Raw genomic sequence first — 445583 nt, 5'->3', positions numbered from 1 at the left:
CTTCAAGGCGGAGCCTCAGCCGCGTTTCCGCGGCGGCCTGCAGATCGGCATAGGCAGCCTCCGGATAATCGACGCCAAAACGCCCGTCATGCCGCCAGACCTCTTCGTCGATCGAGAAACGCTCACATCCGAGCGCCTCCAGCCGCTGTGCAAAGGTCGTCTTGCCGGAACCTGCCAAACCGCACATCATGAACACGATCCGCGGCTCGGTTCGTACCAGATCTTCGGCGGCAGCCACTGCCTGCCGATAAGACATCACCATCCGAAACTCGCCTCCTGCGATCCTGATCGGCGACGGAACCTCCGCATTTGACCTTGTGCCTCGACTGACGAGAGCCGGCCACCACCTATGTATGTATTTCTATCCCTCTGAACTTGCTCACACAATGCGTCTGTGGCGGACACGCTTTCCGTCAATTGCCAATGAGAAGGCCATCACCAGGGGATAGCGCCCTGCTCGCTCTGGCAAATGCCTTTGAGGTCGCGCCCTTGAAGCAAAGCCATTCGCACCGGAAAAGCCGCAGCCTCCGAGGGCGTGCGATCGCCGCGGTGGCCGCTGAGATCGGTGGCGACGAGGCCGGGGCAAGCCGATACGGCGGTGATCCCGGTATCGCTGAGCTCGGCATTGAGCTGGACCGTCAGCATGTTCAGCGCCGCCTTCGAGGCATTGTAGCCGATAAGGCGAACGCCATAGAACGGCCAGCTTGGATCGCCGTTCAGCGTCAGGGAGCCGAGGCTGCTGGTCATGTTGACGATGCGCCCTGCCCCGGCCCTGCGCAAGAGCGGCAGCATCGCCTGCGTTACCGCGAGCGCGCCGATGAAATTGGTCTCCAGCTCGCGGCGCACAGCCTCCAGCGAAGCCTTGCCGGGAGCGCCGTCGGTATAGTCGGCAATGCCGGCATTGTTGACGAGAATATCGAGGCGGCCATGCCCCGCATCGATCTCGGCAGCGGCGGCAGCGATGCTCCCGGTGTCACAGACATCGATCCGGATGAACGACACATCAAGCCCCTGCGAGACCAGTTCCTCGGCCGCCGATTGCCCGCGCTCCGCATCACGCGCGCCGAGCAGAACAGTCACGCCGGCCTGGGCGAGCTGTCTGGCGATTTCATATCCGATACCCTTGTTCGCGCCGGTCACGAGCGCGATGCGGCTGGAGCTGTCTGTCATCTGAAGATCCTTGAAAATCCTGTTCGTTGCGAGCAGATTGAAAATAAGAAGGATTCTTCAGGTTTTGAATTCGCATACGGTTTCCGCCCAGACATCAGCTGCAAATGCCCGCAAATCACCGCGTCAGGCGCGGTCGGTGAACACTGTCGAGGCAATTTTCGAAGCGACGATTCAGGTTTTGATATCCGACGGGCCGGGTGATCTGACGACCACCCGTGTCGCGGAAAGAGCCGGTGTCTCCGTCGGCTCCCTATACCAGTATTTCCCGAACAAGCAGGCCCTGTTCCACGCCGTCAACGAGCGCTACCTGACGATGCTGGCAGAACGCGTGGAAGCGGCCTGCCTCGACCATCGCGGCGCGCGGTATGCCGAGATGGCCGATGCGCTCGTCAGCACCTATATCGAGGTCAAGATCGAGCGCCGCGACGTCACGATCGCCCTCTACCGCGCCGCCGCCGAAGTGGACGTCGCCGAGATCGTCGAGGCCATGTCACAGCGCATCGAAGCGGCGAGCCAAGCCATGTTCGCCACCGCCTCGGATGCGAAATTCGCCAATCTCTCTACGGTCAACGTGATGATGCTGAACGTGCTCTGCGGCACCGTCCGCAACGTCTTCGAGCGGGATATGTCAGAACTTCTCATCGACGGCGGATTGCGGACGCAACTGACGCTCATGTTCTGCACTTATCTAGATGCTGCAAAGATTCCGATGCCTGAAGCTTAGCCTTGTCAGGCAATCGCCGGCCTGCCCTTTTACTCCGCCAGTTCCCGCATGATCTTGATGAGGTCTGACTTGCCCTCGAAGCCGATGCCGGGCAGCTCCGGCATGGTGATGTGGCCGTCGATCACCTGAACGCCGTCGGGGAATCCGCCATAGGGCTGGAAGAGATCGGGATAGCTCTCATTGCCACCAAGGCCGAGACCAGCCGCGATATTGAGCGACATCTGGTGACCGCCATGCGGAATGCAGCGCGAGGGCGACCAGCCGAACTGCCGCAGCACGTCGAGTGTGCGCAGATATTCGACAAGCCCGTAGGACAGCGCGCAATCGAACTGCAGGTAATCGCGATCCGCACGCATGCCGCCATAGCGCAGCAGGTTGCGGGCGTCCTGATGCGAGAAGAGGTTCTCGCCGGTTGCCATCGACGCATCGTAGAATTCGGAGATGGCCGCCTGCAGTGCATAATCGAGCGGGTCGCCGATTTCCTCGTACCAGAAGAGCGGATAGTCGCGCAGCATCTTGGCATAGGCGATGCCGGTCTCCAGATCGAAGCGGCCGTTCGCATCGACGGCAAGCTGCGCCTCAGAACCGATCTCTTCCAGCACAGATTCGATGCGGCCGCGGTCTTCCTCGATCGAAGCACCGCCGATCTTCATCTTGACCACGGTGTAGCCGCGGTCGAGATAGCCGTGCATCTCCTTGCGCAAGGCACTGTTGTCCTTGCCGGGATAGTAGTACCCACCGGCCGCATAGACGAAGACCTTCGGGTCAGCCTCCCTGCCCTTCATATCCGCCAGCAGCCGGAAGAGCGGCTTGCCCTCGATCTTGGCAACGGCATCCCACACCGCCATGTCGATCGTGCCAACCGCGACCGAACGCTCGCCGTGGCCGCCGGGCTTTTCATTCTTCATCATCGCCGCCCAGATCCTGTGCGGATCGAGATTGGTGCCGGCATCATTCACGAGGCTTTCCGGCGCCGCTTCCAGAATACGATCCCTGAAGCGTTCGCGGATAAGGCCGCCCTGGCCATAACGGCCATTGGAGTTGAAGCCGTAGCCAACCACGCGCCGCCCGTCTCTCACGACATCGGTGACGACGGCCACCAGGCTCGCCGTCATCTTGCTGAAGTCGATATAGGCGTTGCGGATCGGCGACGCGATCGGCTTCGTCACTTCGCGGACATCGATGATACGCATGGCAGTCTCCCAGTCCGGATCTGAGGGCCGTTGCCCTCGCATAGGAACGATTTAAGCGAAATCCGCCCTCACCGTCCAATGCCGATCCGGGTTCCTTTAATGCCGAATCGGCACTGTAAATTTTTCGAAGTATCCATGAATTTGCTTGAAATCGTCGGAACGATGCCGTTCAGTCAATGCTTCCTAGGCATCAGAAAAACGGATGAACCATCGTGGAAACCGCCTGGCTCGCTGATCTCCAGGCTCTTGCCGAAACGCTGAATTTTTCGAGAGCAGCAGAGAAGCGCCACATCACGCAGCCGGCTTTCGGACGCCGCATCAAGTCTCTCGAGGGCTGGTGCGGGTCCGAGCTCGTCGATCGCTCGACGCACAGGTTGAAGCTGACCCCTGCGGGCGAAGCCATGCTGGAGGCGGCAAACGATATCGCCGCACGGCTGGAGCGCGTTATCAGTGATCTCGAGCAGATGCGTGCCGCGACCTCGACCGTGACCTTCGCCGCCACCCACGCCCTCTCCTTCATATTCTTCCCCGGCTGGATACAAGCTCTGGGCCACGAGGCATCGACGATGCCGATCCGCCTCCTCTCGGACAATATGAACGAGTGCGAGCGGATCATGACGGAAGGCCGTGCCCAATTCCTGCTCTGTCACGACCACCAGAACAGCAGGATCCGTCTCGACAGGAATGCCTACAGGCACGTGGAGCTTGCGACCGACCGCCTGATCCCCGTCAGCGGGCGGGACCGGGATGGCCGACCGCTCCACAGCATCTCGGAGGCAACGGATCGCACAATCCCGCATCTCGCCTTCGAAGAAACATCAGGCATGGGCCGCATCCTCTCGTCCGCCCTCTCCGCCCACACACATCAGCTGCACCTCTCGACAGTCTTCACCTCCCATCTGGCCATGGCGCTCAAGGCGCTCGCCATCGAAGGAAAAGGTGTCGCCTGGATACCGGAGAGCCTGGCAGCCGACGAGATGGGACCTGATGGAAGACTGACCTCAGCCGGATCGGCGGATTGGGCGGTCGACGTCAAGATCGTGCTGATCAGACCACGGGCGCGCATGACTGACATTGCCGAGAGCTTCTGGACCCTGGTTCAAGGCAAGGATTGGCGTTCTCCCCGCCAGCCGCTGCCTGCAACGGTACCGCCCGGGCAGCAGATCATTTCATGAGCGCAACCTGTCTCAGCGCCGCGTGAATATCGCTGACGACGGCAGCGCCCTCGCCGACGGCTGCGGCAACCCGCTTCGTCGATCCGGCCCGGACATCGCCGATCGCAAAGACGTTCGGCAGGCTGGTTTCCAGTTGCAGGGAGCGCCTTCCCAGCTCCTCTTCGACATCAGGGCTGAAAGTCGTACCGGTCCTTATGAACCCCCTGTCATCCGTCTTGATGCGGCACTTGATCCAGTCGGTATTCGGGTCGGCGCCGATGAACATGAAGACGCGGCGAAGATTGTAGTTCTTCCCGGACTGCGCCCTGAGATCCGTGATGGTTGCCGCCAGGCGACCATGCAGATCTTCCGACAGCGCTGTCAGCTCGCATCCGAGATGCATCTCCACGTTTGGCAGTGCCGCAATGCGATCGATCAGATAGGTGGACATGGTTTCGGTCAGGCTTCGGCGGATCACCAGGTGGAGACGCCGGACCCGCGGCGCCAGGAATGCGATCGCCTGGCCGGCCGAATTGCCGCCGCCAACCAGGGCAATATCGTCGTTTTCGCATAGTTTCGCTTCGATTGCGGATGCCCAATAGGAAATGCCGGCGCCCTCGAAGCGCGCTATGTCGGGAATATCAGGCCTGCGGTACCTGGCGCCTGAGGCGATGACGACGGTTCGCGCCTTGACTGCCCTGTCTCCGCCAATCCGCAATACCATGGGGTCGGTTTTGCGTTTGCCGGCCGGGGCCGGAATCAGCTCGTCGACATCGAGCGGCAAGGCGATTTCCGCTCCGAATTTGAGCGCTTGATTGAAGGCGCGGCCCGCAAGCGCCTGGCCTGAAATTCCGGTCGGAAAACCGAGATAGTTTTCGATGCGGGAGGAACTGCCGGCCTGCCCGCCGATCGATCGTGCGTCGATGACGATGACGCTGAGCCCCTCCGATGCCGCGTAGACCGCAGCCGCCAGACCCGATGGACCTGCTCCGACGATCGCCACATCGTAGACGATTGCCGGATCGAGCTCCGGCGTGATGCCGAGGCAGCAGGCAGCTTCAGCGTCTGTCGGATGTTTGAGTACCGTTCCGTTGGGGCAGACCATGAGCGGCAATTCGCTCGCCAGTATCCCAAGCCTCTCCACCAGGCCCCGGCCTTCGTGGTCCGACGCCGCATCGAGGACGACATGAGGGTAGCCGCTTCTGGTCAGAAAGCCCTGCAGGCGAACCAGATTGGGCTCTCCGGGATTGCCGATCAGAACCGAACCGGCGCCGCCGAAATTGATCAGTTCCACACGCCGCAGGATATAGGCGCGCATGATGATCTCACCGATATCGGCCGATCCTATGATGAGAGCCTTCAGATGCGCGGCATCGAATGCCAGCGCCACACACCCTTCCGGCCCGGCACGTCCGCCTGCAAGCACGGGCCGTCCGGAGAGCTGACTGACCTCTCCCGAAAATTGCCCGGTGCCATGGCTCGTGATCAGCGCTTCCGGCATCGACAGCCCGTCGTGCCTAAAGACATCGAGGCGGCCGGAGAGGATCAACCATGCGGGCGAATGCCTGTCACCGATCTGGGACACGATCTCGCCGGGAGCAAAGGAATGCGGGCCACTGCTGGCAAAGCGTGTCGCCATTTGAACTTGTGCGGCACTCAGCACCGGAAACATCTGGTGACGGCGGGTTTCGAGGCTGTCGGAGCTCATGGCGGCACGCTCAATAATAGCGCGGGATCGGGCCGCGTTGCGGCGTCTGATCCGGCAGTTCCACCATCGTCTCGTCGAGATAGCACCAGCCCCAGCCCTCAGGCGGATCATAGCCCTCGATAATGGGATGTCCCGTAGCATGGAAATGCGCCGTCGCATGCTTTCCGATGGACTGGTCGCAGCACCCGACATGGCCGCATTCCCGGCAGAGCCGAAGATGGACCCATTCCTGTCCGTCCTCCAGGCATTCCTCGCAGCCAAGCGTCCTGGGCTCTACGGATCGAACGGCTGCAACATGCTTACATCCCGACATCTCTATCTCCTGTGGTTATGGAAGTCCGCGCCTGCCGGAAGGAAGATAGATCAGGAGACGATTTTCTCTATCATACGCAGGTGTAGAACCGTATCTTCGTCGACCAGTATCAGGGCAGAGACGGCGCCCGCAATGCACGCGAAGCCGGTTAGTTCAGCTTCCGCTAGAAAATATTGCCATGTTGTGACCGCAGTCACTATCGGAAACAGCCGCTGCTTGTATTTTGCCCCCGCTGGATGCTGCACCTACCAGCCGGAGAAGGGTCGCCAGGCCCCACTTGACGGCCCTTCTCAATTTTTTTCTCGTTGGCGATGACGGCGTGACGCCCCGATCAGCGAAACATCTCGCTCTGGCTGCCGATCCTGCCGCCTTTTCGCACGCCGATCGCCGTGTTTTGCTGCGCGTCGGACGGCGTGTCACTGAACCATGACACCATGAACAGAAGAAGCGCAGCTGCCATCAATGGCGGGCCAAGGTAGACGATCAAGAGGGAATGCAGCGTTCTCATAGTAGTGTTGTGCGGCGTCGTCGTCATCGGGCGTTTCCAGGGATTGCTGCGATGTCAGTTGAAGCAAAGGCAACAATCTGCGAGTGCGAAGCATTCAGCGTGAGATAAAATCCCTGAGCACTATAATAGGCCGCAACCCACATCAGTAGGCTAAGCTGAAGCGCAATGATGAGATAGTAAATCCTCATAGCTTCCCTTCGAAAACAGTTTTTATAAAGCCAAAATTCGGACTTATTCTGCACAAGTAAGCACATAATAAGATCCGTATTTTCAACGTTATCGCAAAATTAGACAATTTACTATTATCCACTACACAGTAAAAAAGGTGAATAAATAGAACGAACGGATAAAACGGCTGACATCGAAAGAATTATACTTACTGCTCCGCTGACAGCAGCGTCTTGGTCCTCACGAGCCCGCATCATCGATCAGCATGCTTACTACACCCCTCGGTGGCGGCGGTACCGCGGACGGACGCGCACCCGCATATCTCAAAACGGCCGGTTTCACCGGTCGTTTCCGCTGGGTGATAAAGTATCCACCGGAAGGTGATTGAACCTTTGGCGATCTGCCCAAATCATCAGAACGAGCGCATGCTGACCCTTGGCCTGACAGATATTTGGGCTGGATACTTGGGGGGCATGAAATGCGCGATTTGCTGTCAAACTTCGAAGAAGACCATCGTAGCCTCGGCTATGGTGCAGAAGCTCCAACGCATGGAGGACATGGATTTTCCCGGGTCCATGCGGTCGCGGCGATTTTGATCCTGTCCGCGGCGATCTTATTTATCGGAGGTCACGGACTGGTTTAGCGCAATTCCAGCAAAATTGTGCAGCGGTTTTGCGTCCGTCAGAACCAGAGATCACGCACGCACCGCCCTTTGGACGGAAGGTCGTCAAACGTTTCCAGCCCGTCGAAATGATCGATCGGCAGATCGGAAACGAGATCCGGCGGCGCCAGCCGCAAATTGACCGCCATGCGCCGGCGCCCATCCCTGTTGAGCCTCAAGCCGCGCCAGCTGAGCACGCAGGCGCAAGTCGGGCAGAACAATATTTCCAGCGACGACGTCTCCCGGCCGGTCCGCGTATAGGAGCCGGTCTCGCCATTCATGTTGATCCGCTCGCCCTCGTAATCATAGGCCCAGAGCGCTCCATAGCGGCCGGCAGAGCGTGCAGTTGCACGCCGTAATCGAGCCGGGATCGCCTTCCAGCGTCCAGCCCGCCTTGCCGCAATGACATGAGCCGATCAGCATCAGCGCACCGTTTCATCCCTGCTTGTTCCGAGGAGCGTATCTTGCCCCAATCACGTAATGTCCGCAAACCGCGCCCGATCCAATTCTCCTCTCCGCGCTCAGCCCCTGACCACAGCCCTTGACTCCCGCCAGAATGAGAACATAATAAGAACACTCCTGGCGCTGCGGTCGCCATCCCGACAATCCTGAACTGAAATGCTCTGCAAGGAGAATGAGAACATGCGTCCGCAATTGGCCCCAAAAACCGATGGTGATGTGATCGGAAACGAAGATTTGAGCTGGGAGGTCGAGGCAGTGCTCTCCTGGCATGACGAGGATGCCAAGGCCGCCATCGCCACGCTTCTGCAGGACTGCCGCCACCTGCGCGAACAGCTTGCACTTGCCGAAGGCGCCATGAGCCGGGGCATGACCCGCGGCTGGCGGCCCACCTTCGACAGGTCCTCCTTTGACCGGACATGAAACACCGCCGCAGCATTGATCTCGTCGCCAGCCATGAGGAGGTCGCAACCGACAGGGAGACGCTCGCCACCCTGCCGCAATGGTATGTCCTCCATGCCCGCTGCCCGGCCTGCCAGCACGAGACGAGGATCGACCGGCGCATGCTCGCCTACCGCTACGGCAAGGACATATCGCTGGCCAGGATCGGCCCTCGCCTTAAATGCATCGGTTGCGGCAACCGCACGGGAAACCAGCTGCTGCTCGGAAGGCTGCCGCGCGATTGACCGCGATCCCCGTTTATGCGCCGGACGAGGCAAGCAGCAGCCTTGCCGCCACCATCGCCCCGTCGGTTCGGATCGTGGGAGCGACAGTCGCGGCGCGCTGGCGCATATCAGGCTCCAGCGCCGCCGAAAGCGCGGCGGAAAAGGTCTGAGGCGTCGGTATCGTTCCCTCATGCGCCACGCCGATGCCGAGTGCTGCAACGCGGCCCGCCCAATAGGGCTGGTCGGCAATCTGCGCCACGACCACCTGCGGCACGCCCGCCCGGCTTGCCGCTGCTGTAGTCCCTGCCCCGCCATGATGGACGATCGCCGCAACCCGCGGAAAGAGCGCCTGATGATTGGCCTCGTCGATGACGAAGCAGTCGCTTGCGCCCTCATCAGGCACCAGCCCGGCCCAGCCGCGCGACAGCACGGCACGCCGCCCCTGAGCACGGATCGCCGCAAGGATCACGTCGGCAGCATCCTTCAGCGCATGCATCGGCATGCTGCCAAAACCGACATAGACGGGCGGTGCGCCGGCATCGAGAAAGGCCTCCAGCGCCGCCGGCAGCGGCCGGTCGTCATCGAGCATCCAGGCGCCCGTCTGCACCGCGTCGATCAGATCCGTCGCAAGCAGCGGCCCAACCACGGGATCGGCCGCAAGCAACGGCCGGCGGGTCAGAACCGGATCGCGCACATTGTCCACCAACGCCATGCCCATCGATGCACGCAGCCGATTGTAGGCTCCGCCGAAGATCACGTTCTTCGTTTCGATATCATAGCCCCAGAGCACCCGGTTGTCGGTCACGCCGGGCGGATGCGGCCGACCCTTGAATTCATGCGGCTTGTGATGATGCGACGGCAGGAAGATCGGGCAGAATGTCGCCCCGAAATAGCCGATGCCGGCCCGCTCGGCCACCAGTTGTGCCGCCGCCATCGCCGGAAACAGCCCTGCCGCGACGATGAGATCGCATCCTTCCGCAGCCACCGACAACGCCTCGAACTGTCCCGCCAATATCCCGGCCGCCCGCTCCGAAATGCCGTCGGCCGAACGCTCCCGCGTGTTGCGCTCGGCGGTCTTCATCACCTCGCTCACCCATTGCCGCACGGGCGCATTGGCCGGCGCCAGCGGCACGCCGAGCCGATCAAGCAGCCCGGCAAATTCCGCATCCGGCGGCGCGCAGATCACCGCCTCGGCCCCGAGCCTCTGCAAGGCGACCGCCAGCGCCGCCAATGGCTGCACATCTCCCCGTGATCCGTATGTGGATAGCAATACACGCATGCTCATCTCCTGATGCTGTTGATCAGGTTGAGCGTTCTACGCCCTCTCTAGGGTCTTGCCGCAAGTCCCCCCTGCGCCATATCTAAAGGCATAGCAGGGATGATGATTGTTCCCGGCCGCATCCCTTCCCCACATTTCCAGCGATCAGCGGCAAGCAAAGGCCAGCAGTTCTACGTCACAAACCGGCTGAGATAGGCATAGCTGCGCGCCGCAAATTCGAAGGGTAGCCGCGGATTGTCGTGCTCGACGACGAAGAGCCGCGCCCCGCTTGCGACAGCCGCCTGCCACAGCGACGGCCAGACGAGCACGCCGGAGCCGACATTGGCCCAGCCGCCTTCCTCCGGATCGACATTATCGGGCGCCTGATCCTTCACATGCACCGAGACCAGCACATTGGCATAGCGCCTTATCCATTCGACCGCATTCGGCTGGGCGCGCGCCAGCCACGCAATATCCGCCTGCCAGGTGAGCGGGCTGCCCTTGGCCGCATCGAACATCAGCTCGAACCCGTAGCGCCCGCCAATGGTACGGTCGAAGCCCGCCATCTTGTTGTGATAGCCAAGCACGATGCCCGCTTCCTTCATCTGCTCCGCAAGCGCGCCCAACTCATGGCCGATCCGCTGCCATGCCGCCTTCGTTTCTTTCATCGCAGAGGGCGCCGGATGCGGAACGAAGAGCTGCCCGATGCCGCATTGCTGGCAGGCATCGACAAAGCGCTGCCGCTCGCTGCGCAGCGCCTCCAGCCCGACATGGGCTGATGGTGCCGTTAGCCCATTCCTGACAAGCCCGGCCTCAAGGTTATTCGCGTCACGCAAATGCCCTTCGAGCGGCTCGACAGCGCCAAAACCGGCGCTCGCCGCCTTGTCGAGCTGCGTGCCGAGATCTCCAAGGCCGCGCATCGAATAGAGCTGCAACGACAGCATCGGCTTCGTCATCGCTCATCTCCAGGCCATTGTCGCTCTTGCCGGCAAGGCATCCCGACCGTTCCTCCGCATCGAATCCGCTGGGGTCCAGTTTCACCCGGGTCGACGCAGATTGCGAGCGCAAAACGGCCGATATCACCCCAATGCCGATAAGGCGGGCTTCGGCAGCAGCTTGCGTTTCAGGTTGACGATATGGCGGCCGAAGGATCTGTCGATACGCTTCACATCGATCAGCGTCAGGTCTCCGCAGGCAGAAAATGTGTGCAGGCCATCGGGGTAATCGGCAGTGGCGAAACCGCCCGTCAATTGGACCGGCAGATGCGCGCAGGTCACATGAGTCTCGCTGAGCAGGCTGAAGCGCAGGAAGCGCAGACCGCCGCCATAGCTGACGCTGCAGTCCTGAACCGGCAGGATGACCTGCCCGTCGGCGCCGACAAAGGGCGTGCCGCCCGGCCGGGCGCCGGAGCGATCCACCAGAACCGGATTTTGCGGATGGATCTTCCACGGGCCGGTCAGCTTGTCGGCAAAGGCGATATGCAGCTCGCGCTGGTCACGCGCGCCGGCGCCGACGAGCGTGTAGAACATCCACCACTTGCCCTGATGCTCAATCAGGCAGGCCTCGGCAGCGGGCAAGTCGGTCAGGAGCACCGTTTCCCGCACCCAGCCATCGGGGAACGAGCGGGCGCGGTACAGCGCGACCTCCCCCGCCTTATGGCTTTCCGGCATCATCAGCACCTCGCCATCCTGCTCGATGAGGAAGGGATAGGAGAGATGAAAGGGCTTGGTGAGAACCACCGCCCGGCCGCGCCATTGCAGGTCCGGCCCCACCAGTTCGTGGCGCTCGATGAAGCCATGCTTCGTGTGGTAGTCATAGGCTTCCACGAAGACGTGCAGGCTGTCGCCCTTCTTCACGGCGAAGGGATCGGCGAGATATCGCCACGGCCCCGGATCGGGCAGCCATGTGATGCGATCGGAACAATCCGCCAAAGTCTCGGCATCGAGCAGCGCCTCGGCGGCTGCGGGCACGATGCCGACCTGCCAGAAATCACTCTTGGGCTTCAGACGCATAGATCAACCGCGGCTGATCGATGTCGGGCGCAGCCTGAACTGCGGCTCCGCGGGAAACCCGGGAATAGAAATCGAGAACATTCGCAATACCTGCCGAACGAGAGAAAGGAGCCAAGTCGTAGCCTACGCGCGACAGGCGGACAACAGGCTGTTCCCGCAGCACATCGGCAAGCGCCTCGGCGAGCCCCTCGACAGAGCCGGGCACGACCAGCGTCACCGGATGCTCGCGCAGATATTCCGACGGGCCTTCGGCCGCCGTGGCGATGATCGGCAGCCCCTCATGCATGGCTTCGAGGATCGCAAGCCCCGCCGATTCCTCTCGCGAAGGCGAGACGAAAAGATCCAGATTGCGCAAGAACCCCGGCACATTGTTACAATGGCCGAGCAGATGGATGCGGCTATCGCCCTTGGCGAGCTTTTCCAGCGCGGCGCGATGCGGCCCATCGCCGACGATGACGAGGGCGACATTACCGGGTGCCGACTGCCGGAAGGCCGACACCAGCACATCATATCCCTTGCTGAGATGCAGGCGCCCGACGCTGCCGACGAGCCGTGTCTCGCGCGGCAAATTCAGCTGCGTACGCAGGTCGAAGCTCTCGGCGGATTTGACATCGGGCAGCCAGTTGGAAATCAGCGTCGACTTGCCGTCAAATGTGCCGAGCCGCGTCGACTGGGCGGTGTTGACGCAGATCACCCCGTCGAGGCAGGCATGCTGCCTGGCCTTGTAGCCGACATGCAGGGTCGCGATCCTGGCGACGTTGTCGGGCGCTGCGGCAAGTGCCTTGCAGCCATGGCTGAGATGCCCGTGCGCGATCTCGATCCCTGTCCTGTCCACCAGCCGCCGCAGCCGCAGGCCCCGCAAAAACGGGATTGCGAAGCCGTGGAAAACAACCTCTTTCGAGAGCAGACCAGCAATCGGCGAGCCCGATCGTCCGGCAACGTGAACCTCATGTCCAAGAGCAGCCTGCCCGTTGGCGAGGTCTGCGCAGTATCGTTCCGATCCAGCCACTCTGGAGGAGAACAAGACATGCAGGATTTTCAACTTACGAGATACTACCGGATCGACAGCCGCATAGGCACGCGGGTGCAACTCACCCACGAAATCATTTCGAGCGCTCAAGATACACCTCAGACCGATAGCCGACCGAGTTGAGATGTTGACGAAACACTTCTCGATAGGTTTCGGCGATGATTTACATCGGAGATCCGGCGCAAACAAGACTGTGTAAGCATACAGAATCGTAAGCTTTTACGCCACAGAATGACCATTTTTGGGGTAACTTGCTGAACTAGCTCTTGAAAAAATGCGGCACTATTATGCACGACTGTGACACCGATAAAACAGCCTGCCAAAGTGCCAAAAAAAGTCTTGAGACGGACTTTGCGGGCAACAGCAAAGCCGCCCTGAAAACCGGGCTTTCCGTCCCGGCGCCTTATTTTTTCAATGCATAGTTGATTCTGCGAACCGTCTCAGCGATGCGGATCGCATAGGTCGGCAATCGCCTCCACCAGGGAAATTTGGTGGCCCTGTAGACGGATCGCGTCCCGATATTCGAGCCGCCCTCTTGTACGACAGTCACGTTTTGGCGGGTCGTGTAGACCCGCGCTCGGGATGCCCAGCCGCGCTCCAGTTCGATATCCCAGGGAAACCGCATGACGCCGACCGTCTTGAGAAGCTTCAGGGCACCCATCCGCGTCACCGCATAGCAGGCTGCCGACCCCTGCGGACCATGCGTTACCCGCCCGATCTCATCGCCGATAGCCGAGGTGGCGACAGGCCTGAAGCCGACGATACGGTGATTGAAGAGCTTGATCACATCGGCACCGGGCACCGCCGCAAGTGCCGCTTCGGCGCGCGCAATGAGGTCGGCAGACAAAATGACATCGTCCTCGACGATGATGCAGGCGGCCTCGCCCGTTTCCAAGAAAGCCGCGAGCACCTTCAGATGGCTCCGGTAGCAGCCATATTCGCCCGGCAGGATGGTCCGGCCATTGTTGCGCTGAAAGGCGCGCTCATCACAGGCCGTCCGCTGATCTGCGGCAATCTCCCGCCCATCGACGCCGGCAATGCGAATAAGGTCGAACTGCAGGGCCTTGGCCCGATCGGACAATGCATTCCACCGATCCGTGGACCGGTCGAGATTAATCACATAAATGCGGGTCGTCATCGTCCAACCGTGGTTTGCAGCTCAAAGCAGCCGGGCCCCCCTGAGGCCAAGCTTCCCGGCAAACTCGCCTAGCACTTCCCCCGCCGGCTGTGCAACCTGCCGTCGCGGCATGGCAGCAATGTCGGTAACGAATTTCTCCTTGATCGGCCAAGGGCAAGCCCAGAACCGCGATGACATCAGCTTGAATTGCCGCCCCGGAGCCTCTAGCACTCGTACCTATCGATCATCCCGTCAGGACGCATAGCTTGCCAGCCTTCCCCTTCTCCGTCGCCGATCCCATCCAGCATCATGGCGCGCTTCCGAAAACCTCCGACGTCGTGATCATCGGCGGCGGCGTCATCGGTGTCACGACGGCGCTGTTTCTGGCGAGGCGCAGGATCTCCGTAACGCTCATCGAGAAGGGACGCATCGCCGCCGAACAGTCCTCGCGCAACTGGGGCTGGATCCGCAAGCAGGGCCGCGATGCCGACGAGCTGCCCATCGTCATCGAAGCCTGCCGCCTGTGGAAGGAGCTCGCGGCAGAATGCGGCGAGGATATCGGCCTCACCGAGACCGGCGTCACCTATCTCGCAAACTCCGACAAGCAGATGGCCAGCTTCGAAACCTTCATGAAGCTCGCGAGCGCCTACGACCTCGACACCCGCCTGCTCGACAGCGGGCAGACGGCCGCCCTCTTCAAGGGCATCTCCCGCAAATTTGCCGGTTCGATGACGACGCCATCGGACCTGCGCGCCGAGCCATGGCTCGCCGTCCCTGCCCTTGCCCGGCTCGCCGCCCGTCTGGGTGTCACGATCATCGAAAACTGCGCGGCGCGAACCCTTGATATCTCCGCCGGCAAGGTAAGCGGTGTGTGGAGCGAGGCCGGCCGCATCGAGACCTCGACGGTGCTCGTCGCAGGCGGCGCCTGGTCGTCGCTCTTCCTCAGAAAACACGGCGTCTCCATCCCGCAGCTTGCTGTCCGGGCAACCGTGGCCGCAACCGAGCCCTTGGCCGAAATCCACGCAGGTGCCGCAGGCGGAGCGGACGTCGCCTTCCGCCGCAGGCAGGATGGCGGCTACACGCTGGCGCCGGCAAGCCACCGCCTCTATCTCGGCCCCGACGCCTTCCGCCACGCCACGAAATATATGCCGGCGCTCATGGCCCACCCCTTCGGCACCCGCTATTCGGCGGCAGCCCCCGAAGGTTACCCGGACAGCTGGTCGACCCCGCGCAACTGGACAGCGGATACCGAGAGCCCGTTCGAACGGATGCGCGTGCTGAACCCCGCCCCCGAACAATCCAGCCTCGATGCAATCAGCCGCAATTTTCAGCGCCTCTTCCCGCAATTCGAAACCGTCCGCCTGAGGACGACCTGGGCCGGCATGATCGACGCCATGCCCGACATCGTTCCCATTGTCGACCGCGTGCAGGCCATCACCGGGCTCTTCGTCGCAACCGGCATGAGCGGCCACGGCTTCGGCATCGGTCCCGGCATCGGCCGCGTGGTCTCAGACCTGATCCAGGGGAACGCGCCCGGCCACGATCTCAACCGGTTCCGGCTCTCACGCTTCACCGATGGAAGCCGCATCCGGCCGGGGCCGGCGATCTGATCTGACGCGAATGCCTGCGCGCGCTCATGGGGCGCGTGCTTGGCACCGAGTAAGGCGTTTGCTTCCGTGTCCACACTGCCCAGACAGGACAGATCACCGGATGATCAAGTGTAGGGATTTTTTGGCGACACCTCGATCCGGAAGCCCTGCTTCTTCAGGTCGCGAAGAAGCTCCGGAGCAGGCGGCTTCTTCAGGCAGATCATGGTCACAAGCCCCGGCGACAGCAGCCGCAAGCTGCAAGCCATATCCTGCGCATAAACGCCTGACCAGTATCCCGCGAGCCGCGCGGAAAATTTCGATTTGCTCGCGCCGCTGAGCGGCCCCCACCAGAAGCCGTTCATGGACCGCCAGGCAATCCCGTAATATCCGAGAGCAGTCATGATCTTGAATGTTTCCGATCGCGACAGGCGGAAGACAAAATTGCCGACGGGTTCAAATTGGTCGTAGGGATGCTCGCCTCGCAGGAAGCGTTTGATGCTTCTCTTGAGGCTTCCAAGCGGCGACCAATGGCCGTCCAACGGTTCGATAAGCACGACGCCTAAGCGGGAAACGCGCAGCATCTCATAGAGGCCGACGGCTGGCCGCGGGAAGTGATGATAGGCTTCCTTGCACAGCACATAGTCGAATTGTTCGTCATCGAAGGATATCTTTTCGGCATTCTCTTCGGAATAGGCGTCGATCCAGCTTCGCCGCTTGGCAATCTCGAGCGTCGACGCGGATATGCTGGTTGCAAGAACCGATCGAACGTGGGGCCGCAGGAAATTGGCATCGGTCCCGAAGCGGCCATCGCCGACCGTCATCCAGCTCGTGCCTGCAGCATGCCTGAGGAGCGGATCGAGCGACGCATACATCCGGTCGTGATGCAGGCAGTCGACCGTATCCTGGGCGACGTAGCGCGACGGCAGATGGCTTTCCGACGCATTGTGATCCTCATCGGAGCGATGCCGGAGATAGGTATCGCTGATGCGTGCGGAATTGGGATATTGAACTGAAGCCATTGAAACCCACCCCTCAACTGTCAACTACGCGCAATCAAACCGCCAGACTCGTTTGCCTGGCGTCACTGGACGCACGGCCGCCCGGTGCGGCCTCCTTCGCCCTACGCAATCATCACTAGGCTACCGGCCAATAGACACGCAGGACACATGCTCTTAAGGACGAATCCGCTAGACCGGTCACCAACCTTTGGGGGTCAAGTGCCACCCAAGGGCTTAGATGCGACAACGTCGTGAGATGACGGCAATGCCCATCAGAAGTAGCGCCGTGGCGAGCCTGAGACCACCACCATTCTATTCCGGCTCTAGTTCCGCCTCGCGATGAAAACCGATGTCGTCATGTTTCTGGTGACGACGCCGCCAAAATCGCTCCGTGCGAGATCCTCCAGCGCGTCCAGCAACGCCTCGCGCTTCTCCGCCGCCAATGCCACGACATTCGAATAGGTCGCGTAGAGCCGCCGCACCGCGGGCGGATCGAGCGTCAGCGTCCACTCGAACATGACAGGCGGATCGCAGTGGAATGAGGCCTCCTCGAAATCCCTAAGTCGGGCCTCGCTGTCGAGCCCGTATGGTGTTTGCGTCGTCCCTCCGCCAGACGGGCTTGGGCGATGCCCGGCAAAGAGGTGCGCACTCGCCTTATGAAAGGGGTCGGGCCTGATGCTGTCGCCAAAGACATTCCAGATCAGAGCGACGGCGCCGCCATCGTGCAGCAGCGCATGGATACGCCGCAGCGCCGGAACGGCATCGAGCCAATGAAATGCTGTTGCGCTGACGACGAGGTCGTAGGATTGCGGCGTCTCATCCAGTTCTTCGAAGGCTTGCTCGATCACCTCGAGTTCGGGGCGATGCAGCCGCGCACGCAGGAACTCCGCAAGCCGCCTGTCCGGCTCGACAGCCAGAAGCCGCTGCGGCTCCTGTTCAAGAAGATGTTCCGTGGCAAGCCCGGTTCCCGCCCCGATCTCCAGTATCGAAATACCGGATCGCAATCCGGCCCGCTGCCGCAACACATCCCACACCACCGGCGGATAAGGCGGCCGGGCCAACTGATAGTTTTCAGGGCTCAGTCCAAAGGCTTGCCGGCCGAATGAACGGGCAAGGGTGTCACCGGACATGACGATCTCCGCTCTGATCGACGTAGACCTATCTCATTCCGCAAGAAAGCGCACCCACTAACCAAGCAGCGAAACCACGCCGCTGGCGATATCGTAGCGCGCCGCCACGACCTTGAGTTTGCCCTCCTTGGCAGCCCCTGCGATGACGGTCGAGCTTCGGCTGATCAGCGTCGCCTGCATCCTGGCATTGGCATCGATGGCTGCCCCAAGGTCGTTGCCTGCGGCATTCACCGCCGGCCAGATCGGCGCATAGAGGGCGCCGATCTGGCCGGGCACGGCCTTGCCGTCGATGGTCGCCTTCACCGCGCCGCAGTTGGTATGGCCGAGCACCATAAGAAGCCGGACGCCAAGAACGGCAACACCATATTCGAGGCTGGCGATGATCTCGGGCGTAGCGATATTTCCCGCGACACGCACGACGAAAAGCTGGCCGATGCTCTGGTCGACGACAAACTCCACCGGCACGCGTGAATCGGCGCAGGAGAGGACCGCCGCGAAAGGCTCCTGCTTTTCCGCCGTCTTCGCCTTGAGGATCGAAAGGTCTTCATTGAGGGATTGGAGACGCCCCTCGATGAAGCGCCTGTTTCCATCCATCATCGCCTTCAGCGCCTCATCGGGCGCCAAGATGCTCTGTGCCGATGCCGGCCCCGCGGACGAGGTGACAGCCCCGGCCGCTACTGCCGCCACACCTCCCAATGCACTGCACAGGAAGCGGCGGCGCCCCTGATCCTCAGGAACATCAGGATGGCCACCGCAGCCGCAAGCCACCGCAGGGTGTCGCTCAAAACCATGCATTTTCCCCTCCCAAGATTGAGAATGCCGAACCCAAGCCCCCCGCTTCCGCATGGCAACGCGAGCGCCCGCCTTGTGCAAGTCGCCCAAACGGGTGAGCCGCGACCGGTCTTTGCCCGCGCGTTATTCGTGGCGTCATCTCCCAGAATATTTCGCAACGCGAACGGCTCGAAGCCATCGGCGGCTTGTCCTCGCAATGTCCCCTGATGCATCCAGGGACACGTTAGGGAGATGGGGAGCAAACCAATGACACCAGCAATCGTTTTATTGCTGTTTGTATCAGGCATAGCTGGTGGCGTGATCAATGCGCTCGCCGGCGGCGCCACGCTCTTGACCTTCCCCGCCATGCTCGCTGCCGGCCTGCCGCCCGTCACCGCCAATGCCTCGAATGCGGTGGCGATCGTGCCGGGCCATCTGCTCGCCGTCCTCGCCGATCGCCGCAAGGTCCTACCGTTGGACGCCAAACTCTGGTCATCCGTCCTCGTCTGCCTCGTCGGCGGTGCCGTCGGCGCGCTGCTGCTGCTCGCCTTGCCCGAGCGGCTTTTCGTTCTCCCCGTTCCAGCCCTGATCGGCATCGCCACCCTGCTCTTCCTCTTCTCGCCCCGCATCGCCGCCTGGGCCGAGGCAAGGCGCGGCGATGCCGAGCCCTCGCGCGGTCTCGGCCTTTCCGTCCTGGGCCTCTCGTCGATCTATGGCGGCTTCTTCGGCGCCGGCCTCGGCGTCATCCTGACGGCGGTTCTCTCGATTGCCGATCCCAATGACATCCGCCGCGTCAAGGCGCTGAAAAACCTGCTCGCCACCTCGGTCAGCATGGCAGCCGTTATCATTTTCATCGTCCAGCGCGCCGTCCACTGGCCCGAAACGTTGACGATGCTGTCAGGCGCCCTGGTGGGCGGCTATCTCGGCGGTTACCTCGTGCGCGTGCTGCCGGCCACCATCGTCCGCTGGTTCGTCATCCTCACCGGCTCAGTCATGACGGTTGTCTATGCGGTGAAATACTGGAGCTGAGGCCCGCCCCTATCCTTCACTTCCGCCGCCACAGCCGCTTCAACCCCTGCCACCGTTTCACGAGACGGATCACGACAGGCGGCGGGATCTTCCTGTTGTCGGCTATTGTCCCCTCTCTCGTGACAGGCGACCGGGGATCGAGCAGGAAGGCCACCATCACGCAGGCGTTCGTCGCCTCTGCCGTCAACATCTCATCCGACAGCAGCAGACCTTGCTCGCCTTCGCCAAACGCCTGCCCGCCGGCGAGAACCGCGCCGCTAAACACATAGAAATACAGGTCGCACCCCTGCTTATGCGGAAAGTCCACCCGCACACCTGCCTCCAGCCGGATATCGAAGAAATCGATCCGGTTGCGCACGAAAAAGGGCGCGTCGCCCCCTTCCGGCCCGACAAGGTGCCGCCAGCGATTGGGCATGATTTCGGGCATTGCCCCATACTGGATGCCGGGTTCGAGATCGACAGCATCGGGCCGCACGAGGATCTGCAGCATGCGCAGCGGCGGATCGGAGGCCAGCGTCTCCTCGGAGTGCCAGAAGCCGCGCCCGGCATTCATCACCATCAGATGCCCGCTGTCGCAAACCAGCCGGCCACGGGCTCTGTCTTCATGGCGCATCACGCCTTCAGGCACCCAGGAGATGATCTCGTCATTGCAGTGCTCGTGCATGGCAATGAACCGGCCCGGATGCAGGATGGATTCGACCACCATCGCCAGCGGCCCATGCCCATGATCTCCAGGCTTCGGCTTCACCCATCCCGGCATGTTGATATGCGCGACAAACCCTCCCATGTCGCGCACGACGAAGGTACGTTCCCCCTTGAGCAGCATCGCGTCCTCCTTGCCTGCAAGCAGTGACGATACCGGTCCATTAGCGCCCCGATACCATTAGAGGTCAATGAAGCGGCCTGCCATTGACCTGTCCCGCCCCGGCCTTAAATGCCTGCGCCGTACTCGCAACAAGGAAACCCATCGTGAGCAACGACAACACAATTCCGTTCCGGCGCCCTGACGCCCTCGCCAGATTTGCGAAGTCTCCTCTCGTCGCAGCCCGCTATGGCGGCGCGGATGAAGCGCGGCTCTCGGCATTCGAGACGCAGCACGAGGTCAGTCTTTCCGATGGCTATCGCGATTTCCTGATGCGGGAAAACGGCCTTGACTATCATATCCCCCACACCACCATCGCCACCCTGCCCGCAGAGGCGCAGCGCGATGCCTTCGTTCTCTCGGACATCAACACCCTGTTTGGCATCGGCAACGGGCATCCGTATTTCGATCTCGAGGAAGTCGCCCCGGACATGGATTTCCACGACTACGGTTTCACCCCCTTCGCACATGTCGTCGGCCTCGGCGGCGACTTCTGCACCCTCGTCGAACTCACCGAAGGCAAACATACAGGCGCGATCATGTACACCGATGGCGAGCTTTTCCATGGCATGCGCAGCGGCGGCATCGCCGGAAAATCCGCTGACGAAGCGATCGATTATTTCATCGAGAGCGGTTACTACTATCGGATCGCGACGAACTTCTCCGACCTCTTCGAAAAATATGCCCGACTGACCTGAGGCTTCGCACCGTTCCGATCATTCCCACAGATACAAAGCCCTAGGCGGCCAATATCAGACCTCCCGTGTTTTCTGATAGCGGCCAGTTTCAAGCTTCGATAGCAACGCGACAACAGCCTCATCCACACCCTGCTTCGCAGTGTCGATGGTGACGGGGCTTTGCCCCCAAGCCTCATAGTCGTGTGCAGTCACCTCTTCCCAGCGAGGCTTTACCAACCCCGGAACATCGCTTGCCCGCGTTTCCACCCGTCGGCGATGTTCATTCCGGTCCGAGCAGATGATCTCTATCTCAACGGCCGGCACACCTGATCGCGCTGCGACCGACAGCCAGGCGTCTCGTGTCACTTTCAAGGGATTGACGGAATCCGCGACGACAATGTTGCCGAGCGTGAGATTATCTTCGGCAATCCCGTATCCGACCATGTAACCTGCCGGGCCGACCTCCGAGCTCAACATGCCCGAGGCCCGGATATTCTGTTCGATCGTATCGATACGCAGATGGACGGCCCCAAGCTCCTTCGCCAGGGCACGCGCAATCGTCGTCTTCCCCGAACCCGGCAAACCGCCGAAAATGATCAGCATGAATTGGCACCTCCCGCTTGCTGATGGACTTCACGAATCCGATTTTTGTACATCCGTTGCCTCGCCCGAGGCAGCAAGAATATCATCGAGCGCCTGACGGCGCGCCCCGGCGTGAGACAATCGCCAGCGAACTGCGTCATCCGCGCCATCCCCTTCCTTGATGTCGAGATCCACCGGGCTCACCGGTTCGCCGGTCTTCTGATCGATGAACCCCCAGCGGATCTCCGCCCCTGTTTTACGATTGACGAAGGTCATGGGCGGTCCAGAAGCACCCGACATGCCGAGGCTGTCGCCGATCTGGGCGAGCACCGGCATGATGGGCGCGATCTGCCAACCCTTCTGGGTCAGGAGATATTCGAACCTTTCCGGGTTCACCTGATAGCGCCGCCGCTCGATGAGGCCATTGGCTTCCAGATGCTTCAGCCGGTCACTGAGCGTCGCATTGGTCACGCCAGACGATTGGCGAAAATCCTCATAGCGGCTGAGGCCACAGACAAGATCGCGCAAGATAAGCATACCCCACCGATCGCCGATCGCCGCCATGACGCCGGCGATCGAGCATACCATTCCATCGAAACCCTTCGAACGCATCGAACCCTTTCCGAAGCCCGTGAAATCGCCTGGCTCCTCTGATCATGAGAGCCACATTAGTTTGCCGGAACGGCCGTTTCAAGAAAGCCCGGCAAACAACCGCCCTGCGACAAACCGGGCGGATAATTCGCTTGCCCGACCAGTTACTCTTATTATAAGAGTTACAATGTCTTTGGAGCGTGCCACGCCTCCGAATGAATGCAGCGCAGGCCTGAAGCTCGATGTGGATCGGGCGCCGATTGCTGCAACGCATCACCGGTTTTGCCAAAACGGGAGGATCTCACCTTGGCGCCGAACACCACCGCTAACTTCACCAGCCCGACACTTGCATTCGCCGGCAGCGCAGTCGCAACAGGCCTCTGGTTCGCTGCCCTTGTCGCAATACCGGAGCTTCAACGCTCGGACCTGTCCATCATCGTCGCGCGCATCGCAGTGCACCTCATCGTGCTCGGCGGAACCTGGGCGGGATTGTCGCGCACCTCCCTCACGGCATCTGAGCGGACATGGACCTGGCTGGCGATCGCCATTCCGCTCACCCTCTGGCACGGCGCAGCCTGGATTATTGTCGCCGATGGCCTTCTCCTGCCGGGAGCAGTCTCAATCCCTTTGCTGCCGCTGATGATCGTCGTGCCGACGGCCATCGTGATCACGCTTTTGTCGTGCTCGGACCGGATCGGCGTGCTGCTCGATGTTATGCCCGCCAACTGGCTGATCGGCCTCCAGGCCTACAGGGTGATCGGCGGCGTGTTCCTCGCCAACTGGCTGGCCGGGACGACGCCAGGCGTTTTCGCCCTTCCTGCCGGTACGGGTGACGTGATCACCGGGCTGATGGCCTTACCGACAGCAGCAATGCTCGCAAGTGGCCGGCCAGGCAGCACCCGGGCGGCTCTGTTCTGGAACCTCTTCGGCATAGCCGATCTGGTCGTCGCGGTCACGATGGGCGCCCTTACCACGCCCGGCCCCCTGCAGCAGCTCGCCCTCGATCATCCCAATCTGACGACCGGCACCTACCCAACCGCCATCATTCCGGCCTTCACCGTCCCCACGTCTCTCGTCCTGCACGCCCTGTCACTGCGCCAATTGCTGAGGCGCACGCGAGGCGCGGCGGCAATTGCCGTGTGACGGCGAAATATCTCCGGGTCTAGGCGCGATCCACTGGCCCGGAGCCTCCTCAGATAGGAACACTGAGACCTACCTTGATCCTGTCCATGGCGACGAACGTCCGAAACCGCTTCACATTGTTGTTGCCGAAGAATAGCCGCCGCGTCAGCGCCTCGTAATCGGCCATCGCGGGCACGGTGATGACGAGCACGAAGTCGGCTTCCCCCGTCACGTAGTAACACTGCTGGATTTCCGGGGCGGCGGCGAATTCGCGTTTGGCTGCCTCGATCTGCTCCGCCGTTTCGCTAATGACCTCGACCTCGACAAAGATGGTGATCGCCTGGCCGACGGCGGCCGGATCGATCACCGCGATATTGGCCTTGATGACGCCCTCCTCCGTCATCCGCCTGATGCGCCGCTGCACGGATGGCGCCGACAGGTTGACGGCCTCGCCGATCGTCCTTTGCGGCGTGGTATTGTCGCGCTGGAGGATCTCAAGAATCTTGCGGTCGAAGGCGTCGAGCGTGGATGTCGAAGGGACAGGCATGGGCGGCTCTCATGAAACAAACTTGCAAAAACGGCTCTCAATATCAGCGCAATTTTCGCCCGCTCTGCAATATGTTTCCATAACAGAGCAGCGAGGCCTTCATGTTCATCCTCAACACGACAAGCGATTATCGACATCAGCTCGAAACGGCAGATGCCAATACGCTCGGCATTGCCGCTGCCGCAGGCATAGAAGACCACCTGCGATACCGCGACGACAACGCCGAAACACCGCTGGTCTCGCTGCCGGCGCTGGCAGCCGCGTCAGGCGTTGCTGCGATCCATGTGAAGGATGAGGGAAAACGCCTCGGGCTCGGCAGCTTCAAGGCGCTCGGCGGCGCCTATGCCGTCATTCGCCTCGTTCTGGAGGCCGCCGAGGCAAGGCTTGAACGCAGGGTCGACATGGCCGAACTGCACTCTCCGGACGTGCGAAAAGTCGCGGAAGCCATGACCTTTGCCTGCGCCACCGATGGCAATCATGGCCGCTCGGTCGCCCAGGGTGCATCCCTCGTTGGTGCGCGGGCGTCGATTTTTGTCCATGCCGGTGTAAGCGACGAACGCGTCGCCGCGATTGCCCGCTTTGGGGCAGAGATGATCCGGGTGGCGGGAAGCTACGACAACTCCGTGAAGGAAGCCACCCGCGTCGCGAAAGAACGCGGCTGGACCATCGTGTCCGACACCTCATGGCCCGGCTATGAGCGCATCCCCGGCCTCGTCATGCAGGGTTATACGGCGCTGGTGCGCGAGGCGCTGAAACAGATGCCGCAGCCGCCCACCCATGTCTTCATCCAGTCCGGCGTCGGCGGCATCGCCGCTGCCGTCGCAGGCCATCTGGCGATTGTGCTGGGCGCGCAGCGTCCAGTCTTCACCGTCGTCGATCCCGCCCGTGCCGCCTGCCTGTTCGAAACCGCGCGTGCCGGCTATCCGGTCACCATTGCCCATGGCGAACCGACCGTCATGGCGATGCTGGAATGCTACGAGCCCTCCCTCGTCGCCTGGCGCATCCTGTCGCGCACCGCCGATGCCTTCATGACCGTCGATGAGGAGGATGCGATCTCCATCATGCGGCAGCTTGCCAACCCCTTGGGCAGCGATCCCCCCATCGTCTCGGGCGAAAGCGGCGGCGTCGGCCTTGCCGGTCTTCTGAAGGCGCTCGCCGATCCCGAGGCGAAAGCCGCCCTTTCGCTCGGCGCGGATTCGCGCATCTTCGCGGTGAACACGGAAGGCGCCACCGATCCCGGCCGATATCAGGAAATCGTCGGACGCTCGCCTGACGCGGTCCTGTCGCGAGGTGCAGCATGAGCAACACATCCATCGATCCATCGAGGCTCCTCGGCCGGCTTGCCGAACTCGGCGCGATCGGTCGCGATGCCGATGGCAGGCTGGTGCGCCTTGCCGCCTCCGACACGGACAAGCTCGGCCGCGATCGCCTCGTCACCTGGATCGAGGCTGCCGGACTGGAACTCGCCATCGACCGGATCGGCAACATCTTCGGTATCTGGGCGCCCGCCGGCACAGAGGATCGCCCGCCGCTGCTGCTCGGTTCGCATATCGATACAGTCATCGACGCCGGCATCTATGATGGCTGTTATGGCGTGCTCTCGGCCCTCGAAGTCATCGAAACGCTGAAGACATCAGGCTTCATCCCCTCCCGCCCTATCGCGCTTGCCGCCTTCACCAATGAGGAAGGCGTGCGTTACGCGCCCGATATGATGGGCTCGCTCGTCTATGCCGGCGGGCTTGATGTAGAAACGGCGCTTGCGACAACAGGAACCGACGGGTCACTGCTCGGTGACGAGCTGAAACGCATCGGCTATGCCGGTGAGAAAGAGCCGGGTTTCCTGAAGCCCCACGCCTATATCGAACTCCATATCGAGCAGGGTCCGGTGCTGGAGCGCGAGGGCATCCCCCTTGGCGCGGTGGAAAACCTGCAGGGCATTTCCTGGCAGCGCGTGACGATCGAGGGTGACGCCAACCATGCCGGCACCACGCCGATGACGATGCGCCGCGATGCCGGCCATGCGAGCGCCCGCGTCATCACTTTCCTGCGCGAGCGCGCCATGGCATCGAACACACCGACGGTCGCGACCGTCGGCTGCCTGGAGTTCCAGCCGAACGCCATCAACGTCATCCCCTCGCGGGCAATCTTCACCGTCGACCTGCGCGACCCGGATGAGGATCGGCTGCGAGAGGAAGAGGCAGCCCTGGCCCGTTTCCTCGAAAGCCTGTCGGCCGAAGAGCACGTCACGATCTCGGTGGAGCGGCTCGCGCGCTTCGAGCCGGTCAAATTCGACAAGAGGATCGTCGCCACGATCGAGGCAGCCGCCAGGGCGCGCGCCCTGCCCTGCAAGCGCATGACCTCCGGCGCCGGCCACGATGCCCAGATGATCGCCCGCATCGCGCCATCAGCCATGATCTTCGTGCCGAGCAAGGGCGGCATCAGCCATAATCCGATGGAATTCACCTCTCATGACGATCTCGTCGCAGGCGCCAACATCCTGCTCGATGTCGTCAGCACACTGGCGCAGGAGGAATAGAAAGATGGATCTCGACCGACTGGCCTCCGACATGCGCGCATGGAGACGCCACCTCCACGCCCACCCGGAATTCGGCTTCGAGGAAAAGCAGACCTCGGCCTTCGTCGCTGAAAAGCTCCGCGAATTCGGGCTTGATGATGTCGCGGAAGCTGTGGGCGGCACAGGCGTCGTCGGCACGCTCAAGCGCGGCAGCGGGAACCGCTCGATTGCACTGAGAGCCGATATGGACGCCCTGCGCATTCCGGAGCAGGCCGACCGGCCCTATGCCTCGCGCAACCCGGGCATCATGCACGCCTGCGGCCATGACGGCCACACCGCCATGCTGCTCGGTGCGGCCAGAATGCTCGCCAAAGACGGCGGTTTCGACGGCACTGTGCGCTTCATCTTTCAGCCCGCCGAGGAATGGGGCAAGGGCGCGCTGGCGATGATCGAGGACGGCATTTTCGAGCGCTTCCCCTTCGATGAGATCTACGGCATCCACAACCTGCCGGGCCTTCCCGTCGGTCATTTCCAGACGCGTCCCGGTGCCTTCATGTCGGCGGAGGATAATTTCGAGATCGTGCTCAAGGGCACCGGCGGCCATGCCGCCCGCCCGCATGCGACGAACGAGGTGCTGGTCGCCGCCTGCGCGCTGGTCGTGAACCTGCAGACCATCGTTTCCCGCCGCCTCGACCCAACCGATATCGGCGTCGTCTCCGTCACCGAACTCCTGACCGACGGCACCCGCAACGCCCTGCCGGGCCTCGCCCGCATTCTTGGAGATGCTAGAAGTTTCCACTCCAACGTCAGCGCCGAAATCGAAAGGCAGATGCGCATCATCGCCGAAGGCACCGCACAGACCTACAATCTCTCGGCCGAAGTCACCTACACAAGGGAATTCATCCCCCTGTTGAACGACCCTGCCCTCACCGAAGAGGCTTTCGCTGCTGCCCGCGATATCTTCACGCCCGCCAGCATCGAGGTCCGAAAGGAACCGATGACGGCCTCGGAAGATTTCGCCCGTTTCCTCGATGTCGTTCCCGGCTGTTTCGTCTTCTTCGGCAATGGTGAGGCCTCCGCGCCGCTCCACAATCCGACCTTCGATTTCAACGATGACGGCCTCCTTTACGGCGCAAAATTCCACGCCGGCATCGTCCGCCGGCGCTTGCCGCAAAGCGGCGCCTGACCGGCGGCTCCAAGCCTTTCCGCCGTCGACGCCGCCGGCGCGGTTACCGATCGGGACGAATCCCGTTTCGAAAATCAACGTCATCAGCAGTCTTGCTCCTTGAGCCTCCTGCCCTAACTCCTTGGCTGATATAGGAGACGGCATGGACCAAGTTTTGAGCAAGAAGGCGGAGACCGGAATCGAAGGACTGGACGATGTATTATTCGGCGGGTTTACACGTCGTCATGTATTCCTGCTGGAAGGCTCGCCCGGCACCGGAAAAACAACCATCGCCTTGCAGTTTTTACTTGAAGGCGCTGATCTCGGTGAGAGTTGCCTTTACATAAGTCTTTCCGAAACCGAGGAAGAGTTGCGCGACAGCGCCGCCTCGCATGGAATGGAACTCGGCGACGGCATAAAAATCTTCGAACTCGTGCCGCCCGAAAGCCTGCTCGACGCCGATCAGCAGCAGAGCCTCCTCTATTCGTCGGACCTGGAGCTGGGCGAGACCACCAAGCTGATCTTCGAGGCCTTCGAGCGGATAAAGCCGCAGAGGGTCGTCATCGACAGCCTCTCGGAAATCAGGCTTCTCGCCCAAAGCTCGCTACGTTATCGCCGGCAGATCCTGGCGCTGAAGCATTTCTTTGCCCGGTCGGATGCCACAGTCCTGCTCCTCGACGACATGACGTCAGATAATCTCGACAAGACCGTTCACAGTGTCGTTCATGGCGTGATCCATCTCGAACAGCTTGCACCCGATTACGGCTCGGAGCGTCGGCGGCTGCGGGTCATCAAATATCGCGGCCAGTCCTTTCGCGGCGGATACCACGACTTCGTCATCAAGACCGGCGGTGTGGCGGTATTTCCAAGGCTGCGCGCAATCGAGCACAAGAAGGGCTTCGAGCGAACGACCCTCTCGAGCGGTATCAAGGAATTCGATGATCTCCTGGGCGGCGGGATCGAGCGCGGCTCCAGCACGCTGCTGATCGGCCCGGCAGGTACGGGCAAGAGCCTGTTTACCCTGCAGTTCGTCGATGCGGCGGTCAAGCGCGGCGAAAAGGCGGCTGTTTTTATCTTCGATGAAGAGCTTGGGCTGCTGTTTTCGCGCACGAGATCGATGGGTATCGATCTGGAGAAGATGCACGACGACAGACTGATCCATATCGAGCAACTGGATGCCGCCGAGCTGTCGCCCGGAGAGTTTGCGCAACGTGTCAGGGATCGGGTCGCCAGCTACGACGCCAAGACCGTCGTCATCGACAGTATCAACGGCTATCAGGCATCGATGCCGGAGGAAAACGCGCTCATCCTTCACATGCATGAGCTTCTCCAGTATCTGAACCGCCAGGGCGCCAACACCTTCCTCACCGTTGCCCAGCACGGCCTCGTTGGCGACATGAAATCACCGGTCGATGTTACCTATCTCGCCGATAGCGTGGTCCTGCTGCGCTATTTCGAGGCGCTCGGAAAAGTGCGCCGCGCGGTTTCCGTCATCAAGAAACGCACCGGCAGCCACGAAGAGACTATCAGAGAATTCCACATCACCAATGAAGGGCTGACCCTCGGCGAGCCGCTCTCTGGTTTCCAGGGCGTGCTTCGCGGCGTTCCGACATTCATCGGAGAAAGACAGCCGCTTCTTGAAAACTCAGACGAGGACGGCCACCATTCCTAACAGCGATGCCATCGGCCTGATCCACGCTCCAATCGGGCGTGATGCGCAGATTGCAGCTTCACTCCTGCAGGAAGCGGGCGTACAACCAAAAGCGACGACCGATCTATCCTCCTTGGTCGAAAGCCTTAATGACGACGTCGCCTTTGCTGTCGTCACTGAAGAGGCGTTGCGTTCCGCCGATCTGCGCGCCATCTCCGCCTGGATCGAGCAGCAGCCGAGCTGGTCCGATCTGCCCTTCATCATCCTGACAAACAGGGGCGGCGGTCCCGAGCGCAATCCCGCAGCCGCCAGGCTGTCAGAGGTCCTTGGCAATGTCAGCTTCGTCGAACGCCCGTTCCACGCAACCACCTTCATCAGCGTTGCCCGCTCTGCCATGCGCGGACGCCGGCGGCAGTACGATGCGCGTTTGCGCATGGAGGCCCTCGATGCAGGCGAGCGCCGGCTTCAGACGGCTCTGGAAGCCGGGCGGCTCGGCGCATGGGAACTCGACCTTGCGTCAGGCGTGCTGACGACCTCGTCGACCTGCAAGGCCATTTTCGGCCGCCGTCCCGAAGACCCGTTTACCTACAAGGATCTGCTAAGCTCCGTTCACCCCGAAGACCGGGAGCGCATGGAGGCGGCAGTAAGCAAGACTGTTGAAACCGGCGCGGATTATTCCATCGAATACCGGACCATCTGGAGCGATGGTTCCGTTCATTGGGCCGAAATCCGGGCGCAGCTCTATAAGGATCGCTCCGGCAAGGCGATCAAGATGGTGGGCGTCTCCGCCGACATCACGGCGCGGCTGAAGGCCGAGGAGCACCAGCGGCAGCTCAATGAAATACTGGAGGAAAAGGTCGCCGAGCGCACGCGCGAGTTGGAGCGGGCGCATGCCGCGGTGATGGCGGAAGTCAGCCAGCGCGAGCGCGCCGAAGAGCAGCTTCGCCAGGCCCAGAAGATGGAGGCGATCGGCCAGCTCACCGGCGGCGTGGCGCACGACTTCAACAATCTGCTGATGGCCGTCCTCGGCAACCTTGAACTGCTGCGTAAATATGTCGGAGACGACATCAGGGCCGCCCGCCTGATCGACGGCGCCCTGCAGGGGGCGAAACGCGGCGCCTCCCTCACCCAGAGACTGCTGGCCTTTGCGCGGCGACAGGACCTGCGCATTGACCCGGTCGACATGCGCGCCCTGGTGCTCGGCATGGCGGATCTCCTGAAGCGCTCCGTCGGTTCCACCGTCCTGATCGAAACCACGGTTCCCGAGAATCTTCCTCTCGTCTCGGCCGATGCCAACCAGATCGAGCTGGCCCTGCTCAATCTTGCCGTCAACGCCCGCGACGCGATGCCAGACGGAGGCACGATCCGCATCGAGCTGAAGGAGGCGGAGCAGATTGCGCCGACCGATGAGCTTGCCGCCGGCAGCTACGTCGTCCTGACTGTCGCCGACCACGGCTATGGCATGGACAAGGAAACGCTGCAAAAGGCGATCGAGCCATTCTTTTCGACAAAGGAGCTCGGGAAGGGAACTGGCCTCGGGCTCTCCATGATCCATGGTCTGGCACTGCAGTTGAAGGGCGACCTGAAACTGGAAAGCATGCCCGGCAAAGGCACGACCGCCGAACTGTGGATCCCCGTCTCCACATCGGCCAGCGTCCATACCGAGCCTGATGACGCGATGCCGGCGGACCCAGACAAGGTCTCGGGCCCGAAGCGCATATTGCTCGTCGACGACGACATCCTGATCGCCATGAGCTCTGCCGATATGCTCACCGATCTCGGCCATGAAGTGGTCGAGGCCCATTCGGGGAAAGAAGCTCTCGAGTGCCTGGGCAGCGGCGCGGACTTCGATCTGATGATCACCGATTACTCCATGCCCGGCATGACGGGCGGAGACCTCGCCAAAGCCGTCCGCACCATAGCCCCCGGCTTGCCGATCCTCATTGCATCGGGATATGCCGAACTCCCGCCCGGGCTAGACCTTGACGTCGCCAAGCTCGGAAAGCCCTACACCCAGGATCAACTGGCCCAGGAGATCGGCAAGCTGATGGTCGCGCCCTGAGCAGGCCTGCAAACCGGTTGCCGACACGCAAATGCCTGCTGCGTCACCATGCCGGCCATTTTGCAGAAGACGGCTCATCGCTTTCGCGCTATGAAGATTATCGATAATCCTGCCCCATCCGACACGGAGATCCCTTATGGCTTTGAAGATCCTTTTCATTGGCGGCACCGGCCAGATTTCCTATCCCTGCGTCGAGCGCGCCGTGGCTCAAGGCCATGATGTCAGCGTGTTTAACCGCGGCCTGAGGGGCGATCCCCTGCCCGCTGGCGTCACCTCCATCGTGGGCGAGCTGGGATCGTCGGCCTATGTCGATCTCGCCAAGGCCAATTACGATGTCGTCGCCCAGTTCATCGCCTTCACGCCGGATCAGATCGCCCGCGATATCGAGATCTTCTCGGGCCATTGCGGCCAGTACATCTTCATCTCTTCCGCCTCGGTCTATGAAAAGCCGGCCCGCCATTATGTGATCACCGAGGAGAAGACACCGGCGGTCAACCCCTACTGGCCCTATAGCCAGGCCAAAATCGCCTGCGAGGAACTGCTGAAGAAGGCCGACAAGCTCGCCTGGACGATCGTGCGCCCCAGCCACACCGTCCGCACCGGCCTGCCCATCATGATGGGCGACAGCGACGTCATGGCCCGGCGCATGCTGGACGGCGAGCCGACCATCGTTGCCGGCGACGGCCATACGCCCTGGACGCTGACCCGCTCGGTCGATTTCGCCGTGCCCTTCGTCGGCCTGTTCGGCAAGCAGAAGGCGCTGCGCGATATCTTTCACATCACCAACGACCACGCCCATATCTGGGATCACATCCAGAAGGCGATCGCCAGGTTGCTGGGCGTCGAGGCGAAGATCGTCCATGTGCCGACAGACACGCTAGTCAAATATAATCCGGAATGGATCGGCCCGCTGACCGGCGACAAGGCCTGGACAGCGATTTTCGATAATTCCAAGGCCAAGAGTGTAGCCGGCGATTTCACCTGCGCCACAAGCCTGGACGAAATTCTGGAAGAGCCGATCATGCACCTGAAGCAGCGTTTCGCGAAGGGCCGCCCACCGAAGGGCGATTTCGATGCCCTGATCGATCGGATCTGCGCCGAGCAAAGCGCTCTCGGAGCTGCCGCATGACAGCTTAGTCAAAAGCCGTTACGCCTCGAATGCGCGAAGGCACTTCATCACCTCGCGCAGTCCCCGCGTCAGATGTTTGTCGCGCCGGATGACCATGCCGAGCTGGCGCACGAGCGGCGGCTGAACGGGTGACGTCACGAACCGGCCCCGGTCACGCTTCAGGGCAAGCCCCGGAAGTATCGACCATCCGAGTCCCGCGGCGATCAGTTCCTTGATCGCCTCGACGCTGCCGAACTCCATGGTGGGCTGGCTCCTGATGCCCGCAGCCTCAAACCATTCGTCGGTGGCCCGGCGCGTATTGCCGCCCTCATAGAGCATCATGATCTTGTCCGTGAAGAAATCAGCCGTCGGCCCACCCTCAGGCATCGCGCTCCCCTTGGGAGCCACGGCGACGAGCTCGTCCGCGTAAAAGGGTTCCATCTCGATGGAGCGGCCGGACGCCGGCAGCGTCACGACGGCGATATCGAGCGCATTGATTTCGAGATCGCGGACCATCTCGTCGGTGTTGCCGACACGAACCACGATTTCCAGACCGGGCATGCGTTTCTTGACGGCGGCGATCGCGCGGGGAAGCAGATGGATCGAGGCGGTGCCGCCGCTGCCGATCCGCATGCGCCCCACCGCACCTTGCCTGTAAGGCGTCATCGCCTCCTCGGCCGACGCGCATTCGCCGAGGATCCGGCGCGCATGGGCCAGCAGTTCGACGCCCGCCGCAGATGGCTGCGCCCGGCGGCCGACCCGCTCGATCAGCCGAACCCCCATCCTCTGTTCCAGCAATTTCACCTGCAGGCTGACGGCCGGCTGCGTCAGGCCCGCTCTTTCGGCAGCAGCCGTAAAGCTACCGAGATCGATGACGCTGACGAAGGCGGCAAGCTGGTCGAGATTCAGCATCAGAAGAATTCCTTATGGATTGCATAAGAACCATAAGCTTCCTTGCGGGCATGTGCCAGTCCATCTTGAACGCCCAAGACGAGTGCTGGAGATGACTGATGACGACTGACGTGGAAATATCGAGAACTCTAGATCGCGCGCCGACCGGTGGCGTCATGCGCCGCTGCCTGATGGGCATCCGCCTTTACCTGAACAAGCGCCGCGAAAGGCTGACGCTCTCCTGCCTGTCCGACGACGCGCTCCGCGATATCGGCCTCACCCCATCAGAGGCGAGGACGGAGGTCAACAAATCATGGTTCTGGGGATAGCAGCCGCAATTTTTTAAAATGGCGCGCTTGGACTGGAGAAAACCGCTTTGTCCCTTATGTCACTGCCATCAGGGGAAAACACCAAAGGACCGCGCGATGCACAAGAACACGATCTGTGTCTGGTATGACAAGCACGCCGAAGAGGCCGCCCGCTTTTACGCCGGGATATTTCCGGACAGCAAAGTCGGCGCCATTCATCGCGCCCCCGGCGACTATCCGGCCGGCCAGCAAGGAGAGGTGCTGGTCGTGGAATTCACGGTCGCCGGCATTCCCTGCATCGGCCTGAATGGCGGCCCCTCGATCAAGCATAGCGAGGCCTTTTCCTTTCAGATCTCGACGGAAAATCAGGAAGAGACCGACCGCTACTGGAACGCAATCGTCAACAATGGCGGCCAGGAAAGCGAATGCGGCTGGTGCAAGGATAAATGGGGCGTCTCGTGGCAGATAACCCCGCGCGCCCTGATGGAAGCGATACAGGCAGGCGGGGCGGAGGCAAAGCGCGCTTTCGACGCGATGATGACCATGCGCAAGATCGACGTCGCGGCAATAGAGGCAGCTCGCCGCGGCTGAGACAACAGGCCCTGCAACCGTAAGATCACGACGCCAGGGCGGCCGACTGCTCTGATCCCTCGAACAACAGCCGGGCCTGTTCCACAGGCATCGGCTTTCCGAGCAGAAATCGCTTCGAGCATGGCCTCCTATTGGCGTGTTCGGCTTGATCTCTCGCTTATGGCCCTTCCGGAAAGGTGCCGCCGCTGATGGCACTGCCGTCATTTCAAGGTGAGCGAATTCAGCTCAGTGCCCCGGCATATCCCCATAAAACTCCGAAACCTTCCCCAAACTTCGCAAAACAGGAGTCTCCCGATGGCCAATGCCCAATGCAGCTGCGGCGCGCTCAGACTGGCGCTGCCGGAGAAACCAAATGCGGTGATCGCCTGTCACTGCATCGAATGCCAGAGACGAACAGGCGCCCCCTTCGGCGCCGGCGCCTTCTATCCGGCCGAAGCCGTCACCGTGTCTGGCTTCGGCAAGCAATACACCCGCGATGCGGCAAGCGGCGGAAAGGTGCATACCTATTTCTGCCCGAACTGCGGCTCATCGGTCTACTGGAAGGCCGAAAACCTGCCCTCAATGATCGGCGTCGCCCTGGGAGCGCTGACCGACGGGAGCCAATTCCTCGCCCCTGCCAAATCGATCTTCGAGCAGTCAAAGCACCATTGGGTGCAGATCGACGCTGCCGACGAGCACTTCCAGCAAGGCAGCGTTGCGCGGCGGTCGAGCTGATGTTTCGCCCTGTGATCACAAAGATTTCCAAAATTTCTAATTGAGATTGCAGCCGGAAGATGATTCCATGCGGCCTGCGTCGCCCGATACGTCGCCCTCTTTCCGATGTCGCACCCCAGAGGCCTAAGTCGATTATGTCGATTTCAGATGCGATCTACCGTCCCTTCGAAACGCTGATCCGGCCGCTCGATATCCCCTACCGTCCGCTGCCGTCGAAGGGGCCGGTGACGGTGTTGCTGCACTTCATCTCGATGTTTCGTGGCATCCTGATCACGCTCGCACTTTGCACCATGGCGATCGAGGCCATGAATCTGACGATCGTCTGGGGCCTGTCGGTCATCGTCGATGGCGTCACGCAGCAGGGTGCCTCCGCTTTCCTGCACAATGACCAGCCGCTGCTGATCTTGCTCGGCCTGATGCTCTTCCCCGGCATCCCTATTGGCTCCTTCCTCGTCAATACGCTGAATTCGCATACGCTCGGCATCGGCATGCCGGCAGCCATTCAGTGGCAGGGCCACAGAGCGGTGGAGCGGCAGGATCTCGCCTTCTTCCACGATCTCTATGCCGGCCAGGTCGCCTCGCGCCTGCAGCAGGTGGCGTCCGCCGTCCAGCAGCAGGTTATGTCCGCCTTCCAGTCCATCCCGCGCTTCATCATGCAGATGGTCGGCTCCGTCATCCTTCTGAGCGCACTCTCCTGGCAGCTTGCGCTGCCGACCATCGTATGGATCACGCTCAACGTGCTGCTCGCGGTCAGGCTGGCACCTGTCTTCACCGAACGAGCACGCCGCTCCGCCAAGCGCCGCAGCCTGATTTCCGGCGCCGTTACCGATCTCTACGCCAATATGCAGATGGTGAAACAATTCGCCGCCGAAGACAGCGAGGCGGGCGCTATCCGAGGTATCATCGGCAAGGCGATCAAGGCCCAACAAAGCGAACAGCGCATCTATCGGACCGCAGAGGTCATCGTCGTCGTCCTCAACGTGATGCACTGGCTGGCCATCCTGTCGATCGGCTTTACCGGGCTCGTTGATGGCTTCGTCACGATCGGCGAATTCACTGCCGCCGTTTATGTTCTCAACCGGCTATCCGGTCACACGTTTACGTTCCTGCAAATGGGCCAGCAGATTTTCCAGGCGATCGGTACGATCAAGGACGCCATGCCGGTCATGACGACACCGCCCACCATCACCGACCGGCCGGATGCGCAGGACCTTGTCGTCCCGAACGGTGAAATCCGCTTCGACGACGTTCGTTTCGCCTACAAATCCGGCAAGCCCGTCATCGACAACCTGTCATTGACCGTCCGTCCCGGCGAAAAAGTCGGCCTCGTCGGCCTCTCTGGCGCGGGTAAGACGACGCTCGCCAATCTGCTCCTGCGCTTCTATGACATCAAGGACGGCGCGATCCTCATCGACGGCCAGGATATCCGCTCAGTCACCCAGTCGAGCCTTCGCCGCGCCATCGGCGTCATCGCCCAGGATGTTGCGCTGCTGCACCGCTCGGTCGGCGACAACATCCGCTACGGCCGGCCTGAGGCGACGCAGAAGGAGATCGAGGGCGTCGCGAAGATGGCGAGCGCCGACATCTTCATCGCCGATCTCGCCGATAGCGAGGGCCGCAAGGGCTACGAGGCCTATGTCGGCGACCGCGGCATCAAGCTCTCGGGCGGTCAGCGCCAGCGCGTGGCGATCGCCCGCGTACTTTTGAAGAACGCACCAATTCTGGTGCTCGACGAGGCAACCTCGGCCCTCGACAGCGAATCCGAAGCCGCCATCCAGGAGCGTCTGAACCTGGTGATGGAAGGCAAAACCGTCATCGCCATCGCCCACCGCCTCTCCACCATATCGAGCATGGACCGCATCGTCGTGCTCGACCATGGCCGCGTCATCGAGGAAGGCCGGCCGGAAGAATTGATCGAAGGCGACGGGCTGTTTGCGCGTCTGTGGAGACGACAGACGGGTGGTTTTATTCCGGAGGAGATCGAGGAGGTGGCGTCGGACTAGTCGGTGGAAGCAGAAGGTTGGCTTTGGGCACCGGCGCCCTCCTCCTCTCTTCCCTCATCAAGCCAGTTTGCAACTGGCTTGATGAGGGAAGTTGGGGGCCGCGTGGCCTTCCCAAAGGCGGCGCCTGCGCCACGACGACTACGACACTTCCACCACGTCCTCCCGCTCCAGCAGCCACTTCCCAAATTCCTGCATCACCTTCACCACAGGAACGAGCCGCTTGCCATCCTCGGTCAGCCGATACTCCACCGTGACCGGCACCGTCGGAAACACCGTACGCTTGATCAGCCCCGCCTCTTCCAGCGCCCGCAGGTCCAGCGTCAGCATGCGCTGCGATATACCCGGCACACAGCGACGCAGTTCGTTGAAGCGCCGGGGACCATCAAGCAGGAAATAGACGATCAGAAGCCGCCACCGGCCGCCCAAGAGCCGCATTGCCTCCTCGACGGTGCAGTTGGTGACGCTTTCCTTCATGCGGAATTTCCTCTGGTATAAAATATGTACCTACACCACAATATAGTGCCTTCTTCAAAAAATATCCTACCCTTCTAGATTGGCCGCGAACCAGAATCCTGGTGGACATCGAAAAGGGAAAACCATGAAATTATACTATCTTCCGGCCGCCTGCTCGCTCTCGCCGCACATCGTCCTCAACGAGCTCGGCATCGATGTCGAGCTCGTGCCTGTCGATAACAGAAAGCACACGTTTGGCGCGGGTGAAGACTTCGAAGAAATCAATCCGCTCGGCTACGTTCCCGCCCTCGAACTCGATGACGGCGCCATCCTCACCGAAGGTCCGGCGATCGTCCAGTACCTCGCCGACCTGAAACCGGAGCTCGGCCTGGCGCCGGCCAATGGCACGATGGAGCGCTACAGGCTGCAGCAATGGCTGAATTTCCTGTCCTCGGAAATCCACAAGGGCTTCATTCCCCTGCTCTACGCGCGGCTTGCCGGCCCCTATGTCGAGACGGCCAAACCGAAGCTCGAAAAGCGCTATGTCCATATCGACGCCGAACTTGCCACCCGCCCCTATATTGCCGGCCGGGCCTTCACCGTTGCCGATGCCTATCTCTTCGCCCTCACAGGCTGGGGACAAGCGCCATGGCTCGCCTCCTACTACAGGGCGGATATCCACTTCGACGCCCTGTCGAACCTGCAAGCCTGGTACGAGCGGGTGCAATCCCGCCCCTCCGTTCAAAAGGCGCTTCAGGCCGAAGGTCTGGTGAAGGCTTAAACGACCGGCTTCGTCGCGCAGATCGCGAAGCGGTCCTGCACCATGCGCTCCAGCCCGCGCAGGAAGGGCATCTTGCGCGCCTGCGCCCAGTGGATATCGGAGAGCTTGCGGTCGACGACGATATTGTCGAAGCCCGCCTGGCGCAGCAGCTCGACGATCGCTTCGGCCGGCATCTGTTTGGAGAAATAGACGCGCGAGCGGATGGCCTGGTGGCGGGCCATCATCTCGGGCTTCATGTGGCTCGCCGGCGCCTTGCCGGTCAGCTTTGTCCAGACTTTCTGCAGGCCCTTGACCCAGGTCTCCTTGCCCATGTTGCCGTCGACGATCAGGACCTTGCCGCCGGGCTTCAGCACGGAGAACCACTCGCGGAAGGCCGAGGGTGGATCGACCAGCGTCCAGACGAGATGGCGGTTGGTGATCACGTCGTAGCTTTCCTTGGCCTCCATGGTGTTTTCCGCATCGCCCGAGACGAAGCGAATATCGGTGCCGCGCTTCTTCGCCTTGGCGCGCGCCTGCGCCAGCATGGCATCCGACCAGTCGAGCCCCGTCACCTTGAAGCCCGCCCCATGCATGAGATGAGAAATGACCGCCGTGCCGCAAGCAAGGTCGAGCGCCGCACGCCCTTGCCCTTCACCGAGATGCTTGCGGATCAGCCGCTGCCAGCCCCTGCGCTCAGCTTCGGAAAAGATTTCGTGGCCGACGCTCTCGTCGAACGTGGCCGCCCTTTCCGACCAGAAGTCCCGGATTTCATCGCGAATAGAGTAATTTGTGTTCATCGTGTTCATCATCTTCACCCCGGCACTGCACTACTTTGGAAAAGCTCTAAAACATAAAACTTGATTCCAAAAGTCAATTTTTCTATGCCTCGGGACATTACCAAGGACGGGGAGAGTTTCCAGATGAAATTTATGAAATTGCTTGCGGTATACGCAGTTGCAGGCCTGCTGCCACTTTCGGCTTTTGCCGATCCCTTCACCATCAAGGATGTGGCTGGCCGCGAGGTCACCTTCGACAAGCCGGTCGAGCGCGTGATCCTTGGCGAAGGCCGCATGCTCTATGCCGTCGCCCCGATCGAGAAGGACGATCCTTTCGCCAAGATCGTCGGCTGGCGCAATGATCTCTGGACGACCGACAAGGATGGCTTCAACGCCTATGTCGAGAAATTCCCTAGGGGTAAGGACCTGCCCTTCCTCGGCAACCTGACGGATGGCACGCTGCAGACCGAGACGGTTGTGGCGCTTCACCCCGATGTCATGCTGCTGCCGATCGGCAACAAGAAGGCCGCCGACGAGGTAAAGCTCGAGGACACGCTGAACAAGATCGGCGTGAAGATCGTCTACATCGATTTCCGCGAGCACATCCTCGCCAATACCGAGCCGAGCCTGGAGATCCTCGGCAAGCTTTTCGGCCATGAAGACCGCGCCCAGGCCGTCGCCGCCTACTGGAAGCAGCAGATGGCACGCGTCACCGACAAGCTGAAAGAAGCCAACCCCAAGAAGCCCAATGTCTTCATGTATCGCGCCGCCGGCCTCGTCGAGTGCTGCGGCACCTTCGGCCCCGACAATTTCGGCCTGATGGTGGATTGGGCCGGCGGCCACAATCTCGGCTCCGATTTCCTGCCGGGCTACACCGGCTCGATCAATGCCGAACAGGTCGTCGCTTCCAATCCTGACGTCGTCGTCGTCACCGGCTCGAACTGGAGCCAGACCAAGGATGCCAAGGATTTCGTCAATGTCGGTCCGGCCGCTGCCGCCACCATCGACGATAGCCGCAAGGCGCTGGATGCCCTCGTGCAGAACCCGGCCTTCACCGGCTCCAAGGCGGTTGCCGATAGCAATGTGCATGCGATCTGGCACCAGTTCTACACGAGCCCCTACCAGTTCGTCGCCGTGCAGCAGATGGCCAAGTGGTTCCACCCGGACCTCTTTGCCGATCTCGACCCGGATGCGACCTTCAAGGAATTCCACGAGAAGTTCCTGCCGGTCGCCTATCAGCCGGGTTACTGGGTCGACGCCAAGGCCGGAAAGTAAGGCGAGATGGCAGAGATCGCCGTCGCCCCGATCGAGGTCGAAGCAGGCAGGGCGCGTTACCGCGCCCTCGCCCGCCGCAAGCTTGTGATCCTGTTTGCCATGACGGCCGCGCTCTGCCTGTCCTTTGCCGTCGATCTCGCCTGGGGGCCGGCTCGTTACGGCCTCGGTGAGGTCGTCACCGCCCTCCTCTATCCCGACTCCGTCTCGGCGCAGGTCCGCGCCGTCGTCTGGGATATCCGCATGCCGGTCGCCGTCATGGCGATCGTCGTCGGCGCATCGCTCTCGGTTGCCGGGGCGCAGATGCAGACGATCCTCGCCAATCCGCTGGCAAGCCCCTTCACGTTAGGCATTTCCGCCGCCGCAAGCTTCGGTGCGGCCCTTGCCATCGTCACCAGCGTGCCAATCCTGCCGGTCGCGGCAGGCCTGCTGGTGCCGGTCAATGCCTTCATCATGGCGCTCGTCGCCACGCTCTTCATCCATTTCATCTCGCAGGCGCGCGGCGTTTCGGTGCAAACAGTCGTGCTGCTCGGCATCGCCCTCGTCTTCACCTTCAATGCGGCTCTCGCCTTCCTGCAATATCTCGCCTCAGAACAGGCGCTCTCGGCCGTCGTCTTCTGGACCATGGGCAGCCTCACCAAGGCCACCTGGCCGAAGATCTGGATCACGCTTGCCGTGCTGCTTTTCGCCCTGCCGCTCTTTGCCCGCCATGCCTGGGCGCTGACGGCGATCCGCCTCGGCGAGGACAAGGCGGCGAGCTTCGGCGTCAATGTGCGCCGCATCCGGCTTGAGACGATGCTCATCGTCTCGCTGCTGGCGGCCGTTCCCGTCAGCTTCGTCGGCACGATCGGCTTCGTCGGCCTGGTCGGCCCGCATATCGCCCGCATGATCCTCGGCGAAGACCAGCGCTTCTTCCTGCCGGGCTCGATCCTTTCAGGCGCACTGCTGCTCTCGCTGACCTCTGTCGTCTCGAAGTCCATCATTCCGGGCGTCGTCTTCCCGATCGGCATCATCACGGCGCTGGTCGGCGTGCCCTTCTTCTTCTCGCTCATCCTCTCGAACAGGAGCCGCTCATGGTAGCGCTTCAGCTGCAGTCGGTCGGCGCCTACCACGGCCGCAAGCTCTTCGTCGAAAACGTAACGACGCCCAAAATGATGGCCGGCGAGCTCGTCGCCGTGATCGGCCCGAATGCCGCCGGCAAGTCCACCCTCTTCAAGCGCATCACCGGCCTCCTGAAAGGGCCGGGAAACGTGCTGGTCGAGGGCGCGAAGACCAAGAACGCCATCAGCTACATGCCGCAGGATACCTCGGCCAATGCGGTGCTGACGGTCTATGAATCGATCCTGCTGGCCCGCAAGCAGGGCCAGTCCTGGGGCGTCAGCGATCAGGATCTCAGGCTCATCGACGACGTCATGAAGGCGCTGAACATCGAGGCGATCGGCTTCCGCGATCTTGGCGCCTTGTCAGGCGGCCAGCGCCAGCTCGTCTCCATCGCCCAGGCGCTGGTGCGCGAGCCGGAGATCATACTGATGGACGAGCCGACCAGCGCGCTCGATCTTCATCGCCAGGTGGAAGTGCTCGATTTCATGCAGCGCCAGGCCCGCAAACGCGGCATGATCGTGCTGATCGCCATCCACGACCTGAACCAGGCGCTGCGCTTCGCAGATAAGGTACTGATCATCCAGAACGGCCGCATGCGCGCCTGCGGCAAGCCGCGCGAGGTCGTCACCGTCGACATGCTGCGCGAGGTCTACAAGATCCATGCCCGCATCGAGAAATGCTCCAGGGATCATGATCACGTCATCGTCGACGGCACCGCGCATTAAGGCATGTCGCGCAAAGTATGAAGCGGCATTCGGATAATCCGATGCTTGAACAAAAACCTTAAAGCGGCAGAGATGATTCCGTTTTCCTTCCGCCGCTCTAAGGGGGCGCCGGAAATCCGGCGCGCCGATGTTTCAGACCATTATCGACCGCGCGGCAGCGTCTGCTCCTGCCGCATGCCGTCCACGTCCTGAGCCTGGCGAAGCTCGCGCTCTGCGCGCTCCGTGGATTCCTCCACCGTGCGGTGATGTCCGGTCGGCATGATGTCGTCACGCAGCTCCTGATCGAGCGGTGCCTCGTCGTTGAGATCATAGGCACGAACGCGCGGGGAATTCGGATCGAGCCGGCGGGTATGACGTCCCATCGGCGTGGCCGGGCCGGCCATACCGGCCGCACCGGCTGCAAAGACGTCATCCTGCACAGCACTTGCCTGCCGAGCACGCTCGGCATCATCAGCTTCACGAGCCTGGCTTGCATCATATTTCGAGGCTGCAAAAGCCTCGTTCGACTTGCTGATATTCCAGCCCTCTGCGCGCCAGAGGTCCGCACGTTCGTCCATGTCGATGGAGCCTTCGTCGTCGAGAATATCGTATGCGATACCGTAGGTGGCATCATCGACCTCGACGGAGATCAGAAAGCCGCCCCGGCGCAGGCCTTCGGCATAGACCGACCGGTCTTCATCCGGAAACAGCCAGTCCTCCAGCTTCGACCAGAAACCGCTGCGGTCGTCGCCGGCAACGCCTGCCTTGTCGCCATCCGCTTCATATCCCCGCATCATTCTGACACCGGTGATACCCAGGTTCTTCAGCCGGTCGATCGCCCTGTCAGCGTCATCGCGGCTGTCGAAGAAAGCGGTCAGCGTACTGCGGCCCCCGCCGCCTGAGAATTCGGGGGCGCTGTCATTATGGAGATTACTCATTGGGATTCCTCCTCCAGGTCTTTCCTCTTCGCAAACGGTCGAAAAAGCTCGATGTTCCCAAGCGCTCGCGGAAATGCGATCTGCCTATGAGCGCAATGTCCTGAATGCGGCTCGGACCTCCTGGGCGAAGAGTTCCGGCTGCTCCCAAGCTGCGAAATGCCCGCCTTTTGCAGCCACATTGTAATAGATCAACTGCGGATAGGCTCTGCCGAGCCAGTGCCGCGGCGGCCGGTAAACCTCGCCGGGAAAGACCGTGACCGCGACCGGAACCTTGACCGGCTCCAGCTTTGCGCCGGCCGCGACATTCTCCCAATAGATGCGCCCGCTCGAGGGCCCGGTGTTGGTGAGCCAGTAGAGCGTGATATTGTCGAGAATGGCCTGGCTGCCGAGCGCCTGTTCAGGATCTCCGCGGGTAAACACCCAGTCGGCGATCTTGTCATAGAGCCAGGCCGCAAGCCCCACGGGAGAATCCGCAAGCCCGTAGCCGATCGTTTCCGGCCGGGTTCCCATGATCGCAGCGTAGCCGAAGCCATTGGCGAGGAAATCCCGGGCTTCCATGAAGATCAGCTTCTCCTCTGGTGACAAGCTGTCGGGTGCGGCCGCCCCGCTCATCAGCGCCTGCGCCGCATCCGGCGGAAAGGTGGTCGCGCGCTCGACCCTGTTGACGTGGATGCCAAGCAGCCCCTCCGGCGCCTGTCGCCCCAGCGCATCGCTGATGATCGCGCCCCAGTCGCCGCCCTGCGAAACATAGCTGGTATGACCGAGCCGTTTCATCAGCGTATCCCAGGCGGCCGCGATGCGTTGCGGGTTCCAGCCCGTTTCCGTGGGCTTGCCGGAAAAGCCGAAGCCGGGGATCGAGGGGATCACCAGATGGAAGGCATCGTCAGCCGTGCCGCCATGCGCGGTCGGGTCAGTCAGCGGGCCGATCACGTTAAGCAGTTCGAACACCGATCCCGGCCAGCCATGCGTCATGATCAGCGGCAGGGCATTCTCGTGGCGGGAGCGGACATGGATGAAATGGATATCGATGCCATCGATCTCGGTCACGAATTGCGGAAAACCGTTCAGCTTCGCCTCGGCTTTGCGCCAGCCGTAGGAAGACTGCCACTCATCCACCAGCGCCCTCAGCCTCTCCGGCTGCACGCCCTGCGAACGGTCGCGCACGGTCTCGCCGTCTGGCCAGCGGGTGGCGGCAAGCCGACGCTGGAGATCGGCAAGCGCGGCCTCGGGAATATCGGCCCGGAACGGCCGGATTCCGCCGGCGAGCGCCTCTGCATCGACGGGATCGGCCGCGCCCGCAGGCGACGACAGCACCACCGTCAACCCGGCCGCCGCGCCCGCAAACAACAGCGAACGCCGTGACACCCTTAGTCTTGCGATTGATTGCCCTGATTTCATGACTTGCCTCCATTCCATCGGAAGGTTCGCAGCCGCATTTCGGACGCCTGGCATCATGCGCCTGAAATACGCCGGAAGCGATCTCAGGCTTCGTCCGGCCCGGCGCAATAGACCAGGAACTTGTTGCCTTCTGGGTCACGGAAATAGGCGCAGTAAGGCCCCTCGCCATTCTCCCCGCGTGGCCCCGGAGCGCCCTCATCCGAGCCGCCGGCCTGTAGTGCCGTTGCATGAGCCTCGCGCACCTTTGCGCGGGAACGCGCCTCGAAGGCCACCATGCTGCCATTGCCGGCACGTGCCGGCCTGCCGTCGAAAGGCTTCACGACGCCGAATTCCAGCGTGCGCTCGCCGTAATAGACGGCCCGGCCCGGCTGGACCAGAAAACGGCCGATGCCGAAGACGGCCATGAGCTTGTCGTAAAATTCCCCCGCAGCCTCGAGATTGTCGGTACCAACGGTCGAGTGACCCGGCAGACCGCGCACCCTTTCGGGCTGAGCGATTGTCAGATTTACGGTCATATCATTCATGTCTCATCATCCTTTCTTGGGGACGCGGGGCCATCCCCCGGCGTCGCTGATGGCGATGATGTACGGCGCGGGCCGATCGCCCGGTACCGGGGGAAAATGAGAGGCAGACTCTCATGGCCGCGGTCTACCGACGGCAGGCGCGATGCACGATCCTTATCATCGAGAATTCACCCCGATCGCGGCCATGAGGCTTCTGAGCGAGTATGGCCGCCGGAGAGGAAGGACAACGGATATGCTGACATCATCACTTGGACCATTGCTCGTAGCCGCTGCAATCACAGGCGCCACACTCACCCCCGTAAGTGCCGGCACGACCGAAGCCGCAAACCCCGAAATCGGCACCATTGCCATCGGCGGGGATATCACCCTGCGGCGGCTCGTCGTGCACAATCCGGCGCCGAAAGGCACCGTACTTTTCCTGCACGGCTTTCCCGAAACCTCGCTCGTCTGGCGCGACATTGCAGCCGCGCTTGGCGACGAATTCGAGGTGCATGCCTTCGACTGGCCGGGATACGGCCTGTCATCTCGGCCAGCAGCCGAAAACTTCTCCTATTCACCGCGTGATTATGCCGGCGTGCTGAAGGCCTATATCGACAAAGCTGGCATCGACCGATCCACACTGACGATCTACGCCGCCGATATCGGCGCCCTGCCTGCCCTGCTCCTGGCCCTCGACGAGCCCGACATCGCAAGGCGCATCATCGTCGGCGACTTCGCCCCCTTCAATCGGCCGGCCTATATGCATGAGCGCCTGCAGAACCTGAAGGCCGAGCCGGCGGCTTCCAAGTCCCGCGCCGCCATGAACCAGACGAGCGACGAAATCCTCGAGAACGCTTACCGGCGTGGCCTGCCTGACGACAGGCAGTTCGATCTCGCCGCCGGCGTCAAGGAAGACATGGTCCAATGCTGGAGCCATGGCGCCCTCACCTCCGCCGATGCCTTCTACCATTATTATGCGGCCTTCACCCGCGATCAGGATCTGCTTGAAGCATACCTCGGAAAGCTCAAGACGCCGGTAAAGGTGATATGGGGCGAAAAGGACATCTATATCGACAGCCGGATGGGCGCGGAATTCGCCGAGAGGACCGGCGCGACACTCGATATCCTGCCCGGCATCGGCCACTATCCGCACCTGCAGGCGCCGGAACGGGTTGTCGCCGAAATCCGCGCCCTACTGGATTGAGCCATAGGTCCGGCAGGCCTCCCGCAGCCGCGGCAGCGTCCAGTCGATGAAGGAGCGCACCTTGAGCGCCAGAAAGCCCTGGCGCGAATAGACAATATGGATCGGCTGCGGCGCCCCGGCATAGTCATCAAGGATCGGCACCAGAGCCCCGGAGGCAAGTTCGCCGGGGACCTGGTAGTCGAAAAGCCTGGCAATACCGGCTCCGCCCACGGCGGCGGCAACGCAGTTCGCCGCCGTATTGACCTCGATGCGATGGCGCGGCACCACCTCCACCGGCCGGCCATCGATATCGAAGGTCCAGAAGAAGGTCCTGTTATTGAAGATAATACCGTCATGATCGGGCAGTTCGCCCGGATGCTGCGGACATCCGCAACGCCTGAGATAATCGGGGCTCGCGCAAGTCAGCAGCCGAAATTCGGCAACCTTGGCGGCATAGAGCGAACTGTCTGCCAGCGCTCCCAGCCGGATGGCGATATCCACCTGCTCGCTGACGAGATGAACGGTGCGATCGAGCGACAGAAGGTTGAGAGACACTTCCGGATGCTCAGCCAGAAAACCGAGCGCGATCGGCAGCACATAACGGTTGCCGAATTCCACCGGCATGGTGATCGTCAGCGTTCCCCGCGGCCGCTGATACTCACCGGAAGCCCGGCGCTCTGCCTCCTCCAGTTCTGCAATGATCTTGCGCGCCGCATCCACATAGTCGCGCCCGGCATCGGTGAGTTGCAGGTTCCGGCTTGTGCGGATGATGAGATTGGCGCCGAGCAACCGCTCCAGCTCGGCCACCTTGCGGCTGACGCTCGGCAGCGGCGCATTCAGCCGCTTGCTGCCCGCCGACAAACTGCCGGCATCGACAACGGCAAGCAACACGCGCATGGCATCCAGCCGATCCATCCCCGCAGCCTTCATCCCGCCTTCCCCGCGGAAAATCTTAAACCTTCGAAACTCCGACCGATAGATGGGTCCCTGTCCATCGCGGTCAGGCCATCCGCTCCACCCGACGTCGCGGAAACGATCTCCCCGGCCTCGGTATGGGAAGTGGCGATCGTGGTGGACGGATGTTCGTCTGCTCGGATACGGATAATTGCGAGAGCAACCGGAAGCCTGAATGAAAACCGTCCGCATCGCCGCCGCCCAGACCTTGGAATATCGCGAAAATGTCGGGGCCGCCCTGACATGCGCGCTCGATATGATTCGTCAGGCCGAAGCTGAAGGCGCCCGCCTCCTCATCTTTCCGGAAGGTTTTCTGCAGGGCTATTTGACAGAGCCCGAAGCGGCACGACGAGCCGCCATGGATCTCGGATCCCCTGCATTCGCCGCCGTCATGAGCCGGCTCGCCGATGCCGGCCCCCTGATCGTCATGGGCATGATCGAGGCTGAAGGCGAAGCGCTGTTCAACACCGCCGTCGTCATCGAAAACGGCAAGCTGATCGGCCGATATCGCAAGGCGCATCTGCTCAAGGGAGAAAGCTTCTTCCAGCCGGGCACCGAGACCCCGGTCTTCACGGTCGATGGCCTGCGCTTCGGCATCAACATCTGCTACGACACCGGCTTCCCCGAAGCCGCCCGGCAGGTAGCGCTCGGCGGCGCGTCCCTCCTCGTCTGCTGCGCCAACAATATGATGCCGCGCGCCAATGCCGAAAAATTCCGTCACGTGCACAATGCCGCCAGAGGCGAGCGCTGCCGGGAAACGGGCCTGTGGCTCATCTCCGCTGACGTAACGGGGGAACGCGACGGGCGCATTTCCTGGGGACCGACAGCGGTCCTAAATCCTGCAGGCGAAGTGGAAGCGCAACTCCCTCTCGAATCCCCCGGTCTGTTGATTTTTGATATAACCTCCAAGCGGTAGCCGCCGCCAAAGAAGTGATCGCGCACACCCATTGTCGAGACACCGCGGGAAAGGCCGCCTCCGCCCCGCGAATCCCATCACGCGTTCGTTACCATCCCGCCTGTAACAACCCGCCCTCTCCTTGCGAATACCCCGACGTGCCCCGCTGAAACAGGGGCGTTTCAAGCAACGGAGACTACCAATGTTGAAGACTTCCATCAGCACCGCCCTTCTTGCCGGCGCGATCACGTCCGCTCTTGCCACGATGGCCAGTGCCGCCCCGCTGACCAAGGCTGAGGCCGCTGCTGCAACCGCAGCTCATAAGGAGAAGTGCTACGGCGTTGCGCTGAAGGGCCAGAACGATTGCGCTGCGGGTCCAGGCACTACATGCCAGGGCACCTCGGTCAAGGATTTCCAGGGCAATTCGTGGAAATTCGTCCAGGGCGGCACCTGTGCCTCGCTCGATATTCCGGGCGGCCGTCATGGCTCGCTGAAGCCGCTGACGCGCGACATCTAAGCCCAAAAGCTCAGGAAAGCGGAGGCGAACATGGCAAACGTCAGCATGACGAACGACCTTCCCATGGAGACGGAAAGCACCCTCCGCTTTCCGACACTTTCACTCGCCGGCCAGGCCGGTACCAGCTTCAAGCCGGAACATCTTGCAGCAATCTCAGCCGTATCAGGCCCGCAGGGTTTCTTCGAAGTCCATGCCGAGAATTACATGGGCGCCGGTGGCCCGCCGCATCGCGCACTCGAAAGGGTACGCCGCGACCACCCGATTTCACTGCATGGCGTCTGCATGTCGCTCGGCGGCCCGCAGCCGCTCGACAAGGAACACCTCAGGCGCTTCAAGACCCTCGTCGATCGCTACGAGCCGGCGCTGATTTCAGAGCATCTCGCCTGGTCGACGCATGTCGATACCTATCTGAACGACCTGCTGCCGCTGCCCTATACGGCCACAACGCTTGCCCATGTCTGCGATCACGTCGATCAGATGCAGAACGCCATCGGCCGGCCGATCCTGCTCGAAAACCCGTCCACCTACGTACTCTTTGCGGAATCCTCCATGAGCGAGACGGATTTCATCCGCGATATCGCCCGGCGCACCGGCTGCAGCCTGCTGCTCGACATCAACAATGTCTTCGTCTCCGCCACCAATCACGGCTTTTCAGCACTGCAATACCTGCGCGATTTTCCGCTGTCCGGTGTCGGCGAGATCCACCTCGCCGGCCATGCCGAACAGGAGGATGACGAAGGCGAGTTGCTCCTGATCGACAGCCACGACGGGCCGGTCGCCGGGGCCGTCTGGCAGCTCTATGAAATCGTCATAAACAGCTGCGGACCGATCCCGACCCTGATCGAATGGGACAGCAAGATCCCCGACTGGCCGGTGCTGCGCGCCGAGGCGCTGGCCGCACAGGCGATCCTTGATCGGCACGCCAGAGACCGGGAGACCTACCATGCCCTCGGCTGATATCCTGCCCATGCGCCGATCCGCGCCTGACTTCGCGGGACAGTTTTCCGCAGCCCTGCTTGCCCCCGATGCGCCGGCCCCTGACCTGGTGACAGGTCCGCGCGGCAAGCGGGCGGAGAAGCGCTACAATGTCTACCGCAACAACGTGACCGTCGGCCTGATTGCCGCATTGTCGTCGATCTTCCCGGCAGTCGAACGCATCACCGGGGCGGATTTCTTCCGCGCAATGGCCCGCTTTCACGTGCGCGCAACACCGCCCAGCTCGCCGCTGCTCTTCGAATACGGCAGGGATTTCCCCGATTTCATCGACCGCTACGAATACGCGCAGGACATGCCCTGGCTGTCGGATGTGGCACGCGTCGAGCGCGCCTGGCTGGATGCCTATCACGCCGCCGATGCGCCGGCACTCAAGCGGGAAGCCCTTGCGGCCGTACCGCCGGAAGAACTCGGTGCCGTAACCTTCCAGCCGCATCCGTCGACACGGCTGATCGCCTCGGCCTATCCCGCCGTGACCATCTTCGCCATGAACCGCGGCGACGGGCCGGTCGGCCGCGTCGAGAACCGGCCCGAGGAAGGTTTGATCACGCGCATCGACGACGAGGTAACGGTTCTCCACCTGCCGCCGGGCGGAGCCGCCTTCCTCGGCGCGCTGCTCTCAGGCGAATGCCTTGCAGCAGCCGTCGCGGCGGGCCTCGAGGCGGAGCCCGCCTTCGATCTCTCCGGCATGATCGGCGAGATGATCGCAGCCCATGCCTTTTCCACCATCAGGGCCTTCTCCCATGTCGAAATGGAGATTTTCAATGTCTGATATGCTTGATTCCATGCCTCACAATGGGCCTCGCCACGGCGCGCGCTCCCCGCTGGCAAGGTTGGTAGCGACGGCTGACGGACTTGTCCGCGCCGTCGCCCAGCCCGATATCGTCCAGGCTGTCCTCCGCGTGGCGCTCGCCGTTCCCTTCTGGCGCTCCGGCATCCTGAAATGGGATGGCTTCCTGCAGCTGAACGATACGGCAATCGACCTCTTCACCCAGGAATTCATGCTGCATCTGCCGGGCGGGCCTTACCCCTTCCCCATGCCATCAGTCATGGCCTTCCTGTCCGGCTGCGGCGAGATCATCTTCCCGACGCTTCTCGTCTTCGGCCTTGCCACCCGCTTTGCCGGCCTCGGCCTGCTCTTCATGACCCTGATCGTGGAGCTGACCGTGCCCGATGGCTGGCCCATCCACATCACCTGGGCGGCGATGGCGCTTGCCATCATGCGCTACGGGCCGGGCCGCCTGTCACTCGACCATCTGATCGCGCGGATGTCTGGCGCTGCCAACAGCTAGAATTCACCGCAGCAGCGATCCACATAGACACCCGCCCAGCTCCTCATCGCGCCGGGCGGCTTTTGCGCTTTGTTGCCGCACTACTCTTGCCGTTTGCCCGCCGATGCGCTCAATAGGCGCCGACGCCGGCTCTGCCTCACGTGCCGCGTCATCAAAATTTTCAGGATGACGGTAACAAACACGTGGCCCCGTGCGTAGAGGTGAGTAGCGGATGAAATATTCGGCCCGCGAAGAGGAATGGGCAGCCTGGATGCGCGCGGCAATCGCCGGCGACGCGCTGGCTTATGACCGTTTCCTGAAGGCCGTAACACCCTATCTGCGTTCGATTGCGCGCAGGCGCTGCGACCAGTTCGGTGCCCCGCCGAGCGAGGTGGAAGACGTGGTGCAGGAAGTTCTGCTGGCAGTACACCTGAAACGCGGGACCTGGGATATTTCGCGGCCGATCGGCCCGTGGCTGTCCACCATCGTGCGCAACAAGCTGATCGACAGCCTGCGCCGGCGTGGCCGCCATGTCAGCGTGCCGATCGAGGATGTGATGGAAACGCTGGAAGCCGACCACCAGGAGGATGGCGCCGACCGCATCGACGTCGACCGCATGCTGGAAGGCCTGCGCGACCCGCAGCGCGAAATCGTGCGGTCGATCTCGCTCGGCGGCGCCGGTATCCGCGAAACGGCCGACCGGCTACAGATGACGGAAGGCGCCGTGCGAGTGGCGCTGCACAGGGCGCTCAAAGGATTGGCGGCCCTCTATCGGAGCAACACGCGTGAAAACGGATGACCTGATCAACATGCTGGCAAAGGATGCGCGCGTTCGCATCCGCTTTGGCCGCGTCTTCATGATCGCACTGGTCATCGGCGTGGTGATTTCAGCCGCACTTCTCATCTCCACCATCGGCATCCGCAGAAACATGGCCGAGATGATCGAGACGCCGCGGGTCCTTTTCAAGCTCGGCACCACCCTGCTGATCGCCGTGACGGCCACCCGCCTCGCCTTCCGGATCGGCAAACCGGGCGTCTCGCTGCGCTCGGCGGCCCTGACGCTCATCCTGCCGCTGGCGGTTCTGATTGCCGGCATCGTGACCGAACTCCTCGTCGTGCCGCAGGCGAACTGGGCAAGCAGCATGGAGGGGCATTTCTCCGCCTTCTGCCTGTTCTACGTGCCGACCCTTTCGATCGCGCCGCTTGCCGCTATCCTCTATTCGGTCCGCCAGGGCGCCCCCGAAAGTCCGGGCACGGCGGGTGCGGTGGCAGGTCTTGCCGCCGGCGGCATTGCGGCCGCCATCTATGCCTGGCACTGCCCCGACGACAGCCCGCTGTTTCTGGCGACATGGTATTCGATCGGCATATTGGTCGCGACGGCAACCGGATTCCTGCTGGGCAGAAAAATCCTCCGCTGGTAGCGACGCACGACGCTCTAACGCGTCCGCTTGCCCGTCAGCGCCTGCCAGGCAAGCCGCAGCGTATCGAGGCGGGAGCGAATGCGCTCCTGTTGCGGGATGGCCAGCCGGTTGCGAAAATCGGCAAGCGCCTGGGCTTCAAGCCTGCTTCCGAGTTTTTCCGGCAGATGCGGCACGGGTGCGCCCGTCAGCCGGTCGATGACAGTCCAGTCGTCGCCGTTCCGGCGCTCGATGTCGTAACGGTTCATTGCAGTCAGGATATCTCTAAATTAGGGGTGTGGATCACAAGAAAGCGGTTTTCCCAGCGACATGCAATCGGCAAAATGTGAGTGAACGTCAGAAAATACGCTCATGGTCAAAATTGCGTTGCCAAAGCGTGATGTCATGCGTTCGATTTCGCCGTTCTCGTCTTGCCGAGGCGCTTGCGCACCTTTGCGGGCCTGGCCTTCAACTCGGCCTCCGCATATTTCAAATCCATGAGAGGTAGGGGCTTGGTGTTGATCGTGGCGATCTCAGCCTCGAGCGTGTTCAGACCCACGATGATCTCGTCGAACATTCTTGCTTCCCCGTGTCTTGCTTCCATACGCCCGTCCTCCCCTACGGTTCACCTCGCAGGCGCTACGGTAGCATCCGACAAAATGGCAGACCAATCCCACATTGGAGCTAACCCGAATGAACCTCATTTACCGTCTTTTCGCCATCGTCGCGACATGCATTGATAGCAATACGGGCTTAAGATGCTTTGAGCGTTGGGAAACCAATTCCTGGAGGATAACCATGCACGAGATGACGCCATCGGAAATGCTGAGAGATCCGCTGATCCGCCAGATGCTTCGCGCCGACAAGATCAGCCTGGCATCCTTTGCGGCCCTGCTCGATGCTGCCGCCCGTCAGCACGCCCGTCCTGCAAACGACAGCAGCTTTGCGACGTCGAAGATGCCGGATAGCTGGAGCGTCGATGCCGCGGCCTATATCTGATTGACCCTTTTTTGCCGATGCCCGTCCGACTCCGGGCACCCCTGAGGCCCGCTCCCAAGTGAGCGGGTCCTTTTTATTTGCGAAGGCGCGAGCCTCGAAAGTCTTCTTGAAATCCGCCGATTTGTCTCAAACGCCTGATGATGAAGGCGGCAGGCCCTCATGCATGCCTGCCGCCTCCCACCTCCGAGCGTCCGCCGCCTAGCGCTCCAGGAGGGAGGGCCACCATAGCCCGGCATTGTGGCCTTTCGGGCAGTTTGCCCTGAAGATATTCCCGGTGTCGTCTGGCGGTCACATCACCCATCTGGAGCAGCGGGATTGCTTTCGGGCATATGTCGTTGAAAGCGTTGGAGGAGATTAGGCCGCACCTGTGGATAAGCTGTGGAAACCCTGTGGATTGCAGGCCGCATGCGGGCGTAGTCCGGCACCTGGCGTTGCCATTTCGTTCCAAATGCGGTCTTCTGAACCTGCTTGCCATCGGCCTCCGCCGCAACTGACGCCGATGCAGCCACAGGGCGCTCCGACATCAGGTCGTAGAGCGCCCTTTCTTTTGCCCGCGGCAAATAAGTCACGTGCTCAACATTCACGCATTCCGCAATTCCGAATTTCATAATTCACGCGTATAGTGTGTTGGAGGGTCTCAATCTCCGTGCCTTGAGGGGTCGAGGACAATGAACTGGAACACGTCATCGGCATTCGCGCCGGTCGGGCTGGTTTTGCGCGGTCGGGAAACGCACACCGTCGTGCGTACGCTCGGCGACGCCGCATACCTGCTGATCCGGGACTGGCCTTTCGATGATGGCGAGGAATATATGATCGCCGTCAAAGCCTGCATCGACGCCATCTGTGGAGACGTTGCCCCGGAGCAATTCCGGGAAGCGTTTTTGCGCGCCGCAGACGAGGCGGGCATCGCCGCGCTGACGATTGTCCATTGATCGGCGTCCATTGAGGCAAAAGACATAGGCTGCATTGATTTTCTCGGCAAAACCGTCATCTGCTGACGGCGGCGCGATGACGCGCGCAGGTTCGACGATCCGAGAAGCAATGAAGACAGCAGCACTCATTGGCACAATCGCCTTCATGGCCTTCGCGGGGGCGGCTGTCGCGCAGTCGAGTGTTACTACCTCCCTGCCACGACCGGATTACGTCGCCGTTATGCAGGCGCTCGACAAAGACGGCAAGAAAGTCGATCCGACCGTCACGATTGTCCATCACAACGGTATATTTCTGAGCGAGACGCTGCGAGGTGGACGGACGAGCATCGGCTTCGGACCGGATGAGACGAAGCCGGTCCTGCGCTGGAGCAGGCAGGCGGACGGTGAGATCACGTATATCGAGCTTCTCCTTCGTGACCGGAAACCGGATGCCACGCAGACAGAAGCGCCTCAGGCGCTCGCAGAGGTTTCTACCATTGCCGGAGAGCACTGCACATGGCGCGAAACGGCGAGCAAATCGCCCTCGCCCGGGACATTCATAGCGCGGGACCAGAACTGCGTCACCGAGGACGGCATCGTCATCGAAACACGGCTGCTCGCTCCGAATGACGTGCCGATCTATCACACCCGCCTCGCCAGCCTCGACCGCCGCGCCATCGCCCCTGCGGAGATCTACCCGCCATCGCAGATACTGACATCGGAATTCTGGCTCAGGCCGGTCCACAGCCAGAATGCCGATCCTTCCCAACCCGATTTCGACATCACGCTGGAGACCATAGGCGGCTCGACGATCCGCCTGTTGCGCCATTATCCCTGGCACTATCGGGAACAACGGGACCGTGGCGGCTCCCTTCGCATCACGATCTGGAACAAGCTCGAAGCGCAAGGCATCTCCTACCAGCAGGCAGGCGGCGATCGCAGGCTCACGGCGAGGCGTCCGGCAGACGATGGCTCTGCCTCGTTCAAATTCAATGACACGACCGGGAAGGTTTCGCTCGGCAAGGCCGAGACAATCCAGGGCGAGAGCTGCGAATGGTTTGATCTGATGCCGGGGATTCAGGACGCCGGAAACAGGGAATGCCTCACAGGCGACGGGCTGCCGCTCAAGCTTGATATCAGCGGAATGAATTTGGCTTTCCCCTACACCGCCACATCAGTCCGCCGTCGCCCTGTCGCTCTCTCGGAGATGCGCTTGCCAGCCGAAGCCTTTTCGCTGGACGAATGGGGATTGCCTGCGGTGCGGTAGCGCCTATAGCGCTCCGCATGTTAAATGCTTCTGCCCAAGTCCTTGGGCAGGAAAGACTTTCTCTTTCTCTCCCAACAAAACCAGTCATTCACCGCGCAGACGCGCGGTGGTTGGATTCCTGTGACAAGCATAGGAAAGAGGGAGAAAAAGATACGCCCTGTCCTAACATCACAGCGAAGCCTCGTAAAAATCGCCTTGCATCCAAGCGACAGCATAAAGACATAGGAAATACGCATACCCGGTGTCGCAATCAGCCCGGCACTTTCGTCTTAAGGCAGAACTCCTTCTTTCAGATATGGATATAGGAACGCCATGACCAGTGAACCCTTGCTTTCAGAGATCGAAGAACAGGCCGAACTGCCGGTCGAAGACCATAGTGCCCGCAACAGGCTGGTGATCGGCCTGCTGCTCGTCTCCGCCTTCGTGGTCATCCTCAACGAAACCATCATGGGTGTGGCGATCCCGCACCTGATGGCCGATCTGAAGATTCCGGCGAGCTCCGCCCAATGGCTGACCTCGGCCTTCATGCTCACCATGGCCACCGTCATCCCCGTAACAGGCTATCTCCTGCAGCGGCTGAACACGCGTCCGGTCTTCATCCTCGCCATGTCGCTCTTTTCCGCCGGCACGCTGGTTTCGGCCCTTGCCCCCGGCTTCCCCATGCTGGTCGTCGGCCGCATCGTCCAGGCCTCGGGCACGGCGATCATGATGCCACTGCTGATGACGACGATCATGAATCTCGTGCCGCCGCATTCGCGCGGCAAGACGATGGGCAATATCTCGATCGTCATATCCGTGGCGCCCGCTATCGGCCCGACGATCTCGGGCCTCATCCTCTCTTCACTCGACTGGCGCTGGCTCTTCCTGCTGGTGTTGCCCATCGCGCTTGCGGCTCTCGCGCTCGGCGCCTCGAAAATCGAAAACGTCACCGTGCCGTCGAAGGCGCCGCTCGATGTTATCTCGGTCGTACTCTCGGCCATCGGCTTCGGCAGTTTCGTCTTCGGCATCAGCGAGCTCGGTGCGCCCGAAGCGAGTGCGACGCCGCTCGATCCCCGCCTCATGCTTGTTGCCGGTGCCGCCGTCATCGCCATCTTCGTCTGGCGGCAGCTTCATCTCCAGAAGCACGAGCGGGCGCTGCTGGACCTGCGCACCCTCCAGACGAAGACCTTCACGATCGCCGCCGGCATGATGGCGATACTGATGATGTCGATGTTCGGCGTCTTCATCCTCATACCGATCTACCTCTTGTCCGTACTCGGGCAGACGACCTTGACGGCCGGCCTGCTGCTTCTGCCCGGCGGCCTGATCATGGGCCTCTGTGCCCCCTTCGTCGGCAGGCTGTTCGACCGCTACGGCCCTGCCCGTCTGGTCATTCCTGGCGCACTCCTGTTCAGCTCCGTCATGTGGGGCCTGACCTTCCTCACCGTCACGACGCCGATCTGGGTCGTACTCTGCTTGCACATCGTGATGAGCATCGGCCTTGCCCTGATGTTCACGCCGCTCTTCACCGTCAGCCTCGGCTCGCTGCCGCCGAAACTCTATTCCCACGGCAGCGCCATCATCGGCACCACCCAGCAGGTCGCCGGTGCCGCAGGCACCACGCTCTACGTCGCCATCATGACCTGGCGCGCAGGCATCCTGACTCAAGGGGAAGCAGATGCCGCAACGGCAACCGTCGGCGGCATGCAGTCCGCCTTCTTCGTCGGCGCACTGATCTCGCTGGCAGCGGTCGTGGCTTCCCTTTACGTGAGACGCCCGCCCAACCAGCCCGAGGGACAGCCGATGGGAGAGCATTGAACGCTTCTGACGAGCCTAGCGCGCGTAATAGCCTGGCTGGTCGAGATCATCGAGGAGGCTTCGGCAGGTTGGCTGCCAGCCGAGCAACCAGCGCGTATGGGCGCTGGAGGCCGCCATGTTCGTTGACGCCATAGTGGCAAACCAGCCGAAATGTTCGCGGGGGCGAGACTCCACCGGCAGGCCGAGCTGGCGTCCGATCACCTCGGCGATCCGCCGGAACGGCACCGCCTCATCGGCGACAGCATGATAAGCAGCTTCGGTCACGCCGCTTTCGAGCGCCAGGCGGTAAAGACGCGCCGCGTCCAGCCGGTGCACGCCCGACCAGCAATTCCCTCCATCGTCAGGATAGGCGGATACGCCTGTCTCCCGGGCGATGCCTGCGAGGATCGGGACGAAGCCATAATCGCCGATACCGTGCACGCTCGGGGCAAGACGTACCGTGGCCGCGCGTATCCCCTGCCCGGCAAGTACCCGGGCGGCGGCTTCCGATTTACGAGGAGATGCCGGGTTCGGCAGGTCCGCTTCCGTGGCACCGAGCGGAAAGCCCAGCAGGCCGGATGTGACGATGAGCGGACGATCCGATCCGGCAAGCGCGCTTCCGAGCACATGGATCGCGCGCTCATCCTGCGCCGCATTGTCGAGGAATTTCGAGAAGTCGTGGTTGAAGGCGGTATGGATCACCGCATCGGCCTTGGACGCGGCCTCGCCGAGAAGGTCGAGATCATCGAGCGATCCCGGAACGAGCTTTGCGCCGATGACCGCAATGGCCTTGGCTTTTGCGATCGAGCGGACCAGCCCGCTGACCTTGTGACCGGCGCGGATCAGTTCCTCGACGATGGCAGTGCCGACCCAGCCGGTCGCACCCGTTACGAATATGTGCATTGAAAATCTCCATGACGGGGCGCCCGATCGGGCAGCCCTGTTTGAGGTTAGGGTGGTTGTGCGGGAAATAGTCGAAGTCAGGCCATGCGCATCGACAGCTCGATGTCGTCGGCAAACGGCGTGGACATGTATCCGCCTGCAGGCGAACGGACATGGTCGAGATATTGGGGGCAGTAATCGGCATCGTCGGCAATGACGAGCGCGCCGGGCCGAAGCCGGCCTTCGACCAGCGCCAGCACCTCTGGATAAAGCGACTTCGCCCCGTGAAGCAGAAGCAGGTCGATACTATCAGGAAGATCGGTCCTCAATGTCTGGAGCGCATCGCCTTCGCGGATCTCGACGAGATCGGCAAGGCCGCCTTCGGCAAGGTTCTGTCGCGCCCGCGCGACCTTGGAAACCTCGAATTCGCTGCTGATCAGCCGCCCGCCGCCATTGTCGCGAAGGGCAGCGGCAAGATAGAGCGTCGAAATGCCGAAGGACGTGCCGAATTCGACGATGGTCCTGGCATTGGTGCTGCGCACCAGCATGTAGAGCAGCTCTCCGGTCTGGCGCGAAACGGGCAGCCACAGGTCTTTCATGCGTTCGTAGAAATCGAGATATTCGGTCTTGCTGTGCATGAGCCGTTCCCGCTCATCGCGGGAGAGCGCGGCCATGGCCGGGCTGGTGGCCTTGTCGGCCTCGGCAAACAGTTGATCGAGAAGCGGCGCGAGCGGTGCGCTTGCGAGAGTGTTCATCAGAGAAATCCTTCATTTCGGATGGCTTGCTTTCGAAATGAAAATACGAATAATCCGTCGCATTCGCTAATCGCATTTGCGGAGCGCCGGTATGGCCGATCGTCCAAGCCACGGAATTTCTTCAAGAAAAGCGCCGCGACAAGCGCGCTCGAACGAGCTCGTAAACGCCATTCTGCAGGCCGCTGTTCAGGTTTTGGCTCAGGAAGGCGCGCAGCGTTTCACGACTGCCCGGGTGGCCGAAAGGGCGGGCGTCAGTGTCGGCTCGCTCTATCAATATTTCCCCAACAAGGCCGCAATCCTGTTCCGGCTGCAGAGCGACGAATGGCGGCAGACCTCGCATCTTTTGGGCGAAGTCTTGAACGACAGCGCCCGCCCGCCTCTCGACCGGCTGCGGTCCCTCGTCCACACCTTCATTCGCTCCGAATGCGAAGAAGCCGCCGTCCGGGTGGCGCTGAACGACGCGGCCCCCCTCTATCGCGACGCCCCGGAAGCGCAGGAGGCACGGCAGGCTGACGACCCCATTATCGAGCAGTTCATGCGCGAAGCGCTGCCCGATGGATCGGACGCAATTAGGACCATGGCCGGAGACCTGATCATGACGACGATGAGCACGGTCGGAAAGGAATTTTCCGAGGCAGCGCATGACGAGAGCGAAATCTCAGCCTTCGCAGACGCGATGGCGGACATGTTCTGCGCCTACCTCCGCAGCCTGGGCTAACTGTTGAGGCCGCTCAACGGCTCAATGGTACGTCACAACCGGATCGAACATCCTTTGCAGGAAGGAGCGCTGCGCCTCCTGCGCATATTCCCGGGGAATCTGGTGCCCACATTCGAAGACGTGGAGCATGACCGACACGCCTGCGTCCGACAGCGCATCGGAGAACAGTTCTGCCTGGGCAACGGGAGCACGCTCATCGAGCCTCCCGTGCAGCAACAAGGTTTCCGCCCGGATTTTCGGCGCGTGATGCAGGGCCGAGCGGGCCAGGAAGGCTTCGTTCGACAGACCGGCTTCCTGCTCGATCGCCCACCGCAAGCCTTTCGAACTGAACTCATAGACAGCCTTGAGGTCGTAGACCCCGCTGCGCAGGATGACGGCTCTGAGATCCGGAACCTGGGCCGCGACCATGGCCGAGGCGACGGCTCCCCGGCTGTTTCCATAGAGAACGATACGATCAGGATCGACACAAGGCTGTTCCCGCAGGAAGGAGAGCGCGGCCATGATCGCCTGCTGGGTGTTTGGGCCGCAGAAATCAGCCGGTCCATCCGAAGCCCCGAAGCCCGGCTGCGAGACCGCCGCCGCGGTGATATTCAAACGGGAACAGAACCGAAGCAGCGTGCCGGTATCGACCGCCTCTTTCGCGCCGATGAGACGGCCGCCCTGATTGCCGTGGACGAACAGAATGGCGCCAGCAGGCGTTTTGCTCTCGGGCTGAGCTTGAAAAAGCTCTACATTTGCCCCGTCACCCCTATCGATGAGATGTCGTGTCACATCAGGCATTTTCACCCTCGCATTCACGTCCAACGATGAGACCAGACAGGAGGCGAACCTCACCACTGAGGCCTCCTGCCGCTCTGCCCGGCAAAACTCGCATATGCGGAGAGGCAAGTCTCCCATAAATTTCCCCGGGATTTGTCGGCATGCTGTCGCTTGCTTCGTCCTCAGGCCGAGATCTGGCCCTGATGGCGCGGATCACCACGAGGAGAGACACCCATGAGAAAGATCATCGCTTCCACATTCGTCAGCCTCGACGGCGTCATGCAGGCACCCGGCGGCCCTGACGAGGACCCCGTCAACGGTTTCAGGTTTGGTGGCTGGGTATTCCACTATGCGGACGACACGATGGGATCCGTGATCGGCGAGCTCTTCGCAAAGCCCTTTGCCCTGCTGCTCGGCCGCAGGACCTACGACATCTTCGCCGCCTACTGGCCCTATCAGGACGACGACATCGCCAAGGCCTTCAATCCCGCTGTGAAATATGTCGCGACGCATCGGCCTGAAACCCTCACATGGCAGAATTCACAATCGCTTGGACCCGACATCGTCGCGGCACTACGCAAGATCAAAACGGAGGACGGGCCGGACCTGCTCATCCAGGGATCGGGCAATCTCATCCAGACCCTGCTTGCCAACGAGCTGATCGACGAAATGACCGTGCTGACCTTCCCGCTGCTCCTCGGCAAGGGAAAGCGGCTGTTCGAGGGCGGCGCGGCGCCGGGTGCCCTCAAGCTCACGAGATCGGTGGTGTCGAGCACCGGCATCGTCGTCGCGACCTATGAGCGGAACGGCGCAGTCCAGACCGGCTCGTTCGTGTCCGATCAACCGTCCGAGGCCGAGCTCGAACGCCGCCGGACCTGGCAGTAGCCGTGCTGCCAGCGGCAGGATAAAACGCAAGAGGTGACGGGGTCAGGTCCACACCGACCTCGTGACCGTCAGCAGGCGCTCCGCCGATGACAGTCATTCGCACACGCCCGGCGCATTGTCCTCGATGCGTCCTGACTTGTTCAATCAGATGTTCCACCTTCACGAAAAACGAGTTCCAGCAGGATGCCGCCTGGTGTGCGCACGAAGAGGCGCCGTTCGCCGAGTTCGGCGAGATCCATGGTGGAATAGGGAATTTCGTTCCTGTCGAGCTTCTGCCGGAAGGCCTCATAGCCTTCGAGGCGGAAGCCGATATGATCGATTGTCTCTGCGTCCCGGCCGACGGCTCTGCCGCCGCCCGGGATGAGATGCACGACCGGCCCATCGCGACTGTAGAGCCAGTAGCCGGCAAAGCCGAAATCCGGACGGTAGCCGACCGTCAGCCCCAGCAGATCCTGCAGGAACTGCCTCGTCCCTTCCAGATCCGCCGTGCGTAACGTCACATGGTCGAGCTGCATGGCTCACCCGATCGCCCCGCCGCCATCGACACGCACCGTCGAGCCGGTGGCAAAGGGCGTCACCATCAGGAAGAGCACGGCATTGGCAATATCGGAGGGCTGCCCGACCGTCTTTGCCGGCAGGCTGCCCGCGACGCGCTCGAACATCGCATTGCGGTTGCCCTCATCCATCTTCGACCAGAGCGGCGTGTCGATCATTCCAGGCGAAACCGCATTGACCCTGACCGGTGACAATTCCAGCGCCAGCCCCCGCGCCAGCGATTCCAGCGCCGCATTGATCGCTCCCTGCAGCACCGACGAAGCAGACGGGCGCTCGCTGAGGAAGCCGGAAATGAAGGTCAGCGTGCCGCGGTCGGCAACGCGGGCAGCGCGTGCAACGCGATAGGCGCCCCAGAACTTGCTGTCCATGGCGCGGGCCGCATCATCGAGCGGTAGCTTGCGAACCGGCCCGCTTGCCGTCTGGGCCGCGGAAATGACGATATGGTCCCATGCCGCATGGTTCGCGAAGAAAGCCTCGACACTGGCATTGTCACCCGTATCGAGCACCGCCGTCTCGACCTTTCCGGCGATCGATCGCGCGGCTTCCTTGAGCCTGTCCGCCGAACGCGAGGCAATCGTCACCTCCGCTCCCGCAGCAGCGGCCTGTTGCGCAACGGCAAGGCCGATGCCGGAGCTTCCGCCGACGACGAGAACGCGTTGTTTGGCCAGGGATATCATCTGCTCTCTCCAGTTTGCGGCGATGCCGCCGTGGTTTCGATGAGGAGAAGCTAGCGCGACAACGCTCTTGCCGGAATAGGTGTTGTTGTCGACTATCTCTTGCGATATCAGCAAGAATATGAGCGACAATTTCCTCGACATGCTCGTCTTCGTGCGTGTGGTTCAGGCCGGCAGTCTCTCGGGCGCGGCCCGCGAGCTGAACTTCTCGCTGACCGTCGTCAGCCGCAAGCTGTCTCGACTGGAAGAGAGGCTGGGCGTCCGTCTCGTCAACAGAACGACGCGCTCCCTGTCTCTTACCGAAGAAGGCGCGCGCTTCTATGAACGCTGCACAAAAATCCTCACCGAGATCGACGATGCCGAAACCGAGGCGACGAGCGGTAGGGATACGGCAAGTGGCCTTTTGAAAGTAACCGCCACCTATGCCTTCAGCCGCCGCTGGCTCGCGCCGATCCTGCATGAATTCCAGCAGGCCCATCCCGATCTCACCGTCCATCTCGATACCGAGGATGGCCTGGTGAACATCGTCGAGGCCGGCTACGATCTCGCGGTTCGTTTCGGCGCACTGTCCGATTCCAGCCTGATCGCCCGGCAGATCGCCCCCAACCGTCGTGTCATCTGCGCTTCCCCTGCCTATCTCGATCGACGCGGCCGCCCCGAGGTGATCGACGATCTGCTCACCCACGACGTCATCGCCTTCGGAGACCCGCCCAACACGCACTGGACCTTTGCGGATGGGCGCAGCGCCAATGTCACAGCCAGGCTCACCACCAACAATGGCGAGCTCGCCCATCGCTGGGCGCTGCTCGGCGCCGGGCTCGTGCTGAAGTCGATCTGGGATGTGAAGGACGATATCGACAGCGGCGCGTTGGAGCTCGTTTTGTCGGAGGCGAAACTGCCCGCCGCCCCGATCCACGTCGTCTTCCCTCACAGCCGGTTGGCCGCAGCCAAAGTCCGCCTCTGCATCGATTTCCTGTCGCGGCGGCTGCGCAAGGCATCGCCGGCAGAAGTGTCGACGGATCACGGCTGATCTGTCGAAAAAGTGATTTCGTTCCAACCACTTCTGCCTTATCTGAGCTTGCCAGACACAGGGAATGCCCATCTTCTGCCCGATTGTTGGCGCTTTAGTCAGCCAATGCCCCCACACAGACTGCCCGCACGCGCTGGCCCCAAGACTGCGCGGCGAGACAGTGTTTCAATCAGGTTTCAAGGACGCCAGAATGCCGCTGAAAACATCTTCCCGCTGGATTGCACCGCTCGCCGGTCTACTGGCGCTCTCGGGAAGTGCAATTGCCGTGCGTGCCGAGCCGCTGCCGGCGCCGCCCGTCACGCAGGCCAGCCCGAAGCCCAACTATACGGTTCCGGCCCGCCGCCCCGCGCATATCGTCCGGCAGGATACGGGCGCGTCGCTGTCGGCGCTTTTTGATTCAGTCAGCGGCAATCAGGCCAAGGTGCTGAATGAAATGGGCGGCCTGACTGTTTCGATGAATAACGACATCGCCGATGCGGTCGAGGCCTATTACGCCCAGCCGAAGGCAAAGCTCATCTGGGTCGACGGCAAGGGACCGACCCCCAAGGCCGCACAGGCCCTGAGCCTTCTGAAACAGGCCGACGACTGGGGATTGAATGCCGGCGACTATGCCGTTGCCCCGCCTCAAGGATCGGATCGCGCGAGAGCACTGGCCGAGTTCGAAGCCTCCCTCTCAGCCAAGATGCTGATGTTCCTGCAGGATAATTTCCGCGGTCGCATCGATCCCAACAAGCTGTCCAACTATTATGATTTCAAGCGCAAGCCGGTCGATCTGAAGGGCACGATCGCCCAGCTCTCGGCCACGCCGGACCTGATGGTGGTCTTCGACCGCCTGCTGCCGAGCAACCCGAAGTTTGCCCAGCTCGCGGCCGAACTGCACTACCTGCGCACATCAGGCCAGGGCGGCGATAGCGCCGCCAACATCAACAAGGTGATCGTGGCTATGGAGGAAATGCGCTGGCTGCCGCAGGAATTTCCCGAGCGCTACGTCTTCATCAACCAGCCGGCCTACATGGCCTACTATTATGAAAACAGCACGCTGACGCTGTCGATGAAAGCGGTGATCGGCCAGCAGGACCACCAGACGAATTTCTTCGACGCCTCGATCAAAACGGTGGAATTCAACCCTGACTGGGGCGTGCCGCAATCGATCATCCGCAACGAGATGCTGCCGCACCTGAAGCGCGATCCTGCCTACCTGGACAAGGAAGGCTACGTGGTTTCTGTCAAGGGCAAGACGATGCCGTCCGCCAAGGTCGACTGGTCGCAGCCGCTCGAAAATATCGGCGTCGTCCAGCCGCCGGGTGCTGACAATGCGCTCGGCCAGCTGAAGATCCTCTTCCCGAATTCGCACGACATCTACATGCACGATACCCCGGCACGCGGTAAATTCGCCTCGCAGGACCGTATGTTCAGCCATGGCTGCGTGCGTCTGGAAAACCCGAAGGCGATGGCCGCCGCTGTCCTGAAGACCTCGGTCGAGTTCGTCGATCAGCAGATCGCCGACGGCGCAAAGAAGGACATGCCGGTTCCGGAACAGGTTCCGGTCTACGTCTCCTATTTCACCGCATGGCCGACAGACGATGGCGTCGTCCACTATTTCGACGACATCTACGGCCGTGATGCCGAGACCTTGACGGCGATTTCGGCAACGACTGCGAGCCGCGCTCAATCGTAAGTCAGGCGGGGCCATCACAGCCCCGCCCTCCATCGGCAACTTGCCTCCCCTCATCAATACTCCCCTCGTCGCGGGCGACAATCATCGGCCGCCGCACTCGCGATCATCTTCGGCGTCGAGGGATAGCCTGCCTCTTACCGCTTATTGCCGACAACACCCTCACCTGTGCGGCGCCTGGAAACTGTGGCATAACTAGCCGATGGCGATACATGTCTTGGCAGTCCATCGTGATACTGTCGGGACGGAACAGGCCGCAGGCGGTTCGCTTGCAGGAGCCTATTCCGTAGGTGTCCTTTGCTGGCTCTTGTCAGCCGGCGTCTACATCGCAGCCAAATGGGTCTCCGCCGAAATGCCGCCCTGGGCGCTCTGCTTCTGGCGCGTGCTCATCGCCTTCGCGATCCTGCTGCCGATAGTGCGCCACCATTTCGGCGACATGCTTGCGCTGATACGGGCGCGCGGCCTGGAACTGCTTTTCATCGGCGGTATGGGCCTGGCCATCTGTCAGGGCCTGATCTTCGTCGGCCTCAAACATGCCGACGCCACCACCGCCGGCATCATTATCGCGCTGATCCCGATCATCACCATGATTCTCGCCCGCCTGATGCTGTCAGAGCCAATGGGAAGCTGGCAGGTCGCCGGCTCGATCCTCGCCTTCCTCGGCATCGTCGTCATCATCGTCAAGGGCAGCCCGGACGCGCTGCTGCGCCTCGACCTCAATCCCGGCGAACTCTGGATCGTCGCCGGCGCCTTCTGCTTCAGCCTCTATACGGTGCTGCTGCGCAAGGCGAAATTCGATCTGAACCGGCTCGCGCTGCTCGTCCTGCTGCTGGGCTTCGCCGCGCTGACGGCGCTGCCCTTCTATCTCTTCGAACTTGCCTCCGACGAACGCTCGACGCTGAACGCCAGCGGCCTCATCGCGCTCGCCTATGTCGCAATCCCCGGCGGCGCGCTCATGTATTATCTCTTCAACCGCAGTATCGAAGCGCTCGGCGCCGCCCGCGCCGGCGTCCTCCTCTACATCCAGACGATCTTCATCGCCGTACTCGCCTATTTCATCCTCGGCGAAAAATTGCAGCGCTACCACCTCGAAGGTGCGGCCCTCATCATCGCCGGGTTGCTGCTCATCATCCTGCTGAAAGCGAAGGCGGCCCCGGCCAACCAGAAGTGACGCACGGAAGGTACGCCATGCGCTCGCCGGCCCCGGATAGTGCTCAGACAGTGTCGCAGGCGACGAGATTACAATCCTGAGGGCCGACGCTCACTGATAGGTATCCCGCCTGTAAAAATGGCTATAGAGATGCTTCCGTATCGCATCGGAAACTTCAATATCTGCCCCATCGTTTTCATCATAAATCAAAGCGATAAAGTGATTGGGGCTTACCCCCGCGAAGCCGGTTGATACATCCCACTCATCGATGATCGCAGACCTCGGGCTCGTTCCGGTGGCTTGATTTGCTGCAACGAGAGCTTCAAGCCGTGGTTTATTGATGACGACGTACCAAAACCAGGGATCGAAAATCGGCAAGGCGATCACCGTCGCAAGGCAACCAAAAGCAAGTGCAGTGGCAATCACGTTGCTCGCCATGAGGCGAATATGTCGTCGGAACAAAGCAACAATCGCGCTCACAATCCAAATGAAGACCATGAAATATGTGGGCAGAAACAGCAGTAGAGAACCCGGGAAGTCGAGCAGACCCCGCAATTCGCCAGCGAGACCGCCTCCGCCTAATGGCCAAAAATCGAAGATCCTGATGTAGACAGCGCATGCCGTGCCAAGCAGGCAAGCGGCTACCATCCGGCGAACACGCCATGCGTCCCGTGGCAAACTTGATGTAGTCGAAACATTGTCTGTCATCATCGAAATATCCGATGGAACCGACACGCGGCGTGACAATCCTTTTTAGCCACGCTGCACGATCTCACCTCTTCACCCCGCCCCGTAACGCAGCCCATCCACCAAGAGCGCAATCATCCGCCGCGTCGCCGCCGGATCATCTCCCTGCCCGAGATTGGAAAGCTGCGCACCGGCGCGGATGAGTTCGCTTGCCTCCACATCGCCGCGTGCCGCCCCCACTGCAACAGCCCTGTCCAGCAGCCCCTGCAGGGCCGGGATCATGCGCTGGTCGAAATAGGCCGGCAGCGCCTGATAGGCGGGGTCACCGGAATGCAGCGCACCGGCAAGGCCGCGCTTGGCCATGATGAAATCCGCAAAACGCTGCATCCAGAGCGACAGCGCCTCGCCAGGTTCATGATCCGCGGCGAGCCTTGCTGCCGCATCGGCGCAGGCGTCAACCTCGTTGCGCATCACCGCCTTGATGAGATCCGAGCGCTGCGGAAAATGGCGATAGACCGTGCCGACGCCGACGCCCGCTTTTTCCGCGATCTCGCGCACCGGCGCATCCACGCCCGAGGTGGCAAACACATCCAATGCCGCTTTCAGCAGCAGATCGAGGTTGCGCCGCGCATCCGCCCGAACCGGCCTTTCATGCCCGCTATCGGCCTCATGCGCCTCGCTCGGGCTGTCCGTCCCGTCAGTCAAATTACACCTCTTGCAAAGCGGAACATTGTTCCGTATAAACGGAACCGCGTTCCGGATGCGCTGTTATAACCTGTTCAACAGGACTTTGCCAGATTCCAATCATGCCCGCGAGGGCATGGCCAGATTAAAGGAAACGAAGATGCAATACCGTCCCCTTGGCCGCACCGGCATCAAGGTCAGCCCCTATTGCCTTGGCGCCATGATGTTCGGCGCCATCGGCAATGCCGATCATGACGACTCCATCCGCATCATCCACAAGGCACTCGATACCGGCATCAACTTCATCGACACCGCAGATATGTACAGCCGCGGTGAATCCGAGGAAATCGTCGGCAAGGCGCTGAAGGGTCGCCGCGACACGATCGTGCTCGCCACGAAATGCTTCATCCCGATGGGAGAGGATCCGAACCAGCAGGGAAGCTCGCGCCGCTGGATCTACCGCGCCGTGGAAGATTCGCTCCGCCGCCTGCAGACCGATTACATCGATCTCTTCCAGATGCACCGCCCGGCGCCCGATACCGATATCGAGGAAACACTCTCGGCCCTCACGGACCTGATGCGCGTAGGCAAGATCCGCGCCATCGGCTCCTCCACCTTCCCCGCCTCCGATATCATCGAGGCGCAATGGGTCGCAGAAAAGCGCGGCCTCGCCCGCTTCCGCACCGAGCAACCGCCCTACTCCATCCTCCATCGCGGCATCGAGCGCGAAGTCCTGCCGACCCTGGAACGCTACGGCATGGGTGCCCTTGTCTGGAGCCCGCTCGCCATGGGCATGTTGACCGGTCGCTACCGCCGGGGTGCGGCCCAGCCTGACAGCACCCGCGTTGCCTATTTCCCCAAGCAGATGTCGAACGAAAACAGCCTCGATGCCGTCGAGCAGCTCATTCCCTTGGCAGAGTCGGCAGGCATCAAGCTCACCCACATGGCACTCGCCTTCGTCACCACCCATCCGGGCGTCACCTCGGCGATCCTCGGCCCCCGCACCATGGAACAGCTGGATGATCTCCTGGCCGGCAGCGAAGTACGCCTGAGCGACGAAATCCTCGACGCGATCGACGCCATTGTCCCTCCGGGCACCGAGACCGGTCCGCTCGAAGCCAATTACCAGACCCCGGCCATCAAGACCGCCAGCCTGCGCCGCCGCCCGCTTTCCGAGCGCTCCGCCGCCTGACAAACCTGCGAAGGCTCCGCTATTCCAGCGGGGCCTTCAGCACATCGGCAATATGTGTTCGAGAACGAGGCCGGGATCAGGTCGCGGCTGATCAAACGTCCGCGGAGGGCAATTGCTGCAGCCTGCGTTGCGCCTCTTCCACCTCGACGGCGAGCTCTTCCAGAAGTTCGTCCCACATATCGAGCGCCCGCAGCCCGTCACGCGTGCGGAACAGGTAGTCGGCCGAGCTGCCGATGCTGCCTGCGGCCGTGGCAAGCCGCTGAACGGTCGCTTCCCTGGAAAGGCCGCCGGCATATGTGTTTGCCTGCGGGTTCATGGTGAAAGCGATGCCACTTCCAAAACGGGCGCCCTCTTCATCAAGCAAATCGACCCAGCGCGGAATGTAGGCCTCGGCCACCATCTCCCGTCGCCACAAAATCTCCAGTTCGTGCACGACATCGTCTTCTTCCAGACGCAAAGCCACGCCGTCGCAGGCGCCGCCCGCGTCCAGCCCGAGTACGAGGCCCGGATTGTCCGGCGAGCCGCGCCCGGAGACGGTGGCAAGGCAGAAGGACCGGCGCCAGCCCTCGATGCGGGCTTTCCGGCTTTCGACGCTCAGAATGATCGGATTCCAGATCAGCGAGCCATAGGCAAAAATCCAGACATCGCCCTCTGGCCGCTCGGCAAGCATCGATGCGAGCGATGCCCGCCGCTCATCGTCGCTCAAAAGCCGGAGCGTCGGCGCCTCCCCGGCAATCAGGTCAGCGAAAGTGCCGCTCAGCAGCAGTTCGCGCGACAGGATTTCCTCGCCGCAGCAGGCGATCGCATCTGAGCTTTTCTTGTTGATGGTCATGACGCTCCAATTCCCGGCCATGGACATCAGTAATGGCCCCCGCTTTGCCGCCATCATCCACGCCTTGGGCGCGGGATAAAGCCCGCCGGCGCAGACACAGTGTCTCCACAACCGGAACAATCAGAGCCATCTTCACCCTCCCTCTTCCCGTCACAAAGATCAGCACCACATCGCTCTGGATGACACCCCGGGAAATGGGAGCCCGACATGAGCGAATTCGGCCGTCTGCTCGGCGCCGGCAAGGAAGCGGAAGTCTATGAACATGGCACGCTGGCGCTAAAGCTCTACAGGCCCGGCCGCCCGAAAGCCCCGGCCTTCCGCGAGGCAGCCAATCTGGCGATCGCCGAGCGGCTCTCGCTGCCCGCACCGAGGGTCCACGTCGTCGGCGATTATCACGGCCGCTGGGGCCTCTTGATGGATCGCGCGCCGGGCTTCAGCCTTGCCGATGAGATGATGCCGGAACCGCCGCTCTCAGCCATCAAGGAGATGGCAGCACTCCACCAACGCCTGCACAACGAACCCGGCGCCGGCCTTCCCTCGCTGAAATCAAGGCTGTCTGCCAATATCGAAAGCGCCGAACCTCTGACACCGGACCTGTGCGACCGACTGCTTCTTCTGACTGCCGCCCTGCCTGACGGCGACCGCGTGTGCCACGGCGACTTCCATCCCTGGAATATCCTGGGCTCCGGCGACGACGTCATGATCGTCGACTGGCTGGACGCCTGCAGCGGCAACCCGGCCGCCGATGTCTGTCGCACCTATCTACTGATGCGCCGCGTGCTCCCGGAAATCGCCGAAGCCTATGTCGTCATCTATGCGAAGGCGGCTAACTTGTCTCCGGACGAGATCTTCACCTGGCTGCCGGTCATCGCCGCCGCCCGTCTTGCCGAGAATGTGTCTGAGGAAAATGAGGACCTGCTGCATCTCGCATCGCTGGCCCCCGCGAACCTCTAGGACGGATCACGCGGCACAAGCTTCGCAGGTGCCGCGGATTTCGATCGTCGTTTTCGCCGGCTTGAACTTCTGGCTGCGCACCCAGCCCATCAGGCGGTGATCCACCTCATGGTCGTGGAATTCGATCACCTGGCCGCAGCTTTCACAGATTGCGAAGGCGACGATGCCGTGGCTGTGGCAATCCTCGCCGGGATGGGCGCAGGCAACGAAGGAGTTGATGCTTTCGAGCCGATGCACGACGCCATATTCGAGCAGCTTTTCCAGCGCCCGGTAGACCTGCAGCGGCGCACGAAAACCCTGGTCGCGCAGCTTGTCGAGGATCGTATAGGCGCTGAGGGGCCCCTCGGCCTTTTCGAGCACATCGAAGACGAGTGACTGGTTGCGGGTGAGCTGAGGTGCGTTCATGAGCCTTGTCCTTGCAGGTCCCTGCGCCCGCGCCAGGCGGGAAGCAGGCTCAGAATGAAGAGAATGAGGGCGGCCACCACGATCGACGGGCCGGACGGCGTGTCGTAGGTCAGCGAGCCGAAGAGCCCACCGACGACGGCGACCGCGCCGACCAGCGAGGCGAGAATGGCCATCAGTTCCGGCGTCGAGGAGAAACGTCGCGCCGTTGCCGCCGGAATGATCAGCAGCGAAGTGATCAGCATGATGCCGACGATCTTCATGGCAATGGCGATGACGACGGCCATCAGCAGCATGAAGAACAGCCGCGCCCGCTCGGGCTGCAAGCCCTCGGCTTCCGCCAGTTCCGGATTGACGGTGGCAGCAAGCAGCGGCCGCCACAGCCAGGCGATGGCCGCCAGCACGAAGATGCCGCCGCCCCAGATCAGCGCGATATCAACAGTCGAAACCGCCAGAATATCGCCAAACAGGAAGGCGATGAGATCGATGCGCACCCAGCTCATGAAGGCGACCATGACGAGGCCGATGGCAAGGGTGGCATGCGAGAGGATGCCGAGCAGCGCATCGGCCGACAGCGCCTGGCGCTTCTGGAGGAAGAGCAGCAGGATCGAGACGACGGCGGCAACAACGAAGACGGCAAGCGTCAGGTTGAAATCGAAGAGCAGCGAGAGTGCGACGCCGAGCAGCGCCGAATGGGCGATCGTATCCCCGAAATAGGCCATGCGCCGCCAGATGATGAAGCAGCCGAGCGGCCCGGTCGTCAGCGCCAGGCCGACACCGGCGAGAATGGCGCGCACGAAGAAATCGTCAAGCATGACGGTTCTCCCCGTTCTTGGCCCCGCTCTGCGAATGGGCATGAGCCTCCGCATGCGCATGCCCGTGGGCATGATCCCCGTCAGCGTGCGCATGGGCATGAGCGTCCGCGTGATCGTGCGAATGCGCATGATCGTGCCCGTGGTCATGGTGATGCCCATCTTCGGGATGGCAATGATCCGTCACCGAGCCGTCTTCGTGCAGCACGCGTCCGTCAGGCAGATGCGTATGGTCGTGATGATGGCTGTAGACGGCAAGCGTCGGCGCTGCGCGGCTGCCGAAGAGCCGCACATATTCCGGGCTCTGGCTCACCGCCTGCGGCGTGCCGCGGCAGCAGACATGGCCGTTCAGGCAGATGACGGTATCCGTCTCCGCCATGACGACATGGAGATCGTGCGAGATCAGCAGGATTCCGCAGCCGGTCGTATTGCGGATCGACTTGATGAGCTCGTAAAGGGCGATCTCGCCGGCGAAATCGACCCCCTGCACCGGCTCGTCGAGCACCAGAAGATCGGGTTTGCGGGCAATGGCGCGGGCCATCAGCGCCCGCTGGAATTCGCCGCCGGAGAGATGCTGCACCTGCGCATCCAGCATATGCGCCATGCCAGCGGCTTCGAGCGCGGCCATGATATCGGCCTCGGGCAGCGGCCCGGTCAGCGTCATCAGCCGGCGCACGGAAAGCGGCAACGTCCAGTCCACCGCAAGCTTCTGCGGCACATAGCCGACCTTGAGGCCGGCAATGCGGGCCACCCTGCCTTCGTCCGGCTTCAGCACGCCGATCGCAGCCTTGGCGCTCGTCGATTTGCCGGAGCCGTTCGGGCCGATCAGCGTGACGATTTCGCCGCGCGAAACGGAGAAATCCACACCACGCACCAGCCACCGGCCGCTGCGGCGAATGCCGACATTCTCAAGCGAAACCAGCGGTTCGGCCCGGATACCGGCGGCGCTGCCAGCGGGGTTATTTGCGGGAGAGAGCATCAAATTTTCCGAAAGTGCTGTTGCGTCCTGCTATTGCACACGTTATAGCATAACGCAATTGATGTAATAACATAACAATTGCAATTCAAGCGGAGCATGCTGATGAAACTGGCGGTGGGCCTTACCCTCGCAATCCCGGCCTTCCTCTTCGCCGGGTCCCTCCAGGCGGCCGATGCACCCGTCGTCGTTACCTCGATCAAGCCGGTCCATTCGCTGGTTTCGGCCATCATGCAGGGCGTCGGCAAGCCGGAGCTGATCGTCGATGGCGCCGCCTCCCCGCACACTTATAATCTGAAACCCTCCAACGCCCGCGCCCTGCAGGAAGCCAAGGTAATCTTCTGGGTCGGCCCCGGCCTCGAAGCCTTCCTCGAAAAGCCGCTGGAATCGCTGGGCTCCGACGCCATTGTCGCCCGGCTCGACAACGCGCCGGGTCTCGTGAAGCTGCCCTTCCGAGAAGGCGGTGCCTTTGAGGCGCATGACGACGGCGACGAGCATGATAGTGCTTCCGGTCACGACCACGATCGTGCCGAGGCAGATCATGACCACGACCACGGTGACCATGGCGCCTTCGACACCCATCTCTGGCTCGACCCCATGAATGCCAAGGCGATGGCGACCGAGATCACCACCACGCTGGTTGCCGCCGACCCCGCCAATGCGCTGACCTATGAGGCCAATGCCAAGGCGCTGGATGACAAGCTCGATGCGCTGGACAAGGAAATCGCCGCGACGGTGTCGACGGTGAAGGACAAGCCCTTCATCGTCTTCCACGATGCCTATCAGTATTTCGAGCACCGCTACCATATCCGCGTCGCCGGCTCGATCACCGTCAGCCCGGAGACCATTCCGGGGGCGGAGCGCGTCTCGGAGATCCACAAGAAGGTCGGTGATCTCGGCGCCACCTGCGTCTTCGCCGAGCCGCAATTCGAACCGCGCCTCGTCGATGTCGTCATCGAGGGCACCAAGGCGAAATCAGGCGTGCTGGACCCAGAAGCCGCCACCCTGCCCGCAGGCCCCGATCTCTACTTCACCCTCATGCGCGGCATCGCCGACAGCATGAAGAACTGCCTTGCCAGCGCATGACCCGAAAATCGGAAACGATTTTCGATAAGGATCATGCGCCACTCGGAATGCATAGGCCTGGCGGAAGATCGGCGCCGATCTTGCCCCGGGATGCGCTAGGGAACAGCGACAGCGCGCCTCCGCGCCCTGCCGGACTTGCAGCTCTCCCCGCGAGCGCTGCGGCGAAAGAAGGCGGCGACACCCCCGTTCCGCCTTTTTTTGTCAAATATGAATGTTATGTTATAACATAAAGCGAGATTACAATGGACAAGAGACTTCCAGTCACCGTGCTCTCTGGCTTCCTCGGCGCCGGCAAGACGACGCTGCTCAATCATGTTCTCGGGAATCGCGAGGGCATGCGCGTCGCCGTCATCGTCAACGATATGAGCGAGGTGAATATCGATGCCGCCCTTGTGCGCGATGGCGGCGCCAATCTCTCCCGCACCGAGGAGCAGCTAGTGGAAATGACCAATGGCTGCATCTGCTGCACGCTGCGCGATGACCTCCTGAAGGAAGTGCGCCAGCTCGCCGAGCAGGGTCGATTTGATTACTTGCTGATCGAATCGACCGGCATTGCCGAGCCCCTGCCCGTCGCCACCACCTTCGAATTCCGCGACGAGAATGGGGCAAGCCTCTCGGATGTCGCCCGCCTCGATACGATGGTGACCGTCGTCGATGCCGCCAACCTGCTCGCCGATTATGCCTCGGCCGATTTCCTCGCCGACCGCGGCGAAACCGCCGGCGACGGCGACACAAGGACGATCGTCGACCTGCTCGTCGAGCAGATCGAATTCGCCGATATTGTCGTGCTGAACAAGATCGGCACGGCGAGCGAAGAGCAACGCGATGCTGCCCGGAAGATCATCACCGGCCTAAACCCGGATGCCCGCCTCATCGAGACGGATTTCGGTAAGGTATCGCTGAAGGATGTGCTCGGCACCGGCCGCTTCGATATCGACAAAGCCGAGACCCATCCGCTCTGGTACAAGGAGCTGCACCGCTTCAAGGACCATGTGCCGGAAACCGAGGAATACGGCATCCGCTCCTTCGTCTACCGCGAAAGGCGCCCCTTCCATCCCGGGAAATTGCAGGCCTTCCTCGACCGCACCTGGCCGGGCGTGGTGCGCGCCAAGGGCTTCTTCTGGCTCGCAACCCGCCCGCACCATGTCGGCGAGATCAGCCAGGCCGGCGCCATCGTCCGCACCGGCAAGATGGGCCTCTGGTGGGCGGCAGTCCCGCGCAAGCAATGGCCGCAGGAAACCGCCTTCCTGCGCGCCATCAGCCCCTACCTCGACCCCGTCTGGGGCGACCGCCGGCAGGAAATCGTCTTCATCGGCGCCGACCCGATGGATGAGGCCTGGATCAAGCGGGAGCTCGATGCTTGTCTGGTGGAAAGCGATGCCTTCACGCCGGAGCGCTGGCGCAATCTGCCCGATCCGTTCGTCAGCTGGAGCCGGCAGGCAGCATGAGGGCAGCGGCAATCAAACCCTACCGGTGCCTGTGCATCGAGTGCGAACCGCTGCCGCCGATCGAGGGGCTGCATCCGCTGACCTATGGGGATGCGGAGAGTGAGGCGCCAAAGCCGAAGGGATTGCTCGGCATGATCGCCGAGCGTGTGATTTCGTCGCGAAGCAGGATTAGGCATTGAGCGTTGTATCGTGGGACGCCCAGTCTCACAAAACAAAAAAGGGCGGCCGAAGCCGCCCCTTTTTCGAGTTCCTGCGTGAGCTCAGCGATTGGCGGCGATGATGCTGGTGATCACACCGGTGGCGACGCCGACGAGAAGGTAGTCGTTATCGGCCCTCACCCAGTGATAGCCGCGCGGCGGCGGTGCCAGGCGGTAACGGCGGTAGTCGCGGACTTCACCGTAGCGGCCGCGCTCGGCAGCCGACATGCGGTAACCCCTGGACCAGTGATGCCGACGGACGACCTTTTTCTCGACGACGACCTTCTTGTGGACGACGACCGGCGGACGGCGGTGATCGGCCGCACTCGCTTCCGATGCGACGATCGGCGAGAGCAGGAAAGAGGCGGAAAGAAGAGCTGTAAAAATCTTTTTCATGGGGCTTCCTCGTGTTGAACACACTCCGAAACTACGTCTTCGAAAATGAACGAAATCTGAAAATAAAATTAAAGATCTGTAATGAAATCGGTGGTTTATGCCGGATTCCTAATATCCTAATTTCAGACTAATATGTGATGGCGAGATCATGCCACCAGGGATCACGACTATGTAATCAGGCGTGATGAGAATGGCATTTGCCGCGTGATGAACAGCACCACTTAAAAGGGAAGAGGCCGCCTACCGGAAGATCAGCGCCATGTTGATGACATCCGTGTACTCGCCATCGACGCAGAAGGCATCGCGGCTCACCCCTTCCCGCAAGAAGCCAACCCTCTCATAAAGCCGGATCGCCCGCGCATTATCGGCATGCACGCCGAATTCGATGCGCACCATGCCCGCCTCACGCCCGCCCGCTATCGCCGCCTCGATGAGGCGGCGGCCGAGCCCCTGCCCGCGATAAGCGGGAAGCAGGCCCATGCCGAGCGAGCCGCGATGGACATGCGAAGGAAAGAAATGCCTGCGGATATCGCACCAGCCGACAATCTCGCCGCCATCGACAGCGACGAGGTTCACATTACCCGCGGCAATCGAGGCCAACGCGAACTTGCGCGTCTCCTCCAGCGAGGGCGCCTGGAGAAGGCTCAGATATTTCCGCTCGCGCGCCACCGTATCGAGAACCCGGTGAAAGCCCTCGATATGCTCCTCGCTCATCGGCTCGATACGGATATCGCCTGCCATCGCGGCCCTCACAGTTCCTCGTAGTTGAACCAGTCGAAATCGGCCGTCTTTGCCCGGCCCGACGTATCGAAAGCGAGGATGCCCGCGAAGGCGCCGGTAAACGAGCCATGCTCGCCGCGCCCGCCTTCATCCGAGACGACGCCGGCATCGAGAACCGGGCCGATCGGCTGCCAGGCGCCCTTGCCTTCCGTCTGCCAGAAGAACTGCAGGTCGTTGTCGCGGATTTCCATGGAGAGCTGCACGCGGCCATCGGCCGGAATCGCCACGCCCGCACCGGCGGGGAACGTCATGCGGCCGTTCGGATAGTCGCCATCGCAGGAGAAGATCGTAACGCAACGGCCGAGCTTCTCATGCAGCGTCACCACGACGGCATGGAACTTGTGGCGGTTATAGTAGTGCGTCAGGCCCGCCACCTGCTGATAGGTATCCGGCGCAAATTCCACGACTGTTTCGGCGCGGAAACTGTGATGCTCCTGCCGGCGGGCGACAAGTGCCTGTTCGAACCAGGAGCCGACGCTTTCGCGACCGATCAGCCGCAGATGGCCGGGACGGTCCGTGAGGTTGAAGATGCGCTCCGGCTGCGGCGTGCGCAGCCACTGGAAATCATCAGGCAGTTTGCCGCCGTCGAAGGAATATTCGCTTCGCATCGGCTTTTCCGCCCGCGCAGCACCGCCAAGCCCCGGCACCTCGACATCGGGAACCGTCGTGCCGTTTTCGAGGTAGAGCCAGCCATCCTCACGCCAGACGCATTTCTGCAGCGCCGTCTCGCGCCCCAGCGTGCAGCGGCGCTTCGGCGGCAGCGGCCGGCCGCAGAGATGTGTATGATAGACCTGGCCATCTGATGTTTCGACGTACTGCCCGTGCCCTGCCCTTTGCAGCACCGCTTCCGGATTGTCCTTGGACGTGATCAGGTGCCGGTTCGGATGCAGCTCATAGGGGCCGTCGATATTGCGCGAGCGCGCCATCGTTACCGCATGGTCATAGCCCGTACCGCCCTCGGCGGTCGTCAGATAATACCAGCCGTTCTTGCGGAAGAGATGCGGCCCTTCGACGAGGCCGAGCGGGCTGCCCGCAAAGATGTTCTTGATCGGGCCCTTCAGCGCCTTCGTCTGCGGGTCCCATTCCTGCAGCAGGATGCCGTCGAAGGCCGGCGACTTCGGCGAGCCGCCATAGCTTTCTGTACGGTGGTTCCACTGCATGTTGATGAACCACTTGCGGCCGTCCTCGTCATGGAAGAGCGACGGATCGAAGCCCGAGGAATTGACATAGACGGGCTCGGACCATTCGCCCTCGATGGTGGGCGAAGTCACGATGTAATTATGCGCATCCTTGAAATTGCCGTCGAAGCGCTTGACGTCGGTATAGACGAGCCAGAACTGTCCGTCGGCATAGGAAAGGCATGGCGCCCAGATGCCGCAACTATCAGGATTGCCGCGCATGTCGAGCTGCGAGGCCCGCTCCAGCGGCCGCCGCACCAGTTTCCAGTTCACCAGATCGCGCGAATGGTGGATCTGCACACCCGGATACCATTCGAAGGTGGAGGTCGCGATGTAATAGTCGTCGCCGACGCGGCAAATGGACGGATCGGGATTGAATCCAGGCAAGATGGGATTGCGGATCATGGCGGCTCCTCCAGAGGTAAGATTGCGGTACGTACGTCAGACACGAGCGGGCAGACTTCCGCCTCCCCTCATCTCTGTGCTTGTCACAGAGATCAAGCCAGCCCAAGTCATTGGGCTGAAAGGACTCTTCTCGCCGCGCCGACGCGCGGCGGCTGGATTCCTGTGACAAGCACAGGAATGAGGGAGTACGGGGCACTGCGCTGCCACAAACTCCCCCTGCCTTACGCTATTCCAGCTCTGCGGACTTGGCCCAGAGGTTGATGTCGGCCTCCTTGGCATAGACATCGATCTGCTTCAGCTCCTCTGCCGAGAACTCGAGATTGTCGAGTGCGGCAACGCAATCGACGATCTGAGAGGAGCGGCTGGCGCCGATCAGCGCCGAGGTCACGCGCCCGCCGCGCAGCACCCAGGCGATCGCCATCTGCGCCAGCGTCTGGCCGCGCTTCTCGGCGATCTCGTTGAGCTTCCTGATATTGTCGATGATCGAAGGGCGGATGAAATCCTTCTTGAGGAAGTGGTTCTGCGCCGCACGGCTGTCGGCGGGAATGCCGCCGAGATATTTCGTCGTCAGCATGCCCTGGGCGAGCGGCGAGAACACGATCGAGCCCATGCCGACCTCGTCGAGCGTATCGAGCAGCTTGTCATCCTCGACCCAGCGGTTGAGCATGGAATAGCTCGGCTGGTGGATGAGGCAAGGCGTTCCCAGATCCTTCAAGATCGCGGCCGCCTCCAGGGTGCGCTGCGAATTATAGGAGGAAATGCCGACATAGAGCGCGCGGCCGGAACGCACGATATAGTCGAGCGCACCGCAGGTCTCTTCCAGCGGGGTGTCCGGATCGAAACGGTGCGAATAGAAGATATCGACATAGTCGAGACCCATGCGCTGCAGGCTCTGGTCGCAGGAAGCGATCAGATACTTGCGGCTGCCCCACTCGCCGTAAGGACCCGGCCACATGTCGTAACCTGCCTTGGAAGAGATGATCAGTTCGTCGCGGAGACCAGCAAAATCGGTGCGCAGGATTTCGCCGAACGCGGTCTCGGCGCTGCCGGGAGGCGGGCCGTAATTATTGGCGAGGTCGAAATGCGTGATGCCGAGATCGAAGGCCGTGCGGCACATATCGACCTTGCGGTCATGCGGGGTGTCACCGCCGAAATTGTGCCAGAGGCCGAGGGAAACGGCCGGGAGCTTCAGGCCGGAACGGCCCGTGCGGTTATACTTCATCCTCGAATATCGGTCTTCGGCCGGTTGCCAGCTCATCTGAGGTCTCCTCAACCTGTAAAAGTGCTTCTCTTTCGTATCCCGCACCAAGCGGCAGTCGAAAGCTGAAAACGCCGCCGCCCTCTTGTCGGGCAAAGCGCGACGGCCACTATTGGAGTAAGCGCGCCAATACGGCAAGCGCATGGCGCGTGTCCTGTACGACTTCGGCAGGGGTCGGGCCTCTCCAGCGGTAGGCCGCTACCGTTCCATGTCGTCATCCTCGGGCTTGTCCCGAGGATCTACTGATGGCGCGGCAGATCCTCGGGACAAGCCCGAGGATGACGGAAGCGTTGGAGCAAGCGCGCTGTTACGACAAATGTACGGCGCGCTCCCTCACCTTACTTCAACAGCGCCTGCGCCTCGTCGATACCCAGCGCCGCCGGCTGCGTGCAGGTCGTCGTGAGCTCCACGAACCGGCCTTCCGCACCCGACTTCAGGATCGAAGTCATGATGTCGACGCCATGCAGTGTGCGGTCGAGCGAGCAGCGTGCATCGCGGCCCTCGATCAGCGCCATGGCCATGTCGGCAAGGCCGGCGGTGCGATAGTTGGCGCGCGGGCCGTTCGGGCTTTCCTGGTTGAACTTGCCGAACGGGTGATCCCAGGCGCCGAGCGCCTTGATGTCCTTGTCGCGGCCGCTTGCCTCGACAACACCGCCAAAGAAGTTCGGATCCGGCACGTAGAGCGATCCGTCCGTGCCGTAAAGCTCCATATTGGCATGGCGGTGCGACCAGACATCCCAGCTCGCCGTCAACGTCACGGTGGCGCCCGAGACGAATTCGAGCAGCGCCTGGATCGTCGTCGGCGTCTTGACCGGGATGGTCTCGCCGTTGCGCGGCTGGCTGGTGATGGTGCGGGTCTCCGACGCCATCGAGGTCAGGCCGGCGACACGCTTCACCGGTCCGATCAGGTTGATCAGGTTGGCGATGTAATACGGACCCATGTCGAGGATCGGGCCGCCGCCCGGCAGGAAGAAGAAGTCCGGGTTCGGGTGCCACATTTCCATGCCCGGGCCCATGACGTAGCAGGCGCCGGACGTGATGCGGCCGATACCGCCGTCATCGACGAACTTGCGGGCAAGCTGATGCGCGCCGCCGAGGAAAGTATCCGGGGCGCAGCCGACCGAAAGCCCCTTCTCCTTGGCGATGCGGCGAAGCTCTTCGCCCTGCTCCAGCGAGAGAACCAGCGGCTTTTCCGAATAGACATGCTTGCCGGCTTCGAGTGCTGCCTTGGATACCGGATAATGCGCGTCCGGGATCGTCAGGTTGACGACGACGTCGATCTCGTCATTGGCGAGAAGCTCTTCGATCGTCTGTGCCGTCACGCCATATTCCTCGGCGCGATGCTTTGCGGCCTGCACGTTGATATCGGCGCAGGCAAGCACCTTCAGCCCCTTGAAGAGCGGTGCGAGTGAAAAGTAGGTGGTGGAGATGTTGCCGCATCCGATGATGCCGACGCCAAGTTCCTTGGTCATGGTCTGCCTCAGTAGCTCTTGAAGGAAGCGATCGAGCGCGTGATGTTGCGGTCGATATCATTGGGATTGTCGTGCTCGACGACGAAATGCTTGGCCTTGGTCTTGGCCTTGACGACCGGAAGCAGCCTTGCCCAGCCGATCGTGCCGTGGCCGACATCGGCCCAGCCGCCTTCGTCAGTGGCTTCGCCAGCCGGTGCGATGTCCTTGACGTGGACAGCGCTGATACGGGAGCCAAGCTTCTCGACCCAGGCATAGGGATCCGCACCGCCGCGAACGACCCAGGCGATATCCGCTTCCCAGGTGATGCCTGGCGCGCCTTCGAAGATGCGCTCGATCGGCAGCGAGCCGTCGGAAAGCTTCACGAATTCGAAGTCGTGATTGTGCCAGCCGAATTCATAGCCCGCATCCTTGTAGGGCTTGCTCATTTCCTGCAGGCGCTTGCCGAAGGCGAGCCAGCCGGCAGCATCCGTCGGGCGCTGGTCGGGCATCAGGTGCGGCGCATAGATGGAATCCATGCCGAGGATCTTGGCGATCTGCAGCGACTTCTCGACATTGCCGTCGAGGAAATCGGGGCTGAAATGGCCGGTCGCCATCACGAGGCCGTTCTTGTCGAGATCGGCACGCAGGCTCTTCAGGCCGGCCTCGTCGAGTTCGGCATAAATGCCGCCGAAACCTTCGACTTCGCTGTAGCCGGCCTTGCCGAGCTTTTCGAAGATCGCCGACAGCGGCGGGAAATTGCGGGCGCTATAAAGCTGATAGCTGAGCTTGGTCATGTCATCCTCCTCGGGCCTCGTGCCCGTTCTCACGTAAGATCAATCTGCCGATTGGCAGGAATGCAGGTCGTAGAAGCGGAATTCCGGCAGCTTGCCCTCTTCGAGCGGTTTTGCCGGCGTAAAGGTGATGCGGCGGCTTTCGCCGGCTGCAAGGTCGAAGGCGTTGTCGGAATATTTGCCGTCCGTATCCGTTTCGATCATCACGAAGAGCGCCAGGCCCTTGGCGGTGACGTCGATATCGATCGAGCCGTTCTCCTCGACGAATTCGCGGATGATGGAAAGGCCCGCCGGCTCCAGTTCCAGCGCCTTGTAGGTGCCGTTCACATAGTGCCCCTCGCCGCCCATGCCGTTCGAGGCCGTGAAGCGCCAGGCAAGCAGCGTACCCGGGGGTATCTCGGACATGTCGAGCGTCGCCGCAGTGCAGGCCGCATCCGGCACGCACATGGCCTGCACATTCTTCAGGTGCTTGCGTTCGCCCTGCATTGTCAGGATGGAGATCGCGAGATCGACGCTCACCTCGGCAAGCGTGTCATTGACCAGCGAGAAGCGGATCGACTTGCCGTCGTCGGACGGAATGGCGGCGACCGCCACCGGCTGGAAGAAGCGCTTGACGAGATAGTGCATCGCCTTCCAGCGGCCACCGTAGTCGAGGCTCGACCAGGAGGCCACCGGCCAGGTGTCGTTGAGCTGCCAGTAGATCGTGCCCATGCAATGCGGCTTCAGCGAACGCCAATATTCCACCGCCGTCTTGATCGCCAGGCCCTGCTGAATTTGGCTGAGATAGACGAAATTCGGGAAATCCTTCGGGAAGCGGAAGTAGCGGAACATCGTGCCGGCAATGCGCTCGTTGCCGCCGGCGTTCTTCTGGTGCAGCTCCATGACGGGTGACGCGACATTCATGTCCTTGGCGTCGGCATAGGTCTTGATAACAGGCAGCGACGTATAGGACTGGAAACCGAATTCCGAGCAGAAGCGCGGCCTGACCGAGCGGTAATTGTCGAACGATTTGTTCTCGTGCCAGACCGACCAGTAATGCATGTCGCCGGAACCATCGGCATGCCAGGCATCGCCGAAATCGAGATAGCCGGAAGCCGGGCTCGACGGCCACCAGAGGGCGCCAGGCATCGCCTTCTTCACAGATTGTTCGATGGTGCGGTTCAGGCGGTCGTAGGAAACGAGATAGCGGTCACGGTCCTTGCGGGACTCCTCAAACCAGGTGAGCGCGCCGACAAGCTCGTTATCGCCGCACCAGAGCGCGATCGAGGCATGCGAGGACAGCCGACGAACCTGGTAATCCACCTCGACGGCGACATTCTCGAGGAAGTCTTCGGTCGAGGGATAAAGGTTGCAGGCGAACATGAAGTCCTGCCAGACCATCAGGCCAAGGCGATCGCAGATATCGTAGAACCAGTCGTGCTCGTAGAAGCCGCCGCCCCACACACGGATCATGTTCATGTTGGCGGCCTTGGCCGACTGCAGCAGGTCCTCGGTCTTCTCCTGCGACGAGAGCGAGAACAGCGCATCGGCCGGGATCCAGTTGGCGCCGCGGCAGAAGATTTCGTGACCATTGACCTTGAAGGCGAAACGGCTGCCGGCGGCATCGGGCGTGGTGATAAGCTCGATGGTGCGCAGGCCGATCTGCTTCGTCACGCTGTCGGAGTCAAGCTCGACGGTGAGCGTATAAAGCGCCTGCTCACCGCTGCCGGATGGCCACCAGAGACGCGGATTGTCGATCTGGAAGACGTGGTTGATGTCAGCCTCGCCGGGGTTCACGCCAACATCGAGCCGCACACGCTCGCCATCGAGATCGAAATAGAGCTGGGCGATGCCGGCATTCTTGGCGTAGAGCGTCGCCGTCACCTGCAGTTCCACCGAGCCATCGGCATTATGCGTCTGGCGTGTCAGCACATGCTCGATGCGCGCCGTCTCCAGCTTCTTCAGAGCGATCGTGCCGTAGAGGCCGAGAGGGGCAATGGCGATATTCCAGTCCCAGCCGAAATGGCACTGCGGCTTGCGCAGCATGTTGCCGTCAGGGATCGGCGAGTTGCCGGTGCTATAGGGAATGTAGAAGGGTTGCTTCTTCTGCCGTTCGGCACCGGTGGCAATGCTTGAGGCAAAGACGATGCGGATCGTGTTCTCGCCCTTCTTCAGCATGCTCGAAACATCCGGCCTGTAGCGGCGGAAGCTGTTATCGGCTTCGAGCGCCAGGAAGCCGTTGACGTGAACGCTGGCGACCGTGTCGAGGTAGTCGATGTCGAGATACCAGTCGCCCTCGGCATCAGGAAGCGTGAAGCTGCGCTCGACCACCCATTCGCGCTGGGCGACCCACTGCACCTTTTCCTCGTTTCGACCGAAATAGGGATCCGGGATCAGTCCCGCGCGGTGAAGCGCGGTGTGCACGTCGCCCGGCAGCGTGATGACGCTGCGAATCTCGCCATCGGCGGAGGCAAGCTGCCACGAGCCCGAAAGTTCGATGTTGAAACCGTTCTTCGGCAAGGATGTCATAGTCTTATCCTGATCGGGCCGCTCCTGGGAGTGCCGGACAAGCCGGACTGCGGCCGAATTTTGGCTGGCCTGACGGCCGATTGGAGGATCGGGCGGCACTGTTTCCAGCGCCGCCCGCAGAACTTTCTAGAGGCGCAGTTCGCTTTCGGCGTCGAAGACCGAGGCGAGCGACATGTCGAAGCTGAGCTTCACCTTGGCTCCGACGCTGAAGCGGCGCGCACCGTTGATGCGTACCGACATCGTGTGACCGGCATGTTTCAGCCACAGAAGATTGTCCGCGCCCATCGGTTCCTCGATGTCGACAGTGGCGTCATGCTCTTCACCACCGGTATTCTCGTTGACCTTGATGTGTTCGGGGCGAACGCCGAGCACCACCTTGCGGCCGGGCTGCAGCTTATCGTAGCCGTCATAGGCGACGAGCGAGAAATTGACGCCATTGGCGGTAAAGGCGATGCCGTCACCCGATTTGATCAGTTCGCCGTGCAGGAAGTTCATCGACGGTGAGCCGATGAAGCCGGCCACGAAGAGATTGCGCGGCTTGTTGTAGATCGTCGTCGGATCGTCGAGCTGCTGGATGATGCCGCTCTTCATGATGGCGATACGGTCAGCCAGCGTCAGTGCCTCGATCTGGTCGTGCGTGACGTAGATCATCGTGTTCTTCAGCGACTGGTGCAGACGCTTGATTTCGACGCGCAGTTCCGAGCGCAACTTCGCATCGAGATTCGACAGCGGCTCGTCGAAGAGGAAGACATCGACATCGCGCACCAGGGCACGGCCGATCGCCACACGCTGGCGCTGGCCACCGGAAAGCTCGGCCGGCTTGCGCTTCAACAACGGCTGGATCTGCAGGATCTCGGAGGCACGCGCCACGCGCTTGTCGATCTCGACCTGCGGCACCTTGGCGACGCGAAGGCCGAAGGAGAGGTTCTTTTCAACAGTCATCTGCGGATAAAGCGCATAGGACTGGAAGACCATGCCGATGCCGCGGTCCTTCGGCTCTTCCCAGGTGACGTTTTTGCCCTTGATGAAGATCTGCCCTTCCGAGGCGTCGAGCAGCCCGGCAATGCAATTCAGCAACGTCGACTTGCCGCAGCCCGAAGAGCCGAGCAGCACCAGGAATTCGCCGTCATTGATGTCGAGGTTCAGATCCTTGAGCACGCTGACCGCACCGAAGTTCAGCGACAGGTCCTTGATGGAAACACTTGCATTCATGTTCATGGGATCAACCCTTCACTGCGCCAGCGGCGATGCCACGGACGAAAAGCCGCCCCGACACGAAATAGACGATGAGCGGAACAAGTCCTGTAAGGATCGTTGCCGCCATGTTGACGTTGTATTCCTTCACGCCCTGGACGGAATTGACGATGTTGTTGAGCTGCACGGTCATCGGATAGGTATCCGGCCGGGTGAAGACCACGCCGAACAGGAAGTCGTTCCAGATGCCAGTCACCTGCAGGATCATCGCGACGACGAAGATCGGCAGCGACATCGGCAGCATGATCTTCAGGAAGATCTGCCAGAAGCCCGCCCCGTCGACACGCGCCGCCTTGAACAGTTCCTCCGGCAGCGACACGAAGTAATTGCGGAAGAGCAGCGTCAGGATCGGCATGCCGAAGATCGAATGCACGATGACCAGCCCGGTGAGCGAGCCGTAGATGCCGATTTCGCGCAGGATGATGACGATCGGATAGATCATCACCTGATACGGAATGAAGGCGCCGATGATGAGGACCGAGAAGAAGAATTCCGATCCCTTGAAGCGCCAGTTCGCCAGCGCATAACCATTGACCGAGGCGATCGCGATCGAAACGATGACCGAGGGAACGGTGATGCGCACCGAGTTCCAGAAACCGCGCGAAAGACCGTCGCAGTTGAGGCCGGTGCAGGCCGTCGCCCAGGCCTTGACCCAGGGCTCGAAGGTGATTTCCAACGGCGGCGCGAAGATGTTGCCGAGCCGGATCTCCGGCATCCCCTTGAGCGAGGTGACGACCATCACGTAAAGCGGAATCATGTAGTAGACGGCGGCCACGAAAAGCGAGCCGTAGACGATGATGTTGCGCCCCGAAACCACGGGCCGCGGCTTTGGCCCGGCCGGACCGGAAACCGACTTCTTCTCGAAAGGAGTGTCGCCGCCATTGACGGCCTTGAGAGCGATATTGTCAGCCACGTTTGCGCCCTCCGCCAAATTCCAGATATGCCCAGGGAATGACGATGATCGCCACTGTCAGCAGCATCATCGTCGAAGCTGCAAAGCCCTGACCGAGATTCTGCGCCTGGAACATGTAGTCGTAGACGTATTTCGCCGGCACTTCCGACGAGATGCCCGGACCGCCGCTGGTCTGGGCCACGACGAGGTCGTAGACCTTGACGATGCCGCTGGCGATGATGACGAGCGTGGTGATGAAGACCGGCCGCATCATCGGGATGATGACGAAGAGATAGGTCCGCCACATCGGAATGCCGTCGACGCGGGCAGCCTTCCAGATATCCTCGTCAATGCCGCGAAGCCCGGCGAGCATCAGGCACATCACGAGGCCGGTGCCCTGCCACAGAGCGGCGATCAGCACCCCGTAAATGACGATTTCAGACGTATAGAGCGGATCGAAACTGAAGCTCGTCCATCCCAGCGACCGCACGACCGCCTGGACGCCGAATTCCGGATTGAGGATCCACTGCCACACGAGACCGGTGACGATGAAGGACAGCGCGAAGGGATAGAGGAAGATCGTGCGGAACGTGTTCTCGAAACGGATCTTCTGATCCATGAGAGCCGCCAGCATGAAACCGATGACCAGACTGAAGATCAGCGACAGAATGCCGTAGATCGCCAGGTTCTCGATGGACACGACCCAGCGCGGGGCAGCCCAGAGACGCTGATATTGCTCGATGCCGACGAAGTTCAATCGCGGCAGAAGCTTGGAATTGGTGAAGGAATAAACCACCGTCCAGATCGTGCCACCGAGAAAGATGACCATGGAGGTGAGGATCATGGGAATGGAGGCAATCTTCGAATTCAGATTGCGGAATAATTTAAACGGTCGGCCGGCTTTCGCTTGACCTGTCATTGAGTTTCCTCCTGAAGCACAGTCGCTTCGGTGATCGGGGCTCCATCCGAAGACGGCGGCCCTTCCCGTCCCTGTCGCAACCGTCATGCGGTCTTGGCGCGATCGCAGCCGGGTGAGACGTGCCGTCGCCGGAAGGATCAGAGATCCGGGCGGCGCGATCCGGCCCTGCAACATGCAGGACCGGACCTGATGGGCTTGAGGACCGAGGATCAGTCGGCGGCGGCGATGATGTCGGCGAAGCGCTTCTGCGCTGCTTCGGCCGTCATCGTGTTATTGGCGAAGAACTCGGCGAAGAGGTCTTCGATCTGCTTCTGCGTATCGGGCGAAACGAGCTGATCGGAGCTGGTGACGATATTGCCCTCGGCGAGGATATCGAGACCCTTCTTCATGCAGTCGTTTGCGGCCGAGATATCGACGTCGCCGCGAACCGGAAGCGAACCCTTCTTCAGGTTGAAGGCAACCTGGGTCTTGGGGTCGAGAAGCGTGGCGGCAAGCACGTCCTGGGCCTTCGCCTTCTCGGCATCCTTCTGGAGCGGGAAGTAGAAGGCGTCGCCGCTGGTCGAGATGATCTCATTCACGCCGAGGCCCGGAAGGCAGGTATAGTCCTTGCCGGCAACCTGCTTGGCGACCTGGAATTCGCCCTGCGCCCAGTCACCCATGATCTGGCCGCCGGCCTTGCCGGTGATGACGAGGTTGGTGGCCTGGTTCCAGTCCTGCACGTTGCTGCCCTTGGACATGCGCCGCGCATCGTCGGCAGCCTTGAAGACCTTGGCGATCTCGGGACCGGCCGCGACTTCGGCATCCTTGTCCTTGAAGACCTTCAGGTAGTTGTCCTTGCCGCCGATGGCGATCATCAGCACGCCGACGGCGCCGCTTGCCTGCCAGCCCTGACCGCCGACCGCAAGAGGAACGATCCCGGCCTTTTCCAGAGCCGGAGCGGCAGCGACGAATTCATCCCAGTTCTTCGGAACCGGCACGCCGGCCTTCTGGAAGGCGGCATTCGACAGCCACAGCCACTGCCAGGAGTGGATGTTGACGGGTGCGCAATAGATCTTGCCGTCGATCGTGCAGGAATTGAGCAGGGTCGACGGACGGATGATTTCCTTCCATTTGCCTGCGGTCGCCACATCGGTCAGATCCTTCATGAGGCCGGCCTGGACGAGTTCCTCGGCCTGACGGCCGTGGTTGAACTGGGTCGCACCCATCGGATCACCGCCGGTGATGCGGCTGATCATGATCGGACGCGCGGTGCTGCCGGAACCGGCGATTGCGCCGTCTACCCAGTGGTTGCCGGTGGCATCGAATGCCTTTGCCAGCTCAGCCACAGCGGCAGCTTCACCGCCCGAGGTCCACCAATGGGTGACTTCGAGATCGGTTGCCTTGGCGGCACCAAACGGAATGGCTACGGAAGCGGCAAGCACAGCCGCCATCATACGGATTTTCATGAGTTCTCCTCCCTCACTGAAACGTTGCCGGAAAAACTTAGAGCAATCGATTTATCCGCGCAACCGCCCGCTCACAAAATTTTCTGTGAAAGGCACCATTACAGCCTATGAGGGTAATCTCCAGTTCCACCTTTGCTCAATAAGAAAAGCGTAAGCAAGCGATTTCGCAATTGCGGCATTACATTATATATCTGATTTTACTATATATTTTTTGATTAATCTGACAATTTCGGCATTTCGGCATTTCGCGGGTGCAAAAAATCGCGCGCTAAACACGCGATTCAACCATAGAGGACCACTATGCAACGTTGATCAGAAAAAGGGCTCGACATTTCTACTGTATCGTTACAGATTGTCTCGCTCAGGGAGGAGAGCTTTTTCAGCGCCGGCATACTTACAGCGCAGCAAAAAGCCTCTATAAGGCGAAGCAAATCGCGTGAGGCGGGCCTAAAGGGATGGAAAACAACGGAAATTTCGGCGGAGCGGCATCCGGTTCCGTTCCGCGCGAGCGCCCGACATTGAAGACGATCGCCTTCATGACGGGCCTTGGCGTGACGACCGTATCGCGGGCGCTGAAAGATGCACCGGATATTGGCGCTGAAACCAAGGAACGGGTGCGCATGGTCGCCCGCCAGCTCGGCTATCAGCCAAACCGGGCCGGCGTACGCCTGAGAACCGGCAAGACCAACGTGATTGCCCTCGTCCTCAGCATCGACGAGGAGATCATGGGCTTTTCCAGCCAGATGGTCTTCGGCATTTCCGAAGTGCTGACTGGCACGCCCTACCACATCGTCGTCACCCCGCATTCGCACAGCAAGGATCCCATGCTGCCTGTGCGCTACATCCTCGACACGGGCTCCGCAGACGGCGTCATCATCTCGCGCGTCGAGCCTGACGATCCGCGCGTGCGCCTGCTCGCCGAAAGCGGCATGCCTTTTACCGCCCACGGCCGCACCGATGCCGGCCTCGTGCACCCCTTCCACGACTTCGACAACGAGGCTTACGCCCATCAGGCCGTGCAGAAGCTCGTCAATCGCGGCCGCAAGCGCATTGCCCTGCTGCAGCCGCCGAGCAAGCTCACCTATTACACCCATACCCGCATCGGCTTTCAGACCGGCCTGCACGATTACGGCGCCGAGGAAGTGCCGCTGCGCGTCAATATCGATGCCCCGCTCGCCGAAATCCGTGACGCCGTGGAACAACTGATGCGCTCGCCGGGCGCCCCCGACGGCATCGTCTCATCCGCCGGCAGCGCCGCCATCGCCGTCAACGCCGGCATCGAAGCCGCCGGCAAACGCCTCGGCCATGACGTGGACCTCGTCTCCAAACAATCCGCGCCGATCCTCAACTGGATTCGCCCCGAGATCATCACCGCTTACGAAGACGTCCGCCACGCCGGCCGCGAGATGGCCAAGCAGGTGATCGCGCGGATCGATGGCGTGGATGCGGAACTGTTGCAGAGTATCAGCAAGCCGGAATGGCCGGACGGGCGGTAGGCTGATCCAAACGCAAATCCGCGAAACCACCCGCCATGGCCATAGAAGCGATCTTCTTCGACGTCGGCGAAACACTCGTCGATGAAACCCGGCAGTGGTTCTCCTGGGCCGACCGGCTCGCCGCCGCTCCCGCCTGACCTTCGCCGCAGCCCTCGGCGCAGTGATCGCCGAAGGCCAGCACGTCTTTCCCGGTAAGGCTCGCCGGACGGTTTGTGCCTGTGCCGAAAAACCCGTCTCCAGCAGCCCGCCTACCGCGCATTCTCCAGATCGGCCCGCGTAAACACTGGATACACGGCAAGCCTCGGCACGCCCTCGATGCGCGCAGCCCCCTCGCCGCGCCAGATCGCGCAGACGACGCCGAGGACCTTGGCCTTCTCGCCGACCGCCATCCGATAGGCATCGGCCACCGCCCCGCCCGTGCTGATCACATCCTCGATGAAAGTCACGCGCCGGCCGGCCACGTCCTGCCCTTCGATCGCCCGACAGGTGCCGTAGGTCTTGGCTTCCTTGCGGATGAAGGCGGCGGGCAGGCCGGTTTCCAGCGAGATCGCGGTCACGAGCGGTACGCCGCCGAGTTCCAGCCCGGCGATGATTTCGGTATCGGCGGGCAAAAGGGCCGCCATTGCCTGCGCCAGCGGCTTCAGAAGGGCCGGTGTGCCTTCGAAGCGGTATTTGTCGAAATAGCGGTTGGAAACCTGGCCCGAGCGGAGGACGAATTCGCCCTCCAATGTTGCGATTTCAGAGATTTGCCGGGCCAATGCCGCATGGTCGACGGATGCCTTGATCATTTCTACCCCTTCAGAAAGTGCTGGCTCAGAACGCTGCTTCGCACAGAGGAATGCCCTATGCCTGCGCATTCCCGCAACAGTGTCACTGCGATTTGTGCCGGTAGGGCAGTTATGGGCGCGACGATGATGGGACAGAGTCCGGCTTCCGCGGCAGGCCTACGATGGAGCGATGAGCGCTTGTTCGGCAGGCCGACAGCGGCAATTAACGGGCCTGCCGGAATATCGCTCCGCAGCCAATTCGCGCGAAACCCGCTCAGCCTCCTCGATATCGGCACGTGAATGCTTGCCATCTGCTCCCCGCGCGAGGGCTCGCAAACGGCGACTGGAGCGTGTCAAACTGCCGGAAAGGCAAGGTCATATGCCGGAGCACGGCCCCCCCAAGGAAACGGCTGATGCACTATGCTCTCGGCACGACGAGGCTGTAGATGGCCCGTCTGTTTACTGCTTGGGCTTTTCGGATTCCCAATTGAGAAAGAAGCCGACATCGCCCGGCATGCCGCTCGGAAAATTGACGACGACAGCCTTCAGCTTATAGCCCTGCGGCCGCCCGTATTTCTCGTAGCGCTCGTAGAATTCCTTGGCTTTTCCCTGCAGCGTTTCCGGCCAGTTATCGGCACCGTTATTGATGGCGCGGCCGCTGTCGGTGCAGTAGTCGGACGAGAACTGATAGACCAGCGCTTCCGTCTTTCCGTCCCTCAGGGCATTATCGACCAGTCGCCGCACGATCTGGATTTCGTTTTCGGTGACATGCTTGAACATAAAATCATTGACGAGGTCGAAATGACTTTTCTCCTTCGCCTCCGTCGCTCGCGTCGCCTTCTGCTTCATCGCCTCCTGAAGATCGCGCAGATCCTGCGCGCTCGGCGGCATCTCGTTTGGGTCAGAGCCTTTCCTGTCCGACATTCCGTGTCTCCCTCTCGGTTCAAAGGAACAACGCAACGCCACGCAGATAGTCCTTCATAGAACTAGTCAAACACCGGGAATAAAAGCCAACTCTTGAGCAGTTCCCCGCCTGACCAAGAGGATTACCTGATAAGGACTATGTGCAAGCGCCTGATGGTGAGATCAGCGCCTTATGACATTGCTGCCAAAGCCTGTACGCACCGCCATATAGTTCTAACACCTAATATTAGTGCCAATTCGAATTGGCAGCAATTAGGGCGATTGCGTACACACTTGCAGCGCGAGGTAACGGATAACGCAGTGGCACCGCTCAGCCGAGCAACCGTCACTCCGCCTGATTGAAAACCGCCTCCACACGATACCCGTCGGGATCGATCACGAAGGCCGCAAAGTAATTCGGCCCATAATGCTGCCTGAGCCCCGGCGCACCATTATCGACGCCGCCATTGGCAAGGGCCGCCGCATAAAAGGCGATGACCGACTGCCGGTCGGGTGCCGCAAAGGCGAGATGGAAACCGGCACCTGGCGCGCCCTGCCCCGCTTCCACCGATTTGAGCGCCAGCTTGTCGCCACCACCGGGCACGCCATAACCGACAGCCTGTCCGACCTCGCCGGGACGCAAGTCCTCCCAGACCCTGATATAGCCGAGCGCGCCGAGCGCAGCATCGTAAAACCGCGCGGCTCTCTCGATATTGCCAACCCCGAAGGATGCATGGTGAAGCATGTCGAAAACCTCCCGTCCGCCATCGGCCTTATAGCAAAAAGCCCGGCACGATGGCCGGGCTCTTCATCTTTATCCTGACAAACCTCAGAAGGTCGATGCACCGCTGCCCCAAGGGCCATGGTGAAAGTCCTTGCCGTCGAGGCGGTCGAAGCCGTGGGCGCCGAAGAAGTCGCGCTGCGCCTGGATCAGGTTGGCAGTGCCGCGGCCCTGGCGGTAGGCGTCGAAATAGCTGAGCGCCGAGGCAAGCGCCGGAACCGGCAGGCCGGCGGCAAGTGCTGCGGTCACGACGCGGCGCAGCGCCGGGATCAATTCCTTGACCATGCCGGAGAAGGCAGGCGTGACGATGAGGTTTGCCGCATCAGGCGCATCGGTAAACGCCTTGGTGATCTCGTCGAGGAACTGCGAGCGGATAATGCAGCCCGCGCGCCAGATACGGGCAATCGTCGGCATCGGCAGCGACCAGTTGAACTCCTTGGAGGCTTCCGCCATGACGGCAAAGCCCTGCGCATAGGCGCCGATCTTGCCGGCAAACAGCGCCAGTTCCAGATCCTTGTTGAACTCAGGGCCGTAGGCGATCGGGAAGGCAGCACCGAGATCACCGAAGATCTTTTCGGCAGCGACGCGCTGTTCCTTCATCGACGACAGGCTGCGGGCAGCGACGGCGGCTTCGATGCCGGTTGCCGGAATGCCCATGTTCTGCGCTTCGATCGCCGACCACTTGCCGGTGCCCTTCTGGCCGGCCTTGTCGAGGATCATGTCGACCATCGGCGTCCTGGAGATCGGGTCCTGAGCGGCCAGAACCTTCTCGGAGATTTCGATCAGGTAGGAGTTCAGGCGGCCCTTGTTCCACTCGCCGAAGATACCGGAGATTTCCGCAGCGCTCTTACCGAGGCCGTCGCGCAGGATGCCGTAGATTTCGGCGATCATCTGCATGTCGGCATATTCGATGCCGTTATGGATGGTCTTGACGAAATGGCCCGCGCCGTCATTGCCGAGCCAGGCGACGCAGGGGTCGCCATCATACTTGGCGGCAATCGAGGTCAGAACCTTCTCGACGCGCTTCCACGAATCTTCCGTGCCGCCGACCATGATCGACGGGCCGTGGCGGGCACCTTCCTCACCGCCCGAAACGCCCATGCCGATGAAGGTCAGGCCGGTATCCTTGAGGCGGTCGAAGCGAGCGACCGTATCGCGGAAGTTGGCGTTGCCGGCATCGATCATGATGTCGTTCTTCTGAAGATGGGGGCGCAGGGCCTCCATCTGCTGGTCCACGGCATCGCCTGCCTTGATCATGATGATGATCGGACGCGGCGGGCGGATCGCCTCGACGAACTCCTCGATCGTCTTGCAGGGAATGATCTGCTTCTTGAGATCGCCGGCGCTCTCGTAGAATTCATCCGTTTTTTCAGGCGTGCGGTTGAAAACCGCGATCTTGTTGCCCTTTTCCGCAATGTTGAGAGCCAGGTTGGAACCCATGACGGCAAGGCCGATCAGTCCGATTTCTGCCTTTTCCACGACAAACCTCCGATGAGTGAAATGGTGCGATGTTGTGGCACTCTCTCGGCCAAACGGCAAGGTCGAAGACCGCGATTCGGGTCGAAAAAAGGCCGTCGGAACAGGCTTTTCGAATGGCCAGGGGAGCACCATATGCGTAGGTTTGGGAGGCCGGAATGACAGCTACCGCAGCAAGGCAAAGCGATATCAGGCCGCTGCTCGCAAAGAGAGCCGGGCGCTACCGCGAATATGCGCCCTCGCCGGTACTCGCCCCGCATTTTCGCTGCCTCTGGTCGCATGAGATTCGAACAGCGAGCCCTGTCGCCATCGTACCTGATGGCTATTGCGACCTGCTTTTCGCGGACGGCCGCCTCTTCGTTGTCGGGCCGGACCGCACAGCCGCCTTCCCTCCGATGACGCCTGGCATGCGCATTATCGGCGCGCGTTTTGCACCGGGCGCCGGCGCCGCGTGGCTGAAGCTGCCTCTGTCAGAGATCACCGGCCTCTCCATTCCCCTGAGCGATATCGCGCCCGAAAAGGCTGCCCTCCTCGAACCGCGCCTGTCCGACTGTCCGGATGAGGCTGCCGCCCTCTCGCTCTTCGCGACCCTGTTGAGTGAACTGGCAAGGGAAGAAGCGGCGCCGGACCCCGAGGCTCGCCTGATCTTTGCCGCTGCAGACCATGAATCGGGCCGTATCGGCGACCTGCAGCAGAGGCTCGATATCGGCGAACGGCAATTGCGCCGCCGCGCCCACCACCATTTCGGCTACGGCATCAAGACGCTGGAACGCATCCGCCGGTTGCAGCGTTTCATGGCCTTGTGCCGCGCAAGTGGGACCCTGTCCCTTGCCGCTCTCGCTCTCGAAGCCGGTTTTTCCGACCAGGCCCATATGACCCGCGAAATCGGCGACCTGACGACACTGACGCCATCCGCCATGCTCGCCCAATTGACGACCCGCTGACCGTTTTGTTCAAGACGGTCCGTGCCGGCCTGCTAGTCTGACACAAAGCAAAGGACAGACCGATGAACACAATGCCCGCCCGCATCGTCCACATCACGATTAAAAGAGACTGGCGCGATGTCTATGATTTCGCCGGCCGGCCGGAGAACATGCCGCTCTGGGCCTCCGGCCTTGCGAGCGGCCTGGAACCCGATGGCGAGGACTGGATCGCCCACGGCCCGCTCGGCAGCGTCCGCGTGAGCTTCGTGCCGCCGAACAAATTCGGCGTCATCGACCATACCGTCACCATCGAATCCGGCCTGCGCGTCTATAACGCGCTGCGCATCGTGCCGAATGGTGATGGCTGCGAGGTGATGTTCACGCTGCTGCGCCTGCCAGGCATGACCGACGAACAATTCGCCGCCGATGCCGCCCATATCCAGAAGGATCTGGCGGCTCTGAAATCGATGATGGAGAAATAAGATGGCCAGCAACGACGCTCAAAATGACCGCCGCATCGACTATGTCGAGTTTAACGTCGCCGATATTGGTGCGGCAAAAGCCTTCTACGGCGCGGCCTTCGGCTGGCGCTTCACCGAATACGGGGAGAGCTACTGCGAGTTCGACGACGGAAGGCTGAAAGGCGGCTTCACCAATCTCGGCCCGGTGCGTGCCGGAGGCGGCCCGCTCGTCATCCTCTATGCCGAGAAGCTGGAAGACGTGCTCGCCAGCGTCGAAAAGGCCGGCGGCACTATAGCAAAACCGATCACGCCCTTCCCCGGCGGCCGGCGCTTCCATTTCGTCGACAAGGACGGCTACGAACTCGCCGTCTGGAGCAAAGACTGAAATCAGGCGTCCGCCGTTGCCGTGGTGCCGAGATTCTGGATCGTGATGAGCGCCCCGATCACCCTCTTCGCTGCGTCATGGAGCGGCACCATGCGGCAGCGATTGTGCCGCTCATCCCGCGCGTAGGTGTAATCCGCCGATATGCCGTCGAAGCAGGCGTCGAGCTTTTCCTTCACCTCGCTGGCAAAGCGCTCTTCGCCGATGAACTCGACGATATGGCGGCCGATGAGCTGCATGGCATTCTTGCCGAGGTGGGCGCAATTGACGGGATTGGAATAGAGATAGCGGTAATCCTTCGTCAGCACCGCCACGCGGTCCGGCAGCGTCTGCAGGATCGCCGCATTGAGGAACTGGCCGTTATCGGTATCGGGAATATAGGCGGGCGGTTGCCTGAGCTTCACGTCCACCGGCAGCGGTACGCGCCAGTCCGGCGCATGGGCGCCGAAATAGCGGTCGAGCAGATAGGAGAGCACGGCGGCATATTGCGTCACGAAAGCCGCGTCATCGGCATCCTGCGCGATGAGATAGCTTACAAACTGGAGTTGCATATAGACTTCAATCAGGCTGGAGGCCCTGCATGAGAGGATCGCCTCGACCAGCGGCTGTATATCGCGGTCGAGCGCCTCCACGCGCCCATCATCCCCTAGCCTTATCGCTTCCTCTATCTGCGCGCAGCGCAAGGAAAAGGCTCTGAACAACTCAAGCAAGATACCCCCAATATCCATTCCTGAGAAACGTTCCGAAACCGGTCGAGGCCTATGCTTAATGAAAGACTACGCCTTGCGGTAGGTGCTTTGCGCGCCCTAGTAGAGACGCGTAACATGAACCGTACTCATTTTCAACCGAACCGGACCTGTCGCTTTTCACCGATTATAAATCAGGAGCAAAATCTTACAGGCAGAATCTTACAGACTGACGGAACGCTTGATATCCCAGCGGTCGTGATACCAGAGCCACTGAGCCGGATATTCGCGCACCCAGCTCTCCACCTTGTCGTTCATCATCTGTGCCGTGGCGGGAAGATCCAAATTGCCCTTCTCGTCGCGCGGCATCTCCATCTTCGGCTCGATCTCCAGGCGGTAGCGATTGCCGGGCAGGCGGATGCAGCGGGCCGGATAGACCTCGCAATTGAACTGGCGCACCAGCTTCGGCAGCAGCGGATTGGTCTTGGTTTCCAGGCCGAAGAACGTCGTCTTCAACCCGCGGCTGAATTTCTGGTCGACGAGGACGCCAACGCCCTGCCCTGCTTCCAGCTGACGAGCGAGCGCAAAGGAAGAGCCGGCATGCGAAGGCACGAGCTTGCCCATGCGGCCGCTGCGGAAATCGAAGACCTTCTGCGCCACATAGGGATTGTTCGGCGGGCGGAAGAGCACGGTCACGCTGAGACCGAAGGCATTGCCCGCGACCGGCAGCAGCTCGAAATTGCCGGTATGGCCGGTAAAGACGATGAACGGGCGCGGATTGTCGCGCAGCTCCAGGAAAATCGGAATGCCAGAGACTTCCACCCTGCCCGGCTCGGCACTTTCAGGATCGAAATCGAAGAGCTGGTCGAGGAAGACATATTCGGCCGCAAGCCGGCCCATATTGCCCCAGCTTTCCAGCGCAATCGCTTCCAGCTCCGCATCGCTCTTTTCCGGAAAGGCCCGACGCAGATTGTAGAGCATCAGCTTGTGGCGCTTCAGCCGCTTGCCAATCTGGCGGGTCATCCAGTCGGCAAAGCGCATCGCGCCATCGGCAGGAAAAAGCTTCAGGAAATTCAGGAAGCCGAACATCAGCTGCGCCACCAGCCATTGCTGGAAACGCCTGAGCGCCAGAACGATCCTGGTAACGAAGAGCTTCACTCGGTCAGTCCATCTTCAGGATGATCTTGCCGAAGATCTGACGGGTTTCCATGCGCTCCAGGGCGCGGTCGATATCGTCGAAGCTGACTTCCGTATCGATGACGGGATGAACGAGGCCGCGGCCCATCTTCTGCATGGCATCGGCCATGTTCTCCATGCGGCAGCCGAAGGAGCCGAGCAGCTTCAGCTGCTGCTGGAAGAGCATCATCAGGTTCATCTCGGTCGAAACGCCCGAGGTCGAGCCGCAGGTGACGAGACGCCCGCCGCGCTTCATGCAAAGCATCGAGCCAGCCCAGGTATCCTTGCCCACATGTTCGAAGACGACATCGACGCCCTTCTTCTTGGTGAGCTTGCGCACCACGCCTTCGAAGCGGTCGGTGCGGTAATTGATAACGTGATCGGCGCCGAGAGCCTTCGCCTTCTCGATCTTGTCGTCGGAGCCGACGGTCGTGATGACTGTGCAGCCGATCTTCTTGGCAAGCTGGATCGCAGCCGTGCCGATGCCGGAGCCGCCGGCATGGACAAGGATCGTTTCGCCGGGCTCGAGCTTGGCATTGTCGAACAGCATGTGCTCGACCGTGCCGAAGGTAACGGGCGCAAGTGCCGCCCCGATCGCATCGACGCCGGGAGGAGCCGGTACGAGCAGCCGCGCAGGCAGGTTCACCTTCTCCTGCGCAAAGCCATCGAGATGGAAGCCGTGTACGCCGGAGACATGTTCGCAGAGATTGTCGCGGCCTTCGCGGCACGGGCGGCAGAGGCCGCAGGTGCGCGCGCCATAGATCGACACGAGCTGGCCGGGCAGAACATTGGCGACACCGGGACCGATCGCCTCGACGACGCCGGAGGCTTCCGCGCCGATGACGAGCGGCATCTTGCGCTTGGCGAATGCCATGCCGCGCCAGCCCCACACATCGATATGGTTCAGCGCAACCGCCTTGACGCGCAGTGTCACTTCGCCCGCACCGGGAGCGTCCGGTTCCGGCAGGTCGGTGATCTCAAGCTTGCGGTCATCGATCAGTTGCAAAGCGCGCATGGCAAAACCTCTCGCCTCTGGGGCGTTTTTCTTATCGGTTGGATTGTCGGGAACCGCTTAAGCCGGTTCGAGCGCCATGACAAGGCTGGCATTCTGTCCGCCGAAGCCGAAAGAGTTGGAAAGCACGGCCGAAACCTGGGCTTCCCGCTTCTTGTTCGGCACGACATCGAGAACGATTGACGGATCCGGGTTGTTGTAGTTGATCGTCGGCGGCAGCGTGCCGGTCAGCATCGTCTGCAGCGAGAAGACCGCCTCGACCGCACCGGCAGCCGTCAGCGTATGGCCGATCATCGACTTGTTGGACGACACCGGAATGCCGACCAGCTTCTCGCCGAAGACGGCGGACATGGAACCATATTCCATCTTGTCGTTTTCAGGCGTCGAGGTGCCATGGGCGTTGATATAGCCGATATCGTCCTCGCTCATGCCGGCATCGGCAAGGGCTGCGCGGATCGTCGCGATCGCCGGGGCGCCATCGGGCGAAGAGCGCGTGCGGTGGAAGCTGTCGGCCTTGTCGCCCGCACCCTTCATGATGCCGAGCACCTTGGCGCCGCGGGCAATTGCCGATTCCAGGGATTCCAGCACCAGCGTCGCCGCGCCTTCGGCGATGACGAAACCGTCGCGATCCTTGCTGAACGGCTTGGAAGCCTTGGTCGGCGGATCGTTCTGGGTGGAGAGAGCAGACAGCAGCGAGAAGCGGATCAGCGCTTCCGCACTCAGCGAACCGTCGGTCGCAACCGTCAGCGCCCGGTCGGTGCGGCCCTGGCGGATCGCCTCGATGCCGAGCTGGATGGCGGTAACACCCGATGCACAGGCCGTCGACAGCGTGACCGGCAGGCCGCGCGTGCCGAACCGATCGGACAATCGCTCGGAAATCGCGCCGAAGAGCGCCGCCTCATGGAAGGCCGGATCGGGACGCTGGCGCATGGCAGCGAGGAACCGCTCATAGGCATCGCCCGGATGGTCGGCGGCCGGCGAACGGTCGGCAAGCTCGAAACGGGCGCTCCATTCCGGCTCGATCGGCGGTGCTGCCAGGAACAGCGGACCATTGAAATCGCCGGAAATACCGGCATCGGCAAGCGCTTCGATGGTCGTCTCGCGCGCAAAGGCATAGGAACGCTCGACGGCGTTCGGCACCGGGATATCGATGAAATCGACGGTGCCGGCAATGCGCGTCGAAAGGCCGTCCGTCGGGAAGCGGGTGATGTCGTGAATGCCCGATGTACCTGACGAAAGGGCTGCCCAGTTATCCCTGAGGCCCTGGCCGAGCGAGGTGATGATACCCATGCCGGTGACCGCAACGATCGGACGGCCGAGATGATCCCTGTAAGCGGACGCTGTCATTTCAGTCACTCCTCACGCTTCTGCGGAAAGAACGGCAACGCCTTCGCCGCGCTGATGTCCGACGGTGGTTACGACGGCAGCCTTGGTGCCTGATTTCATCGGCGCTTCGTTCGCGGCATCAAAAGGCGGAACCTTCGCCTTGGCGTCGATCGCAAGCGCTGCAAGCGCAAGGCCGAGCGTGAACTGCGCCTCGATGGTGTGGCCGGAAACGCCGGCGAAGCCGCGGATCGCAGCACCCGGAAGCTGATGTTCAAGCACTGCCTTTTCGCGGGCGGCAAGCTCATGCATGCCGGTCGAGCCGGAGAAGATCGCCGTGGTTTCGGGGGCCAGACCGGCAGCGGGTTTCAGCAGCCGCTCCAGGCGAACTTCGAAATTACCCGCAGCGCGATTGCCGCGGTCGCCTTCGACGGCACCGATTGTCGCATAGATATGCGCGCCGCGCTCTTCAGCATGCTTGCGCGATTCCAGCACCAGGAAGGCGCCGGCGGAACCCGTGATCATGCCGCCACCCTCGAGACCGGAGCGCGACCAAAGCGGCGCCCACTCACCGCGTGTATGCGCACCGATTGCTTCCGTCAGCAGGATCATGTCCGGGCGTTCGGCCGCAAAGGCGCCGCCAACAAGCGCATGGGTGGATTCGCCTGACTTGATGCGCCAGAAGGCCGTCTCGACGGCGGAAACGCCGGAAGCTTCCTCACCCATGAAAGTGCGCGAGGAGCCGGTGACCTTGTGAACGATGGAAATATTGCCTGCAAGCAAGTTGGAAAGCTGTGCCAGAAACAGCGTCGGCCGCAGTTCGGTCGTCAGCTTCTCATTGAGCAGCAACTCGCGGTCGTTGCGCTTCAGGCCCTCATCGACGATCAGCGTATCGACATTGATGTCGCGCTCGCCGCCGCCGGCCGCCACGATCATGTCCATCGTGCCGCAGGCTTCCAGATTGTCCTTGAAGCCCGCATCATCGAGCGCCAGACCCGCTGCAAAAACGCCGATCCGCTGCCAGTTTTCCATCTGGCGCTGGTCGCCGCGCTTGGCGATCTGCTGCGACCAGTCGATCTCAGGAAGCGGATGGACCGGATAAGGCCTAAACTTCTCGGTCTCGATAACGGTCGCAGGTGCGGCATCGGCAGTCAGGATCGCCAGATGCGCATCCTTGCCGACACCCTGACAGGTCACGATGCCGATGCCTGATATCACGACGTCATTGGCGGCCTTGCTCATTCACTCACCCCCTGGGCCTTCGCCCGCTGCGCAGCGATGGCGTCCATCAGACCCACCTCGCCGGCACGTTTCTTCACGATATCGCCGAGCGGAATTTCACTGAAAGGCATGGTGCGCAGTTTCAGCTGCGCATCGCAGACCTTCTTGCCGCCGCTGGTGATCTTTGCCTTGGTGACGGCAAAACCGGAGCCGTCATGCTCGAGGAAAGCCTCGATGTCGAGCACCGCTTCCGGCTCGACGAAGGTGCGCATCTTGGCGCCATCGACCGACATCAGGAAGGGCATTGACGTAAAATCGGTGGCGGCCAGCACCAGCATGCCTGATGCCTGCGCCATGGTTTCGATGAGAAGCACGCCAGGGACGAGCGGCATGCCTGGAAAATGCCCCTCGAAAACGGGGCTCTTGGCCGGCACGACCGAGCGCGCAACGAGCGTGCGCTTCTCAAGGTCCACCGCCTCGACGCGGTCAATCATCTGGAAATATTCCAGCAGCATCAGACTTCTCCGGCGCGACGCGCAATAAGCCCGTCGGAAGGCCTACTTAGGAACAAAACCGCCCGGCCGCCATATCAATGGCGGCAGGGCGTGAAAAAAAGATGATGATGTTGCTTCAAGCCTTGGCGGCGCGCAGCTCGTCGATCTTGGCACAGAGGTTCTTCAGCACGAAGTATTCTTCGGTGGAAACCTTGCCTTCGTTGACTTCCTGCGTCCACTTTTCGAGCGGAATCTTGATGCCGAATTCCTTGTCGATGGCGAAAACGATATCGAGGAAGTCGAGGCTGTCGATACCGAGGTCGTCGATCGTGTGGCTTTCCGGCGTGATCGTTGCGCGGTCGATCTCGCTGGTTTCAGCAATGATGTCGGCAACTTTATCGAATGTAGCGGTCACTCGCTCTACCTCTTGGAAATGAAGATTCTCCCCCTCATAGGCAAATCCATTTCAAAAGCCAATGCTTTCGTCCCGGTTGCAAGCCAATTTGGCGGGCAGGTGTTGCCTAAACAGCAATGGAATGGCGCCTTTTGACCTGTCTGAGATAGATATCGAAGCGTAAAGCGGCCACCCGGCTAAAGACTTTTCCAGTCTCCGTGACGGCAAAATCGTCCGTCTCGACGGCACAGAAACGGTTCTGATCCATGGCCGCAATGGGGACTAAGCACACAGAGCGACACCTCCGTGTCCCTAAACTTGCGTTCAATTGCGACGCCCGCGGATAGCTCGTATAACGCGAAACAGAGCCGGATATTTCCACAGCAGGGTGATTTTTAAGGCGGGAAATAAACCCGTTGAAAAAGGAAACTTTGATCTGGATCAAATCGGAATCCGGTCGGAATTGATAAAGATCAAGACGCAGACGCAAGAAATCGGGATAGATGACTATGGGCCGAAGCGTAACACAACGCAGGCACATGGTCGGATCGGGGCATCGAACATGGACATCGCGCGCAGTGAAGATCCTGACATAGGTATTCCGGCAACCTGCCGCGTCTGCGAGGCGCGCCACGGCGTCGTCTGCGGTGCGCTGGCAGCTGCGCAACTGCGCGAACTCTGCAAGCATTCGACTCGCCGCAAACTCGATGCCGGCTGCGAGATCGTTGCCCAGGGCGAAGAAGTCTCGTCCTATTCCAACATCATGAACGGCGTGGTGAAGCTCTGCAAGGTGATGCCCGATGGGCGCCAGCAGATCGTCGGCCTGCAATTCGCCCCCGATTTCATCGGCCGCCCCTTCGTGCCGGAGAGCACGCTATCGGCCGAAGCGGCCACGCCGACGGAAATCTGCGTCTTCCCCCGCGGCCTGCTCGACCGCATGATCACGGATACGCCGGAACTGCAGCATAACCTGCATGCCCAGGCGCTGAAGGAGCTGGATGCGGCACGGGAATGGATGCTGACTCTCGGCCGTCGCACGGCCCAGGAAAAGGTCGTAAGCCTCCTCTATCTCGTCGCCACGCATGCAGAGCCGGAAACGACCAGCAGCGCGGCCTTCGACCTGCCGCTCTCACGCAGCGAGATTGCCGATTTCCTGGGGCTGACAATCGAAACCGTCAGCCGCCAGATGACGAAGCTGCGCAAGCGGGGCGTCATCCGCATCGAGAACAACCGTCATATCACCGTTCCCGATATGGATGAGCTGGAGCGCCTGGTTAGCGCCTGATTTGCTTACCGCGTGATCACCACGCGGGTATTGGCAAGGCCGTTTTCCTGCGTCATCGAGAAGAACTGGGCCGCATTGTTGGGGTCGAGACGCACGCAACCATGCGAAGCCGGCGTGCCGAGCCGCTTGCGTTCGAAAGTGGCATGAACGGCATAACCGCCGTTGAAGAATACAGCGAACGGCATCGGCGCGTTGTCGTACTTCTTGGAACGGTGATCGCGAGACAGCCACTTGGCGCTCCAGGAACCGGTCGGCGTGGTATAACCCTTGCGCGCCGTAGAAACCTTCCAGCGATGCTTCACCCAACCGTTCTCGGTAACAGTCATCGTCTGCTTGCTGAGGCTGATATTGGCAACCAGCGTAGCAGCCTGAGCCGCAACTGGAGAAAACTGCAATAACAACACTGCGGTAGCAGCCGCAAAAAACGTCTTCATGGTCGTCCCTCTATCGAACCTTTAAAGGCTTATTTTCGCCCAACGAGAGAAGAGACTACGGCAATACTTGTTATTTTGCTTTAACTCGAATGGTAATCACATTTCTAACAAGCCAGTGCCGGTTGCGGCACTGGCGTCACTCGGGAAAGCCGGCCTTGCGATAGCCGTCGACAAAATGTGCGAGCGTCCCTGCGTCCCGGAACGGTTCCATCGCGGCCCAGTGGCTGATCGTGAAATGCGGGTTTGCGACGAGGAACAGCTCCGCCTCTGCACGGGCCTCATCGAGCCGGCCGAGCTGGGCAAGACCTGCCGCCAGGAAACGGCGTGAGCTCGTGCGATAGGTTTCCTCCCGGCGCAGCGTCTCTACGACGGCTTCATAATTGCCATCAGCATATTGCGCTTGGCCGAGTGTCAAATAATACCAGCTGGCCGGAAACGGGTTCAGCCGAAACGCCTTGCCGATATGCTCCAGGCCCTCGTCGATCCGCCCGGCGAGAACGGAAATATCTGACAGAGCCGCCCACGTATCGGCCTCATTCGGGTCGAGCGCGATGGCCTTTTCGAATTCCGCATCGGCTTCCGAGAAGCTGCGCTCATAGGCAAGCAGGTAAGCAAGCACCCAGCGGCAGCCGGCATCGTTCGGATCGAGCGCGACGGCCTTGCGCGCCAATTCCAGGGCAACGCTGCGATTGGCTTCGGTTGGACCACCGCTATGCACCCATCCCATCCAATGGTTCAGCGCAAGCCACCGATGGGCCTCGGCATAGTCAGGGTCGAGCGCAATCGCCCGTGTCAGCATCAGCTGCGTTTCCCGCGCGCTTTGCGGCGCATCATCCATCAGCGTGCGCGCCCGCACGCAGAGATCATAGGCTTCGAGGCTCTTGGGCCGATTGCGCGGCACCGGTGGACGCAGCCGGCCAAGCAGCGCCTCGACGATCTTGCCGGTGACCTCGTCCTGAACGGCAAAAATATCGTCCAGGCCGCGGTCGAAACGCTCCGCCCAGAGATGATCGCCGCTTTCGGCATCGACGAGCCGGGCGTTGATGCGCACGCGCTCCGCCGCCCGTCTGGCGCTGCCGTCGAGCAGATAGCGCACCCCAAGCTCCTCGGCGATATCACGCACATCCATCGCCTTTCCCTTATAGGCGAAGCTCGAATTGCGGGCGATGACGAAGAGGCCCGAGGTCCGGGAAAGATCGGTGATAAGGTCTTCGGTCAGGCCATCCGCAAAACCCTCCTGCTCCGGATCGCCGCTGACGGTGACGAAGGGCAGTACGGCAATCGAGGGTTTGTCGGGCAGCGCCAAAGCTTTTCGCCTCCCGCTGCCGAGCTGTTTTATGGCGCCGGTGAAGCGATAGCCGATGCGCGGAACCGTCGAGATCCATTCACCACCGTCAGCGGCAGGACCCAGCAGCTTGCGCAGCTGCGCGATCTGGACGGTGAGATTGCCCTCCTCGACGGCCGTGCCCGGCCAGGCCGCATCCATCAGCTCGGTCTTGGCGAGAATTTCGCCGGGCCGCCCGACGAGCGCGGCAAGCAGCATTACGCCGCGGTGCCCGACGGCAACGGGATCGTCGTTCCGCAGAAGCGTTCCCGCCTCCGGATCAAGCACGAACGGACCAAAGGCAAAGCGCGCTCCCTGCATGGCGCGCATCCTAAAGGCTTTCATGCCGGGTTGGAACCGTCCTGCCTGATGCCATTCGATCTCGGCATTCCCGCGGACAATTTCGTCCGCTTAGGCGCGTGGCATCCGAGGCGCGACTGGTTTAATCGTGTTCGATCAGATAATTACCCGGCTGAAAAAAGAGCGTCGAGGTACACCCATGGTTTTCTGGATAGCAAGTCTGGTGGGACTGGCGGTCGCCTATCTCTTCGGCTCCCTGCCCACGGGCTATCTGGCGGGCAAACTGCTCAAGGGCATGGATATCCGCGAGCATGGCTCCAGATCCACCGGAGCAACGAACGTACTCAGAACGCTCGGTAAATGGCCTGCTTTGGCGGTTCTCCTGATCGATGTGCTGAAAGGTGTCGCAGCAGTCGTCTTTGCCCGCTGGTTTTATCTCTGGCTCTCGACAGTACCATCGGGCACGCCGCCGACAGCACCTGACCTGCAAAGCGGGGAGCCCTGGATTGTTTGCCTGGCCGGTCTTGGCGTGCTGTTGGGGCATGGCCGTTCGATCTGGCTGAACTTTACGGGAGGCAAGTCTGCTGCGACGGGGCTCGGCGTGTTGCTGGCAATGTCCTGGCCCGTCGGTTTGGGTGCTGCAGCGGTTTTCTGCCTTGCGCTGGCCGCCTTCCGCATTGTTTCCCTGAGTTCGATGCTGGCAGCGTTGACAGCCATCGCTCTCGTCTGCGGCCTGGAGCAACCGTTGCCCTATCGGCTGCTGGTAATATCAGGCGGCATCTACGTGATTGTGCGCCATCGCGCCAATATCAGGCGGCTGCTGGCTGGGACGGAGCCACGTTTGGGCAAAGTCGCCTAGAATTGAAATGCCCCGATACCAATTGCCGTGAGAGCAAGAAGCGTTTCAATCCTGCCTGACGATGGCGCCGACCGCATTGACGAGCACGCGCGACACGGTCAGCGCCGACAGGCCGTCGATATCGGCCGGAGGATAAAACTCGACCAGATCGAACCCGGCGATTCTCGCCCGCCTGCCGAGGCCGGCGATCAGGTCGATCACCTGTGTGTAGGTGAGGCCACCAGGGGTACGCGCCGCCACGCCCGGCATGATGCCGGGATCGATGCTGTCGCAATCGAGCGTGACGACCACCCGCGCTCCCTCGGGAATATGCCGGAGAGCGGCTTCGACGCCCACTGTGTGGATCTCGCGGGCAGTGACAAAGCGGCTGCCATAAAGCTGCGCCGCTTCCACCTCGGCGATGCGCGCGCTGCCGACGCTGCGCAGACCGACTTGCACCATGCCGGCGACATGCGGCATCTCGCTCGCCCGACGCATCGGACTTGAATAGCCGTAGCGCTCGCCATGCACCTCGTCGCGCCAATCGATATGGGCATCGATCTGCAGGACCCAGACCGGCCCTTGATCCGCAAAGCCGGCGAGGAAAGGAAATGTCACGGAACAATCTCCCCCGAGCAGGATCGGTATGGCCGGCAATGCCAGTATCTCACGCGTCTTCGCCTCGATCCGGGCGCGGTTGCCGGCATTGTCATGCATGGTGGTCTCGATGTCGCCGGCATCGATGCAGGAGATCGGCCTGTCGGCAAACAGCGGGCCGCCGAGATCGAAATCCCAATGCTCGATGAGCCCGGCATCCTCCTGGCTCGCAGCGCGGATGGCGCCGGCGGCCAGCGCATAACCGCTGCTGTCCTTGCCGGGATAGGTGCTGCCGTGCGCGGCTGCGAAGATCACCGCACGGGGCAAACGCCCATCAGCCAGGCGATCGGGAAGGCCGAGGAAGGAAGATGAGGCGGTCATGTCCTTGTTGTCCTGATCAGGCGAAATCCTGTTTTGACCTGTTTAGTCACTTTGGAAGTTTTTGCGAACTTTTTGGAAGCGTTTAATTACGCCCCACGCCGCATCCTCCAGACTCCAGCATCCTTTGAAATCGAAGGTCTCAGGCGAAATCCAAGTTCCCGGACCTTCAAGCTCCATGGAGTTCATCATGAGCGATTGCTGCACCCTTGCATCAGCCCCACGTCAAAAGTTGTCGCGCCGGCACAATAGCCTGATCATCCTGCGAAGCGCGATCATGCGCTGGTTCTGGCGCATCCGCATCCGCCGCGAACGGAAGCGACGGTCCAAAATCAGCCCCGTTCTGATCGACGATATCGGCCTGACGGAACAACAGGCAGGCTCCGAGGCCCCCGGCTTTTTCTGGCACGCGTGAGGCGAATCTCCAATGACACACGATGGCCAGTTTCCTCCAGCCGCAATGATCGACCGGCGCAGCCCGATATCGCCACGCGAAGATCGCATTCCATGGGCCGCGATGGCAGGCATCATCGCCACCGTCACGGTGTTCGCCATGGCGCAGGGCCTGACCTATCCGCTTCTGAGCTTCATTCTCGAGCGGCAGGGAACACCATCAGGCCTGATCGGCCTGTCGGCCGCCATGACGCCAACAGGCTTCATCGTCTCCGCACCCTTCATTCCTGCCCTGTCACGCCGCGTGGGCGCCGGACGGCTTGCCGTCCTCTGCTCGATCCTCGCAGCACTCAGCCTGATTGCCATTGCCTGGACGCAGGACATTTGGGCGTGGATGCCGCTGCGCTTCCTGCTCGGCGTCTTCGCCAACCCGCTCTACGTGATCAGCGAAACCTGGCTGCTCGCCATCACGCCCGCCGCGCGCCGCGGCCGCATCATGGGCCTCTATTCGTCCGTCGTATCAGGCGGCTTCGCCATCGGCCCGCTATCCCTCGGCCTTGCCGGTACGGAGGGCTGGCCACCCTTCCTGATCGGTATTTTCGCCTTCCTCGTCTGCGGCCTGATCGTGCTTGCCGTCACAAGACGACTGCCCGACATGCCGCAGGAGGGCGAATCCATATCTGTCGGCGGCTTCTTCATGCTGGCACCGCTCCTGCTCGTCGCCGTCTTCGTTGCCGCCGGTTTCGAGCAGATTCTGCTTGCCCTCTTTGCCGTCTATGGCGCAGCTCTCGACAGCCCGGAACCGCGCATCACCGCGCTGATCACCTGCTTCATCGCAGGCAATGCCGTGCTGCAGATTGTCCTCGGCCGCCTCGCCGAACAATTCGGCTCGCACCCTACCCTGCTCTTCTGCGTGCTCGCCTCGCTCGCAGGCTGCCTGCTCCTGCCGCTGCTCTTCGATACGTGGCTCATCTGGCCGCTGTTTTTCGCCTGGGGCGGCGTCTCCTTCGGCATCTACACCCTGTCGCTGATCCAACTCGGCGAACGATTTACCGACCAGTCCCTGATCGCCGGCAACGCCGCCTTCGCCCTCGTCTGGGGCCTCGGCGGCATCGCAGGCTCGCCCGCAACGGGCGTGGCGATGCAGCTGATAGGCTATCAGGGCGTGCCGGTGACCCTGGGCCTGCTGAGCTGTGTCTTGGCGGTGCTTTTGATGGCGAAGAGATGGCGGAGCTGACGAGGCACTTGTCTTGGTCAAATCTGTCCATCCGCCAAGAGCAGGCAGCGCGCCGCAAAGGCAATGATTGCTCGACCATCAACGGTACCACGCATTTCAGTGCCGGTCTCCACGGCATCTATTCTGACATGAACGGGAGGCGTTGGTAAGAATGCCTTGGATAGAGTGTCAAGTTCTACAGCAGACAACGGCGGCGTCAGTAGAGAGTCATTTTCACTGTCTCGACGCCACGTCGCTCTCGGAAAGACAATGCGGGGGGCGCTCTTGATTGCTTCATAGGTGCGTATGTCCACTGTCTGCATAAAGAGGACGGTGTGGACACTGGGATAAGTTCCGTTGCGGGCAAATTCCTCCTCTATGGGAAGGCGTGTATTGAGAGCGAGCCTGACCTGCGAGCCTTGGGAGCACGTCACCCAAAGCCCGCTGCTTCTTTCCCCACCCCGTGCGATCTGAAATTGATCAAGGACGGCAATGCCGGGAAGCTCCGGCAACGTCTCTCCATGATCGGGCTTTGTTGCTTTTGCGCTCAGATAGCTGACAGCCTCACGGGAAAACTGCCAATTCAGCGCCGCAAGCGCCAGGACGAAAGCAATCGCAATGATCCACCTTGCCACTTTCGACACCTGAGCCAGCCTCCAGTTCCCAAAACTAGAGCAGGCAGACGAAGGCCACGAAAGTAAGCAGCGTCAGCGCCATGCAGCTGGCCTGGAAGACCGAAATCCCGTCCTCCACATCGCCTGCCGTCGCCACATCCCGGCCCGTGCCGTTGATCATCGGCTCGCGCACGACGACGCCCGAATAGACGCGCGGGCCGGCAAGCTGGAGATCGAGCGCGCCGGCCATCGCCGCCTCCGGGCGGCCGGAATTCGGCGAGCGGTGCAGCTTGCCGTCGCGGATGCCGACGCGGAAAGAGTCCCTGAAGGCTGACGTGCCCCGGCGGATGCCGGCGCCGACGGCGATCAGCAGGATCGACAGGCGTGCCGCCGGCCAGTTGGCGATATCGTCCAGCCGCGCCGAGGCCCAGCCGAAATCGACATATTTTTCCGAACGGTGGCCGATCATTGAATCCGCTGTATTGAGCATCTTATAGAAGAACAGACCCGGCAGGCCGAAGATCGCAAACCACAGGGCCGGCGCCACCACTCCATCGGAAAAATTCTCGGCGAGGCTTTCGATTGCTGCACGGCAGACACCCGGCTCGTCCAGCGTTTCCGGATCGCGCCCGACGATTCGCGACACTGCCTTGCGCCCGCCGACGAGGCCTTCGCTCTTCAGCGCCGCTGCGACCGCCGCGACATGATCCGACAGGCTCTTCTGCGCCAGGAAAATCGCCACGCAGAAGACTTCGAGCAGGATACCGACGGGGCCGAAGAGCATGAGGAACCAGTGCAGCACCAGGCCGGTGACGACGGCGAGCCCCGACAGCGCCAGGATCGCCACCACGCCGTTCTGCCGGCGCTGAGCCTTGCTCAGGCTCTCACGGTTGAAATGCTGGTCGAAATAGCCGACCGCCCGACCGAAGATGGCGACCGGATGCGGCACGCGCATCCACAGCCATTGCGGATCGCCGATGATGCGGTCGAGCAGCAGCGCCAGAACCAGCACGAGAAAATGTTCATCCAGATTCATCGGTTAAAGCTCCGAAGGGCCGCAGCAAGTCGTCCATCCGCCGCAGCATCCGGCGCAAGGCCGATGCGCAGCCAGTCCGGTGCATAATCGAACCGGCGGACGAGAATATGATGGCGGCAGAGGGTCGTGTAAATGTCACCGGCTTTCGCGTCGGCAACGAGGGTGAAAAGCGGCATGCCGCCGGCAACGGCAAGCCCTGCTCCGGCAAGCACGGCATGCAGGCCTGCCTGGCGCTCGGCAATCGAGCGGGCAATGGCGGAGACATCCGAATTCAACAGCGAGCCCGCCAGCAACAGCGCCGGCCCCGACACCGCCCAAGGCCCGAGCCAGTCCTCGAAATGCTGGAGGATATCGCCCCGTGCAATGGCAAAGCCGAGCCTCAGCCCTGCAAGGCCGAAGAACTTGCCGAAGGAACGGAAGATGATCAGGTTCGGAAGGCCTGCCGCACGCGGCGCGAGGCTCGCCGCCGGGCTCGTATCCCCGAAAGCCTCATCGATAACAAGAAAGCCGCCTGCCGCCTTCAGCCGCTCATGCAGTGCTTCCAGCCTGTCGGACGAGTGTATGCGACCATCCGGATTGTTCGGATTGACGACGACTGCCAGCCCGTGCTGCGCACCGATGTCATCGATATCGCTGACCGCATCGACCACAAAACCAGCGGAGCTGAAAGCGCGGGCATATTCCCCATAGGTCGGCGACAGGATCGCCACCCGCTTGCCCCCGGCGGCTGACTGCCTGCCGACCTCTATCAGCCGCGGCAGAAGCTGAATGACAGATTGCGTGCCGGGTACCGGCAGTGGCAGGATCGCGCCACTGCGATAATGATCCCGCGCAGCAAAGCGTGCCGTCTCGACCAGATGCCGGTCCGGCAGCCGGTGCCACACCCTTGCAGGGATTTCCGGCAACGTCACCGGATTAGGATTGATGCCGGTCGAAAGATCCAGCCAATCCTCTAGCCGGCCGCCGAAACTTGCTGCCGCCGCGGTAATGCCGCCGCCATGCACGATCGGCGCATTCATGCGGCTGCTCCTGCAAGATCGATCAGATGCATGTAGGAGCCGGCCACCTGCCCGCGCCGCAATCCGGCCAGGCCGAGATCGTTGCCGAGCGCATCCTGCGTGGCAAACATCCGGTCGGCCTCCCCTTCGGAGACGATCGTCGAATAGTGGAATTCATGCGCCGTCATCGGCCTGTCGAAAAAGGCGCCGTCGAGCGGCGTGACGCGGCGATAGCCGAGATGCCGCTTGCGCGTCTCATAGCTGGTGACGATAGGCAGCAGGCCGAGCATTTCATGGCGCTCGCCTTGCCCGTCGATCAGCCCGTCGCCGAGCACCATGTAGCCGCCGCATTCGCCATAGATGCGCACGCCCCGCGCCGCCGCAGCCTTCATGCCGGCTACAAAATTCTGCGAAGCCGCGAGCCTGCCCGCATGCAGTTCGGGATATCCGCCCGGAAGATAGATCGCATCGGCAGCCTCGGACGGGCCCTCGTCGGCGAGCGGCGAGAAGAAGGAAATCTCGGCCCCGCGCCGCCGCCAGCCGAGCAGCATATGCTCGTAGCAGAAGGCAAAGGCGATATCGCGGGCGACGGCAATGTGCCTGCCGAAGGGCATCAGCCGGGCAATATTGGCAGCCGACGGCCGGTTCATACCCTGCCGCGCGATGCGCATGAGGAATTCGAAATTGCACTCTTCGGAAACGGCGTTGGCCGCATAATCGATGAACTCCTCGAGCGCCCCATGCTCGCCGGCCTGTACCAGTCCCAGATGCCGCTCTGGCAGGGCCAGCATCGCATCCTTGCGGATGGCGGCAACGATGGGCATGCGGATCGCTTCCAGCGCCTGGCGCAACATCGCTTCGTGCCGGTCGCTGCCGACCTTGTTGAGGATGACACCGGCGATGCGCACATCGGCGCGGAAACCGGCAAAGCCGCTGACGAGCGGCGCCACCGATTGCGACAGGCGCGAAGCATCGACGACGAGCACGACCGAAAGTCCGAGCTGGGCCGCAAGGTCCGCTGCCGTGCCGCGCCCGTCCGCAGCACCATCGAACAGGCCCATCATGCCCTCGATCAGCAACACCCGGTCGCCGGAGCGGTGCAGCGTCGCATTGGCGGAAATCAGTTCCGGCCGCATTCCCCAAGGGTCGAAATTCAGGCAGAGCGTGCCGCTTGCCGCCGCGTGAAAGGCCGGATCGATATAATCAGGGCCGGCCTTGCCGGGTGCGACGGCGACGCCGCGATTGCGCAGCGCCCGAAGCAACCCGAGCGTCACTGTGGTCTTGCCGGAACCGGAGGACGGTGCGGCAATCAGCAACCCGCTCATGCTGTCTCCCTCCCTTGCCCGCCGGCATGCTTGAAGGGATCGGGCTGCAGCCGCCGACCGCCAAGCGCGCCAAGCCAGTCGAGAGAGGCGCGCAACCGCACCACCTCGCCGACGACGACGATCGCCGGCGGTTCCAGACCGGAGGCGGCAACGGCTTCAGGCGCTTCGGCAAGCGTCGTCTCCAACACCTGCTGGTCACCGGTCGCCGCATTGCAGACGAAGGCAACGGGCTCGAAAGCCGAACGGCCCGAAGCAATCAGATTGGCGCTGATCTGGGCAATATGCTTCATCGCCATATACATGACGATGACGGGCGAGCCCTTGCCGATCGCTTCCCAGTTGATCGCGTCAGGCACGATGCCGGAGGAATCGTGGCCGGTGAGGAAGGTCACGGCATGGTTGATGTCCCGATGCGTCACCGGAATCCCGGCATAAGCAAGCCCGCCGATGCCCGCGGTAATGCCCGGCACGATACGAAACGGGATATTGTGCTCGACCAGCGTCAGCGCCTCTTCTCCACCCCGCCCGAAGACGAAGGGATCGCCCCCCTTCAGCCGCAGCACGCGTTTGCCGGCCCGCGCCAGCTCCACCAATCTCAGAGAAATATCCCGCTGCTTGGCCGAGGGCTTGCCCCCACGTTTTCCCGCATATTCGAGCTCCGCACCTGACGGCGCGAGCTTCAGACATTCCTCATTGACCAGCGCGTCATGGACGATCACATCGGCCTCGGAAAGCCCCTTGGCGGCAAGCAGCGTCAGCAGGCCCGGATCGCCGGGACCGGCCCCAACGAGCCAGACGCTGCCCGGCTCCAGCGCCGGCAGATGTGAGAATGCGCGATCTATCATCCCGCTGATCTAGGCCCGGCAGCAGACGAGGTCAACGCCATCAGTGGCAGCGCACCGGAAGTTGACAAAATGGCCCAGACTCAATTTTCGAAGAAGCGGAATCGACTTCAGAAGAAACGCATATAACAATTTGATTGGATTCCAGAATATGGAAACAGGCCGGCCGCAGGCATGCAGGACCGGCCCGTTGAAGCCATCAGAGGCGCAGCAGCGTCTCGCGGATCAGCTCGAGCACTTTTTCCGACTCGATGCCGGTGGCAACGATCTGGCTCGGCAGGCCATCCCAGTCGCCCGGCGGGAACCGGCGGCCATCCTGCTTGATCACCGTCTGGCCATCGGCAATGCCGCTGCAGACAACACGCACCGCGCCCGTGATCGTCGTGAACAGCTCGGGCGCCACGACATAGACGCTGGCGCAGCTGTCATGCACCATCATGCCGTCTTCGACCGCATGCTTGTAGAAGTCGATATAGGACTGCGAAAGCGTATCGAGCTGCTTGACCGCCTTGTCGCCCCTGGCGGCCATCTCCCCGAGATAGCTGCGGCTCATCGTCGTGATCGCGGTCACATCGAGGCCGATGACGACGACCTTCCACGGCGCAGTCATGACGATATCGGCCGCTTCCGGATCGCCATGGATATTGGCTTCAGCAACCGGCGAGACATTGCCCGGCACATAGAAATTGCCGCCCATGATGACGACGTCCTTCACGAGGCCTGCAATCTCGGGGTCTTCCTTCAGCGCCAGGGCCAGGTTGGTCATGCGGCCGACGGCAACCAGCCTCACCTCGCCCGGATTGGCGCGCACGGTTTCGATGATGAAGCGATGCGCCGGGCGCGGATCGACCGGCAGGTCGATCGTATCTGGCACCGGCATATCACCGAGGCCATTCTCGCCATGCACCATGGTCGGCCACGGACGCTCATGACGCGCAGGATCGATGGTGACATTGGCGCCCTTGGCAACGGGTGCTGCGATATTCCATTCCTGCTTCAGGAACAGCGCATTGCGCGTCGTCGTCTCGATCGAGGCATTGCCGAAAATCGTGGTGATGCCGATCAGATCGATCTCGGGGTGGCGGTGCAGGAAAAGCAGCGCCATTGCGTCATCGACGCCCGGATCCGTGTCATAAATGACCTTGTGCATATGTATCCTCCAGAGCAATTCCAGCAAAAATCTGCAGCGGTTTTGCGCCCGGAATTGCGTGAAAACAAAGGGATAGAGCACATTCGTGATTCAAAAAACGAAGATGCTCCGGATTCGAATCGCTGGCAGCCGGAGGGCGCCGCGAAGTGCCGCCACCATAACGCCCGTCAGGCTTTCTGCAACCCGATGCGGGCGACGGCTGCTGTCGCATGCTGAGATTTGATCTTGCCGAGCACCAGCTCTGCATCCATGCCAAGAGCCGCAAGGGCCGCCGCTTCCGCCACCCCATGGCAGCCGACACGGGCAAAAACGATGGCAGAGGGATTCCTGAGCCGCGGCGTCTCCTCTTCCAGCCGCGCCGCATCGAAGAACACGGCAGGCGCGGAAAAATGCGCCGCAACGGCAAGGATCGCCGGCTCTTGCCTGCGGCTATCGATCGAGGCAACAGCTGCAAGCTCAGTCCCGCGGATCCCAGCCGCCCTCAACGCCTCGACGGCAAGCGCCGTCACCTCGCCATCAGGCGTCCCGCGCTCGCAGCCGAGCCCGAGCACATGCCGCCTTGCCTCATCAATGGTGATTTCGCTCATTCCCATCAGCCGATTGCGCCCCGCTGTGTCCCTGGAGCCATTGCAGCTTGAGGTGGGAAATGCAACAAGCCCGCCCGAAAGCCCCCGCCCCGCATACCTCTCCCGGAATAGCATCTTGCCTGACATTGCCCTCCATCTGCTTCTGCTGCTCTGCGCGGCGGCCTTCTTTGCCGGTTTTGTCGATTCCATTGCCGGTGGCGGCGGCCTGATCACCGTTCCCGCCATGCTGATCGCCGGCATCCCGCCGCTGCAGACGCTCGGCACCAACAAGGTGCAGTCGCTCTTCGGCGCCGCCTCGGCAACCATCGCCTATGCCCGCAGGGGCCATGTGAAGCTTTCGGAACAATTGCCGATGGCGCTGATGGCCGTCATGGGCGGCGCGCTCGGTGCAGCCCTCGCCACACTCGTCCCCGGCCAGGTGCTGCAGGCCGTCATGCCGGTGCTGCTCGTGGCAATCGCGATCTTCTTCGCCGTCAAGCCGAACCTCAACGACCTCGATACTGTCAGGCGCATGACGCCCTTCCTCTTCGGCCTGACGCTGGTACCGCTCATCGGCTTCTACGACGGCGTCTTCGGCCCGGGCACCGGCTCCTTCTTCATGCTGGCTTTCGTCACGCTCGCCGGCTTCGGCATGCTGAAGGCGACGGCCCATACCAAGCTTCTCAATCTCGGCTCGAATTTCGGTGCGCTCGTCGTCTTCGCAAGCTTCGGTGCGACGCTCTGGAAGATCGGCCTTCTGATGGGTGTCTGCCAGTTCCTCGGCGCACAGCTCGGCTCGCGGCTCGCCATGCGCATCGGCGCAAAGCTCATCAAGCCGCTGCTCGTTATCGTCTGCATCGCCTTTGCGGTGAAGCTGCTCTCCGACCCCGTAAACCCGCTGCGTGTCTGGCTCGGGCTTTAGAACGTGATCTGATCAATCGTGGTCAGCGTCGTCTTGGCCGAAACACCCGGCGCATTGGCAAAATGCCAGGCGACATATTGCTCGGCATAAGGATCGGCAGATGACATGCCATCGACGGGCAGGATGACGTTCATGCCCTTCAGCGCCGCATAGGCTGCCGTATTCAGCACCGCGCCTTCGGATGCCGTGCCGGCCACGATGATGGTCTTGATGTGCTTCTCGGTCAGGATCTTTTCGAGATCGGTGTTGATGAACTTGTTGGCCCCGGCTTGTACGATCGCATCGCCCTCCTTCGGCGCCAGCACGCTGGCGATATCGCCCTTCGTGGCACCACCGGTGATGCTGTAGATGACGGGAACGCCGCTCTTGCGCGCCTCGTTCATCAGCTTTTCCACTTTCGGGAGAGAGGCGATGCAGCGCGGCTTGTTCTTCGCGTTGCACGGCCCTTTGGACGGGTCCTGCGCGCCATTGAAATCGAGCAGCAGCAGCGCCGTATCCGACCTATTCACGCTGACCGGCTTCAGCGTCGGTGCTGCCGGCACCTTGATCGTATTCCAGTCATCGATAACAGTTGCCTGCGTCGCGGATGCGCCGAGAAGCGCGATGGCGAATGCGGCTAAGGCTTTGTATGAACGGGTTTTCACCGATGTCTCCTCCGGGGCAAAAGGGTCGCCGCAAATCTCCGGGCTGCCTCCATGCCTGTCAAATCACCAAGCCGCGAGATGAACAATTCCAGCAAAAATGTGCCGCGGTTTTACGTCCGCAATTGTGTGAAACCCGATTGTTGATCAGCCTTCCATTACCTCCCGCGTAATTGATAGGCTGCACCGCTTTCGCCGATGATCGCCCTGCCTGAACATCACACCTGCCTGAACATGAAAGGCGATCAAAAGGAGATGACCCGATGCCCAACGCCCCCACAAACGACGCAAACACCAACGCCGAGCGCTACCTCGCCATCTGGAACGAGACGGATGCCGCTCGCCGCCGCGCTCTCATCACCGAGAGCTGGATAGAGGCCGCAACCTATATCGACCCGCTGATGCGCGGCGAAGGCCATGAGCAGATCAATTCGCTGGTCGAAGCCGTCCAAAGCCGCTTCCCCGGCTTTCGTTTCGAGCTGATCGGCACAGCCGACGGCTACGGAAACAACCTGCGCTTCTCCTGGGGCCTCGGCCCGGAAAATGGCGAAGCGCTGATCAAGGGCACGGATTTCGCCGAGCTCGAGGACGGCAGGCTGAAATCCGTCCGCGGCTTCATCGATCTCCTGCCGGAAGCCGCCTGATGACCCCGACCGCCCGCTCTCTCGGAGATCACCTTCGCGAATGGCGCCAGCGCCGCCGCATGAGCCAGCTCGACCTCGCGCTGGAGGCCGAAATCTCGCAACGGCATCTGAGCTTCATCGAGAGTGGGCGCTCGACCCCGAGCCGCGAAATGCTGCTGCATCTCGCCGAACGCCTCGGCGTGCCGCTCCGCGACCGGAACCCGCTGCTGCTGGCTGCGGGTTTCGCCCCCGTCTTTGCCGAACGCAGGCTGGATGATCCCGCCCTTGAGCCCGCGCGCCGGGCCATCGATAGGGTGCTGAAAGGCCACGAGCCCTTCCCGGCGATCGCCATCGACCGCCACTGGACGCTGGTTGCCGCCAACGCCGCCATCGCACCACTGCTCGAAGCCGTTGCTGATCCATCCCTGCTGGAACCGCCCGTGAATGTGCTGCGCCTCAGCCTGCATCCACAGGGGCTGGCACCGCACATCATCAATCTCTCGGAATGGCGCGCCCATCTCCTTGATCGGCTGCGTCAGCAGATTTCGGTCTCGGGCGATCCGGTGCTGGAAAAGCTGCTGAAGGAACTGCTGTCCTATCCGGCTCCCAAAGATGCTGGCGAGCCCCACACCGACCTTGCCGGCATCGCCGTGCCCTTGCAGCTTTCGACCAAAGCCGGCCTGCTCTCCTTCATCTCGACAACGACCGTCTTCGGCACGCCCGTCGATATCACCCTGTCGGAACTGGCAATCGAAACGCTCTTCCCGGCCGACAAGGAAACGGCCGCGATACTGCGCGGCCATCTGGCGAATTAAAGATCAGAATTCCACGCCCGGCTGCCCCTTGATACCCGAGCGGAAGGGATGTTTGACGAGTTCCATCTCGGTCACGAGATCGGCGATCTCGATCAGCTCGTCCTTGGCGTTGCGGCCCGTCAGCACAACATGCGTCATATAGGGCTTCTCGGTTTTCAGAAATTCCACCACCTCGTTGATATCGAGATAGTCGTAGCGCAGCGCGATATTGATCTCGTCGAGCAGCACCATGGAATTGCGCTCATCGCGGATCAGTTCCTTGGCCTTTTCCCAGGCCGCACCGGCCGCCGCCACATCCCGCGCCCGGTCCTGCGTCTCCCAGGTAAAACCCTCGCCCATCGTGTGGAACTGGCAGACATCGGAAAAGTGCTTCTCGATCAGATCCCGCTCGCCCGTCCACATGGCGCCCTTGATGAACTGCACGACGACAGACGGCTTGCCATGGGCGATATGGCGGAAAATCATGCCGAAGGCGGCTGATGATTTGCCCTTGCCCTTGCCGGTGTGGACGATGATCAGGCCCTTCTCATCCGTCTTGCTGGCCATGATCTTGTCACGGGCGGCCTTCTTCTTCGCCATCTTCTCGGCGTGACGGGCATCGTCCTTTTCGGCTGGTACGACTGGCTCTTCGGTCATGGCTGGCTGCCTGCTCTTTTCTTGGTTTCGTTGGATTCAGTGAGGTTGAATTGCGCCGAGTTGCTGCGCGGCGTCCAGAGTCCGCGATCGATCGCCTCCATGAGCCGTTCCTTCATCTCGGAAAGTGCCGCCGGGTTCTTCTCGGCCATGAAATCGCGGACCTTGGGGTCGGCGACGAAGGCCTGATAGACCGCCTCGAAATGATGGTTGCCGACAGCCCCCGTCGTCGCCGCAAAGGCAAAGAGATAATCGACCGTCGCGGCAATCTCGAAGGCGCCCTTGTAGCCGTGGCGCATGACGCCCTCGATCCATTTCGGATTGACGACGCGCCCGCGCACCACGCGCCCGATCTCTTCTTCAAGCGAACGGATAACAGGCTTTTCCGGCCGCGAATGGTCGTTGTGATAGATCGCCGGCCGCGCACCGCCGAGCACTTCGGCCGCCGCCGCCATGCCGCCTTCGAACTGGTAATAATCGTCGCTGTCGAGCAGGTCGTGCTCACGATTGTCCTGGTTCTGGACGACCGCCTGAATGGACCGCAGCCGCTCCTCGAAGAGCCCGCGTTCGGCCTGTCCCTCTTCACCCGCGCCATAGGCATAACTGCCCCAGACGAGATAGGCCTCGGCCAGATCCGCACGCCGCTCCCAGCCCTTCTCATCGATCAGCGCCTGCAAACCCGCACCATAGGCGCCGGGCTTCGACCCGAAGATGCGATAGCCGGCCCGCTTTGCCGCGGCCTTCTCGTCAAGCCCGGCAGCGGTCAGCCGTGCCGTCTCGCCGCGCATGCGCCCGGCAATCGGGTTGTCGGTTGCATCCTCCTCCAGCGCACCGACCGCGCGGATCGCCTTGTCGAAGAGCGCGATCTGCTCGGGAAAAGCATCGCGGAAGAAGCCGGAGATCCGCAGCGTCACGTCGACCCGCGGCCGCCGCAGCATGGCCGGCGGGATGATCTCGTAGCCGGTGACGCGACGGGACGCCATGTCCCAGACCGGCTTGACGCCGATCAGCGCCAAGGCTTGCGCGATATCGTCACCGCCAGTGCGCATGTTGGACGTGCCCCAGGCCGTCAGCCCGAAGGAGACGGGCCATTCGCCGTGATCCTGCACATAGCGGCGGATCAGCAGTTCGGCGGATTTCTTGCCGAGTTCGTAGGCGGCGGGCGTCGGCACAGCGCGACTGTCCACCGAATAGAAATTCCGCCCCGTCGGCAGCACATCCGGCCGCCCGCGTGTCGGCGCGCCGGATGGCCCGGGCGGCACGAAACGGCCGTCGATGCCGCGCAGCAGACTGGCGATCTCGGCCGGGCCGCAGGCGAGGATCGAAGGTTTGAGACGAGCTTCGATTTCATCGAGCACGCTTCTGGTTTGGGACCAGGGAGGTGGGCAGGTGATTTCGCCGGAGACAAGCTTGGCTGCAAGCAGCTCGATGCGTTCGACGGTGTCGCCGTTCGTGCGCCAGGGGGCGTCGATTAGGTCGGCGAGGATTGGCGGTCTTGGGCCGGTCCAAGAGGCGGCCATGTCGCAGTCGAGAGGGTCGAATGTGGGGTTACCCCCCTCTGTCCTGCCGGACATCTCCCCCACAAGGGGGAGATCGGCAATACGCCAGACTGTCGCGCTACATCTGTTGTTTGGGGAGATGGTTGCCCCAATTCGATCTCCCCCCTTGTGGGGGAGATGTCCGGCAGGACAGAGGGGGGTGTTACAGGCACAGCGCCCAACCCAGCATCCCCAGCAATCGCCCGCTGCAGGCTCGCATCTCCACCCTCACCTAGCCCGCGCGGCACCCGCGCCAGCGCCACAGTCAGATCCGTCAGCAACCGCCCTTCAGGCGACACGCCAAACACATGCAGCCCATCGCGGATCTGCATTTCCTTGAGGTCGCAGAGATAGGCATCAAGCTTCTTCAGCGCCTCACCTTCGGCCTCGCCCTTGGCGATGCCCGCATCCCGATCCAGCCCGATATCGGCAACGAGATCGAGGATCTGCCGGCTGAGCAGCCGGATGCGGCGCGGATCGCCGCCCGATGCCTCGTAATATTCGTCGACCAGCGCTTCCAGATCCTTGAGCGGCCCATAGCTTTCGGCCCGTGTCAGCGGTGGCGTCAGATGGTCGATGATAACTGCAGCCGTGCGGCGTTTCGCCTGCGTGCCCTCGCCGGGATCGTTGACGATGAAGGGATAGAGATGCGGCAGCGGCCCGAGGATCGCCTCGGGATAGCAGGTCTCCGATAGCGCTAGTGCCTTGCCCGGCAGCCATTCCAGATTGCCGTGCTTGCCCATGTGGATCACTGCCTGTGCGCAGAATTCCTCGCGCAGGAAAGCATAGAAGGCGAGATAGCCGTGCGGCGGCACGAGATCGGGCGAGTGATAACTTTCCTTCGGATCGATATTATAACCGCGCGCCGGCTGGATACCGATCAGCAAGTCGCCGAACCGGGCGAAAGGCAGCGCAAAAGCGCCATCGCGGACATAGGGATCGGCCTCCGGCACACCCCAGCGCGTGCTGACTTCATCCTGAATCTGAACGGGAAGAGATCCCAGGAAATCCTTGTATCGACTCAGGGAAAGCTGCTCGCGCACGACCTTGCCATCGAAGCCGGAATTGGTCGGCCCCGCCATCAGGTGCCGTATCAGCGCATCACCATCACCAGGAATATCGGCGACCGGATAACCGGCCTTCTCCATCGCTCGCATTACCTCGATGGTGCCGGCCGGCGTATCGAGGCCGACGCCATTGCCGAGCCGTCCGTCACGGTTCGGATAGTTCGCCATGACGAGCGCAACTCGCCTGCTCTCCAACGGCATCTGCCGCAGCCGCGCCCAGTTGGCGGCAAGCGATGCCACATAGTTCATGCGCGCCTCATCCGGCTCGCTGGAAACGATGTTGGCCTCGACAGCAACGTCATAGCGCGCGGCTGATTTGAAGGAGACGGCACGCGACAGCACCCTGCCATCCACCTCCGGCAGCGCGACATTCATGCCGAGATCACGCGCCGAGAGCCCTTGCGACGAGCCGGCCCAGGCCTCTCGCGACGAGGCGGAGAAGATTGCCTGCAGCACGATCGCGTCGTTAGCCTCCAGCACCGTCGGCTCGCGATCGGCGCCGGGTGCGGAGACGGCAAAGCCTGTCGTGTTGATGACGACCTCGGGCTTCAGTTCGGCGAAGATGGATTCGAGGATGCCCTTGGAGACGGGATCCTTGAGGCTGTAGGCGAAGACCGGCAACGGGCGCAGGCCTTGCTGCTGGAGGGCTTCGATCAAGGCTTCAACGGGCTTGGTTTCGCCGCTCTGCACGAGGGCGCGGTAGAAGGCGATGGCGACAGTAGCTGGCGTTCCCTGCCGGACTCGAACTTCGGCTTTGGCAAGCCGCCGCCACTCCTCAACCCCGACAAGCCCTCGCCCCGGCCACCAGATCCCCGCCTTCATCAGCGGCGCGGCTGGCGCCGGCTTCTCTGCCCCCGAGAGCATCGCCGAAGCGTAGGCAAGAAAGCCTTGCGCATTGGCGTCGCCGCCCTCGATCAGATACGCCCACAGCGCATTCAGATCATCGAGCGACACATTGGAAAACGGCGTCAGCCCCGCATCCGGCCGCGCATCGCCTGGCAGCACCGCAATCAGCGCCCCGTTACGATCGGCAACCGCATGCAGCGCCTCCAGCGCATAGTGAAAGTAGCTCGCCCCACCCAGCGCCCGCACGATGATCAGCTTCGCATGTCGCGCCGTGCGCTGGACGTAGGTATCGACCGACATCGGATGCTTCAGGCTCATCAGGCTCGCAAGCCTGAGCGTATGCCCGCTCGCCCCGCCGGAATGAGCCGCAGCGATCGCCGCAAGCTCGGTGTCGGCCGCCGAGAGGAACAGGACATCGCCCGGCGACTGGCCGAGGTCGATGGCCTCGTCCCCGTCGCTGATCGTTCCCTGTTGAGCCAGAAGCAGGTGCATCGAAACCCCTTAGACCAGTGCCACGATCGCCTTGCGCACCGCGTCCTGATCCATCTCGTGCAGGCCGATGACGACGAGGCGCGTGCTGCGTGCTTCGCCCGGGGTCCAGGCGCGGTCGAAATACTGGTCGATGCGGGCACCCACGGCCTGCAGCTGCAGGCGCATCGGCTTGCCGGAGACATCGATGAAGCCCTTGAGGCGCAGCACGTCATGCTCGGCGATAATGCCCTTCAGCTTCTCGACGAAACCTGATGTATCGGCGATAGCGCCAAGCTCGACGACGAAACTGTCGAATTCGTCGTGATCGTGCGGCGTGCCGTCCTCATGCTCCAGCTCGTGATGGGACTTGCGGTTGACGATATCGTCTTCCGTGCCGATGCCGAGGCCGAGCAGCACGCTTGCCGGCACGTCGCCATTCCTGGCCTCGATCATCACAGGCTTGCGGGCGATGCGCGAGGCGACTTCGCTCTTCACACGGCCAAGGCCGTCAGCGTCGATCAGGTCGGTCTTGTTGAGCACGATCAGATCAGCGCAGGTCAGCTGATCCTCGAAGAGCTCCTCGATCGGGCTTTCATGATCGAGCGATTCATCCTCGACGCGGCGTGCATCGACAGCATCATGGTCATCGGCAAAACGACCTGCGGCAACAGCGGCGCTGTCGACCACGGTGATCACGCCGTCAACGGTGACTTCGCTTCTGATGTCCGGCCAGTTGAAGGCGGCGACCAGCGGCTGTGGCAAGGCAAGGCCCGAGGTCTCGATGATGATATGGTCCGGTCGCTGCTCGCGCTCAAGAAGCTTGGTCATGGTCGGAATGAAATCGTCGGCGACCGTGCAGCAGATGCAGCCATTGGTGAGCTCGATAATATCGTCCTCGGTGCAATTCTCCGCCCCGCAGCCCTTCAGCACATCGCCATCGACGCCGAGATCGCCGAACTCGTTGATGATGAGCGCAATCTTCTTGCCGCCGGCATTTGTGAGCAGGTTGCGGATCATTGTCGTCTTGCCCGCACCTAGGAAGCCGGTGATGACGGTTGCGGGAATTTTCTGCTGCATGGATTTAACCCTTCATTTTCAGCGGCAGACCTGCCGCGATAAAATACACGTCGTCGGCCGAAGCCGCGATCATCTGGTGCAGCCGGCCGGCATGGTCGCGAAACTCCCGCGCCATGCGGTTCTCAGGCACGATGCCGAGGCCGACTTCATTGGAAACGATGACGAGCCGCGCCTTTGCCTGCGGTAGAAAGGCGGCAAGGGCGGCGGACTGGGCGGCGATATCGCGCCCCTCCATCATCAGGTTGGTGAGCCACAGCGTCAGGCAATCAACGAGAACAGCCCTGCCCTCGCCGTCGATTGCCGCAAGGCGCTCGGTAAGGTCGAGCGGTTCCTCATGCGTGGTCCAGGAGGGGCCGCGGTCGGCCTTGTGCTGGTCGATACGCGCCTGCATTTCGTCATCCCAGGCGCGGCCTGTGGCGATGTAGTGGCGGTCGAGGCCGCTTGTGGTGACGAGGTTTTCGGCGAAGCGGGATTTGCCGGAGCGGGCGCCGCCGAGGATGAAGGTGGCGTTGAGAAGGCTCTTGGTCATGCCACGGCCGCCCTTGGAGCGAAGGCGCGGCTCCACCCACCTCCCTCATCCCTGTGCTTGTCACAGGGATCCAGCGTGCCCAAGTCCTTGGGCACAAGAGAACTCACTCAACGACGGCGTAGATTCATTCACTGCGCGGACGCGCCGTGGCTGGATTCCTGTGACAAGCACAGGAATGAGGGAGGAGAGGAAAGTCACGCCGGGTAACGTCCACCAACAGGCACCAGACGCATCCCATCAGGGGATACCGAACCGACACCTTTCACACGCACCACCAGAGGCAGCGCTGAATCAAATCCTTCAGCCAAGACAACCTCCGTGCTGGCAGCGGGCAAACGGCCCAGTATGGGCATTATGCCCGGCACGGATGGCAGGTCTCCTGGCTCGCAGTTATCGGCCGCGACAGGGGCGACCTGATACGGTCGCCCCTGGTCGTGCCAGCGGATCTGCCTCGCCTTCCCGGCTGCGTCTCGTGAAAAGGCGGACAATTCGTAGAGATAGAGGCGTCCTGCCCCGGCTGATCACGATGCATTCCAGTGGCTTTTCCGGCACTTATCCCGCCTTGCCCGCCTGCAGAATGCGAGGCTGTCAGCACAACGGTTAAAATACCGGACGGAAGACCCTGACTGCTCTACAGTCGCGGGGTCGGCTGTGATGAAGGCGCCCGGCTTGGGTCCGCCCCGTCACATTCCCTTTTCATCCGGAAGGCGTAAGGCCGATCCGGAACCATCCATTATGTCAATTCATGGTTAGGCTTCCGCCCCGGGCATGTCAATCGGTGCACCGGGTGCACACAGAGATCATCTCGACTTACACTACCGATATTATCGTCTTTAATCAAAGGTTTACGTCACAAAAACTTTACGGCTCAGTCGGTATTTTGCCGCAATTGCCGCTCATGCGGATGCCGGCTCCGCCCTTGACCCCCACTCCTGCCGCCTAGTTTCCCCATGATGCTCTCCCGAATGGATATTCGCCGCCTCGGCCCTCTCGGCACCGTCTTTGATCCGGGACGCCTGCGCGCGCTCATCCGACACAGCGAAATGGGAATGGTCTTTGCCGGCGCGCTCGTCGGTATCGCCTCGGGGCTTGCGGTCACCGCCATGAGCTATGTCTCGGAAGAGATGCACAGGCTGATCTTCGGCATAGACGGCACGACGAGGCTCAGTGCCTCGCAAATCGACAGCAAGTTCCTGCTGATGACGGCCCCGGTTGCCGGCGGCATGCTGCTCGGCCTGTTGATCTTCATTCTCGCCAGATGGCGCAAGAAACCGATGGTCGACCCGATTGAGGCCAATGCCCTGCATGGCGGCCGCCTGTCGCTGACGGACAGCATTCTCGTCGCCATCCAGAATCTCGTTTCCAACGGCTTCGGCGCATCCGTCGGTCTGGAGGCCGGCTATACGCAGCTTGCAGCCGGCATAGCCTCGAAATTCGGCCTGAAGCTGCAGCTGCGCCGCTCCGACATGCGTGTCCTCGTCGGCTGCGGTGCAGCCGGCGCCATCGCCGCCGCCTTCAATGCACCGCTGACGGGCGCCTTCTATGCCTTCGAGCTGATCATCGGCACCTACACCATCGTCTCGCTGACGCCTGTCGTCGTCGCCGCCCTCGTCGCTACACTGGTCGCCCGCCTGCTCTCCGGCAGCGATTTCATCATCGATGTCGGCAGCTTCGGCGCTGTCCAGCCCGCCGATTACGTGCCGGCGATCGCCCTTGGCGCCTTCTGCGCCGGCATCGGCATCCTCATCATGCAGGGCGTCTCCTTCGTCGAGGAGCTGGCGCGCAAAAGCGCCATCGCGCTACCTTTCCGCCCGGCGCTCGGCGGCCTCGTCGTCGGCCTGCTGGCGCTGGTCTCGCCGCAGGTGCTGGCCGCCGGCCACGGCGCGCTGCATCTCAACCTCTCCCATGAGATCACCATTCCCGCGCTGATCGGCCTCTTCCTTCTGAAATCGGTGGCATCGGCCATTTCGATCGGCTCCGGCTTCAGGGGCGGCCTGTTCTTCGCCTCGCTCTTCATGGGTGCCCTGCTCGGCAAGCTCTTTGCCTATTCCGCCCCCTATTTCGCCGATGCGACACTGACGCCCGTGATCTATGCCGTGGTCGGCATGAGCTCGCTCGCCGTCGCCGTCATCGGCGGGCCGCTGACCATGACCTTCCTGGCGCTGGAGATCACCGGCGACTTTCCGATCACCGTTCTGGTACTCGCCGCCGTCATTACCTCCTCGCTCGTGGTGCGCACCACCTTCGGCTACTCCTTCGCCACATGGCGCTTTCACCTGCGCGGCGAGAGCATCCGCAGCGCCCATGATGTCGGCTGGATCCGCAACCTGACCGTAGACAAGCTGATGCGCTCAGACGTGAAGACCGCAAAACTTGGAATAACGATGGACGAATTCAAGGAGGTCTTCCCCATCGGCTCGACGCAACGCGTCATCCTCGTCGATGACGGCGACAAATATGCCGGTCTCGTGCTCGTGCCGGAAATCTACGCCAACCCCACCAGCGCGCAGGACGAAGCCCAGCAGCTGACCGATTTCATCCGCTACAAAAACGATTTCCTGCAGCCGCAGATGAACGCCAAACAGGCAGCCGCGATCTTCGACAAGACCGAAAGCGAAGCGCTCGCCGTCGTCAACAACCTCATCGAGCGCAAGGTGATCGGCCAGCTCAGCGAAAGCCACACGCTGCGCCGCTACAGCGAAGAACTCGACCGCCGCCGTCGTGAGGTCTCAGGCGAGATCTGAGGCATTTGCCGCTGAAGTCAGAAACACGCCGGCATTAGAGCTACGCATCAAACTTTCTGAAAATCGATTCCGATTTCAGGCCACTGCCGTAGTCGGTACCGCGAGCTTGAACACGTCCGCCCTCCTCGAAACGCCTCGCAATTCGAACGATCCCAGATGTTCGCAGGCGACGCCGCAGCCGGCCGCGAAGCTTTCCGACATCAGAAGAGGCTGGCCGAGTTCGCCGCAGAGTTTCTCGAGCCGCGAGGCCTCGTTGACGGCCCTGCCGATCACAGTGAAATCAAGCCTGCCGCGGGCGCCGACATTTCCGTAGAACACCTCGCCAAGATGCAGGACGACGTCGACACCGATATCAGGACCGCCCTCGCGCGCCCGCTGACGATTGAGCGCCTCGTTTGCCTCCAGAACATTTCGGGCCGAGGCGAGCGCAGCCATGCAGGCCGTCTCGGGATCCTCGCCGTCTTCGCCGCCTGTCGGAAAGATCGCCAATACGCTGTCGCCCATGAACTTGAGGATCTCGCCGGAATTTTCCTCGACATGCCGGCCGATCAGCTCGAAATGCTCGTTCAGAAACCCGGCGATCTCACCGGGTTGATAGACCTCGGTCAACGCCGTGAAGTTTCTGAGGTCTGCAAGCAGGATCGCGGCATTGATGGCGCCCCCCGTTCCCCTCTGGACCTCGCCCGCAAGGATGCGCGCACTCGTCTTGGCGCCTGTATAGACAGCAAGGATATCCGAGGCGGTTCTCGATGCCGCGATGCGGTAGCAGGCAAGCCCCAGTGCCGGGAAAAGCTTTGCGATGATCGTCAGCTGATCATTGGAAAATCCGCCCAGCCTGTCGCTTGTCAAGGACAGGCTGACCCCGCGCAACGCGGCCTCCTTCGGGAACTCCAGCAGGCTGACCAGATGATCCGTGCCGCCGCCAAGCGCGAATTCCGCAAGCTGCGGATAGTCGTCGACACCCTCCCCCTTGGCAATGATCCAGCGCCCCGACGTTTCGCCTCGGCCCAGCAGATAATAAATCGGCGTCTTCTCGAAGCTCAGCTGCGCCGCGCTGCCATATTCGGCTCTCTCGATGGTGGTCGCGCCGCCGCGCACGAAATTGGCCGAGATGCCGGCATACATGGGATGAATGGATGGCATCGCGATACTGCCCCGCCAGATGGGAAAGCCATCGGCGATCAACCGGTCGCACAAACCGGTAATGAGCTCACCGATATGCTCGCTCCTGATTCCCTCATCTATAAGCCATTGAATATGATCGTTAATTTCGGAACCTCCACATGGGTCGGCGCAATTCTATGATCGGAAATAGCGCGAATGGGCGGCAATGCCGAACCGGGCTGCGACCTCAGGCAATGGCTGCGAGGCCAATGTTTCTAACCATCCATCCCGGCAACGATGGCGGCCGGGCAGGCGAAGAGAGAACGATACCTGGCAACACCTTCATTCGCCTGCCTCGCCTCCTCATACCATTCCCGGGCAATGGAGGCGGTGCGGAATTCGATGATCAGAAGCCTGTTCATCTGCCGGTTTCCCTGGACAGGCTGGACCTTGCCTCCCGGAGACCGGACGCGGCCTCCATGGAACGTCATATCCGCCGATATGCATGCAAGATATTCATCGATCGCCTGATCTTTGATATCGGGATGGATTTCGAGAATGAAATAGGCGCTCATGGATCGCTGCCTCTAACAAGGGCCGAACAGCCATGCGAGAGTATCGACATGACGATGACGATTCCTTAGAATATCGAAACAATTAGTTCGGAGATCTAAACGTTTTGCCGAAAAAGTCAACTGACCGCCTCGCGCGCTACATTCCGACGGTCCAGCTGTTTTCGGCCCGGCTCGGGCTGTTCCACCAAAAGGTGGCCGAGCAGGTGGGCTTGACCAGCACCGAATTCAAGTGCTTCCGGCTGTTGGAAAAACTCGGACCGCTGTCGATGACGGCCCTGTCGCGCGAGGTCGGATTGAAGATCGGTACGGTCAGCGGGCTGATCGACAAGCTGGAGGCGACCGGCTTCGTCGTCAGGCAACGGGATGAGACCGACAAACGCCGCCTTGTCCTGGTTGCCTGTCCCGAGGCCTCGGCACGCGCCACCCGACTCTACGAGGAGCAGAGCGAGCCGGTCTCCGCGATCCTGGACTCCTACAGCGAGCCGGAATTCAACCTGCTGCTGACCTTCCTCACCGATCTCGGCAATATCTTCGCCCGGACCTCTCCGCCGTCGCGGAAAGAACCGCATCCCGAGCAGGCCCCCACCAAAACGCCGCAGGAATGAAGACGGGCATCTCCGCTCACATCCTTACCGTCATGCCGCCGTCGACGGTCAGTACGTGGCCGTTGACGAAGGAAGCGGCACCGCTTGCAAGAAACAGCGCCGCGCCGGCGATCTCGTCCGGGCGGCCCCAGCGTTGGACCGGGATGCGCTGGCGCACGAAGGGCATCAATTCCTCGTTTGCAGCCATCGCCGCATTCGTCTCGGTGGCGAACCAGCCGGGCGCAATCGCGTTGCTGGTGATGCCATGCGGCCCGAATTCGACCGCCATGGCGCGCATCAGGCCGGTCAGGCCCTGCTTGGCCGCCGGATAGACGCAGTCGCCGGGCATGACGACATGGCCGCTGATCGAGGTCACCGCGATCAGGCGGCCGTAACTGCGCCGCTTCATCAGCACGGTTGCGTCCCGCGAAAGCGTTATCGCTGCGGCCAGATCGGTGCGCAGCAGCTCGATGATGGCATCGTCGTCGAATTCGGCCAGCGGCCGCCTGTCGCGGGCGCCGACATTGTTGATCAGGATATCGAGACGGCCATGGGTCTTTTCGATGTCGGCCATCAGCCCGCGCTGGGCCTCTCGGTCGGCGATGTCGAACGGGGCGGCCTGCGCCGTCCCGCCAGCGGCGCGGATGGCCCTTACGGCATCTTCCAGCGTCGCCGCTGTGCGCCCGGTGACGATGACGTGCGCGCCGGCCTCGGCAAGTGCGCGTGCCATCTCGAAGCCCAGGCCGCGGCCGCCACCGGTCACGAGCGCCACCTGGCCCGCCATTGAAAATCTATCCAGTATGCTCATGATCTTTATCGCTCTCGACTGGGTGTCGTCGCAGCAATTAATGGACTCAGTCAATTAATTTGGCAAGAGCAGAGCGCCTTCGCTGAACGCAGGCCATATCCGGCCTAGCCGAGCAGCTCTGCAAGCCAGCGCGGGTCGAGATGTTGCTCCAGGCCACCTGCGACCTCGTCGAGCGCACGGTCGACGCTCTCGCGATAATTACCGCCTTCGCCTGAGAGGCCAAAGCTTTGAAGCAGCCGGGCGCGGTAGGCGTCGCTGCCGAAGAGGCCGTGCAGATAGGTGCCCGTGATCCGGCCGTCGGCCGAAACCGCGCCATCCGCCAATCCATCCACGATCGCGGCCGGCCGTTCGCAATCAGCCCCTCGCGTGACACCGAGGTGGATCTGATAGCCTGACAGCGGCACATCATATTCCGCCGAATGAGCGGAGCTGTTGCGTACCGTCTTCTCCGGCGCCATCTCCGTCTCGACATCAAGCAAGCCAAGCCCTTCGATCTCTGTCGTCGTACTCTCGATGCCGAGCGGATCATTCACCTTGCGGCCGAGCATCTGGTAGCCGCCGCAAATGCCGATCACCCGGCCGCCACGGCGCACATGGGCGGCAAGGTCGAGGTCCCATCCCTGCGCCCTGAGATCGGCGAGATCCGATATGGTCGATTTCGAGCCGGGCAGGATGATCAGCGCCGCATCGGCTGGCAGCCGCTCGCCGGCGCGCACGAAGACGAGCTCAACGCCAAGCTCGGCCCGCAGCGGATCGAGATCGTCGAAATTGGCAATGCGCGGCAGCACCGGCACGGCGATCTTCAGCGCGCCCGGCTCGCCCTTCACCAGCCGCTCCAGCACGACGGAATCCTCGGCGGGCAGCCGCCCGGCCGCCTTAAGCCAGGGCACGACGCCGAAGCAGGGCCAGCCGGTGAAACCTTCGATGGCGCGGATACCGTCGTCGAACAGGCTTACATCGCCGCGGAACTTGTTGATGATGTAACCCGAGATCATCTTGCGATCTTCCTCGCTGAGGATCGCGTGCGTGCCGACCAGCGAGGCGATGACCCCGCCACGATCGATATCGCCGACGAGAACGACAGGGACGTTCGCCCGCGTCGCAAAGCCCATATTGGCGATATCGCCGGCCCTGAGATTGATTTCGGCGGGTGACCCCGCCCCCTCGACGATGACGAGGTCGGCACCCTCGGACACCTTGGCGAAACTCTCCAGCACGGAAGAGAGCAACTGCGGCTTCAGCCGTTGATAGTCGCGCCCCTTCGCCTGCCCGAACACCCTGCCCTGCACGATGATCTGGCTGCCGTTTTCCGACTGCGGCTTAAGCAGCACCGGGTTCATATGCACGGAGGACGGTGTGCGTGCTGCGAGCGATTGCAGCCATTGCGCCCGGCCGATCTCGCCGCCGTCGTCGGAAACCGCCGCATTGTTCGACATATTCTGCGGCTTGAACGGCCGCACCGTCAGGCCGCGATTGGCTGACAGCCGGCAAAGCCCCGCCACCAGCACCGTCTTGCCGACATCCGAGCCGGTTCCCTGCAGCATGATGGCTCTGGTCATTGGCGCCTATCCGTGAAGTATTTCCGGCAGGCCTACAATGCGGGCGGATATCAGGTCAACAGAGGGCCAAAAATGCGAAAACCGCGATCGGGCCATAAGCCCTACGCGGTTTGCCGTAAAAACGCAGGCGTCTTCATCATTACGCAATGAAGCTCGCTTTTTCCGGGACGCAGTACCTGATCCGGAAAAGCAGCGGATGTCCCCCGCCGCGTCACAACAGATAACGGCACATTCTTACCGGATGGTTAGTGAAGACCCAACCGGAGACAAAATTCGACTTTTTTTGAACTTTTCCGACTTTCTCTCACTTGGAACCGCTTTCACCCCTCGCCGCGAGCGTGCATTTCCACCAATCGCACCCCGGGCCGCAGTTTCGTGAATCTACCGGCATAAATTCTTCGAATTCAATAATTTAGTTACAGATACAACACGGAAAAGAGAGTTGATTTCTTGCAGCAAATCCGTAGCTTTGCTCATATTAAGCCATCGATAGAAATGGCCAGCGACGAGCCGCCGGAAAACCAGACGAACGGCGCCCCACATAGGAAAAGCCGCGTGGAGCCGTATTCCGGCCGTGGGCACCTGAAGCGGCGGAGAGATTTGTCGGCTAATTGCCTCGGTGCATGCGCGTTCGATCACATAAAAATTTCGGGGAACGTATAATGAAGACATTTTTCACGTCATTCATCCTTGCGGTCTGCTTTTATGCTGGAATATCGGAGGCGCAAGCTGCCGGATGCGGCAAGGTCTCGATCGCCGAGATGAGATGGGGCTCCGCCGCCATTGCCGCGAGCTTCGATAAATTCATCCTGGAAAAGGGCTACGGCTGCTCCGTCACCATCGTCGATGGCGATACGCTGCCGACTTTCGCCTCCATGAATGGCAGCGGCACGCCCGATATCGCCTCGGAATTCTGGGTGAAGGCGGTCAAGCCGCAGCTCGATGCCGCCATCAGCGCCGGGCGTCTGGTCAAGGGCGCCGAAATTCTTGCGGATGGTGCGGTCGAAGGCTGGTACATTCCGAAATTCATCGCCGACGCAAACCCGGATATTCGTTCCGTGCAGGATGCGCTGAAGCATCCGGAACTCTTTCCCGATACCTACGATCCCTCGCGCGCCGCAGTCTATAATTGCCCGGAGGCCTGGGCCTGCGAGATCTCGACCAGCAATCTCTTCAGAGCGCTCGATGCCGACAAGCTCGGCTTTGCGCTGGTCGACAGCCGGACACCCAAGGATTTCGACGGTTCGATTGCCCGCGCCTTCGAAAACAAGGTCGGCTGGCTCGGTTATTACTGGGCGCCGACATCAGTCATCGGCAAATACGACATGAAACAGCTGGGCTTCGGTGTGCCGCACGACGAGGCCGAATGGAACGCCTGCACCTCGGTGCCTCATTGCGCCAATCCCAAGGTGAACGCCTATCCGGTGTCGCAGGCCTTCACGTTGATGACCAGGGCTTTCGCTGATCGCGCCGGCCCGGTCATGAACTATCTGAACGCCCGCAGCTGGGACAACGAGACCATCAGCCAGGTGCTGGCCTGGCAGGATGAAAATGGCGAGGACAACGAGAATGCAGCCCTCTATTTCCTGCAGAATTATGAGGAGCTCTGGAGCCGCTGGGTTCCGGCCGATGTAGCCGAGAAGGTCAAGGCCAGTCTATAAACCTTGCTGACAACAAGGACTGGACGATTCGTTATGACTGGCACGGTGCCCTTCCCCGATCGCGATACCGTCGCGGAAAAACTCGCGGCGCTCTCGGAAACCGACAAATCCTACCTGTCGCTGCTCATGGAAAATCCGGCGCAGGACGATAACCTGCTCGCGGGTCTCTATCGGCATCTCGACATCGCCTCCTCCTCGCGCCTTCTCAACTCGCTGAAGCTTGAAACCCTCGGCAAATGGATCGGCGAAGCTGCACCCGACCGGCTGCAGATCAGGCTCATGGAAGCGGCGCGCTCCAGCCAGCACCCGGCCTGTGCCGCATTCCGGACCGGGCTGACCCGATCCGGCGGCCTCGAAAAAGCCTATCCGACTTCAAAAATCTGAAAGTAACTATCTCTTCGCTGCGCGATCGACACTGCGGCCGGCATCCTGCGTGGCATTGACGGCATTTGCCGTATCCCTGCCCACGCCACGGATCGTGTTGGCGCAAGAAGAAAGCGTAAGAAGGATCATCAAGGCGGATGCGATTTTACCCGTGGTCGTCATGTGCGAAATCCTTTTGTGAAATCAACCCCGAACGGCTGAAGCCGTCCGGGCGGGATAACGCATTCGTGAGCGAAAAGTTCACCGGCTAAGAGCCTTTCTCCGGAGAAGGCCAACATCTTCGAGATCGTCAAACGCGATTCAGCAACCAGGGGCGATAGCCCGCGCCGATCGCTGCCCATCAAGCACATATTCAGCTGCGCTCGACGCCCTTTGCCGCCAGGATATCGTCAATGGCTGCCGACATCAGAAACGCTGACAGCTGCCTGGCAGCGTCTGCACTCGTTGAATTGGCGCTGATGCCAATGGAAAAGTCGATGTAGCTTTGGAGTTCTGCCGGAAACTTGCCGACGAGCATGACCTCGGGAGCGGCGGCGAGGATAGACGTCACGGGAACGACACCCATCTCGGCCTCCCCGCGGCCGACAGATGCCGCCGTCTGGCCTCCTGCTACCGGCACCAGCTTGGGCTTCACCTCTTCGGCTATTCCCAAGCGCTCCAGCAAACCGGAGAAGTAGCCACCGCTGGTTCCGTCACTGGCATAGGCGATTGATCCGGCGTTCTTCAAGGCGTGTTTGAATGCTTCCACAGAGCCAATGTCGAGCGGTCGGCTGCCTTCTTTTGCCGCCACTCCCATTGCTATCCGACCGAAAGCGACCTGGCTCCCCGCCTTGACCTTCCCCAGGGCGGTGAGTTCCTCAATCAGATCAGGATTGGTGATGACGAGATCGAAAGGTTCCCCGGCTTCAATCTGCTTCCTTACGGTCGGATTGAGCTCCCACCTGACCGCGACCTTGCATCCTGAGATCGTTTCGAACCGGGAGATGACGGCAAGGACGGCAGGTCGGACCGCAACAGCGCCAAAAAGCCGGACTTGCTGATCCATGGCCTGACCGTCCTTGTAAGGTGGTATCTAAGCATTCCGCGTCTACGCGATCATTCCATATCGCTCTGCGCCAATCAGGCAGCCGCCGCTTTCGATCTTTCGGCGAAGGATGCGCGAATGCTGTCGGCCACCGTCTCGATCGGCCCTGTCATCTGCGATGCAGTCAAAAGCTGGATGTCGAAAGACCCCAGTTCCGGCAGCCCTTCCTGGATGCCGAGGATAGCCATATCCTCGCTGACATAGGAGAGCGGCAGCGGCGCGATGGCGAGATCGGAGACCACGGCGGCGCGCTGCGCCATCGTGTGGGCGCTGAGATAGGCGACGCGATAGGGCCGCTTGTTGCGCTCGAGCTGGGTGATCGCCTCCTGCCGCCAGATGCAGCCGTCTTCCCAGATGGAGATCGGCAGCGGATCGCGCCGGTGCGCCGAGCCGCATTTGGCGCCCGCCCAGACGAGGCGCTCGCGATAGACGACCTCACCGTTGGTCGGGAAAGGCCGCGTGGCGCAGTTGATGAGCGCAAGCTCGAGGCGCTGTTCCTCCATCCGCTTCTTCAGGCCGATGCTCATGTCGATCGTCACATCGACCATGATGCCTGGATAAGTCTGCGCAAAGCTCTTCAGGATCTGCGGCAGCAGCCGCTCGCCGATATCCTCGGGCGCGCCGAGCCGCACCACGCCGCTGAGCTCGGGCATGATGAAGCGCGACACCGCCTCGTTGGAGAGCGCCAGGATGTTGCGCGCGTAAGACAGCAGCATTTCACCATGCTGCGTCAGCGTCACCGAGCGCGCATCGCGGCGAAACAGCGTCACGCCAAGCTGCTCTTCGAGCTTCTTGATCTGCATGGAAACGGCCGACGGCGTGCGGAACACGGTTTCGGCCGCAGTCGAAAAATTACCGGTCTCAGCAATGGCCACGAAGGTGCGCAGCACGTCATTGTCGAGCAGAGGAATGGGACGGCGAAACGGGATTGTCATCGTCACATCTTTCAATTTTTCTGAATGACCAAGGATTATCATTCCATTTGATTGAAAGTCAATCTGCCCCCTATTTTTGTAGGGCAACCACCATCGAGCCTATTTGAGTTCAGCCCTCGGTACCGAAACGGCTGGTCTTGAAGCTGGTTCCAGCCGCACCTGAAGCAACCGCCCGGCCCTCGCCGACACCCTTAGGATAGGTGTTGCCGATCATGGCAGGCGCCGTGAGTTCAACCGACGTTTCCGGTGATCGCACTGCCCAGGCAATCAGCGCTCGTGCGGACATTTCTCCGACGCCACCCGAGACATGCTCCGACGCGGAGACCGGCAACACCGCGATCTGCTCGGCCGTCGGTGCGGGATGGGTCAGCCGGTCGGCGATACCTGACGTATTGGCAGGCTTGCGACCGACGACGAACCGCGTGAAATCGGCCGGGGCCGGCTGGACGGATGCCAACACCGGCGCAACCGCCGGCACAGGTGCGGGCGTCTCGCTTTCCACGGCCTCGATTTCAACAGGCCGCAGCATCGGCAGCGGAACGGTTAGTGAGGCAAGATCGGCAAAGGCCCGGTCGGCAACCGCCTTGTCCTCCGGCTTGGCAAGCTGCGGCGCCAGCCCGATCTCGGCCCGCCTCTGCGGCGTCGGCAGCATGGCGGTGACAAGGCTTCCGGTCACGACGGGATCAGGTGCCTTCACAGGTGCTGCTGCGCGTGCCGTCAGCAGAGCCGGTGCGGCCGCCTTTGGCGTTACAGGCGCATCGTCATCCTCATCCTCACTTGCGGCAATCTCGATCGGTGCGGAGCGGATACCCTTCTTGCGCTCGGCAAGCGCCACCTGATAGCCCGGAAGCGGCCGACCGTCCGCCGGCAGGTGGATCGTGCGTCCGTCAGGAAACAGCCGCGCCAGTTCCTGGCGCGACATGCGCGGCCAGGCGCGCACGTTGCCGACGTCGAGATGCACGAAGGGGGAACCCGATGTCGGGTAATAACCGACGCCGCCGACCTGCATCTGCATGGCAAGCGCGCGCAGCGTCGCAAGCTTGACACCGGGAATGTAGAAATCCATCGCCTTGCCGAGCATGTGCTGGCTGCGCTTGGCGACACCGGTATTGCGCGATCGGTTGCGCAGCATGTTGTTGGTCGCCGGCGAGCGATAGGCCGAAACGACGTGGATCGCCTCCTTCGCCCCGCTCTTGCGATAGACCTCCCAGACGAGGTCGAGCAGCCGCGGGTCCATCCTGGCCGGCTCGTTGCGCCGCCAGTCGCGCAGGAAGCGGTTGATCTGGTTGAGGCCGCGCTGGTCGAACTTGCCGTTGCGCTTGAAGACGATCGTCGCCCGCTCGCCCGTATGCGTGAAGTAGAGTTTCAGCGCCCTGTCCTCGGCCGCTGCCTCGCCCGATCCGGCCATGACAGCAAAAACGAAGGCCGCGGCGATCGCCATGCGATGAGCGACGACAGACAAAAACCACGCAGACGCGGTCGTCGGAATGGCGGCGATGGCTTGATGAAGGGACACAGACTTCGTCCTTGGTGCGAAACACGAAAACATCACAGGCACCGCACACGTGGGCGGCGTTAAGCCTTCATTATGGTCAATAGATCCTTAAGAGGGGGTTTATGAGCTGCGGACTATATGAGACGCCGTTTCAAGGAGATGCCGTCCTGCGGCTCTCCAGTTGCGCTGGCTGCGAGAACTCCCGCCATAATTATCTTGCCAAGCGCCATGATCTTTGACGGGAACCCTCGCAAAGCGAGGCGAGATCGCATAGTTTCGACGGATCATTGTCATCGAAACAGGCCAAAGTTTGTATACCGAAATAGCCATCGTCGTCCTCCTCACCATTCTCAACGGCGTCCTGGCGATGTCGGAGCTCGCGATCGTCTCCGCACGCCCGGCACGCCTCAGGGTTATGGCAGACCAGGGAAGCAGAGGAGCGCGACTGGCTCTGCGGCTCGCGGAGAATCCCGGCCGTTTCCTGTCGACGGTTCAGATCGGCATCACCCTCGTCGGCGTACTATCAGGTGCCTTCTCGGGTGCGACGCTCGGCGCGCGATTCTCCACCTGGCTGCTGGCGCAGGGGCTTCCCGATGCCTGGGCGGACGGGCTTGGCGTCGGTACGGTCGTCGTAGCGATCACCTATCTCTCCCTCATCATCGGCGAACTGGTGCCCAAGCAGATGGCCCTTCGCGCGCCGGAAGCCGTCGCCGCCAGGGTCGCTCCGACCATGACCTACCTGTCGAAGGCGGCTCTGCCGCTCGTCTGGCTGCTCGACGGCTCGGGCAAACTCGTTCTCGCCCTGCTCGGCCAGTCCGGAAAGAACGCCGATGGCGTCACCGACGAGGAGATCAAGACGGTTCTCGCCGAAGCCCAGAGCGCTGGCGTAATCGAAATAGGCGAGTCCGCCATGATCACCGGCGTCATGCGTCTTGCAGACAGAACGGCACGTGCGCTTATGACGCCGCGGCGCGACGTCGAGCTGGTCGATATCGAAGATACCGCCGAGGAGATCCGCAAGACCATCCAGACGACCTCGCGAACGCGACTGCCGGCCCGCAAGGGCAGCTCCGACGAGGTTCTCGGCGTTCTCGCAGTCAAGGATTACTACGACGCCCTTGAAGCCAACCGGACGGTCGACATCATGACGCTGGTACACGATGTTCCGATCATCTCGGACCTCGCTCCCGCCTCCTCGGTGATCGAATCCATCCGCAAGTCGTCACAGCATATGGTTCTGGTTTTTGACGAATACGGCCACTTCGAGGGTGTGATCACGTCAGGCGACATCCTCGAATCGATCATGGGCGTCTTCGGCGACGCGGCCTCCGGCGAGGAACCGGCGATCAAGCGACGCGAGGATGGCTCCTACCTGGTTTCCGGATGGACGCCGATCGACGAATTTTCGGAATTCATGAACTTCCCCGTTGATGAAGACGTCGAATATCAGACCGTCGCCGGTCTCGTTCTGGAAGAGCTGAAGCATCTGCCCGAGCTTGGGGAGACCTTCATCAAGAACGACTGGAAATTCGAGGTGATCGACCTCGACGGGCGGCGCGTCGACAAGCTCCTCGTCAGCGCGCTGACGAAGGACGAGGCACGGGCGGAGAACTGATCGGTACGACGGAGCCGGGATGCAAGCGGCCTGACGGCCCTTGCGCCCTCTGCTCGCTGCCAGACGTGCTATTCTCAGGCTTGCGCCCTATATCCTTCATTCCAAACGACAATCAGGGAATGTCCATGTCCGCCACCACCCACGACGCAGACCGGTCTCATGCAGGCCAGCAAAAGTTTGCGGCTCTCCTGCTCGGGGCGGTCGGAGTGGTCTATGGCGATATCGGAACGAGCCCACTCTATGCGTTCCGCGAAGCGCTTCGGCCCTTCACCCATGACGGCGTCACTCCAAACGAGGTCATCGGGCTGATCTCGTTGATGATCTGGACGCTGACGATCATCGTCACGTTCAAATACGTGCTGTTTCTGCTTAGGGCGGACAATGAGGGCGAAGGCGGCACCCTTTCCCTGCTGGCCCTTCTCATGAAGAAGACCAGCCGGCACGCGACCATCTTCTTCTTCGCAGGCATTATCGGCGCCGCACTCTTCATCGGTGACGCGATGATCACGCCTGCCTTGTCGGTATTGTCGGCGCTCGAAGGTCTGAAGCTCGTGACACCGGTCTTCACCCCCTACATCCTGCCGATCGCCATCGCGATCATGCTGCTCCTGTTTTTCGTCCAGTCAGTCGGCACCGCATCCGTGTCAAAGCTTTTCGGTCCGATAACGCTGCTGTGGTTTCTCGTGATGGGCCTTGGCGGACTCGCCCACATCGCCGACGATCCGGCGATCTTCGAAGCGCTCAATCCGCTCTACGCCTTCGACTTCATCACCCATGCAGGCCTCATTGGCCTCGTGGTCCTCGGCGCCGTCTTCCTGACCGTGACGGGCGCGGAAGCGCTCTATGCCGACCTCGGCCATTTTGGCAGGAAGCCGATCCAGGTCGCCTGGTTCGCAGTGGTCTTCCCGTCGCTCCTCCTGAACTATCTCGGCCAGGGCGCGCTTGTGCTTGCCAACCCGCAGGCTGCGTCTGATCCGTTCTTCCTGATGTTTCCGGAATGGGCGATCCTTCCGGTGGTCATCCTTGCCACCGCAGCCACCATCATCGCCAGCCAGGCGGTCATTACCGGGGCGTTCTCTCTCGCCCGTCAGGCGATCCATCTCGGATTCCTTCCTCGGCTGGAGATCTGCTTCACCTCCGCCTCCAACACCGGCCAGATCTATGTCCCGGCCGTCAACATGGCGCTTCTCATTGGTGTGCTTGCCCTGATCTTCGCATTCGGCTCCTCCGAGGCCCTCGCCACCGCCTATGGAATTTCGGTCACCGGTGCGATGGTCGTCACCACCATCCTGTCCTTCCAGTTTCTCCGCGTCGTCTGGGGATGGAACGTGCTCATGGCATTGGCGGCACTCCTGCCGCTCCTCGTGCTTGAAAGCATCTTCCTGGGCGCCAACCTCCTGAAGATCCACGACGGCGGCTACGTCCCGATCCTGATCGCCGGCGCGCTGATGGTTATGATGTGGACCTGGAAGAAGGGAACGCTGCTTGTGCGCCAGAAGTCCGCCAGCAACGACATACCCCTGATGCAGTTTCTGGCGTCGATCGAACGGAAGTCGGATCACGCTCCCGCCCAGGTCCCGGGCACCGCGATCTTCCTGACCAGCCTTCCCGATATGACGCCCGGCGTGCTGCTGCACAATCTGAAGCACAATCGCATTCTTCACGCCCGCAACGTCATCCTCAATGTGAAGACCGCTCCGCGCCCCTATGTGCCGGAAACGGATCGGGTGACGATCGAAAGGCTGTCGGAGCGCTTCATCAAGATCCAGCTCCTGTTCGGCTTCATGGAGGATCAGGACGTCTCCAAGGCCCTGCCGCTCTGCCGCAAGGCGGGCTTCGACTTCGAGATCATGTCGACCTCGTTCTACGTCGGCAGGCGCAAGCTCGTCGGCGATCCGAATACCGGCCTTCCGGCTTGGCAGGACCGCCTCTTCATCGCCATGGCCGGCTTCGCCATCGACCCTTCGGACTATTTCCAGCTCCCTAGCAACCGTGTTGTGGAGCTCGGAGAGCAGATGGTCATCTAACCGCTTCTGCGTGGATCGTCCACACCCGTCCACCCGTTTATATGTCGCCCGACAGGCACGAAGCGCTGCCGAAGGCAGCCCGTCACAGCCATTCTACGCGCGCCTCATCTTTCAATTTCTCTGAACCTAAGACCCAGTTCATTTCATTTGTTTGAACCAGCCTCAGCACCTATATTTTAGTTGTGACGATGAGGCTGAAGAAAAGGAGGCCGATCATGTCGCAGACATTAGGCTTCAACATCCTCCAGGCTTTCTTCGCGTTTCGCGCGCGCATGTTTCGGGTGGCGGCACGCGAACGGATCAGGCAGGAAATGAAGCATTATCCGCCGCATCTTGCGGCCGATATCTGCGCCCTGCCCGCCCTGGACGAGCAGCAGCGATAGTTCAAAATCGCTTATGGTACCCATGAAATCTATTCGTTTGAATGATGAGTGCCGCAAGCGCATATTTCACTTCAAGGATACGGCAATCCCGTATCTCGCAAGGAAAGGAAACGGCAATGACCTCTATGACCTACAGAGATGGCGGCAAGGGCCTGTCGTCCTATAGCAGACATTCCTCGCTCGGCTCCTATGCCGACAAGCTGGTGCGCGCATGGCGCCGGTGGCAGACGGAACGTCAGATCGAATCCATGCCTTTCGACATCCGCAAGGATATCGGCTGGCCGAGCGCCGATGAGACCGGCAAGGACAGAGCTCACTAAACATAGGGCTCATGAATGCAATATCATGCAATGAATGCGACATACCTCCCAAGCTAAAGGCGGTGCCTGTCCCAAGCAGCACCGCCTTTTTCATATCCGCCGCCTGCCTTTTCCCCGGTGAATTTCGCAGGACTATACCCCCGCAGCGACGCCTTTTGCATCGCTCGCGCCGCAAATCACCGATCATGTCGCAGATTTGCTCTTCCTAGCCGCATTTATCCATGCCAGTGTCGCTTTTGGAACATCGGAACGACCCATTCCACGCGACCAATATGCAGTCGCCCTCGAGCATGGATTTTCCAATGAACAAGATGCAGCTCAAGAAACGTTCCGTAGTCTTCTTCATGGTTCCGCAATTCACCATGCTGCCCTTTGCGGCGGCGGTGGATACTCTGCGGATCGCAAACCGCATGCTCGGCTATCCGGCCTATACGTGGCGCCTGAGCTCGGTCGACGGCGAGAAAGTCTATTCCTCCTGCGGCATCGGCGTGGAGGCCAATTCGTCGCTCGCTGAAGAGCGCCGCCATCTCGGTGGCGAAAACCGGCCGGGTATGCTGCTCGTCTGTTCGGGCATCGATGTCGAGACCTTCAACAACAAATCCGTCAATGCCTGGCTGCGCGAATCCTATAATCGCGGCGTCGCCGTCGGTTCGCTCTGTACGGGCGCGCATGTGCTTGCCCAGGCAGGTCTCCTGAACGGCAAGCGCTGCGCGATCCACTGGGAAAACCTGCCGGGCTTCTCCGAGGCCTTCCCGCAGGCCGAGGTCTATGCCGACCTCTACGAGATCGACAACAACCTCTACACCTGCGCCGGCGGCACGGCCTCGCTCGACATGATGCTGAACCTCGTCGGCGAGGATTTCGGCGAAAGCCTTGTCAACCGCATCTGCGAACAGCACCTGACCGACCGCGTGCGCAACCCGCATGACCGCCAGCGCCTGCCGCTGCGCGCCCGCCTCGGCGTCCAGAACGCCAAGGTGCTGTCGATCATCGAACTGATGGAAGGCAATCTCGCCGAGCCGCTATCGCTGCTCGAAATCGCCGAGGGTGCCGGCCTGTCGCGCCGCCAGATCGAACGCCTGTTCCGCCAGGAAATGGGCCGGTCGCCAGCCCGCTACTATCTTGAAATCCGTCTCGACCGCGCTCGTCACCTGCTGGTGCAGTCTTCTATGCCGGTCGTCGAAGTCGCCGTCGCCTGCGGCTTCGTCTCCGCCTCGCACTTCTCCAAGTGTTATCGCGAACTCTATCAGCGCTCACCGCAGCAGGAGCGCGCCGATCGCAAGATGACCATGGCCACCGCCCGCCAGCAGGCGGTTGCGGCTTGAGGCAGTGACGGCAGGATGACGAAACATGAAAGGCGGCTCGGTGGCCGCCTTTTTGATTTGCGAGGGCACCACCCTCTCCTTCGTCATGCTCGGGCCTGTCCCGAGCATCTGCTGCCGTCTCGTCTTTTGGAACGTAGCAGATGTCAGGGACAAGCCCGAGGATGACGGCGAGTGGAATTGCGCCCCTTACTGCGCCGCCTCTTCCGTCATCTTGGCATCGGAATAGACAAGGTTTCGCCCTTTGTGCTTGGCCATGTAAAGAAACTGGTCTGCCGCGTTCAGATAGTTCTCGAAGGTCTCGTAGCCGGCGATCTCGGCAACACCAATCGAGACCGTCACCGACAGTTCCTCATCGTCGGCCGTCACCTTGAGGCGGGAAATATCCGAGCGGATCTCATCGCAGAGCTTGGTAGCGGCCAGCGAATCCATCTGCGGGAAGAGAATGGCGAATTCCTCGCCGCCGAGGCGCGAGAGGAGATTGTCGCTACCTTCGAAGATCGTCTGCAGCCTGTCCGCGACAGCCTTCAGCACCTTGTCGCCGATCTCATGACCATAGGTGTCGTTGAGGCGCTTGAAATGATCAATATCGAGAATGGCGACCGCGGTCGACATTTTGAGCCGCAGGCATTCGTTCACCAGCTTCGGGCCGTTGTCGTAGAAATAGCGCCTGTTATAGAGGCCGGTCAGGTAATCGCAGGCCGCCGCTGCGCGCAGCTGCTTCATCTGCGTCAGCGTCTCGACATTGTTGGCGATGCGGCATTGCAGCTCTTCGGCCACGAACGGCCGGTAGACGAAATCGCTGGCACCGGCCTTCAGGAAGCTGGCCGACAGCATGCGGTCGTTCGACGAGGAAACACCGATGACGCGCAGCTTGTCCGAGCCGAACCGGTGGCGGATGCGCCGCGTCAGCTCATAGCCGCTCATATCGGGCATGTGATGGTCTGTGACGACGAGTTCGATATCGCTGTAGGCCTCAAGTGCCGCAATCGCCTCAAACCCGGAACTGGCTTCGACGACCATATATTGCTGGGCTTTCAGGAGATCGACCAGTACCTGGCGCGCAGATGAAACGTCGTCGACGACGAGCACCCGCGTCTTCCGGTTCATGATCGCACGGCGCACGGTCGCGACCAGATTGTCGAGCGCGAATTCGTTATCCTTCAGCACATAGTCTATAACATTGCGCTCGAGGATGCGGGCGCGCGTATTGAGATCGAAGGTCGCGGTAAAGACGATGGCCGGAATATTGTGCTCGATCGTGCAGTCGAGCGCCTCGCCATAGGGCGAATCCGGCAGGTTCAGGTCAACGACGGCCATGCTGCAGCCGTGGTCGTCCTGCGAGAGCGCTTCGCGCAACGCCTTCAGCGAGGAGCAGCAGACAACGCTGAGGTTGAGCTCGGTCTGGAACCGATGGCGGAGAACGGCGGAAAACATTCGAGAATCCTCAACCAGAAGTATGCGGATTCCTCCAAACCGAGGACCTGCATTCTCCCGCTGAAAATCCCCCTGGAATGTCACAGCTGCCTACCCCTCCACACGCCCAAGGGGGTCGACTCGCCCCCTCTTGCCGTGCCGGACGATAGCCGAGGCCTCCCCTCCAGTGAAGAGGCAAATGACGGCAGCAACACCTGCGATTGCAGAAATATGAGCTTCCGTCATGTCTTTCAGGTGTGGGCCGATCACGGAGCCGCTTCCCTGCACCCGATCTTTGCGGCAGGGTCAGGCAACAGCCCGTTCCTTGCGCATGGACTGGATCTGCAGGAGCGTATCCAGGTTCTGGTTGACGCGGCAGTAGAACTCTTCGTCGATGAACGGGCGCAGCATGAAGTCGTTGCCGCCGGCCTTCAGGAACCGCGCTGAAAGCAGGCGGTTGGAAGAGGAGGAAACGCCGATGATGCGCAGCTGGTGCGAGCCGATCGACGCGCGGATGCGGCGGGTCAGCTCGAAGCCGTCAATATCGGGCATGTTATAGTCGGTGACCATCAGGCCGATATCGCGGTTGGCCTTGAGGATTTCGAGCGCCTTGGCGCCGCTCTCGGCGGTGCTGACGCGGAAATTATAGCGCTTCAGGCGGCTGGAAAGCAGCGCGCGGGCCGTGGCGCTATCATCGACGATCAGCACGTGATGGCGGTGATTGGTCAGGAAGCGGCAGATCAATTCCGCCAGCAGGTCGACGGCAAAGATATTGTCCTTGAGGATATAGTCGACGATATCCTTGGCGAGCAGCTTGTCGCGCATGCCTTCCTGGAAGGTGCCGGTAAAGACGATCGTGGGGATCGACAGATCGACCAGATATTCCAGCGCCTCGCCGTTTTCGGCGCCCGGCAGGTTGATGTTGGAGATCGCGAGCGTAATCGGATCAGAAGACTTGTCGTAGGAAAGCTGCAGCTCTTCGAAGCTGCGGCAGATCTCGACATCGATATCGAAGAGCTCCTTCAGGCGCTTTCCGATCATCGAAGTGAAGACGTTGGAATCTTCAGCGAGGATAATACGCGCGCCGGCAAACATTTCTCCGGAATATTGCATCCCCGAAATACCTAGAAACGCCATGGCAAACCTTTAAAGTGGAAATTCTGTCCCCGAACGAAACGGTTACATGAATTCATTTGAATAATTATTAATCGGCTTGCCATAGCCAGCTATGAAAAAGGCGGCCGATGGTGCGGCCGCCTTTTTCTTGTCAATATGATTAAGAAATCACGTCCGAAGTGCGGCGTTCTCCGTATCGAACGGGCTCTCGCCGACGACAGTGGCGTTGTAGGTCGTGCCGAGGATCTTGATCTTCAGCTTCGTACCTTCCTTGGCGTAATCGGGCCGCAGCATGGCAAGCGCCAGCGAGCGGTTGATGCGGAAGCCGAAGGTGCCGTTGGTGGCACGGCCGACGAGCTCGCCTGCCTCGTTGTAGATCGCTTCCGAGCCGCGCGCATCGACATCATTGCCGGTTTCGACGACGAGCGTCGCGAAGTTCCACTTCAGGCCCTTTTCCTTGTAGGCAAGCAGGCCCTCGCGGCCGAGGAATTCCTTCTCCGGCTTGATGAAGCGGTCGAGGCCGGATTCATAGGCATTGTACTCGATCGACATTTCGCGCGGGATCAGGCGGTAGGACTTTTCCACCGACATGGAGAGCATGGCGCGGATGCCGAAGGGCTTGATGCCGAATTCGGCGCCGGCTTCCATCAGCTTGTCGAAGATGTAGTTCTGCATCTCGATCGGGTGATGCAGCTCCCAGCCGAGCTCGCCGACGAAATTGACGCGCAGCGCATGGGCGTTGGCCGCACCGACGGAGATCTCCTTGCCCGAGAGCCAGGGGAAATCCTTGTTGTCGAGGCTGGTGTGCGTCAGCTTCTTCAGGACATCGCGCGACTTCGGACCCGCAAGCACCAAGACGCCATAGGCCTGGGTGATCGGCGTGAACTTCACGCTGCCGTCTGACGGCAGAAGCTTGCGCATATAGTCGTGGTCATGCGCCTCATAGGCGCCGGCCGAGACGAGATAGAAGGTGCCGGGTGCGCTTTCATAGACGGTGAATTCCGAGCGCACGCCGCCTTCCTTGGTCAGCATGTGGCAAAGCGCGATGCGGCCGCGCTTCTTCGGGATCGCATTGGCAAAGATCGATTCCAGCCATGCGCGCGCGCCAGGGCCTGTCACCAGCGCCTTGGCGAAGGCCGACATGTCGAGCACGCCGACATTCTTGTGGACGTTCATGACTTCGTTGCCGACATGCTCGAAATAGTTCGAGCGGCGGAACGACCACCGTTCCAGAATGCGGCCGTCTTCGGTCGGATCCGAATGATTGTGGTTGGTCAGCACGTCGGCGCCGACGCCGATCTGGTCCTTCGGCAGATCGTAGCCCTCGGGCGCAAACCAGTTGGCGCGCTCCCAGCCATAGACGGAGCCGAAGACGGCGCCGAGCTTCTTCAGCCGGTCATAGACAGGCGTCGTCTTCAGCGGACGGGCGGCTGCGCGCTCCTCGTCCGGATAGTGCATGGTGAAGACGTTGGCATAGGCTTCCTCGTTCTTGGCAATGAGGTAGCCTTCCTTGGCATAGGGGCCGAAGCGGCGCGGATCGACGCCCATCATGTCGACGGTCGGCTCGCCATCGACGATCCATTCGGCAAGCTGCCAGCCGGCGCCGCCGGCCGCCGTAATGCCGAAGGAATGGCCTTCGTTCAGCCAGAAATTCTTGAGGCCCGGTGCGGGGCCGACGATCGGGTTGCCGTCAGGCGTATAGGCGATGGCGCCGTTATAGACCTTCTTGATGCCCACTTCGCCGAAGGCCGGCACGCGGGCGATCGCCGTTTCGATATGCGGCATCAGGCGCTCGAGCTCTTCCTGGAAGAGCTCGTATTCGCTGTCATCGGAGGGACCGTTGACATAACAGACCGGTGCGCCCTGCTCGTAGGGACCAAGCAGCAGACCACCATTTTCCTCGCGCATGTACCAGGCGCTGTCGGCTTCACGCAGCACGCCCATTTCCGGCAGGCCCTTAGCCTTGCGGGCCAGAATATCGGGATGCGGTTCGGTGACGATATACTGGTGCTCGACCGGGATGACCGGAATGTTGATGCCGACCATATCGCCGGTCTTGCGGGCGAAGTTGCCGGTGCAGGAGATGATGTGTTCGGCGGTGATCTCGCCCTTGTCGGTGGTCACCTTCCAGAGGCCGTCAGCCTGCTGCTCGATGGCGGTGACCGTCGTGTTGCGGTAGATTGTGGCACCGAAGTCGCGCGCGCCCTTGGCAAGCGCCTGTGTCAGGTCCGCCGGCTGGATATAGCCGTCATCGGGATGCTGGATGGCGCCGAGCAGGCCATCGGTCTCACAGAGCGGCCAGATTTCCTTCACCTGCTCCGGCGTCAGGATATTGACCTTCACGCCGATCGTCTCGGCAATACCGGCATAGTACATGAATTCGTCCCAGCGGTCCTTGGTGCGGGCGAGACGGATGTTGGAGACCTGGCTGAAACCGACATTCATGCCGGTCTCCTGCTGCAGTTCCTGATAGAAGCGGACGGAATATTTGTGAATCTGGCCGACCGAATAGCTCATGTTGAAGAGCGGCAGCAGGCCGGCTGCATGCCAGGTCGAGCCTGACGTCAGCTCCTTGCGCTCGATGAGCACGCTGTCGCCCCATCCCTTCTTCGCAAGGTGATAGAGCGTCGAAACACCGACCACGCCGCCGCCGATGACCACTGCCCGCGCATGTGACTTCATGGAGAAATACCCTCTTTTATCGAATGTCCGGCAGCCCATACCGGACGAACTCCCAATATCCGGCGGCTCAAGCCGGACGAACCATCTTCGCGAACTATGCAGCGAGGCCTGCGTCATGAGAGGCCTGTTTACGACATGCGAAAAGCTTGCCGCGACGAGGCGCAAATAGACAAGCGTCAAAAGCCGCAAGGCTCAAAAATTCATAAAAATCGATAGTGGCCGGGCCGAAGCCGCCGTCACTTGATGACGGCGGAACCCTTGACGATCTCGATCGTCTCGTCGCCGGAAAGCCCGATACGGTCGCCATCAGGCGTCGTCATGAAGCAACCGGAGGGGCAGACCCGTTCGGATGCGCCGGCATCCACGACGACTTCCACGCGGTTGCCGCCTTCGGTGACAGTCAGCACCACGGCTGCATCATCCTTGTTGGTAACGGAGGCGGCGAACGCCAGAGGTGCTGCGGAAAGGAGAAGAAGAAATGCGACTGCGGATCGTGTCACGGTATGCGACATAGGCTATACGCCCTCCCCTGGAGCGCTCGTCGCTGCCCGGCAGCGATCGATTGCCTGAGGTTATAGCGCAAGACCCGTGAATGAGCGCTGAATGACCCGTTCAGCCTTTGAGCTTGCCGTCCGCCGTCTTGCTGCGCAACTGGCGCACCGGCCGCTCGTCTTCTACCGTCTCTATTTCCTTGACCTCGTCTTCAGCCGTGGCCTCCTCGGGCTCATCAGGCTTTTGGACAAGCACCTTTTCCGCATCCGCATTCGCCTGCCGATGAATGGTCAGATCACTCTGCGGCAGCGGGATCTCGATGCCCTCCGCCTTGAAGCGCCTGAGGATCTCGATCCTCAGATTGTTGCGCACCGTCAGGCCATCCCCCATATCAGCCAGGAAGAAGCGCAGCTCGAAATCAAGTGAATAAGGCCCGAAGCGCAGGAACTCGACATGCGGTTCCGGATTGCGCAGGATCAGCGGCACGGCCGCCGTCAGTTCCAGCAGAATATCCATCACCTTGCGCGGATCGGCCTCATAGCTGACGGAAACAGGGATTTCCGAACGTCCGAGCTTGTTGCGATGCGTCCAGTTGCCGACGAGCCCGTTGATGAGCTCCGAATTCGGCACGATGATCGACTGCTTACGGAAGGTCTCGATTTCGGTCGCGCGCACCGAGATGCGCTTGACGATGCCTTCGGCCGTTCCCGAAACGACATGGTCACCCACCTTGAAGGGGCGCTCGACGAGCAGGATCAGGCCGGAGACGAAGTTGGAAACGATGTTCTGCAGGCCGAAACCGATACCGACCGACAGCGCCGAGGCAACGAGCGCAAGGTTGGAAAGATCGATTCCCGCCGCCGAGATGCCGAAGATCGCCGCCACGCCGACGCCGAGATAACCGATGCCCGTCTTGACCGAATTGCGCACGCCGAGATCGACATGGCTGCGCGCCATGACATTGCTGTCCAGCCACTTCTGCACCCAGCGCGTTGCGAGATAACCGCCGGCAAAGAGCAGGATGCCGGTGAAGATGCCGACGAGCGAAATGCTGATGCCGCCGAGCCGCACCTCGGTGAAAAGCCGGTAGGCAAGCAGCTGCAGGTCCTGCACGTGGAAGCCCCAGAGCAGCAGGATCAGCGGAATGCCCGTCAACAGCGCCACGGCATAGATCAGCAGGCCGACGACCAGCCCTACCTGATCGATCGCCACAGGCCCGAGCTTGAAGCGGGTCTCGAGAAAACGGCCAAGGAACGTATCGCCGAAATTGTCCTGCCGCGAGATCGCCTTGCCGAGCAGCAGGCCGATATAGGTCGTCACGATGATGGCGCTGGTGATGATGAGCTGGGTGGCGACGAAACGCGCCAGACCCACGTAGCCCGAAAGCGCCGCAAAGATGAGGCCCGCACCGAAGACGCGCAGCAGGATCGCCATGCCGCGCGGCCAGTGGCGGCCCGGCGCATCGGGATCGCCATTCTTCGCCAGCATCGGTTTTCCGAAGGACACGGCAATCAGGATGAGGCCGATGATCAGCGCCGCAAGCAGGCTGCGCACGACGGTCAGGACGAGCGGCGATCCCATCGCCTCGCCGATGGCGCCGAAGAGATAGTCGAGCGCGTTGACGACGGCCATGGCGATCAGGCAGTAGCCGACCGAGCGGGCGCCGAGATTCGAAAGGCGCACCAGCCGCCACGACGGATCATTCGGCGCAAAGACGGCGTTGACGAAGCGGCCGACGAAATAAACAAGGCCGATCGAGCCGAAGAGCGCGCCGATGACGGGCGTGATGTCGCTCCGCAGCACATTGAAGCCGTCGAGGAAGATCAGCGACGTCACCAGCAGCACATCGAGCGCCGCCGTGCGGATCAGCGTCGACCAGAAGGCAAAGGCAAGCCGGCTGATATAGGACGGTTCTTCGACATGGACGTCGCGCCGCAGATACTGGCCGAAAAGCCGGTAGCCGCCGGAGAGCAGGATCAAGGCCGTCGCGAGCGACAGGAAGATCGCCGCAAAAAGCGACAGGCTCTTGAACTTCCAGACGAAGGTGATCCAGCTCGAAAACGTCTGGGAAAACTCGCTCACTTCCTGAACGAAGGCGCTGGTCGCATCGTCAAACACGGAGACGGAGATTTCGGTGCGCCGGAACAGCGTATCGGCAAAGAGCTGGCGGCGCGTCGCCGTGATCACGTTGGAAAGCTTGGTGATTGCGATCGACAGGTTTTCCGCGTCACCCGTTACGGCATTGATCTGAGAGCGTTCCGATGTCAGCGCATTGCGCTCCTCGGTAACGATCTGCGCTTCCGGCGGCTGCCCGTCCTTCGGCGGTTCGCCAAGCTCGGCCAGACGGCTCTTGATCTGATCGAAACGCGGGCGCAGGCTGACAGAGGTGGCGATAACGCCGCGGCCGAGTTCATCCGTCTGGCCGGCAAGTTCTACCAGAGCGTCGTCATTATCGGCATTCTGCTTGACGCGGTCCTGCAGCGAAGCAAGCTGGTTCTTCGCCTTGTCGATATCCTTCAGCGCCTGATCGAGCGCGCTGCTGGCAAGGGGCGCCTCAGCCGGCACTGCCTGGGCAGGGGTCGCCTGAGTCTCAGTTGCTTGGGTCCCAGTTGCTTGGGTCCCAGTTGCTTGAGCCGGGACAGCCTGCGTCTGGGCCTCGGCCGCGGGCTGCGTAGCCTGCGCGAAAGCGGCCTTTCCATCGAGATGCAGGCCGGCAACAGCCAGCGACAGCAGAAGAACGGTGCGAAGCAACCAGTGTGTCAAGCGCAAGAAGTCCCCGCGTGGATTCGTCTCATCAGGTAATTGACCGCTTCTTATAGGAAAGAAAGGCGACAGAAAGGCGGAATCTCCAGATAACGGCTCAGAAACCGGAGCCGGGAAGCGCCAGATACGCCAGTTCGGCCTCGCTCGACTCTCGTCCGACAATGGCATTGCGATGCGGAAAACGCCCATATGTCGCGATCACGTCGCGGTGGCGAAGCGCATAGTCACGGAACTCCTCATCGCCGAGCGCGGTAAAGAGCACCACCGAACGATCCTGTTCGGCGAGGTCTTCTGCATGCTCGAACGGCATGTAGAAGAAAGTCCGCCGAATGCCCTGGACGGCCTGATCGGCGCCGACGGCAAGCGCCATCTTCGCCTCGCGCAGCGCCAATCCATCGGTCGAAAAGGCAAGCGGTGTCGCCCGGTAGATGTTGCGCGGAAACTGGTCGAGCACGATCACAGCGGCAAGCCGGCTTTCAGGACCGGAGCGCCATTCCTCGGTGACCTCAAGGGCAAGCGACAGGTGGGTTGCGCGAAATCGCGCCCGGATTTCCTCGTCCAGTTCGGCGCTCGAGCCGAACCATTCCTTTCGGCTGCAGCGCACGAACCAGAAATCATAGACCTCGCCGGGCGTGCAGACGATATCCGTGTTCATGATCTCTCCCCCGTGAGCTTACAGAAAAGCAGGTCAGCTTACTGTAAAGACCAGTATCGCCTTCGTGCCGCGATGCTCTGGATCGTAGACAAGTTCGGATTTCAGGCTGCCGGCCATCGCGGCCAAGATCTTAGAGCCGAGGCCGGTTCCCTTCGCCGGGCCGGAAGGATCAAAGCCCTGGCCCGCATCTTCGACGGTGACCCTGAGCACATCGCTTTCCTGCTCGACGATAACATTGATCTCGCCCGGGCTGCCATTCGGATAGGCATATTTGAAGGCATTGGTGACGAGTTCGCTGACGATGAGGCCGAGCGTGATGACCTTGTCGGTCGCCAGATTGACCGGCTGGGAGGTCAGCACAACGCGATGCGGCCGCTTCTCGTCGCGCATCGAGGCTTCGAGTTCGGTCAGGAGGCTGCTCAGATACTCATCCACCTGCACCGTGCCGACCTGCCGGTTGGTGTAGAGGCGGCGGTGGACGCTGGCGATCGCATTGATGCGCATCTGCGTTTCCTGAAGCGCGTCGATCGCCACCTGATCGCTGGTCATGGAGGATTGCATGCGGATCAGCGCACCGACGAGGCCAAGGCTGTTGGCAATGCGGTGATTGACTTCAGCAAGCAGCATTTCCGCATGGTCGCGCTGCTGGCGGATCACCTCCTGCGCCTGCGCCGTATCGCGGCGGAATCGCGCGCGTTCCAGCCCCTGTTCGAGGGCCGCGGCCAGAAGGTCGAAATAGTCGGGCGAAATGCCCTTCAGCACATAATCGTCGGCGCCAGCCTTCAGCGCCGCGACCGCAATGCTCGTATCGCCGGAACCGGTGGCGTAGATGACCGGCGGATGATCGGGCATCGCCGTGATGCGCGGCAGGATATCGAGCCCGGTTTCGGCCTTCAGGAAATGATCGAGAACGACGGCTTCGATACCGCCTTCGGCAAGCATCGCAAGGCCGGTCGCTCCGTCGCTCGCCCATTCGAGCTTAAAGCCGCGACGACCGAGATTCTTCCGCATCAGCAGCGCAAGCTCTTCATCGTCATCGATATAGAGGATACGGATCGTTTCACCCGTACCGCCTCTGGACTCGCTCATTCTGCCTCCGGGCATTTTCCCGCAGCAATACCGGCTGTGAGGCCGCCGAGTCTTTCTGCATGAGACTGTCGTATTGCATCGGCCAGCGCGCGTAAACAGCACCTGGCCTTTGGTATGATGTGACGCCTGATGCCAGACGGATCGAAGGAGAATGCCATCGAGAATGTCGACCTCTGCCGGCTGCGGCCGGAAGCCCCTCTAAAAAATTGCGAACACAGATATTGAAAATCAGGCCGTTAACGCAGAGGAAGGCAAATGGTTCCGAGGGTAAGTCAGCTTTTTTGAAAGCGGTGGTGGTGAGAAACTTCGGCACCCGCATCGGCTGAAAGCTGCAGGAAGCGCAGGCAGGACAAAAAACCGATCATGCCAACCACGAAGAAAGCCCAGCGGAAGTCACCAAGAACAGGGTCCGCGGCACCCCGAAGCGCTGCGGAAATGTTGAGCACGGCGGCCGCAACGGCAACGCCAAGCAGCATGGAAATCTGCTGCAACATGCTCGACAGCGTCGAGGCCGAACTTCTCTGCGCCGGGCCGATATCGGCAAAGGACAGCGTATTGAGGGCCGTGAACTCCATCGACCGCGAAAGCCCGGCAATGAGGAGCAGCGCCGAGATGACGACCTCGGGGGTATCAGGTGTCAGAAAGCCGCAGGCGACGATCGAGCCGGCGGCGATGACGCCGTTGAAGAAGAGCACGTTGCGGAAGCCGAAATACCGCAGCAGCGGCGTCGTCACCACCTTCATGCCGAGATTGCCGAGGAAATAAACCAGGAGATAGGTGCCGGCGGCAATCGAGCTCAGGCCGAAGCCGAGCTGGAACAGCAGCGGTAGCAGGAAAGGCGTCGCATTGATCGCCACACGGCAGGCCGTACCCGCCGAAAGCGTCGTCATCGAGAAGGTCTGCACCTTGAAGGCGGCCAGATCGAGCAGCGGATTGTCGACCCGCAGGAAATGCCGCGTCGCCATAACGGAAAGCACGATGCCCGCCACAAGCAGCACGACGAGGGGCACGAAGCCGCCCTGTGCTTTGACTGACAGTTCAAGTGCCGCAAGCAGCAGGGTCAGCCCCGCCGCACTGAGGAAAAAACCCTTGATATCGAGCGGCCCGACCCGTTCCTCGCGCTGTTCCGGCACGAAGCGGAGCACCAGCGCGATGCCGACGAGGCCGATTGGGATATTGATCAGAAAGTTCCAGTGCCAGCTGGCATAGGTGGTGATGAAGCTGCCGAGCACCGGGCCGACCACGGGTGCCGTCAGCGCCGGCCAGGTGATCAGCGCGATCGCCTGCACGAGCTCGGACTTGCGGGCGTTCTTGAGCACGATGATACGCCCGACCGGCGTCATCAGCGCACTGCCCACACCCTGTACCGCACGGGCAATGACGAATTCGGTGAGGTTGCCGGACAGGCCGCAGAACAGCGACGCCACGGTGAAGACGGCAATGGACACGAGAAAGACGCGCCGCGCCCCAAACCGGTCGCCGAGCCAGCCGGAAAGCGGAATGAAGGCCGACATGGTGAGCATATAGACGGTGATGCCGATGCTCATGGCGACCGGCTGCACACCGAAGCTCGTCGCCATCTGCGGCAGCGAGGTGGTCACGATCGTCCCGTCGAGGATCTGCATGAAGAAGGAAACGGCAACGACGAGCGCTACGATCTTCGCCTGGCGGACATTTGCCGCCTCATCTGTATTCTCACTCGTCTGGACTGCAGTCATCGATCTGCCAAATGCGAATTCCGGATTGCGCGGGAAAAGGCGGGAGAACCGACAGGGCAAGCCGCGCGGAGGGATACAGTCTGCATACGCCCCTTATGCCGGATCGGAAAGGTCAAATGCCGCCAGGTCCGAGACTTTTGTAAACATGTTCGGCAACAATCCGAGATCAGCGGCCAACAGCCGCCTCAAGCCGCTTTGCGCTCACGCTTGCCGTCGAAAGCCTGCCGAGCTCCGACCTGCGGCTGGCGGTATCAAGTTCGGAGAAATCGTCGGGCAATTCGGACGTGACCTCGCCTTGCACCACGCAGTCGATCATGAACATCGGCCGGCGCTTATGCTCCTGCACGAGGCGACCGACATATTCGCCGAGCGTGCCGAGCGCAATCAGCTGGATGGCGCTCAAGGCCGATACGGCAGCCATGATGCTCGACCAGCCGGTAATGACATTGCCCTCGAACCATTGCACGAGCGTATAGATCAAAAGCCCGACCGCAAAGACGGCCGAGATAAGGCCCATCCAGGCGCTGACGCGCAGCGGAATGATCGAGAAACTGGTGATCGCATCGATCGCGAAACGGATCATCTTGCGCAGCGGATATTTCGTCGCCCCGGCATAGCGGGCATCGCGCGTATAACGCAGTGCCACCTGCCTGCCGCCGATCCAGCTCACCATGCCACGGATGAAACGATGCCGCTCCGGCATATTGAGCAGGATATGGACGATCCGCGCCTTCATGAGCCGGAAGTCGCCGGTGTCCTGCGGGATCGAGATAGAGGTGAGCCGCGTCAGAAGCCGATAGAAGACGGAGGCGGTGATGAGCTTGAACTTCGTCTCGCCCTTGCGTTCGCTGCGCTGCCCGTAAACGACATCGGCGCCCTGATCCATGATCGCCATCATCTCGGCCAGCAGTTCCGGCGGATCCTGCAGGTCGGCATCGATCAGCAGCACGCGCTCGCCGCGCGCCACAGCAAGGCCGGAGGTCGCCGCAAGCTGGTGGCCATGATTGCGCAGAAGCTTAACGCCGAGCACTTGCGGAATGTCAGCTGCAAGCCCCGATATCACGCCCCATGTATTGTCGCTGGAGCCGTCATCGACGAGGATGATCTCGAAGGAGCCGCCAGCTACGGCTTCCGCCGCCGCCTTCGCCCGTCGGCAGAATTCGCTCAAGCCTTCGGCTTCGTTGTAGCAGGGCGCGACGATGGAAAGCTTCGTCTTCACGTCAGCACCATCAACGGATTTGCCCATTTCCACCGAATCTCCTTGCTCCCCGCAGGGCAGCATGACCAATCACCTGAGGGCACACAAGACAGAGCACCCCTGCCCTGATGATCGGTACCCGTGCCTCCGGCGATGGTTTGATATCATGCGTCTGCTTTGCATATTCTAAAGGCGAAGCCGCAAAGTGGATTGCGGAGCATGAGCACAGGGAAGCGTGATGCAGGAAAGAGCACCCGATCTCGGCCGCAGGGCCGCCGGAGCCAACGCCAAGTTTCTCGTGGCCCTCGCCGTCATTGTCTTCCTGGCGGCGGGCACCCTCGCCTATTGGCAAGGCTGGCTGTTCCTCATCAATTTCGCCGCCTGGTCGGCCGGCTCATCGGTCTATTTCTATTATCGAGACCCCGCACTTCTGGAAAAGCGCATGCGCGCCGGCCCGGCCGCCGAAACGGAACCGGTGCAGAAGCGCATCCAGCTCTTCACCGGCATCGTGATGGTCGCGCTCCTCGTGGTTTCAGCACTCGATTATCGCTTCGGCTGGTCGACCGTTCCGGTATGGGCAATCATTCTCGGCAATCTGCTGATCTCGGCAGGATTCCTGTTCGTCGTCTTCGTCCTCAGGGAAAATACCTTTGCCTCGGCCACCATCCAGGTCTCTGAGGACCAGAAGGTCATCTCCACAGGCCCCTACGCCCTCGTGCGCCACCCCATGTATGCCGCCGTCCTGCCGCTGGCATCAGGCATTCCGCTTGCCCTCTCCTCCCTGTGGGGCCTGATCATCGTGCCGCTGATTTTCATCGGCCTGATCCTGCGCCTCCTCGACGAGGAAGGCCATCTGCGCCGGGACCTGCCCGGTTATGAGGATTACTGCCGCAAGGTGAGCTACCGGCTGTTTCCCGGCCTCTGGTGAAAATCCGCCTGAGACTCAGGGCTCGTACCGGCTGACCTCCAGCCCCGATCCGACCGGCAGCAGCACGCTGGTGATCCCTGGCTTGGTGCGGATGGCCCGGGCATAAATCTTCACGTCTTCAGTCACAGGATAAATCATGTTGTCGGCAACGATGATCGCGCCCGCATTGAGCTTCGGATAGAAGGCCTCGAGGCACGGCAGGTAGAGATCCTTCCAGAGATCGACGAGCACGAAATCCACCTTGCCCCGCAATTCGCGGATCATCGCAACCGCATCGCCCACCCGGAAATCGATATGTTCGGCAAGACCGGCTCTCTCGGCCATCGTCTGCGCATGGGCGGATTTATAGCCATGCACTTCCATGGTGATCAGCCGCCCGCCGGTCGCCCGCGCAGCTTCAGCAAGCCAGATGCCGGAATAGCCGAAGGAAGTGCCGAGCTCGAGAATGGTCGGCGCCGTCAGGCTTCGGACGAGAATGTTGAGAAACCGCCCCGTCTCCGGGCCGACAGCCCGCATCCGCTGATCCTGCCCGCCATCGCGTCCGCCCGGTACCTCCTGGCGCAGAGTGCCACGCTCCTCGTCGATCCGCTGGTGATAGGCACCGAGCACATTGAGCACTTTCTGATCCAGCCGATGTTCGCCGAGATTATTCTGTCTGTCATCGCTCATTGCCATTCCTCCAGGGATAGGCTTGCGACGGTAGATGCCGCAGCAAGGACTTCGCTCCAGCGAGTTAAATACCGGGGGCGTCTTCGGGCAAGCGCAGAATATTTGGAAAGCGGAAACCGCCGATTCCCCGCAAACGGAGGCGGCGGATTCAGAAAAACAGAAAAAGCCAGCAAGCCTTTGACATCAAAGGCCTTGTTTCTGGATTCTGTTCTCTTCGAAGGAGAATTTGGTGGGTGATGTAGGGCTCGAACCTACGACCCGCTGATTAAGAGTCAGCTGCTCTACCAACTGAGCTAATCACCCGTCCGCGCTTGGCTGCGCGGTGTGACGGGGCATATAAATAGGATCGTCCGGCTTGTCTAGCGCCCCGTCGAAAATTCTTTGGTTAATTGCGAAGTTTTTTTGTCAGGAGCTGGAAATGCAATGAAATCAAAGGTCGAGCGTGCCGGTCGCAATCCTCACTGCCTGGCCGCCGATCCGGGCATTCGAAATGGTGCCGCCTTCGATATCCATATGCAGGTGGATGAAGGACGGACGGCCCATTTCCAGACCCTGTTCGATGAGGATCGGATGATGCCCGTCCGTCAGCCGGTCGAAATGATTGATCGCACCCGAGAGAGCGGCGGCTGCCGAGCCGGTGGCCGGGTCCTCGGAAATGCCCATGCCGCTCGCAAACATGCGGGCATGGAACTTGGCGACATGGTTCACGCCGCCACGGCAATAAATATAGGCCGAGGCTAGCGCGCCATCGACGAAGGGCACCGTCTTTTCCCAGAGCTGCGGATCGAACTCCAGGCGCTCTGCCGCGCCGACATCATGGACCGGCACCATCAAGAAGGGAACGCCGGCACTCCAGATCGACGGCACGTGATTCTCGAAGCCGATCTCGGTGGTCTTCAGCGACAGCGCGTCGGCGATGCCGAGCTTGTCGAGCGGCAATGGTATCTGTTGGGATTTGCGCGGCAGGTCGAATTCGGCGAAGCTTGCCTCGCCGTCCCGCAACCGGACGGCGCAACGCACTGGGCCGACATTTTCTTCGAGCACCGACACGAGATCGAGTGTTCCCGCTCCATGCGCCTTCTCCGCCAGCGCAATCGCCGTACCGACGGTCGGATGGCCGGCAAAGGGCAGTTCACGGCCGGGCGTGAAGATGCGGATGCGCGCCGTATAGGCGGGATTGTTGGCCGGCCGTACGAAAACCGTCTCGGATAGATTGGTTTCGCGGGCAACCGCCTGCATCGCCGCGTCGTCAAGCCCCTCGCCGTCAAAGATCACGGCCAGCGGATTGCCGGCAAGTTTGGTGTCGGTGAACACGTCATAGACGCTGTAGCTTAACGCCACACTGGCCTCCTTGAATCGGTCATCGAGCCGCCAACCTGCCCGACAGCACACGCAAGTGCAAGCGTCAGGTCTACTTGCCCTCGAAATACCAGTCGATGATCGGCAGCATCGCGACATTGTAAGGCTGTGCCTTCGGATCGGCCGAGCGGATCGCGACCGCGCCGGCAATTTCCTTATCCTCTGCGACCAGCATATGCGCGCCGATGAAATCGACCATCTCGTCTGCTGTCATGTCGAAGCGGAAGAGCTTGAACAGCGAGACGGAACCGCGCACATGACCCGCATAGAGCCCCTCGCCGACGATGGCCTTGTCGAGATCCAGGCCCGTCTCCTCCATCACTTCGCGGCGCATATTGCTGTCGATATCGCAACGCCCGTCCACGACATCTTCCGGTTCCAGCGAGCCGGCGGCGAAATAGACCTGACCCGGATTGGCCGTATGCGCCCCCATGCGGATAGCGACCAGCGCCCCATCGGAGGATTCGAGCACCGGATAGGAAAAGAGATGGATGGCGCCCTTCCGGTCCGGCTGGCGCCGCCACCACATGAAGGCCGAGAAAGGCGCGATATAGGCCTCACCCGCAATTCCGGCTTCGGACAGTTTCAACCGGTGCTGCAACACCAGCCGACCATCGAACAGTGCCGGATTGGCAGCGATTTCCCGCTCCCAGTTCTCGCGGATATCAGCCCCGTTGGCGACGACCAGCGGATGATCCCCCTCAAGCACGCGCAGATCGGCGCCGGCAATGGGAAATACCGTGCGTTCCGGCGGAAAGGCCGAAAGGTCTTCTGAAAAAGTCTCTGAAAAGCGAAGTGTCATAAGAGATCCAATGTCATGACGACGGGGCAATGGTCGGATGCCTTCGGCCTGTCCCAGCCGGTGCGCGGGTAACGCTCCACCTGCTGCCCCGGCGGGAAGATGGTGCGGTAGGGCTGTCCGTGGCGGATGATTTCCGGAATGCGCTTGGCATTGGTGGCGGCAAGTGCCGGCGACAGCCAGAGATAATCGAGCTGGCAGAGCCACTGCTCCTCCGGCCCGCGCGAATGATAGAGCGTCCAGCGGTCGAACGGCTCGCGGCGGCGCACGACATTTTCGGCAAACCCGTCCTTGCTGAAGACGTCAAGTGCGCTCTCAGCCTCATCCTGATGCTCGAACCGGTAGCCCGTGCCACGCCGGCCGATGACGTCGACCCGCTCCTGATAGTCGTTCATGTCGCCGCAGATGACGAAGTTCTTGCTTGCGGTATGGCCTGCGCCGAACCGGTTCTCGATGATACGGCGAACGGCGCGCGCCTCCGCCCGGCGGATCGGCAGGGTCGATTGCCGCCCGTCCAGCCCGTCGCGCGGATTACCCATAGACTTGAAATGCACGACATAGAGCGTCATCGGCACACCGCCGATCCTCAAATCCAGTTCCAGGCAGTCGCGCTTGAAGATCTTGTCGTCGAGCCGGTTGGTCTTGCCGATCTCCTCGTCGAAGAGACCGAATTCGCGATAGGTCACCATCGCATGGCTCTTGATATCCCTAAGCTCGATCTTCTGCCCGTCGCGCGTTTCCTCGCGCATCAAGACGGCGACATCGATGCCGCGGCTGTCATTGCCCTCGACGAGATATTTCTGCCGGTAGCCATTGCCGACCATGCGGTAGAGATAGCCATATTCGAAGGCCTGCAGGGCGGCCATATTGTCGATTTCCTGCAGGCAGAGAATATCGGCATCCGCATCGGCGATGGCGAGCGCCGTCATCTGCCTGGTATCGTCGGTCGACGCGATTACCCGTGCCTGCTCGAGCTGCTGGTAGGTGCCCTCGTTGCTGACCTCGAAGAGCTTGATGACGCGGTCCTGCCGGAGCTGGTTGCGATAGCCCGTGAAGTCGAAGCGGGTGAGCAGGTTTTCGACATTGAAAGTGGCAAGGCGAAGCGACATCACGCATTCCCGGTTGGATCGACGCCAATTACTAGAGCAATTCCAGCAAAAGTGTGCAGCGGTTTTGCGTCCGGAATCGCTTGAAAACAGTTAAAGTCGAATACGCGCTTCGAAAAGCCGTTTGTCCGTCAGAGCCGCCAGCCGGCGCGGATGACGACATGCACCGCCTCATCAGGCACGACAGCCACGCGGCTATAGGCGCGCAGCGTCTGGCCGTTACCGAGGGTCAGCTTCACGGCATAACGTTCGCCTTCGAAGAGCACGGATTCGACCGTCGCGGGCGCCCCCTCGCTACCGATGATGACATCTTCCGGCCGCACCAGAATATCGGCGCCATCGATATTGGCGGCATGCAGCACCCCCTCCAGCTCGTCCCATTCGAGCTGGCGCTCACCGCCCATGACCGGCAGCGTGACGATCGCGCCGCGGCCGATCAGCCCGCCGACCATGCGCCCTTCCGGCCGCGCATAGATTTCCGCCGGCGGCGCCATCTGCAACAGCCGCCCCTCGGACATGACGGCAACATCGGTTGCCAGCGCCATCGCCTCGCTCTGGTCATGCGTCACATAGATCATCGTTGCACCGGAGCGCTGGTGAAACTCGCGGAACGTCTCCTCCATCTCCTGCTTCAGATGCCGGTCGAGATTGGCAAGCGGCTCGTCGAGCAGCACGACATCGGGCGATGTCACCAGGCAGCGGGCCAGCGCCACGCGCTGCCGCTGGCCGCCAGAGAGATCGGCCGGCCGCCGCTCGGCATAATCGACGAGGCGCACGGTCGATAGTGCCTCTCTCACCTTGGCCTTGTAGGCCGAGCCCGATATGCCGCGAACTTTCAGCGGATAGCCGACATTGTCCGCCACGCTCATATGCGGCCAGAGCGCATAGGACTGGAAGACCATCGCCATGTTGCGCTTCTCCGGCGGCAGCGATTGCGAGGCATCGGCCAAGAGCCGCTCGCCGAGATGGAGGGATCCGTCAGTCGGCGTCTCGAAACCGGCAATCATCCGCAGAACCGTGGTCTTGCCGCAGCCGGAGGGGCCGAGCAGCGCCAGGAAGCCGCCCTCGCGCACATCGAGCGAAAAGCCGCTGACCGCAGCCCTGCCCGTGCCGAAATCCTTGGCCACCTGATTGAGGATCAGCTTCGCCACGGCACTACTCCCTTGGGCAGATGTTTCGCCAGAAGCTCCAGAAGCAGCATCATGGCGACGACCATGAAGACGACGAGCACGGAGAGAGCCGAGGCAAGATCGGAACTGCCGCTGTCATCGAGATTATAGATGGCGACACCCAGCGTCTGCGTACCCGCCGACCAGAGCAGCGCCGAAATCGTGAGCTCGTTGCAGGCGATGAGAAAGACAAGGATGACGGAAGCACCCGCCGCCGGCGCAATCAGCGGCACGATGATATCTTTCAGCCGCCGGAAGAAACCGGCACCGGACAGCCTTGCCGCCTCTTCCAGCGCCGGATCGAGCTGATGGAAGGCGCTGACCACAGGCTTCAGGCTGACGGCGAAGAAGGAGGAGAAATAGGCAATCAGGATGATCCAGACCGTGCCGTAGAGTGTCACGTTGAGCACCGGGATGGGTGCGGCAAAGACCAGAATGAAGCAGACCGCCATGACGATGCCCGGCAGCGAATAGGGTATTTCGACGAGGCTGGAGACGATGCGCGACAGCGTATCCTTACGCCGCGTCAGCGCATAGGCCGCAAGCACCGTCACGAAGAGCAGGCCGACCGCCGCCCCGCTGGCCAGGGACAACGAATTGATAAAGGCGGTGCGCGTCACCGCCTGCCGGAAGAGAATTTCCTCGAAGGCATGGAAGGTCATGGTCTTGAAGGTGAGCGGCACGCCATAGGCCGGCACAAGCGCGCCGGCGACGAGCGCGAAGAAGGGCGCGGCCAGCATGAAGAACAGGGTGATCCAGAGCAGCGGCGAGAAAACAAGCTTCCACCCGCCGAGCTCGAAGGCAGCGGTCGCGCCCGAAAGGCCGATGACGCGGTAGTCCCGCCCACGCAATGCCCTATCCTGAATGGCAAGGCCGGCGACAGAGATCAGCGCGATGATGGCAGAGAGAAGTGCCACATCGCCGAAGGTCCGGCCGGTAAAGGCGGTAAACTTCGAAAAGATCAGCGTCGGCAGCGTGAAGATAGAGGCTGGAATGCCGAGGATCGCCGGAATGCCGAAATTGCCGGTGCAGGAGACGAAGGAGATCGCAGCCCCCGCAATAACGCCCGGCAGCGATAGCGGCAGGATGATGTCGCGAAAGACGCGCAGGCTTGAGGCGCCCGAAAGCCTTGCCGCCTCCACCCCGTCGCGCGGCAGCGTCATCAGCCCTGCCCTCAGCGCCAGATAGACGAGCGGCGCGTGCTGCACGCCATAGAGCAGCGCAATACCGCCGACCGAATAGAGCGGCTGCGGCGAGCCGAGCGGCGGGGCGATATGCAGCGCCTTCAGAAGCGGGCTCGACGGCCCCGACATCTGCACCCAGGCAAGTGCCGTCACCTGCGGCGGGATCATCATCGGCAGCACGAAGAAGAAGCTGAGCGGCCCCTTGGCCGGAATATCCGTCAGCGTCAGCAGATAGGCGAAAGCGCAGCCGATGGCGAGCGAGATGATCGTGCCGAGGATCGCCGTGACGATGGTGTAATAGACCGCCGACCAGACCATCGGATCGGACAGAACCACCATGACGCCGCCATTGGCGAAGGCGGAAATGCCGACGACCGCGAGCCGCGCCAAGGGCAGCACGCTAAGGAAGAGAACCACCGAGACAATAAAAGGAAACAGCCAGACGGGCTGGCTGTTTCCTGGACGTACATAGCCCTGCATGGGTCTATTATTTCGAACCGAAGAGATCCGTAAAGGTCTTCAGATCCTTGTCGGTATTCTTCAGGGCTTCGGCAGCATTGACCGGCAGAACCTTGATCGTGTCGCGTGCCGGGAAGCCCGCGGGCAGCTTCATGCCGTTACGAGCAGGGATATAGCCGAGCTTCAGGAAGCCTTCCTGGCCCTTTTCGGAGAGAACATAATCGACGAACTTCTTGGCAGCGTCGACGTTCTTGGCGCTGGCGAGAATGCCGACCGGCTCGGTGACGGCCGAAACGCCTTCGCTCGGGAAGACGAACTCGACCGGAGCACCCTTGGCCTTTTCTCGGATCGGCAGGTAATCGACGACCACGCCGTAAGCCTTCTCGCCAGAGGCGACAGACTTCAGGACAACGCCATTGCCGCCGGAGGCGACAGCCGCATTATCGGCGAGCGACTTGTAGAAATCCCAGCCGAGGCCCGGAACGGCGGCCAGCGTCTGGGCGTGAATGAGAGCTGCACCCGAAGCAAGCGGGCTCGGCATGGTGACGAGGCCCTTGGCTTCCGGCTTGGCGAGGTCCTTCCAGCTCGTCGGCTTCATGGCAGCCGACGTATTGTACATGATGCCGGTCGTGATCAGCTTCGTGGAATAGTAGTAGCCGTCGGCATCAAAGAGCGCGGCGTCGTAATTGGCAGCTTCCGGCGACTTGTAGGCGAGCAACTTGCCGTCTTCCTTCAAGCGCTCGAGCGTCACGACATCGGCGATCAGCAGAACGTCGGCGACCGGGTTGCCGGCCTGGATTTCAGCCTGCAGCTTCGCCATGATCTTCGGCGTGCCGTCGCGTACCCAGTCGACCTTGATATCGGGATTGGCGGCCATGAAGCCGTCGACGGTCGCCTGCGCATCTTCGTTCGGCTGGCTGGTGTAGAGAACGAGGTTTGCGGCCGAAGCCGGGATGGCGAAAAGGCTCGCGGCGAGAAGGGCTGCGGCGGAAACTAGAGTTTTCATGGAAGGAATCCTCGGATTGCGATGTCCCTCCCTTATTAGGGGCGTTTAACACCGATGTGACAGGGCAAGGTAGCTTCAACCTAGTCGTCTATGCCAGTTGAGCGGCCGCACCTTCTCATCTTCCTTCTCCACAAAAACACGCATTTTTTCCAGCGGGTCTAAAGCAAAACCATATGAACTTAAGATTGAATCACCTACAGCTCCGCACGCCGATCCGTCTTTACCTTGCCCCGCAACAAGGCTCGCTATTGGAACTGGGATTGCTCACCGCCGAGTCCTGCAGGCCCACTCGCCAGGCGCTGCTCGAAGCGGTTGGCAGAAATGAAAGCTCAGGCTTCGTCCGTGCCCTATCGCGCAGGATGGAACGAAGCCAGCCAGTACTCGCGGCAGACATGACCCGCGCGTCGCGGGCAAAAAATAGCGCTTGTCCCGGAAGCTCCCAGCGCTCGCGTCGAAATCAGTCGGCTATTCTCCTCGCGCGAGCGGCGGCGAAAGGGTAAAATCACGCAGGCGTGAACACCTTGCCGTTTGACGGCGAGCTTTGCTGCGGTACGTCAATCAGGCCATTTTCATGAGGAGGAATTTCAATGGAATATCGTTTGCTCGGCCGTTCCGGCCTTAAAGTTTCCACCGTGACCATGGGCACGATGACCTTCGGCGGCGTCGGCTGGGCAAAGACAGTCGGTGACCTCGGTGTGCAGGAAGCCCGCCGCATGGTCGATATCTGCCTCGATGCTGGCGTCAACCTGATCGACACCGCCAATGTCTATTCCGCCGGCGAATCCGAGCGCATCATCGGCGAAGTGCTCGGCGGCAAGCGCCCCAACGGCGTGCTGCTTGCCACCAAGGCCCGCTTCGGCATGGGTGATGGCCCGAACGATCGCGGCCTGTCGCGCTATCACCTGATCCGCGAATGTGAGGCAAGCCTCCAGCGCATGAAGACCGATGTCATCGACCTCTATCAGGTCCATGAATGGGACGGTGAGACGCCGCTCGAAGAGACGATGGAAGCGCTCGACACTCTGATCAAGCAGGGCAAGGTGCGTTATGTCGGCTGCTCGAACTATTCAGGCTGGCACATCATGAAGGCGCTCGGCATCGCCAATGAATACAAGTACCAGCGCTTCGTCAGCCAGCAGATCCACTACACGCTGGAAGCCCGCGACGCCGAATACGAACTGCTGCCGATCTCGATCGACCAGGGCCTCGGCGTGCTCGTCTGGAGCCCGCTCGCCGGCGGCCTGCTCTCCGGCAAACATCGCCGCAATGCCGCCGCCCCTGAAGGCACCCGCCAGTTCGCCGGCTGGACCGAACCGCCGATCCGCGACGAAAACCGCCTCTGGAACATCGTCGAGACGCTGGTGGCGATCGGGCAGGAACGCGGCGTTTCCGCAGCGCAGGTAGCACTTGCCTGGCTGATCGGCCGCAAGGCGGTGACCTCCGTCATTATCGGCGGACGTACCGAAGCCCAGTTCAAGGACAACCTCGCCGCCGCCGACCTCAAGCTCTCGAATGAGGAGCGCAAGCGCCTCGACGATGTCAGCGTGCCCCCGGTCATCTACCCCTATTGGCACCAGCTCAACACCGCCAATGAGCGGCTGAGCGAAGCCGACCTGGAACTCTTCGCCCCGCATGTGAAGAAGTAAGCTCTCCAAAGCGTTGCATGGCGGAAAATTAGCGTCACAAAAGATGCATTTCCGCTATGCTATCGTGAACCCCTGCCCCCACCACGAGGTTCACTATGCTCCGGAATTACAAGGTGCTGAAGGGTACGGCTTCGGCGCTCGCCCTTGACGACGACAACGACCCGCATATCGAAATCCGAATCGAAGCCGGTGGCGTCAGCTATCGCATCGCCATGAACGTGCGCTCGAAGGAATCGCCGCACGACTTGCTCTACGCCAATGTCATGGATTTCCAGCATGAGACACTGACGGCCGAGCTCGCCGTCCTGCCGATGGGCCTCACCGACATCAGAGGCGACCGGCAGGATCTGGCGATCGACTATGTGCGCGGCGGCATGATCGAGCGTGAGGATATGAATGTCGCGCCCTTCCAGCTCGACGGCCCGAAGAACGACCTGCGAGATTTCATCGAACCCATCGTGCAGGAAGGCATCGCCGACAAGTCCATCCACTTCTATGCCTTCGGCGAGGCCTGGGGACCGGAAAACAACAAGCCGGACGAGTATTTCGGTTTCGAGCCCGGCAATGGCATCCACGACATCCACATGAATCAGGGTGACAGCGGCAGCTTCCGGGCCACCAATGCGCCCAATCAGGACGGCGCGCTGCTGATCCATTTTTCTGATGAGGATCACTGGGCGGCGATCTTCCTCGGCTTCCAGTCGCAGAACTGGAATACGGATGCTATCTCCGGCCACCCTGTCGGCGACAACAGAGGCGGCCAGGGCCGCGGCGAAGGCACGCGCCGCCCGCAGCCGATCGTCGCCTCGTCGCTGCGCATCGTTGCCGCCATGATCAACCCGGTGAACCACCCTGACGGCACCGAGGACGAGACTGTGACGCTCATCAATCGCTCGGATGTGGCGATGTCGATCGAAGGCTGGTCGCTGGAGGATGGCGAAGGCCGCCGGCAGAAATTGACGGGCTCGCTCGCCTCGGGCGAATTCCGCACCATTACGCTCGATCCTGAGAATGGCGGCCCGCAGCTCGCCAACAAAGGCGGCGATATCATCCTCATCAATGCCGATGGCGCGGTCGCCGACCGTGTCGGCTACGGCAAGAGTGAAACCGCAAACGAAGGCTGGACGACGATCTTCTGATCGCCGCCCAACCCTAATTTTATAGGCTTGAAGTCACATCAGCCGATCTCGCTGGCGATCAGCCTGCCGAGACGGCTGATGCCCTCATCGATCATCTGGTCGTTGGCGCAGGAGAAGCTGACGCGGAACGTATTGGCGCCCGAACCATCGGCAAAGAAGGCCTGGCCCGGCACGAAGGCGACCTTGGCGCTTTCGAGGGACCTGGCAAGCAGCTTGGCGCCGTCCATGCCCTCTGGCAGCGTCACCCAGATGAACATGCCGCCTTCCGGCTTGGTCCAGCTCGTGCCCGAAGGCATATACTTTTCGAGCGCTGCCAGCATGGCGTTGCGGCGCTGGCTGTAGACCGCCCTGACCTTGGCGACCTGCGCATCGAAGCCGCGCTCGGCGACTTCCGAAATCGCCATCTGGTTGATCGTCGAAGAATGCAGGTCGGCCGCCTGCTTCATCAGCACCAGCTTGCGGATGACGGGCGCATTGGCAACGATGAAGCCGACGCGCAGGCCCGGCGCCAGCGTCTTGGAGAAGCTGCCGCAATAGATCGTGCGCGTATCGTTGATATGGCCCTTCTCGGCAATCTCCAGCGCCAGGATCGGCGGGATCGGATCACCCTCATAGCGCAGCGACTGGTAGGCAGCGTCTTCGATGACGGCGATGTCGAGCTCTTCGGCAAGTTTCAGAACCTTCTCGCGGCCATCGCGGTCGACGGTCTCGCCGGTCGGATTGGAGAAATCGGCCGAGAGATAGGCGAATTTCACCTTGCCGCCCTTCTGCGCCGCGGCCTCGCGGTAAGAATCCGGCGTGCGGTTGCCGCCGGGCGTCAACTGGTCGTAGGACGGCTCGTAAGCGTTGAAAGCCTGCAGAGCGCCGAGATAGGTCGGCCAGGTGACCAGCGCCGTATCGTTGGGCGACAGGAACAGCTTGCCGAGATAATCGAGGCCCTGCTGCGAACCGGAGACGATGAAGACATTGTCGAGCGCACAGGGAATGCCGAGGCCCGCCGTCTGCTTGATGAGCCACTCGCGCAGCGGCTTGTAGCCTTCGGAAACCGAATATTGCAGCGCTGAATTGACGGCCGAGCTGTCAAAAATATCCGCATAGGCCTGCTTGAACTCCTTGTCCGGAAACAGCGCCGGGTCAGGAATGCCGCCAGCGAAGGAGATGATATCCGGCCGGTCGAGAAGTTTCAGAAGCTCGCGGATCTCCGAAGCGCGCATCCTTGTAGAGCGCGTCGCAAACATATTGTCCCAGTTCAGCATGGGGTTTCCTCGTATTTTTTATAATGTCAGCAGCTCACCATGCTGTGGAATTTATGTCAATAATGCTGACCTATTTTCTTGTCACTGTGACAAGTTTGGAAGTCCTGTATTCCAGAGCCATGGTGCCGATTGGGCTGCCGTTCGAGATTTCACGCAGCCGAACCGAATGGCCTGCCTCGTTGCGTGAACGTTCGCCACATCAGGCGATTATTCCTTTGATCAAAAGCAGAAACCGGCCGATTCAGACCTTTCCAAAACCGGCCCGGCGGCAGTAGTGTGCCGGCCATTATTCAATGGACTATCAAGGTGCCAGCAATGACTGCGACGTCGACCTCTCCTGAAATCAAAATCGAATTCCACAAGTCTCCCGTCTCCGACGCCGACCGCATCCGGGCACTGGAAACGCCCGGCTTCGGCAAGGTCTTCACGGATCATATGGTCCTGGCGCGATGGACTGCCGACAAGGGCTGGCACGATGCCAAGGTGACCCCGCGCCGCCCGCTGGAACTCGACCCTGCAAGCGCCGTCCTCCACTACGCTCAGGAAATCTTCGAAGGCATGAAAGCCTACAAGGCGCAGGATGGCCGCATCCTGCTCTTCCGGCCCGAAGAGAACGCCCGCCGCTTCGCGCAGTCGGCAGCCCGCATGGCAATGCCCGCCGTGCCGGAAGAACTCTTCCTGAAGGCCGTCGAAGAACTGGTTCGCGTCGACAAGAACTGGATCCCCTCCGGAGACGCCAGCCTCTACCTTCGCCCTTTCATGTTCGCCAACGAGGCGTTCCTCGGCGTTCGCCCGGCCCAGGAATATATCTTCTGCATCATCGCCTCCCCAGTCGGCGCCTATTTCAAGGGCGGCGCGAAGGCTGTCTCCCTCTGGGTCGAGACCGCCTATACGCGTGCAGCCGCCGGCGGCACCGGTGCCGCAAAATGCGGCGGCAACTATGCGGCCAGCCTCGTGGCGCAGGCTGAAGCGGCGAAGAAGGATTGCGACCAGGTCGTCTTCCTCGATGCAGCCGAACATCGCTGGGTCGAAGAACTCGGCGGCATGAACGTCTTCTTCGTGATGAAAGACGGATCGGTCGTGACCCCGCCGCTTGGCGGCACGATCCTGCCGGGCATCACCCGCGCCTCGGTCATCGTACTCGCCGAAGAAAAGGGCCTGCGCGTCGAGCAGCGCCCCTACTCCTTTGAAGAATGGCAGGCTGATGCAGCAAGCGGCAAGCTCGTCGAAGCCTTCGCCTGCGGCACGGCTGCGGTCCTCGCCGGCATCGGCCTGGTTCGGCACGCCGGCGGCGAGTTCCTGGTCGGAGACGGACAGACCGGCAAGCTGACATCAGAACTGCGCCAGCAGCTCGTCAGCCTGCAGAAGGGCGTAACGAACGATGAGCGCGGCTGGACGCGTCTCATCTCTGCCCAACGCTAGATACTCGAAACGCAGCGGCGTTCTCGACGGGTAGAGCTACAGTGACAACTTCGAAACCGGGCGCACCGCCCGGTTTTTTTATGGCCGGGGCAGCCATGTGATGACGGAGATTGCATCAACGCCGAAAACGGTTCGCCATTGACCAACGTCGGTCGAATTCTTACTGTCAGCCAATCGATAGAGGAAAGGTAAGAATGGCAACCGCAACCCTCTCTTCCAAATTTCAGATCTCCATTCCGAAGGAAGTGCGCGAGCAGCAGCACTGGTCCGCAGGCCAGGAATTCGTCTTCATCCCGAAAGGCAAGGGCGTCCTTCTCATGCCCGTCCCCGAACTGACAGATCTCAAGGGCATGGCCAAAGGCGCCGACCCGAACGACTACCGCGACCGGAAAGACCGGTTCTGATGCGCGTCGTCGACAGCTCAGCCTGGATCGAATGGCTGACCCAAGGCCCGGCCGCAGATCGCCTGCAAGGCGAGATGCCTGGGCGAACCGAATGCATCGTCCCCACCATCGTCCAGCTCGAACTCGCCAAATGGCTGGAGCGCGAACGCGGTGAAGAAGCAGTCGATTCCTTCTTCGCCTATACCGCCACCTGCATCGCGGCCCCTTTCGACACGGCGTTGGCCCGCCGCGCCGCCGAAGTCTCGGCGAAACGCAAGCTCGCCCTAGCCGACGCCATCATCTACGCCACCGCCGAACTGCATGACGCCGACGTTCTGACGCTCGACGCCCATTTCAAGGGCCTCGACCGAGTCGTTTATATAGAGAAGAACCCATGACAACCTCCTTCTACGACGACAACGCCGAAACCTACGCCACCCGCGACCGGAAACCACCAGCGGCAAGACTGGACGCCTTCCTCGCCGCCCTCCCCGAGAAGGCACGCATTCTTGAACTCGGCTGCGGTGGCGGACAGGACTGCGCCTATATGCTGTCCAGGGGCTTCGACGTCACACCGACCGATGGCTCGGCTGAGCTTGCCCGACAGGCAGAGAAACTGATCGGCAGGCCGGTGAAGGTCATGCGTTTCGAGGAGCTTGCAGCACACAAAGAATTCGATGGCGTCTGGGCCGAGGCGAGCCTTCTGCATGTGCCCCGCACCGATCTTCTCGGCATCCTCGCCCTCATCCACAACGCCCTGAAGAAAGACGGTATTTTCCACGCGAGCTTCAAGGCTGGCACCGGCGAAGGCCATGATGATTTCGGGCGCTACTACAATTACCCTTCAAGCGAATGGCTGCAGGAATTGCTCGTGGCCGGCGGCTGGAGAGACATCGCGATCAACGAAGCGGATGGCGGCGGCTATGACAACAAGCCCACCCGCTGGCTATATCTTGCCGCCCGCAAATAAAAAGACCGGAGCTTTCGCCCCGGCCTCTCATAATCACAATCTCAGAACAGCTTAGTTGACAGACTTGTCGACCAGCTTGTTCTTGCCGATCCAGGGCATCATGGCGCGCAGCTTCGTGCCGACTTCCTCGATCTGGTGGCTGTCGTTCAGGCGGCGGATGCCTTTGAAGCGCGCGCCGCCGGCACGGTATTCCTGCATCCAGTCGGAGGTGAACTTACCGGTCTGGATGTCCTTGAGAACACGCTTCATTTCGGCCTTCGTTTCGGCGGTGATGATGCGCGGACCGGAGACGTATTCGCCCCACTCGGCCGTGTTGGAGATCGAGTAGTTCATGTTGGCGATGCCGCCTTCATAGATCAGGTCGACGATCAGCTTCACTTCGTGCAGGCACTCGAAATAGGCCATTTCCGGCGCGTAACCGGCTTCGGTCAGCGTTTCGAAGCCGGCGCGGATAAGCTCGACGAGACCGCCGCAGAGAACGACCTGTTCGCCGAAGAGGTCGGTTTCGCACTCTTCGCGGAAGTTGGTTTCGATGATGCCCGAACGGCCGCCGCCGACGCCGCAGGCGTAGGAGAGAGCGAGTTCAAGTGCATTGCCGGAAGCGTTCTGGTGAACGGCAACGAGGCAGGGAACGCCGCCGCCCTTCTGGTATTCGCCGCGAACCGTGTGGCCCGGGCCCTTCGGGGCGATCATGACGACGTCGACGGTCGCCTTCGGCTCGATGAGGCCGAAGTGAACGTTGAGGCCGTGAGCGAAGGCGATAGCAGCGCCGTCACGGATGTTCGGAGCGATGTCGGCCTTGTAGATGTCGGCCTGCAGTTCGTCCGGGGTTGCCATCATCATCAGGTCGGCCCAGGCGGCAGCTTCGGCAACCGTCATGACCTTGAAGCCGTCGGCTTCGGCCTTCTTGACGGTCGGCGAACTGGCCTTGAGCGCGATGACGACATTCTGGGCGCCGGAATCCTTGAGGTTCAGCGCATGTGCGCGACCCTGCGAACCATAGCCGATGACGGCGACCTTCTTCGACTTGATGAGGTTGAGATCGGCATCACGATCGTAATAGACGCGCATTGAAATTCCTTCCCTTTTGCTTGTCTTGTTGACTGTCAAAAAGCGGTTCAGCCGAGGATCGGCATCTCCGCCAGAACTTTCTCCGTGCCGTAAAGGCGCAGGAAGGCGGTGACCGCCTTCTCCGCCTGACGCGCGGTATCCTTGAGCCCCGGCTCGCCGAGCAGCATGCGCACATGCAGGTCGGAAACGATGAGGCCGTAAAGCGTATGATAGGCCTCATCGGCATCATGGAAGCGCAACAGCCCTGCCCTTTTTCCCGCGTCGATCAGCGCCATGGCGCGGCGGTCGATCTGCCGGCGGCCGCGCTCCAGCAAGAGCTTGCCGAGCTTCGAGCCGTCGCGATGCGACTGGCCGATCGCCAGCCGGTTCAGCGCCAGCGATACGTCACCGGCCAGAACTTCGAGAAGATCGCGGGCGAAGATGACGAGATGGTCGTGCAGGCTCGTATAGGTCAGCCGCTCGCCGCTGCGCTCGAAGGTGCGCACTTTGCTCGCCTGATAGGCAATCATGGCCGAGAGCAGACCGTCACGGTCGCCGAACCACTTGTAGAGGCTTTCCTTGGAGCAATTGGCGGCGCGCGCCACACCCGATGTCGTCAGTGCCTTCTCGCCTCCGTCGACGAGAAGCTGCAGCGCCTGCTCCAGAACAGCGTTCTGGCGTGGCGAAAACTCGCTCGGCTCTGCGACATCGACTGACACGGTTTCAACTCCCCATTTACGTACCGTACGGTACGGTTCGTGGCGTTTATGCGCCAGATCGCAGGCTCTCGTCAAGAACCGTCAGGAGATTTTTTCGTATCATATGAAACAGCGGAATTCGGCTGTTCGAAGGCAGGCAAATCGCCGAACATTGATGCCCAAGGAGAATCGCCCGTGAAAACAATAGCCCTCACCGCTGCCCTGTCGCTTGCCCTCGCCCTCCCGGCCCTTGCCGCCGAGACGCGCTGCGGCTGGATCCAGAACCCCACGCCTGCCAATTGGTGGCTGGACGATGCACAAAATACCTGGACGATCATGACGCAGGGAAGCGGCGAAGAACCCGAGGGCATGGACCTGATCCCTGATATCTCCGAGCACGACTATGTGCGCACCAACGGCAATTACGGCTATGCCTGCGCCTGCATGAACGTTGAGACCGACGGCAAGGAGCGCATTACGCGCATCCTCGCCTTCCGCCAGCTGACGCTCGCCAAGTGCCGCAACGACAAGGCGCTGAAATTTCCTGGCTGAGGTCTACTCGGCTGCCCCTTATTCTGCTGCCATGGCCTCGCGCGCGCCATCGACATCGCGCGCCGGCGACGCGCCGTAGAGGCGGCTATATTCGCGGCTGAACTGAGACGGGCTCTGATAGCCGACTTGGTGGCCGGCAGTGCCCGCATCGAGCCGCTCCACCAGCATCAGCCGGCGCGCCTCGTGCAGGCGAAGCTGTTTCTGATACTGCATCGGCGTCATAGCCGTCACCGACTTGAAATGATGATGGAACGAAGACGCGCTCATGCTGACATGATCGGCCAGCTCCTCGATGCGCAGCGGCCGGGCGAAATTTTCCTTCAGCCAGGCGACGGCCCGCGCGATCCTGTTGCTGTGGCTGTCGGCAGTGGCGATATTGATTAGCCGCTCGCCATCGGGGCCGGTCAGTATCCGGTAGAGGATTTCCTGCTCGATCAGCGGCGCCATGGCCGGAATGTCGTCTGGACGATCGAGCAAGCGCAGCAGGCGCACGGCAGCGTCAAGAAGTTCCGGCGGCGCGACATTGACAGCCATGCCGCGCTGGCCGTCGGTATGGGCGGCAGGCCGCGGAATGTCGATTCGGCTCAAAAGCTCCAGCAACTTTTCGGAGTCGATCGCGAGCCCGAGACAAAGATGCGGCACCTCGGGGCTGGCCTCGGCGATGCGCCAGGCGACCGGCAGATCGAGCGAAGTCAGCAGATAATCCCCGGTTCCATAGCTGATGAACTCATCTCCGAGGCGAAGGCTCTTGGCGCCCTGCAGCACGAAGGCAAAACATGGCTTGTAGCTGCTATGCAACGGATCGCTGGGATTGGAGCGGCGGCTAATGTGAAGATTGCCGATCGACGTGCGGAACTCGCCATCGCCGGGCGCAAAGCGCATCGCGATATCGACGATTTCCCGATAGGGATTGAAGGGCAAGGTCATGGGCAACTCTTTCTGTCTCACGCCAGCGATATCGGTCTTATCTAAAGCTCCTTTTCCATTTCGCAAACAGGTGGCCGGCTCACTTTTGCAGGATCGTGCAAAAAGCAGAGAGTATCTCTCTAACGCTGATGCGTGGTTCCGGGCAATAGTCCGGGCATCCTCTCACCCCACCCCTGAAATCGAAAAGGAAGGCTCCCATGCCTATTGCAAGAGGCTACGCCGCCACCGACGCTTCCAAGCCGCTCGCCCCTTTCACCTTCGAGCGCCGCAACCCGAACCCGGACGACGTCGTCATCGACATCAAGTTTGCCGGCATCTGCCATTCCGACATCCATACCGTCCGCAACGAGTGGAAGAACGCCGTATACCCGATCGTGCCCGGCCATGAGATCGCCGGCATCGTGACGGCCGTCGGTTCCGCCGTGACCAAGTTCAAGGTCGGCGACCGCGTCGGCGTCGGCTGCTTCGTCGATTCCTGCATCGGCTGCGCCGAACGCGACCTCGACCGTGAACAGTACATGCCGGGTCTCAGCGGCACCTACAATGATTTCGAAGCCGACGGCAAGACACGCACCCAGGGCGGTTATTCCGACTCGATCGTCGTCAAGGAAGGCTATGTCATGTCCATCCCGGACAACCTTCCGCTCGATGCCTCCGCACCGCTTCTCTGCGCCGGCATCACGCTCTATTCGCCGCTGCGCCACTGGAAGGCCGGCCCCGGCAAGAAGGTCGCAATCGTCGGCATGGGCGGCCTCGGTCATATGGGCGTCAAGCTCGGTGCTGCCATGGGCGCCGATATCACCGTGCTCTCCCAGAGCCTCTCCAAGAAGGAAGACGGCCTGAAGCTCGGCGCCAAGGAATATTACGCTACCAACGACCCGGAAACCTTCAAGAAGCTCGCCGGCGCCTTCGACCTCGTCATCTGCACAGTCAGCGCCGAGATCGACTGGAACGCCTATCTTGGCCTCGTGAAGGTGGATGGCGCCTTCGTGGTGGTCGGCGTTCCGGAAAACCCGATCCCGGTTCACGCCTTCTCGCTGGTCCCCGGCCGCAAGAGCATTTCCGGCTCGATGATCGGCTCTATCAAGGAAACCCAGGAAATGCTCGACTTCTGCGGCGAGCACAACATCGTTTCCGAGATCGAGAAGATCAACATCCAGCAGGTCAACGAAGCCTATGAGCGGGTGCTGAAGAGCGACGTCCGCTACCGCTTCGTCATCGACATCGCCTCGCTGGCAGCCTGATGAAACAGAAAGGGCGGCTCCCGGAGCCGCCCTTTTTCTTTGTGGTCTGTTTCGCCCCTACCCGTCGTCGCGCATGGTCTCGCGCTGGGTGATCAGCCGGGCGCTGTGCTGGCCGCTCATATAGATCCAGAACCAGTTCCAGGCGACGGTGAAGCGCGAGCGCGTACCGATCAGGAAGTAGATATGGGCGAGACCCCAGATCCACCAGGCGAGCCAGCCCTTGAGCTTGAAACGGCCGAAATCGATGATCGCCGCGCTCTTGCCGATCGTCGCAAGGCTGCCCTGATGCCAGTATTTGAACGGCCCCGGCGCCGGCTTGCCGGATATGCGGGCGCGGATGACCTTCGCCACATAGCCGCCCTGCTGCTTGGCCGCCGGCGCAATGCCCGGCACCGGCTTGCCATCCTCACGCATCACAGAGGCCGTATCGCCGATCACGAAGACATCGGGCAGGCCCGGCGCCGTCAGGTCCTTCTCGACGATGGTGCGCCCCGCCCGGTCGGCGGGCACGCCCAGCCAGCGTGCTGCATGCGAGGCCTGTACGCCTGCGGCCCAAACGATCGTGCGGCTCGGAATGAACGTCTCGCCGACCGTGACCCCGTCAGCCGTGCACTGCGTCACCGGCGTTCCCGTCAGCACCTCGACGCCGAGCTTCTCCAGTGCCTTTTGCGCATAGGCCGAGAGATCCTCGGCAAAGGCCGGCAGCACACGCGGCCCAGCTTCGATCAGCACGACGCGGGTCTTGCGCGTATCGATGTTGCGGAACTCTTTCGGCAGCGTGAAATGCGCCAACTCGGCGATGATGCCGGCAAGCTCACAGCCCGTCGGGCCAGCCCCGACGATGGAGAAGGTCAAAAACGCGTCGCGCACCGCCGGATCGCTTTCCACTTCCGCCCGCTCGAAGGCGAGCAGCACGCGGCGGCGGATCGTCGTCGCATCCTCCAGCGTCTTCAAGCCCGGAGCGACAGGCTCCCATTCGTCGTGGCCGAAATAAGCGTGCGTAGCACCAGTCGCCAGCACCAGCGTGTCGTAGTTCAACACCATACCGCTGCGTAAGGAAACGGTCTTTGCCAGCGCATCGACGCCGTTGACCTCGCCAAGCAGCGTGGTCACCTCGGGCCGGTCGGCATAGAGATGACGGATCGGCCAGGCGATCTCTGAAGTGGAGAGGATGGTCGTTGCTACCTGATAAAGCAGAGGCTGGAAGAGATGGTGGTTGCGCCGGTCTATGAGCGTGATCTTCACGCCCCCTCCCCTTGATCCCAGGCCTTTCAATCCATTGACGAGCTGCAGCCCACCGAAACCGCCGCCGACAACGACGACGTGATGTTCGCTCATGACCTACCCCTTTTTGTCATTCTGCTGCAGCAAATGTCGCCTTTCGCCGGAAGTATTCAACCGCTGTTTCGGCATATCTCCCCTGCATCCCGATCGGCTTTGATCGTTGCAGATATGCCCTTCACGTCCGTGCCATCCTCGTTGTCATCAAAACCGTTTTCCGCATACATTCCGGGCATGGACGAGGAAATCATTTTAACTGGCGGCGGGCGCAGCGAAGTGTCTCGGCAGGGCAGTATCGTTTATCGCCAGAGCGGCCCCTGGTCCCCGACCACTATTTCGCTGCTGAGACATCTTGCGCAGGTGGGATTCGCCGCATGTCCCCGTGTCGTCGGCACAGGTTTTGACGAGCGAGGCCGCGAAACCCTCTCGTTTATCGAGGGAGAGTTTGTCCATCCGGGGCCTTGGAGTGATGAGGCCATGCCGCGTCTCGGAAATATGCTCCGGCAACTCCACGAGGCGACGTCTTCGTTCAAGGTTCCAGACAATGCGGTCTGGCGCGGGTGGTTTGGCCGCGAACTCGGAACCGGTCCGCGTGTCATTGGTCACTGCGACACCGGCCCGTGGAACATTGTCTCTCGCTCCAACTCGCCAATCGCCCTCATCGATTGGGAGGTCGCAGGACCGGTCGGAATAGACATCGAACTGGCGCAAGCCTGCTGGTTGAACGCCCAGCTTTTCGATGACGATATAGCGGAAAGAATGAACCTTGGCTCGGCTATGACGAGAGCACGGCAGGTTCGCTATTTGCTCGACGGCTATGGCTTTTCGAAAGCGCAGCGAGATGGCTTTTTCGACAAACTGCTCACATTTGCTGTTTACGATGCTGCCGAGCAGGCGAAAGAGGCCCACGTTGCGCCGGAGACAAAAGATCCAGAATCCCTATGGGCCATAGCGTGGCGAACAAGGAGCGCATCCTGGATGCTCCGCAACCGATCCGCGTTGGAAGCGGCCTTGCTCTAGGTCGTTCGCTCAATTGGCGTAACTAACGGGGATCGCCGTGCCGCTCTTCATCAGTTCCATGGAGATCGACGCCGAGACGTCGAAAAGTTCGATGCGACGCACGATCCGCTTGTAGATAACATCGTAATGTTCGACGCGCGGCAGGACGATCTTCAGAATGTAATCGTAATTGCCGGTCAGCCGGTGCGCTTCGACGATTTCGGGGATATCGCTGATCGCGCGGCGGAAGGCCTCCGTCCATTCGTCGGAATGATGCGCCGTCTTGATGAGCGCAAAGAGCGTGGTCGGCACGCCCATCCGCTCGCGATCCAGCACGACGATGCGACGCGCGATATAGCCGCTCTCCTCCAGCCGCTGGATGCGCCGCGAACAGGCCGAGACCGATAAGGCCACGCGCTCTGCAAGGTCGGTCACGGAGATGCCTGCATCGTCCTGCAGGATATCAAGAATCCGCCTGTCGCGATCGTCGATCATGATGGCTCACGCTGAAATTTTGCAAAAAACTGAGAAATGCCGCAAAACCTTAGCACATATCGATGCAAAAGCACAAACAATGCAAACACGTTGCACCTGATCTGCTGCATCATTCCTGCATTCGAAAACACCATAGGGAGCGAGAATCCATGAAAAACATCGGCCTGATCGGCGGCATGAGCTTTGAAAGTTCTGCGGTCTATTACCGTCTCATCAACGAAATGGTGCGCGAGCGCCTGGGCGGCCTGGCCTCTGCCGAACTCACTTTGCATTCGGTGAATTTCGAGGAGATCGTTGCCCTGCAGAAGGCCGGCGCCTGGGATATGGCTGCCTCGCGCCTCGGCGATATCGCACTGCGCCTGCAGATTGCCGGTGCCCATTGCGTGCTGATCTGCACCAACACCATGCATCTGATCGCACCCGAGGTCTCCTCGCACATCTCAGTGCCGCTGATCCATATCATCGACGAGACCGCTAAGACGATCCATGAAGCCGGCTGCAAGCGCCCGCTGCTGCTTGCCACACGCTACACGATGGAGCACGGCTTCTATACCGACCGCATGAAGAGCCTCGGTCTCGACATCATGGTGCCCGACGCCGCCGACCGCACCACCGTGCACGACATCATCTTCAACGAGCTCTGCGCCGGCAAGGTGCTCGACAGCTCTCGCCAGAAGCTGATGGCGGTGATCGAACGCGCCCGCGCCAATGGCGCCGACAGCATCATTCTGGGCTGCACGGAGATCTGCCTGATCCTCAACCCGGATCACCTTCCCCTTGCTGGATTCGACACGACAGCAATCCATGCTCGCGCCGCCGTCGATTTCGCGCTCGAGGGAGAAATCGCAAACGAAGAAGAAGACGCAGCCTGAGCCCTCAATTTAGTTGACTCAGTCAAATAAAATCAGCAGGGTCTCTATCAGGAGACCCTGCCATGACCGACCTTTCCCTCATCGAATCCGCCCGCGAATTCAACCGCTTCTATACGAACTTCCTCGGCCTGTTGAACAAGGCCTATCTCGACACGCCCTTCACACTGACGGATGCGCGCGTGCTCTTCGAGATCGGCGCCCATGATGGAGTCAATGCCGGCGCTCTCGCCCGCGACCTGCAGCTCGACCCCGCCTATCTCAGCCGCATTCTCAAACGCTTCCGCGAAGAAGCCTTCATCGAGGCGACGCCCGATCCCGCCGATCAGCGCAGCCAGATCCTCACTGTCACCGGCAAGGGACGCAGCCAGTTCGAGGAGCTTGGCCGCCGCTCGAATGCACAGATCGCTGCCCGCTTCGACACGCTGGCCGATGGCGAGCCGCAGGCCGCCGTTGCCGCCATGCGCACGATCCGTTCGATCCTCGATCCGCAGGCAAGACCGGCTGCCGCCATCATCCGCCCGCATCGCGCCGGCGATATCGGCTGGATCGTCCAGAGCCAGGGGCGCTTCTATGCAGAGGAATATGGCTGGGATCTGCGCTTCGAAGGGCTGGTCGCCGATGTCGCTGGCAAGTTCCTCGCCAATTTCGACTCCGAGATGGAATATTGCTGGATCGCCGAGCGCGGCGGCATCAATCTCGGCTCCGTACTGATCACCAATGGCGGCGACGGCATTGCGAAGCTCCGCCTTCTCTACGTCGACAAGGCCGCGCGCGGTCTCGGCCTCGGCAAACGGCTTGTCGATGAGTGCATCGCCTTCTCGCGCCGTAAGCGATACCGGCAGATCTCGCTCTGGACCAACGACTTCCTCCACACCGCCCGCGCCATCTATCAAAAGGCCGGCTTCCGACTTGTCTCCGAGGAGAGACATCGCATGTTCGGTCCGGAAGCCAACGGCCAGACCTGGGTGCTTGATCTCTGATCTTGTTGCGTCGCAGAAATTTCACTTGATTTGGAAACGGTCATTCCCTAATTAGGCGCCATGACCGTTGACACCCTGACACCTGATGTAAAAACCCGCAGCCGCGGCCGCCCGCGCGAGTTCGACATGGACGCAGCACTCGATGCTGCGCTGCGCGTCTTCTCCGAGCGCGGCTACCATGCCGCCTCCATCAGCGAACTGACCGAAGCCATGGGCCTTGCCTCCGGCAGCGTCTACAAGGCTTTCAAGGACAAGCGCGGCATCTTCCTTGCCGCCTTCAAGCGCTATCGTCAGCTCGGCCGCGGCCGGCTGGAGGCAAAGATCGTATCCGTTAAGACCGGCCGCGAAAAGGTCTCCCAGATGGTCACGTATTACGCCGAGCTTTCCCATGGTGAAGCGGGCCTCAAGGGCTGCCTCGTCGTCGGCGGCGCAAACGATCTTTCTCTGCTGGACGAAGAAGCTGCGGAGCATGTGGCCGCCGCCTTTTCCGCTGACGAAAAGCTCATGGCCGACCTCATCCGCATCGGCCAGGCCGATGGCACCATTCCGTCGACCGTGGATGCTGATGCCACGGCCCTCACCTTTCTCTGCCTGACCAAGGGCTTGCGTGTCATCGGGAGGACGGGACGCGGCGAGAAAGAGATGATGGCTACAGTCGAGGCCGCGATGCGGCTCGTGACTTGACGATCGAAATATCGTCATCCGGTCAGGGATCGGGTGGCGGCAGACGATTAAATTGCATTCAATCCTCCCGATCATTGCCTTTTGGAGTTTCTAATGAGCGTTTCAGCCACCACGCCGGATAAGGTCACGCCCCGCGTCCTATCCCCCTGGCTAACCTTCCTTTTTGCAGCCTCCTGCGGCTTCGTCGCCGCCAACCTCTACTACGGCCAGCCGCTGGCAGGCCCGATCAGCGCCAATCTCGGCTTCTCGCCAGCCGCAACCGGCCTCATCGTCACGCTCACGCAGATCGGTTATGGCCTCGGTCTGCTCCTGATCGTGCCGCTCGCCGACCTCTTTGAAAACCGCCGCCTCATCCTGACGCTGATTGCCGCCTCGGCACTTGCGCTTGTTGGTGCGGCCTTCTCTTCCACGCCGGGCATGTTCCTGACAGCCTCGCTCTGTATCGGCCTGGCCTCGGTCGCAGCCCAGGTCCTCGTCCCCTTCGCCGCCAGCATGGCGCCGGACGCGACGCGCGGCCAGGTCGTCGGCAATGTCATGAGCGGACTGCTCTGCGGCATCATGCTCGCCCGCCCCTTCGCAAGCCTCGTCGCCGAAGCTTCCTCCTGGCATATGGTCTATTACGTCACCGCCGCCGTCATGATCGCGCTCGGCATCGTGCTGCGCGCCAATCTGCCGGTCCGCGTCCCCCACACGAAGCTGCGTTATGGCGAACTGCTGGCCTCGATGACCCACCTTGCGGTGCATTCTCGCGTGCTGCAGCGCCGTGCCCTTTATCAGGCAGGCATGTTCGGCGCCTTCAGCCTGTTCTGGACGACCGCGCCGCTGCTGCTCGCAAGCCCCGCCTTCGGCATCTCGCAGAACGGCATCGCGCTGTTTGCACTTGCCGGTGCCGCCGGCGCCATCGCCTCGCCGATCGCCGGCCGCCTTGCCGACCGCGGCATGACGAAGGTCGCCTCGACGCTCGCCATGCTGCTCGGCATGGGCTCTTTTCTCATCAGCCATTTCGCCACCGATGGCTCGCTGACGGCGCTCATCCTGCTGACGGCTGCGGCGATCCTGCTGGATTTCGGCGTGACGACCAATCTCGTCTGCGGTCAGCGTGCGATCTACGGCCTGAGCCCGGAACATCGCGGCCGCCTGAATGGCCTCTTCATGGCGACCTTCTTCACCGGCGGCGCGATCGGCTCGGCGCTCGGCGGCTGGGCTTATGCGACGGGCGGCTGGTCGATGGCGGCCTGGATCGGCTTCTGCTTCCCCGCAGTCGCCTTCCTGTTCTTCCTGACGGAAGGCCGCGGGAAATAATCAAGTCTAGGTCAGGCGGCTCGACCGCCTGATCCCCTAAAGCAATTCCAGCAAAAGCGTGCAGCGGTTTTGCGTCCGGAATTGCGCTCTATACAGCGTCTGCGTCGAACCGCAGTCGTGCCGCGCGAACATCGTCATGGTTCGCCTCGGCCCAGTTCAGAAGCTGCGACAGCACCGTGTAGAGCGAGCGGCCAAGATCGGTCATCCGGTATTCCACGCTCGGCGGCTTCGTCGGAAAAACCTCCCGCTCGATATAGCCGTCCCGCTGCAGGTCGCGCAGCGACTGGGTCAGCATGCGCTGGGAAATATCCGGGATCATGCGGCGCAGTTCGCCGAAGCGATAGGGCTGCTTGGCAAGCGCCTCCAGAAGCAGCGTCGACCATTTGCCGCCGATCTGCTGCATCATATCCCTGACCGGGCAATTGGTGAAATCCAGGCTGGCAAGGTCGATCTCGCGCCGCGCGCCGCCCAGCCCATCGGCCGGTCCTTTTGATTGGCGCGCTCTGGCTTTCAGATTGACGACTGTTCCTGCCATGAGGTGGTTCCCTTTTGGTAACGAAGTCCCGAAAAACTGCCTTCTTTACAGCCCCCGGTCAATTCCTATTCTAGTGTTACTCTCTTTTTGAGACCACCTGTCAACCACTAGAGGATATCATGAGCGAAACCATTCTCGTCACCGGCGCTGCAGGCCAGCTCGGCCAGCTTGTCGTCCATCACCTGATCGAAAGCTACAAGGTCGCCCCGGCAAACATCATCGCCGCGACCCGCAGCCCGGAAAAACTTGCGAGCCTCGCCGCCAAGGGTGTTGTCACCCGCAAGGCGGATTTCGATGACGCCGGCAGCCTCGAAGCCGCCTTTGCCGGCGTCGATCGCCTGCTGATCATCAGCACTGACGCCCTCGACACCCCCGGCAAGCGCCTGATCCAGCACAAGGCTGCCGTCGCCGCTGCCGTGAAGGCCAAGGTGAAGCACATCACCTACACTTCCATGCCGGCCCCTGACAATTCGCTTGTCACCTTCGCGCCCGACCACCTCGGCACCGAAAACGCCATCAAGGAAAGCGGCATCCCCTACACGATCGTGCGCGACGCCTGGTATCACGACAACTACCTGCACAGCATGCCGCACAATCTGCAGACCGGAAAATGGTTCACTTCGGCGGGTGACGGCAGGATCTCGACCATCTCGCGTGACGATTGCGCGCTCGCCATCGCCTCGGTGCTGGCATCAGGCATCTCCGCCAGCGCCACCTACACGGTGACCGGCAAGCAGTCGCTGACGCCGAAGGAAATTGCCGTGATCGCCACCGAAGCCACCGGCAAGCCGCTGGATGTCGTTGATGTCACCGACGAACAGCTCGGCCAGGGCATCCGCGGCGCCGGCCTGCCGGGCTTCGTTGCCGACATGCTGGTGTCGGCCGATGCCAATACCCGCGCCGGCAAGTTCGACATCGTCACCGACGATTTCACGAAGCTGACGGGCAAGCAGCCGCAGTCGCTGAAGGACTACTTCGTCGCCAATAAGGCCGCGCTCACAGCCTGAGCCGGCCTACAGCATCGGCCCGAAAATCAGAATCGATTTTCGGAAAGCCTGATACGTAGATTCAAAGAGTTAGAGCGTCCTTTGTGCGTCCGAATGGACGCACGGCGCTCTAAGGCTCGCCCCCACATCCACCGAGGGCGGGCCTCTTCTTTCAGATCTTCTGGCCGCAGGCCCGGCAGAAGCGGCGCACCGTTTCCGCCATACCATATTCCAGCGCATCCGCCGTCAGGCCGTGGCCGATCGAGACTTCGGCGAGAGCGGGAATGCGCTTCACGAGCGCGGGAAGATTTTCCACTGTGAGATCATGGCCGCCATTGACGGCAAGGCCGAGCGCAAGTGCGGCATCCGCCGTCTTGCCGAGCCCTTCGAGGATCGGCCCTACCCTTTCAGGCGCATCGTAGCAACCACCATAGGGGCCGGTGTAAAGCTCAATTCGGTCCGCACCCGTCGCTTTGGCAGCCTTCACCGCCTCCGCATCGCCATCTCCATCGGCAAACAGCGAAACACGGAATCCCATCTTCTTCAGCCGCGCTACGACATCGGTCAGGAAGGCTTGATGCTTGCGGAAATCCCAGCCGTGATCGGAGGTCGCCTGCGAGGGATCATCAGGCACCAGCGTCACCTGCTCCGGCTGGGCCTTGGCACAAAGCTCCAGGAATTCCTCGGTCGGATATCCCTCGATATTGAATTCGGCTTCCGGAAACTCGTCGTCGATCAGATTACGGATCACGGGCAGATCGGAAAAGCGGATATGCCGCTGGTCCGGCCGCGGATGCACGGTCAGCCCCGACGCGCCGGCGGCAAGAGCGATGCGCCCGAGGCCTTCCACGCTTGGCCAGGGCAGATCGCGCCGGTTGCGCAGCATGGCGATGGCATTGAGGTTCACGGAGAGTTTGGCGGGCATGGCAATATCCGTCTGGGATGGCGACTGGTCCTGCTTTTAAGGCAAGCTGTCCGCGAACGCCAATGAGATTCGCACATGCATTCATGCCTGTCCTTGATAGTCGCGCGCACCATGACGATCGACGTCAGGGGCGTACCAAAAAAAGTAATTCCCGTTCCCTTCGAAGATCATTCGTCAGCGACGACGAACCGTGTGGTTTTATTTTACCACATACCAAGCAAGAGGCGGATTGAGATGCCGCAACATTGCTATCCCATTTAAAAACGGTTATTTTTAGCACTTACAAAAGAACCCGTCCGCGCATAAAGTGGGCGCCACGTAACGAGTAAGTACGCCGAGTACTGCTTCTTCCAACGATAAGAACGCTAGAGGAAAACCCCGCTCGCCGCGCTCCGGAAGCAACTGGCAAAGCCGCATGAGGTGCAACTATCTGCCCCAGGAGGGTTCATGCCAGACGGTTCCAAACGTTTGTTTGCTGCCGCCGGTATCGCTTCGGAGGCCCGGTCGAAATACCGGTTCCTGCCTTCGGCCGCTTTGCCGCCGGATATCCCACAAGGTCCCGTTCCGATCGCCGACATGGCGAACGCATTCGGCGTCACGCACAGGACACTGCATTTCTACGAAGAGAAGGGCCTGATTTCCGCAAACCGCATCGGCCTGATGCGCGTTTACGATCAGGATGATGTCATGCGCATGGCGGTCATCACCGTCTGCCGCGAAACCGGCATGCCGATCGCCGTCATCCAGGAATTGATGGACGTGTTGCGCAGCGCGGCCTCCCAGGAAGAGGCCGAGTCGATCTTCCGCGAGGCCCTCTCCCAACGCAAGCGAGAGCTGACGGCCGAAATGTCGACTTTGCACCGGCAGCTGCAGCAGGTAAGCGACCTTCTCGATTACGACAGCAGCCTCGACCTGCCGCCGATCAACGACAACAGGGATCCGGCAAGCCTGACCGATCAGGAGCGCCAATGCCTGGAGCTGATGGCTGAAGGATATTCGACGCAGCGCATCGCCCGCGCCCTCGACCTCAGGCATGAGGAAACGCGCGCGCTGGAAGCCGACATCATCATGAAATTCCAAGCCAACAACCGCTTTCAGGCGATCGCCAAGGCGGTTCTCCTCGGCATCGTGCAGGCCTGATCACTTGGCAGCGGCCGCCACGCATCCCTGCAGGAGCACAAACGCCAGTTTCCAGCGGACGCCAATCTTAGCGAACGATTGTCAGCGTCTCTGCTGCGCGCGTAATCGCGGTGTAAAGCCAGCGCTCGCGCGTATCGCGAAAGGCCCAGCTTTCGTCGAACAATACGACATTGTTCCACTGCGAACCCTGCGCCTTGTGCACCGTCAGCGCATAGCCGTAATCGAACTCGTCATAGCGCTTGCGTGTGTTCCAGGGGATCTCGCCTTCCACATTCTCGAAGGCTTGCTTCAGAAGCTTGATCTTCGCAGCCCCACGATCCATATCGTCATCTTCGGGGCGGACCAGCAGGTTGATGCCGGGCTTGGTCGTTTCCTTGGATGAGGTCATGACCTGCCAGAGCGAGCCATTCAGCAGGCCCTTGGCCGGGTCGTTGCGCAGGCAGACCAGCTTGTCGCCGGTCTGCGGATGTTCGGTCGTAAAACCCTTGAGCTCCCGCAAACGCTGGTTATAGCGCCGCCGCGTCTTGTTTGTGCCGACGAGCACCTGATCGGCATCCATGACCAGCGGCTGCGTCACCTCGTTCTTCGAGATCACCTGCGCCTTGCCATAGTCGCCATACATGATCTCGTTGCCCTCACGCACCTGCATGGCAAGCTTGATGATCGGATTGTCGCGCGCCTGCCGATGAATATCGGTCAGCAGGTAGTCTGGGTCCTGATTGGTGAAGTAGCCGCCGCCGGTGACCGGTGGCAGCTGGCCAGGATCGCCGAGCACGAGGATCGGCGTGCCGAAGCTCATCAGGTCCTTGCCGAGCGCCTCGTCCACCATCGAGCACTCGTCGACGATGATCAGTGCCGCCTTGGCGACCGGGCTCTGGCGGTTGATGGAAAACATCGGCGCAATCGATGTCTTGCCGGTTTCCTCGTCGGCAATCTCTTCCTCGCCGCGCGGCCGGTAGATCAGCGAATGGATGGTCTTGGCATTCGACGCCCCGCGCGAGCGCAGCACCTGCGCCGCCTTGCCGGTGAAGGCGGCAAACAGTACGTCGCCATCGACATGCTCGGCAAAATGCTTGGCAAGCGTCGTCTTACCCGTGCCGGCATAGCCGAACAGACGGAAGAGCGGCGACCTGCCCTCCTTCAGCCAGTTCGAAACGGCTTTCAGGGCTTCATCCTGTTGCGGGGCGAATTGCATGGAAGCGACTTGGCAGGATTCGCCCGGCATAGGCAAGGTGGAATTTTCCTTGAAGCGAACTAGCTCTTCGCCGCCTCGCTGATGACCCGCTCGCGCAGCAAGCCGACGAGATAGAGCGATCCCGTCAGGATCACCCAGGCGCCGGAGGCGGCTGCCTGTTCGAGCGCCTTTTCATAGGCCGCCTGCGGATCATCGATCACCTCGCTCGCGAGACCGATCTGACCGGCAAGCGTCTGTAATTCGGCAGGAGAGCGGAAACGATTGGAAACCGAGGTGAAGATCGGCGAGACGCCGTAGCGGCCCATCACCTCGAGAAGCCCGGCGGCATCCTTGTCTGCCGCGATCGCCACGACAGCAATGCCCGGCCCGACAAATCCTTCCATGCCGGAGAGGTCGTCAAGCACTGCTTCGAGATTGAACGGCACATGTGCCCCGTCGAGCGCAACGGCAACACCCCTGCCCGCAACAGGCACGATGAAACGCTCCAGCCGTCCCGGCAACTGCGATTCCCGCTCGGCATCGGCATCGATCAGCCATCCACCGACCACCTTGCCCTCGCGCGCCTTGACGCCAAGTTCACCGAGCACATCGAGCGCGGTACCCGCGACTGCAATATTGCGCCCGGCAATCGTCGACGCTCCGGAAAAATCCGGACGGATCAGACGTGCATCGATCTCAGCTGCCCGCTTGGCAACCACTGCTCCGGCTTCATCATCCGCATCGAGCGGCGTAACGACGGTCGAGCGCGGCTTGATGATGCCGGCCTTTTCGAAGGCAATAGCCGCCCGCGTCTTGCCCAATATCTCCGTATGTTCGAGGCCGATATTGGTGATGATGGAAACATCGCTGTCGACGATATTGGTCGAATCCAGCCGGCCACCGAGACCCGTCTCGATCACGGCCCATTGAACGCCCGCATCGCGGAAAATCAGGAAACCGGCCGCTGTCAGTATGTCGAACCATGTTGCAGCTTCCGCTGGCGTCCCTTCCGCCCTTGCGGCCTTGAGAGCATCGAGCCCCAGGAAAAGTGCCTCGGCAAGCACAGCCTCCTCGACCGGTTGGCCATTCAGGCTGACACGCTCGGAAATATGCTCCACATGCGGCGAGGCATAACGCCCGACGGAAATACCGGCATGGCGCAAGCCTGCTTCGAGCAGCGCCGAGGTGGAACTCTTGCCCTTGGTGCCCGCCACATGGATCGAGCGGAAAGCGCGATGCGGATTGCCGAGACGGGCGGAGAGATCGAGGATCGGCTCCAGCCCGACGCGCATTTCGCCGCGCGGACGCTGTTCCCAGTTGGTGAGCTGATCAAGTTGCGAAAGGGCTTCGATAAGGCGGGGATTTTCTATCTGCATGGGCATGGCACAGGTTACAGGGGTTATTTTGGTGCCCAGGCGAGCAGCATCGGCAGCCTGCGCTTCCCGATGGTTCTCCATCTGTCTCGCCAGTCACGCAAGCGGGCCGACACTAGAACCTTTCCGTTGCCCTGCCTAGCCTCGCAAGCGTCATCATCACGGCTCCGCAGCGACGCCGCCTGCGGCAACTGCCAGTTAACGCTGGTGAATTTTAGCTCTTGCGGAGATTGGCAAGAGCGCCACTTTAGCTCCTGTCTATGACAAAGAGGCGGAGATTCGAATGGGACAGACTGTCCGAATTCCAGTCAACGAACCGCAGAGACTGCTTGCCGTGCGCTCGCTGAGCGCCATCAGCAGCAGCCCGACGCCGGAGCTTGCAGCACTTGCCGAGCTCGCCAAGAATGCATTCGCAATGCCCTATGCCGCCGTCAACATCGTCGACGAGGACTGGCTGCGCATCGCCGGCGAAGCGGGCATGCAGCTTTCGGAATGCCCGCGCGACCTTTCCTTCTGCACCCGTGTCGTCTTTGCCAACGACATGGTCGTCGTTTCCGATCTGGAACAGGATGCGGAGCTCAATGCCGCGCCCTATGTGACAGGCCCACCGCATTTCCGTTTTTATGCCGGCGCACCGCTGGAACTGGAAAACGAACTGGTCATCGGCGCCTTCTGCATTCTCGATCAGAAGCCGCGCCTCTTCACCGAAAAAGAGGCAGCCAATCTTCGCCGTTTCGCCCGTGTCGCGAGCGCGCTTCTGCGGCTGCAGAAGGCGAATTTCGTCATGGGCCTTGCCGAAAGCAGCCTGCGCACGGCGGCCATGACCGATCCGCTGACCGGCTTCCTCAACCGCGCCGCACTCGATGCCATCGTCGACCGCGCGCTGGAATCAGCCCTTGCCTCCGGCCAGACCTTCGGCGCCCTTTATCTCGACATGGACGGCTTCAAGTCGATCAACGATACGCTCGGCCACCATATCGGCGACGAGGTGCTGCGCGAGGCGGCAAACCGCATCCGTTCGGTCATCCGCTCCGGCGACATCGTCGTGCGCATGGGCGGCGACGAATTTGCGATCTTCGTACCGAACCCGCCGAACACCGAAGCGCTGGTCTCCGTCTCCGAACGCCTGCTCTCGGCCTTCCGTAGCCCCTTCGCCATCGAGGGGAATACTATTCTCGCCCGCCTGAGCATCGGTGCAGCACTCGCCCCGCAAGGCGGCGGCCGCCGCCGCGAACTGCTGCGCAACGTCGATGGCGCCCTCTATAGCGCCAAAGCCGCCGGACGGGACTGCTATGTGGTTTTCAATCCGAACTGACGTTTGAAAAAGAAACGGGAATAAAACGGACACCTGCCGTGTCTCATCTCCGGTAACGCAAGGTGCGTGCCTAACCCGAGGAGAGAGACCATGAAGTCCGTGAAATTCCTGTCCGTGCTGGCAGTCGTCGCTGCCACCGCCACTGCAGCCTTCGCAGCACCCGCCGTCACCGAAGTCGAAACGGCCAAGGGCAAGGTTCTTGCCGGCGAAAAGGGCATGACCCTCTACACCTATAAGAAGGACGAAAAGGGCGTATCGAGCTGCTACGACAAATGCGCCACCAACTGGCCGCCCTTCCTCGCTCCTAGCGGCGCCAAGGCCGAAGGTGCATACTCGCTCGTCGAACGCAAAGATGGAACCAAGCAGTGGGCCAAGGACGGCATGCCGCTCTATTACTGGGTGAAGGACACCAAATCAGGCGACATCACCGGCGACGGCGTCGGCGGTTCCTGGAACCTTGCCAAGCCCTGATGGCGAGACGCGCGTGAAGACGCCCCCACCCGATACGTTCGAGGGCCAGATCCTGGCCCTCCTTCCCTCGCTTCGGCGCTATTCCCGCAGCCTCACCCGCTCGGATACCGAAGGCGAGGATCTGCTTCAGGATTGCGTGGAGAAGGTTCTGGCCAGGCGCGGCCAGTGGCGGGGTATCAACCTGCGCGGCTGGGTCCTGACGACGATGACCAACCTCTACCGCAACACCCGCCGCGCCAGCCCCCGCGACCGGCTGATCGAGCTCGACGCCGTCGAAGAACTTGCCGGTCCTGATGCCCAGGCCGATCCGCTGGAGCGCCTGCGGCTGGAACAGGCCCTCGACAGTCTGTCGGAAGACTACCGCGCCGTCCTGATGCTCGTCGTCATCGAAGGCTACAGCTATCATGAAGTGGCAACCATGCTGGACATCCCGATCGGCACCGTCATGTCGCGCCTGTCGCGCGCACGCCAGCGCATGAGCGACCATATGAAAGCCGATAATGTGATTACGCTTCGGAGACCGAAATGAACGAGACCAACCCCACCGTGACCGAAGCGGACCTGCACGCCTTTGCCGATGGGCAATTGCCGGAGGCCGCCCGTACCCGCGTGGAAGCCTACCTCGCCGAAAACCCCGAGGAAGCCGCCATGGTCGCCGGCTGGCAGGCGCAGAATGCCGGCATCAAGTCCCTGTTTTCAGGCTATGAGAAGAGCCGCGACACCGATCTCCGGATGGTGGCACCGGCCGACATTGCCTCCCCCTGGAAGACACGCTCTGCCCTTGCCGCTGCCGCCGTCATGCTCTTCGCGCTTGGCGCCGTCAGCGATCGCTTCATCCCGCCGCTCTTCCAACGCCCGCCGCTGCAGCTGGCCGAATCCGAGACCTTGCCGAAGCAGGCCGAAACCGCCTTCCTCGTCTATGCCGGCGAAGTGCGCCACCCGGTCGAAGTCTTCGCCAATGAGGAAGCACATCTGGCGACCTGGCTCGGCAAGCGGCTGGCAATCCCCGATCTCAAGGTGCCGGACCTCAAATCCCTCGGTTTCCACCTTGTCGGCGGCCGCCTGCTGCCGGTCGATAACATGCCGGGCGCCATGTTCATGTACGAGGACCAGGGCGGCGAACGCCTCACCATCATCGTCGGCCGCAACAAGGAAAACAGGACGACAAGCTTCCGCTTCGCCTCCGCCAAGGATGTCGAGACCTTTTACTGGATCGACGGTGAACTCGGCTATGCGGTAACGGGCGAAATCTCCCGCGACATGCTGCGCAAGGTGGCCGAGGAATGCTACCGGCAGTTCCCGTCATAAAAGGGGAACTGCACGCAGACTACGCGATCAGGCCGATACGACTTGGTAGCGGCCGATTTCATCCTGCTTGAGCATAGAACCGCCCTCAGCACCCTCGGTAAGCTGCTTCTTCAAGGCCTGCGTGACCTTGTCGTTCTTGTCTGGATCATCAGCGCTGTCGATAAGATCTTCCAGCGTGATGCCGAGCTTATCCAGACCGAGATCGCGCTCGATCTTGGCAATGGCCTGCGCCCCGTCCGGCTTGCTCTTAAGGTCCGAAAAAGCCTTTTTCGTCGCAGCGACGAACGCATCCATCGATGCATAGTCGCTCTTTTTCACGCCGAGCGCTTCGCCTGCGCGGTCAATCAGATCGAGCTTCATCTGGGTCACGCTTCGATCGTTCACGCTGAACAAGGCATCCGAGATCTTGGACTGCGCGGCCGTCGGCTGCGGGCTCATGCCGGATGTCTGTTTGACCGGCTGGCCATGGGCAATCGCCACCAGATTGTCACCATCGGTCTTCTTGGCGTCGGTGGAATTCACAGGCGAAATGCTCTGCTGAAGGATCAGCAAGGCGGCTTCATTGGTCGATGAAATCGAAGTCATGCATGGTCCTCGTGCGCATGTGCTCGACCATCATGGGCGCAATGTGCAGGTTTGACCGGGCGTCATGCCTGAGCGGGAATCAGCTGGGTTTGCGATGGCATCATCGCCGTGATTCCTTGCATAAATATAAAACTTGAGCGTGTGCCTGTCGATAAATTCGATCGATAGCGTCAGGCCGTGATCTCAGCGCTGGGGATCGTTGGCAAGCTCGATCGGCTTGCCATGCGGCGTCGCTTCCGCCGCCCGCTGCCAACTCTTCTGCAGGTCGAGAATGGCGGAAGCATCCGCCACACCGCGGCTGACGAGCAGATCGGAAAGAGCCGCCCACCCAGCAGTCGAAATAATCGCTGCCATCCTCGGCCCGGCCAGGCTTGTGCAACTCCCCGGACAGGACCTCCGCCCATTCGCTCCAGGCAAACAGACCCTTCTCATGCAGTTGCACGGTCATGGCAAAGGCTTCCGCCGCCCAGGGTTCGGGGAAAACAGGATCACCCTCCGGCGACTTCGGCAGACCCGGCGATTGGGCCAGTTGAGACGGGATCTCACACACGCTCAAGATAGCTCTCCCAGGCATCGATGGAGACCGTTAGCGACGGATCGGCGCCCTCGCCCCAGATCTCGCCGCCATCGAAGACGACGGTATAGAGCCATTGCGGGTTCTCGCCCTTGCCATGCGCGTTGTCATCGGGAAAGACGAAGGAGCCCTGCACTGCCTCGATCATGCCCGTCTTGGAGCGCGCATAACGCGGCAGCCGCGTATGGGTGGCTGGATTGAAATTCTTCGTCTTTACCGTTTCGCCGACGAGAAAGAGCGGCGCGGTCTCGCCCGGCCGGTCGCAGGGAGCGCCCTTTGCGAGCACGCCTGAAACCATCTCCGCCTTCAGCACCCGCTTCGGCACCGCGCCATCCTGCAGCTTGTGGCCGGACAGCAGCTCCTCGCGGTTCGCAAAGCCGTGGCGTTCCAGGAGCATGTCGATGCCGCGGATCCAGATTTCGTAATAGCTCGCCGCCAGATAATCGGCCGGCGGAATACTCTCGCGCGCATGCCGGCTCTCGTCGATCGTCCAGGCGCCGAAAGCGCCGCAGGACAGCGTGATGCCGAGCGCCCGCTTCTCCCATTCGGCATGGAAATAGGGTTCGTTCGTTTCGGGCGCGACGGGGCCGAAGCCCATCTGGCCTCCGAGATCGTGCGGGCCGTTCACGCCGGCACCTTTGTGCCGGCAGCCGAGACCTTCGGGCTGCCAGCAATGGCCGTTCCGATCATCGCATCACGGCTGACGAGATCGGCAAGCGCCTCCTCGTCCATGCCTTCGGTCCCCTCAGGCCGCTCGGGAATGACGAGATAACGTAGCTCCGCCGTCGAATCCCAGACGCGAACCTTCTTGGTCTCAGGCAGCATCACCCCGAATTCGGCGAGCACGCCACGTGGATCGATGACCGCGCGCGAGCGATAGGCCGGCGCCTTGTACCAGACCGGCGGCAGGCCGAGCACCGACCACGGATAGCAGGAGCAGAGCGTGCAGACGATGAGGTTATGCATGTCAGCCGTGTTGAAGACAGCGCGCATATGCTCGCCCTGCCGACCCGTATAGCCAAGGCTCGCAATCGCCGCCGTCGCATCCCGCTTCAGCCATTCGGCAAAATCCGGATCGCTCCAGGCTTTCGCAACGACACGCGCGCCATTGCGCGGGCCGACCTTCGTCTCATAGGTCTCGACAATCGCATCGATCGCCGCCGGATCGATTAGCCCCTTCTCCGTCAGCAGCGTTTCCAGCGCTTTCACACGCGCCTGCATGTCCGAATAGTGGTTGTCGTGGTGATGATCATGGTGATCGTGGTCATGATCTGCGTGGTCGTCTCTGTGCCGCATGGCGCTCTCCGGGGTAGAGCGCTCGATCTTATGCGCCGATCGGAGGACCGCCAAGCGTATTTCTCGTCAAGAAGTGCCCCAATGAATGCCATCGGCAAGGATTGAAGGGGAAGCTAATTAAGCAACTCCTTATTTTTCGCCGTCATCCTAACCAAACGTTAATGGCTTCATCTCAACATTGCACACATGAAAGTTCCGACATTCGGCCGCAGCACCAGACCGCCCGCGCCTCCGTCCGCCCCTCCGCGAGAGGAGATGGAGAGCCTTGCGCACAGCTCGGCCTCTGCCGATCCGCGCCGGCGTGAGACCGAAGATACCGTGCAGAGCCCGGGGCTGGTTGCACGCGCCCTGCTCGACCACGTGATTCAGGAAATGGCGACGGACGGAAATGTTCATTCGATCAATCTGTTCGCAGCCCTGGGATCGGTTGGCGGTTTTTCGTGCGTCCTCACCGCCTTTGATATCGCTTCCGCCGGACAGCTCAGCGACGACGCTGATCTCATCGCCATGGAAACCGAGGATGGCTCCCGCTATTATACCGGCAATCTGCCGAACGCCTTCCTTCTGGAAAACCATGATTCCCTGCTCAACCTGACATACGGCGCGGCAAGAAGGTCCGGTGCTATGATCTCGCAAGAGATGGCGATGGAAGCGGTTCGTTACGTGGTCTCAACCATCGGACATCCGCAGTTCGGAATACCGCGATTGATGGATGAACACCGTCCAGGCGATACGCCCCTTGCCTACGTTCGCCGCCTGTGGCCGAAGTTGGCCGATGCTCTCGATCGAAATATCGTGCCCATCAGCAGGCGACCTTTCGCGATCGGCCTGGCGTTGGAACTTGCCTTCTACCAGGTCAGGCCGCCGCTCGACCCGTCCCTGGCGGCGCGGATCGTCACCGAATGCGCTATTCCCATGGCCAAACTCGATCCCCGCCTTATCGCCTAAGCCATCCGGCATGAAAGCGAGGCAGTTTCTTGCGAGCAATACGCGGGCATTACACGGCCGCCCCCTGCTCGATATGCCGTTTTTCGGTAGTCTCCCACTATGAACATCCTGATTCTCGGTGCCACAGGCTTCATCGGCTCGGCGATCGCAGCACGGCTGCTTGCGGACGGCTGCACCGTGACCGGGCTTGCCCGCAATCCCGACCGGGCACGGGTTCGCCAGCCCGCTATCCGCTGGATCCGGGCCGATCTGGAGAAGATGACCAATGTGGCCGACTGGGGGCCTGTGCTGGCAGGTCAGCAGGCGGTCGTTAACAGCTCCGGCGCCCTCCAGGACGGTCTTTCAGACAATCTCGCAGCCACCCAGCAACGCGCAATGATCGCGCTCCAGCAAGCGGCGCGACCAGCCGGCGTGACACTCATCGTCCAGATCTCGGCCCGAACCGACGGCGCCGGCAGCCACTTGCCCTTCCTCACCACCAAGCGTGCTGCCGATACGGCGCTTGCGGCATCCGGCCTGCCTTACGTGGTCCTGCGCCCATCCCTCGTGCTCGGCCGCAATGCCCACGGCGGCACCGCACTTCTGCGCGCGCTTGCATCCTTCCCCCTTGCCCTGCCGCTCATCCATGCCGACAGCCCGGTCGAAACCGTCGCCGCCGAAGATGTCGCCTCTGCCGTCTCGGCCGCGATCTCCGGCGCACTCCCCTCCGGTAGCGATATCGAACTCGCCGCCGAGGAACGGCACACGCTCGCAAGCCTCGTCAAACTGCACCGCGCCTGGCTCGGCCTGCCGGATGCGCCTGTCATCTCCATCCCGCCGGCAATCGCACGGCCGGTCTCATGGCTTGCCGATATTGCCGGCCATCTCGGCTGGCGCTCGCCGCTACGCTCTACCGCCATGACAGTCATGTCCGAGGGTGTGCGCATGGACCGCCCCACGCCCTCGGGTCTGCCGACACTCTCGGCTGCGGAGACGCTCGCCGCCCATCCCTCCGGCGTTCAGGACCTATGGTTTGCCCGCCTCTATCTCCTGAAGGCGCCGGTCATTGCCGGGCTGTCGCTCTTCTGGCTGCTATCCGGCCTCATCCCGCTTCTGGCCCCCGCGCAGGCAAGCGCTCACTTCCTGCCCTTCATGCCCGCGGGTGCTGCGGTCACGGTGACAGTCCTCACTTGCCTGATCGATATCGCGCTCGGCGCTGCAGTCCTCTTGCGTCCATTCGCCCGCCGCGCCCTCCTCGGCATGCTCGTCGTCTCCCTCGCCTATCTCTTGGGCGGCACGATGCTGGAGTCCGCGCTCTGGCTCGATCCGCTTGGGCCGCTCGTCAAGATCCTGCCATCGCTGCTGCTGACGCTTGCGGCACTCGCCATCCTGGATGAACGCTGATGCTCGCAGAACTGCTGCTTCTCGCCCATGTTGTCGGCGCAACTGTGCTCTTCGGCACCGGCGCCGGCATCGCCTTCTTCATGGTGATGGCCCATCGCACCCTTAACCCTGTCCTGATCGCCCATGTCGCCGGCACCGTCGTCATCGCCGATACGGTCTTTACGGCCACAGCCGCCATTCTCCAGCCGGTGACAGGCTATCTTCTTGCCCGCATCATCGGCTGGGATCTGACGGAAAGCTGGATTGCGCTATCGCTGGTGCTTTATGTCGTCACCGGCATCTTCTGGCTGCCGGTCGTCTGGATCCAGATCCGGTTGCGCAATCTCGCCCGCGCAGCAGCCGCCTCGGGCACTGCCCTGCCGCCGGCCTATTTCAGCCTCTACCGCGTCTGGTTCGCCTTCGGCTTTCCGGCCTTCTTCGCGGTAACAGGCATTCTCTTGTTAATGCTATCAAAGCCGACGCTATTTTAGCATCGGCCACAGGCTGAGCACGAGCAGCACCGCCATGGTGATGTTGAACCATTTCAGCCGCACCGGATCGGAAAGCCACTGCCGAAGCGCCGAACCGAAGCCCGCCCAGGTGGAAACCGAGGGCACATTGACCGCCGCAAAGGCAAGGCCGACGAGCAGCACGCTGATCAGATAAAGCTCCGGATTCGTATAGGTTGCCATCGCCGTGACCGCCATCACCCAAGCCTTCGGATTGACCCACTGAAAGGCCGCAGCGCCAAGGAAGGACATCGGTTTCACGCCGCTCTTGCCTTCGCTCAACGACCGCGATGTCGCAATCTTCCAGGCGATCCAGACGAGATAGGCGCCACCGGCAAATTTCAGCGCGATATAGACCGTCGGCACCGTATGCAGCAGCGCCCCGAGCCCCAGACCTACGGCAAGCAGCAGCGACAGGAAACCCGCCCCGATGCCGAACATATGCGGGATCGTACGGCGAAAGCCGAAATTCACGCCCGAGGCAAACAGCATCATATTGTTCGGCCCCGGGGTGATCGAGGTCGTGAAAGCAAAAAGCAGCAGGGCCAGAAACGTATCCAGCGGCATGAAACCCTCCCGGGGCCGCACGTGTTGACGATTTGGCGGCTTATCTGGAATTGGGTCAGCATAACTGCCCTAATTCACATCGACCATAACATGATTGTCATGGTGACAGGATTACCTGATAGTCTATCGAGCACGCACAGGATCAGAACGTACATGGACGCCCCCATCCCCACCATCACCTTTCCCGATGGCACCGAAGTGCCGGCGCTCGGCCAGGGCACCTGGGGCATGGGCGAGGATGCCGGCCATGCGAAGGAAGAGATTGCCAGCCTCAAGGCCGGCTTCGATCTCGGCATGACGATGATCGATACCGCGGAAATGTATGGCGACGGCGGCGCCGAGGAAATCGTCGGACAGGCGATCAAGGGACGCCGCGACGAGACCTTCATCGTCAGCAAGGTCTATCCCTGGAATGCCAGCCGCACCGGCACGATCACCGCCTGCGAAGGCAGCCTCGAACGCCTCGGCACCGACCGCATCGACCTCTATCTCCTGCATTGGCGCGGCAACTATCCGCTTACCGAGACCGTCGAGGCCTTCGAGACGCTGAAAGCCGCCGGCAAGATCCGCGCCTGGGGCGTCTCCAACTTCGATACCGACGACATGGAAGAACTGCTCTCCGTCCCCGGCGGTCAGAATGTTGCCGCCAATCAAGTTCTCTACAATCTCGCCCGCCGCGGCATCGAATACGATCTCCTGCCCTGGTGCCAGAGCCGCAACATTCCGATCATGGCCTATTCGCCGATCGAACAGGGCCGCATCCTGCACCACCCCGACCTGATCCATATCGCCAAGGCCTATCAGGCGACACCGGCACAGTTGGCGCTCGCCTTCCTGCTCGAACGCGACGGCGTCTTCGTCATCCCCAAGACTTCGAATATCGAGCGCGCCCGCGAAAACCGCGATTGCGTCTCCCTCGATATCACCGACGAGGACTGGGAAGCCCTCGACGCCGCCTTCCCGCCGCCACCAAAGAAAACGCCGCTGGAGATGCTCTGACCTCCAGCGGCGCAAACTGCCATTCAAAAGCAGCCGATCACATGCCCGGGCTGTAACCCTTACATGCCCGGGCTGTCTCTTTACATGCCCTGCCCGCCGCGGTTCATCGCGGCAATGCCAGTGCGGCAGACTTCGATGAGGCCGAGCGGCTTCATGATCGCGATGAACTGGTCGATCTTCGAAGACTTGCCGGTGATCTCCAGGATGAAGTGATCGATCGTCGCATCCACCACCTTGGCGTGGAAGGCGTCCGCTAGGCGCAGCGTCTCGGCGCGGGTCTCGCCATTGCCGATCACCTTCAGCAGCGCCACTTCCCGCTCGATCGGCCGGTCCTGGCCGAGCTCGCGGGCGCGTACCGTCAGGTCCACCACGCGATGGACAGGTACGATGCGTTCGAGCTGCGCCTTGATCTGCTCCAGCACATGCGGCGTGCCGCGGGTGACGATGGTGATGCGCGACAGATGCGCCGCATGCTCCGTCTCCGAAACCGTCAGGCTTTCGATGTTGTAGCCGCGGCCGGAGAACAGGCCGATGACGCGGGCGAGTACGCCCGGTTCGTTATCGACCAGCACCGAGAGCGTATGGCTCTCGACGGCCGCCGTTTCCGGAGAGATGAAGTAGGCAGAGCCGGTGGGTTGAAGGTGTGCGTTCATGATCCTGGGTTCCTACCTATCTATTGTTATACTAGCTGACGGCCCTTGGCGTCGATCGCATTGGCGACCGCTTCGTCCGTGGCTTCGTCTGGCAGCAGCATTTCATTATGGGCCTTGCCCGAGGGGATCATCGGGAAGCAGTTGGCGAGATTGGCAACGCGGCAATCGAAGATAACCGGCTTCTTGACGTCGATCATCTCCTGGATGGTCGCATCGAGATCGTCGGGCTTCTCGCAGCGCAGGCCAACGGCGCCATAGGCTTCCGCGAGCTTCACGAAATCAGGCATCGCTTCCGTATAGGAGTTGGACAGGCGGTTGCCATGCAGCAGCTGCTGCCACTGGCGCACCATGCCCATGTACTGGTTGTTCATGATGAAGATCTTGATCGGCGCATTGTGCTGGATCGCTGCCGACATTTCCTGAATGCACATCTGGATCGAGGCATCGCCGGCAATATCGATGACGAGGCTTTCCGGATGGGCGATCTGCACGCCGAGCGCCGCCGGCAGGCCATAACCCATCGTGCCGAGGCCGCCCGAGGTCATCCAGCGGTTCGGCTGTTCGAAGCCGAAGAACTGGGCCGCCCACATCTGGTGCTGGCCGACTTCGGTCGTGATGTAGGTGTCGCGATCCTTAGTCAACGCGAAGAGACGTTCCAGCGCATATTGCGGCATGATCACGTCCTTGCTCATCGTATAGGCGAAGGAATTGCGGGCGCGCCAGCGGGTAATATCGCCCCACCAGGCATCGAGACGGCTCTTTTCCGGCTTCTTCGGCAGTGCCCGCCACAGGCGGATCATGTCTTCCAGAATATTGCCGACATCGCCACGGATGCCGACATCGACACGGACGTTCTTGTTGATCGAAGACGGATCGATATCGATATGGATCTTCTTGGAATTCGGCGAGAAGGCGTTCAGACGACCGGTAATACGGTCGTCGAAACGGGCACCGATGCAGACCATGACATCGCAATCATGCATCGCCATGTTGGCCTCATAGGAGCCGTGCATGCCGAGCATCTTCAGCCAGTTCTTGCCGGAAGCCGGATAGGCGCCGAGACCCATCAGCGTCGAGGTGATCGGGAAATCTGTCAATTCGACCAACTCGCGCAGCATGCGGGAGGCTTCCGGGCCGGAATTGATGACGCCGCCGCCCGTATAGAAGACCGGCTTGCGGGCGTTGGCCATCAGCTCGATCGCCGCCTGGATCTGGTTCAGGTCACCCTGGATCTTCGGCTGGTAGCTCTTCTGGATGGCATGATCGGCCGGCGGCGTGTAGGTGCCGGTGGCAAACTGCACGTCCTTCGGGATATCGACGACAACGGGGCCCGGACGGCCCGACTGGGCAATACGGAAGGCCTCATGGATGACGGCGGCGAGCTCGTTGACATCCTTGACCAGCCAGTTGTGCTTGGTGCAGGGGCGCGTGATGCCAACCGTATCGCATTCCTGGAAGGCGTCCGAACCGATCAGCGGCGTCGGAACCTGGCCGGAGAGGCAAACGAGCGGAATGGAATCCATCAGCGCATCCTGCAGCGGCGTGACGGCATTAGTGGCACCGGGGCCTGACGTCACCAGCATGACGCCGACCTTGCCGGTGGAGCGGGCGTAACCTTCGGCCGCATGGCCGGCGCCCTGCTCATGGCGCACGAGGATGTGCTTGATATCCTCCTGCTGGAAGATCTCGTCATAGATCGGCAGGACGGCACCGCCGGGATAGCCGAAGATGTGCTCGACACCATTGTCCTTCAGCGCGCGGAGAACGATTTCCGCTCCCGTCATCCTGTTGTCTGCCGCTTGATTGTCCGTGCTCGCCATGTGTCTGTTCCGTTTGATGCTGGAGATCTGAGGTTTGTGGCCGGAAGCCCTGATTTCGGGCATAAAAAAGGCCCCTGAGGAGCCTTCGTCTTGCGCATGGGTGGCTATCGCCGGATGGTTACACCATCCTGCCCATGCGCTTTCCCACCACGATAAGAACGTTCGAAATTGTCATGGGCGGAAGTGATAGACAGAAAATTTCGCAGCGTCAACGCATTCCGAAATAAAAAATCGGCACGCCGTCAACTGCGCAAACCGTCCAATGGGCCGTCCAATTCTGGGGCTGAAGGATTTATTAAAGGATCGATTCTATCCTGCCCTTTAATGCAGGGAGTAACCCTTTGCTCAACAACGACATGATGACGACAGGCAAAGCAGGCGAACAGGATCGCCGCGACAGCCTTGCGCCGGGGAACAGATTTCTCGGGCGTGTCGTTGCATGCAGCGGATCGCGCGCCACCATCGCCGCCGTGGCGGAAGCCGGCGGCACCGATCTCACCGAATTATGGTCTGTCGGCCGGCTGATTTCGATCAGCGTCGGGCGCAATCGCGTCGTCGCCCTCGTCTTTTCCATGAATACCGGTAGCCAGGGCTGGGGCGAAGGTCAGGACAATATCTTTCGCATCGAGACCGAGCTTCTTGGCGAAGTCCGTGTCGACGAAGACGGCCGCGAGGAATTCTCGACCGGCATTTCGCGCTATCCCTATCTCGGCGCCATCGCCCACCGCATCCGCTCCGCCGACTTGATGCGCATCTATGATGCCGGCAAGGGCGCCACCGCCGTCATCGGCAATCTGACGCAGGATGAAAGCATCGACGCGGCGATCCATGTCCCCTCGATGCTGTCGAAGCATTTCGCCGTGGTCGGCTCGACCGGCGTCGGCAAATCGACCGCCGTCTCGCTGCTCTTGCACAAGGCGATCGAGGCCGATCCGAAGCTGCGCGTGCTGATCCTCGATCCGCATAACGAATTTGCCGCCGCTTTCCCGAAACACGCTGTCACCATCGATACCGATACGCTCGACCTGCCCTTCTGGCTGATGCGGCTGGAAGAATTCGCTGAAGTTGTCTTCCGCGGCCGCCCGCCGGTGCCCGAAGAGCTCGACATGCTGCGCGATATCCTGCCGGAGGCCAAACGCGCCTTTCGCGGCAGCGACAGTTCGCTGGTGCGCCGCCAGACGGAAAAGAGCTCGATCACCGCAGACACTCCGGTGCCCTATCGCATCGCCGATCTGCTTGCCCTCATCGACGAGCGCATCGGCAGGCTGGAAGGCCGCGCCGAAAAGCCCTTCCTGCGCTCGTTGAAGATGCGCATCATCGCCGCGATCAACGATCCGCGCTATCACTTCATGTTCTCCAGCAACACGATCAGCGACACGATCACCGAGACCATCGCGCAGATCTTCCGCATACCCGGCGACAACAGACCGATTTGCACTTTCCAGCTCGCCGGTATCCCCTCGGAAGTCGTCAACTCCGTCGCCTCGGTACTTTGCCGCATGGCCTTCGAAATCGCGCTCTGGAGCGAAGGCGCCATTCACATGCTGGTCGTCTGCGAAGAGGCGCACCGCTATATACCCTCGGACCCGAACCTCGGCTTTGTCCCGACGCGCCAGGCCATCGCCCGCATCGCCAAGGAAGGCCGCAAATACGGCGTCTCGCTCGGCATCATCACCCAGCGCCCCGGCGAACTCGACCAGACGATCCTGTCGCAGTGCTCGACGCTCTTTGCCATGCGTCTTGCCAACGACCGCGACCAGGAAATCATCCGCTCGGCCATCCCCAATTCCTCGATCTCGACGACGAGCTTCATCTCCTCGATCGGCAACGGAGAGGCGATCGCCTTCGGCGAGGCGATCCGGGTGCCTATGCGCATGCGCTTCTTGCGCGTCGACGAAACCCTGCTGCCGAAGGCCCATAGCGCCACCAGCAAACATGCCGAGGAAGACCCTGACACCGTCGACCTGCGCCGCATCGTCACCCGCATGCGGGCGATCACATCAGGCCCCGATATCTCCACATTCCAGCAGAGCTACAGTGCAGCGATAGCGGATTACGAGCCGGAAGAGGATTTCGAAGACGAGGACGCTGCTCAGCCCCACGCCGCTCCGTCGGCAGCACAGGCACCGCTTGAACCCTATCGCCCCGGACTGCTGCCGCAGAGCCACGCGCCGCATCCCGAGCCCCCGCCGCTCTCGCCGCAGACCTCGATCGACGCACGCCTGGAAGCGCTGCGCCGCGAAATGCGTCGCGACGAGCAGCCGAGGCCGGCCTTTGGCGAACAGACGTCAGCGCAGCGTCGCGAGGGCGGCATGTCGCTGCGCGAAAGCATCCTGAAGAAGCCGCTGAGCAGCCTTTACGATAAGGACTGAGCCGTCAGCTCAGTGGAAATAGGAGATCGTCTCGATCCGCATGGTCTCGTCTTCGACCGCGAGTTTTATGACTGTTGGCATGGTGAGGAGCTTCCATAATTCATAACCAGACGTTCCAGTCAGATTCCCAAGGAAGCTGCAGATAATACGGCCGTGAGAAACGACTGTGCATCGCGTCGCTCCGTCCAGCCGCGAGACGATCTGGCTCAGACCAGTTCTGAATCGCGCTGCCGTTTTGGCATGGGAATCGCCCCAGACCTGGTTTTCCCGATCGGCGAAGTAGCGCTCGACCGACATCGCGAAATCGTCGCTTGATATCCATGCCGCTTTGGTGGCCCGATGCTCGCGAAATTCCTCAATAGCAGTCACCGGCAGGTGCGTCAGCTGTCTTGCCGTCTGCAACGCCTTCGATTCAGGACTGCTGAAGACCAGTTCGGGCAACATGCCTTTGAGAGATGCAGCCACTGCACGGCCAGCATCGGTCAACTCCCAGGAGGCGGGAGGGCGCTTCGGATCGGGCATCGTCTCTGCATGGCGAACAAGATAAATTTCACGCATCGCTAGAACGCCTCAAGTCAACCGCTCCCAGCTTTCATCCATCTGATTACGGAACCAGGTCATCTGCCGCTTGGCGTATTGGCGTGTGGCGGCGGCCCCGCGCTCGATCACCTCGGCACGGCTCATCTCACCACGCAGCATCGCCGCGATCTGCGACACGCCGATCGCCTTCATGACAGGCATTTCCGTGGGAAGATCAAGCGCGAGTAGCGCCCTCACCTCGTCTTCCGCCCCCTGCTCCAGCATTTTCTCGAAACGTCCGTTGATACGCTGATGCAGCACGGCGCGATCCGGCAGCACGACGATTTTGCGGGCCGTATCGGGATCGACGAGGACGGGTCCCACCTGCCCCTGGAATTCCGCGATCGACTGGCCCGTCGCCTCGAAAACCTCAAGCGCCCGCACGATCCTCTGCCCGTCCTGTACGTTCAGGCTTTCGGCCATGGCGGGATCAACCTTCGCAAGCTCCGCATACAGGCCCTCCGGACCCTCCTCCAGAAGCCGTGCGCGCAGCCGCTGCCTTATCTCCTCGGGAATGACGGGCATTTCCGACAACCCGCCCGTCAACGCCTTGAAATAAAGCCCGGTGCCGCCGACGAAGACCGGCATTTTTCCTTCGGCGTGGATGCGCGGCAGAAGCACCGTCACGTCCCGCAGCCAGGAACCGGTCGAATAGGCCTGCGCGGCCGGCACATGGCCGTAGAGACGATGCGGCACGCCTTCCATATCCTCTTCGGAGGGCCGCGCCGTCAGCACCCGCAGCGTGTCATAGACCTGCATGCTGTCGGCATTGATCACCACGCCGCCATGCTCTTTGGCCAATTCCACTGCGAGCGCGGACTTGCCGCTGGCAGTCGGCCCGGTTATCAGGATCGCATTCACAGCGCTCAGAAGGTTTTCCATCATGGCCCTCGTTGCCACGCTTGTTGCCAATCCGTCAAACCCCGTTCTTTCGCCTGAGATCGCCGAGCGCGCTTCAGACGCCGTCAAGGCATCCGGGCTCTACTGGCTGGCGGATGGCATTGCCTGCGATATCGTGCTCGCAGACGGCTCCGACAGGCGGGCAGCGGAGGCCAATCTGCTCGCCGTCATCGCCAACAGCCCGATCGATCTCGTCATCCAGGAACAGGAAACCCGCCGCAAGAAGCTGCTGATCGCCGATATGGATTCGACCATGATCGGCCAGGAATGCATCGACGAACTCGCCGCCGAAGTCGGCCTGAAGGAAAAGGTCGCCGCCATCACCGCCCGCGCCATGAACGGCGAGATCGCCTTCGAGCCGGCGTTGCGCGAACGCGTCGCCCTCCTGAAGGGCTTGCCGATCTCCGTCGTCGACGAAGTGATCGCCAAGCGCATTACGCTTACCCCGGGTGGCCCCGAACTGATCGCCACCATGAAGTCGAAAGGCTATTATACCGCCCTCGTCTCCGGCGGCTTCACAGTCTTCACCAGCCGCATCGCAGCCACCCTGGGCTTCGACGAAAACCGCGCCAATCTCCTGCTTGAGGAAGACGGCCTCCTCTCCGGCCACGTCGCGGAACCCATTCTCGGCAAGCAGGCCAAGGTCGATGCTCTCAACGACATCGCCACCCGCCTCGGCATTCCCCCCGGAGAAGCCATTGCCGTCGGCGACGGCGCCAACGATCTCGGCATGCTGCATCTGGCCGGCTCCGGCGTCGCCCTCCACGCCAAACCGGCTGTCGCTGCCGAAGCCGACATGCAGATCAACCACGGCGACCTGACGGCGCTGCTCTATATCCAGGGCTACCGGAAGACGGATTTCGTGACGGCTTGAACCGCGCGAGGCGTGGCTGAAAACTGAAAAGGAGCGTCATAACCGCTCCTTTCGCGTCTTGGGGCGGCAAGCGCCCCTCCCCACCCTCATCAAGTCAGTTGCTGACAGGATCGTTGAGTGCTCTCAGTCTTGCATTGGCGACGACGATGATGTGTCGCATGACGGCATTGATGGCGAGGCGTTTTGGCTTTCCGGCCTTGACGAGGTTTTTGAAGATATCGGCAAAGCGGTTGTTGCCGCGTATGGCCGCAAGCGCTGCCGTGAAGAGAGCCGGCCTGATGTGGCGGCGTCCTCCTGTGATGGTTCTGTAGCCGTTGCGTGTTCCGCTGTCGCGTGGATGGGGAGCGCAGGCCGCCAGGCTTGCAGCCTTGCGCCGGTTGATCTGTCCGAGTTCGGGCATGCTGGTGATCAGCATCGTCGACAGGACGGCACCTATACCGGGAATGGCGCGCAGGATGGCCTGACGCGCCTTCAGCTGCCGGCTGCTTGCGACGATGGCCTCGATCTCCGGCCTTGGTGCCGAAGGACCGGATGAAGGCCTTGACCTTGGCGGCATCGGCACGATGGGTGGGAATGGCGAGGCTTTCGAGGACCTTTATCAGCACGTCTTCGTAGCCGCCGGTCGCCTCGCAGACGGCGAGCATGTCGGTCGATCCGGCATAGGGTTTGAGGGCCGCACGCAAGGCAGAGGCCTCGTTTGCAACGGTGATGGTCTTGCGCGTGAGGCTGGAGAAGAAGGTGACGGTGCGCGCCGAGACGTCGCAGCCGAGAGCGGACTGGATTTTGCAGGCGTGAGTGGTCATGATGGGGTTCCATGCTTGGCATTGTCTGCGGGCTCGGCTCCTGCCGGCCCATTCAAGTCAACAAGCGATGCGAAGCTGGTGTGGCAGCGTCCCATGATGAGGCCGGTCGTCAAGACCTATTCCTGTGCGGGTGCACTGTTGCATGATCCCCGGGGCGGCCACCTCGGGGATCATCCATGCTTCCCATCCAGTAAAGCACGAAACCAACAGACAATTCCTGTGCTTGTCACAGGAATCCAGTGTATTGGAACTGTGGTAGAAGGGTTGCGGACGGAAGGCCAGCCACCGCGTGTCCTACTTGACAAGAAATGAAAGTCTTTCAGGCCCAAGGACTTGGGCCTGCTGGATCCCTGTGACAAGCACAGGGATGAGGGAGAGCTCAGCTTTCGCCGCGGCTAGTCAGTAACAGCCGTCGGGCTCTCTTGGCGGCGGACAGCCCTCACTCCATCGGCACGGCAACAAACCGCAGGTCGCCATTCGCTGCAGCGACCATCATCTGCGCGTTGCGCCGGCCTTCCTGCTTCAGCGTCTGCACCTTGGTGGCAACCGCATCCGGCGACTTCATGAATTCCTGCGCCACTTCGACGATCACGTCGCCGGGCTTTAGCCCCTTTTCGGCGGCGGCCGACCCTGGCGCAACCTCGGTTACGACGACACCATCAACGCTTTCGGCAATGCCGAAGGCCTTGCGGGTCTCGGGGCTGAGCAGCGAGAGTGAAAGACCGAGCACATGCTTCGGAGCAGCCTGACCGGGCGTTGCCTGATCCTGGCTCTGGCTTTGCCCTTGTCCTTGGCCCTGTTGCTGCGGATCCTGGCCGTCAGGTGCGGCTTGCCCCTGATCGCCGCCCTGATCCGGTTCGTCCATATCGTTGTTTTCACCGGGATCGGGATTGATGACACCGTCATCCGTCGAACTGTCATTGGCTGCCGCCTGGTCGCTATCCTCGAGACGGCCGAGCGTTACCTTGACGGTCTGCTCCTTGCCGTCACGCATTACCACCACGTCGACCTCTTTGCCGACGGGGCTTTCGGCCACCACGCGCGGCAGGTCGCGCATCTCGCTGACGACCTTGCCGTCGAATTTCAGGATCACGTCGCCCGCCTTGATCGAGCCGTCATCGACCGGCCCGCCTTTGATGACACCGGCGACCAGCGCGCCCTTGGCAGTGTCGAGGCCGAGGCTGTCGGCCACTTCGTCGGTGACGGGCTGGATGCGCACGCCGAGCCAACCGCGCCGCGTCTCGCCATATTCGCGAAGCTGGTCGACCACGCCGGAGGCAAGCTCCGACGGTACCGAGAAGCCAATGCCGATCGAGCCGCCCGATGGAGAGATGATCGCCGTATTGATACCAATCACCTCACCCTTCATATTGAAGAGCGGACCACCCGAATTACCCTTGTTGATGGCCGCATCCGTCTGGATGAAATTGTCATAGGGGCCGGCATTGATGTTGCGGCCGCGGCCCGAAATGATGCCGACCGTCACCGATCCGCCGAAGCCGAACGGGTTGCCGATTGCCATCACCCAGTCGCCGATGCGCATAATGCTGGAATCGCCGAACTTGACGGATTTCAGCGGCTGTTTCGGCTCGACCTTCAACACCGAAAGGTCGGTCTTGGTGTCCGTACCGATCAGCTTGGCCTTCAGCTTGGAGCCATCGGCGAAATTGATCTCGATGTCGTCGGCGCCCTCGATCACGTGGTTGTTGGTGACGATATAGCCGCTGGGGTCGATAACGAAGCCGGAGCCGAGCGAGCTGACATTATGGTTGGGCCCGCGATTGCCCTGCTGCTTGTTGAAGAAATCGTTGAAGAATTCCTGGAAGGGCGAGCCGTCGGGCGCGCGCGGCGCCGGGCCTGCACCCTCGTCATCCTTCACATTCTGCGAGGTCGAAATATTGACCACAGCATCGAGCAGTCCCTCGGCGAGATCGGCGACCGAAGCCGGTCCATTGCCCGGAGCCGTCATCTGCACCGGCGGAGCGGCGGGCGTCACCGCAGCCGGGGAAACCGGCGCCGGTTGAGGGGCCGCAGGGGCCGGTGCTGCCTGTTCAGGTGTCGCTGGTGCGGGGGCGGTTTGCGCATGCGCAACACCGCTTGCGCCGACATTTGCCAGAAGGGCGGTGCCGGCCAGCAGCGCGAGCGTTCGTCTGAAGGGCGAGCGAGTCGTGGGGGCCATCAAGCTTCCTCGTCTGGGGTAAAGGCGCACATACAGCACCAGCATAAGGCGGAATGATGGAGGGCGAAATCACCTTTTCGCGAAATCCCCTTGCGAATGTGATCTAGCCTCGCAAAAGCCAGACACAGCCGACGCCGAGGGCTATCGCTGCAAGCCCGAAGACCCTGAGTTGCCGCTCCGGAACGGTGGGGAGAAGCTTCGCTATCTCGATAAGAAAACGAGGGGCCAGTGCGTAGACCAGCCCCTCGATGATAAGGAAGAATGCAAGTCCGGTCAGGAGGTCCTGCATTCAGTCTGTCGTCAGTTCGCCGGCAGTGCCGGAGCGGCCGGCTGTGCGGCCGCAGGCGGCACGAGGCCCCCGGTCTGGCTCGGTGCAGCAGGCTGGTTGCCGTCCGCATTCTCGAAGTAGCGGAAGAACTGCGAGGTCGGCGAAAGCACCAGCGTCGTGTCCGGCGAGGAAAGTGCCGTGGAATAGGCGGCCATCGAGCGGTAGAACTCGAAGAAGGCCGGATCCTTGCCGAAGGAATTGGCGAAGATACGGTTGCGCTCCGCATCACCCTGACCGCGCAGGATTTCCGAATCGCGCTGAGCATCTGCGGTAATCTCGACGACCTGGCGGTCGGCGACAGCCCGGCGACGCTGGCCCTCTTCATTACCCTCGGCGCGGATGCGCTCGGCCTCGGCCAGACGCTCGGAGCGCATGGCGTTGTAGGTGTTCGGAGCCACTTCCGGCGAAAGGTCCGTCCGGCGAATGCGGACGTCATCGATATGCAGGCCGAGATTTTCGGCATCGGTGCGCAGATCGTCGCGGATTTCGAGCATCATCGCCACGCGCTCTTCCGAAAGCGCGGCATTGTAGTCACGCAGACCGTAGACGCGGCGAAGCGAGGAATCGAGCTGCGCACGCAACCGTGCTTCGGCAGCGTCGCGGTCGCCGGAGACCGTTTCGCGGAAACGGCGCACATCCGAGATGTTGTAGATCACGAAGGCGTCGACATCGAAGGTCTGGCCGTCCTGAACCTGAACGCGGATATTGTCGAGGTCGAGCCTGAGCGCACGCTTTTCCACGAACTGCACACGGTCGGCATCCATGAAGCCGAATGGCAGCTTGAAGTAGAGGCCGGGCTCGCTCTTCACCGACTGGATCTGACCGAAGCGCACGACGATGGCCTGCTCACGCGCATTCACGACGAAGATCGACGAATAAAGAATGGCGAGAAGGATCGCGAGCGCGATGAGGATTACGGGAAGTCTGTTCGATACCATGGTTCAACCTCCCTGCCGTGCCGGTGCTGCTGCCGCCGGTCTGTTGATCTCGTTGAGCGGCAGGTAGGGCACAACGCCCTGCTTCTCGTCGATCACGACCTTCTTGGAGTTCTTCAGGACCTGCTCCATCGTTTCCAGGAACAGGCGCTTGCGGGTCACATCGGGAGCCTTCGAATATTCGTCGTTGATGGCCGTAAAGCGCTGGGCTTCACCTTCCGCTTCCTTGACGACGCGATCCTTGTAGGCGGCTGCGTCTTCGCGGATACGGGCGGCATCGCCTCGTGCCTGACCGAGCTTCTGGTTCGTATAGCGGTTGGCGTCCTCGATCGTGCTGTCGCGGTCGCGGCCGGCACGCTGTACTTCTTCGAAGGAGTCGGCGACTTCGCGCGGCGGCGCCACGTTCTGGATCGTCACGCCGGTCACGGTAATGCCCGCGCCGTAACGGTTCATCGTATCCTGAACGATGTTGAGAACCTGCGTCTCGATCGGCTGGCGGTTGCTGCGGAAAGCGTCCAGCGCCGGACGGCGGCCGACGACTTCGCGCATGGCACTGTCGGAAACCTGCTGCAGTGTTTCAGCCGGATTTTCCACACCGAAAAGATAGGCCTTGGGATCGCTGATCGTATAGAAGACGGCAAACTGCACATTGATGACACTCTTGTCGCTCGACAGCATCAGCCCGCTCGAAGAGCCTGCCGTGGTCGCGCCGATGTTCAACTGCTGCACCGTCACCTTGACCGTCTCGACGGTTTCAACCGGCCAGAAATGGAAATGCAGGCCCGGCATGGAAATCTCTTGCTTGGGCTGGCCGAAGCGCAGCTCAACGCCGCGCTCGTCCGGCTGGACGACATAAATGCATTGGAAAAGCCAGAAGATCGCGACAACAGCCACGATGATCGCAACGACACCGCCGTTGAAACCACCCGGAATGAAGCCGCGCAGTTGATCCTGCCCGCGCCGGATGATGTCTTCCAGATCGGGCGGACCGCCCTTGCCGCCGCCACCGCCGCGTGGACGGTTCGGCCCCTGCCCCCATGGTCCCTGATTATTACCGCCGCCGCCGCCCCAAGGGCCGCCGCCGCCATTCTGATTGCTCCAGGGCATCAAAACCTCGTTGTTCGTTACGTCATACACATCCGACCGCCGTGGGGGCTGCCGGCGGATGCGATCCGACCGTTATAGGTATCACCGCATCTGCTTTCAACGCAGCGTCAGAAACTTGGTCAATATAATTGGAAAATAGTTCCTTTTCAGGCATCTCGCCGTTCATAAACGACGAAACGCGTGGGATAGGTGTCCCTTTCCCCCGAGGGAACATCGAGGCTCTCGGTCGCTACCCAGATTGTGGGATCGATCTCGGGAAAGGACGTGTCGCCATCCACATCGGCTTCCACATGCGTCACACACATGCGGTCGACGAACGCCATCGCCTGCGCGTAGATCTGCCCGCCGCCGAGGATGGAGATCTCGTTTTCACCCTGCTTGCGGGCGAGCTCCTCGGCCATCTCTATCGCCTCGTCGAGCGAGCGGGCCATTTGCACGTCGGGAAGATCGATAGCGGCACCGCGCGAGATCACCACGTGCTGGCGCCCCGGCAGCGGCTTGCCGCCGAAGCTCTCGAATGTCTTGCGGCCGACGACGACAGGCTTGCCTGTTGTCATCGCCTTGAAGCGCTTGAGGTCGGTCGAAAGCCGCCAGGGCATGTCGCCGTCGCGGCCGATGATGCCGTTGCGCGCAACGGCAACGAAGATGGTCTTGCGGATATCGGACATTGGCCTTCCCGGCTTGGAGCAAGTCGCGCAAAAATGTGCAGCGGTTTTGCGATTACGACATGCGAAACAAAAGCCTAAAGCGTGGCAAGCGATCTGAAAGATCGCGACACGCTTCAGACAGCAATCGGCGCCTTGATATTGGCATCGGCGTCGTAGCCGACGAGTTCGAAATCCTCGTAGACGAAGCCGAAGATATCCTTCACATCGCGCTTGATCAGCATGCGCGGCAGCGGCTTCGGCTGGCGCGCCAGCTGCAGCTTCGCCTGGTCGAAATGGTTGTGGTAAAGATGTGTATCACCGAGCGTATGGACGAATTCGCCATATTTCAGCCCAGTCACCTGCGCCACCATCATCGTCAGCAATGCATAGGAAGCGATGTTGAAGGGAACGCCGAGGAAGATGTCGGCCGAGCGCTGATAGAGCTGGCAGGAAAGCTTGCCGTCAGCCACATAGAACTGGAACAAGCAGTGGCAGGGCGGCAACGCCATCTCGTCCACTTCTGCCGGATTCCAGGCCGACACGATGTGACGGCGCGAATTGGGGTTCTTGACGAGGCCTTTTACGAGATTGTCGATCTGGTCGATATGCCCGCCATCGGGTGCTGGCCAGGAGCGCCACTGCGCGCCATAGACCGGGCCGAGATCGCCTTTTTCGTCGGCCCATTCGTCCCAGATGCTGACGCCGTTTTCATGCAGGTAGCGGATATTGGTCTCGCCCTTGAGGAACCACAGTAGTTCATAGATGATCGAGCGAAGATGCAGCTTCTTCGTCGTCAGCACCGGAAAGCCGGCATCGAGATCGAAGCGCATCTGATAGCCGAAGACCGAACGCGTGCCCGTGCCCGTGCGGTCGCCCCGGTCGGAGCCTTTTTCCATCACATGGCTCAAGAGGTCGAGATATTGCTTCATGGTCGCCACCGATTCCTTTTGCACCCAATTTAAGGGCAAAGCGGCCGCAAACCAATGCGTCTTGCTGATTATCCAAGCAAAATCCCTGGAGAGCACGACGCTTTTATGACGTATCCCCTTCCCTTGCGATCACAAAAACACTATATCAGCCATGCCGGCTTTCGGGCCGGCTATGGCGATAAACGGGCGGTGGAATAAACCTATTGGACCCGGGGGCGGTACCCGGCGCCTCCACCAAAAACAGGCGGCTCTCCTTTTGGAGAAGGGCCTGCTTTTGATGGGGGCGAAATAGGATCGACAAGGGTGTAAAGATCGACTTTTCGCTCGGCATGATACCGCCGTTATCGGGTCACAAGTGTAGTTGCAAACGACAACAACGCTAAGGAATACGCTCTCGCTGCCTAACGGCGGTGCGGGAATTCCGCTCTAAGTCCTTACGGTTAGCCCCGTAAGGCGGGGTCCGAAGGCACCTGGCAACAGAAGCCTTCACCTTCTCCCCTTTTTCGATGAAATCATGTATGCTTGATGAACGCATAAATCGGCTTGCGCCTTTCCCAAAGCGCCCGGACGTGCCATACAAGTTCGTGAAAAGACTTCCAAACCGACGAAAGACAGGAAAAGCATGGGGCAGGATCATATCCGCTACGACATTCTGGCACAGGACGCGTTGCGCGGTGTCATCCGCAAGGTCTTGACCGAAGTCGCAACGACGGGCCGTCTGCCCGGCGACCATCACTTCTTCATCACGTTTCTCACGGGCGCTCCCGGCGTGCGCATCTCGCAGCACCTGAAGTCCAAATATCCCGAACAGATGACCATCGTCATCCAGCACCAATTCTGGGAACTGAAGATCACCGAATCCCATTTCGAGATCGGCCTGTCCTTCTCAGACGTGCCGGAAAAGCTAGTCATTCCCTTTAACGCCATCCGCGGCTTCTACGACCCCTCGGTCAATTTCGAGCTGGAGTTCGACGTACCGCTGAGCGACGGCGAGGAACTGCCGGCGGCCGAGATCACCGCCTATCCCGTTGATGCCGTCAAGGCGGAGGACGCGGCTGCAAAGCCTGCCGCAGAAGGCGAGGAAAAGAAACCGGGCTCCGTCGTTTCGCTCAATTCTTTCCGCAAGAAGCAGTAATGCCGAGGGAGGCGAAAGCCTCCCTTTTTCATGATGGAGGCAACCGCGTGAGCGCCGAAATCGTCAATCTACGCCAGTTCCGCAAGCAGCAGGCTCGCTCCGAAAAGGAGAAGCAGGCAGAGCAAAACCGCATCTCCCACGGCCGTACCAAGGCTGAAAAGCAATTGACCCGCGCCCTCAACGAAAAGGCCGAAAAGGCGCTTGATCAGGGCCGGATCGAAGACGACAAGACCTGATCGCCGGCGGGTGAAAAGCCTGGGCGATCAGACAGATGCGGTTCCTGACTGAATCGCTTTCTCAACGAAGACGAAGCAGGCGATGATCCGCAAACATTCGGCGACGTTGCATGGGCACCGCACCAGTTTCTCGCTGGAAGATGAATTCTGGACCGAGTTGAAGGCGATTGCCGCGGGTCGTTCCATGCCGCTCGCGGCGCTGATATCAGAAATAGACGATGGCCGCGCGCCTGACAGCAACCTCTCCTCGGCGCTGCGCCTGCACGTTCTGTGCTGGCTGAAAAACGCCGTGGCGAACGCCTGATCGTCCGCTTGACCGGCCCTTCTTACTGGGCCTGAACGCCCGGCAACTGATCGAAATTGAGCTGGCCGGGCTGCAAGGGCTGTTCGGCTCGCCGCGCGGCCTCAGCCTCCGAAGCAGCCTTTGCCTTCGCTTCTGCCTCAGTCTTGGCGCGCGCCGCAGCCTCGGCAGCCGCCTTCGCCTCGGCTTCCGCCTTGCGCTGGGCCGCCTGCTGCGCAAGAGCCCTCAGCCGCTCTTCTTCCGCCTGCCGCTGCCGCTCGATCTCGGCAGCTGCAGCCCGCTGGGCGTCATTGAAGCGATAGAGCGCCACCTCGCGCCGCAGCCGCTGCTTTTCCAGCACATTGGTCTGCAGCCGCTCGACACGACGCCGCTCGCGCTCGAAGGCGCGCAGCGAGAGAAAGCTGGTAATATCGGTCACATCCATCGTCTTGCCGGGCGAGGCCAGCAGGCCGGAGAAGTTCAGCCGGATGCCCGGCTCCGCGCCCGAAAGCGCCTCCGCGCCGGGATTGAGGCCGATGCCAAGTGTCGCGCTGATGCGCCCCTGCGGCAGCTCGATTTGCGCGTCGGCGCTCAAATGTGCCAGATCGTTGGCAACGCTGACATTCTGGACCCGCAGCGTACCGTCAGTCACGTTGAAGGGAATGCCGAGCGGTGGCAGCTTCGCCTCGCCATTGTTCAGCAGCGTTTCGACAATCGGATGTATCTTGCCGGCATTGATCTGGTCCTGCATCGGATCGGTGGCGGCCAGCAGCGGCGCCAGGATCGCAAGGTTCAACCCGCGAACGCTCGTCTCGCCGAGCCGGATTTCGCCCGAGCCATTCAGAGAACTCGCAATTTCCGAAACCGTCTTGCCCGAAGCTTCGAGCGCCAGAGACATGCCGAACTTGCCGTTGGCGACAGGCGCGCCGTCGCGCGGCCAGACGACGCCGCCGAGATCGGAATCGGCAAGTGCAAGCCGCAACTGCAGGAAGCCCGTGCCATTGGCATTCGTAACGAGCATATTGCCGGAGAGCGCGCCGCCATCCCAGTTGCCGGCCATGTCGTTGAGCTGCAGCTCGTCGCCCTTGTAGGCAACGTTTGAGGTGAAATCGTTCACAGCCGTGTTCAAAAGCCCAGGCCAGAACTGCTTGGCGGTAACCTTCAGATTGACGTCGAGATCGCGGAAGAGCGGCAGGCCGAGGGCGGCCGTTGTCAACTGGCCGTTGGCGGGATCGTTGATCTGCCCGAACACGGCTTCGCCGAGCCAGCCGAGATCGGCCTTGGAAAGCGCGAGCGTGCCGCTCGCCGTCGTCTTTGCCGCCTTGCGATCGAAGGTCAGCCCGCCGGCAAATTCATTGTCGGCAGCATGCCCGTTGAGATCCGCCAACACCACCTTATCGGCATCGATGGTCGCGTTGGTCTGCAGCTTGAAGGGCAGCCCGGTGCCAAGCTCAGGCAGCGCGATGCCGTTCATGACCAGATACGGATCGAGATCGGCGCTTTCGAGCGATACGGCGACATTGCCGTTCATGAAAGTGTCGGGCCGTACATCGACCTTGCCGTTTGCCGTAAACGACGTCCGGTCTGTCGCGAAGGTCAGCGCGGCATCGGCAGGATCATTGCCCGCCGCCGTTACCTTCAGCGTCATACGGCCATTGGCGCCCGCGTCGACCGGCAGCGGATCGAGACCCGCCTGCCCGAACAGGATCGACGGCACGGCATTGTCGAGCGTCGCCTCCAGCGTCGTCGTGCCGCTGCCCGTCAGCGCCAGGAGGTCGGACATGCGGTAGTCGAGATTGACGCGGCTGCCGTTCGAAACGCCTGCGAGCGTCACCGAAAGCGCATTGCCGTCGTCGCCGCCGAGCGTCAGCGCGCCGCGCAGTGCCGTATTGCCGTACCAGCCGGCGTTGCGCACCAGCCGGTCCATTACAGGATGATGCGGCAGATGCTCGCGCAGCATGGCGAAGAAGGCGCCGGGATCGGCGGCCTTGAAGGTGATCTCACCGGTGCCCTTATAGTCGAGCAGCGATCCCTCCGCCTTGCCCGTCGCCGTCAGTTCGGCGCCCGCAAGGTTCTTGATCGACAGCCGGTCGACGGAAAGCGCCCCATCAGCGAGCGTAAAGGTCGTCTCGACATTATCGGCCTGCACGCCGAAGGCCGTGAATTTGTCGGCCTGGAGCTGCGCGGCAATCTTGTGATCGAGCACATTGTCGCCGGCATCCTGACCGGTAAAGAGACCAGTCAACGCCCTCAGCGCATCGAGATCGAGTGAATCGCCATTGAGCGCAACGGAAAGCGACGGCGTCTGGCCGTTGGTCGCCTGCCGCTCCAGCCGACCCTTCAGCGTCGCAGCACCGATCGCGATCTCCAGGTTCTCGAAGCGCTGCAGATCACGCGTCAGGCTGACATTGGCCGAAAAGCCCGCCTGCCGGAGCTGGCGGATCGCCGGATCGACCGAACCTGCCAGCCAGGAGGCAAGGCCCGTAGGCTGCGTGGAGGCAACCACCATCTGGCCGTTGAAGGACGGATCACCCGTGAGCGTCAGCTTGCCCTTGCCTTCCACCTGCGTGCGGCCGGGCAGCGTGCCGACGGCATTGTCGATCATCCAGCCATTGCCGGCCGGCCTCAGTTCCAGCGCCACGTCGCGGATCGTCGTATCGCCGGCAACGATTGCCGGCAGGCGCACCGTCGCCTTGCCCGGCACTTGCGGGATCGGAACCTGGCCGACAATTTCGAGCAGCGAGTTCAATCGCTGACGTGCCGAAACCGCAGGGTCGCGGTTGGTCTTGCCCGCGGCACCCTGATTGCCGATACGGTTGACGTCGATCTGCTGGCCATCGGCGGTCAGCAGGAATTCCGGCGCACTGCCGGTGTCGAGCGTCGCCTCGCCCGTGATCACATAAGGGTCGTCGGTCGAGCCGACTTCCATACGGTATTCGGGAACGCGGATGCGGTCGTTGGTGAGTTCGAAACGACCCTTGAGGCGCGGCGGCGCCTCCCCCTTTTCGCTCTTGCCCTCACGGTTTTCGATCGCCGCAACCAGCGTGCCCTGATAGTTCGGCCGGCTGTCGACGAGCTTCAGTTCACCATCGAGATCGACGGTGACGGGATGCTTGTCCGGCGCAAGCCGGGTGCGCACGCGCAACACGCCACTCTCGTCCGGCTGATTGCTGGAGATGGAAAAGCTGCCATGTTCGCCGTCTAGCGTGCCATCGCCCTCGATGCGCCATGGACCGGCGAGCGACTTCGCCGACATTTCGGCATTGAGCCCCGTCACATGCCGCGAACGGCCGGACTGGTCGTCGATGAACTCGATCTCGCCGCCGTTGACATGCACATTTTCCAGAACGACGGTCTTGGCCGGAATTTCCGGCTGGCTGCCGCGCATCCAGTCCAGCGAGCCGTCCTTCAGAAGCCGCAGCCGCACCTTGGGGTTGACGACCCGCATGTCGAAGATCAGCGCCTCGCCCGAGAGGAAAGGCGCAAGCTCGGCATCCATGGAGAACTGCTCGACCTGGACGACCGGCGTGCCGTCTTCTTCCTGGCCGACGCGCACGTCATGCAGCGTCACGGACGGAAACGGCAGCAGCCGCGCGTCGACCGTGCCATGCACCGTCACCTTCTTGCCGATGATGCGGCTTGCCTGATCCTCGAAATTCATCCGGAAATCCGTCCAGTCGATGAACAGCGGTGCCAGCAGCGCCACGAAGAGCACTACGACGATCACTCCTCCTAGAAAGACGAGGAACCGGCCTACCAAGTCAGGGATTCTCCATTCGGGATTCTGTTGCCGACACTAGCGCTATTCATGCCGGGGGCAAGGGCCAAGATCATGAGATTATTCCATTTTCAGCCCAGATGAAAAATCTTGCCGGGATTGAGGATATTGTCAGGATCAAGCGAGCGCTTGATCTGGCGCATCAGGTCCACCGTACCCCCGAGCTCCTGTTCTAGAAATGCCATTTTCCCCTGCCCGATCCCGTGTTCGCCGGTGCATGTGCCATCCATTGCCAGCGCCCGCACATTCAGCCGGGCCACGAACTCCTCGGCCGTGGCAATCCCCGCGGCACTCTTGTCGTCGAACAAAAGCTGCACATGGAAGTTCCCGTCGCCCGCATGGCCCACGATCGGCGCCAGCAAACCATTCGCCTCGATATCGGCCTGCGTTTCGGCAACGCAATCCGCAAGCCGCGATATCGGAACACAAACATCGGTCGAAAGTACGGCAAGTCCGGGCGCGAGCGCCCGCACCGACCAGTAGGCATCATGGCGCGCCTTCCAGAGCTTGGTGCGCTCCTCCGGGGTCGCCGCCCACTTGAATTCGCCGCCGCCGCATTCAGCCGCGATCTCGGCAAAGGCGGCCGATTGCAGAGCCACCGTCTCATCCGTGCCGTGGAACTCGAGGAAGAGCGCCGGGCTCTCCTCATAGGGAAGACCGGCATAGGCGATGCTGGCACGCATCTGCAGCGCATCGACAAGCTCGATACGCGCCACCGGAATGCCCATCTGGATCGTCATGATGACGGCGTCGCACGCAGCCTTCACGCTCGGGAAGGCGCACACACCTCCGGCGATCTTCTGCGGAATGCCGTGCAGGCGCAGCGTCACCGAGGTCAGGATGCCGAGCGTGCCTTCCGCACCCACGAAAAGCCGTGTGAGATCGTAACCGGCCGACGACTTGCGCGCCCGCCGCGCCGTGCGGATTTCCTCGCCGGAAGCGGTCACTGCCGTAACGGCAAGCACATTGTCCTTCATCGTCCCGTAGCGAACGGCATTGGTGCCGGACGCCCGTGTCGAGGTCATGCCCCCGATCGAGGCGTTGGCGCCGGGATCGATCGGGAAGAACAGGCCGGTATCGCGCAGATGGATGTTGAGCGCTTCGCGGGTGATGCCCGGCTCGACCGTGCAATCGAGATCCTCCGGATTGACTTCAAGCACCCGGTTCATTCGGCTGAAATCGATGGAAATTCCGCCATTTGGCGCATTGACCTGCCCCTCAAGCGAGGAGCCGGTGCCGAAGCCGATAACAGGCACTTTATGATCGGCGCAGGCCCGCACAGCGGTCTTCACATCGTCAGCCGTCTCGGCAAAGAGCACGCCGTCGGGCAGTTGGGCGGGAATGTAGGTGGTCGTGTGAGCATGCTGGGCGCGAAAAGCCTGGCCGGTCTGGAAGCGCTCTCCGAAGCGCTGTTTCAGAATGCCGATGACGGCCTCTATGCCCGCCTCGTTTCGCACCCCAGCCTTCGCGTCGCGCAGTGCCATGCCGTTGATCTCCCTGCATTCCACAGCCTGCTACAGCATCTGTAGCAGGCCGGGTATGAGGCAAGTCAAAGCGGCTGTCCAGCCAAGATTCGGGAAGATTTCATTCCATCTTTGTTGCAGGGACCGCGGGCGGGTTGAGCCGCGCAAAGCCCTCCTGCCGATAATAGGGAAAATAGGGATAGGGCGGCGTCACGGCACTCACCGCATCCAGCCGCCCGATCTGTTCCGGCGTCAGCCTCCAGCCGACCGCGCCGAGATTTTGCCTGAGCTGCTCCTCGTTGCGCGCGCCGATGATGACGCTTGAAACCGTCGGTCGGCCGATCAGCCAGTTGATGGCGATCTGCGGCACCGTTTTGCCTGTCTCGGAGGCAATTTCGTCCAGCACGTCGACGATATCGAATAGCTTCTCATCATCGACGGGCGGCCCGTATTCGGCAGTCTGGTGCAGACGGCTTCCCTCGGGCAGCGGCGCACCGCGGCGAATCTTGCCGGTCAGCCGGCCCCAGGCGAGCGGGCTCCAGACCAATGCCCCCACTTCCTGGTCGGCGGCAAGCGGCATCAATTCCCATTCGTAATCCCGCCCGGCGAGCGAATAATAGACCTGATGGGCCACGTAACGCGGGTATCCATATTTTTCCGACAGCCCAAGCGATTTCATCAGCTGCCAGCCGGAGAAATTGGAAACACCGACGTAGCGAACCTTGCCAGCGGCTATGAGCCCATCGAGCGTAGCGAGCACCTCTTCGACAGGCGTCGAGGCATCGAAGGCATGAAGCTGCAAGAGGTCGATATAGTCGGTGCCGAGCCGGCGCAGCGCATCCTCGGTTGCGCGGATCAGCCGTACCCGCGAAGTGCCCCAATCATTCGGCCCCTCGCCCATCGGCAGCGCCGTCTTGGTCGAGACCAGCACCGCGTCGCGCTTTCCGGATATCGCCTGCCCCAGCACCTCCTCGGAAGCGCCGGCCGAATAGACGTCCGCCGTATCGAACAGCGTCACACCCGCCCCCAGGCAGATATCCACCATCCGTCGCGCCTCTCCCGCATCCGTCGTGCCCCAAGCGCCGAAGAGCGGCCCGCTGCCGCCGAAGGTGCCGGCCCCGAAGCTCAGCACCGGCACCCTCAAGCCCGATGCGCCTAGATTTCTGTATTCCATGATTCAATCTCCTGTTTTCTGAAGAGATAGACCCGGCCAGAACGATGATATAGATTGCCTTGGAGCATATCATCTGTGATTTGAATTCATCATGAGCCGTCAGGACATCAATCGATCGGGCGAAATGGAAGTCTTCGTCAGCGTCGTCGAGCGCGGCGGTTTTTCCGCTGCGGCCCAGGTGCGGCGCATGACGCCATCGGGCGTCAGCAAGCTGGTCGCCCGGCTGGAAACAAGGCTCGGCGCCCGCCTCGTCAACCGCTCGACACGCAAGCTGCAACTGACGCCTGAAGGCTGCGCCTTCTACGAGCGCAGTGTCGCGATCCTCGCCAATATATCGGAGGCTGAGCGTTTCGCCTCGGCCGGAGAACAGGCCGCGGGCCGCATCAGCATCAACACCAGCGGCTCCTTCGGCAATCATGTTCTGGCGCCGCTGATCCCGGCCTTCATGGCCGAGCATCCGGATGTCACCCTCGATATCACCCATACCGACAAGGTGGTCGATCTGCTGGAAGAGCGTGCCGATGTCGCAATCCGGGCCGGCCCGCTGAAGACATCGAGCCTGATCGCTCGCAAGCTCGGCGCTGCCAGAAAGATCATCGTCGCCTCGCCCGATTATCTTGAGCGACACAGCAAACCGCGCTCGGCCGAAGAACTGCGCAATCACCGCCGCATCGGCTTTTCCTATGCCCGCGCACTGGAAGGCTGGCCGGTCATTGATGCCGGCGAGACGATCATCATTCCCCTCACCCCCGGCCTTCAGGTCGGCGATGGCGAGGCTATGCGATATCTCGCGCTCTCAGGCGCCGGCCTTGCCCGCATGACAGAATTCACCGTGCGTACCGATATCGCTGCCGGTCGGCTCGTTCCCGTGTTGGAAAAACTCAATCCCGGCGATGTCGAGGAGTTCTATGCCGTCTATATCGGCCAGGGCGGCCCTCTTCCCGCACGCGTTCGCGCCCTGCTTGATTTCCTCGCGAAACACATCCGCCTTTAGGAGCACAAAGGTCAGATTCCGCAATTGACCCATTGGCCACCGCGCGCCTATATCGGGTCTGCGCCTGCCGGCCCTCGCAGCCGGCCTCTTCATACTGCCGGGGCCTCCTCCCACCTCCGCCTTCGGGCTCGCTCCGGTCGAAAAGTTCGGGGATCACAATTTTGGACGCAAGCAGCTTCCATCAGAAAGCGAGCCTGCCCAAATGGGCATTGCTGCTCGCCTTGTCGGCCGTTCTCGTCCTTTTCCTCGAACTCTTCGCGCTGCCCGCCTCGCTGCTGATCGGCCCGATGGTCGCGGCCATCGTGCTGGCGCTCACCGTCGGCAAGGGGCAGCTGCGCATCCCCTACTGGCCGCTGCAGTTCGGCCAGGTGCTGGTCGGCCTCTTGATGGCGCGCAACATCACGCCCGATATCCTCGGCACCATGGCCAAGGACGCGCCGCTCTTCTTCGTCTTCATCGTCTCAGTGATCGCCATTGCCGCCGGTCTTGGCTGGCTGCTCACGCGCTGGCAGGTCTTGCCGGGCACGACCGCCGTCTGGGGCTCCACGCCCGGCGGCGCCTCGGCCATGGTCATCATGTCGGAAGCCTATGGGGCAGATGCCCGCCTCGTCGCCTTCATGCAATATCTGCGCGTCGTCTTCGTCGCCGTCGGCGCGTCCGTCATCTCCCGCCTCTGGGTTGCCGCCGATGGCGAAGAGCCGCCGCCAGTCATCTTCTTCCCGCCGGTCGATTGGTCGGCCTTCGCCATGACTGTCGCCTTCGCTGCCCTCTGCTGCTACGCCGTCTTCCGCTTCCGCATCCAGGGCGGCAATATCGTTATCCCGCTGATCGGCGGCGCTCTTCTGCAGGGTTTCGGCCTGTTGAAGATCGAGCTGCCCACCTGGATCCTGGCGCTCAGCTACGCACTGATCGGCTGGAGCATCGGCCTGCGTTTTACCCGCTCGATCATCGAACACGCCGCCCGCGCTCTGCCCCGCGTTTCCGCCTCCATCATCATCCTGATGGCGCTCTGCGGCTGCATGGCGCTGGCACTCCACAAATTCGCCGGTATCGACCCGCTCACCGCCTATCTCGCGACCAGCCCCGGCGGCGCCGATTCCGTCGCCATCATTGCCGCGTCCAGCGATGTCGACGTGCCCTTCGTCATGGCCATGCAGACCGGCCGCTTCATGATGATCCTGTTGATCGGCCCTGCGCTCGCCCGCTTCATCGCCCGCCGCTCCGATCTTGCGGAAAATGCCGCTTGAGGTCGGGAAATCGTCGGCATGTGAAGCCGTCGAAAGCGAACTGTTCTGCCCATGCTTGACTAGTCGCAGGCCCGGTTATTCCCTACATTGGTTGAATGACCATCACTGTGCTGAAAAATGGATAACACGGGACTGTCTCTCGACAGGATGCGCACCTTTGTTCGCGTTGCCGAGCGAGGCAATCTGTCTACGGTGGCAAAGGAGCTCGGCGTCGGTCAATCAACCGTGACGCGGCACCTCAATGAACTCGAGGACGCAGTCGGCGTACCTCTCCTCAGCCGGACCACGCGTCGCGTCACCCTTACCGACGAAGGCAGCCGCTATTATGCCAACTGCCTTCAGGTATTACGCCTGGTCGAGCAGGCTACCGAGGAAGCCAGAAATGCCCGTCGGGCGGCCGCAGGCGCTGTCAGGCTCTCGTGTACTGCAGCGCTTGGCGTGATGCACATCACCCGCCTCATCTTCGAATTTCAGGACCAGCATCCGGATATCAGCGTCGATCTCAACCTAACCGACGAGCGCATCGACCTGGTTCGCGAGGGCGTTGATGTGGCGCTCCGGCTTGGGCCTCTCACCGACAGCTCCATGAAGCTTCATGCGCTCGGAAAAAGCCATCGGCTGATGGTAGGCGCTCCAGCGTATTTCTCCGCCCACGGGCGGCCGGAGCACCCGGACGATCTCTCGCGATACGAAACCGTCATCATGTCCAATATAGCCGGGAGCGATCAGGTCACTCTCTCCTCCCGCCATGGCGCGAATGTGACGGTTCCAGTCAATGGGAAGCTGCGCGTCGATCACGGGCTTGCGGCGCGCGAAGCCTTGGCCGCAGGACGCGGCATTGGTCCCGCCCACCTTTGGCTGGTCCACGATCTCCTGGACAACGGTCGGCTCGAGGTCGTGCTCGAAGACTATCGTCCGTCGCCGGTCCCGCTAAGCCTGCTCATCGTGCCCGAGCGTTCCGCTATTGCCCGCGTTCGCCTTCTCACCGACTTTCTCGTCGCCGAGATTTCCAAACTGCCGGGAATCCGGCCATCGTGACTCAGAGCCCGAAAGATCGCTTGTCGCCGCGCCAGCCCGTGGTCCGAAGATACTGTTCCCAGTCGAGCGCGTCAGGATCCAGGCGACGGCTCCATTCCAGATCATGCTCCTTGCCGAAATAACCATATTCGACAGCATACTCGACCATCCCCAGAAGCTCTCGCACGAGAAACTCGTTGGCGGCAAACTCCGGAAAATACCGCAGCAAGCCATCCCTGGTGAAAGCATTTCGATATTCCGCCTTGATGCCGGTTACCTGTCGGAAAGTTTCGACCATTTCGCGCGGAGAGAGGATATCGCCGACGATAGGCAGCGTTTTCCCGTTGTAGCGCTCGGGATTTGAGAAAATTTCCAGCACAGCCGGCCCGGTCGCCGTGAGCGGATCGACAAAAGGCGCTCGAAAATCTTCGGGGAGATAAATCGGCATCAAGAGCGTGTCACCTTCCATGCGCGGCGGATAATATTCGAGAAGATTCGTGTAGAAGAATGCCAGCATGACGAAGGAATGAGAGATCGGCAGACCGCGAATATAGTCTGCAACGCGCGCTTTGTCGGTGAAATGCGGAGCATACTTCGTCCCGCCGGAGATGGCGTCGACATTCTCGAGCGTGCTGAAAACAATATGTCCGACACCTGCCTCAACCGCTGCATCCGCCAGTTGGCGGCCGATAGGAGCCTCTATTGTCTCCGGTGGCATGACCGGCGGCGTCATCAGAAATGCCCCGTCCGCGCCTTCGAAAGCAGCAACGAGATCCTGCTGGAAACCAAGCTGGAGAGGGACGGTTACAATTTCAGCTCCAAGTTTCTCCAGACTTAAAGCCTCGGGTGAATCCTTTTTTCGGGTAAGGGCGCGTACGCGGAAACGTTCGCTGCGAAGGAGCGTCGCTGCGACGCTGCGACCCTGTTTGCTGGTTGCACCGACAATTGCGATAAGTGGCTTATCATTTGAAGACATAGTTGCGCCTTGAACCTTTTCCCTGTCGCTGGCTGCCGACTGCGTTAGCGAGCGTCATACTGGAGAGCATTCGGCTGATGCCGATCTCGGACCCGGAGGCAAGCTATCTCATCAAGCTTTCTTGCTGTAGGCATGCGCAATGCATATGATAATGCCATTTTATGGATAAATACCGTGGCTGGTCGTGCCTGTATCAGCCGCTGGCCGTGCAGGATTTCAAAATCCAGGCAAGAGATGAGATCACGTCGGGCCATCGGGTCACGCCCTTGTTTTTCAGGTCTGCTCCATGAAAAAGGACTGTGACCACCATTTGCTGACCGTTGCCGCAGAAAGCCGCTCAAGCCGCCAGCGCCCTAGTGTGACCCTATATTGTTGAAATGCCGGTGAAATGCACCTGATTGGCAAAGCCGGTTGCCGCTGCCACGGCCCGCAAGCGAGTTAACGACCGCTGAAGCGTTGTCTCGCCGCCTCGGTAACGGGTGTATAAAGCGCCACGCGGGTGCCCTCCGGGTCGGAGAGCTGAACCGTGCGATTTCCCCACGGCAAATCCTTGGGTTCACGCACTACCTCGACATGATCCTTGAGCCGAGCGAATTCAGCGTCGACGTCCGATACCATGAATTCAAGAATGGCGGTTTTATTGGCGCGTGGCTCCGCACTGCCCTCCTTGAAGAGCGCGACCGTTTCCGCGCTCCCTATTGCCACGACGGCACCGGGTGTGACGATCTCGGCAAAGACGGGAGCAAGCCAGTCCGCGCGATAGCCCGTCACGAGCTCATAAAAGGCCACCATGCTTTCGATATCCGAAGCGATGAGACGGGTGGATGCGAGTTTCATCATTTTCTCCTTCACGCGTAATGATCTCTTTGCCCGCTCTTGTGACATAGTCATCCTGCCAGCGTTGTGGCAGCAGGAGTCACCAGCCATGCGAAAAGCGGAACGGCTTTTTCAGATCATCCAGATACTTCGAAGATCAAACCGTCCGGTCACCTCGGCGCAGCTTGCAGAGGAACTCGAGGTCGCGCGACGAACCGTCTATCGTGACATTGCCCACCTGATTGGCCAGCGCGTTCCCATCGAGGGGGAAGCTGGCTTTGGCTACGTCCTCGACCCACGATACGATATGCCGCCGCTGATGCTGACTGCAGAGGAAATCGAGGCTGTTCTACTGGGCGTTCAGATGGTGGCAAAGCTGGGTGACCCGGCCATCAACGCTGCGGCCAGAGATGTCATCGCAAAGATTGCATCAACCGTACCGGACCACCTTCTTCCCTTCATTGCCGAACCTTCGGTCAGCCTGAAACCTGGCAAGGTGATGGACAGCCTGACGCTCGACAGCCGTCCAGTCCGGCGGGCGATTAGGGAGGGGCGAAAGATTGAGCTTGAATATCGCGCCGCGAATGGCGCGGTAACCAGCCGTATCGTGTGGCCGGTGCTCCTCGGCTATGAGGATGCGCGCTGTCTTTTGATTGCGTGGTGCGAATCGAAACAGGCTTTTCGCCATTTTCGCACCGAACGCATTCTCGATCTCAAGGTTCTCGAAGAAACCATCGGCCTATCTAGAGGCAAATTGAGACAGCAATGGCTGCAATGGCGTGAAGCCGAACTTTCCCGTTCGCGCCAAGCGTTATGATACGCCGCCATTGCTGACCTGCGCTGTCCGCTGAAGCCCCACCCATCGTCCAGGCGTCACCCCATAGGCCTTCTTGAAGTGCCGGATGAAATGCGCCTGGTCGGCAAAACCGGTCGCCGCCGCCACATCGGCGAAACCCTCACCCTCGCCCATCAGCGCCTTCGCCTGCTGCAGCCGCCGCATCAGCATGTAGCGGTGCGGGCTGGTAGCAAAGGCCGTACGGAAATGCCGTGACAAGGTGAAACGGTCGAGGCCGGTAATGCTCTCCAGCTCGCCGGAGCGCACTGGCCGCAATGCATGCGCCTCCAGATAATCGCGCGCCGCCCGCACCTGCCTCCAGGCAACGGCGCCGAGAGCCGGGCGGCGTACCTGCGAATGACGCGACAACCCGCCCGCCACGCGGCTGACGAAATCGTCGACGAAAAGTTCGTCCAGCTCCCGGTCGAGTTCACTGAGTGCTGCGAGCAGCACCTGTGCCAGCGCGCCGTCGGCAATCACGGGCTGATCGACGAAGGGAAGGCCGATCTTTTCCGCCTCAAGGCATTCCATCAGGAGCGCTGGCTCCATGTAGAGCATGCGGTAATGCAGCCCGGCCTCCGTCGCCGCTCCGCCGTCATGCTCCTCGTCGGGATGCAGGACGATCACCTGCCCCGGCATGCTGAAGCGCCGCTCGCCGCGGTAGGTGAAGGTCTGCACACCATGAAGGGTGACGCCGAGCGCATAGGTATCGTGCCGGTGCGGCTCGAAGACGTTGCCTGAGAATTGCGCTTCGATACGCTCGATGCCCGGAAAGGCCGGCGCAGTCAGGATGCCGCTGCCGGCAGGCGCGGCCAGTATGCCGCTGCCCCCTTGCGGCTCGCACAAACGTTCAAGACCCTCGAAGACCTGCGGCGTTAGATCCTGGCTCAATGCGTTTCCGATACCCTGATGAAAGAGACTGGAATGTTTGATACCAAAATTGCGATCGTCCTGCGAAACAATCTTGCCGGCTGGCAGAAGCTGAATGTCACGGCCTTCCTTTCGACAGGCATCGCCGGGCAATATCCGGAAATCATCGGCGAGCCCTACAAGGATCGTGCCGGCAATCTCTACAACCCGCTATCCATCCAGCCGATCATCGTCTTGTCGGCCGATGAAGCGACGATATCCACGATCCACCGCCGCGCGTTGGAGCGCGACGTGACCTCCTCCATCTTCATCGAGGAAATGTTTGCAACCGGCCATGATGCGGCCAATCGCGCCGTCTTCGCTGAATACGCCCCCGATGATGCCAAGGTCGTCGGCATTGCGCTGCGCGCCGACAAGAAGATCGTCGACAAGATCACCAAGGGCGCGACGATGCAGCATTGAGGCAAACGGCCGGAAACAAAAAGGCCGGGCAATGACCCGGCCTTTTTGTCGTCTGGATGCAACCGATCAGCCCTGGGTGATCGGCGCAATCTGGATTTCGACGCGGCGGTTCTGGGCGCGACCGGCTTCGGTCGCATTGGAAGCAACCGGCTGCGACGGACCGTAGCCGACGGCCGAAACGCGGCGCTGGTCGATGCCCTGGCCGCCGAGATAATCGGCAACGGACAGAGCGCGGCGCTGCGACAGGTCCTGGTTATGCTGCAGGCTGCCAGTGGAATCCGTATGGCCGTTGATGTCGATGAGCGTGCGGTTGAACTTGCGCAACACGATCGCGACAGAATTCAGCGTCGGATAGAAGCCGGGCTTCACCGCATCCTGGTCGATATCGAAGGTGATGTTCGACGGCATGTTGAGGATGATGTTGTCGCCCTGGCGGGTAACGGAGATGCCGGTGCCTTCGAGCTGGGCGCGAAGCTCGGCTTCCTGCTGGTCCATGTAATTGCCGATCGCGCCGCCGGCGAGCGCGCCGATGCCGGCGCCGATCAGCGCCGCGTTGCGCTTGCCATGGCCGCCACCGCCAACGGCGACACCGACGAGAGCACCGCCGAGCGCGCCAAGGGCAGCACCGCCGGCGGTATTGGATACCTTCTGCTCACCAGTATACGGATCGGTCGTCGTGCAAGCTGAGAGGTAACTCGCCGCAACGGCCAGAAGGATGAATTTCTTGATCATGGACAGGAGGTTCTCCGTTCGAAGCTGGTGCGAGCAGATATTAGGGAATGCGGCAACAAGATGAAGATGCCATTCTGATAAGCTAAATTTCCCATGGAAAACATCGGCCTGTTGCAGCCGGGCGCCGATATCACCAGCTTTCTTGACAAACCGCAGCGCCTGCCTCAGTCGAGCCCGCGGCGTCTGGCATAGGCCGCCCGCGCCTCGTCCATGCGCGCGGAGTTTGCGACGACCCACTCGGCAAGCCCTCGAACCGGATCCAGGAACTCTCGGCCGAGATCCGTCAGCGCATATTCGACCTGCGGCGGCGTGGTGGGCGTCACGGTCCGGGAAACGAAGCCGTTCTCCTCCAGCTCCCGCAATGTCGATGCGAGGACCTTCTGGCTGATCTCGCCGACTTCGCGGCGCAAGGCGTTGAAACGCAGCGGCCCGTGACCCAGCACGCGCACCACCAGCAGGCTCCACTTGTCGCTGATGCGCGCCAGCATGCGGCTGATGTGATCGCAAGCGCGAACTTGCTGGCAGCCATCGACTTCCTCGCAGGGGGCGGTTTCCTGATGGTTATCTGGTTTCAACAAAGTGCCTCCTTGTGCGGCCACGCAAACCATTCGTAATCTGGTTACCGTAAGAAACCAGCATACAGGAGGTTACTTTGAATTCTAAGCCCCGTATCGCCGTTATTATCGGCTCCACCCGCCCCACCCGTTTCGCCGACGCCCCGGCACAATGGATATTGAAACAAGCTCAGGCACGTGATGACTTCGACGTGGAACTGATCGACCTTCGCGATCATCCTCTCCCCTTCTTCGACGAGATGGCATCAAACCTGTGGATGCCGAGCCAGAATCCCGAAGCGGTCCGCTGGCAGGAAACCGTCGGCCGTTTCGACGGCTATATCTTCGTGGTCGCCGAATACAACCATTCGATAACAGCGACTCTGAAGAACGCGCTCGATCAGGCCTATAAGGAATGGAACCGCAAGCCATTCACCGCCATCGGCTATGGTGGCACGGGCGCCACGCGTGCGGTCGAACACCTCAGGGGAATCGGCGTGGAACTGCAGATGGTGTCCACACATGCTGCCGTCCATATCGGCGGCGGCGATTTCATGGCTGTTCATCCGGCTTTCGGCAACAAGCCGATCGAGGAAATCGAGACGAGCCTGCTGCCTACGGCAAAGATGGCCCTCGACGAACTGGTCTGGTGGGCCAAGGCGACGATGGCCGCAAAGGCAGCCGAAGCCTGAGCTTTCCGAAAAGAAAACCGCGCGGCAAGCATGCTTGGCGCGCGGCTATGTTGCTGCTTCGGGACTTAGAAGTTCTGGAAGAGCTGACGAACCTTATCGTAGGACGCGTTTGCAATATTCAGTGATTGCAGACCGAGCTGCTGCTGGGTCTGCAGCGCCCTGAGCTTGCTCAATTCCTCCTCCATATTGGCATCGACAAGGCGACCAATGCCTTCGGTGATGTTGTCGGACAGGTTCTTGGCGAATTCGTCCTGCAAGCTGATGCGCTTTTCCAGTGCGCCGAAGGCCGAGCCGACGGTCGTCAACTGTCCGAGCGCCCCATCGACGACGCTGATCATTTCGTTCAGGTCCTGTTTGCTGGTATTCGCCGTCAGGCCGATTTCCACCTGGCCGGCCGTGTTGCCGTTCTTGCTTTTCGTCAGCACCCAGGTCTGCGCGGTGCCGAGTTCGGTTGCGAAGAAGGCGGAGGTCAGCACGCCATATTCGCCGGTGCCGCCCGCCCGATCGTCGATCACATAGCGTGCATCCTTGGAGGAGGTCGCGCCGCTCGGCGGGATATCGATATGGTAGCTCAGCATGCCGACCGATACCGTACCGTCAGAATTACGGATGAAGGAGGCCGGGATCTGACGCGGCTGCGTCGGCGTCGTGGTATTGTCGAGAATGATCCAGTTGTCGTTGTTGAAGCCTGCGCCCTCGGAAACGCTGCGCAGCTGCGCCTTCAACTGCTCGAGTTCTTCACCGACCTTGGTCTTGTCCACGCCCTGCTCAGTTGCGGCGACAAGCTTTGCCTTGATCTCGGTGACGACGTCGATGACGCTGTCGACGCCGGCAGATGCCGTTCCCATGGTGGCAGCTGCCATGCCGAGAGCGTCCTGAACGGCGGAAAGTGCCTTGTTGTCGTGGCGCGCAGTCGTCGCGACCGACCAATAGGCGGCATTATCTCTGGATTTTTCAACACGCAGACCCGTCGTGATATGGTTCTGCGTCACCGTCATATTTCGATTGATATCACGCAGCACATAAAGCGCCGCATCCACGGAGGTGCGCTGATAAATACTCACGGTACGAACTCCAAAAACACAACAGAACGCAACAGAACAGGATGTACCGAAATCAAGCGAACATTCATGTCCGCCGTCGCTGGAAAATCAGCGCAATAGCCCTCGGGAAAACTGGGGAGGGCCGACCGGTACTGATCGCAATCATTGCCGGTTATGCTTAAAAAACGGCTAAAGTTCAGAAGTAATTTATCTTATTTCACAAGACTTCATACACCATAAAAACGCCCGCCGGAGAGACCCGGCGGGCGTTTCCGAAAGTATTAAAAAAGGCTTGTTCGCGCTCTTACTCAGCAGCCTGAAGCTGTTCTTCCGGGCTCGGCTTCGGACGCGTCGCATGCGTCATTTCCTCGTGCAGGCGCGCTTCCTCATGGGCATGCGGCTTGGCGAAGCGGGCAATCAGGAGATAGGCGACGGGCGTGATGAACAGCGTCACCAGCGTTGCAAAGCCAAGGCCGCCGACGATGACCCAGCCGAGCGCCACGCGCGCTTCCGCACCGGCGCCATGCGCAAAGACCAAGGGAACACCCCCAAGAATGGTCGCGATCATCGTCATCATGACCGGGCGCAGGCGAAGCGCACAGGCCTTCTCGATGGAGGAGCGCACATCCTCACCGCGATCGCGCAGCTGATTGGCGAATTCCACGATCAGGATGCCGTTCTTCGCCATCACGCCGACAAGCAGCACGAGACCGATCTGGCTGTAGATGTTGAGGCTGGAGCCGGTGATGATGAGCGCAAAGACGGCGCAGGCAAGGCCGAGCGGCACCGTCGACATGATGATCAGCGACGACAGCACGCTTTCGAACTGTGCCGCGAGCACCAGGAAAATGATGACGATTGCAAAGCCGAAGGTCAGCGCCATACCGCTGGAATTCTCTTCCAGTGTCGCAGCTTCGGCGAGCGGCAGCAGGCGCGCTCCAGGCGGCAGGAGCGGTGCTGCCATTTGTGTGACGTTCTTCACAGCGTCGCCGAGCGACATGCCGTCCTTCAGGCCAGCGGTGATCGCCACCGAGGCGAGCTGCTGTTCACGGTTTAGCTGCGGGGCGACCGAGCCTTCCTTCAGCGAGGCGATGACCGACATCGGCACGATCTTGCCGTCGCCGGTCTTCAGGAAGACATTTTCGAGATCGGTCGGATCGTCGATCGGCCGCATCGTCGATGTCAGGAGCACCGGATAGGATTCGCCGCCGACGAAGACGTCGACCACTGAACGTCCCTCAAGCAGCGACTGGATAGCGGTCGAAAGCCCGGTAATGTCGATACCGAGATCGGAAGCCCGTTCGCGGTCGATGGCGACGGAAACCTGCGCCTGCGACGGTTCGTTGGTCAGGCGCGGCGTATCGTACTGGCCACTCGCGTCGAGTTGCTGCACCAGCTTTGCGGCAGCCGCCGTCAGCGCTTCATGGTCATTGCCGATCAGCGCCATCTGCAACCCGCTGCCGGCGCCGCGGATGCGCAGGCTGTTCGACGAAATCGCGTTGCCGCGCAGCGCCGGCACTTTGAAGGCCGCCTGGTTGATATCGCGGACGATATCGGCCTGCGTGCGGTGACGCTCGCCCCAGGGCGCCAAGGTCAGCACCATGAAGCCGCTGTTGGAAGAGCCGCCCTGGCCGGAAATCGAGAAGATGTTCCTGATGTCGCCGCTGTCGACCAGCGGCTGCAGGTATTCCTCCACGAGCTGCATCTTGTCGCGCGTATATTCGAGGCTGGAGCCCTGCGGCGTCGTCAGCCGCATCTGCACCATGGCGCGGTCTTCTTCCGGCGTCAGCTCGCTCTTGACCGTGCCGAAAGCGACAATGGCGGCGGCACCGAAGATGAGCGAAAAGACGATGACGACGATAGGCGCATTCAGGCAGGCATGCAGCCCCCATTTATAGACGCGGGCGAAAGCCTCGCCGAAACGGCCGAGCAACCCGTGATCCTCGATCATCGGCTTGGTCAGCATGCGCGAGGCGAGCATCGGACACAGCGTCAGCGCCACGATCGACGACAGACCGACCGAGAAGGCCAGCACGAAGCCGAACTCGCGGAACAGGCCGCCCACCTGCCCCGGCAGGAAGGATAGCGGAATGAAGACGGCGGCAAGTGTCGCCGTCGTCGCGATGACGGCGAAGAACACCTCACGCGTGCCTAGCACGGCAGCCGCGCGCGGTCCCATACCCTCGGAGCGACGGCGCACGATGTTCTCGAGCACGACGATAGCGTCATCGACCACGAGACCGGTCGCCAGAACGATCGCCAGCAGCGTCAGGATGTTGATCGAGAAACCGACCATATAGATCGCCGCCAGCGTGCCGATCAGCGCCACCGGCATCGAAACGGACGGGATCAGCGTCGCGCGCCAGTCGCGCAGGAAGAGATAGATGACGACGGTGACGATGACGGCCGAGAGCAGCAGCGCCAGCACCACTTCATGGATCGCACCTTCAATGAAGACGGCGTCGTCGCTGGTGATCGCGATCGTCGTGCCCTTCGGCAGCGTCTTCGAAAGTTGGTCGACAGCAGCGTGAATGCCGGTGGAAATATTCAGCGTATTCGACTGCGCCTGGCGGATGATGCCGAGACCGATGCCCGGCTTGCCGTTGGAACGCAGTGCTGTCTCGCCGTCGCGCGGCCCGAGTGTCACGGTCGCAACGTCACCCAGGCGCACATTGTGTTGCAGGATGACGTTCTGGAAGTCCTCGGGTGTCTGCAGGCTGGCGGTGGCGCGCACCACGATATCCTGCATCGGGCTCTTCAGCGAACCGGCCGGCACGTCGAGCGCGGCATTGTCGAGCGCCTTGGTGAGATCGCCGATGGTCAGCCCGCGACTTGCAAGCGCGCCCTGATCGACGTCGACGCGGAAGACCTTTTCCTGATCGCCGTATTCTTCGACATCGGCCACGCCATCGACGGAGGCCAGGCGATCGACCACCTCGTTTTCGACAAGCAACGTCAGGTCGTCCATGTTGAGCGTGTCCGACGTCACCGCGAGGCGCATGATCGCCGAAGAATCCGAATCCGCCTTGACGATCTGCGGCGCATCCGCCTCGTCGGGCAGGTTCTGGGCGATACGGCCGATCGCGTCGCGCACGTCGTTGGCGGCAACGGCGAGATCGATGGAGTCGGAAAATTCCAGCGTCACGCGGCTCTGGCCGAACTGGGAACTGGAGGAGATGGATTTGAGGCCGCTGACGCGCGCGACCGCACCTTCGATGACCTTGGTCAGTTCCTGGTCAATCGTCTGCGGCGAAGCACCGTCGAAGGTGGTGCGCACGGTCACGACCGGCCGGTCGACATCGGGCAGCTCGCGCACTTCGACGCCGACATAGGCCGCAAGGCCCGCCACCACCATCAGCGTGTTGAAGACCAGCGCCAGGATCGGCCGCCGCACGAAAAGCGCGGTGAAGGTCGCCTTGTTGGATTCCGGTTTGCCGTGGTGGATCTCGGTCACGCTCATTGGGCGGCGACCTTGTCGTTCGAGGCGACATCGGTTGCCACCCGCACCGCGCCGTTCTCGCGCACGCGCTGCAGGCCTTGGGTAACGATCAGATCGCCGTCCTTCAGCTCGCCCTTAACAAGCACATAATCCGGATTGCGCTGCACGACCGTGACCCGCACCTTGTGCGACTTGTCGTCGGTCACCTGCCAGACGAAGGAGCCCTGAGCATCCCACTGCACAGAGAGCGGGTTGACGGCCGGATATTTATCACCGGCAAACTTCATGCTGACCGAAAAGGACATACCGGCGCGCAGTTCGTCCGAGCCGTTGTCGATCCGCCCCCGCAGACGCAGCGTGCGGCTTGCCGAATTGATGCGGTTGTCGACCGCTTCCAGCACGCCAGAGAAGACCTTGCCCGGCCGCGCCACAGACGTTGCCTCGACCGTCTGGCCGACGGAAACGGTATTGGCGAAACGCTCCGGCACCCAGTAGTCGACGAGGATTTCAGTGCGGTCGTCCAGCGTCACGATCGGCGTCGAGGTCGTGACATTGTCGCCGATATTGACCGGCACGATGCCGACAATACCGTCGATCGGCGCCACGATGTTGCGGCGCGTAAGATTGAGCTCGGCAGCCTGCAGCTGCAGCCGCGCATTCTGCTCGGCGATCTCGGAATCAAAGACGTCCATGCGCGAAACGCTGGACTTGATGCTGTGGTAGAGGTTGGACTTCTCAAGCGCACTGTTCAGCGCCACCTGTGCCTGCCCCTGGGCAATCACCTGCTCTTCGCTGTCGAGCTTGGCGAGAACCTGGCCCTGCTTGACCATATCGCCTGATTTGATGAGGATTTCGCGGATCGTACCCGTCGCCTGCGGCGTAACCGCAACGGAGCGGATCGCATCACCTGTGCCGATCGCATTTAGCCGATCATTGACGACGCCCTGTACCACGGCCTGGGTGACAACGAGCACGGCAGCATTGCGTCCGCCGCCGCCACCACCACCGTTGCGGCGGTTCTGCCCCTGACCCTGACCACCTTGAGCCTGCTGCGCGCCGGCTTCGGCTGCCTCCTCGCCCTTCGGCGCGATCCTGGAAACGATGTTGTCGGGAACACCAGCATTGCGCATCGTCTCGCCGGCGCCGGGCACAAAGTAAACCCAGGCGGCAAAGCCGGCCAAAATGACGACGATGCAAAGTGCAAACTGCTTCCAAAAGGGCATTCACGTCTCCGGAGGGACTCGAGGTTAGCTCCAGGGTCGGTCGAAAGAGGCGTGCGGGACGACAAGTCCCGCCTGGTGCGACAATATCGCACCTTCCCCCGGCCGGCAGCAAGCGTAACCACCCGTCATTACGGATTTGTAATGTCAGCAAACTTTGAAAATAACCCGTCCACTCACTTTTACTTGAGCGACGCTGGAGCAGTTCCAGCAAAAGTGTGCAGCGGTTTTGCGTCCGGAACTGCGCAATGCTCTAAATACGCCGCTCCCGCCGCCATGTTCCAGGCGAAATTCCATTGAGTGCGGTGAAGATACGCGTGAGATGGCTCTGGTCGGCAAAGCCGCAGGCGACGGCGATCTCGGCGATGGAAGCCATGCCCAGCAGCATCTGCCGCGCCTTCTCCGCCCGATATTCCATCAGCCAGCGATGCGGCGTGCGGCCCGTCGATTTCTTGAAGGCGCGGATGAAATAGCTGGTCGAGAGCCCGCATTGCGCCGCGACATCCGATATCGTCGCCTCCCGCGCCGTCAGCGAGGCGAGGAACGCCGTCGCCATGTTGAGCTGGCGCCCTGAAAGCCCGCCGCTACGCTCTGCAGGCAGATTGACCTTGCCGTAACGCGTCACCAGGTGCGCCTGCAGCGCCAGGAGAATGTGATCGATGAAGAGCGCGCTCGCATGTGCCGGCTGGCTGAGCGCCGGCAGAAGCGCCATGGCAAGCCCCTGGACGACAGGATCGAGCTGCCCCTGCCCGCAATCGAGCCCGTTAAAACCCGAGCGCCCTGCCTCATAGCTGAAATCGGAAAGCCCCTGCCGGGATATATTGAAGCGCATATTGTCGAAGGAGGAGCGATGATGGCAGCGCCATTCTTCCCCGAGATCGGTGATCGCCAGCGCGCCTGCCGGATGGCCGCCGTCATGGACGAGCTTGCCTCGGCGCCAGAGGCGATGATTGTCGAAAGGTTTCAACTGAGCGATGACGCTGAAAGCCTCCGCCTGGGGAATCGGCCCGCTTTCGTCATGGTCGGCGCTATTGCTGCGCATGCGCACGATCGAGACCGCACCGGCTTGAAGCAATGAAATCTTTGGCCGAGACGCCAATTCAATCACCCCCGTTTTCGAATTACCCCCCGCCATCACAATTACATGATTTCCCCTCAAAAACCACTGACGGAATCGAAACGACAGCCCCTTCCCGAGACTGCCGTCCGTCATACCGTTTCCCGAAAGATCAAGCGGCTTCCTGAAACGCCTTCTCAAGCGTTGCGATGTCGAGCTTGACCATCTGCAGCATCGCCTCGGTCATCTTCTTGGCATTGCCCTTGCGCGTACCGCTCATCATCTCCGTCAGCACCTTGGGCACGATCTGCCAGGAAAGACCCCAGCGATCCCTGAGCCAGCCGCATTGTTCTGCCGTGCCCCCGTTGGCAAGGAAGCCATCCCAGATGCGGTCGACCTCCGCCTGATCTTCGCAGATGACCTGCACGGAGTAGGCATGGTTGAACGGTTCGAACGGCCCGGCCCGCATGGCGACGAAATTCTGGCCGCCGAGCGTAAACTGGACAATCTCGACGCTGCCCGGAGGGCCGCTCGGCGTTTCCGCCGGCACGGTGGTGATCTCGCCAATCGCGGAATTGGGCACGAGCGAGACATAGAATTCGACCGCCTCGCGAGCGCTTTCTGCAAACCAGAGATGTGAAATGACCTTGACCATGAAACGTCCTCCTTCGGTCTGTTGGTCTCCGTTCATGGCTAAGACGTGTGAGCCGTGCCCATCCCGACAGCGGAGTACGAGAATTTTTACCGGCTCTCTTTTTCGGCCTCCCGTTTTTCGGTTTTCCGAAGCCTCAACACGGCCCTGCAGGTCAGAGCAATTTTCGACAAAAGAGGGTGAGAACAAACAATCGGAATTGGTTTTTGCCAAGTAGGTTCGCGCCAATACGCGGCCTCGCTCTTGCGGGGAAGCAATGCCGACCGACGACCTTCAGGGACGTATGTCGGCAACACGTTTCTTGCCTTTAAGGCCTCATAACCAGGGAGAACGACCAATGTCCAGATATCTTGAAGTCCTCACGCCGCAGAACAGCCAGCTGATCTTCATCGACCAGCAGCCGCAGATGGCCTTCGGTGTCCAGTCCATCGACCGTCAAACGCTGAAGAACAACGTCGTCGGCCTCGCCAAGGCTGCCAAAACCTTCAAGGTGCCGACCACCATCACCACGGTCGAGACCGAAGCCTTCTCGGGCCACACCTATCCGGAACTGCTCGCTGTCTTCCCCGAAAACACAATTCTCGAACGCTCCTCGATGAACTCGTGGGACGATCAGAACGTTCGCGACGCGCTGGCGAAGAACGCCGCCAACGGCCGCAAGAAGGTCGTCGTGTCAGGCCTCTGGACCGAGGTCTGCAACACCACCTTTGCACTCTCCTGCATGCACGACACCGATTACGAGATCTACATGGTCGCCGATGCCTCAGGCGGCACCTCCGCCGATGCCCACAAATATGCGATGGACCGCATGGTCCAGGCTGGCTGCGTTCCCGTCACCTGGCAGCAGGTGCTGCTGGAATGGCAGCGCGACTGGGCCCGCCGCGAAACCTATGAGGCCGTCACCTCCATCGTGAAGGAACATTCCGGCGCTTACGGCATGGGCGTCGATTACGCCTATACCCATGTCCACAAGGCACCCGAGCGCGTCACGCATGGCAAGCGCATTGGCCCGAACCCGGCCAAGTGAGTTCTCGCGAGGGAGCGGCTTCATCGCCGCTTCCTCGTTGTTGCATGCCGAAATGAATCGAGGCCCCAAATGAAAATCTATCTCCTCTCCCTCGGCGCCGGCCTTCTCGTTGGCATTGTCTACAGCCTCCTGAACGTTCGTTCGCCGGCTCCTCCTGTGATCGCGCTTGTCGGTCTGCTGGGCATCCTTGTCGGCGAACAGATCATTCCCTTCGCCAAGACGATTATCAACAAAGAGCCGGCCGCAGTCTCGTGGCTGCATCAGATCAAGCCACACATGTTCGGCCATTTGCCCAAGGGCACAAATCCCGCCGACATCAAGCCTTCCGACAAGGTCTGATACCTGCTCTCGCTCGAGGACGAAGATTATGGAAAACGCAACCGCCGACCTGATCCTGCATCACGGGCTGATCACCACGCTCGACCGCTCCAATCCGACCGCCAGCGCCGTCGCCGTCAAGGACGGCAGGTTCCTCGCCGTCGGCCACGATGCCGAGATCATGGCGCTCAAGGGGCCGGACACCAAGGTGGTCGATCTCAAAGGCAAACGTGTTCTTCCGGGCCTGATCGATAACCACACGCACGTCATCAGAGGCGGTCTGAACTTCAACATGGAGCTGCGCTGGGATGGTGTGCGCTCGCTCGCCGACGCGATGAACATGCTGAAGCGCCAGGTGGCGATCACACCTGCACCGCAATGGGTGCGAATCGTCGGCGGTTTCACCGAGCATCAGTTCACCGAGAAGCGCCTGCCGACCACCGACGAGATCAACGCGGTCGCGCCCGACACCCCGGTCTTCATCCTGCATCTCTATGATCGTGCCCTGCTGAATGGCGCAGCCCTTCGCGCCGTCGGCTATACGAAGGATACGCCAAACCCGCCCGGCGGCGAGATCACCCGCGATGCCCAAGGCAACCCGACCGGCCTGCTGCTTGCCAAACCGAATGCCGGTATTCTCTATTCGACGCTCGCCAAGGGTCCGAAACTGCCCTTCGACTATCAGGTCAATTCCACCCGCCACTTCATGCGCGAACTGAACCGCCTCGGCGTAACAGGCGTCATCGATGCCGGTGGCGGCTTCCAGAACTATCCTGATGACTATGCCGTCATCCAGAAGCTTGCCGATGACGGCCAGATGACCGTCCGCCTCGCCTATAATCTCTTTACCCAGAAGCCCAAGCAGGAGAAGGAAGACTTCCTGAACTGGACGGCTTCGGTGAAATACAAGCAGGGCACAGATTACTTCCGCCACAACGGCGCCGGCGAAATGCTGGTCTTTTCCGCTGCCGATTTCGAGGATTTCCGCCAGCCGCGCCCCGATATGCCGCCGGAAATGGAAGGCGAGCTGGAAGAGGTCGTGCGCGTACTCGCCGAAAACCGCTGGCCCTGGCGCCTGCACGCCACCTATGACGAGACGATCAGCCGCGCGCTCGACGTCTTCGAGAAAGTCAATCAGGATATCCCGCTCGAAGGCCTCAACTGGTTCTTCGACCATGCAGAGACGATTTCCGAGCAGTCGATCGACCGTATCGCCGCACTCGGCGGCGGCATCGCCGTGCAGCACCGCATGGCCTATCAGGGCGAATATTTCGTCGAGCGCTACGGCGTGGGGGCTGCCGAGGCCACCCCACCCGTCGCCCGCATGCTGGAAAAAGGCGTCAAGGTTTCCGCCGGCACCGATGCCACCCGCGTTGCCTCCTATAATCCCTGGGTGTCGCTCTCCTGGATGATCACAGGCCGCACCGTCGGCGGCATGGCGATCTATCCGCGCCGGAACTGCCTGGACCGCGAAACGGCGCTGCGCATGTGGACCGAAAACGTCACCTGGTTCTCCAACGAGGAAGGCAAGAAGGGCCGCATCGAGAAAGGCCAGTTCGCCGATCTCATCGTGCCGGACAAGGATTTCTTTGCCTGCGCCGAAGAGGAAATATCCTTCCTTACGTCGGAGCTGACCATGGTCGGCGGCAAGATCGTCTATGGCGCGGGCCACTTCGCCGAGCTCGATGATAACCCGGTTCCGCCCGCCATGCCCGACTGGTCGCCGGTACGCGCCTTCGGTGGATATGCCGCCTGGGGTGAGCCTGAGGGCGCCGGCAAGAACTCGTTGCACCGCCAGCTGATTTCCGCCTGCGGCTGCGCCAATGATTGCAATGTCCACGGCCATGCCCACGCCAATGCCTGGGGTTCGAAGGCACCGGTCTCCGATCTCAAGAGCTTCTGGGGTGCGCTCGGCTGCGCCTGCTGGGCCGTCTGAGGATCGATGCCATGCATGCCCTTGAAATCCGATTTGCGTCCCTCGCCCGCCCTCTTTTCGGCGCCGCCTTCATGCGGTTCATCGCCTACCTCGGCCTCTGCGCCGCCTATCTGCAGGGCGGCCTCAACAAGCTCACGGACTTTCCGGCCGCGATCGGTGAGATGACGCATTTCGGTCTCTCGCCTGCCCCGCTCTTTGCGGTATTCGTCATCATCCTGGAGCTTGTCGCCTCACTCATGATTCTTACCGGCTTTTTCCGTTGGCTGGGCGCACTCGCCCTCGGTGGCTTCACACTGATGGCCACCTTCCTCGCCCTGCGTTTCTGGGAATTGCCTGATGGAATGGAACGCTTCATGGCCGCCAATTCCTTCTTCGAACATCTGGGCCTCGTCGGCGGCTTCCTGCTCGTCGCCTGGCTCGATCTCAGGGAAAAAGCATAGGGCAACCTGCACCTAAGCATCACTTCCGCTGACCATTGCAAAAATGCTTCCTGACCCTGTCAGCACCGCGGTGCAAACCATCCGCCCCCAGGGCGTAGATCCTGCCAACCTCAGCATAGGACAAGTTCAATGCCGACGATCACAACCAAAGACGGAACGACGATTTACTATCAGGATTGGGGCAACGGCCAGCCGATCCTCTTCTCCCACGGTTGGCCGCTCTCGGGCGACGCATGGGAAGTGCAGATGCTCTATTTCGCCCAGCAGGGCTACCGCGTCATCGCCCACGACCGCCGCGGCCACGGCAAGTCCTCGCAGCCGTGGAACGGCAACAATATGGACCAGTATGCCGATGACCTCGCCGAGCTCATCGAGAAGCTCGATCTGAAGAACCTCATCATGATCGGCCATTCCACCGGCGGCGGCGAAGTCGCCCATTATATCGGCCGCCATGGCACCAGCCGCGTCGCCAAGGTCGTGCTCGTCGGCGCCGTTCCGCCGCTGATGCTGAAGACGCCTGCCAATCCCGAAGGCTTGCCGATCGAAGTCTTCGACGGCATCCGCAAGGGCACGGCCGGCGACCGCTCGCAGTTCTACCGCGACCTCACCATGCCCTTCTACGGCTTCAACCGCGATGGCGCCAAGGTCAATGAAGGCCTGCGCGAAACCTTCTGGCTGATGGGCATGGCCGGAGGCATCAAGGGCCACTACGATTGCATCCGCGAATTCTCCGAGGTCGATTACAGCGACGACCTGAAGAAGATCGACGTTCCGGCGCTCCTCATCCATGGCGATGCCGACCAGATCGTGCCGATCCAGGCTGCCGCCGAAAAGGGCATCAAGCTTCTGAAGAACGGCACGCTGAAGGTCTATCCGGGCGCCCCGCATGGCCTCGCCCAGACCGAAGCCGACAAGTTCAACGCCGACGTTCTCGCCTTCATCAAGGCGTAAACCGGGAGTAGCGGCCGGCCAGGCCGAAGGAGATCACGCAATGCTTCGTCTATCGTTAGCCCTTGTTGCCCTTCTCGGCCTAGCCGGTGCCCCGGCCTATGCCGCCTCGCCGCAATTCGGCGTCGGCGCGCAATATGATACGACCCATGTCTATGTTGCCCCCGGCGACGTGGACGCCTTCGCCAAAAGCTTCCTCGCCACTTTCGGCGGCACCAGCACCAAGCAGGTAACGGCAACCGTCACCCCGACGCCGAGCAGCACGACGTCGCAGCTTCTGCAGACACCCGTCGGTACTATCTCGCTCTTCGGCTTCAAGACGCCGATCCCCTATCCGTTCGGTGCTGAACGATCAGGCTATCTCGTCACCGATCTCGACAAGGCCATAGCCGCGGCAAAGGCCGCCGGCGCCGATGTCATCGTCTCCGCCTTCCCGGATCCGATCGGCCGCGATGCCGTCATCCAGTGGCCGGGCGGTGTCAACATGCAGCTCTATTGGCACACGACCACGCCAAACTATCCGGCCTTCACGACCATCCCGGAAAACCGCGTCTACGTATCCGCCGACCGCGTGGCCGCCTTCACCCATGCCTTTCTCGCCTTCTCGCATGGCAAGGTCGTCTCCGACGACGAGAAGGCGCCCGGCGCCGAGATTGGCCTGCCGGACAAGGCCTTTCACCGCCTGCGCATCGAATCCGTCTTCGGCCGCATGACCGTGCTCGTCACCGATGGCCAGCTGCCTTTCCCCTATGGCCGCGAAATGACCGGCTATGAGACCGCCGATCTTGACGCCACTCTTGCGAAGGCTAAGGAGAGCGGCGCTGAAATTCTCGTCGAACCCTACCAGTCCGGCGATCGCCGCGCCGCCATGGTGGAATTCCCAGGCGGCTATATTGCCGAAATCCACGCCGTCGCGGCACACTAGGCAAACGAATTCATAGAGGAAAAAACAATGCGCCCAGCCCTGCCCGTGCTCCTGAGCCTGACCGGCGGTTATGTAGATACAGCCGGCTTCCTGGCGCTTGGCGGCCTCTTCCCCGCCCATGTCACCGGCAACTTCGTGACGCTTGGCGCAGCGCTCACTCACGGCACGTCTGGCATCATCGCCAAGTTGCTGGCGCTGCCGGTCTTCTGCCTGACGATTCTCCTGCTGCGCTACCTCACCCACAATGTGCCGCCAGGCGATGAGAAGGGCTTGCGCATCCTGCTCGTGATCAAGCTTCTCTTCCTGATTGCCGGCGGCGCCTGCGCCATCTGGCTTGCGCCCTTTGCCAATCCGGATGGCCTGCCGCTGGTCGCGACCGGCATGCTGCTCGTCATCGCCATGGCGATCCAGAACGCCGCTCACCGCATCCATCTCGGCGCCTCACCGCCGAGCACGCTGATGACCGGCACCACGACGCAGATCATGATCGACCTTGCCGACCTCGCCCATGGCAGCGCCGGCGATCAGGCAAAACCGGTAAAGAGCCGCCTGTCGCGCATGGCGGTCGCCGTTTTTGCCTTCGCGCTCGGCTGCGGCCTTGCCGCCCTGCTTTACGCGACCGTTGGCACATGGTGCTTCGCCCTGCCGCCGCTCTTTGCGCTCGTCTCGGTCTGCTTTGCCTTCGCTGGCCCGCAGGCCGCTTAGGAGCAGCCCTTAGCCGCTGGTGTCATTGCCGGCCATCCTGGCCTCAGCCTCGGCAATGCGCTGTCGAAGCGTGATCTTCCGCGCCTGTATCTCAAGGGAAATGAGTTCGGAAATTGACCCATTGCGTCGCACCAAGGCGATCGTGCTCAATGCGGGGGCCGCAATGGCAGCGACGAAGATTCCGAAACCCGCACCATCCGGCAAGCCATTCCCTGCGACCAACATCGCGACGATGATCAAGAGGATCAGGTTGGCAAGAATGGCGATGATATGCATATGGCTCTCCCGGCAGCTAGCGAAACCATAGTTGAGGTGCGGGGTGACCACAACTCCAAGGCAGGCTTCGGACCAAGCCAAGCAAACCGCCTGAGGATAGCTGAGCGCCCGGGAATGAAAGCAGAACAACTTTCTGGTCTTTCCTTCCCGAATCACTACATTACGCGGCATGAGCAATAGTTTCGACGATATGCCCTTCTTCGACGAGGAGCCGGGCGATGCGCCGCGCAAGCCGCAGCAGCCTGCAGCACCTGTCCCAAGGGCGCCCGCTGCCGGCGGCGGCATTGCCGCCCGCGCCATGGCGGCTCGTGATGGCGGTCGCCCCGATTATCTCACCGGTCTCAACCCGGAACAGCGCGAAGCGGTCGAGACACTCGAAGGCCCGGTCCTCGTGCTCGCCGGCGCCGGCACCGGCAAGACGCGTGTTCTGACCACGCGCATTGCCCATATCCTTCAGACCGGCCGCGCCTTCCCCTCGCAGATCCTCGCCGTGACCTTCACCAACAAGGCCGCCCGCGAGATGAAGGAGCGCATTGCGCTTCTCGTCGGCGGTGCCGTCGAAGGCATGCCCTGGCTCGGCACTTTCCACTCGATCGGCGTCAAGCTTCTGCGCCGCCACGCCGAACTCGTCGGCCTGCGCTCCGATTTCACCATCCTCGATACCGACGATGTGATCCGCCTTATCAAGCAGATCATCCAGGCCGAAGGCCTCGACGACAAGCGCTGGCCGGCCAAGCAATTCGCCGGCATGATCGATACCTGGAAAAACAAGGGCCTCGGCCCCGCCGATATTCCGGAAGGCGATGCGCGTGCCTTCGCCAATGGCCGCGGCCGCGATCTCTATTTCGCCTATCAGAACCGCCTGTCGACGCTGAACGCCTGCGATTTCGGCGATCTGCTGATGCATCCGATCGCGATCTTCCGCAAGCAGCCCGATCTGCTTAAGGAATATCACCAGAAGTTCCGCTACATCCTCGTAGACGAGTATCAGGACACCAACACCGCTCAATATATGTGGCTGCGGCTTCTTGCCCAGCGGCCCAAGGGCGAGCCGCAGAATGTCTGCTGCGTCGGCGACGACGACCAGTCGATCTATGGCTGGCGCGGCGCGGAAGTGGACAATATCCTGCGCTTCGAGAAGGATTTTCCCGGCGCCAAGGTGATCAAGCTGGAACGCAACTACCGCTCGACCGCCCATATCCTCGGTGCTGCCGCCCATCTCATCACCCACAATGAAGGCCGCCTCGGAAAGACGCTCTTCACCGATCGCTCCGACCCTGACGACGCCAAGGTGCAGGTTCACGCCTCCTGGGATTCCGAGGAAGAGGCACGTGCCATCGGCGAGGAAATCGAGCGCCTGCAACGCGGCGATGCCGACGGCAAGAAGCATCTGCTGAACGACATGGCGATCCTCGTGCGCGCCTCCTTCCAGATGCGCGAATTCGAAGACCGCTTTGTCACCCTCGGCCTGAACTACCGCGTCATCGGCGGCCCGCGCTTCTACGAGCGCCTCGAAATCCGCGATGCCATGGCCTATTTCCGCCTGGTCGCACAGCCTGCCGACGACCTCGCCTTCGAGCGCATCATCAACACGCCGAAGCGCGGCCTCGGTGATACGACGGTGCGCGCACTCCACGATTATGCCCGCGCCCGCGATATCCCGATGCTCGCGGCCGCCGCCGACATGATCGAGACGGACGAGCTGAAGCCCAAGGCCCGCAAAGCCCTTTTCGACGTGATTCAATCTTTCCGCCGATGGCAGGAACTGCTTGAAAACACACCACATACCGAGCTTGCCGAGCAGATCCTCGAAGAGTCCGGCTATACGGATATGTGGAAGAACGACAAGAGCGCCGAAGCACCGGGTCGCCTTGAAAACCTCAAGGAACTCATCCGCTCCATGGATAGCTTCGAATCCTTGCGTGGATTTCTGGAGCACGTCTCCCTCGTCATGGATGCCGAGACGAACGAAAATCTCGACGCCGTCTCCATCATGACGCTGCATTCAGCCAAGGGCCTGGAATTCGACACCGTCTTCCTGCCCGGCTGGGAGGAAGGCCTCTTCCCGCATCAGCGCTCCCTCGATGAATCCGGCCGCGCCGGCCTCGAAGAAGAACGTCGCCTTGCCTATGTCGGCATCACCCGCGCCAAGCACCGCTGCCACATCTGGTTCGTCTCCAACCGCCGCATCCACGGTCTCTGGCAATCGACCATTCCCTCGCGCTTCCTCGACGAACTGCCGGAGACCCATGTGGAAGTCGCCGAGATGGAGCAGAATTACGGTGGCTACGGCCGCGGTGGCGGTTATGGCCAGTCGCGCTTCGACAAGGCCGATCCCTTCTCCAATTCCTATTCCACGCCCGGCTGGAAACGCGCCCAGCAAAACAAGACCGACGCCACCCGCGATAACTGGGGCAGCCGCTCCGGCCATGCCGTGGAGCGCATCGGCTACGGTGAAAGCGGCCCGCGCGGCCGCACCATCGAGGGCGAACTGGTGGCGAAATCCACCGCGACCGAACCCTCGCGCTTCGCACTCGGCGACCGCGTCTTCCACATCAAATTCGGCAACGGCTCCATCTCCGGCATCGAAGGCAACAAGCTGACGATCGACTTCGACCGCGCCGGCCAGAAGCGTGTGCTCGACGGCTTTGTGGAGCGGGTCTGACCGCTCCACTGCCTTGGCGCTTCGCCAGGAATCACAGGCCCAGCCGCACGCGCTTCTCCAGATGACAAAACGCCGCTTTGACCCAACTCGCAAATCAGCCTAGCCCGGTCATTGCCCGCCCATGAAAGGCAGGCCTCACAAGACCTTCAAAGGAGGTTCAAGTGACCAGTGTTTCAGCCCTGGGCAGCACGCTGACCCAGTATCAAGCCCCCCTCAACCCACTCGACAAGAACGGTGACGGCGTCGTCTCGGCAGACGAGCTCGCCGCCGCTTCCCAATCCTCAACAGCCAGCACCTCGTCCGCCGGCGATGACAATTCCTCCGGCTCCGATGTCGTCCAGAAGATCGCAGCTGATATTCTGGCGCTCATGCTCTCGCTCCAGAAGACCGATGACAGCGACGGCCAGTCCGGCACCGATGCCGATGGTGACGGCTCCAAGGGTGCACTCTCTGCCCTGGATTCGAACGGCGACGGCAAATTGACCACGTCGGAACTCCTTGCCGCCGACCCGCAGAAAATTGCCGCTGCTGGCGGTGACGATGATGACAGCGGCCTGATGGCCAAGGTCCTCACCGACATGCAGACTGCACTTCGCGCATACCAGGCGACCTACGGCACCTCGCCCGTCGCCGCCGGCGACAACGACCAGACGGCCTGATGCAATGAGGCTCCGCCGGGGGAGCCTCGCTGAACAGGCAATGCGCTTTCCTCAGTCGCAAAGACAACCTCCCTTCGCTAGCCGCTTGTGCTGGCTTGATTTATCGGAGAGGTTGCCGGCATGACTGATCATTCAACAACCGAAATGAACGTCTTGCGCCAGATCGGCTGGGATCATTGGGATCCTGTTGGTATCAGGCAAACGGACGATCCAGCCTGGCGTACTGCTGCAGCCGATGAATACGATTCCTGTCTCCTCCACGCTGCTGGCATGGTTCCTCAGGGCGCTTCACAGGAGGCAGTCGCGGCTTACCTCGATGACATCACCGTCATAAACATGGGGCTGGGATCTGTTAACGGTGCGATTTACGGCGCATCGGTTCGAACCGCCGACGCGATAGCCGCATATCTTCGAACCAAATCCAACGACATAAGAGATATCCGATGACGGTTATACCAACACTTCAAACCGAGCGCCTGATCCTGCGGCCTCCCGTGATGGAAGATTGGCCGGATTATCATGCGCTGATGATCTCCGATCGCGCGCTCTATATGGGCGGCCCGCATTCGACCAAAGCCGCCTGGGGCATGTTCTGCCATGACGTCGCCCTATGGGCGCTGATGGGCCACGGTGCCCTGATGATGGAGGATCGCGCCACGGGACAATGCCTCGGCCAGGTCGGCATCAATCACGGCCCGCTTTTTCCCGAGAAGGAACTAGGCTGGCTGGTCTATCCGCAAGCCGAGGGCAAGGGTTACGCCTATGAGGCAGCCGTTGCCTTGCGTCACTGGGCCTTTACGGTGCGTGGCCTGAAGACCCTGGTGAGCTATATTGCTCCTCCCAATGTGAGGTCGATCCGGCTCGCCGAGCGGCTGGGCGCCGTGCCGGATATAACGGCGGCGCGCCAGGACGGCGATCCCGACGATCTGGTCTTCAGGCATCCAACTCCATAGCTGCATGCATAAATCCTAATATAAAACGCGAAATACTTGCCGCTTTCGCGTATAACGCGAACGGTAGCAGAAAAATACGTTGATGCAGCCATTTGCCACTCTCGATACGAGAAATAGCACTTGCGCCTTGCCCCCCGGAAATCCACTAGTTGATTGTGCTGGCACCGGTCGGCATTTTGCAGGGCGGTATGCGTAAGGGATAGCTTGATGAAGGCGTTGCTGCTGGTCGATATTCAGAATGGCTTCTGTCCCGGAGGCAACCTGCCGGTTCTCGATGGCCATGAAGTCGTTCCCGTCGCCAACAACCTCATCGACAGCGGCAAATACGATCTCATAGTCGCCTCACAGGACTGGCACCCGGCGGACCACGGAAGCTTCGCCTCCTCCCATCCCGACAAGAACCCTTTCGAAATGGGCGAACTCTCCGGCAAGCCGCAGATGTTGTGGCCGGATCACTGCGTGCAACATACGCGCGACGCCGAGCTGCACCCCGAGCTCCACTCTGCCCAAATCGACCTCATCCAGCAGAAGGGCGAGAACAAGAACGTCGACAGCTACTCCGCCTTCCGCGACAACGATCAGTATGCCGTGACCGGCCTTGCCGATTTCCTGGTGGATCAGGGCGTCACCGAACTCGACGTCTGCGGGCTTGCGACGGATTATTGCGTAAAATTCTCTGCGCTCGATGCGCTGGAGCTGATCCCTGGCATCAAGGTCCGCTTCATCGAGGACGCGAGCCGTGGCATAACGCCCGAAGGTGTCGCCGCGGCCATCGACGAGATGCGCCAGAACGGCATTGAGATCGTCAACAGCGCCGATATTCTGGCTGCCTAATCAGCCGTTCTTTTCGCCTTCGCGCTCCAAGAGATAGATCTCCTCTCCGAAATCCTCCATCTTCTTCAGGAAGGCGGCGTGGGCATCTCTCAAGCCGCGATTATAGAAATAGGGTCCGATCTTCTCGGCGAAGAAGTCGAGCAGGAATTCGGCCGGCAGCGCGCCGATCGGATCGAGCTCACGGTCGAAATATTGCCGGATGCGCGAAACGATTTCCGCTTTTTCCTCTTTTGTAAATTCGATCTTCTTCATTGTCTCCCTCGCCTTGCCGGTGACGTAAACCGGTAACGCTTCAGCAAAATCGATTGATGAATCAAGGAAATTCAATTGCCGCAGCAGGTGAGACACCATAGAGGGAAATTTCAATTCCAACAGGACCTAATCCCATGAATCGCGCCGACTTTGTCGAAGGTTTGCGGGGCGGATTTGCCGTGGCGCTCGCTTCTGCCCCCTTCGGAGCACTGTTCGGCGCCCTTGCCGCCGAGCAGGGCATGTCGCTCTCCGAACTCACCTTCATGAGTGCCACCGTCTATGCGGGCGCCAGCCAGATGGTCGGCATCGAGCTCTTCGGCCATGATGTCCAGGCCTGGGTGATCGTGCTGTCGATCCTCGCCGTCAACTTCCGCCACGTGCTCTATTCGGCAGCCATCGCCCGCTACATCAGGCATTTCACGGCGCTCCAGAAGTTCTTCACCTTCTTCCTGCTGGTCGATCCGCAATTTGCCGAGACCGTCAAGCGTGGCGAGGCAGGTCAGCCCGTCACCTTCACCTGGTATCTCGGCTTCGGCATCATCATCTACATTCCCTGGGTCTTGATCAGCCTGATCGGCGGCATGCTCGGCTCCTTCATCGGCGATCCGAAAACGATCGGCCTGGATATCCTGTTGCCTACCTATTTCCTCGCTATCGTGCTCGGCTTCCGCAAGCGGGACAATTTCCTGGCCGTGGCGCTGACGAGCGCCGTCGCCTCGGTCATTGCCTATCATTTCGTGGGTTCCCCCTGGCATGTGAGCCTCGGTGCTGCAGCCGGCATCATCCTTGCCGCCCTCCTGCCCCTGCCCGCGGAGGAGCCTGATCTCGAAGCCGACGCCCTCAACACCGAAAACCACGAGGTCTGAGATGGAATTCGATCTCCACATGGCTCTCGTGATCCTCGCCGCAGCAGCCGCGACCTTCGCGACCCGCATCGGCGGCTACATCATGATCACCAAGATGAAGCGCATTCCGCCGCGCATGGAAGCGGCATTGAATGCCGTGCCGGCCGCGGTTTTGACGACGCTCGTCGCCCCCGCCCTCTTCATCGGTGGTTGGGATTCGAAACTGGCGCTCGCAATCGCCCTCATCATCGGTCTGCGCTTCTCGCACACCTGGATGCTCGTGGCCGCCTGGATCATCGTGATGACCTGGCGACACACGATCGGCCTCTGAACCGAAGGCCGGATATCCGGCCGCTCAGTATTCCAACGGCAACGTCGCATTCTCCAGCCATGCCTTGACGTCATGGTCGTGGATCAGCGGCATCAGCGCCTCGCGCGTCTGGCGGTGGTATTCGTTGAACCAGTGCAGCTCGTCATGCGTCAGCAATTCGGGGATGACGATGTTGCGATCGATCGGGCAGAAGGTCAGCGTCTCGAAGCCGAGCATCGGCATGTCGCCGCCGTCGATCGCTTCGGCTTCCCGCACATAGATCAGGTTCTCGATGCGGATACCGAAATGGCCAGGCCGATAGTAACCCGGCTCGTTGGACAGGATCATGCCCGGCAGCAGTTCCTGCGTCGAAAGCCGCGAAATGCGCTGCGGCCCCTCGTGAACCGAGAGATAGGAGCCGACGCCATGGCCCGTGCCATGCGCAAAATCGGCCCCTGCCCGCCATAGCGCGATACGCGCCAGCGGATCGAGGTCGCAGCCGCGCGTACCCTTCGGGAAACGTGCCGTGCTGATCTGGATCATGCCCTTCAGCACCAGCGTGAAGAAGCGCTTGTGCTCTTCGCTGACAGCACCGATGCCGACAGTGCGGGTGATATCGGTCGTGCCATTGATATATTGCGCGCCGGAATCGATCAGGAAGAGTTCGCCCGGCTGAATATGCCGGTCGGTCGCCGTCGTCACCCGGTAGTGCATGATGGCTGCATGTTCGCCGGCACCCGAGATCGTGTCGAAGGAAATATCCTTCAGCGGGTTCTGCATGCTCTGACCCAGCCTAGCGCGAGCCTCTTCCAGCCGTTCGGCGGCGCCAATTTCGGTGATCGTGCCGGGCTTGCTCTGCGACAGCCAGTAGAGGAATTCAACCATGGCTGCACCGTCCTGCAGATGGGCGGCGGCCGAACCATTGATCTCGACGCTGTTCTTCACAGCCCGCGGCAGCTTTGCCGGATCGACACCTTCCACGACTTCGCCGCCAGCCTTGCGGATGATCTCGACGAGCGCATAGGAGGCGATATCGGGATCGATGAGAATGCGGCCGCCATCCTTGGCAACCGCAGCAAGCTTCTCATCCAGCAGCGAGGGCGCAAGCTGGGTGGCGATCTGCGCGAGATAGGCTTCCGGCTCGATGCCGGTCTTGCGCTTGTCGAGGAAGATCTCCGCCTTGCCGTCGGCATGGATGATGGCGCGCGCCAGCGGATGCGGCGTATGCGGCACGTCAGCGCCCCGGATATTGAAGATCCAGGCGATGGAAGACGGATCGGCGATCAGTACCGCCCTCAGGTTCTTCTTGGCGAGATCGGCGGCAATGGTGGCGATCTTGTCCTTAGCGAGAATACCGGCCTGCGCCACGTTCTGGATGGTGACCGACCCAAGCGGTTCCGCCGGCCGGTCTGCCCAGAGCTTGTCGAGCGGATTGTGCGGCAGGAAAACCAGTGCGCCACCGATCTCCGACAGCGCCTTTTCGAGCTTGCGCACCTCGGCACCCGAATGCAGCCACGGATCGATGCCGAGCTTCAGCCCTTTCTTGCCCTGCGCAGGCAGCCAGACATGCGGCGGCTCGTTGACCAGATCGCCGCCTGTGAAGACGGAACCGTCCACCTGCTCGGCAAGCTGCGTCACGTAGCGCCCGTCGACATAGACGATCGCTTCCGTCCGGGTGATCAGCGCAATGCCCGCAGAGCCGGTGAAGCCCGTCAGCCAGGAGAGCCGCTCCGCGCAGGCAGGCACGTACTCGCCGTTATATTCATCGGCGCGCGGCACGAGGAAAGCATCGATGCCGAGCGCATCGAAACTGGCGCGCAGTGCGGAAACCCGTTCCTTGCCGAACTGCGGCGTGGAGGTGACTTCGAAAGACTGGAACATGCTGGAAACCCGAATGAATGAAACGAATCCGGTTAATGGGATAGCGGCCATGTTAGCGAATTTTCAGTCATTGGGGAGAAAAAGCGACGCGAAGCGCCTGGGAAGGCCTAGCCGCCCAATAATTTGGCAGAAATGTGTCTCGATGTGGGAAACTGGCACGCTTCATGCATTACGCGCATGGCTGCAATGAAACAAACCCTCTGCCACCGCATGACGGAATAGCTATATACAGCGCATCGAACGGTTCACGACGAACCATCAACAAAGGATTTTTTGAAATGACCGCCTCTCTCTCGCGCTTCGCTTACAGCAGCCCGGTACAGGCTGGCGAACGCCAGACTGTGCGTCACGTCATCGGTGCCCGCCGCCCGCAGAATGAGGATAGCCTCAAGGTGCTCGCAGCAGGCCAGCGTTCCACGCGCCACAAGGGCGCACCGAGCTACGCATTCTGAGCTTAAAGCCCTTCCGATCCTCCTCCCTCCACCGGACAGGCCTATCGGAATGTAGTAGTGCCCGCTCGAGCATCCTCCTCCTTCGAGCTCGCGGGCAAGACCGGATTTAAATGCCGGTCCAAGGCGGTGCCTCTGGCACCGCCTTTTTCTTGTTCGGAATTCCCTGAGATTACGGACGATCGAGATGGATCGTCACCCAGCCATTGCGCCAGATCGTGCGGACATGGCGAAGCTTCGCGCCATTATAGGCCGCAATCACCTTCCAGCGCTGGCTGGCAAGAATGCCTGATAGAATCACCGATCCACCCGGCGCCAGATTGGTGACGAGTTGCGGCGCCATTCTGATCAGCGGCCGCGCCAGAATATTGGCGATGATGAGGTCGAAAGGTCCATGCTCGGAAAAGGCGGTCGAATGGAAGCCCGGTGCAGTCACCGTTCTGATGCCGCTGGCAATGCCGTTGCGACGGACATTTTCAGCCGCGACGCGAACGGCGATCGGATCGATATCGGTTGCAAGCACGGGAATGTTGCGCAGCTTGCGTACCGCAATCGCCAGCACGCCGCTACCCGTGCCGAGATCCAGCGCATTGCGCACCTTGCGTGCCCGAACCACCCGGTCGATCACCTCCAGGCAGCCCGCCGTCGTGCCGTGATGGCCAGTACCGAAAGCCTGGCCGGCATCGATCTCGATGGCAATGTCGCCCATGCGCACCTTGTCGCGGTCATGCGAGCCATGCACGAGGAAGCGCCCTGCCCGGACGGGCTTCAGCCCTTCAAGCGATTTCGTCACCCAGTCCACGTCAGGAATGACCTCACGCGACAGCGCCGCATCGGGAAATGCCTGCGCCAACGCCTCTTCGACGCGGGAGCGTACATCGGCCTCGTCCTCCGCGATCATGTAGACGGAGGCTTCCCAGATATCTTTCTTCTCGTCGATCTCGGTCGTGCCGATGGCAAAATCTTCTTCGCCGAAGACCTCGCTCAGAAGGTCGAGGATTTCCTCGGCCTGCTTTTCAGTCGTCGACACGTAAAGGCGGATTTCACTCACGATAGGCAATCTTTCCGGTTGCGTCGCCCGCTACCGGTCGCGATGCTTTCAGCTGCCGGTCATCCCTTGGCGACGAGATTCTCAAGCTTCTTTATCGCCGTATCGGGGTTTTCGCCATAGGAGATCGTTCCCGAAAAACGCCCTTCGGAATCGAGCAGGAAGACAGAGGCCGTGTGGTCCATCGTGTAGTCTCCATCAGGATTGTTCTCGTCCACAGGCACCTTCTTGGCATAGACGCGGAAGCCCTTGATGACGTCGGCGATCTTGTCCGGTGGGCCAGAAATGCCCGTGATGCGCTTGGAAACGTTGGAGACATACTCGTTCATGATCTCGGGCGTATCGCGCTCGGGATCGACGGTCACGAAATAGGCCTGCAGCTTGTTGCCCTGGGGATCGACCTTCTCCATCCAGCCGTTGAGTTCGAAGAGCGTCGTCGGGCAGACCTCGGGGCAATGCGTAAAGCCGAAGAACAAGGCCGTGGGCTTGCCGCGCAGGGCCTGCTCCGTGATCGGCTGGCCACTCTGCGATACCAGCGTGAACGGCACGCCGAATGGGCCCTCAGCCACCACTTCCTTCGTCCGGCTCTGGTCCAGCGTGAACCAGCCGAGCACACCGGCAAGCAGCAGCACTGCGATCCAGACGGCGATACGGAAATTCTTCATGGTACTTTCCTCGATGCGCGGATGCCCCCATCCGTCTCGCCCGTGTGATTATAGTCGCGATCGCAAGCGCGCAATTCAAGAATGCGTTTTCTCACCCGTGATTAATTGCCCCACCTTGATGAATGCCAGATGCGGGCAAACGTCCTGCGAAAAAGTCGTACAAAGACGAATTATCGCACCTTTCTAACGGCTTGCCGCGGAGGCCTCGAAGCAACCCGAAGAAATACATCGTTAGGAAAGGCTTAATTGCGGATATCTATATTTAGTAATGCACACAGTGCTTCGGCGCTGTTCCGACATGATGTCGGCCGGAGCATGAACCGGATCAGCATAAAATCGAGGGAACTAAAAACCGCCTGGGGCGGAGGGTGGCTTTATGACAAATTCGACGGTTCGCAGAAACCTTTCGGTCGGCCAGCGGCTCTGGACGCTCGGCGGGGCTGCTCTCATCGGCTTCGGCTCGATGCTCGGCATCGGCTGGTACGAGAACACGCAGGTCGATACCGGCCTGCGCCGCGCTGACGAGATCCAACAGAGCATCGACATCATCAACGACATGCGCGTCGCCAATCTGACGCTGGTTCTCGCCGCCATGGACTCGATCGTCGACCGGGAAGAGAAGATCATCCAGCCCGACCGCCTGAAGATCGTTGCCGATTCGCTGGCAACCCTCTCCAGCGGCTCGAAGGAAATAGGCATGATCGCAGAGGAGCTGAAGGCCGGCGACCTGCTGAAGAGCTACGATTCCGATGTCGGCGCGCTTCGCCAGGCCATTCAGGTGGATCTCAAGGCGCTCGTCGAACAAGGCGCGTCCGATGCCGAATTCGACAAGATCGACGATCGCATCGACTCTGAAGGCGAAAAGCTCGCCGCCACCCTCGACAAGTTCGCCAGTGACGGCACCGTCGTTGCCCGCAAGCGCATCGAAAGCGCCAACGAGACCTCCCGCAGCTCGCTTGTCATCCAGATCGCGCTTGGCGTCATCGCCATCCTCACAATGGCTGCGCTGCAATATATCCATGGTGGCTCAATCCGCCGCGGCATCGTCACCGTGCGCGAAAGCATGCTGCGCATCTTGAACGGCGACCTGGCAAGCAACGTCGCCGGCAAGGAACGCGGCGACGAGATCGGCGAAATGGCCCGTGCCGCCGAAAGCTTCCGCCTTGCAGCCATCGAAAAGATCGATCTGGAAGCCCGCACCGAGACCGACCGCCAGCGCAGCGATGCCGAACGCCGCGAGCGCGAATCTGCCAAGCTTGCCGATACGGAAGCGCTGAACACCATCGTCACGGCGCTCGCTCAGGGCCTCACCCGCCTTGCCAACGGCGACCTGACAGCGAGCATCGACCAGCCCTTCCGCGACGAGCTGGAAAGGCTGCGTCAGGATTTCAACCAGACGGCCCTGCGCCTGCGTCAGGCGATGGGCGATATTGCCCTGAACAGCACGTCCATCCAGGCCAACAGCCACCAGATGCGCGCCGCCGCCGACGACCTTGCCAAGCGCACAGAGCAACAGGCCGCCTCGCTGGAAGAGACCTCAGCGGCGCTGGACGAGATCACCGCTACCGTCCGTAACGCCACCAGCCGCGCCGAGGAAGTCGGCAACATGGTCGCTCATACTCGCCAGAATACCGAGAAATCCGACGCCATCGTCGGCGATGCGATGGCCGCGATGGAGCGAATCGAAGGCGCCTCCCGCGAGATCGGCACGATCATCAACGTCATTGACGAGATTGCCTTCCAGACGAATCTGCTGGCACTCAACGCCGGCGTCGAGGCCGCGCGTGCCGGCGAAGCCGGCAAGGGCTTTGCGGTCGTTGCACAGGAAGTTCGCGAACTTGCCGGCCGCGCAGCAGGAGCAGCCAAGGATATCAAGACCTTGATCGGAAAATCCGGCGCCGAAGTTAAGATCGGCGGCGAATTAGTGACGGCTGCCGGCGAGGCTTTGCGCCAGATCGGCGAAGATGTTCTGCGTATCGACGGCCATGTTAAATCAATCGTAACCTCTGCGCGCGAACAATCAGTCGGACTGAACGAGATCAATACAGCCATCAGCCAGATGGATCAGGTGACGCAGAAGAATGCGGCCATGGTGGAAGAAATGAACGCCGCCAGCCACACTCTCGCAACCGATGCGGAAAACCTGACGCAGCTGGTACGGCAGTTCAATATCGGCGAGGGCATGAGCGCCCGTCAAACGCCGCGAGAAGCCCCCGCAGCCTCGCATCCGAAACCTTCACCCGCACGGCGCCTCATGGGCAAGGTCGCGGGCGCATTCACAGGCGGCGGCGCCGCCAGGACACTCGCCTCTCCGGCCGGAGACAACTGGGAAGAATTCTGACCATGAACAACAATGCCATCAAGCAGTCGGGCGCCTACCTCGAAATCGTCTCGTTCCACCTGGGCGACCAGGAGTTCTGCATCGATATCATGGCGATCCGCGAAATCCGTGGCTGGGCGCCGGTCACCCCCATGCCGCACACCCCGCCCTACGTCCTTGGCCTCATCAACCTGCGCGGTGCCGTGATCCCGGTCATCGACATGGCCTGCCGCCTCGGCATGAAGATGACGGAGCCGTCGGAGCGTTCCGCCATCATCGTCACCGACATCGCCGGCAAACTCGTCGGCCTGCTGGTCGAACAGGTCTCCGACATGATGACCATCAAGAGCGAAGACCTTCAGCCGCCGCCGGAAATCATCCCGGAAGCCCAGCGCGCCTTCTGCCGCGGTATCGTCGCGCTCGAAAAGACCATGGTCTGCTTCCTCAACCTCGACACCGTCATCGCCGACGAACTGTCCCGCGAAGCCGCCTGATCGCTCTTCATATTCGGAATTCAAAGGCCCGGCTTGTCCGGGCCTTTTTCATTGCGGTTTCCCGTTCTTCCACACCACATCCTGCCCGTAGAGCGGAATGGTCGAGATCGACATCTTCGCCGAGCCATCCGTAAGCTCCCGCGAATGGGCGAGATAGATCAGCGTATTGTTGGCCTTGTCGTAGATACGGTTGACCGCCAGCGTCTTCCAGATCAACGACATGCCCTGGCGGAACACCTCGCTGCCATCCTTGGAAAGATCGATATTGCCAATCTCGATCGGCCCCGTCTGGCGGCAGGCGATGGAATTGTTCGAGGGGTCTTCGAACCAGTTGCCGTTCTTGAAGCGGTCGATGAGGCTGCGGTCGAAATAGGTGACATGGCAGGTCACGCCCTTCACTTCAGGGTCGGAGACCGCCTCGATAATGATGTCGTTGCCGATCCAGTCGACCCCGACCTTGCCGACGACTTCCGCAGATGTCGCGCCTGCGGAAACGGCGAGGAATGCTGCAGAGAGGAAAAGATTGCGGAAAGCGGACATGGCAACTCCCGTGTTGATCCGGAAGCTAAGATAAGAATGGCCAAACCCTTTGCAAGAAAGCGAGGCTCAGCCCTTGCGGCAGGTGCAGGGCGCGTAGCCGGCGGCCATCAGCTTACCTGGTGTCATGCCGATCAGCGCCGGAATGGCAGCAACCGTCGCAGCCTTGACAGCCTTCGCCATCTCGATTGCCGCTGCCGCGCAGACGGCAGCATCCTCAGCCGCGTTGTGGTGGACGAAACGCAGGCCGAGATGCTCGGCAATCAGGTTCAGCCGGTGCGACAGAAAATGCGGCCAGATACGCTGCGCCATCTTCAGGCTACAGAGATAGGTGAGCTCCGGATAGGACTGCCGGTAAAGATCGAGGCTCGCCCGCCAGACGCTGAAATCGAAGGCGGCATTGTGAGCGATCATCGTCGCGCCCCGGAAATCCTCAAGGAACTCGTCCATGACTTCAGGAAATTCCGGCGCATCCTCGACATGCTCAGGGCGAATGCCGTGGATCGCGATATTCATGCCGGAGAAGCGCATGTCGCGTGGCCGGATCAGCCGCTCCTCGACCCGCGTCACCTGCCCGTCCTCGATCCAAGCAAGGCCGACGGAGCAGGCGCTGCCGCGCTGTTCGTTGGCTGTCTCGAAATCGATGGCGATAGTCTTCACGGGCAAATATCCGAATCGTCTGCTCTTCCGGAATAATCTTAGCCGTATCCGAAGGCAAATTCTCACCTGTTGACATCTGCACGCAAATGGCGAAACTTCCGTCCATGATCAACTCAGTGGCCCACACCCTTCATCTTATCACCACGACCCATGCAGGGTACGCGGGAGAGATGGTGCGCCACTAGCAGCCGATCATCCCCGAAAACCCTGCCGAGGCGAGCAGGGTTTTCCGAAACTCCGCTCTCCTCTTTTAGAAACCCAAGGAGAGCATGATGTCAGCCAATCAGGATACCCCACCCGAAAAGCCTTCGTTGAAAGGCCTCAATGTTCGCGCTTTGCGCATGAGCGATGTCGAAGCCGTTACCGAACTGATGAACCTGCCGGGCTATCGTGCCGGCACGCTGCGCCCGCCTTTTCAAAGCATCGATGCGGTGCGCAAGCGCATGGAATCCCCCTCACCAAACGCCCTCAACCTCGTTGTCGAACTCGACGGCCGGATCGTCGCCAATGGCGGCATGAACCGCTTCGAAGGACGGCGCCAGCACGCCGCGAGCCTCGGCATGGGTGTCCATGACGATTTCACCGGTCGCGGCGTCGGAACCGCCCTGATGGCCGCGTTTGTCGATGCCGCCGACAATTGGCAGGATATCAAGCGGATGGAATTGACTGTCTATACCGACAACGCGGCAGCTATCCGCCTCTACGAAAAATTCGGCTTCGAAAAGGAAGGGCTTCTCCGTTCATTCGGCTATCGCGACGGGCAATATGTCGATGCCTATACGATGGCGCGGCTGAGGGCCTGAAACAAAGAGGCCGGCGTTGTCGCCGGCCCTGCGTTACCCCCCAATCAGGGCCAGCCACTCGTCTTCGTCCATGGTCTGAACGCCGAGTTCGCGGGCCTTGTCGAGCTTCGAGCCGGCACCGGGGCCGGCAACGACGATATCGGTCTTCTTGGAGACGGAGCCTGCCACCTTTGCCCCGAGGCCTTCAGCCCTTGCCTTTGCCTCTTCGCGGGTAAATTTCTCCAGCGAACCGGTAAAGACTACTGTCTTGCCGGCGACCGGGCTGCCCACTGTCACCGGCTGTTCGGCCTCCTGCGGCGTCACCTCGTCGAGCAGGCGACCGATCACCTCGATATTGCGCGGCTCCTTGTAGAATTCCACGATGGCACGCGCCACGACCTCACCAATGCCTTCGATGGCGTTGAGGTCGTTCCAGGCATCACCCGAAAGCGTTGCCGCCTCCTTCATTGCCGCCGCAAAGGCCTCGTAAGTATTATAGGAGCGCGACAGGAGCTTCGCCGTCGTCTCGCCCACGTGGCGGATGCCGAGCGCGTAGATGAAGCGGTGAAGGGCGATGCTGCGCCGCTCATTGATTGCAGCATAAAGCTTGCCGACGCTGACCTTGCCGAAACCGTCGATATTCTCCAGCTTGGTGATCGACTGTTGCTGCCGCTTCTCCAGCGTGAAAATATCGGGCGCCGTGCGGATCTGCAGCGCCGGATCCTCGTTCTCGAAGAAGAAGTCGATCTGCTTGGAACCGAGCCCCTCAATGTCGAAGGCATTGCGCGAGACGAAGTGCTTCAATTCCTCCGTCGCCTGCGCGCGGCAGATGAAGCCGCCGGTGCAGCGGGTGACGGAATTGAGCTTGCCGGTCTTCTCATGCCGCTCACGCACCGCATGCGAGCCGCAGACCGGGCACACTTTCGGAAAATGATAGGGCTGCGCCTCAGTAGGACGCTTTTCTATAACGACATCGAGCACCTGCGGGATGACGTCGCCGGCGCGCTGCACGATGACGGTGTCGCCGATGCGGATATCGTGCTCCTCCTCACGGATGCGCTCGCCATTATTGCCGATGCCCTTGATATAATCCTCGTTGTGCAGGGTCGCATTGGTGACAACGACGCCGCCGACGGTGATCGGCGTCAACCGCGCCACCGGCGTCAGCGCGCCGGTGCGACCGACCTGGATGTCGATATTCTCGACGATGGTGAAAGCCTGCTCAGCCGGGAACTTGTGCGCCGTCGCCCAGCGCGGGCTGCGCGAGCGGAAACCGAGACGCTGCTGCAGCTCGAGGCTGTCGACCTTGTAGACGACGCCATCGATATCGTAATCGAGGTCCGGCCGTTCGAGGCCGATCTCGCTGTAATGGGCAAGGATATCGTCAACCGAGTTCAGCCGCTTCATCAGCGGATTGACCGGGAAGCCCCACTCCCTGAACTTTTCGACCATGCCCATCTGCGTATTGGCAGGCATGTCCGACATCTCGCCCCACGCATAGGCAAAGAACTTCAACTTGCGGCTCGCCGTCACCTTCGCATCGAGCTGACGCAGCGATCCTGCCGCCGTGTTGCGCGGATTGACATAGGTCTGCTTGCCTTCGGCCTCCATCTGGGCGTTGAGCGCCATGAAATCGCTCTTGGCCATATAAACCTCGCCGCGCACTTCCACGACGGATGGAACGCCCTTCGGCAGCTCGTTCGGGATTTCCTTGATGGTGCGGATATTGGCCGTGACGTTTTCGCCCGTCGTGCCGTCGCCGCGCGTGGCAGCCGTTATAAGCTTGCCGTTCTCGTAACGGATGGACATGGAAAGCCCGTCGATCTTCGGTTCGGCGGTAAAGGCGATGGAATTGTCAGGCAGGCGGCCGAGGAAGCGATAGACGCTGGCAACGAAATCGCGCACGTCCTCCTGCGAGAAAGTATTGTCGAGCGACAGCATCGGCCGGGAATGAACGACCGGCGCAAAAGTGACGGAAGGGGCTGCACCGACCCGGCGCGACGGGCTGTCTTCGCGGATGAGCTCGGGGAAGCGTGCCTCGATCGCATCGTTGCGGCGCTTTAGCGCGTCATAATCCGCATCGGAAATCTCCGGCTGGTCCTTGCCATGATAGAGCGCATCGTTACGCGCAACCTCCTTGGCCAGCCGTTCCAGTTCGATGGCAGCGTCTTCAAGGGTCAGGTCCTCAACAGCGACGGATTCGGTCGACATGCAGCTTCACTCCAGAGAATCTGCAATGGTTTTAGAGCAAAATTCCGCGATTGAAATAGCACCAATGTTTTGAATTATGGCCGCGCGTTGCGCAGTCTGATGGCGCTGACGTGTAGCGTACTGTCCCGCAGGGCCTTCAGCGGCACGAGGCTGTCAACGACCCGCAGCTCGATGCCGCGCGGCGCAAATTCGCGATCGAGGCCGGACATTGCGGTGAGTGCGAGCGGCAGAACCGTCCTGCGCGACACCCACATTCCCGCGTCCTGCAGGTCCTCGAAACCATCGGCCGGCATCTCGTAGCGGTGGATGCTTTCGGCCTGCAGCCGCGCCAGCCAGCCACGCTCGATATAGGCGGCACCCCGCCAGTCGCCGAGCAAGCGGCGATCTTCGTCTGATGTCTCGGGCGTCGCCCAGATCAGAATACGCGGGCAATCGCGCGGGAAGAGATACATGAAGTCGTGGATGTCATCGATCGCCCAGACGAGCGGGCCGTTCAGCCATTCCATTCCCGCCAGACGCTCCGAGGGAGCGCGCACGGGGCGCGGCTCAAAGACCGCAATAGTGGGATCATCACTGAAATGGAAAAGCCGCATGAATGGCTCAACCTCACCGGTGGGTGACGTCCCATAGCCTGGCCGCCGAGATTTGTCACTGGCGGCTTATGCTAGCCGTTACCCGCCAGCAACCGTGCCGCAGCCGCCCTCGCCTCTTCCGTCACGGACGCGCCGGCAAGCATGCGGGCAATCTCTTCCGTGCGGTCCTTCTGGGCCATGGTGGCAACGCGTGTGGCGATCTTGTCGGAGCCTTCGCCGGACGGTCCCTTGGAGATCAGGAGATGTGTGGCGGCACGGGCTGCCACCTGCGGCGCATGGGTGACGGAGAGAACTTGCACGCGCTCGGAAAGCCGCTTCAGCCGCTGGCCGATCGCATCCGCCACTGCCCCGCCGACGCCTGTGTCGATTTCGTCAAAGACGAGCGTCGGCGCCGAGCCGCGATCGGCAAGCGCCACCTTGAGCGCCAGCAGAAAGCGCGAGAGTTCGCCGCCCGAGGCGACCTTCATGATCGAGCCGGGACGCGTGCCCGGATTGGTCTGGACGTGGAATTCCACGACATCGATGCCCTCGGCCGTCGCCTCTTCCGCATCGGTGGTAATCTCCACCATAAAGCGGGCGCGCTCGAGCTTCAGCGCCGGCAGCTCAGCCATGACGGCCTGCGCCAGTGCATCGCCGGCATGGTGACGCTTCTCCGAAAGCGAGCGGGCGGCCGCATCGTAATTCGCCTTTGCGACCCCAACTTCCGCCTCGAGCTTGGAGAGACGCTCCTCGCCGGCATCGAGATCGGCAAGATCGTTGATCATACGCACGGCGAGCGCCGGAAGCTCGGTGACGGGAACGGAATATTTGCGGGAGGCAGCGCGGAGCGCAAACAGCCGCTCTTCGACCCGCTCCAGTTCCTTCGGATCATATTCCGTCTTGCGCAGTGCCGCCTCGACTTCCATCTGCGCATTCGAAAGCTGGTCCAGCGCCGCGTCAAGCAGCGCTACGGTGTCTTCCAGCAGGCCGGGCGCCTCATGGCTCTTGCGCTCGAGACGGCGCACCAGCGAGGCGATATGCGGCACGGGAGAGGCATTGCCGTTGAGGAACTCGGAGGCCTCGGCGATATCGCCGGCGATGCGCTCCGCCTTCATCATCTTCTGGCGACGGTCGGCAAGCTCATCCTCTTCGCCATCGCGTGGCGAGAGCTTTTCGAGCTCTTCGACGGAGGAGCGCAGATAATCCGCCTCACGGGCAGCTACCTCGACCTTCTCGCGGTGCTTCTTCAGCGTGCGCTCGCTATCGCGCCACTGGCGGTAAAGCGCGGCCACGCCCTGCACGTCCTCGCTGATACCAGCAAAGGCGTCGAGCAGCGTTCTGTGGGCATTGGTATCGACAAGCGCGCGGTCGTCGTGCTGGCCGTGGATCTCGACCAGCATCTGGCCGGCCTGACGCATCAGCTGAACGCTGACAGGCTGGTCGTTGACATAGGCCTTGGTGCGCCCGTCGGAGGATTGCTGGCGGCGAAAGATCAAGTCGCCTTCGTCATCGATGCCGTTTTCGCGCAAGAGCTTGCGGGCACTATGATCCAAGCCGACATCGAAGACCGCGGTCACCTGGCCCTTGTCCTCGCCATGGCGCACGAGACCGCCATCGCCGCGCCCGCCAAGGGCCAGCGACAGACTGTCGAGCAGGATGGATTTGCCGGCGCCCGTCTCACCCGTCAGCACGGAGAGGCCGGTCTCGAAGGCAAGATCCAGCCGCTCGATCAGAACGATATCGCGGATCGAAAGCTGGATCAGCATTGGCCTCAGGAACCGAGAAGGAGTTTCTTGCCCGCTGCAGCGATCCACGAACCCTTGTTTTCACGCGGTTCCGCGCCGCCCGACTGCAGCAGCTTGTAAGAATCAGCATACCACTGGCTGTCGGGATAATTGTGACCGAGAACGGCAGCGGCAGTCTGCGCCTCCTCGACGACGCCCAACGCATAATAGGCTTCGACGAGACGGGCGAGCGCCTCCTCCACCTGATTCGTGTTCGGGTATTTCTCGACGACGATGCGGAAGCGCGAGATCGCGGCAAGATATTCCTTGCGCTCCATGTAATAGCGGCCGACCTGCATTTCCTTACCGGCCAGCTGGTCGCGCGCAAAGCGCATCTTGGCCTGCGCGTCATCCACATATTCGGAGTCAGGATAGTTGTCGACGACGGCCTGCATCGCCTCGATCGTCTTCTGCGAGGCGCGCTGGTCCTGCGTCACGTCGACGATCTGCTTGGAATAGGTCAGGCCCACGAGATACTGCACGTAAGCGGCATCCTTGGACTTCGGATATTGCGCCATGTAACGGTTGCCCGATGCAAGCGCGTCGTCGAAGCGGCCCTGGCGGTATTTGACGAAGGTGCTCATGACGAGCGCCTTGCGCGCCCATTCCGAGAAGGGGTTCTGCGCATCGATCGCGTCGAACTTGCGCCCCGCCTCGGCCATGTTGCCTGCCTTCATGTTGGCGAGGCCCTGGGTGTAAAGCACATCTGGCGGATCGGTTTCGAGGCCGAGCTTGGTGATGTCGATATCAGGGTCCGACTGGCAGCCGGAAATCAAGGCACCTGCGCTCAGCACCATCACGGATGCGAGCAAAGCGCGCGCTGTCTTCATCATCATGTCAGACCTTGCATAAGCCATTCGAAAGAATCCCACCGCTGCCGTCCACTCCACAGCAGCCACGCCTAGCTGGCGTTTCTAGCCACAAATACCTGTCAAGAGCAACGCAATGATCACGCATTAACGCATTTTTGTGGCAGCACCGCCGAGAATGTCGGGCTTTTCACCGGCATTCGAAGCGGCAGCGGCTAAATATATGCCGCAAAACATCTATCGACGCGCTTGTGCGCCCCTTGCCCATAAAAAAACCGCCCCCGTTAGGAGGCGGCCCTGGCCTTAATTGGTATACTGGAGGTCATGCCGACCAGGGGGCGAATTCCGGAGCGCTGACTGCAATGAATTCGCGAACGGCAACGCGCTGGCGCGGCGTCGAAGTCTCGACCACTTCATAGGCCGAGGCATCGCTGAGCAGTGCCTTGAGAGCGTTGGCGTTCATCTTGTGGCCGCCGCGATAGGAACGGTAGCAGCCGATGAACTGTGCGCCGGCAAGCGCCAGATCGCCGACGGCATCGAGCGTCTTGTGACGCACGAACTCGTCCTTGGCATAGCGCAGGCCTTCGACATTGATGACGGCATTGTCGTCGGAGATGACGACCGAGTTTTCAAGCGAGGAGCCGAGAGCATGGCCCGAAGCCCAGAGACGCTCGACATCACGCATGAAGCCGAAGGTGCGCGCACGCGACAGCTCGGCCTTGAAGACGGCGGCGGTCAGATCGCCTTCCCACTTCTGGCGGCCGATCAGCGGGCATTCGAAATCAATCTCGACTTCGAAGCGCGTGCCGTCATAGGGGCGGAACTCGCTCCAGGAACCGCCATGCTCGATACGAACAGGCTTGGTGATGCGGATGTAGCGACGCTTGACGCCGAGGGAAACGAGGCCGACCTGTTCGATGGCTTCGACGAAGGGAACCGAGCTGCCATCCATGATCGGCATTTCGGCACCGCTGACTTCGATCACGACATTGTCGAGGCCGAGAGCGTAAACGGCTGCCATCACGTGTTCGATCGTCGCGACGGAATGGGCCGGCGAGAAGCCGAGAACGGTGCAGAGATCGGTATTGCCGACCTGCGAGGAAACAGCCTTCAGTTCGGTGACGTCGCCATTGTCATGGATGCGCTGGAAAATCACGCCGGTGCCGGCTTCGGCCGGATTGAAGGTGATTGAAACGTCGGCACCAGAATGAACGCCGATGCCCGAAAGTGTCACCGGACGCGATACCGTCGTCTGAAAGCCCAGCAAGCCAAGTCCCATAAAATCTGCCTTTATTCTTCCGTACCCGTTGTTGCCAACCGGCCGGATCTTTCTTCTATACTGCCCGAACCGCTCGAAGCGGACTCTAAGGGCAGTTCGCTTGCCTCATACTTACGTGGACGCGCGCTGCAATCCAAATCACTGTTCGTTTCGATTTGTTACGAAATCCGCAGAGCGAAAAGCATTTAGAATTCAATCAGGTAGAAATGCAAACGCCCGGGATTACAGTCCCGGGCGTTTTCTGTGGAGAAGTGCTCTTCTCAGTTCGACTGGCGGCGCAGGAAGGCCGGGATTTCCAGCTGGTCGTCTTCCTGCATCATGCGGGCCTGCGGCGCGGCACGGCCCTGGTCGTCGAGATTGCCGCGACGCGGTGCGTAGAGGCTTGCTTCCGGCGATAGCGGACGGCGCTGCTGCGAGGATGCAGCCGGCGCGGAGGTCATTTCCGGAGCGACTTCCTCTTCGCGGCGGCCGAGCGAATTGGTGATTCGCTTGAGTAGACCCATCGGGCCGCGCTCTTCCTGGACGTGCGAAGCAGCAGGCTGCGAGCGATGGTCGATCTCAGCCTGGACCACCGGCGGGAAGTCCTCGACCTTCGGCATGCGGACCTGCTCAGGAGCCTGGCGGATCACCGGCTCATGACGGACAGGCTGCTGCTGCATGATCGGCTGCGGAGCTGGCTGCTGCATGACGGGAGCCGACTGTACCGGAGCCTGGCGCATGACCGGGGCTGCTTCAGGCACAGAAGCAAAAATCTTGCTCTGCGGACGGAAGGTCTCCTGCATCACCGGCTGCTGCTGGATCGGAGCAGCGGCACGCGGAGCCGGGATTTCCAGCTCACGTTCCATCTCGGCTTCAGCCATACGGATGGTCTGCGCAATCTGGTCGGCCTTCGGTGCCTGCATTACCGGAGCAGGCTGAACTGCGGCCGGTGCCGGAGCAACGGCCGCGGAGGGACGGATAGCCGGCTTTGCGATCGGCTGGAACGAACGGTCGGCAGCCTGGTTCATCGCGCGGTCGATGCCGGTGGCGACGACCGAGACGCGGATGATGCCTTCGAGCGATTCGTCGAATGTTGCGCCGAGGATGATGTTGGCGTCCGGATCGACTTCTTCGCGGATGCGCGTTGCAGCTTCGTCGACTTCGAACAGCGTGAGATCACGACCGCCGGTGATGGAGATCAGCAGGCCCTGTGCGCCCTTCATCGAGGTTTCGTCGAGCAGCGGGTTGGCAATCGCCGCTTCGGCGGCCTGCATGGCGCGGCCCGAACCGGAAGCTTCGCCGGTACCCATCATTGCGCGGCCCATTTCGCGCATGACCGAGCGGACGTCGGCGAAGTCGAGGTTGATGAGACCTTCCTTCACCATCAGGTCGGTGATGCAGGCAACGCCCGAGTAGAGAACCTGATCGGCCATGGCAAAGGCGTCGGCGAAGGTCGTCTTGTCGTTGGCGATCCGGAAGAGGTTCTGGTTCGGAATGACGATAAGCGTATCGACAGACTTCTGCAGTTCCTGAATACCGGATTCGGCCAGACGCATGCGGCGTCCGCCTTCGAAGTGGAACGGCTTGGTGACGACGCCGACCGTCAGGATGCCCTTGTTGCGGGCCGCCTGTGCGACGACAGGAGCAGCGCCCGTACCGGTGCCGCCGCCCATGCCGGCGGTGACGAAGCACATATGCGTGCCGTTCAGGTGATCGACGATCTCGTCAATGCACTCTTCGGCGGCTGCACGGCCGACTTCCGGCTGCGAGCCGGCGCCGAGACCTTCCGTGACGCTGGCGCCGAGCTGGATGATCCGTTCGGCCTTCGTCATCGTCAGTGCCTGGGCATCCGTGTTGGCAACGACGAAGTCGACGCCCTGGAGGCCTGCGGAAATCATGTTATTGACGGCATTGCCGCCGCCGCCGCCGACGCCGAACACGGTGATGCGCGGCTTCAGTTCGGTGATGTCAGGCTTTTGCAGCTTGATAGTCATGGTACCAGTTCCTTCTCTCTCTGGCCGCATCGCCACGCCGGCCAATTCACTCAATTTCAAAAGCTTTCCTTCAGCCACTGGCCCATACGGGCGATGCGGCTGTTATTACCCCCAAGCGACAGAAGCAGACTGCTCTGTGACGCATGTGTTTCCATGTCCGCGACCTGCGGATAGATCATCAAACCGACGGCCGTCGAAAAGGCCGGGCCCTTGGCCGCCGTCGGAAGACCCGAGACACCCATCGGACGGCCGATACGAACGTTGCGGGCCAGGATGCGGCGCGCCACTTCGGCAAGGCCGGTCAGCTGACTGGCGCCACCCGTCAGCACGACACGCTTTCCGACGATCGGGCTGAAGCCCGAACGCTGGATCCGGTCGCGGATGAGTTCCATCGTCTCTTCGATGCGCGCTGAAACGATGCGCGACACCAGAGCCCGCGGCACCTGGCTCGGCTGATCACGATCATCCTCGCCGATCGGCGGAATGGAGATCAGCTCGCGCTCGTCGGAAGAATTGGTCAGCGCCGAAGCGTGAACCACCTTCAAACGTTCAGCATCCTCGATCCGTGTGGAAAGGCCGCGTGCGAGGTCGGTCGTCACATGATGACCGCCGAGGCCGACAGCATCGGTATGGACAAGCTTGCCTTCGGCAAAGACCGAAATCGTCGTCGTGCCGCCGCCCATGTCGATGGCCGCACAGCCAAGTTCGACTTCATCGTCGACGAGTGCGGCAAGACCGGATGCATACGGTGTTGCAACGATTCCTTCCACCGAAAGATGCGCTCTGTTGACGCTGAGCTCGAGATTTTTGAGCGCCGAGCGCTCCGCCGTCACCACATGCATATCGACGCCGAGTGCATCGCCATACATTGCCAGCGGATCGCGGATGCCGCGTTCGCCATCGAGAGAGAAGCCGGTTGCCAGCGAATGCAGCACGGCGCGATCCTGGCGCAGCGACTGCTGGCAGGCGGCCGAGAGCACCTTCTTGAGGTCGTTCAGCTCGACTTCCTGGCCGCCGAGATCGATGGTCGCGGTGTAAATATCGCTGCCGAGACGGCCAGCCGTTAGGTTGACGATCAGGCTTTCCACGGTCAGGCCCGCCATACGCTCTGCCGCATCCACGGCGAGACGGATGACGCTTTCCAGCGCGTCGAGATCGGCGATGACGCCGGTCTTGATCCCGCGCGAACGCTGATGGCCGATGCCGATGATCTCGATATTGTGCGTGCGGCCCGGCAGGATCTGGCTTTCCTCGCGCGGCGTCAGCCGACCGATCATGCAGACGACCTTGGTCGAGCCGATATCCAGCACCGAAACGATATGCGACCGCTTCGACGAAAGCGGCTTCAGGCGCGGCAATCCGAAATGGGATGAACCGAACAAGCTCATATATTCTGCCCCGCCTTCTTCAAATCCTTGGTGCGCGCCGTAACCGCCGCCTGACGGCGTGCTGCCGCCTCGGGCGTTAGCTGGATCGTCGTGCGATCCGGCAGCCTGAGATCGACTGCAGCGATATCGCGCTCCAGAAGCTGCTGTTCCTTGTCAAATTTCGAAAGCGTCGCCAGCGCCTGGTCGAGATCATCTTCCGGCAGCTTGACGACGACGCCATTGTCCATGTGCAGGTCCCAGCGGCGGCCGGAAACCCAGACGTAAGCCTTCACGCGAGCCTTCACATCAGGCCACTTGGCGAAGGCATCCTCGATGGAGGCCGCAGCCGTTTCGGCGTCACGGCCGACGACCAGCGGCAGAGCCGAAAACTTGTTATCGCGAAGCGGCGCGATCACGCTGCCGCTCTTCTCGATCAGCGAAAGCTCCTGGCCGTGCTGCCAGATGGCATAGGCGGCGCGCTCAGAGAGCTTCACCTCGATCGTCTTCGGATAGACCTTGCGGACTTCGACATTTTCGACCCAGGGAAGGCGCGCGATCTTCTGGCGCGCAGCATCGACATCAAGGGCGACGAGTGATGTCGCGCCATCGAGGCCGAGAAGCTGCAGAATCTCGATTTCGGAGGTCTGATTGTTTCCGGAAACCTTCACGTCCTCGATGGCAAAGCCGACAGCGCTGGTCGTCGCCTGCGCGACGGCTTCCGTATGACCGCCAAGCGACATGCCATAGAGGCCGGTCGCAGCCAGGAAGCCAAGCGCGGAAACCGTGCCCGTGTGGGCCGGGATATGGATGCGGCCGCTACCGAGGCTTACGAGGAAGCGTACGACGCGGCGCAGCGGACGCGGCAGCACGCGGCGTTCGTCGGCTTCCATAACGGGAAGCTCGGCATAACGGCTGGGGCGCCCTATCCTTTTGACCGTCAACGCAAACAAGACGCGTCCTCCACCATCCACCGGAGAAATGCACCAAAGGAATATCCGGCATGGCCGGCCATTTCGGGCACAAGGGAGGTTGGAGTCATGCCTGGCTGGGTATTAACCTCCAGCCAGATGATCTCGCCGTCTTCGGAAAAACGATCGTCGTAACGAAAGTCGGACCGACTGACGCCGCGGCAACCGATTGCTTGATGCGCCCTTAATGCCAATGTTTGTATTTTTTGGTAAATTTTCGGTGAAATTTTAGCCGGCAAGACATGTTTTGAGCCACCCGACGCATACTTGGAGTTGTAATCATAGAAATTGTGGCCCTGCGGTACCACCTCGATGACATCCATGGGTTGATCGCCCATCACACCGCAGGTCAGCTCACGACCATGGATGTAGCGCTCGACAATGACTTCCTCGCCATAACGCCACTCGGCCGAGCCGATGACCTGCGGCGGGTGCGCCTGATCCTCACCGACGATGACGACGCCGAAGCTGGAGCCTTCGCGCACCGGCTTGACCACATAGGGCGTCTTCATCGGATGCTCCGACGGAAACGAGAAGCGATTCAGCACCTGCAATTCGGCAACCGGAACACCGGCGGCGGCAGCCACACGCTTCGCCCGGGCCTTATCCATGGCAAGCGCAGAAGCAAGCACGCCCGAATGCGTATAGGGGATCTGCAGATATTCGAGAATGCCCTGGATGGTGCCATCCTCGCCGAAAGGCCCATGCAAGGCATTGAAGACAACATCGGGCCTCAGGGCGGAGAGCTTTTCGGAAATGTCGCGCTCGACATCGATGCGCGTCACCTTGAAGCCTTCACTTTCGAGAGCATCGCCACACGCCTTCCCCGAAGAAAGGCTGACAGGCCTCTCCGAAGAAAATCCGCCCATCAGGACAGCTACGTGCTCGCGACTCATCAACACCCCCAAAAAATAACTTCCACTCTGCCGAACCGAGGCTTGCGCGGAGCTGGTCTGCGCGGTTCGTGTCCTTTGTCTGACTTGGGTGCATTAGAGCATCATTATGGTTAACGAATCGTTTACTTTCGTTAACTCCGCCTTGCCGCATACTTCATTTTTCTGCGACTATGATCGCTCGAATATCACAGCGAATAAGCCGCAAGCACGATGAAGAACGAAAAACCCGCGCGGAAAAACCACGCGGGTTCAATGGCATGCACAGATGTTCTGCAGTCAGTCCTTATCGCCGAAGAACCTCCAGACGAGGCCGCCAATCGCACCTCCGGCAAGCGGCGCGATCCAGAACAGCCAGAGTTGCTGCAGCGCCCAGCCGCCGACGAAAAGCGCCTGCCCCGTCGAACGCGCCGGATTGACGGAGGTGTTCGTTACGGGGATCGCGACGAGGTGAATCAGCGTCAGTCCCAGGCCGATCGCAAGCGGTGCAAAGCCGGCGGGCACCCTGCTGCTTGTCGATCCGAGGATGATGATCAGGAAAAACATGGTCAGCAGAATTTCGATCAGCAGCGCCGAAAGCAGCGAATAACCACCGGGAGAATGTTCGCCATATCCGTTGGCGGCAAACCCGCCGAGCTCGAAACCCGCCTTGCCGCTGGCGATGAGATAGAGCGCTGCAGCAGCAACAATGGCGCCGATCACCTGTGCGACTATATAGGGAATGAGACGCGCCGCAGGAAACCGTCCCGCAACAACAAGACCAAGAGAAACGGCGGGATTGAAATGACCGCCGGAAATACCGCCCACGGCATAGGCCATAGTGACAACGGTCAAACCAAACGCCAGCGCCACGCCGGCAAAACCGATTCCAAGTTCGGGATAGGCGGCCGCGAGCACGGCACTGCCGCATCCGCCGAAGACCAGCCAGAACGTGCCGAGAAACTCGGCAGCAAGATTTTTCTGCATGTGTGCCCCTTCATTCTCTCAACCAGAGAGCACTTTATCAATCAATTGCAATTTGATTCCGGTCAAGTTCGGGGCTACCTCCCGACAAGCCTGGCGCAAGGTTGAGAAACCGCTGAGACTAGGGGAGACGGATACCCACATCGGTGTGGCCCAGTCACACCATCGCACAATGTCGCCTGCGTCAGATTCTTGCGTGTCCGGGCATTTTCTCAGCCTTAAAATTGCGTTAAGAGCGACACCTCCCAAGCAAATCGATAAAAAATACTGATTGGAATGAACATGACAGAAGCGATCTCCGTATCGCCGAGCCCTTCGAGCAGCACGCAAGTCAATTCCCCCGCACGCGTCCTGATCGCCAGCCTCATCGGCACCACGATCGAATTCTTCGACTTCTACGTCTATGCGACGGCAGCCGTCCTCGTCTTCCCGCACCTCTTCTTCCCCTCGAGCGATCCGACCTCTGCGCTGCTGCAGTCTCTCGTGACCTTCTCGATCGCCTTCTTCGCCCGCCCCTTCGGCGCCGTGGTCTTCGGCCATTTCGGCGACAAGGTCGGCCGCAAGGCGACGCTGGTGGCAGCCCTGATGACCATGGGCTTGTCGACCGTGGTGATCGGCATTCTGCCCGGCTACGACTCGATCGGCATCGCCGCGCCGCTGCTGCTTGCGCTGTGCCGCTTCGGCCAGGGTCTCGGCCTCGGCGGCGAATGGGGCGGCGCTGTGCTGCTCGCCACCGAAAACGCACCTCCCGGCAAGCGCAGCTGGTACGCCATGTTCCCGCAGCTCGGCGCGCCGATCGGCTTCATCCTTTCCTCCGGCTTCTTCCTGATTCTCGCGGAAACCATGAGCAACGAGGACTTCCTCGCCTATGGCTGGCGCATTCCCTTCATCGCCAGCCTCGCGCTCGTCGCCGTCGGTCTCTATGTCCGCCTGAAGATCGCCGAAACGCCGGAATTCCAGAAGGCCGTCGAAAAGCACGAGCGCGTCGCCGTTCCGGTCGCGACCGTCTTCCGCGGTCATCTGCGCAGCCTGATTCTCGGCACCTTCATCGCCGTTGCCACCTTCGTGCTCTTCTACCTGATGACGGTCTTCACGCTGTCCTGGGGCACCACACCTCTGGAAAAGGGGGGGCTTGGCTATTCGCGTGAGCAGTTCCTGGTCGTCCAGCTCGTCGGCGTCGTCTTCTTCGGCCTGACGATCCCGCTCTCCGGCTGGCTGTCGGACCGTTACTCGCGTCGCCTGATCCTGACCCTGACGACGATCGCGATTGCGATCTTCGGCTTCTTCTATGCGAGCCTGCTGACGGCGGGCCTGACCGGCGCCTTCCTTTGCTCGATCATCGGCCTCGGCCTGATGGGCTTCACCTACGGTCCGATCGGCGCTGCCCTGGCAGCCCCCTTCCCGACCATGGTGCGCTACACCGGCGCCTCGATGACCTTCAACCTCGGCGGCATCTTCGGGGCTTCGCTCGCCCCCTATATCGCCACCTGGCTCGCAACCAACTACAGCCTCAACTATGTCGGCTATTACCTCGCCGCCTCGGCTGCGATTTCGCTGATCTGCATCCGGCTGTCGGGCCGCGAAGAAGTCTGAACCTCATACTTCCTGAACAAGAAGCCGCGACGCTCACCGTCGCGGCTTTTTTTATTGATGCGATCGGCAGTTCCGGCTAGCGAAGACCTCTACGGTCGGAACAGGGAGAAGATCATGCGATGCCTCGTCACCGGTGCAGCCGGCTTCGTCGGCGCTCCTCTTGTCGAACGGCTGTACAGGGAGCAGATTTGCGACGTAGCGGTCACGACACGATCCCCGACATCAGCCTTCCCGCCGGATATCAGGCATTTCCCAATCGAGATCACCGAGAAGACTGATTGGACGACAGCACTCGAAGGCGTCGATGTCATCGTCCATCTCGCCGCCCGCGTTCACATCATGAACGATCGCTCGGCCGATCCGCTGGCGGATTTCCGCCGGGTCAACACAGCCTCGACGCTCAACCTTGCCGAACAGGCGGCGCGCGCCGGCGTGAAGCGTTTCGTCTTCATCAGCACCATCAAGGTCAACGGCGAAGAAAACGATCGGCCGTTCCGGCACGACGATCAGCCGAAGCCGATCGATCCCTACGGCATTTCGAAAATGGAAAGCGAAATCGGCCTTCGGGAGATCGCCGCCCGCACCGGCATGGACGTCGTCATCGTCCGACCGCCGCTGGTTTATGGCCCCGGCGCGCGCGGCAACTTCGCCCTGCTCGTCGGCCTTGTCCGCAAGAAGCTGCCCCTGCCCTTCGCGTCACTGAAAAACCGCCGCACGCTGGTCGCGGTACAGAACCTCGTCGACATGATCATCACCTGCATGCAGCATCCGGCGGCATCTGGCGAAATATTCCTCGCAGGAGATGGTGAGGACCTGTCGACGCCGGGATTGATCGAGGGTATCGCCGCAGGCCTCGGCGTCAAACCGATGCTCCTTCCCTTCCCGCCGTCCCTGATGCACATGGCAGCCAGGGTCACGGGAAAGGAAGCCGTCTATCAGCGCCTCTGCGGCTCGCTGCAGGTCGATATATCCCACGCGCGCGACGTACTGGGCTGGTCGCCCGTCGTCACATCGCGCGAAGGTTTAAGGCTTGCGGTAAAATAGCGCTTACTCTGTCGTCACGCCCTGGAAGGGGCGAACCTCGCGACCTGGCATGAAGAGCCCGAGACGCTTGATTTCCCATTCGAGCTTGATGCCCGCAGTTTCGAAAACCTTGCGGCGCACTTCCTCACCCAGATATTCCAGATCGTAGCCCGTCGCCTGCCCCATGTTGATCATGAAGTTGCAGTGAAGCGACGACATCTGCGCACTACCGATGACGAGACCGCGGCAGTCCGCCTCGTCGATCAGCTTCCAGGCCGAATGACCCTCGGGATTCTTGAAGGTCGAACCTCCGGTCTTTTCGCGAATCGGCTGCACCGTCTCGCGATGGTTACGAACGGCATCCATCTCGGCGCGGATCTTGGCGCGATCGTCGGGATAACCCTCGAACAACACCGAGGTGAAGATCAGATCATCAGCAGCATCGGAATGGCGATAGGAATACCCCATCTCGGCATTCGTCAGCAGATGCTTGTTGCCGTTGCGATCGATCGCCTGGACCTCGATGACACGATCCTTCGTTTCGGACCCGTTGGCGCCGGCATTCATGCGGGCAGCACCACCGATGCCACCCGGAATGCCGTAATAGAAAGCAAAGCCACCGATGCCATTATCCATTGCCATGGCGGCCACATGCTTGTCCGGGCAGATGGCGCCAGCGTGAATGCGGTTTTCGCCAGCGAGTTCGACAAAGCCGAAGCCCTTGGCCGACAGGCGCAGAACGACGCCCGGAATTCCGCCATCGCGCACTAGGATGTTCGAACCGACGCCGACCACCGTCAGCGGCACTTCATCCGGCAGGATCTTCAGGAATGCGATAAGGTCGTCCTCGTCATGCGGCTGGAACATCAGCTCGGCCAGACCGCCGGCGCGGAACCAGGTGACGCGGTCCATGGGGGCATCCGGCGTCAGTCGGCCGCGAATGTCCTTTACGCCTTCTCCAAGAGAGGCAAGAAGCTTTTCCCCGTTAACCTGTTTCATGCGGATTTTCCTGAAAGGTCTTGCAACTGCTTCGGCAGCGCCGCTGCCCAATATGTAATGCTACCAGCACCCAACAGAACTACAAAGTCCCCGGGTTTTGCAATCTCTGCTACCATCTGCGGTAGAGCTTCCGCCGAAGGAAGGAAGCGCGCATCGCGATGACCACCCGATTTGATGCGGGAAACCAGCGATTCCGAATCCGCACCCTCGATGGCGTCCTCGCCCGCAGCATAAACAGGCGCGATGAAAATGCTGTCCGCATCATTGAAGCAGGCGGCAAATTCCTCGAACAGGCTCGACAGGCGGGTATAGCGGTGAGGCTGGTGGACGGCGATGATACGGCCCTTGCAGGCCTCGCGGGCGGCGCGCAGCACCGCCTTGATCTCGACCGGATGATGGCCGTAGTCGTCGAAGATCTGCACGCCGTTCCATTCGCCGGTCAGCGTGAAGCGCCGCTTCACGCCGCCGAAAGAGGCAAGCCCCTTGGCGATATCCTCGCGGGACATACCGAGGCGGTTGGCGACGGCGATGGCCGCAGTTGCATTCGAGATGTTGTGACGGCCGGGCATCGGCATGACGAGATCGTCAAGCCTGATGACCTCGCCGGTGCGGCGGCGGCGGATTTCAACGTCGAAGATCGAGCGCGTGCCGTCGATGCGCACATTCATGAAGCGCACATCGGCCTGCGGGTTTTCGCCGTAGGTGATGACCTTGCGGTCTTCGATCCGGCTGACCAGCGCCTGAACCTCGGGATGATCGAGGCACATGACGCCGAAGCCGTAGAAAGGAACATTCTCGACGAATTGCCGGAAGGCGGCGCGAACGGCATCGAAATTGCCGTAATGATCGAGATGTTCAGGATCGATATTGGTGACGACGGCGACATCGGCCGGCAGCTTCAGGAAAGTGCCGTCGGACTCATCCGCCTCGACCACCATCCACTCACCCTCGCCCATGCGCGCATTCGTGCCATAGGCATTGATGATGCCGCCATTGATGACGGTCGGGTCCAGCCCGCCGGCTTCGAGCAGCGTGGCGACGAGCGACGTGGTCGTCGTCTTGCCATGCGTGCCGCCAATGGCAATCGCATTGCGAAAACGCATCAGCTCGGCCAGCATTTCAGCGCGGCGCACGACAGGCAGCAGCTTCTCGCGTGCGGCAATGAGTTCCGGATTGCTCTTCTTGATCGCGGTCGACACGACAACGACTTCGGCATCGCCGAGGTTTTCCGCCTTGTGGCCGACAAAGACTTCGATGCCTTTATCGCGCAGGCGCTGAACGTTGGCGCTGTCGGACTGATCCGATCCCTGCACCTTGTGGCCGAGGTTATGCAGCACCTCGGCGATACCGCTCATGCCGATACCGCCAATGCCGATGAAATGAACGAGGCCGATCGCCTTTGGCAGCTTCATACGCGTGCCCCCTTGAATTCTGCAACTGTCCTACCGGCGGCAATAGCCTCAACCATGTCGGCAAGCAAGTTCGCCGCATCCGGTTTTCCTGCAAGCTTGGCGGCAGCCGCCATGCTCGCAAGCTTTTCAGGATCGTTCATAACATGCGTCAGGATAGAGGCGATGCGCTCGGGCGAAAGCTCGGATTGGGCGATCACCTTGGCTCCGCCGGTCGCTGCCAGCGCTGCGGCATTGGCCGCCTGATCGTGGTCCAGCGCATGCGGATAAGGCACCAGCACGGCCGGACGGCCGATGACCGAGATTTCCGAAACCGTCGAGGCGCCGGAGCGGCAGATGACCAGATGCGCCTTGGCAAGACGCTCCGCCATGTCGTTGAAAAACGGCGCAATATCCGCAGCCATCTGCAACTGCACTACACACCCGCGCACCGTCTCCATATCCTCCGAGCGAACCTGTTGGGTTACTCGGAGCCGCGCGCGCAGCGCGTCGTCGAGCAGGCTGATCGCCGTCGGCATCGCCTTGGAGAAATATTGTGCGCCCTGGCTGCCGCCGAAGACCACGAGATTGAAATCCTCGCCCGGATGCGACGGTATGTAAGGCTGTTCGGCCGCGGCAAGGATCGCCGGCCGCACAGGATTGCCGGTCGCAATCGTCTTGTCGGAAAACGTGCCGCCGCTCTCGGGCAGGAAGCCGCCGGCAATTGCCCTGACGCGCGGCGCAAGCGCCTTGTTGGCACGCCCCATGACGGCATTCTGCTCATGCAGCATGGAAGGCACACCGAGGCGGCTGGCGGCAAGCAGCGGCGGCACTGTCGGATAACCGCCGAAGCCAACGACGATCACGGGCTTCAACCGCTGGATCAGCCGCTTTGCGGCGCGCATTCCGGTCCAGAGCTTCCACAGAGAACGGGCAACGGCCACGGGGTTCTTGGAACTGATCGTCGCCGACGGCACGACATGGATCTCGTCGGCCGGAAACTTACCGGCATATCGCTCGGCACGACTGTCGGTGACGAGATGCACGGAATAGCCGCGCTCCTTCAGCTTGAAGGCCAGCGCCTCTGCCGGAAAGACGTGGCCGCCGGTTCCCCCGGCGGCAAGAAGGACGATGCCCTTGCTCATAATGCCCTACTCCGCCGGCATGCCGTGCGGCACGCGGAAGAGGCTCCGGTCCTGCGCACGTTTTTCCGGGCGATGGCGCGTCAGCGCCAGAATGAAGCCGGCCGTCACGCAGATCGCCACCATCGACGAACCGCCGTAGGAAATCAGCGGCAGCGTCATGCCCTTGGCCGGCAGCAGTTCGAGATTGACGCCGATATTGATGATCGACTGGATGCCCATCTGCAGCACAAGGCCTGCGACGGCAAAGCGATTGAAGTCGTTGCGTTCGCGATAGGCATGCGACAGGCCGCGCAGCACCAGCACGGTGAAGATGACGACGAGCGCGATGCAGAAGACGATGCCGAATTCCTCGGCCGCGACCGAAAAGATGAAATCGGTATGCGCATCCGGAATGATGCGCTTGACGATGCCTTCGCCCGGCCCCTGCCCGAACCAGTCACCGCGGATGATCGCCTCGCGGGCGGTATCGATCTGGAACGTATCGCCTTCGCCGGTAAGGAACTTGTCTATTCGGCCCGCCACGTGCGGGAAAACGTAGTAGGCGGTCACAAGGCCGCCGGCACCGCCGACACCCAGCACGATGATCCAGAGCCACGGCATGCCAGCCATGAAGAACATCCCTCCCCAGACAGCCGTCGTCAGGATCGTCTGGCCAAGGTCAGGCTGTGCCACGAGCAGGGCGACGACGATGCCGAACAGGATGATGGCGAAGAGATTGCCCGGTATCTCCGGCTGGCGCGCATGTTCGGCAAAGAGCCAGGCGCAGACCACGACGAAGGCCGGCTTCATGAATTCCGACGGCTGGATGGAAAGGCCGGCGATCCAGATCCAGCGCCTTCCACCCTTGACCTCCTGGCCGAAGAACAGCACCAGCAGCATCATGGCGAGTGCCACGATCAGCAGGATGATTGCGGTGCGCCGCACCTGGCGCGGCGTCAGGAACGAGAGGCCAAGCATGACCGCAATCGACGGGATCATGAAGGCGGCGTGGCGCTTGACGAAATGGAAGGGCTCCAGGCCGATGCGCTCGGCAACTGCCGGCGAAGCCGCAAAGGAGAGCATGAAGCCGATGCCCATCAGGAAGAGGAACAAGGCCAGGAAAAAGCGGTCGATGGTCCAGAACCAATCCGCCAATGCTCCACGTTCCGCGCGGCTCACCATGTCATTTGTCTCCTGTTGCCGAATTGATCAGCATGGTCACGCCGTCAAGGGAGGCCACATGGCCGACAAAGGCATCGCCCCTGACTTCGAAGTTCTTGTACTGGTCGAAGCTTGCGCAAGCCGGGGATAACATCACGGCCACGGGACCGGTTTCATCCTTTTCGGCGTCAGCTGCGGCATGCGCCACGGCCCGTTCCAGCGTGCCTGATATTTCGTAGGGTGCCGCCTCGCCGAGCGTCGCGGCAAATTCTGCCGCCGCCTCACCGATCAGATAGGCCTTGGCGATCCGCGGGAAATAGGGCGCAAGCGTCGTAATACCGCCCGCCTTCGGCAATCCGCCGGCAATCCAATAGATCCTGTTATAGCTCGAAAGTGCCGGAGCCGCAGCATCCGCATTCGTCGCCTTGGAATCGTTGACGAAGACGACATTACCACGCCGGCCGATCGGTTGCATGCGATGCTTGAGGCCGGGGAAGGATGCAAGACCCGCACGGATGTCCTCGGCGGAGACACCCACCGCAAGGCAGGCGGCGACCGCGGCAGCAGCGTTCTGTGCATTGTGACTGCCGCGCAGCGTCTGGATGCCGTCGAGATCGACGAAGGGCAGCATGGCACCACCCGCTGCCTGGATGAGCTTCGTGCCTTCGGCATAAATACCGTCGGCCAGCACATTGCGGCGGGATATCCGCATCACCTTCACGCCTGCCCGCTCGATACGGTCGGCAATCAGCGCCGAATGGCTGTCATCGACGCCGACCACAGCGACATCGCTGCCGGCGACCAGCCGTTCCTTGACATCCGCATAGTGCTGCATCGTGCCATGCCGATCGAGGTGATCGGGCGTCAGGTTGAGCAGGATGCCGGCGGACGGATTGAGCGTCGGCGCAAGATCGATCTGGTAGGAGGAGCATTCGACGACGAAATAGCGCTCGCTTTTCGGCGGATCGAGTGTCAGCACGGCCGTGCCGATATTGCCGCCGAGCTGCGTATCGCGGCCACTCGAGTTCAGGATATGGGCAATCAGCGCCGTCGTCGTCGATTTGCCGTTGGTCCCCGTGATCGCGATGAATGGGCAATCGGGAGCATGCGCCCGGCGCTCGCGCACGAAGAGTTCGACATCGCCGACGATATCGACACCGGCAGCACGCGCGAGATCAACGGTCCAGTGCGGCTTCGGATGGGTGAGCGGCACGCCGGGAGAAAGCACGAAGAGCGCCTGCGCGCTCCAGTCGATCGTGTGCAGGTCGGCGGTAGTAATACCTTCCGATGCGGCCTTGGCAACGCTGTCAGGATTGTCGTCCCAAGCTGTGACATCAGCACCGCCAGCGATCAGCGCCTTGGCGGTCGCTGAGCCGGAGCCGCCGAGACCGAAGAGAGCGACCTTCTTTCCTGCAAGCGTCGTGACCGGGATCATGACCGCCTCACCGCAGCTTCAGGGTGGAAAGGCCGAGCATGGCAAGGCCGACGGCGATGATCCAGAAGCGGATCACCACCTGGCTCTCAGTCCAGCCCTTCTTTTCGAAATGGTGGTGGATCGGCGCCATGAGGAAGACGCGTCGGCCAGTCATCTTGAAGAAGCCGACCTGGATGATGACCGACAGGGTTTCTATGACGAAGAGGCCGCCGACGATCGCCATGACGATCTCATGCTTGGTGGCGACGGCAACCGTACCGATCGTGCCGCCGAGCGCCAGCGACCCGGTATCCCCCATGAAAATCGCCGCCGGGGGGGCGTTGAACCAAAGGAAGCCGAGGCCCGCGCCGATAACGGCGCCGAGCACGACGGCAAGCTCGCCAGTACCGGGCACGAAATTGATCTGAAGGTAATTGGCAAAGACCGCATTACCGGCGAGATAGGCGATGATGCCGAAGGCGGCGGCGGCAATCATGACCGGCACGATAGCAAGGCCGTCGAGGCCATCAGTCAGGTTCACGGCATTGCCGGCGCCGACGATGACGAAGCCGCCGAAGACGACGAACATGATGCCGATATTGATCAGGAAGTCTTTGAAGAAGGGAAATGCAATCGAGGAGCCGAAGGTGGAGCCTGCCGGACCCGAGACGAGCGCCGTGCGCATCATGAAATAGACGGCGATGCCGGCAATGATGAACTCGATGCCGAGACGCGCCTTGCCCGAAAAGCCCTTGTGGCTCTGCTTGGTGACCTTGAGATAATCGTCATAGAAGCCGATGGCGCCGAAGCCGAGTGTCACGAGCAGCGTCGCCACGACATAGACATTGGAAAGATCGGCCCAGAGCAGCGACGCGCCGACGATGCCGGCAAGGATCATCAGGCCGCCCATGGTCGGCGTACCGGCCTTCTTGAAATGCGTTTGCGGCCCGTCGGCGCGGATCGGCTGGCCCTTGCCTTGCCGGATGCGCAGCGAGTTGATGATAGCAGGCCCGAAGAGGAAGACGATCAGAGCGGAGGTAAAAAGAGCGGCACCCGCCCGGAAGGTAATGTACCTGAACAAATTCAGAAATTTGAAATATTCCGACAGTTCGACTAGCCAAATTAGCATTCAAGGCCCCTTTTACCCGATCATAATTCGCGTTGCGTGTCTGAAACTGGCGGGTACTTGTCAAGGAGCGCGGCGACAATCTTGCCGAAACCGATCCCCATAGACGACTTCACCATCAACACGTCGCCAGGTGCGATCGAGTTCAATACGAATTCCAACAATTCTTCCGTCTTCTCGCGATGCTCGACTGCGACGCTGTCGGGAAGCGATTCTTTCAGCACCACCATCTCAGGCCCCGCGAGCCAGACATGTTCGAGACCGGCGGCCAGTAGCGGGCCGGCAAGATCCGCATGCACCTGCTCGGCAAATTCGCCCATTTCCAGCATGTCGCCGAGCACGGCGATGCGGTGTCCCCGGCCGGTCGGTTCGGCTGTCGCAAGCAACGCGATCGCCGCGCGCATGGAGGCCGGATTGGCGTTATAGCTCTCATCGATGAGCGTGAAGCTGCCATTGCCGATCGGAAGCCTGTAGCGCTTGCCCCTGCCCTTTTCCGGCTTCAGCGTCGCAAGTGCTTCGATTGCCTTGTCGAGGCTGGCGCCGACGATCGTCACGACACCCAATGCAGCCAGCGCATTCTCAGCGATGTGGCGGCCCGGCGCGCCGATGCGCACTTCCTTGGTATCGCCTCCAACCGTCATCCAGAGCGTCGAGCTTTCGTCCGAGCCGTTGAATTCAGCGAGACGGAACTCCGCCTTGGCATGCTGGCCAAAGGAATGGATCTTCGTGATGCCGAGCGCCTGGGCTGCCTGCTCCAGGAAATTGAACTGATCATTGTCGCGGTTGAGAATGACGTCGCCGCCGGGCTCCAGCCCCTCGAAGATTTCCGCCTTGGCGGCGGCAATTTCCTGAACGCTCTGGAAATTGCCGAGATGGGCCGGCGCGATCGTCGTGATGACAGCGACATGCGGTCGGATCATCTTCACAAGCGGCCGGATCTCGTCCGGATGGTTCATGCCGACCTCGAACACGCCGAAATAGGTGTCGATCGGCATGCGCGCCAAGGTCAGCGGCACGCCCCAATGATTGTTGAAGGAAGCAACGGACGCATGCACCTTACCGGAGGGAGACAGCACATGGCGCAGCATCTCCTTGGTCGTCGTCTTGCCGACCGATCCGGTGACGGCCATGATCTTCGCCCGCGAACGCTCACGCGACGCAAGCCCCAGACGGCCGAGCGCGGCAAGGACATCCTCGACCACGATCATCGGCACCGTCAGGCGGCCCATGGCCGGTAGGCGGGCCTCGCTGACGACCAGCAGCGACGCGCCGTTTGCCATTGCCATCGAAGCATAATCGTGCCCATCAACGCGGTCGCCTTTGATCGCGAAAAAGGCTTCACCAGGCGCAATCGAGCGGCTGTCGATGGAAATACCGGTAATACCCTGCGGCAGCGAGCCGAACGGACGGCCCGCCATCGCGGCGATCATGTCTTCGGTGGTCCAGAGCCAGTTCATGGTACCCGCTCCTCCAAAGCCTTGCGCACTTCGGCATGATCGGAAAACGGCAGCGTGACGCTACCGACCGTCTGCCCCTCTTCATGTCCCTTGCCGGCAACGATCAGCGTATCGCCGGATTTCAGCTGCAGAACCGCCTCACGTATCGCCTGGGCGCGGTCGCCGATCTCGGAAGCGCATTTGGCCGCGGCCATGATCTCGCCGCGGATCGCAGCCGGCTCTTCCGAGCGCGGATTATCATCGGTGACGATGACGACATCGGCAAGCCGGCAGGCGATCTCGCCCATAATCGGCCGTTTGCCGCGGTCACGGTCTCCGCCGCAGCCGAACACGACGATGACGCGGCCCGTCGTGAACGGACGCACCGAGTTTAGCACATTTTCCAGCGCGTCCGGCTTGTGGGCGTAATCGACATAGGCGAGCGCGCCGTCCTTGGTATGACCGACCAGCTCAAGACGGCCGGAAGCACCCTGCAGCTTTTCGAGTGCCGCCATCGCGATCTTTGCCGGAACGCCGGTCGACATGGCGAGCGCCGCAGCAACCAGCGCATTGGCAATCTGGAAATCCCCGGCAAGCGGAATATCGACTTCGAAGATCTCACCATCGGCATGAACTTCCGCAACCTGCTTGTGACGAAAATGCTCGACGCGCTTCAGCGTCAGATAGGCACCCTTGCGGCCAACCGTACGCACATCGTGGCCGGCAGCCGTCGCCGCCTTGATCGCCTGCTCCGACCACGGATCGTCTGCGAAGATGATGGCAGGCGAGCCCTTCGGCAGCACCCGGTCGAAGAGATGCATCTTGGCGGCCATATAGTCTTCGACCGTCGGATGGTAATCCATATGGTCGCGGCCAAGATTGGTGAAGGCGGCAGCTGCGAGCTTCACGCCGTCGAGGCGATACTGGTCGAGGCCGTGGCTGGAAGCCTCCATCGAGGCATGCGTGACGCCTTCATCGGCCAGTTCAGCGAGCAGCTCGTGCAGCGATACAGTATCAGGCGTCGTCAGCGATCCATATTCATTGCGTGTCGGCGAGATGACGCCGGTCGTGCCGATCATCGCGGCCGCATGGCCGGCATGCGCCCAGATCTGCCGGGTAAAGGAAGCAACCGAGGTCTTGCCGGCCGTGCCCGTCACCGCAACCATCGTTGCCGGCTGGCGGCCATAGAAATGCGAAGCGGCAACTGAGAGGAAACGGCGCGGCTCGGCAACGACCAGAACCGGTACGGAGGTCTCGGCCGCATGCGATGCGATGACGACGGCAGCACCTTTGGCAATCGCATCAGCGATGAAACCCGCACCATCCGCCTTGGAGCCGGCAATCGCCACGAAAGCCATTCCGGGTGCGATCTTCCGGCTGTCGGAAGACAATCCTGATATATCCAGCGCCCCGGCCGGTCCTTCAAGTTCAGCTTTGAGTTCCGGAAACGCATTTCCGGCAAGGTCCCGCAATTTCATCGAATGCACTTTTCTGGTTCAGGCCGACCGCCCCTTACGAATCGACACCGACATTGATTCACACTCAATAAGACACCAACAAGGCCGAACCGTCTTCGCCAAATTCCGGTTCCACACCGAGGATGGGGGCAGCGCGGCGCACGATGTTCTTGACCATGGGGGCTGCCGTATAGGCTGCGATACGCTGGTGCTGCTCACCGTCAAGCGGTTCATCGCAGAAGGTCAGCACCACATACTTCGGATTGTTGATCGGGAAAGCCGCCAGAAAAGCGTTGAAATTCAGGTTGCTGGCGTAGCGACCGTTGACGACCTTGTCGGCCGTGCCGGTCTTGCCGCCGACATGAAACCCTGGCACATCGGCATTGCGGCCGGAGCCTTTCACGCCATTCAGCTTGAAGAGATAGCGGATATCGTCGCTGGTGCTTTTCTTAATGACCATTTCGGCGACTTCATCGGCCTGCTCGCGGTTGCGCGGCAAAAAGGTCGGCTCGATCAGCTTGCCGCCATTGATGAGCGCGGCACCGGCAACCGCCGTCTGCAGTGGCGTGGTGGCCACGCCATGGCCGAAGGAGATCGTGATGGAGTTGATCTTTTTCCAGACGCGCGGCTGGCTCGGCATCTTCACTTCGGGCAGCTCGGTCTGCATCTTGGAGAGCAGACCGAGACGCGTCAGATATTCCTTCTGCATCTCCATGCCGACGATGTCGATCATTCTCGCCGTGCCGATATTAGAGGAATATTCGAAGATTTCGGGCACGGTCAGCCAGCGGCGCTGGCCGTGGAAGTCGTGAATGGTGAAGCCCCCGATGCGGATCGGGTTCGTGGCGTCGAAACTGTCTTTCAGCGAGACCTTGCCGCTGTCGATCGCCATGGCGGTCGAGAACGTCTTGAAGGTCGAGCCCATCTCGAACGTGCCGTTCGACATGCGGTTCAGCCAGCCGTCCTTGGAGCCTTCCTGCGGATTGTTCGGATCGAAATCCGGCGCAGACGCCATGGCGAGCACTTCGCCGGTATGGGCATCCAGCACGACGGCCCCTGCCCCCTTGGCCTTGTAGTTGACCACGGCATCGGCAACGACATCGCGTACGATCGCCTGCACGCGCACATCGATCGAAAGGCGCACCGGCTCCAGCGGCTGGTTGCTCGTCATGCCGACCGAGGCGAGATCGGCAAGCCCCTGATCGTCTATATATTTCTCCATGCCGGCAACGCCGCGGTTGTCGATGTTGACATAGCCAAGGATATGCGCGGCCGTCGCGCCGCCCGGATAGAAGCGGCGCTTTTCCGGACGGAAACCGATGCCGGGAATGCCAAGCGCCAGGATCTGGCTCTGCTGCTTCGGTGTCAGCTGGCGGCGCAGCCAGGCGAAATGCGAGGTGCGGTTCGAGAGCTTCTTATAGGTGTCCTTGACGTCGAGGTCGGAAAGCACCGTCTGCAGCTTCTCTACGGCCTCGTCGGTATCGACGATCTTGTTCGGCTCGGCAAACAGCGAAACGGTGCGGATATCGGTCGCCAGCACTTCGCCGTTGCGGTCGACAATATCGGGGCGCGACGCCATCAGCCGGTCGGGCGGCAAGATAGACGAGACCGATTCCGGTTCCTTCATCGCATATTCGACCATACGGGCGCCGATGACCGCATAGAGGGCGGTAAAGCCGACGATCAGCAGGCCGACGCGGCTCCTGGCCTGCCCGGCCCTGCGCTTGCGCGAGCCTTCGATCGCCATGCCCGAGGGGGCGCCGAAACGGTCGTAGACGCCGGCAGAAAAATGCGCCTGGCTCTTCAGCACCATGATGCGGGAAAGGAAGGACATTATTCCACCGCTCCCGTTTCGATCTGGTCCGCGTCTTCGGCTTCGCGGGGCGCTGGCATCGGGATCGGTTGAGCCTTGGCGGCAGCACCCGGCTTGGCGCCCGCCTTGGCTTCGGTGATATCAGGCGGAGGAACCTGCGACTTCAGCATCGGCAGCTCGCGCGCATGGGCAAGCGAGGTCGAATCCGTCGGCTGCAACTGCAGCTCGCTGTTATAGGCATTGACCAGCCGCTCCAGCCGGTTCGGCTGCGATTGCAGCGCCCAGTCGGCCTTCAGGAGATCGATCGTGTCCTTTTCCAGCTTGATCTCCGCTTCGAGGCGATGAACCTCCTCGAGCTTAAGCTCCGCGCGGTGCTTGATCGTATAGGTGACGGCGGCTGCCGCTGTCATGATGCCGATGAGCACAAGATCGAACGTTCTCAGCATATCAACCTCCAAGCTTTCCGAGGCTGGCAAGATTTGGGAATCCGAAGAGCGACATGTCTTCGGATTCAGCGGGGGCGGTGGTGCGCTGGCCGGCGCGCAGCTTGGCGGAACGGGCACGCGGATTGGCCTGAGCTTCTTCTTCGCTTGCAGAAACCATCGACTTGCCGACCGGCTCGAAGGTCGCGGCGCGCTCATGCGCAATGGGCAGATGGCGGGAGCCGGAAGCCTTGCCGGCACGGTCGGAGAAGAACTTCTTGACGATACGGTCTTCCAGCGAATGGAAGGTGACGACGACGAGACGGCCGCCGGGCTTCAGCGCCCGCTCGGCAGCAAACAGCGCCTGCGCCAGCTCGCCGAGCTCGTCATTGACGAAGATGCGCAGCGCCTGGAAGACGCGCGTTGCCGGATGGATCTTGTCCTTCATCTTGCGCGGCGTCACCAGCTCGATCAGGCCGGCGAGATCGCGCGTCGTCTCGAAGGGTTTTTCGACGCGGCGCTTTTCGATAGCGTGCGCGATACGGGGCGCCTGATTTTCCTCGCCGAGATAGTGGAAGATCCGGATGAGATCGGCGACCTTGGCGCGATTGACGACATCGGCGGCGGAAACACCGGCAGCCGACATGCGCATGTCGAGCGGCCCGCTCTTCTGGAACGAGAAGCCGCGCTCGGCCTCATCGATCTGCATGGAGGAAACACCGATATCGAGCACCACGCCATCGAGCCCGCCATCGGGCGCATGATCGGCAAGTTGCGAAAACTGCGAATGGATGAGCTTGAGATGACCGCCATGGGCGGCGACGAGCGCCTGGCCGGCGGCAATCGCCGTCGGATCGCGATCGAGCGCGATCACATCGGCACCTGCGTCGAGAATGGCGGAGGTATAGCCACCCGCACCAAAGGTGCCATCGAGGATGACCTTGCCGGAAAAAGGCTCCAGCGCCGCAAGCACTTCCTTGAGAAGAACCGGAATGTGGCGAACCGGTCCGCCACCGGCTTCAGTTGAACCTCCGCCAGGATTCGCCGCCATTCCGTTCCCTCGTTCGCTCAGGAACGCTTGCCCGCCAGCTTGCGCTCCCCTCGTGCCTGCGCCTGCGCGGCCGCGAATGCTTGCGGCTGCCAGAGCTGAAAGTGATCCGCCCGACCAACGAAGGTCACCTCGTCCGAAATACCGGTGAAGTCGCGAATGAAATCCGTGACCATCAACCGCCCCTCGGCGTCGAGCCTCATGAAGACCCCGCCCCCATGAATGAGAAGCGACATCTCGTTTGCATCCGGCGAAAACGGATCTTCCGCCGCAATCTGCCGTTCGAACCTCTCCAGAAGATCCGGACCGCCGACGCTGATCGCCGGAAACACAAAATCCTGGAAGCAATAAACCTCCTGAATATTGCGCTGCGCCAGCACGGAACGAAACGCCGCCGGCACGGAAACCCGGCCCTTGGTATCGATCTTGTTGGTCGCATTCGACAGGAAGCGGCTCATGACACGAAACATCCGTTTCCGAAAGAGCCCGGAACGCCCTAGGCCGCCCGAAACCCTCAAAATCAGGCACAGCTTCGCAAGCCGAAAGAACCAAGGCTCTCCCGACGCTTCCGATCCGGAAGACGCCTTTGCTTTGCGATTGATGGGCAGATGATTGCCCTGATGCAGTGCGCATTTGGGATAGCATGGGACCATATGGGCGTCAATGGGATGAGCCCATTTTGAGGCGGGCGCAGTATCAAACATTTATAAGCTGTTAAGTTTAACAAAGGGTTAGGAAAGCGATTCTCAAACGCCACCCGAAGCACACTGAGCGAACGGGAGATCCGGCCAAGCAAGATCCGTGAGACCTCGCCTCCATTTCAGACATTTCAATGGCTTGATAGGAAGGAAATTGGATTTTGCGGCAAAGCGGACGCCGGAAAAGGTAATCGCCAGTTGGCCTGTAAGCCGGGTTCTGTATGGCTCCGGCGAACCGGAACGTGGCAGCCATTCATCTGGGACAGCGCTTGCACGCTGCCTCACGCAACCCACCCGGATGACTGACCCAGAAACAGGCCGGAAGGCTTTCGCCAACCGCGTCATCCCTATTCGGTTTTGCTCCCGGTGGGGTTTACCGTGCCATATCCGTTGCCGGAGATGCGGTGGGCTCTTACCCCACCCTTTCACCCTTACCTGTCAAGACAGGCGGTTTGCTTTCTGTGGCACTTTCCCTGAGGTCGCCCTCGCCGGACGTTATCCGGCACCGTGTTTCCGTGGAGCCCGGACTTTCCTCACCCTACCGCCTTTCGGCATTGGTAAAGCGCGGCTGCCCGGCCAACTGGCAGGGGCTCCCTTAAACGAGGAAGCCCGCAAATGCCAACGAAATATGGGGTGGTAGGCTTAACGGAAATAAGGTGTGAAATCCGTGGCGTAGCCCTGATCCTTGATTCTGCCTGCCAGAAGCAGTTCAGCCCCCAGCCTGCCGATCTCGTCGGAGCTCTTCGCCGACGTTCCCGAGCAGCCGGTCAGAACGGCAATGTGCGGCGAAGCGGTATAGCCAATCATCGGATAGCGGCTCTTGGTATAGGAGACCACGCAGGATGCACTCGAAATGGACCGTGCCTCGAGTTCCGGCACGATGCGTGCAACGATGCCCTCGAAGTGTTCGCGCGCAACTTCGCGCCCGTCGGTGCGGAACCAGGCACGCATGTCTCTATCATTGTTCAGCACCAGATTGTCCGGATCACCGCCGATCTTCAGATAAAGCCTGCCGTCGGGATAGCGGATCGGCGGCAGCAGGTAGATGTCGATGCCGGGTGCATCGAGGATCAGCGAGGGCATGCCGGCAAAGCGATGCGCATCCTCTTCCGCCACTTCGAAAAGGGCCACGGTGCGCCCGTAAACCGTCATATCAACGGATTGCGGCAAGAGATTCTGCGAAATGGAAAAACCGCCGGCCGCAAGCAGCACTTTCCCGGCGCGATAGACCTCGCCGCCCGCCGTTGTGACGACAGCCGCCCCGCTCTCCTCCCGGATCGAGATGACATGATCACGGATCATCGCCGCACCTGCCTTCTCGGCAAGCAGCGACTGCGCCCTTACAAGCTTGCGCGGGCTGATATGCCCCGCCCCCTTCGCTTCGAAAATGCCGGTACTGCCGGCGGGAAAGGCGAAATAGGGAAACTGTCTCTTCAGGCCAACCTCGTCGAGGGGCGCGGTCTCCACACCGAGCGAGGTCGCTGCCCGCCGTGTATCGTTGAGATAATCGCTTTCGGAAGACGCCACGGCGACACAGCCCGCTTCCGTATAGAAATCGATGCCGCTTTCTTTGGCGATCTCGCCATAGCGGGCGATGGAGCGATTGGCGAGCAAGGCCCAGTCGCGGTCCGGATCGATGGTGCGCGTGATGCGGCCTTCGTCGTAATGACTGGCGAAGACGCCTTCATGCGCCTTGCGGTCTTCAGGCTCGTCCGGGCCGATGACGGCTATGCCATCCGTCTGGCGCGCCAGATATTTTGCGGCCGCGGCACCCATCATGCCGCGGCCGATGACGATGAATTTAAAATCGACTGCCATATCTCACCTCGCTAAAGGCCAGCGATAACATGGCAATCGTTCTGAATCATCCGGCCCTTGTCAGAGACAAGCGCTTCCGTTTCAGAGCATCGCAAGAACCTTGCCGCAATAGGACTTGGAGACTGGGTTCATGCGCGTGGCGCCGTGACCGGCATTGTACTTGAGGATGGTATTGCAGGTCTGCCCGCCACCGAGATCGTGGGCGGCCGCCAGGTACTTCATGCCGTATTTGATGTTGGTTTCCGGATCGAACAGACCCTTGGCACCGCCGGAATAGCCCATCATGCGGGCCGTCGCCGGCTTGATCTGCATCAGGCCGATTTCGCCATGGCTGCCACGCGCCATCGGATTGAAATTGCTTTCAACACGGATGACAGCAGTCGCAAGAGCCACCGGCACATCATATTGATTGGCATATTTGCTGATCAATGCGGAATAGGAATTGCCGGAGACATCGGCGACGGGATAGCCACTCTGGCGCTCGACCGTCTTCAGCGGACGCTCTGTTTTCTTCTGTACACGCTGCGCCGTTCTCTGCAGGCGTTCTTTCTTATGTACGCGCTCCGCTGTCTTCTGCGGACGCTCCACTTTCTTCACGGGCGCATCGGCTCGTACGCCCCAGTCATTCGCAAAGGCAAAGCTATTTCCCGCCAGCACCATGCCAACACATGCTGCAGCAACAACAATCAATTTTCTCATGTAGTCTTGATCACTCCGACCCAAAGAATTGCCGGGCCGCGCGCCTCGCCAGCATGGAGAATACCTGGCCAAGAACTGATCAGGTTTCGCAGCAATTCTTATCGTTTCACATGACGCCTTCGATTTAACTTGGGAACAACCATCGGCGCCGCTTAGCGGAAGCTCTTAGACCATCGCAATGAGGAGATAATAGGGAAATGATGTGGCAGCCCGAATTTCGCGTCCAGACATGGAAAATCGGTAATGTCAGAAATGACGAAAGGTCAGGAATATCGCGGCAGCGCCGAAAGCAGGCGATGCAGCGTATCGATCGTCGAGAAATCGGCGATCCCGTCCACCCGTTCGGGGCGGAAATGTCGCTGGAAGGCTTCCACGTCACCGGCCGTCTTATCGCTGAATTCGCCTGTTATCTCAGTGCCGTAACCATAGAGCGACAGCATGGACTGCAGCGCCTCGATCGGCTGCCCACGATCACCGCGCTGGAAGAAGCGCCCGCCGGTAATAGCGGCCGGTTCCACCCAATGGCCGATGCCGGCCTGATACAGCTCGCGCCAGGGGAATTTTTCGCCCGGATCGACCTTGCGCACGGGGGCGACGTCAGAGTGGCCGAGCACCCTTTCAGGCACGATTGACCAGCGATCGCCGCAATCGCGACATAATTCGATCACCGCCGCAATCTGCTCTTTTGGATAATCCGGGAGCCCGCCCGGATGGCCGGCATTGGCGATCTCAATGCCGATCGACAATGAGTTGATATCCGTCTCGCCGCGCCAGAAACTCTTGCCCGCATGCCATGCGCGGCGGCTCTCCGGCACGAGTTGCACGACCTCGCCGTCCGGCTGCACGAAATAATGACTGGAGACCTGGCTTTCGTCCCGACAGAGCCAGTCGAGTGCTCCTTCCGGGCTCGGCATGCCGGTATAATGCAGCAGGATCATATCGGGCTTGCGCCCGTCAGCGCGTTCGCCATGGTTCGGCGAAGGCTGGACGCGCGCCTGCTTGTAATCGGCCTCGAATGAGGTCATGCGGCGCGGCGTTCCTTTTCAATCGCCGCATAGGCGTCGTTCAGCGCTGCCATGCGTTCATTGGCAATCGCATGAAACTCTTCCGGCACGCCGCGTGAGATCAGCCGGTCCGGATGATGCTCACTGACGAGCACATGATAGTGGCGGCGGATCGTCGGGAAATCATCTGCCGGCGAAACCCCGAGAACCTTGTAGGGGTCGCGTCCATCGGAAACGTGACGCGCAGCGATCTGATCGAAACGGGCCTCGCTCATCTGGAAGATCTCGGCAATATGGCGCAGGAAATTCATTTCATTCTCGTGGATCAGCCCATCCGCCTTGGCGATATGGAACAGACCATCGAGAACATCCTCCAGAACCGGGCAATTGGCGGCGCAGGTCGAGCAGAGCGTGGACAGCTTCGCTGCATAGGCCTCGTAACCGGCAACGTCCTGGCGGGCGAGATTATAGAGGCGCGCGACATTCTTCGCCTCGCTCGGAGGAAACTCGAAGATATCGCGGAAAGCCTGCACTTCCTTTTCGCTGACGATACCGTCGGCCTTTGCCATCTTGGCCGAAAGCGCAATGACAGCTACGGAGAAGGCAACCTTGCGGCGTGTTTCCGGATCGCCTTCGAAAACCGTGCGAATAGCCTCGACCACCGCGGAGAGCGCATTGCCCGCGGTATTGCCAATGGCATTCACCAGTTTTTCCCAGAAAGACATCGTCATCTTCTCGCAATGCAGCAAGCTCTAGAAGAAACACCTTGACCAAATAATCGTCTCCATTGCAAGGCGGCTATTGGTCGTAGGTTTGAAAACAGTTTTCACAATTCGGTAATTGTCGCTGATGCTGCAACCATCCGCCGTGTCCGCCATTTTCTGCATTATCGGCACAGCGGCCGGCGATTTCCACAACACTTATGGATAGGTGGACTGGCATTGAACCGATTATATCGCCGCTTCCGGCACCCGCTCTGTAGAAAGGCGCGTTTTTCGTAAATTCTTTACTTTACAGGCCACTTTCCCTGCCGCATCCATGCGTTACCTGAAGCATGTCGCGCAAAACTGTGCAGCGGTTTTGCGGTCACGGCATGCGGAAAACAAAGACTTAACGCGTGGCAGACGGATCTGAAAAATCGTGACACGCTTTAAGCTGCACGTAGTCGCCCATCGGGCGCCAAAGGAGGGATTATGGCCAAACAGAAAGTCGCAATGCTGACCGCCGGAGGCCTCGCGCCCTGCCTGTCATCCGCCGTCGGCGGCCTGATCGAGCGCTATAGCGACGTTGCGCCCGATATCGAGCTCATCGCCTACAAGTCCGGTTATCAGGGCGTGCTGCTCGGCGACAGCGTCGCGATCAACAAGGAAATGCGCGAGAAGGCGCCGCTCCTGCACCGTTATGGCGGCTCGCCGATCGGCAACAGCCGCGTGAAGCTCACCAATGCCGCCGACTGCGTGAAGCGTGGCCTCGTCAAGGAAGGCGAAAATCCGTTGCGGGTCGCCGCGGAGCGCCTTGCCAATGACGGCGTCACCATCCTGCACACGATCGGTGGCGACGACACGAATACGACAGCCGCGGATCTGGCCGCCTATCTTGCGGCAAACGGTTATGACCTCACGGTCGTCGGCCTGCCGAAAACGGTCGACAACGACGTCGTGCCGATCCGCCAATCGCTCGGCGCCTGGACGGCCGCCGAAGTCGGCGCCCACTTCTTCGACAACGTCAGCAACGAACAGACCGCTGCCCCGCGCACGCTCGTCATTCACGAGGTCATGGGCCGCCACTGCGGCTGGCTGACGGCTGCCACCGCCCGCGCCTATCTCCAGCGCACCAAAGGCAATGAATATGTCGATGGCCTGATGATGAACGCGCATATGAAGAGCATCGACGCCGTCTACCTGCCGGAAATGGCCTTCGACCTCGATGCCGAGGCCGCGCGCCTAAAGGAGATCATGGACCGCACTGGCCATGCCACTGTCTTCGTATCGGAAGGCGCCTGCCTCGATGCCATCGTTGCCGAACGCGAGGCCGCCGGCGAGACGGTCAAGCGCGATGCCTTCGGACATGTGAAGATCGACACGATCAATGTCGGCGCCTGGTTCCAGAAGCAGTTCGCAAGTCTGCTCGACGCCGAGCGCTCGCTCGTCCAGAAATCCGGTTATTTCGCCCGCTCCGCACCGGCAAACGGCGAAGATCTGCGCCTGATCCAGAGCATGGTCGACCTCGCCGTCGAAAGCGCTCTCAACAAGATCTCGGGCGTAACCGGCCATGATGAAGCGCAGAACGGCAAGTTGCGCACAATAGAATTTCCGCGCATCAAGGGTGGCAAGCCATTTGATCTTGCAACCGCATGGTTTGGTGAAGTAATGAGCCAGATCGGGCAAAAATACAGAGCGGCATGATTGACGGATGGCTAATATGGTGTCTTTGCTTGTTCTCTAGGAATAGGAGGAGATTCCATGTCGCTTGAAGCTTGGCTCGCTTTTGCAGCCGCGTCCGCCATCATGCTCGCCATACCGGGACCGACCATTCTTCTGGTCGTTTCCTATGCGCTAGGTCATGGCCGGAAAACGGCGCTGGCGACCGTTTCGGGCGTGGCGCTCGGCGATTTCACGGCCATGACGGCGTCGCTTTTCGGACTGGGCGCACTGCTCGCCGCATCCGCGACGCTGTTCACCGTGCTGAAGTGGATCGGCGGCGCCTACCTGATCTGGCTGGGAATCAAGCTCTGGCGGGCTCCGATCGTCGGCGAACACATCGCGGACAACGATAACCTGCCGGAAGAAAAGTCGCGGCGGATCTTCCTGCACGCCTATATGGTGACGGCGTTGAACCCGAAGAGCATTGTCTTCTTCGTCGCCTTCGTTCCGCAGTTCCTCAACCCCGCCCTTCCCTTCTTCGATCAGATGCTGATCATGGAAGCGACATTCCTCGTTCTCGCCACCATTAATGCGTCCTGCTACGCCATGGCCGCGCATGCCGCCCGAGGCCTGATTCGTAAGGCCAGCGTGCAGCGCGCGGTCAACCGCACCGGTGGCACTCTCCTCATCGCTGCCGGCGCTGTAACCGCCGGGTATCGCCGTATTGCAGCTTAGAGCCTTTCCCGGTCAGATTGCAGCATTCTGCCGGAGCAGGTTTTCGTCAGGGCAAAGGCGATTGGCGACGGGCATACCCGTCGGTACGGCCGAGCCGATCGCCTTTGATCCTGGCGGAAAGATGCCCGGCCCTAGCTGGTTTGCAAGCAAACCACCGGGGTTGGCTGAAACGGTCCGCCTGATCGACCGGCCGGCTTGGCCGTAGATCTGGCTACGACGCGCGCCCGCCGGTCGACCATCCGACTCCGTTTGAGCCAACAGAATGCTGCAACCTGACCGGGAAAGGCTCTAATAATATTCCGTGGTTGCTGGAAAGCCACGAATAGGTTAATGGCTATCCCCGGGCTTAAGGTATTTAGTAACTTTTGAGACGCTGCCGGGGCGGCGGGATTCACGAAAGTGAGAGAATGGTAGCGATCGGATTTTCCGGCCTGAAACGCAGTCTTGTGGTCTCTACCATGCTCTGCGGTGTCATTTCCGGATGCGCGAGCGTCGAATATACCTCTCAGGCGGAACTGACCGCCGCACAGACCGTGATTCCCATGCCGAAGCCGGGTGAAGATGCAACGCTGGCTGCTATCCCGACCGCTGAAGGCGCAAACGGGCCGGCCGTCGCAACTCTCAATCCCCAGGCAGCAACTGCCGCACCTGTTCTCACTGCAGCCGCCATGCCGAATGTCGTCTCCCCCGTGCAGCAGCAGGCCGGTGATTTCGCCATGCAGGGCGGTGTCCAGCAGGTTGCCGTCAACGGCTATGCTCCCATTCCGCTCACGCCCGAAATGACGGCGATCCAGTCCGTCGTTCCGACGCCGCGTCCGGGCTCGCCGGCAAGCCCCTCCACGCAGCTTGCCTTCGCCGCCACGACACCGCAGAACGGCGCGCTCGCAGCGCTTGCCGCCGTCGATACCACGCCGCGCTTCACCATGGACTACGGCTTCGATGAGTCCGGTCCGATCGATCCGCCAGCTGCCCCGCCGATGTTCAGCGATGACGACAGCGACGATGCGCCGACCGTCGAAAAGAGCTTCGTCAGCAAGCTCATCAGCAAATATTCGAAGCTTTACGAAATTCCGGAATCGCTGCTCCACCGCGTCGTTCATCGCGAGAGCCGCTACAATTCCAAGGCCTACAACAAGCGCGGCTACTTCGGTCTCATGCAGATCAAGTACAACACCGCAAAGTCGATGGGTTACGGCGGCAATCCCGCCGGCCTCTTCGACGCCGAAACCAATATCAAATATGCAGGCAAGTACCTGCAGGGCGCTTGGCAGGTAGCCGACAAGAAGGAAGACGACGCCGTTCGTCTCTATGCCCGCGGTTACTATTATGACGCCAAGCGCAAGGGCATGACCGACATCGCCCAAGGCAATTACTGATAGTCCAATTATTGATACAAAACACCATCAGTGACGGGCCTCAGCCGGCTTCGCCGACTGAAGCGTATTGAGAATTTCCTTCAGCACGATCTGCGGCCTGTAGCCCAGCCAGCTCGGCGTCAACCCCATGCGGACGAAAACGAGATTGGCCGAAGGAATGATTGCCACCGTCTGGCCGTCATGGCCCTGCAGCCAGAACGTATCCGGCGGCAAGCCGAACTCCGCGCTCGTGCCGCCGCCCGGCCCCGCAAGCCAGGCCTGGCCTTGCGTATATTTGCCGCCCGAGCTTGCCGTCGGCGTCCGCATCGTCGCAACAAAACCTTCCGGCAGAAGTCTCTGTCCGTTCCACACACCATCCTGCAACAGGAATTGGCCAAAGCGCGCCCAATCATGTCCCGTGGCGTAGAGATAGGAACTGCCGGTAAATGTACCGCGCTCATCGGCTTCGAAGACTGCGCTCGTCATGCCGAGTGGGGAAAACAGTGCATCGCGGGGATAATCGAAGGCCGCCCGCGGATCGCCGACCTTGTTCATCCAGATACGCGAAAGAAGCATGGCTGTGCCGCTGGAATAATGGAAATCGGTACCCGGCGCGGCCGCCAGGGGCGCACCTGCTGGCAGGGACACCATATCGGGGTCGAGATAGAGCATACGCGTCACATCGGCGACGGCGCCATAATCCTCGTTGAAGGCGAGCCCGCTTTCCATGCCGAGCAAGTCGGAGAGCTTGATATCGCCGCGCGGATCATTCGCCCATTGCGGCAGGAGATGCGTGTCATCGAATGAGATCTTGCCTGACAGCATCAGCCGGCCGATCAGCGCCGCATTGACGGTCTTCGTCATCGACCAGCCGACCAGCGGCGTATCGGCGTTGAAGCCCGGCCCGTAGCTTTCGGCAATGATGCGGCCATCCTGTACGACGACCATCGCCCGCATGGCAGGCCCGGCAAGCTTGGCATCAGCCAGAAGCGCCGCGACCTTGGCATTGCCGGTCGCCGGGTCGACGCCCTCACCGTCCGGCCAGACCGCGTTATTTTCACCCACCTGCGGCGCCGGCACCAGCGGTGCGCCCCTGGCGGCGGCATCGAAATCGCCATCAGGCACGCTCGTGCAGCCCAGAGCACCGCGATAAAGCGCGTAGCTCGGCGCAAACAGGCCCATGAAACGCGAAGTCACCCGCCCGCTGTCACGATCGATCTCGACACGCATCAGCCTGAGCAGCGGGTTTCCAGGCGCTTGGACATCGTCGTAAAGAACGGCGTCGGGATCACGACCGGCAATAAAGACATTGGAGCAGACGATCTTGGCTGCGTAGCCATTGCCCACCTTCAGGAGCTCCGGCGGGCTTATGGAGAGCCACGCGGCTGCGCCTATGGCAACGAGAATGACGAGCAGGGTCAAGCCCTTGAAGATACGCGGAACAACTCGCATGCAATCCTCCACGGAACGGAGAGAAGCAGGAAACTTGGCTCACGGAAAGAGAGAAGCGAAAAGAAGTGTTTCAATCGACTTCAAATTTCGCGGAAGTCTTGGCCGGGTCTCGTCGAAGCCTTGGCCCACAGGGCTCGTCATCAAACTGTAGCAGAGGCGCGTTACACGCCCTGAACGCTAAAAAGGTGACAAACTCATGTCGGAATTTGCACCGGATACCGGCTTCCGCAAGAACCGGAAACTCAAGGCAGCGCTTCTCCGCCACAAGGCTTTTTCCAAGGACGGCTTCTCCGAGCGTCTCTTCGGCCTTCTCTTCTCCGGCCTCGTATACCCACAGATCTGGGAAGACCCGGATCTCGATATGCAGGCGATGGAGTTGAAGCCCAATCACCGTATCGTCACGATCGGTTCGGGCGGTTGCAACATGCTGGCCTACCTTTCCAAGGCGCCGGCTTCGATCGACGTCGTCGACCTCAATCCGCACCACATTGCGCTGAACAGGCTGAAGCTTGCCGCCTTCAAGAACCTTCCAGGCCATTCCGATCTCGTGCGCTTCCTGGCGATGCCGAACGAGAAGTCGAACAGCCGGGTTTTCGACCGCTATCTGTCGTCCAATCTCGATGATACGACCCGCGCCTACTGGAACACCCGCAAGTTCGGCCGCCGGCGCGTCACGGTTTTTGACCGCAACATTTATGAAACCGGCCTGCTCGGCCGCTTCATCGGTGCCGCTCATCTTCTTGCCCGCCTGCATGGCGTGAAGCTGCAGGAAATGACCAAGGCCCGCACGATTCGCGAGCAGCGCCAGTTCTTCGACGATCAGATCGCTCCTCTCTTTGAAAAGCCCGTCGTTCGCTGGATCACCAACCGCAAGAGCTCGCTTTTCGGTCTTGGCATTCCGCCGCAGCAATATGACGAGCTGGCAAGCCTTGCCGCCGACAATTCCATCGCACCGGTTCTGAAACACCGTCTGGAAAAGCTGGCCTGCCATTTCCCGATGCGCGACAATTACTTCGCCTGGCAGGCCTTTGCGCGCCGCTACGCCGATGGCGAGGAAGGCCCGCTGCCGACCTATCTGAAGCCGGAGCACTATGAGGTGATCCGCGCCAATGTCGACCGCGTTAACGTGCACCACGCAAGCTTCACCGAGCTTCTGGCCGGCGAGCCCGCCGCATCGCGCGACCGCTACATCCTGCTCGACGCGCAGGACTGGATGACGGACCAGCAGCTCAACGATGTCTGGCGCGAAATCACCCGCACCGCCCGCGAAGGCGCTCGCGTGATCTTCCGCACGGCCGCCGAAAAGAGCATCATCGAAGGCCGCCTCGCCCCTGAAATCCGCGACCAGTGGCACTATTTCGAAGAGCAGTCGCGTGAGATGACCACCCAGGACCGCTCGGCAATCTACGGCGGCTTCCACATCTACGGGAAGAAGGCGTGAGCAAAGTCGACGAGATGACCGTCAAGAGCGAGGAACATGCCGACCTTATGGACGGCATGTACCGCTACCAGCGCCATTTCTATGATCTCACCCGCAAATATTACCTTCTCGGCCGTGACAGCACGATCCGCAATCTCGACGTTCCCGAGGGCGGCACGCTCCTAGAAGTCGGCTGCGGCACCGGCCGCAACATGGCGCTTGCCCACAAGCATTTCCCGACGGCCAAGCTCTACGGTCTCGACATTTCCCAGGAAATGCTGATTTCCGCCCGCAAGACCTTCGCCACCAAGGCAACGGTCCCGGACTTCCGGGTGGCGGATGCCACGGCCTATACGCCGCGCGAATTCGGCACCACCGGTTTCGACCGCATTCTGATTTCCTACGCACTGTCGATGATCCCGGATTGGGAACGCGCGGTGGATGCGTCGATTGCCGCGCTCAATCCCGGCGGCCAGCTCCACATCGTCGATTTCGGCCAGCAGGAAGGCCTGCCCACCTGGTTTCGCAGTCTGCTGCAGGCCTGGCTCGCCAAATTCCATGTCACGCCGCGTGCCAATCTGCGCGAGGTTCTGGAAGCGCAATCCGCTGAAAACAATGCGCGACTATCGTTCGAGACGATCGGCGGCGGTTACGCCTGGCGGGCGGCGATTATCAGCAAGCGCTCATAATTCGCTTGTAAATAACCATTTTTTTACGTTGATATTAGAAAAGGGGGTTATTCCCTCTGCAGGGCGCGTGTTTTCGAAGGTCAGGCTGTGGGGCAGATCCATCATCACGACGGAACATTTATGCGTCGGCTTCTGTTTTGCGTCCTGCCGCTTGCCCTGCTGCTCGCCGGTTGCAGCTCCACGGGTTACGATTATCTCGAAACCGCTTCCATAAAGCCGAAGGCCCGCTTCAAGGATACCGATCCCCAGGATTTCGGGCCCAAGCGCCCGCAGCAAAACGCTGTCCACGGCATCGACATTTCCAAATGGCAGGGTGATATCGACTGGCAGACGGTGCGCAAATCCGGCGTCGCCTTCGCCTTCATCAAGGCGACCGAAGGCAAGGACAGGATCGATCCGCGCTTTGACGAATATTGGCGCGAGGCAGCCGCCTCAGGCATTCCGCATGCGCCCTATCACTTCTATTATTTCTGCTCCTCCGCCGACGACCAGGCCGACTGGTTCATCCGCAACGTTCCCAGGGAATCCATGCGTCTGCCGCCGGTGCTGGATGTCGAGTGGAATGCAGAATCGAAGACCTGTCGCTTCCGCCCCGACCCGGCCACCGTACGTTCTGAAATGCAGCGCTTCATGGATCGCCTGGAAGCCTATTACGGCAAGCGGCCGATCATCTACACCTCTGTCGATTTCCACCGCGAGAATCTCGCCGGCTATTTCCAGGACTATCATTTCTGGGTCCGCTCGACCGCCAAACATCCTGACGCGACCTATGCCGACCGACGCTGGGCCTTCTGGCAGTATACGTCGACAGGCGTCATTCCCGGCATTCAGGGGCCAACGGATATCAATGTCTTCGCCGGTTCCACGAAAAACTGGAACAACTGGGTGGCTGACGTTTCCAAGGATAGAAATTCTTAGTAACGTGCCCTAATCTTTCTTGCTTCCGTCACATTCATCTGTGAAATCGGCGGCATTCTATGTCATTTTACGAGGATCGTTTCATGCACCGCTCGCTCAAAAGCTGCTCTGCACTTGCCCTTCTGTTTGCCTGCGTCCTAGCAACAGGCGCTGCTGCCCAGCAGGCTCCGGATGCGGCAGCTTCGGCCCCGGCAGCACCCTGCGGCGGTGATCTCTCCACCTTCCTCCAGGGCGTCAAGAAAGAGGCGATTGCAGCGGGTGCGAGCGCCGAAGCAGCAGACCAGGCCTTGGCCGGCGCTGAGATCGACCCCAAAGTCCTGAGCCGAGACCGCGCCCAGGGCGTCTTCCGCCAGACCTTCCTCGAATTCTCGCAGCGCACCGTCAGCCAGGCTCGCCTCGATATCGGCCGCCAGAAGATGAAGCAATATGCCGATGTTTTTGCCCGCGCCGAGCAGGAATTCGGCGTTCCCGCCGGCATCATCACCGCCTTCTGGGCAATGGAAACGGATTTCGGCGCCGTACAGGGCGATTTCAACACGCGTAACGCGCTGGTGACGCTTTCCCATGACTGCCGGCGCCCGGAGCTCTTCCGCCCGCAGCTGATCGCCCTCATCGAAATGGTGCAGCATGGCGACCTCGACCCGCAGACCAACACCGGCGCCTGGGCCGGTGAAATCGGCCAGGTTCAGATGCTGCCGCGCGATATCATCGCCTATGGCATGGATGGCGACGGCGACGGCCATGTTCGCCTCAAGCAGAGCGGCCCGGACGCGATCCTGACGGCTGCCAAGTTCATCCAGCATCTCGGCTTCGAGCGCGGCCAGCCCTGGCTGCAGGAAGTCACCGTGCCAGATAACCTTCCCTGGGAAAAGTCGGGCCTCGGCGGCACGATGACGGCTGGCGAATGGTTCAACCTCGGCGTCAAGCCGCGCGACGGCAACACCGCTTTCGCCAATCTTGAAGGCGATCTCGTCCTACCACAGGGTCGCCTTGGACCGGCCTTCATCGCCTATCCCAATTTCAAGATCTATCTGGAATGGAACAAGTCGTTCATCTACACGACCTCTGCCGCCTATTTCGCGACCCGCCTCTCCGGCGCCCCGACCTATCAGAAGGGCACGCCCGAACAGGGCCTTTCCAACGACCAGATGAAGCAGCTGCAGACGAAGCTCGATTCGCTCGGCCATGACGTCGGCGAGATCGACGGCATCCTCGGTTCCGGCACTCGTGTAGCAATCCAGAAGGAACAGCTCCGCCTCGGCATACCGGCCGACGGCTGGGCGACACCGGCCCTGCTAAACGCACTCTGAGACTTCACATTTGCTCTTTTGCCACCCGGCTTCGTGAATCGGGTGGCTGCTTCCCACTGATCGGGTAAACCTGCCAGCAAATGGGAGGGATCGGCGTGGAACAGAAAATGAGTGCTTTGACCTGGGGGCTTCTTACCCTGCTCGGTCTGATCTGGGGCGGCTCCTTCTTCTTCGCGCGCGTCGCTGTTGTGGAGGTGCCGCCACTCACCCTCGTCTTCCTGCGCCTCTCCATCGCAGCCGTCGCGCTGCATATCTACATCGGCGGGCGCTTCGGCATCTATCCACTGCTGAAGAGCCGGTGGCGCGAATTCCTCATTCTCGGCATCCTCAACAACGCCCTGCCCCATGCGCTGATCTTCTTCGGCCAGACGCGCATCGGCGCCGGCCTTGCCTCCATTCTCAATGCCACGACGCCGATCTGGACGGTGCTGATCGCCAATTACCTGACATCAGATGAGAAGCTCTCCTCGGCCAAGATCATCGGCTGCCTTACCGGCCTTCTCGGCACAGTCGTCCTCATAGGCCCGAGTATCACTGATGGCAGCGACCTGCCCCTCTGGGCACTTCTCCTACCCGTAGTCGCAGCGGTCTCCTACGGCTTTGCCGCCACTTACAGCAAGCGCTTCAAGGGCGTGGCGCCGCCCTTCATCGCTGCCGGCCAGATGACGGCATCCTCGCTGGTCGCCCTGCCGCTGTCGCTCGTTATGGACCGTCCCTGGGCACTCTCCATCCCCTCGGCCAACGCCATCGCCGCCATTCTGGCAATCGCCCTGCTATCCACCGCCTTCGGTTATATTCTCTACTTCCGTATTCTGGCCGCTGCAGGCGCGACCAACGCCTCTCTAGTGACGCTGCTCGTGCCGCCGAGCGCGATCCTGCTCGGCTTCCTGTTCCTGGGTGAGCTACTGGAAATGACCGAGATTGCCGGCATGGCGCTGATCGGCGCGGGACTTGTCATACTGGATGGTCGCATCTACCACCGCTCTGGCGCGGTAACCTGAAATGATTATGCTGCAGTGCGCCATTCTTTCGCCAAAAGCGTGAATCGCTGCTATCGGTTTGTAACGAAGCGTTAAATTTTGAGAGCGTAATTTTCTAATTATATTTCAGCAGCTTACAGGATGGCTCCTAGACTTATCCACTGCCCTCTTCGGCAGTGCAGCACAAGAAGCGCTTCCCAACTAACACATTTCCGACATATTATTAGCTGGTTAACGCGAGGAGGCAGACATGGGACTTACGCAATCCTTGAATGTCCTGTTGGTCAGTGCAGCGTTCGCATTCGTCGTATCCATGCTCTTCATTTGAGCCGATACGAAGCGTAAAGACTGAATACCGAACTCCTGAAACAATCAGCCCCAGATATTGAAAAGCGCATGCCCCGCCCGGCATGCGCTTTTCCTATATGCTGATAACAGTATCTGTCTGATCAGGCGGCAGCGCCGGCGCTTCTCGCCGTCTGTCGCGAATGGCCGAGGTTGGCGAGAACGGCAGAAACCAGCGGCGCACGGTTCATCGTATAGAGATGGAACTCGTGGAGGCCGCGACGGACGAGATCCTCGATCTGCTCGGCTGCGACATCGGCGGCAACCTTGGCGCGCTCCTCCGGCTTGTCGTCATATCCGGCAAAACGTTGATCGAGGAAATCAGGGATGACCGTGCCGCAGGCGCCGGCAAAGCGCTTCAGCTGCGTCAGGTTCTGGATCGGCATGATGCCCGGCACGACAGGGATCTTGACGCCGGCCGCACGCACCTTTTCGAGGTAACGCTCGAAGTTGTCATTGTCGAAGAAGAACTGTGTCAAGGCGCGGTCGGCGCCATTGTCGGCCTTGCGCTTCAGCATCTCGATATCGGCAGCCTGGTCGCGGCTTTCCGGATGCTTTTCCGGATAGGCCGAGACGGAGATTTCGAAATTGCCGATCTGCTTGAGGCCTGCCACCAGTTCGGCTGCATTGGCGTACCCACCCGGATGCGGCTGGTAGGGCGCACCGACGCCGCCAGGCGCGTCACCGCGCAGCGCCACGAAATGCGTGACGCCTGCCTTGCGGAAGCTGTCGACCACCTGATGCGTCTCTTCCTTCGTGGCGCTGACGCAGGTCAGGTGTGACGCGGTCGCAAGCGGCGTATCGGTCAGGAAGCGCGTGACCGTGGAGAGCGTCGGCGCCTTGGTGGTGCCGCCGGCGCCATAGGTCACCGAGACGAATTCCGGGTTCCAGTCCTGCAGGTCGCGGACGGTGTTCCAGAGCTGGCCCTCCATCTCCTCAGACTTCGGCGGGAAGAACTCGAAGGAGATCCTGATATCGCGGCGGCGGGCGTCGTTTTTCTGGGTCATTTATTCTCTCCCGGCAAATGTAGGTACGGCGCCTTCGGTCTCCAGCGAGGCCATCAGGCGCCTCGGGTCGCGTGCGAGCCAGACCGTGACCGTGAGGCCCTGCTCGCCCTGCTGACCCGGATGAAGGTCGACGACCTGCTCTATATCGAGCCCAGCCTTGCGCACCCAGTCCGACATGGCCTGATGCGAAAAGCCGAGACGCACATGGGCATGTTCGTCGCGAAGATATTCGAGGTTGTGCGGCGCCAGATCGATAATGACGAGGCGTCCACCCGGCCGCAGCATGCGCGCGGCTTCCGTGATCGCGATGTCAGGCTGATCGAAGAAATGCAGCACCTGATGGATGGTGACCAGATCGAAATCCTGCCCCTCGAAAGGCAGGTTCAGGATATCGGCGTGGCGTACCGAAGCCGTGGTGATGCGGGACTTGTCGAGATTGGCGCGCGCCACGCTCAGCATGTCGCGGCTGGCATCGACGCCGATCGCCCGACGATAACGGCCGGCGAGAAGCTCCAGCATGCGGCCGGTGCCGGTGCCGAGGTCGAGCAGGGAATCGATCGGATTGGCCCCGAGCAGCTTGATGACGGCCGCATCCACCTCCTCGTCAGCAGCATGCAGACGGCGAAGCTCGTCCCATTCGGCGGCGTTGCGGCTGAAATAGGCCTGCGCCCGCTCGGCACGCTGGCGCTTGACGGCAGCCAGACGCTCGCCGTCACGCTGGACGACAGGATCGTTTTCGGAGACATGCTTCAGCAAGGCCCGTACCAGAGCAGCGGCCTTGCCCTCCTGCGCCAGCCGGAAATAGGCCCAGGCGCCTTCCTGATAGCGGTCTATCAATTCCGCCTCGCCAAGCAGCTTCAGGTGCCGGGAGATACGGGGCTGGGATTGGCCGAGAATTTCCGTAAGATCTGTTACGGTGAGATCGCCTGCCGCGAGCAGCGCCAGCAGCCGCAGGCGCGTCGGTTCGCCGGCCGCCTTCAAGACGTCCACCAGCGCATCCAGTCCAAGCCTTAGGGGTTCGCTCATACTCTACCCAATCAAGATATAAAGATATCTTTATGTGATTTGGATAGCTGAGGCAAGCGGCATTTTACCGATTTGCGAACTTGCCTGTGGTGATAACGACAGCAGACATTAAAAAAGCCCCGGACCAGCCGGGGCTTTCGAAAAGCGCAAAGAGCCGATCAGCGCGTCAGGCGCTTGTGGGCCTGGCTGCCCGGGTTCAGGGCGTCAGGGCCGAGACGGCGAACCTTGTCCTGCTCATAGTCCTCGAAGTTGCCTTCGAACCATTCGACATGGCCCTCGCCTTCGAAAGCGAGGATGTGCGTGGCCAGACGGTCGAGAAACATGCGATCGTGGCTGATGATGATGGCGCAGCCGGCAAATGCTTCCAGCGCGCTTTCCAGAGCACCCAGCGTTTCCGTATCGAGGTCGTTGGTCGGTTCGTCGAGCAGCAGAACGTTGCCGCCGGCCTTCAGCATCTTGGCAAGGTGAACGCGGTTGCGCTGACCACCCGAGAGATTGCCGACCTTCTGCTGCTGGTCGCCGCCCTTGAAGTTGAAGGCGCCGCAATAGGCGCGCGAGTTCATGTCGAACTTGCCGAGCTTGATGATTTCCGCACCGCCGGAGATTTCCTCCCAGACGGTCTTGTTGCCGTCGAGCGCGTCACGGCTCTGGTCGACATAACCGAGATGCACAGTCTCGCCGATGCGGACCGATCCAGCATCCGGCTTTTCCTGGCCGGTGATCATCTTGAACAGCGTCGTCTTGCCGGCGCCGTTCGGGCCGATGATGCCGACGATGCCGCCCGGCGGCAGCTTGATCGACAGGTCGTTGATCAGCGTGCGACCCTCGAAGCCCTTGGTGATGCCCTCCATCTCGATGACCACCTGGCCGAGGCGCTCGCTGACCGGGATGATAATCTGCGCGTCGCCGGGACGCTGCTTCTCGGCAGCCTCCACCAGCTGCTCGTAGGACTTGATACGCGCCTTGGACTTGGCCTGACGGGCCTTCGGGCTGGACGCGATCCATTCCTGTTCGCGGCTGATCGCCTTCTGACGGCCTGCCTCTTCGCGGTTTTCCTGCTGCATGCGCTTGGCCTTGGCGAGCAGGTAAGCCGAATAGTTGCCTTCGTAGGGAATGCCGCGGCCACGGTCGAGCTCGAGGATCCAGCCGGTGACGTTATCCAGGAAGTAGCGATCGTGGGTGATCATCATCACAGCGCCCGGATAATCGCGCAGATGCTTTTCGAGCCAGGCGATCGTCTCGGCGTCCAGGTGGTTGGTCGGTTCGTCGAGCAGCAGCAGATCCGGCTGCGACAGGAGCAGGCGGCAGAGCGCGATACGACGACGCTCACCACCCGAAAGGCTGGTGACTTCGGCGTCGCGCGGCGGGCAGCGCAGGGCTTCCATTGCCATCTCGACCTGGCTTTCCAGATCCCAGAGGTTCTGGCTGTCGATGATGTCCTGGAGCTTTGCACCCTCGTCCGCCGTCTCGTCGGAATAGTTCATCATCAATTCGTTGTAGCGCTCGAGCACAGCCGTCTTGGAGGCAACGCCTTCCATGACATTCTCAAACACTGTCTTGTTCGGATCGAGTTTCGGTTCCTGTTCCAGGTATCCGACCGTCGCGCCTTCGGCGAGCCAGGCTTCACCGGTATATTCCTTGTCCTGACCGGCGATGATGCGCAGCACGGTGGACTTACCGGCGCCGTTCGGACCCAGGATACCAATCTTGGCATCGGGATAGAAGGAAAGGTGGATATTCTCGAGGATCTTCTTATTGCCATAGGCCTTGTTGAGGCCGGACATATGATAGATGAACTGGCGTGCCATGCTGGGATGCTCCGGGCGGAAACTTGAAATCGTGGCCGCTATGTAGGCGAAACCACGCCCGCGGGCAACGCCGAAACCCTGTTTCGTCAGGATTTCGGCATGTTTCCGTCAGAAGCCAGCAGCATCCACGATGCCTTCGTCACAGCCGAAGGAAGTCTGCCCTGCCCCTTGGATGAGGCCACCGAGGCCCTTCTCCTTCGCTTGAGCCGAAACGGCATCCTGCGAAAGCCCGATCGTCAGTTCGCTGATCACGCGCTTGTTGCCGACGCGCCGGCAGCTCATCTTCACCCGGTCGCTGGCGCCTGCGCCGAAGCTCTTGTCGAAGGCCGCCTTGATTGCATCGGCCTTCAGCGTCTTGCCGACATTGGCGGCAAAGAGATCACGCACGGCCGAAGCATTGAGATCGCCCATCAGATGAATGGCGGTGGCGAAATAATCGTCGGCACTCATTTTCGTGCAGGTGCCGTGCTTGATCCATTCATGCCGCTCGAGCGCCGATTGCGTGCCGGGCATCGCCTTGTCGAGCGCACTCTTCGTCTCGGCCGAAAGGTTCACCGCCGGCAGGCTCGTCCACTGGCCGTCCTTGTCGGCGGCTTTCTGGTCGGCGGATACGTCACAATAGTCTTTCCGCATCGGCCACAGACCATGGAGAGAAAAGTTGGTGGCGTCATAGCGGTCGCCGCTCTGGCTGGCGCATTCAGCCTTCTTCTGGTTGGTCTGGCAGAACGCCGGCTGCCAGCTTGCCGCAAGGATGAACCGTGTGCGCCCGCTTTCCTGTGCGGATACGGAACCGACTGACGACAGCGAAAGGAACAGGATGGAAACCGAGAGTAGAAACTTGCCCATTATTAGCCCCGAAATAGCTCCGACAAAGAACAATACAGGAACAAACAAGCATGAAGCCGAAGTTTGCGCAACCCTGAATCGCAGGGGCAAGCATGCTTTTCTTATGTATGAGCGAAACCGCAATATTGCATTTGCCTTGATATCTGGTCTTTTGGGCGTGGGAGGAATGCATGTTTTCCGAGACATTGCGGCTGCAAAACGCCGCGGCTTCGCTTGCCTATCATCACCAGCCCGCCGTGGGGCAAGCGCGCGCCATCCTGATGATTTCACACGGTCTTGCCGAACATTCCCGTCGTTACCACCGCTTTGCCGAGGCCATGGCTGCAAGCGGCCACCATGTCTATGCGCATGACCATCGCGGCCACGGCGAGACAACGGCCGATGATGCGCCGCTCGGTCGCTTTGCGAGACGCAACGGTATTGAGAGTGTCATCAGCGATATCGCCGCCATGCACACCTTTGCCACGGGCAGTCACCCCGGCCTGCCCGTCATTTTGCTCGGTCACTCCATGGGCGGCCTGATCGCACTCAATGCCGCAGCCGACCTCCCCGGCCGTTTCGCAGCCCTTGCCGTCTGGAATTCGAATTTCGCCGTCGGTCTGTCCGGCCGCGCTGCACAGGCGATCCTGCTTGCCGAGCGCATGCTGAAAGGCTCGGATGTCCCGAGCGACATGCTGCCCAGAATGACATTTTCCGCTTGGGGCAAATCCATTCCCGATCACCGCACAGAATTCGACTGGCTGTCGCGCGATCCGGCCGAAGTCGACGCCTATATTGCCGATCCGCTTTGCGGCTTCGATGCTTCGGTCTCGCTCTGGCTCGATGTCTTCGCCCTCACCTTCCGCGGCATCGAGAAGGAGCGGCTCGAGAGCCTGCCGAAGAACATGCCGATCCATCTGGTCGGCGGCGGCAAGGACCCGGCAACCAACAATGGAAAAGCCGTGCTCTGGTTGTCAAAGCGTTTGAAAAGCCGAGGCTTCTCCCGTATCAGCACTGAGATATATCAGGATATGCGGCATGAAACGCTGAACGAGATCGGCGCGGAAACGGCAATTGCGGATTTCGCCGGTTGGTGCGACGAGGCAATCCGCACGGTCCCGAGCGAAAGGACCTGAGATGACGAGCCTGAGTTCCACCCGCCATCCCGCCTCATCCGAGGTGACGTTCGGCTTGCTTTTCATGCTGCTCTCGGTGCTGATCTCGCCGCTTATCGACATCTTCTCGAAGCTGGCGACGACAACCATCTCCTCCACTGAAGTGGCCGGCTTCCGCTTCGTCATCCAGGCGCTCACCATGCTGCCTTTCATCTTCCTGCGCGGCGCAAAGATCCAGTTCTCGCTGAAGCAGAGCTGGTATCATGCCATTCGCGGCGCGATGGTCACTATCTCGATGATCTGCTTCGTCACGACGCTGAAGGTCATGGCGGTTGCCGATGCCATCGCCATCTTCTTCGTCGAACCGATCATCCTGACGATCCTCGGCAGCATCTTCCTGAAGGAAACGATCGGCTGGCGCCGTTACAGCGCCTGCGCCGTCGGCTTCCTCGGCGCCATGCTGATCATCCAGCCAAGCTTCGAGGAGGTGGGCTATATCGCCCTGCTGCCCGTCGTCAGCGCCTTCTGCATCGCCGTCTTCGCGCTGATGACGCGCGTGCTGTCGCACCGGGAAGACCCTTGGGCCATGCAGTTCCAGACCGGCCTCTGGGGTATCTTCTTCTGCGTCGTCATCCTGTTCTTCGGCTATGGCAGCGGCTCCGACATCATCGATACCACGATGCCCGATCTTCCCGCCTTCGGTTACCTGCTCGGCACCGGCATCGCCGCGGCGATCACCGGCATCCTTGCCGCCTATGCCTATCGCGCAGCACCCGCCTCCACGCTGGCACCCCTGCAATATCTGGAAATCGTCTCGGCCACGGTCTTTGCCTGGCTGGTCTTCGCCGATTTCCCGGACGCGCTGAAATGGCTGGGCATCCTCATCGTTATCGCGTCCGGCCTCTACATCATCTGGCGCGAGCGGCGCTTTGCTTCCAAACCCGTATCCGATACATCTGAGGCAACGCGGGCGCCCTGAAATCCGCCGCCCATGGGAGGACTTGGGAGGAACTTGGGAGGAACATGACGGAAGACGTGAAGAAGAAGCCGCCGCTTGCAGGCATAAGGGTCATCGAGCTTGCGCGCGTGCTGGCCGGCCCCTGGGCGGGTCAGATGCTGGCCGATCTCGGCGCCGATGTCATCAAGGTGGAAAACCCCGACGGCGGCGACGACACGCGGCAGTGGGGGCCACCCTTCGTCGAAGGCGCGGATGGTGAGAACCTCTCGGCCGCCTATTATCATTCCACCAATCGCGGCAAGCGTTCGATCACCGCCGACCTCAAAAGCGAGGAAGGCCAGTCGCTGGTGCGCCGTCTCGTCGCCACGGCCGACGTGCTGATCGAGAATTTCAAGCTTGGCGGGCTCGTCAAATACGGGCTCGACCATGAGAGCCTGAAGGCGATCAATCCGCGGCTCGTCTATTGCTCCATTACCGGCTTCGGCCAGACCGGCCCCTATGCCAATCTCGCCGGCTACGACTACATCGTCCAGGGCATGTCCGGCTTCATGTCGATAACAGGCGAACCTGAGGGACAGCCGATGAAGGCAGGTGTCGCGATCGCCGATATCTTCACCGGCATCTACGCCGTCTCGGCGATCGAAGCGGCCCTCATCCATGCACTGAAGACGGGCGAAGGCCAGCTGATCGATATGGCCCTGCTCGATGTGCAATCGGCGGTGCTCGCCAACCAGAACATGAACTATCTGGTTTCCGGCCGCGCGCCCGTGCGCCTCGGCAATGCGCATCCGAACATCTCGCCCTATGAGGTCGTGCCGACGGCCGACGGTTATCTGATCCTTGCCATTGGCAATGACGGCCAGTTCCGCCGTCTCTGCACGATCCTCGGCCTTGTCATCGCCGATGACGAGAACTTCGCGACCAACAAGGCCCGCGTCGCCAACAGGGATGCCGTGCGCCGGATGATCTCGACTGAAACACTGAAATGGCAGAAGGCGGATCTCCTGAAGGCCTGCGAGGACAATGCCGTGCCGGCCGGCGCCATCAACACGATCGAAGAAATGTTTGCCGATCCGCAGATTGTCGCACGCGGCCTGCGCATCGACCTGCCGGATGCCGCAGGCACCATGATCCCTGGCGTACGTACGCCTGTCGTGCTGTCGGAAACACCGCTGCGTTACGAGCGGCCGAGCCCACGCCTTGGCGAGCACAATGAAGAGGTTCTGGCCGAACTTCTGCAATGGGAGAGGAAGACGTCGGTATGAGAAAGAAGGGGCCATGAAGAGGACAGGCGGACAACTGATCGTCGAAGCGCTGAAGGCGAATGGGGTAAAACGCCTTTCCTGCGTGCCGGGGAAAGCTTCCTCGCCGTGCTCGACGCCCTGCACGACAGCGATATCGACGTGATCGTCTGCCGTCAGGAAGGCGGCGCGGCGATGATGGCCGATTGCTGGGGCCGGCTGACCGGCGAACCCGGCATCTGCATGGTCACCCGTGGTCCCGGCGCCACCAATGCTTCGGCCGGCCTGCACATCGCAAGGCAGGATTCGATCCCGATGATCCTCTTCATCGGCCAGGTGCAGCGGGAGGCGCGTGAGCGCGAAGCCTTCCAGGAAGTCGAGTTCCGCCGCGCCTTCACGGAATTTGCCAAATGGGTCGGCGAGATCGATGATGCCGCCCGCATCCCGGAATTCGTCACCCGCGCCTTTGCGATCGCCACATCGGGACGCCCCGGTCCCGTCGTGCTGACCCTGCCGGAGGATATGCTGCGCGACGAGGTGGAAGCGCCCCGCGCCAAGCGCCATACGCGCGTCGAGGCCCATCCCGGCCGCAGCCAGATCGATGATCTCTACCTGCGCCTCTTGAAGGCCGAGCGGCCGATGGTCATCCTCGGCGGCACCCGCTGGGATGCCGATGCCGTCGCTGATTTCCAGACCTTCGCGGAGCGCTTCAGCCTGCCGGTCGGCTGCTCCTTCCGCCGCCAGATGCTGTTCGATCACCTGCATCCCTCCTATGCCGGCGATGTCGGCATCGGCATCAATCCATCCTTGGCGAAAGAGATCAAGGAGAGCGACCTGCTCATCCTGCTCGGCAGCCGCATGTCGGAAATGCCATCCTCCGGCTATACGCTGCTCGATATTCCCTACCCGGCCCAGTCACTCGTCCACATCTATCCGGACCCGTCGGAACTCGGCCACGTCTATCGCCCCGATCTTGCCATCTGCGCCAGCCCCGCCGATTTCGTCGAAGCGCTCACCGATCTCGAAGCACCCGCCGAGCCGCGCTGGGCCGAACGCACCGAGCGCATGCATCAGGCCTATCTCTCCTGGTCGAAGCCGCCGGCGACAGGTCCCGGCGCCGTCCATATGGGGCCGATCATGGAGTGGCTTGAGGCCAATACGAAGCCAGACACGATCTTCACCAATGGCGCCGGCAACTACGCCACCTGGGTACACCGCTTCCACCGCTTCCGCCGCTTCAACACGCAGGCGGCGCCAACCTCAGGCTCCATGGGCTATGGCCTGCCGGCCGCTGTTGCCGCCAAGCGGCTCTTTCCCGACAGGCAAGTCATCTGCTTTGCCGGCGATGGCTGCTTCCTCATGCACGGACAGGAATTTGCGACCGCCGTACGCTACGGCCTGCCGATCATCGCTGTCATCGTCAACAACGGCATCTACGGCACGATCCGCATGCATCAGGAGCGCGAGTATCCAGGCCGGGTCAGCGCCACCGACCTCACCAATCCGGATTTTGCAGCCCTTGCCCGCGCCTATGGCGGCCACGGCGAGACGGTGGAAAAGACCGAGGATTTCGCGCCAGCTTTCGAGCGGGCACGCGACAGCGGCAAGCCGGCGATCATCGAAGTAAAGCTCGATCCCGAAGCGATCACGCCGACGCGCACTCTCTCGGAAATCGCTCAAACAAAAAGCCGGTAAGTCCGTGAACTAATCTAGTTCACGGACTCACCGGCTTTGATTGGTCGCAGCAGGACGCTCTTAGTCGAGAGCAGCCGTAACGATGAACTCAACCTTGTACTTCGGCGCAGCGAGCTTGGCTTCGCTGGTGGCGCGGGCTGGCGGATTTGCCGGGTCGATCCAGCCTTCCCAGATAGCGTTCATCTCTGCGAAATAAGCGATGTCGGAGAGATAGATGATCGTCTGCAGGATCTTCGACTTGCTGCTGCCGGCAGCGGCGAGCAGGCGGTCGACTTCGCCGAGCGCGGACTTGCACTGATCGGCAACGCTTTCGCCTTCGCCGACCTGGCCTGCGAGATAGACGGTGTTGCCGTGAATGACGGCACCGCTCATGCGGGCGCCGATGTCGATACGCTTGATGCTCATCGTGTTCTCCTGTTCATCAAATGAAAGACGCCGCTTTAGAGCATCGGACCGAAAAGTGTGAAGCGGTTTTCGGATAATCCGATGCTTGAATAAAAAACCTAGAGCGGCGGAGGTGATTCCGTTTTTCTTCCCGCCGCTCTAGGCGGCGTCAGATTATGTCCGGATGGACCGGATCAGGCGCGGATATGATGCGTCTTCTGATAGATCGCCGTGGAGCGTGCGCCGGAGCGGCAGTAGCCGAGCATCGGGCGTTCGAATTCGTCGAGCGCATCGACCATGCCCTGCACGGCTTCCTCGGTCACACCCATCGGGCCGACGGGCACATGGGTGATCTCAAGGCCGATCTCCTTGGCGCGGGCTTCGATGACGCCAAAGGGCGTCTGGTCCGGGCTTTCGTCGTCCGGACGATGGCAGACGATGGACTTGAAGCCGAGCGCCTTGATCTGGTCGAGATCCTCAACCGTGATCTGGCCGGAAACGGAGTATTCATCGTCGATCTGGCGGATATCCATCGTCTCAATCTCCTCGAAAATGGTGGGCTGAAGGTCTACGACGCGTCCTGTCAAGCGTCAACACGTCTTCAGCCAATCACCCCTTCATTAGACGAAAGCGAAACGCAGGCTGTAGCTGCGGCTTTCGCCTGGCTTCAGCCAGTTGAATTCGCCGGCAGCTTCCAGTTCATGGCGCAGCACCCAGCGGTGCGACACGGGCTCGATACCGATGATATCAGCCGGCGCCTTCTGGTTTCGCCAGATCTGCAGATGCGGCAGCGTATCGGCGCGAAAACGCACCTTCAGCGTCCTGCCGCCAACGGCTGCGATCGGCCCAAGCCGGACTTCGGCAAAACCGTCTTCGGTCGCCGGAGCCTCGACGCAGAAGATGCCGCCCGGCTCCTCGCCGAAGGTCCAGGGAAAACCGCCACCATCCAGCATTTTCCCTTCGAGCCGCGTTCCGCCATCCAGCCATTTGCCGCCGGTGTTCATGTGGTACATGAGAAAGGTCGGCACGGTCTCATCGCTCGTGTTGACGACGCGATCCTCCAGGGAAACTTCGCCGGTGGCACCGTCGATCCGCCAGAGACGCTCGATGCGCTGCGGCAGGCCCTCGACGGTGGTGATATCGATATCGGCACGGCATTCGGCATTGCCGATATCGAATTTCGTCCACAGCACCTTGGCCGGATGGCCGGAGGCAGAGCCGTGCAGCGGATAGATCTTGCCATCAGTGCCGGGAATGGGCTGGCGGTGGCGGATATGATCAGGACCGCAGGTGAAGAGGAAACCTTCCAGCGAGTGATCGATTCGCGGGTCGCCATCGTCAGGAATGGCCCGCTTGGGCGCGATATCCACGCCCTCGACAATGCAGCCGGCGATATCCAGCACCGATGTTTCGTCCAGCATCAGGCGTGGCCCGCTTGCGGCGGCAAATTCGATCATCGGCTGTCCTCCCGGGGAATCTTGGTTGCGGTAGGGTTAGGTCGTGCGATCACCCTCGTCAATCGACACCGGTGAAATGGTCAGGGAGCACCGCAACCGGCGACTTCACAGGAACGTCATCTTCGCGCAAGCGTTTATGAGTAAACGCAAAACACTGTTGTTTTTATGTTTTGTTCAGCACGGCTTAAGAAATTCCACACTAGCGTCAAAATTCGCAGGTGTGTGTCTGCCGAGCCACTGATCGAGGTGTGAGACGTGAATCGCTTTATGAAATCGGCCTTTTCTTTTTCGGCCATGCTGTTGGCGCTCGCTGCCGTCGCGCCACAGGCCGATGCCCAGCAATATGGCCGAAACCGGAGCGATATCGTGCTGGTGACGCCAGGCGGCGAAATTCTCGACTATGTCCCGCCCGGCCGCGGCTTCGTCTATGCCCGTGACTACAGCGGCAATCGCGTATTGGTCGATCGCTATGGCAACATCATCGCCACCGAGATGCGCGCCCGCGGCTATTATTCGCCGCGCACAAATCGCGAAGTCTATAACGACGCCTACAACAACGATCCCTATTATCCTGACGATAACCGCCACGGCGACACGCGCTATTCCGAGCGCGGCCCGGTAACCGGCTCCATTCCGCAGGATGCTGCCATAGAGCGCCGGCCACTCGAGGATCAGCCCTACCCCGGCGATCAGCAGGGTCAGGACGACTATGCCGCAATCGAGCCCGATCAGCAGATTCCACCCGCCGATGAGCCGCGTCAGGTGCCGCAGGAACCTGTGATCACCCTCAAGGACAAGTCGAAGCCCGAGATCGTGGCCCTTCAGGTCTTTCTGGATCGCTCCGGCGTTTCGCCCGGTGTCATCGACGGCCATATGGGCTCCAATGTCACCAAGGCGGTCTACGCCTATGAACAGATGACCGGCACCAAGCTCGATCCAAACAATACGGATGCGATCCTCGAAGAACTGCGCATGAATGGCGGCCTGCCGGTCGTCAACTACACGATCACGGATGCGGATGCGGCCGGTCCCTATGTCGCGCAGATCCCGGAAGATTATTCGCAGAAGGCGCTCCTGCCGTCCCTCGCTTACACATCCGTGACCGAAGCGCTCGCCGAACGCTTCCACATGGACGAGAACTTCCTGAAGGAAATGAATCCCGGCGTGGATTTCACAATTCCGGGCACCGTCATCAAGGTCGTCAATCCCGGCGAGAACAAGAAGGGCGCAGTCGCGAAGATCCTCGCCGACAAGGGCCGCAAGCAGGTCTTCGCCTATGACGACGCCGGCAACCTCGTTGCCGCCTACCCCGCCTCGATCGGCTCCACCGACACGCCATCTCCATCAGGCATCGTCACCGTCGAGCGCGTCGCCTTCAATCCGGGCTACACCTACAATCCGAAGATCAATTTCCAGCAAGGCGCCAACGACAGGATCCTCGACATCCCGCCAGGCCCGAACGGCCCGGTTGGTACGGTCTGGATGGCGCTTTCCAAGCCCACCTATGGCATTCACGGCACGCCCGACCCCTCCAGGATCGGCCGCACCCAGAGCCATGGCTGCATCCGCCTGACGAACTGGGATGCGACGGAGCTTGCCAAGATGGTCAAGCCCGGCGTGACAGTCGAATTCGTCGATTGAGGGACACTATTCGCCCGGCGCCTCGGCCGGGCGCTCGCCGAACTGGATGAGACGCAAGAGCTCCACCTGCTTCCTGGCACCCGTCTTCATGTAGACGGACCGCACCTGCGAGCGGATCGTCTCTCGTGAACGGCTGGTTTCGGCGGCCAGGCCCGCAACCGAGCCTCCCGAAACCAGCGCCCTGACGACCCTGATTTCAGCCTGCGTGAGACCGAAATCGTTGCGCAGTTTTTCATCGCTCAGCCCTGCGAGCCTTTGTTTCGGCTCAATCAGGATGGCGACAACAGGCCTTTCGAAGAAGCGTGGCTGGTGGCTCTTTTCAAGCTTGAGCAAGGTGATCTTCCGGCCGTCGGTCAGAACCGTCTGCTGACGCTCCGCCTCCTCTCCATACCGCAGCATCAGTGTGAGGCGGTCATCGGCATCCTTGTCGGCAAGATGCACCGTTCCGAGCGGTGAAAGCCAAACACCTGTTCCCTGTTCGAGCACCGCCTCTCCCAAGCCAGAGGTGGACACCAGTCGTCGCTCTGAATTCAGGAGGAGCACGCCGACACCAATGGCATCGAACAGTCGTCCGCTGATCTCCGAATGGCTCTTTTGCCGGCCGCCGGATTCCAGCGCGATGAAGGCCCGCCTCAGATGCGGCCCGATCCGTGTCAGAAGCCCAGCACAGGCCCGGCTCTCATTGGGGTCGGTCCAGCGGGTCGTGGTGATCGAAAGATTGAACGACCGGTTGCCCTCCCGCAAGATCGCCATGCCGACGGCCCCGTGACCTTCATGCCGATGCCAGAAGTCATTGAAGAACTCGGTCCTGGAAAGCTCTGCATAGGATATGAAATCCTCGCCGATTGCCCCCTGCCCCGTGGGTGTCCTGTCCAGACCGGATATCCACGGATTCAGCCGGCAGTAATAGCGCGTATAGGTGTCGATCCACGACTGATCCATGTTGATGTGGAATTGCGACGAACCTTCCGCCCGCGCAGCGTCGTGATAGAAAAGGCTGGTTCCCGCCCCCGGCAACAGCCCGTTCAACTCTGTCAGGAACGTATCCCATCGCGCTTCGCCGAAAACGATTCCATAGATGGAATCGATAAGCTTGTCGTCGACTTGCCGGGTGATGCTCATGCGTTGCTTCGCGCGTGAAGGGATTTTTACAACCTGATAACCATTACACCAGTGAGCAAATGTAATTTCAAATAGAAAATGCCCCGGCCGAAGCCGAGGCATCAATTTCCCTACTCCGATATTCTGATCAGGCGGCGCTTCGCATCGCGTTTGCCAGCCGAACAGCAACCGGCAGCCGGCCCGGCACCTTGCGGATGATTTCCTCTGCGAAACAGAGGGCGTTTTCACGGGCCTTGTCGAGATTGCTGACGCGCATCGGATCCATCGTATGCAGAGTGCCGCCGCAATCGAAGATGTCGCGGAAGGCCGAGCGTTCGATGATGGCCGTATCGAGAACCGGCACGTGGCGCTCGTTCAGCAGCGCCTTGACGAGCTGCAGCGCGCGGGTGGTAACCATGGAGTTGACGCGTGTCAGCACGACCGAATGACCGATCTTGATGCCTGCCTTCTCCTCCAGATACTGCAGGAGCTCGAGAACCTGAGCGCCGCCGCGGGCATCCATCGCGCAGCCCTGGATCGGGATGAGCACATGGTCGGAGAGGCCGACGGCCGTTGCCAGCAGCGGATTGCGCGCGCCCGGCAGGTCGATGATGAAATAATCGGTATTCTGCTTGTTTTCGCTGATGTGCAGCGGCAGCGAGGCAGTCGTTACGAAATCGATGACGCTGATGTTTGCCACATGGCCGGAGATTTCGTGCCAGCGCGAAATCCAGTGCTGCGGATCAGCATCGAGAATGGTGACGCGGTAACCCTGACGGGCAAGTTCGGTAGCAAGCAGCAATACGGCTGTGGTCTTGCCGGCGCCGCCCTTGGTATTTGCGAATGTGATGACTGGCATATTCTTAGTCCTCGAAGGGAAATGGCGCGAGCCGGCATCGCTCGTTGTTAATCGCACTGTCGGAGCATCGTGCGGTTAACCCATCCTTGCCAATCGTGGTTAACAAACTCTAAACACGCCCGCCGAAATTGCGGCCTGCATTTTTCGCATCCTCAAAAATAAGGATGCCTAAAAGCGCGTAAAGCACGAAAAAAGCCCGGAAAACCAAGGCTTTCCGGGCCAGTTTAGAGGTCCGCCTTTATCTGATCAGAAGCAATCCCTGAACAGGGTCTTGGTATTTTCGAGCGTCATTGCAACCGGATTACCGCCGGCACTCGGGTCTTCGATCGCCATCGCCGCCAATTCGTCGATCCGGTCGGGGGTGATTCCCATCGCCGTTAGATTGTCGGGGACGTTGAGTTCGGAACGCAGTTTCAGGACGTAATCGTAGAAACCGTCGAAACCACCCGAAATTCCGAGATAGGCCGCGGCGCGCGCAATCTTCTCTTCGATGGCCGAACGGTTGAAGCGCAGAACCGCGGGCATGACGACGGCATTGGTCATGCCGTGATGGGTGTTGTAGACGGCGCCGATCGGGTGCGAGAGCGCATGGATGGCGCCAAGCCCCTTCTGGAAGGCGACCGCGCCCATGGCGGCAGCCGACATCATGTTGGCCCGGGCTTCCAGATCCGTGCCTTCCTTATAGGCGCGCGGCAGGAATTCCTTGACGAGCCGCATGCCCTCCAGCGCGATGCCGGCCGACATCGGATGATAGAAGGGCGAGGAATAGGCCTCCAGGCAATGCGCGAAGGCATCCATGCCGGTGCCGGCGGTAATGATCTTCGGCATGCCGACCGTCAGTTCCGGATCGGCGATGACGACACCCGGCAGGAACTTCGGATGGAAAATGATCTTCTTCACATGCGTCGCGGAATTGGTGATGACGCTGGCGCGGCCGACTTCCGAACCGGTGCCGGCCGTCGTCGGTACGGCAACGATCGGCACGATGCCTTCAACGCTCGCCCGTGTCCACCAGTCGCCGATATCCTCGAAATCCCAGACCGGGCGCGTCTGGCCGACCATGAAGGCGACGCACTTGCCAAGATCGAGGCCCGAACCGCCGCCGAAGGCAACAACGCCGTCATGGCCGCCATCGCGGAAGGCCTTGATGCCGGCCTCGAGGTTCTTCTCGTTCGGGTTCGGATCGACATCGGCGAAGATCGCCCGGCCGAGGCCGGCATCTTCGAGAATGTCGAGCGCGTTCTTGGTGATCGCCATCGAGGCGAGGCCGCGGTCGGTGACGAGCAGCGGCTTCTTCATGCCGAGGCTCTTGCAGGCGTCGGCCAGTTCCTTGATGCGGCCACGGCCGAGCTTGACTGATGTCGGGTAGCTCCAGTTTGCGGTGATGTTGGCGCTGCTCATGCTGTGACCTTCTTGAGATGGTAGGATTTCGGGCGCGTCAGATTGTGGAAGCCGATAATCGACAGCGAGCCGCCGCGGCCGGTTTCCTTGACGCCGGTCCAGCACAGAGCCGGATCGAGATAATCGGCGCGGTTCATGAAGACAGTGCCGGTTTCGATTTCGCGGCCAAGGCGCCCTGCACGCTCAGCATCCTTGGTCCAGAGCGAGGCCGTCAGCCCGTACTGGCTGTCATTCATCAGCGCCAATGCCTCGTCGTCATTCCTAACCTTCATGATGCCGACGGCTGGGCCGAAGGTCTCTTCGCGCATGAAGGCCATGGAATGGTCGACATTGACGAGGATCTGCGGTGCCAGATAAGCGCCGCCGTCATCGGCCGGGAACAGCTTCGGATCGACCAGAGCCTTGGCGCCCTTGGCGACCGCATCAGCGATCTGCTCGCGCACCACCTTGGCGAAGCGCTTGTGCGCCATTGGCCCGAGCGAGGTCTCTGGATCGAGCGGATTGCCGAGCTTGTAGTTCGAAACCCAGGCGACCGACTTTTCGACGAAGGCGTCATAGAGCGATTCATGCACATAGATGCGTTCGATGCCGCAGCAGCACTGGCCGGAATTATAGGTGGCTCCATCCATCAGCGTATCGACAGCAGCGTCGAGATCAGCATCTTCCATCACATAGCCCGGATCCTTGCCGCCGAGCTCGAGGCCAAGACCGGTAAAGGTCCCGGCCGCAGCGCGTTCCATCGAGCGACCGCCTTCGACCGAACCGGTGAAATTGACGAAGTTGAAGTTGCCGGCGGCGATCAGCGCCGAGGTCGTCTCATGGTCTAGGAAGACGTTCTGGAACACATCCTCTGGAATACCGGCCTCGACAAAAGCCTGCACCAACCGCTCGCCGACGAGCAGCGTCTGCGAGGCATGCTTCAGCACGACGGTATTGCCCGCCATCAGCGCCGGCGCGATCGTGTTGATCGCCGTCATGTAGGGGTAGTTCCAGGGCGCCACGACGAAGACGACGCCATGCGCTTCGCGCTCGATGCGGCGCTCGAACTTGCCGCTCTCCTCGACGACGAGCGGAGCCAGAGCATCGGCAGCGATCGAAGCGACGTAATTGGAGCGCTCGTTGAAGCCGCGATATTCGCCGCCATACTTGATCGGCCGGCCCATCTGCCAGGCAAGCTCGGGCACGACGACATCGGACATCTCGTTGAGACGGGCGACACCCTTCAACACCAGTTGGACGCGATCTTCGAGCGGGCGCTTGGCCCAGGCCTTCTGCGCCTTGCGCGCACGCGCCACGGCTTCCTTTGCCGCTTCAAGCGAAAGCGCCGGACGCTCCGCGTAAACAGAGCCGTCAATCGGCGAAATGCATTGGATCATTGTCATGATCTAAATCCTGTTTTCTTCTGAGCCGCAGGGAAAGACGACACGACTTGTCTTCCGCAGGGAGAATCCAGTCGGGCGGCTTTCCGCTTCGGATACGTTCTTAAGCTCTCTCGAAGCCGCGCGCCACTTCCCAATCCGTGATGCGGCGGTCGTATTCTTCCTGCTCCCATTCGGCCGCGCGGGTATAGTGATCGATCACCTCGTCGCCGAAGGCTGCCCGCAGCATCTCCGATTCCGTCATGGCCTTGGTGGCGGAGCGCAGCGTGCGCGGGATCTCGCGGATGTCCTTGCCGAAATAGGCATCGCCCACATAGGGCGCCTCCAGTTCCAGCTTCTTCTCGATGCCGTCGATGCCGGCGGCAAGCAGGGCCGCGAAGGCAAGATAGGGATTGAGATCGGAACCTCCGACGCGGCATTCGATACGGATCGCCTTGGTTTCCTCGCCGCAGAGGCGGTAGCCCGCCGTGCGGTTATCCTTGCTCCAGACGGCCTTTGTCGGCGCGAAAGTGCCGGCCATGAAGCGCTTGTAGGAGTTGATGTAAGGCGCCAGGAAATAGGTGATTTCGCTCGCGTGGCTGAGCAGGCCGGCAATATAGTTCTGCATCAGCGGTGTCATGCCATGATGGCCGGCATGGTCGAAGAAGAGCGGCTTTTCTTCGAGGCTCCAGAGCGACTGGTGGATATGCGAGGAGCTGCCGGCGGCGTTGTAATGCCACTTGGCGAGGAAGGTGATCGCCTTACCCTTCGACCAGGCGATTTCCTTGCAGCCGTTCTTGATGATCGCATGGCGGTCGGCCATGGTGAGCGCATCGGCATAACGCACATTGATTTCTTCCTGGCCGGCAGACGCCTCGCCCTTAGAATTTTCGACCGGAATGCCGGCACCCTGCAGGCCTTTGCGAATCGCCCGCATCACCTCTTCTTCCTTGGTCGTCTGGAAGATGTGGTAGTCCTCATTATAGGCGCTGGCGAGCTTCAGGTTGCGGTAGCCGGAAGCCTGTGCCGCCTCGTAGGTCTGGTCGAACAGGAAGAATTCGAGTTCGGAGGCCATATAGGCCTTCATGCCCATGTCCTCCAGGCGCTTGACCTGCTTCTTCAGGATCGCGCGCGGCGAATGGGCCACTTCCTCATGCGTATGGTGGTCGAGCACGTCGCAGAGAACGAGCGCGGTACCTTCGAGCCAGGGAATGACGCGCAGCGTCGAAAGGTCCGGCTTCATCGTATAGTCGCCGTAGCCCTTTTCCCAGCTCGTCGCCTTGTAGCCGGAGACGGTTTCCATCTCCATGTCGGTTGCCTGTAGGTAGTTGCAGCTATGCGTTTCCTTCCAGGCGCTTTCGAGGAAAAACTCCGCCTGGAAACGCTTGCCCATCAGGCGCCCCTGCATGTCCACCTGGCAGGCAAGCACCGTATCGATGCGCCCGTCGGCAACGTCCTGTCTGAGATCGTCGAGAGTATAGCTGCTCATGATGTATCCGCCTGAAATTGAACCTGAGAAATCGGGAAAACGAAACGGCATGCGACCGCCGGGATCAACCCGCCCGATGCCTTTTCGTTGAACCGTGAGGGGGCCGCGTGATGCGGCCCCGCCATGTGAGAGGGAAGCCTCAGTTCTTAGCTTTCGCCGACGGCCTTTTCGGCCGCTGCGATCTCGGCCTGGCGTTTTGCCACTTCGTCGCCGATCGGCGGGCCCTTGAAGCGGCGGCTTTCGAAGCCGAACCAGACGATGCCCGTCAGCACCAGGAACCCTACCGTGACGTAGAGCGCCGGCCTGTTCGGCGGCTGAATGCCGAGAACGAAGATCAGGATCATCGCGAGGATCGAGAGGACCGCGAAGAGCTTGAACATGCCTTCGCCGAGGTTCCACGGACCCATCTTGTCCCACTTCGAGGTTCCCCAGGCAAAGAGGCCGAGTGCGATCGGGATCGCGAAGGAGAAGAACAGGAAGATGACCGTGCAGGATACGACAATCGTGTAAACCGGCGTGTCGCCGATCGAGACGAGCGACGAGCCCCAGACGAAGAGCACCGAGAGGATCGAGCCCGTCCAGATCGCAGCAACCGGCGTGCGGTAGTTCGGGCTGACCTTCGACAGCGCCTTGGAGGCCGGCAGGCCGCCATCACGCGAAAAGGCGAAGATCATGCGCGAGACCGAGGTGACGGTCGCAAGGCCGCACAGCCATTGGCTGACGAAGATCGCCAGATACAGGATATCCTTGACGATCGGGTTCACCTGGCTGTCCATCGCCCAGAAAAACACGTTCCAGCCCTGCTTTGCCGCGTCGTCCATGTTCGGCAGCATGAGCACGAAGGCGCACAGCATGATGTAGCCGAAAAGCGCCGACCACAGGACCGACGCGACCATGCCGCGCGGAACGGAATGCGCCGCCTTGACGGTTTCTTCCGAAGTATGCGCGGAAGCATCATAACCGGTGATGGTGTAGATCGGCAGCAGAAGGCCGAGCAGGAACACCCAGGCGCCCGATGTCGTGGGCCATACATTGCTGCCGACTTCGCCGGAATAGTTGGCAAAGGTGAAGAGCCGGCCGAACTCATAAGAAGGTGCGGCAAGCAGGCACACAGCTGCGAGCACGATCGCGGTTGCAAAGATCAGGTAGCCGGAGAAGTCCGTGAGCTTTGCGGTGAGCCCGATGCCCATATGGTTCACAAGCGCCTGCGCGCCGGTGATGATCACCAGGAAGACGATCCGCACCAGCGTCGTGTCCGTCAGGCCGAGATAGCTCGTGCCGAAGGCGCCCATGAAGAAATAATAGGTGCCGACATTGATGGCGCCGAGAACGGTGACGAGGCCAAGCAGGTTGAACCAGGCTGTCAGCCAGCCGGTGAAACGGTTGCCGAGGATCGAACCCCAGTGATAGAGGCCGCCCGCAGTCGGATAGGCGGAGCTGATCTGCGCCATGGCGACGGCAAAAACGAGCGAAACAAAGCAGCCGATCGGCCAGCCGATGCCGATGGCGGCACCGCCCGCGCCCGAGGTCGCCTGCGCCAGCGAGTTGATACCGCCGGAGAGGATGCAGATGATCGAAAAGGAAACGGCGAAATTCGAAAACGAGCTCATCCGCCGTTCGAGTTCCTGGGCATAGCCCATGGAATGCAGGATATGTACATCCTGCTTCTTATCACTTTCGGTATAGTCCGACATGACTTCCCCCTGTTGACAATCGCCCGCGGAATTGCGGCCGATCCTGTGCCAATAGTGCCCGTGGCTTTTCGCCTTGCGGGCTGTTCGCAGTTAAACTGCTCCCCGGGGTCTTATGTTTTATTCAGGCGTCCAGACTCTGCTGGATGAGCCTTGTGAGATAGTCGGCCACGACCCCTTGGCCGGTATCGTCTGCGATGAGGTCGTTTCGGACCTCGATCATGACATTGCGAAGCCCGTTGGAAATGCCGTGCAGGATCAGCGTGTGCGTCACGCCGTCCTCCGGCCCGTAGGGCTCGTTGCGTTCGGTGCGGTAGAGCGGCGCCTCGGCCGCTGATACCAGCATGCGGTCGGCAAGGCGGCTGTCCTCATCATGAAGGATGCCGAGCTCGACGGCGCGCTGCAGGCCATTATAGACCGGTGTGAAGCTGTGGATCGTCACGATGACGCTATCCTGTCCCCTCGCCTGCCGATCGTGGATCAAGGCGCGCACGCCGTCATGGAATGGCAGGTAGAGAGCTTCCGTGCGGGCTTGGCGTTCGCCCTCGGTCAAACCCCTGTTACCGGGAATCGCATAGATCTCGCTGACCTCGGGCATGGCGCCCGGCGAGTTCGGCGGCCGGTTGCAATCATAGATCAGCCGGGAGAAGCGCTGGTAGATCAGCGTCGCATCGAGAGCCGCCGAAATGCCGCGGGCAACGGCAAGCGCTCCGGGATCCCAGGCGATGTGGCTTAAAAGCGCTTCTTCGGAGAGGCCGAGATTACCGAAATGTTCAGGAAGCGTGCGGGATGCATGCTCGCAGATGATGAGCACGGGACTCTTGCCATGAACGCGTTCGATTGCGACGCAATCGCCGTCCGCTTCGCTGAGAATTCGGGGCTGAGCCAACACCAACAGCACCTCTCCATCGCTTAATAAAATCTTTACAAGAAAAGAATTCTTCAGGTTCACGGCAGTGTCAAGCGCGCTCTGAAAATTTCTTTTCATGACACTTGTTGACATGGATTGTGACAGCGTTGTTAACTTTCAGTGGGAAAGTGGCATCAGACCATCCCGGGGAGCAAAATCACGTGAGTGTCGCGGCTAAGACCGTTTCGGACGTCATTCATTCACATCTCGGCGTGCTCACACGCGCCGAAAAGCAGTTGGCCGAAAGCCTGCTCGACAACTACCCTGTCTCCGGCCTCGGCAGCATCACCACTATTGCTGAAAATGCCGGCGTCTCTACGCCGACGGTCGTGCGCATGGTCCAGAAGCTCGGCTACAAGGGCTATCCGGACTTCCAGCAGCATCTGCATCAGGAAGTCGAGGCGACGATTTCCAATCCCATCGCCAAGCACGACCGCTGGGCCCAGAACGCGCCGGGCACCCATATATTGAACCGTTTCGCCGATGCCATCATGGGCAATCTGCGTCAGACGCTCTCCGATCTCGATACGGCTACCTTTGATAACGCCGCAGCCTTGCTCTCGGACCGCAAGCGCACGCTCTATTTCGTCGGCGGACGCATCACCGGCGCACTCGCCGAATATTTCTTCACCCATATGCAGGTCATCCGCCCGAACACGGCGCTGCTTTCTTCCAATTCGTCGAGCTGGCCGCAATACGTCCTCAATATGAATCCGGGTGACCTGCTCATCATCTTCGATATCCGCCGCTACGAGCAGGAAATGGTGAGCCTCGCCACCGCCGCCCGCAAGCGCGGAGCCGAAATCATCGTCTTCACCGACCAGTGGGCTTCGCCCGCCGCCAAGCTCGCCCGTCACGCCTTTCGCGTGCAGATCGAGGCGCCGTCGGCCTGGGATTCCTCCGTCGTCACACTCTTCATTGTCGAGGCGCTCATCGAGGCGGTTCAGAACTCGACCTGGGACGAGACGAAGGAGCGCATGAAAACGCTGGAAGGCCTGTTTGAACAGACCCGGCTTTTCCGCAAACCCGGTTAGGAGGGCAAGACTAAAACAGAGGAAAAACAATGACGGATTTTTGCGGAAATAGGCCGCATTGTCGCAAATGAAACATTCGACGCAAACGCCTGCTATTTATGCAAAACTACTGTCATCCAGCCGTCACACAAGCTTCATGTAAGCTCATTAACAGCATCGCCAGACACTGAAAACCCGAAGGAGAACAACAGTGATCTCTAACATTTCTCGACTGCTGTCGCTTTCTACTGCGATGATCGTGGCTTCGACCGCGATTGCCGCCGCTGAGCCGAGCGCTGAACTTATCGCCGCCGCCAAGAAGGAAGGCACTCTGACGACGATCGCTCTCCCGCACAGCTGGTGCGGCTACGGCGACGTCATTGCCGGCTTCAAGGCCAAGTATGGCCTCGAGGTCAACGAACTGAACCCGGATGCAAGTTCGGGCGACGAAGTCGAAGCCATCAAAGCCAACAAGGGCAACACCGGCCCGCAGGCCCCAGATGTCATCGACGTCGGCCTCTCTTTCGGCCCATCCGCCAAGAAAGACGGCCTGATCCAGCCTTACAAGGTCTCAACCTGGGATTCCATTCCGGACAGCGCCAAGGACGCCGATGGCTACTGGTACGGCGACTATTACGGCGTTCTGGCGCTCCTCGTGAACAAGGATCTCGTCAAGCAGTCGCCGACCGATTGGGCCGACCTGAAGAAGAGCGACTACGCAAATTCCGTCGCCCTCGCAGGCGATCCGCGCAGCGCCAACCAGGCCGTCCAGGGCGTCTATGCCGCTGGTCTTTCCGCCTCCGGCGGTGACGCGGCCAAGGCAGGCGAAGAAGGTCTGAAGTTTTTCGCCGAGCTGAACAAGGCCGGCAATTTCGTACCCGTCGTCGGTAAGGCTGCTCCCTTCGCGCAGGGCTCCACGCCGATCGTCATCGCCTGGGACTACAACGCGATTTCCTGGGGCGAAGGCCTGAAGGGCAACCCGCCCTTCGAAGTTGTCGTTCCGAAGACGGGCGTCGTTGCCGGCGTCTACGTCCAGGCGATCTCCGCTTTCGCTCCTCACCCGAACGCTGCCAAGCTCTGGATGGAATACCTCTATTCCGACGAAGGTCAGCTCGGCTGGCTGAAGGGCTACTGCCACCCGATCCGCTTCAACGATCTTGCCAAGAACAACAAGATCCCGAAGGATCTGCTCGACAAGCTGCCTCCGGCGGCAGCCTATGAAAAGGCTGTCTTCCCGACGCTCGAAGAGCAGGCCGCCGGCAAGGAAACCATCACCAAGAACTGGGATTCCGTCGTCGGCGCCAACGTTCAGTAATATCTGACCTCGCCTCCCCGCCGACAACGGCGGGGAGGTTTTCTCACTCCGACGCCCCCAGGATGAGCTTTTCCATGAGCACCGTGTCAACGCCTATGGCGAGCAGTGTCCCGTTGATCAACAAAGACCGCGTGATCGACTGGCTGGGCATTGCACCCTTCATCATTTTCTCCATGCTGTTCCTGATCATCCCCACGCTTTATCTTGTGGTGGGTGCGTTCCTGACACCCGAGGGCGATTTCACGCTGAAGAATATTGGTGATCTCTTCACCCCATCGATCATGAGCGCCTACTGGATCAGTATCCGCGTCTCGGTTGCTTCCGCCCTCGGCGGCGCGCTGATTGGCTTCTTTCTCGCTTGGGCCGTTGTGCTCGGTGGCCTTCCCGCCTCCGTGCGCTCGACACTACTGACCTTCTCCGGCGTCGCCTCGAATTTCGCCGGCGTGCCGCTCGCCTTCGCCTTTCTTGCAACGCTTGGTCGCACTGGCCTTGTGACGATCTTCCTGCGCGATTGGTTTGGCTTCAATCTCTACGGCACCGGCTTCAACCTGCTGTCCTTCTTCGGCCTCACCATCACCTACATGTATTTCCAGATCCCGCTGATGGTGCTGATCCTGACGCCAGCGCTCGACGGCATGAAGAAGGAATGGCGCGAAGCCTCGCAGATCCTCGGCGCCACTAATCGTCAATATTGGACGATGGTCGCGCTGCCGATCCTCTGGCCGAGCCTGCTCGGCACCACGCTGCTGCTCTTCGCCAACGCCTTCGGCGCCATCGCCACGGCCTTTGCGCTGACCGGCAGCTCGCTGAACATCGTGCCGATTTTGCTTTATGCGCAGATTCGCGGCGACGTTCTGCACAACGCCAACCTCGGTTACGCCATCGCGCTCGGCATGATCGTCATAACCGGCGTCTCCAACGTCCTTTACCTCATGCTGCGCATGCGCGCCGAACGGTGGCAGAAATGAAAGCTCAACGTCTTGGAGCCTGGATCGCCGTTGTCCTGGGGGCATCCTATTTCGTCATTCCGTTGATCGGCACAATCGAGTTTTCGCTGCGCATGCGCCGCGGCCAATACAGCCTCGATGCCTATGAGTCGGTCTTCTCAGACGCTCAGTTCCGCGAGACCTTCGGCTATTCCATGCTGATGGCGTTGCTCACCATCGTCTTCGGCATGCTGCTCGTCGTGCCGACGGCCTACTGGGTGCGGCTACGCTTGCCACAGATGCGCCCGGTCGTCGAATTCATCACGCTGCTACCGCTCGTGATTCCGGCGATCGTCATCGTCTTCGGCTACCTCAGAATGTACAACTCGTCGTCCTATCTGCCGCTGACGGGTTCGACGACAGGTACCAACATCCTGCTGGTCTTCTCCTATATCACACTGTCGCTACCCTACATGTACCGCGCCGTCGATACCGCCATGCGCGCCATCGACGTCCGCACGCTGACGGAGGCGGCCGAAAGTCTCGGCGCCCGCTGGACAACAATCATGTTCAAATGCATTTTCCCGAACGTCATGAGCGGTGTGCTGTCGGGTGCCTTCATCACACTTGCGATCGTCATGGGTGAGTTCACCTTCGCAGCACTGCTCAATCGTCCGGCCTTTGGTCCCTACCTGCAGCTCGTCGGTGCCAACAAGGCTTATGAGCCTTCTGCGCTCGCCGTCATCGCCTTCTCTATCACCTGGCTCAGCATGGGCCTACTCAACCTCGTTTCCCGCTTCGGCAAAGCCCGCCCGGCAAAGGCTTAAGGTAACTGGCTCATGTCCTTTCTCACACTGAACAACATTCAGAAATCCTTTGGCCCGGTTCAGGTCGTTAAGAACTTCAACATGAATATCGAGAAGGGGGAGTTCGTCTCGTTTCTCGGACCGTCTGGCTGCGGCAAGACGACCGTTCTGCGCATGATCGCCGGCTTCGAAACGCCGACGGGCGGCACGCTGACCATCAACGGCAAGGACCAGAGCGCGCTGAAGCCGAACCAGCGCAATATCGGCATGGTTTTCCAAGCCTACGCGCTGTTCCCCAACATGACGGTGCATAACAACGTCGCCTTCGGCCTCAAGGTCGCGGGTGCGCCCAAGCCGGAGATCGACAGGCGAGTCAAGGAAATGCTCGGCCTCATCAAGCTCGATCATCTGGCAGACCGCTTCCCCTACCAGATGTCCGGCGGCCAGCAGCAGCGTGTTGCTCTTGCCCGTGCCCTTGCCGTCAAGCCGCAGGTCCTGCTGCTCGACGAGCCGCTCTCGGCACTCGACGCCAAGATCCGCGTGTCGCTGCGCGAAGAAATCCGCCAGATCCAGCAATCGCTCGGCATCACCACGGTTTTCGTCACGCACGACCAGGAAGAAGCGCTTTCGATCTCCGACCGTATCGTCGTCATGAATGGCGGCAAGGCAGACCAGATCGGCACGCCCTTCGAGATCTACAACACGCCGGCAACGCGCTTCGTCGCCTCCTTCGTCGGCACGCTGAACCTCATCGAAGCCAAGGTCGTCGATCCGGATAGCAACCGCATCCAGATCGGCGATCAGGGTGTGACGCTGAAACAGTCCGTCCAGGCATACAAGGCTGGCGACACTGTTCAGCTTGCGCTCCGCCCGGAAGCTGGTTCGCTTGCCGAAGGCACCCAGAGCGACACTGCGCTGACCGGTCAGGTCGTCTCCGCGCACTTCCTGGGTTCGGTCATCCGCACCCGCATGAATGTCGGCGGCAACGTCATCTCCTTCGACATGTTCAACAGCCCCGGCGTCACCCCGCCGGCCGCTGGCGAAACCGTGACGCTCCGCTTCATGGCCGCCGACCTGCTCGTCATCCGCGACTGATCGGAAGAAAAACCTTCTTGATGAGGGCGCCGCCGGTGCGGCGCCTTTTTCGTTTCGCGGAAATACTGTCAGCAAACGTGATGGAGCTATCACCAGAAAGAGCTTGAAGCGGCGGGAACCATGCCGCATGGAGCAAACATACCGATCCACGAAGTGCCCCATAATGTCATCAGTCGCAGCCTCCGCTCCCCGCAGCCTCACCTCCCAGGATTTCCGCACACTTGGCCTTTCCGCCCTCGGCGGCGCACTGGAATTCTACGATTTCATCATCTTCGTCTTCTTCGCAGCCGTGATCGGCAAGCTTTTCTTCCCGCCGGAAATGCCGGACTGGCTGGTGACGCTGCAGACCTTCGGCATCTTCGCCGCCGGCTATCTGGTGCGGCCACTCGGCGGCATCGTGCTTGCCCATTTCGGTGACCTCTTCGGCCGCAAGAAGGTCTTCGCCTTCTCGATCCTGCTGATGGCGCTCTCGACGCTCGGCATGGCCGCCATGCCGACCTATGCTTCGATCGGCGTCGCAGCCCCCGTACTTCTCATTCTGATGCGCATCCTCCAGGGTGCGGCGATCGGCGGCGAGGTTCCCGGCGCCTGGACCTTCGTTGCCGAGCATGTTCCCTTCCGCCGCGTCGGCTTTGCCTGCGGCTTCCTCTGCTCGGGCCTGACGCTCGGAATTCTCTTCGGCTCCTTCATCGCCACGATCATCAATACGGTTTTCACGCCTGACGATATCGCCGCTTATGCATGGCGCCTGCCCTTCTTCATCGGCGGGATCTTCGGCCTTGTTGCCGTCTATCTCCGCCAGTGGCTGCAGGAAACGCCGATCTTCTCGGAGATGAAACAGAGCCGCTCGCTGGTGCCGGAACTGCCGCTGAAGGCTGTGCTGCGCGATTACCCCCGCGGTGTCGTTATCTCCATTCTGCTGACCTGGATCCTGTCTGCCGGCATCGTCGTGACGACGCTGATGACGGCAACCTTCCTGCAGAAGCAGTACGGCTACAGCGCCCAGCAATCGCTGGCTGCCACGAGCTTCGGCACGCTGTTCCTGATCTTCGGCACGGCGGCAGCCGGCGCGATCGTCGACCGTGTCGGCTCCGGGCGCTTCTTCCTGGTCTCAAGCATCTTCTTCGCCATCGCTACCTTCGCCTTCTACAGCTATGCCGCGGTTTCGCTGACGGTCCTCTTCGTGCTCTATGCCATCATGGGCCTCGCCGTCGGCATGGTCGGCGCAGTGCCCTATGTGATGGTGCGCGCTTTTCCGGCCCGCGTCCGCTTCAGCGGCCTCTCCTTCTCCTACAATGTCTCCTATGCGATCTTCGGCGGGCTGACGCCACTTGCCGTCGCCGCCCTGCTGCCGATCAACCCGATGGCGCATGCCTATTATCTGCTGTTCATCGCCGCCCTCACCTTTGGCCTCGGCCTCTATCTTCTGGCCAAGGGAGACAGTATCGAGGCTGAAGTCGGCATCGAGGAACTGACAGGCCGGCTGACCTCACGAAACTGAATGGGCAACACGGGCCGGGCGGCCGTTCGCCCGACTTTTTCTACAATGGGGTATTTCAATGATTACCTGCTATCTGCGATACGTCATCGATCCATACAAGCTCGCTGAATTCGAGGAATACGCCCGGCTCTGGATTCCGATCGTCAACAGGATGGGCGGCACTCATCACGGCTATTTCCTGCCATCGGAAGGCGCAAACAACATTGCCGTGGCGCTGTTTTCCTTCCCGAGCCTTGCCGCCTATGAGGACTATCGCACTCGTATGGCAAGCGACCCGGAATGCCAGGCCGCCTTCGAACTCGACAAGCGTAACCGGAGCATCATCAGCTATGAGCGCAGCTTCATGCGCCCTGTTCTCGGCTGATCCCCTGGAATTCGGTCCAGACATATCAATCCGGACGATCGGGATAAGACAGCACCAGATTCCATAGAATTCGGATATCCGGATTGTTCCGTTGCTGTCGGCCGCCCCAACCGGGGATAGAGTGCAAGGCATATCTTCATCTACTGGATGACGGCTTTGCGCACCGAAGCGATGACACAATCAATGTCGGCGAAGGATTGGGGCCAGCTCGTGCTCCTGGGCGCACTTTGGGGCGGGTCCTTCTTCTTCGCCCGCATAGCCGTATCCGAAATTCCTCCCTTGGCCCTCGTCCTTTATCGCGTGGTGATTGCCGCGCTGGTCCTGCATCTCTGGTTAAGGTTGCGCGGCATTTCCTTCGTGCCCGTTCTCACCCGGCCCGGCTCTTTCCTGTGTCTCGCCCTGCTCAACAACGTCATTCCGTTCTCGCTGATCTTCACTGGCCAAACGGAAATCGGCGCCGGCCTCGCCTCGGTGTTCTATGCAACAACACCTCTTTGGACGATCCTCGTAGCAAACGCGCTGACGCCGGATGAAAAGATCTCAACCGTGAAGATTGCGGGCGTCGCTATCGGCATCGCAGGCGCCGCCGTCATGATCGGCCCAGGGCTTCTATCCAATCTTGGCGGCCCCACATGGGCAAAACTCGCAGTCATCGGAGCCGCCGTCTCCTATGCCTTCGCCGTGGTCTACGCCAAGCGCTTCAAAGGCATAAGTCCGACGGTGGTCGCGACCGGCCAACTGACAGGCGCTACCATCCTCATGCTGCCGATCGTTTTCTTTTTCTACAGCCCGGCCGACATGGTCACGTCGTCTGTTTCGATATGGATGGCCGTGCTGGTTCTCGCGATCCTGACCACTGCCTTCGCTTTCATTCTCTATTTCAATCTCATCGCCTCGGCCGGAGCGACCAATGCTTCCCTGGTGACGCTGCTGGTGCCTGTCAGCGCGATCCTACTGGGTACGGTGTTTCTCGGCGAGAGACTGGAGACGTTCGAGTTTGGCGGCATGATCCTGGTCATGGCGAGCCTGATCATCATCGATGGCCGGATTTTTCAACGCTAACCATCTACCTGTCGATCGAAAGAAATAGCCCCGCTCGATGGCGGGGCGTTTCTTTCAGGTGGCAATCAGCGGATCGCTTGGTCGTTCGCATCGAAGCGATGGACGTGGCCGCCATCGGGCGTCGCGTAGACAATCTCATCGGGTTCATACTTATGCTCGCCGAAGAGACGCGCGGTCAGCAGGCCGCACTGGTCGGATTCCAGATAGACGATTGTGTCGGCGCCGAGATGCTCGACATGCACAGTCTTCGCCTTCCAGGTGCCGCTGTCGCGAGACAGCGTCAGGTGTTCGGGGCGGATGCCGACCGTTTTTGCGTCAACATCGCCGACCTTGTCGCCGGCAATGAAGTTCATCTGCGGCGAGCCGATGAAGCCGGCGACGAATGTGTTGGCCGGGCGGTTATAGAGTTCCATCGGCGAACCGATCTGCTCGATTGCACCGGCATTCAGCACCACGATCTTGTCGGCGAGCGTCATGGCTTCGACCTGATCGTGGGTGACGTATATCATCGTCGCCTTGAGGCTGCGGTGCAGGCGAGCGATTTCGAGGCGCGTCTGCACACGCAACGCTGCGTCGAGGTTGGAGAGCGGCTCATCGAACAGGAAGAGTTCCGGCTCGCGCACGATCGCACGGCCGATCGCCACGCGCTGGCGCTGACCACCAGAAAGCTCGGCCGGGCGACGCGCCAGATATTGCTCGAGTGACAGCATCGACGACGCCTTGCTCACCCGCTTCTCGATCTCGTCCTTGGCCGTACCGGCTTGCTTGAGACCGAGGCCCATGTTGTCCTTGACCGTCAGGTGCGGATAGAGCGCGTAGGACTGGAACACCATGGCGATACCGCGTTTGGCCGGCGGTGTCAGCGTCTCATCGCGGCCGTTGATGATGACGGCGCCCGAGGTCACGTCTTCCAGGCCGGCAATGCTGCGAAGCAGGGTTGATTTTCCGCAGCCGGAAGGGCCGACGAAAATGACGAATTCGCCGTCTTTGACCTCGAGGTCGATGCCCTTCAGCACATCATGCGTGCCATAGGCCTTGCGGATGGATTTGAGTTGAAGCGATCCCACTAGTCTTTCCTTATAGTCTAACCGGTCGGCCGATGCGCACGCTTTCGTCAGCGGCAAGGCAGATGCGCAGCGAGGCCACGGCGTCATCCATATGGCGGGTAAGGTCCAGATCTTCGCTGACAGCGCGCAGCACGAAGGCCTGTTCCAGGTCGCAAAGCGCCTGATGGCCGGGCTCGCCTTCCATCGTCATGTCCTGATCGGGACGGATGAATTTGCCGTCCGGGCCGGTCTCTGCCGTATGCAGCCGGATGACGGATGTCTTGGTATGCGTGTCGATATCGTCGGACTTCGCCTTCGGATCCATGACGATCGAAACCGCGCCGTTCGGCGACATGACGTCCTTCACGAAGAAAGCAGTCTCGGAAATCATCGGTCCCCAGCCGGCCTCGTACCAGCCGACGGAACCGTCTTCATAGAGCACCTGCAGGTGGCCGTAATTATACATGTCGGGCGCAATCTCGTTCGACAGCCGCAGGCCCATGCCGCGTACCTCGACAGCCTTGGCATCGGTGATCTGGCACATGACGTCGACATAGTGGACGCCGCAATCGACGATCGGCGATGTCGTCTGCATCAGCGACTTGTGCGTCGCCCAGGTCGGGCCGCTGGACTGCTGATTGAGGTTCATGCGGAAGACATAGGGGCCGCCGAGCTTCCGCGCCTCCTCGATCAGCTTCTTCCAGGATGGATGGTGGCGAAGGATGTAACCGATGACCAGCTTCTTGCCGGCCTTCTTCGCCGCGGCCACGACGCGCTCCGCATCGGCAACCGTCGTTGCGAGCGGCTTTTCGACGAAGACGTCACAGCCGGCCTCAAAGGCAGCCACAGCGTAATCGGCATGGCTGTCGGAATAGGTGTTGATCGAGCAGAGATCCGGCTTCAGTTCGGCAAGCGCCGTCATGAAGTCAGGATGGATCGTGTATTGATCCAGTTCCGGGGCGAGCTGCGACGGCTTGGAGCGATTGACGAGGCCGACGATCTCGAAGCCCGGATTGTTGTGATAGGCGAGCGCATGGCTGCGGCCCATATTGCCGAGGCCGGCAACGAGAACACGGATCGGCTTTTCGGATTGGCTCACTTGACAGCTCCCGAGGTAATGCCGCGGATCAGCTGCCGCGAGAAGATGACGTAGAGAACGAGGATCGGCAGGATCGCCAGCGACAGTGCTGCCAGAACCGCATTCCAATTGGTGACGAACTGGCCGATGAAGATCTGCGAACCGAGCGTCACGGTCTTGGTGGCTTCGGATGGCGCCAGGATCAGCGGAAACCACAGGTCGTTCCAGATCGGGATCATCGTGAAGACGGCGACCGTCGCCATAGCCGGCCGCACCAGCGGCAGCACAAGGCGGAAGAAAATCGAATATTCCGAGAGCCCGTCGATACGACCGGCGTTCTTCAGGTCGTCGGAAACCGTGCGCATGAATTCCGACAGGATGAAGATCGCAAGCGGGATACCCTGCGCCGTATAGACGAGGATCAGGGCCGTCAGTGTATTGACGAGGCCGGTCGCGACCATGCCCTGCAGGATGGCGACCGTGCCGAGGCGGATCGGGATCATGATGCCGATCGCCATATAGAGGCCCATCAGCGTATTGCCCTTGAAGCGGTATTCCGACAGCGCAAAGGCGGCCATCGCCCCGAACAGCAGCACAAGGAAGATCGCAACGATCGTCACGATGAAGCTGTTCTGGAAATAGGTGGCGAAGTCACCCTGCCCCAGTACCGTCTGGTAACCGACGAGGCTGAAGGTCGAAGGCGTCGGCACCTGCAGCGGCGACCGGAAGATCGAATTGCGGTCCTTGAACGAATTAACGATCGTCAGGAACACCGGAAAGATGGCAATCAGCGTGTAACCGATCAGCGCCAGATGCACGAGGCCGGCACGGATGGGGGATGTGCGCGCTCTGTTCGACATGGGGCTCACACTCCTCAGAACTGGTAGCGGCGCATGCGCCGCTGGATAGCGAAAAGATAGAAGGACACGCCGGCAAGGATGATGAGGAACATCACCGTCGCGATCGTCGCGCCCATGGACCGATCGCCGAGCTGCAGCTGGAAACCGAAGAAGGTGCGGTAGAGCAGCGTGCCCAGAATATCCGTGGACATGTCGGGGCCGGCAAGCGCGCCCTGCACCGTGTAGATCAGGTCGAAGGCATTGAAGTTGCCGACGAAGGTCAGGATCGAGATGATGCCAATTGCCGGCAGGATAAGCGGCAGCTTGATCTTCCAGAACTGCGCCCAGCCGGTAATGCCATCGCATTCGGCGGCCTCGATCACTTCTTCTGGAATGCTGAGCAGCGCGGCATAGATCAGCATCATCGGAATGCCGATATATTGCCAGTTGGAGATCAGTGACACGGCGACTAGAGCCGGGCCGGACTGGCCGAGCCAGGGCGCAAAGGCCCATTTCATGCCGACGAGGCTCATCAGCCAGGGCGCCACACCCCAGATCGGCGAGAGGATCAGCTTCCAGATGAAGCCGACGATGACGAAGGAGAGCAGCGTCGGTAGGAAGATTGCCGTACGGTAGAAGGCGACGAAACGCAGCCGCGGCGTCGACAGTAGCGCGGCCAACGCAATCCCGATCGGATTCTGCACGCACATATGGATGGCGAAGAAGATCAGGTTGTTGCGGAGCGCGTTCCAGAAGTCGTGCGCCCAGCGGGCGTCGCCTAAGAGAACCTTGTAGTTGGCAAACCCAACGAAGGCCGGGGCGCCATCAACTGTATTGTAGAAGGAAAGCCGGAGCGTTTCGATCAGCGGCAGGACCATGATCGCCGAATAGACGATCAATGCCGGGAGAAGGAAGATGCCGATATGCCAGCGTATGGGACGCTTGATCGGGATCAGGTCGACTGCATTGTCGGCTTCGCTCATGGCTTTTGCCTGTTCTTATTGGCTGGGCCGGAGGGCGCAGCGCAGGTGGAAATCTTGCCCCTCACTCCCCCTCTCCTTCTATTCGGAGAGCAGGCATGCCCATACCTGAAAACCATGGGCCACGAGGCGGCTGCGAGTCTCCCGCCCCTCGCGGGACAAGATGGCCGGCAGGCCGATAAGGGGCGGCCGGAAGGACCGCCCCTCACCTTCAAAACCTTACTTCGCCGGCTTGTACCAGCTGTCGAGGCCCTTCTGGAGCTTTTCGGCAGCAGCGGCCGGGGTGTCCGTGCCGTTGATCACGTTTGCCGATTCAACCCAGGTCTCGTTTTCGAGGTTCGGCGTGCCGCGCGACAGGATCTGATAGGTCGAGCGGACGGTCGACTTGTACGGGCCGCGCCAGGAAACGAATTCCTGAGCGAGCGGATCGCTCATCTTGACCGGGTTGGAGTTCAGGCTGAAGAAGCCTGGCAGGGAGTTCGCATAGATGTCTGCGAATTCAGGCGAAGCGACCCAGGTGAGGAACTTCTTGGCTTCTTCCTGGTGCGTGCTCTTGGCGTTCAGGGCAACGCCGATATCCGGATGGTCGGAGATATAGCCCTGGTCGCCAGCCTTCGGAACCGGCGGCGGGAAGGCGCCCATCTTGAACTGCGCCTGCGTGTTGAACAGCGAGATTTCCCAGGAGCCTGCCGGATAGATGGCGGCGCGGCCGAGTGTGAAGAGGTTCTGGCTGTCCGAGTAGGTCTGGGCTTCGAAACCGTCGCCGAGATAGGGCTTCCACTTGGCAAGCTCTTCATAGGGCTTGACCCAGTCGGCGTCCGTCAGCTTCTGCTTGCCGGCGATAAGAGCTTCGCGGCCCTCTTCACCCTTCCAGTAGTTCGGGCCGATATTCTGGTAGCCCATGGTAGCTGCTTCCCAGAGATCCTTCGTGCCCATGGCGAGCGGGATGTAGGTGCCGTCAGCCTTGATCTTGTCGAGGGCCGCGAAGAACTCGTCTTCCGTCTTCGGAATGGCGATGCCGAGCTTGTCGAAGGCATCCTTGTTGTAGATGAAGCCGTGGATGACCGAAGCCATCGGCACGCAGAAGGTCGACTTGCCGTCGTCCGTCGACCATGCAGCCTTGGCGACCGGCGAGAAGTTCTCCATGCCGGACAGGCTGGTCAGATCGACGAGCTGCTTCTTGTTGAAGAGTTCGAGCGATGCGTCGAACGGACGGCAGGTGATGATGTCGCCTGCGGAACCGGCGTCGAGCTTGGCGTTCAGCGAAGCATTGTATTCAGTCGGAGCGGTCGGCGAGAAGACGATCTTGATGCCCGGGTTCTTGGCTTCGAAAGCCGGGATGATCTTTTCCTGCCAGATCTGCAGGTCGTCGTTACGCCAGCTTTCAACGGTAAGCGTCACGTCAGCGGCATGAACGAGGCCGGCCGACGACAGCAGGCTGGAGGCAAGCAGCAAGCTTTTCAGAGCAGTGTTTTTCATTTCCCTCTCCTGTTTTGAGCGCCGATAGGCGCTGTTTTCGATCTGAAACAAGCAGTTGGCGTGTCTGAGGAAACACCCAACGCCCCTTTTAGAGCCGCCAAGATTGCCGGCTCCGAAGCTCTGTCGACACGGAAGACGATAGCCCCCGGCCGGACGCTGCGCCCTCCCGATACACTGAACCGGGCGCCAGAAAATAAGGGAAAACTTGGAAGGATGCCGCGCGCTTCCGTGAGCCATGTCGGCTCCTGCGGATCGTTGCCTGCACCTTTCTCGAAACCTGGCCGGCGCTGTTTTTCTTTGCCGGTTTTCACATGCCTCGATACGCTGTTCCCTTTTCCCGAATTAAGGCCAAAAAAATACCAATTGTCCAGCCGAAATTAACTTCTGGACCTGAGAAAATTCATAAAAAAATTTTATCATTTAAAATCAATATGTTAAAAACAAGGAATTTTCCGATCATTTCTGCTTGGTAAATGGTATTTTTTTGGTATTGTATTAAAAAACATAAGGGAACAGCGTATCCGGAGGTCCGATGACGGAACTTGCAATCGGTGTAGATGGCGGTGGAACAAGCTGCCGAGCCGCAGTTGCGGACAGAATGGGCAATGTCATTGGCCGCGGCAAGGCGGGCCCTGCCAACATCCTTTCCGATCTGGAAAACTCTCTCGTCAATATCGTCGAATCCGCTCGTCAGGCTCTGCGTGATGCAGGATTTGAAAATGAAACCGTTTCCACCGCCACCGCTGTCATCGGTGTCGCCGGTGCCAATGTCGGCGATTACGGCAAGCGCATCGAAAAGGCTCTTCCCTTCAGAAACGGCCAGGTCGTCACCGACGCGCTGATTTCGCTGCAGGGCGCGCTCGGAGACGGCGACGGCATTGTCGGCGCTCTCGGAACCGGCTCCGTTTATAATGCCCGCCGGGACGGCAAACTGCATGGGATCGGCGGCTGGGGTTCGATCGTCGGCGATCAGGCAAGCGGCGCCCGGCTTGGCCGCGATCTCCTGGAAAAATCCCTGCTTGCCCATGATAAAGTTCGCGCTGCCTCACCGTTGACGGAAAAGGTCATGGCCGAATACGGCAACGATCCGGAACGCGTCGTCGAATTTGCCCATACGGCCCGGCCGGCAGACTTCGCGCGTTTTGCGCCGATGGTCTTCGAAGGCGCTCAGGCCGGCGATGTTACTGCAATCGAGATCGTCAAGGATGCAGCGCGCGCTATCAGCGAAAGCCTCGATGCACTCTCATGGGCGGAATGCCCGTCCATCTGCCTGCTTGGCGGACTGGCCAAAGCCTACCATCCGTGGCTTGCCGATCGGCACAAGGCCCTTCTCGTAGAACCAAAGGCCGATGCGCTGCAGGGCGCCGTCGACCTTGCCATAAAGCTTCGGAACGAACGGCAGAGAGGTGTGGCATGACCGACGATCTCGCCTCCATCCTTTCACCCGAACGCTTGCAGGCCGGCGGCACCGGCCCACTCTATGTGAAGCTGCGCCGCACACTCGAAGATGCCGTGCGCACCGGCACACTCGCCCATGGCGATGCCCTGCCCCCGGAACGCGACATCGCCGAATTTGCCGCCGTCAGCCGCGTCACCGTGCGCAAGGCGATCGACGAGCTTGTAGCCGATGGCCTGCTCGTGCGTCGCCATGGCTCCGGCACCTTCGTCGCAAAGCCGGTTTCGAAAGTCGAACAGCGCCTGTCGCAGCTTACTTCCTTCACTGAGGACATGGCCCGGCGCGGCATGACCGCCCGCTCCGAATGGCTGCACAAGGGTATCCACACCCCCTCGCCTGACGAGATGATGATCCTCGGCCTCGGCACCGACATCAAGGTCTCGCGCCTCTCCCGCCTGCGCATAGCCGACGACGAGCCCTTGGCGATCGAACATGCGAGCGTATCAGGCGAATTCCTGCCCGATCCCTCTGCTGTCACCAATTCGCTCTATGCCGAGCTGGAACGACGGGGCGTACGCCCGGTGCGCGCCGTCCAGCGCATATCCGCCACCAACATGAAGGAAGCCGACGCCAATCTGCTCGGCGTCCCCGTTGGCCAGGCCGGGCTCTCCATCGAGCGTATTTCCTATCTCGGTTCCGGCCGCGCGGTGGAATTCACCCGCTCGCTTTATCGTGGCGATGCCTATGACTTCGTCGCCGAGCTGACGATTGGAGCGGGCTAATTTTGTCATTTCAATTCAGAAAGATAAAGCCGGAAAGTGAATCACTTCCCGGCTTTTCCATTCATTGAATCGACCACTGAGCCTGCCGCTTTAAGCGACGGGAGAGACTCAGAATTCAGGCCGCGTCTTCGATCTCTTCATTGATCTTGCGCGGCACGTAGTTGAGCACCGGACCGAGCCAGCGCTCGACCTCGGTGACGTCCATGCCCTTGCGCTTGGCATAGTCTTCCACCTGGTCACGCTCCACCTTGGCAACACCGAAATAGTAAGAGTCAGGGTGACCAATATAGATGCCTGACACCGACGAACCGGGCCACATCGCATAGCTCTCGGTCAGCTTCACGCCAGCGGTATTTTCCGCGTCGAGAAGAGAAAACAGCGTCTTCTTCTCGGTGTGGTCGGGCTGGGCCGGATAGCCGGGCGCCGGGCGGATGCCGGCATAGGCTTCGGTGATGAGATCCTCGTTGGAGAGCGTCTCGTCCTTGGCATAACCCCAATATTCGCGGCGCACGCGCTCATGCATGCGCTCGGCGAAGGCCTCGGCGAAGCGGTCGGCGAGCGCCTTGACGAGGATCGAGGAATAGTCGTCGTTCGAACGCTCGAAACGTTCTGCAATGGCAATCTCCTCGAAGCCGGCCGTCACTACGAAGCCGCCGACATAGTCCTGCACACCGCTATCGACCGGCGCCACGAAATCCGACAACGCCACGTTCGGGCGGCCGTCGCGCTTCGAAAGCTGCTGGCGAAGCGTGTAGAACGTCGCCAACTCCTCCTTGCGCGCATCGCCCTTGAAGAGGCGGATATCGTCGCCGACGGTACCAGCCGGCCAGAAGCCGATGACGGCGCGCGGCCGGAACCACTTCTCGTCGATGATCTTCTTCAGCATCGCCTGGGCGTCGTTCCAGAGCGCACGTGCAGCTTCACCCTGCTTCTCATCCTCGAGGATCGCCGGGTAGCGGCCACGCAGCTCCCAGGTCTGGAAGAACGGTGTCCAGTCGATGTACTTTGCAAGCTCGGCCAGATCGTAGTCTTCGAACACCTTGGTGCCGAGGAAGCTCGGCTTGCTCGGCTTATAGGCCGCCCAATCGACCTTCTGCGCATTTTCGCGGGCACGCGAAAGCGGCAGGCGCACCTTTTCGGCTTCGCTGCGCGCATGAGCGGCAGCAACCTTGGCATATTCAGCCCTGATGTCGTCAATATAGCCCTGGCGGTTTTCCGGCGAGAGCAGCGAGGACACGACGCCAACGGCGCGGCTGGCATCCGTCACGTAGATCGACTGGCCCTTGTTGTAGCCCGGATGGATCTTGACGGCCGTATGCACGCGGCTGGTCGTCGCCCCGCCGATCAAAAGCGGAATGTCGAAGCCCTGCCGCTCCATTTCGGCCGCCACATGCACCATCTCGTCGAGCGACGGCGTGATCAGTCCGGAGAGACCGATGATATCGACCTTCTCGGCAATAGCCGTTTCGAGGATTTTCGTTGCCGGCACCATGACGCCGAGATCGATGATCTCATAATTGTTGCAGGCGAGCACGACGCCGACGATGTTCTTGCCGATATCGTGCACGTCACCCTTGACGGTCGCCATCAGGATCTTGCCGGCAGACTTGCGTTCTTCACCGCCATTCTGGCGCTTCTCCTCCTCCATGTAGGGGAGAAGCACGGCAACGGCCTGCTTCATGACACGGGCGGACTTCACCACCTGCGGCAGGAACATCTTGCCCGAGCCGAAGAGATCGCCGACCACATTCATGCCGGCCATCAACGGGCCTTCGATGACATGCAGCGGACGAGCCGCCTCCTGGCGGGCTTCCTCGGTATCGGCCTCGATATATTCGGTAATGCCGTTGACCAGCGCATGTTCGAGGCGCTTCGCCACACTCCACTCGCGCCAGGACAGGTCCTGAACCTTGCCTTCCTTGCCGGCAGCTCCGCGGAAACGCTCGGCCACTTCCAGCAGCCGCTCGGTTCCGTCGGGACGACGGTTCAGCACCACGTCTTCGCAGGCTTCACGCAGGTCCGGATCGATCTGGTCATAGACGGCAAGCTGGCCGGCATTGACTATGCCCATGTCCATACCCGCCTGAATGGCGTGATAGAGGAACACGGCATGCATCGCCTCGCGCACCGGCTCATTGCCGCGGAAGGAGAAGGAAAGGTTCGACACACCGCCGGAGATATGGACGAGCGGCATGGTCTTGCGGATCGTGCGCGTCGCCTCGATGAAATCAACACCGTAGTTGTTGTGCTCCTCGATGCCGGTCGCGACAGCGAAGATGTTCGGGTCGAAGATGATGTCTTCGGGCGGGAAGCCGACCTTCTCCGTCAAAAGCTTGTAGGCGCGCGTGCAGATGTCCACCTTGCGCTGGTAGCTGTCCGCCTGCCCCGTCTCGTCGAAAGCCATGACGACCACGGCCGCACCGTAATTGTGCAGCAGACGTGCCTGGGCGAGGAAATTTTCTTCACCTTCCTTCAGAGAGATCGAGTTGACGATCGGCTTGCCCTGAACGCGCTTCAGGCCGGATTCGATGATCGAGAACTTCGAGCTATCGATCATCACGGGCACGCGGGCAATATCGGGCTCGGCAGCAATCAGGTTCAGGAACTCGACCATCGCCTTTTCGGAATCGATCAGCCCTTCGTCCATGTTGATGTCGATCACCTGCGCGCCATTCTCGACCTGGTCGCGGGCAACATCGAGCGCTGCCGTGAAATCGGCATTAGTGATCAGCTTGCGGAAGCGTGCCGAACCAGTGACGTTGGTGCGCTCGCCGACATTGACGAAGGGAATATCCTTGGTCAGCTCGAAGGGTTCGAGACCCGACAGCGACATGAAAGGGCGATGCTCGGGGATCGGGCGCGGCTTGTACTTGGCCACCGTCTCCGCGATCATCCTGATATGTTCGGGCGTGGAACCGCAGCAGCCGCCGACGATGTTGACGAGGCCTTCGCGGGCGAAGCTGTCGATCTGCGCCGCCATCAGTTCCGGCGTCTCGTCATACTGGCCGAACTCGTTCGGCAGGCCGGCATTCGGATAGGCGCAGATGAAGGTATCGGCAACGCCCGAAAGCTCCTGCAGATGCGGGCGCATCGCATTGGCGCCGAGCGCGCAGTTGAGGCCGATGGTGAACGGGTTGGCATGGCGCACCGAGTTCCAGAAGGCGCTCGGCGTCTGGCCGGACAGCGTACGGCCCGAGAGATCGGTGATGGTGCCGGAGATCATGACCGGCAGGCGGATGCCCTTGGCCTCAAAACGCTCCTCGCAGGCAAAGATCGCAGCCTTGGCATTCAGCGTATCGAAGATCGTCTCGATCAGGATGATGTCGGCGCCGCCGTCAATCAGGCCGTCGATCTGTTCTGCATAGGCATCGCGCAGGTCGTCGAAAGTCACGGCGCGGAAGCCCGGATTGTTGACGTCGGGCGAGATGGAGGCCGTGCGGTTTGTCGGGCCAATGGCGCCGGCAACAAAGCGGCGCTTACCGTCTTCGCGTTCGGCACGCTGGGCGGCGCGTCGAACGATCTCCGCGCCTTCCTTGTTCAGCGCATAGACCTCGCCTTCCATCTGATAATCGGCCTGCGCAATGCGGGTCGACGAGAAGGTATTGGTTTCGAGGATATCGGCGCCGGCCTTGGCATACTTATAGTGGATTTCCTCGATCGCGTCCGGCTGCGACAGGATCAGCAGGTCGTTATTGCCCTTCTGATGGCAGGCGCAGCCAATGAAACGGTCACCTCGGAAGTGGTCTTCATCGAAGCCCAGGCCCTGGATCTGCGTGCCCATGGCGCCGTCAAGAACGAGGATGCGCTCGCTGGCAGCTTGTCTCAGCGCCGCAAACACTTCACTGCCATCACGCTTGCCCCCTTCGGGACCAAAGAGATTATCGAACACGGGAAGGCTCCTTGACATCATAGGATCATAAGATCGGAAACGACAAATCACATAAAGATATCTTTATGTCAACATATGCCTATCGGTTTAGGCCATTGCAAGCCTTGGCGGATGACAAACTCGCCCGACCTCTATATAGGCGTTTTCCTAAAGGCATTGTGCACGAATTCGGAGGAGTATCATGGCACCTGCACTCGGCAACTGGTCCACCCGCGCCTATCATCGCGGCTGGCTGCTTTCGCAGGCCAACGGCCTCTTTGATTTCTTCCAGCATAACTCCATCAATCCCAAAGGCGGCTTCTACGATCTCGACGACGCTGGCAAGCCGCTTAATGCCGAGGGACAGGTGCGTCCGATCCATATCGCATCGCGCGCCGTCCACTGCTTCTCGATCGGCACCTTGCTCGGCCGCCCCGGTGCCGCCGATGTCGTCGACCACGGCATGGATTATCTCTGGAACCACCACCGCGACCGCAAGAATGGCGGTTACTTCTGGTCGCTGAACAATGAAGGCCCGGTTGATTCCAACAAGCAGGGTTACGGGCACGCCTTCGTGCTGCTCGCAGCCTCCTCGGCAAAGACGATCGGCCATCCCCTGGCAGACGGCATGCTCGCCGATATCACCGAGGTCCTGAACACGAAGTTCTGGGAAGCCAAGCACGGTGCCATCGCCGAGGAATTCACCGCCGACTGGCAGCCGCTCGATGGCGGCGCCTATCGTGGCCAGAACTCCAACATGCACCTCACCGAAGCGCTGATGGCCGCATTCGAAGCGACTGGCGATCGGGATTACCTCACCAAGGCCGAAAGCATCGCCGACCTCGTCATCCGCCGTTCGGCTGGTTCCGTCGGCTGGCGCGTCGCCGAACATTTCGATGCCGAATGGAGTCTCGACAAGGATTACTATCATCCGAACGAAATGTTCCGCCCAGCCGGCACGACACCCGGCCACTGGCTGGAATGGACCCGCCTGATCCTGCAGCTCTGGGCGCTCGGCGGCAAACGCATAGAATGGATGCCGGATGCGGCAAAAACCCTCTTCGAGCAATCCATGGTGCTCGGCTGGGACAACCACAAGGGCGGCTTCTTCTATACGCTCGACTGGGCCGATAAACCGGCCAAGCGCAACAAGCTCTGGTGGCCGGCCTGCGAGGGTGCGGCTGCTGCGCACTTCCTCAACGAACACCTACCGAGCGATTATCACGAAGAATGCTACCGCAAGATCTGGAACGTGATCGAACGCAGCTTCGTCGACCACAACAACGGCGGCTGGCACGAGGAACTGACGGAAGACCTCGTGCCCTCACACTCGCTTTTCCCCGGCAAGGGCGACATCTACCACGCCCTGCAGGCCTGCCTCATCCCGCTCTTCCCGGCAACGGGCAGTCTGACCAAGGGCATCAGCGAAGCCGGCGGCAAGCTCTGAGGCGAAAGCCTCAATAGCCGGGCGCGACCGGCGGCGCTGCGTTCGGGTTTTGCTGGAACCATTGCACCTCAGCGCTCGCGTCATCGAGTTCGTCCTCAACGTCGCGCTGCTCTCTGCGAATGCGGCGCATATCGTCTTCGAGATCATCCATCCGCCGGCGGATATCATGCCGGTCCGCATCAGGCGCATCCTTGAGCTTGCGCGACAGGTCGTCGATCTCGGCTTCCTTCGATCCGTAGTCGCCCTGCAGCGAGCTTAGCCGTGATTGTAGCGAATGCTGGCGGTTCCCGAGCGTATAGCCGCGCAGGAAGCCAGCAGCCGTCTCCGGAGGGCAGACATTGGAGTAGCCGTGACCCGCCTGCCCGTGCATCAGGCCGCTCATTGGCGTGCAATAGCGCACGAGACCCGCCTGATAACCCTGATACCAGATCGTCTGATCGGGCACGATCTTCACCCGCTCGCAGGATTTGGCATGCGCTGCAAAACGCTCCTGCGGCTCGTAGCCGGCAGCGCCGTCGGATTCACCGATCACCCGCCAGTCGGCGGCGACGCATTCTTCCTTCGAGAGCGTATTGCAGGAGGCGAGGAAAAGGCTGAAACCAATGGCAGCAAAGGCAAAGAGCAAACGTAACATGATGTCCCGGCAGCAAGTCACAAAACCGGGCGCACCTTATCGTCACGAATTATAACCGTCACCGGGAACGGATCGCGATCCTGCAATTTCCGTGGCTTTTATTTGTCGAAAATGCGGCAGGCTTCACACAAGCCGCAGGCTTTCAAGATCCTTCGCCAGGATCAGCGCCAGGGCCTCGACCGCGAGATTGTGGTCGTCGCGCTGCGGCAGGCCGGATACGGTGACGGCGCCGATGCAGCCCGTGCCCCTGACATTGATCGGGAAGCTGCCGCCATGCGGGGCATAATCAGCGGGAGGAAGCCCGTTGTCCTCAACCGTCTTGCCTTCCTTCTGGAGCTTGAGGCCGGAGGCATAGCTGCTGCGGAAATAGCGGAACACCATGTTGCGCTTGCGGCGGACCCAATTGACGTTATCAGGCGTCACACCCGGCAAGGCCGCATAGAACACCGGCATGGAATGCAGCGTGATATCGATGGCAATCCCGAGGCCGCGCTCGGTTGCGAGTTCCTGCAAGAGCTTGCCAAGCTGCCATGCAGTCGTCAGATCGAAGGCATCAAAGCTCAGTGCCTTTTCCTGTTCCGCGATGCGGATCAGATCTTCGTCGATCGACATGGCACGGCTCTCCTCTCAGCGTGATGATCGGCTGTGACAATTCTCACGCGAGGGGGAAAAGTAAAGCAGAAACTTGGCACTATGCACCGTCAAGAGCTTCGGTGCGATGCTCATCCGACTGCCCGGATCGGCGCAAAACCGCTCATAGCGCCGGTGAAATGTTTCGGCAGCGGCGAGGCATAGGAGCCGCGCTTGCTGGTCGAAAGACCGAGCGACACCAGTGCTTCCGCCTGCTTGACGGCAGCCGCGACCCCATCGATGACAGGCACGCCGTAGATATCCTGCAATTCGCGCGCCAAATCCGTCATGCCGGCACAGCCAAGCACGATCGCCTCGGCACCATCTTCGGAAAGCGCCCGTTCGATTTCCGCTCTCAGCTTGCCGATCGCGCCAGACGCAGCATCTTCCAGCTCCAGCACCGGAATATCCGATGCCCTCACCTTCGCACGACTGCCCATGCCATAGCGGCGCACGAGATTATCGATCAGCACCCGGGACCGCTCCAGCGTCGTCACCACCGTAAAGCGCTGGGCAAGGAAGCCTGCGGTAGCGACAGCGGATTCGCAGAGCCCGAGAACAGGTACATCAGCGAAGGTGCGCGCGGCGTCGAGCCCCGTATCGTCGAAGCAGGCGACGATCGCCGCATCGTAACCGGCCTCCTGCCGTTCTTTCAGCTCCGTCAGCAGACCCGGGATGGCAAGCGCCCCGTCATAATGCCCCTCGATGGAAACCGGCCCCATGCGCGAGGTCGCGGCGATGATCTCGGTGCCGACAGCGGCGACCGCACGCGCCGCGGTCGCTGCCTTCTCGGTCATGGAAGCAGTCGTATTGGGATTAACGATCAATATGCGCATGTCAGCGGGTCTTTGCCTGGCGCCGGCCAAGCATCGTCATGATGCCGAGTGCGACGAGAATGATGGTGAAGGAGAAGAGCGTCGTGACCGTGCCGAGCGCATAGAGCACCGGCGTCGTGACGTTCGTGGTCATGCCGTAGATTTCGAGCGGCAGCGTATTGTAGGTGCCGGACGTCATCAGCGTGCGGGCGAACTCATCATAGGAGAGCGTAAAGCCGAACAGGCCGACGCCGATCAGGCTCGGCGCGATCATCGGCAACACGACATGGCGAAAGGTCTGCCAGGAGGTCGCCCCGAGATCGCGCGCGGCCTCCTCATAGGCTGGAGAAAAGCGATTGAAGACGGCAAACATGATCAGAACGCCGAACGGCAGCGTCCAGGTCAGATGCGCGCCAAAGGCCGAGGAATACCACGCGGGCCGTATTCCACCCTGCTGGAAAACCACGCCGATGCCGAGCGAGATGATAATCGATGGCACGACGAGGCTTGCGACTGTCGCGTAAAACAATACCGACGAGCCGCGAAAACGCCGCCGAAATGCAAGGCCCGCCATCAGCGAGACGACGACGGTTACCACCATCACCATCAGGCCGAGAATGAAGGATCGCTGGAAGGAGGCGCCGAAATCACCGACCGCCTGCTTTTCGAAGAGATTGAAGAACCAGTGCGTCGAAACGCCGTTCAGCGGGAAAGTCAAACCGCCATCTGGCCCCTGAAAGGAGAGGATGACGATCGCCGAAAGCGGCCCGTAGAGAAAGAGCACGAAAAGGCCGAAGAAGGCGGCAAGTACGTAGAATTCGAGGGAGCGTTTTTCTCGGTTCATCTCAGAGCTCCTTGCGGATATCGACGACGCGCAGGATCGCAGCGACCATCATCAGCACGACCACCAGGAGCACGACCGCATTGGCGGCAGCGGCCGGATATTGCAGCAGCGACATCTGGTTCTTCATCATCAGCGCCACGGAGGCGCTCTGCCCGCCGGACATGACCTGCACGGTGGAGAAGTCAGCCATGACGAGTGTGACGACGAAGATCGTGCCGATCGCCATGCCGGGCTTGGCAAGCGGGATCACCACATTCCACAGCACCTGCCAGCCGGAAGCACCGGCATCACGCGCCGCTTCGAACAGCGAGCGGTCAATGCGCATCAGCGTGTTGAAGATCGGCGTGACCATGAAGAGCGTGTAGAGATGCACCATGGCGAGCACTACGGCGAAATCGGAATAGAGCAGCCATTCCACCGGCTGCGGCACGATGCCCATCTCCACCAGCGCCGAATTGACGAGGCCGTTGCGCCCGAGCACAGGAATCCAGGAGATCATGCGGATGATGTTCGACGTCATGAAGGGCACGGTGCAGACGAGGAAAAGGATCATCTGCGTCGAGGTCTTGCGGATATGGAAGGCCAGGAAATAGGCGACCCAGAAGCCGATGAAGAGCGTCAGCCCCCAGACGATGACGGTGAATTTCAGCGTATTGAGATAGGTCTTCCACGTCACCCATGAACCGAGCGTGTCGGTATAATTCATGGTCAGGAAGTCGGGATAGATACCGGCGAAATCATAGTCCCAGAAACTGACAACCGCGATCATCAGAATCGGCAGGATGAAGAAGAAGCCCAGAATGGCGATCAGCGGCGTCGCCTGCAGATAGGAGATCGCCCATGGCGCAAGCCGGAAGGAGCGTTTGGGCGCCTCCGCTGCCGGTATCGTCTGCTCTGAAGCGATCGTGGCCATTCTTCCCCCTTCGGAAATCTGCCCTGTCCGAATAGGGAGGGATCGGTGAAGACCCCTCCCCAACCCTCCCAAGCGGGAGGGGGTTTTGCTTAAGCCGCGATGAACTCGTTCCAGCGGCGGACCATGTAGCGGTCTTCGTCCATGACGGAGTTCCAGCAGGCGATATGGCCGATACGGTCTTCGAAGGAGCCGCCGTCGCGAACCGAGCCGGCCTTCTCCATAACCTTGCCTTCTGGCGAGAGGATGTCGCCCTGTGCCGGCTTGCCTTCCATCCAGTAGCCCCATTCGTCGGCGGTCATGAAACCCTTGGCGGTTTCAAGGCAGGCCGAGTAATAGCCCTGGCGGTTGAGATAGGCGCCGACCCAGCCGGACGTGTACCAGTTGATGTACTCATAGGCGGCATCGAGCTGCGCGCCCTTGAGGTGCGCAGCAAGGCCGAGACCGCCGCCCCATGCGCGGTAACCTTCCTTGAGCGGCTGGAAGGTGCAGGCAATGCCCTTCGAGCGGACGGCAGCAACGGCCGGCGACCACATGGACTGGATGACGACCTCGCCGGAAGCCATCAGGTTGACCGACTCGTCGAAGCTCTTCCAGAAGGCGCGGAACTGGCCATCGCCCTTGGTCTTGATCAGGAATTCGATCGTCTTGTCGATCTCTTCCTTGGTCATGTTGCCCTTGTCGGCATATTTGATCTTGCCGGAGGCTTCAGCGATCATTGCCGCATCCATGATGCCGATCGACGGCACGTTGATGATGGCCGTCTTGCCCTTATAGGCCGGATCGAGAATGTCGGCCCAGGAGGTGATTTCGCGGCCGGTCAGGTCAGGGCGAATGCCGAGCGTATCGGCATTGTAGATCGTCGGCATCATCGTGAACCACTGGGTCTGCTCCTTGGCGAACTTCTTGGAGTCCTGCGCCTCGACGAAGCCGACGGTGTGCGGCGCCGTGCCCTGGGCGATCGTGCTGTCCGCCTTCAGCTTGCCGGTCGTGAAGATCGGCACGACCTTATCGAAATACTTGAGCTTCTTGACGTCCATTGGCTGCAGAACGCCGGTCGGGAACACCTTCTTGCAGATCCAGTATTCGATATCGGCAATGTCATAGCTGTCAGGCTGGGTCACAGCGCGCTGGGCGGCGGCGTCGGAATCGGTCGCAGTCATTTCCAGCGTGATGCCGAGGTCCTGCTTGCACTTCTCGGCGATCGCATTGATGTTCGAAACGCCGGTGCCGAACTGGCGAAGCGTGATGTTGGACTGCGCCCAGATGGTCGGGAAGCCGGTGATGGCGCCCGAGCCGGCGATAGCGCCGACGGCGGCAGCACCCGTCTTCAGAAGCGAGCGGCGGGAAATTCCCTTTTCCGCCTTGGTGGTTTTCGTTTCAGTCGTCATTGCAGTTCCCCTTTTCTTGATGCTGAAGTTCATGCGGAAACGCGGCCAAGGAGGACGGCATCCTCCAAAGCCCAACTCAAAGACACCGCATCGCCGACCGAGACCGGGCTGGCGAAGTAATCGCTGTCGCTTGCGATGACGGTGAAATCGTCGCTGCCAGCCCCAAAGACGGTGATCTTCACCGAGGAGCCGCGATATTCGATATTGGAGACGATGCCGTTGAAGCCGAGGGTCCATTCGGTCGCCACCTGAAGGCGTACGCGGTCGGTGCGAATGCCGATATCGACGGCTTCGCCGACTTCCCTGCCCGTCCCGCGCACGGAAAAGCTCTGCCCCTCCGGCACCGTCATGACGATCACGCCGTTTTCGCTGGAGGCGACACGGCCCGAAAGGACATTGTGATCGCCCATGAAGCGGGCGACGAAGGCTGTCGCCGGCTTTTCGAAGACCTGCCGCGGTGACGCCGCCTGTTCGATCTTGCCGTCATTCATGATGACGATGATATCGGCGAGCGCCATCGCCTCTTCCTGGCTGTGCGTCACATGCACGAAGGTGATGCCAAGCGTCTTCTGCAGCTTCTTCAGTTCCGCCCGCATCCGGATCTTCAGGAACGGGTCGAGTGCGGAAAGCGGCTCGTCGAGCAGCAGCGCCTCCGGATCGGTGATCAGGGCACGCGCCAACGCGACACGCTGCTGCTGGCCGCCGGAAAGCTGCGCCGGTCGCCTGCTGGCATAGGCCTCCATCTGCATCAGCTTCAGCATCTCCAGCGCCTTGGCGCGGCGCTCATCCTTGTCAACACCCTTCATCTTCAAGCTGAAGGCGACGTTGTCGACGAGGTCGAGATGCGGAAACAGCGCATAGGACTGGAACATCATCGCCGTGCCGCGTTTTGCTGGCGGGAAATCGGTGACGACGACATTGCCGAGACGGATATCGCCCGATGAAATGCTCTCGTGACCCGCGATCATGCGCAGCGTCGAGGTCTTGCCGCAGCCTGACGGCCCCAGGAAGCAGCAATAAGAACCGGCCGGGATTTTCAGGCTGATGGCATGGACCGCCGTGGTCGCGCCATAGACCTTGGAAACGGATGCTATATCGATCTCTGCCGCTTTCGACATCGTGTCTTCCCCTGTTCGAGAAAGACGATGCATCTGCCGTGCCAATTTGATCACCGCATCTCAAACCCTTGAAAACCATGGATTTTTCATGACAGAACGCCGCTCGACGAAATCTCGGGCACTTTTCGCACTGCACACAAAATGGGCTTTCGTCCTCAATTCGTGCAGAAAATCGTATACAATTTGACCTTCGTTATGAGAACAAATTCTATTTAACTTTTGAGACGAAGGCGGCTATGGTTTGCCGACATCAAGGAAACCGATTTCATGAAATCCGCCGCCAGCGCCATGAGCCACGACGACACCCAGGAAACGGGCGTCCCGCAGATCCGCGATGCAATCAGGGAGGCTATCGTCGAGCGGCGCCTGTCACCCGGCACGAAACTGTCGGAAAGCGATGTCGGCAATCTCTTCAATGTCAGCCGCACGCTGGCGCGCGCCGCCCTGCAGGCGCTTTCCTACGAAGGTCTCGTCAGCGTCGAGAAAAACCGCGGCGCCTTCGTCGCCTATCCCTCTCCGGAAGAGGCCCGGCAGATCTTTGCCGCCCGCCGTCTGGTCGAGCCCGGCATCCTGCGGGACGCGGCCGCCCGCATCACTCCCTCGGATATCCAGCATCTCAAGCAATTGCTTCTGGAAGAGGGCCGGCTGATGAGCGAGCGCGGCCAGACAGCAAGACGGGCCGAGATCAAGGCATCCGGCGATTTCCACCTGACGCTCGCCGCGATCTCCGGCAATGCCATCATGCAGCGCTTCATGGAAGAATTGGTCGCCCGGTCGTCGCTGGTGATTGCCCTCTACGGCCAGTCGACGGTCTCAAGCTGCGGCCATTCCGAACATGGCGATATCATCGAAGCGATCGAAAGCAAGGAGCTCGACCGTGCCTGCCACCTGATGCTTCACCATATCGCCCATATCGAGGCCGACCTCGACCTGCGAGAACGAAAGAGCCTCGGCCTCAAGGAAGCATTCGAACTCTGAAAGCTCAGTGGCTCGGCGGCGAGATAGCAGCAGCGCGGCTGATATCCTCCACGCTCATCGGCTCGCTGGAGCGCATCTTCACTTTGCCGTCAATGCCGACCAGCACGAGCCCGAATTCGCCGCTGAGCGGCCCCTGAAGCTCATCGCGCAGCTCGTCGGCATCAAGGTCGCGCCCATCCTCGAAAAGCGAGAATGCGCCGCCGCCGGCGATCGTGAAAACCTCGATATCATCTTCGATCAGCCGCATCTGTGATTTGCGCAGCAATTCGTCCTGAACGATCGGCCTGTCGTCCTCGGCATCCGCAAAGACGATCAGAACGTTCTTTTCACCGAGAAACTGTTCCAGCGATCGCGGCAGATGGGCCTCGCGAATGCCCGTTCCCATAATTTCGTGTAGAATGGATCTCAACATGGTGCTCATTCCTTCTCTGCCTGTTTCAACGGCTGGAAATGAGCAGGGTTCCCCGCGAGGAATAGGATCGCGGCCAATGCCGCGATCCCGAATGCCTATTCGCGGGGTTCCGCTTCGGATGCACGCGTCGAAAGCGCGACGATATCAGGCGTGCCATTAGCAAGAAGGCGCTTGCGCACCAGAACGCGCATGACGCGCGCCGCCGTGGAAAAGGTCATCTGGTCCAGCGGTCCCTCGCCTTCCCAGGGCTTGGTCAGCCGTTCGGTGACGGCGCCGACGATATTGGCCGGGACGATATCGGTGCATTCGCGCATGGCTTCGAAAACGAAGCTGATCGGAATGACCCTGCCTTCATGGGTGACAATCGGCTCCGTCAGTTCGCTGTCCCATTCCTCGTAGGCATAAAGTGCCTCACGGAACAGCTGTTGCAGGGTAAACGGGGCATGTCCGTTGTGAAGTGGCGGCAGTGCATTCATCATGTCTGTCTCCTCTGATGGATTAAGCCAGCTTCCTCAAGACCCGGCCCGGATCGACGCGGAAACAACAGCTCGACTCCTCCCTCGGACCGGATACACGATTCATTTTATAGAGTAACACAGGCGTGATAAAGCCATTTCTGACCGGCCTGCCCGCCGGCATCTTCTAACCGATTGAAATCCATTGTGACTTGCCGGCATTTTTTTGCTGTCGAAGCAGGCTCAAACGGCGTTTCACCACCAGGAGAGCATCGAAAGGTCGGATTTGGAACCTTTAGCGCGCTGGCCGGTTTTGTCTCAGGAAGCAGCCTGGGGAGATCAGCAATGACGGAAATTCACCAAACCGAACGACGCAGCCGCACCTTGCGTGGCCGCCCCTATAGTCTTCACGAATTCGCTACCAAATACGGTCTCAAGAACGAGCAGGCCGAAAGCCTCTTTACTCGCTTCGGCCCGTCTTCCGTCGAACTGGACCTGCTGATGGCAGCCAAGCGCCGTCCGCCTGTCCTGCCTGATCGTATTCACGAGTAGGACGCGATCGTGAGCGGCAAGGACAAGATCCACAAAGACGCCGAAGGACAGTTCACGCGCTCGGACCGGGGCCGCCGCAACAGCGGCGTCTCCAGCGCCAAGCCGCGCGACATCACCCATTCCGATGAAGCCACCATCCACCGCACGCCACCCGGCCAGAAGTCCAACAAGGACTGGAACATCAAGCACGATGAGGCCAACAGCGAACGGTCACGCTCTGAATAACCGTACCTCCCTCCGCCCCCTTGGAGCGAAATTTCACAGAATATGTCGGGAACACATGCCAGGTGAAATCGTTCTTCTGGTGAGCATGGCAAAACGCCATGTGGCCCCCTTCGAAATGCCGGCATTGCCGGCTCCTTCTGCAAGATCAGCTTGAGGTACCGCCTTTGGCGGGAGTCTAATCGTGTGGAATTGATTGCGGGGAAGAAGATCGGCGCAAGAAGGACGGAACGATGAGCAACACCTCCCGGCATGAGTGGATATGCAAGCGAGCCTACGCGATCTGGGAAATGGAAGGCAGGCCGCAAGGCCGCGATGCCGAACATTGGCTCCAGGCAACAGCCGAACGCGAACGGCTGGAACGTACGCGTGCCTCGACGGATGGCAATGAAGTCCTCGTCAAATTCCCGAAAACGCCCAAAGCACCCAAGCCGGCAGATAGCGCCACCTCACGCCAGAGGCTGTCGCGCACCGGCTAATCCAGAGCGATCCTGAAACGAGCGGAGAAATCGCCTTCCCACCACATCGGGAAGTTGGTTCCCCACTTATTGTTGTGCAGGTTGAAGCGGATTCCATCATCGAAATCCGGCAAGCCTTTGCAAAAGGACATGAAATCCCAGCTCTGTGGCGCAACCAGCGGCGTATCCAGGGGCTTGATGACGAGCGCTCCGGCATCCCCTGATACGCCGCTGACAGCGTTGACCGCCTGAAGCTGCGCGCCGCCAGACCTGGCGAAATTACCGGATCGGTGCCACAGCCCCATCTTCCTGAAGACCCAGTCCTTTGCGCCATCAGGCGTGAACGACAGGAAACTTGCCTCCGGCATGCGATTGGCCGGCTTGTCGCGCAGTGAGAGCCGCAGTTGCAGAGCACCGTCATCAGCCGAAAACTCCACGGCGAGCTGGCGTGGCGCCCCAAACCGCCCGACGGCCTCGGCCGGCATGGACAACAGAACCCCACCCTCGCCCGCACTTTCCAGGCTCGGCACAAAGACCTTCGAAAGCGCAGCACCCGAACAGCCAAGCCCGGGCTTGTCGTGATCGAGCACTGCCCATTCCTGCCGATGTGTCAGATAGCTGTCCATATGCCTGGCAACGTCGGCAGCATCGTAGCTCTCATAGCGATAGGCGATCAGCGAGCCGTTGTGACCGGCAATCCGCCGCCCCCGCGGTGATGTGAGCGCCATGACATCGCCCGTCACCTCATCAAGCTCGATCGACCAGCCGCCGGCACTTAGGCGGATCTCGCGGCTCGTACTGCCGACGAGCGCCGGCGCGAAGAGTTCTGCGAGCACGGCCTGCGCCCGCTGCTGGTCATCGGCATCGAGTTCGGCGACGGCCTGATCGATATAGCCGCGCTGCTCATCCCATGACGCCTCGGTATAGGCGAAACGGTAATCCGTTTTGCGCGCGGCGTTGAAATCGGCTTTTGCCCAGGCCTTGTCGTCGCGCAGATAGGATTTGATATCCACTCCGCACGTATGCTCCGCCACCATGGCAAGCCCGCGGCCGAAGGCCAGCCTGCGTCGATTGAGCCCCTCGCCCGCAAAGCGATCATAGAGCCGCTGCAGGGCCAGAAATTTCGCCGTCTTCAAGGGATCGGTTGCGCTCCCATGGATCCAGCTATCGCCCAACTCCAGCTCCAGCACCGGGAAACGCTCGCGCTTTTCCCAGAGGATCGCGCCATAATCCTCCAGCGTCGCCGCGCGGATCACCGCGTCAGGCTCGAGGCGGCGCATATCGCGATAGGCTTCCGCCGTCTGCGGCACGCTCTGGGGGCCGATATTGTCCTGCGTATGCGCAAAGCTCAGTCCGTCGTCGAAACCTTCGGGGAAATAGGTCTCGCCGTACGAGCGCTGATACATGACGACGACTTCGGCACCATCAGGCGCGCGCCAGCGAAAGATGTCAGGCACGTCTGGCGGCGGTGAAGCCGTGTTGACGCCGAGATGCAGGAAGCGGATGCCGGCCTCGGCAAGCAACGGCACCATGCCGAGTGTGTGGCCGGGAACGTCGGTCATCTTCGCCGCAATCGTCTGCTCGCCGAAACGGCGGTCGAGCTCCTGCGAATAAGAAAGGCCCGCGCAGAACAGGTCGGGCGACATCAGCTCGGTATGCGTGGTGAAAGGCAGCCCGTGCCAGCGGATGAGGCCGCGTTCGATCGCCTGTTCCAGTGCTGCGACCTCGGCAGGCGAGCGCGAATTCAGATGATCCCAGATCAGCCAGGCACCTGTTGTCCAGATGAACTTCGGCTCCTCAGGGTTTTCGGCGTAGAAATGTGCCGCGGTCTCGATCGCCTGCGGAATGAAGCGCTCGTGATATTGACGGCGAACCTTCTCGGCATGGTCGGTGAAACCGATATCGAGATGGGTCTTGAAGACCAGATGCACGCGCTTTTCTGTCATCTGCATTCCGCTAGATCAGTCCTGCCGTCGTCAAGCAGCTCTCATGAGACGCAACGCAAATGGTTTTGCGTTCGACACGCAATCCCGATGCCCTCCCAATATGGCACAATGGCATTTTGTGTAATCGTTTCCACAAAGACATTTGCGCTTTGTGGTAACGATCCGTCAAGCATATTTGCTTGAGCACCCCCGAATATGCTGGATATTTCATCGAGCTGGACTTTGCCCACCTTGCTTCCGGCAGGCAACGCAAATTAAGTGGCTACAAAATGTGAAAACGTGTTCATACGCCATTAACCTGACTGACCAGGGCGTTGAACTCGCGATACACCTGTCATCTTGCTGCCTTACACGACATAGCCCGGACCTCTTGCCAATGGCCTCCATGATCGAAATCACCGTCCATGTCCCGCGTTCCGATCAGGCGCACGAATTCCTTCTCCCGCGCGATTGCGCTGCGAGATTCCAAAACGGCCTTATCCGGGCGGGCCGATTTCTGGCAGTTGCGCGGCGTCAAAACGGCGCCGCGACCTGTCCGGCAAGCACTCGCCGATCCTGTCAAGAAATGCGTGACTGATGTAGCGATAAAGGAGCGATTATTTCTCTTCGCAGAGCGTCCGGTGAACCTCTGTCCAGAACAAGGCGAGCAACGTATCGCCGTTGCGTTCGGCGACGAGCGCGCGGATTAGCGCCTCGGAGCCAGCCATGTCCTGCCAGCTCGATCTCAGCCCTTTGGCTGCCTGATGGCACTCGGCGATATCGAACGTTCTCTTGCTGTCCATCTGGAGCCTCCCCGAAAAAGGCGCTAACAGACGGATCTGGAAAAGTCATTCCCCGCATATGTGGGGATGCCTTGTATTTTTGACATTCCTCGCGGTAGGATTGAACGGTTTGAGACAGGCGGCACGATGACGGAAAATAGTTATTCCCAAAAGTTCGAAACCGTTTTCGAACAGATCAAGGCTGCAATCAATGTCGATGCTTCCATCCGCATTTTCCAGGCGGAGTACGCCGTTGACTATGTCACCTATCACCTCGCCCAGACTATTGCGGCAAAGATCGACGCCCCTTTCGTGCGCACCACCTATCCGGATGCCTGGGTGTCGCGCTATCTGCTCAACAGCTATGTGAAGGTCGATCCGATCGTCAAGCAGGGCTTCGAGCGCCAGCTGCCCTTCGACTGGAGCGAGGTGGAGCCGACACCGGAAGCCTATGCCATGCTCGTCGACGCGCAGAAGCACGGGATCGGCGGCAACGGCTATTCGATCCCCGTTGCCGACAAGGCACAGCGCCGCGCGCTGCTTTCGATCAACGCCCGCATTCCGCTCGATGATTGGACCGCCATGGTCAAGCTCTATCGCAATGAGTGGATCGAGATCGCCCATGTCATCCATCGGAAGGCCATCTACGAGCTTCACGGCGAGAACGACCCGGTACCAACGCTTTCCCCGCGCGAAATCGAATGCCTGCATTGGACGGCACTCGGCAAGGACTACAAGGACATCGCCGTCATCCTCGGCATTTCCGAGCATACGACTCGCGACTACCTGAAAACCGCCCGCTTCAAGCTCGGCTGCGCCACGATTTCCGCGGCCGCCTCGCGGGCCGTGCAGCTGCGCATCATCAACCCCTAGGCTTTTCCCAACCAGATTGAAGCATTCTGTTAGCTGAAACGGGCCGGCCGATCAGGCAGCCCGTTTCAGCCAATGGAACGATTCAAGCTGACCAGAAAGAGCCTCAAACGACCCCCCCATATGCGGGGGCTCATCTGTAGGCACCCATATGAGGGAATTTCCGATACCGCCGTCCTGAACCATTCTGCCCTCACGAACCCAACACGCTGGAGGGAAAAATGTTCGTTATCATTCAGGCACATGAGTATCAGAAATACGCTTTCATACTCGACCAGATGTTCCGCCTGCGCAAGAAAGTCTTTGCGGACACCCTTGGCTGGAACGTTCCGGTAATCGGCCCCTTCGAGCGCGACAGCTATGACTCGCTCTGCCCGGCCTATCTCGTCTGGTGCGACGAAACCCGCACCCGCCTTTATGGCGGCATGCGCTTGATGCCGACGACCGGACCGACCCTCCTCTACGACGTCTTCCGCGCAACCTTCCCGCAGGCAGCCAATCTCGTCGCCCCCGGCATCTGGGAAGGCACCCGCATGTGTATCGACGAGGAAGCAATCGCCGACGATTTTCCCGATGTCGACGCCGGCCGCGCCTTCTCCATGCTGCTGCTGGCGCTCTGCGAATGCGCCCTCGATCACGGCATCCACACCATGATCTCCAACTACGAACCCCATCTGAAACGCGTCTACAAGCGCGCCGGCGCCGAGGTCGATGAACTCGGTCGCGCCGACGGCTACGGCAAATATCCGGTCTGCTGCGGCGCCTTCGAAGTTTCCGAACGCGTGCTGGACAGGATGCGTGCATCCCTCGGCATCGATACCCCCCTCTACACCCGCTACGTCCCGACGCGTTCCGTCGTGACGCAATTCCTGGAGATGGCAGCATGAACCGCTTGAGTGAAACCACCGTACAAAAAGATATCGGTGCGTTGGAACGACATATCCTCGCATCCCGCGATATCGCCACGCAGATGGGAGACCCTTTCCTCTCCTATCTCCTCTCGATGGCCCTCTTCACGATCTATGAGAAGAAGGCGCATCAGGAAAACGACCTGCTGAAAAGCAGCTACAATTAACGGCTCCCCCGGGGGCCAGCGGCCGGGCTTGAAGCAGACCTCCCCCTTCAGGCTCGGCTGCGCCTCTCGATCTCAGGCGCCTTGTCAGAACATTCGGCTCCCCGGCCGGTTTTACGATGATCGAAAAACCAGGGGAGATCGCCATGACGGACCGGAATGAGGACCGTGTGCGCAAGCACGCCTACGCAATCTGGGAAGTGCAAGGCAGGTCGGATGGTGAAGATTTGCGCCATTTGAGCGATGCCGGAGCCGAACTGCCTGGCGAACCGACAAAGGCCAACGAACAGCCTCGCAAGCAGATCGAAGAAACCGAAGCCGCGACCAGGGCAACGGGCGCCCCCTCCCGCCGCCGTCGATGGCGAGCCCCGATTGATCGCTCGGGCCTGAGCTACCGCGTCATGGAAGCGATCGCCGAGATCAAGGCTTCGTGCTGATAGGGTTTCGGCAGGAAAGCCGTGTTGGCCGGCAGCGACATGGGATCGAGCCGCACCAGGCCCGAGGTGATGATGATGCCGATATTCGGCCGCATTGCCCTCACCCGCTTGGCGAGCTGTATGCCGTCCATCGAACCGGCCATGTTGACGTCGGTGAAGAGGACATCGACATCGTCGCGGGTCTTCAGAAGCACCATTGCCTCATCCGCGCTCCCAGCCTCGAGCGCCACGTGCCCCACCTCTTCAAGCACATCCAGAATATTGAACCTGATCAGCGGCTCATCTTCGACGATGAGCACCACGGCACCCTGGGAAGCCACCATTCTGCGATCGCCCTCTTCAGATCTAGCCTGACAGGAGTAAATGTAGCCCGCGTGCGAAGGTTCCAGAGGGCAAACCGGAAATATGCATCGTCCACAGATGCTTGCGCTCATGGCTTGTGACTGTCCCGGATTTGCGTTAAGCGGACAAAAGCCGCGGGTGCCATTGCCCCGGCTGACCGCACCCTAGGTGCCGGGCCTGTAGCTCAATGGTTAGAGCCGGCGGCTCATAACCGCTTGGTTGGGGGTTCGAGTCCCTCCGGGCCCACCATTCGCTGTAGGTCATTGATTTTAAACGAAAATTTTCAAGGCATTTTTCCACCGTACACGGCTGTAGCCGGACGCGAAAAACCGGAATTTTGACACCAGGTTCCGGAATTTTGGATTTCTCCGATCGTGGCTCGAAACCAATTCTGTCAGGTTGATTGCTCGATGCTGCGCTTCCAGGTATCGCTGTCGATCAGGGACGTGCTTTGAATAGAGATTTTCGAGCACCCTTTGATTCCCCGCAACGCGGTCCTCACTGGCTCATGCAGCGCCTTTGGCATCCAAGGGCTAAGTTTGATACTATGGATCCAATCAATTCCTATTGCGATGCCGATAGCTTTAGTCTCGACCTCATTAGAACTGTATATAAAGCGGTATTCACTCTCGGGTTTGTAAGGAGCCCTTTTTATGAAGGGCAGATCATTTACGTCCCATGTCTCGCGCCTGAGGATATTGATAGACCTGTAATCGACGGATCTATGTTGGATATCGGGCATACCGTCCAATGAGGACAGTAGCGCATCCTTTTTGAACTCAATGCACACCCCAGAAACGCCGGATGCGAATACCCTCCAATGATGATACGTCTCGTTGCAGTCGGCAAAACATAAAGCCAGCAGCGATTTTAGTTCTTTCCTCTTCTTATATTCCGCTAACCCAGCACGATCGTTACCATCGTCCCATTTCTCGGGGTCTAAAAGCGTCAGCGACCTCGTTTGCAGCACGTGTATTGCCGCCGCCAGATCAGTGTAGCGTTTTAACCCCGGCTCTCGTTTGAGCGATTTTAGCGCCATGCCTTCCTCTTCGAGCTAAAGAATTGTTTGAAGACCGCTGAAAGCTTACGTTCGGAGAGGGATCGGTGAATATTTGATTTTTTGGTGCGCGTTCTGCATCCCGGCACGCAGAAGCTCATCCGCCAACGCATTTCCAATAACAACTTGGTATTGCGACGGACCAATCAGAATGCTGTCGATCAAGCTTGGGATGGTGAGGCCTTCCAGCGAACCGTCGATAGGCAACTTCAATATTCGTTGCGGTATGCCGCCAACGGTCTCGCTCTCAACTTTGAGGAGCTTTCGTTCATCAAGGCCCAGCGTGTGGAAGATTCTCCACTCGCGCTCCTCTTTGAAGCCAGGATGTTTTGACCCATGCGCAATGGTCCGTAAAAGAAGAAAATAGTTACCTACCAGGCGGTCCTGGGGAATAGAGCTTAGAAATGCTGCGTTGAACCTGATTTTTTGTGCGATCAGCAGAAGCGACTGCTCTAGGCCTTGATCCGATAAATATGTGACAGGACTGCTATAAACGCCGAGATCATCGTCTGTGCGGCCAAAAATTGCAGTGTTGATGATAATTCCTACCCCGGCTTGCCCGGAAGAGTAGTTTCTCCACATCGAAAGGCGACCGTCATTGCCCTCGTCATCGAGATGCTCTGAGAGACAGGTAACGTAGGTTTCGTTTTGGATGTGCGGCGACCACGCTTGAAACTGAGCGAACGTCTGGTCAGCAAGGCCGGGCGAAACACTGTCCAACGCCTTCTTAAGTTCGTTCATGCCGGTTTCGATTGCCGTATCAACTCGCGTCTGCAGAGACCTCTGGATAAGGCTGAACCCATGGTTTACTTCCATGAAATCGTTCATCACCCGAACGTTTCGTAGCCAGATTTCCTTGTTTTTGATGATCCTTAGCGCGGTATCGGCCGAGCAGTAATGAATAAGCTTCTTCTGGCCGAACACCAGCGCCGCCCTACGAGCAACGTCGTCTGCGGCGAAGATTTCGCGAAGCGTGTTTTCGACGTGGTCCAAGATCATTTTGAAATGTCCACAACAAGTATCGTTAGTTGCAGACTGTGGTCATTCGTTCGCAAGATCAACAGGACTACAAATTGTACACAGATTTCCCTGTAGAACTAAGCGCTCTAAACACACAGGAGACAATCAGCATGACCAATGAAATTCTCACGCGGGCGAGCAACTTCCTTGCCTTTTGGTCCTCTGAACGCACGGGGAGTTTCTCGCTCACAGAGGTTCGCAATTTCATAAACGACGAGCGCACCTTCTCTGCAGAGGAGACCCTAGTTTTGGTGGCCTTTTTCAATGAATTCGCCGACCGCCAACTCAACCTTAGCGGAGATCGCTGGAAAGCGAGATGATCGCCGTCCAGCGAGGGCGAGCGCCCTCTTGCCGGGACGGTGGCAGCTCCGCTCTTGCTTGCTGAGGGCTTGGTGCTCCGAGTTCACGGGCCTGGTGGATTGGGAATCGTTAGCGACGCGACACGCAACCACAGAAATATGGCTCCAGCGACGAGTGCCAAAACAGACATAAAGATTGAAGCGTTTGCCAAGTGCTCGAACAAACTTTCGCGCCTAACTCCCTCCTCTAATTTGCTAGCGCGTTCGTCATCCGTTTCCGCCACCAGAAACTGTAAAAAGTACTGGCTTACGATGAGGTTTCGTTTTTGCGCGCAGACGCCTGAGGCCACCGCAAAAAGTGCTCCCATGAGGAAAAGCACTGGCGCGAGCGATGGACCTAGTCTCGGTACCGCGTTGGAGATCTGAACGAACACCAGAACCGCGCCACCATTCAACGCGAGAAGCGAAGCCAAGATCCACTTCGAGAGATCCGCGTATGCCGCCTGGCCAGCATTGACCGACTGTTCTGCAATTTTCTCATATTTCTCTAATTGCGCTTTGTCCATCTGCTCCTCCGGCGATGACCATACATTGCTAAAAAGCCCTCTCAGCCGCAAGGCAAGTGGATGAACCCACCGCATTGCGGCTGCGGATCTTCTAGCCGAAAATGATAAGCTCAGCTGCGTCCGTGCCCTTTCCGCCAGCGATCGAATATCTCAGTCTCGCCTCCAGATGTATGAAGGCGCCAAAGGTCTCACGAATCTCTGGGTGACTGTTGATCGACAAAATAAACCTGCCTTTGAGGCGTGTTAGGCGATCCGCCATGAACGCGAACTGCTCTCGGTCGAAGAGCTTTTTTCCATAGTCGCCCTCGCTCCCAAAATACGGTGGATCGAGATAGAACAGCGTCCCCGGCCGATCATAGCGATCGATGAAGTCCAGCCAATCAAGGTTCTCGATGACGACGCCGGCAAGCCGCTCGTGAACTTCCTCCAGGAGCGGTGCGAGCCGCGTCAGATTGAACCTTGCGCCGCCGTCGGTCACCACCCCGAAATTCTGTCCCGCCACCTTCCCACCGAAGGCGAGCTTCTGCAGGTAGATGAAGCGCGCTGCCCGCTCCAGGTCTGTCAACGTAGCAGGATCGCAAGCCTTTAGCCGTTCGAACTCCCGCCGGCTGGTGACCTGAAATTTGAGCGTATCCATGAACTGCGGATAGTGCCGCTGCAGGATGCGAAAGAGGTTCACGACCTCGCCGTTCCTATCGTTGATCACTTCCGCCCTGGGAACATTGCGCCGTCTGAAGAATACGCCACCCATCCCAACGAACGGCTCTGCGTAGAGCGTGTGCGGGATCTCGCCAATCATCTTCACGAGGCGCGGAGCTAGAAACCTTTTGCCGCCGATCCATGCTGCCGGCGGCTGCGTGTTGGGGACTTCCCGCCACGTTTCATTATTCACCATTTCCAAAACCTATCGACTCAGTCACTGGAGTCCCGCCCTGCAGGGTACGGGTGTGACAGTTATCGAATGCTGCTGTCGGACGGGTCTGGTCGCCAAACTAAGGCCCGTCGTTTGGGTGCTGCGGAGCACCTAGACCGCCCGGTCGATCGGCCGAAGCCGTAGGGCAGTCCCTCCTCGGCCATTAACCTAGCCAAGACTTTTTTCGGAAATGCGCTGGAAAAAATCCGCCCTTTCCATAGGTTTCGCGTGTGCTGGAGCGCTGTCACCTTTCAGCACGTAGAAGGATGTTTCTTACCCTGACCGGTGCGTCCTTCTTCTGAAAACCCGCTGGAAACCCCGGCGGGTTTTCCTCTTTACGCTACGCCGCCAACTGCCAGGCCAGGCGCGGGTTGTTGATCTTGCGAATGATTGGCGCCCCGATCTTTGCGATGCCGGTGCCACCCGTGTTGCACAGGTGTCTCAGGACCAACAGGTTATCGAGGCGGATGTTCGTCATGGTCAGCCCAGGGGGAAGCCAGAGCTTCGAGCCACAGATAAGCGACCGACCGCGTCCGCCGACATAGTTGCCTGTCGTCCAGCCGCCGCCGGTGACCGTCACAGTATTTGCGATCTGGACCGGGCCACGGATAGAGGTGTCGAGGTAGTCCCAGCCGGCCCAGTCGTTCAGCTCGACGGGAACTTCGACTTCAAGCCAGTCGCCGGCGACGAGGCCGAGGGCTGCGAGGCTGAGGTTTGCCGGCAAGCCGTAGGTCACCGTATGGACGGCGGCCGCGTCGTTGACCGGCGTGATGGTGATGACCTGCTTCTCAATTCCGGCCGCCACCACTTCCTTGCTACCAACATAAGTCGACGTGCCGGTTCCGCGGATCAGGCGCATGCCGGTGGCAACGTCGCCGGTGACATTGGTCTTGGCGCCAGCAACACCTGGTGTGCCCTTGGGCGGGAAGATGTTGTAGGCGGCGAGCGGGTCGAGCGATCGCGTTTCTCCGGCCGAAACCATCGCCTGCAGGATCGGAAGAAGAATGTCGGCGCGCTTTGCCATGAGCGGCGGAAGAGGATGAAGGCCACCGGCATCAAAGAGCGCTGGCGAGACGCCGGAAAGCGGCCCATCGAGCGCAAGCGTGTTGCAGAGCCGGACGCCCTTGCGCCCCGCCTGCGCGAGGACCCACGTATTGATCCCGTCGAGGATGCCAGGCCAGGCCGGATCGTCAGTGCCTGGTTGATCATCGAGCGTGCTGGTCCAGCTCAGCGTCTGCAGGATGACATAGACGCCCGCCTTGGTGATCCTTTGGACCTGTGTCTCGAAGTCCGCCAGGATATCGGCAAGGCTGCGATAGCGGACAATGTCGTTGTAGCCGATATCGATATAGATGATGTCAGGCTTTTGGCTCAGAGCGTAATCGGTACGGGCAAGCGTGCCGGGGAATTGCGTTTCCAGGCCGGCGACAGGGTTTAGGCAGTCCCCAGACTTGCCGCCCATGGCGCCAGTGAAGGCCGCGAAGGAAACCGGCGCAAAGAAAGGATGGTTCAGCTCGGCAAACATGTCGATGTTGAACCTGCCGTCAGCGGCCTTGATCCACGACAGAACCGTTCGGCCGTTCTCGTAGAAGCCCGTATGGCCGTTCGTCGCGGTCTGTCCGGCAGTGTAGGTCTGCGCGGCACCAAGACCGATAAAGCTATGTCCAAGGCCCATGATCTTCGCGCCAGACGCCAGCGGCAGAGCAGGAAGAGGAATGCCGTCTTGCACGACAGGCGAACCGAATGAACGGGCAAGCGTCTTTCTGACTACGGGCTTGGCCATTAGACGCTCCACGCCTTCAGGGCATCGCCGGCCTTGTTGGTGGTCCAGACCAGCTTTGCTTCCGCAAGGGCGACATCGATGACCAAGAAAGTCTGGCTGGCAATTGCGATCGAGCCGATGGAAGCCCATGGCGCGGCGTTCTCTATCCGGCCTTGAAGTTCGATCACGGCTTTCGATCCGGTCGCTCCGGCGACCTGGATAACGGTGCCGGCAGTGACCGCGAAAGTCCCGGTTTCGCCGTTGGCGTCCGTTGTGTTGAGGCGTTCAGTCATTTGTTGTTCCTTTGGTTTAGGCGAAGACGGCGCGATCGATCTGGCGCTGCCAGTCGTCATCGAGGACGTCCTGGGGATCTCGGCCGCTGCGTTCGAGATTTTCGATAAAGGCGCGATGGAGGCGGTAATTGTTGGCCTTCAGCTCGGTCGCATCGAGCCCGTTGAAGGTCCAGAAGCCGAGCGGCAGGCCGACGCCGCCCAGTGCGCCTGAGAAGTCAGCGCTATTGTTTGCGCCGGCAGCTCCGGTGGTCACCGTCTGGCCGCTCGGCGTCTTCATGCGGGCGCCGAACTCGGCGGCCGTGCGCCACATCGCGATCTGGGTGAACTGGCCGAAGCCAGGGCCAGAGGGGCTGATCGTGAGGCTTGCTGCGGTGCCGACTGCCGTCTGCCGGCGAAACGAGATCGACTTCGCGGCCGCACCGAACCCGATAAAGGCCATGTCGGGAACGGAAGCGAAGGAGTTGCTGTTGTTCGACCCCTGGAAAAGCGCCTTCGCTGACGCCGCCGCCGGCCAGTCATCCGACGAGGGCAGCATCATATACATGCAGATCAGAAAGTGCTGATCGGCATAGAGGTCGGCCATAACGCTCGCGGGGATCTCGACATAGCTTCCCGGCAGTGTTGTTCCAGAGAAGTCCAACCCGTTGCCGACGAGCGGGATCGACTGCGTTGCGCGGACAAGAAGCGAGGTATCCTTGCGCTCTGCGACGTCGCGAACGGCCTTGTTGGCATTGGCCGTGCCATCGGCATAACACCAGCGAAACGCCGCATCGAAGAGGAAGCGGATGCCGTCATTGTCGAACTTGCAGAGCGGATCGCGCTTGCGGAGCGGCTTGGAAAGGTCGGCGCTGACGCCAGGAATCGTGATCGAAAGCATGGGAAGCCCCTATTGCTGGGTGAGAAGACGAAGGACCGCGTCGGCGATCGCTCGCCCACCGGTCGCCGGATCTGGGTGGATAAGGTCGGATGCGAACCACGGCCTGGCGCTGCCGAAGGCGTAATCAGCCGCGTCGTCGCCGAAGACGTATTGAAGATTGAGGAACGCACATTTGCGCTCGACGGCCGCCTCGCGCATCACGCGGGCATACTCAGACATCGGTCGTGGATTGGTCGTGCGCTGGTTTTCGCAAGGCGCCACCAGGAGGACGTCCGACATCGGATTAACGGCGCGGTGGCGGTCAATCATCGTCAGCAGGTTGGTCTTATAGTCCGCCGGCGGAATGAAGGGCTGATCGTTGGTGCCCCACATCATAATCGCGAGCTGGACAGGACCAAGCGCGCCATAGCCGGCCTTCCACTTGGTTTCGTCCTGGCTTGCCCAATTGAAGGTCTGAGAGCCGGTGCCAGCAAGCTTATGGACAATCACGCCGTTGCCGGAACGCGAGGCGACCAGGCCGCAGAGCTTGACAGTACCGGAGACGACCTCGACATCGAGCGCCCAGGCGCCAGCGGGTTTGCCGGTCAATGCCACCGCCGTCTGGACATCAGCGCCCTGGACGTTGAGATTGCCGCTCCAGGCTCCGCCGTTCCAGCGATAGCGCACCACGCCGTCAGCCGTGCCGACATAGTGAAGCGCAAAGGTCGTGTCTTCGGTCGGCCCTGAGGCACTGACGCGCGAGCCGGCCGTCGAAGACGTGAGGTAGCCGAGATCTGCAGTCGGCGCGGTGTTGTAGGTTCCGACCCATGTTCCCGATGCGGCCGAGATCGGATAGACGGCCGGCCGGACATTGCCGTTGCGAAGGAAGGACGAACCTTCCGGATAGGCCCAACCGATCCAGCCGGAGCCATAGGTGCCATAGTCGGCAACAAGCGCATCGGCGACTGGACCACTCCACCGGCTAGCGGCCTGGCTCCAGCTGTCGCCGAAGATGGCGATCGCGAGCTGAGACGCCTCGGCGCGCTTCAGCTGGCGAAGCCGCATGCGAGTTTCGCGCAAGTTCCAGGCGCCCCAGATATAGCCGATCGGGAACCCGTCGCTGTCGGTGGAAACGTCGAGGCGCGCTTGCAAACTAGCCTTGTTGCCTCGGGCGGCAACGATCTCTTCGGACGTGCTCTTGCCGCCGATCGAGGCGATGATGCGGCCACTTTCGTCGATGAAGATTACGTCGGCCGAGATATCGGTGGTTTCGTAGATCTCGCCCCTGGCGCCGGCATTCTTGAGGTCCGAGCTGGTGAACAGGATGCGACCGTCTTCGTCGGTAAAGACCCACTCGTCGCTTTCGTCGGTGGTCTCATAAACCCCGCCCGAAACCTTGCTATCCAGTGCCGCAATGACCGAGGCGAGTCCGGAGGAGCCAATACGGACCCAGCGCGCCCAGGCAGACGAGTAGATGTAGCGGCCGGCATTCGGGACGACGGCGCCGTTGTAGCCGTTTGCCGTGGCGTCCTGGTGCATGCCGGTGTCGGTCTCGATCACCTCGCCGCCAGCGCCGTTGCGGGCTCCGGCCATCGACATGAGCGTCAACCAGGTCTGCGCATAGACCATCTCGCCGGGAATGAAGCCGCTGCCGGCGAGCTGAAGGGCAAGCTTATCCTTCTCGATCTGGACCGTTGTGCCATTCCGGTTGCCGAGGAGCGTGTCAACGAGAGAGGAAGTGGGCTGTTGTGCAGTCGTAGTCATCGGATGGTCACCGCAAATGGACCGACAGCCGTTCCAGGCACGCCGATCGAGTTAAGGGGGGAAAGCCAGTAATAATGAGTGCCCGCCGGCAGGCAGGTGCTCGTCTCGGCGAAGACGACGACATCGTCGATCGCGCCGGCGAAGTCCGACGAGGCGGAGAAGCGGATCTGCGCGCTGGTGGCGCCGGCGACGATGCGATCGGAGAAATTGCCGTTATCGGCCGCCGCAATGCCGTTGACGAGATTGCCGCCGGCGCTGTCGCTCAGAACCGGCCGAACAGTCCCGGCAGTGCGGCTGCCAACCGTGTAGAAGATACGGTAGGCCTTGCCGGAAGCGAGGCTGGCGATCGTCTGCGCAAGGTTGCCAGGCAGGCCTGTCGCATGGACGGCCTTGCCGCTCGAAAGCGACCAGTTGTTGCCGTAAGCCCAGGTGCCGGCGGTCGAGAAGTCGCCAAGAGCGATGATCGTCGCGCGCGTGGCATCGCCATCGGTGAAGGTATAGGGCCGCGATCGCTCGACCGGGATCGCGGCGGCTACAGGTGCCGCATCCATGAAGTTGGTGGTCGTTGCCCGCGAGATCTGCACGGCAGCGATCGAGGCGTCATCCGTGGTTTGGAAGGCGATGCTGGTGGCGCCGAGCAAGGCCGTAACATTGACGTTGGTGATCGCAGCGCCTGGAATGTCGCCGTCCTCGGCACCTATGACGACGGTGGCGATCGTCGTGTATCCGCTTGATATGTTGCCGGCTGCAATCGCCTTGGCGCGCAGCTCGACCGCGTCGCCGCGCACGTAGCCGCTGATCGGCGTTCCGCCGGCGCCGGCGTCGATCGGAAGGATTGACCAGACAGAGGCACCGACAAGGCGATGCTCGATCTGGATCAACTGAGTTTCCGTTGCGCTGGAGGCACCGGGCGCAAGGGAAACAATGAGGCCATTCGAGCTACCGGTACCAGTGAAGCCGGTATCGATCGACACCCAGACGGGCACGGCAGGCGGAGTGGTTGGCGGATCGATCTCGCCACCGACACGGCCGTTCCAAGGCGGCGCCACTTCCGCGTCGGTCAGCTGGTCGATGATCGGCGACGCGTCGATGAGCTTGTAGTGGCTGGAAAAGTCCTCGCCAGCCTCGACGCCGGCGACGATCAGCGGCAGGCTTTCGGATGCCATCAGCCCGAAATGTACGATGTCATCGAGCGCCGGCCGCTCGTCTGTGTCAGCCAGGAGAAGCACGTCTGTCCGACCAGCAACGGTCACGACGCGATGAAGAACGCTAATGCCGATCGTGTCGCCTGGCGTCGGGAACGCCCGCCAGCGCAAGCCGTAGCTTTCGCCCGCGACCATTTCGACTTCATCGTCGAGCTGGATAATCTCGCCCTCGATCGCCTTGACGCGGGCGGCGCGCTGGGTCGAACTCAGAACATCGAACGAGCCCATGACCAGGTCACCGCGCGTTGCGACGCGGATCGGTCCGTCCTGGGTGAGCGTGTAGATATCGGGCCGATAGATCGCCTCGTACATGCGCCGGCGGGCTTCGATCCAGATCTCGTCGGGATCGGTCTTGCCGGGCATTTCCAGCTGCTCGGTCAGCGTGATCGAGCCGGTATAGCCGGGCCAACGGACGATGCGCTCCGAGGGCTGGTGGTCTTTCGTCTGGTCGATGAACGGGACGCGGAAGGCGTGCGGCTTGCGGGAATAGATGCGCGTCGCCTTGAAGTTATAAGAGTTTCGGGAGCTGATGTGGTCAACGACAAGGTCCTGCGGCCGATCGATGACGACGCCCCAGCGCACGCCGTCATGCCTCGGCCGGGCCCGGCCGGCGGCTGCGATCTCCTTCAGCACCTCGTCGAGCGTCATCTCGGTATCAATGACGCGGTCGTACTTCAGGCCGTGGATGCGGCAATGATTGTGGAAGTCCACCAGGTTGGACAGATCGATGCCGGCGCCGGCAACCGGCCGAGCGAAGGCGCCGGATTGCAGGGCATAGCGGAAATGGCTTGCCGGGTTCCGGCTCTGCCGCTGGATCCACGTATTGGTCGCCACGTCATAGTCGAAAAAGAAGCTGCTCTGCTTGAGGTTGAAGCTATCGAGTGTGCCCTGGAGCTGATAGCTGCCCTGGGCGCGAACGCCGACCAGCGCCAGGCTCTGGTTCATGTTGATCGGATATTCGGGCCGGATCGTCTGCAGCGCCGCCAGGACCGATCGGCTCTGGATCTGTGAGGAGATGTGTTCGTCCGTCAGACGATCGAATTCGATTTCCCATCGGCCGCGACTGGGCAGCGTCCAGGTCACCTGACGGAAGAAACCCTCGGCCTTCTTGTTGCTGAAGGTGTAGGTGTTGACCATCTGCCAGTCGGACGTTCCTGCCGGCCGCTGGCGAACGCGGATCTGGACGCTGATCGACTGTGGCTTGCCATTGTCGTCAAACCGGATCAGCCCGCCCGGGAAGGAAAAAATAGCCGATACCTGCCACGCATCGAGCCCGGTCGCGCGTTTGACCGGAGTGTCCTTCGAGCCGCCCGTTGGGTCGCCGGCAGCGTTGCGGAAGAGCGGGCGCGTCAGCTCGACGTTGATGTTCTCCTCGACCACCTGTCGCGGATAGAGCGATATCGGCGTGTCGTTGCTCCAGCCGTTGCGGGTCTCGACCTGGACGTTTGTGTATTCGGAAATGGCGGTTTCGCCGATCCTCTGATCTTCGAGGATCTGAGGTCCATACCCGCAATTGAAGATCGCTCGAACAAAGACCAGGTCACCGACGATCTCGCTGTAGGGCGGCGCCGCATAAGGCGGAGCGTAGCGGTGCGTGCCGAACACGAAAGGAATGACGCCGTCCGGCCGTGCCTCGTTGCGCCAGCCGTTGAGGGCATAGGTCGAGCGCCCCTTCTTGCTGTCCGACTTGCCGGGGGCATCCACCGATGGCGGCGGGACCAACGCGTTCAGCAGCATGTTGCCGAGGACAGTAACGCCGAGGCCGATTACGGCGGCGGCAAGCCCGGTCGAGATCCCGATCGCGCCCGCCAGTGCCGGCGCCCAGAGCACGCCGAGGGCGATCGCCGCGATGCCGATGAAAATCGACAGCACAGACCGCAAGAAGTTCTTGCCCGGCACGATCCGGACGATGACCTGCGTTCCCGCATGTGGCCGGACGCGGTGCCAATATGCGCGCGGCACGCGTGCCATCCTTCTTCCGTCAGGCGAGACGAGCGTCACGCGAACGAGATCGCGCGTTCTCTCGCCGACTGCCGGCAAGACGATGTCGATGATCTCGGCGACCGTCAGCCCCTCGGGCATCTCCATCCGAATGCGGTTGCTCTCCTGGGCGACGATCGGCGCCATGAGAACCGGGACAATGGGTGTTTGAATGGTCATTAAACGCCCTTCGAAACCAGTTCGACGTGGCGATAAATGCGCGTCAAACGCGGTTGCCATTGGCCGGATGTGTAAGGCTCAAGCTTGGCGTGATCGAACGGGACGTGGAGCATGGTTCCCGGCCGCACGACGATGCCGACGTGGCTTGCATGCGGACCACGGCGGAAGAAGGCGACATCGAACTCGCGAGGCTCTTCGACTTCGAACCATGGGCCGATCTGCTGGCGATCCTGGATAAGCTCGGCGATCTCGCCGCGCTCATCGGTCGAGATATAATCGTCGGCGTAGCTCGGCAGCTTAATGCCAAGGACGTCCTGGTAGACCAGGACCGCAAGACCCCAGCAGTCGACGCCGGCGCGATCGCGGCCGTGATCCTTATAGGGCGTGCCGATATAGGAGGCAGACCAATGCATCATCTGTGCAATCCTGGAAAGCGGTCGCGTGTCATGCGGCCAGAGGGGAAATATTCGTCGGTGATGTCTTCGCGGCTGAAGGAGAGCATGACCTCGCCGGCATCGATGTCGGCCGTGAGGATGTTCAGCTCGGTCCACTGCGCCTCGATCAGGTTTGGGGAATCGGCGAGGACGACGGCCATGTTGATGGTGGCGAGATCCGAGAACGACCGCAGCAGCTTGGCGATGTCGTTGTCCAAGTTCTCGATGATGATGTTGCCGGCGGGCGGCGCGTCTTCGACGTCGGAAGGCAGAAGCGTCGAGGCGGCAACGAAAAGGAACGGCTGGGTGGCGGGGTTGCTGCCCATCCAGGTCGAGCGCGTGCCGTAGAGCAGCGGCTCTACTGACAGGCGCTCGGTATTGTCGGTGGAGATCCGGATCGGCTCTTCAAGGTCCGGATGCGAGATGTAAAACAGCGCGACATAGATTTCGTCGGCCGAGGTGGCATCCTGCGCCAGGCGGGCATTGAGCGAAACGCGTCTCATGGCAGAACCACCAATGAGAACGTCTTACGGAACTCGATACCCTGGATGGTCTCGGTCGGGTTGCCGTCCCCAAACATGCACAGCCAGGTGCCGGCCATACGGATTGGGTTCCCACTGCCGTCAAACAGTGGGTTGCCGTCAGTGTCAGTCATCGACCAGCCGTCCGTGGTCGGATCTGGCATCCAGAACGGCAAGGTGCCCCACCGGGTCGTGTCCTCATGAAACACGTCAAAGACGGATTTGCCCGCACGTGTGACGAGGATCGACATGTTGACGAGATACGGGACGCCACTGAAGCGAAGGCGATAGCCAGGCGTGCCGGCATCGATACGCCGCTTCAGCCGAGCTTCCAGAGCGACTTTCTGGAAGGTGTTTCGCTCTGGCCGAGGCAGCGCGGCGGGCCAAGTCGGGACGGTCATCGCGCAATACCTCTAGATTTAACGCCGAACTCGCGGTTCATGGTGCGGCGGAAATCTCCGCCTTTCTTCTGAGCCGCGACGCCCATCTGGTCGGACAGGGTCAACTGCCACTGACGCCGCCCGCTTTCGTCCTGTCGTTCCTCGACCTGGCCAGTGATCGGCGTCGAAGTCTGGTTGATGATTTGGAAGGTCGGGCGATCGGCGCCCCGCCCATTAGCCGGGCTGACGCTGCCATCAACAACGCCGCCACTGAGATAGCCTCGGCGGCCCAGGCGCATGGCCTCGACGGTTTCCGGACCGCCATGCCGGGCGATGTCCTTCTGGCTCCAGACGATCTCGCCACGGTGAACGACACCGGCAGGCTCATCGACGGCGCCGTGTCCGGTCCAGCCGCCGCGATCGAAGAGCCCTATGCCGCCGGCACCCCACGCGCCTGCAAACTGCGAGGAGCTGCCGAGAACCGAGTTGCCATAGGCATTCAGGCCACCGCCACCGAAGAGCCCGCCGAACAGATTGGAAAACCAATTTCCGCCGCCTGACGGGGCGGCCGGAAACGAGTTCGCGAGGTTCTGGCCGAACTGGCCGAGACCGGTGCCGAAGCTTCCGAGGCTATTGGTTGCCCCAACCGCCGTCGTGTCGAGCTTGCCAAGTGCAGAATTGAACTTATCGACATATTGCGTGCTGGTCGTACCGAGAATGTCGGATGCATTGCGAGCCGAAGCTTGCGGCCGGCCGGTAAACCAAACCGAAGCCGCGTCTTGCGGATTACCGTATTTCGCGACGCTCTTGCCAAAGAACCGGTCGAACACGCTGTCCTGATCGGCGGGGCTCGCCAGAAACTGGCTGGGCGTCAGCCGTCGGCCGAGTGCCTCCTCGGTCCACGACGGGATGTTCGAACCCATGACCTGATAAGCGCCGTATGCCCGGTCACCCCTCGCGGTAAGCGGACCGAGGGCATTGTAGTTGCCGCCGCTACTCTCCAGATCCTTGATGGCTTGCCGATAGGCACCCATGTTCGAAGTCGCCGCCGGCACGCTGGAATTGTCATTCGCACTGCCGAAGATCCTGGAGAGGATGCCTCCGCTGGCGCCTGAGGAGCCAAGAGCACCGATGCCAGACACGCCGCCATTGATCATCACGGTCCCGGCGTTGACCGACATAGAGCCGACCGACTTGCCAAGGCCGGGAATTGCCGTCGTGTCGCCACCACCAAACAGCCGGCCGAAAATACCGCCAAGGCCGCCGACGTCGCTGATCGTGCCGTAGTCGGTACCGAGCAGCGAGTTTTTCAACGGGTTCTTGATGGCGAGATCGGTGAACGTACCCGCGATGTCCTTCGCAATGTCGCCAAGCGCATCGCTGATATTGCCGCTCGTCAAACCGTCAACGAGACTGTCAATCGTGTTTTCGCCAGACTGACGGACCTTGTCCCACGCCTCGTTTTGCTTGCGGAGCTGATTGGTCATGTCGGAGATTGCCAGGGCGTTCTTGCGGAAGCTCTCGGCATAGGACGAATTGAGATCGATGCCGCGCGAGATGAGCGTCTGCTCGGCTTCGAGGCTGGCAAGCCCGCGTCGGCGCGCTTCATCGGTCGCACCGACGAGGCTGGCCTCAGCCTTCAGGCGGTCGATCTGCTGGCCCTGATCGCGAAGCAGGTTTGTCGCGGCGATCTGTTCGGCGAGCGCACCATAGGCGGCCGCTTTTTCCTTTATGGCGGCGATTTCCTTCGGATCGACGGTCGCATGATTCTTTGCCGCCTCGGCTTCAAGCTGGCTGATGAGCTGCTGCTCCATGCGAAGCCGCTCAGTCTCACCGACCGTCTGCCCGATCAGGGAAAGCTCCAGTTGTTTGGATTTCAGAGTGCTGTCGAGAGATCTCGCCCGCTCTTCCTGGGCATCCTTCAACTGCCTTTCCGCTGCGATCCGCGCCTGCATGCCGGCAAGTTCAATCCGATCGGCTCTCGCGGTCGAGCTCTCGCTCGGATTAAACTGCGCTTCGGCGGACGAGCGAGCGGCAGCTTCCAGCTCGGCCGGCGATCGCGCGGCCGACTGCTGGCGAAGGGCATCAATCCGTGCTTGTTGCTGTTGAAACAGCGACGGAATTCGCGCGGCTTTGTCCTGAGCGTCTCGCTCGGGACTGAAGACGTTCAGCGGATCGAGGCGCGGCAGGTTTCCAATTTGCGTCAACAAGTCCTGGGACTTCTTAACTTCGGTGTTCAGCTGAAGGAACTGTTGAGCCGCCTTCAGGATCTTGTTGCCAAACTCCTCGTAGGCAGGATTGATCTGCGAGATCTTCTGGACGGTCTCGATGAACTTCTCGCCCTCGATGCGACCATTTCTGATCCCGCGATCGAGATCGTCGAAGGCAGGTTGGAAGGGCTTAAAATCTCGCTGCAGGTTGAAATAGGTCTGGCCCGTGCGGCCAGGCGTGACGATGCTACCAAATTCAAGTCTGAGTTCGCGAGCCAACTCGACCTGTTTCTTGAGCAGGTCAGTCAAGCTGCCGGAAGCTGCCGCCTGGGCGACTGCGCGATCTGCCTCTGAGTAGGAACGCGCGCTGCGCTCCGCAATGCCGTAGGCCTCGCCAAGAGCTTTGATATTGGCCTGGTGCTCTTTGAGAACGTCGTCGACCGACTTCGCGGAGGTGCCGGTCAGGGTGAAATAGGCGACGGCAGCGGCGCCCGCTGCAGCAAGGGTGAGAGGAAGAGCACCCACTGTGCCTATGACGCTGGTCGCGATAGCGCCGACATCAGACAACGCCGTTTTCAAGCCGCCGTTGCCCGCATAAATCTGTGCGATCTGCGGCAGCTGCTGGGCAGCGATCATGCCGACCGGCGCACCGAGGAAGCCAGACTGCGCGATATCGGTCAGCTGATAGCCGAGGTTCTGTCTCCGAAACCCTGCATTATTGTCGTTCTGAGCACCGGGACGAAGGGCATCGTTTCTGCCTTTGATCGCGTCGATCGAGGCAAGGGTGGCTTGGCGCTCACGGCCAATGGCAGCGGCCATCTCGTTGGTGGAAAGCACGCCCTGGGCATGCAGCGTCCGGATCTCGGTTAAGCTGGACTTGTATTCCCTGATGACGGCGAAGAGCGGATTGTATTTTGCCCTAAGATCATCAATCGTCTTGCCCTGGGCGGCGAGCGCCCCGGTCCATTCCCGGACGTTCTGATTGGCCGCGCCGGTGTTGAGACCAACCGATGTATTGATGAGTTGCTGCAGCTTTGTCGCTGTAAGCTGCGCCTCGGTACCGATCGCGGCGACGGCCGATTGCGCAGCGGCACCGCCGGCCTTGGCGCCGGCAGGATCGATATTGACGCCGATCGCGAGCTTGTATGGTTGCGCCATCAGTGATCTCCGCCGTTCAGGATTGCGAGAGCCGCATCCTCCATGATGCTCATGTCGGCGAAGATCGCTTCGCTCGATTGGCGGTGAGCGAGCCGAGCGGTGCATCCGGCCCAGTCAAGCCCAATCCACATGAAACCGACCATCGAGCCGACGACACGCCACTGTGTGTCGCAGGCAAGGAACGCCATTAGCGAAGGCCAATTTGCGGACGCGATCGACATGAATTCATCTTCGGTTTCGGTGGTATCGGCCTCAAACGCGACGCCCCATTGCTTGAACTGGGCGGCTGTCTCCTCGGCGATCGGCGTGGCCTTCGTCCGATCGGAGCGGCCGAGGCGTTGGTTTGCCCATGCCTCGGCCGCCTGTCTCAGTTTCCCAGGCGGGCCTTGTCCTGGTCGATGGCGTCTTGATAGGCCCGGTTGAGCGCGACGCGGATACGCTCCAGCTTCAGCGCTGCCGCGAAAGTCTCGTTGCTGAAGGGAATGACTTCGTCCTTCTCACCGATCACACCGCGCCAGTTCTTCACGACGCGGGTAAACGACGCCGTGTCGAATGCGTCCAGCTCGGCCTGGACGCGCTTGAGGTTCTCCTCGCTCGGATCTGCCTCGGCCGCCTTCAGCAGCTCTACGCGCATCGCGTCACGGTTCTTGGAATAGTCGCGATCGAGAATTTCGAGCTCGACCTCGAACGTGTGCTCGACGAAGGAGCCCGGCTTTTCGGGATCGGGCTCGATGACCTTCACAGGCCACCAGACGGTCAGATTTTGAACAAGCTTAAACATGTGCCCTCTTCAAACGGCCTTCAAAGCCGCCCCTGCTACTTCACGGTGATGGTGAACTCGTCGTTGCCGCTGGGCGGCGTGAACATCAGCGGAAGGGTGTTGTTGACGATCTTCTGGCTTTCCCCATACGTCGGGCGGCCGATCTGGACAGCCGGCGCATCGAACTTGAAGATGTTGCCGGCGACCGTGCCATGCTGCAGCGCCAACGCCCCGGTCTGATGGGTCCGGGAGATGTTGAACCAGTCCTTCGTGGCGAGCAGAACCGCTTCCATGGTCGCCGAACCGGTCATCAGGCGATCGACATGCTCGATGCTTTCCGAGCCGATCAGGAAGCGCGGCTCGATCTGGTTCGCCAGGTCGAATGTGACGCCCTCGCAGGCGCCCGTGAGAGCAAACAGCGACAATGTCGAGTTGGCCTTATTGACCGGCAGAGGCTTCTTGAACGCGGTCAGCGTCAGCGGCGCCGGAATAGCAACGTCGGCGATCGTGCCGAGCAAACCGGTCATGGTGAACTGCAGGCGCGGGATCTGCGCCGGGCTGAAGCCGAACTGCAGCGTGCCGCGCGCACCGAGCAGGATGTGATTCACGCCGTCGACGTTGAAATAGATGCTCACCAACTCCTGGGATGAAGAGATCGGCTTGTACTGGACGTCAGTCGCAGCATTGATGACCTCGGCCATGGCGCAGGCGCGCAACAGCGGGCCATAGGCCGGCGGCGTGCCTGCCACGCCAGAACCGGCGATCTCCACATCAAAGGCGATCGTGGCATATGTCGTGGTCAGGATTACACCCTGATGACCCATGTAAGGCAGCACCAGGTCGCGGGAAACTTCACTGCCGACAGAGGGCGTGAAGTTGACGTTCGTCGCCTGGATGGCATTGGCGGCGCCGGTGGGAATGGCATCCGTCCCGTAGACGGTTTCCGGCTTCACCAGGAGCGCACGATTTCGGAAAAAACGCTTTGCCATTTACTTGCTTCCCTTGCCCTTGGTGCCCTGCGGCAGCTCGGCCGGCTCGCTCTCGGGTGTTTCGGCAGGAACCGGATAAACCGTGTCCGGATGTTCGGTTCGGTGGACGAGCTTCAGCGAGCCGTCCGCCTGGCGGGTGTAGGAACCGCCCTTCCATTCATGCTTTTCCATCAGTCCTGTTCCTCCAGGTAACGAGCCGAGCTGTAGACGTCCTCGAACCAGATCGTGCCGCTGATCGCCTGTTGAAGTTCGCCGGTGACGTGTTCCAGCGGATCGTCGAGGCCACCCGCCATGAAGCCGATGAGCTTGCGACGCACGTAGGCTTTGAGGTTTTCGATATCTTCCGCCGCCTCGAAATCGTCGGTACCGGAAAGGTTTTCGGTGATGATGACGACACTGATGTCGACGCCGCTGCGCTGCAGGACGCCGGTGATCCGATCGTTGGCAGCGGATCGCTCGGATGCGATGTAGACAAAGACAGCGGGGACCTGCAGCGGCCGGTCTTTCACCGCCGCCAGGCTACCGGCGCCGCCAGCAATCGCGAATGGCGTTCCGGACTCGAGGAGGCGATCGATGATGCTCTTAATCACTGAGGCTGCTCCTCAAGATAGTCCTGGCCGATCTGAAGGATCTCGCGGACGTCCTCTTTCGAAAATCCAAGATACGGGCGAGCGGGAATGGTGATCGTGTGCTCGCCGATAGTGATGTTGCGGGCGATCCCGCCCTTGGTGCCGGCTTTAACGAAGCGCTGCCGGCCGCCACGAACCTTCTTCAGCGTGGTGCGCTGGCTACGGGCGAAGTGCTGAATTTCTCCGCCGAGCTGATGGACGGCCGCATAGACAAGATTGGTCCCGACCTCGGCCGACAATTCGTCGGATCGCTCGCTGATGCTGCGATAGAGAGCCGTCGTGACGCGCAGAATGTTCAAGGCTCCGCGCTTGCGGCCGCGAGCAACCAGACGGCTCTGTGTACGTCGAGAGAGCGGCTTCCAGCGTGAGCCGTCTGGGCCGCTTTCCGTCTCGAAGCGCCTCTGGGTGCTGGAAAGCATATAGGCCGCGATGAACGACATCAGCTTTCCGGGATGGGTGGCCCGAAAGACAATGTTCTCGACTGCGGCCGAGGCCGTATCGTCCAGGATGATCGGTGCGATCGCCATCAGAGGTGCCTCAGGCTATCGCGCGTGAAAACGCGGTTCGCTGCCACGGCCCGGACGGAGCCGCCGCCGGTCTGAGGCGCTACCACACCCTCGGCTTCAAGAGTGACGAGGCCATTCGAGACGCCCTCAAGCCACTTTTGAGCCTCCGTGAAGGCGCGCGTAATCGCGTCATCTTTCTCGGCCGCTTTGCCGTGAAGATAGTAGCGGGCGATGTCGCAGGCATACTTGACCAGGATCGCCGGAACGTTCGACAGCGGCAGGCGGTAGAGCTTCCCGACATAGCTGTCGATCAGCGCCGTTGCGTCCGTCAGAGCGCGCGCGATCGGCGTCGGGTCGATCGTCGAAGCCGGGCGGTTGACCTTGTCGGTCAACTGCACCAGCTCCTGCTCGCCAAAACGATCGACCAGATCCTGTTGGGAAGCGTAAAGCATCAGACGATCTCGACGGTTAGCATGGGCTCGGCGAGGAAGGCTTCGATCTGGTCAGGCGTCAGCTCGCCGGGATTGAAGTCTGTGCCGATGGCCGAATGCGCCATGCCGCCGCGCCGGAAGCCGGCGACCTTCGAGGTGACGCGAAGGCTCGAGGCGGAGCTGGCGACGTCGCGATCGACATTCGACAGAAACGCGAAGGTGAGCGGATACGCGACCTCGAACTCGTCCTTCGACAGTTGCGCCCAGGCGGGAGCCGCTGCGGGGCTGGCCACATCGCCAGCCCCGGCTTCTGCGGCCTCACTGCTCTTGCTGGTATCGAGGGAATTGGTCCCGCCGGGCTCGCTCGTACCCGGCGGGGACACTGCAACGCCGCCGGCGTCAGCAGTGTGAGGCTCCGAATGAACAGCAGCGTCCGATGTGGAGATCGGTGCCGGCGCATTGGTCGGAGCCTTGGATTGTGATCTCGCTTTAGAAGCTTGATTGGTCATTTTCGTGTCCTTCGGGAGTTGCGGAGAGGATCGCCGTCGATCCACTGCGAAATTCCCGCCCGGCGGGAGGATGCCGGGCGGAAGCTGGTTGGCGTCTGCCCTACGCCAGCCAGGGAACCATCAGCACCTCGGCGGTGCCGGCCCACGGGTTGCTCTCGCCGCCGTTGACGAGGACGCTCTGGACAATGCGCTTGGCAGCGCCTTCCAGGCTCGGACCTACGACCATGAGCGTCGGGTTGATTGCAAGCGGCTGTCCGTAATCGCCCTTCATGCCGGTCATTGCGGCACGAGCGGCCTCGTAGTGGGCGACATCGAGCGTCTGCTTGGAGCCCCAGGCCATCTGCCAGAAGCCGAAGCCGACTTCGCAGCGGCCATCGACGCCGTACACGAATTCCTTGCGGAAGAAGTTGTTGTCGTCCTCTTCCTTGTCCTTGCGGATCAGGTTCGTGAACGGCTTGCGGCTCTGGTAGATCAACGGCTTCAGCGGGCGGGAGACGTCCATCAGGAACCAAGGCGCACCATTGCCGCCGTCAGTATTGGCAACCGAGACGGTGTTTCCCTTCTCGTCGAGAACAGGATGATCGACGTCGAAGAAATACTGTCCGTCGTAGCACTTCGACGTGAACGCCTGCTTCAGGAGCGCAAAGACAAGAGTGTTCGGGAACATCCGGGCATTCTGGCCAAGCGTCTCGAAGAGCGGGCCATAGATGCCGAGATTGTCGTCCTCGATGTTTTCGCGCTTCACGCCGACGGTGCTCTCGAAGGAACGGTTCTTCAGCGTGTAATCATGATTGCCGATCGACTGGATGACGCGATCGCCGATCCATTCGCGGAAGCCAGGGACCTCGCCCAGCCAGCCGTATTCGTTGGAGGCCGTCGACGAAGGGACCGTCGTGGCAATACGCTCATAGAGCGGCTGGGCTGTCGCGAGACCACGCTGAAAGGCAGCGTTGAAACCGACGCCAGCCGCGCGAAGATTGACGGAATTGATGTTCATTGAGGGAGCCCTTTACGAGTAGGTGACCCAGACGCCCTGATCGTCGACATCGTAGATTTTGCCGACGACGGATCTGGTGTTGCTTCCGGAGGTTTTGGCGACTGTCTGGTCATCGACGCCGTAAGCGTCGGCACCGACATCGGCCTTGGTGATCAGATCGCCGCCGGCCGAGTTGTTGAGACGGAAGGTGCCGATCGTCACCTCGACGTTGATGGCACCGGCCGCACCCCCGGAATTATCCGCCCGCCTCTCGACGCGGCCGATGCCTTTGAGGCCAACTGTCGCCGTAACGGGCACGGCATTGCCGGCGGCATTGAGCGCGGCCTGCGCGCCGGTAAAGAGGACTGCGGCGGCTGCGACGGGAAAGACGCGGGTACCGCGTTCGACACGCGGCGTGTTGCGATCTGCGGAAAGCGCGCTCAATGGCCTGCCTCCATGTTGGCTTTGGACTTCTTCATCTCCTCCTCGGAAAGGCCCATCTGGCGCATGACAGCGAGATCGGCATCTTCAAGGGAGAAGGTCTTGTCGCCGCCAGGATCCTTGGCGGTTGCGCGCTGGGCGGACGTGAGGACGGGCGCCTTTCCGACGAAGTCCTCAAACCTCTTCGGGTCCGACTTATGAAGGGAAAGCGCCCAGTCCTTCAGAGCGGGTGCGAGCTTGCCATCGCGGATCGCCTCGGCCACCGCAGCTTCAGCGTCATCGCTGGCATTGCGTTCGACGAGGCTCTTAAGGTCGGCCTGCATGGCCTGGACCTGGGCGATCGGCACATATTTTGTCGGATCGACGACGCCGGCGGTTTGGGCCGACTGAAACGCCGCAACGATCTGGTCGGTCGTGGCACCTTCGGTCTGGCCGGCGGCAATCGCAATTTTCTTGCGGTCGGCAATCGCGGTCTGGACGGCCGTGGCGATTGCCTCGGACTTTGCGTCCTTCGTCAGGCCGGCAGCAACGGCGATTGCCGTGGAGCTGGTGAGCAGCGAGTTGATGGCGACGAGCACATCGTTCTCGCTGGCGCCATCGGCAAGGCCGAGGGCGGCGAGTATCTGTTTCATGGATACCTCTGTTCGGTTGGCTGCTGAAAAAATCGAGTGGGCGGAGACGTCACCGAGGTCGAGGTTCGGTGAATTGGTGAGCGCTACGTTCTGAAGCGCGAGGATCTCGCCGTCCTTGGTGTGGAAATAGACCGGGGAAAGGTATCGGTACTCTTTGGCCCCGATCGCGGCAGCTGCGGCCGCCGTCCACTCGACGCGGCCATAGAGCCCATCGGCGCGACCCTGGACTTCTTTGATCCAACCGGACGCCGGCGCGGGCTTGCCGTTCTCCTGCGACTTGATGCTCTGATGTTCGTAGTCGACGAGAATATCGGTCTGGCCGTGATAGCGCCGCGTCATCTCGGCAATTCGCTGCAGGCTCTTCTCGTCGCCGGCCTTAAACGGGCCACGACCATCGCGGCCGCTGAAGGTGCCGGCCGGGATGAGCTTGATCCAGATGCCGTCAGCGGTCGCCGCCGAAATATCGACGACGTGGGCGGACAGCAGGGAGGCTGCGAGGAGAGCGAGAGCGTTTTGCATGGTCCGACAATGCCAGTCGGCCATAGCCCTTAGAATTCCCTGGGACGTGGGAGTGAAGGCAGATCAAATGCGGAGGGGATGGATTTAAAGGTAACCTGCGCCAAACCGATCGGCAATGCCGGAGGGGATCGAAATTTGAAGCCGATTTGAAGCCCGTGGAAGCGTTTTGAGGGTCCCTTGGCCATAACCGGCTGTCCGAGGGGGTGAGAGCGCGTCTGTGGCCGAAATTTGAAGGGCGGGTTTCAACGTGCTATAACGCCGTTGTGCGCGTGACACGGTGATACTCTCGCGGCCGTGGCACCATCTTCGGATGGGAGCATCATGTAGGGTTCGAGCGAGGCCCTACCGCGCACGTCACTCCCCTCTTCGGTCATAGATGATACTTGCGCCTGGCCGTGACAGGATCGCAGGAATTCTGTCTTCGGTCGTAAACCGGAAGCTCGTCAGGAAGGCCGCCTTCCGGCTTTTTGTCGATTTGATCACCGCATGGAGCCAACGCCCGCTCGCCAGGCGAAGGAAGACGATCGACAACGGCCCGTCCTGGACCGCGACGGTTGCCGCCGAAAACAGTGACGGCAGCAAACGATAATCCTCGACCGTCAGCTCGGGATGCCGCGCGATCTGCTTCGCCATCGTCTCGGCCGACAAAAGCGCCACGCGGGAATCGAGCGACAGCGCCTCGGCGATCTCGGGCGCAATGGCCATAACCGGCATGCTCCCTTGCGGGTTTCGGATGAAGCGATCGAACGCGCTGCTTGCCACCCGCTCCTGGACTGCAGCATCCACCAGCTCGGGCGGCGCGTCCGCGATCTTTTCCGCGATTGCCTGGTTGACGCGCCCCTCATAACCAGCTCGGCCGGGATTGTAAGCCCAGCCTGGATCGATCCCGTCGGGAACGCGCATCACCTCACCGGTGCGCTTGTTGACGAAGTTGCGGAACGTGTCCTGCGGCGGCTCGAATTTGAGATCTTCACCCTGGCGCTGCAGCCGCTCGACGTCGCGCTGCGAAAGGCTTTGCAGCGTGCAGCGGCAGTTCCAGCCGCATGGCGGTGCCCACATATCCCAGTAAGGATGATCGACCGGCAGAACGAGATTGTGCCTGGCGCGATGAGCCGGCCGCGTCCGTTCGTCGAGGAGCGCGACGTAACGCAGATATGGCCGTGCCGCCTTGTTGCGTTCAAAGCTCGCCCAGTGCCCGGCCGCGTAGGAGACCCGCATATTGGTATCGAAGATCTGCTTCAGCCGGCTCGTGCTGCCGAGCCGCGCAGCGGCCAGGTCACCGCTGGCGGGATCCTCGACGAGTTGCTTGCCCCACCACCCTTTCGCCTGAAGCACCGGTCTCAAGTCGCGTGAGAACTCACGGACCGTTCGACCTTCCTTCAAAGCCTGTTCAAGGGCGTTTGAAATGTCCTTCAAAACATCGAAGCCGGCCGACTTCGCGACGGTGAACATCGTCGCGTGTTCTTCTTGCCAAGCGTCCTGCCAGGAGAAGGTGTCGACGAGGTTGGGCTTACGGCGGGCAAACGCGGCAATCGCGTCTGCAGGCGCCAGCGGCTTCAGCTCGACAGCCAAGATCAGGCCTCATCGTTCAGGGGATCGTCGCCGATACCGGCAAGGCGCGCTGCAAAGACAGCCTGTGCAAGCTTTTCGGCAAGGGCATCGACATTCATCTGGCGGAAGTGGTCAGCAATGATGCGGCGGGCATCGTCGAGGCCGCCGGCGTTCGCGAGCTTCTCCTCCAGTCCGTCGATCATTGGCGCAACCGCCCAGCCGTCGTCTTCAATCAAGCTGTCGATCGAGCGGTCGATGGCGTCGGCGGGAGGCGCGACAGGTGCTGCACGATGGGCTGCAACGCCGACAGGTTTGCGCTTTGCGGGCGACGGCGCGGCCTCGTCTGTCCCCTCACCGGCTTGCGGCGCCGGCGCGCGGCTGGTGGCAACGAGCAGCTCCTCGTCGGCTTTCGGTTCGGCAACACCGAGCTTGCTGCGCACAATCCCCTGCCCGACTTTGCCGCCCATGTCGACGAAGGTCTTGACGTTGCCCATCCACTTATCGAGATCGATCGCTTCGGGGCGGCCGATCTTGATCAGCGGATACTTCTTCTGCGGTCCCTTGTTGAGGTCGATGTAAGGCTTGACCAGGTCGCGATTGAGGGACGCCGCAAGCTGCTTGGCATCCGATCGCTCGATGTCCGCCTTGACGCCATCATGGACCTTTGCCTGGGCATAGCCGCTCGACCCGCTCATATCGGTCGTGCCGGTCTGGCCGAGAACGAGTTTCGAAACCTGGCGGTCGAGCCAGTCCGAACGCTTTTCGTAAAGCTCGTGCGATCCGGAGATGTCGGCCTTCACGAACTCGACGGCCATGCTCGCCGGCACGATCGCTGAGTAATCGACCCCGATATTGGCAACCGCCTGCAGAAGGATTGCCTTGTCGCCCTCGCTGGCACCAGGCCCGTATTTTCCCAAGCGTAGCGGCTGGCCGTAGGCCTCGCAGAAGATCGCCCAATCCTTGCCGGCGAAACTCTTGAACAGGAACGTCCAACAGACCGCGCGAGCAATACCGCCACGGATCGGCAGGCCGGACTTCACCTTGGCCTGGTGAAACACCCATTTGAACGGTGCGAGCGGCTGGTCGCCGGCGGGATCGCGCAGCAATGGGGTTTCGCCATCCTCATCAGCAAACCGGAACCAGCGCGGATCTCGCCACTTCAGAGCGGACGGCTCCCACTGTTTTTCCGACGTGTCCCACATGATCTCTGTGCATGAGAAGCCTTTTCCGGTCGCATCGAGAATGTCGACAAGCTCGGTCTCGAACGCATCGCGCTTGATGAACTGCCGGATCATCTCGGCGTTCTCAACGTCCTCAGGCGTCTCGCCCGCCTCCTCGACGGTGATTTCGAGGCCCGCGACCTGCAGCTTACGACTGCCGAGCACGCCGGCATAGTGCAGGTCGCGTTCTTCCATGTCCTCGGCCAGTGCGAGATATGCTTCGGGATCACCGTTGACGCTGGACTGTAAAAGCCGGGCAAGTTTGCCGGGCGTTAGGCCGCTTGCCTGGTGTTCCGTGTTTGGCCGGCGCACGCCCGCCATGGTCGGCGCGGCCTGCTCTTTCTTCAGTGCTGCCGTGCTTATCGGATTGCCGTACTGATCGAGGAGTTGCGGAGCCATCAATAAAGTCCTCTCGATCGACGCATGGACGCGAGCCTGTATGGCGCTCCATCGTCACGATCGGTGTTGGGAGTGTCGAATTTCGAAGGCGCCGGCGGCACGGGAACGTAGGAGAATTCCGCCCACTGCATTCGGCTGGCGTAGTAGGCAAGCGCCAGGGCAACCGCATAGTCGCCATGACGCTTCTTGCTTTCGCCGCCGGTCCTGAGATCGGGAATGCGCGGGATGCCTCGGATGACCTTCACCAGGCGAAGGTCCGACATATGGTCGGCGTTCTTCGAGATCGAGATCGCGCCGTCTTCGAACGCCACTTTGAGCGGCGGCATTTCGGTGCGGTACCAATCCGAATTAGAGGTGAACTTGATCGCCTCAATGAGGCCGGCCGGCTGTTCCGTTGTGCGGAGCCCGAAGTCGCGCCCCATGTCTTCGGCGACGGTCCAGCCCATTCCAGTCGCATCAAAGGCAGCGCCGACCAGGCGCTTGGCTGATCTAAGAATGGTGCGGATGATGAGCTTCTGTTCATCACCGGGGACGTTTCGCATTTCGACGGTCAGCGCGCTGCGGCGCTGCATATCGAGCGTGATCGCCAGCAGCGTGGCAACCGAAAGGTCGGAGACGCGGGCGAAGTCGAAACCAAGGGCATGAAGGTGTAACGGATTGAGCGCGGCGAGCGCCTCATGAAGCTGTTCCAGGAACGGCTCCATCAGCGCCTGTTGAGCGAGCTTGTCGAGCTGCAGGTAGTTCGCTGGCAGATCCAATGTCAGCACCGGCGCATCCGAGGTCATGCGCGCCTCAATGAGCGGCCCAGTCAGCCAGGCGCCGTTCCCCATCGTGGGAATGCAGAACAGTTCCTCATCGGCGCCGTCGCCGTAGAAGCTGATGATCTCCTGCCGCCACTCGGCCTCGGCTTCCGGCGTCCATTGCTTGCCGGTCACGAGGCAGATGCGCTCGTAAAGGCCTTCCTGCAGCGCCTGGTCGAAATCGATGCGCAGATGCTGATAGTTCGACCGGCCGCCAAGGATATCCTGGATCTGCAGGTTGAATTCGTTTTCGGTCCCGTTGTGGGTCGAGCAGACAACCACCTGACCGCCCCACATCAGGAATGCCAGGGCAGCTTTCAAAAGCTCCTTGAGATTATCGACGAAGGCGGCCTCGTCGATCATGACAACGCCCTGCTTGCCGCGCAGCGATCGCGGCGCCGACGACAGACCGATGATTTCGAAGCCGGAGGCAAACCGGATGCGGAACGCCTGGATCGACCGCTGCCCCTCGTCGTCGCCATCATCGAAGAGGAATTCTTCCATTTCGAAGGCGGCGCTGGAGAAGGCCCGCGCCCACATGGCGCATGCGTCGATGAACTCGCGCGTCATCTCCTGGGAATAGGATATATACATCACGTCCATGCCGCCGGCCTGCTTGGCACGGCCGGCGCGCAGAACGGCATATGAGGCAAAGCCCCATGTCAGACCGATGCGTCGGCTCTTCTCGATGAAGAGAACACGGCAGGCAGCGCTTTCAAGAAGTGCGATCGTCCGCCGCTGATAGCCCAGCAGCGCGCGTCGCTCGCCATGCTTTTGGACAAGATCCAAGACCGTGTCAGAAGAAAGACGCCGCAGCTCGGCCCATTGCTCTTTTGTCGGAAGCGCCGTCATTTCGTGACGCCCAAGATGCGATCGAGGATCTCGTTGGCGCCGTCCTCAGTGAGGCCCCTCACCTTAGCAACCGCCTGAACGGCTTCCTTGGCCTTGGCTGCGAACTCGGCTTCGGCCTTCTGCCTGGTGGCAAGGGAAACACCCTGCGCCTGCGTTGCCGATCGGAGCGCATTCGCTAGCGACATGGCGCCCTTCGGATCGAGGCCGGCTTCACCTGCATTGGTGAGCAGTTCGAAGACGAGCGTCTTGATGGCCTCGGCGGCAATCAAGGTGAGATTGTCGGATGCCTTCGCGTCGAACTTTTCGGCGATCGTGGCGGCAATCTCGCGCGTCTGGTTGAGACGGCTGGAAAGCGTGGCGAGTTTGATGCTGTAGCGATTGAAGGCCGAAAAGCTTGGAATGCGGAAATCCAGCTCGCCGCGGAACTCTTGCTGAAGCGCTTCCATCTTGCTAACGAACTCTGAGTAGATATCCGTCTGCGTACGGTCGCGGTCCTGAAGCTCGCGCGCTGCCCAGGCGACAATTTCAGAGCACTCTTCCGGCAGAAGCTCGATGCCAGACAGGCGGCTGCGTCCCATCTCACACCTCCGGCGAAGGGCGGGCAATTCCTTCGATGACCGATCGCCGCTCGACATGATCGATGCCGGCCCGGGTAATGCTGGCAATCATGACCGTGCCGGCCTGGACGACAGTGACCGCGTCCAGTTCTTTCAGCTTGTTGAGCTGGGTGCGGATGTATTCCCGGCTGCGGTTGTGACCAAAGGTGAGCAGCAGCTGCGTCAGCAGCGCTTCGTTCATGCGGCCATCGGTCTGATCGTTCAGACCGCGAAGGATGATGAGGCGAGCGTCCCGCGCCGAATGTTCTTCAAAGGAGACCATTATCCAACCTTGCTATCTTCTCTCAGCCAGTCGTCGATGCGGTGAACCGTCCGCTGCACGCTGGCCACTGTTTCCTTCATGGTGCTGACGGCGCCGCCGAGTTCGCTTATCGCCAGCTTCAGATCGTTAACCTGATCCTTCGTAGGAAGATGCTTCAGCTCGCCCTCGATGGACTGGATGCGGCGGTCATGGTCGATCAGTTTCGATTCCTGCGACGCCTGTTTCGACCGAAGCGCCTCTTCACCCGAGGAAGCCCAGCGATTGAGGTGCCCGACGATCGCGATCACCGACAGGATCGGTGAGCTGATGATCGAGGCCCACATGAAGAGATCCTTCAGCTCCATCAGGGCGCTACTCCATTGTGGACGTCGATCGCGGCCACTGCGGCGGCTCGGCGCCGATCGCAAGACCGGATCTCGAAACGATCGGCGGAGCTCATGTCAAAAACCTTGGCTTCAGGCGCTTTGCCGGTGGCCGGATCGACCTCGGGCTTAGGCGCCGTCTGGCATGGCTGACGCCATTGATCGGGAACGGGAATTTTTGCGGGGCTTGCCGCGATCGTGACAACCGGGCGCTCTTGATCAGTCGGGGAGCAAGCCGACGCGATCGCCGCTAAGGCCACAGTCGTTGCCATGTGGAAGAAGCGCATTCTGTTCCCTCAAATTGTGGAGCGCGATTTGATCGGCACGGTTCTTGTCGGCCATATCCGATTGGATCTTGACGATTGCAGCGGCCTGATCGGCAGCTCGCTTGTTGAGGTCAGCGTTCGACTTCTCGATCTTGGCAGTCCAAAAGCTGTCTCGCTCCCTGCCCTTCAGCGCGACCGCATCGTCGATCATGCCTCGAAGCTCGCGCAGGCACAGCAGGACCAAGATCAGCACGGCGATCGCGAGGACCGCCGCTCCGATGAACCGAGCCGCCGGCTTCGAAAGCAGCTCGATCATTGCACTTCTCCGGACGTGCTCGGCTCGTCCCTCGGATTGTAGGGCGCTGCGCTCGAAGCCGTTTCTGCAGCGGCACGGAAGTCCTGAGCGCCGGTGATGCGATGAATGCCGAGCATGCCGGCAATAAGGAGAAAAGTGCTCGGCGTGATGACCGGTGCCAGGGCGACAGCCTCCGACGAGTGGTAGACGATCGCGCCAATCAGGATGAACGTGTTTGCAAGCCATGCCAGCCAAAAGGACGCCCATAGCTGCCGGCGCGTCAGCGTATAGCTCGGCTTCAAAGAGCGGTGATCAGGCTTCATTTTGGGAAACCTCGCCGTTCGGCTGAAGACGGAGGCGGCCGGTAACCGCGCGCTCGCCGGTCTTCGGCCAGCGGATCCCGACACAACGAGCCTTTGCCACTCGCGTGATCGAGACGGAATTGCTCTGGTTGCCGCCGAGGACGTGATAGCTGTCGGCGTCTTCCCCGACATAGAGGCCGACATGACCGCCGCCCTCGCGGCTGAAGACGAGCAGCGCGCCGAGCGCCGGCTCACGCAAGCCCTGGCCAAACTGTGCCCATGCGAGGGCGGAAAGCGGATTGGACGGAAGCGGCTCGCCAGGCAGGGTCAGCCCGAAGCAATGGGCCATGAACAGGCCGCACCATGCCGTATCGTCATCCTTGTAGAAGGAAGCGACCCAGCCGCCCAACGCCTTCGCCCAGGACAGGATGACGGGATTGGATTTCGGGCCGGAAACTTCCCGGATGCCCAGGAGACGCCGGCCTTCACGCATCCAGGAGGGTTCGGCCGGAATTGCGGGAGCTGTTGGATCATTGCCGAACAGATCGCGCGAGTTGCCAGTCTGGCGGAGCACGGCAACGGTATCTTCGTCGGCCACGCCCGTGACCTTCAGCCCCTCGGCCTGTTGAACGCGTTTGAGAGCCTCAACAACGGCGCGGCCGTAGGCGCCGTCGGAAACGCCTGAATATGCCCCGTGTGCGCGGAGGCGGCTGATAAGCCACGCGTCGAATGTCATGATTTTATCCCTCAAATGTGGGATAAAACTGCTTTATCGGGAGGAGTTTTACCTGCCCCTCAGACAAGGGGGGCAACGGTCAAAAGGGAAATGATATCTGGCGATCGCGCCCGTTACGGCCGTTTAAGATACGCCGAACGGTCTCGTCGGTGACCCTGAGTTCTCGGGCGATCGAAAGCGTTGACCAGCCCTGCACTTTTAGCTTTCGCGCCGTCCATTCGCGAGCGATCGGTACGCGATTAATTTGACCTGGCCCGAGAACCTTGGCAAGGCTCTTCATAGCTTCGACGCCAATGGCCGCAACCACATCGCTATCACTTCTCGGGTCGGACGAGAGATAAACCGGGGCACCCCCAAAGCGCATGATAAACTTGAGCGTCAGATCCTCGCCGATCGCATCGATATAAGGCTGAAGATTTTCAGGGATCTCGATCATCGGCTCAGCGCTCCGGTGCGATCGTGCAGTTCGTTTTCGATTTCCATCTGCCGAAGTGTGATTTGCCGGACGCGCTCCTCCAGAGCGAGACGTTTGTGCGCGTGCGGCCTTAGCTTTGAAATCCGGACGAGCAGCTCCTCACGGCTCTCCTGGAGGCGGAAATGTTCCGCCTGCTTCTCCCAGGTTAGGTGTGGAAGCTGCGCGTCCATCAGTTTTCGGAACCCGTGCGGCGCTGGCGGATCTGCTGTCCCAAGTGGTTCATGACGGCCTGCCAACCCGAACCCTTCACGTCTTGGAGAAGCGCTGCGCCGGTGAGGCGAATAACCTCCTGGTCAAAGCCCTTGCGCACCATGAGACCAGCGCCCGGCGTCAGTAACTTCCACTGCGCCCAGGCGACCTTCGCGCCATCGGTGGAAAGCCAGTCATGGCCGTTGGTGTTGCCGTAGGAGACACCGGCCTCACGACGGATCCAGCTTTTCAAGGCTTCGATCGCCCGGCTGGCGTCTTCGGCATAGACGAGAAATCTCGTGTGCTCGATGCCGGTCTGGCGCTTGACGAACGCGATCAGCGCGGCGTCATCACGCTCGCGGACAATGCCAAGGTTCCAAGCGGCGATCCAGAGTGCCTGTAGCTTCTTGGCAAACTTACCGGTCAGCTTATGCCGGCCGTCAGCGCGCCGAATTGCACCAGCTGGCACGAAACCCTCATTGCGGAATACCGTGAGCACCTTCTGGCGCTCGCCTTCGGTCATGTCCCTGGTCGAGGATTTGCCCGTGATGATAGTCAGCTTTGCCCGATATGTATCTTCATCCAGGCCGAGTTGACTTTTTGCGATGTGGATTGCCGCAATCGACGTGATCATTGCGGCATCCCGCAGCTACCGAAATCTCGGCCGCCGTGCGATCCTGCGCTCAATTGTCGCGCTCTCTCGCCATGGTCCGTGAAATGAACGCCCTCGCGATCTTCTCGCTCGTTGCTTCCGGCCTCGTGTTCATCGTCATGATGCGAGTGAGCAGAGACACGGAAAGTGGTAGCGGCCGAAAGATATTTCTGGCGCTGCTGGCCGCGTTTTTCACCGCTGCGTTTTTTGTTTTCTTGGGGGTTACGGCACCGCAACCCCAGGCACCGCTTATCAACATAGCGATGCAGATTTTCCGCGTCTTCAAACCCGATCATCGCGGAGAATGGGCAGCATGGATAAGTGAGTACCAGACGTTGATCGGTAGCTTTATCGCCATTGGCGCAGCAGTCGTCACCGTGCTCCAAATGCAGGCGTCCGATACAAAGAGTGATGCACGCCATAGGGAGCTCATTCGGCTGTCGCTTCGTGGAGATTTGGTCAAGGTCCGGCGTGCCGCCACATTTGTGAAGTATGAGCTTTCCCAGCGCATACAAGCACTCGACGACTTTAGAAGATGGTACGAGGAACAGAGTTCCGATCCCCAATGGCCCGAGAAAGTTATCAATAGTCCAGAAATTTGGGGCTACTTTGAAGCACTCAAAGGGTTCCGTCTGGTGATGTTTGGACAATCTGTCGATGAGATCGGACCGATACTGGACGAAGCCTGCCACATCACGCTCATCGAACTGAAAAACTCTATTGAATTGCTCGAGGAGAAATGGAGAGAGACCCGCAGTATCTATCACGATGAACATCGTGAACTTTCCACGAGATACCCGCAGCTCGCGCCGGAGATCAAAGCGTCCAACGAGGACTTTAAATACCTTGCTGAGCAACTTTCGAACGATGGAAAAAAATTCATGGAAGACGTCAGCAAACTCCAACAGCAGACTGAACTCACTATCCGATAACCGAGTTGATATCATTGCCTCACCTCAGGCCTTCGCCAGATCAATGGTGATGGTCTGCCACTTCTCCTCAATGGAGCTGCGGGTATGAAACCGGACATATTCCTTCGATCCAGTGATCCGCATAGCCTCGCGGATCGCGCGCATCGCGTCCTGCCACCGCGCATCCGGGATATCGAGGCGCAAGAGCATGAAGATTTCCGAGCGGTTTACCTTGCCTTCCTTCTCGGTGTTGAACGCCTTGGTGATGACTGCCCGGATCTCGGGCCGACTATCGGCCGACCACTCCATTAGGCATTCGTCGAGCAGCTTCTTGGCGATCTGCAGCTGTGGTCCAAAATCGACGAAGTCAGCGATCTGCACCTGCACCCTCATCAGTCCATCAAAGGTCTGATAGGTGCGGTTTCCTTTGGGACCGCCGATCTTCGAGCCGTATTCCTGTGCGAGCAGTGCGTCGAACTCGCCCAAGTCGGTCATCGTGTGACCACGGAAGCGCTCAATCTGCGCGGACAGGTCCGCAGCAAATCCGATGATCTTCCGAACCACCTCATCTTCGAGCTTGTGTTCGGGCTTAACGTTTTCGACAGGAACGAGGCTGCCCTTGGCATCGCTCATATACTCCTTGCCGTTGACGACGGTGATGCCGGCAGCGCCTTCGGCGTCGGACTGCTGTTCGATGATGACGCTTTCCATTCCAGTTGCTCCTAAAATTGCTGTTTCCAAAACGTCTGGTTGGCAGCTGCGCTCTACGCGCGGCCGCCGCTCGGCGGCTGACTGGTTGGGAAGGCGACGACGTTCGGCCCAACCAAGGCGGGACGGCTGTGGCCGGCGAAAAGCCGTTCCCGCCGTTTCAGCGAAGCCGTTTCCTCTTCGATCTCCTCGGTAAGAGAGATCGCCGTATTCAGGCGCCGGATCAGGTTGCCGACGTCCTCGCTCGTAAAGAACCGGCCGCCGTGGATGCAGGGCTTCAGCTCGTCGCGGATTTCGACCAGGTATGTGGATGGCAAAAGGCAGCTCATGATTTTCTCCCGAAATCCGGTCTGATGACGTTTCCGTCGCTGTTCAAAATAAAGGCGGCAGCTGCCTCTGCGGCGAGCTGCTCGACGACCTCGCGACCAGTCTTGCCGGCCTCGCAAAGCCGGTAGATCTGCACTTCGCGTTCGAGGCTCTGAGCGAGTTTTGCGAGGATCTGGAGATGCTTGCGAAACGCGACGACGTCGGCGTCCTTGGAACGGTCAGGAGAGACCAGTCCGTCAAAGCGCGTCCGCGCGTTGGCAATCTCAGCGCTAAGGACCAGGGCAGCGCTCATCCGAGATCCTCCACGTCGCGGTTCTTCCAGGCGTCCTGGATATCCTTGAGCGTGACGGCACGATCGTCGGCGATCGCGATCATGCTGGCGAGCTTCATCGTTTTGTCGATCTGCCCGAGCGCCCCACCCTTCATGCCGATCCCCGTCAGCAGCTTGACGCTGTCGAGATCGGTGACGTCCCAGGCTCTGATGTAGGCGGCGACGTCTTCCGCGTAAGGCTTCTGGCGCTTCAGGTGTTTGCCGATACGGCGCTTCAGCTGGGCGTAGGACTTTCCCGCAGCCTGCTTGGCAAATCGGGAATAGACTTCTTCGTTACCAACGAGCGCAATGCCGCACTGGTAGATGTCGGAGAAATGGCGGAGCTGGTTGATGGCGTCATCAACGAGGTTCTGGGCTTCGTCGATGATCAGGAGCGAACCGCCACCAATGCGTTGGAGCCTGGCGCCGATCGCGCGGGTGAGTTTGGCTGGATTGTTTTCATGAACCTCCAGCTCCGCCGCCAGCTCGACGAGCATGCCGTGAACCGTGCGGGTGTGGGGGCTGACGGTTGCATGGAAGACATGCGGATGGGTGGCGCGATAGTGCCTGCAGGTGGCCGTCTTGCCGAAGCCGGCGCCGACCGTGATCATCACGAGATCGGCCGTCATCTGCGCCCACTGGAGCGTCTGGGCAATTTCCGCTGCAATGCGGGTTTTCACAAACGCCGGCGACGTCGGGATGGCAGGCATGCCGGCCGCCTCAACGACCGCGTCCACCCATTGGCGCATTTGCCGGTTCATGTTTTCGAGGCGACCGAGATAGGTTCCGGAGAACCATTGGCTGAAGGTGCCCTCCTTCATGGCGCTGCGGCGGGTGACTTCCGCCTTGCTCCAGGAGTTGGCGATCGCCAGCTCCGCGACCTGCTCGCGGATTGCCCGCCAGTCGTCGATGTCGTCGACGTGCTTGGAAAGAAAGTCGATCGAGGGTTCGGGCTGTTCCCAGCCTGTCATCCTACTTGTGTCGACGTGTTTGTTCATACTATGGTTCCTTTGGTTCGCCCTTTGAGGGCTGATTTGGCGGGCGGGGTTGAACCCCGCCCTATTTTTTTGTCGGAACCGGACGCACTACATTTCGGCTCTGCTATTCCGGTCGGACGCACTACTCTCCCGACCGATCCCCCTTCGGGAATTGGATGACCGCGTGCTCGCCCGACACTCGGGATAAGGCGCGGGAAAAACTGTCTTCGAAGGTGCCGTCGTCGCTCGCCGGCTGCTGCTTCAGCGCCAAGTTGCCCCTCGACAGGCGTGTGATTTTTGGACGGATCGGCTCAGGTGCCGGCGGCGTCGCGGGCTCGCCCTTGGAGAGAAGGTCGGCCAGTTGGGCGGCCGTAAGCGCTGCGTTCGCGGCTTTCTCGGCGGCGACTGCCTTCTGATAATCGCGACGCCTTCGTGCGTGCTGTCGAGCCGCTTCTTGATCGTCGAAGCCGGCATCGGCAATGCAAGGTGCTTCGCAGATCAGCGTGTTCTTAAGGTCGTACACGCGGATCGAGCCGTGCAGATTGTCGGGATCAAAGCGGATCGTCACCTTCTGACCGGCATACTGGTTCAGTTCGCGGCTCCAGTAGCGGTTGCCGTGATAGTGGATCTCCCCACTGCCCTTCTGAGCCCGAATGACTTCCGATGCGAGGAGCCAAAGCGAACGTTGCGCCGCTGTCGGCCAACGCACGATAGCTCCCGCTTCAATGCTCGCCTGAAACGTCTCGTCGAAGCTTCTGCCTTTGCAGGTCTGCGACTTGCGGCCGGACCGGGCGTTGTGCTCGGCGATTTCGCGGGCGACATGAGCGCGGAAGCCTTCGAGAGGAACAGCGCGGCTTCCGTAGTTTTCTGGCTTTGCGTCCGGCTTATTGCCCGTATAGGCTCCGGCACAATAAGGGTGCTTGGCGATGTTCTCCGCCAGATCTCCCCAGGCGCGCTCGATCGGCTTCGACTGACCCGAATATGGATTGGTCCAGCGCGGCTCGATGCCGAGCGTGACGAGCAGACCTTCTGGATCCTCCTCCCGCACCTTGAACCGATAGCGGGTCGCCGCACCGCCCGAGATCCATTTCGAGGCGAAGGATCGGCCGTTATCGAGGTAAATACGGTCGGGAATGCCGAAGCGCTCAACCATATCGCCGATGACCAGGCGCACCGTCTCTTTGTTTTCGCTGTCGGAGATGCGCCATGCGACGATCTTGCCGGAATAGAGGTCCTGGATGCCGAGCAGGAACATGCGAACCGGCTGTTGCGACCAGGGCACCGACACGAAGACGTCCAGCTTGTGACCGTCCATGTTGACCATCTGCATCGCATGTAAGTGCGAACGCGTGCGCCGCTGGGCCGGATAAAGCCCCTTCGTCCTTTCCTTGCCTTTTCGCGCGAGTTGCTGGACTGCTGCGGATACTTCCGCGTCAAGGCGACGGCGAAGGGATCGCTCATGCGGTATCGGGGACCATCCCTGCTTCTCGGCGACCTTGACCATGCGGCGATAGCAGGTGGAGAATTTTGGCGCCTCGGCGCGGAGATAGTCCGACGTCAGATATTCCCATGCCTTCGGATGGCAGACGGACCGGCTTCGCTCATTGGTGTAATTCGGAGCCAGCGCAGCAAGCCAGTCCTGGCGGTCGACGCCCTCGACCATACGGCGCCACTCGTAGAGCGCCGACTTTTCCACACCGCCCTTGTTGCAGGCCATGAGGACCGCAGCCTTGGCAGACATGCCGGCGCGCTCAAGCTCATCGGCCATTTGAAGCGTCTTCAAACGGGCTTCACAGATCGTTTTCTGATGTGCTGGCAACGCTTCGTAACGCTGCCAGAGAGCCTTCTTCTCTTGCGCTTTCAGATCCTTGTCGTCATTTGCTGGAGCGGAATGGACGATCAACAAGCGCGTTTGCGCCGCCTGCGGCAGGAGAGAAACGTGATATTCCCATACCGGCTTCGTCTTGCCCTTCACCCGCCGGGCGGTCGCCTCGTTCCCACGCCACTTCGCGCGGGCCAAATTGTCGAGGCTCTTCTCCGTACGCGGAAGGTCGGGCAGGTTTGCAGCGATCAACTCGGCTATGGTGTAGAACTGCTTCACGCTTAACGTCCGCGTCGCTTGATGTTGATGGGAGTGGATCGGAGCGCCTTCAGCTCCTGGGCAAGCGCCCGCTGCTCCTGTTGAAGCCGGGCGATTTCGGCGAGACGTGCTTCGTCGCCCTCAAGCATGATCAGTCCGTCCTCCGAGACGATCAGATCCCAAAGCCAGAGAGCGCCCGTCGCTCGGACAAAAGCCTTGAAACGGACAAGGCTGATGTCGTGGGAGGCCTTGCTTTCCGCTGTGTAGGCGTCGAGCGTCGTCTTGGAGAGATTTGGCAAGCCGAGATATTGAGCCATGCGCGCCGCGACGACCTCACGGCTGTGCGGGCATTCCCTGATCGCCTGCGCCATCGCCCGCTTCAGCTTGGCGCGAAACCGTTCGATGTCGATGGTGACTGCAGCCTGACGAACAGGGAAAAGCGGCTTCAGGAAGAAGTCCAGCTGGGCGGGATGCTTACTCATCGCCGGCCTCGCTACGGATTTCCGCCATCAGGGCATCGGGTTCGTCACCCATGCCGATATGCGACAAGAATTGATTGCGCGTCCCCTCACTGGCGTCTTCCCAGGCTGTGACGAGGCGAGAGAGAAGCGTTGCCTGCTCGACCTGCGCCTTAGACAGCTGCGGTGACGGCTCGACAAGCGCGAGCGCCTTTTTCAGATCCGGTTCGGCGCGAAAAGCGACTGCCGCCTGCCGCTGCTTCTGCGGCTCCATCTTGGCGATCTTCAGAAGCGCCGATTGATTGTCGGCTACAGCCGTGCCTCGCACAGCGGCGCGCACGTCGGGGTGGAGATCCTGCGCAATCTTGTTGAGCCGGAAGTAGGCTCTTCTCGAAAGCCCCATCCGGTCTGCTACGTGAAGAGAAAAACCACCGCTCTCGGCCTCTTCCTCCAATAATAGTGCCAAGTTGGCACTATTTCCCGGCCTGCCCGCCTCGACCTTTCCGTGCTTCTTTTCCCAGATATCCCTGTAGGACTGTACGAACACGGCACGATCCAAAACAGACAGATCATTGCGGAAGAGGTTTTCCGTGATCTCGATGAGTTGGGCTTCGGCCTTGTCACCTTCGACGATCATCGCGTCGATTTCGGGCTCTTCATTGATCTGCTCTGCCCGGATGCGATGGGCGCCGGCGACAAGAGTATATTTGCCGCCATTCGCATTGGGCGTGCTGCGAACGGTGATCGGGTTGATCAGGCCATGCTCGACGATGCTCTGCGCAATCGCGATCGCATGCTCTTCTTCGACAGCGCGCAGCCGCTCCGGAATGACGATGTCTGAAATGAGGATGCGTTTGAACTCGGCCATTATGCGACTTCTTCTTCTGCTGTCGTTTGGAGGGTGATGAGCGCGCGGGCGCGCAGAGCCATCGTCTTGTAGTGAGCCGCGAAACGCAGACTCCCGAGGCGAGCATCAATCGTGCGGAGCGCTCGGTTGATCGCTTCGCGAGAACGGTTCTCGACCTCGACGACGCGCCGCTTCGGCCACTTTAATTCCGTGACCATCAGGTGCATCACGACCTGGCGCGCGAGAGCCGCATCGAACCAGTCGTGCGGCGGGTCGACGATCTCGCCAACCGCAAGATGAGGAAAGCCCTCGCGGACTGCCGCAAAGCAGGCGTGAAGATGCGCGTCATAGAGCGCGTTCTGGTCGAATACGTTCAAGCTCATGCCATCACCCTCGCAACGAGTGCAGCTGCCGCCGCCGCAATACCTGCGACGGTCACGCCGAAAATCAGGACCAGATTTGCAGCCTCGCAAACCGGGGAACGTGAGGGAATGAAGGGGTTGCGCATGTCTAAGCCACCGGGCCGTTTTGGCGTTGTGCCATCGTGGCCGGACGCTCATAGTTCTCGCGGGGTTGAGGGGATTTCCGCAGACCGGAGGCGTGGTAACGCGACCGCCACAGCAGATGTGGCCTTGTACCGAGAGCTGCAGCGATCGCCCTCTCCCCAGCCGCATTCGGTTCCCGGAGCGTCGTTCCAGCCGTTCCACGCGGGAGTTGATACGTGCGATCGATATCGAGAAGAGCAAGGCCGGCGGTAAAAAGCCGACCTTTGATCGCTGTCATCTCAGCAATCTTGTCGATCGCCTTTCGGGTCTTCTTGTCCGCCTGCTGGGGCCGGTGCATAGTGGATCCTCGTTTTGATGAGGGAGGCCCTGGCCGGCCTCCCTTTTCATGGGTGATTTGGTCCGTATCTATGGATCGATGTAATTCCAAATATGGGATTACGTCAATCCATTTTTGGAATTTCGTATGGAAGATTTGGAAGAGGATCAGGCGATCCGCGATCGACTATCTGCCGCCATCGCGAAGACAGGCGCGAAGCAAGTCGCCGATCGCACGGGCATCCCTTTGGGAACACTCAATAAATATCTCGCAAAATCTTCCGGTGCGTCTTTTGCAAACGTCGTCAAGATTGCTGAGGCAACCGGAACTGACCTCGGTTCCCTCGCTGGCTCTCATTCCAAATTTGGAATGCTTGCTGGAGGGTTGGATGGCACTTCTTCGGCTCGCAATGATATCGTTCGGCTGCCACGATTCGATGCCCGAGCTTCCGCAGGTCGTGGGCTAGTGCCGGTCAATGAAATGCCGATTGGAGAAGTAGCGTTTGGTCGCGACTTCCTGCGCAACCTCGGTGCAAATCCCGAATATTGCTACATTCTGGAAGCCCGTGGCGACTCGATGTGGCCGACCATCCCCGATGGGGCCTTGCTTATAGCGGATGCCTCAAAAACGGAGGTCGATGACGGGCGCATCTATCATTTCAACGTGATGGATCGTGCCCTAGTCAAACGCGCTCGCTGGTCGTTGGACGGCAAGCTTTTCCTGACCTCGGACAACATGGCGGCCGGGTATCCTCCGGAAGAGTTTACGGCCGATCGCATTGACGAATTGCGAGTTGGCGGACGCATCATGTTTACGGGGCACGCCCCAATGCCGGTCCGATAATCCACCTGTCATCCACAGGCAGTCCGTACGCCAATTCGGCTCACTCTCCGGCGCTAGCGCAAACTATTTCCACACCCATAGCTGAGTACGGAAGATACCTCATTGACATTGCAACCCATGCGAACAAAATAAGAACATCGGTTGTAAGAACGAAAGGATTTGCCGGTGTCATTGTGTGAGAAATTTATCGTTATGCCATTTAAGAAAATTCGCGGGAACATTGCTCCCGGTGAAATGCGGCAAGCTTCTAATTCCGCAGCAGCAGAGCGTCTTGCCGGCGCGATGGCAGAGAGGTTCATTGGCGTGGCTGCTTATGCCGTGATGGTAGACCTGGAGAGCGGCGATATGAGCAGCCCGCGTGTTCTGTGCCAATACGGCGAGACCGCTGATATCGCGGCTTGAAAGCAACGTACGACAAGCATGGCGGGGGGCGCTGTAGCGGCCCTAGCCTATCAGAGCGATCGCTCGGAATCGCTGACATAACGAGCGCTTCAGATTTCATGATCGCTCGCGCGACAGCCAAATCCGTTGTGTTTGACGGCGTACGTTCGTGGAATCTATGTTGTCAAAATTGCTGACAATTCCACGTGGAAACATCAATGCCTTCTATTAATTTGCCTTGGGTAGTCGGCCCAGTTCCAATCGTGGCTACGACATGGTCAGCTTATGTAACGGCGTCGACCCTCTTGTATCGAAGGAAAATGACTGGAGATAGCTTTGTCGCCGCATTTCTACTTCCGTTAGGTGTCATTTCCGGCACTGGACTTTTGTTTTTACCAACATACAATCTGCGCTTCGTGATCGTTGTAGCGCAATTACTAACAACGCTTTGCTTCCTCGCAATATGTACCTCGCAAAAGATAAGGTGCGGCGATACGCTGCTTGCGCCAAGAGGAGAAACGACGCGCAAAGATTTGTTTTGGATTTTGTATTTTAGTTGCATAATATATGTTTTTTATTTTGTATTTGTATTCTTTTTTCCAATTTCGTCCGCCTGCACAATTGCTAAGTGTTATGCCTTGGAAATATTATTTGGCGGAAAGATTTACAATTTCTCCGTATTGTACTTACTAAGTTATACGGGATCCATGATCCTGAGCTTGATAATTTTGATTCTATTTCGGGCTCTGCTGCCTTAGGGGCCTGCCAAGTGCCACCAGTGAGGTGATCCCCGCGAGCGGCTATCGCAGGCTGAACCAACATGCAAACAAATGCCGATTATAGAAAAACCGAGGGCGTAAAGACGCCCTTGGACAACGCCGGGTGCTACCGCACCTGCTGCCGATCCCACCGTTTCACTCAACGACGGCTATCGGCCCTCGGCGGACTTTACACGATAACGTCCTGGTGAATGGCAACAGATGTGCAATGCATTGTTTCGATTTGACTGAGAGCGAAACGGGTGCGAATTGTACGGTGTGTGACCGGGGAGTTCGGCGACGCCGCCTTCCTGATTTATTGGCGGCATGGCTTTCCTAGAAACACGCTTGCACCGTCAAAGTTTCGGAAAGGCCTGCATAATCCTGATCCTGCTGAAGATAAGATCAGGCGAGCTTTGATTGAAAGTCGTGCCCACCCCAAAACCAAAACGGCCGGACCTCATGCATCCGGCCGCTTCGTATCCTGGTTTGCGCGACACGCTTGTGTCTCGGAGAGACTGATCTGCTGACTATCTTCTCAGGCGCTGTCTCGACGTCAAGTTAGTACACAGTGGTATGCGAAGACCATGTGCCGAATCCTGGATGGGTTGCGGTGGCCACGAAAAGGGTATGCGGCCCGCTGAAGATTGGACTTGTGGAGCCGTACACTACATCATTGTCCACTATAGCAACGTTATTACCTAAGCTCGTCTTGTTCTGTTGCTCCGGACTGTTCATTACAATTTGGAGTTTGAGTTCTTGCACTGCAAACGAATTGGCGCCAGCTTCATCAGTAGACACGCTTGCTCGTCCCCAAGCGTGCGCATGAAAGATGGACCACTCCACGTTTCCGGACACATGTAGCCATAGCGTTGTGTCTAAAAATGATCCGTCACGCACTTCAATTCTGCGAGTGACGTTAAAGGACCCCGCCTTTGCAGTAACTTCATTTTTCTTTAAGACTTCGAGAAGCTCGGATTGTATCTCGCCAGACATGATATTCACCCCCATGATTACGTACCCTTCGATACACCTAGAAATAAATACCCAGTAAGAATAAAGTCAATAAAAGACTCGACTTTTAATTGTGCGCTTGGTTCAATGACTCAGTTCAAACTGGCAATCCCACCGGAGGCATGACGTGGCATTTGTCGAGAAAATTATAACTTATGGAAACATTCCGGGTACAGCTTTTCCCGAATACAACAACATTCGATCTCTCGCATTCGCAGGCGGCACATTCGTAGACCGTATAATAGTTAACGGCGATGCGCATGGGGGACCTGGAGGAACACTTTCAGAAACGATGATCTTGGATGAAGACGAATACATTAGAGACATAACTCTTCGATCCGGCGGTGTAATTGACACGATACACGTTTCAACGAACAAAAACAAAACGCTTCAATCCGGAGGTATTGGGTTGGGCGGCGGCGTACTCCACTGCGCTCTCGTGGGCGGTCGATTGCGCGGAATCTCTGGCATGGTAGGCTATTTTCCCGGGTTTGCGCTTCCCTTGATCAGCCGCCTCACTTTTCGGGTCGACATGCCGGATCCGCCTTACGTTAAAGATGATTGCACCAAGTGGTAGCAATGTTATCGGGCCGCACCATGCTCGATGTGCCGCCTGTTGCGCATCCACCCCAGCGTAAGGCCAGCCATGCACATTCTGTCAGCGCATAATCGGAGCGAGTTCCTTGCCACGCCGCAACTGGTTCGGTTCGACTACACAAAGGGCAAGGACGAGTTTGAGCCGACCCTGCTGATCAAAACAGATGCCCCTGTGCTCAAGCATCTCACGCGCGGTGCCCGGCTACAGTTGATGATTGCCCAGGTTCGTGGTGATCGACTATTCTACGGTCTGATAGTGCACGATGATCCCACGTCGCCAGGGATCATCTGGTCGGTTCTAGAGCGCGAAGAAGAGCGTAAAGCGCTTTTCGGCCTAGCGGAGGGGAAGCCGCTACAGGTCTTTCTGTTCAACGAATTGGCCGTCAATGTGGCCTGGGTAGGCATGTCCTTGGATCTCAGAGGCAGCCGATTGGGATCGCTCGCTGCTTATGCAAGCCTCGGCAAATTCAACCACTCGGAGATGGGCGCGACGATAGACGGCCTGTTCATTCGCTCGCGAGATGGTGACGCCAGCGATTCAACTTTCCTTCATGTCGACCTCCCCATAGTTCCGCGCTGGAACCCCGTGAGGAACTCGCTAATCACGCACCGGGCGGGTGTCAGTGAGCTTGATCTCTTCGATCTCGACGAGGGGCGTCAACAGGAAAAGCTTGTTATCTGGCTCGCCAATAACCTTCATCCCTTAACCGTCATTGACCAGCCGCAGATCATGAAGGGCGGGCGACTTCGTGAGCTGACCGACATCCTTCTGAGCTATTCGGGCGGGACTTTCATTTTTGAGTCCAAAGCGCTCGCGCTTCTTAATCGCGCAAAGCTTCCCGACAGGACAAAGCTCAGCAAGAATGTGCTTGCTAACATCGCCAAGGCGTTCAAGCAACTGAAGGGCGCGGCTCGCCAGATCATCGACGGTGCAAAGATCTACGACCTTGAGGGGTGTGAGCAGGAGGTTGAACGGCATCAGCCGATCCACGCGATTATCCTCGTGCCAGATCTGCGTTTGCTGCCCAACGAGTTTGGATTTGAAATGATGCTCGAATTCGTGGAAGCGACACGGGGGTATCTTCACATACTTGATCCATCGGAATTACTGCGGATCGTTCAGGTAGTGGAGGAGCTCGTTCGTCGCAGCGAAAGTCAGACGATAACGCCCATGATGGCGCTTGGCAGCCGGTTCATTGCGCGCATGGATACCAGCGTTGAAGCGAAATCGCTGAACGTCGAGATTATCACGCGGTTCGAGAAATCTTCTTAGCGGCGCGGGGCTAGATTAACCTCAGCCCTCGAAGCAAGTTCACATCCAACCTGCGCGGATTGCGCGCCGTTGAAGCCTCTCACGCGCTACGCAGCGAGACCGTTGGGAACTGAGATTGCACCGTTGAACGTCAGATGTGAGGACGCAGCGCGGGCATTGCAAAACGGCCGCAATGTGGAAATCTCCCCGGCATCGGACGCAAGCCATCCGATTGATTTCTTTCCTCATTAGAGAATGTCGAAAGATTTCCGCGTTCCCGTGGAAATCTTTTTTGCTGGAAAAGCCAAAAGCGCGACGGGCGCGCGGTCGCTTATTGCGTCGCGAACAAGCTAAGAATCCTTGTTTTGTAGGCTTGAAGGGAATTTGAAGGCGATTGGAGGTTTTCTCGAAAGCATTTTGAGGCAAACATCCAATTCAGGCAGGTTTCTCTGTGAGCCTGCCCTTTTGCAATTCGAACTGTCAAAGATAACTGAAGGGATTTCCCGCTCCGCCCCACCTAAGAGCCTGATTTTAGGCGTCTTCGCATACGATCCCGGATAATCCCAGAGATTCCCACATATTCCGGATACTGGTGTCACACAACAACGGCGAAATACTCCGCTACGTACACATTTCGAGCCGGTTTGAGAGGCGCGGAATGTATCTATGGAAACGAGAGAACGGATTCACTTTTCAACAAAGGATTCCCGTTTGCGCACCGAACACGTATCCGCTGATATCCCCAATCGGCATGACGCTGATCGCCGTACCAACGACAACCCGCACCGGCTCATAGCGGATTCCGAAAGCTGGCTGTTCCGGTTCGGTCGGCGGCGACACAGGATCAGAAACGGCGGTCAACGTGCCGCTCGTCGGAGATCGCCAAACAATTTCGCCAGCCGTGGCGCTGGACGTAATCAGGATGGCCGCGATTGAGATCACTTTAGCCGAGACTTTCACTACTTGGCCAAGCCCTTGATGATTTCAAGGCAACATTTGGAACAACATTCACCTACGGAGTCTCGCCACGGACGGACTTCAGAAAGTCTTGGTGGATTTGACGCCCTCGTACACCTTGCTCATAGCGGCCTGCAGCGCGGTGACCTGATCATCATTCGCTAGACCCATGCCTGTGAGGGCATGTTCAATCGGGTCTCAGTTTCCATTTCTCGTATCTTCGTACCCCATTGGCATCTTATTCGGATGGGATAGGAATGTTATTCGAACGGCATTGGGGGCGCTATGAAGATCGAGTTCTTCAGAGATTGGAAGAAGCGGCTTGAGGCCGATGCACAAAAGGATCTGGACAAACTCGACCGGGAGGACCGGATGCTTGCCGATGCGACGCCGCAGGAGTATGTCGCCTACTTTATCGGCATAAACTCGCGAAGGATCGTGACCGAGCTGCGGATCATCAAATGGATTTTGTTCGCGCTGCTTGTGGTAGTGCTGCGCATCGCAGCTCATCTGCTTCCTGATGACTGGTGGTTCCATTGGCGTTAGGAGCGCCGTTGGGCCGCCATATAGGAAGTTTGTGAGGCGGCTTGAGGTGCCCCCATGGCCGCTGTTGATGTCGAGCCTCATTGGGCAGGCGCCAGCCAAGGCATTTTTAGGAAGAGCTCTGGAAAAGATCGGCTCTTTGCATAATTTCCCGCGCTGCTGAGGCGGACGATTGCGCGCCAATCTTTAATGAGCTTCTGTCGATCCCCGACCCCGCTCCTTCCCGACATGCCGGATGAATAGATCGGGATTCGTCCGGATCGAACCATCTACTTGATCCCCAACTCCACGCCTTTCGTCACCTTCGGCCGACCTATCGTATTCTTTAGCCAGCATTCGGACTTCCTGGGCACATAAGAGAATGCCTTACAGGCATTGTCGCCGACGCAGGCCGTGAAACATTGCAGGTAATTGCTTCCCCTAAGACGCTTATAGTCGCCACCGGGAAGATCGACGCCGGAATAGCTTGAAAAATCGGATATGATAACATCCGCGGCCTTCGAGGATGCATAGGCTGCAACGGCATCCGAATTCCGGATCAGGGCGACGACGTTATCCTTCAGGAAGCAAACACCGTGCTTCGTGTTGTAGGTAATCGCCTTGCATTAGCTGTCACTTTCACAAATCCCGTGGCACCCGGAATAAGTCACGTCCTTGATGGACCGGTAGTCAAAGCCAATCGCGTCGTAGCCTCGGGCATCAATCAGCGAGGACGTGGTCTGTGCGGGCAAATGCAGCGGAAGACACCGCCATTCATTGCCCACCCCTCATATTCATGATAGCTTAACTACACTTTCGCGCTTGTAAGCCAGGGATGGCAAGACGGGGGTGCGCGATGAATGTCTTTTGGATCAGCTTCATCTGTTTCGGCCTTGGGATTTCCGCAGCGTCCGCGGGCCCACTGCACGATGCGGCGCGCGAGGGCAATGTCGAGCGTGTCAAGCAGCTTGCCGATCAGGGAGCAAACCTCGCTGAACTGGATGATACGGGCGAGCCGGCGCTGCTGATTGCGGCCCTGTCCGGCAAGGCCGATGTCGTCACTCTTCTTCTTGATCGCGGTTGCGACATCGAAATCCGCAACAAGGGTGGGCTGACGGCCCTGCATGCGGCGGCCTATGGCGGCCATCTCGATATCGTGGAACTGCTGGTGGCGAAAGGCGCCTCCGTCAACGATCACAAGAACTTCTACAGCATGACGCCGCTGCATGCGGCAGCCGAAGAAGGCCATGCCGATGTCATCGCTTTCCTGCTCGCGCAGAAGGCCGATATCGAGCCGAAGGAAAGAAACGGCTATACGCCGGTGACCCAGGCTGGATGGCGATCGCACTGGGACGCGGTCACTCTATTGTTGAAAGCAGGCGCCGCCTGTCAGGGAGCGGACCTCACGGGTCAGTGGCTCTATGACGAATGCACGAAGCGAAAATGAGCGTGCGCACCTGAAAACGGGAGCATTGAAATGTCTCACTGGAATGGATTTGTGAAGGCCGCAGCTATAGGTGGCCTTGCCGTCCTGCTGCTGGCAAACGAAGCCGCAGCAGAAGACTTCGTCAATACGGGCTATTTCGGGGATGTGGCGATCAAGGGCTATGACCCGGTCGCCTATTTCACTGATGATAAAGCCGTGGAAGGGTCGCCGCAATATTCCCATCACTGGCTGGGCGCGACCTGGTATTTCGCCAGCGCCGAGCATCGTGACATGTTCGTCAAGGATCCTGGCAAATATGCCCCACAATATGGCGGCTACTGCGCCGATGGCGTATCCTTCGGAACGGTCACCACCAATATCGATCCGAATGCTTGGCGGATCATCGAAGGCAAGCTCTATATCAGCTACGATCCGGGTGCGGCCGACGGACTGGTAAAGAACCCGACGAAGGTGGTCGACTCCCAGAAGCACTGGTCGGAAGTGCAGAACATCCTGATATCGGAGAAGGCGCAGAAAGACTGGCAGCATCCGTCTGCCCAGTAGGTGACCAATCACCGGTCAGCGTCGATCGAAAAGAATTTCAGCGCCTGCGGCGTGACATGCACATATGTCGCGCCGGGCTCTTCGGGAGTGCGATTGCGATAGACATTGCCGCAGACCATCCTGTCGAGGAAATAGCCCGCGAATTTCTCGCAGAGCCAGTCTCCCCTGATCTCGACGGTGCCGGTGATATTCGTGTTGGCGCTGCGGTAGGCGGTATTGCCGGCCTTGTCGAAGAACTGGACGAATTGCGTGCCGTTGCGGTGTTTGCCGGCCCAGGTCTTGTCGCTGATGAGATCGCGCAACTGCTCGCCGGTGACCTGATCAGCCTTCTCACCCTGAATTCCAAAAGGCCATTCAGGAATTCCCGCTTTCTGCAGCCTGCTCAAATGCAGGTTCAGATCCTCCTTGCGCCAGTAGTCGTAGAGATAGCTGTAATAGGTCAGATTGCTTTCTGGAAAGAGCTCCAGCAGCTTCGTCTTCTCCTGCAGACTGCGTTTCTTATCGCCGTCCTCGATATAGGCTGCAGCCAGGAATTCGCGCGCAGCCTCCGCATTGGGAAGCGCGTCGCGGGCCGCCTCCATCAGTGAGATCGCCCGGTCGTCATCACCCACGATGTAGAAGACGATACCCGCAAGCAATTGGAAGCCGGGAGATGGCGAAGGATCGAAGCGCAGCGCCTTTTCCATTTCGCTGATCGCCTGCTCGCGATTGCCGATATGAGCGAGCACGAGGGCCAGATTGCCATTGGCTTCAGCATCACTCGGCTGCGCCTGCACGGCACGGTTCGCCGATATCAGCGCCTCCGTCTGGCGACCATCGACCAATTGCAGGAGGGCAAGGACCGTATGCGCCCGCGCATTGTTCGGATCGATCTTCAATGCCTGCCCTGCCGCGTCATAGGCGATCTTGCGGGCCACGGCCGCCGACCAGAGGATATTGTAGTCGTTGCGCCAGACATCGACGGCGATGCGCGCTATCCCCGCATGCGCATCGGCAAAATTCGGATCGAGGTCTATCGCCTTCTGATAATAGGACAGCGCCTCGCGGTAGGTCGCAACGTCTCCATAGGTGAGGCCTGCCTGCTCGGCGCGCATGTAATAATCATAGGCCTCGAGGTTCTCCGTGGGGATCTGCGCCAGTTGCGTGCGCTCGCCCTCGCTGAGCCTGATGGCAAGCGCTGCGATGATCTTGCTGATGACATCATCCTGAACCGCGAAAAGGTCGGCATATTCGCGGTCGTAGCGCTCGGCCCAGAGGGAAAGGCCGGTCAGCGCATCGATCAGTTTGACATTGATGCGCAATCGCGAGCCCGCGCGCTGCAGCGTGCCTTCAAGGACATAATGGACGCCGAGCTCGGCCGCCACATCCTGTATCTTGCCGCCACCATCGCGCACCGCAAAGACGGAGTGACGCGCGATAACGAAGAGGCCGGAGACTTTCGACAGTTCCGTAATCAGATCATCGGTCAGGCCTTCGGCAAGATGATCGTGCTCGACGTCGCCGCTGACATTGATGAATGGCAACACGGCAACGGAGGGCTTGTCCGGCAAAGGATAGGCAAAGCGCTGGGTCAACGATGGATTTTCGAGCAGCGCCCATGGCTGCCACCACAGCGCCGCTCCTGCCAGAATGAGCAGGATGGCAGCAGCAGCCATTGCTGCGATGCGCCGGCGGCTGAGATATTCTCGCAGATTGCTGAACTTCTTGGCTGCCGCCGGATCGAACACGACGCGGTAGACACGCACCGGCTCGGGGATACTTTTGACCCTTTGCTCGCCGAGCGAAACGAAGCCGACATCGAGTTTCGATTTCACCTGATCGTAGGCTGGCCCGGAGATCGCGATCCCGCCGGGCTCCGCGAGCACCTGCATACGGTCGGCAAGATTGACGCCATCGCCGTGGATATCGTTCCCCTCAACGATGATGTCACCGAGATTGATGCCGATGCGGAAATCCAGGCGAAAATCGGCCGGAATCTCCGCATTGTGCTTCGCCTTCAGCTTCTGCACGTCCACTGCGCAGCGCATGGCTTCGACCACACTGTGAAATTCGACCAGCAGCCCGTCGCCCATGGTTTTGACCAGCCGCCCGCTATGCTCGGCTATCAGGGGCTCGACAACCTCCCTCATGTCTGCCTGGAAACGCAGACGCGTCCCCTCCTCATCGACCTGGCTTAAACGGCCATAGCCCACGACATCGGCAATCAGCACGGCTGCAAGGCGGCGCTCCATGTCAGTCTCTTCCCCCGAAAGGACGACAGCCGCATCTTACAGCACCGCTATGACCGATACCATCGCGGCCATTGATCGGCCTCGGACGCCTTAGGCTGACCGCGATCCCTTCCATGTCATATCACTGTCATATTCTGCATAGGTGGCATGCCAAAATGCTCATTGCCGCGCCACGTTGCGCAAATTATATGCTGCCAGCTAACAAAAATAAGAAAAAGCGAGCTTGCTATGCACTTGATTTTCAAACGCCGCAAAAGCGGCCTTATCCGACGGATCGTTAATAGCTTCGATTCTGCCCAGCAGCGCTATCGTGATGCGCGCGAGGCAAGGAAGACCGCGGTCCATCCTTCGTTTCTGGACGATTTCGGTATCTGACAACGCGGGCGCTCCAGCCTAGGAGCGCTCGGAACCCCCTTTTGGGCTGGGTTCCTTCGCCCTCTCAGGCAGCCTTCTGATCCCGAGATACCATGCCGGTATCCTGCCTGATCTCTCCCTTCTTCAACATGATCCCGCAGGCAAACGCGACGGCGGAGAACACGAAGAAGAACGATTCGCCGATTGCCAGCCGGTTGTTGGAGTTGGACAGGATCGTTCCAAGGAAGAACAGCGTCACCATGCTATAGGCGAGTAGCGCGCTGAGGCTGATCAGCTTGGCTCTCCACGCAGCTAAAACGCGGCTGTACATGCCCGTTGCCAATATGGCGAAAACGATAATGCCGAACAGCCCGTGACGGACAAGCATCTCGAAATAGCCGTTATGGAGCAGCGTATAGGGCACGCTGGCATAGGTGGTCGAGTTCCAGAGCGTCAGCCAGTGGTTACCGGCACCAAAGAGAGGCGCCTGGGCAATCACTTCCGAAGCATTCGCCCAGAGCTGCAGCCGTTCACTCATCGATTCCGGCGTATCTTTTGACGCGATCGCAGCAGCGACAGCATTCCATGCGCCGTGAGCAGAGATTTCGGTCTCGATCCGTGCGGTTGCCTCATAGGTCGGGCCGGCAAACCTCCAGATATCATCGCCGCCGACAAAAAGCGCTGCTGCGATGAGAGCGGCGACAACAGCCCCTACCAAGGCGGCCCGGCGTCTATTTGCGTAAAGCAGCAGCGAGGCCAGCATGAGCGGCCCGACGAGAACGAGGCTCAGCCAGACGCCTTTCGCCTTGGAGCCATAAATATTGAAAAGGCAGAGTGCGATGATGAGTGTCGCGACGGCAATAACCCAGCTGCCGGAACGGCGCGCGAGCTTGCCGGTTTCCCAGGCGTGCAACAGCCAGTAGAAAGCGCCGATCATCAGGAAGCCGCAGCCAATCGCGCCATGGATCAGGTTGTTATGGAAGAGCGGCGAAATACGTGCGTCGCCTTCCAGGATCAGCCGGTAGTCGGTGGAGATCAGCAGGGCGGCAAGGGCTATCGGGAAATAGATCGCAAAGACCGTTTCGACATGTTTCCGGCTAGAATAAAGCGCGATGCCAACCGCCGGGAAAAACAGCGGAAAAGCGTAGAGCCAGTCGGACGCGCCCTTTTCGCCGTCGACGATCAGGCCGAAGAGGAAGCGCAGCAGCGCGTAGGCGCCCCAGGCAAGGCAGGCATTGGCCAGCCAGTCTCGCTTCAGCAGACCTAAATTCGGCTTGAACCAGACAAAGGTCGTCCCGATCAGCAACAGCGCCGCATAGCGATAGCTATCGCTTTCCAGAATGGGAGCCGAAATCAGCAGCAGCCACAGGATGACGAGGACGGGCTTGAGGCGGGAGGGCGTGGCAATCGGCTCTTCGCTCGCTACCATAGAGAATATTGCACCCTTCTAGCATAATCGGCGGCGCGAAGCAGATGGGTGACGGAGCGGCGTATTCCCTTAAATTTCTGCCGTCTGTAGTCGAGCTTCGTCGCAATCGCCGTTTCGTGGCTGTTCGGCCCTAGCTCTATCAGATTGTTCTTGACCGTAAAGGTATTAACCTCGGTCGACCACCCGCGCTCTAATGCCACATCGAAGGGATAGACCATGACAGTCATGGTCCGGAGAAGCTTCTTTGCGCCGGATCGGGTGACCAGATAGCAGGCAGCCGAACCCTGCGGCCCGTGGATGCAGCGGCCGATGACATCGCCGAATTTCGTCGTCGCCTTCTGCATGAAGCCCTTGGACCGGTGGTTGAGCAACTTGACCAATTCCGCTTTCGGAACGGCAGCAAGCACAGCCTCTGCACGTTCTATCAGATTGGCCTGCAGTTCCACGTCATCTTCCATGATGATCGCTGCATCATTGCTGCTGTCGAGAAACTCGGTGAGAGCCTTGACGTGGCTGCGATAGCAGCCGTGCTCGCCCGGCAGATAGTTCCTGCCATTGCGAAGAAGAAATTGCCGCTTGTTGATGTCAGCCTTGTCGTGCGGCTGGATCTGCGAGCCATCCACCCCGGATATCCTGACGACGTCGAGCGCCAGCGAATTGGCCTTCCGCGAAAGCCCTTCCCAGCGAGCGATGGAGCGGTTCAGGTTGATGACATAGGCACCGATTTTCATAAAAGCGAAACTTCAGCATGAGACAGAAATGCGGTTCTTTATAAGTCGAGGCTTAACAGCGGGCAACATCCACACGCCCAGATTACCTACCATGCGTTGATTACCCCCTACACCCTTTAGTCGAAAGCAATCATCATGGTAAAGCAATTCTCATATCAATTCCTGCCGCAATAGCTTCACAATCCGCAGACACAAAGCTCGCAGGGACGCAAACAGCCGAGGAACAAACATGGCGCCGAACTACACCAAGACTGCCCTTCTGACAGCCTTTCTGAGCCTGCCGCTCGCGGCATCCGCTCCGCTTCTGGCGCAGGAGAACAAGCCGCGCGAAGCGGTCATCAACGTATCAGGAGAAGGCGAATCGGCATTGGCTCCCGATATGGCCGTCGTCAATCTCGCAGTCGTCAAACAGGCAAAGACTGCCCGCGAAGCGCTCGACGAAAACAACAAGGCGATGAACGAAGTGCTGGCCGCGCTCAAGAAGAGCGGCATTGCCGATCGCGATCTGCAGACCTCGGGCTTTTCGATCCAGCCGCAGTACAATTACCCGCAGCCGGTCGATAACCAGCCGCAGCCGCCGCAATTGATCGGCTACCAGACCAGCAATTCGGTCACCGTGCGCGTCCGCGACCTGTCCAAACTGGGCGAGATCATCGATCAGTCTGTCACTCTCGGCATCAATCAGGGCGGCGATATCCAGTTCACCAACGACAAGCCGGAAGCAGCCTTGGAGGCAGCCCGCAAAAACGCTGTCGCCAACGCGATCAGGAAGGCGAAGACCTTGAGCGAAGCCGCCGGCGTGAAGGTCGGCCGCATCGTCGAGATCAGCGAGAATGTCATGCGCCCGATGCCGCAGCCGGTCTACCGCGCCGCGATGATGAAGGAAGCCTCCGATGCCGCTGCCGTTCCGGTCCAGGGCGGCGAGAACAGCTACAATGTCACCGTCAGCATGACTTTCGCAATCGAGCAGTAAGGCTCGACAGGGCGCTTTGGCGCCCTGTCCCGACGGGAAAAGTTGCTCAAAAGAAAACCGCCCTTGCTGTCTGCAAGGGCGGTTTTTATGCGACGGACGATCGTGCGCCTGGTATCAGCGGCGCATGAGCGGGCAACCGCGAACGTTGCCGAAGGTCATCTGGTCGGGGCCGCGGCGGCTCCAGCCCTGCACGATGACACGGCGCGGCGTAACATCGACGACGCGCGTGCGGCGCAGGCCGTAATCCTCGGCGATGTTTTCCGCCATGCGCGGATCGCAGCCGCCACGCGGCGGACGCCCGTAGCCCGGCGGACGGCCGTAACCCGGCGGCGGTGGCGGCGGGCGACGCCAGTCCGGCGGGGGCGGACCACGGTCCGGTTCGCCGATAATGATATTCACCTGTGCTGCAGCCGGCGCAACGGTGCCGGCCAGCGCAGCAGCGGAAAGAAGGGCGGCAAGCCCCGCCTTCGCCAGAAACTGCATCATGAAAAGATCCTCGTGGTTGATAGCCGCGCGGGCAACTGCCGGAGCCTGTTCGGAATCACTTACATACAGTTCCGAGAGAAGACGGTCGAAAGTGCCGCGGTCAAGACAAAACGGCCGGAGCTCAAGTTTTCTAGTTCAAGTTTTCCTGACCCATGTCTTCCTGGCTCTGGCCGAGCGAATTAGCGATACATGAGCGGGCAACCGCGCACATTGGCGAAGGTCATGCGGTCCCAGCCACGGCGGTCGCGGCCGGCAACGACGACCCGGCGCGGCGTAATGTTGGAAATACGCACGTCGCGCAGGCCGGAATAGCGGGCCTTGCGGATGGCCTGCATCGGCGAGCAGCCGCGAACCGGCGGGCGGTGATACTGCGCCTTGACGACGAAATCCGTCTGGGGAGCGGCGAAAGCAACGGAGCCGGCAAACGGGACGGAACTCAGAGCGAGTAGTGCGGCAAGCGAAGCCTTGGCAAGGAAATGCGACATTGGGGTTGTCTCCTCGTGGTGTTTCCTCGATCTCCCCTTTGGGATTGTCGCAAGACTAAACCCATGAAGCTGAATGCCATTCGAACCATCCATTCAGTTGGCATTCACAAGGGTTAATGACCTCACGGACTCAAATGCAGCACCACCTCGCGCCAGTGCGGGTGGTCGCGGTGCTCGAAGAGATAGATGCCCTGCCATGTGCCGAGCATCAGCCGGCCGCTGCTGACGGGAACGCTGATCGAAACCTGCGTGAGCGCCGCCTTGATATGCGCCGGCATGTCGTCAGGTCCCTCCGTCGTATGGACGACCCAGCCCATCGACGGATCGGATGACGGCGGCACGAGGCGACGGAAGAAACTGTTGAGATCCGTCTTCACGTCGGGATCGGCATTTTCCTGAATGAGCAGCGAGCAGGAGGTGTGGCGCACGAAGACCGTCAGCAGCCCGTCTTCCAAGCCGGACCGGCACACGAAGTCATTGGCCTGATCGGTAAATTCGTAGAGGCCCTGGCCGAGGGTGGAAATCACAAAGGTAGTCTGGGGCAAGGCTGTCTCCGTCGCAGATTGTCTCTCGCGAGGTGGCGTGCCTTGCTCTCGAAGTCAATGGCATCGGCTCGATGTTAGAGCCGCAGCAACTCCTCGAAACCGCCATAGATCATGCGCTTGCCGTCAAATGGCATCTTCCACTTGTCGCTGGAAAGGCGCGGATCGGCCATGACCTTGGCATTGACCTCGTCGCGCTGCTGTTTGGATTCGTAGAGGATCCAGGAGAAGACCACCACCTCGTCATCCTTGGCCATCACGGCGCGTGGAAATGAGGTCAGCTCGCCATAGGGCACGTCGTTGCCAAGGCATTCGACATATTCGAGCGCGCCATATTCCTTCCAGATCGATCCGGCATAGGCGGAGAATTCCTTGTAGGCATCGACATTCTCGCGGGGAACGGCGACGATGAAACCATCAACATAGGACATTGCACTTCTCCTCTCGTGTTAACGTCCATAGGACGTTAGACGCCGGCGGCATCCGACATTGCCGCGTCAATTAACGCCGGCGACCGATGCGGCAAGGAGATAAGGGTTAGCCCTGAAGGGTCTTCACCTTCAGAAGGTCAGGGAAAAGTCGCGTCCACAAAAGCACGACGACGATCGTACCGACCCCGCCGACAATGCCGGCCACGACGGGGCCGACCACGCCGGCAAGCATGCCGGATTCGAATTCGCCAAGCTGGTTCGAGGTGCCTATGAAGAGCGAGTTCACAGCATTGACGCGGCCGCGCATCTCATCCGGTGTCAGAAGCTGGACGAGAGAACTGCGAACAACAACGCTGACCGTATCTGATGCACCGATAACGAGCAGGGCGATGACGGAAAGCGCGATGTTGGTTGAGAGCGAGAAGACGATGGTGGCGACACCGAAGACAGCGACCGCCACCATCATCTTGCGGCCGACATCCGATGTGAGCGGCCGGCGGGCCAGCACGATGGACATGGCAAGTGCACCGATGGCGGGTGCCGCGCGCAGCAGGCCAAGGCCCCACGGGCCGGCATGCAGGATATCGCGGGCAAACATCGGCAGCAGCGCTGTCGCGCCGCCAAGCAATACCGCGAAGAGATCGAGCGAAATCGTGCCGAGCATCACCGGCCGGCTGCGGATGAAGGAAACGCCGGCGAAGACGGAGGTAAGTGTCACCGGCTCGCGTTTTGAAGGCGTCCACTCCATGCGAATCGAAATCACGTTGAAGCTCGCGACGGCAAAGAGCACGGCTGCGACCGCGAAAGGCGCAATGGGGCTGACGCCATAGAGAAGACCGCCGAGCGATGGGCCGATGATCAGCGCCGTCTGCATCAGCGAGGTCGAAGTGGCAACCGCTCTCTGCAACATCGAGGCCGGCACGATACTAGGCAGGAGGGCGGCCATGGTCGGCCGCTCGAAGGCGACGACGGCGCCCATGATGGTGACCGCGGCCAGAATTCCGGCCGGCGACAGCCATTGCTGCCAGGTTGCCACCGCCAGCACCAGCGAGGTAACAGCCTCGATCAACTGGCAAACAAGCCCGATCCGCCGGCGGTCGAACCGGTCGGCGACATGACCGACGACAAAGGTCAGCACGGCCATCGGCAGGAACTGGCAGAAACCGACGAGGGCGAGCGCGAAGGCGCTGTGTGTCTGATCATAGATCATCCACCCCATGGCGATACCGACGGCCTGGAAGGAAAGCGAGGAGAAGACGCGGGAGGCGGCGAAGTTCAGATAGCCGGGATGGCGCAGAACGCTATCCCGCTCTTTCACTGGTATGTCCATTGTTCAGTCACCGGCCTGCGGCCAAGCCACAGGCACATATAGGAATCTTATAAGAACGGAACGGTGTTCTGCTTGAAAATGATTTATGTCAACCGGAATAAGCTCCGGCGCGCAATTGCCGCATCAAGTTGGGCGCGGACAGCAGCCGACCATCTGGCACGCGGCAGTATGGAGCTGATCGCGCATATCGAGAAGCCACATGGTCTCTTCCATGACATCAAGGATTGCCGCACGCAAACCCGGATCGACAAGCGCGAGTAGCTCGTTCTGCGAACTGCCTATGGTCGCTGTGCCACTGAGAAGCTTCCTCATCTGCTCGACAGAGGGAGCGGTGGAAATCTCAACCCTATCCAGAATGTCCGGAGACGGAATGCCCATCCAGGCAAGTGCGGAAGCAACGAGCACTTTGGAAAGCGCACGGCACAGAGGACAGGACAATTCCTCAGATGTATTGACGATCTTCCGCTTGAAACAGGCGATCGTCGCCCGGACCTTGCTGTTGACGGCTGCGAACATGCCGACCGCGATCCTTCGGGCAGCGTCGACAGGTCTCAATATGTAGACCCTTTGTCGGCTCCTGAGTGAGGTGGCGGCACTATTTTCCTCATTGAAACCCTGAACAAGAAAATCACCCCTTCCCGCCAGTATTTCCAGAAGGATCATAACATATCCGTCACTACGAGAAATATCGAATTCAAGATTGAAAGAACCATCGCCGATGCTCTCTACAATCCGGATATCCAATACTTCGGAGCGAAGCTCCACCTGATCCAGTTTCATGAAGCCCCCGGTCTGCAGTATCCTCGCGCGCGGCAAAGATACTGCAACCTGAGAGGGATTCATATTAACCCAATACGCTTATGCATCCGGCGTCATCTTGAACCCGGTGCGTAGATCATAGGTGGAAGTCAAGTTATCCCTTAGAACTGCCCTGCTTCGGGCGACGACAGCTCTTCGATGGAATCGACCCTGTCAGGGTAAAAGGCCATATAGCCCTCGATGTTGGCGACGGCGGGATTGGGCGTCTCATACGTCCAGATCGCATTCTTCGAACGCTCACCGCCAACAGGAATGCTGTAGTAGGAGGCGTCCCCCTTATAGGGGCAATGGCTCTCGTGGTCGGTGCGCTCGAGCAGCGACATGTCCACATCCTTGCGTGGAATATACTGCACCGGCGGATAGGAAGCCTCGCGAAGCGTCAGCGCATCATGCGTATCAGCAATCACGCGGCCACCCAGCTTGACGACGATACGGGAGGGATTGTGTTCGACGGTGATCGGATGGTCCGGCCCGGGAATCTTGATCGGCTTGCCTGACATGGATGTCATCTCCGGATTGATATCTCTTGGAAAGAGATAGGGTACGCAAGCGACCATCCCAAGGGGTCAGCAGCTCCCTTCTCGTTCTTGGCGGATTTCATAAGCCCGCAGATGTGTGGATGAGGGACAGCATCGGCGGCTTCGTACCGGACCGCGCAATCATATCGCCGATGATGATGAGGAAAGAGCCGCGAAGGCGTCCACCTCCGCGGCTTGTGATCTGCTATCCGCTTACCAGCGATCGAGGCCGAGCAGCTTACGGCCGAGTGGCGTCAGCTCGGCGGTCTTGGCGTTATGCTTTTCCCATTCGCGCGGATCGCCGGGGAAGGCATCACGCTTCGGATGGTCGAGCTCCCTCCATAGGCGGATGCGCTCTTCGCGCTCTTCGGCATTGTCGTATTCGGCCGGATGCATGGAGATATATTGCGCCATGCGCACACGGTTCTCCGCATGGTTTGGGCGAACACCATGGGCAAGCAGCGAATTGAAGATCATCAGATCGCCCGGCTCCATGTCGATATTGACAACGGAAAGACCGGTCATATCTGGATGCATCGGATCGCGATCCTCGGGTTGCGTCTTCACCCATTCGTCGAAATGCTCGAAGAGATAGGGAACGCACTGGAAGCCGCCGACATCGCCGTCCTGCTTCTTGAGACTCAGCACGCCCTGCACGCCGATCGGCAGCGGCCGGATGGACGTATCGACATCCCAATGAATGAAGCCGTTCGGATTGCCCTTGACCTTCTTCGGCGGGTTCAGATTGGCGCGGTCGATCGTCACCCACAGGTCTTCGCGGTCCCAGATGTCGACGAAGACATCGTAGACGCGCTTTTCCATGCGGTTATCCCAGAGGGCCTGGTGATTGTAGATCTCCAGCATACCGGTATTGTTGAGCTCTTTCATCTTGTGCTCACGGCGCTGCGGCGCATACCAGGTGGAAGAATTGTTCGGATCCTTCTCGTCAAAACGCCAGAGCACTTCCGCAAGCCGCTCGACATTGGCTGCAGGAACGGCCTGGCGAACGATCACATAGCCCTTCGTCGTCCAATGCTGCCAGTCCGCCTCCGAGAGCACGCGCAGCGGCAATCTCTTCTTGATGTCCTTGAGCTGGGTGGTGACCGACGAGGCCGTCGGATGAGCGTCGCGTTTCGCTGCCAGTTGCATGAGATCCTCCCATCGTTTGATCCATCCCTGTGGTTTCAGGCAATAAGGAGAGTGTAGTGCACGGGCTCCGGCCATGTTGTGCCAGCTTGGCAGATTATGATACTATTGTGGCGTCAATGGCCCAAAAGGCGCCCGATGAGGCCTTATCTAGAAATATTGCCGCGGCATCCCGACAGCTCCTGGAGCATGTTGAACCGGCGGCTGGATGACGCGATCCCGTTCCAGTGGCACCATCATCCCGAGTTCGAGCTGACGCTTACACTGAATTCCATCGGCCAGCGTTTCATCGGCGACCATACTGGGGAATATGGCGATGGCGACCTCGTGTTGGTCGGCCCCAACCTGCCGCACACCTGGGTATCGCGCGCGAAATATGACGAGGCAAACCCGCATATCGCCCTCGTGCTCTGGTTCCATCCGGACTGGATACAGAAGATGACATCAGGGGCTGTGGAGCTTCGTCCGGTCGAGTCCATGCTTGCCCGTGCAGATCGCGGCCTGCACTTCTCGAAGGAGGCAGCCGAAGCCGTCCGCAACGATATCGAGGCGATCTTCGCAAAGCCGCCTGCCGAACGGCTGCTCTCGCTCTTCGACATTCTCGGCTCCATCGCCGGCGACCGGCAGGCATCTGCGCTGGCCAGCACACCCGGCCAAAGCCGGGAATTGCAGGAGAGCCGTGAGCGCATCGACCGGGTACTCACCCACCTGCATCTGAATTATGCCCGCACGATCGCGCTGGAAGAACTCGCCGATATAGCCGCACTTAGCGTCTCCGGCCTGCACCGGCTCTTCCGCCGTCACACTGGTACGACCGTCTCCGACTATCTGATCCGTATGCGCATCGGTGATGCCTGCGCGCGCCTTTCGGCCACGGTCCAGCCCGTCGGCCATATCGCCGATGCCGTCGGCTATAGTTCGCTTGCCAATTTCAACCGGCAGTTCAGGGCACAGACCGGAATGACGCCGCGGGAATACCGCAACGTCTTCCGCCGCGCCTAAGCTTTCTCGTTTCGGCGTAGGCTGGCAAAACCAAGCCCAATGACGGCTGCGAGCACACAGGCGATCCCGAATATCTGGTTGAGGCCGATCGCTTCCCCCAGGAAAAGGAAGGCGAAGATGACGGCGGATACCGGCGCCACGGCGGTAAACAGAGACGCTTCCGCACCGCTTACGCGCTCCGCCCCCGCATACCAGAGCACGAAGCCGCCGACCGTCGGCACCAGCGCGTAATAGATCACCGCAGCGACGGCGGACTGCACGCCGTTGCCGATATCATGGTGCTCGAACAGAGCCGGTACGGCTGCGACCACGAAACCAATCGCCGTCATCAACGCCGACTGCGTCAGCGGCGGAATGGCCGTACCAAGCCGCTTGTTCAGAAGAATGAACAGCCCTTCGCAGATGACGGCCCCGAAGATCATGATATCACCGACAAGAGACCCTCGCCCGGCCGCCGGCGAAAAGGCGATGGAAAAGACACCCGCAGCCGCAAGCCCGATCGCCAGCAGCAGGAAACCATGCGGCTTCTCGCCAAGCAGGAGGATGGAGATCGCCGCAGAGACGACCGGCAGCGTGCCGATGATGACGCCGGCATTGGCCGCCGATGTCAGCGACAGGCCTGAGATCAGCAAGGTCGTGTAGCCAACGCTCCCGGCCCCCGCCTGTGTGACGAGGATCAGCCAGTCCCGCCCGGAGAGCCGCGGCAGCCGCGATCCCGTCCAGCGCATGAGGAAAAGGAAGAAGGGAAAGGCTACGGCAAAGCGTAGCGCCGTCGCCGTAAAAGGCGGCAGGCCCGAGGCAATGACCTTACTGGCGATGACAGTGCTGCCAACCGTCACCATGGCCAGCGTGAGATAGATATACCCCTGAAATTCCCTGCTCATCTGCCGCTCCCTTCGAGATGGAGCAAACAAACAGGTTGGGCAGCGCGGGGTCTTGAACGAAATTGCAGGAGATCAGGAATGGCCGCGCGCATAAGCGCCGGGCGTCAGGCCATAGCGGGAAACGAAGGCGCGCGTCATATGGCTCTGGTCGGCAAAGCCGCTTTCGGCGGCAGCCTCCGCGAGCGCCGCGCCACCGGCGATCAGCCGCCGGGCAAGATGCACGCGAGCCTGAACGAGATAGGCATGCGGCGTAAAGCCCGTCACCCGTGCAAAAGCGCGCAGCACCTGAAACCGGCTGAGGCCGCTCTCCCCTGCCAGATCGGAAAGCGAAATCTCCGCCGCCGGATCGTCATCGATCATGCTGCGGGCCTGAACAATGGAATGCGGTGCCGTTGCCGGCTCCTCCCGTATCGCCGTTTCCCGCAGGGCATCGGCAATGACCGACAGTAGCAGCTCCTCGCAGCGCATTCGTTCCTCGTTGCCGGTCACGGCAGAAAACAGCGCGCGAAATCGTTCGGCAAGTAACCTGTCGTGAATGACGGGGTGCGGAATCTCCGAGCGGCCGATCCCGCCCTGTGCAACCTCGCGCGCAAGACCCTCCATCACGGCAGGATCGAAATAGAGAATGCTCCAGGAGCGCGCCTCGCCGATCGGCGTCCCGTCATGAACCTCATTTGGATTGACGGTGATGAGATCGCCGGCCTCCGCCTCGACCATGCCGCGTCCGCTCAGCGATTTCTGCGCACCGGAAAAAATAAGGCCAATGCCGAACTGCTCATGCGTATGGCGCGCGAAACGATGACCAGATGTCGCCACAACCGCTTCAACGCCGGGCACGGACGAGCGCAGCATCCTGAACTGGCTGGCGGCCATGGCAATCTCCTTCCCGGCCGACTTTGACAGCCGGCCGCAAGCCGGGCAAGCGCGGAAGCAAGTCCAGCAAAAGTGCGCAGCGATTTTGCCTCAAAACAAAGAGTTCTAAAAGAACTCATCCAGGAGCTGATAGTAGTCCATCTTCACGGGATCGATGATCGACAAGCCGTAAGCATTGAGGAACAACCGCACGAATTCCTCGCCGAAATTATAGGCGATGCTGTGGCAGGCAAGCGCGACATCCTGATAGCGGTCGGCGACGCCAAGGCGGCAGCAATCGATATAACCGGCAAACCGCCCGTCTGCGACCATGAAGTTCGGCAGGCAGGCATCGCCATGCGCAACGACGAGATTTTCGCTTTCGGGCCGCAGCCGCTGCAATTCGCCGAAGAGGAAGAAGGCGCTTTTGCCGAGCCGTATCTCGTCGAAATCCGTCTCGTCGACGACGCCGGCTCGCATGCGCGCTTCAGCGACCGCGAGGCGCTTCTCCAGCCGATGATCGAACGGACAGGCGCCGATATCGACGTTATGGAGAGTGCTAAGCGCAGAGGCGAGGATCTCGATCCGCTCTTCGGGCAGCAGCGCCGCGGCAGTGACGAGATCGGCGCCCGGCAGTGCCGTCATCAGGAGAAAACTACGTTCGCCATCGCTCTCATAGCCGATGAGCTCGGGGCAATCGAGGCCCTGGCTGCGAAGCCAGACGAGCCTCTCGGCCTCATCGGCAAGCTCGCAAAACGGCCCCGCCTCTTCGACCTTCAGGTAAAGCCCTGGACGCCTCTCGCCTTCCAATCGGAAAACGCAAGCCGAGGAACGGCCGAGCGCGTCCCGCCGCCATTCATAGCCGCCGAGATGGCTCCGGAGTGAAACTGGAAGCCTGCCATCTTCCTGAAGCGGAACGACCATGACAATCCTATGATGGGAAAGAGCTCTGCCCGAGAGCTCCGCGTGGGCGCCTTAGTGGAAGGTTTCGGCCGGCGCGCTTTCCAGAAGAATTTCGAAAGCTTCTTCCAGAGCCGCGACCAGAATATCGGTCAGCTCGTCGGCCTTGTTTTCCAGAAACATCAGGCTGACAGCTTCTTCCTGACGCTCGAAGAAGTGCTCGATCTCGTTCGACATATCATTGTCCCCTTATCCACCATAATCATCACGGCCATGGGAAAACGATAGAGATGGTTCCTTGCGCGTGGCTTGTTTCGGGATGGGCGCGACCAAAGGTGCCGCCGACTATTCGCGAATATCGTATTTTCCATACTGGCTACGGGGGATCAAGCCGCCCACTTCGTGGGCAAACGAAACCACTTTCGTGGCATCCGCATCCACCTCACAACGGAAACGAACATGGTACCAGCCCTTGGCCGTACCAAAGGCTGCATCGTCGATATTCAGCAGGGTTCCTGCTCGCAACCCGTACTGGGGTAGTGCGTAGGGCTGGTAACTCGGGGAACCGTAAGCGAGTTGGGCTCGAAGCTCGCTGGCGCAAAGAACGGCCACCCTTTTGCTACGTGGGAGACCGTCGACTGCAGACTGCGCAAGGGAGCTTCCGTCCTCAGTGGACGAGAACAGCGTCTTGGCGTTCGCGAGATCATTGTTCTTCACCATCTCTTTTGGCTTTTCAGGCGTTTTCTGCGGCGGCGGCTTGGTCTGCTCGATACTGGTCTTGGCTTCACCCGACACGTCTGCTGACGGCCCATTTGGCTCCGGAGAAGCATCAGCCGCCGCAACTTCCGGAAGCTTCACATCATCTGGAACGGGCCTTGATGGAGGCGTCTCAGTTTTTGGTTTCTCCGCGGCGGCCTCTGTGGGCATTTGCTGCGGCTCAACATCACGCTTTGGGGGCGTCGTTGCCGCCTTTGCTTCGCCTTCAGACGAATTGCCTGCCAACGTTTTTTTGGGACCACTATTCTTATCGCCAAATTCCGTGACAACACGCATAGGCGGCATAGGCGGCGGCTTCGTTTTTTCTGCCGTCTCTGCGGCAGGCGGAGGTGATTGCGGCGGTGGCGGTGGAGGCGGTGGCTGCTTGGCCTTCGCCTGTTCCTTCGGCTTCTCTTCCTCTTTCGGCTTTTCCTCGGGCTTCTTCTCTTCCGGCGGCGGGACGAGCTCGACCTTAACGCTCTCATCTTCTGCGGGCTTCGGCTGGATATCAGGCAAGCCGAAAATGAGGAGCGCGACCAAGGGAATATGCACGAGCACGGACGCGACCACACCCCAGCGAACGCGAGGCTCCTGGTGCTCCTTTTCGTGGTCCGTATCTGCCGGTTCGACTTCGTCTTCTGTCACAGCAGCGATGTGGCCTTTAAAACTGGCAGCATCAAGCCACAAATCGAAAAAACCTCGTGAAGTTTGCGCACAGCGCCTATCGCTCCTGGCTCACTGATCGGCCTCGCCATCATCGGCGACCAGATTGTGTTCCTGCCACTCGCTCCTCGGAATGGCGTCACCTATAGCAAAGGCAAAGGCGACAACCGCCTGCCCCGCTGGGTCGACCTCGCAATGGAACCGGACGTTGAACCAGTTGCGCTTGCTGCGAAAAGCCCCGCCATCCACCTCGACGCTGTTACCCCTCACCTTCTCCGCTTTCATGGCATAGGGCGCAACGAGGTCAGGGGCAGAGCCCGGACGCGAACGGCTGATCTGCTCCAGCGCTTCGAGATTGCAGAGCTGCAGATTGCGCTCCCCGCCGGACAATGTGCCGAGCAACTGGCGCGCCTCCCGACTGCGTGGGCTGGCCAGCGTCTTTCCCGAAAAGAGCTCTTTTGCCTGCGTCAGCTCCGGCGGACCCGACGTCACCGGCTTCGGCGATGTCGGCAATGGAGGAGGCATCTCCCTCGATGCCGTCTCGGCTGCCGGCGGGGCATCCTCTCCCGCGGCAGAATTTGCTTTGTCTTCGCTCTTGTCCGGCAGCGGCTGGACAGCAGGCGGCGGAGATGGAGTGGTGATCGCGGGCGGTGTCACGACTTCAACGTCGACGCTGTCTTCCGGCGCAGGCCTGATGGGCTGCACATCAGGCAGGAAAGCAAGCAGAAGCAGGCCGATGACCAGATGCAGTACGAGCGACACCGGCCAGGCCGGATCGATTCTTCCTCTCTGCAACTGGCCGGCATGTTCCATCGGCAAGGCAAGTCCATGCTCTGGGTTCAAGGCGCAGCGACACTGCCAGCGCCGCGGGACAACCGCAACGCCGCATCCGGCTCATCACCAGCTATTGGCCATCCTGACCTACGAGAGCGACGCGATGATGTCGCGGTAGTTCACTTCCGAAAATGCCTTCATGGTTTTCGTGCGGACATTTCCGCCTGTGGCGAGAGACAGCGTGAAGCGCGCCATCACGCGATCATCAGGCGCCTCGCAGACGGCCACCATGTCATATTCGCCCATGGTGAGATAAAACTTGTCGAAGGAACCGCCCATGCCGCCGAGCATGTTCCTTGCCGCATCCAGTCGCTTGGCAGAATCCTTCACGTTCCGGATGCCCTGATCGGTCCAGTTTATCAGCAGAATGTAGGTGGTCATGCTGCACCTCCCGACGGAGGCCACGGTCACGCGGCGCATGATACAGCTCGCACGCCGCGACCGCTCTCTTCCCCCGCTGCCGAAATTATAGGCCTGTCACCACACACGGACAAGCGGCGCGAGAGCCATCAATCGGGCTAGACATTCCCCGACGGGCTAATCCGCTCAGGATCGCAGGCAGAGAAAAACCCGGCCAACAAGGCTGGCCGGGTTCTGGTATCGATCGTCTGGAAGACGTGAAAGCTCAGCTGTCGAGGAACGAGCGCAGCTTTCTGGAGCGGCTCGGATGCTTGAGCTTGCGCAGCGCCTTCGCCTCGATCTGGCGGATACGTTCGCGGGTGACAGAGAACTGCTGGCCGACTTCTTCGAGCGTGTGATCGGTGTTCATGCCGATGCCGAAGCGCATGCGCAGAACGCGCTCTTCGCGCGGCGTCAGCGATGCCAGAACGCGGGTCGTCGTCTCGCGCAGGTTCGCTTGGATGGCGGCGTCGATCGGCAGAAGCGCGTTCTTGTCCTCGATGAAATCGCCGAGATGCGAATCTTCTTCGTCGCCCACAGGGGTTTCGAGCGAGATCGGCTCCTTGGCGATCTTCAGGACCTTGCGGACCTTTTCGAGCGGCATGGCGAGCTTTTCGGCCAGTTCTTCCGGCGTCGGCTCGCGGCCGATTTCATGCAGCATCTGGCGCGAAGTGCGGACGATCTTGTTGATCGTTTCGATCATGTGCACCGGAATACGGATCGTGCGGGCCTGGTCGGCGATCGAGCGGGTGATCGCCTGACGGATCCACCACGTCGCATAGGTCGAGAACTTGTAGCCGCGGCGGTATTCGAACTTGTCGACCGCCTTCATCAGGCCGATATTGCCTTCCTGAATGAGGTCGAGGAACTGCAGACCGCGGTTCGTGTACTTCTTGGCGATGGAGATGACGAGGCGAAGGTTCGCTTCGACCATTTCCTTCTTGGCGATACGCGCTTCACGCTCGCCCTTCTGCACCATGTGCACGATGCGGCGGAATTCCGAGATCGAAATGCCGGTTTCCGTTGCGAGATTCTGGATCTCCTGGCGGATGTCGCGGATCGTCGTGTTCTCGCTCTTGGCGAATTCCTTCCAACCGCGGGCGGCCAGATTGCCGATCGACTTCATCCAGTTCGGATCGAGCTCAGCACCCTGATACTGCTCCAGGAACGAGTCGCGCTTGACGCCGTAGGATTCGGCCAGACGCAACAGGCGGCCTTCGTTCTGCACGAGGCGCTTGTTGATGTCATAGAGCTGCTCGACCAGCGCATCGATGCGGTTCTGGTTGAGCGACAGCGACTTCACGGCCTTGATCAGCTCGTCCTTGAGCTCCTTGTAGCGGCGCTCCTGGGCGGAAGACAGCGTGCCGGTGGCGGCAAGGCGCTGCTCGACCTGCTGGTCCTGCAGCTTGCGCAGCTTCTTGTAGGTCTCGGCAATGATGTCGAGCGTTTCCATGACCTGCGGGCGAAGCTCGGCTTCCATCGCGGCGAGCGAGAGGTTCGATTCGTCCTCGTCCTCTTCCTCCTCTTCCGGAGGCATGCCTTCGCCGCCGACATCGGTGATGTCGTCATCACCGGAGCGGGCGCGCCGGGTCTTTTCCTTTTCCTCGGCAGCCTTGCGGTCGGCCTCGATCTTCTCGGGACTCTGGAACTGCGGGGCAGCCTTGGCTTCCGGACCGGAATAGGTCGTTTCGAGATCGATAATCTCGCGCAGGAGCGTCGTGCCTTCGTTCAGTTCGTCGCGCCAGATGATCAGCGCCTGGAAGGTCAGCGGGCTCTCACAGAGGCCTGCGATCATCGTTTCGCGGCCGGCCTCGATGCGCTTTGCAATGGCGATTTCGCCTTCGCGCGACAGAAGCTCGACGGAACCCATTTCGCGCAGATACATGCGCACCGGGTCGTCGGTACGGTCGGTCGGCTCTTTCTTCTTGGCAGTCGCAAGTGCGGTACCGCTGGAAGGTGCGAGTTCGCCGCCCTCACCGTCCTCACTATCAGAGCTGTCGTCGTCATCGCTGCCGGAAGCGCCGGCTTCCTCGGCTTCTTCGTCTTCGATGACGTTGATGCCCATATCTGACAGCATCGACATCGTGTCTTCGATCTGTTCGGACGTCACTTCTTCGGAAGGCAGGACGGCGTTCAGCTCGTCCATCGTCACATAGCCGCGCTTCTTGGCGGCCTTGATCATCTTCTTGACCGCGTCATCGGAAAGATCGAGAAGAGGGCCGTCGCTTGCGCCGTCGCGTTCGACTTCCGCTTCTTCGTTCTCTTTGACCTTCGTTGCCATTTATATCGTCGCCTTCCTGACGCTATTCATACTCGCTGCGGTGAATGGCCCTGTCGTGGCCTGGCACGTGCGCGCCGGCCTCGAATCACCTATACCCACCTAACGGGATGACATTTAAAGCCTGATTAACCACGATAGCCGGCATCGGACAGCAAAATTTCATTGCTATTGGATTTCCGGCCATGGTTGTGCGATCCGCCTTGACCCAGTTCACCGCTCAAGTCGAACGGTGATTCCCACAAAATTTGTTCTCGTCAAGCTTTTCCAGAAAAAAAGCCACCGAAAACCCGGAAAAAGCCTTATCCACAGGCTTTGAACCGCGCCAGCGATTGCTACGCTTATTTAGTATGTCACCGGGGAAAGACAAGAGCAGAAAAATTCTGCACTTGACTTTGCGTGAGTTCGACGTCGCAACGCCGCTGCTGCGTCGAACAAGAAAGCCGGCTTACCGCGACAGACCGTCGAACGCATTCACCGTCAAGGCAGACAGATCGAACGCCGGAATGCAGCGCAGATTGACGGATGCCATCTCCATGCCATTGGGCGCCGTCGCTTCCCCAAAGGGCGCGATGCCGCACTTGGCGCAGAAGTGATGTTTGATGGCATGTGTGTTGAACGTATAGGTCGACAGGTTTTCTTCCGGCACCGTCAGATGCAGCTTCTCCCGCGGCACGAAGCCTAGAAGCCCGCCGCGCCGGCGGCAGAGCGAGCAGTTGCAATCGACTGCTTCCGTAAACGCGCCTTCGACCGTAAAGGCGATACTGCCGCAGTGGCAGCTTCCCTCGTATTGCATTCCAATCCCCTCACATCCAATCCATCACGACCTTGCCGGAATTGCCCGAGCGCATCGCCTCGAAACCATCTCGGAATTCGTCGATCTTGATGCGATGAGTAATAACCGGCGACAGATCCAGGCCACCCTGCACGAAGGCGATCATCTTGTACCAGGTCTCGAACATCTCGCGGCCATAGATGCCCTTGAGGTTCAGCATCTTGAAGATGACCTTGTTCCAGTCGATCTCGAAACCGGCAGGCGCAATACCGAGGATGGCGATCTTACCGCCATTGTTCATCTTGTCGATCATGTCACGGAATGCGGGCGCAGCACCCGACATCTCAAGTCCGACATCGAAGCCTTCGGTCATACCGATCGATTTCATCACATCGGCGAGGTTTTCCTTCGAAGCATCCACGACATGATCGATGCCGAGCTTGCGGGCAAGATCGAGCCGGTTCGGATTGATATCGGTGATGACGACTTTGCGCGCACCGGAACGCTTGGCAACGAGCGCGCCCATGATGCCGATCGGCCCCGCACCCGTCACGAGCACGTCTTCGCCGACGAGATCGAAGGAAAGTGCAGTATGGACGGCATTGCCGAACGGATCGAAGATCGCTGCGATCTCATCCGTGACATCGTCGGGGATGGCAACGACATTGGCTTCCGGAATGCAGACGAACTCGCCGAAGGAGCCCGGCCGGTTAACGCCGACGCCGAGCGTATTGCGGCAAAGATGCCCCCTGCCCGCACGGCAGTTGCGGCACTTGCCGCAGACGATATGGCCTTCGCCCGAAACACGTTCGCCGACGCGGTATTTGGTGACGGCAGAGCCGATCTCGGCGATCTCGCCCGAGAATTCGTGACCGACCACCATCGGCACCGGAATGGTCTTCTGCGCCCACTGGTCCCAGTTCCAGATATGCACGTCCGTGCCGCAGATCGCCGATTTCTTCACCCGGATCAGCACGTCGTTCGGGCCGACTTCCGGCACCGGCACGTTCTCCATCCAGAGGCCGACTTCGGGCTTCGCCTTGACCAGTGCTTTCATCATGTTGGACATGATCTTTTCTCTCCTCAAGGCTCTTAGATAACGCCGAGTTCACGGCCCGCTTCGGCAAAAACGGCAATCGCCCGCTCCACATCCGCCTTCGAATGCGCCGCAGACATCTGGGTGCGGATACGTGCCTGCCCCTTCGGCACGACCGGGAAAGAAAAGCCGATCACATAGACGCCCTTTTTCAGCATCAGCGCCGCCATATCCTGCGCGAGTTTCGCATCGCCCAGCATGACCGGGATGATCGCATGACCCTCGCCCGCCAGCGTGAAGCCAAGTTTGGTCATTTCAGAGCGGAAGAGCGATGCATTGGCCGTCAGCCGCTCACGCAGCGCATCGCCATTTTCAATGAGGTCGAAGACCTTCAGCGAGGCGGCGGCAATCACCGGCGCCAGCGTATTGGAGAAGAGATAGGGGCGCGAGCGCTGCCGCAACCACTCGACGATCTCGGCCTTGGCCGAGGTATAGCCGCCGGACGCGCCGCCGAGCGCCTTGCCGAGCGTACCGGTGATGATATCGATACGGCCTTCGACGCCGCAATATTCCGGCGAGCCGCGGCCATGCTTGCCGACGAAGCCGACGGCGTGGCTGTCGTCCACCATGACCATCGCGCCGTACTTTTCCGCAAGATCGCAGACGCCCTGGAGATTGGCGATGATACCGTCCATGGAAAAGACGCCGTCGGTCGCGATCATCTTGAAGCGGCTGCCTTCCGCCTTCTTCAGCTCTTCTTCCAGCGCCGCCATATCATTGTTGGCGTAGCGGAAACGCTTGGCCTTGGAGAGGCGCACGCCGTCGATGATCGAGGCATGGTTCAGAGCATCGGAAATGATCGCGTCCTCTTCGGACAGCAGCGTCTCGAACAGACCGCCATTGGCATCGAAGCAGGAGGAATAGAGGATCGTGTCTTCCATGCCGAGGAAGGACGAGATACGGGCTTCAAGCTGCTTATGCTCTTCCTGCGTGCCGCAGATAAAACGCACCGAGGCCATGCCGTAGCCGTAACGGTCGAGCGCTTTCTTACCGGCATCCGCCAGTTCCTCGTTATCGGCAAGACCAAGATAGTTGTTGGCGCAGAAATTCAGCACGCGTTCACCAGAGGCAACGGCGATTTCGCCGGCTTGCTTCGACGTGATGACGCGCTCGGATTTATAGAGGCCTGCATCTTTCAGCGCAGCGAGTTCGCCGCGCAGGTGCGAGAGGAAATTCGAGGTCATTGAGGGCCCTTCTCTTGATGTTTCCCGTCTGAGCGTCGGTTAGCATATCGCCGCTGGCTTGTCTTGCTCAACGCTCGACCGTGACAAGCAGAAACATCGGCCGGTCGAGCTCTTCGACCCATTCGGGATGTGCGGTCAGATCCTGCTCGTTCGGCGCCCATTCTTCGACATGGCGGATCGTAAAACCAGCCGATATCAGCATATTGATAGTCGTGCCGAGGCGGCGATGCTGCTTGACGACACCCTTCGCCAGCCAGTCCGTTGTGCGGCTTCCCTCGACGGCATAGCCGTCGAGCGGCCATATGCGCTGCCCATCGGCATCAGTGCTCCAGCCGGCATTGCGCGGCGCCATGAAGATCGGATGCTCGATCGTAAAGACGAAACGCGAACCGGGAACGAGCGCCCGGTAGACTGTGGCGACAAGCCGCTCGAAATTTTTGACATAGTGAAAAGCGAGCGAACTATGCGCGAAATCGAATGAGGCTTCCGGCAGTTCCAGCTCTTCGAGATCGGCAATCCCATAGGTGATCGCCTCATCATGCGTATCCGCCCTCGCCCGGCCGATCATGTTCTCGGATATGTCGAGGCCGAGGACGCTTATAGCACCGACCGAGCGGGCATAGCGGGCAAACCAACCAAAACCACAGCCGAGATCGACCACCCGCTTGCCTGTGAGATCAGGTAACTGCGCGCGAACCGCCGGCCATTCGGCTGCACCCTCAAGCCCTTCGACCGAGCGGCGCATGGCGCTGTATCCGGCGAAGAACTCCGCCGTATCATAGATATTCTGGCTCATGATAATCCTCCGGATGGCCCTTATAGGATACCATCCATCATCACCTCAAGGATCGGACATCTCAGGGATCAGGACCGTCGCCGATCTCCACGAGGCCGAACCTATGCTGGATCGGCAAGATCGCTTCCGGTGTCGCGGCACCAGCCCGTTCGAGCTCCACGAAGAAATGCTCGAACCCACCAGGCGTGACGAAGCCCATCATCCGGCCCATGCCATCGCTGACATTGCGCCAATGATGCGGAACATTCGGCGGCAGCACGACGACGGAGCCGACGGGCGCCTCGATCATCTCGTTTCCGCACCAGAAACGATAGCTCCCCTCGATGACCCGAAAGACCTCCGTCTCCCGCGTGTGCATATGCCGCGACGGGCCGGTGCCTGGCGCCGAGAAGGTTTCCCATATGCCATAGGCGCCGGCGGTTTCCTCCGCCGTTGCATGAATGAAGACCTGCCCGCCATGCGGATGCCTGGCAATCCGCTCGCGCCCGGGCAGTGATGCGACTGCTCTGTTGAAATGTGCCATTGAAGTTCCCCCAAACTCTGGAACAACCCTAGCAGAGATCTGTGCCGATTGCAGCGGAAGGTACGTGCAACCGGACTATTCGTCGTGGGAGAGAATGATATCGAGGAAGGCGTCGCCGTAGCGCTCGAGCTTCGACTGACCGACGCCCGAAATGCCGAGAAGCTCCTTGCGGCTGCGTGGCCGCTCGGTGGCAAAGGCGATCAGCGTCGTATCCGGGAAGACGACATAGGGCGGCACGCCGAGTGACTTGGCAATCGACATGCGCTCGGCCCTCAGCGCTTCGAAGAGCGTGCCATCCGCCCCTGAAAGCCCGGTCCTGCGCTCCGCTCGCTCAGTCTTCTTCGCTCTGCGCTCGGAAGGCGCGCGATCCTTGCGGAAGAAGACCTCACGCTCACGCTTGAAGACAGCGCGCGCCTCCGGCTCCAGCTTCAGGGCTCCGAACGCCTCATGGTCGACGCGGATCAGCCCCATCGCCATCAGCTGGCGATAGACCGATTGCCAGGTGCGAACGGCAATATCCTTGCCTGCGCCGAAAACGGGCATATCGACATGGCGAAAGCGCTCGGTCTTTTCATTACTATTGCCGACAAGCACATCGATCACATGCCCGGCGCCGAAACGCTCGCCGGTGCGGTAGATCGCAGCCAGCGCCTTGATCGCCGCTTCCGTCCCATCCCAGGTCTCGACCGGCTTCAGGCAGGTATCGCAACCGCCGCATTTGCCGGTATGCGCCTCGCCGAAGTGCGCCAGGATCGCTTGGCGCCGGCAGGAAGCCGTCTCGCAGATCGCCAGCAGCGCATTGAGCTTGCCGCGCTCGATGCGCTTAATCTCGTCGGCCGCATTGCCTTCATCGATCATCCGCCGGCGCTGGATCACGTCGGCCATGCCATAGGCCATCCACACCTCGGACGGCAGGCCGTCACGTCCGGCGCGGCCCGTCTCCTGATAATAGGCCTCCACCGAGCCCGGCAGATCGAGATGGGCGACATAACGCACGTTCGGCTTGTCGATGCCCATGCCGAAGGCAACTGTCGCGACAAGGCAAAGCTCTTCTTCCTTCAGGAACGCATCCTGGTTGGCGTCGCGCAGCGCTCGGTCCATGCCGGCATGATAGGCGAGCGCCCGAATGCCCTGGGTGTTCAGCCAGTCGGCGGTTTCCTCCACCTTGGCCCGCGACAGGCAATAGACGATGCCGCTATTGCCTTTGTGGCCGGAAAGGAAACGCAGGAGCTGCTGGCGCGGCTGGTCGCGCTCAACGATCTCATAGGAAATATTCGGCCGGTCGAAGCTGGTGGTGAAGACTTCGGCATTGTCGAGCATCAGCCGCTCGATAATATCCTCCTGCGTATGCGGATCGGCCGTCGCCGTCAGCGCGATGCGGGGCACACCGGGATACTGTTCCGCGAGCTTGCCGAGTTCGCGATATTCCGGCCGGAAATCGTGGCCCCATTGCGAGACACAATGCGCTTCATCGATAGCAAAGAGCGCGATCTTCGTATTGCCGATCAGCTCGCGGAACCCATCCATCAGGATGCGCTCGGGCGTCACATAGAGTAGATCGAGATCGCCTGAGGAAATGCCGCGGCGGATCGCGCCATATTCCTCGCGCGAAATCGAGGAATTCAGTGCCGCAGCACGGATCCCGAGTTGCTTCATCGCCTCCACCTGATCGCGCATCAGCGCGATCAGCGGCGAGACGACGATACCAAGACCCGGGCGGCAAAGAGCCGGAATCTGGAAGCAGAGCGATTTGCCCGCACCTGTCGGGAAGAGCACGACGGCATCGCCACCGGCAACCACATGCTCTACGACTTCCTGCTGCCGCCCGCGAAAGGCAGGGTAGCCGTAGACACGCTTCAGCACATCGAGCGGCTTGGCCGCGCCTGAAAACAGCGCGTCGGATGCGGAAAACAGCGGCTCGTGGCTTTCAGTCTGCGACATCAGTGGCTCGCAGCGCCCTTGACGCGCCCGGAGAGCACACCGAAGCCATCGATAATGGCTTCCTGGTTTTCGAGCCGCAACGCCTCGAAATGCACTTCCTGCGAAGCGCGCATCAGCCGGTCGATCTCGGCATCGTCGCCCGCCTCGGTCGCCTGGGCGATATCACGCTCCAGCTCGATCTTCTGCCAGCGCAGATCCTTGGCGCGCTTGTGGAAGGCGAGCGCCTGGCGATAACCCTCACGGGCATCTTCCATCGCTGCCTGCTCGGTAGCCGTCCAGAGCCGGGCATTACGCACCTGCTGGTCAAGGTTTTTCAGGAGCGAACCGAAGCCGGCGACATCAAGGCATTCCAACAGGTAGTCACGCGTCAGATGTGGCCCGGCGACAACGGCAGCTGCTCCCAGCATCGCCGACCAGAGCTTCTGCAGATCGCGATTGTCATAATCTATGGCAGCGATCTCATCATAATCGTCCAGCATCAGCGCGGGATGGTTGACGACGGTCAGCGCCAGCACACACTCCCGGAGCGCCGCATTTTCCTGATGGCCGCGCACGAGCCCCGAACGGGTCAGGCGATCTGATGCGAATGCCTGCGTTCGAGGCCCTCCAGCCTTCCCGCCCCGCTCCTTCTGCCCACGGAAATTGCCCCCGGCGAAATTGCTGCCTCCTGAAAAATTGCTGCCGCCACCGAAGTTGCGCCGGTCGCCGCCGCGGTTCTGGAACTGCGGCTGGAAGAAGCTGTTCAGCCGGTCGCGCATGTCCTGCTGGTAATGGCGCCGCACATTCTCGTCACCAATGACGGCAACGAGCTGTTTCAGCCGTGCTTCCAGCTCGGCGCGCGCCTCAGGCGTATCGAAGGTCCCGTTTCTCGCCTCGCGGTCCCACAGCATTTCCGACAGCGGCTTTGCCTGCGCCATGACCTTGTCGAAAGGCGCCCTGCCGTCCTGACGCACGAGATCATCGGGGTCCTTGCCGTCAGGCAGCAGCGCAAAACGCACGCTTCGCCCCGGCTTCAGATGCGGCAGCGCCAGATCGGCGGCGCGGTTGGCGGCGCGAATGCCGGCACCGTCGCCATCGAAGCAGAGCACCGGCTGCGACGTCATCTTCCAGAGCAGATCGAGCTGGTTTTCGGTCAGCGCCGTACCGAGCGGTGCCACGGCATTCTCGATACCGGCCTGATGCAGCGCAATGACATCCATATAGCCTTCGACGGCAATGATGGTGCCTTCGCCATTTGCGCCCTGCATCGCGCGACGCGCCCGGGCGAAATTGTAGAGCACGTTGCCCTTGTGGAAGAGTTCGGTCTCGTTGGAATTGAGATATTTCGCCGGCGCATCCGGTGACATGGCGCGTCCGCCGAAAGCAATGACCTTCTCGCGCGACGACAGGATCGGGAACATGATGCGGTCGCGGAACCGGTCGTAGGAAACAGGCACATTCTCGTGCACCACAAGCCCGCAGGCCTCGATCTGCTCCTTGCTGACACCCTTGCCGGCCAAAAATTCCTTAAGCGCATTGCGGCTGTCGGGTGCAAAACCGAGCCGGAAGGTCTCGATGGTGCGCCCCGTCAACCCGCGGTCGCGCAGATAGGCGCGTGCCCTCGCACCATTCGCCGTCTGCAGCTGGTCCTGAAAGAACTGGGTCGCCATGTCCATGACGTCGAGAAGCGAGGTACGCTCCTTCTCGCGTCTTTCCATCTGCGGATCGGCGACCGGCATCGGCACGCCGGCCATGTCGGCGATCGTCTGCACCGCCTCGGGAAAGCTCAGGCCTTCGAGCTCGGTCAGGAAGCGGAAATGATCTCCGGTCACGCCGCAGCCGAAGCAATGGTAACGGCCCTTGCGATCCTCGCAATGGAAGCTCGGCGACTTCTCGCCATGGAAAGGGCAGCAGGCCCAATAGTCGCCGCGCGACACGTTGGTCTTGCGCTTGTCCCAGCCCACGCGCCGCGCAATCACGTTCGAAATGGGAACGCGGTCGCGGATATCGTCCAGGAAGGTGGGGGAAAAGCGCATCTCTACCTCTTGCAGAACATCCATATAAGCAGCTTTACCGCGCCGCGCCACGAAACTTCTGCCGTAAATCCCGCTTTTCACAGGGCGCAGGACATTGTCACAAACCTCCGCCAATGCCACTCAACAACGTGTTATCGGCCCCTGACTGGGGGTGCGACATTTTTGACATTTTCCAAGTTCCGAGAGAATGGCGCCGTCCATATCGCGGAAAACCGGTTCGGAGAAAGAATATGAAAAAACAATCAGTTAAAAGAGATCGGAGTGGATTGCCCAGGCTTTTTCGGAGTGCGCGGCCGAACTCCATATTCACATCCCGACAGGCCGAATCCGGGATTATTATATTTTTGTAATTTGAATAAGCCGGGGGCTGGCCATAAGTTCGAACTCAACAAAGCGATCCCCAAGCGAGGCACCATCCCTACCCCCGGCGCCGCCTCGCAAGGGTGCCTTTGCAAATACCCGCCGGCTTGGGTTTCGACCCTGCGTCGCTGACGGAAGCAAAGAGCAAGAAGGCAGGAGCGCCCCCAGCTCCTGCCTTCTTAATTTTTGGGCTATACGCCGCCGCTTTTATTGAGCTTTACCTTACCAATTAACCCCTAAAATACAAAAGCATTGACACTTCCAATAGGCGTGGCAAATGAATGCGCGAAACTCCTGGACAGCGCTATGGCCTACACCGCAGAAAATCTTGCAGCCGACGATAGTTTTCTTGCTGCAATTCTTCATTGTGCCAATGAAATGCTCGCGATTTATCGCGACAGCCCGCGTATTGCATCGATATTCGCCGCACAGCAGCGCTGGCTGATGGCGCATACTGGTTTTGCTCTCTATTACGGCTATCCTGGTGAAGAGAGGCGCGGCCTTTATTCCGGCCGCTTCATCGATTTCGTCATCCAGAACAAGATCGCCAGCCGCAACACGGCAGCTGCCTTCGTGCAGGAAATGCTGGTCTACCGGTTTCTGCGTCCCATTCCGGGCGATGACAAACGTACGCGCTTCCTTGAGCCGACAGAAACGGCGGAGCATCATTTTACCAAATGGCTGGTCGCCCATCTGATGATTCTGGATAGCCTCGATGGCGGCCGCCGCGCAGAAAATCTGATGGCTGATCCAACATTGATCGCCCGCCTGCAGCCGCTAATCGCCAAGAAGATCATCGAAACCGAAGCAGTGCGCGATCCGGGCGCTACCTTCAATCTCTTTAATTGGGCCAATTCCGGCGGCCTCGTGATGGACTATCTGATTTCGCGCCTGCCGGGCTTTCCGCGTTCTGCCGATCGCGTCATCGTCGGCCCGTTGTCGCTGCGCGAGATTCGCGATCAGTTCATGATTTCCAATACCCACCTGAAACGCCTGCTCGCGCAGGCCGCCGATATGGGAAGCGTGGGATGGACCGAACCGCCGAGAAAGGGCGATTTTTGGCTCTCCCGCGGTTTCGTGCTCGAATATTGGAACTATCAGGCGGCGAAATTCGCCATCATCGATTCAGCCGCCGAAGCCGTGCTTGGGCCTGCGGTCGAAGAACAACCGCAGGCAAGACGCCTTATTTCAGCAGCTCTTTGACGGTGCCGGAAGCCTTGGCAAAGTCCATCTGGCCGGCATAGCGCTCTTTCAGGGCAGCCATGATCTTGCCCATGTCCTTCGGGCCTTCTGCGCCGACTTCCTTGATAATGGCGGCGATATTGGCACGCACCTGATCGTCGGAAAGCTGCTTCGGCATGAAGTCCTGGATAACGACAATTTCCGCACGCTCCTTGGCTGCAAGCTCGGGACGGGCGTTCTCTTCGTAGATCTTCGCCGACTCATCGCGCTGCTTCACCATCTTGGCGAGGATCTGCAGCACTTCGTCGTCGCCCGCCTCTTCCTTGCCGACGCCGCGATTGGCGATGTCGCGATCCTTGATCGCGGCCTGGATGAGGCGGATGGTGCCGAGACGCTCCATCTGCTTCGCCTTCATAGCCTCTTTGAGCTGGGTGGCGAGTTGATCGCGCAGCATGTCATTACTCCTTCTGAAGCATCGGACCGAAAAGTGTGAAGGGGCTTTTCAGATAAGCCGATGCTTGAACAAAAACTTGAAGCGGCGAACCCGTTTCCCGGCCCACCGCTCTGGAATGGCGCTTTCATAAACCACGCTGATGTGTGGGATCAAATAAATTGCGAGAATCCCGGCAATATCGGCAGGAAAAGTGCCGCAATCTGCAGTACAAAGATTGACCTAGGCAGAGAGCGTGGCTATCTACCGCCACCTGCACCAAAATTCGTGATCAGGCGTCAAACGCGGCCAAAGCCGCGCGCCTGCACCTGCGAGATCAAATGGCCGGCTCGCGTTTTCAGAACGCCAAGCCCGCCGGAAACGGGATGAAGATGACCGCGACAGCACCCTGGACAACCGAAAAGCCGACCGCCCTGCTCGTTCTTGCAGACGGCACAGTCATCGAAGGCAAAGGTATCGGCGCAAGCGGCAAGGTTCAAGCGGAAGCGGTCTTCAACACGGCGCTCACCGGCTACGAGGAAATCCTCACCGACCCCTCCTATCTCGGCCAGATCGTTACCTTCACCTTCCCGCATATCGGCAATATCGGCACCAATGAAGAAGATATCGAAGACCTGACGCCGGCAGCCCGCCACGGTGCGGTCGGCGTGATCTTCAAGGCTGACATCACCGAACCCTCGAACTACCGCGCCGCCAAAGATCTCGACGCCTGGCTGAAGGCCCGCGGCATCATCGGCCTCTGCGGCATCGACACTCGCGCACTGACGGCCTGGATCCGTGAAAACGGCTCGCCGAACGCCGTTATCGCCCATGACCCCGCAGGCAATTTCGACGTCGACGCGCTGAAGGCGGAAGCCAAGGCCTGGAGCGGCCTCGAAGGCCTCGACCTCGCCAAGATCGCTTCGTCCGGCCAGTCCTCGCAGTGGTCGCAGACCCCATGGGTTTGGAACGAAGGATACGGTGAACTCGCCGCCTCCGACAGCAAGTACCATGTCGTCTGCTTGGATTACGGTGTGAAGCGCAACATCCTGCGCCTCTTCGCCGGTCTCGATTGCAAGGTCACGGTCATGCCGGCAACGGCGAGTGCACAGGATGTGCTCGCCCTTCAGCCGGATGGCATCTTCCTGTCGAACGGCCCGGGCGACCCGGCCGCCACAGGTGAATATGCCGTGCCAGTCATCAAGGAACTGATCGGCACCGATATCCCGGTCTTCGGCATCTGCCTCGGCCACCAGATGCTCGGCCTGGCACTCGGCGCCAAGACCGAGAAGATGCACCAGGGCCATCACGGCGCAAACCACCCGGTCAAGGATCACACGACCGGCAAGGTCGAGATCGTCTCCATGAACCACGGCTTCGCGGTCGACACGAAGTCGCTGCCCGAAGGCGTTGAAGAGACTCACGTATCGCTGTTCGACGGCACGAATTGCGGCCTGCGCGTTCTCGGCAAGTCGGTCTTTTCCGTCCAGCACCACCCGGAAGCCTCTCCCGGCCCGCAGGACAGCCACTACCTCTTCCGCCGCTTTGTTAACATGGTGCGCGAGAAGAAGGGCGAAGCGGCACTCGCCGAACGCTGATACCGGATCAAGGCTCGCTCAGGCGGGCCTTTTTTCTTGCCGGCATATTGACCTCAACTTAACTTGAGGAATTACAGAACTGCCTGCAACACATCAGATGCAGGAGAAGATCGGATGAGCGGAGCTTTCTACAGGATAGACAAATTCGTCGTGCCGGCTGCGGCGCGTGAGGAATTTCTCGTCAATGTGATGATGACCCATAAGGTGCTGGAGGCACAGGACGGCTTCATCAATCATACGGTGCTGGAACAGGTTGCCGGCCCCGGCGAATTCAATTTCGTCACGGTTGCCGAATGGGAAAGCGCCGATGTCGTCGAACGCGTGCGGGCGGTCGTTGCCGCAGCCCACAAGGCGGCCAATTTCGACCCGCAGGAAATGTTTGCGCGCCTCGGCATCCGCGCAGATATCGCCAGCTACAAGCCTGTCGCCGCCTGATACTAGAGCGCCGTGCGTCCATTCGGACGGACAAAGGACGCTCTAACTCTTTGAATCTACGCATCAGGCTTCCGAAAATCGATTCCGATTTTCGGAAGCCTGATGCGTAGGACGGCCGGCTCAGGCGCCGGCCGCAGCCCCTTCCCGACGAACGAGAATATAAAAGCGCGTGCAGAGCATGACGGCCGCGGCCGCAAGCCCGACAAGAAAGCCTAACCAGATGCCGAGACCGCCAAAACCGAGCGGGAAGGCAAAGGCCCAGGCGAGGAAGAAGCCGATCGGCCAGTAGGCAATCAGCGCCAGGATCATCGGCACGCGCGCATCCTTCAGCCCGCGCAACAGGCCGCTGGCGATCGCCTGCACGCCATCGACGAACTGGAAGAGACCGGCAACGACGATCAGCGGACCGGCATAGGCCAGCACCTCAGGCGCTTCCGGCAGGCTGACATCGAGGAACAGCCGCGCCAGAAGCTGCGGCACGGTCGCAAAGATGATGCTGCCGATGATTGCAGCGATGCTGGCGATGATCAGCACCGTGATCGCCGCCCGCACCAGCCCGGCATGATCGCCCTGCCCGTGCGCGACACCGACCCGCACCGTTGCCGCCTGGCCGAGACCGAGCGGGATCATGAAAGCCATCGATGCCCACTGCAGAGCGATGCCATGCGCAGCAAGCTCGATCGTGCCGATATGGCCCATCAGCAGCGAGGCTGCCGTGAAGAGGCTCACTTCGGCGAGAATGGTGATGCTGATCGGCAAGCCCAAGCGTATGACTTCGAAAAAGGCATGCCAGTCCGGCTTCCAGAAGCGCACGAAAATTTCATAACGCCGCGTCTCCTCCCTGCCCTGTACATAGGAGAGGATGAAGAGGAAACCGGCCGCCTGCACCGCAACGGACACGATTGCAGCCCCTTCCAGCCCCATGACCGGGAAGCCGAAATGGCCGAGCACGAGGATGTAGGCGCCGATCGCATTCAGCACCAGCATGGCGATGGTGACCTGAAGAATGACGCCGGCCTTGCCGATGGCGCTGACAAGCCCGCGCATGACATTGTAGAGCAGACCCGGCAGCACACCGAACTGACCGATGATGATATAACCGTGGGCAAGCTTCGCCACTTCAGGCTTCTGCCCGAAATAACGCAGTATTGCCTCGGAATTGTAGAAGGCCGGCTGCATCAGCAACCAGTAGCAGATGACGACCCAGATACCCATGCGCAGGGAACGGCGCACGCTCACGACATCGCCGCGGCCATAGGCCTGGGCCACCATCGGGATGACGGCAATCGCAAAGCCAGAACCGAAAATCAGGATCGTGAACAGGAACTGCGCGGAAAGCACCATGGCGGCCAAGTGCTCTGCTCCGAGCTGACCGACGATCATCACATCGGTCATGCCGATGCCGAATTGCGCGAGTTGAGCGCCGATCAGCGGCACGCCGAGCATCAGCGTGGCGCGAAAATGCGCAGACCAGCGGTTGTCGTTTGCAGGCGCAACGGCGCGCACGTCGATCGGCGTGTCCATGACACTATTCCTGAGATTGAATCGTTAAGGGCCGCAGTGCGGCAAAATATCATGTCGGCTTAGAGCAAAGCGACGCAAAGAACCACCCCAAAACAGGCAGATGCTGAAAAATTCATCACGGCTTCACTGTTTTTGATGGATCACTCCGCCGCGTTGAAGGCTTGTGCCGGTGTTTTCGATGTAGTCACCCGCGTCAGGAATACAACCGCAGCAAGGAGGATGAAGAAAGCGGCCAGCAGATAGGGCGCGCCGGCAAAGGTGATCGGTGCATCCGGCTTGGTGAAATAGCCGAACATCTGGGTGAAGATCAGCGGGCCGATGATCGTCGTGATGCTGCCGATGCTCGTGAGCGCGCCCTGCAGCTCACCCTGCGCGGATGGCGGCACCTTGCCGGCGGCAATGCTGCGCAACGGCGGATCGGCAACATTCTCCATGACCGTCAGTACGATCACGGTATAGACGACCCAGCCCTCCCAGGCGAAAGCATAACCTGTGAGGGCGGCCATCGAGAAACACAGGCCGAGCAGCGCCGTCTTCCATTCACCGAGAACAGGCACGACACGCGGCAGAACGAGTCCCATGACCGCTGCGGCGCCGATCCCGTAGAGGCCGAGAGACAGGCCGATCTGCCCTTCGCTCCAGCCGTAGCGGAAGGTCGAAACGAAGGACCAGACCGAGGGATAGACGGCGTGGGCGAGGAAAAATAGGAACATGACAAGGCAAACCCAGCCGATCCCGGGATAGTACCGCATCTGCCGCAAAGCGCCGAGTGGGTTTGCGCGCTTCCATTCGAAGGTGCGGCGGTTCTTCGCTTCGAGCGTTTCCGGCAGCAGGAAACAGGCGGCAACAAAATTGATGAAGGAAAGCGCGGCCGCACCGAAGAACGGCACGCGCGGCCCGAACTCACCGAGGAAGCCGCCGATCACGGGGCCGACCGTGAAACCGACACCGAAAGCGATACCGATCAGGCCGAAATTCTTGGCGCGGTTCTCCTCGTTGCTGATGTCGGCAATGTAAGCCGAGCAGGTGGCGAAACTGCCCCCGCTGATGCCTGCGAGCACCCTGCCGACGAAGAGCATCCAGTAACTGGTGGCGATGGCGCAGATGAAATTGTCGAACGCAAAGGTCAGCACCGAGAGTAGCAGGATCGGGCGGCGCCCGAAACGGTCGCTCAAGTTTCCGAGCAGCGGCGCAAACAGGAATTGCATCAGCGAGTAGATCAGCATCAGCCAGCCGCCATCGACAGCCGCATCGCTGATCGTGCCGCCCGTCAATTGCTCCAGATAAACGGGCAGGACCGGCATGATGATCGCGATGCCGATAACGTCCAGAAAGAGAATGATGAAGACCAGGAAAAGGCCGCGGCGAACGAATTTCGGATCAAGCATAAGACATCTCTACAGCTGATATTTTCTGGAAAGACGATCTCGTCGCCGGATATATGACATAGCCGATTGAGATAACTGAAACAATACGTGAACATTTCAATGTTTTTGATGGAGAGACCGCCAAAACAGATGGTTCACGCGCTCTTTCGCTGCTCCATCCGTACAAAATCGACAAAAGCCCGCAATGGCGCGGGCATGTGGTGGCGGCTCGGATAATAGAGAAAGGGGCCGGAAAATTCGCTGTCCCATTCCTCAAGGATCGGCACCAGCCTGCCCTCAGCAATGCCCGACGCAAGCAGTTCTTCAAAGGTACGGATGACGCCGAGACCGGCAAGGGCGGCCTCGATCTCCAT

Annotated in this window: 447 protein-coding genes, 2 tRNA genes, 2 other RNA genes, 5 pseudogenes and 2 riboswitches (2 of these 458 cut by a window edge); of the genes and pseudogenes, 168 read left to right on the top strand and 288 right to left on the bottom strand. The window is 60.8% G+C overall.

Features of this window, described 5'->3' with window-relative positions:
* Window positions 1-262: the start of a P-loop nucleotide/nucleoside kinase family protein gene (locus ACR9ZQ_RS11155; RefSeq protein ID WP_310387216.1), read on the bottom strand. Its footprint begins 284 nt before the window's first position; the window shows 262 of its 546 coding nt (coding positions 1-262); its start codon is at window positions 260-262; its stop codon lies off the left edge, out of view.
* Window positions 263-435: 173 nt separating this feature from the next.
* A complete protein-coding gene (locus ACR9ZQ_RS11150) occupies window positions 436-1170 on the bottom strand; it encodes an SDR family oxidoreductase (protein WP_310387218.1) in 735 nt (244 codons plus the stop codon).
* A 136-nt stretch (window positions 1171-1306) separates the two neighbouring features.
* Between ACR9ZQ_RS11150 and ACR9ZQ_RS11145 the strand changes: the two genes are divergently transcribed.
* Window positions 1307-1894 (top strand): TetR/AcrR family transcriptional regulator, encoded by a 588-nt coding sequence (locus ACR9ZQ_RS11145; protein WP_481427795.1) that lies wholly within the window; start codon window positions 1307-1309, stop codon window positions 1892-1894.
* Window positions 1895-1923: 29 nt separating this feature from the next.
* Here ACR9ZQ_RS11145 and ACR9ZQ_RS11140 read toward each other — a convergent pair whose 3' ends face one another.
* Entirely contained in the window at window positions 1924-3087 is a 1164-nt protein-coding gene (locus ACR9ZQ_RS11140; protein ID WP_481427794.1) for a mandelate racemase/muconate lactonizing enzyme family protein, read from the bottom strand.
* A 212-nt stretch (window positions 3088-3299) separates the two neighbouring features.
* Here ACR9ZQ_RS11140 and ACR9ZQ_RS11135 point away from each other — a divergent pair, with 212 nt between their 5' ends.
* Complete coding sequence (locus ACR9ZQ_RS11135) at window positions 3300-4262, top strand: LysR substrate-binding domain-containing protein (protein WP_481427793.1); 963 nt, start codon at window positions 3300-3302, stop codon at window positions 4260-4262.
* Here ACR9ZQ_RS11135 and ACR9ZQ_RS11130 read toward each other — a convergent pair.
* From ACR9ZQ_RS11130 to ACR9ZQ_RS11115, 4 genes and pseudogenes are all read right to left on the bottom strand, one after another.
* Window positions 4252-5949, bottom strand: a complete 1698-nt coding sequence (locus ACR9ZQ_RS11130) for an FAD-dependent oxidoreductase (RefSeq protein WP_481427792.1) — start codon at window positions 5947-5949, stop codon at window positions 4252-4254. The two genes, ACR9ZQ_RS11135 and ACR9ZQ_RS11130, sit on opposite strands and share 11 nt — an antisense overlap.
* 10 nt (window positions 5950-5959) lie before the next feature.
* Entirely contained in the window at window positions 5960-6262 is a 303-nt protein-coding gene (locus ACR9ZQ_RS11125; RefSeq protein ID WP_310387228.1) for a UBP-type zinc finger domain-containing protein, read from the bottom strand.
* 331 nt (window positions 6263-6593) lie between these two features.
* Window positions 6594-6797: a hypothetical protein gene (locus ACR9ZQ_RS11120; protein ID WP_481427791.1), complete on the bottom strand. Its 204-nt coding sequence runs from the start codon at window positions 6795-6797 to the stop codon at window positions 6594-6596.
* 822 nt (window positions 6798-7619) lie between these two features.
* A pseudogene (locus ACR9ZQ_RS11115) lies at window positions 7620-8022 on the bottom strand (GFA family protein).
* 219 nt (window positions 8023-8241) lie between these two features.
* Here ACR9ZQ_RS11115 and ACR9ZQ_RS11110 point away from each other — a divergent pair.
* Both ACR9ZQ_RS11110 and ACR9ZQ_RS11105 read left to right on the top strand, forming a co-directional pair.
* Window positions 8242-8481 carry a hypothetical protein gene (locus ACR9ZQ_RS11110; RefSeq protein WP_113321377.1) on the top strand — a complete coding sequence of 80 codons (240 nt, stop codon included), beginning with the start codon at window positions 8242-8244 and terminating at the stop codon, window positions 8479-8481.
* Complete coding sequence (locus ACR9ZQ_RS11105) at window positions 8478-8744, top strand: hypothetical protein (RefSeq protein ID WP_007818286.1); 267 nt, start codon at window positions 8478-8480, stop codon at window positions 8742-8744. Before ACR9ZQ_RS11110 ends, ACR9ZQ_RS11105 begins: the two co-directional genes overlap by 4 nt.
* Window positions 8745-8757: 13 nt before the next feature.
* Here ACR9ZQ_RS11105 and ACR9ZQ_RS11100 read toward each other — a convergent pair whose 3' ends face one another.
* The 5 genes from ACR9ZQ_RS11100 to ACR9ZQ_RS11080 all read right to left on the bottom strand — a co-directional run bounded on the left by ACR9ZQ_RS11100 (window position 8758) and on the right by ACR9ZQ_RS11080 (window position 14161).
* Window positions 8758-10002, bottom strand: a complete 1245-nt coding sequence (locus tag ACR9ZQ_RS11100; RefSeq protein ID WP_481427790.1) for a glycosyltransferase — start codon at window positions 10000-10002, stop codon at window positions 8758-8760.
* Window positions 10003-10172: 170 nt separating this feature from the next.
* Complete coding sequence (locus ACR9ZQ_RS11095; protein WP_310387238.1) at window positions 10173-10937, bottom strand: sugar phosphate isomerase/epimerase family protein; 765 nt, start codon at window positions 10935-10937, stop codon at window positions 10173-10175.
* Between the two features lie 123 nt (window positions 10938-11060).
* A complete protein-coding gene (locus ACR9ZQ_RS11090) occupies window positions 11061-11993 on the bottom strand; it encodes a glucosamine inositolphosphorylceramide transferase family protein (RefSeq protein ID WP_481427789.1) in 933 nt (310 codons plus the stop codon).
* Complete coding sequence (locus ACR9ZQ_RS11085; protein ID WP_481427788.1) at window positions 11971-13113, bottom strand: glycosyltransferase family 4 protein; 1143 nt, start codon at window positions 13111-13113, stop codon at window positions 11971-11973. The genes ACR9ZQ_RS11090 and ACR9ZQ_RS11085 overlap by 23 nt, the downstream gene beginning before the upstream one ends.
* A 313-nt stretch (window positions 13114-13426) precedes the next feature.
* On the bottom strand, window positions 13427-14161 hold the full coding sequence (locus tag ACR9ZQ_RS11080; protein WP_310387245.1) for a glycosyltransferase family 25 protein: 735 nt from the start codon (window positions 14159-14161) through the stop codon (window positions 13427-13429).
* 245 nt (window positions 14162-14406) lie between these two features.
* Between ACR9ZQ_RS11080 and ACR9ZQ_RS11075 the strand changes: the two genes are divergently transcribed.
* Window positions 14407-15750 (top strand): NAD(P)/FAD-dependent oxidoreductase, encoded by a 1344-nt coding sequence (locus tag ACR9ZQ_RS11075; protein ID WP_310387247.1) that lies wholly within the window; start codon window positions 14407-14409, stop codon window positions 15748-15750.
* A 104-nt stretch (window positions 15751-15854) separates the two neighbouring features.
* Here the strand turns inward: ACR9ZQ_RS11075 and ACR9ZQ_RS11070 are convergent, their stop codons facing one another.
* The 3 genes from ACR9ZQ_RS11070 to ACR9ZQ_RS11060 all read right to left on the bottom strand — a co-directional run bounded on the left by ACR9ZQ_RS11070 (window position 15855) and on the right by ACR9ZQ_RS11060 (window position 18652).
* Window positions 15855-16748: a class I SAM-dependent methyltransferase gene (locus ACR9ZQ_RS11070; RefSeq protein ID WP_310387249.1), complete on the bottom strand. Its 894-nt coding sequence runs from the start codon at window positions 16746-16748 to the stop codon at window positions 15855-15857.
* 302 nt (window positions 16749-17050) lie between these two features.
* Window positions 17051-17857 carry a class I SAM-dependent methyltransferase gene (locus ACR9ZQ_RS11065; protein WP_310387251.1) on the bottom strand — a complete coding sequence of 269 codons (807 nt, stop codon included), beginning with the start codon at window positions 17855-17857 and terminating at the stop codon, window positions 17051-17053.
* A 57-nt stretch (window positions 17858-17914) separates the two neighbouring features.
* On the bottom strand, window positions 17915-18652 hold the full coding sequence (locus ACR9ZQ_RS11060) for a carbonic anhydrase (RefSeq protein ID WP_310387253.1): 738 nt from the start codon (window positions 18650-18652) through the stop codon (window positions 17915-17917).
* A gap of 243 nt (window positions 18653-18895) precedes the next feature.
* Here ACR9ZQ_RS11060 and ACR9ZQ_RS11055 point away from each other — a divergent pair, with 243 nt between their 5' ends.
* Window positions 18896-19657: a sulfite exporter TauE/SafE family protein gene (locus tag ACR9ZQ_RS11055; RefSeq protein WP_310387255.1), complete on the top strand. Its 762-nt coding sequence runs from the start codon at window positions 18896-18898 to the stop codon at window positions 19655-19657.
* A 16-nt stretch (window positions 19658-19673) separates the two neighbouring features.
* Here ACR9ZQ_RS11055 and ACR9ZQ_RS11050 read toward each other — a convergent pair whose 3' ends face one another.
* Complete coding sequence (locus ACR9ZQ_RS11050; protein WP_310387257.1) at window positions 19674-20483, bottom strand: pirin family protein; 810 nt, start codon at window positions 20481-20483, stop codon at window positions 19674-19676.
* 143 nt (window positions 20484-20626) lie between these two features.
* On the opposite strand from ACR9ZQ_RS11050, the gene ACR9ZQ_RS11045 reads away from it, so the two are divergent.
* Complete coding sequence (locus tag ACR9ZQ_RS11045; protein ID WP_310387258.1) at window positions 20627-21217, top strand: SMI1/KNR4 family protein; 591 nt, start codon at window positions 20627-20629, stop codon at window positions 21215-21217.
* A 54-nt stretch (window positions 21218-21271) separates the two neighbouring features.
* Here ACR9ZQ_RS11045 and ACR9ZQ_RS11040 read toward each other — a convergent pair whose 3' ends face one another.
* Window positions 21272-21799, bottom strand: a complete 528-nt coding sequence (locus ACR9ZQ_RS11040) for a P-loop nucleotide/nucleoside kinase family protein (RefSeq protein WP_310387259.1) — start codon at window positions 21797-21799, stop codon at window positions 21272-21274.
* Between the two features lie 30 nt (window positions 21800-21829).
* Window positions 21830-22390, bottom strand: coding sequence for a winged helix-turn-helix transcriptional regulator (locus ACR9ZQ_RS11035; protein WP_310387261.1), 561 nt, complete (start codon window positions 22388-22390; stop codon window positions 21830-21832).
* Between the two features lie 285 nt (window positions 22391-22675).
* Between ACR9ZQ_RS11035 and ACR9ZQ_RS11030 the strand changes: the two genes are divergently transcribed.
* Window positions 22676-23512 carry a hypothetical protein gene (locus tag ACR9ZQ_RS11030; protein WP_481427787.1) on the top strand — a complete coding sequence of 279 codons (837 nt, stop codon included), beginning with the start codon at window positions 22676-22678 and terminating at the stop codon, window positions 23510-23512.
* A 49-nt stretch (window positions 23513-23561) separates the two neighbouring features.
* Here the strand turns inward: ACR9ZQ_RS11030 and ACR9ZQ_RS11025 are convergent, their stop codons facing one another.
* Window positions 23562-24038, bottom strand: a complete 477-nt coding sequence (locus ACR9ZQ_RS11025; RefSeq protein WP_310387265.1) for an Lrp/AsnC family transcriptional regulator — start codon at window positions 24036-24038, stop codon at window positions 23562-23564.
* A 101-nt stretch (window positions 24039-24139) separates the two neighbouring features.
* Between ACR9ZQ_RS11025 and ACR9ZQ_RS11020 the strand changes: the two genes are divergently transcribed.
* The 6 genes from ACR9ZQ_RS11020 (at window position 24140) to ACR9ZQ_RS10995 (ending at window position 32560) form a co-directional block, all read left to right on the top strand.
* Window positions 24140-25339 (top strand): diaminopropionate ammonia-lyase, encoded by a 1200-nt coding sequence (locus ACR9ZQ_RS11020; protein ID WP_481427786.1) that lies wholly within the window; start codon window positions 24140-24142, stop codon window positions 25337-25339.
* Window positions 25336-26574, top strand: a complete 1239-nt coding sequence (locus ACR9ZQ_RS11015; protein ID WP_481427785.1) for an allantoate amidohydrolase — start codon at window positions 25336-25338, stop codon at window positions 26572-26574. Before ACR9ZQ_RS11020 ends, ACR9ZQ_RS11015 begins: the two co-directional genes overlap by 4 nt.
* A gap of 4 nt (window positions 26575-26578) precedes the next feature.
* Window positions 26579-27739, top strand: coding sequence for a M20 aminoacylase family protein (locus ACR9ZQ_RS11010; RefSeq protein WP_481427784.1), 1161 nt, complete (start codon window positions 26579-26581; stop codon window positions 27737-27739).
* A gap of 142 nt (window positions 27740-27881) precedes the next feature.
* On the top strand, window positions 27882-29390 hold the full coding sequence (locus tag ACR9ZQ_RS11005; protein ID WP_481427783.1) for an ATPase domain-containing protein: 1509 nt from the start codon (window positions 27882-27884) through the stop codon (window positions 29388-29390).
* Window positions 29356-31431: an ATP-binding protein gene (locus ACR9ZQ_RS11000; protein ID WP_481427782.1), complete on the top strand. Its 2076-nt coding sequence runs from the start codon at window positions 29356-29358 to the stop codon at window positions 31429-31431. The genes ACR9ZQ_RS11005 and ACR9ZQ_RS11000 overlap by 35 nt, the downstream gene beginning before the upstream one ends.
* Before the next feature lie 136 nt (window positions 31432-31567).
* Window positions 31568-32560 carry an SDR family oxidoreductase gene (locus tag ACR9ZQ_RS10995; protein ID WP_477920757.1) on the top strand — a complete coding sequence of 331 codons (993 nt, stop codon included), beginning with the start codon at window positions 31568-31570 and terminating at the stop codon, window positions 32558-32560.
* Window positions 32561-32578: 18 nt separating this feature from the next.
* Here ACR9ZQ_RS10995 and ACR9ZQ_RS10990 read toward each other — a convergent pair whose 3' ends face one another.
* Window positions 32579-33451, bottom strand: coding sequence for a LysR family transcriptional regulator (locus tag ACR9ZQ_RS10990; RefSeq protein WP_481427781.1), 873 nt, complete (start codon window positions 33449-33451; stop codon window positions 32579-32581).
* 98 nt (window positions 33452-33549) lie between these two features.
* Here ACR9ZQ_RS10990 and ACR9ZQ_RS10985 point away from each other — a divergent pair, with 98 nt between their 5' ends.
* The 4 genes from ACR9ZQ_RS10985 to ACR9ZQ_RS10970 all read left to right on the top strand — a co-directional run bounded on the left by ACR9ZQ_RS10985 (window position 33550) and on the right by ACR9ZQ_RS10970 (window position 37046).
* A complete protein-coding gene (locus ACR9ZQ_RS10985) occupies window positions 33550-33759 on the top strand; it encodes a DUF1127 domain-containing protein (RefSeq protein WP_481427780.1) in 210 nt (69 codons plus the stop codon).
* 96 nt (window positions 33760-33855) lie between these two features.
* Window positions 33856-34329 carry a VOC family protein gene (locus ACR9ZQ_RS10980; RefSeq protein ID WP_113321311.1) on the top strand — a complete coding sequence of 158 codons (474 nt, stop codon included), beginning with the start codon at window positions 33856-33858 and terminating at the stop codon, window positions 34327-34329.
* Window positions 34330-34623: 294 nt separating this feature from the next.
* Window positions 34624-35043, top strand: coding sequence for a GFA family protein (locus tag ACR9ZQ_RS10975; RefSeq protein ID WP_113321310.1), 420 nt, complete (start codon window positions 34624-34626; stop codon window positions 35041-35043).
* Window positions 35044-35177: 134 nt separating this feature from the next.
* Window positions 35178-37046 carry an ABC transporter ATP-binding protein gene (locus ACR9ZQ_RS10970; protein ID WP_310387283.1) on the top strand — a complete coding sequence of 623 codons (1869 nt, stop codon included), beginning with the start codon at window positions 35178-35180 and terminating at the stop codon, window positions 37044-37046.
* Window positions 37047-37184: 138 nt separating this feature from the next.
* Here the strand turns inward: ACR9ZQ_RS10970 and ACR9ZQ_RS10965 are convergent, their stop codons facing one another.
* Window positions 37185-37520, bottom strand: a complete 336-nt coding sequence (locus ACR9ZQ_RS10965) for a winged helix-turn-helix transcriptional regulator (protein ID WP_113321308.1) — start codon at window positions 37518-37520, stop codon at window positions 37185-37187.
* Window positions 37521-37644: 124 nt separating this feature from the next.
* Here ACR9ZQ_RS10965 and gstA point away from each other — a divergent pair, with 124 nt between their 5' ends.
* Window positions 37645-38280: a glutathione transferase GstA gene (gstA, locus tag ACR9ZQ_RS10960; RefSeq protein WP_310387286.1), complete on the top strand. Its 636-nt coding sequence runs from the start codon at window positions 37645-37647 to the stop codon at window positions 38278-38280.
* Here the strand turns inward: gstA and ACR9ZQ_RS10955 are convergent.
* Window positions 38277-39065: a class I SAM-dependent methyltransferase gene (locus ACR9ZQ_RS10955; protein ID WP_310387581.1), complete on the bottom strand. Its 789-nt coding sequence runs from the start codon at window positions 39063-39065 to the stop codon at window positions 38277-38279. The two genes, gstA and ACR9ZQ_RS10955, sit on opposite strands and share 4 nt — an antisense overlap.
* Before the next feature lie 114 nt (window positions 39066-39179).
* Here ACR9ZQ_RS10955 and ACR9ZQ_RS10950 point away from each other — a divergent pair, with 114 nt between their 5' ends.
* The 3 genes from ACR9ZQ_RS10950 to ACR9ZQ_RS10940 are packed head-to-tail and all read left to right on the top strand — an operon-like array spanning window position 39180 to window position 42133.
* Window positions 39180-40310, top strand: a complete 1131-nt coding sequence (locus tag ACR9ZQ_RS10950; protein ID WP_481427779.1) for an ABC transporter substrate-binding protein — start codon at window positions 39180-39182, stop codon at window positions 40308-40310.
* Window positions 40311-40316: 6 nt separating this feature from the next.
* On the top strand, window positions 40317-41387 hold the full coding sequence (locus tag ACR9ZQ_RS10945; RefSeq protein WP_310387290.1) for a FecCD family ABC transporter permease: 1071 nt from the start codon (window positions 40317-40319) through the stop codon (window positions 41385-41387).
* Complete coding sequence (locus ACR9ZQ_RS10940; protein ID WP_481427778.1) at window positions 41381-42133, top strand: ABC transporter ATP-binding protein; 753 nt, start codon at window positions 41381-41383, stop codon at window positions 42131-42133. Before ACR9ZQ_RS10945 ends, ACR9ZQ_RS10940 begins: the two co-directional genes overlap by 7 nt.
* A gap of 140 nt (window positions 42134-42273) precedes the next feature.
* Here the strand turns inward: ACR9ZQ_RS10940 and ACR9ZQ_RS10935 are convergent, their stop codons facing one another.
* From ACR9ZQ_RS10935 to ACR9ZQ_RS10925, 3 genes are all read right to left on the bottom strand, one after another.
* Window positions 42274-43050 carry a hypothetical protein gene (locus tag ACR9ZQ_RS10935; RefSeq protein WP_439015762.1) on the bottom strand — a complete coding sequence of 259 codons (777 nt, stop codon included), beginning with the start codon at window positions 43048-43050 and terminating at the stop codon, window positions 42274-42276.
* Window positions 43051-43134: 84 nt separating this feature from the next.
* Window positions 43135-44448 carry an epoxide hydrolase family protein gene (locus ACR9ZQ_RS10930; RefSeq protein ID WP_481427777.1) on the bottom strand — a complete coding sequence of 438 codons (1314 nt, stop codon included), beginning with the start codon at window positions 44446-44448 and terminating at the stop codon, window positions 43135-43137.
* 83 nt (window positions 44449-44531) lie between these two features.
* Entirely contained in the window at window positions 44532-44972 is a 441-nt protein-coding gene (locus ACR9ZQ_RS10925) for a VOC family protein (RefSeq protein WP_481427776.1), read from the bottom strand.
* A 232-nt stretch (window positions 44973-45204) separates the two neighbouring features.
* Between ACR9ZQ_RS10925 and ACR9ZQ_RS10920 the strand changes: the two genes are divergently transcribed.
* On the top strand, window positions 45205-46155 hold the full coding sequence (locus tag ACR9ZQ_RS10920) for an alpha/beta fold hydrolase (protein ID WP_481427775.1): 951 nt from the start codon (window positions 45205-45207) through the stop codon (window positions 46153-46155).
* On the opposite strand, the gene ACR9ZQ_RS10915 is transcribed toward ACR9ZQ_RS10920, so the two are convergent.
* The gene (locus ACR9ZQ_RS10915; protein WP_481429293.1) at window positions 46144-47049 is read right to left on the bottom strand and encodes a LysR family transcriptional regulator; all 906 of its coding nucleotides are present in this window, start codon (window positions 47047-47049) and stop codon (window positions 46144-46146) included. The genes ACR9ZQ_RS10920 and ACR9ZQ_RS10915 overlap by 12 nt on opposite strands.
* Window positions 47050-47263: 214 nt before the next feature.
* Between ACR9ZQ_RS10915 and ACR9ZQ_RS10910 the strand changes: the two genes are divergently transcribed.
* The 7 genes from ACR9ZQ_RS10910 (at window position 47264) to ACR9ZQ_RS10880 (ending at window position 52185) form a co-directional block, all read left to right on the top strand.
* Window positions 47264-48004: a carbon-nitrogen hydrolase family protein gene (locus ACR9ZQ_RS10910; protein WP_481427774.1), complete on the top strand. Its 741-nt coding sequence runs from the start codon at window positions 47264-47266 to the stop codon at window positions 48002-48004.
* A 181-nt stretch (window positions 48005-48185) separates the two neighbouring features.
* Window positions 48186-48500 carry a BufA1 family periplasmic bufferin-type metallophore gene (locus tag ACR9ZQ_RS10905; protein ID WP_018115181.1) on the top strand — a complete coding sequence of 105 codons (315 nt, stop codon included), beginning with the start codon at window positions 48186-48188 and terminating at the stop codon, window positions 48498-48500.
* A gap of 30 nt (window positions 48501-48530) precedes the next feature.
* Window positions 48531-49457, top strand: a complete 927-nt coding sequence (gene bufB, locus ACR9ZQ_RS10900; RefSeq protein WP_481427773.1) for an MNIO family bufferin maturase — start codon at window positions 48531-48533, stop codon at window positions 49455-49457.
* A complete protein-coding gene (locus tag ACR9ZQ_RS10895; RefSeq protein ID WP_481427772.1) occupies window positions 49444-50265 on the top strand; it encodes an HvfC/BufC family peptide modification chaperone in 822 nt (273 codons plus the stop codon). Before bufB ends, ACR9ZQ_RS10895 begins: the two co-directional genes overlap by 14 nt.
* Window positions 50258-50785 (top strand): DoxX family protein, encoded by a 528-nt coding sequence (locus ACR9ZQ_RS10890; protein ID WP_310387311.1) that lies wholly within the window; start codon window positions 50258-50260, stop codon window positions 50783-50785. The genes ACR9ZQ_RS10895 and ACR9ZQ_RS10890 overlap by 8 nt, the downstream gene beginning before the upstream one ends.
* A gap of 211 nt (window positions 50786-50996) precedes the next feature.
* Window positions 50997-51563 (top strand): sigma-70 family RNA polymerase sigma factor, encoded by a 567-nt coding sequence (locus ACR9ZQ_RS10885; RefSeq protein WP_310387313.1) that lies wholly within the window; start codon window positions 50997-50999, stop codon window positions 51561-51563.
* Window positions 51550-52185 carry an NrsF family protein gene (locus ACR9ZQ_RS10880; RefSeq protein WP_310387315.1) on the top strand — a complete coding sequence of 212 codons (636 nt, stop codon included), beginning with the start codon at window positions 51550-51552 and terminating at the stop codon, window positions 52183-52185. The genes ACR9ZQ_RS10885 and ACR9ZQ_RS10880 overlap by 14 nt, the downstream gene beginning before the upstream one ends.
* Before the next feature lie 14 nt (window positions 52186-52199).
* On the opposite strand, the gene ACR9ZQ_RS10875 is transcribed toward ACR9ZQ_RS10880, so the two are convergent.
* Both ACR9ZQ_RS10875 and ACR9ZQ_RS10870 read right to left on the bottom strand, forming a co-directional pair.
* Window positions 52200-52430 (bottom strand): hypothetical protein, encoded by a 231-nt coding sequence (locus tag ACR9ZQ_RS10875; protein WP_113323897.1) that lies wholly within the window; start codon window positions 52428-52430, stop codon window positions 52200-52202.
* 134 nt (window positions 52431-52564) lie between these two features.
* Window positions 52565-52738: a hypothetical protein gene (locus ACR9ZQ_RS10870; RefSeq protein WP_310387318.1), complete on the bottom strand. Its 174-nt coding sequence runs from the start codon at window positions 52736-52738 to the stop codon at window positions 52565-52567.
* Between the two features lie 221 nt (window positions 52739-52959).
* Here ACR9ZQ_RS10870 and ACR9ZQ_RS10865 point away from each other — a divergent pair, with 221 nt between their 5' ends.
* On the top strand, window positions 52960-53160 hold the full coding sequence (locus ACR9ZQ_RS10865) for a hypothetical protein (RefSeq protein WP_113323899.1): 201 nt from the start codon (window positions 52960-52962) through the stop codon (window positions 53158-53160).
* A 293-nt stretch (window positions 53161-53453) separates the two neighbouring features.
* Here ACR9ZQ_RS10865 and ACR9ZQ_RS10860 read toward each other — a convergent pair whose 3' ends face one another.
* A complete protein-coding gene (locus ACR9ZQ_RS10860) occupies window positions 53454-53768 on the bottom strand; it encodes a hypothetical protein (protein ID WP_310387320.1) in 315 nt (104 codons plus the stop codon).
* 60 nt (window positions 53769-53828) lie between these two features.
* Between ACR9ZQ_RS10860 and ACR9ZQ_RS10855 the strand changes: the two genes are divergently transcribed.
* The 3 genes from ACR9ZQ_RS10855 (at window position 53829) to ACR9ZQ_RS10845 (ending at window position 57135) form a co-directional block, all read left to right on the top strand.
* Complete coding sequence (locus tag ACR9ZQ_RS10855; protein ID WP_007817636.1) at window positions 53829-54092, top strand: DUF982 domain-containing protein; 264 nt, start codon at window positions 53829-53831, stop codon at window positions 54090-54092.
* A gap of 109 nt (window positions 54093-54201) precedes the next feature.
* The gene (locus tag ACR9ZQ_RS10850; RefSeq protein ID WP_481427771.1) at window positions 54202-55338 is read left to right on the top strand and encodes a hypothetical protein; all 1137 of its coding nucleotides are present in this window, start codon (window positions 54202-54204) and stop codon (window positions 55336-55338) included.
* Between the two features lie 312 nt (window positions 55339-55650).
* Window positions 55651-57135, top strand: coding sequence for an MDR family MFS transporter (locus tag ACR9ZQ_RS10845; protein ID WP_481427770.1), 1485 nt, complete (start codon window positions 55651-55653; stop codon window positions 57133-57135).
* A gap of 15 nt (window positions 57136-57150) precedes the next feature.
* Here the strand turns inward: ACR9ZQ_RS10845 and ACR9ZQ_RS10840 are convergent, their stop codons facing one another.
* Both ACR9ZQ_RS10840 and ACR9ZQ_RS10835 read right to left on the bottom strand, forming a co-directional pair.
* Window positions 57151-58017, bottom strand: coding sequence for an SDR family oxidoreductase (locus tag ACR9ZQ_RS10840; protein ID WP_310387326.1), 867 nt, complete (start codon window positions 58015-58017; stop codon window positions 57151-57153).
* A gap of 77 nt (window positions 58018-58094) precedes the next feature.
* Entirely contained in the window at window positions 58095-58751 is a 657-nt protein-coding gene (locus ACR9ZQ_RS10835) for an O-methyltransferase (protein ID WP_481427769.1), read from the bottom strand.
* A gap of 91 nt (window positions 58752-58842) precedes the next feature.
* Here ACR9ZQ_RS10835 and ACR9ZQ_RS10830 point away from each other — a divergent pair, with 91 nt between their 5' ends.
* Complete coding sequence (locus ACR9ZQ_RS10830; protein WP_442206077.1) at window positions 58843-59469, top strand: TetR/AcrR family transcriptional regulator; 627 nt, start codon at window positions 58843-58845, stop codon at window positions 59467-59469.
* A 21-nt stretch (window positions 59470-59490) separates the two neighbouring features.
* On the opposite strand, the gene ACR9ZQ_RS10825 is transcribed toward ACR9ZQ_RS10830, so the two are convergent.
* The gene (locus ACR9ZQ_RS10825; protein ID WP_481427768.1) at window positions 59491-60249 is read right to left on the bottom strand and encodes an alpha/beta hydrolase family protein; all 759 of its coding nucleotides are present in this window, start codon (window positions 60247-60249) and stop codon (window positions 59491-59493) included.
* Window positions 60250-60462: 213 nt separating this feature from the next.
* Between ACR9ZQ_RS10825 and ACR9ZQ_RS10820 the strand changes: the two genes are divergently transcribed.
* Window positions 60463-61113, top strand: a complete 651-nt coding sequence (locus tag ACR9ZQ_RS10820; protein ID WP_439015777.1) for a dihydrofolate reductase family protein — start codon at window positions 60463-60465, stop codon at window positions 61111-61113.
* Between the two features lie 140 nt (window positions 61114-61253).
* Here ACR9ZQ_RS10820 and ACR9ZQ_RS10815 read toward each other — a convergent pair whose 3' ends face one another.
* Both ACR9ZQ_RS10815 and ACR9ZQ_RS10810 read right to left on the bottom strand, forming a co-directional pair.
* Entirely contained in the window at window positions 61254-61628 is a 375-nt protein-coding gene (locus tag ACR9ZQ_RS10815) for a VOC family protein (RefSeq protein ID WP_442206080.1), read from the bottom strand.
* A 3-nt stretch (window positions 61629-61631) separates the two neighbouring features.
* Window positions 61632-62345 (bottom strand): SDR family oxidoreductase, encoded by a 714-nt coding sequence (locus tag ACR9ZQ_RS10810; RefSeq protein WP_442206081.1) that lies wholly within the window; start codon window positions 62343-62345, stop codon window positions 61632-61634.
* Between the two features lie 85 nt (window positions 62346-62430).
* Between ACR9ZQ_RS10810 and ACR9ZQ_RS10805 the strand changes: the two genes are divergently transcribed.
* The 3 genes from ACR9ZQ_RS10805 (at window position 62431) to ACR9ZQ_RS10795 (ending at window position 66218) form a co-directional block, all read left to right on the top strand.
* A complete protein-coding gene (locus ACR9ZQ_RS10805) occupies window positions 62431-63372 on the top strand; it encodes a LysR family transcriptional regulator (RefSeq protein WP_481427767.1) in 942 nt (313 codons plus the stop codon).
* A 190-nt stretch (window positions 63373-63562) separates the two neighbouring features.
* Window positions 63563-65050, top strand: coding sequence for a L,D-transpeptidase family protein (locus ACR9ZQ_RS10800; protein ID WP_481427766.1), 1488 nt, complete (start codon window positions 63563-63565; stop codon window positions 65048-65050).
* Window positions 65051-65249: 199 nt separating this feature from the next.
* Window positions 65250-66218 (top strand): DMT family transporter, encoded by a 969-nt coding sequence (locus tag ACR9ZQ_RS10795; RefSeq protein WP_481427765.1) that lies wholly within the window; start codon window positions 65250-65252, stop codon window positions 66216-66218.
* Between the two features lie 90 nt (window positions 66219-66308).
* On the opposite strand, the gene ACR9ZQ_RS10790 is transcribed toward ACR9ZQ_RS10795, so the two are convergent.
* Window positions 66309-66908: a hypothetical protein gene (locus tag ACR9ZQ_RS10790; RefSeq protein ID WP_310387343.1), complete on the bottom strand. Its 600-nt coding sequence runs from the start codon at window positions 66906-66908 to the stop codon at window positions 66309-66311.
* Window positions 66909-66977: 69 nt separating this feature from the next.
* Window positions 66978-67589: a TetR/AcrR family transcriptional regulator gene (locus ACR9ZQ_RS10785; RefSeq protein ID WP_481427764.1), complete on the bottom strand. Its 612-nt coding sequence runs from the start codon at window positions 67587-67589 to the stop codon at window positions 66978-66980.
* Between the two features lie 139 nt (window positions 67590-67728).
* Between ACR9ZQ_RS10785 and ACR9ZQ_RS10780 the strand changes: the two genes are divergently transcribed.
* On the top strand, window positions 67729-68760 hold the full coding sequence (locus ACR9ZQ_RS10780; RefSeq protein WP_481427763.1) for an aldo/keto reductase: 1032 nt from the start codon (window positions 67729-67731) through the stop codon (window positions 68758-68760).
* A 91-nt stretch (window positions 68761-68851) separates the two neighbouring features.
* Here ACR9ZQ_RS10780 and ACR9ZQ_RS10775 read toward each other — a convergent pair whose 3' ends face one another.
* Window positions 68852-69592 (bottom strand): gamma-glutamylcyclotransferase, encoded by a 741-nt coding sequence (locus tag ACR9ZQ_RS10775; protein WP_481427762.1) that lies wholly within the window; start codon window positions 69590-69592, stop codon window positions 68852-68854.
* A gap of 207 nt (window positions 69593-69799) precedes the next feature.
* Between ACR9ZQ_RS10775 and ACR9ZQ_RS10770 the strand changes: the two genes are divergently transcribed.
* Window positions 69800-70546, top strand: a complete 747-nt coding sequence (locus ACR9ZQ_RS10770) for a phosphotransferase family protein (RefSeq protein WP_481427761.1) — start codon at window positions 69800-69802, stop codon at window positions 70544-70546.
* Between the two features lie 6 nt (window positions 70547-70552).
* Here the strand turns inward: ACR9ZQ_RS10770 and ACR9ZQ_RS10765 are convergent, their stop codons facing one another.
* Genes ACR9ZQ_RS10765 through znuC form a run of 3 tightly spaced genes read right to left on the bottom strand, consistent with a single transcriptional unit; the run spans window position 70553 to window position 72739 of the window.
* A complete protein-coding gene (locus ACR9ZQ_RS10765) occupies window positions 70553-70951 on the bottom strand; it encodes a Fur family transcriptional regulator (protein ID WP_007814087.1) in 399 nt (132 codons plus the stop codon).
* Window positions 70948-71763, bottom strand: coding sequence for a zinc ABC transporter permease subunit ZnuB (gene znuB, locus ACR9ZQ_RS10760; RefSeq protein ID WP_481427760.1), 816 nt, complete (start codon window positions 71761-71763; stop codon window positions 70948-70950). The genes ACR9ZQ_RS10765 and znuB overlap by 4 nt, the downstream gene beginning before the upstream one ends.
* A complete protein-coding gene (gene znuC / locus ACR9ZQ_RS10755; RefSeq protein WP_481427759.1) occupies window positions 71756-72739 on the bottom strand; it encodes a zinc ABC transporter ATP-binding protein ZnuC in 984 nt (327 codons plus the stop codon). Before znuC ends, znuB begins: the two co-directional genes overlap by 8 nt.
* Window positions 72740-72841: 102 nt before the next feature.
* Here znuC and ACR9ZQ_RS10750 point away from each other — a divergent pair, with 102 nt between their 5' ends.
* From ACR9ZQ_RS10750 to ACR9ZQ_RS10740, 3 genes are all read left to right on the top strand, one after another.
* Entirely contained in the window at window positions 72842-73822 is a 981-nt protein-coding gene (locus ACR9ZQ_RS10750; RefSeq protein ID WP_481427758.1) for a zinc ABC transporter substrate-binding protein, read from the top strand.
* Between the two features lie 242 nt (window positions 73823-74064).
* Complete coding sequence (gene zigA / locus ACR9ZQ_RS10745; protein WP_481427757.1) at window positions 74065-75270, top strand: zinc metallochaperone GTPase ZigA; 1206 nt, start codon at window positions 74065-74067, stop codon at window positions 75268-75270.
* Window positions 75267-75449 (top strand): hypothetical protein, encoded by a 183-nt coding sequence (locus tag ACR9ZQ_RS10740; RefSeq protein WP_481427756.1) that lies wholly within the window; start codon window positions 75267-75269, stop codon window positions 75447-75449. The genes zigA and ACR9ZQ_RS10740 overlap by 4 nt, the downstream gene beginning before the upstream one ends.
* Before the next feature lie 81 nt (window positions 75450-75530).
* Here ACR9ZQ_RS10740 and ACR9ZQ_RS10735 read toward each other — a convergent pair whose 3' ends face one another.
* The 11 genes from ACR9ZQ_RS10735 to ACR9ZQ_RS10685 all read right to left on the bottom strand — a co-directional run bounded on the left by ACR9ZQ_RS10735 (window position 75531) and on the right by ACR9ZQ_RS10685 (window position 88744).
* Entirely contained in the window at window positions 75531-75863 is a 333-nt protein-coding gene (locus ACR9ZQ_RS10735) for an RcnB family protein (RefSeq protein WP_310387357.1), read from the bottom strand.
* 240 nt (window positions 75864-76103) lie between these two features.
* Window positions 76104-76604 (bottom strand): GNAT family N-acetyltransferase, encoded by a 501-nt coding sequence (locus ACR9ZQ_RS10730; protein ID WP_310387360.1) that lies wholly within the window; start codon window positions 76602-76604, stop codon window positions 76104-76106.
* Between the two features lie 8 nt (window positions 76605-76612).
* On the bottom strand, window positions 76613-78226 hold the full coding sequence (locus ACR9ZQ_RS10725) for a glycoside hydrolase family 43 protein (protein WP_310387362.1): 1614 nt from the start codon (window positions 78224-78226) through the stop codon (window positions 76613-76615).
* 226 nt (window positions 78227-78452) lie between these two features.
* Window positions 78453-79484 carry an L-glyceraldehyde 3-phosphate reductase gene (mgrA, locus tag ACR9ZQ_RS10720; RefSeq protein ID WP_481427755.1) on the bottom strand — a complete coding sequence of 344 codons (1032 nt, stop codon included), beginning with the start codon at window positions 79482-79484 and terminating at the stop codon, window positions 78453-78455.
* A 338-nt stretch (window positions 79485-79822) separates the two neighbouring features.
* Entirely contained in the window at window positions 79823-80956 is a 1134-nt protein-coding gene (locus ACR9ZQ_RS10715) for a Gfo/Idh/MocA family protein (protein ID WP_481427754.1), read from the bottom strand.
* Between the two features lie 8 nt (window positions 80957-80964).
* On the bottom strand, window positions 80965-81729 hold the full coding sequence (locus tag ACR9ZQ_RS10710; protein ID WP_481427753.1) for a sugar phosphate isomerase/epimerase family protein: 765 nt from the start codon (window positions 81727-81729) through the stop codon (window positions 80965-80967).
* Window positions 81730-81768: 39 nt separating this feature from the next.
* Window positions 81769-84234: a beta-mannosidase gene (locus ACR9ZQ_RS10705; RefSeq protein ID WP_481427752.1), complete on the bottom strand. Its 2466-nt coding sequence runs from the start codon at window positions 84232-84234 to the stop codon at window positions 81769-81771.
* 126 nt (window positions 84235-84360) lie between these two features.
* Window positions 84361-85452, bottom strand: a complete 1092-nt coding sequence (locus tag ACR9ZQ_RS10700; protein WP_310387370.1) for an ABC transporter ATP-binding protein — start codon at window positions 85450-85452, stop codon at window positions 84361-84363.
* Between the two features lie 4 nt (window positions 85453-85456).
* On the bottom strand, window positions 85457-86389 hold the full coding sequence (locus ACR9ZQ_RS10695) for a carbohydrate ABC transporter permease (RefSeq protein ID WP_481429292.1): 933 nt from the start codon (window positions 86387-86389) through the stop codon (window positions 85457-85459).
* Window positions 86390-86393: 4 nt separating this feature from the next.
* Window positions 86394-87299, bottom strand: a complete 906-nt coding sequence (locus ACR9ZQ_RS10690; protein WP_481427751.1) for a carbohydrate ABC transporter permease — start codon at window positions 87297-87299, stop codon at window positions 86394-86396.
* Window positions 87300-87508: 209 nt separating this feature from the next.
* Complete coding sequence (locus tag ACR9ZQ_RS10685) at window positions 87509-88744, bottom strand: ABC transporter substrate-binding protein (protein ID WP_481427750.1); 1236 nt, start codon at window positions 88742-88744, stop codon at window positions 87509-87511.
* 455 nt (window positions 88745-89199) lie between these two features.
* Between ACR9ZQ_RS10685 and ACR9ZQ_RS10680 the strand changes: the two genes are divergently transcribed.
* Window positions 89200-90240 carry a LacI family transcriptional regulator gene (locus tag ACR9ZQ_RS10680; RefSeq protein WP_310387375.1) on the top strand — a complete coding sequence of 347 codons (1041 nt, stop codon included), beginning with the start codon at window positions 89200-89202 and terminating at the stop codon, window positions 90238-90240.
* Window positions 90241-90488: 248 nt separating this feature from the next.
* Here the strand turns inward: ACR9ZQ_RS10680 and pyrE are convergent, their stop codons facing one another.
* The 4 genes from pyrE to gndA form a co-directional block, all read right to left on the bottom strand.
* The gene (gene pyrE / locus ACR9ZQ_RS10675) at window positions 90489-91028 is read right to left on the bottom strand and encodes an orotate phosphoribosyltransferase (protein ID WP_310387377.1); all 540 of its coding nucleotides are present in this window, start codon (window positions 91026-91028) and stop codon (window positions 90489-90491) included.
* 438 nt (window positions 91029-91466) lie between these two features.
* The gene (locus ACR9ZQ_RS10670) at window positions 91467-91931 is read right to left on the bottom strand and encodes a histidine kinase (protein ID WP_310387379.1); all 465 of its coding nucleotides are present in this window, start codon (window positions 91929-91931) and stop codon (window positions 91467-91469) included.
* A 325-nt stretch (window positions 91932-92256) separates the two neighbouring features.
* Window positions 92257-92655: a VOC family protein gene (locus ACR9ZQ_RS10665; protein WP_113183544.1), complete on the bottom strand. Its 399-nt coding sequence runs from the start codon at window positions 92653-92655 to the stop codon at window positions 92257-92259.
* Window positions 92656-92739: 84 nt separating this feature from the next.
* Window positions 92740-94170, bottom strand: a complete 1431-nt coding sequence (gndA, locus tag ACR9ZQ_RS10660; RefSeq protein ID WP_481427749.1) for an NADP-dependent phosphogluconate dehydrogenase — start codon at window positions 94168-94170, stop codon at window positions 92740-92742.
* 155 nt (window positions 94171-94325) lie between these two features.
* Between gndA and ACR9ZQ_RS10655 the strand changes: the two genes are divergently transcribed.
* From ACR9ZQ_RS10655 to ACR9ZQ_RS10645, 3 genes are all read left to right on the top strand, one after another.
* Complete coding sequence (locus ACR9ZQ_RS10655; protein WP_310387383.1) at window positions 94326-95111, top strand: DUF6597 domain-containing transcriptional factor; 786 nt, start codon at window positions 94326-94328, stop codon at window positions 95109-95111.
* Window positions 95112-95173: 62 nt separating this feature from the next.
* Window positions 95174-95572 carry an SRPBCC family protein gene (locus ACR9ZQ_RS10650; RefSeq protein WP_481427748.1) on the top strand — a complete coding sequence of 133 codons (399 nt, stop codon included), beginning with the start codon at window positions 95174-95176 and terminating at the stop codon, window positions 95570-95572.
* A 1-nt stretch (window position 95573) separates the two neighbouring features.
* A complete protein-coding gene (locus ACR9ZQ_RS10645) occupies window positions 95574-95936 on the top strand; it encodes a VOC family protein (protein WP_481427747.1) in 363 nt (120 codons plus the stop codon).
* A gap of 2 nt (window positions 95937-95938) precedes the next feature.
* Here the strand turns inward: ACR9ZQ_RS10645 and ACR9ZQ_RS10640 are convergent, their stop codons facing one another.
* From ACR9ZQ_RS10640 to ACR9ZQ_RS10610, 7 genes are all read right to left on the bottom strand, one after another.
* Window positions 95939-96643, bottom strand: coding sequence for a PAS domain-containing protein (locus tag ACR9ZQ_RS10640; RefSeq protein WP_481427746.1), 705 nt, complete (start codon window positions 96641-96643; stop codon window positions 95939-95941).
* 198 nt (window positions 96644-96841) lie between these two features.
* Window positions 96842-97777 carry a lipid A biosynthesis lauroyl acyltransferase gene (locus tag ACR9ZQ_RS10635; RefSeq protein ID WP_310387388.1) on the bottom strand — a complete coding sequence of 312 codons (936 nt, stop codon included), beginning with the start codon at window positions 97775-97777 and terminating at the stop codon, window positions 96842-96844.
* A 4-nt stretch (window positions 97778-97781) separates the two neighbouring features.
* Window positions 97782-98810, bottom strand: a complete 1029-nt coding sequence (locus ACR9ZQ_RS10630; RefSeq protein WP_113320662.1) for a zinc-binding dehydrogenase — start codon at window positions 98808-98810, stop codon at window positions 97782-97784.
* A 57-nt stretch (window positions 98811-98867) separates the two neighbouring features.
* Window positions 98868-100154 (bottom strand): beta-ketoacyl-ACP synthase, encoded by a 1287-nt coding sequence (locus ACR9ZQ_RS10625; protein ID WP_310387391.1) that lies wholly within the window; start codon window positions 100152-100154, stop codon window positions 98868-98870.
* 12 nt (window positions 100155-100166) lie between these two features.
* Window positions 100167-101372 carry a beta-ketoacyl-ACP synthase gene (locus tag ACR9ZQ_RS10620; protein WP_481427745.1) on the bottom strand — a complete coding sequence of 402 codons (1206 nt, stop codon included), beginning with the start codon at window positions 101370-101372 and terminating at the stop codon, window positions 100167-100169.
* A complete protein-coding gene (locus tag ACR9ZQ_RS10615; RefSeq protein ID WP_113320665.1) occupies window positions 101369-101866 on the bottom strand; it encodes a 3-hydroxyacyl-ACP dehydratase FabZ family protein in 498 nt (165 codons plus the stop codon). The genes ACR9ZQ_RS10620 and ACR9ZQ_RS10615 overlap by 4 nt, the downstream gene beginning before the upstream one ends.
* Before the next feature lie 115 nt (window positions 101867-101981).
* The gene (locus ACR9ZQ_RS10610) at window positions 101982-102260 is read right to left on the bottom strand and encodes an acyl carrier protein (RefSeq protein WP_007814022.1); all 279 of its coding nucleotides are present in this window, start codon (window positions 102258-102260) and stop codon (window positions 101982-101984) included.
* Between the two features lie 541 nt (window positions 102261-102801).
* Between ACR9ZQ_RS10610 and ACR9ZQ_RS10605 the strand changes: the two genes are divergently transcribed.
* Window positions 102802-103524, top strand: coding sequence for a Crp/Fnr family transcriptional regulator (locus ACR9ZQ_RS10605; RefSeq protein WP_481427744.1), 723 nt, complete (start codon window positions 102802-102804; stop codon window positions 103522-103524).
* Between the two features lie 5 nt (window positions 103525-103529).
* Here ACR9ZQ_RS10605 and ACR9ZQ_RS10600 read toward each other — a convergent pair whose 3' ends face one another.
* A complete protein-coding gene (locus ACR9ZQ_RS10600; RefSeq protein ID WP_310387415.1) occupies window positions 103530-103958 on the bottom strand; it encodes a L,D-transpeptidase in 429 nt (142 codons plus the stop codon).
* Between the two features lie 136 nt (window positions 103959-104094).
* On the bottom strand, window positions 104095-105603 hold the full coding sequence (locus tag ACR9ZQ_RS10595) for a winged helix-turn-helix domain-containing tetratricopeptide repeat protein (protein ID WP_310387592.1): 1509 nt from the start codon (window positions 105601-105603) through the stop codon (window positions 104095-104097).
* A 178-nt stretch (window positions 105604-105781) separates the two neighbouring features.
* On the opposite strand from ACR9ZQ_RS10595, the gene plsY reads away from it, so the two are divergent.
* Entirely contained in the window at window positions 105782-106441 is a 660-nt protein-coding gene (gene plsY / locus ACR9ZQ_RS10590) for a glycerol-3-phosphate 1-O-acyltransferase PlsY (protein WP_310387418.1), read from the top strand.
* Between the two features lie 45 nt (window positions 106442-106486).
* Here the strand turns inward: plsY and ACR9ZQ_RS10585 are convergent, their stop codons facing one another.
* The gene (locus tag ACR9ZQ_RS10585; protein ID WP_310387420.1) at window positions 106487-107398 is read right to left on the bottom strand and encodes an agmatinase; all 912 of its coding nucleotides are present in this window, start codon (window positions 107396-107398) and stop codon (window positions 106487-106489) included.
* 175 nt (window positions 107399-107573) lie between these two features.
* Here ACR9ZQ_RS10585 and ACR9ZQ_RS10580 point away from each other — a divergent pair, with 175 nt between their 5' ends.
* Both ACR9ZQ_RS10580 and ACR9ZQ_RS10575 read left to right on the top strand, forming a co-directional pair.
* The gene (locus ACR9ZQ_RS10580) at window positions 107574-107810 is read left to right on the top strand and encodes a DUF1127 domain-containing protein (protein ID WP_310387422.1); all 237 of its coding nucleotides are present in this window, start codon (window positions 107574-107576) and stop codon (window positions 107808-107810) included.
* Between the two features lie 12 nt (window positions 107811-107822).
* Window positions 107823-109025 carry an MFS transporter gene (locus ACR9ZQ_RS10575; protein WP_481427743.1) on the top strand — a complete coding sequence of 401 codons (1203 nt, stop codon included), beginning with the start codon at window positions 107823-107825 and terminating at the stop codon, window positions 109023-109025.
* Window positions 109026-109042: 17 nt separating this feature from the next.
* Here ACR9ZQ_RS10575 and ACR9ZQ_RS10570 read toward each other — a convergent pair whose 3' ends face one another.
* The 7 genes from ACR9ZQ_RS10570 to ACR9ZQ_RS10540 all read right to left on the bottom strand — a co-directional run bounded on the left by ACR9ZQ_RS10570 (window position 109043) and on the right by ACR9ZQ_RS10540 (window position 115556).
* On the bottom strand, window positions 109043-109648 hold the full coding sequence (locus ACR9ZQ_RS10570; RefSeq protein ID WP_310387423.1) for a hypothetical protein: 606 nt from the start codon (window positions 109646-109648) through the stop codon (window positions 109043-109045).
* A gap of 25 nt (window positions 109649-109673) precedes the next feature.
* Window positions 109674-110654: an adenosylcobinamide-phosphate synthase CbiB gene (gene cbiB / locus ACR9ZQ_RS10565; RefSeq protein WP_310387425.1), complete on the bottom strand. Its 981-nt coding sequence runs from the start codon at window positions 110652-110654 to the stop codon at window positions 109674-109676.
* Window positions 110651-111673 carry a threonine-phosphate decarboxylase CobD gene (cobD, locus tag ACR9ZQ_RS10560; RefSeq protein ID WP_481427742.1) on the bottom strand — a complete coding sequence of 341 codons (1023 nt, stop codon included), beginning with the start codon at window positions 111671-111673 and terminating at the stop codon, window positions 110651-110653. Before cobD ends, cbiB begins: the two co-directional genes overlap by 4 nt.
* A complete protein-coding gene (locus tag ACR9ZQ_RS10555) occupies window positions 111670-112977 on the bottom strand; it encodes a cobyrinic acid a,c-diamide synthase CobB (RefSeq protein WP_481427741.1) in 1308 nt (435 codons plus the stop codon). Before ACR9ZQ_RS10555 ends, cobD begins: the two co-directional genes overlap by 4 nt.
* Complete coding sequence (cobA, locus tag ACR9ZQ_RS10550) at window positions 112974-113822, bottom strand: uroporphyrinogen-III C-methyltransferase (protein ID WP_310387431.1); 849 nt, start codon at window positions 113820-113822, stop codon at window positions 112974-112976. Before cobA ends, ACR9ZQ_RS10555 begins: the two co-directional genes overlap by 4 nt.
* 196 nt (window positions 113823-114018) lie before the next feature.
* Window positions 114019-114969 carry a nucleoside hydrolase gene (locus ACR9ZQ_RS10545; RefSeq protein ID WP_113325771.1) on the bottom strand — a complete coding sequence of 317 codons (951 nt, stop codon included), beginning with the start codon at window positions 114967-114969 and terminating at the stop codon, window positions 114019-114021.
* 167 nt (window positions 114970-115136) lie between these two features.
* Window positions 115137-115556: a cobalamin biosynthesis protein gene (locus ACR9ZQ_RS10540; RefSeq protein ID WP_481427740.1), complete on the bottom strand. Its 420-nt coding sequence runs from the start codon at window positions 115554-115556 to the stop codon at window positions 115137-115139.
* Window positions 115557-115671: 115 nt separating this feature from the next.
* On the opposite strand from ACR9ZQ_RS10540, the gene ACR9ZQ_RS10535 reads away from it, so the two are divergent.
* Complete coding sequence (locus ACR9ZQ_RS10535) at window positions 115672-116457, top strand: TSUP family transporter (protein ID WP_310387435.1); 786 nt, start codon at window positions 115672-115674, stop codon at window positions 116455-116457.
* Here ACR9ZQ_RS10535 and ACR9ZQ_RS10530 read toward each other — a convergent pair.
* The gene (locus tag ACR9ZQ_RS10530) at window positions 116454-117101 is read right to left on the bottom strand and encodes an isochorismatase family protein (protein ID WP_310387437.1); all 648 of its coding nucleotides are present in this window, start codon (window positions 117099-117101) and stop codon (window positions 116454-116456) included. The genes ACR9ZQ_RS10535 and ACR9ZQ_RS10530 overlap by 4 nt on opposite strands.
* A 260-nt stretch (window positions 117102-117361) precedes the next feature.
* On the opposite strand from ACR9ZQ_RS10530, the gene ACR9ZQ_RS10525 reads away from it, so the two are divergent.
* Complete coding sequence (locus ACR9ZQ_RS10525; RefSeq protein ID WP_310387439.1) at window positions 117362-117742, top strand: nuclear transport factor 2 family protein; 381 nt, start codon at window positions 117362-117364, stop codon at window positions 117740-117742.
* Entirely contained in the window at window positions 117742-118536 is a 795-nt protein-coding gene (locus ACR9ZQ_RS10520; RefSeq protein WP_310387441.1) for a helix-turn-helix domain-containing protein, read from the top strand. The genes ACR9ZQ_RS10525 and ACR9ZQ_RS10520 overlap by 1 nt, the downstream gene beginning before the upstream one ends.
* 3 nt (window positions 118537-118539) lie before the next feature.
* On the opposite strand, the gene cobO is transcribed toward ACR9ZQ_RS10520, so the two are convergent.
* From cobO to cobU, 4 genes and pseudogenes are all read right to left on the bottom strand, one after another.
* Window positions 118540-119172 carry a cob(I)yrinic acid a,c-diamide adenosyltransferase gene (cobO, locus tag ACR9ZQ_RS10515; RefSeq protein WP_481427739.1) on the bottom strand — a complete coding sequence of 211 codons (633 nt, stop codon included), beginning with the start codon at window positions 119170-119172 and terminating at the stop codon, window positions 118540-118542.
* Window positions 119169-123112, bottom strand: a pseudogene (gene cobN / locus ACR9ZQ_RS10510) (cobaltochelatase subunit CobN). The gene cobO and the pseudogene cobN overlap by 4 nt, the downstream one beginning before the upstream one ends.
* 9 nt (window positions 123113-123121) lie before the next feature.
* A complete protein-coding gene (gene cobW, locus ACR9ZQ_RS10505; RefSeq protein ID WP_481427738.1) occupies window positions 123122-124168 on the bottom strand; it encodes a cobalamin biosynthesis protein CobW in 1047 nt (348 codons plus the stop codon).
* A gap of 4 nt (window positions 124169-124172) precedes the next feature.
* Window positions 124173-124697 (bottom strand): bifunctional adenosylcobinamide kinase/adenosylcobinamide-phosphate guanylyltransferase, encoded by a 525-nt coding sequence (gene cobU, locus ACR9ZQ_RS10500; protein ID WP_481427737.1) that lies wholly within the window; start codon window positions 124695-124697, stop codon window positions 124173-124175.
* A gap of 352 nt (window positions 124698-125049) precedes the next feature.
* Window positions 125050-125443: riboswitch (cobalamin riboswitch) on the bottom strand.
* A 207-nt stretch (window positions 125444-125650) separates the two neighbouring features.
* Here cobU and ACR9ZQ_RS10495 point away from each other — a divergent pair.
* Window positions 125651-127441 (top strand): chloride channel protein, encoded by a 1791-nt coding sequence (locus ACR9ZQ_RS10495; RefSeq protein WP_310387595.1) that lies wholly within the window; start codon window positions 125651-125653, stop codon window positions 127439-127441.
* 75 nt (window positions 127442-127516) lie between these two features.
* Here ACR9ZQ_RS10495 and ACR9ZQ_RS10490 read toward each other — a convergent pair whose 3' ends face one another.
* Window positions 127517-128584, bottom strand: a complete 1068-nt coding sequence (locus ACR9ZQ_RS10490; protein WP_481427736.1) for an adenylate/guanylate cyclase domain-containing protein — start codon at window positions 128582-128584, stop codon at window positions 127517-127519.
* 236 nt (window positions 128585-128820) lie between these two features.
* Window positions 128821-129120 carry a DUF1330 domain-containing protein gene (locus ACR9ZQ_RS10485; protein WP_481427735.1) on the bottom strand — a complete coding sequence of 100 codons (300 nt, stop codon included), beginning with the start codon at window positions 129118-129120 and terminating at the stop codon, window positions 128821-128823.
* A gap of 104 nt (window positions 129121-129224) precedes the next feature.
* Between ACR9ZQ_RS10485 and ACR9ZQ_RS10480 the strand changes: the two genes are divergently transcribed.
* Window positions 129225-129725 carry a MarR family winged helix-turn-helix transcriptional regulator gene (locus tag ACR9ZQ_RS10480; RefSeq protein ID WP_481427734.1) on the top strand — a complete coding sequence of 167 codons (501 nt, stop codon included), beginning with the start codon at window positions 129225-129227 and terminating at the stop codon, window positions 129723-129725.
* A gap of 16 nt (window positions 129726-129741) precedes the next feature.
* Here the strand turns inward: ACR9ZQ_RS10480 and ACR9ZQ_RS10475 are convergent, their stop codons facing one another.
* On the bottom strand, window positions 129742-130512 hold the full coding sequence (locus ACR9ZQ_RS10475) for an SDR family oxidoreductase (protein WP_481427733.1): 771 nt from the start codon (window positions 130510-130512) through the stop codon (window positions 129742-129744).
* 104 nt (window positions 130513-130616) lie between these two features.
* On the bottom strand, window positions 130617-132071 hold the full coding sequence (locus tag ACR9ZQ_RS10470) for a cobyric acid synthase (protein WP_481427732.1): 1455 nt from the start codon (window positions 132069-132071) through the stop codon (window positions 130617-130619).
* 662 nt (window positions 132072-132733) lie between these two features.
* Here ACR9ZQ_RS10470 and ACR9ZQ_RS10465 point away from each other — a divergent pair.
* Together ACR9ZQ_RS10465 and ACR9ZQ_RS10460 are read left to right on the top strand one after the other, a co-directional pair.
* Entirely contained in the window at window positions 132734-133732 is a 999-nt protein-coding gene (locus ACR9ZQ_RS10465; RefSeq protein ID WP_113321816.1) for a glycine betaine ABC transporter substrate-binding protein, read from the top strand.
* Window positions 133733-133765: 33 nt separating this feature from the next.
* On the top strand, window positions 133766-134116 hold the full coding sequence (locus tag ACR9ZQ_RS10460; RefSeq protein ID WP_481427731.1) for a hypothetical protein: 351 nt from the start codon (window positions 133766-133768) through the stop codon (window positions 134114-134116).
* Window positions 134117-134122: 6 nt separating this feature from the next.
* Here ACR9ZQ_RS10460 and ACR9ZQ_RS10455 read toward each other — a convergent pair whose 3' ends face one another.
* From ACR9ZQ_RS10455 to ACR9ZQ_RS10440, 4 genes are all read right to left on the bottom strand, one after another.
* Complete coding sequence (locus ACR9ZQ_RS10455; RefSeq protein WP_113321818.1) at window positions 134123-134278, bottom strand: entericidin domain-containing protein; 156 nt, start codon at window positions 134276-134278, stop codon at window positions 134123-134125.
* A gap of 190 nt (window positions 134279-134468) precedes the next feature.
* On the bottom strand, window positions 134469-135161 hold the full coding sequence (locus ACR9ZQ_RS10450) for a molybdate ABC transporter substrate-binding protein (protein WP_439015840.1): 693 nt from the start codon (window positions 135159-135161) through the stop codon (window positions 134469-134471).
* Between the two features lie 74 nt (window positions 135162-135235).
* On the bottom strand, window positions 135236-136135 hold the full coding sequence (locus ACR9ZQ_RS10445; RefSeq protein WP_481427730.1) for a LysR family transcriptional regulator: 900 nt from the start codon (window positions 136133-136135) through the stop codon (window positions 135236-135238).
* Between the two features lie 109 nt (window positions 136136-136244).
* Window positions 136245-137651, bottom strand: coding sequence for a peptidoglycan L,D-endopeptidase MepK (locus ACR9ZQ_RS10440; RefSeq protein ID WP_481427729.1), 1407 nt, complete (start codon window positions 137649-137651; stop codon window positions 136245-136247).
* Window positions 137652-137940: 289 nt separating this feature from the next.
* On the opposite strand from ACR9ZQ_RS10440, the gene ACR9ZQ_RS10435 reads away from it, so the two are divergent.
* The 5 genes from ACR9ZQ_RS10435 to ACR9ZQ_RS10415 all read left to right on the top strand — a co-directional run bounded on the left by ACR9ZQ_RS10435 (window position 137941) and on the right by ACR9ZQ_RS10415 (window position 143300).
* A complete protein-coding gene (locus ACR9ZQ_RS10435; RefSeq protein WP_310387469.1) occupies window positions 137941-139245 on the top strand; it encodes a hemolysin family protein in 1305 nt (434 codons plus the stop codon).
* A 125-nt stretch (window positions 139246-139370) separates the two neighbouring features.
* Window positions 139371-141272, top strand: a complete 1902-nt coding sequence (locus tag ACR9ZQ_RS10430) for a potassium transporter Kup (protein ID WP_439015843.1) — start codon at window positions 139371-139373, stop codon at window positions 141270-141272.
* A gap of 215 nt (window positions 141273-141487) precedes the next feature.
* Window positions 141488-141655, top strand: coding sequence for a hypothetical protein (locus tag ACR9ZQ_RS10425; protein WP_481427728.1), 168 nt, complete (start codon window positions 141488-141490; stop codon window positions 141653-141655).
* A 116-nt stretch (window positions 141656-141771) separates the two neighbouring features.
* Window positions 141772-141975 carry a hypothetical protein gene (locus tag ACR9ZQ_RS10420; protein ID WP_310387473.1) on the top strand — a complete coding sequence of 68 codons (204 nt, stop codon included), beginning with the start codon at window positions 141772-141774 and terminating at the stop codon, window positions 141973-141975.
* 302 nt (window positions 141976-142277) lie between these two features.
* The gene (locus ACR9ZQ_RS10415) at window positions 142278-143300 is read left to right on the top strand and encodes a GlxA family transcriptional regulator (protein ID WP_113323369.1); all 1023 of its coding nucleotides are present in this window, start codon (window positions 142278-142280) and stop codon (window positions 143298-143300) included.
* Window positions 143301-143486: 186 nt separating this feature from the next.
* Here ACR9ZQ_RS10415 and ACR9ZQ_RS10410 read toward each other — a convergent pair whose 3' ends face one another.
* The 9 genes from ACR9ZQ_RS10410 to ACR9ZQ_RS10370 all read right to left on the bottom strand — a co-directional run bounded on the left by ACR9ZQ_RS10410 (window position 143487) and on the right by ACR9ZQ_RS10370 (window position 156474).
* A complete protein-coding gene (locus ACR9ZQ_RS10410; RefSeq protein WP_439015844.1) occupies window positions 143487-144818 on the bottom strand; it encodes a diguanylate cyclase in 1332 nt (443 codons plus the stop codon).
* Window positions 144819-145019: 201 nt separating this feature from the next.
* Window positions 145020-145850, bottom strand: coding sequence for a response regulator (locus ACR9ZQ_RS10405; RefSeq protein WP_481427727.1), 831 nt, complete (start codon window positions 145848-145850; stop codon window positions 145020-145022).
* 147 nt (window positions 145851-145997) lie between these two features.
* Window positions 145998-148511, bottom strand: coding sequence for a GcvT family protein (locus tag ACR9ZQ_RS10400; protein WP_310387478.1), 2514 nt, complete (start codon window positions 148509-148511; stop codon window positions 145998-146000).
* A gap of 236 nt (window positions 148512-148747) precedes the next feature.
* A complete protein-coding gene (locus ACR9ZQ_RS10395) occupies window positions 148748-149023 on the bottom strand; it encodes a hypothetical protein (protein ID WP_113323317.1) in 276 nt (91 codons plus the stop codon).
* Window positions 149024-149123: 100 nt separating this feature from the next.
* A complete protein-coding gene (locus ACR9ZQ_RS10390) occupies window positions 149124-151772 on the bottom strand; it encodes a mechanosensitive ion channel domain-containing protein (protein WP_481427726.1) in 2649 nt (882 codons plus the stop codon).
* A 91-nt stretch (window positions 151773-151863) separates the two neighbouring features.
* Window positions 151864-152421: a DUF924 family protein gene (locus ACR9ZQ_RS10385; RefSeq protein ID WP_310387482.1), complete on the bottom strand. Its 558-nt coding sequence runs from the start codon at window positions 152419-152421 to the stop codon at window positions 151864-151866.
* A 33-nt stretch (window positions 152422-152454) separates the two neighbouring features.
* Entirely contained in the window at window positions 152455-153510 is a 1056-nt protein-coding gene (locus ACR9ZQ_RS10380; protein WP_481427725.1) for a sensor histidine kinase, read from the bottom strand.
* A 272-nt stretch (window positions 153511-153782) separates the two neighbouring features.
* A complete protein-coding gene (locus ACR9ZQ_RS10375) occupies window positions 153783-155228 on the bottom strand; it encodes an MFS transporter (RefSeq protein ID WP_481427724.1) in 1446 nt (481 codons plus the stop codon).
* A gap of 166 nt (window positions 155229-155394) precedes the next feature.
* Window positions 155395-156474: a glycosyltransferase family 2 protein gene (locus ACR9ZQ_RS10370; protein WP_481427723.1), complete on the bottom strand. Its 1080-nt coding sequence runs from the start codon at window positions 156472-156474 to the stop codon at window positions 155395-155397.
* Between the two features lie 190 nt (window positions 156475-156664).
* Between ACR9ZQ_RS10370 and ACR9ZQ_RS10365 the strand changes: the two genes are divergently transcribed.
* On the top strand, window positions 156665-157354 hold the full coding sequence (locus ACR9ZQ_RS10365) for a methyltransferase family protein (protein WP_481427722.1): 690 nt from the start codon (window positions 156665-156667) through the stop codon (window positions 157352-157354).
* Window positions 157355-157369: 15 nt separating this feature from the next.
* Here ACR9ZQ_RS10365 and ACR9ZQ_RS10360 read toward each other — a convergent pair whose 3' ends face one another.
* From ACR9ZQ_RS10360 to ACR9ZQ_RS10325, 8 genes are all read right to left on the bottom strand, one after another.
* Window positions 157370-158023: an O-methyltransferase gene (locus ACR9ZQ_RS10360; protein ID WP_481427721.1), complete on the bottom strand. Its 654-nt coding sequence runs from the start codon at window positions 158021-158023 to the stop codon at window positions 157370-157372.
* Window positions 158024-158250: 227 nt separating this feature from the next.
* Window positions 158251-158326, bottom strand: a tRNA-Lys gene (locus ACR9ZQ_RS10355).
* A 126-nt stretch (window positions 158327-158452) separates the two neighbouring features.
* Window positions 158453-159364 carry a PhzF family phenazine biosynthesis protein gene (locus ACR9ZQ_RS10350; RefSeq protein ID WP_481427720.1) on the bottom strand — a complete coding sequence of 304 codons (912 nt, stop codon included), beginning with the start codon at window positions 159362-159364 and terminating at the stop codon, window positions 158453-158455.
* 70 nt (window positions 159365-159434) lie between these two features.
* Window positions 159435-160184, bottom strand: a complete 750-nt coding sequence (locus ACR9ZQ_RS10345) for an NUDIX hydrolase (protein ID WP_481427719.1) — start codon at window positions 160182-160184, stop codon at window positions 159435-159437.
* Window positions 160181-161290, bottom strand: coding sequence for an endonuclease/exonuclease/phosphatase family protein (locus ACR9ZQ_RS10340; RefSeq protein ID WP_481427718.1), 1110 nt, complete (start codon window positions 161288-161290; stop codon window positions 160181-160183). Before ACR9ZQ_RS10340 ends, ACR9ZQ_RS10345 begins: the two co-directional genes overlap by 4 nt.
* Before the next feature lie 128 nt (window positions 161291-161418).
* Window positions 161419-162438 carry an ABC transporter ATP-binding protein gene (locus ACR9ZQ_RS10335; RefSeq protein WP_481427717.1) on the bottom strand — a complete coding sequence of 340 codons (1020 nt, stop codon included), beginning with the start codon at window positions 162436-162438 and terminating at the stop codon, window positions 161419-161421.
* On the bottom strand, window positions 162426-164120 hold the full coding sequence (locus ACR9ZQ_RS10330) for an ABC transporter permease (protein WP_481427716.1): 1695 nt from the start codon (window positions 164118-164120) through the stop codon (window positions 162426-162428). The genes ACR9ZQ_RS10335 and ACR9ZQ_RS10330 overlap by 13 nt, the downstream gene beginning before the upstream one ends.
* Window positions 164121-164127: 7 nt before the next feature.
* Window positions 164128-165105: an ABC transporter substrate-binding protein gene (locus ACR9ZQ_RS10325; protein WP_481427715.1), complete on the bottom strand. Its 978-nt coding sequence runs from the start codon at window positions 165103-165105 to the stop codon at window positions 164128-164130.
* Between the two features lie 587 nt (window positions 165106-165692).
* On the opposite strand from ACR9ZQ_RS10325, the gene ACR9ZQ_RS10320 reads away from it, so the two are divergent.
* The gene (locus ACR9ZQ_RS10320; RefSeq protein WP_481427714.1) at window positions 165693-166751 is read left to right on the top strand and encodes an aldo/keto reductase; all 1059 of its coding nucleotides are present in this window, start codon (window positions 165693-165695) and stop codon (window positions 166749-166751) included.
* Window positions 166752-166846: 95 nt separating this feature from the next.
* Window positions 166847-167890 carry a DUF2278 family protein gene (locus ACR9ZQ_RS10315; RefSeq protein ID WP_481427713.1) on the top strand — a complete coding sequence of 348 codons (1044 nt, stop codon included), beginning with the start codon at window positions 166847-166849 and terminating at the stop codon, window positions 167888-167890.
* Between the two features lie 38 nt (window positions 167891-167928).
* On the opposite strand, the gene ACR9ZQ_RS10310 is transcribed toward ACR9ZQ_RS10315, so the two are convergent.
* Window positions 167929-169146, bottom strand: a complete 1218-nt coding sequence (locus ACR9ZQ_RS10310) for an aminotransferase-like domain-containing protein (RefSeq protein ID WP_481427712.1) — start codon at window positions 169144-169146, stop codon at window positions 167929-167931.
* 62 nt (window positions 169147-169208) lie between these two features.
* Here ACR9ZQ_RS10310 and ACR9ZQ_RS10305 point away from each other — a divergent pair, with 62 nt between their 5' ends.
* From ACR9ZQ_RS10305 to ACR9ZQ_RS10285, 5 genes are all read left to right on the top strand, one after another.
* A complete protein-coding gene (locus ACR9ZQ_RS10305) occupies window positions 169209-169421 on the top strand; it encodes a hypothetical protein (protein WP_481427711.1) in 213 nt (70 codons plus the stop codon).
* A gap of 40 nt (window positions 169422-169461) precedes the next feature.
* Window positions 169462-170568, top strand: a complete 1107-nt coding sequence (locus tag ACR9ZQ_RS10300) for a branched-chain amino acid aminotransferase (RefSeq protein WP_481427710.1) — start codon at window positions 169462-169464, stop codon at window positions 170566-170568.
* Window positions 170569-170762: 194 nt separating this feature from the next.
* The gene (locus tag ACR9ZQ_RS10295; RefSeq protein ID WP_481427709.1) at window positions 170763-170972 is read left to right on the top strand and encodes an AbrB/MazE/SpoVT family DNA-binding domain-containing protein; all 210 of its coding nucleotides are present in this window, start codon (window positions 170763-170765) and stop codon (window positions 170970-170972) included.
* Window positions 170972-171349: a PIN domain-containing protein gene (locus tag ACR9ZQ_RS10290; RefSeq protein WP_481427708.1), complete on the top strand. Its 378-nt coding sequence runs from the start codon at window positions 170972-170974 to the stop codon at window positions 171347-171349. The genes ACR9ZQ_RS10295 and ACR9ZQ_RS10290 overlap by 1 nt, the downstream gene beginning before the upstream one ends.
* Window positions 171346-171921: a class I SAM-dependent methyltransferase gene (locus ACR9ZQ_RS10285; protein ID WP_481427707.1), complete on the top strand. Its 576-nt coding sequence runs from the start codon at window positions 171346-171348 to the stop codon at window positions 171919-171921. Before ACR9ZQ_RS10290 ends, ACR9ZQ_RS10285 begins: the two co-directional genes overlap by 4 nt.
* Window positions 171922-171972: 51 nt before the next feature.
* On the opposite strand, the gene ilvC is transcribed toward ACR9ZQ_RS10285, so the two are convergent.
* On the bottom strand, window positions 171973-172992 hold the full coding sequence (gene ilvC / locus ACR9ZQ_RS10280; RefSeq protein ID WP_481427706.1) for a ketol-acid reductoisomerase: 1020 nt from the start codon (window positions 172990-172992) through the stop codon (window positions 171973-171975).
* Between the two features lie 47 nt (window positions 172993-173039).
* Window positions 173040-173690: a TetR/AcrR family transcriptional regulator C-terminal domain-containing protein gene (locus ACR9ZQ_RS10275; protein ID WP_007817743.1), complete on the bottom strand. Its 651-nt coding sequence runs from the start codon at window positions 173688-173690 to the stop codon at window positions 173040-173042.
* Between the two features lie 174 nt (window positions 173691-173864).
* Here ACR9ZQ_RS10275 and ACR9ZQ_RS10270 point away from each other — a divergent pair, with 174 nt between their 5' ends.
* On the top strand, window positions 173865-174221 hold the full coding sequence (locus ACR9ZQ_RS10270; RefSeq protein WP_310387522.1) for a DUF4087 domain-containing protein: 357 nt from the start codon (window positions 173865-173867) through the stop codon (window positions 174219-174221).
* A gap of 18 nt (window positions 174222-174239) precedes the next feature.
* Here the strand turns inward: ACR9ZQ_RS10270 and ACR9ZQ_RS10265 are convergent, their stop codons facing one another.
* Entirely contained in the window at window positions 174240-175148 is a 909-nt protein-coding gene (locus ACR9ZQ_RS10265) for an AraC family transcriptional regulator (protein WP_481427705.1), read from the bottom strand.
* Window positions 175149-175345: 197 nt separating this feature from the next.
* Here ACR9ZQ_RS10265 and ACR9ZQ_RS10260 point away from each other — a divergent pair, with 197 nt between their 5' ends.
* Complete coding sequence (locus ACR9ZQ_RS10260; RefSeq protein WP_481427704.1) at window positions 175346-176392, top strand: NAD(P)-dependent alcohol dehydrogenase; 1047 nt, start codon at window positions 175346-175348, stop codon at window positions 176390-176392.
* Between the two features lie 57 nt (window positions 176393-176449).
* On the opposite strand, the gene ACR9ZQ_RS10255 is transcribed toward ACR9ZQ_RS10260, so the two are convergent.
* The gene (locus ACR9ZQ_RS10255) at window positions 176450-177730 is read right to left on the bottom strand and encodes an NAD(P)/FAD-dependent oxidoreductase (protein ID WP_310387526.1); all 1281 of its coding nucleotides are present in this window, start codon (window positions 177728-177730) and stop codon (window positions 176450-176452) included.
* Between ACR9ZQ_RS10255 and ACR9ZQ_RS10250 the strand changes: the two genes are divergently transcribed.
* Window positions 177719-178693: a protein kinase family protein gene (locus ACR9ZQ_RS10250; RefSeq protein ID WP_310387527.1), complete on the top strand. Its 975-nt coding sequence runs from the start codon at window positions 177719-177721 to the stop codon at window positions 178691-178693. The genes ACR9ZQ_RS10255 and ACR9ZQ_RS10250 overlap by 12 nt on opposite strands.
* A gap of 9 nt (window positions 178694-178702) precedes the next feature.
* Here ACR9ZQ_RS10250 and ACR9ZQ_RS10245 read toward each other — a convergent pair whose 3' ends face one another.
* A complete protein-coding gene (locus tag ACR9ZQ_RS10245; RefSeq protein ID WP_310387529.1) occupies window positions 178703-179167 on the bottom strand; it encodes an Lrp/AsnC family transcriptional regulator in 465 nt (154 codons plus the stop codon).
* Window positions 179168-179316: 149 nt separating this feature from the next.
* Between ACR9ZQ_RS10245 and ACR9ZQ_RS10240 the strand changes: the two genes are divergently transcribed.
* The 4 genes from ACR9ZQ_RS10240 to ACR9ZQ_RS10225 all read left to right on the top strand — a co-directional run bounded on the left by ACR9ZQ_RS10240 (window position 179317) and on the right by ACR9ZQ_RS10225 (window position 183005).
* Window positions 179317-180039: an aspartate/glutamate racemase family protein gene (locus ACR9ZQ_RS10240; protein WP_310387531.1), complete on the top strand. Its 723-nt coding sequence runs from the start codon at window positions 179317-179319 to the stop codon at window positions 180037-180039.
* A gap of 62 nt (window positions 180040-180101) precedes the next feature.
* Window positions 180102-181019, top strand: a complete 918-nt coding sequence (locus tag ACR9ZQ_RS10235) for a bifunctional helix-turn-helix transcriptional regulator/GNAT family N-acetyltransferase (protein WP_310387533.1) — start codon at window positions 180102-180104, stop codon at window positions 181017-181019.
* Between the two features lie 60 nt (window positions 181020-181079).
* A complete protein-coding gene (locus ACR9ZQ_RS10230) occupies window positions 181080-181703 on the top strand; it encodes a TetR/AcrR family transcriptional regulator (RefSeq protein ID WP_481427703.1) in 624 nt (207 codons plus the stop codon).
* 93 nt (window positions 181704-181796) lie between these two features.
* Window positions 181797-183005, top strand: coding sequence for an MFS transporter (locus ACR9ZQ_RS10225; protein ID WP_310387537.1), 1209 nt, complete (start codon window positions 181797-181799; stop codon window positions 183003-183005).
* A gap of 88 nt (window positions 183006-183093) precedes the next feature.
* Here ACR9ZQ_RS10225 and ACR9ZQ_RS10220 read toward each other — a convergent pair whose 3' ends face one another.
* Window positions 183094-183540, bottom strand: coding sequence for a winged helix-turn-helix transcriptional regulator (locus ACR9ZQ_RS10220; protein ID WP_310387539.1), 447 nt, complete (start codon window positions 183538-183540; stop codon window positions 183094-183096).
* Between the two features lie 119 nt (window positions 183541-183659).
* On the opposite strand from ACR9ZQ_RS10220, the gene ACR9ZQ_RS10215 reads away from it, so the two are divergent.
* Window positions 183660-184547, top strand: a complete 888-nt coding sequence (locus ACR9ZQ_RS10215) for an SDR family oxidoreductase (protein WP_481427702.1) — start codon at window positions 183660-183662, stop codon at window positions 184545-184547.
* A 151-nt stretch (window positions 184548-184698) separates the two neighbouring features.
* Here the strand turns inward: ACR9ZQ_RS10215 and ACR9ZQ_RS10210 are convergent, their stop codons facing one another.
* The gene (locus ACR9ZQ_RS10210; protein ID WP_481427701.1) at window positions 184699-185451 is read right to left on the bottom strand and encodes a pyridoxine 5'-phosphate synthase; all 753 of its coding nucleotides are present in this window, start codon (window positions 185449-185451) and stop codon (window positions 184699-184701) included.
* 447 nt (window positions 185452-185898) lie between these two features.
* Here ACR9ZQ_RS10210 and ACR9ZQ_RS10205 point away from each other — a divergent pair, with 447 nt between their 5' ends.
* A complete protein-coding gene (locus ACR9ZQ_RS10205) occupies window positions 185899-186591 on the top strand; it encodes a MerR family transcriptional regulator (RefSeq protein WP_007817771.1) in 693 nt (230 codons plus the stop codon).
* 67 nt (window positions 186592-186658) lie between these two features.
* Here the strand turns inward: ACR9ZQ_RS10205 and ACR9ZQ_RS10200 are convergent, their stop codons facing one another.
* Window positions 186659-187786, bottom strand: coding sequence for an ATP-dependent DNA helicase (locus tag ACR9ZQ_RS10200; protein WP_113323371.1), 1128 nt, complete (start codon window positions 187784-187786; stop codon window positions 186659-186661).
* Between the two features lie 59 nt (window positions 187787-187845).
* Entirely contained in the window at window positions 187846-189147 is a 1302-nt protein-coding gene (locus tag ACR9ZQ_RS10195) for a bifunctional folylpolyglutamate synthase/dihydrofolate synthase (RefSeq protein ID WP_481427700.1), read from the bottom strand.
* Between the two features lie 20 nt (window positions 189148-189167).
* Window positions 189168-189248, bottom strand: a riboswitch (ZMP/ZTP riboswitch).
* 173 nt (window positions 189249-189421) lie between these two features.
* On the opposite strand from ACR9ZQ_RS10195, the gene ACR9ZQ_RS10190 reads away from it, so the two are divergent.
* The 4 genes from ACR9ZQ_RS10190 (at window position 189422) to ACR9ZQ_RS10175 (ending at window position 192232) form a co-directional block, all read left to right on the top strand.
* A complete protein-coding gene (locus ACR9ZQ_RS10190) occupies window positions 189422-190453 on the top strand; it encodes a GAF domain-containing protein (protein WP_481427699.1) in 1032 nt (343 codons plus the stop codon).
* Between the two features lie 90 nt (window positions 190454-190543).
* Window positions 190544-190924 (top strand): COG4315 family predicted lipoprotein, encoded by a 381-nt coding sequence (locus ACR9ZQ_RS10185; protein ID WP_481427698.1) that lies wholly within the window; start codon window positions 190544-190546, stop codon window positions 190922-190924.
* Window positions 190925-190937: 13 nt separating this feature from the next.
* Window positions 190938-191453 carry an RNA polymerase sigma factor gene (locus ACR9ZQ_RS10180; protein ID WP_481427697.1) on the top strand — a complete coding sequence of 172 codons (516 nt, stop codon included), beginning with the start codon at window positions 190938-190940 and terminating at the stop codon, window positions 191451-191453.
* A complete protein-coding gene (locus ACR9ZQ_RS10175; protein ID WP_481427696.1) occupies window positions 191450-192232 on the top strand; it encodes an anti-sigma factor family protein in 783 nt (260 codons plus the stop codon). The genes ACR9ZQ_RS10180 and ACR9ZQ_RS10175 overlap by 4 nt, the downstream gene beginning before the upstream one ends.
* Window positions 192233-192259: 27 nt before the next feature.
* On the opposite strand, the gene ACR9ZQ_RS10170 is transcribed toward ACR9ZQ_RS10175, so the two are convergent.
* The 4 genes and pseudogenes from ACR9ZQ_RS10170 to nthA form a co-directional block, all read right to left on the bottom strand.
* Window positions 192260-192817 carry a hypothetical protein gene (locus ACR9ZQ_RS10170; protein ID WP_481427695.1) on the bottom strand — a complete coding sequence of 186 codons (558 nt, stop codon included), beginning with the start codon at window positions 192815-192817 and terminating at the stop codon, window positions 192260-192262.
* Window positions 192818-193000: 183 nt separating this feature from the next.
* A pseudogene (locus tag ACR9ZQ_RS10165) lies at window positions 193001-193373 on the bottom strand (nitrile hydratase accessory protein).
* A complete protein-coding gene (nthB, locus tag ACR9ZQ_RS10160) occupies window positions 193360-194019 on the bottom strand; it encodes a nitrile hydratase subunit beta (protein ID WP_481427694.1) in 660 nt (219 codons plus the stop codon). Before nthB ends, ACR9ZQ_RS10165 begins: the two are co-directional and overlap by 14 nt.
* Complete coding sequence (gene nthA / locus ACR9ZQ_RS10155; protein ID WP_481427693.1) at window positions 194016-194687, bottom strand: nitrile hydratase subunit alpha; 672 nt, start codon at window positions 194685-194687, stop codon at window positions 194016-194018. Before nthA ends, nthB begins: the two co-directional genes overlap by 4 nt.
* A 255-nt stretch (window positions 194688-194942) precedes the next feature.
* On the opposite strand from nthA, the gene ACR9ZQ_RS10150 reads away from it, so the two are divergent.
* The 3 genes from ACR9ZQ_RS10150 to ACR9ZQ_RS10140 all read left to right on the top strand — a co-directional run bounded on the left by ACR9ZQ_RS10150 (window position 194943) and on the right by ACR9ZQ_RS10140 (window position 197488).
* Window positions 194943-195635 carry a hypothetical protein gene (locus ACR9ZQ_RS10150; protein ID WP_481427692.1) on the top strand — a complete coding sequence of 231 codons (693 nt, stop codon included), beginning with the start codon at window positions 194943-194945 and terminating at the stop codon, window positions 195633-195635.
* 99 nt (window positions 195636-195734) lie between these two features.
* Window positions 195735-197018 (top strand): NAD(P)H-binding protein, encoded by a 1284-nt coding sequence (locus ACR9ZQ_RS10145; RefSeq protein WP_481427691.1) that lies wholly within the window; start codon window positions 195735-195737, stop codon window positions 197016-197018.
* Window positions 197018-197488 carry a DUF2269 family protein gene (locus ACR9ZQ_RS10140; RefSeq protein WP_310387561.1) on the top strand — a complete coding sequence of 157 codons (471 nt, stop codon included), beginning with the start codon at window positions 197018-197020 and terminating at the stop codon, window positions 197486-197488. The genes ACR9ZQ_RS10145 and ACR9ZQ_RS10140 overlap by 1 nt, the downstream gene beginning before the upstream one ends.
* On the opposite strand, the gene ACR9ZQ_RS10135 is transcribed toward ACR9ZQ_RS10140, so the two are convergent.
* Window positions 197480-198073, bottom strand: a complete 594-nt coding sequence (locus ACR9ZQ_RS10135) for a LysE family translocator (protein ID WP_481427690.1) — start codon at window positions 198071-198073, stop codon at window positions 197480-197482. The genes ACR9ZQ_RS10140 and ACR9ZQ_RS10135 overlap by 9 nt on opposite strands.
* Window positions 198074-198226: 153 nt before the next feature.
* Here ACR9ZQ_RS10135 and ACR9ZQ_RS10130 point away from each other — a divergent pair, with 153 nt between their 5' ends.
* Window positions 198227-199072, top strand: coding sequence for an aldo/keto reductase (locus ACR9ZQ_RS10130; RefSeq protein WP_310387564.1), 846 nt, complete (start codon window positions 198227-198229; stop codon window positions 199070-199072).
* An 80-nt stretch (window positions 199073-199152) separates the two neighbouring features.
* On the opposite strand, the gene ilvN is transcribed toward ACR9ZQ_RS10130, so the two are convergent.
* Window positions 199153-199725 (bottom strand): acetolactate synthase small subunit, encoded by a 573-nt coding sequence (gene ilvN, locus ACR9ZQ_RS10125; RefSeq protein WP_113323364.1) that lies wholly within the window; start codon window positions 199723-199725, stop codon window positions 199153-199155.
* Window positions 199726-199751: 26 nt separating this feature from the next.
* Entirely contained in the window at window positions 199752-201545 is a 1794-nt protein-coding gene (locus tag ACR9ZQ_RS10120; RefSeq protein ID WP_310387566.1) for an acetolactate synthase 3 large subunit, read from the bottom strand.
* A gap of 341 nt (window positions 201546-201886) precedes the next feature.
* Here ACR9ZQ_RS10120 and ACR9ZQ_RS10115 point away from each other — a divergent pair, with 341 nt between their 5' ends.
* Window positions 201887-203917, top strand: coding sequence for an ATP-binding protein (locus ACR9ZQ_RS10115; RefSeq protein WP_481427689.1), 2031 nt, complete (start codon window positions 201887-201889; stop codon window positions 203915-203917).
* A gap of 9 nt (window positions 203918-203926) precedes the next feature.
* Here the strand turns inward: ACR9ZQ_RS10115 and ACR9ZQ_RS10110 are convergent, their stop codons facing one another.
* Window positions 203927-204475: a histidine phosphatase family protein gene (locus ACR9ZQ_RS10110; RefSeq protein WP_481427688.1), complete on the bottom strand. Its 549-nt coding sequence runs from the start codon at window positions 204473-204475 to the stop codon at window positions 203927-203929.
* 12 nt (window positions 204476-204487) lie between these two features.
* Window positions 204488-205381, bottom strand: a complete 894-nt coding sequence (gene miaA, locus ACR9ZQ_RS10105; RefSeq protein WP_481427687.1) for a tRNA (adenosine(37)-N6)-dimethylallyltransferase MiaA — start codon at window positions 205379-205381, stop codon at window positions 204488-204490.
* On the opposite strand from miaA, the gene serB reads away from it, so the two are divergent.
* On the top strand, window positions 205380-206270 hold the full coding sequence (gene serB / locus ACR9ZQ_RS10100; protein WP_481427686.1) for a phosphoserine phosphatase SerB: 891 nt from the start codon (window positions 205380-205382) through the stop codon (window positions 206268-206270). The genes miaA and serB overlap by 2 nt on opposite strands.
* A gap of 94 nt (window positions 206271-206364) precedes the next feature.
* On the opposite strand, the gene ACR9ZQ_RS10095 is transcribed toward serB, so the two are convergent.
* The 7 genes from ACR9ZQ_RS10095 to ACR9ZQ_RS10065 all read right to left on the bottom strand — a co-directional run bounded on the left by ACR9ZQ_RS10095 (window position 206365) and on the right by ACR9ZQ_RS10065 (window position 213198).
* Window positions 206365-206826, bottom strand: a complete 462-nt coding sequence (locus ACR9ZQ_RS10095) for a transposase (RefSeq protein ID WP_405049749.1) — start codon at window positions 206824-206826, stop codon at window positions 206365-206367.
* Window positions 206827-207512: 686 nt separating this feature from the next.
* Window positions 207513-209252: a DegQ family serine endoprotease gene (locus ACR9ZQ_RS10090; protein ID WP_481427685.1), complete on the bottom strand. Its 1740-nt coding sequence runs from the start codon at window positions 209250-209252 to the stop codon at window positions 207513-207515.
* Between the two features lie 103 nt (window positions 209253-209355).
* Window positions 209356-209541 carry a DUF2065 domain-containing protein gene (locus ACR9ZQ_RS10085; protein ID WP_310389440.1) on the bottom strand — a complete coding sequence of 62 codons (186 nt, stop codon included), beginning with the start codon at window positions 209539-209541 and terminating at the stop codon, window positions 209356-209358.
* A gap of 11 nt (window positions 209542-209552) precedes the next feature.
* Entirely contained in the window at window positions 209553-210518 is a 966-nt protein-coding gene (gene hflC, locus ACR9ZQ_RS10080) for a protease modulator HflC (RefSeq protein ID WP_481427684.1), read from the bottom strand.
* Between the two features lie 3 nt (window positions 210519-210521).
* Entirely contained in the window at window positions 210522-211622 is a 1101-nt protein-coding gene (hflK, locus tag ACR9ZQ_RS10075; protein WP_481427683.1) for an FtsH protease activity modulator HflK, read from the bottom strand.
* 146 nt (window positions 211623-211768) lie between these two features.
* Window positions 211769-212290, bottom strand: a complete 522-nt coding sequence (locus tag ACR9ZQ_RS10070; RefSeq protein ID WP_310389434.1) for a dihydrofolate reductase — start codon at window positions 212288-212290, stop codon at window positions 211769-211771.
* Window positions 212291-212403: 113 nt separating this feature from the next.
* On the bottom strand, window positions 212404-213198 hold the full coding sequence (locus tag ACR9ZQ_RS10065; protein WP_310389432.1) for a thymidylate synthase: 795 nt from the start codon (window positions 213196-213198) through the stop codon (window positions 212404-212406).
* Window positions 213199-213312: 114 nt separating this feature from the next.
* On the opposite strand from ACR9ZQ_RS10065, the gene ssrA reads away from it, so the two are divergent.
* The 4 genes from ssrA to ACR9ZQ_RS10045 all read left to right on the top strand — a co-directional run bounded on the left by ssrA (window position 213313) and on the right by ACR9ZQ_RS10045 (window position 214873).
* Window positions 213313-213689: a transfer-messenger RNA gene (gene ssrA, locus ACR9ZQ_RS10060) on the top strand.
* Window positions 213690-213820: 131 nt separating this feature from the next.
* Window positions 213821-214333, top strand: coding sequence for an SspB family protein (locus ACR9ZQ_RS10055; protein ID WP_481427682.1), 513 nt, complete (start codon window positions 213821-213823; stop codon window positions 214331-214333).
* Window positions 214334-214380: 47 nt separating this feature from the next.
* Window positions 214381-214569 carry a DUF4169 family protein gene (locus ACR9ZQ_RS10050; protein ID WP_037070786.1) on the top strand — a complete coding sequence of 63 codons (189 nt, stop codon included), beginning with the start codon at window positions 214381-214383 and terminating at the stop codon, window positions 214567-214569.
* Window positions 214570-214651: 82 nt separating this feature from the next.
* Window positions 214652-214873: a ribbon-helix-helix domain-containing protein gene (locus ACR9ZQ_RS10045; protein ID WP_113325498.1), complete on the top strand. Its 222-nt coding sequence runs from the start codon at window positions 214652-214654 to the stop codon at window positions 214871-214873.
* Between the two features lie 22 nt (window positions 214874-214895).
* Here the strand turns inward: ACR9ZQ_RS10045 and ACR9ZQ_RS10040 are convergent, their stop codons facing one another.
* From ACR9ZQ_RS10040 to ACR9ZQ_RS10030, 3 genes are all read right to left on the bottom strand, one after another.
* Complete coding sequence (locus ACR9ZQ_RS10040; RefSeq protein ID WP_310389427.1) at window positions 214896-218609, bottom strand: AsmA family protein; 3714 nt, start codon at window positions 218607-218609, stop codon at window positions 214896-214898.
* Between the two features lie 89 nt (window positions 218610-218698).
* The gene (locus ACR9ZQ_RS10035) at window positions 218699-220111 is read right to left on the bottom strand and encodes an FAD-binding oxidoreductase (RefSeq protein WP_310389425.1); all 1413 of its coding nucleotides are present in this window, start codon (window positions 220109-220111) and stop codon (window positions 218699-218701) included.
* Window positions 220112-220211: 100 nt separating this feature from the next.
* A complete protein-coding gene (locus ACR9ZQ_RS10030) occupies window positions 220212-221264 on the bottom strand; it encodes an aldo/keto reductase (protein WP_310389423.1) in 1053 nt (350 codons plus the stop codon).
* Window positions 221265-221355: 91 nt separating this feature from the next.
* Between ACR9ZQ_RS10030 and ACR9ZQ_RS10025 the strand changes: the two genes are divergently transcribed.
* From ACR9ZQ_RS10025 to ACR9ZQ_RS10015, 3 genes are all read left to right on the top strand, one after another.
* Window positions 221356-222258: a LysR family transcriptional regulator gene (locus ACR9ZQ_RS10025; protein WP_310389421.1), complete on the top strand. Its 903-nt coding sequence runs from the start codon at window positions 221356-221358 to the stop codon at window positions 222256-222258.
* 152 nt (window positions 222259-222410) lie between these two features.
* Window positions 222411-223505 (top strand): AbrB family transcriptional regulator, encoded by a 1095-nt coding sequence (locus tag ACR9ZQ_RS10020; RefSeq protein WP_310389449.1) that lies wholly within the window; start codon window positions 222411-222413, stop codon window positions 223503-223505.
* 117 nt (window positions 223506-223622) lie between these two features.
* The gene (locus ACR9ZQ_RS10015; protein WP_113325504.1) at window positions 223623-224543 is read left to right on the top strand and encodes a LysR family transcriptional regulator; all 921 of its coding nucleotides are present in this window, start codon (window positions 223623-223625) and stop codon (window positions 224541-224543) included.
* A gap of 1 nt (window position 224544) precedes the next feature.
* On the opposite strand, the gene ACR9ZQ_RS10010 is transcribed toward ACR9ZQ_RS10015, so the two are convergent.
* The gene (locus tag ACR9ZQ_RS10010; protein WP_481427681.1) at window positions 224545-225498 is read right to left on the bottom strand and encodes an NmrA/HSCARG family protein; all 954 of its coding nucleotides are present in this window, start codon (window positions 225496-225498) and stop codon (window positions 224545-224547) included.
* A gap of 438 nt (window positions 225499-225936) precedes the next feature.
* Window positions 225937-226335, bottom strand: coding sequence for a VOC family protein (locus ACR9ZQ_RS10005; RefSeq protein WP_481427680.1), 399 nt, complete (start codon window positions 226333-226335; stop codon window positions 225937-225939).
* A gap of 88 nt (window positions 226336-226423) precedes the next feature.
* Here ACR9ZQ_RS10005 and ACR9ZQ_RS10000 point away from each other — a divergent pair, with 88 nt between their 5' ends.
* Window positions 226424-227131 (top strand): helix-turn-helix transcriptional regulator, encoded by a 708-nt coding sequence (locus ACR9ZQ_RS10000; protein WP_481429291.1) that lies wholly within the window; start codon window positions 226424-226426, stop codon window positions 227129-227131.
* Here the strand turns inward: ACR9ZQ_RS10000 and ACR9ZQ_RS09995 are convergent.
* A complete protein-coding gene (locus ACR9ZQ_RS09995; RefSeq protein WP_481427679.1) occupies window positions 227126-228040 on the bottom strand; it encodes an AraC family transcriptional regulator in 915 nt (304 codons plus the stop codon). The two genes, ACR9ZQ_RS10000 and ACR9ZQ_RS09995, sit on opposite strands and share 6 nt — an antisense overlap.
* Window positions 228041-228073: 33 nt before the next feature.
* Here ACR9ZQ_RS09995 and ACR9ZQ_RS09990 point away from each other — a divergent pair, with 33 nt between their 5' ends.
* Window positions 228074-228481 carry a DUF2000 family protein gene (locus ACR9ZQ_RS09990; RefSeq protein ID WP_207242733.1) on the top strand — a complete coding sequence of 136 codons (408 nt, stop codon included), beginning with the start codon at window positions 228074-228076 and terminating at the stop codon, window positions 228479-228481.
* A gap of 66 nt (window positions 228482-228547) precedes the next feature.
* Here ACR9ZQ_RS09990 and ACR9ZQ_RS09985 read toward each other — a convergent pair whose 3' ends face one another.
* Both ACR9ZQ_RS09985 and ACR9ZQ_RS09980 read right to left on the bottom strand, forming a co-directional pair.
* Window positions 228548-229213, bottom strand: a complete 666-nt coding sequence (locus ACR9ZQ_RS09985; protein ID WP_113325510.1) for a YiaD family glycine zipper/OmpA-like lipoprotein — start codon at window positions 229211-229213, stop codon at window positions 228548-228550.
* A 164-nt stretch (window positions 229214-229377) separates the two neighbouring features.
* On the bottom strand, window positions 229378-229788 hold the full coding sequence (locus tag ACR9ZQ_RS09980) for a winged helix-turn-helix transcriptional regulator (protein ID WP_310389410.1): 411 nt from the start codon (window positions 229786-229788) through the stop codon (window positions 229378-229380).
* 77 nt (window positions 229789-229865) lie between these two features.
* Here ACR9ZQ_RS09980 and ACR9ZQ_RS09975 point away from each other — a divergent pair, with 77 nt between their 5' ends.
* Window positions 229866-230459, top strand: coding sequence for an NADPH-dependent FMN reductase (locus ACR9ZQ_RS09975; RefSeq protein WP_439015905.1), 594 nt, complete (start codon window positions 229866-229868; stop codon window positions 230457-230459).
* A 65-nt stretch (window positions 230460-230524) separates the two neighbouring features.
* Here ACR9ZQ_RS09975 and ACR9ZQ_RS09970 read toward each other — a convergent pair whose 3' ends face one another.
* From ACR9ZQ_RS09970 to ACR9ZQ_RS09950, 5 genes are all read right to left on the bottom strand, one after another.
* A complete protein-coding gene (locus tag ACR9ZQ_RS09970) occupies window positions 230525-231523 on the bottom strand; it encodes a flagellin N-terminal helical domain-containing protein (RefSeq protein WP_481427678.1) in 999 nt (332 codons plus the stop codon).
* 283 nt (window positions 231524-231806) lie between these two features.
* A complete protein-coding gene (locus ACR9ZQ_RS09965; RefSeq protein ID WP_481427677.1) occupies window positions 231807-234962 on the bottom strand; it encodes an efflux RND transporter permease subunit in 3156 nt (1051 codons plus the stop codon).
* Window positions 234959-236164, bottom strand: a complete 1206-nt coding sequence (locus tag ACR9ZQ_RS09960) for an efflux RND transporter periplasmic adaptor subunit (RefSeq protein WP_481427676.1) — start codon at window positions 236162-236164, stop codon at window positions 234959-234961. Before ACR9ZQ_RS09960 ends, ACR9ZQ_RS09965 begins: the two co-directional genes overlap by 4 nt.
* Before the next feature lie 250 nt (window positions 236165-236414).
* A complete protein-coding gene (locus tag ACR9ZQ_RS09955) occupies window positions 236415-237203 on the bottom strand; it encodes a helix-turn-helix domain-containing protein (RefSeq protein WP_481427675.1) in 789 nt (262 codons plus the stop codon).
* A 187-nt stretch (window positions 237204-237390) separates the two neighbouring features.
* Window positions 237391-237873, bottom strand: coding sequence for a VOC family protein (locus ACR9ZQ_RS09950; protein WP_310389398.1), 483 nt, complete (start codon window positions 237871-237873; stop codon window positions 237391-237393).
* Between the two features lie 334 nt (window positions 237874-238207).
* Between ACR9ZQ_RS09950 and ACR9ZQ_RS09945 the strand changes: the two genes are divergently transcribed.
* The 7 genes from ACR9ZQ_RS09945 to ACR9ZQ_RS09915 all read left to right on the top strand — a co-directional run bounded on the left by ACR9ZQ_RS09945 (window position 238208) and on the right by ACR9ZQ_RS09915 (window position 244169).
* Complete coding sequence (locus ACR9ZQ_RS09945) at window positions 238208-238897, top strand: hydrolase (protein ID WP_481427674.1); 690 nt, start codon at window positions 238208-238210, stop codon at window positions 238895-238897.
* Window positions 238898-238966: 69 nt separating this feature from the next.
* A complete protein-coding gene (locus tag ACR9ZQ_RS09940) occupies window positions 238967-239236 on the top strand; it encodes a XapX domain-containing protein (protein ID WP_007814401.1) in 270 nt (89 codons plus the stop codon).
* A gap of 28 nt (window positions 239237-239264) precedes the next feature.
* Window positions 239265-241151, top strand: a complete 1887-nt coding sequence (locus ACR9ZQ_RS09935) for an amidohydrolase (RefSeq protein WP_481427673.1) — start codon at window positions 239265-239267, stop codon at window positions 241149-241151.
* Between the two features lie 11 nt (window positions 241152-241162).
* Window positions 241163-241591, top strand: a complete 429-nt coding sequence (locus ACR9ZQ_RS09930) for a DoxX family protein (RefSeq protein WP_481427672.1) — start codon at window positions 241163-241165, stop codon at window positions 241589-241591.
* A 129-nt stretch (window positions 241592-241720) separates the two neighbouring features.
* On the top strand, window positions 241721-242542 hold the full coding sequence (locus ACR9ZQ_RS09925) for an alpha/beta fold hydrolase (RefSeq protein ID WP_007814395.1): 822 nt from the start codon (window positions 241721-241723) through the stop codon (window positions 242540-242542).
* A 40-nt stretch (window positions 242543-242582) separates the two neighbouring features.
* Entirely contained in the window at window positions 242583-243464 is an 882-nt protein-coding gene (locus ACR9ZQ_RS09920; RefSeq protein WP_481427671.1) for a VOC family protein, read from the top strand.
* Between the two features lie 27 nt (window positions 243465-243491).
* Window positions 243492-244169, top strand: a complete 678-nt coding sequence (locus tag ACR9ZQ_RS09915) for a YoaK family protein (protein ID WP_481427670.1) — start codon at window positions 243492-243494, stop codon at window positions 244167-244169.
* A 9-nt stretch (window positions 244170-244178) separates the two neighbouring features.
* Here ACR9ZQ_RS09915 and ACR9ZQ_RS09910 read toward each other — a convergent pair whose 3' ends face one another.
* On the bottom strand, window positions 244179-244616 hold the full coding sequence (locus ACR9ZQ_RS09910; RefSeq protein WP_310389387.1) for a hypothetical protein: 438 nt from the start codon (window positions 244614-244616) through the stop codon (window positions 244179-244181).
* Here ACR9ZQ_RS09910 and ACR9ZQ_RS09905 point away from each other — a divergent pair.
* The 5 genes from ACR9ZQ_RS09905 to pncA all read left to right on the top strand — a co-directional run bounded on the left by ACR9ZQ_RS09905 (window position 244615) and on the right by pncA (window position 249556).
* Complete coding sequence (locus ACR9ZQ_RS09905; RefSeq protein WP_481427669.1) at window positions 244615-247110, top strand: ATP-dependent helicase; 2496 nt, start codon at window positions 244615-244617, stop codon at window positions 247108-247110. The genes ACR9ZQ_RS09910 and ACR9ZQ_RS09905 overlap by 2 nt on opposite strands.
* A 161-nt stretch (window positions 247111-247271) precedes the next feature.
* Complete coding sequence (locus ACR9ZQ_RS09900) at window positions 247272-247769, top strand: EF-hand domain-containing protein (RefSeq protein WP_481427668.1); 498 nt, start codon at window positions 247272-247274, stop codon at window positions 247767-247769.
* A gap of 120 nt (window positions 247770-247889) precedes the next feature.
* Entirely contained in the window at window positions 247890-248216 is a 327-nt protein-coding gene (locus ACR9ZQ_RS09895) for a hypothetical protein (RefSeq protein ID WP_481427667.1), read from the top strand.
* Window positions 248213-248722, top strand: coding sequence for a GNAT family N-acetyltransferase (locus tag ACR9ZQ_RS09890; protein WP_481427666.1), 510 nt, complete (start codon window positions 248213-248215; stop codon window positions 248720-248722). The genes ACR9ZQ_RS09895 and ACR9ZQ_RS09890 overlap by 4 nt, the downstream gene beginning before the upstream one ends.
* A gap of 207 nt (window positions 248723-248929) precedes the next feature.
* On the top strand, window positions 248930-249556 hold the full coding sequence (gene pncA, locus ACR9ZQ_RS09885) for a bifunctional nicotinamidase/pyrazinamidase (protein ID WP_481427665.1): 627 nt from the start codon (window positions 248930-248932) through the stop codon (window positions 249554-249556).
* Here pncA and ACR9ZQ_RS09880 read toward each other — a convergent pair whose 3' ends face one another.
* Window positions 249557-249808, bottom strand: a complete 252-nt coding sequence (locus ACR9ZQ_RS09880; protein ID WP_037100225.1) for a DUF2164 domain-containing protein — start codon at window positions 249806-249808, stop codon at window positions 249557-249559.
* Window positions 249809-249942: 134 nt separating this feature from the next.
* On the opposite strand from ACR9ZQ_RS09880, the gene ACR9ZQ_RS09875 reads away from it, so the two are divergent.
* Both ACR9ZQ_RS09875 and ACR9ZQ_RS09870 read left to right on the top strand, forming a co-directional pair.
* On the top strand, window positions 249943-250674 hold the full coding sequence (locus ACR9ZQ_RS09875; protein ID WP_310389376.1) for an AzlC family ABC transporter permease: 732 nt from the start codon (window positions 249943-249945) through the stop codon (window positions 250672-250674).
* A 1-nt stretch (window position 250675) separates the two neighbouring features.
* Complete coding sequence (locus tag ACR9ZQ_RS09870; RefSeq protein WP_481427664.1) at window positions 250676-250984, top strand: AzlD family protein; 309 nt, start codon at window positions 250676-250678, stop codon at window positions 250982-250984.
* 24 nt (window positions 250985-251008) lie between these two features.
* Here the strand turns inward: ACR9ZQ_RS09870 and ACR9ZQ_RS09865 are convergent, their stop codons facing one another.
* Window positions 251009-252844 carry an aminopeptidase P family protein gene (locus ACR9ZQ_RS09865; protein ID WP_481427663.1) on the bottom strand — a complete coding sequence of 612 codons (1836 nt, stop codon included), beginning with the start codon at window positions 252842-252844 and terminating at the stop codon, window positions 251009-251011.
* Between the two features lie 278 nt (window positions 252845-253122).
* On the opposite strand from ACR9ZQ_RS09865, the gene ACR9ZQ_RS09860 reads away from it, so the two are divergent.
* Complete coding sequence (locus tag ACR9ZQ_RS09860) at window positions 253123-253296, top strand: hypothetical protein (protein ID WP_007814367.1); 174 nt, start codon at window positions 253123-253125, stop codon at window positions 253294-253296.
* Between the two features lie 169 nt (window positions 253297-253465).
* Here the strand turns inward: ACR9ZQ_RS09860 and ACR9ZQ_RS09855 are convergent, their stop codons facing one another.
* Entirely contained in the window at window positions 253466-254344 is an 879-nt protein-coding gene (locus ACR9ZQ_RS09855; RefSeq protein WP_481427662.1) for a 50S ribosomal protein L11 methyltransferase, read from the bottom strand.
* Between the two features lie 59 nt (window positions 254345-254403).
* Complete coding sequence (locus tag ACR9ZQ_RS09850; protein ID WP_481427661.1) at window positions 254404-255006, bottom strand: SCO family protein; 603 nt, start codon at window positions 255004-255006, stop codon at window positions 254404-254406.
* 376 nt (window positions 255007-255382) lie between these two features.
* Between ACR9ZQ_RS09850 and ACR9ZQ_RS09845 the strand changes: the two genes are divergently transcribed.
* Complete coding sequence (locus ACR9ZQ_RS09845) at window positions 255383-257347, top strand: methyl-accepting chemotaxis protein (RefSeq protein WP_481427660.1); 1965 nt, start codon at window positions 255383-255385, stop codon at window positions 257345-257347.
* 2 nt (window positions 257348-257349) lie between these two features.
* Window positions 257350-257820 (top strand): chemotaxis protein CheW, encoded by a 471-nt coding sequence (locus tag ACR9ZQ_RS09840; RefSeq protein WP_037099584.1) that lies wholly within the window; start codon window positions 257350-257352, stop codon window positions 257818-257820.
* Window positions 257821-257868: 48 nt separating this feature from the next.
* On the opposite strand, the gene ACR9ZQ_RS09835 is transcribed toward ACR9ZQ_RS09840, so the two are convergent.
* Window positions 257869-258360, bottom strand: a complete 492-nt coding sequence (locus ACR9ZQ_RS09835) for a CreA family protein (protein ID WP_310389362.1) — start codon at window positions 258358-258360, stop codon at window positions 257869-257871.
* Between the two features lie 66 nt (window positions 258361-258426).
* Window positions 258427-259017, bottom strand: coding sequence for a 3'-5' exonuclease (locus ACR9ZQ_RS09830; RefSeq protein ID WP_481427659.1), 591 nt, complete (start codon window positions 259015-259017; stop codon window positions 258427-258429).
* A gap of 272 nt (window positions 259018-259289) precedes the next feature.
* Here ACR9ZQ_RS09830 and ACR9ZQ_RS09825 point away from each other — a divergent pair, with 272 nt between their 5' ends.
* Complete coding sequence (locus ACR9ZQ_RS09825; protein ID WP_477922945.1) at window positions 259290-259820, top strand: GNAT family N-acetyltransferase; 531 nt, start codon at window positions 259290-259292, stop codon at window positions 259818-259820.
* Window positions 259821-259853: 33 nt separating this feature from the next.
* On the opposite strand, the gene ligA is transcribed toward ACR9ZQ_RS09825, so the two are convergent.
* The 10 genes from ligA to aqpZ form a co-directional block, all read right to left on the bottom strand.
* Complete coding sequence (gene ligA / locus ACR9ZQ_RS09820; protein ID WP_481427658.1) at window positions 259854-262010, bottom strand: NAD-dependent DNA ligase LigA; 2157 nt, start codon at window positions 262008-262010, stop codon at window positions 259854-259856.
* Window positions 262011-262084: 74 nt separating this feature from the next.
* Window positions 262085-262603: a DUF6886 family protein gene (locus ACR9ZQ_RS09815; protein ID WP_310389358.1), complete on the bottom strand. Its 519-nt coding sequence runs from the start codon at window positions 262601-262603 to the stop codon at window positions 262085-262087.
* 71 nt (window positions 262604-262674) lie between these two features.
* Window positions 262675-264348: a DNA repair protein RecN gene (recN, locus tag ACR9ZQ_RS09810; protein ID WP_310389356.1), complete on the bottom strand. Its 1674-nt coding sequence runs from the start codon at window positions 264346-264348 to the stop codon at window positions 262675-262677.
* Window positions 264349-264353: 5 nt separating this feature from the next.
* Entirely contained in the window at window positions 264354-265223 is an 870-nt protein-coding gene (locus tag ACR9ZQ_RS09805) for an outer membrane protein assembly factor BamD (protein ID WP_310389354.1), read from the bottom strand.
* Between the two features lie 274 nt (window positions 265224-265497).
* Window positions 265498-266454, bottom strand: coding sequence for a UDP-3-O-acyl-N-acetylglucosamine deacetylase (gene lpxC / locus ACR9ZQ_RS09800; RefSeq protein WP_310389352.1), 957 nt, complete (start codon window positions 266452-266454; stop codon window positions 265498-265500).
* Window positions 266455-266714: 260 nt separating this feature from the next.
* Window positions 266715-268427 (bottom strand): cell division protein FtsZ, encoded by a 1713-nt coding sequence (gene ftsZ, locus ACR9ZQ_RS09795; RefSeq protein WP_310389350.1) that lies wholly within the window; start codon window positions 268425-268427, stop codon window positions 266715-266717.
* A gap of 56 nt (window positions 268428-268483) precedes the next feature.
* On the bottom strand, window positions 268484-269815 hold the full coding sequence (ftsA, locus tag ACR9ZQ_RS09790; protein WP_113324938.1) for a cell division protein FtsA: 1332 nt from the start codon (window positions 269813-269815) through the stop codon (window positions 268484-268486).
* Window positions 269812-270744, bottom strand: a complete 933-nt coding sequence (locus tag ACR9ZQ_RS09785) for a cell division protein FtsQ/DivIB (protein ID WP_310389347.1) — start codon at window positions 270742-270744, stop codon at window positions 269812-269814. Before ACR9ZQ_RS09785 ends, ftsA begins: the two co-directional genes overlap by 4 nt.
* Window positions 270732-271658 (bottom strand): D-alanine--D-alanine ligase, encoded by a 927-nt coding sequence (locus ACR9ZQ_RS09780; RefSeq protein WP_481427657.1) that lies wholly within the window; start codon window positions 271656-271658, stop codon window positions 270732-270734. Before ACR9ZQ_RS09780 ends, ACR9ZQ_RS09785 begins: the two co-directional genes overlap by 13 nt.
* A gap of 276 nt (window positions 271659-271934) precedes the next feature.
* Entirely contained in the window at window positions 271935-272621 is a 687-nt protein-coding gene (gene aqpZ, locus ACR9ZQ_RS09775) for an aquaporin Z (protein ID WP_310389344.1), read from the bottom strand.
* Window positions 272622-272900: 279 nt separating this feature from the next.
* Here aqpZ and ACR9ZQ_RS09770 point away from each other — a divergent pair, with 279 nt between their 5' ends.
* Window positions 272901-274211: an MFS transporter gene (locus tag ACR9ZQ_RS09770; protein WP_310389342.1), complete on the top strand. Its 1311-nt coding sequence runs from the start codon at window positions 272901-272903 to the stop codon at window positions 274209-274211.
* A 114-nt stretch (window positions 274212-274325) separates the two neighbouring features.
* Window positions 274326-275255 (top strand): UDP-glucose 4-epimerase family protein, encoded by a 930-nt coding sequence (locus tag ACR9ZQ_RS09765; protein ID WP_481427656.1) that lies wholly within the window; start codon window positions 274326-274328, stop codon window positions 275253-275255.
* Window positions 275256-275258: 3 nt separating this feature from the next.
* On the opposite strand, the gene murB is transcribed toward ACR9ZQ_RS09765, so the two are convergent.
* The 17 genes from murB to ACR9ZQ_RS09680 form a co-directional block, all read right to left on the bottom strand.
* Window positions 275259-276233: a UDP-N-acetylmuramate dehydrogenase gene (gene murB / locus ACR9ZQ_RS09760; RefSeq protein WP_481427655.1), complete on the bottom strand. Its 975-nt coding sequence runs from the start codon at window positions 276231-276233 to the stop codon at window positions 275259-275261.
* Window positions 276230-277645 carry a UDP-N-acetylmuramate--L-alanine ligase gene (murC, locus tag ACR9ZQ_RS09755; RefSeq protein WP_310389338.1) on the bottom strand — a complete coding sequence of 472 codons (1416 nt, stop codon included), beginning with the start codon at window positions 277643-277645 and terminating at the stop codon, window positions 276230-276232. Before murC ends, murB begins: the two co-directional genes overlap by 4 nt.
* Window positions 277642-278766, bottom strand: a complete 1125-nt coding sequence (gene murG / locus ACR9ZQ_RS09750) for an undecaprenyldiphospho-muramoylpentapeptide beta-N-acetylglucosaminyltransferase (RefSeq protein WP_113324356.1) — start codon at window positions 278764-278766, stop codon at window positions 277642-277644. The genes murC and murG overlap by 4 nt, the downstream gene beginning before the upstream one ends.
* A 6-nt stretch (window positions 278767-278772) precedes the next feature.
* On the bottom strand, window positions 278773-279927 hold the full coding sequence (gene ftsW / locus ACR9ZQ_RS09745; RefSeq protein ID WP_007824016.1) for a putative lipid II flippase FtsW: 1155 nt from the start codon (window positions 279925-279927) through the stop codon (window positions 278773-278775).
* A gap of 1 nt (window position 279928) precedes the next feature.
* On the bottom strand, window positions 279929-281341 hold the full coding sequence (gene murD / locus ACR9ZQ_RS09740) for a UDP-N-acetylmuramoyl-L-alanine--D-glutamate ligase (protein ID WP_310389333.1): 1413 nt from the start codon (window positions 281339-281341) through the stop codon (window positions 279929-279931).
* Window positions 281342-281348: 7 nt separating this feature from the next.
* Complete coding sequence (gene mraY, locus ACR9ZQ_RS09735) at window positions 281349-282449, bottom strand: phospho-N-acetylmuramoyl-pentapeptide-transferase (RefSeq protein ID WP_113324358.1); 1101 nt, start codon at window positions 282447-282449, stop codon at window positions 281349-281351.
* Window positions 282450-282469: 20 nt separating this feature from the next.
* On the bottom strand, window positions 282470-283903 hold the full coding sequence (locus tag ACR9ZQ_RS09730) for a UDP-N-acetylmuramoylalanyl-D-glutamyl-2,6-diaminopimelate--D-alanyl-D-alanine ligase (RefSeq protein ID WP_481427654.1): 1434 nt from the start codon (window positions 283901-283903) through the stop codon (window positions 282470-282472).
* Complete coding sequence (locus ACR9ZQ_RS09725; RefSeq protein ID WP_481427653.1) at window positions 283900-285360, bottom strand: UDP-N-acetylmuramoyl-L-alanyl-D-glutamate--2,6-diaminopimelate ligase; 1461 nt, start codon at window positions 285358-285360, stop codon at window positions 283900-283902. The genes ACR9ZQ_RS09730 and ACR9ZQ_RS09725 overlap by 4 nt, the downstream gene beginning before the upstream one ends.
* A gap of 64 nt (window positions 285361-285424) precedes the next feature.
* Window positions 285425-287173, bottom strand: coding sequence for a peptidoglycan D,D-transpeptidase FtsI family protein (locus tag ACR9ZQ_RS09720; RefSeq protein ID WP_310389326.1), 1749 nt, complete (start codon window positions 287171-287173; stop codon window positions 285425-285427).
* Window positions 287173-287598 carry a cell division protein FtsL gene (ftsL, locus tag ACR9ZQ_RS09715; RefSeq protein WP_113322231.1) on the bottom strand — a complete coding sequence of 142 codons (426 nt, stop codon included), beginning with the start codon at window positions 287596-287598 and terminating at the stop codon, window positions 287173-287175. Before ftsL ends, ACR9ZQ_RS09720 begins: the two co-directional genes overlap by 1 nt.
* A gap of 1 nt (window position 287599) precedes the next feature.
* Entirely contained in the window at window positions 287600-288625 is a 1026-nt protein-coding gene (rsmH, locus tag ACR9ZQ_RS09710) for a 16S rRNA (cytosine(1402)-N(4))-methyltransferase RsmH (protein WP_310389322.1), read from the bottom strand.
* 17 nt (window positions 288626-288642) lie between these two features.
* Entirely contained in the window at window positions 288643-289080 is a 438-nt protein-coding gene (gene mraZ / locus ACR9ZQ_RS09705; protein WP_481427652.1) for a division/cell wall cluster transcriptional repressor MraZ, read from the bottom strand.
* 430 nt (window positions 289081-289510) lie between these two features.
* An RNA gene (gene rnpB, locus ACR9ZQ_RS09700) (RNase P RNA component class A) lies at window positions 289511-289904 on the bottom strand.
* A gap of 58 nt (window positions 289905-289962) precedes the next feature.
* Window positions 289963-291138 carry an NAD(P)/FAD-dependent oxidoreductase gene (locus tag ACR9ZQ_RS09695; protein ID WP_481427651.1) on the bottom strand — a complete coding sequence of 392 codons (1176 nt, stop codon included), beginning with the start codon at window positions 291136-291138 and terminating at the stop codon, window positions 289963-289965.
* 81 nt (window positions 291139-291219) lie between these two features.
* Window positions 291220-291837, bottom strand: coding sequence for a lytic transglycosylase domain-containing protein (locus ACR9ZQ_RS09690; RefSeq protein ID WP_113322235.1), 618 nt, complete (start codon window positions 291835-291837; stop codon window positions 291220-291222).
* A 263-nt stretch (window positions 291838-292100) separates the two neighbouring features.
* Window positions 292101-292862 (bottom strand): N-acetylmuramoyl-L-alanine amidase, encoded by a 762-nt coding sequence (locus tag ACR9ZQ_RS09685; protein ID WP_481427650.1) that lies wholly within the window; start codon window positions 292860-292862, stop codon window positions 292101-292103.
* On the bottom strand, window positions 292859-293566 hold the full coding sequence (locus tag ACR9ZQ_RS09680) for a J domain-containing protein (protein WP_007824048.1): 708 nt from the start codon (window positions 293564-293566) through the stop codon (window positions 292859-292861). The genes ACR9ZQ_RS09685 and ACR9ZQ_RS09680 overlap by 4 nt, the downstream gene beginning before the upstream one ends.
* A gap of 468 nt (window positions 293567-294034) precedes the next feature.
* Here ACR9ZQ_RS09680 and ACR9ZQ_RS09675 point away from each other — a divergent pair, with 468 nt between their 5' ends.
* Both ACR9ZQ_RS09675 and ACR9ZQ_RS09670 read left to right on the top strand, forming a co-directional pair.
* A complete protein-coding gene (locus ACR9ZQ_RS09675) occupies window positions 294035-295246 on the top strand; it encodes a pyrophosphate--fructose-6-phosphate 1-phosphotransferase (protein WP_310389312.1) in 1212 nt (403 codons plus the stop codon).
* A 57-nt stretch (window positions 295247-295303) separates the two neighbouring features.
* The gene (locus tag ACR9ZQ_RS09670; RefSeq protein WP_310389310.1) at window positions 295304-295939 is read left to right on the top strand and encodes a LysE family translocator; all 636 of its coding nucleotides are present in this window, start codon (window positions 295304-295306) and stop codon (window positions 295937-295939) included.
* A 12-nt stretch (window positions 295940-295951) separates the two neighbouring features.
* Here the strand turns inward: ACR9ZQ_RS09670 and ACR9ZQ_RS09665 are convergent.
* Window positions 295952-296178, bottom strand: a pseudogene (locus tag ACR9ZQ_RS09665) (hypothetical protein).
* Window positions 296179-296346: 168 nt separating this feature from the next.
* Between ACR9ZQ_RS09665 and ACR9ZQ_RS09660 the strand changes: the two are divergent.
* Window positions 296347-297315 carry a transglycosylase SLT domain-containing protein gene (locus ACR9ZQ_RS09660; protein WP_310389308.1) on the top strand — a complete coding sequence of 323 codons (969 nt, stop codon included), beginning with the start codon at window positions 296347-296349 and terminating at the stop codon, window positions 297313-297315.
* A gap of 27 nt (window positions 297316-297342) precedes the next feature.
* Here ACR9ZQ_RS09660 and ACR9ZQ_RS09655 read toward each other — a convergent pair whose 3' ends face one another.
* The gene (locus tag ACR9ZQ_RS09655) at window positions 297343-298746 is read right to left on the bottom strand and encodes a serine hydrolase domain-containing protein (protein ID WP_310389305.1); all 1404 of its coding nucleotides are present in this window, start codon (window positions 298744-298746) and stop codon (window positions 297343-297345) included.
* 196 nt (window positions 298747-298942) lie between these two features.
* Here ACR9ZQ_RS09655 and ACR9ZQ_RS09650 point away from each other — a divergent pair, with 196 nt between their 5' ends.
* From ACR9ZQ_RS09650 to ACR9ZQ_RS09630, 5 genes are all read left to right on the top strand, one after another.
* Complete coding sequence (locus ACR9ZQ_RS09650; RefSeq protein WP_025669489.1) at window positions 298943-300187, top strand: BtaA family protein; 1245 nt, start codon at window positions 298943-298945, stop codon at window positions 300185-300187.
* Between the two features lie 14 nt (window positions 300188-300201).
* Window positions 300202-300855, top strand: coding sequence for a class I SAM-dependent methyltransferase (locus tag ACR9ZQ_RS09645; RefSeq protein ID WP_405049783.1), 654 nt, complete (start codon window positions 300202-300204; stop codon window positions 300853-300855).
* 120 nt (window positions 300856-300975) lie between these two features.
* Complete coding sequence (locus ACR9ZQ_RS09640) at window positions 300976-301773, top strand: glycoside hydrolase family 25 protein (protein WP_310389300.1); 798 nt, start codon at window positions 300976-300978, stop codon at window positions 301771-301773.
* Window positions 301774-301856: 83 nt separating this feature from the next.
* Window positions 301857-303083: a lytic murein transglycosylase gene (locus ACR9ZQ_RS09635; protein WP_113322248.1), complete on the top strand. Its 1227-nt coding sequence runs from the start codon at window positions 301857-301859 to the stop codon at window positions 303081-303083.
* A 107-nt stretch (window positions 303084-303190) separates the two neighbouring features.
* Window positions 303191-304084 carry a DMT family transporter gene (locus ACR9ZQ_RS09630; RefSeq protein WP_405049782.1) on the top strand — a complete coding sequence of 298 codons (894 nt, stop codon included), beginning with the start codon at window positions 303191-303193 and terminating at the stop codon, window positions 304082-304084.
* Window positions 304085-304512: 428 nt separating this feature from the next.
* On the opposite strand, the gene metF is transcribed toward ACR9ZQ_RS09630, so the two are convergent.
* From metF to ACR9ZQ_RS09610, 4 genes are all read right to left on the bottom strand, one after another.
* Window positions 304513-305415, bottom strand: coding sequence for a methylenetetrahydrofolate reductase [NAD(P)H] (metF, locus tag ACR9ZQ_RS09625; RefSeq protein WP_113322245.1), 903 nt, complete (start codon window positions 305413-305415; stop codon window positions 304513-304515).
* Entirely contained in the window at window positions 305416-306441 is a 1026-nt protein-coding gene (locus tag ACR9ZQ_RS09620; RefSeq protein ID WP_310389296.1) for an ArsR/SmtB family transcription factor, read from the bottom strand.
* Window positions 306442-306599: 158 nt separating this feature from the next.
* Complete coding sequence (gene ettA / locus ACR9ZQ_RS09615; protein ID WP_310389294.1) at window positions 306600-308249, bottom strand: energy-dependent translational throttle protein EttA; 1650 nt, start codon at window positions 308247-308249, stop codon at window positions 306600-306602.
* A 108-nt stretch (window positions 308250-308357) separates the two neighbouring features.
* Window positions 308358-309095: a ribonuclease T2 family protein gene (locus ACR9ZQ_RS09610; protein ID WP_310389292.1), complete on the bottom strand. Its 738-nt coding sequence runs from the start codon at window positions 309093-309095 to the stop codon at window positions 308358-308360.
* A gap of 170 nt (window positions 309096-309265) precedes the next feature.
* On the opposite strand from ACR9ZQ_RS09610, the gene ACR9ZQ_RS09605 reads away from it, so the two are divergent.
* The 4 genes and pseudogenes from ACR9ZQ_RS09605 to ACR9ZQ_RS09590 all read left to right on the top strand — a co-directional run bounded on the left by ACR9ZQ_RS09605 (window position 309266) and on the right by ACR9ZQ_RS09590 (window position 314083).
* Window positions 309266-310210 (top strand): alpha/beta fold hydrolase, encoded by a 945-nt coding sequence (locus ACR9ZQ_RS09605; protein ID WP_310389289.1) that lies wholly within the window; start codon window positions 309266-309268, stop codon window positions 310208-310210.
* A gap of 1 nt (window position 310211) precedes the next feature.
* Window positions 310212-311168: a DMT family transporter gene (locus ACR9ZQ_RS09600; protein ID WP_310389287.1), complete on the top strand. Its 957-nt coding sequence runs from the start codon at window positions 310212-310214 to the stop codon at window positions 311166-311168.
* A gap of 44 nt (window positions 311169-311212) precedes the next feature.
* Complete coding sequence (gene caiB, locus ACR9ZQ_RS09595) at window positions 311213-312412, top strand: succinate--glutarate CoA-transferase (protein ID WP_310389285.1); 1200 nt, start codon at window positions 311213-311215, stop codon at window positions 312410-312412.
* 13 nt (window positions 312413-312425) lie between these two features.
* Window positions 312426-314083: pseudogene (locus ACR9ZQ_RS09590) on the top strand (thiamine pyrophosphate-binding protein).
* Window positions 314084-314143: 60 nt separating this feature from the next.
* Here ACR9ZQ_RS09590 and ACR9ZQ_RS09585 read toward each other — a convergent pair.
* From ACR9ZQ_RS09585 to ACR9ZQ_RS09575, 3 genes are all read right to left on the bottom strand, one after another.
* Entirely contained in the window at window positions 314144-314488 is a 345-nt protein-coding gene (locus ACR9ZQ_RS09585; protein WP_310389281.1) for a RidA family protein, read from the bottom strand.
* Between the two features lie 173 nt (window positions 314489-314661).
* Window positions 314662-315000: a protein tyrosine phosphatase family protein gene (locus ACR9ZQ_RS09580; RefSeq protein ID WP_310389279.1), complete on the bottom strand. Its 339-nt coding sequence runs from the start codon at window positions 314998-315000 to the stop codon at window positions 314662-314664.
* Between the two features lie 87 nt (window positions 315001-315087).
* Window positions 315088-315924 (bottom strand): DUF4432 family protein, encoded by an 837-nt coding sequence (locus tag ACR9ZQ_RS09575; RefSeq protein WP_310389277.1) that lies wholly within the window; start codon window positions 315922-315924, stop codon window positions 315088-315090.
* Window positions 315925-316179: 255 nt separating this feature from the next.
* On the opposite strand from ACR9ZQ_RS09575, the gene ACR9ZQ_RS09570 reads away from it, so the two are divergent.
* A complete protein-coding gene (locus ACR9ZQ_RS09570; protein WP_310389275.1) occupies window positions 316180-317565 on the top strand; it encodes a L,D-transpeptidase family protein in 1386 nt (461 codons plus the stop codon).
* Window positions 317566-317571: 6 nt separating this feature from the next.
* On the opposite strand, the gene ACR9ZQ_RS09565 is transcribed toward ACR9ZQ_RS09570, so the two are convergent.
* From ACR9ZQ_RS09565 to ACR9ZQ_RS09535, 7 genes are all read right to left on the bottom strand, one after another.
* A complete protein-coding gene (locus tag ACR9ZQ_RS09565; protein WP_310389273.1) occupies window positions 317572-318687 on the bottom strand; it encodes a helix-turn-helix transcriptional regulator in 1116 nt (371 codons plus the stop codon).
* Window positions 318688-318814: 127 nt separating this feature from the next.
* Entirely contained in the window at window positions 318815-319525 is a 711-nt protein-coding gene (locus ACR9ZQ_RS09560) for an AAA family ATPase (RefSeq protein ID WP_310389271.1), read from the bottom strand.
* A 246-nt stretch (window positions 319526-319771) separates the two neighbouring features.
* A complete protein-coding gene (locus ACR9ZQ_RS09555; protein ID WP_310389269.1) occupies window positions 319772-320926 on the bottom strand; it encodes an iron-containing alcohol dehydrogenase in 1155 nt (384 codons plus the stop codon).
* A complete protein-coding gene (locus ACR9ZQ_RS09550) occupies window positions 320923-322308 on the bottom strand; it encodes an aldehyde dehydrogenase family protein (RefSeq protein ID WP_310389266.1) in 1386 nt (461 codons plus the stop codon). The genes ACR9ZQ_RS09555 and ACR9ZQ_RS09550 overlap by 4 nt, the downstream gene beginning before the upstream one ends.
* A gap of 100 nt (window positions 322309-322408) precedes the next feature.
* Window positions 322409-323773 (bottom strand): glutamine synthetase family protein, encoded by a 1365-nt coding sequence (locus tag ACR9ZQ_RS09545; protein WP_310389264.1) that lies wholly within the window; start codon window positions 323771-323773, stop codon window positions 322409-322411.
* Window positions 323774-323919: 146 nt separating this feature from the next.
* On the bottom strand, window positions 323920-325467 hold the full coding sequence (locus ACR9ZQ_RS09540; protein WP_481427649.1) for an amino acid permease: 1548 nt from the start codon (window positions 325465-325467) through the stop codon (window positions 323920-323922).
* Window positions 325468-325588: 121 nt separating this feature from the next.
* Complete coding sequence (locus tag ACR9ZQ_RS09535; protein ID WP_310389259.1) at window positions 325589-326359, bottom strand: N-formylglutamate amidohydrolase; 771 nt, start codon at window positions 326357-326359, stop codon at window positions 325589-325591.
* 176 nt (window positions 326360-326535) lie between these two features.
* Between ACR9ZQ_RS09535 and ACR9ZQ_RS09530 the strand changes: the two genes are divergently transcribed.
* The 8 genes from ACR9ZQ_RS09530 to ACR9ZQ_RS09495 all read left to right on the top strand — a co-directional run bounded on the left by ACR9ZQ_RS09530 (window position 326536) and on the right by ACR9ZQ_RS09495 (window position 334456).
* Window positions 326536-327408, top strand: a complete 873-nt coding sequence (locus ACR9ZQ_RS09530; protein WP_113324548.1) for a MurR/RpiR family transcriptional regulator — start codon at window positions 326536-326538, stop codon at window positions 327406-327408.
* 190 nt (window positions 327409-327598) lie between these two features.
* On the top strand, window positions 327599-328702 hold the full coding sequence (locus ACR9ZQ_RS09525; protein WP_481427648.1) for an ABC transporter substrate-binding protein: 1104 nt from the start codon (window positions 327599-327601) through the stop codon (window positions 328700-328702).
* A gap of 74 nt (window positions 328703-328776) precedes the next feature.
* Window positions 328777-329670 carry an ABC transporter permease gene (locus ACR9ZQ_RS09520; RefSeq protein ID WP_481427647.1) on the top strand — a complete coding sequence of 298 codons (894 nt, stop codon included), beginning with the start codon at window positions 328777-328779 and terminating at the stop codon, window positions 329668-329670.
* A complete protein-coding gene (locus ACR9ZQ_RS09515) occupies window positions 329667-330455 on the top strand; it encodes an ABC transporter permease (RefSeq protein WP_481427646.1) in 789 nt (262 codons plus the stop codon). The genes ACR9ZQ_RS09520 and ACR9ZQ_RS09515 overlap by 4 nt, the downstream gene beginning before the upstream one ends.
* 12 nt (window positions 330456-330467) lie before the next feature.
* Window positions 330468-331529 carry an ABC transporter ATP-binding protein gene (locus ACR9ZQ_RS09510; RefSeq protein WP_481427645.1) on the top strand — a complete coding sequence of 354 codons (1062 nt, stop codon included), beginning with the start codon at window positions 330468-330470 and terminating at the stop codon, window positions 331527-331529.
* A 163-nt stretch (window positions 331530-331692) separates the two neighbouring features.
* Complete coding sequence (locus ACR9ZQ_RS09505; protein ID WP_310389248.1) at window positions 331693-333030, top strand: MFS transporter; 1338 nt, start codon at window positions 331693-331695, stop codon at window positions 333028-333030.
* Window positions 333031-333088: 58 nt separating this feature from the next.
* Complete coding sequence (locus ACR9ZQ_RS09500) at window positions 333089-333394, top strand: NIPSNAP family protein (protein ID WP_310389246.1); 306 nt, start codon at window positions 333089-333091, stop codon at window positions 333392-333394.
* A gap of 183 nt (window positions 333395-333577) precedes the next feature.
* On the top strand, window positions 333578-334456 hold the full coding sequence (locus ACR9ZQ_RS09495; RefSeq protein ID WP_481427644.1) for a DMT family transporter: 879 nt from the start codon (window positions 333578-333580) through the stop codon (window positions 334454-334456).
* 65 nt (window positions 334457-334521) lie between these two features.
* Here ACR9ZQ_RS09495 and ACR9ZQ_RS09490 read toward each other — a convergent pair whose 3' ends face one another.
* The 5 genes from ACR9ZQ_RS09490 to ACR9ZQ_RS09470 all read right to left on the bottom strand — a co-directional run bounded on the left by ACR9ZQ_RS09490 (window position 334522) and on the right by ACR9ZQ_RS09470 (window position 339878).
* A complete protein-coding gene (locus tag ACR9ZQ_RS09490) occupies window positions 334522-335523 on the bottom strand; it encodes an ABC transporter ATP-binding protein (RefSeq protein WP_310389242.1) in 1002 nt (333 codons plus the stop codon).
* Between the two features lie 10 nt (window positions 335524-335533).
* Window positions 335534-336601 carry a Gfo/Idh/MocA family protein gene (locus ACR9ZQ_RS09485; RefSeq protein WP_481427643.1) on the bottom strand — a complete coding sequence of 356 codons (1068 nt, stop codon included), beginning with the start codon at window positions 336599-336601 and terminating at the stop codon, window positions 335534-335536.
* Entirely contained in the window at window positions 336598-337440 is an 843-nt protein-coding gene (locus tag ACR9ZQ_RS09480; RefSeq protein WP_310389240.1) for a carbohydrate ABC transporter permease, read from the bottom strand. The genes ACR9ZQ_RS09485 and ACR9ZQ_RS09480 overlap by 4 nt, the downstream gene beginning before the upstream one ends.
* 14 nt (window positions 337441-337454) lie before the next feature.
* A complete protein-coding gene (locus ACR9ZQ_RS09475) occupies window positions 337455-338402 on the bottom strand; it encodes a carbohydrate ABC transporter permease (protein WP_310389238.1) in 948 nt (315 codons plus the stop codon).
* A 216-nt stretch (window positions 338403-338618) separates the two neighbouring features.
* Window positions 338619-339878 (bottom strand): ABC transporter substrate-binding protein, encoded by a 1260-nt coding sequence (locus ACR9ZQ_RS09470; protein ID WP_113324557.1) that lies wholly within the window; start codon window positions 339876-339878, stop codon window positions 338619-338621.
* A 532-nt stretch (window positions 339879-340410) separates the two neighbouring features.
* Here ACR9ZQ_RS09470 and ACR9ZQ_RS09465 point away from each other — a divergent pair.
* Both ACR9ZQ_RS09465 and ACR9ZQ_RS09460 read left to right on the top strand, forming a co-directional pair.
* A complete protein-coding gene (locus ACR9ZQ_RS09465; protein ID WP_310389235.1) occupies window positions 340411-341295 on the top strand; it encodes a glucosamine kinase nucleotide-binding domain-containing protein in 885 nt (294 codons plus the stop codon).
* A complete protein-coding gene (locus ACR9ZQ_RS09460; protein ID WP_310389233.1) occupies window positions 341292-342056 on the top strand; it encodes a GntR family transcriptional regulator in 765 nt (254 codons plus the stop codon). Before ACR9ZQ_RS09465 ends, ACR9ZQ_RS09460 begins: the two co-directional genes overlap by 4 nt.
* Before the next feature lie 115 nt (window positions 342057-342171).
* On the opposite strand, the gene metH is transcribed toward ACR9ZQ_RS09460, so the two are convergent.
* Window positions 342172-345945, bottom strand: coding sequence for a methionine synthase (gene metH / locus ACR9ZQ_RS09455; protein ID WP_310389231.1), 3774 nt, complete (start codon window positions 345943-345945; stop codon window positions 342172-342174).
* A gap of 181 nt (window positions 345946-346126) precedes the next feature.
* Here metH and ACR9ZQ_RS09450 point away from each other — a divergent pair, with 181 nt between their 5' ends.
* Window positions 346127-347371, top strand: coding sequence for an AGE family epimerase/isomerase (locus ACR9ZQ_RS09450; protein ID WP_481427642.1), 1245 nt, complete (start codon window positions 346127-346129; stop codon window positions 347369-347371).
* A 10-nt stretch (window positions 347372-347381) separates the two neighbouring features.
* On the opposite strand, the gene ACR9ZQ_RS09445 is transcribed toward ACR9ZQ_RS09450, so the two are convergent.
* From ACR9ZQ_RS09445 to ACR9ZQ_RS09415, 7 genes are all read right to left on the bottom strand, one after another.
* Window positions 347382-348005, bottom strand: a complete 624-nt coding sequence (locus ACR9ZQ_RS09445; protein WP_481427641.1) for a DUF2799 domain-containing protein — start codon at window positions 348003-348005, stop codon at window positions 347382-347384.
* Window positions 348006-348128: 123 nt separating this feature from the next.
* Window positions 348129-348617, bottom strand: a complete 489-nt coding sequence (locus tag ACR9ZQ_RS09440; protein ID WP_481427640.1) for a heme-degrading domain-containing protein — start codon at window positions 348615-348617, stop codon at window positions 348129-348131.
* Window positions 348618-348727: 110 nt separating this feature from the next.
* On the bottom strand, window positions 348728-349471 hold the full coding sequence (locus ACR9ZQ_RS09435) for an aspartate/glutamate racemase family protein (RefSeq protein ID WP_007824119.1): 744 nt from the start codon (window positions 349469-349471) through the stop codon (window positions 348728-348730).
* 1 nt (window position 349472) lies between these two features.
* Complete coding sequence (locus ACR9ZQ_RS09430) at window positions 349473-350294, bottom strand: ABC transporter permease (RefSeq protein ID WP_113324565.1); 822 nt, start codon at window positions 350292-350294, stop codon at window positions 349473-349475.
* Window position 350295: 1 nt separating this feature from the next.
* A complete protein-coding gene (locus ACR9ZQ_RS09425; protein WP_310389221.1) occupies window positions 350296-351207 on the bottom strand; it encodes an ABC transporter permease in 912 nt (303 codons plus the stop codon).
* Window positions 351208-351296: 89 nt separating this feature from the next.
* Complete coding sequence (locus ACR9ZQ_RS09420) at window positions 351297-352595, bottom strand: ABC transporter substrate-binding protein (protein WP_037072416.1); 1299 nt, start codon at window positions 352593-352595, stop codon at window positions 351297-351299.
* Between the two features lie 29 nt (window positions 352596-352624).
* On the bottom strand, window positions 352625-353713 hold the full coding sequence (locus tag ACR9ZQ_RS09415) for an ABC transporter ATP-binding protein (RefSeq protein ID WP_310389217.1): 1089 nt from the start codon (window positions 353711-353713) through the stop codon (window positions 352625-352627).
* 267 nt (window positions 353714-353980) lie between these two features.
* Here ACR9ZQ_RS09415 and ACR9ZQ_RS09410 point away from each other — a divergent pair, with 267 nt between their 5' ends.
* A complete protein-coding gene (locus ACR9ZQ_RS09410) occupies window positions 353981-354691 on the top strand; it encodes a GntR family transcriptional regulator (RefSeq protein WP_037099755.1) in 711 nt (236 codons plus the stop codon).
* A gap of 4 nt (window positions 354692-354695) precedes the next feature.
* Here the strand turns inward: ACR9ZQ_RS09410 and ACR9ZQ_RS09405 are convergent, their stop codons facing one another.
* Window positions 354696-355103 carry a DUF4174 domain-containing protein gene (locus tag ACR9ZQ_RS09405; RefSeq protein WP_310389214.1) on the bottom strand — a complete coding sequence of 136 codons (408 nt, stop codon included), beginning with the start codon at window positions 355101-355103 and terminating at the stop codon, window positions 354696-354698.
* 95 nt (window positions 355104-355198) lie between these two features.
* Window positions 355199-355582 carry a BRA0787 family protein gene (locus tag ACR9ZQ_RS09400; protein WP_481427639.1) on the bottom strand — a complete coding sequence of 128 codons (384 nt, stop codon included), beginning with the start codon at window positions 355580-355582 and terminating at the stop codon, window positions 355199-355201.
* A 321-nt stretch (window positions 355583-355903) separates the two neighbouring features.
* On the opposite strand from ACR9ZQ_RS09400, the gene ACR9ZQ_RS09395 reads away from it, so the two are divergent.
* The 3 genes from ACR9ZQ_RS09395 to ACR9ZQ_RS09385 all read left to right on the top strand — a co-directional run bounded on the left by ACR9ZQ_RS09395 (window position 355904) and on the right by ACR9ZQ_RS09385 (window position 356811).
* The gene (locus tag ACR9ZQ_RS09395; protein ID WP_310389210.1) at window positions 355904-356110 is read left to right on the top strand and encodes a hypothetical protein; all 207 of its coding nucleotides are present in this window, start codon (window positions 355904-355906) and stop codon (window positions 356108-356110) included.
* Between the two features lie 9 nt (window positions 356111-356119).
* Window positions 356120-356335 (top strand): hypothetical protein, encoded by a 216-nt coding sequence (locus tag ACR9ZQ_RS09390; protein ID WP_481427638.1) that lies wholly within the window; start codon window positions 356120-356122, stop codon window positions 356333-356335.
* Window positions 356336-356565: 230 nt separating this feature from the next.
* On the top strand, window positions 356566-356811 hold the full coding sequence (locus tag ACR9ZQ_RS09385; protein ID WP_310389206.1) for a DUF2934 domain-containing protein: 246 nt from the start codon (window positions 356566-356568) through the stop codon (window positions 356809-356811).
* Here the strand turns inward: ACR9ZQ_RS09385 and ACR9ZQ_RS09380 are convergent.
* Together ACR9ZQ_RS09380 and ACR9ZQ_RS09375 are read right to left on the bottom strand one after the other, a co-directional pair.
* Window positions 356808-358736, bottom strand: a complete 1929-nt coding sequence (locus ACR9ZQ_RS09380) for a DUF5054 domain-containing protein (protein ID WP_481427637.1) — start codon at window positions 358734-358736, stop codon at window positions 356808-356810. The two genes, ACR9ZQ_RS09385 and ACR9ZQ_RS09380, sit on opposite strands and share 4 nt — an antisense overlap.
* A gap of 596 nt (window positions 358737-359332) precedes the next feature.
* A complete protein-coding gene (locus tag ACR9ZQ_RS09375) occupies window positions 359333-359518 on the bottom strand; it encodes a hypothetical protein (RefSeq protein WP_007824145.1) in 186 nt (61 codons plus the stop codon).
* A 126-nt stretch (window positions 359519-359644) separates the two neighbouring features.
* Between ACR9ZQ_RS09375 and ACR9ZQ_RS09370 the strand changes: the two genes are divergently transcribed.
* The 4 genes from ACR9ZQ_RS09370 to ACR9ZQ_RS09355 all read left to right on the top strand — a co-directional run bounded on the left by ACR9ZQ_RS09370 (window position 359645) and on the right by ACR9ZQ_RS09355 (window position 361876).
* The gene (locus ACR9ZQ_RS09370) at window positions 359645-360370 is read left to right on the top strand and encodes a LuxR family transcriptional regulator (protein WP_310389200.1); all 726 of its coding nucleotides are present in this window, start codon (window positions 359645-359647) and stop codon (window positions 360368-360370) included.
* 218 nt (window positions 360371-360588) lie between these two features.
* A complete protein-coding gene (locus ACR9ZQ_RS09365) occupies window positions 360589-361254 on the top strand; it encodes an acyl-homoserine-lactone synthase (RefSeq protein WP_113324525.1) in 666 nt (221 codons plus the stop codon).
* Window positions 361251-361442, top strand: coding sequence for a hypothetical protein (locus ACR9ZQ_RS09360; RefSeq protein ID WP_007824152.1), 192 nt, complete (start codon window positions 361251-361253; stop codon window positions 361440-361442). Before ACR9ZQ_RS09365 ends, ACR9ZQ_RS09360 begins: the two co-directional genes overlap by 4 nt.
* Before the next feature lie 143 nt (window positions 361443-361585).
* The gene (locus ACR9ZQ_RS09355; protein WP_310389196.1) at window positions 361586-361876 is read left to right on the top strand and encodes a DUF2934 domain-containing protein; all 291 of its coding nucleotides are present in this window, start codon (window positions 361586-361588) and stop codon (window positions 361874-361876) included.
* Here ACR9ZQ_RS09355 and ACR9ZQ_RS09350 read toward each other — a convergent pair.
* A complete protein-coding gene (locus tag ACR9ZQ_RS09350) occupies window positions 361831-362199 on the bottom strand; it encodes a response regulator (protein ID WP_113324523.1) in 369 nt (122 codons plus the stop codon). The genes ACR9ZQ_RS09355 and ACR9ZQ_RS09350 overlap by 46 nt on opposite strands.
* Before the next feature lie 192 nt (window positions 362200-362391).
* On the opposite strand from ACR9ZQ_RS09350, the gene ACR9ZQ_RS09345 reads away from it, so the two are divergent.
* Window positions 362392-362467, top strand: a tRNA-Ile gene (locus tag ACR9ZQ_RS09345).
* A gap of 145 nt (window positions 362468-362612) precedes the next feature.
* On the opposite strand, the gene ACR9ZQ_RS09340 is transcribed toward ACR9ZQ_RS09345, so the two are convergent.
* Window positions 362613-363257 (bottom strand): DUF2971 domain-containing protein, encoded by a 645-nt coding sequence (locus ACR9ZQ_RS09340; protein ID WP_481427636.1) that lies wholly within the window; start codon window positions 363255-363257, stop codon window positions 362613-362615.
* A 45-nt stretch (window positions 363258-363302) separates the two neighbouring features.
* Window positions 363303-364274, bottom strand: coding sequence for a DUF2971 domain-containing protein (locus ACR9ZQ_RS09335; RefSeq protein WP_481427635.1), 972 nt, complete (start codon window positions 364272-364274; stop codon window positions 363303-363305).
* 131 nt (window positions 364275-364405) lie between these two features.
* On the opposite strand from ACR9ZQ_RS09335, the gene ACR9ZQ_RS09330 reads away from it, so the two are divergent.
* Window positions 364406-364615, top strand: coding sequence for a hypothetical protein (locus ACR9ZQ_RS09330; RefSeq protein ID WP_481427634.1), 210 nt, complete (start codon window positions 364406-364408; stop codon window positions 364613-364615).
* 83 nt (window positions 364616-364698) lie between these two features.
* Here the strand turns inward: ACR9ZQ_RS09330 and ACR9ZQ_RS09325 are convergent, their stop codons facing one another.
* From ACR9ZQ_RS09325 to ACR9ZQ_RS09160, 34 genes are all read right to left on the bottom strand, one after another.
* Window positions 364699-365160, bottom strand: coding sequence for a hypothetical protein (locus tag ACR9ZQ_RS09325; protein WP_481427633.1), 462 nt, complete (start codon window positions 365158-365160; stop codon window positions 364699-364701).
* 91 nt (window positions 365161-365251) lie between these two features.
* Window positions 365252-366055, bottom strand: a complete 804-nt coding sequence (locus ACR9ZQ_RS09320; RefSeq protein ID WP_481427632.1) for a DNA adenine methylase — start codon at window positions 366053-366055, stop codon at window positions 365252-365254.
* Window positions 366056-366413: 358 nt separating this feature from the next.
* Window positions 366414-367856: an SGNH/GDSL hydrolase family protein gene (locus ACR9ZQ_RS09315; protein WP_481427631.1), complete on the bottom strand. Its 1443-nt coding sequence runs from the start codon at window positions 367854-367856 to the stop codon at window positions 366414-366416.
* A complete protein-coding gene (locus ACR9ZQ_RS09310) occupies window positions 367856-368128 on the bottom strand; it encodes a hypothetical protein (protein ID WP_481427630.1) in 273 nt (90 codons plus the stop codon). Before ACR9ZQ_RS09310 ends, ACR9ZQ_RS09315 begins: the two co-directional genes overlap by 1 nt.
* Window positions 368129-368144: 16 nt before the next feature.
* On the bottom strand, window positions 368145-369005 hold the full coding sequence (locus ACR9ZQ_RS09305) for a hypothetical protein (RefSeq protein ID WP_481427629.1): 861 nt from the start codon (window positions 369003-369005) through the stop codon (window positions 368145-368147).
* Between the two features lie 9 nt (window positions 369006-369014).
* A complete protein-coding gene (locus ACR9ZQ_RS09300; protein ID WP_481427628.1) occupies window positions 369015-370748 on the bottom strand; it encodes an SGNH/GDSL hydrolase family protein in 1734 nt (577 codons plus the stop codon).
* The gene (gene gpJ / locus ACR9ZQ_RS09295) at window positions 370745-374113 is read right to left on the bottom strand and encodes a TipJ family phage tail tip protein (protein ID WP_481427627.1); all 3369 of its coding nucleotides are present in this window, start codon (window positions 374111-374113) and stop codon (window positions 370745-370747) included. The genes ACR9ZQ_RS09300 and gpJ overlap by 4 nt, the downstream gene beginning before the upstream one ends.
* Entirely contained in the window at window positions 374113-374529 is a 417-nt protein-coding gene (locus ACR9ZQ_RS09290; RefSeq protein WP_481427626.1) for a C40 family peptidase, read from the bottom strand. The genes gpJ and ACR9ZQ_RS09290 overlap by 1 nt, the downstream gene beginning before the upstream one ends.
* The gene (locus ACR9ZQ_RS09285; RefSeq protein ID WP_481427625.1) at window positions 374526-375050 is read right to left on the bottom strand and encodes a DUF1833 family protein; all 525 of its coding nucleotides are present in this window, start codon (window positions 375048-375050) and stop codon (window positions 374526-374528) included. The genes ACR9ZQ_RS09290 and ACR9ZQ_RS09285 overlap by 4 nt, the downstream gene beginning before the upstream one ends.
* Window positions 375047-375469 (bottom strand): hypothetical protein, encoded by a 423-nt coding sequence (locus tag ACR9ZQ_RS09280; RefSeq protein WP_481427624.1) that lies wholly within the window; start codon window positions 375467-375469, stop codon window positions 375047-375049. Before ACR9ZQ_RS09280 ends, ACR9ZQ_RS09285 begins: the two co-directional genes overlap by 4 nt.
* The gene (locus ACR9ZQ_RS09275) at window positions 375466-378816 is read right to left on the bottom strand and encodes a phage tail length tape measure family protein (RefSeq protein WP_481427623.1); all 3351 of its coding nucleotides are present in this window, start codon (window positions 378814-378816) and stop codon (window positions 375466-375468) included. The genes ACR9ZQ_RS09280 and ACR9ZQ_RS09275 overlap by 4 nt, the downstream gene beginning before the upstream one ends.
* Window positions 378816-379037 carry a DUF1799 domain-containing protein gene (locus ACR9ZQ_RS09270; RefSeq protein ID WP_477820545.1) on the bottom strand — a complete coding sequence of 74 codons (222 nt, stop codon included), beginning with the start codon at window positions 379035-379037 and terminating at the stop codon, window positions 378816-378818. Before ACR9ZQ_RS09270 ends, ACR9ZQ_RS09275 begins: the two co-directional genes overlap by 1 nt.
* Before the next feature lie 146 nt (window positions 379038-379183).
* Window positions 379184-379597: a hypothetical protein gene (locus ACR9ZQ_RS09265; RefSeq protein WP_481427622.1), complete on the bottom strand. Its 414-nt coding sequence runs from the start codon at window positions 379595-379597 to the stop codon at window positions 379184-379186.
* Between the two features lie 35 nt (window positions 379598-379632).
* Window positions 379633-380565 (bottom strand): phage tail tube protein, encoded by a 933-nt coding sequence (locus ACR9ZQ_RS09260; RefSeq protein ID WP_481427621.1) that lies wholly within the window; start codon window positions 380563-380565, stop codon window positions 379633-379635.
* Window positions 380566-380736, bottom strand: a complete 171-nt coding sequence (locus ACR9ZQ_RS09255) for a hypothetical protein (protein ID WP_481427620.1) — start codon at window positions 380734-380736, stop codon at window positions 380566-380568.
* Window positions 380736-381155: a phage tail terminator protein gene (locus ACR9ZQ_RS09250; protein ID WP_481427619.1), complete on the bottom strand. Its 420-nt coding sequence runs from the start codon at window positions 381153-381155 to the stop codon at window positions 380736-380738. The genes ACR9ZQ_RS09255 and ACR9ZQ_RS09250 overlap by 1 nt, the downstream gene beginning before the upstream one ends.
* On the bottom strand, window positions 381152-381721 hold the full coding sequence (locus tag ACR9ZQ_RS09245) for a phage virion morphogenesis protein (protein ID WP_481427618.1): 570 nt from the start codon (window positions 381719-381721) through the stop codon (window positions 381152-381154). Before ACR9ZQ_RS09245 ends, ACR9ZQ_RS09250 begins: the two co-directional genes overlap by 4 nt.
* Window positions 381721-382152 (bottom strand): gp436 family protein, encoded by a 432-nt coding sequence (locus ACR9ZQ_RS09240; RefSeq protein WP_481427617.1) that lies wholly within the window; start codon window positions 382150-382152, stop codon window positions 381721-381723. The genes ACR9ZQ_RS09245 and ACR9ZQ_RS09240 overlap by 1 nt, the downstream gene beginning before the upstream one ends.
* The gene (locus ACR9ZQ_RS09235) at window positions 382152-382640 is read right to left on the bottom strand and encodes a hypothetical protein (RefSeq protein WP_481427616.1); all 489 of its coding nucleotides are present in this window, start codon (window positions 382638-382640) and stop codon (window positions 382152-382154) included. The genes ACR9ZQ_RS09240 and ACR9ZQ_RS09235 overlap by 1 nt, the downstream gene beginning before the upstream one ends.
* Window positions 382641-382740: 100 nt before the next feature.
* Window positions 382741-383637 (bottom strand): Mu-like prophage major head subunit gpT family protein, encoded by an 897-nt coding sequence (locus ACR9ZQ_RS09230; RefSeq protein ID WP_481427615.1) that lies wholly within the window; start codon window positions 383635-383637, stop codon window positions 382741-382743.
* Window positions 383638-383649: 12 nt separating this feature from the next.
* On the bottom strand, window positions 383650-384060 hold the full coding sequence (locus tag ACR9ZQ_RS09225; protein WP_481427614.1) for a hypothetical protein: 411 nt from the start codon (window positions 384058-384060) through the stop codon (window positions 383650-383652).
* On the bottom strand, window positions 384057-385208 hold the full coding sequence (locus ACR9ZQ_RS09220) for a phage protease (RefSeq protein WP_481427613.1): 1152 nt from the start codon (window positions 385206-385208) through the stop codon (window positions 384057-384059). The genes ACR9ZQ_RS09225 and ACR9ZQ_RS09220 overlap by 4 nt, the downstream gene beginning before the upstream one ends.
* A 354-nt stretch (window positions 385209-385562) precedes the next feature.
* Complete coding sequence (locus ACR9ZQ_RS09215) at window positions 385563-386780, bottom strand: phage head morphogenesis protein (RefSeq protein WP_481427612.1); 1218 nt, start codon at window positions 386778-386780, stop codon at window positions 385563-385565.
* A gap of 2 nt (window positions 386781-386782) precedes the next feature.
* The gene (locus ACR9ZQ_RS09210; protein ID WP_481427611.1) at window positions 386783-388378 is read right to left on the bottom strand and encodes a DUF935 domain-containing protein; all 1596 of its coding nucleotides are present in this window, start codon (window positions 388376-388378) and stop codon (window positions 386783-386785) included.
* Window positions 388378-389967 (bottom strand): terminase large subunit domain-containing protein, encoded by a 1590-nt coding sequence (locus tag ACR9ZQ_RS09205; RefSeq protein WP_481427610.1) that lies wholly within the window; start codon window positions 389965-389967, stop codon window positions 388378-388380. The genes ACR9ZQ_RS09210 and ACR9ZQ_RS09205 overlap by 1 nt, the downstream gene beginning before the upstream one ends.
* Window positions 389968-390026: 59 nt before the next feature.
* Entirely contained in the window at window positions 390027-390608 is a 582-nt protein-coding gene (locus tag ACR9ZQ_RS09200; protein ID WP_481427609.1) for a DUF3486 family protein, read from the bottom strand.
* A gap of 1 nt (window position 390609) precedes the next feature.
* Window positions 390610-390909 carry a VpaChn25_0724 family phage protein gene (locus ACR9ZQ_RS09195; RefSeq protein WP_481427608.1) on the bottom strand — a complete coding sequence of 100 codons (300 nt, stop codon included), beginning with the start codon at window positions 390907-390909 and terminating at the stop codon, window positions 390610-390612.
* A complete protein-coding gene (locus ACR9ZQ_RS09190) occupies window positions 390909-391253 on the bottom strand; it encodes a DUF2730 family protein (RefSeq protein ID WP_481427607.1) in 345 nt (114 codons plus the stop codon). The genes ACR9ZQ_RS09195 and ACR9ZQ_RS09190 overlap by 1 nt, the downstream gene beginning before the upstream one ends.
* A 237-nt stretch (window positions 391254-391490) precedes the next feature.
* On the bottom strand, window positions 391491-391853 hold the full coding sequence (locus tag ACR9ZQ_RS09185; RefSeq protein WP_481427606.1) for a hypothetical protein: 363 nt from the start codon (window positions 391851-391853) through the stop codon (window positions 391491-391493).
* A complete protein-coding gene (locus tag ACR9ZQ_RS09180; RefSeq protein ID WP_481427605.1) occupies window positions 391850-392155 on the bottom strand; it encodes an NAD(P)+ transhydrogenase beta chain in 306 nt (101 codons plus the stop codon). Before ACR9ZQ_RS09180 ends, ACR9ZQ_RS09185 begins: the two co-directional genes overlap by 4 nt.
* A complete protein-coding gene (locus ACR9ZQ_RS09175; RefSeq protein ID WP_481427604.1) occupies window positions 392145-392870 on the bottom strand; it encodes a TIGR02594 family protein in 726 nt (241 codons plus the stop codon). The genes ACR9ZQ_RS09180 and ACR9ZQ_RS09175 overlap by 11 nt, the downstream gene beginning before the upstream one ends.
* A gap of 79 nt (window positions 392871-392949) precedes the next feature.
* Window positions 392950-393306, bottom strand: coding sequence for a hypothetical protein (locus ACR9ZQ_RS09170; protein ID WP_481427603.1), 357 nt, complete (start codon window positions 393304-393306; stop codon window positions 392950-392952).
* Window positions 393303-393515, bottom strand: coding sequence for a hypothetical protein (locus tag ACR9ZQ_RS09165; protein WP_481427602.1), 213 nt, complete (start codon window positions 393513-393515; stop codon window positions 393303-393305). Before ACR9ZQ_RS09165 ends, ACR9ZQ_RS09170 begins: the two co-directional genes overlap by 4 nt.
* Window positions 393515-394168 (bottom strand): gp16 family protein, encoded by a 654-nt coding sequence (locus ACR9ZQ_RS09160; protein WP_481427601.1) that lies wholly within the window; start codon window positions 394166-394168, stop codon window positions 393515-393517. Before ACR9ZQ_RS09160 ends, ACR9ZQ_RS09165 begins: the two co-directional genes overlap by 1 nt.
* Before the next feature lie 83 nt (window positions 394169-394251).
* Here ACR9ZQ_RS09160 and ACR9ZQ_RS09155 point away from each other — a divergent pair, with 83 nt between their 5' ends.
* A complete protein-coding gene (locus ACR9ZQ_RS09155; RefSeq protein WP_481427600.1) occupies window positions 394252-395118 on the top strand; it encodes a hypothetical protein in 867 nt (288 codons plus the stop codon).
* Window positions 395119-395142: 24 nt separating this feature from the next.
* On the opposite strand, the gene ACR9ZQ_RS09150 is transcribed toward ACR9ZQ_RS09155, so the two are convergent.
* From ACR9ZQ_RS09150 to ACR9ZQ_RS09110, 9 genes are all read right to left on the bottom strand, one after another.
* The gene (locus ACR9ZQ_RS09150; RefSeq protein ID WP_481427599.1) at window positions 395143-395808 is read right to left on the bottom strand and encodes a DUF3164 family protein; all 666 of its coding nucleotides are present in this window, start codon (window positions 395806-395808) and stop codon (window positions 395143-395145) included.
* 53 nt (window positions 395809-395861) lie between these two features.
* Window positions 395862-396134, bottom strand: coding sequence for a hypothetical protein (locus ACR9ZQ_RS09145; protein WP_481427598.1), 273 nt, complete (start codon window positions 396132-396134; stop codon window positions 395862-395864).
* Entirely contained in the window at window positions 396131-396424 is a 294-nt protein-coding gene (locus ACR9ZQ_RS09140; RefSeq protein ID WP_481427597.1) for a hypothetical protein, read from the bottom strand. Before ACR9ZQ_RS09140 ends, ACR9ZQ_RS09145 begins: the two co-directional genes overlap by 4 nt.
* The gene (locus ACR9ZQ_RS09135; RefSeq protein WP_481427596.1) at window positions 396421-397440 is read right to left on the bottom strand and encodes an AAA family ATPase; all 1020 of its coding nucleotides are present in this window, start codon (window positions 397438-397440) and stop codon (window positions 396421-396423) included. Before ACR9ZQ_RS09135 ends, ACR9ZQ_RS09140 begins: the two co-directional genes overlap by 4 nt.
* 121 nt (window positions 397441-397561) lie before the next feature.
* Complete coding sequence (locus ACR9ZQ_RS09130) at window positions 397562-399520, bottom strand: transposase domain-containing protein (RefSeq protein ID WP_481427595.1); 1959 nt, start codon at window positions 399518-399520, stop codon at window positions 397562-397564.
* 2 nt (window positions 399521-399522) lie between these two features.
* Complete coding sequence (locus ACR9ZQ_RS09125; RefSeq protein ID WP_481427594.1) at window positions 399523-399981, bottom strand: hypothetical protein; 459 nt, start codon at window positions 399979-399981, stop codon at window positions 399523-399525.
* Window positions 399974-400825 (bottom strand): ParB N-terminal domain-containing protein, encoded by an 852-nt coding sequence (locus ACR9ZQ_RS09120; RefSeq protein ID WP_481427593.1) that lies wholly within the window; start codon window positions 400823-400825, stop codon window positions 399974-399976. The genes ACR9ZQ_RS09125 and ACR9ZQ_RS09120 overlap by 8 nt, the downstream gene beginning before the upstream one ends.
* A complete protein-coding gene (locus tag ACR9ZQ_RS09115; protein ID WP_481427592.1) occupies window positions 400825-401187 on the bottom strand; it encodes a hypothetical protein in 363 nt (120 codons plus the stop codon). The genes ACR9ZQ_RS09120 and ACR9ZQ_RS09115 overlap by 1 nt, the downstream gene beginning before the upstream one ends.
* A 127-nt stretch (window positions 401188-401314) precedes the next feature.
* Window positions 401315-401647 carry a helix-turn-helix domain-containing protein gene (locus tag ACR9ZQ_RS09110; RefSeq protein WP_481427591.1) on the bottom strand — a complete coding sequence of 111 codons (333 nt, stop codon included), beginning with the start codon at window positions 401645-401647 and terminating at the stop codon, window positions 401315-401317.
* Between the two features lie 126 nt (window positions 401648-401773).
* On the opposite strand from ACR9ZQ_RS09110, the gene ACR9ZQ_RS09105 reads away from it, so the two are divergent.
* Window positions 401774-402469: a S24 family peptidase gene (locus ACR9ZQ_RS09105; protein WP_481427590.1), complete on the top strand. Its 696-nt coding sequence runs from the start codon at window positions 401774-401776 to the stop codon at window positions 402467-402469.
* A gap of 165 nt (window positions 402470-402634) precedes the next feature.
* A complete protein-coding gene (locus ACR9ZQ_RS09100) occupies window positions 402635-402871 on the top strand; it encodes a hypothetical protein (protein ID WP_481427589.1) in 237 nt (78 codons plus the stop codon).
* A gap of 1298 nt (window positions 402872-404169) precedes the next feature.
* On the opposite strand, the gene ACR9ZQ_RS09095 is transcribed toward ACR9ZQ_RS09100, so the two are convergent.
* Window positions 404170-404619, bottom strand: a complete 450-nt coding sequence (locus ACR9ZQ_RS09095) for a hypothetical protein (protein WP_481427588.1) — start codon at window positions 404617-404619, stop codon at window positions 404170-404172.
* A gap of 130 nt (window positions 404620-404749) precedes the next feature.
* On the opposite strand from ACR9ZQ_RS09095, the gene ACR9ZQ_RS09090 reads away from it, so the two are divergent.
* Window positions 404750-405199: a jacalin-like lectin gene (locus ACR9ZQ_RS09090; protein ID WP_481427587.1), complete on the top strand. Its 450-nt coding sequence runs from the start codon at window positions 404750-404752 to the stop codon at window positions 405197-405199.
* Window positions 405200-405268: 69 nt separating this feature from the next.
* On the top strand, window positions 405269-406492 hold the full coding sequence (locus ACR9ZQ_RS09085; RefSeq protein ID WP_481427586.1) for a hypothetical protein: 1224 nt from the start codon (window positions 405269-405271) through the stop codon (window positions 406490-406492).
* Window positions 406493-407164: 672 nt separating this feature from the next.
* Here ACR9ZQ_RS09085 and ACR9ZQ_RS09080 read toward each other — a convergent pair.
* Window positions 407165-407332: a hypothetical protein gene (locus tag ACR9ZQ_RS09080; RefSeq protein ID WP_481427585.1), complete on the bottom strand. Its 168-nt coding sequence runs from the start codon at window positions 407330-407332 to the stop codon at window positions 407165-407167.
* Window positions 407333-407713: 381 nt separating this feature from the next.
* On the opposite strand from ACR9ZQ_RS09080, the gene ACR9ZQ_RS09075 reads away from it, so the two are divergent.
* Window positions 407714-407974, top strand: a complete 261-nt coding sequence (locus ACR9ZQ_RS09075) for a hypothetical protein (RefSeq protein ID WP_481427584.1) — start codon at window positions 407714-407716, stop codon at window positions 407972-407974.
* Window positions 407975-408240: 266 nt separating this feature from the next.
* Here the strand turns inward: ACR9ZQ_RS09075 and ACR9ZQ_RS09070 are convergent, their stop codons facing one another.
* The gene (locus ACR9ZQ_RS09070; protein ID WP_481429290.1) at window positions 408241-408453 is read right to left on the bottom strand and encodes a PAN domain-containing protein; all 213 of its coding nucleotides are present in this window, start codon (window positions 408451-408453) and stop codon (window positions 408241-408243) included.
* A gap of 353 nt (window positions 408454-408806) precedes the next feature.
* On the opposite strand from ACR9ZQ_RS09070, the gene ACR9ZQ_RS09065 reads away from it, so the two are divergent.
* Window positions 408807-409397: an ankyrin repeat domain-containing protein gene (locus tag ACR9ZQ_RS09065; protein WP_477820579.1), complete on the top strand. Its 591-nt coding sequence runs from the start codon at window positions 408807-408809 to the stop codon at window positions 409395-409397.
* A gap of 30 nt (window positions 409398-409427) precedes the next feature.
* A complete protein-coding gene (locus ACR9ZQ_RS09060; RefSeq protein ID WP_310389186.1) occupies window positions 409428-409940 on the top strand; it encodes a YHS domain-containing (seleno)protein in 513 nt (170 codons plus the stop codon).
* Between the two features lie 8 nt (window positions 409941-409948).
* On the opposite strand, the gene ACR9ZQ_RS09055 is transcribed toward ACR9ZQ_RS09060, so the two are convergent.
* The 4 genes from ACR9ZQ_RS09055 to ACR9ZQ_RS09040 form a co-directional block, all read right to left on the bottom strand.
* A complete protein-coding gene (locus tag ACR9ZQ_RS09055) occupies window positions 409949-412171 on the bottom strand; it encodes an adenylate/guanylate cyclase domain-containing protein (protein ID WP_481427583.1) in 2223 nt (740 codons plus the stop codon).
* A gap of 198 nt (window positions 412172-412369) precedes the next feature.
* Complete coding sequence (locus tag ACR9ZQ_RS09050) at window positions 412370-412549, bottom strand: hypothetical protein (protein WP_481427582.1); 180 nt, start codon at window positions 412547-412549, stop codon at window positions 412370-412372.
* 61 nt (window positions 412550-412610) lie between these two features.
* Window positions 412611-413954, bottom strand: a complete 1344-nt coding sequence (locus tag ACR9ZQ_RS09045; RefSeq protein ID WP_481427581.1) for an O-antigen ligase family protein — start codon at window positions 413952-413954, stop codon at window positions 412611-412613.
* A complete protein-coding gene (locus tag ACR9ZQ_RS09040) occupies window positions 413948-414685 on the bottom strand; it encodes a glycosyltransferase family 25 protein (protein WP_481427580.1) in 738 nt (245 codons plus the stop codon). Before ACR9ZQ_RS09040 ends, ACR9ZQ_RS09045 begins: the two co-directional genes overlap by 7 nt.
* A 229-nt stretch (window positions 414686-414914) precedes the next feature.
* Here ACR9ZQ_RS09040 and ACR9ZQ_RS09035 point away from each other — a divergent pair, with 229 nt between their 5' ends.
* Window positions 414915-415658 carry an SIMPL domain-containing protein gene (locus ACR9ZQ_RS09035; protein ID WP_310387123.1) on the top strand — a complete coding sequence of 248 codons (744 nt, stop codon included), beginning with the start codon at window positions 414915-414917 and terminating at the stop codon, window positions 415656-415658.
* Window positions 415659-415772: 114 nt separating this feature from the next.
* Here ACR9ZQ_RS09035 and ACR9ZQ_RS09030 read toward each other — a convergent pair whose 3' ends face one another.
* The 8 genes from ACR9ZQ_RS09030 to ACR9ZQ_RS08995 all read right to left on the bottom strand — a co-directional run bounded on the left by ACR9ZQ_RS09030 (window position 415773) and on the right by ACR9ZQ_RS08995 (window position 421418).
* Window positions 415773-416144, bottom strand: a complete 372-nt coding sequence (locus ACR9ZQ_RS09030) for a hypothetical protein (RefSeq protein ID WP_310387121.1) — start codon at window positions 416142-416144, stop codon at window positions 415773-415775.
* Between the two features lie 179 nt (window positions 416145-416323).
* Window positions 416324-416629, bottom strand: coding sequence for a hypothetical protein (locus ACR9ZQ_RS09025; protein WP_310387119.1), 306 nt, complete (start codon window positions 416627-416629; stop codon window positions 416324-416326).
* A gap of 122 nt (window positions 416630-416751) precedes the next feature.
* A complete protein-coding gene (locus ACR9ZQ_RS09020; RefSeq protein WP_310387118.1) occupies window positions 416752-417174 on the bottom strand; it encodes a secondary thiamine-phosphate synthase enzyme YjbQ in 423 nt (140 codons plus the stop codon).
* 74 nt (window positions 417175-417248) lie between these two features.
* Window positions 417249-417602, bottom strand: coding sequence for a DUF1428 domain-containing protein (locus tag ACR9ZQ_RS09015; protein ID WP_113324512.1), 354 nt, complete (start codon window positions 417600-417602; stop codon window positions 417249-417251).
* Window positions 417603-417708: 106 nt separating this feature from the next.
* A complete protein-coding gene (locus tag ACR9ZQ_RS09010; RefSeq protein WP_481427579.1) occupies window positions 417709-418932 on the bottom strand; it encodes an MFS transporter in 1224 nt (407 codons plus the stop codon).
* Between the two features lie 123 nt (window positions 418933-419055).
* Entirely contained in the window at window positions 419056-419712 is a 657-nt protein-coding gene (locus ACR9ZQ_RS09005; RefSeq protein ID WP_310387112.1) for a hypothetical protein, read from the bottom strand.
* 140 nt (window positions 419713-419852) lie between these two features.
* Window positions 419853-420251, bottom strand: a complete 399-nt coding sequence (locus ACR9ZQ_RS09000; protein WP_310387110.1) for a DUF427 domain-containing protein — start codon at window positions 420249-420251, stop codon at window positions 419853-419855.
* A gap of 231 nt (window positions 420252-420482) precedes the next feature.
* Window positions 420483-421418, bottom strand: coding sequence for a phytanoyl-CoA dioxygenase family protein (locus tag ACR9ZQ_RS08995; protein ID WP_481427578.1), 936 nt, complete (start codon window positions 421416-421418; stop codon window positions 420483-420485).
* A 135-nt stretch (window positions 421419-421553) separates the two neighbouring features.
* Between ACR9ZQ_RS08995 and ACR9ZQ_RS08990 the strand changes: the two genes are divergently transcribed.
* Window positions 421554-422417: a helix-turn-helix domain-containing protein gene (locus ACR9ZQ_RS08990; RefSeq protein WP_481427577.1), complete on the top strand. Its 864-nt coding sequence runs from the start codon at window positions 421554-421556 to the stop codon at window positions 422415-422417.
* Here ACR9ZQ_RS08990 and ACR9ZQ_RS08985 read toward each other — a convergent pair.
* From ACR9ZQ_RS08985 to dnaG, 15 genes are all read right to left on the bottom strand, one after another.
* Complete coding sequence (locus tag ACR9ZQ_RS08985) at window positions 422414-423301, bottom strand: DMT family transporter (RefSeq protein ID WP_481427576.1); 888 nt, start codon at window positions 423299-423301, stop codon at window positions 422414-422416. The genes ACR9ZQ_RS08990 and ACR9ZQ_RS08985 overlap by 4 nt on opposite strands.
* A gap of 72 nt (window positions 423302-423373) precedes the next feature.
* Window positions 423374-424174, bottom strand: coding sequence for an AraC family transcriptional regulator (locus tag ACR9ZQ_RS08980; RefSeq protein WP_310387102.1), 801 nt, complete (start codon window positions 424172-424174; stop codon window positions 423374-423376).
* Between the two features lie 105 nt (window positions 424175-424279).
* Window positions 424280-425077: an APH(3') family aminoglycoside O-phosphotransferase gene (locus ACR9ZQ_RS08975; RefSeq protein WP_310387100.1), complete on the bottom strand. Its 798-nt coding sequence runs from the start codon at window positions 425075-425077 to the stop codon at window positions 424280-424282.
* A 51-nt stretch (window positions 425078-425128) separates the two neighbouring features.
* The gene (locus ACR9ZQ_RS08970; RefSeq protein WP_183740999.1) at window positions 425129-425290 is read right to left on the bottom strand and encodes a hypothetical protein; all 162 of its coding nucleotides are present in this window, start codon (window positions 425288-425290) and stop codon (window positions 425129-425131) included.
* 108 nt (window positions 425291-425398) lie between these two features.
* A complete protein-coding gene (locus ACR9ZQ_RS08965; RefSeq protein ID WP_481427575.1) occupies window positions 425399-426496 on the bottom strand; it encodes a DUF930 domain-containing protein in 1098 nt (365 codons plus the stop codon).
* A 48-nt stretch (window positions 426497-426544) separates the two neighbouring features.
* Window positions 426545-427285, bottom strand: a complete 741-nt coding sequence (locus ACR9ZQ_RS08960) for a DUF930 domain-containing protein (protein WP_481429289.1) — start codon at window positions 427283-427285, stop codon at window positions 426545-426547.
* A gap of 108 nt (window positions 427286-427393) precedes the next feature.
* Window positions 427394-427687 carry a GYD domain-containing protein gene (locus ACR9ZQ_RS08955; RefSeq protein WP_113324502.1) on the bottom strand — a complete coding sequence of 98 codons (294 nt, stop codon included), beginning with the start codon at window positions 427685-427687 and terminating at the stop codon, window positions 427394-427396.
* Window positions 427688-427931: 244 nt separating this feature from the next.
* Window positions 427932-429986 carry an RNA polymerase sigma factor RpoD gene (gene rpoD, locus ACR9ZQ_RS08950; RefSeq protein ID WP_112543627.1) on the bottom strand — a complete coding sequence of 685 codons (2055 nt, stop codon included), beginning with the start codon at window positions 429984-429986 and terminating at the stop codon, window positions 427932-427934.
* 445 nt (window positions 429987-430431) lie between these two features.
* Window positions 430432-430779: a GFA family protein gene (locus ACR9ZQ_RS08945; RefSeq protein WP_481427574.1), complete on the bottom strand. Its 348-nt coding sequence runs from the start codon at window positions 430777-430779 to the stop codon at window positions 430432-430434.
* Window positions 430780-430789: 10 nt separating this feature from the next.
* A complete protein-coding gene (tdh, locus tag ACR9ZQ_RS08940) occupies window positions 430790-431827 on the bottom strand; it encodes an L-threonine 3-dehydrogenase (protein ID WP_113324500.1) in 1038 nt (345 codons plus the stop codon).
* 23 nt (window positions 431828-431850) lie between these two features.
* Entirely contained in the window at window positions 431851-433038 is a 1188-nt protein-coding gene (locus tag ACR9ZQ_RS08935; protein WP_113324499.1) for a glycine C-acetyltransferase, read from the bottom strand.
* A gap of 67 nt (window positions 433039-433105) precedes the next feature.
* Entirely contained in the window at window positions 433106-433834 is a 729-nt protein-coding gene (locus ACR9ZQ_RS08930) for a class I SAM-dependent methyltransferase (RefSeq protein ID WP_310387088.1), read from the bottom strand.
* A gap of 61 nt (window positions 433835-433895) precedes the next feature.
* The gene (locus tag ACR9ZQ_RS08925; RefSeq protein ID WP_310387086.1) at window positions 433896-434357 is read right to left on the bottom strand and encodes a cupin domain-containing protein; all 462 of its coding nucleotides are present in this window, start codon (window positions 434355-434357) and stop codon (window positions 433896-433898) included.
* A gap of 75 nt (window positions 434358-434432) precedes the next feature.
* Window positions 434433-436298 (bottom strand): DNA helicase RecQ, encoded by a 1866-nt coding sequence (gene recQ, locus ACR9ZQ_RS08920; protein ID WP_310387084.1) that lies wholly within the window; start codon window positions 436296-436298, stop codon window positions 434433-434435.
* On the bottom strand, window positions 436298-438313 hold the full coding sequence (gene dnaG / locus ACR9ZQ_RS08915) for a DNA primase (RefSeq protein WP_481427573.1): 2016 nt from the start codon (window positions 438311-438313) through the stop codon (window positions 436298-436300). Before dnaG ends, recQ begins: the two co-directional genes overlap by 1 nt.
* 666 nt (window positions 438314-438979) lie before the next feature.
* Here dnaG and ACR9ZQ_RS08910 point away from each other — a divergent pair.
* Window positions 438980-439876, top strand: a complete 897-nt coding sequence (locus tag ACR9ZQ_RS08910) for a hypothetical protein (protein WP_439016006.1) — start codon at window positions 438980-438982, stop codon at window positions 439874-439876.
* Here the strand turns inward: ACR9ZQ_RS08910 and ACR9ZQ_RS08905 are convergent.
* On the bottom strand, window positions 439857-440309 hold the full coding sequence (locus ACR9ZQ_RS08905) for a GatB/YqeY domain-containing protein (protein WP_310387078.1): 453 nt from the start codon (window positions 440307-440309) through the stop codon (window positions 439857-439859). The two genes, ACR9ZQ_RS08910 and ACR9ZQ_RS08905, sit on opposite strands and share 20 nt — an antisense overlap.
* 368 nt (window positions 440310-440677) lie before the next feature.
* Between ACR9ZQ_RS08905 and carA the strand changes: the two genes are divergently transcribed.
* Both carA and ACR9ZQ_RS08895 read left to right on the top strand, forming a co-directional pair.
* A complete protein-coding gene (carA, locus tag ACR9ZQ_RS08900; protein WP_481427572.1) occupies window positions 440678-441883 on the top strand; it encodes a glutamine-hydrolyzing carbamoyl-phosphate synthase small subunit in 1206 nt (401 codons plus the stop codon).
* 114 nt (window positions 441884-441997) lie between these two features.
* Window positions 441998-442318, top strand: a complete 321-nt coding sequence (locus ACR9ZQ_RS08895; RefSeq protein WP_007824261.1) for a hypothetical protein — start codon at window positions 441998-442000, stop codon at window positions 442316-442318.
* Between the two features lie 120 nt (window positions 442319-442438).
* Here the strand turns inward: ACR9ZQ_RS08895 and ACR9ZQ_RS08890 are convergent, their stop codons facing one another.
* From ACR9ZQ_RS08890 to ACR9ZQ_RS08880, 3 genes are all read right to left on the bottom strand, one after another.
* Window positions 442439-443842 (bottom strand): MATE family efflux transporter, encoded by a 1404-nt coding sequence (locus ACR9ZQ_RS08890; protein ID WP_481427571.1) that lies wholly within the window; start codon window positions 443840-443842, stop codon window positions 442439-442441.
* A gap of 140 nt (window positions 443843-443982) precedes the next feature.
* Window positions 443983-445230: a TCR/Tet family MFS transporter gene (locus ACR9ZQ_RS08885; RefSeq protein ID WP_481427570.1), complete on the bottom strand. Its 1248-nt coding sequence runs from the start codon at window positions 445228-445230 to the stop codon at window positions 443983-443985.
* Window positions 445231-445364: 134 nt separating this feature from the next.
* Window positions 445365-445583, bottom strand: the 3' end of a protein-coding gene (locus ACR9ZQ_RS08880; RefSeq protein ID WP_113325105.1) for a LysR family transcriptional regulator. 687 nt of this gene lie beyond the right edge of the window; the window shows 219 of its 906 coding nt (coding positions 688-906); its start codon lies beyond the right edge, outside the window; the stop codon is at window positions 445365-445367.

The organism is Rhizobium sp. KNZ14-9A, from assembly GCF_056755015.1.
This window is presented reverse-complemented; position numbering and strand designations above follow the sequence as displayed.

Coding starts and splice junctions, on each gene's coding strand:
- ACR9ZQ_RS10655 (WP_310387383.1), top strand. CDS start 94,326: ATGACAGCTACCGCAGCAAGGCAAAGCGATATCAGGCCGCTGCTCGCA.
- ACR9ZQ_RS08975 (WP_310387100.1), bottom strand. CDS start 425,077: ATGGTCGTTCCGCTTCAGGAAGATGGCAGGCTTCCAGTTTCACTCCGG.
- ACR9ZQ_RS09965 (WP_481427677.1), bottom strand. CDS start 234,962: ATGAGCGTGACCGAGATCCACCACGGCAAACCGGAATCCAACAAGGCG.
- ftsA (WP_113324938.1), bottom strand. CDS start 269,815: ATGAGCTTGTTCGGTTCATCCCATTTCGGATTGCCGCGCCTGAAGCCG.
- tdh (WP_113324500.1), bottom strand. CDS start 431,827: ATGTCCAACATGATGAAAGCACTGGTCAAGGCGAAGCCCGAAGTCGGC.
- carA (WP_481427572.1), top strand. CDS start 440,678: ATGACCGCGACAGCACCCTGGACAACCGAAAAGCCGACCGCCCTGCTC.
- ACR9ZQ_RS10465 (WP_113321816.1), top strand. CDS start 132,734: ATGAAGACATTTTTCACGTCATTCATCCTTGCGGTCTGCTTTTATGCT.
- ACR9ZQ_RS08930 (WP_310387088.1), bottom strand. CDS start 433,834: ATGAGCCAGAATATCTATGATACGGCGGAGTTCTTCGCCGGATACAGC.
- aqpZ (WP_310389344.1), bottom strand. CDS start 272,621: ATGCAGAAAAATCTTGCTGCCGAGTTTCTCGGCACGTTCTGGCTGGTC.
- ACR9ZQ_RS10130 (WP_310387564.1), top strand. CDS start 198,227: ATGGACGCCCCCATCCCCACCATCACCTTTCCCGATGGCACCGAAGTG.
- ACR9ZQ_RS10520 (WP_310387441.1), top strand. CDS start 117,742: ATGACCCCGACCGCCCGCTCTCTCGGAGATCACCTTCGCGAATGGCGC.
- ACR9ZQ_RS09195 (WP_481427608.1), bottom strand. CDS start 390,909: ATGGTCTCCTTTGAAGAACATTCGGCGCGGGACGCTCGCCTCATCATC.
- ACR9ZQ_RS10490 (WP_481427736.1), bottom strand. CDS start 128,584: ATGCCATCCATTCATCCCATGTATGCCGGCATCTCGGCCAATTTCGTG.
- ACR9ZQ_RS09230 (WP_481427615.1), bottom strand. CDS start 383,637: ATGAACATCAATTCCGTCAATCTTCGCGCGGCTGGCGTCGGTTTCAAC.
- ACR9ZQ_RS10095 (WP_405049749.1), bottom strand. CDS start 206,826: ATGCCGCCAAGGTCAAGGCCTTCATCCGGTCCTTCGGCACCAAGGCCG.
- ACR9ZQ_RS09955 (WP_481427675.1), bottom strand. CDS start 237,203: ATGCGCAGCAATAGCGCCGACCATGACGAAAGCGGGCCGATTCCCCAG.
- mgrA (WP_481427755.1), bottom strand. CDS start 79,484: ATGAGCTGGCAACCGGCCGAAGACCGATATTCGAGGATGAAGTATAAC.
- ACR9ZQ_RS09450 (WP_481427642.1), top strand. CDS start 346,127: ATGGCACCTGCACTCGGCAACTGGTCCACCCGCGCCTATCATCGCGGC.
- cobW (WP_481427738.1), bottom strand. CDS start 124,168: ATGCAGCAGAAAATTCCCGCAACCGTCATCACCGGCTTCCTAGGTGCG.
- plsY (WP_310387418.1), top strand. CDS start 105,782: ATGGTTTTCTGGATAGCAAGTCTGGTGGGACTGGCGGTCGCCTATCTC.
- ACR9ZQ_RS10045 (WP_113325498.1), top strand. CDS start 214,652: ATGATCCGCAAACATTCGGCGACGTTGCATGGGCACCGCACCAGTTTC.
- ACR9ZQ_RS10425 (WP_481427728.1), top strand. CDS start 141,488: ATGTCGCAGACATTAGGCTTCAACATCCTCCAGGCTTTCTTCGCGTTT.
- ACR9ZQ_RS09270 (WP_477820545.1), bottom strand. CDS start 379,037: ATGTCGATCGCGTCCGCAAATTGGCCTTCGCTAATGGCGTTCCTTGCC.
- ACR9ZQ_RS10815 (WP_442206080.1), bottom strand. CDS start 61,628: ATGCAGCTCGACCATGTGACGTTACGCACGGCGGATCTGGAAGGGACG.
- ACR9ZQ_RS10395 (WP_113323317.1), bottom strand. CDS start 149,023: ATGTCGCATACCGTGACACGATCCGCAGTCGCATTTCTTCTTCTCCTT.
- ACR9ZQ_RS10250 (WP_310387527.1), top strand. CDS start 177,719: ATGTTCGCTCATGACCTACCCCTTTTTGTCATTCTGCTGCAGCAAATG.
- ACR9ZQ_RS11130 (WP_481427792.1), bottom strand. CDS start 5,949: ATGAGCTCCGACAGCCTCGAAACCCGCCGTCACCAGATGTTTCCGGTG.
- ACR9ZQ_RS10790 (WP_310387343.1), bottom strand. CDS start 66,908: ATGATGACAGACAATGTTTCGACTACATCAAGTTTGCCACGGGACGCA.
- ACR9ZQ_RS09220 (WP_481427613.1), bottom strand. CDS start 385,208: ATGCAAAACGCTCTCGCTCTCCTCGCAGCCTCCCTGCTGTCCGCCCAC.
- ACR9ZQ_RS09605 (WP_310389289.1), top strand. CDS start 309,266: ATGTTTTCCGAGACATTGCGGCTGCAAAACGCCGCGGCTTCGCTTGCC.
- ACR9ZQ_RS09520 (WP_481427647.1), top strand. CDS start 328,777: ATGAGCACCGTGTCAACGCCTATGGCGAGCAGTGTCCCGTTGATCAAC.
- ACR9ZQ_RS10380 (WP_481427725.1), bottom strand. CDS start 153,510: ATGAGCGAGTCCAGAGGCGGTACGGGTGAAACGATCCGTATCCTCTAT.
- ACR9ZQ_RS11060 (WP_310387253.1), bottom strand. CDS start 18,652: ATGCATGGTTTTGAGCGACACCCTGCGGTGGCTTGCGGCTGCGGTGGC.
- ACR9ZQ_RS10295 (WP_481427709.1), top strand. CDS start 170,763: ATGGCAACCGCAACCCTCTCTTCCAAATTTCAGATCTCCATTCCGAAG.
- ACR9ZQ_RS11140 (WP_481427794.1), bottom strand. CDS start 3,087: ATGCGTATCATCGATGTCCGCGAAGTGACGAAGCCGATCGCGTCGCCG.
- ACR9ZQ_RS10375 (WP_481427724.1), bottom strand. CDS start 155,228: ATGACTGCAGTCCAGACGAGTGAGAATACAGATGAGGCGGCAAATGTC.
- ACR9ZQ_RS09940 (WP_007814401.1), top strand. CDS start 238,967: ATGAAAATCTATCTCCTCTCCCTCGGCGCCGGCCTTCTCGTTGGCATT.
- ACR9ZQ_RS10120 (WP_310387566.1), bottom strand. CDS start 201,545: ATGGCGAGCACGGACAATCAAGCGGCAGACAACAGGATGACGGGAGCG.
- ACR9ZQ_RS09235 (WP_481427616.1), bottom strand. CDS start 382,640: ATGACCAATCAAGCTTCTAAAGCGAGATCACAATCCAAGGCTCCGACC.
- ACR9ZQ_RS08995 (WP_481427578.1), bottom strand. CDS start 421,418: ATGCAACTGGCAGCGAAACGCGACGCTCATCCGACGGCCTCGTCGGTC.
- recN (WP_310389356.1), bottom strand. CDS start 264,348: ATGCTGATCCAGCTTTCGATCCGCGATATCGTTCTGATCGAGCGGCTG.
- ACR9ZQ_RS10870 (WP_310387318.1), bottom strand. CDS start 52,738: ATGTTCGACGAGATCATCGTGGGTCTGAACACGCTCGAGGCTGAGATC.
- ilvC (WP_481427706.1), bottom strand. CDS start 172,992: ATGCGCGTCTATTACGATCGTGATGCCGATCTCAACCTCATCAAGTCG.
- nthA (WP_481427693.1), bottom strand. CDS start 194,687: ATGCGGCACAGAGACGACCACGCAGATCATGACCACGATCACCATGAT.
- ACR9ZQ_RS10305 (WP_481427711.1), top strand. CDS start 169,209: ATGCTGACCTATTTTCTTGTCACTGTGACAAGTTTGGAAGTCCTGTAT.
- ACR9ZQ_RS09475 (WP_310389238.1), bottom strand. CDS start 338,402: ATGAGCGAAGCCGACAATGCAGTCGACCTGATCCCGATCAAGCGTCCC.
- ACR9ZQ_RS10690 (WP_481427751.1), bottom strand. CDS start 87,299: ATGACAGGTCAAGCGAAAGCCGGCCGACCGTTTAAATTATTCCGCAAT.
- ACR9ZQ_RS09405 (WP_310389214.1), bottom strand. CDS start 355,103: ATGTTGAGATCCATTCTACACGAAATTATGGGAACGGGCATTCGCGAG.
- ACR9ZQ_RS09720 (WP_310389326.1), bottom strand. CDS start 287,173: ATGTCCTTCCTTTCCCGCATCATGGTGCTGAAGAGCCAGGCGCATTTT.
- ACR9ZQ_RS10685 (WP_481427750.1), bottom strand. CDS start 88,744: ATGAAAATCCGTATGATGGCGGCTGTGCTTGCCGCTTCCGTAGCCATT.
- recQ (WP_310387084.1), bottom strand. CDS start 436,298: ATGTCGCAGACTGAAAGCCACGAGCCGCTGTTTTCCGCATCCGACGCG.
- murB (WP_481427655.1), bottom strand. CDS start 276,233: ATGAAACAGGTTAACGGGGAAAAGCTTCTTGCCTCTCTTGGAGAAGGC.
- ACR9ZQ_RS08885 (WP_481427570.1), bottom strand. CDS start 445,230: ATGCTTGATCCGAAATTCGTTCGCCGCGGCCTTTTCCTGGTCTTCATC.
- ACR9ZQ_RS10230 (WP_481427703.1), top strand. CDS start 181,080: ATGACCGTTGACACCCTGACACCTGATGTAAAAACCCGCAGCCGCGGC.
- ACR9ZQ_RS09515 (WP_481427646.1), top strand. CDS start 329,667: ATGAAAGCTCAACGTCTTGGAGCCTGGATCGCCGTTGTCCTGGGGGCA.
- ACR9ZQ_RS09865 (WP_481427663.1), bottom strand. CDS start 252,844: ATGTTCCAGTCTTTCGAAGTCACCTCCACGCCGCAGTTCGGCAAGGAA.
- ACR9ZQ_RS10415 (WP_113323369.1), top strand. CDS start 142,278: ATGAACAAGATGCAGCTCAAGAAACGTTCCGTAGTCTTCTTCATGGTT.
- ACR9ZQ_RS09895 (WP_481427667.1), top strand. CDS start 247,890: ATGACTGATCATTCAACAACCGAAATGAACGTCTTGCGCCAGATCGGC.
- ACR9ZQ_RS09910 (WP_310389387.1), bottom strand. CDS start 244,616: ATGCCGCGTAATGTAGTGATTCGGGAAGGAAAGACCAGAAAGTTGTTC.
- ACR9ZQ_RS09460 (WP_310389233.1), top strand. CDS start 341,292: ATGACCGACGATCTCGCCTCCATCCTTTCACCCGAACGCTTGCAGGCC.
- mraY (WP_113324358.1), bottom strand. CDS start 282,449: ATGCTAATTTGGCTAGTCGAACTGTCGGAATATTTCAAATTTCTGAAT.
- ACR9ZQ_RS09685 (WP_481427650.1), bottom strand. CDS start 292,862: ATGACCTCATTCGAGGCCGATTACAAGCAGGCGCGCGTCCAGCCTTCG.
- ACR9ZQ_RS09210 (WP_481427611.1), bottom strand. CDS start 388,378: ATGGCTCCGCAACTCCTCGATCAGTACGGCAATCCGATAAGCACGGCA.
- ACR9ZQ_RS10615 (WP_113320665.1), bottom strand. CDS start 101,866: ATGCTGCTGGAATATTTCCAGATGATTGACCGCGTCGAGGCGGTGGAC.
- ACR9ZQ_RS09370 (WP_310389200.1), top strand. CDS start 359,645: ATGACGGAAAATAGTTATTCCCAAAAGTTCGAAACCGTTTTCGAACAG.
- ACR9ZQ_RS09290 (WP_481427626.1), bottom strand. CDS start 374,529: ATGATGCATTGGTCTGCCTCCTATATCGGCACGCCCTATAAGGATCAC.
- ACR9ZQ_RS10965 (WP_113321308.1), bottom strand. CDS start 37,520: ATGAAGGAAAGCGTCACCAACTGCACCGTCGAGGAGGCAATGCGGCTC.
- ACR9ZQ_RS11100 (WP_481427790.1), bottom strand. CDS start 10,002: ATGCGTGTATTGCTATCCACATACGGATCACGGGGAGATGTGCAGCCA.
- ACR9ZQ_RS08890 (WP_481427571.1), bottom strand. CDS start 443,842: ATGGACACGCCGATCGACGTGCGCGCCGTTGCGCCTGCAAACGACAAC.
- ACR9ZQ_RS11080 (WP_310387245.1), bottom strand. CDS start 14,161: ATGACGACCCGCATTTATGTGATTAATCTCGACCGGTCCACGGATCGG.
- ACR9ZQ_RS10735 (WP_310387357.1), bottom strand. CDS start 75,863: ATGAAAAAGATTTTTACAGCTCTTCTTTCCGCCTCTTTCCTGCTCTCG.
- pyrE (WP_310387377.1), bottom strand. CDS start 91,028: ATGATCAAGGCATCCGTCGACCATGCGGCATTGGCCCGGCAAATCTCT.
- ACR9ZQ_RS09765 (WP_481427656.1), top strand. CDS start 274,326: ATGCGATGCCTCGTCACCGGTGCAGCCGGCTTCGTCGGCGCTCCTCTT.
- ACR9ZQ_RS09395 (WP_310389210.1), top strand. CDS start 355,904: ATGACGGAAATTCACCAAACCGAACGACGCAGCCGCACCTTGCGTGGC.
- ACR9ZQ_RS09060 (WP_310389186.1), top strand. CDS start 409,428: ATGTCTCACTGGAATGGATTTGTGAAGGCCGCAGCTATAGGTGGCCTT.
- ACR9ZQ_RS10240 (WP_310387531.1), top strand. CDS start 179,317: ATGAAAAACATCGGCCTGATCGGCGGCATGAGCTTTGAAAGTTCTGCG.
- ACR9ZQ_RS10420 (WP_310387473.1), top strand. CDS start 141,772: ATGACCTCTATGACCTACAGAGATGGCGGCAAGGGCCTGTCGTCCTAT.
- ACR9ZQ_RS10030 (WP_310389423.1), bottom strand. CDS start 221,264: ATGGAATACAGAAATCTAGGCGCATCGGGCTTGAGGGTGCCGGTGCTG.
- ACR9ZQ_RS10625 (WP_310387391.1), bottom strand. CDS start 100,154: ATGACAGCGTCCGCTTACAGGGATCATCTCGGCCGTCCGATCGTTGCG.
- murG (WP_113324356.1), bottom strand. CDS start 278,766: ATGAGCAAGGGCATCGTCCTTCTTGCCGCCGGGGGAACCGGCGGCCAC.
- ACR9ZQ_RS09335 (WP_481427635.1), bottom strand. CDS start 364,274: ATGATCTTGGACCACGTCGAAAACACGCTTCGCGAAATCTTCGCCGCA.
- ACR9ZQ_RS09255 (WP_481427620.1), bottom strand. CDS start 380,736: ATGGAAAAGCATGAATGGAAGGGCGGTTCCTACACCCGCCAGGCGGAC.
- ACR9ZQ_RS09360 (WP_007824152.1), top strand. CDS start 361,251: ATGAACCGCTTGAGTGAAACCACCGTACAAAAAGATATCGGTGCGTTG.
- ACR9ZQ_RS10885 (WP_310387313.1), top strand. CDS start 50,997: ATGAAATATTCGGCCCGCGAAGAGGAATGGGCAGCCTGGATGCGCGCG.
- ACR9ZQ_RS09630 (WP_405049782.1), top strand. CDS start 303,191: ATGAGTGCTTTGACCTGGGGGCTTCTTACCCTGCTCGGTCTGATCTGG.
- ACR9ZQ_RS10895 (WP_481427772.1), top strand. CDS start 49,444: ATGCCCTCGGCTGATATCCTGCCCATGCGCCGATCCGCGCCTGACTTC.
- ACR9ZQ_RS10545 (WP_113325771.1), bottom strand. CDS start 114,969: ATGCACAAGGTCATTTATGACACGGATCCGGGCGTCGATGACGCAATG.
- ACR9ZQ_RS10300 (WP_481427710.1), top strand. CDS start 169,462: ATGACTGCGACGTCGACCTCTCCTGAAATCAAAATCGAATTCCACAAG.
- ACR9ZQ_RS10935 (WP_439015762.1), bottom strand. CDS start 43,050: ATGAGTAATCTCCATAATGACAGCGCCCCCGAATTCTCAGGCGGCGGG.
- ACR9ZQ_RS10910 (WP_481427774.1), top strand. CDS start 47,264: ATGAAAACCGTCCGCATCGCCGCCGCCCAGACCTTGGAATATCGCGAA.
- ACR9ZQ_RS09005 (WP_310387112.1), bottom strand. CDS start 419,712: ATGAAACTGGATCAGGTGGAGCTTCGCTCCGAAGTATTGGATATCCGG.
- ACR9ZQ_RS09185 (WP_481427606.1), bottom strand. CDS start 391,853: ATGATCGAGCTGCTTTCGAAGCCGGCGGCTCGGTTCATCGGAGCGGCG.
- ACR9ZQ_RS10385 (WP_310387482.1), bottom strand. CDS start 152,421: ATGAACACGGATATCGTCTGCACGCCCGGCGAGGTCTATGATTTCTGG.
- ACR9ZQ_RS08955 (WP_113324502.1), bottom strand. CDS start 427,687: ATGACCACCTACATTCTGCTGATAAACTGGACCGATCAGGGCATCCGG.
- ACR9ZQ_RS09340 (WP_481427636.1), bottom strand. CDS start 363,257: ATGGCGCTAAAATCGCTCAAACGAGAGCCGGGGTTAAAACGCTACACT.
- ACR9ZQ_RS10705 (WP_481427752.1), bottom strand. CDS start 84,234: ATGACATCCTTGCCGAAGAACGGTTTCAACATCGAACTTTCGGGCTCG.
- ACR9ZQ_RS11005 (WP_481427783.1), top strand. CDS start 27,882: ATGGACCAAGTTTTGAGCAAGAAGGCGGAGACCGGAATCGAAGGACTG.
- murC (WP_310389338.1), bottom strand. CDS start 277,645: ATGAAGCTGCCAAAGGCGATCGGCCTCGTTCATTTCATCGGCATTGGC.
- ACR9ZQ_RS08970 (WP_183740999.1), bottom strand. CDS start 425,290: ATGTCGAACGAGATCGAGCACTTCTTCGAGCGTCAGGAAGAAGCTGTC.
- ACR9ZQ_RS10005 (WP_481427680.1), bottom strand. CDS start 226,335: ATGAAACTCGCATCCACCCGTCTCATCGCTTCGGATATCGAAAGCATG.
- cobD (WP_481427742.1), bottom strand. CDS start 111,673: ATGAATGCGCCGATCGTGCATGGCGGCGGCATTACCGCGGCGGCAGCA.
- ACR9ZQ_RS09045 (WP_481427581.1), bottom strand. CDS start 413,954: ATGGTAGCGAGCGAAGAGCCGATTGCCACGCCCTCCCGCCTCAAGCCC.
- ACR9ZQ_RS09445 (WP_481427641.1), bottom strand. CDS start 348,005: ATGTTACGTTTGCTCTTTGCCTTTGCTGCCATTGGTTTCAGCCTTTTC.
- ACR9ZQ_RS09545 (WP_310389264.1), bottom strand. CDS start 323,773: ATGAGCAGCTATACTCTCGACGATCTCAGACAGGACGTTGCCGACGGG.
- ACR9ZQ_RS10890 (WP_310387311.1), top strand. CDS start 50,258: ATGTCTGATATGCTTGATTCCATGCCTCACAATGGGCCTCGCCACGGC.
- ACR9ZQ_RS09115 (WP_481427592.1), bottom strand. CDS start 401,187: ATGAGCTTGAACGTATTCGACCAGAACGCGCTCTATGACGCGCATCTT.
- ACR9ZQ_RS09155 (WP_481427600.1), top strand. CDS start 394,252: ATGAACGCCCTCGCGATCTTCTCGCTCGTTGCTTCCGGCCTCGTGTTC.
- ACR9ZQ_RS10190 (WP_481427699.1), top strand. CDS start 189,422: ATGGGACAGACTGTCCGAATTCCAGTCAACGAACCGCAGAGACTGCTT.
- ACR9ZQ_RS10800 (WP_481427766.1), top strand. CDS start 63,563: ATGCCGCTGAAAACATCTTCCCGCTGGATTGCACCGCTCGCCGGTCTA.
- ACR9ZQ_RS10090 (WP_481427685.1), bottom strand. CDS start 209,252: ATGGCCCCCACGACTCGCTCGCCCTTCAGACGAACGCTCGCGCTGCTG.
- ACR9ZQ_RS09495 (WP_481427644.1), top strand. CDS start 333,578: ATGTCGGCGAAGGATTGGGGCCAGCTCGTGCTCCTGGGCGCACTTTGG.
- ACR9ZQ_RS10315 (WP_481427713.1), top strand. CDS start 166,847: ATGCTCCGGAATTACAAGGTGCTGAAGGGTACGGCTTCGGCGCTCGCC.
- lpxC (WP_310389352.1), bottom strand. CDS start 266,454: ATGGGACTTGGCTTGCTGGGCTTTCAGACGACGGTATCGCGTCCGGTG.
- ACR9ZQ_RS08925 (WP_310387086.1), bottom strand. CDS start 434,357: ATGGCACATTTCAACAGAGCAGTCGCATCACTGCCCGGGCGCGAGCGG.
- znuC (WP_481427759.1), bottom strand. CDS start 72,739: ATGCTCTCTCCCGCAAATAACCCCGCTGGCAGCGCCGCCGGTATCCGG.
- ACR9ZQ_RS09890 (WP_481427666.1), top strand. CDS start 248,213: ATGACGGTTATACCAACACTTCAAACCGAGCGCCTGATCCTGCGGCCT.
- ACR9ZQ_RS09905 (WP_481427669.1), top strand. CDS start 244,615: ATGAGCAATAGTTTCGACGATATGCCCTTCTTCGACGAGGAGCCGGGC.
- ACR9ZQ_RS09030 (WP_310387121.1), bottom strand. CDS start 416,144: ATGATGCAGTTTCTGGCGAAGGCGGGGCTTGCCGCCCTTCTTTCCGCT.
- ACR9ZQ_RS09120 (WP_481427593.1), bottom strand. CDS start 400,825: ATGGCCGAGTTCAAACGCATCCTCATTTCAGACATCGTCATTCCGGAG.
- ACR9ZQ_RS10905 (WP_018115181.1), top strand. CDS start 48,186: ATGTTGAAGACTTCCATCAGCACCGCCCTTCTTGCCGGCGCGATCACG.
- ACR9ZQ_RS09465 (WP_310389235.1), top strand. CDS start 340,411: ATGACGGAACTTGCAATCGGTGTAGATGGCGGTGGAACAAGCTGCCGA.
- ACR9ZQ_RS08985 (WP_481427576.1), bottom strand. CDS start 423,301: ATGAGCAGGGAATTTCAGGGGTATATCTATCTCACGCTGGCCATGGTG.
- ACR9ZQ_RS09510 (WP_481427645.1), top strand. CDS start 330,468: ATGTCCTTTCTCACACTGAACAACATTCAGAAATCCTTTGGCCCGGTT.
- ACR9ZQ_RS10945 (WP_310387290.1), top strand. CDS start 40,317: ATGGCAGAGATCGCCGTCGCCCCGATCGAGGTCGAAGCAGGCAGGGCG.
- ACR9ZQ_RS09180 (WP_481427605.1), bottom strand. CDS start 392,155: ATGAAGCCTGATCACCGCTCTTTGAAGCCGAGCTATACGCTGACGCGC.
- ACR9ZQ_RS09415 (WP_310389217.1), bottom strand. CDS start 353,713: ATGTCGAAAGCGGCAGAGATCGATATAGCATCCGTTTCCAAGGTCTAT.
- ACR9ZQ_RS10840 (WP_310387326.1), bottom strand. CDS start 58,017: ATGCACATATTCGTAACGGGTGCGACCGGCTGGGTCGGCACTGCCATC.
- ACR9ZQ_RS11035 (WP_310387261.1), bottom strand. CDS start 22,390: ATGCGTTCGAAGGGTTTCGATGGAATGGTATGCTCGATCGCCGGCGTC.
- ACR9ZQ_RS10740 (WP_481427756.1), top strand. CDS start 75,267: ATGAGGGCAGCGGCAATCAAACCCTACCGGTGCCTGTGCATCGAGTGC.
- ACR9ZQ_RS09730 (WP_481427654.1), bottom strand. CDS start 283,903: ATGAACTGGCTCTGGACCACCGAAGACATGATCGCCGCGATGGCGGGC.
- ACR9ZQ_RS10765 (WP_007814087.1), bottom strand. CDS start 70,951: ATGAACGCACCTCAGCTCACCCGCAACCAGTCACTCGTCTTCGATGTG.
- ACR9ZQ_RS10650 (WP_481427748.1), top strand. CDS start 95,174: ATGAACACAATGCCCGCCCGCATCGTCCACATCACGATTAAAAGAGAC.
- ACR9ZQ_RS10940 (WP_481427778.1), top strand. CDS start 41,381: ATGGTAGCGCTTCAGCTGCAGTCGGTCGGCGCCTACCACGGCCGCAAG.
- gstA (WP_310387286.1), top strand. CDS start 37,645: ATGAAATTATACTATCTTCCGGCCGCCTGCTCGCTCTCGCCGCACATC.
- ACR9ZQ_RS09350 (WP_113324523.1), bottom strand. CDS start 362,199: ATGGTGGCTTCCCAGGGTGCCGTGGTGCTCATCGTCGAAGATGAGCCG.
- ACR9ZQ_RS09825 (WP_477922945.1), top strand. CDS start 259,290: ATGTCAGCCAATCAGGATACCCCACCCGAAAAGCCTTCGTTGAAAGGC.
- ACR9ZQ_RS10930 (WP_481427777.1), bottom strand. CDS start 44,448: ATGAAATCAGGGCAATCAATCGCAAGACTAAGGGTGTCACGGCGTTCG.
- ACR9ZQ_RS09555 (WP_310389269.1), bottom strand. CDS start 320,926: ATGAGCAGCGCCAACATCACCGCAAACTGGAGCTACCCGACATCAGTC.
- ACR9ZQ_RS09440 (WP_481427640.1), bottom strand. CDS start 348,617: ATGTCGATCGACGAAGATCTGATCCGCATCGCGGAACAGGAAAAGGCA.
- ACR9ZQ_RS10825 (WP_481427768.1), bottom strand. CDS start 60,249: ATGCCTGATGTGACACGACATCTCATCGATAGGGGTGACGGGGCAAAT.
- ACR9ZQ_RS10320 (WP_481427714.1), top strand. CDS start 165,693: ATGGAATATCGTTTGCTCGGCCGTTCCGGCCTTAAAGTTTCCACCGTG.
- ACR9ZQ_RS10600 (WP_310387415.1), bottom strand. CDS start 103,958: ATGAAGACGTTTTTTGCGGCTGCTACCGCAGTGTTGTTATTGCAGTTT.
- ACR9ZQ_RS09135 (WP_481427596.1), bottom strand. CDS start 397,440: ATGAACAAACACGTCGACACAAGTAGGATGACAGGCTGGGAACAGCCC.
- ACR9ZQ_RS10670 (WP_310387379.1), bottom strand. CDS start 91,931: ATGTCGGACAGGAAAGGCTCTGACCCAAACGAGATGCCGCCGAGCGCG.
- ACR9ZQ_RS11090 (WP_481427789.1), bottom strand. CDS start 11,993: ATGCGTCTGAAGCCCAAGAGTGATTTCTGGCAGGTCGGCATCGTGCCC.
- ACR9ZQ_RS09690 (WP_113322235.1), bottom strand. CDS start 291,837: ATGAGAAAATTGATTGTTGTTGCTGCAGCATGTGTTGGCATGGTGCTG.
- cobU (WP_481427737.1), bottom strand. CDS start 124,697: ATGACCAAGAGCCTTCTCAACGCCACCTTCATCCTCGGCGGCGCCCGC.
- ACR9ZQ_RS09165 (WP_481427602.1), bottom strand. CDS start 393,515: ATGGACGCGCAGCTTCCACACCTAACCTGGGAGAAGCAGGCGGAACAT.
- ACR9ZQ_RS09300 (WP_481427628.1), bottom strand. CDS start 370,748: ATGACTACGACTGCACAACAGCCCACTTCCTCTCTCGTTGACACGCTC.
- ACR9ZQ_RS10135 (WP_481427690.1), bottom strand. CDS start 198,073: ATGCCGCTGGATACGTTTCTGGCCCTGCTGCTTTTTGCTTTCACGACC.
- ACR9ZQ_RS10055 (WP_481427682.1), top strand. CDS start 213,821: ATGGGGCAGGATCATATCCGCTACGACATTCTGGCACAGGACGCGTTG.
- ACR9ZQ_RS09420 (WP_037072416.1), bottom strand. CDS start 352,595: ATGACGACTGAAACGAAAACCACCAAGGCGGAAAAGGGAATTTCCCGC.
- ACR9ZQ_RS09065 (WP_477820579.1), top strand. CDS start 408,807: ATGAATGTCTTTTGGATCAGCTTCATCTGTTTCGGCCTTGGGATTTCC.
- zigA (WP_481427757.1), top strand. CDS start 74,065: ATGGACAAGAGACTTCCAGTCACCGTGCTCTCTGGCTTCCTCGGCGCC.
- ACR9ZQ_RS09140 (WP_481427597.1), bottom strand. CDS start 396,424: ATGAGCGCTGCCCTGGTCCTTAGCGCTGAGATTGCCAACGCGCGGACG.
- ACR9ZQ_RS10185 (WP_481427698.1), top strand. CDS start 190,544: ATGAAGTCCGTGAAATTCCTGTCCGTGCTGGCAGTCGTCGCTGCCACC.
- ACR9ZQ_RS10195 (WP_481427700.1), bottom strand. CDS start 189,147: ATGCCCATGCAGATAGAAAATCCCCGCCTTATCGAAGCCCTTTCGCAA.
- ACR9ZQ_RS11110 (WP_113321377.1), top strand. CDS start 8,242: ATGCGTCCGCAATTGGCCCCAAAAACCGATGGTGATGTGATCGGAAAC.
- ACR9ZQ_RS10070 (WP_310389434.1), bottom strand. CDS start 212,290: ATGTCCGATATCCGCAAGACCATCTTCGTTGCCGTTGCGCGCAACGGC.
- ACR9ZQ_RS09875 (WP_310389376.1), top strand. CDS start 249,943: ATGAATCGCGCCGACTTTGTCGAAGGTTTGCGGGGCGGATTTGCCGTG.
- ACR9ZQ_RS10450 (WP_439015840.1), bottom strand. CDS start 135,161: ATGGATCAGCAAGTCCGGCTTTTTGGCGCTGTTGCGGTCCGACCTGCC.
- ACR9ZQ_RS10540 (WP_481427740.1), bottom strand. CDS start 115,556: ATGAGCGAAATCACCATTGATGAGGCAAGGCGGCATGTGCTCGGGCTC.
- ACR9ZQ_RS09265 (WP_481427622.1), bottom strand. CDS start 379,597: ATGTTTAAGCTTGTTCAAAATCTGACCGTCTGGTGGCCTGTGAAGGTC.
- ACR9ZQ_RS09325 (WP_481427633.1), bottom strand. CDS start 365,160: ATGGACAAAGCGCAATTAGAGAAATATGAGAAAATTGCAGAACAGTCG.
- ACR9ZQ_RS10950 (WP_481427779.1), top strand. CDS start 39,180: ATGAAATTTATGAAATTGCTTGCGGTATACGCAGTTGCAGGCCTGCTG.
- ACR9ZQ_RS09960 (WP_481427676.1), bottom strand. CDS start 236,164: ATGCCCTTTTGGAAGCAGTTTGCACTTTGCATCGTCGTCATTTTGGCC.
- ACR9ZQ_RS10150 (WP_481427692.1), top strand. CDS start 194,943: ATGGAGAGCCTTGCGCACAGCTCGGCCTCTGCCGATCCGCGCCGGCGT.
- ACR9ZQ_RS10875 (WP_113323897.1), bottom strand. CDS start 52,430: ATGAACCGTTACGACATCGAGCGCCGGAACGGCGACGACTGGACTGTC.
- ACR9ZQ_RS10360 (WP_481427721.1), bottom strand. CDS start 158,023: ATGAGCGATGACAGACAGAATAATCTCGGCGAACATCGGCTGGATCAG.
- ACR9ZQ_RS10340 (WP_481427718.1), bottom strand. CDS start 161,290: ATGTCGCTTCGCCTTGCCACTTTCAATGTCGAAAACCTGCTCACCCGC.
- ACR9ZQ_RS10645 (WP_481427747.1), top strand. CDS start 95,574: ATGGCCAGCAACGACGCTCAAAATGACCGCCGCATCGACTATGTCGAG.
- ACR9ZQ_RS10595 (WP_310387592.1), bottom strand. CDS start 105,603: ATGCAGGGAGCGCGCTTTGCCTTTGGTCCGTTCGTGCTTGATCCGGAG.
- ACR9ZQ_RS09655 (WP_310389305.1), bottom strand. CDS start 298,746: ATGCGAGTTGTTCCGCGTATCTTCAAGGGCTTGACCCTGCTCGTCATT.
- ACR9ZQ_RS10455 (WP_113321818.1), bottom strand. CDS start 134,278: ATGACGACCACGGGTAAAATCGCATCCGCCTTGATGATCCTTCTTACG.
- ACR9ZQ_RS11120 (WP_481427791.1), bottom strand. CDS start 6,797: ATGACGACGACGCCGCACAACACTACTATGAGAACGCTGCATTCCCTC.
- ACR9ZQ_RS10485 (WP_481427735.1), bottom strand. CDS start 129,120: ATGAGCGCCTATTTCATTCTCGAAATCCATCCCGATATCAAAGATCAG.
- ACR9ZQ_RS10475 (WP_481427733.1), bottom strand. CDS start 130,512: ATGAGCATACTGGATAGATTTTCAATGGCGGGCCAGGTGGCGCTCGTG.
- ACR9ZQ_RS10725 (WP_310387362.1), bottom strand. CDS start 78,226: ATGATCCGCAATCCCATCTTGCCTGGATTCAATCCCGATCCGTCCATT.
- ACR9ZQ_RS10920 (WP_481427775.1), top strand. CDS start 45,205: ATGCTGACATCATCACTTGGACCATTGCTCGTAGCCGCTGCAATCACA.
- ACR9ZQ_RS09040 (WP_481427580.1), bottom strand. CDS start 414,685: ATGAAAATCGGTGCCTATGTCATCAACCTGAACCGCTCCATCGCTCGC.
- ACR9ZQ_RS08960 (WP_481429289.1), bottom strand. CDS start 427,285: ATGGAACATGCCGGCCAGTTGCAGAGAGGAAGAATCGATCCGGCCTGG.
- ACR9ZQ_RS10665 (WP_113183544.1), bottom strand. CDS start 92,655: ATGCTTCACCATGCATCCTTCGGGGTTGGCAATATCGAGAGAGCCGCG.
- ACR9ZQ_RS09770 (WP_310389342.1), top strand. CDS start 272,901: ATGACAGAAGCGATCTCCGTATCGCCGAGCCCTTCGAGCAGCACGCAA.
- caiB (WP_310389285.1), top strand. CDS start 311,213: ATGACGGAAGACGTGAAGAAGAAGCCGCCGCTTGCAGGCATAAGGGTC.
- ACR9ZQ_RS09160 (WP_481427601.1), bottom strand. CDS start 394,168: ATGATCACGTCGATTGCGGCAATCCACATCGCAAAAAGTCAACTCGGC.
- ACR9ZQ_RS10460 (WP_481427731.1), top strand. CDS start 133,766: ATGACTGGCACGGTGCCCTTCCCCGATCGCGATACCGTCGCGGAAAAA.
- ACR9ZQ_RS09260 (WP_481427621.1), bottom strand. CDS start 380,565: ATGGCAAAGCGTTTTTTCCGAAATCGTGCGCTCCTGGTGAAGCCGGAA.
- ACR9ZQ_RS09540 (WP_481427649.1), bottom strand. CDS start 325,467: ATGTCGGACTATACCGAAAGTGATAAGAAGCAGGATGTACATATCCTG.
- ACR9ZQ_RS09125 (WP_481427594.1), bottom strand. CDS start 399,981: ATGAGTAAGCATCCCGCCCAGCTGGACTTCTTCCTGAAGCCGCTTTTC.
- ACR9ZQ_RS10630 (WP_113320662.1), bottom strand. CDS start 98,810: ATGCGCGCTTTGCAACTGATCGATGACCGCAAGCTTGAGATCACCGAC.
- ACR9ZQ_RS11015 (WP_481427785.1), top strand. CDS start 25,336: ATGAGCAACACATCCATCGATCCATCGAGGCTCCTCGGCCGGCTTGCC.
- ACR9ZQ_RS09275 (WP_481427623.1), bottom strand. CDS start 378,816: ATGGCGCAACCATACAAGCTCGCGATCGGCGTCAATATCGATCCTGCC.
- ftsL (WP_113322231.1), bottom strand. CDS start 287,598: ATGCTGAGAACGTTCGATCTTGTGCTCATCGGCATCATGACAGCGGCA.
- ACR9ZQ_RS09015 (WP_113324512.1), bottom strand. CDS start 417,602: ATGTCCTATGTTGATGGTTTCATCGTCGCCGTTCCCCGCGAGAATGTC.
- ACR9ZQ_RS09500 (WP_310389246.1), top strand. CDS start 333,089: ATGATTACCTGCTATCTGCGATACGTCATCGATCCATACAAGCTCGCT.
- ACR9ZQ_RS10220 (WP_310387539.1), bottom strand. CDS start 183,540: ATGGCAGGAACAGTCGTCAATCTGAAAGCCAGAGCGCGCCAATCAAAA.
- ACR9ZQ_RS10495 (WP_310387595.1), top strand. CDS start 125,651: ATGCTCTCCCGAATGGATATTCGCCGCCTCGGCCCTCTCGGCACCGTC.
- ACR9ZQ_RS09035 (WP_310387123.1), top strand. CDS start 414,915: ATGGCGCCGAACTACACCAAGACTGCCCTTCTGACAGCCTTTCTGAGC.
- ACR9ZQ_RS08895 (WP_007824261.1), top strand. CDS start 441,998: ATGAGCGGAGCTTTCTACAGGATAGACAAATTCGTCGTGCCGGCTGCG.
- ACR9ZQ_RS09055 (WP_481427583.1), bottom strand. CDS start 412,171: ATGGAGCGCCGCCTTGCAGCCGTGCTGATTGCCGATGTCGTGGGCTAT.
- ACR9ZQ_RS09835 (WP_310389362.1), bottom strand. CDS start 258,360: ATGTCCGCTTTCCGCAATCTTTTCCTCTCTGCAGCATTCCTCGCCGTT.
- ACR9ZQ_RS10585 (WP_310387420.1), bottom strand. CDS start 107,398: ATGACCGCCTCATCTTCCTTCCTCGGCCTTCCCGATCGCCTGGCTGAT.
- ACR9ZQ_RS10775 (WP_481427762.1), bottom strand. CDS start 69,592: ATGACCATCAACAAGAAAAGCTCAGATGCGATCGCCTGCTGCGGCGAG.
- ACR9ZQ_RS10205 (WP_007817771.1), top strand. CDS start 185,899: ATGCCAGACGGTTCCAAACGTTTGTTTGCTGCCGCCGGTATCGCTTCG.
- ACR9ZQ_RS09505 (WP_310389248.1), top strand. CDS start 331,693: ATGTCATCAGTCGCAGCCTCCGCTCCCCGCAGCCTCACCTCCCAGGAT.
- ACR9ZQ_RS10065 (WP_310389432.1), bottom strand. CDS start 213,198: ATGAAGCAATATCTCGACCTCTTGAGCCATGTGATGGAAAAAGGCTCC.
- ACR9ZQ_RS09650 (WP_025669489.1), top strand. CDS start 298,943: ATGTCGGAATTTGCACCGGATACCGGCTTCCGCAAGAACCGGAAACTC.
- ACR9ZQ_RS09640 (WP_310389300.1), top strand. CDS start 300,976: ATGCGTCGGCTTCTGTTTTGCGTCCTGCCGCTTGCCCTGCTGCTCGCC.
- ACR9ZQ_RS09845 (WP_481427660.1), top strand. CDS start 255,383: ATGACAAATTCGACGGTTCGCAGAAACCTTTCGGTCGGCCAGCGGCTC.
- ACR9ZQ_RS08935 (WP_113324499.1), bottom strand. CDS start 433,038: ATGACCTCGAATTTCCTCTCGCACCTGCGCGGCGAACTCGCTGCGCTG.
- gpJ (WP_481427627.1), bottom strand. CDS start 374,113: ATGACCATTCAAACACCCATTGTCCCGGTTCTCATGGCGCCGATCGTC.
- ACR9ZQ_RS10430 (WP_439015843.1), top strand. CDS start 139,371: ATGTCCGCCACCACCCACGACGCAGACCGGTCTCATGCAGGCCAGCAA.
- ACR9ZQ_RS09085 (WP_481427586.1), top strand. CDS start 405,269: ATGCACATTCTGTCAGCGCATAATCGGAGCGAGTTCCTTGCCACGCCG.
- ettA (WP_310389294.1), bottom strand. CDS start 308,249: ATGGCACGCCAGTTCATCTATCATATGTCCGGCCTCAACAAGGCCTAT.
- ACR9ZQ_RS09620 (WP_310389296.1), bottom strand. CDS start 306,441: ATGAGCGAACCCCTAAGGCTTGGACTGGATGCGCTGGTGGACGTCTTG.
- ACR9ZQ_RS10915 (WP_481429293.1), bottom strand. CDS start 47,049: ATGGATCGGCTGGATGCCATGCGCGTGTTGCTTGCCGTTGTCGATGCC.
- ACR9ZQ_RS10365 (WP_481427722.1), top strand. CDS start 156,665: ATGCAGGAAAGAGCACCCGATCTCGGCCGCAGGGCCGCCGGAGCCAAC.
- cobO (WP_481427739.1), bottom strand. CDS start 119,172: ATGACCGAAGAGCCAGTCGTACCAGCCGAAAAGGACGATGCCCGTCAC.
- ACR9ZQ_RS11050 (WP_310387257.1), bottom strand. CDS start 20,483: ATGCTGCTCAAGGGGGAACGTACCTTCGTCGTGCGCGACATGGGAGGG.
- ACR9ZQ_RS10990 (WP_481427781.1), bottom strand. CDS start 33,451: ATGCTGAATCTCGACCAGCTTGCCGCCTTCGTCAGCGTCATCGATCTC.
- mraZ (WP_481427652.1), bottom strand. CDS start 289,080: ATGAGCCGCTTCCTGTCGAATGCGACCAACAAGATCGATACCAAGGGC.
- ACR9ZQ_RS10970 (WP_310387283.1), top strand. CDS start 35,178: ATGTCGATTTCAGATGCGATCTACCGTCCCTTCGAAACGCTGATCCGG.
- ACR9ZQ_RS09380 (WP_481427637.1), bottom strand. CDS start 358,736: ATGACAGAAAAGCGCGTGCATCTGGTCTTCAAGACCCATCTCGATATC.
- ACR9ZQ_RS10975 (WP_113321310.1), top strand. CDS start 34,624: ATGGCCAATGCCCAATGCAGCTGCGGCGCGCTCAGACTGGCGCTGCCG.
- ACR9ZQ_RS11055 (WP_310387255.1), top strand. CDS start 18,896: ATGACACCAGCAATCGTTTTATTGCTGTTTGTATCAGGCATAGCTGGT.
- ACR9ZQ_RS08990 (WP_481427577.1), top strand. CDS start 421,554: ATGAGGCCTTATCTAGAAATATTGCCGCGGCATCCCGACAGCTCCTGG.
- ACR9ZQ_RS11010 (WP_481427784.1), top strand. CDS start 26,579: ATGGATCTCGACCGACTGGCCTCCGACATGCGCGCATGGAGACGCCAC.
- ACR9ZQ_RS09245 (WP_481427618.1), bottom strand. CDS start 381,721: ATGGCGATCGCACCGATCATCCTGGACGATACGGCCTCGGCCGCAGTC.
- ACR9ZQ_RS09580 (WP_310389279.1), bottom strand. CDS start 315,000: ATGGATATCCGCCAGATCGACGATGAATACTCCGTTTCCGGCCAGATC.
- ACR9ZQ_RS10405 (WP_481427727.1), bottom strand. CDS start 145,850: ATGGCGTTTCTAGGTATTTCGGGGATGCAATATTCCGGAGAAATGTTT.
- ACR9ZQ_RS09355 (WP_310389196.1), top strand. CDS start 361,586: ATGACGGACCGGAATGAGGACCGTGTGCGCAAGCACGCCTACGCAATC.
- ACR9ZQ_RS09990 (WP_207242733.1), top strand. CDS start 228,074: ATGTTTGATACCAAAATTGCGATCGTCCTGCGAAACAATCTTGCCGGC.
- ACR9ZQ_RS10855 (WP_007817636.1), top strand. CDS start 53,829: ATGAACTGGAACACGTCATCGGCATTCGCGCCGGTCGGGCTGGTTTTG.
- ACR9ZQ_RS09680 (WP_007824048.1), bottom strand. CDS start 293,566: ATGTCTTTCTGGGAAAAACTGGTGAATGCCATTGGCAATACCGCGGGC.
- ACR9ZQ_RS09840 (WP_037099584.1), top strand. CDS start 257,350: ATGAACAACAATGCCATCAAGCAGTCGGGCGCCTACCTCGAAATCGTC.
- ilvN (WP_113323364.1), bottom strand. CDS start 199,725: ATGAACGCACACCTTCAACCCACCGGCTCTGCCTACTTCATCTCTCCG.
- ACR9ZQ_RS10175 (WP_481427696.1), top strand. CDS start 191,450: ATGAACGAGACCAACCCCACCGTGACCGAAGCGGACCTGCACGCCTTT.
- ACR9ZQ_RS08980 (WP_310387102.1), bottom strand. CDS start 424,174: ATGGCCGCCAGCCAGTTCAGGATGCTGCGCTCGTCCGTGCCCGGCGTT.
- ACR9ZQ_RS11025 (WP_310387265.1), bottom strand. CDS start 24,038: ATGCCTGTCCCTTCGACATCCACGCTCGACGCCTTCGACCGCAAGATT.
- ACR9ZQ_RS09850 (WP_481427661.1), bottom strand. CDS start 255,006: ATGAAGAATTTCCGTATCGCCGTCTGGATCGCAGTGCTGCTGCTTGCC.
- ACR9ZQ_RS10225 (WP_310387537.1), top strand. CDS start 181,797: ATGAGCGTTTCAGCCACCACGCCGGATAAGGTCACGCCCCGCGTCCTA.
- ACR9ZQ_RS10010 (WP_481427681.1), bottom strand. CDS start 225,498: ATGTCTTCAAATGATAAGCCACTTATCGCAATTGTCGGTGCAACCAGC.
- ACR9ZQ_RS10235 (WP_310387533.1), top strand. CDS start 180,102: ATGACCGACCTTTCCCTCATCGAATCCGCCCGCGAATTCAACCGCTTC.
- ACR9ZQ_RS09670 (WP_310389310.1), top strand. CDS start 295,304: ATGTCGCTTGAAGCTTGGCTCGCTTTTGCAGCCGCGTCCGCCATCATG.
- ACR9ZQ_RS09675 (WP_310389312.1), top strand. CDS start 294,035: ATGGCCAAACAGAAAGTCGCAATGCTGACCGCCGGAGGCCTCGCGCCC.
- ACR9ZQ_RS10860 (WP_310387320.1), bottom strand. CDS start 53,768: ATGAAATTCGGAATTGCGGAATGCGTGAATGTTGAGCACGTGACTTAT.
- ACR9ZQ_RS09110 (WP_481427591.1), bottom strand. CDS start 401,647: ATGCACCGGCCCCAGCAGGCGGACAAGAAGACCCGAAAGGCGATCGAC.
- ACR9ZQ_RS10835 (WP_481427769.1), bottom strand. CDS start 58,751: ATGAACACTCTCGCAAGCGCACCGCTCGCGCCGCTTCTCGATCAACTG.
- ACR9ZQ_RS09105 (WP_481427590.1), top strand. CDS start 401,774: ATGGAAGATTTGGAAGAGGATCAGGCGATCCGCGATCGACTATCTGCC.
- ACR9ZQ_RS10555 (WP_481427741.1), bottom strand. CDS start 112,977: ATGAGCGGGTTGCTGATTGCCGCACCGTCCTCCGGTTCCGGCAAGACC.
- ACR9ZQ_RS09145 (WP_481427598.1), bottom strand. CDS start 396,134: ATGAGCTGCCTTTTGCCATCCACATACCTGGTCGAAATCCGCGACGAG.
- ACR9ZQ_RS10290 (WP_481427708.1), top strand. CDS start 170,972: ATGCGCGTCGTCGACAGCTCAGCCTGGATCGAATGGCTGACCCAAGGC.
- ACR9ZQ_RS09375 (WP_007824145.1), bottom strand. CDS start 359,518: ATGGACAGCAAGAGAACGTTCGATATCGCCGAGTGCCATCAGGCAGCC.
- ACR9ZQ_RS10830 (WP_442206077.1), top strand. CDS start 58,843: ATGGCCGATCGTCCAAGCCACGGAATTTCTTCAAGAAAAGCGCCGCGA.
- ACR9ZQ_RS09550 (WP_310389266.1), bottom strand. CDS start 322,308: ATGACAATGATCCAATGCATTTCGCCGATTGACGGCTCTGTTTACGCG.
- ACR9ZQ_RS09410 (WP_037099755.1), top strand. CDS start 353,981: ATGAAATCCGCCGCCAGCGCCATGAGCCACGACGACACCCAGGAAACG.
- ACR9ZQ_RS10170 (WP_481427695.1), bottom strand. CDS start 192,817: ATGACTTCGATTTCATCGACCAATGAAGCCGCCTTGCTGATCCTTCAG.
- dnaG (WP_481427573.1), bottom strand. CDS start 438,313: ATGCGCTTTTCCCCCACCTTCCTGGACGATATCCGCGACCGCGTTCCC.
- ACR9ZQ_RS09075 (WP_481427584.1), top strand. CDS start 407,714: ATGAAGATCGAGTTCTTCAGAGATTGGAAGAAGCGGCTTGAGGCCGAT.
- ACR9ZQ_RS10330 (WP_481427716.1), bottom strand. CDS start 164,120: ATGCAGGGCTATGTACGTCCAGGAAACAGCCAGCCCGTCTGGCTGTTT.
- ACR9ZQ_RS10730 (WP_310387360.1), bottom strand. CDS start 76,604: ATGGCAGGCGATATCCGTATCGAGCCGATGAGCGAGGAGCATATCGAG.
- ACR9ZQ_RS09470 (WP_113324557.1), bottom strand. CDS start 339,878: ATGAAAAACACTGCTCTGAAAAGCTTGCTGCTTGCCTCCAGCCTGCTG.
- ligA (WP_481427658.1), bottom strand. CDS start 262,010: ATGTCGACCGAATCCGTCGCTGTTGAGGACCTGACCCTTGAAGACGCT.
- ACR9ZQ_RS10345 (WP_481427719.1), bottom strand. CDS start 160,184: ATGACACTTCGCTTTTCAGAGACTTTTTCAGAAGACCTTTCGGCCTTT.
- ACR9ZQ_RS09725 (WP_481427653.1), bottom strand. CDS start 285,360: ATGAAATTGCGGGACCTTGCCGGAAATGCGTTTCCGGAACTCAAAGCT.
- ACR9ZQ_RS10955 (WP_310387581.1), bottom strand. CDS start 39,065: ATGAACACGATGAACACAAATTACTCTATTCGCGATGAAATCCGGGAC.
- ACR9ZQ_RS10255 (WP_310387526.1), bottom strand. CDS start 177,730: ATGAGCGAACATCACGTCGTCGTTGTCGGCGGCGGTTTCGGTGGGCTG.
- ACR9ZQ_RS10445 (WP_481427730.1), bottom strand. CDS start 136,135: ATGACAATCCCGTTTCGCCGTCCCATTCCTCTGCTCGACAATGACGTG.
- ACR9ZQ_RS09985 (WP_113325510.1), bottom strand. CDS start 229,213: ATGATCAAGAAATTCATCCTTCTGGCCGTTGCGGCGAGTTACCTCTCA.
- ACR9ZQ_RS10015 (WP_113325504.1), top strand. CDS start 223,623: ATGGATAACACGGGACTGTCTCTCGACAGGATGCGCACCTTTGTTCGC.
- ACR9ZQ_RS11150 (WP_310387218.1), bottom strand. CDS start 1,170: ATGACAGACAGCTCCAGCCGCATCGCGCTCGTGACCGGCGCGAACAAG.
- ACR9ZQ_RS11040 (WP_310387259.1), bottom strand. CDS start 21,799: ATGCTGATCATTTTCGGCGGTTTGCCGGGTTCGGGGAAGACGACGATT.
- cbiB (WP_310387425.1), bottom strand. CDS start 110,654: ATGAATCTGGATGAACATTTTCTCGTGCTGGTTCTGGCGCTGCTGCTC.
- ACR9ZQ_RS10700 (WP_310387370.1), bottom strand. CDS start 85,452: ATGAACATGAATGCAAGTGTTTCCATCAAGGACCTGTCGCTGAACTTC.
- ACR9ZQ_RS09320 (WP_481427632.1), bottom strand. CDS start 366,055: ATGGTGAATAATGAAACGTGGCGGGAAGTCCCCAACACGCAGCCGCCG.
- ACR9ZQ_RS10145 (WP_481427691.1), top strand. CDS start 195,735: ATGAACATCCTGATTCTCGGTGCCACAGGCTTCATCGGCTCGGCGATC.
- serB (WP_481427686.1), top strand. CDS start 205,380: ATGGCCCTCGTTGCCACGCTTGTTGCCAATCCGTCAAACCCCGTTCTT.
- ACR9ZQ_RS10025 (WP_310389421.1), top strand. CDS start 221,356: ATGAGCCGTCAGGACATCAATCGATCGGGCGAAATGGAAGTCTTCGTC.
- ACR9ZQ_RS10620 (WP_481427745.1), bottom strand. CDS start 101,372: ATGAGCAAGGCCGCCAATGACGTCGTGATATCAGGCATCGGCATCGTG.
- ACR9ZQ_RS10110 (WP_481427688.1), bottom strand. CDS start 204,475: ATGCGTGAAATTTATCTTGTTCGCCATGCAGAGACGATGCCCGATCCG.
- cobA (WP_310387431.1), bottom strand. CDS start 113,822: ATGATAGATCGCGCATTCTCACATCTGCCGGCGCTGGAGCCGGGCAGC.
- ACR9ZQ_RS10310 (WP_481427712.1), bottom strand. CDS start 169,146: ATGCTGAACTGGGACAATATGTTTGCGACGCGCTCTACAAGGATGCGC.
- ACR9ZQ_RS10715 (WP_481427754.1), bottom strand. CDS start 80,956: ATGACCAAGGAACTTGGCGTCGGCATCATCGGATGCGGCAACATCTCC.
- ACR9ZQ_RS09400 (WP_481427639.1), bottom strand. CDS start 355,582: ATGATGAATGCACTGCCGCCACTTCACAACGGACATGCCCCGTTTACC.
- ACR9ZQ_RS10260 (WP_481427704.1), top strand. CDS start 175,346: ATGCCTATTGCAAGAGGCTACGCCGCCACCGACGCTTCCAAGCCGCTC.
- ACR9ZQ_RS11125 (WP_310387228.1), bottom strand. CDS start 6,262: ATGTCGGGATGTAAGCATGTTGCAGCCGTTCGATCCGTAGAGCCCAGG.
- ACR9ZQ_RS10980 (WP_113321311.1), top strand. CDS start 33,856: ATGCACAAGAACACGATCTGTGTCTGGTATGACAAGCACGCCGAAGAG.
- ACR9ZQ_RS10795 (WP_481427765.1), top strand. CDS start 65,250: ATGGCGATACATGTCTTGGCAGTCCATCGTGATACTGTCGGGACGGAA.
- ACR9ZQ_RS09915 (WP_481427670.1), top strand. CDS start 243,492: ATGCGCCCAGCCCTGCCCGTGCTCCTGAGCCTGACCGGCGGTTATGTA.
- ACR9ZQ_RS09280 (WP_481427624.1), bottom strand. CDS start 375,469: ATGACCGTCCCGACTTGGCCCGCCGCGCTGCCTCGGCCAGAGCGAAAC.
- ACR9ZQ_RS10085 (WP_310389440.1), bottom strand. CDS start 209,541: ATGCAGGACCTCCTGACCGGACTTGCATTCTTCCTTATCATCGAGGGG.
- ACR9ZQ_RS10820 (WP_439015777.1), top strand. CDS start 60,463: ATGAGAAAGATCATCGCTTCCACATTCGTCAGCCTCGACGGCGTCATG.
- ACR9ZQ_RS10780 (WP_481427763.1), top strand. CDS start 67,729: ATGCAATACCGTCCCCTTGGCCGCACCGGCATCAAGGTCAGCCCCTAT.
- ACR9ZQ_RS09805 (WP_310389354.1), bottom strand. CDS start 265,223: ATGGCTTATGCAAGGTCTGACATGATGATGAAGACAGCGCGCGCTTTG.
- rpoD (WP_112543627.1), bottom strand. CDS start 429,986: ATGGCAACGAAGGTCAAAGAGAACGAAGAAGCGGAAGTCGAACGCGAC.
- ACR9ZQ_RS09560 (WP_310389271.1), bottom strand. CDS start 319,525: ATGCCAGTCATCACATTCGCAAATACCAAGGGCGGCGCCGGCAAGACC.
- ACR9ZQ_RS10370 (WP_481427723.1), bottom strand. CDS start 156,474: ATGGGCAAATCCGTTGATGGTGCTGACGTGAAGACGAAGCTTTCCATC.
- ACR9ZQ_RS11105 (WP_007818286.1), top strand. CDS start 8,478: ATGAAACACCGCCGCAGCATTGATCTCGTCGCCAGCCATGAGGAGGTC.
- ACR9ZQ_RS10605 (WP_481427744.1), top strand. CDS start 102,802: ATGGACATCGCGCGCAGTGAAGATCCTGACATAGGTATTCCGGCAACC.
- ACR9ZQ_RS11065 (WP_310387251.1), bottom strand. CDS start 17,857: ATGTCCGGTGACACCCTTGCCCGTTCATTCGGCCGGCAAGCCTTTGGA.
- ACR9ZQ_RS09950 (WP_310389398.1), bottom strand. CDS start 237,873: ATGGTCAAGGTCATTTCACATCTCTGGTTTGCAGAAAGCGCTCGCGAG.
- ACR9ZQ_RS09425 (WP_310389221.1), bottom strand. CDS start 351,207: ATGGCCACGATCGCTTCAGAGCAGACGATACCGGCAGCGGAGGCGCCC.
- ACR9ZQ_RS08945 (WP_481427574.1), bottom strand. CDS start 430,779: ATGCAATACGAGGGAAGCTGCCACTGCGGCAGTATCGCCTTTACGGTC.
- ACR9ZQ_RS11020 (WP_481427786.1), top strand. CDS start 24,140: ATGTTCATCCTCAACACGACAAGCGATTATCGACATCAGCTCGAAACG.
- ACR9ZQ_RS09315 (WP_481427631.1), bottom strand. CDS start 367,856: ATGGCCAAGCCCGTAGTCAGAAAGACGCTTGCCCGTTCATTCGGTTCG.
- ACR9ZQ_RS09385 (WP_310389206.1), top strand. CDS start 356,566: ATGAGCAACACCTCCCGGCATGAGTGGATATGCAAGCGAGCCTACGCG.
- ACR9ZQ_RS09305 (WP_481427629.1), bottom strand. CDS start 369,005: ATGCTTTCGATCACGATTCCTGGCGTCAGCGCCGACCTTTCCAAGCCG.
- ACR9ZQ_RS09920 (WP_481427671.1), top strand. CDS start 242,583: ATGCTTCGTCTATCGTTAGCCCTTGTTGCCCTTCTCGGCCTAGCCGGT.
- ACR9ZQ_RS09330 (WP_481427634.1), top strand. CDS start 364,406: ATGACCAATGAAATTCTCACGCGGGCGAGCAACTTCCTTGCCTTTTGG.
- murD (WP_310389333.1), bottom strand. CDS start 281,341: ATGATCCCGGTCACGACGCTTGCAGGAAAGAAGGTCGCTCTCTTCGGT.
- ACR9ZQ_RS09870 (WP_481427664.1), top strand. CDS start 250,676: ATGGAATTCGATCTCCACATGGCTCTCGTGATCCTCGCCGCAGCAGCC.
- metF (WP_113322245.1), bottom strand. CDS start 305,415: ATGACCCAGAAAAACGACGCCCGCCGCCGCGATATCAGGATCTCCTTC.
- ACR9ZQ_RS09435 (WP_007824119.1), bottom strand. CDS start 349,471: ATGCGCATATTGATCGTTAATCCCAATACGACTGCTTCCATGACCGAG.
- ACR9ZQ_RS10580 (WP_310387422.1), top strand. CDS start 107,574: ATGGAGTTCATCATGAGCGATTGCTGCACCCTTGCATCAGCCCCACGT.
- ACR9ZQ_RS10265 (WP_481427705.1), bottom strand. CDS start 175,148: ATGACCTTGCCCTTCAATCCCTATCGGGAAATCGTCGATATCGCGATG.
- ACR9ZQ_RS10215 (WP_481427702.1), top strand. CDS start 183,660: ATGAGCGAAACCATTCTCGTCACCGGCGCTGCAGGCCAGCTCGGCCAG.
- pncA (WP_481427665.1), top strand. CDS start 248,930: ATGAAGGCGTTGCTGCTGGTCGATATTCAGAATGGCTTCTGTCCCGGA.
- ACR9ZQ_RS09695 (WP_481427651.1), bottom strand. CDS start 291,138: ATGGCAGTCGATTTTAAATTCATCGTCATCGGCCGCGGCATGATGGGT.
- ACR9ZQ_RS09880 (WP_037100225.1), bottom strand. CDS start 249,808: ATGAAGAAGATCGAATTTACAAAAGAGGAAAAAGCGGAAATCGTTTCG.
- ACR9ZQ_RS10285 (WP_481427707.1), top strand. CDS start 171,346: ATGACAACCTCCTTCTACGACGACAACGCCGAAACCTACGCCACCCGC.
- miaA (WP_481427687.1), bottom strand. CDS start 205,381: ATGATGGAAAACCTTCTGAGCGCTGTGAATGCGATCCTGATAACCGGG.
- hflK (WP_481427683.1), bottom strand. CDS start 211,622: ATGCCCTGGAGCAATCAGAATGGCGGCGGCGGCCCTTGGGGCGGCGGC.
- ACR9ZQ_RS09025 (WP_310387119.1), bottom strand. CDS start 416,629: ATGTCGCATTTCCTTGCCAAGGCTTCGCTTGCCGCACTACTCGCTCTG.
- ACR9ZQ_RS10525 (WP_310387439.1), top strand. CDS start 117,362: ATGCCCAACGCCCCCACAAACGACGCAAACACCAACGCCGAGCGCTAC.
- ACR9ZQ_RS09565 (WP_310389273.1), bottom strand. CDS start 318,687: ATGAGCATCACCCGGCAAGTCGACGACAAGCTTATCGATTCCATCTAT.
- ACR9ZQ_RS09610 (WP_310389292.1), bottom strand. CDS start 309,095: ATGGGCAAGTTTCTACTCTCGGTTTCCATCCTGTTCCTTTCGCTGTCG.
- ACR9ZQ_RS10865 (WP_113323899.1), top strand. CDS start 52,960: ATGCACGAGATGACGCCATCGGAAATGCTGAGAGATCCGCTGATCCGC.
- ACR9ZQ_RS09000 (WP_310387110.1), bottom strand. CDS start 420,251: ATGTCAGGCAAGCCGATCAAGATTCCCGGGCCGGACCATCCGATCACC.
- ACR9ZQ_RS09935 (WP_481427673.1), top strand. CDS start 239,265: ATGGAAAACGCAACCGCCGACCTGATCCTGCATCACGGGCTGATCACC.
- ACR9ZQ_RS08905 (WP_310387078.1), bottom strand. CDS start 440,309: ATGCTGCGCGATCAACTCGCCACCCAGCTCAAAGAGGCTATGAAGGCG.
- ACR9ZQ_RS11095 (WP_310387238.1), bottom strand. CDS start 10,937: ATGACGAAGCCGATGCTGTCGTTGCAGCTCTATTCGATGCGCGGCCTT.
- ACR9ZQ_RS09190 (WP_481427607.1), bottom strand. CDS start 391,253: ATGGAGCTGAAGGATCTCTTCATGTGGGCCTCGATCATCAGCTCACCG.
- ACR9ZQ_RS10000 (WP_481429291.1), top strand. CDS start 226,424: ATGCGAAAAGCGGAACGGCTTTTTCAGATCATCCAGATACTTCGAAGA.
- ACR9ZQ_RS10850 (WP_481427771.1), top strand. CDS start 54,202: ATGAAGACAGCAGCACTCATTGGCACAATCGCCTTCATGGCCTTCGCG.
- ACR9ZQ_RS10810 (WP_442206081.1), bottom strand. CDS start 62,345: ATGATATCCCTGGCCAAACAACGCGTTCTCGTCGTCGGCGGAAGCTCC.
- ACR9ZQ_RS09170 (WP_481427603.1), bottom strand. CDS start 393,306: ATGATCGAGATCCCTGAAAATCTTCAGCCTTATATCGATGCGATCGGC.
- ACR9ZQ_RS09175 (WP_481427604.1), bottom strand. CDS start 392,870: ATGACATTCGACGCGTGGCTTATCAGCCGCCTCCGCGCACACGGGGCA.
- ACR9ZQ_RS10210 (WP_481427701.1), bottom strand. CDS start 185,451: ATGCCCGCCAAACTCTCCGTGAACCTCAATGCCATCGCCATGCTGCGC.
- ACR9ZQ_RS09945 (WP_481427674.1), top strand. CDS start 238,208: ATGTCCAGATATCTTGAAGTCCTCACGCCGCAGAACAGCCAGCTGATC.
- ACR9ZQ_RS09310 (WP_481427630.1), bottom strand. CDS start 368,128: ATGACTGAACGCCTCAACACAACGGACGCCAACGGCGAAACCGGGACT.
- ACR9ZQ_RS10575 (WP_481427743.1), top strand. CDS start 107,823: ATGACACACGATGGCCAGTTTCCTCCAGCCGCAATGATCGACCGGCGC.
- ACR9ZQ_RS09575 (WP_310389277.1), bottom strand. CDS start 315,924: ATGATCGAATTTGCCGCCGCAAGCGGGCCACGCCTGATGCTGGACGAA.
- ACR9ZQ_RS09860 (WP_007814367.1), top strand. CDS start 253,123: ATGACCGCCTCTCTCTCGCGCTTCGCTTACAGCAGCCCGGTACAGGCT.
- ACR9ZQ_RS10680 (WP_310387375.1), top strand. CDS start 89,200: ATGGAAAACAACGGAAATTTCGGCGGAGCGGCATCCGGTTCCGTTCCG.
- ACR9ZQ_RS09585 (WP_310389281.1), bottom strand. CDS start 314,488: ATGAGCATCAAGCGTATCGACATCGGCGCCCGCATGAGCGGTGCCGTC.
- ACR9ZQ_RS10245 (WP_310387529.1), bottom strand. CDS start 179,167: ATGATCGACGATCGCGACAGGCGGATTCTTGATATCCTGCAGGACGAT.
- ACR9ZQ_RS10140 (WP_310387561.1), top strand. CDS start 197,018: ATGCTCGCAGAACTGCTGCTTCTCGCCCATGTTGTCGGCGCAACTGTG.
- rsmH (WP_310389322.1), bottom strand. CDS start 288,625: ATGGCGGCGAATCCTGGCGGAGGTTCAACTGAAGCCGGTGGCGGACCG.
- ACR9ZQ_RS09010 (WP_481427579.1), bottom strand. CDS start 418,932: ATGGACATACCAGTGAAAGAGCGGGATAGCGTTCTGCGCCATCCCGGC.
- ftsW (WP_007824016.1), bottom strand. CDS start 279,927: ATGGTGAGCCGCGCGGAACGTGGAGCATTGGCGGATTGGTTCTGGACC.
- ACR9ZQ_RS10035 (WP_310389425.1), bottom strand. CDS start 220,111: ATGGCACTGCGCGACGCGAAGGCTGGGGTGCGAAACGAGGCGGGCATA.
- ACR9ZQ_RS10400 (WP_310387478.1), bottom strand. CDS start 148,511: ATGAAGTCACATGCGCGGGCAGTGGTCATCGGCGGCGGCGTGGTCGGT.
- ACR9ZQ_RS09480 (WP_310389240.1), bottom strand. CDS start 337,440: ATGTCGAACAGAGCGCGCACATCCCCCATCCGTGCCGGCCTCGTGCAT.
- ACR9ZQ_RS09635 (WP_113322248.1), top strand. CDS start 301,857: ATGCACCGCTCGCTCAAAAGCTGCTCTGCACTTGCCCTTCTGTTTGCC.
- ACR9ZQ_RS10770 (WP_481427761.1), top strand. CDS start 69,800: ATGAGCGAATTCGGCCGTCTGCTCGGCGCCGGCAAGGAAGCGGAAGTC.
- ACR9ZQ_RS09815 (WP_310389358.1), bottom strand. CDS start 262,603: ATGCGGCTTTTCCATTTCAGTGATGATCCCACTATTGCGGTCTTTGAG.
- ACR9ZQ_RS10470 (WP_481427732.1), bottom strand. CDS start 132,071: ATGACCAGAGCCATCATGCTGCAGGGAACCGGCTCGGATGTCGGCAAG.
- znuB (WP_481427760.1), bottom strand. CDS start 71,763: ATGCTTGACGATTTCTTCGTGCGCGCCATTCTCGCCGGTGTCGGCCTG.
- ACR9ZQ_RS09240 (WP_481427617.1), bottom strand. CDS start 382,152: ATGCTTTACGCTTCCCAACAGGATCTGGTCGATCGTTTTGGCGAGCAG.
- ACR9ZQ_RS10325 (WP_481427715.1), bottom strand. CDS start 165,105: ATGAAAACTCTAGTTTCCGCCGCAGCCCTTCTCGCCGCGAGCCTTTTC.
- ACR9ZQ_RS09645 (WP_405049783.1), top strand. CDS start 300,202: ATGACCGTCAAGAGCGAGGAACATGCCGACCTTATGGACGGCATGTAC.
- ACR9ZQ_RS10710 (WP_481427753.1), bottom strand. CDS start 81,729: ATGACCAAGCTCAGCTATCAGCTTTATAGCGCCCGCAATTTCCCGCCG.
- ACR9ZQ_RS10200 (WP_113323371.1), bottom strand. CDS start 187,786: ATGCAATTCGCCCCGCAACAGGATGAAGCCCTGAAAGCCGTTTCGAAC.
- ACR9ZQ_RS09930 (WP_481427672.1), top strand. CDS start 241,163: ATGCATGCCCTTGAAATCCGATTTGCGTCCCTCGCCCGCCCTCTTTTC.
- ACR9ZQ_RS10925 (WP_481427776.1), bottom strand. CDS start 44,972: ATGAATGATATGACCGTAAATCTGACAATCGCTCAGCCCGAAAGGGTG.
- ACR9ZQ_RS09430 (WP_113324565.1), bottom strand. CDS start 350,294: ATGAACCGAGAAAAACGCTCCCTCGAATTCTACGTACTTGCCGCCTTC.
- bufB (WP_481427773.1), top strand. CDS start 48,531: ATGGCAAACGTCAGCATGACGAACGACCTTCCCATGGAGACGGAAAGC.
- ACR9ZQ_RS10985 (WP_481427780.1), top strand. CDS start 33,550: ATGACGACTGACGTGGAAATATCGAGAACTCTAGATCGCGCGCCGACC.
- ACR9ZQ_RS10845 (WP_481427770.1), top strand. CDS start 55,651: ATGACCAGTGAACCCTTGCTTTCAGAGATCGAAGAACAGGCCGAACTG.
- hflC (WP_481427684.1), bottom strand. CDS start 210,518: ATGGTATCGAACAGACTTCCCGTAATCCTCATCGCGCTCGCGATCCTT.
- ACR9ZQ_RS10995 (WP_477920757.1), top strand. CDS start 31,568: ATGGCTTTGAAGATCCTTTTCATTGGCGGCACCGGCCAGATTTCCTAT.
- ACR9ZQ_RS09095 (WP_481427588.1), bottom strand. CDS start 404,619: ATGGGGGTGAATATCATGTCTGGCGAGATACAATCCGAGCTTCTCGAA.
- ACR9ZQ_RS09600 (WP_310389287.1), top strand. CDS start 310,212: ATGACGAGCCTGAGTTCCACCCGCCATCCCGCCTCATCCGAGGTGACG.
- ACR9ZQ_RS09200 (WP_481427609.1), bottom strand. CDS start 390,608: ATGGGACGCAGCCGCCTGTCTGGCATCGAGCTTCTGCCGGAAGAGTGC.
- ACR9ZQ_RS09365 (WP_113324525.1), top strand. CDS start 360,589: ATGTTCGTTATCATTCAGGCACATGAGTATCAGAAATACGCTTTCATA.
- ACR9ZQ_RS11070 (WP_310387249.1), bottom strand. CDS start 16,748: ATGGCTTCAGTTCAATATCCCAATTCCGCACGCATCAGCGATACCTAT.
- ACR9ZQ_RS09780 (WP_481427657.1), bottom strand. CDS start 271,658: ATGAGTCGCGAGCACGTAGCTGTCCTGATGGGCGGATTTTCTTCGGAG.
- ACR9ZQ_RS10750 (WP_481427758.1), top strand. CDS start 72,842: ATGAAACTGGCGGTGGGCCTTACCCTCGCAATCCCGGCCTTCCTCTTC.
- ACR9ZQ_RS09925 (WP_007814395.1), top strand. CDS start 241,721: ATGCCGACGATCACAACCAAAGACGGAACGACGATTTACTATCAGGAT.
- ACR9ZQ_RS09150 (WP_481427599.1), bottom strand. CDS start 395,808: ATGGAAAGCGTCATCATCGAACAGCAGTCCGACGCCGAAGGCGCTGCC.
- ftsZ (WP_310389350.1), bottom strand. CDS start 268,427: ATGACTATCAAGCTGCAAAAGCCTGACATCACCGAACTGAAGCCGCGC.
- ACR9ZQ_RS08910 (WP_439016006.1), top strand. CDS start 438,980: ATGGCCTACACCGCAGAAAATCTTGCAGCCGACGATAGTTTTCTTGCT.
- ACR9ZQ_RS09285 (WP_481427625.1), bottom strand. CDS start 375,050: ATGAGACGCGTTTCGCTCAATGCCCGCCTGGCGCAGGATGCCACCTCG.
- ACR9ZQ_RS09660 (WP_310389308.1), top strand. CDS start 296,347: ATGGTAGCGATCGGATTTTCCGGCCTGAAACGCAGTCTTGTGGTCTCT.